We start from the raw sequence: 461,373 nt of genomic DNA on the forward strand, positions 1-461,373 counted from the left end.
GAAGGCGATCGCGATCTTGTGCTGTTGCACGGATGGGGGCTGAACGCGGGAGTGTGGCATTGCATCATTGATCGACTCTCCCCGCATTTTCGACTGCACTTAGTGGACCTTCCCGGTTATGGGCGCAGCAAAGAGTTTGGGGCGATGTCATTGCCTGAGATGGCCGCTACTGTTTTACAGCAAGCGCCACAACAGGCCTTGTGGCTGGGTTGGTCAATGGGCGGGCTGGTTGCCAGCCAGATAGCGTTGAGCCATCCAGAGCGCGTTGGTGGGCTGATCACGGTCTCTTCCTCACCCTGTTTTACCGCCGATAATGAATGGCCGGGTATCAGGCCAGAAGTGTTGGCTGGCTTCGAGCAGCAACTTAGCGAGGATTTTCAGCGCACGGTTGAGCGCTTTTTGGCGTTGCAGACTTTGGGAACGGAAAGTGCGCGGCAGGATGCCCGCTTATTGAAAGCGGTGGTGCTGCAACACCAGATGCCGGAGGTGGAGGTGCTGACCGGCGGGTTGGAAATTTTGCGCACCACTGATTTGCGGGAAGCGCTGAGCGCGTGCAGTCTGCCATTTTTGCGTATTTATGGTTATCTGGATGGGCTGGTGCCGCGCAAAGTGGCGTTGTTGTTAGATAGCGCATGGCCGCGCACGCAATCTGTGGTGATGAAAGGGGCCGCACATGCGCCATTTGTCTCTCATCCTGATGATTTTTCAAATTTAATTTTGGAGTTCGCACAACAACATCAGTGCTAAAACGGCGAGTAGTATCTTGGCTCACTGTTCAAGGTCGCATCATCGGGGTTTGTCAGTTGGCTGAGATGCCCGTCTGGGCATTTTTTCCCAAGATTAATGCTGATCTTTTAACTGATAAATCGCGGTATGGCATTGATTCTGCCCCTCAGGGCAACTTTTGCAACTGCCGGTCAGACACCCGCTATTATCTTGCTCAATACGTTCAATTTTGCCCATCGCCGTCAATCTCTCCAGCATCGCCTCAACCAGCGGTAACGGCGCTGCCAATTGTTGGCTGAGCTGATGGGCGTCCGCGCTGCCACTGAGGGCGATTGCATCGCGTAGTTGCAGTAAGCTTGCCATAGCACCTCCTCTTTTAGGCCAAACGGCCGTTAATGGCGATCATCGGTTAATGGCAGTCACTGCCTGAGCTTTGGCAACAACTGGCCGGGGTGCTGCTCTGTAATCTCATGGTGACTCGACTGCGCGCCCGCCGTAAGCCAAATAGAATCAGCGCATTAACCACAATCACTAATGTAATGATAGTTAGGCTCTGCTGTGGATGTTCGCGGAAAGTGGCTGCCTGATAGAACAGGGTTGCCAGTGAGTAAGCCACATTCAGCCCCCACAGAATCGAGAAGGTCATCCAGCCACGGCTGGTTTCACGCGCAATCGCCCCCATCACCGAGACACAAGGCACATACAGCAGCACAAATATCAGGTAGCTATAGGCGGCAATACTGGAGCCAAATTTGCTGCTCATCATGCCCATTGAACCGGCCGCCATTTCGCCATCACCTTTGCTGGCTTCAATCGGGTTAGATAACACACTGAGACTAAAGGTATCTTTTAACCCCTGCCAGGTGGTTTGCGCTGCGCCACCCAGTTCAGCCAGCAGGTTGAAGTTCTCTGCGTCAAAAGGCTGATTCTTGATCTGCTCAGCGGTGTAGAGGGTATTGAGTGTCCCCACCACCACCTCTTTGGCCATCGCACCTGTCACTAGCCCGACGGTGGCTTGCCAGTTATCACTATGCACCCCCATTGGCGTGAGTAAGGGCGTTAGCACTTTACTGACCGAGGCCAGCGCCGAGTCATTGATGCTATCCACCGCTTTGCCGCTGAAGGAGAAGCTATTCAGGCCGCCAATGAAGATACTGGCGATAACAATGACTTTCCCCGCCCGCAGGACAAAACCTTTCAGCCGCTGCCAGGTTTGCAATAACAAGCTTTTCAGATGAGGGACATGGTAAACCGGCAGCTCCATGACAAAGGGGGAAGCTTCACCGCGCATAATGGTGTATTTCAGCACCAGCCCGGTGAGAATGGCGACCGCGATACCCAACAGGTAGAGAGAGAAGACAATGCTAGCCCCCTCCTGCCCGAAGAAGGCGGCAGCGAAGACGGCAAAAATCGCCAGCCGCGCCCCACAGGACATAAAGGGTGCCATCATGATGGTAATCAGGCGCTCACGTTGTGCATCCAGTGTGCGTGCGCCCATAATGGAGGGCACGTTGCAGCCGAAGCCGACAATCAGTGGCACGAAGGATTTACCCGGTAATCCCAGCGCTTGCATTAAGCGGTCCATCACAAAGGCGGCGCGGGCCATATAGCCGGAGTCTTCCAAAAAGGAGAGAAACAGATACATCATGCCAATTTGCGGTACTAACGGCAGCACGGTATTAATCCCACCCCCCACGCCTTGGGCGAGGAAGATAGTGAGCCACTGCGGGAAATGCAGAGTATAACCGACCCATTGCAGCCCCTGAATAAAGATAGCCGCCGAGCCGATATCAAATATTGGCTGCAATGCGCCACCGATATTGATGGCCAATACGAACATTAGATACATCACAAACAGAAATATCGGGACACCTAACCAGCGGTTAAGGATCACCTTATCCAGCGCTTGCGTCAGGCGATTGGGTTCCGCCTGTTGCGAGTTGCCGACCATATCGCAGATGCGGGCAATGCTTTGATAGCGGGCATCGGCAATCACCAATTCCGGGTCTTCGTGCTGCTGCTCTCGCAGATTATTACGCGCCTGCTCAACCATCGAGGGGGCAATATTCGCGCGGGCTAAACTGTAGATATCACCTTCCAATATTTGCAGCGCGAGCCAGCGGCGCTGCTGCTCGGGCCAGGATTCAGGCATGGCCTGTACCAGCTTATCCACCTCATTGAGTAGCACGGCTGGATAGTTAACCAGTGCCTTGAAGGTGGCGGGCTGAAACTCATCAATACTACTTTTTAATTCATTGATGCCATGCCCACGGGTGGATACCAGTGGAATGACTGGGCAGCCTAATTGCTGCGATAACGCATTGATATCAATCTCGATATGCTGGCTTTTGGCAATATCCAGCATATTGAGTGCCACAATGCAGGGGATACCCAACTCGACCAATTGCAGTGTGAGATAGAGATTGCGCTCCAGATTCGCCGCGTCAATCACATTAATCAGCAGGTCAGCTTCGCCGCTCAGGATGTAGTGGCAGGCAATTTGCTCATCCAGCGAGGTTTGCTCGGAGATGGTCGTCAGAGAGTAAGTCCCCGGCAGGTCAACCAAGGTCACCTGATGCTGTGGGGTGGTGAAGTGGCCCTCTTTGCGCTCGACAGTGACCCCGGCCCAGTTACCTACCCGTTGACGGGCGCCGGTTAACTGGTTGAAAAGGGTGGTTTTACCCGCATTGGGATTGCCGATCAGGCCGATTGTGAGTGCTTTCATGATCCAACGTGTATCAGTAAATTTAAATTGAGCGGCAGCAAGGCATTTTCACCCGCCACAAGGCAGAAAAATAAGCAGGTGACCTGAGCTCTAGGGTTGTAGATCCAGTGTTAGCAGGTCTAAATCTTTTTTGCGGACCACCAGACTGACCCGACGGGTCTCTATCTGGATGGGGTCACCTAAGGGCGCGAGACGAACAACATTAAATGAGGAGCCGGGTAACATACCCAGTGATAACAATTTCTGCCGGTAAGCCGGGCTGATTTCAGGTGAGAAGCCGACTATTTTGTAGGAACGCTGCGGAATAAGATGCATAGGAGCCTCTTGATATATCGTTATTGGCTTACCAGAGTTCAGAGTAATGGTGATCTAAAAACTAATTGATAGAATAATGATAGTAATAATCGTTTTCATATTCAACTAACAGCAAATAATCAAAAGTAAATATTCGTTACGATTCTATTTTTAGAATTAATTAGTCTGATTTCTATTTGTGCCTGTTTTACCATCAAACCGCCGTGATCGCAAATGCGAATGATGAGTTAAATCAGTTAACTAAATGTTCTCTCCCGCACTGGCGCTACCGCTGCGTAACATAATTAGTCCGCTCTATTTTTAACTGAATAATATGTTCATTTTAATTAACCTACAGAATGCCATGGTAATTATTGATAATTTGAGGGTAATACCGGATGGAATTAAGTGTCATGTTAAGTGGGTTGTTAAATAAGTTCGGTTAATTGGTGATTCAAGCAGGTAACATGTAGCAAGATGAATGGCCTGCTAATTAATTTAAAAGATAAGTCCACGGTGTTATAGAAGAAAATAATATGAGAATAGGCGGCTACCACCGAGTGGGCACCCGTCGGGAGTGAGAGAAAGGGCCACCGATGTGACCCTGAGGTCATTAACAAAGCCGCCTGAGCGGAGAGAACAGGCAGATCGTAAAGACGCCGTAAATCCCTCCCTGGAGGCTCGAGCCGCGCCCTCCCTGGCGCGGACGCTTTACTCTTCTGCCTATCCTCACCGTTATCGATCAAGTCATCAGAGTTTGTCAGTAGTCTGAGGGCCACCGATGTGGCCCTGAGTAGACAAATCAGCGTTTTTTAAATGCCGCCGCCAGTGCATCGCTCATCGCGCTGTTGCCGCTTGAGCTACTCTCGGCGCGCCCTTTGGCTGATGGGCGACTATTGGGTTCATTGCTACTCCGTGGGCGGCTGGCACCACGGTTATCACTATTGGTGGTGGCGCGGCTTTCACCACTATTACCACGGCGCGAACCACTCTCACCCGGCTGCTCATCAAGACGCATGGTCAGGGCAATACGTTTACGCTGCAAATCCACTTCCATCACTTTCACTTTGACGATATCACCCGCTTTCACCACTTTATGCGGATCATCGACAAACTTATCTGCCAGTGACGAGATATGCACCAAACCATCCTGATGAACACCGATATCCACAAAGGCACCAAAATTGGTCACGTTAGTGACCGAGCCTTCGAGGATCATCCCGGGAGTCAGATCATTCATCGTTTCCACGCCTTCGGCAAAGGTCGCCGTTTTAAATTCCGGGCGCGGGTCACGGCCCGGTTTTTCCAGCTCGCGCAGGATATCGGTGACCGTCGGGACACCAAAACGTTCGGTGGTGAAATCACGGGCGTTGAGATTGCGCAGTGCGGCGGCATTCCCCATTAAATCCTGCAAAGCTTGCTCGGTGGCGGCCAAAATGCGCTCAACTACTGGGTAAGCTTCCGGATGCACAGTGGATGCGTCCAGCGGGTTATCGCCGTGATTGATACGTAGGAAGCCGGCACACTGCTCGAAGGCTTTTGGCCCAAGGCGGCTGACTTTTAGTAATTGCTCACGGTTATGGAAGCGGCCATTCTCATCACGCCAGTTAACGATATTTTGCGCCATCATGCGGGTCAGGCCGGCAACGCGGGTCAGCAATGGCACCGACGCGGTATTTAAGTCCACCCCCACGGCGTTTACGCAGTCCTCCACCACCACGTCCAGCTTTTTCGCCAGTTGGCTTTGGCTGACATCGTGCTGATACTGACCGACCCCGATGGATTTCGGATCAATTTTGACCAGTTCAGCCAGTGGATCTTGTAACCGGCGGGCAATCGAAACAGCGCCACGGATGGAGACGTCCAGATCCGGGAACTCCAGCGCCGCTAATTCAGAGGCGGAGTAAACCGAGGCACCCGCTTCGCTGACAATCACTTTTTGCGCGGTGACCGCCGGATACTGCTGTTGCAGCTCAGTAAAGAAGCGCTCGGTTTCCCGCGATGCTGTGCCGTTGCCGATAGCCACCAGTTCAACCTGATGCTTCATGCACAGGGCGGCCACAGTGGCGGCGGCTTTGGCGGCCTGCCCGGTGTGAGGGTAGATGGTATCGTAGGCGACCAGCTTGCCGGTGGCGTCCACCACGGCCACTTTCACCCCAGTACGCAACCCCGGATCGAGGCCCATGGTGGCGCGCATCCCAGCCGGTGCGGCCATCAGTAGATCTTGCATGTTACGGGCAAACACGTTGATGGCTTCGTCTTCGGCCCGCTCGCGCAGGGTGCTCATCAACTCGGTTTCCAGATGCATCAGCACCTTGATGCGCCATGTCCAGTTAACCACTGCTTTGCGCCAGGTGTCGGCGGGGGCGCTATTTAACCGCAGATCCAGATGATTGATGATGATCTGCTCACCCTGACTCTCGCGTGGGGGTTCGTCAAACTGCGGATCAGGGTTCAATGCTAACTGCAACACGCCCTCATTACGGCCACGGAACATTGCCAATGCGCGGTGAGAAGGTACTTGGGAGATAGGCTCATGGTGATCAAAGTAGTCGCGGAATTTAGCGCCCTCCTGCTCCTTACCCTCTACCACTTTCGCCACCAGATGCGCGTTTTTCCACAAATATTGGCGCACTTTCGCCAGCAAAGTGGCGTCTTCAGCAAAGCGCTCCATTAGGATATAGCGCGCGCCATCCAGTGCGGCTTTGGTGTCCGCGACGCCTTTATCAGCATCGACATAAGCCAGCGCCACCTGTTCTGGCTCTTGCTGCGGGTCGCTCCATAAGCTGTCCGCCAGGGGTTCCAGACCCGCCTCAATGGCAATCTGCCCACGGGTGCGACGTTTCGGCTTATAAGGAAGATAAAGGTCTTCCAGCTCGGTTTTACTCATGGTGCCGTTGATGGCCCCGGCGAGCTGTTCGGTGAGCTTGCCCTGATCGTCAATGGATTTAAGAATGGTTTGGCGGCGATCTTCGAGTTCACGTAGATAACCCAAACGGCTTTCCAACTGGCGCAACTGGGTATCATCCAACCCGCCGGTAACTTCCTTACGATACCGCGCAATAAAGGGCACGGTATTACCTTCATCTAACAGGCTGATGGCGGAGCTAACTTGCTCCGGTCGGGCCTGTATTTCGCTTGCAATAATGCGGCTCAGTTGTTCATTCATAAGTCTAATATCGATTCTGATAGAGGAGTAGGGGAAAAATCACAGGGATAGTTATACGGATTGCGGCAAAAAATTGCCAGTGCTGCGGTGAGACCTGCGAGCCAGAGAAAGTATTGTTGTATCTCACCACTTTGTAGCAGGAGAGCTATCCCCAGCATACTATGTGAGGTGGTCAACTTAAGCTGGCCACCACAATGCCATTCACCAAGGTCGGCAATCATCAACAGAATCTCTGCTCGTGAAGCGGTATGGGTTGATAGCGGGGGCAACTCACTGGAGAGTAATGAAATCAACTTATTGGCAGAAAGTTGCGCTATATTGCGGTGGTAGGGAACCCAACCGAGATTGATTGGATAATTTTATGGCTAAAAGCAACTATATTACCCGTGAGGGCTGGCAGGCGCTGGATCGTGAGCTGCATTATCTGTGGCGAGAAGAGCGTCCGGTGGTCACGCAGGCGGTATCTGAAGCGGCGGCGATGGGTGACCGCTCGGAAAATGCCGAATATATTTATGGTAAGAAGCGGCTGCGGGAGATTGATCGCCGGGTGCGCTTTCTTACCAAGCGCCTGGAGGTGCTGAAAGTGGTCGATCCGGACCCGCGTCAGGAGGGCAAAGTCTTTTTTGGCGCTTGGGTACGGGTAGAGAATGAAGCCGAAGAGCAGCGTATCTTCCGTTTGGTCGGGCCGGATGAGTTCGATCCCGCGAAAAAATGGATTTCTATCGACTCACCAGTGGCCCGCGCTCTGATTGGCAAACAGGTGGATGATGAGGTGACGGTTCAGACACCCAATGGTGAGGCGACCTACTGGATTTTAGAGATTCGCTATCGCCCATTCGACGAAAGTGTTGATAATTAGGCACAACAATAAGCTTTGTAACAATTTCGACTAGAATTTATACCATAAATAGCTGTCTCTTAGAGTAAGTATTTCTAACAATGTGCAGATTCGGGCAATACGGCCTTTGGGAGTAATAAAATGCAAGAGAATCACAAGATTCTGGTCGTTGATGACGATATGCGCCTGCGTGCGCTGTTGGAACGTTACCTAACAGAGCAAGGTTTCCAGGTGCGCAGTGTCGCCAATGCTGAACAGATGGATCGCTTGCTGACCCGTGAGTCTTTCCACCTAATGGTACTTGATCTAATGCTGCCAGGCGAAGATGGCCTCTCTATCTGTCGCCGTCTGCGGAGCCAAAGCAACCCGATGCCAATCATTATGGTGACGGCGAAAGGTGAAGAGGTTGACCGTATCGTTGGGCTGGAGATTGGTGCGGACGACTATATTCCGAAGCCGTTCAACCCACGCGAGCTGCTGGCACGTATCCGCGCAGTATTACGACGTCAGGCTAATGAATTACCGGGAGCACCATCGCAAGAAGAAGCCATTATTGCATTTGGTAAGTTCAAACTGAATTTGGGCACCCGCGAGATGTTTCGTGAAGATGAGCCTATGCCACTGACCAGCGGTGAATTCGCGGTGCTGAAAGCTTTGGTGAGTCATCCTCGCGAACCGTTATCCCGCGATAAACTGATGAATTTGGCCCGTGGCCGTGAATACAGCGCGATGGAACGTTCCATCGACGTGCAGATTTCGCGCTTGCGCCGCATGGTGGAAGAGGATCCGGCGCACCCGCGTTATATCCAAACTGTATGGGGCTTGGGTTACGTATTCGTGCCGGACGGCAGTAAAGCATGAGGCGTTGGCGCTTTTCTCCCCGTAGCTCATTTGCCCGCACCCTATTACTGATTGTGACCTTGCTGTTTGTCAGCTTGGTCACTACCTATTTGGTGGTGCTGAATTTCGCTATTTTGCCCAGTTTGCAGCAGTTCAATAAAGTGTTGGCCTACGAAGTTCGTATGCTGATGACTGATCGGCTGCAACTGGAAGATGGCACGCTACTTGAAGTCCCGCCGGCGTTTCGGCGTGAGATTTACCGTGAATTGGGGATTTCGCTTTATACCAATGCCGCGGCAGAGGAGAGTGGCCTACGTTGGGCGCAGCACTACAAATTTCTCAGTGATCAAATGGCCCAGCAATTGGGGGGGCCAACCGATGTTCGCGTCGAAGTTAACAAAAACTCGCCAGTTGTCTGGCTGAAAACCTGGTTGTCGCCAGATATCTGGGTGAGAGTGCCCTTAACCGAGATCCATCAGGGCGACTTCTCGCCACTGTTCCGTTATACCCTCGCCATTATGTTGCTAGCTGTTGGCGGCGCCTGGTTGTTTATCCGTATTCAGAATCGGCCCTTGGTGGAGCTGGAACATGCTGCTTTGCAGGTCGGGAAGGGGATTATTCCGCCGCCACTGCGAGAGTATGGTGCCTCGGAGGTGCGCTCGGTCACCCGGGCATTTAACCAGATGGCCGCTGGCGTCAAGTTGTTGGCAGATGATCGAACCTTGCTAATGGCTGGGGTTAGCCATGATCTGCGTACCCCATTGACCCGCATTCGTTTGGCGACGGAAATGATGAGTGAAGCCGACGGCTACCTCTCTGAGTCGATCAATAAAGACATTGAAGAGTGCAACGCTATTATTGAGCAATTCATCGATTATCTGCGCACCGGACAGGAGATGCCGACAGAACCGAGCGATCTTAATTCAGTTTTGGGTGAAGTGATTGCGGCAGAAAGTGGTTATGAGCGGGTTATTGAAACGGATCTCTGCGCAGGCGAAGTGCTGGTGGATATCCATCCGTTATCCATCAAACGCGCCTTGGCAAATATGGTGGTGAATGCGGCTCGCTACGGCAATGGCTGGATCAAAGTGAGCAGTGGCACCGAGCTTCAGCGGGCGTGGTTCCAGGTAGAAGATGATGGCCCTGGCATCAAGCCAGAAGAGTTAAAGCATCTGTTCCAGCCTTTTGTCCGTGGCGATAGCGCCCGTAGCACTAGCGGGACTGGGCTGGGGCTGGCGATTGTGCAGCGGATTATTGATGCCCACGCCGGCTCGTTGGATATCGGCACCAGTGAGCGGGGCGGGTTACGGATTCGGGCGTATATTCCTCAATTAAATTATTTAACACTATCTAATAAGTCGTAGATTCGTATTTAAATCATCTTTAAGAATAATAGAATACGCCGTTAATTACGGGGTATTCTATTATTTAATTAGATTACTACCCTTATAGTTTACTTTCTATTTAACCAATTAACCTATATATATCGTTATAATTACTTGGCTATTGATAACAATAAACAAATGTAATCTTGCTTATATAACTGCCAAGGAAATATAATGGAAAGTAATAATTATGATGTGAACGCTAATAACGATGAGATTTCAACCATTTCATTGTCTCGTAATGATAGAAATATTAAATATCAGGATTATAATAATCTTGGTGATACAGATATTCAACCACCCCCCCATACACTTGATACTTGGAGCAAGATAAATACAAGTGATATTACAAATGCGAATAATACTGACCTTGATGGTATGAATTACGATTATCAAATTATTATTGAATTATCAGGCGAATCAGAAATAGTTCGTGGTGATGAACGTCTGGCTAGTAAACATCCAGATAAAACAGTCATCATGCAATATGATATTAACAGTGGTGAGTTGAAAACGGTTTATGGTGATTTGGACAAAATGCAGGGTGATAATGTCCGTTGGATATTAAGTTCCCATGGAAGTAAAGAAGTTAATGGCAAAAATACACTTTTTGCTGGCTATACACCGGAACAGTTGGCGGCGGGTTTAGCAAAATTAAGAATAAAAAATACTCAATTAATTAATCCCAATAGAATTGTTCTGGCTGGCTGTAGTTTAGGTAGTGACGGGAGTGTCGATCATTACGGATTAAATGCCGCCAGGCTGTTATGGGATAATGGATTTACAGCTTCTGTTCGAGCCTATACAGAAATCATTGAAATTGATGAGACTGGAGAGCGGCATACTTTCGAAAGAGGAAATATACAAAGGAGAAAATATAAACGTCATCGTGTTGACTACAGCAAAAAAGACAACCAGCCCATAATGGTTAATGAGGTTGCAGCAGTACAACTATTAGTTAATGATATTAGTAATGAGAGAATAAGTATTGACCAAGCATTAACAACGTACGCAGATATTCTTGACCATTTTCTTCCTGGTAATAATAAAGAAACTTCATTATCATTATTAAATGAGGTTATTAATAGTGATGAGCACTATGTTGAATTTAATGATTATGTTGATAAAATGCTGGATGGTGAAGTAGAAAATACAGTTAAATTCTCTGACTATTTATTAAAAAGAGGATCTTCCGATAGAAATAGAGTAATCAATACGTGGAAAACACCTGACCCAGAAGCTATTTATGCAAATCCTTTAGCAAAACCAACCAACATGAGTTATGACTACCAAGTAATAATTGAGTTTGCTGATGATGATATCCTGATACAGGGTGATGAACAACTTGCCAGTAAACACCCAGATAGAACACTTATTATCCAGTACGACATTAAGAGTAAAGAGTCACGGATTGTTTTTGGGGACCCGAATAAATTGCAGGGCAGCCGTGTTAGGTGGATATTAAGTGGGCACGGTAATGGTGAACAGCACTTGTTGGAATATTACTCAGCTGAGGAGATATATGCGGGTGTTGATTTTCTGAAAAAGTCTAGAAATATGATAGAACCAGAAAGAGTCATATTGCTTTCTTGTGAATTGGGAGTAAATCCAGATGATGGAATAGAAAATCATTTTGCTTTAGAATATGCTGAATTAATGCAGAAAAATAAAGATAAAGCATCATTACGTGCTTACAGTCAAGAGATCGTTATTGATGATAATGGACAGCGTCTTACAACTGTACATAAATCTGAAGAATTTCACAGTAAAAATAGTGAACATCGGATTGATTACTATACTACATCTGATGGGCAGTTAACAATAAATGACATGCCAATTGTAACCTATATTCTTCTGGATATTGTTTCTGAGAGAATAAATGCAGTTGAGGCAGCTGAAAAATATAAAAAACATCTGGAATATTACTTTTCTGATAGTGACGGTGAAATAGATATTAAAATGTTGTCACAAACGGCTAATGATCCACTTAAATGGCAAAAGTTCAATGATCATATTATCAATAGCCAAGATAACATAGAACCACAGAAAGGCAATACGTGGTTCTATGATGGAGATCATCGCTCACGAAGTTTAAAGGAAAAGATAGACGTTCCAGTGACATTATTCGATTATATTTCTGAATATCCTGATAAATATAATAAACTCAGTGAAACGTCTCAACATGAATTATCTTCGTTAAAAGATACCATGGAAAATAGTGGGTTATCTCTGATGAGTAATAATAGACTGGTTAAAATAACAAATAAATTAGGACGAGCTAATCAGGCTATTGCTTTTACCCGATTATCTATATCGACCTCAGTGATGATGAATATATATAACTCACCAGAAACTACTGAACAAGAAAAAAAAGAAATTGATGAGCAATTGGCTTTAAATTGGAGTGAGTTTTCGGTTGATTTTGGCATAGATGTTATGCAGCCCTATTTTGAAAAAGGGGCTATGTTCTTTGCCAAAAAAGTACCCTTAACCAAGGGAATTAGCCAGATTGGTTCCCGTGTAGGAAGTCAAATTGCAAAATCTGCCGGGGCGATACTTAATATTGCTTCTGCCGGGTTCGATACTTATAACGTTGTTAAAATATATGGCCAGTTAGAAAAAGAAACTGATCCAGATAACGCAAGGGATCTTATTGTAAATGGGACATTCTCTGCGTTAGGTGCTGGTGTGGGTATTTTAACTGCTGCCGCCTTAGCCGTAGGCTTTGCTATAGCGGGGCCAATAGGCATTCTTGCTGGTATCGGTATCTCATTGGCCACAATGATTTATAATGCAGCCTCGACAATTGCAAAAATAAAAGAGCAAATTGATTTAACACCTTGGGAAGAAATTAATAATGGTACGCGGCTGGCTTTTGGCGCAGACCTGGAGAAGAGTGTTGCGGCTCGGTTAGATGAAAAGCAGAAGCGTCTCATGCGTGAAAGTATAGATCAATATGCACAAGAAATAGCGAATAAGAGATTAATTCCCTCAGGAGTGACAGAGTATTATTATGCTTATGATAAATATGGTGAAGTTAAAAAAATACAATATTATTATATAAGCAAAGAGAAGAACGATTATCTTCTTGATATTTTAAATTTTAAAGTTGATGGCTTTTTTATGCATAAAGGGGAATTGATAAATAAAGACACTGGTCAGATAGTATCTGAGAGCTATTATAAAAAAAGCTGGATAAAGTGTAGTTACAAAGAGTATGAAGAGTACGGAGAAAATAAAGAATATATTGTTGAAACAAGGCTGGAAGATGCCTTTGATGTCAGTGAAAATACCGATATTGCCATTATCCTTGATAAGGAGGTATTTGAAAGTAAATATTCAGATGATTATGTAGAATATAATAATATTCTAGCCTTGGATAAAGCAAGATCAGAACGTATGGGACATTTATTACTTAGCTCTTCTGCTAACAAAAAAGAGCATTTTAATACTGGTGTGGGAGATGCCTATATCTTTGCTGATCGTCATACACAAAACAGCTTTGATATTACTCAAGGTAGAAAAGTGTTTTATGGCGGTGATCTGGATGATGTATTCTATCTCCATGGTAATGAATTAATAGAAACCTCCCAGCCAAGTCAACTTGATGGTCGGAAAGGAGAGGATACTATTTCTGTTTTGGGTGTTAATCATCACAATGTTATTGGATATAAAATTGATTTAATGTCCGGAACAGTTCACTATAATTTTAAGCATCCATCGATAAACAAAACTAATGCAACACGATTGCTGGCAAATATTTCTAATATTGAGCATATACACAGTTCTGAAGATACCGATGATATATTGATTGGTAATGATCAGGTCAATGTCATCAATGGGATGGGGGGCTGGGATATCTTGAAAGGTTATGGTGGAAATGACCTGCTCTCATTACAATCTGGTGAAGCTTATGGTGGTGCAGGCTTCGATAACTATAAGATTTTACAAAATAAGCAGGCTAATTCGGTTTCAGTCACCCTATTCGAACAACCGAGAAATGAAACTAGCAATGTCATATTAGATTATTCTTTACAAAACATAGACGATATTTATTTGTCTGGGAATGATGTTTACATTGTATTAAATAATGAGAACAATACAGTTACCACTTTGATGCTTAAAGATGTTTACAGTGATATTGAGAGTGGTGATAAGATAAGAAACAATGACTTCATATTTTATACCAAAGATGGATTTATTTTACAGCCTCAGTGGCAGACGACGTTAGTCAATAAGAGTAGCTATAATGATGGGGACTTTAATTCAACTTTAACTACCTATCAATTTTCAAATAAGTCATCTACTCTATCGGACGCTAATAATCATGTTCAGAATACATTTATCTCTAAAAAAGGTGGCGTGAATACAGTTAAGATAGATAATGTTGATGTGGTATTAAAAAAATTCATTGATCCAATGTTGATCGGGCATAAATTTAGCTCAGATACATTGGAAGGGAATGTACAAGATAATATATTTCATCAGCTAGGTGCAGGTGACAATATATATGTGTCAAGTGGTGATGATGAATATATTATTGATACTATGGTGCTACCCGATAATGCTAAGCACGACACATTAACGTTATCGAATAATGGGCGGCATGATTGGACTATAGGGAATGAGCAGACCTTTTACCTTAATGATATCAGTGGGGATGATCTACAGATAACTTTAAATATATCTTATGGTGAGCAAGAAGCTATCATTAGCCACAAATACTTACCTGATGATTACTTGAAAATAAAATTACCTATGCCAGAAGATTGTAATATGGTCCTTAATGAATTTTTTGTGGTCGATAAGGATAAAAAATGCTTTATCGTTAAATATAATTTTCTTGAGGCTATTATTTCACACCAGCCTCCGTTTGAAATTCCTGGCCACAGAAATCTCACTAAAAATAATGACTATTTCACTATTCCGAAAGGTGATTATTTGACTGATTCGTTAGATGTATTTGTGGATAATGATATTGATCAGTTAATTATTGATATAGCTAACATGCAGAATCAAATAAAAAAAGATTCAGCCGTCTCTAATGATTATAGTTATCTTAGCTCATCAGGTATGCCTATGATTGTTGCTTCCCAGTAATAATTTTTGCATATCAGAGGGGCGCAATTTGCTCTTCAGGAGTAGTAAAAAACAATGGCGACTTTTGTAGGTCGCCATTGTTCGCATAAACGACTTAACTATTTTATTAATGCTAGATCTTCGGCCCTGCGCTCACCAACGCTGCCCCTGCTGGGGTATCGGTATACTTATCAAAGTTGGTGGTGAAACGTCTCGCTAAATCTTCCGCTTTCTCCTGCCATTGCGCGATATCCGCGTAAGTGTCACGTGGATCGAGAATAGCTGGGTCTACACCCGGTAATGCCATTGGCACCGCCAGATCGAAGATTGGCAGGGTGAAGGTTTCTGCCTTGTCAATTTCGCCGTTCAGGATGGCATCAATGATGGCGCGGGTATCCTTGATGGAGATACGTTTGCCGGTCCCATTCCAGCCGGTGTTGACCAGATAGGCCTGTGCGCCTACTGCCTGCATACGCTTAACCAGCACTTCAGCGTATTGCGTTGGATGCAGTGATAAGAAAGCTGCGCCAAAACAGGCGGAGAAGGTTGGGGTCGGCTCGGTGACACCGCGCTCAGTACCGGCCAGCTTAGCGGTAAAGCCAGAGAGGAAGTGATACTGGGTTTGATTTGCGGTCAGACGTGATACTGGCGGCAATACGCCAAAGGCATCGGCAGTCAGGAAAATGACCTTAGTGGCATGGCCCGCTTTGGAAACTGGCTTAACGATGTTTTCGATGTGGTAGATCGGGTAAGAAACACGAGTGTTTTCAGTTTTGGAGCTGTCATTGAAATCAACAGTGCCATCTGGCAGCACCACCACGTTTTCTAGCAGAGCATCGCGTCTAATGGCGTGGTAAATATCTGGCTCAGCTTCTTCGGATAACTTGATGGTTTTCGCATAGCAGCCACCTTCAAAGTTAAAGACGCCGTCATCATCCCAGCCGTGTTCGTCATCGCCGATCAACTTACGTTTCGGGTCGGTAGATAGCGTGGTTTTACCGGTGCCGGACAGGCCGAAGAAGATAGCGACATCGCCTTTTTCACCGACGTTGGCCGAGCAGTGCATGGAAGCAATGCCCTTCAGTGGCAGCAGGTAGTTCATCATCGAGAACATGCCTTTCTTCATTTCACCGCCGTACCATGTGCCGCCAATCAGCTGCATACGTTCCGTCAGGTTAAAGGCAACAAAGTTCTCGGAGTTCAGGCCCTGCTCTTTCCAGTTCGGGTTAGTGCATTTAGCGCCATTCATGACGATAAAATCAGGCTCGAAATCGGCCAGCTCTTCGTCTGTCGGGCGGATAAACATGTTTTTGACGAAATGCGCCTGCCAGGCCACTTCAGTGACAAAGCGAACTTGCAAGCGACTGTCGGCATTAGCCCCGCAGAAGGTATCAACAACAAACAGGCGCTTGCCAGAGAGTTGCTCGGTGACCAGCCCTTTCAGGTGGCTCCAAGTCTCTTGGCTCAGCGGCTTATTATCGTTTTTACCTTTGCCCTGATCGGCCCACCACACGGTGTCCTGTGTAATAGCATCGCGGACAATATATTTATCTTTTGGCGAGCGCCCGGTAAAGATGCCGGTATCGACCGCTATTGCTCCTGTGGTGGTGAGGGTTCCGCGCTCGTATCCTTCCAGCGTGGGTTTGGTCTCTTCCTGGAACAGTAAATCATAGCTTGGGTTGTAAACAATCTCGCTGACGTTATGGATGCCATAGGCGGCGAGCTCCTGCGGGGTAATTCCTTTAACACTCATGTCATAACTCCTGGATCGTCAATTTTCTACCAGCGATTGTAAATCCTCATCCCTGATTAACAGCGATAGCGTTCAAATATTTCAACATATGACCTATTTTTCGCTAGGTTATGAGAGATAGAACACGGATTGTCGCAAGTATGAAACGGCAGAAGCGCTGGGCACGAGTCAGCACCCAGCTAAATATTACAATAATTAATGAATTTGTTCAGAAGATGCACTATTGCCGCTCTTGATTGAGGCGATATCTACCGCATCAAAAAGGTAGTGATTGCCGCAATACTCGCAGTGCATATCAATATTGCCGTCCTGCTCCAGCATCTCTTTGATGTCATCTTCCGATAACGTGACTAATGCATCCGCACAACGTTCGCGCGAGCAGGTGCAGCGGAAACTCACGTTTTGTGGCTCATAAAGCGTCACTTCCTCCTGATGGTATAAACGATACAGCACCTCATTGGCCGGCAGAGTGAATAACTCCTCGGCTTTGATGGTGGTGGTCAGTTGTGCCAGATGATCAAACTCATCTTCATTGCGCTCTTGCGCAGGCATAACTTGCAGCAGCATACCGCCCGCCGCCGCTTTACCTTCCACTTCGCCGGTACGGATAAATAGGCGAGTCGGGAGCTGTTCAGATTGCATAAAGTAACTTTCGAGGCAAGCGCCGATGGTCTCGCCTTCCAGTGCCACCACGCCCTGATAGCGCTCACCTTTTGCTGGCGTAATGGTGATCACCAGATAGCCGTTGCCGACCATCTCTTTTAGTGTGCTTTCATCACTGATTTCGCCTTTGAAACGGGCGACACCGCGCATCTCTTGCTGGTTATTCCCGTTAATTACCGCCAGTGTCAGGGGGCCATCGGTACTCTGCAATTGCACGGTGATATCACCATCAAATTTCAGGGTGGCGGTCAGCAAGCTGGTCGCGACCAACATTTCACCCAGCAGTTTTTTTACCGCAGGAGGGTAATCGTGATTGGCTAATACCTGCTGGTAGGTTTCATTGACTGAAACCAGCTCACCGCGCACAGCATGGTTAGTAAACAGATAGCGGTGTAATTGGTCATGATTAGACATAGGGTTCTCTCATTTAGGCCGCCGTTTGGGTTTACTCAGGCTCGCCTTGTTTAAATTTGATTAGGTCGCGACGCTCTTTTTTATCCGGTCGCCTATCTGGGTGTGGCATGGTCAGGGCATTCAGTTTGCGCGCTTGCGCTACTTTCTCGCGGTTGACGATACTGGCCTCGGTCTCTTCATACATGGCCTGCGCTTCGCTAGCACCACGGCGCTGACCTTGTAACGCCAACACCCGTACCGTGCGCTCGTCATTGCCCTGACGCAGACGAATTTCAGCATTGAGTTCAACCAGCTTGCTGGGTTTCCCGCGCTGGCCGTTGTAATGGACTTTACCGCCATCCACCATGTCACGAGCGATGGCTCTGGTTTTATAAAACCGGGCCGCCCATAGCCACTTATCCAGTCGAATCGATTCGTCCGCGGCTCTCTTATCCTTCATGAATACTCCTGCCATTGGGCTGATTGACTCTTTGCGTCACTATTGCCCATCACGCCACACTATTCACATCGTAACTTTAATGCGGGCAATAGCTTACGGTAGTCATTGATTGCCGGGTGGCGGTGAAAAATTTTGTCAGCACAGCTGGAGTCTGGGTTCTCTATCCCCAAACAGTAGCGAATACCAAAAGTGTGCGCGGCATCCAAAATGGCTTCACTGTCATCGACAAAGAGGGTTCTGGCCGGAACCAACCCGGTATGCTGCGCGACAGCTTGCCACAGCCGTTGATCTTCTTTCGGATATCCAAATGTATGGGTGGAAAGTAATAAATCAAGGTGCTGATCCAGCGCGGTATGCTCAATTTTTACCGCGAGGCTGTGTGGATGGGCATTGGTGAGCAAAATTGTTTGCAAACCGCGCTCCCGCAAACTGGATAAAAACGGCTCGGTATCCTGACGCAGCCGGACGCGGCTACCCGCCTCAGTGGTCATGGCGTAAATATCTAAATCCAGCCGTTCACTCCAGTAATCGAAGCAATACCAATTTAAGGTGTGCTGCACCGCCAGATATTCATCGTGAATAATTTTGTGCGCTGACGCCAGCGGAATTCCTCGGTGTTGGCTGAGTCTCTCCGGCACCTGCTTTAGCCAGAAATGGCTATCGAACTCCAAATCCAGTAGGGTGCCATCCATGTCGAGCAGCACAGTATCAATTTCTTGCCAATTAAGTTCAGGGGGCATAAAGACTCCACGATCACCACAGTGGTGATAAATTATACGCGTAATAGACGAAAAAGGGCTAACGCAGGAGAGCGGTTGGAGTGAGGGTTTGGTTAAAGCAGTTATCATAATAGCGCTGAATATTATCCATGCGGCTGCGGTTTTGCAGTATTCGCTGAATGAGTAAAGTGGTATTCACCACTAAGCAGATAATCAGTGCCAGCAGCAGCAGACAGGTGCCCAGATAGCGGCTGAGTGTCATAATGTCCGGCTCGCTGTGCAGCGCAATATGGCGGGTGCCATTGGCGTCGACAGTGATATTGGTAATGATGCCTTCGGCCTTAAACGGGGTATTGAGCAGTAACCCAGAGAGCCGCTGCAACTCCCGCCACTGTTCCAGCGCGCTGTAATCAAATAGTGGCACGGCGGGTGCTGGGTGATTCACTAACTGCTTACCTTCATCGCTGGTGATCAGGAAGCCGCCCGGCGGTGGGCTGTTTAATGCTTCAGTCGCCAGATGTGTTTCACGGTAAACAAAGGATGAGGTGGCGGTTTTAACCAGATTTTCCAGAGTATCAGCACTGACGGGGCGTAACAGCACATTCATGCCTTTTAAGGTGCCAGATTGCGCACGTTTGACCAGCCCCGGCCAATTCTTGGCATTGCCTAAATTCACCAAAGCATTCTTTAGACGAATACAATCACTATCAGCACCACATAATGCCTGCGTTTTTAATACGATATCCGCAAAATCATTCAGCAAAATCATGCCAGATTTCTCAATTGCGGTTGCTAACTGCGGGTTGACGTTGGCATCACTGCCCTGTGGATGCAGCTGCTGATTGACTGTCGCCATCAGTGACGCGGCTTTTTCAATCGTGTCAGATTCAGGGAGCGGCAGGGGGGCGGCGCTATTCCAATAGATGCCGGAACAATCAAACGGCGTAAACACAAAACTGTGCGGATTTTGCGTATTCGGCGGGACATAACACATCCCTGTCCCCTGCGCTTTCAACATATCGCCGATGCGCAGTGGCATTTTTTCTAAGGCTTCGATACTGGTTACCTGCTGGCTTTGCGCACCTTGCAACCAGGCAACACTCAATTTCAGTGGCAAGCTGAGGGGGACGTAGATCAGTAACAGGGTCATCACCAGTAGGGAGCCGGCAATCAGCGTCAGGTTCTTCCCCCAGCGCTGCAATGGGAAGTGTTTCATCTCATCGTGCAGGGATAAAAAACGCCCCTGGCGGATAACCTGACGATTGAGGTAGATATCAATATTGGTTTTTTTACCCAGATCATGGGCAAAATATGGCCCCCAATGGGCCGGATAGATCAGATCGACAACCCCGAGGGAGATGTTACTCATCTGCCCCTGATTCGATTCACCAAACAGCCCCCAGCGCTTTGGCGTGCCACTCAAACAATGGACTTCACGTAAATCTTTTTCAGACAGCGGGCGGAACATATTCCAGCATGCCCAGCCAGTTAATGTCGCGGCGACAATGACTAGCCAAGGAAGAGTTACCGCGGGGCCTATCAGAGCGAAAAACAGCAGGAGCAGCGCCAGACAAATGGCCACGGCTTCTTTTAAATCATTCGCGCTATGTAGAGCATACTCTTCTGCTGTTTCCTTACGGATATTCAGCAGCTCAATGTGTTCACTGTCTGCTTTGCGAATCGAGGCATTTTGCGCGCTGGACGGCGATATAGGCTGATAGCTGATCTCCGGCTGATGATTTTTCAGCGTGTGACCATTGAGGGAGATCACCAAAGGAATGCTCTGGGTTTGGATAAGTTCTACGTCATTATCCTGAGTGATGTATTGCTCCCACGACGAGGGCAGATGGACTTCAATCGAATCAAGGTAATAGCGCCATTTATTGGGTTCGTCACTCGCCACGCCATAGCGGGTAATGGCGCGGGTAACCGAATAGACCTTTTCGCTTTGGGGCGTTAGAACGAGTTTTTCTGGCGACAGATCACGGTTGATTAGGGTGTTGGGATCAAAGGCTGACAGGTTTTTGAGACCAGAATTTTCGTGCTGGCCAAGCAGATAATTCTCAATGTTAACCCGCTCTTCCGGCGTCAGTAGGCGATGAGTGGGTTTCACGAATGGCAGTGTTGCAGCTATACGCGGGCTATGGCGGAATTTAAACCACCACAGCAAGCCTACTGCGATCAGACTGGTCAACAGTAAGGCCAATATTAAAACTATTGTGCTCATCCCATCCCCATCCGAGCGCCTCTGACTTACGTCAACTCTATGAAAGAATGCATATTATGCGTAAATACAGTGCAGAGGCGTATAGCAGAGTCATTCAGTGAATTAGCATGACATTCGCTATCATTCATCAAAATAACTAATACAGTGCTCTTAAACTGCTCGTAGACTGATAAGGATAGCAAGGTTAAAACATCGGTAATATCAGCATAATCCTATTTTCAAACACAATTTTTAACGTGCATTGAGTGGGGATTGGGTGAGATTCCACCGATTGAATCTTGACTAAACTCGCCTTCATGTTAAAAACAGATAAATTATATCTAACTGACATTGCGATAAAGGTTCTCACTAACGCACAATGTGATCAAGTTCTAATAAATTCCAGTACAAAGTATCAGGTTAATCGCGGTGGGCAGCAAATGGCTGATTAAATCACCATAATAAGACCCAGATTATCCCAGTGTGAGTCCGATCGGCAGTGAGTTTTAAATTTGGGGCTATCATGAAACACCTGCAAAAACCTAAAATTCTTAAAATAGAAACGGTTGCCCGCTCCCGCTTGTTTACTGTCGAAGCGGTGGATTTGGCATTCAGCAATGGCGTGCAACGTGTTTATGAACGTATGCGCCCATCCAATCGTGAAGCCGTGATGATTGTGCCGATTATCGGCGATGACTTGTTGCTGATTCGCGAGTATGCAGTCGGTATTGAAGAGTATGAGTTGGGCTTTCCTAAGGGGCTGATTGATCCTGGGGAGGGGGTGCTGGAGGCCGCGAATCGCGAGCTAATGGAGGAGGTGGGCTTTGGTGCTGAGCGTTTTGATTATCTCACTAAGCTGACGATGGCACCTTCCTATTTCTCTAGCAAAATGAATATTGTGGTCGCCCATAACCTCTACCCGCAAAGTTTGGAGGGTGATGAGCCGGAACCTTTGCCACAAGTACGTTGGCCGATTGCCAATATGATGGCGCTGCTCGACGAACCTGATTTCTGTGAGGCCCGTAATGTCAGCGCACTGTTTTTAGCGCAAGCATTCCTTAATCGCGCCGACACGGCTTAATCAGTGACACCCGAATAATTTGTTGCTGCATATAAAAAGCCGGGATTATCTTGCGATCTCCCGGCTTTTTTATTTGTGACGATCAGGACTCTTTCGTCAGAACAACTCGTGGGTCTGACCATTATCCATCAGTGTCGTCCCCGCCTCATGTACCGAATACTCAGTAGGTTGAGTGCCTTCGATAAAGAACTCTGGGCGGCTACCTGGCCCGCCAGTAGAGAGCTTACCGGTTTGCTTATCAATCACTACGCTGACGATACCCGGCGGTGGTGTGACAGGTTTTTCCGGCAAGCCCTCTAAAGCCGTCTTCATAAAGTCATTCCATGCTGGCTGAGCTGTCTTCGCCCCACCTTCAGCCCCGGCTATCTGGTCTGGTATTGCGCCTGATGCCGAGCTGCGACCTAAATCGCGACGATGGTCATCGAAGCCAATCCAGACTGATGTTACGGTATCCGGGCCATAGCCAGAGAACCAGGCATCTTTCGAGTTATTGGTAGTACCGGTTTTGCCGCCAATATCTTTGCGTTTCAAATCACGCCCAGCCCGCCAGCCCGTCCCCATCCAGCCAGGTTCCCCGAAGATGTTGGAGTTCAGTGCATCACGGATCAGGAACGCCAGCGGGGTGCTTATTACATGTGGTGCATATTGCTCATCGCTATTGAGTTTCGCCTGCGCAGGGGTGACTTGTTCCAGCTCCGGCATTGGCACATTGCTGGCGCTGTTGGTTTGTGATGTCGCGACATTTTCGATGTTATCGTCCGACAGCACCACCGAGCGTTGAGTGTCGCCATAAATGACTGGTAAGTTGCACTCTTGGCAGACAATTTTGGGTTTTGTCTCAAACAGCACATTACCGACATCATCGGTGATTTTGGTGATGAAATAGGGGTCAACCAAATAACCGCCATTTGCCAGCACCGCGTAACCACGGACTAACTGCAATGGCGTGAACGAAGCTGAACCCAATGCCAGTGACTCCGAATGCACAATATTTTGTGCCGGGAAGCCAAAACGTTGTAGATATTCAGCGGCATAATCCACACCCATTGCGCGCATTGCCCGCACCATCACCACATTTTTTGACTGACCTAAACCTTGGCGCAAACGAATCGGGCCATCGTAAGTTGGCGGTGAGTTTTTTGGCCGCCAGTCAGTTCCGGCACCGGCATCCCAACGGGTAATGGGCAAGTCGTTGAGGATGGTTGCCAGTGTCAGCCCTTTATCCATCGCGGCGGTATACAGGAACGGCTTAATATTCGAACCCACCTGACGCAGCGCTTGGGTAGCACGGTTGAATTTACTTTGGTTAAAGTCAAAACCCCCCACCAATGCTTTAATCGCACCATTATTCGGGTCGATAGAAACCAGGGCTGAATTGACGTCCGGCACCTGCGCCAGCCACCAGTTATCCTCGACTTTTCTGACCCAAATCTGCTGACCCGGTTGCACCACATCTGTGACTTTTTTCGGTGTCGGCCCCTGAGCGTTATCCGACTTAAATGCACGCGCCCAACGCATACCGGACATTGGCAAGGTCACGTTAGTGCCATCCGCCAGCAGGGCCGTGGCTTGTTCCGCATTGGTTTGTGTCACGACCGCCGGCAGCAGCGGGCCATAGACCGGCAACGTTTTCAGCGAATCAATAATCTGCTCACGACTCCACGCACTTTCACCCACCTTCCACAACACATTGGACGGGCCGCGGTAGCCATGACGCATGTCATAAGCCAGCACATTGGCGCGTAACGAGTCAACCGCCGCCAACTGGAGCTTTCTGGTGATGGTGGTATAGACCTGATAACCGTCGGTATACGCATTCTCACCGTAACGTTTAATCATCTCCTGGCGCACCATTTCAGACAGATAAGGTGCTGAGAAGGCAATTTGTGGAGCATGATAGTTGGCGACCAGATCTTCACTGCGCGCCTGATCGTACTGTGCTTGGGTGATGTACTTCTCATCCAGCATACGCGACAGCACGACGTTTCGGCGTGCAACCGCTCTATCGTGTGAATAGAGTGGGTTGAAGGTTGACGGCGCTTTAGGCAAACCGGCAATCATCGCCATCTGGCTGAGAGTCAACTCGTTGACTTCTTTACCGAAATAGACCTGTGCTGCCGCCCCGACACCATAGGCACGGTAGCCGAGATAAATCTTGTTCAGATACAGCTCAAGAATTTCATCCTTGCTCAATAACTGTTCAATACGAATAGCCAGAAATGCTTCCTTGATTTTACGCATCAAGGTCCGCTCTGGGCTTAAGAAAAAGTTTCGCGCCAATTGTTGGGTAATGGTACTTGCCCCTTGTGAGGCGCGCCCAGAAACCATGGCAACTGAGGCAGCACGTAGGATACCCACCGGGTCCACACCGTGATGCTCATAGAATCGGCTATCTTCCGTTGCAATAAACGCGTGCACCATTTCTGGTGGGATCTGTTTTAGTGTCAACGGGATACGGCGTTTTTCACCGTATTGGGCGATCAATTCGCCTTCGGCGCTATACACCAACATTGGTGTTTGCAGCCGGACATCTTTCAGTGTGGCAACATCGGGTAGCTGAGGCTCAATATATTTGTAGAGACCAAATATCGAAGCTGCTCCCAGTAAAATGCAACACACTGTAAGGATCAAAAAATACTTTACGAACTTCACCTGAGATTTCCCATTCAATGTCAATTGGGCAGTTTATAAACAACCGCGCCGTAGTATAAAGGCAAGCCCTTAACATGGATACGTTCTTTTATTCTCTCTCGACATGGAGGTCGACAAAGATGTACACACAATATTGGCAGGTTGGGCTGGATATTCAAATGGAGGCCATACGCGCCCTGGCGGTTGTCAGGCGTCGCCATGGCTGGCAATTGCGCTACTGGTGGCATCACTCCTTACCAGCAGGCTCGTTGCGCGACGGTATTTTACAACAGCCGGATATCGTTAGCGACAAACTAAAATTATTGCGCAAGCAATTACCGAGACATATTTCATTACGTATTGCACTGCCCGCCCAGCGGATATTGCAACATGCCATGGCTGTACCAGACCGGCGTCTGCGCGAACCGGAACGCGCAGGGTATATTAATGCGGCGGCTTGCCGGGCATTCCCGCTAAGCAGTCAGGAGTTGGCGCTGGATTATCGCACTACCCTCCGATCCGACAGTGAACTACTGATTACTGCGGCCCGTCAGTCAGAAATAGAGCAATGGCAAAACTGCTTACATCAGGCTGGCTTGCCATCACATATCATTGATATCACGCCCTGCGCTTTGCGCTATATGGCGGCAGCGGCAGGGTTATCCGGGCCATATTGGCTGATTCATCGCCTGGCGAATGAGTGGCTGTGGGTCTCTTCCAGCGAGATGCCGTTTGAGTTTGGCGTGGTAGCTATTGACGCGGATGATGATGTGCCGGAAGGCCACTACTCTAATGCAACAGAATCACGTTCGGCATTGGTGGCACAGCTTCAGACTCGTTATCCCGAACTGGGTATGGCCCAGATGAGGGTCTACTACAGCAGCACGATGGATGAGCCGCCGCCTGAAAACAGCACCCACTGGTCACCTTTCGCGGCATTTACCCAGTATCAACCGCCACTTCCCTCCTTACCTGCCGCCTACATTCTGGCCGGAGGGCTGGCACTACGCCCAGCGGACTACTGATGTATCAGGTTAACTTTTCATTGTGGCGCACTGAACACCTGCTCGCCCGCTACCGTTTTTGGCGTAATGCGGGTTTGTGCCAGTGTTCACTGTTGGTCATTACACTGGTGATCGCGTTGATACAATCCCATGGGGTACAGACCCGCCAGCAAGGCAGTTTGCTTGAGCTAACACAGCAACAGGGGGCATTAAGCCAGCATTATCAAGAGGTGCAACACGCCATGGCGCAGTTGCAGCAAACAGAGCAGCGCGTTCAGATTTACCGTCAGGCGCATCAATCTGCCCGTCGATACACCACATTATTGCAGCAGCTATCACAGCAAATTCCAGATAGCTGTTGGTTGATAAGCTTAATGCCACAAGGCGACAGGCTGCTCTTCGAGGTGATTAGCCAGGAATATGCCGCAATTAACCACTTTTTAGTGCAGTTAGGTCGTCAATCTCTTCTCGCGAATGTGCAATTACAAAAAATTGCTCAGCAGGATGACGGTAATTTTCGTTTTGCGGTTTGGGCTGACTGGCAAAGTGGGGAGGCGAATCATGAATAAGTCATTACAACGCTGGTTGGATAGGCCGGGCTGGCAGCTCTGCTTATGGCAATGGGGTGTTCTGGGGCTACTTGGCGCCGCGACTTATGGCATCTTATTGCGCCCTGCATGGCAACAACAGCATCTCAGCGAAAATAAAATTATTCAGCATCAACAGCAAGTTGAGTATCAACAGTCACTCTTGGCGACATTGCCCGAACTCTCACTCATTCGCCAGCAAATCGCGGCGGTGAGTTCTGAGGAAGCCGCCTGGCGGCAAAATAGTAGCTCTATGGCCCATTTGGTCGGTGAATTGATTGCGCCCTTTGGCGGGCAGGTCATTCATTGGCAGCGGCAACCGGAACCGGCAGCCGCGGCTGAGCTGGATACAGTGGCGCATCAACAGTGGCACGCAACTTTGCGGGTCAATTTCTATGGGCTGCTTCACTTATTGCGCCAATTATCTGAAATCTCAGTGCCGATACAAACTCAACTGGTTGAAATCAAAAGTGATAAAGCGGTACTGATGGTGAAAATAGTCCTGAAAGAGTACCGCGCGGAGGGCATCAATGAGTAATCGCAGCAAAGGGGTGATAGTGGGGCTACTGATAACGGTAGCACTGGCCCCTGCCGTGTATGCCGAACCCTTATTGACCACGGCGACGCGTAACCCTTTTCAAAAAGTATCGGCAGAGTCTTGTGGCAGTGACCGAGAACGGCTAGCCAGTTGGCAGTTTCAGGGCATGGTGAGTGGCGCAGATTACCACTCCGCTTGGGGGCGGTGGCCCGACGCTAGCGGGCAAAAGTTGGTAGTGGGGCAACAACTGCTGCCCAATTGGCAGGTTACCGATATTAGCGCACAACAGGTGACTCTACAGCATATTAACCTAGATAAGAGGTGCGGAGGGTTCTCAGCACCAGTGGTGCTATTGATGCGCTGAGTTAACTATTTTTCTGATGGATGATAGCCAGAATTAAAAGGAATTGAACTGATGGATATGACTAAAGCCAAAATTAAAACAGCAGCTTGGCTAACCCGTACATTCAGTCTCGTGTGGGGGCGGAGACTGATGCTGCTGAGCTTATTGTTCACGAACACCGCATTGCTCGGCGCAAAAGGGGGGCCGCCCGTCACACTGGCGTTTCAGGATGCCCCAGTCTCCGTGGTGTTACAGGCGCTGGCTGATTATCAGCAATTGAATTTGGTGGTTGCGGCAGGGGTCAGTGGCAATATTAGCCTCCGACTGGTTGATGTCCCGTGGGAGCAGGCACTCACTATCATTTTGCGCATGGGGCACCTGAAAGTAGAACGCGAAGGGGCGGTGATGATGGTGTTCACCGAACAGGATATAGAGGAGAGGCAACAGCGCACCAAACAAAAAACGGAGCCAGACTCTCTGAGTAATCTGACACTGGCTTTGCAACACGCTGATGCCGAACAAGTTGCGGATAGTTTGGATGAGAGTGAACTACTCTCTCCACTAGGCAGTGTGATGGTGGATAAACGCACCAATACATTACTCATTCGCGATACTCCCGCATCATTGGCAGTATTGAAAGGCTGGTTGGCTGAGATGGATCTCCCCTTACAGCAAGTCCAGCTCGCGGCACATATCGTGACCATGAGCCGCGAAAACTTGCAGGAGCTGGGTGTGCGCTGGGGCATGGGTGAGTCGCAGCACGCCACGTCGCTGAGAGTGAATGATTTCAATGTCAATTTACCGCTGGCTAACAGTGTTGTTAACGCAGGATTTAATGTCGCTCGTATTGGCGGGCGACTGCTGGAGCTTGAGTTGAGTGCATTAGAGCAAGAGAATCAGGTCGATATTATTGCCAGCCCACGTCTGGTGGCCTCTCATCTGCAAACCGCCAGCATCAAGCAAGGTTCTGACATCCCTTATGCTGTCGCGCGCGGGGATAAAGGTGCGGTTTCTATCGAATTTAAAGAGGCGGTATTAGGAATGGAGGTCACACCTAAAATACTGCGCAATGGCAAAATTACTCTAAACTTGAAAATTAGTCAGAATATGCCCGGCATGACAATTAAACGTGGCGATACTGAAGCTCTGCTAATAGATAAGCAGGAAATAAAAACCCAAATAACAGTAAATGATGGTGAAACCATTGTGCTGGGGGGCATTTTCCAACAAAAAAACAATCAGGCAGTGAATAAAGTCCCCATCCTGGCCGATATTCCTTGGTTGGGGGCGCTGTTTAAACAAGACACCAAGCAACAAAGTCGGCGAGAGCTGGTGATTTTCATCACGCCAAGGTTGATCAGTGCTTGAGCTCTAAAGGTACTGTTTTATGAAAACAGGTCAATCTTGGTGACTTTCTACAACTTTTTGTGTGATAGAAGGCTTCTAAATTTGACGCTGCGTCAGATTTAGCTTACAAGGGTTACCGAATTGAGCGCCGAGGTTTTTAATAACGTTGATACGCCGATAAAAACGTATGGTTTCCCTCCCACGACGTGTACAACGATTTATTCGGTTGCCAAACTACCAGAAGTGCTGAGATAATTTTCCGTCTGATCTCGCACTATCGCTCATGAGGTTTCAGTTTAGGTCCCGCCGCTAATTTGATTGGCGGGGCGGGTTATCATTAACGAATAGTCTTAGTAATACCAAAAACATGGCAGAGAAACGCAATATCTTTCTGGTTGGGCCTATGGGTGCCGGCAAAAGCACTATTGGTCGTCAGTTAGCTCAGCAACTCAATATGGAGTTTTTCGACTCCGATCAAGAAATTGAGCGACGTACCGGAGCTGACGTGGGCTGGGTATTCGACGTGGAAGGCGAAGAAGGTTTCCGCGATCGCGAAGAAAAAGTTATTAATGAACTGACGGAAAAGCAAGGCATTGTTCTGGCAACCGGTGGTGGCTCTGTTAAATCCAGAGAAACCCGTAACCGTTTGTCAGCCCGTGGCGTTGTGGTGTACTTGGAAACCACGATCGAAAAGCAGCTAGCTCGTACACAGCGCGACAAAAAACGTCCGTTGTTGCAGGTTGATTCGCCTCCGCGTGAAGTGTTAGAAGCACTGGCAAGAGAACGCAATCCGTTGTACGAAGAAATTGCAGATGTCACCATCCGCACTGACGATCAAAGCGCGAAAGTTGTTGCTAACCAGATTATCAACATGCTGGAAAGTAACTGATTTTAGCATTTTACTAATGCCCACGGGCGTAAGTTAAGAAGGTTACTGAGCGCGACATGGAGAAGATTACTGTCACGTTAGGGGAGCGTAGCTACCCCATTACGATCGCTGCTGGATTGTTCAATGATCCGGCCTCTTTTAAGCCGCTAAAGGCGGGTGACCAGGTCATGCTGGTAACCAACCAAACGCTGGCTCCACTCTATCTGGACTCGCTCCGGGCAGTGTTGGAGCAAAGTGGCATTAAAGTTGATCAGGTGATTTTACCTGATGGTGAGCAGTATAAATCTCTGAGCGTTTTGGAGCAGGTATTCTCTGCCCTTCTGGAAAAACCGCACGGTCGTGATACTACGCTTGTCGCCTTAGGTGGCGGTGTAGTAGGCGACCTGACCGGTTTTGCCGCAGCTTGCTATCAACGTGGTGTTCGCTTCATTCAAGTCCCTACGACCTTACTTTCTCAAGTGGACTCTTCTGTCGGTGGCAAAACCGCAGTGAACCATCCATTGGGCAAGAACATGATTGGTGCTTTCTACCAGCCCGCATCGGTGGTGGTTGACCTTAATTGCCTTAAAACTCTCCCTCCACGTGAACTTGCTTCCGGGCTGGCTGAAGTTATCAAATACGGCATTATTCTTGATGCTGCTTTCTTTGATTGGTTAGAAGAGAACATCGACGCATTACTCGCACTGGATATGTCAGCGTTAGCTTACTGCATCCGCCGTTGTTGCGAATTAAAAGCCGATGTTGTTGCAGCCGATGAACGCGAAGAGAGCGGGATGCGCGCTTTACTCAATTTGGGTCATACTTATGGTCATGCCATAGAGGCTGAAATGGGGTATGGCGTCTGGCTACACGGAGAAGCAGTTGCTGCCGGTATGATGATGGCGGCACATACCTCCCGTCGATTGGGCCAACTCTCAGCGAGTGATGTTGAGCGTATCAAAAAACTAATTTTACGTGCTGGTCTGCCTGTCTGCGGGCCGCAGGAAATGACACCTGAATCCTATCTGCCGCACATGATGCGCGATAAAAAAGTGCTGGCAGGCGAGCTTCGTCTGGTGCTGCCAACCGCTATCGGTCAGTCAGAAATCCGTAGTGGTATTGCACACGACATGGTGTTGGCGTCGATCGCTGATTGCCAGCAATAGGAAATGGCATAAGTACGAGATGCATAAATTCTATCTTCATAAGATCTATGCTCATAAGCCCTATGATGTTGTATCATAAGAACATCATATTTCTTTGCTGCGGGCGGTTTAGCCTGTTTGCAGTCAGTAAACTCAATCAGCCGGACTGCAGTGATAAATGCGGTAGGCTTTTGCCTCTAGTTGGAGGGTTTAGATGGATGATTTAAAGCCGGAAGACGATCTGAAACCAGATAGCAGTGACCGTCGTCCCACACGCGCTCGTAAGTCCTCAACGGGGCCGAAGCTGGCTGTTTCACGCCAACACATGATGATTGGTATCGGCATTTTAGTGCTGCTATTGATCATTATTGCCATCGGTTCAGCCCTGAAAGCGCCGACAGAGCATGAAGCATCTCAACAGAATCCCAATGTTGATGCCGCGAGAAATATTAATCTGTCTGATTCATCTTCACTCACCAGTGGTAATAACGCGCAACCAGGTGTGGCGAATAATGCCAGCGATGGCCATGATGCCAACGGCGTGCAGAGTACGGCTCAACCACAAGATATCACTGTTCCGCCGATTTCGCCGACCCCAACTGAAGCCGCAGCACAGCCTTCAGCGAACAGCCCGACTCAGCGTGTCGAGTTACCGGGAAATATGTCTGATGCACTTTCTCAGACTCAAGGGCAGGTCGATACACTGTCTCAGAATATGAATGATGGTCAGACATCAACTTTACCGACAGCACCGGCCACGGTTTCTGGCTCGAAAGGGGCGAAAGCACCAGTGACGGGTGATTCCACTACCCATCCATTACAGAAACCCGGCACGGTAGCGACTAAACATCCGTCTACAAATCCGCTATCCACCAATCAGCCGTCGAGCAGTCATAAAAAGCCGACCACGGCGGTCTCTCCGGCAGCATCTGCGGTGGCCGCTAAACCTGGTTCGGTGAGTGGCAGTAGTAGTGCTTTGAAAAATGCGCCAGGCAGTCACTTCACGTTACAGCTGAGCAGTGCATCTCGCTCAGACACGTTGAATGCTTATGCCAAGCAGCAAAAATTAACTGACTATCATGTCTATGAAACTAAACGTGATGGTAAGCCTTGGTACATTTTAGTAAGTGGTAACTATGCCTCTTCTGCTGACGCAAAAAGGGCAATCACCACACTACCAGCCGATGTTCAGGCGAAAAAACCGTGGGTTAAACCTGTGCAGCAAGTACAGCAAGACCTTAAAAAATAAATCATTCTTATTTGTGCGCTGATGTGCTGTTTGAAACAGAGTACAATCTGCGGCTCTGAATTATTAAGTAGCTAACTGACGGCATGAAGAAAAACCGCGCTTTTTTAAAATGGGCTGGTGGGAAATATCCGCTGGTTGATGACATTCGACGCCATCTTCCAGCGGGAGACTGCTTGATAGAGCCATTCGTCGGTGCGGGTTCGGTGTTCCTTAACACTGAGTATGAGTCTTACATACTGGCCGATATCAACAGTGATCTTATCAACCTCTACAATATCGTGAAGGAACGCACTGATGACTTTGTGCGTGACGCTCGCATTTTATTCACGGGCGATTTCAATAATTCCGATAGTTTTTACCTTCTACGTCAAGAGTTTAACTCCAGTAGCGACACCTATCGCCGGGCATTATTGTTTCTCTATTTGAATCGCCATTGTTATAACGGTCTGTGCCGTTATAATTTGAGCGGTGAATTCAATGTGCCATTTGGTCGTTACAAAAAACCTTATTTCCCGGAAGCGGAGCTGTATTGGTTTGCTGAAAAATCGCAACATGCTGTTTTTGTTTGTGAGCACTATCAGGAAACTTTATTAAAAGCCGTGCAAGGGGCCGTGGTTTACTGCGATCCTCCGTATGCGCCGCTCTCTGCAACCGCCAATTTTACGGCATATCACACCAACAATTTTGGCATTGCGGATCAACAGAATTTGGCGCGTCTGGCTTACCAGCTTTCGGCTGAAAGCCAGATTCCGGTTCTGATCTCTAACCACGATACAGAACTGACGCGCGACTGGTATCATCAGGCGTCACTGCATGTGGTGAAAGCGCGCCGTACTATCAGCCGTAATATCCTGGGCCGTAGTAAAGTGAACGAGCTTTTGGCGCTGTATAGCTGAGCGGAAACGTCCGCTCGGTAAAGATTCAAACCCAGTGGTTTATGAAATAGGCAGCTTGATGTAGATGGTTAAATCTGCAAAATGGATGCTTCATAAAACAAAGAGATACGTTTGGAGAAGCGGATGAAAAAGTTTTTAATTGCCCCATCTATTCTGTCAGCAGATTTTGCCCGCTTGGGTGAGGATACCGCCAAGGTACTCGCGGCTGGCGCTGATATTGTGCACTTTGATGTGATGGACAATCATTACGTTCCTAATCTGACCATCGGCCCGATGGTGTGCCAGGCGCTGCGTGACTATGGTATTACCGCCCCGATTGATGTGCATCTGATGGTGAAACCGGTTGATCGTATCGTGCCGGATTTTGCCAAAGCCGGTGCCACTTATATTTCATTCCATCCTGAAGCCTCAGAGCATGTCGACCGCACACTGCAACTCATCAAAGAGAGTGGTTGCAAGGCGGGTCTGGTGTTCAACCCGGCCACGCCACTTAGTTACCTTGATTATGTGATGGATAAACTAGATGTCATTTTATTGATGTCGGTGAACCCCGGTTTCGGTGGTCAGTCATTCATCCCCGAGACACTGAACAAGCTGCGGCAGGTACGTAAGCTTATCGATGACAGCGGTTATGACATTCGGCTGGAAGTGGATGGCGGGGTGAAAGTCGATAATATTCGCCAGATAGCCGCTGCGGGTGCGGATATGTTTGTGGCCGGCTCGGCTATCTTCAGCCAACCGGATTATGCCGCGGTTATCGATGCGATGCGCAGCGAACTGGCGATGTCCGCCCATGACTAAATTTGGTGCTATCCGTGGTGTGGCTTTCGATCTGGATGGCACATTAGTCGATAGCGCGCCGGGGCTTGCCAGCGCAATTGATATGGCGTTGGCTCATCAAGGCTTGCCTGCGGCGGGTCAAGGTCTGGTGTCTACCTGGATTGGTAACGGTGCTGATGTTCTCGTCGAACGCGCGTTGCGTTGGGCCGGTCACGCGCCTGATGCTCAGGCGGTTGCCCATACCCGCGAGCTGTTTGACCACTATTATGCCAAAACCGTTGAGCAGGGCAGTCAGCTATTCCCGCAGGTTAAAGCGACCTTGGAACAGCTGGCGGTCAGTGGCTTACCTATGGGGCTGATTACCAATAAACCCACACCGTTTGTTGCGCCCTTGCTGGCATCACTGGGCATTGCTGATTATTTCTCGGTCATTATTGGCGGTGATGATGTGGTGGCGAAAAAGCCTCATCCCGCGCCGCTCTATTTGCTGTTGGCTAAACTCGGCCTACATGCTCGCGAAATGCTGTTTGTCGGCGATTCGCGCAATGACATTATGGCCGCACAGGCCGCCGGTTGCCCCAGTATTGGGTTGACCTATGGATATAACTACGGTGAAGCTATTGCCACCAGTCACCCCGACTGTGTGATGGATCACTTTGCCGATCTGTTGCCCGCCATCGGGCTACCCTCTTTAAAAGATCAGGAAGTATAAAATGAGTCACCCCACTGAATTAGGTCAACCTGTTGTGTCCAATAAACCTATCGTATTTAGCGGCGCGCAACCGTCCGGTGAATTGACCATTGGCAATTACATGGGTGCGCTGCGTCAGTGGGTACAGATGCAAGATGATTATGATTGCATCTATTGCATTGTTGACCTACATGCCATCACCGCGCGTCAAGACCCCGCGCTGTTAAGAAAGAGAACACTGGACACACTGGCGCTCTATCTGGCTTGCGGCATCGATCCGCAGAAGAGCACTATTTTCGTTCAGTCCCATGTGCCAGAGCACTCTCAACTGAGCTGGGCGCTGAACTGTTACACCTATTTTGGCGAACTGAGTCGTATGACCCAGTTCAAAGACAAGTCAGCCCGCTATGCCGAAAACATTAATGCTGGCTTGTTTGATTACCCGGTATTGATGGCGGCAGATATCTTGCTGTATCAGACCAATCAGGTGCCGGTGGGGGAAGACCAGAAACAGCATTTGGAGTTGAGCCGCGATATCGCGAACCGCTTTAACAATCTGTATGGCGATATCTTCAAAATTCCAGAGCCGTTTATCCCTAAAGCGGGTGCGCGGGTGATGTCGTTGCAGGACCCAACCAAAAAGATGTCCAAATCTGATGACAACCGCAACAATGTCATTGAGTTGCTGGAAGATCCTAAATCGGTAGTGAAAAAGATTAAGCGCGCGATGACCGACTCTGATGAGCCAGCAGTGATCCGCTATGACACCGAAAAGAAAGCCGGTGTGTCTAACTTGCTGGATATTCTCTCTGGCGTGACAGGTAAGTCAGTTCCTGAGCTGGAAGCGCAGTTTGAAGGCCAAATGTACGGCCATTTGAAAGGCGCTGTTGCCGAGGCAGTTTCTGGCATGTTGAGTGAGCTACAGGCCCGTTATCACACTTATCGTGAAGATGAGGCTTTCTTGCAGGAAGTGATGCGTGAAGGGGCTGCCAAGGCCCGCGCCCGCGCCCAAGAGACACTGGCGAAAGTCTACCAAGCCATTGGTTTTGTTGCACATCCGTAAGTAAATCAGTAAGCAACCCGAAGGGGGAGAGATCTCCCTCAGACTGCCGACAAAGTCAAATAAAGGGGAAACGTGCCGTTGGGGCCGTAACGGAGTAAGCCGTCGGAGCGGCCCTAGGTGCGGTCAACCCTTTACTCACTAAGTTATAAGTCGCTTTGTCATTAACCTCAGGGGAGCTCTCCCCCTTCTGAGTCAACTCAGCTTAACCCACTCTTTCAACCTGCTCTTTTGCCGCGACTTTGTCGTGCTCGGCGCTGGAAAACCAATTCAGTTTTTCACGTAAGCTGACCACGCTGCCGACAATAATCAGGCTAGGGCTGCTGACCTGCTGGGAAAGTAGCGCCAACTGGCTCAGTTCGCCGCTGACCACTCGCTGATGTCGCGAGGTGCCATTCTCCACTAGCGCCACTGGCGTCACGGCCGGCATACCGTGTCGAATTAGCTGCTGCTGGATCTCTCCGGCCTGCGATAACCCCATATAAAACACCAGTGTTTGCTTCTCTGCCGCCAGATTGGCCCAATCCAGCTGGCCCTCTTTTTTGGCATGACCGGTAATCAGCCGCACACTCTGCGCATGATCACGATGGGTCAGGGGAATGCCACTGTAGGCAGAACAGCCCGAGGCGGCAGTAATCCCTGGCACCACCGAGAAAGGAATGCCATATTCCGCTAAGGTTTCCAGCTCCTCGCCACCACGGCCAAAAATAAACGGGTCGCCGCCTTTCAAACGCACCACCCGCTTGCCAAGCTGTGCTTGCTGCAACAAGATTTGATTGATTTGATCCTGTGGCACACTGTGATGGCCCGACTGTTTGCCGACAAAAATCCGCTCGGCATCACGCCGCACCAGATTCATGACCTCATCGGAGACTAAGCGGTCATACACCACCACATCAGCTTGCTGAATCTGCTGCAAACCTTTTAAGGTCAGCAAACCCGCATCACCCGGCCCGGCACCCACCAATACCACTTCACCGCGATCAGAGAGCGGTGCATTGAACAACTGCTCAATGTGCTGCTCGACTTGTACCTGATCGTCATTCGCCAGTGATTGCGCCAAACGATCGTGGGTTAGCAGTTTTTCCCAAAAACGACGGCGATCGGGCATGGCGGCAAAATGTTGCTTCACCCGTTGGCGCAAATGACCCGCCAACTGTGCCAACTGCCCTAAATGCAGTGGCAGCATCGCCTCGAGCTTTTCCCGCAACAGCCGTGCCAGCACGGGTGCTTTACCGCCAGAAGAGATAGCAATCATGATGGGTGAGCGGTCAATGATTGATGGCATGATAAAGCTGGTGCGCTTGGGATCATCCACCACATTGCAGAACACCCGCTGTTGGTTGGCGCTTTGATAGACCAAAGCATTCACCGCCACCTGATCAGTTGCCGCAATCACTAGCCACTGCTCTGCCAGCAGCTCTGGAGCAAACTCGCCGCTGACTAAGGTGAGCTGCTCCTGCTCGGCCCACAGGTGAAACTGTGGCGTAAATTCGCAGGCGTTGACGGTGATAGCAGCACCCGCATCCAGCAGTAGCCGGGCTTTGCGTTCGGCCACTTCACCGCCACCGACCAGCAGGCAGGCTTTGTTTTGCAGTTGGCAGAAAATCGGGAAGTAGTCCATCGGCAATCCTTCAGATTAAGGTGGTGGGGTGATAAAACCCGCCTTTGCCGGCGGGGGAGAACAGTAAAAAGTTACTCTTTTACCGCGTGTGGCGCGCTAACGGCCATAGGCTGTGGGCGCTGCTCTCGTGGCGTGGCATACCAGTAGCCGAGGCCCATAAAAACGGCACCCGACAGGGTATTCCCCAGCGTGACCCACAACAGGTTGTGACCAATGCCGCTGAGGGTATAGGCCTCGCTGTGATGACCAAACCATGACAGCGCGAACAGGGTCATATTGGCCACTGAGTGCTCGTAGCCAGAAGCAATAAAGGCCAGCAAACACCACCAGATAGCGATAAATTTCGCCGCGCCTTCTACGCGGATTGCCATCCAGATCGCCAGACAAACCAGCCAGTTACATAATATACCTTTGAAGAATAAGGTCATAGCGGGCGCCGAGGTTTTTGCCAGCGCAGCGGTGTGTACCAGGCTGGTATCCACGGTGAGCAAGCTGCCGCCGCCGTAGTAATAGAGCAGGGCCACAAACACCGAACCCAGCAGATTCCCCAACCAGGTTTGCGGCAATACTGCCCACATTTGGCTGGATTTGATGGTGCCCGCTTTCACGCCGAAGGTCAGGAACATGGTGTGGCCGGTGAACAGCTCAGAACCGGCGATAATCACCAGGGTCAGTGCCAGGCCAAAGGTGGCTCCCATCACCAGCGGACGGTAAGCCGGGTCGATCAGGTTTCCTAAGGTAAAAATCAGAATAATGCCAAGGCCAACATAGGCACCGGCCATGGCAGAACCAATCCAAAAGCCTAGCGGGCTATCTTTGGCCAGTTTGACGATTCGCGCCGCGTTAGCCGCGCATTTGTTGATGGTGTCGCTATACATTTTTAATCCCAATCCCCTCGGTATTGACGCCGCAGCGCTGTTAGCTGCAACGCCAATCACTTTGGGGATGATTGAGTGTTATTTTGTAGGTATCCGGTGCTGGCCAGTTAACCCGTTATTTATCACGCTTTGATTTGCACCATGCCGTCGCGGACTCGCACGTCATAGTGGGCAACCGAGCGGGTTTCATCTTCCAGACAGAGGCCATCATGCAGGCGAAAGTGCTGTTTTTTCAGCGGGCTGGCGACCCACAGATCACCTTGATGCTCAGCAATCAATCCGCGCGACAGTACACTGGCCTGAGCGAAAGGATCAATGTTGCTGATGGCGAAAACCTGCTCGTCAGTGTAGGGGCGGAAAACCGCAATGTGCTGCTCGCCGATCAGCCCACACACGCCGCTGCCGGGCAAAATATCGTCTAACAGGCAGAGTGGAATCCACTGGCTCATAGGTTCTCCTCCAGTTCAAGCAGCCGCACTGGGATGCGCTCATCCGGGCGGGCCGGACGATGTTGTTCACGTTCAGCCACCACTTGCACGTTCGGGTCGCGCATCGGGCTATTGATAAAGTGGGCAAAGCGAACTTGTGCCGCTGGATCCTCGACGGTAGCTTTCCATTCGCAGGTCACTTTGTCGCGCAGGCGGGCAATATCGGCTTCCAACTGATCGTTGATGCCCAGTTTGTCGTCGAGGATAACCGCCCGCAGGTAGCTAATGCCGCCCTCCAGGCTCTCCAACCACACCGAAGTGCGTTGCAGCTTATCGGCGGTGCGGATGTAGAACATCATAAAGCGGTCGAGGTAGCGCATCAGGGTCTCTTCATCCAGATCTGCCGCCAGTAAGTCCGCGTGACGTGGCTTCATGCCGCCGTTACCGCAGACATACAGGTTCCAGCCGTTTTCGGTGGCGATAATCCCCACGTCTTTGCCCTGTGCTTCGGAACACTCGCGGGTACAGCCGGAGACGCCGAACTTCATTTTGTGTGGTGTGCGGATGCCTTTGAAGCGGTGCTCCAGTGCGACACCAAAACCGACGCTGTCACCCACACCAAAGCGGCACCAGGTGCTGCCGACGCAGGTTTTTGCCATGCGCAGTGCTTTGGCATAGGCATGACCGGTCTCAAAGCCCGCTTCAATCAGTTGCGCCCAGATAGCGGGCAGGTCATCTTTTTGCGCGCCAAACATCCCCACGCGCTGTGAGCCGGTTAGTTTGGTGTACAGATTATACTCTTTGGCGATGCGGCCAATTGCGAGTAGGCCATCCGGCGTGATCTCCCCACCCGGTGAGCGCGGGATGACTGAGTAAGTGCCGTCTTTCTGGATATTGCCGAGGAAGTTGTCATTGGTGTCCTGCAGCGGCGTATGTTGCGGTGCCAATACATAGTCATTCCAGCAGGAGGCCAGCAGTGAGCCGACTGTCGGTTTACAGACTTCACAGCCGTAGCCTTTACCATATTTTTCCCGCAGGGCATCGAAGGATTTAATCCCTTCAACCCGGATCAGGTGATACAGCTCTTGGCGCGAATAGGCGAAGTGCTCACACAAATGATGATTCACTTCAATGCCTTGCTTGCTGAGTTCGGCATTCAGCACTTGGGTGACCAGCGGAATACAGCCGCCGCAGCCAGTGCCGGCTTTAGTGGCGGATTTCAGTGCGGCGACGGTATGGCAGCCCTGACCGATGGCCTGAATAATGTCGCCTTTGGTGACATCAAAACAGGAGCAGATCTGCGCGCTATCTGGCAGTGAATCTACCCCCATGGCCGGTTTACTGCCGGCGTGAGCCGGGAGGATCAGGCTGTCGGGGTTATCTGGCAGCGCGATATTGTTTAGCGCCAGTTGCAGCAGGTTGCCGTAATCGCTGGTATCCCCCACCAAGACGGCGCCGAGCAGGGTTTTGTTGTCGGCGCTGACCACCAGACGCTTATAAATTTCTTTACTTTCATCCAGATAAACGTAGCTGCGCGCCCCTTCAGTGCGGCCATGGGCATCACCAATCCCGCCCACATCGACACCCAGCAACTTCAGCTTGGCGCTCATGTCGGCACCTTTAAAGGCATTTTCGCGGCCTAACAGGTGATCGGCGGTGACCTGCGCCATTTTGTAACCCGGTGCAACCAGCCCGAAGGTCCGCTCTTGCCACGAGGCACACTCACCAATGGCGTAGACATCCGGGTCGGATGTCTGGCAATAATCATTGATAGCAATACCACCACGGCGTGCTGTGGCTAAACCGCATTGATGCGCCAGTTTGTCTTGTGGGCGAATACCGGTGGAGAAGACAATAAAATCGACTTCCAGCTGCGATCCATCAGCAAACTGCATGGTTTTGCGGCCGTTTTGGCCTGAATGAATAATTTCCTGCGTATTTTTGCCGGTATGGACTCTGACGCCCATGCGCTCAATTTTCTGGCGCAGCTGGTCACCGCCCATAGGGTCAAGCTGCTCGGCCATTAATACGGGTGCAAATTCAATCACATGGGTTTCAACGCCAAGGCTTTTCAAGGCCCCTGCGGCTTCCAGCCCGAGCAGCCCACCACCAATAACTGCCCCACGTTTGCTGCGGCGGGTACAGGCCTCGATAGCATTTAGGTCTTCAATGGTGCGATACACAAAGCAATCCTGCCCTTCGCTACCTTTGATTGGCGGGATCCACGGATAGGAGCCGGTCGCCATAATCAGCTTGTCATAATAGAGGGTACGGCCGCTGTTGGAGTGAATCACTTTCTCGGTGCGGTTGATGGTAATGGCGCGTTCGCCAACCAGCACTTTGACGCCGTGTTTTTCATAAAAGCCTTCACGAACTAATGACAGCTCTTCGGCAGTATGGTGGGAGAAGTAAGAGGAGAGATGTACCCGGTCATAAGCGATGCGAGGCTCTTCGCAAAATACGGTTATCTCAAATTGGTCTTTATCGGCTTTATCCAGTAAGTCTTCGATAAAGCGGTGGCCGACCATGCCGTTGCCGATGATGGCAAGTTTGACTTTGCTCATTTTTGCCTCAATTTTTAATTTTCTACGCTTACCTTAATCTTCCCAACATGGCACTTCTTGATGTAAATCAATTAGCGTTTCATATACCTCTAAGGTGGTAGATGGATGATTTTTAACGTTTTTTGATAAGTTGCGGATTTCATTCATCTTTAGCTGAAAGGTTTCAGTTCTGGCTGTTTTTTTGATCTAACGATAAATCCGCCGATAAAAAGAAAATCGGGCGGGTGACTGCTGATCGGATAAGCTAACAACAGATCATGCCGAAAGTGGCAAAGGGGTCATGGAGGTATCAATGTCAGCGCAATCCGCAACAAATCATTTACTGGCGAGCATCAACAATGTGCGCTTGGTCGGGCAAACGGGGCTTTGGCAGCTTAAGGTCGCGGAGGGCAAAATCAGTGCAATTTCGCCGCAGCCGGATCAACTACCAACAGGCGCGGGTGTGCTGGATGCGCAGGGTGGTTTGGCACAGCCCCCCTTTGTCGAGCCGCATATTCATCTGGATACCACTCAAACAGCGGGGCAACCGAGCTGGAATCAATCAGGCACCCTGTTTGAGGGTATAGAGCGCTGGGCTGAGCGCAAAGCGCTGTTGACGCGCGAGGATGTTAAGCAGCGGGCATGGCAGACGCTGAAATGGCAAATCGCCAATGGTATTCAGCATGTGCGCACCCATGTGGATGTCTCTGATCCCAGCCTGACGGCGCTGAGCGCCATGTTGGAGGTGAAAGAGGAGGTCAGTCCGTGGGTGGAGATGCAGATTGTGGCGTTTCCACAAGAGGGTATTCTCTCCTATCCCGATGGCGCGGCGCTGTTGGAAGAGGCGCTGCGACTAGGCGCGGATGTGGTCGGGGCGATCCCGCATTTTGAATTTACCCGCGAATATGGCGTCGAATCGCTACATATTGCCTTTGCACTGGCGCAGAAATATCAGCGGCTGGTGGATGTGCATTGTGATGAGATTGATGATGAGCAGTCGCGTTTTGTCGAAACAGTGGCGGCCTTGGCGCACCGTGAAAACATGGGGGCGCGGGTGACCGCCAGTCACACCACGGCGATGCACTCCTATAATGGCGCTTATGCCTCGCGGCTATTTCGCCTGCTGAAAATGTCCGGCATTCACTTCGTCGCCAACCCCTTGGTGAATATTCACCTGCAAGGGCGCTTTGACACCTATCCGAAGCGGCGCGGCATTACGCGGGTCAAGGAGATGCTGGCGGCCGATATTAATGTCTGCTTCGGTCATGATGATGTGTTTGACCCGTGGTATCCGCTGGGCACCGCCAATATGTTGCAAGTGCTGCATATGGGGCTGCATATTTGTCAGCTGATGGGATACGGCCAAATCAATGATGGGCTGAATCTGATCACCCACAACAGCGCCCGAACATTGAATTTATCGGATTATGGTTTGCAGTTAGGTAATAGCGCCAATCTGATTATTCTGCCCGCCGAAAGTGGTTTTGATGCGGTGCGGCGACAAGTGCCGGTGCGCTACTCCATTCGTCATGGGGTGGTGATTGCCAGCACGCAGCCCGCCGAGAGTCGGATCTATTTGGGCCACGAAGAGGTGGTGAACTTTAAGTAGGGGGCTGCCCTGCTACCGCAATGGCGGCAGGGCAGTTGATTCAGCTAAACCATCAATCAGTGTGTTGCATGGCCGTGGCTGCGGTGTTTGGTGAAGAAGCCCAGAATCAGGCACATCACGAATACCGCCAGATAGAGGCCGTTGGCTGTTGTCAGTGCGGCATGAACACCACTGTTCGCGACAATGGGGCCTGTGACGACGAAGGTCAGCATAGTCCCGACAGTACCGCAGGTCAGAATGAAGTTCACCAGTTTGGGTGAAGAGACTTTGGTTTGCAGCGAGCCGAGGGTAATCAGTGTGGTGTAGATGGCACTGGAGACAAAGCCTAATGCCAGAATGTAGTAGCTCAGATAGGCCGGATTATCAGTGCTGACAAACAGATACATCGCCAGTGTTGCCAGCGCAGCCAGCACAGTTACGATGCGTTGCAGGTCAAAGAAGCGCAGGATGAAGCTGAACACCCACATCCCAATCATGTATGAGATCCAGAAGTTACTGACCAGTTGGCCCGCTTGGCTGATATCCATATTGAAGGTCTTGGTGGCATATTCCGGCACCCACTGGATGAAACCGAGTTGACCAAGGATGTAGCACAGTGCGGCAATCGCCAGGAAGAGCACACCAATGCCCCACTTCTCTTTCGCCACGGGTCTGTTTTCATCGCTGGCCTTATGGCCCAGAACCGGGAACTCAGACATTAATGTCAGCACGAAAATCCCCACATACAGCAGGCCGATGCAGGCATAAACCCAGTACCACTCAATATGGCGTGCCAGCAGCATTGCCGCCGCTACCGGGAAAATCATCCCCGCCATACTGAAGAATGAGTCGGTAAACAGCAGGCGGGAGCCACGCTGACGCCCTTCATACATATGGGTTATCAGGAAAGTACCGATCGACATGGTGATCCCGCTCACGACCCCAAGGATAAACATGCTGATTGAGAAGAGCATCAGATTATGGCCCACCATCAATCCGGCAATCGCTACCAACATCAGAATAAAGCCAAATACCAACTGACGTTTTAATGGAATGATCTCCATCAACCAGGCATTGAGGAAAATGGAGATCAGAATACCCGCATTAAGGAAAGTAAATGTGTTACTCATACTGGCAATAGGCAGATTGAAATACTCCGCGATATTCCCCATCACCATCCCGGTGACAATAACTAACGCGCCGGTCAGAGCGTAAGAAAAGTAACTGATCCAAGTGAGTCGAAGGCGATTGCTGTTATTCATAGAGGGGCCTGTGTCAGCATAGAGTTAATACGACCATAGTTAATACAACCATAGTAAGAACGTTAATAAAAAGGGTTCAAACCAATTCACTACTCAGGCGGCGGATCCTAGCACAGGCATAGTGGGTTTTTGTGACTTACATCCAACTTTTAATGCAATGAGTGAAATGTGATAGAGAATAATAGTGAGGCGTCACATATTCCGGCTCGGAGAAAATGAGAAATACCCTTAATTTAATGAGAATTAACACTGCATTAAGATAGGTTCAGATATGATTCTTTCTGCGGCCTTGACAGGTCAGGGCTAATAAAAACTGTTCATAAAACAGAGAGTAATCAATCGTATTCTATTGGTTGTTATTGAGATAAAGGAACTATCGTGATGAACAGTGGGATTCCTGCTGTAGTGCTATTGGTGCTCCGGTGCCATTAGGTCAAATTCTTTATCGCAGCAGGCGCTACTCAGCCTGGCTGGGAATAGCCGCGATCCTGATGCTATTTATCGCACCGGTGGTTTCAGTCTCACTGGCGCTTTCTTACGATCAAAGCAAACCCGCCATAACAGTGGCTGATGGCGCGATGGAGATGGCGAGTCACCACCGCAGTGGGCCAGATGACTCACCAGAGGCCCATCACGGCGCTAAAACAGCTACTACCGCTACTTCCGATGAGCACGGGAATCGTCATGACGGCATGATGATGAACCATGCCGCCTGTGGATATTGTGTATTACTGACCCATCTGCCGTTGCTCAACACGGCTTTCAAAGCAGATATCCGCTCTGCATTACTGCGGATTGAGTTATCTCCGCCGCTATTTGTTTATACGCAACTCATCAAAGAGCGCTATTACGAGAGTCAACCACGCGCGCCGCCTACTTTTTATTCCTGATCACTCAATAAAAAATCAAAACCACTTATTTACTGTGGATTATCTGGTGTGAACTCTCTGGTATGAGAAATATCCACCGGACTCATTTCTATTGTCCAAGGAATCATTATGTCTGGTAAGAATAACGGCGGTAAAAAAACATTATTAGCGTGCGCAGTCACTTCCGCACTCTCGGTATTGACCTTAAATGCTATGGCAGCGGATCATCAGGTGGCCGCAGATCACGCGACCAACCACGTCACCGATAATCGCGGCGATAAACAAACCAATGACGCCGAGGTGATTACGGTCACCGCCCCCCAGCATTCGCCGCTCACCATCGTCACCTCGCCTAAAACACCACGCCAGCCAGTACCGGCCAGTGATGGTGCGGACTACCTAAAAACTATCCCCGGTTTTTCGCAAATCCGTAATGGCGGCACCAATGGCGATGTGGTTTTCCGTGGCATGTTTGGCTCGCGCATCAAAATTCTGACTGATGGTGCCGAAACACTGGGCACCTGCCCGTCGCGGATGGATGCGCCCACCTCCTATATCTCACCGGAGAGCTTTGACTTGTTGAGGGTAGTGAAGGGGCCGCAATCGGTGTTATGGGGGCCGGGTGCCTCCGCTGGCACCATTTTGTTTGAGCGCGAGCAACCCCATTTTGATCAAGCGGGCGTCCAGGGCGATGCCAGCTTGCTGGTGGGTTCCAACGGGCGCTGGGATAAAAATCTCAATGCGAGTTTGGGCAACGAGCAAGGCTATCTGCGCATGATGGGGAATCAGTCGCAAGCGGGTAATTATAAGGATGGCGACGGCACCCGGGTGCCATCGAAGTGGGATAAATGGAATGCGGATGTCGCGCTGGGCTGGACACCAGATGCCGACACTTTGCTTGAGCTGACGGCCGGTAAAGGCGATGGTGAGGCGAGCTATGCTGGGCGCGGTATGGACGGCTCGCAATTTTTGCGCGAAAGCTTGGGAGCGCGTTTCGAGAAAAGCAATATTGGTGAAGTGCTGGATAAGATTGAAGCTAAGGTTTACTACAACTACGTCAACCACATTATGGATAACCATAGCTTACGCACCCCGCCGATGATGGCGATGACCAGTAATCTAGACCGTCGCACCATTGGCGGTCGCGTCATGGGAACCTGGTTGTGGGAGGATCTGAAATTAGAAGCCGGTAGTGACATGCAAACCAATACCCATCGCAAGAACAGACAAAATACGTGGAACAAAAATGCCAGCTTCGCAAACTATGGCCTGTTCGGCGAACTGACGTGGACGATGAGTGAGCAGGATAAACTGATTACCGGCACTCGTTTAGACCATCATCAGGTCACCAATTATACCCGCGCCGATGAGCCTACCCGCTCCGCCACGCTACCGGCGGGTTTCATGCGTTTTGAGCACAATCTGGCTGATGCCCCAGTGATGTGGTATGCCGGTGTGGGCCATACCGAGCGTTTTCCTGACTTCTGGGAGCTATTCTCCCCGACGTTCGGGCCAACAGGGTCGAACAGTGCTTTTGAGGGGGTAAAAAGTGAAAAAACTACCCAGCTTGATATCGGTGCGCAATACAGCGGCAAGCAGCTAAATGGTTGGGTCTCTGCTTATCTGGGTCGGGTGAATGATTTTATTTTGTTCAAGTATGATCCCAAAAATCTACGTATTAGTCAGGCGGATAATATCAATGCAACCATCATGGGCGGTGAGATGGGCGCAGGCTATGCCTTCAACGACCACTGGAAAGCGGATGCCAGTCTGGCCTATGCGTGGGGCGAAAACAGCAGCAATAATCGCCCACTGCCGCAAATCCCCCCTCTTGAAGCACGACTGGGGCTGACCTATGAAACTGGCAACTGGAGTAGCACCGCACTCTGGCGGCTGGTCAGCAGTCAGCACCGGGTGGCGATTAATGAAGGGAATGTGGTGGGTAAAGATTTCGCCGACAGCGCGGGCTTTGGTGTGCTCTCAGCCAATGTGGCCTACAAAATCACGCCGCAAGTGAAGGTTAGCGGGGGCATCGATAATCTGCTAAATAAAACCTATAGCGAGCACCTCAATCTGGCCGGTAACAGCGGATTTGGTTATTCCGTCAATACGCCAGTGAATGAGCCGGGTAGGACACTGTGGGCTAAGTTAAATGTGACTTTCTAAGGGCTTATTTCCCCCTTGGCGTTGGGGGTCGCCATTAGCAAGAGAGCGGCGTGGCAGTTGCTTGCCACGCTGTTTCAATTAGCGGGACGGGTTGGGTGGCATCACCGAATCGCGCATGATAATCGCTGGTGGGAAACTGGCTGGTGGTGTCTGCGGGTTAATCAGGAGTTGCGTGGCAAATTGCGCCATCTCAACGATGGGAAAATGCAGACTGGTTAATGCAGGGCAGACGAAAGGTGCGCGTTCGCCACTGTCGTAGCAAATTAATGAGATATCCTGCGGCACCTGCAAATGGTGCTTATTGATAGCCAGCAGTGCACCAATGGCCATCTCTTCATTGCAGCAATAAATGGCCGTCGGTAAGTGGGGCTGATTGAGGATCTCGTCAGCACGCTGATAGCCACTCTCCAGATCATAAACCCCTTCAACACAGGCGATTGGTGTCAAACCTGCCGATTGCATGGCGTCGATAAATCCCTGACGGCGCAACTCGCTGGAGTGGCGCTGCGCGGAACCACTAATGCACGCAATACGCCGATGACCCGCATCGATAAGCACCTGAGTTGCCATTTGACTGGCGCGGCGGTGATCGAAGGTCACACAGCGGGCTTCAAGACCGGGAACTAACCTATCGAGCAACACGAATGAGCGGTCTGCGACCGCCAACTGACGCAGCCTTTCATCACTGAGAAAACGGACATGGAGGATCAAGCCGTCACAGCGTAAGTTATACAGGCGCTGAATAGCCTGCCACTCTTTATCCGCATTATCCCGCCCCTGAGTGACTAATAGCTGTTTACCCTGAGACTCAGCTTCCGTTTGCACAAAATCCATCAATGCACCAAAGAAGCCGCCTCGATAGGAGGTGGTCACCAAGCCGAGCGTATGACTTTGACTTGATGCCAATGCGCGCGCGGCAGGGTTTGGGGTGTAACCCAATACCGCTACCGCTTGTTCCACCTTTTCGCGAGTCAGGGCTTTGACATTGGTATCACCGTTGACCACGCGGGAAACCGTAGCACGGGAAACCCCGGCTAATACCGCGACATCTTCCAGTGTTACCATTTCTTTCTCCCATTACCCTTCATCTTTCAAATTGCAGGTGTGTTGGCTGCACTCAAAAACCCGAATCACTTACTTGAGTAAGCTCATCGGGATTTTCTCGTTTGCCGCCTTCCTGCACCTTGAAATCTATTGGGTATACAATTTAAAAGTCGCCACAATAGCTAACTTAACATCACAAATCTGCGAACTGAGGCAAATAAGGTTTATTGACCTGTAGAACCTCTTCCAGTAGCGGCTGAGCAATGCTCGCGTTAGCAATCAGTGGGTTAGTCACTAGCGCTAATAAGGCACTGCGGCGATCGCCGTGTACTGCGGCTTCAATGGTCAGACGTTCATAGGCTTTTACTTGCTGCGTTAACCCATGCATCGCCACAGGTAAGGGGCCGAAAGTGAGTGGATGAGCACCTTGTGCATCGACAATACAGTTTGTTTCTACCACAGAACAGTCGGATAAACCGCGAATCGCCCCACGGTTTGTCGTATTTACAACTAATTGCGTACCTAAATTATTATAAATAGCACGAATGAGTTCCAGCGCAACTTCAGAATAAAATGATCCGCCACGGAAGCTGAGCTGCTCAGGTTTGCTGTCCAGATGGGGATCAGCGTACAGATCGAACAGCTCTTTTTCTACTTGCATCACCTGTTCTGCGCGCGTGCCGCGCTCAGCGGCTGCAGCCATCTCTTCTGCCAGCATATCCTGAGTCTGGTAGAAATAGCGATGATACGGGCAAGGGATAGCTCCCATTGCTCGCAGGAATTCCGGCGGCCATGGCGCTTCCTTGATATTGTTCATGGTCAATGAAGCACCGTCGCACAGCATATCCATCACATTGGTGGTCACATTTTTACCCTGCTGCAACACCTCATGCACCCACACCATATGGTTGAGTCCGGCGAAACGCAGCTGGATATCTTCATAAGGCGCATTCAGTAAATTGGCGATCATATGATGCATGCTGATCGGGACATTACACAAACCGATAATTTTCGCTTTGCTATAACGGGTCACCGCTTCGGTGACAATCCCGGCGGGATTGGTGAAGTTAATGATCCAGGCCTCCGGTGCCAGTCGCTCGACTTTAGCGGCAATATCCAGCATCACCGGAATGGTGCGCAGTGCTTTGGCAAAACCGCCGACACCGGTGGTCTCCTGGCCAAGCAGGTTATATTTTAGCCCCAAACGTTCATCTGCCGCCCGAGCAGGGAGCTGGCCGACACGGAATTGGGTCAACACAAAACTGGCCCCTTCGATGGCCGTATCCAGCGAGAAGTGAACGCTGACTTTCACCTGCTCCAACCCGTGGCGATCCAACATTCTGCGGGTCAGGGCGGCAATAATCTCCACTTTTTGGCGACCCAATTCGACATCAGCCAAGGCCAACTCAGTGACCGGCAACTGGTCAATGCGCTGAATCAGCCCATCAACCAACTCAGGGGTATAGCTACTACCGCCACCAATAATGGCAATTTTAAAGGTTTTCATAATTTGGTCTCAAAATGGATGAATTAGAAATGAGAGCGCTCTCATTTGAAGGCAGATTAACGATTAACCAGAAACAAAATGGGATATTTCTCGCAAAAACGGCAGAGAGTGAGTCAGAGAATCAGCAATACGTGATCTCAGTTGCAGAATTTCACTGTTGCTGTGGAATGTGATGATGAGTTAATTTGGCTAACTAATCGCTATTGTGCCGCTTATTGATAGAAGTGACATGTTTTCAGCGAAAATGCGCATTTTGTTACGTAAAAAACGGTAAATGGGTGGCATTACGCGGGTTAGCTCTCTAGAATCAAAGCGCTTTTCCGCTGTTTGTACCCCACAGAAAGGAACCGGTAATGTTCAAACGTACTTTAGTGACCTTCATCGCACTTTGTTCCCTAAGCGCCGTGGCGCCCGCCGCTTTAGCTGCCGGTGAACCTCATGTGCTGTTAACGACGTCGGTTGGGAATATTGAGTTGGAACTCAATAGCCAGAAGGCCCCGATTTCAACACAAAACTTCGTTGATTACGTCAATAACGGCTACTACAACAACACCATTTTCCACCGTGTTATTCCTGGTTTTATGGTTCAGGGTGGCGGCTTTACCGCTGATTTCAAACAAAAAACCGCTAAAACGCCAATCAAAAACGAAGCGGATAATGGCTTGCGCAACCTGCGTGGCACCATCTCGATGGCCCGTACCGCAGATAAAGATAGCGCCACCAGCCAGTTTTTCCTCAACGTAGCAGACAATGCTTTCCTCGATCATGGCCAACGTGACTTTGGTTATGCCGTGTTCGGTAAAGTGGTAAAAGGCATGGATGTGGTAGAGAAAATCTCCCAGGTTCAGACGGAAAACGTCGGCCCGTATCAGAATGTGCCTGTTAAGCCGATCACTATCCTGTCAGCGAAAGTGTTGCCTTAATTGGTTAAGCCAGCTTTCATTCCCCGAAAGCTGGCTGATTCATACCCAAATCCCATTCCGACATAAATTAATCCGTTTGCGCCAATGGCATGCTTATAATCAATTATCTAGCGGCGATGGGGTGAAGAATTTATGAGCGAAACATTACTTATCGGGAAAGCTGTGCCGGCACAAGATTTGGTGATTTTATCGGCACTGGCAAACCGCCATGGTTTGATTACCGGGGCGACGGGGACCGGTAAAACCGTCACTTTGCAAAAGATGGCCGAGCAATTCTCCCGCATTGGTGTGCCGGTGTTTCTGGCGGATGTGAAAGGGGACCTCTCCGGCATTGGCGCTGAAGGTGTCGCTTCGGAGAAACTGCAATCCCGCCTGGCAACGATAGGTGTCACTGACTGGCAGCCACAGGCATGTCCGATTGTGCCGTGGGATATTTTCGCGGAAAAAGGTCATCCAATCCGCGCCACCATCTCTGACCTTGGCCCCCTGCTGCTAGGCCGTCTGCTTGATCTAAATGATGTGCAAAGCGGTGTACTGCAATTAGTGTTTAAAATCGCGGACGACAACGGCCTGCTACTGCTGGACATGAAAGATCTCCGCGCCATCGTGCAATTCGTCGGCGACAATGCCAAACAGTTCCGCACCCAATATGGCAATATCACCCCCGCTTCGATTGGGGCCATTCAGCGGGGTTTACTGACCTTAGAAGAACAGGGGGCGAATCAATTCTTTGGTGAGCCGATGCTGGATATTCACGATTTAATGCAGACCGACAGCAATGGGCAGGGGGTTATCAACCTGCTGGCGGCGGATCGGCTGATCAATCAGCCCAAGTTATATGCCGTTTTCCTGCTTTGGCTGTTGGCAGAGCTGTTTGAGCAGCTTCCGGAAGTGGGTGATGTCGAAAAACCTAAACTGGTCTTCTTCTTTGACGAGGCCCACTTGCTCTTCACCGATGCCCCTACGGCACTGGTGGATAAAGTTGAACAAGTGGTGCGGCTGATTCGCTCAAAAGGCGTCGGCATCTATTTCGTGACACAAAACCCGCTAGATATTCCAGATAAGATCCTGGGCCAGCTGGGCAACCGCGTGCAACATGCGCTGCGTGCCTTTACCCCGCGCGACCAAAAGGCGGTGAAAGCGGCGGCACAAACCATGCGCGCTAACCCCGCTTTCAGTGCTGAACAAGTGATTACCGAATTGGCTGTCGGTGAAGCGCTGATCTCCTTCCTCGACGAGAAAGGGCGGCCCAATGTGGTGGAGCGAGGCATGGTTATCGCCCCACAATCAAAAATGGGAGCATTGGATGCAGCAGCACGTAATCACGCCATCAATCATTCCCCACTCTATGGCCGCTATGAAGAGATGGTCGACCGCGAATCTGCCTATGAGAAATTATCCGCAGGCGGCTTCTCCACGATGGGGAGTGCAGCACCTGGGGAGGCGGCGGCCCCTCAGCAACCCACTGAACAGCAAAGTGGCGGCGGTTTGATGGGGGGGCTAAATGATTTACTGTTTGGTTCTACTGGCCCACGGGGCGGCAAGCGTGATGGAATTGTCCAAACCGCCGCCAAAAGCATGGCACGCGACTTGGGTCGACAAATTCTGCGCGGCGTTCTGGGGTCAATTACCGGTGGGCGTAAGCGCTAGGCTGAATTTTTGGATATGAAATGCTGTTATTAATCGATAATTACGATTCATTTACCTACAACCTCTACCAGTATTTTTGTGAACTGGGGGTTACGGTGGTGGTTAAACGTAATGATGAGGTACAACTGGCTGATATTGAACGGTTATCGCCATCACATTTGGTGATCTCGCCCGGCCCTTGCACGCCGAATGAGGCGGGGATTTCGTTGGCGGTTATCAGCCATTTTGCCGGTAAATTACCAATACTGGGGGTTTGCCTGGGCCATCAGGCGCTAGGGCAAGCTTTTGGTGCGCGTATTGTGCGGGCGCGGCAGGTGATGCATGGCAAGACCACCGCGATTTGCCATAATAATCAAGGGGTTTTCCAAGGGCTGAATCAGCCGCTGACGGTGACTCGCTATCACTCATTAGTCATTGACGCCGATTCACTACCCGCCTGTTTTGAGCTGACCGCATGGACGGAGCGAGAGGGCGAAATGGATGAAATCATGGGTATCCGCCATCGCACCTTGCCACTGGAGGGCGTGCAGTTTCATCCGGAGAGCATCCTCAGCGAGCAGGGACATCAATTATTGGCTAATTTCCTTAAAAATTAGCAGGTTAAGTTTCCCTCATCAATAAAATAATCTTTTTGTTTGCTTGCTTGTGATTTTTTATGCATATTTTGTGATTATATTTTCATTCGTCAGTAGTTGGCGGCTCAATGGATAATTAGAGGTGGGCAGGGCAATGTCAGATAAACTAACAGTTAATCGCAGTACATTCGATCAGGTTATTTTGCCTGTTTATGCACCAGCACAGTTTATCCCGGTAAAAGGGAAAGGTAGCCGAGTATGGGATCAGCAGGGCACGGAATACATTGATTTTGCTGGCGGGATCGCGGTTACTGCCCTTGGCCACTGCCATCCGGCGCTAGTGGCGGCCCTGCATCAGCAGGGTGAGACGTTATGGCATACCAGTAATGTATTCACCAACGAGCCAGCGCTGCGTTTGGCGCAAAAACTGATTGCCGCCACCTTTGCCGATCGGGTGTTTTTCGCCAATTCGGGCGGTGAAGCGAATGAAGCGGCATTTAAGTTGGCCCGTCATTACGCCATTGAGCGCCATAGCCCGTATAAAACCAAAATCATTGCTTTCCATAATGCATTCCATGGTCGCACCTTGTTTACCGTATCCGTCGGTGGTCAGCCAAAGTACTCCGATGGTTTTGGCCCGAAACCGGCCGACATCATCCATGTGCCGTTTAATGATCTGGCCGCAGTGAAAGCGGTGATGGATGACCACACCTGCGCGGTGGTGCTGGAGCCGATCCAAGGGGAGGGCGGGATTACCGCCGCGACACCTGAGTTCCTGCAAGGTGTGCGCGAGCTTTGTACTCAACACAAGGCACTGTTGGTGTTCGACGAAGTGCAAAGTGGCATGGGCCGTAGCGGCAAGTTGTTCACCTATATGCACTATGGCGTGACGCCGGATATCCTCACTACGGCGAAAGCCTTGGGTGGCGGGTTCCCGATCAGTGCGATGCTGACCACCGAAGAGATTGCCTCGGTGATGGCCGTCGGCACCCACGGCACCACTTATGGTGGTAATCCTCTGGCTTGTGCAGTTGCTGAAGCCGCGCTGGATGTGATTAATACCCCAGAGGTCCTTGAGGGTATTGAACAGCGCCATGGCCTGTTTGTGCAGGCGCTGGAAGTGATTAACCGCAAGTACTCGGTGTTTAGTGATATCCGTGGCATGGGGCTGCTGATTGGTGCTGAGTTAGCACCGCAATACCGTGGCCGGGCGCGGGAGTTCCTGACCGCAGCGGCGGCAAATGGGTTGATGATCCTCAATGCCGGGCCAGATGTATTGCGCTTAGCGCCTTCGCTGGTGATTGAGTTGGATGATATCCAGCAAGGAGTGGCGCGTTTAGAGAGCGCTATCGCCAGCCTGGTGAATGAGAGCTAAATTTACTCTCCGGTAAACGTCTGATCCCGCAACTTCCGGCTGCGCCAAATACCGTGGTGGGGCTGCTGCTGCCAGGCCATCGACGACACGGTATGCATAACACTTAAATGTGACAGGATACGCCGCAAATTTCGTTCCAGTTCAGATATTTGCGTGTCGACGGCCACATCCGGTGCTTGCACAAAATCATCACTCCCCTCGCAGCTGTCTGATTCTAGCCGCTGCTGGCACTGCTGAATCGCCATCTCACATAGCTGCAAATACTCTGTCGCTAGCGCGACACTCATGAGGTTGTGACCCGCTTCAGGCGGCGTGGTTGATTCAGTTAATGGATGTTCCCGCGTAAGAATAGTCATTTCGTTGATATGTCCAACAATCAACTCGCTATGGGTCGCCCACAGCCGCATATCCGCTAAATATTTTGAGTTGAATCCCGGCTCTTGCATCGCCTGATTCAGTGAGCTTAAGACGGTATTACTGGCTTTGTTCACCTCAATACGTTCATAGGAGAGCTGGGTAATATCAGGGTGTGGGGCCAGCAACAAGCGCAGGATCTGCTGGTAAGCGCTGAGTGCCTGATGGGCATTTTTACGCAGCAACCCGCTCTGCCACTGAGGCCACAGCCATAAGGTGCTGGCAAAGGCCAGCGCACAACCAATTAAGGTATCCAGCAGACGTGGGACTAAAAAGTCAGCGCCATCACCGGTTAATAGCTGCAAGATATACACCGCCGTGATGGTTCGACCAATAACCGCTAGCCCGTAGTTGTTACGTTGCACCAGATAGGCCACCAGTGTGATCAGCAACATAATGCCCAGTGTCACCCCCTCCGGCATCTGTAAATGCAGCAAACCTGCCGCCAACACCAGCCCGATCAGTGTCCCGAGGGCGCGGTGATAGATGCGCACCTTAGTCGCGTTATAGCCGTTTTGTACCACCAACATCACGGTGAGTAAGATCCAATAAGGTTTTGGCAGGTGCATCAAGGCACCAATATAGCTGCCTGCGGCCAGTGTCACCCCCAGTCGTGCGGCAGCGCGCAGCGCACCAGACTTAAATGAGAGGTAACTGATAAGGGCGGGCCAAAATGGCTGCTGTTGCTGGCTGGAGATCAACTCGCGCTCATACAGCGGGCGTCGGTCACTCAGGATCTGGATAACGTGGCTGGTATGGTAGTAGCAAAATTGCGCCACTGGATTATTGGGGTGCTGCTGGGCTATCTCTTCCAGTTCAACCAGCGCATCGCCGGCGGTGAAATTTCGCTTGGCACGGTGGTGATAGAGAATATCATCGGCAATAACGCGCATTTGAGCTGAGATAATCTGCGTATTGCGGCGAAGTACCTCCTCTATCCGACTATGCTCCAGGAGGTCTCGCACTCTATCTGACTGATTCAGCGCCGCAGTAATGTGCTCTTGCAGGTCTAGCGCCATCTGAAATAGCCCCAATAGCCGTTTGCGCTCCGCCTTGGTGGCATTGTTGATTAAGTTAAATTGCTGATAAAGCTGGTTAATTTTGTCCATTATCCCCTGTTGCCGATCAAGCAACGGGGGGAGCGCCTTTTCCGGCTCTACATGCTGGGAGAGTAGGTTGTATTTAGCGTCGCAATAATCTGCCAGTAAATGATAAAGCTGGCTTAGTGGCTCACGGATCGGCTGGTCTCTGCATAACCGGAACCACAGCCAGTTAAAGAGGCCGTACCAGAGTGTTCCGACAGCGCACAACAGGGGTGCTTGCCAGATAGGTGCGCGACCAACCATGCTTAGGCTGAATATTGCGGCGATTAACGCGGCGGGCAACAAGTGGCCATGGAGGGGGCTGATTGCGCCGTTGACACCGAGCACCAGTGCTAGCCCGAGCATGATCCACGGCAAGGGAATGTGCCACAGCAACAGCTGCTGGGTCAGGAAGCTGCTCAGTGTAAAGAGCGCGCCACCAATAATCAGCCGCCGGAAGAAGTGTTGGTGCGGTGTATCCAGCGAGGCAATATTGCAACACGCGGGTATCAGGGAGAACATCAGTCCGAGTCGCAGCTCGCCGATAGCAAAGCCTAGGGCTGCTGGCAGGCAGAGAACTAATGTTTGGCGTAATGCATAGTTTACTTCAGGATGATAAATAACCCGTTGCCACTTCATTTAGGCCCCAGAAATTTATTAATCACAAAAGATTGAGAAAACCGATGCCGAGGGTATCGGCACCGGTTTATAGGGAATTAACGGGTGCCGTAAACGACAATCGTTTTACCGTGTGCGGAGATCAAGTTCTGATCTTCCAGCATTTTTAGTATCCGCCCCACAGTTTCGCGGGAACAGCCAACTATCTGACCAATTTCCTGGCGGGTAATCTTAATCTGCATCCCATCTGGGTGGGTCATGGCATCAGGTTGTTTTGCCAGGTTAAGCAGCGTTTGTGCAATGCGCCCAGTAACATCAAGGAAAGCGAGGTTACCCACTTTCTCGGATGTAATCTGAAGGCGGTTCGCCATTTGTGAAGAGAGGCGCATCAAGATATCTGGATTTACCTGAATCAACTGACGGAATTTTTTGTAAGAAATTTCAGCCACTTCACAGGCGGTTTTTGCTCTAACCCAGGCACTACGCTCTTGGCCTTCTTCAAATAATCCAAGCTCGCCGATGAAATCCCCTTGGTTTAAATAGGAGAGAATCATCTCTTTACCCTCTTCATCTTTAATCAGCACCGCAACGGAGCCTTTCACGATGTAGTAAAGCGTTTCGGCCTTTTCACCTTGGTGAATTAGCGTACTCTTCGATGGGTATTTGTGGATATGGCAATGAGACAGGAACCATTCGAGAGTCGGGTCTGTTTGTGGCTTGCCGAGAACCATTCGCTGTTATCCTCTGTTGTTATCGCTGCCTAACTTAACAGGGCTCAGAGTTCCCTGTACGGCGTGCTTTTAAAATACACTTTCTTTTAGCATATTAATTTGCTCAATTGCCGAAAGGTATAGCCAAGATACGTACTGGATAGAAACCCTTCACTGAGTATTGGGAGCTACCCTATTTAATTCTAGAAACAACACTTTCGGTTCTGTTTGTAGCACAGGATGAGGTCAGTGTCTTGTGTTGTATCGCTTCAGCATGATGAACATCGGGTTACATTGCCAGTTTCTAAATGAAAGGGTAGTCTGGATCAGAAAATTTAACTGGGAGCGAGTGTTATGCAGGCACGTGTAAAGTGGGTTGAGGGGCTGACATTTTTGGGTGAATCGGCGTCAGGACATCAAGTTTTGATGGATGGAAATGCCGGTGATAAAGCACCTAGCCCGATGGAGATGTTGTTGATGTCAGCAGGTGGCTGCAGCGCGATTGATGTGGTCTCTATTTTGCAAAAAGGGCGTAACGATGTGCGCGATTGTGAGGTCACGTTAACCTCTCAGCGTCGCGAAGAAGCACCGCGTCTGTTTACGCAAATCAATTTGCACTTTATCGTCAGCGGTAAGGGGCTTACTGACAAAATTGTTGAGCGTGCGGTTGAGCTGTCAGCAGAGAAATACTGCTCCGTCTCCCTGATGTTGGGTAAAGCGGCGACCATTACCCACAGTTTTGAAATTCGTGAAATTGCCTAGTTAATCAGCACCCTAGTGATGTTCAACGTTCCTGGTGTTGCAGCCAGCATCATCGCAACGCCAGAAACGAAGGAGATTAGCCGATCGTCTTGCCCTCCAGTAGTTGCTGCACTAACGGGGCCATAATCAGCTCCATTGCCAGCCCCATCTTTCCACCCGGCACCACCAATGTATTGATATTAGAGATAAATGACCCTTGCAACATTGCCAGCAAGTAGGGGAAGTCGATCTGGTCCAAACCTCGAAAATGAATGACAACAAAACTTTCATCCAGCGACGGAATGGCTTTAGCCGCAAAAGGGTTGGAGGTATCGACAGTCGGCACGCGCTGGAAGTTAATATGGGTGCGCGAGAACTGTGGCGTAATGTAGTTAATGTAGTCGTCCATTGATCGCACGACAGAATCCATCACCGCTTCACGTGAGTGACCGCGCTCGCCAGTATCGCGCACCAGCTTTTGAATCCACTCCAGATTGACGATAGGCACCACGCCCACCAATAGATCCACGTACTTCGCCACATCATGATGCTCGGTCACGACGCCGCCGTGTAGCCCCTCATAAAACAGCACATCGGTGGGTTCTGGCAGTGGCTCCCATGGCGTGAAGGTTCCCGGGATCTGGTTATAAGGCACCGCTTCATCATAGGTGTGTAAGTACTTACGTGAGCGCCCAGTGCCGTGCTTGCCATATTCCGCTGCACTTTGCTCCAACTGACCAAAATCATTGGCTTCAGGGCCAAAGTAGCTGATATGCCGACCTTGATCCCGCGCCTTACGGATGGCGGCATCCATTTCAGGGCGGGTATAGCGATGGAAGCTGTCACCTTCAATTTGCGCCGCGCGAATATTCAACTGCTGAAAAATTTTACGAAACGCCAGACTGGTGGTGGTAGTCCCTGCGCCACTTGAGCCGGTAACGGCTATAACCGGATGTTTAGTTGACATATTAGCGGTAACTCCATGGGGTGAGATCCTCAGTGGCCGGGCGGCATTTGCCTGTTCATCTTATCGGTAAAGGTTATTTTTAGGGCAAAGTCTCCGGCTTGTCACCTTGATTTTCATCAAATCTCTTTGTGAGACGGTGAAGATTACGGCTGCTCTTCGGCGTCGGCGCGGAAAGAGCCTCGCGGCATGATATTGATGGTTTCGTGTAACTCAGACCAGACTAAAACCGCGTCACCGCTCAGCAGCTGACGGCGGACATCCTCGACTTTTTGCGCTAATGAGCGCTCATGTTCGCCGTAATCTGTACCTTCACGCAGCACAAAGGTTTCCAGCAGATTATCCAGCGTTTCACCGTCGATCTGCTGCCAGGGAATGATCATGAATGTTGCTCCAGATAGGGGGTGAGCCAGGCGGGAATACGTTGCTCCAGCCACATTTTTGGGTGTTTCAAGGAGCCGCCGACAAAACCGACGTGGCCGCCGTGCTCGGTTAACTGATAATCAATATTGCCCGGCAGTGTATTGATATTGGGAATGACTTCCGCCGTCATAAAGGGGTCATCTTTGGCATGAATGATCAGCAGTGGGATCTTAATCTGCGGCAATAGCGGCAGAGCACTGCAACGGCGATAATAGTCTAGCGCATCATTAAAGCCATGAATTTTAGCGGTGATTACTTCATCGAAATCTCTGACTCGCCGCAATGCTTTCAATTGCGGCAGCCCCAGCGGCAGACTACCGGGGTAACGTAACAGCTTACGGGTGGCGTTTAACTTTAGTTGCCCCAGTAAATAGTGCTGATAGACCCGCGAAAAACCTTGCTCCATGCGGTTGGCACAAGGCTCCAGCATCAGCGGGGCTGAAACTACCACCGCCGCTTGCAGCAGACTCTCCTCTCCTTGCTCCGCCAACTGCCCTTGTTCTGCCAGATAGATCGCCAGCATGTTGCCGCCTAATGAGACTCCTACCGCCGCGGTGGGTGCCTGACCATAGGTCTCCCGCAGCCAGCGCAGAAAGAAGCGCGCATCTTCTGTTTCACCGGAGTGATAAATGCGAGTCTTGCGATTCGGCTCCCCACTGCATCCACGGAAATGCATCACCACTCCCAGCCAGCCTTCGGCCTGCCAGGCGCGCAGCAAGCCATGGGCATAGGGGCTGTAGAAGTTCCCCTCCAGCCCATGGAACAGCACCACACGGGGCTTATGCCGCGCCAGTTCGGGATTTTCACTCCAGGCCAGATCGACAAAATCGCCATCGGGCAACTCCAGCCGCTGCCAAAAAGGCTGCAACTGCACATGACGCCTGACCAACCGGGGCAGCAGCGTTTGTAGATGTGGGTTACTGGCTCCGGCCAGCGGACGAAATAATTCATGCATATAGTGAATGGAAATCATGTTGTTGCTCTTGTGTGATCAATAGCACACTGTTAGCTTCATGGGTATATCGCGCATCATTTTTGGGTGGGAGGCACCCGTCTCATGGAACTGAGTTTATTTCTTTCAATGGTAGGTTTTCTCTGGGTTGCTGCTATTACCCCTGGCCCGAATAATATGTTGCTCACCTCTGCGGGGGCCAATTTTGGTTTTATGCGCTCTATCTGGCTGATGTTAGGCATTATGTTAGGTATGCAGAGCATGTTGCTGCTGGTGGCTTTTGGTGTCGGCGGCCTGATTTTGATCTACCCCTCCATCCACCTGATGCTGAAAATATTGGGTAGCCTCTATCTGCTGTGGCTGGCATGGAAAATTGCCACTTCCGCCTATGAAAAGTTAGAAACCAATGTCGTGCCGCCAAAGCCGCTGCGTTTGTATCAAGGCTGGTTATTGCAGTTCCTCAATCCAAAAGCCTGGCTGATGGGATTAGGCTCAGTCGCCAGCTTCAGCCTAGCTGGCGCGGCCTATAACCACTCTATCGTCATGATTAGCTTGGGTATGTTTATGGTGAATCTGGTGGCGGGCATTATTTGGCTCGGTTTTGGCACTTTGATTGGCCGCTTACTGCGCAGCCGTCGCGCCTGGTTTACCTTTAATATCTCAATGGGCTTACTGACGGCAGCCTGTGTACTGTTGATTTGGCATTGATCGAGCGCTGATTTGGCATTGATCAATCACTGGAGCTAATTGATGGCCTGTAACTATTATCATGTTGATGCATTTGTCGGCGCGGGACTTTCCGGTAACCCTGCAGGTGTCTATTTGCTGAAAAAACCGCTCTCTGCTGAGCAGATGCAACGTATCGCCGCTGAGATTAATCTGCCCGAGACCAGTTTTGTCTGGGATGAGGGGGATAAATCGGCGATCCGCTGGTTTACGCCAGAGCGTGAGGTGGATTTATGTGGTCACGGCACCCTGGCTGCGGCACACGTGATATTTAGCATGGTAAATCCCGGCCTGCATGATATCTGCTTTCGGAGCGCCAGCGGTGATCTGTATGTCACGCGTGATGCCGATAACTTTGGCCGCTTGGCACTGAATTTCCCCGCATTGCCCCCTGAGCAAATCGCGATCCCGGCAGCACTGCAAGCCCTGATCGGTGCTGATATTCAGCAGTTGTGGCAGGCAAAATCTCTGCTAGTGGTGCTGGAAAAAGAGCAACAGCTGCGGCAGTTACAGCCCGATATTGCCGCGCTGATTGCCTATACCGGCCGTGGTGTGATTGTCACCGCGCCCGGTGATGAGGTGGATTTTGTCTCGCGCTACTTTACCCTTAGCAGCAATGAAGATCCGGTGACCGGCTCCGCCCATTGCACCTTGATGCCCTACTGGGTGGCCCGATTGGGCAGGGCGTCACTACATGCCCGCCAGATATCAGCACGAGGCGGTGAGTTATTCTGCACGTTAGCGGGTGATCGCACCCTGATTGCCGGAGATTCCCATATTTTTATCAGTGGTAACATCGCTCTCTAAGTGAGCGCCATAGGCGCTCCTGCACCACCCAATTATCACTAAAAGGAATAAAGAATATTTTTTTATTCCTTTTGTCTGTCAACTCCTTCAGGTAACACTGTCATCTCACAGCGCCGGGTGCGCTTCGGGTCGCAACAACAGCGAATAAGAGAGTTAACTGAGCGGAGTCAACCAATGGCGATAACCTTTTCTACTGCACATCTTACCACCGTAATTCGCGGTTTCTTACGGCCCACTGGCGCATTTCTGGCCCTGTCACTGCTGGCAACCACTGCCCATGCAGTTGATGTCACGGTCGCCTACCAAACCTCGGCTGAGCCGGCCAAAGTTGCTCAGGCGGATAACAGTTTTGCCAGGCTATCCGGGGCTAATGTCGATTGGCGCAAGTTTGATAGCGGCTCTAGTGTCGTCAGGGCGCTGGCCTCCGGTGATGTACAGATTGGTAATATCGGCTCCAGCCCGCTGGCAGTGGCTGCCAGTCAAAATGTGCCGATTGAGGTCTTCCTGCTAGCCTCACAACTGGGTAGCTCGGAAGCGCTGGTGGTGAAAAAAGAGATCAAAACGCCACAAGATTTAATTGGCAAACGCATTGCTGTGCCTTTCATCTCCACCACCCACTACAGCCTGCTGGCGGCCCTGAAACATTGGGGCATCAAGCCGGATCAGGTCACTATCCTCAACTTGCAGCCTCCCGCCATTGCGGCGGCTTGGCAGCGCGGGGATATTGATGGCGCTTATGTTTGGGCACCTGCCGTTAATGAACTCGCGAAAACCGGTACTGTGCTAACTGATTCCGCCCAAGTGGGCCAATGGGGTGCGCCAACACTGGATGTCTGGGTGGTGCGCAAAGACTTTGCTCAAGCCCATCCTGAAGTGGTGACCGCCTTTGCCCGCACTGCCTTAGCCGCCCAAGGGGCCTATCTGGCGCAGCCGGAGCAGTGGCTCAAAAACCAGCAAAATCTCAGCCAGCTGGCGCGCTTAAGTGGTGTATCGACGGATCAAGTGCCGGAGTTGGTGCAGGGCAACACTTATCTGCCGGTAGCTGACCAGATAACCCAGCTCGGCCAGCCAGTGGATCAGGCTATTCGCGACACCGCCGCCTTCCTCAAGCAGCAAGGCAAGATCCCGCAAGTGGCGAGTGATTACCGTGATTTCGTCACTGACCGCTTTGTGAAAGAAGTTCAGGCCACGCCGCAGTCTTAGGAGTCATCATGCTAAACGTGCGCGGCCTGTGGGCCGAATATCAGGGCAAACCTGCCTTACAGGATGTGTCGCTACAGATCGCATCGGGCCAGCTGGTCGTGGTATTGGGGCCATCGGGCTGCGGCAAAACCACATTACTGAATTTGATTGCCGGGTTTATGGAGCCTTCAGCTGGCAGCATCACTCTGGATGACAAACCGGTTCACGGCCCGAGTGCCGAGCGGGGAGTGGTGTTCCAGCATGAGGGTTTACTGCCGTGGCGTGATGTGGTCAGCAATGTGGAGTTTGGCCTGCAACTGGCGGGGCTAAGCCGCTCACAGCGGCGGGCCACGGCGCTGAAAATGCTTAACCGCGTTGGATTGGCGGGTTTTGAGCATCACCACATTTGGCAGCTGTCTGGTGGTATGCGCCAACGGGTGGGGATTGCCCGCGCACTGGCAGTCGATCCGCGCTTATTACTGCTGGATGAACCCTTCGGTGCACTGGATGCCTTTACCCGCGAGCAGATGCAGGAGCTGCTACTGACGATTTGGCGCGATACTGGCAAACAGATCCTGCTGATTACCCACGATATCGAAGAGGCGGTGTTTCTGGCCAGTGAGCTGTTGCTGTTGTCACCGGGGCCGGGACAGGTGGTCGAGCGGCTATCTTTGAACTTTGGTCAGCGCTACGGCGACGGCGAACCTTGCCGCAGCATCAAATCTGATCCTGAATTTATCGCCCGCCGTGAATACGTGCTGGGCAGAGTCTTCCAACAGCGGGAGGCGCTGGTATGAGTCTACACGGGACTTTACGCGACAGTACTTTACGCGACACTGCATTACGCGGCAGTGCATTACCTGACAGCGCGTTACCTCATTCGTCGGCCCCCGATGCGCCGCTGGTCACTAAGCCGCGCCGCCGTTGGTCGGCGGTGAATGGTTTGTGGCTCAGCATTGGCACGGTGATTACTGTGGTGGCGCTATGGTGGCTGGTGACGGCGTTACAGCTGATTAGCCCGCTGTTTTTACCCGCGCCGCAGCAGGTATTGCATCAATTATTGGTGATTGCCAGCCCACAGGGATTTATGGATGCCACCTTATGGCAGCATCTGGCCGCCAGTTTGGGGCGCATTTTAATTGCACTATTCGCCGCCGTGGCGCTCGGCGTGCCGACCGGTATCGCGATGGGCCTCAGCCGCCGGGTGCGCGCGGTACTGGACCCGCTGATCGAAATCTATCGCCCGGTGCCGCCGTTAGCCTATTTGCCGCTGATGGTTATCTGGTTTGGTATCGGCGAAACCTCAAAAATCCTGCTGATCTATCTGGCGATATTTGCCCCAGTGACCTTGGCTGCGGTGGCGGGAGTGCGCAGTGTGGCTGAGGTGCGTGTCAGAGCCGCCCAGGCATTGGGGGCCAGCCGCTGGCAGATTTTACGTTTTGTGGTGCTGCCGAGTGCACTACCGGAGATCTTAACCGGCATCCGCATTGGGTTGGGTGTCGGTTGGTCAACCTTGGTGGCTGCGGAGTTAATCGCCGCCACGCGCGGATTGGGCTTTATGGTGCAATCTGCCGGTGAGTTTCTCGCCACCGACGTGGTGATTGCCGGTATCAGCGTGATTGCCATTATCGCTTTTGGGATGGAGTTAAGTTTGCGGGCGATTCAACGCCGGTTAACACCTTGGTATGGAGCACAGCAATGAATGAACGTTTGGTGGTGACCCCTTTAGGGCCGCATATTGGCGCGTTGGTTGAGAATATTAATATTGCCCGCCCGCTGGGCGACGGCCAGTTTGAGCAGCTTTATCATGCGCTGCTCAAGCATCAGGTGCTATTTTTCCGCAATCAGCCGATTACGCCCTTGCAGCAGCGTGAGCTGGCCGGGCGTTTTGGTGATCTACATATCCATCCGGTCTATCCACACACCAAAGAGTGCGAAGAGATTATCGTGCTGGATACCCACGACAACAATCCGCCGGACAATGATAACTGGCACACTGACGTGACCTTTATCGACCATCCGCCTCTGGGGGCGATTTTAGCCGCTAAGCAACTTCCCGCCACAGGCGGTGATACCTTGTGGAGCAGCGGAGTGGCGGCTTATGACGCGCTCTCTGCGCCATTCAAGCAGCTTTTAGCGGGATTGCGGGCCGAGCACGATTTTGCCCACTCCTTCCCTGAGCACAAAAACCGTGGGACGCCGGAGGAGCATCAGCGCTGGTTACTGGCTAAAGAGAGGAATCCGCCGCTGTTGCATCCGGTGGTGCGAACTCATCCGGTGACCGGGCGTCAGGCACTGTTCGTCAATGAGGGATTCACCACGCGAATTGTTGATCTGAGCGCGAAAGAGAGCGACGCGATATTGCGTCTCCTGTTTGCTCATGCCACCAAACCGGAGTTTCAAGTGCGCTGGCGCTGGCAGCAGGATGACGTGGCGATCTGGGATAACCGCGTCACCCAGCACTATGCCAATGCCGATTATCTGCCGCAGCGGCGGGTGATGCACCGCGCGACGATTTTAGGCGATAAGCCAGTATTCCGGCCTTAACGCGCTACTTTTTGGTGTAAAAACCCAGGGTCAGATTGCAGCGTAAAGCCCGCCAAAACTCGCTGAAGGTGCTGCTGCCACGGAACAGCGCGGCGGGTAAGCCGAGGGCGAAAAAGCGTTTTGCTAACAGACGGCGCGCAGTGGGGTCAGTTATCTTCTTGCGTATCAGCCCCAGCAGATGGCCACTCTCGCGGTTGGCATGGCGCAGTAGCGTTTTGCGTAACGCCGGTGGGCTATTGGCTGCAATCTCAACCAGCCCGTGAATGATATCAAGGTAGCTATTCGCGCGGCGCTGCAATGCTTGTGGCGATGGCGAGTTGGTGATGGATTCCGGATTAGTGCGATAGCCGTAAAACGGCTGCTGGCAGAACCCGACGCGCCGGGCAACCCGCGCCAGTTGGGTGGTCCACAAAATATCCTCATGCACCATGTCGCGGATAAAGGCCAGCTGATTCTCGATGATCACCTCGCGGCGAATAAGTTGCAACCAGGCAAAGTGTGGCCACTCATCCTGCTCAACACTGCGCATGATCCACTGCTGGCCGTCCAACACCTCGCCCCACGGCTGTTTATGCAGCAACGGCGCTGCGGTTTGTACCGCAGGATCGGTGGTGAATCGATAACCGTTGCCAATGAGTAAATCCAGCGACTGCTCTTTGGCTTGGGTTAACCAGCGCTGTAGCGCATTGGGCGCGAGCCAGTCGTCGCCATCGACAAAGGCGATCCACTGCCCTGTAGCCCGCGCGATACCCGCGTTGCGGGCAGCCGACAGACCTTGATTCGCCTGATTGATAATCACTAGCCGGCTCTCATTGCGGGCAGTGTCAGCGAGCATCTCTGGGCTGCTGTCCGTCGAACCATCATTCACGGCGATGATTTCAAATGAAACGCCTACTTGGCTTCTCAATGAATCCAGCAACTCGGCGAGATAAGTTTCACAGTTATAAACCGGAACAATGATACTGACTTCAATTGGCGTCATGCTGATTACTCCGCCTCAAATTGCTTGGTGATATCTTCCAGTTGCTCCTGCGCATCCAGCCACTGCATTTCGGTCTCTTCCAGCTTGGACTTCACCTGAATCTGCTGCTGTAGGCATTGGGTCAAATCCGCCTTGCGGGCCATATCATACAGAGCCGAATCAGCCAGTTGCTCTTCAATGGCGGCTAACTCGGTTGTCAGCTTATCCATCTGTTTTTCCAGCGTCATAATCTGCTTACGCAGCGGCTGGGTCTGGCTACGGAACTCAGCATCGCGGCGTTTTTGATCTTTACGCTGCTGGGCGCTGTTGCCCGAAAGCTCCTTGGCTGGATTCTCCTGCTGGCTCTGCTGGCGCTGCACATCCACCAGAAACTGCTGGTAATCCTCCAGATCGCCGTCGAACTGCTCCACTTTACCATCGTGTACCAGATAGAGGTCATCGGTGGTGGAGCGCAGCAAATGACGGTCATGGGAGACCACCACCAATGCGCCCTCGAAATCAATCAGCGCCTCGGTCAGGGCCTGCCGCATATCAAGGTCAAGGTGGTTGGTCGGTTCATCCAGCAGCAGCAGGTTAGGGCGCTGCCAGATAATCAGCGCCAATACCAGTCGCGCCTTTTCACCACCAGAGAAGCGGGCGGTGGGGTCAGTCACCTGATCGCCCTGAAAACCGTAGCCACCGAGGTAGTCACGCAGTTGCTGTTCTGACTCTTTGGGAGCCAAACGACTCATATGTTGTAGCGGAGATTCATCTGCGCGTAAGAATTCAAGTTGATGCTGGGCGAAGTAACCCAGTTTGATGCCTTTGGACAGGCCAATCTCGCCGCTCTGTGGTTCCAGCGTGCCTGCCAACAGCTTAATTAGGGTGGATTTACCCGCGCCGTTGCGCCCCAACAGGCCGATACGTGAGCCGGGCACCAGGTTCAGCTTGATGGATTGCAAAATGGTTTTATCGCCGTAGCCCGCGCTGACCTTTTCCATCCGCAGCAGAGGGTCGGGCAAGCTCTCTGGCGTGCGGAAGCTGAAGTGGAATGGGTTATCGACGTGGGCAGGGGCGATTAGCTCCATGCGCTCAAGCATTTTAATGCGGCTCTGGGCCTGCTTGGCTTTCGTCGCTTGCGCGCGGAAACGGTCGATATAGCTTTGTAAATGCGCGACTTTTTCTTGCTGATGCTGATACATCGATTGCTGTTGCGACAGTTTGGTAGCGCGCTGGCGTTCGAAGGATGAATAGTTACCGGTATATTCATTCAGCGTCTGCTGTTCAATGTGTAAAATCTTATCAATAATAGGATCAAGGAAATCACGGTCATGGGAGATAAGCACCAGTGTTCCGGTGTAGTTTTTCAGCCATTTTTCCAGCCAGATAACCGCATCCAAATCCAAGTGGTTGGTCGGTTCATCTAGCAGCAGCAGATCAGAGCGGCAAAGCAGCGCCTGTGCCAGGTTAAGGCGCATACGCCAGCCGCCGGAGAAGGAGCGCACCGGTTGCTGTAACTGGTCTTGGGAGAAGCCTAACCCATTGAGCAAACTGGCGGCGCGGGACTGAATAGTCCAGGCATGGATGGCGTCGAGCTTGCCGTGTACGGTGGCAATGGCATGACCATCATTTTTTTCATTGGCGGCCTGCAGTTCAGCCTCCAATTGACGATATTCACGGTCGCCGTCGATAACATACTCTATCGCCGGAATATCCAGTGCCGGGGTCTCCTGATTAACCCAGGCCAGTGCCCAGTTGGTAGGAAAAGTGGCATTGCCGCCATCGGCGCTCAGTTCGCCTTTGAGCAGCGCCAGCAGGGTGGATTTACCACAACCGTTTTTGCCGACTAAGCCGACTTTTTGGCCGGGGTTAATCGTTGCTGTAGCGTTGTCCAGCAAGACGCGAGTACCACGTCGAATTTGAAGCGAAGAAAAAACAATCATAGAGTGCCGTATGTTTAGAGTTTACCCGTCATACTTCAAGCTGCATGTGTGTTGGCTGCGCTCACTCACCCGAATCACTTACTTGAGTAAGCTCATCGGGATTTTCTCGCTTGCCGCCTTCCTGCAACTCGAATTATTTTGGGTATATGTTAAATTATATCCCCTTAAGTTTTTGAGGTTGCCGACTGACAACGCCAATGACTCCGGGTACAAATCTTAGTCTTTTTTGTCTTTGCGAAGCATGGTAACGGAAAAACCGGACCCTGACGACGCTTTGGAGGGGAATGATGTCGCAGCCACCGAAGGTTTTGCTGCTGTATGCCCATCCGGAATCACAGGACTCGGTCGCTAACCGGGTTTTACTGCAACCGGTGCAGCAGTTAGAGCATGTCACCGTGCACGATCTCTATGCACATTATCCGGATTTCTTTATTGATATTCACCATGAGCAAGAGCTGCTGCGTGAGCATCAAATTATCGTCTTTCAGCACCCCCTTTATACCTACAGCTGTCCGGCGCTGCTGAAGGAGTGGCTGGATCGCGTGCTGGCGCGTGGCTTTGCCAATGGCGTCGGCGGACATGCCCTGACCGGTAAATACTGGCGCTCAGTGATCACCACCGGTGAGCCGGAGGGCGCTTATCGGGTGGGTGGCTATAACCGCTATCCGATGGAGGAGATTCTGCGCCCCTTCGAATTGACGGCAGCTATGTGTCATATGCATTGGATGAACCCGATGATTATTTACTGGGCGCGGCGTCAAAAGCCGGAAGTTTTAGCCAGCCATGCGCAAGCTTATGCGCAGTGGTTGCAGTCACCGTTGCCCACAGGGGGGCACTGATATATGGAAGGTTCGGCGCTACTGACTGCCATTTTACTCTTTCTCTTTGCCGCCGTGGTGGCGGTGCCTATTGCCCAGCGGCTGGGGATCGGCGCGGTATTGGGCTACCTGATAGCCGGTATTGCCATCGGCCCGTGGGGTTTGGGCTTTATTCGTGATGTTGACGAAATTTTGCACTTTTCCGAGCTGGGTGTCGTCTTCCTGATGTTTATCATTGGTTTGGAGTTGAATCCGGCCAAGCTCTGGCAACTGCGGCGCTCGATTTTTGGTGTCGGGGCGGGTCAGGTGGTGATAACAGCCAGCGTGTTGGGGGCACTGCTCTATTTCACCCAATTCGCCTGGCAGGCGGCGGTGATCGGCGGCATCGGTTTGGCGATGTCCTCGACGGCGATGGCACTGCAACTGATGCGCGAAAAGGGCATGAACCGCAATGAGGGCGGGCAACTCGGCTTCTCGGTTTTGCTGTTTCAGGATATGGCGGTTATCCCCGCATTGGCGCTGATCCCTATTCTGGCCGGTAGCGGCGGTGAGGCTAATGACTGGGTCAAGATTGGCATCAAAGTCGCGGCCTTTGCCGGCATGTTGATTGGTGGCCGCTATCTGCTGCGCCCCCTGTTCCGCTACATTGTGGCCTCCGGCGTGCGGGAAGTTTTCACCGCCGCCGCGCTACTGGTGGTGCTAGGCTCCGCCCTATTTATGGATGCGCTGGGTCTATCAATGGCTCTTGGAACATTTATCGCCGGAATATTACTAGCGGAAAGTGAATTCCAGCACGAACTGGAAATTGCCATCGAACCCTTTAAAGGGCTGCTGCTTGGCTTATTCTTCATCTCTGTTGGCATGGCGTTGAATCTTGGTGTGCTGTTCACCCACCTGCTGGATGTATTATTGGGCGTTCTGGCGCTGGTGTTTATCAAAGGCGCGGTGCTGTATGGCCTGGCACGGACCTTCGGTTTGCGCCGCTCGGTGCGGCTACAATTTGCCGGGGTGCTCAGTCAGGGCGGTGAGTTCGCCTTTGTCTTGTTCTCTGCGGCCTTCTCTCAGCACGTTTTTAATGCGGAGCAACTGGCCTTGTTGCTGGTGGTGGTTACACTGTCAATGATGACCACGCCACTCTTGATGCAGCTTATCGACCGCATTTTAGCCCGCCGTTACAATGCGCAGGAAGAGAGCGACGAGAAGCCATTTGTTGAGGACAATGATCCGCAGGTGATTATTGTTGGCTTCGGGCGATTTGGTCAGGTGATTGGCCGCTTGCTGATGGCGAATAAAATGCGGATTACCGTGCTGGAGCGCGATGTCAGTGCCGTCAGTGTGATGCGCAAATATGGCTACAAAGTGTACTATGGTGATGCTACCGAGCTAGAGCTGTTACGTGCCGCTGGAGCGGAGAAAGCCAAAGCCATCGTGATCACCTGTAATGAGCCGGAAGACACCATGACGCTAGTGCATTTGTGTCAGCAGCACTTTCCGAACTTGCACATTTTGGCCCGTGCCAGAGGGCGTGTTGAAGCCCATGAACTGCTGCAAAACGGCGTCAAAGACTTCACCCGCGAGACATTTTCCAGTGCGCTGGAGTTGGGCCGCAAAACCCTATTGGGCTTGGGGATGCATCCTCACCAAGCCTATCGGGCGCAACAACATTTTCGCCGTCTCGATATGCGTATGCTACGTGAATTGGTGCCACAGCATCACGGCGATGTGGCGCAGATCTCTCGAGTTAAAGAGGCCCGCCGTGAACTGGAAGATATTTTCCAACGGGAAATGCTGCATGAAAGTCGGCAGTTAGATGGGTGGGATGAATACGAATAATGTCGGAGAAAACGATGACAATGGCGCTAAATAACAGAGCAAACACCCGCAAAAGGTTTATCGCCGGTGCTGTTTGTCCGCAATGCAATGCATTGGATACATTGGCTTTATGGCGTGAAGATCAGGTTGAAGTGGTGGAGTGTGTGAAGTGCGGCCACCATCAGCGTCAGACCGACAAACAGGTCAGTCAACATGTCCGCCAGAATGAACAAGTGATCGGTATTTTCAATCCGAAGTAGCGTTATCCTTCGCGATTTTTTATGCTGGAGGGTACAGCGGTGCAGATTTCCGCTACAATCTGTGCCAATTTTTGTTCCAAGGGTAGGAGATATCATGAAAGTAGCAAAAGACTTGGTGGTCAGCCTGGCTTACCAGGTACGTACAGAAGACGGTGTTTTAGTTGATGAGTCTCCGGTGAGTGCGCCGTTGGACTACCTGCACGGTCACGGTTCTTTGATCGCAGGTCTGGAAAAAGCGCTTGAAGGCCATGCCGCAGGCGACAGCTTTGATGTGCGCGTCAATGCAGACGAAGGTTACGGCAGCTATGATGAAAATCTGGTGCAACGCGTACCGAAAGACGTTTTCATGGGCGTTGACGAGCTGGAAGTGGGTATGCGTTTCCTGGCTGATACCGATCAAGGCCCAGTGCCGGTCGAAATCACTGCGGTGGAAGATGAGCACGTTGTGGTTGATGGTAACCATATGCTGGCGGGTCAGGATCTGAACTTCCACGTCGAAGTGGTTGCTATCCGTGAAGCGACAGAAGAAGAGCTGCAACATGGCCACGTCCATGGTGAGCATGACCATCACCACGAACACGGTGACGGTTGCTGCGGCGGCCATGGCCACGATGATCATGACGAAGGTCACGAGCATGGTAAAGGCGGTGGTTGTGGTAAAGGCGGCTGTGGCTGCCACTAAAATCTGACGTTGTCAGTCAAAAGCCAGCCTTGCGGCTGGCTTTTTGCTATTAGCTCATTGTGGTGATCAGTGCTAGCTAATCAACTGGTAGTGCTAACAAAACTAATAGTGGGGAGGGGGTGTTTCTTCTGTTGGCGATGCCATCATTGAAGATTGAGATTCCCGCAATTTGTCGGTCAGTAGGCGCAAATGCTCACGCAGTTTGGTCATTTCCATCTGATGCTCCGTCACGATCAAATTCAGTTCTTCAATCGTCACTTCCTGAAATGCCAAACGACTCTCTAGCATTTCCAGTCGTTGCTCAAACAGGGATTGTTCCATTTTATTTCCTCTCATGACTGCAAACGATGCAGCTACATGTGGCATAGCTGCAAACCATACCTTTTGGCTATTTTCCACTCGATGGCAGTATAGCTAAAATAGCAGTACACGCTAGATTCTACCTGTAAAAGCGTATGATTACCCTGCGAGCGTCAAGATATCTATAAAAACGAAACTTCTTGTAGTAAAAAAAGTCTTAATATCACTTAATAGCATGAGTACTGAGATTGTTTTGTGTTCACACAGGCAGTTATAGTACCAATTACTCTTAAAAATCGTTGCTTGGGGTAAGAGTCCTTAAGCCAATGGAGAAATGGATGAAATCACTGTTTAAAGTAACGCTACTGGCTACCACCATGGCGCTAACCCTGAATACCTCTGCGGTTTTCGCTGCAGAAGCTGCAAAAACTGCCACTGCAGCTGCACCAGCAACGACAAATAGCGCATTTAAGAATGATGACCAGCAATCTGCCTATGCTTTAGGCGCATCATTGGGGCGTTACATGGATAACTCCCTGAAAGAACAAGAAAAGCTGGGGATCAAGCTGGACAAAGACCAGTTGATCGCTGGTGTACAAGATGCTTTCGCTAGCAAAAGCAAATTGACCGACGAAGAGATCGAAAAAACCTTGCAAGGCTTTGAAGCGCGCGTAAAAGCGTCTGCTCAAGCCAAAATGGAGCAAGATGCGAAAGAAAATGCCGATAAAGGCGCTAAATATCGCGAAACTTTCGCTAAAGAAAAAGATGTGAAGAAAACGGCATCTGGCCTGCTGTACAAAGTTGAGAAGGCCGGTAGCGGTGAATCACCAAAAGATAGCGACACCGTTGTAGTGAACTACAAAGGTACGCTGACCGACGGTAGTGAGTTTGATAACTCATACAAACGTGGTGAGCCACTCTCCTTCCGTCTGGATGGCGTTATCCCAGGTTGGACTGAAGGCCTGAAACAGATCAAGAAAGGCGGCAAGATCACTCTGGTTATCCCACCAGAATTGGCTTACGGCAAAACTGGCGTCCCAGGTATCCCTGCTAACTCTACGTTGGTATTTGACGTAGAACTGCTGGATGTGAAAGCGGCACCTAAAGCTGACGCGCCAGAAGAGCAACCTGCTGCTGCGGACACCAAAGCGAAGAAGTAACTTAGCTTCGTTACCGCTCCTGCTGATAACCGCTGCGATAATTGTCGTGGCGGTTTTTTTTGTAGCACATATATCAATTTGCACTTCTGCTCGTTGATAACTTGACGGTTTATGGCTTGTGGGCTTAACGTCAATATCACGCGCAAACGCAAGGATTTTATCTCAGCATATTTGCTAGACTTAAAATCTAAGATATTGAGTTATGAGTCTGCCAACGATATTGAGACAGGCTTTACCTAGAGGATGGTGTCTTCGATGTCTAATTCGCTTCTCAGTAGCGAAACCAGTGAACTGGATTTACTGGATGAACGTCCGTTCAGTCAGACGGATCATGAAATACTAAAATCATACGAAGCAATCGTCGATGGCTTGGCGATGCTTATCGGCAACCACTGTGAAATTGTGCTGCATTCACTGGAAGATCTGAAAAGCTCAGCGGTAAGAATTGCTAACGGTGAACACACCGGGCGGCAAATTGGTTCGCCAATAACTGACCTGGCTCTGCGGATGTTGCACGATATGGCGGGTGCTGACAGCAGTGTCTCGAGAGCTTATTTCACGCGTGCCAAAAGCGGTGTGTTAATGAAGTCCGTCACTATCGCTATCCGTAACCGCGACCAGCGCGTTATTGGCCTGCTGTGCATCAACATGAATCTGGATGTTCCTTTCTCGCAAATCATTCAGACCTTTATGCCGCCGGAAACACAAGAAGTGGCCTCTTCGGTTAACTTTGCCTCTTCGGTCGATGATCTGGTGGCACAAACACTGGAATTCACCATCGAAGAAGTTAATGCCGACCGCAATGTTTCGAATAATGCGAAGAACCGTCAAGTCGTTCTCAATCTGTATGAAAAAGGTATTTTTGATATCAAAGATGCTATCAATCAGGTTGCCGAACGGCTAAATATCTCTAAACACACGGTTTATCTCTATATTCGCCAGTTTAAGAGCGGTGATCTTGTGGGGCATGATCGTTAATGTCGGGCCTGAAATATTGCCTGATGGTCACGGGACCGGCTTATGGCACCCAGCAGGCCAGTAGCGCTTACCAATTCGCGCAAGCCCTTATCAATTCAGGTCATCACTTAGTCAGCATCTTCTTCTACCGTGAAGGGGTGCTGAATGCGAACCAATTAACTGCGCCGGCCAGTGATGAGTTTGACCTGGTTCGGGCGTGGCAACAATTGGCAACTGAGCATGGTGTACTGCTGAATGTCTGTGTAGCGGCGGCGTTACGTCGTGGTGTGACCGACCAACATGAAGCAGAGCAACTCAATTTGGCGGCGGCGAATCTGCAACCGGGCTTTACTTTGAGTGGTCTGGGTTCATTGGCTGAAGCGGCATTGACGTGTGACCGTATGGTACAATTTTAATGACGATGAAACGCATTGCTTTTGTTTTCACCCAAGGTTCGCACGGCAGTTCCGCTGGGCGGGAAGGGCTGGATGCATTGCTGGCGGCTTCGGCACTGAGCGAAGAGATCGGCGCATTCTTCCTTTCAGATGGTGTTTTGCAACTGCTACCTCAGCAGCAACCCGAAATAATTCTCGCGAGAAACTATATTGCGACTTTCGGTGTCTTACCTCTATACGATGTCGAGAATTGTTATCTCTGCGAAGCCTCGGTACAGCAACGCGGGTTGAGCGAAGTAACAGATTGGGTCCTCGATGTTGAGGTGCTATCTCCGGTGGATTTTGGTCGCCAACTGTCGACTTATGATGTTGTGCTGACTTTTTAATTGAGATTTGGGTCGCTATAATGCTCTATACCGTCAGTCATTCTCCTTATCGTTGCGATTTATCTGCGTTGTTGAGATTAGTCACATCGGAAGATGAGATTCTCTTTCTGCAAGATGGGGTGATGACTGTTTTGAAAAACAGTGAGAGCCTTAAGCTGTTGTTAAATAACCCCGCTTCTCTCTTTGTTTTGGAAGATGATGTTATTGCACGCGGCTTGTCTGGTCAAATTTCAGACAGCGCTACACTAATCGGCTATACTCACTTCGTGGATTTGACCCTAAAACATCAGCAACAACTGGCATGGTAATGCAGTCAATGCTGTATATTTCTTGACACCTTAGATAGTCAGCCATAAAATTCTGCGTCCTCGTTCTCTGCCAGTAGTGCAAACGAGGGGGATTTATCACGTGTTTACGAAGCAAAAAACCAGGAGCTTTTTTAATAATGGCAACGATTAACCAGCTGGTTCGCAAGCCACGCAGCATGAAGGTTGCTAAAAGCAACGTTCCTGCTCTGGAAGCATGCCCGCAGAAACGTGGTGTATGTACCCGCGTATATACCACCACCCCGAAAAAACCTAACTCCGCACTGCGTAAAGTTTGCCGTGTGCGTTTAACTAACGGTTTTGAAGTCACCTCCTACATCGGCGGTGAAGGTCATAACCTTCAGGAACACTCCGTGATCCTGATCCGTGGCGGTCGTGTTAAAGACTTGCCAGGTGTGCGTTACCACACCGTTCGCGGCGCGCTTGACTGCTCAGGTGTTAAAGACCGTAAGCAATCACGTTCTAAGTACGGCGTGAAGAAGCCAAAGGCTTAATGGTTCTCCGTTAAGTAAGGCCAAACATTTTCACATTAATGTCAAAATAAACTCTTAGAGTTTTGGACAACCCTGAATTAACAACGGAGTATTTCCATGCCACGTCGTCGTGTAATTGGTCAGCGTAAAATTTTACCAGATCCTAAGTTCGGATCTGAATTGCTGGCTAAATTTGTAAATATCCTGATGGTAGATGGTAAAAAATCTACTGCAGAAGCAATTGTCTATACCGCGCTGGAAACCCTGGCTCAGCGTTCTGGTAAAGATTTTCTGGAAGCTTTCGAAGTAGCTCTGGATAACGTGCGCCCGACTGTCGAAGTTAAGTCTCGCCGCGTTGGTGGTTCTACTTATCAGGTACCAGTTGAAGTTCGTCCGGTTCGTCGTAATGCCTTGGCAATGCGTTGGATCGTTGATGCTGCTCGTAAACGCGGTGATAAATCCATGGCTTTGCGCTTGGCGAATGAACTGTCTGACGCAGCAGAGAACAAAGGTTCTGCTGTTAAGAAACGTGAAGACGTTCACCGTATGGCCGAAGCTAACAAGGCGTTCGCCCACTACCGCTGGTAATTACCACGCAGTAGTCATGCTAACCATACGGGCTATCTTCTTGAAAGCCCGTATGGGTTAACCGAATGAACGCCCTAGGAATAGAGGAATCAAATGGCTCGTAAAACACCCATTGAGCGCTATCGTAATATCGGTATCAGCGCTCACATCGACGCCGGTAAGACAACCACTACCGAACGTATCCTGTTTTACACCGGTGTAAACCATAAAATCGGTGAAGTTCATGACGGCGCAGCCACCATGGACTGGATGGAACAGGAGCAGGAGCGTGGTATTACCATTACTTCTGCGGCTACTACCTGCTTCTGGTCTGGTATGGCTAAACAGTTCGAACCACATCACGTCAATATCATTGACACCCCTGGACACGTTGACTTCACCATCGAAGTAGAACGTTCTATGCGTGTTCTTGACGGCGCGGTAATGGTTTACTGTGCAGTTGGTGGTGTTCAGCCACAGTCTGAGACCGTATGGCGTCAGGCGAATAAATATAAAGTTCCGCGTATCGCGTTCGTTAACAAAATGGACCGTATGGGCGCGAATTTCCTGAAAGTTGTTGGTCAGATTAAATCTCGTCTGGGCGCGAATCCAGTTCCATTGCAACTGGCTATCGGCGCGGAAGAGAAATTCACCGGTATTATTGACCTGGTGAAAATGAAAGCGATCAACTGGAACGAAGCCGATCAGGGCGTGACCTTCGAATACGAAGAGATCCCTGCTGATATGGTTGAACTGGCTGCTGAATGGCACCAGAACCTGGTTGAATCTGCTGCAGAAGCGTCAGATGAGCTGATGGATAAGTACTTGGGTGGCGATGAGCTGACCGAAGAAGAGATCAAGAAAGCTCTGCGTAAACGCGTTCTGAACAACGAAATTATCTTGGTTACCTGTGGTTCTGCGTTTAAAAACAAAGGCGTACAGGCAATGCTGGATGCGGTTATCGAATATCTGCCTGCCCCGACTGACGTTGAAGCAATCAACGGTATTCTGGACGACGGTAAAGATACTCCGGCGGTTCGTCACTCATCTGACAAAGAGCCGTTCTCTGCGCTGGCATTTAAAATTGCTACCGACCCGTTTGTTGGTAACCTGACCTTCTTCCGTGTGTACTCGGGTATTGTAAATTCCGGCGACACCGTGCTGAACTCAGTTCGTTCACAGCGTGAACGTCTGGGCCGTATCGTACAGATGCACGCAAACAAACGCGAAGAGATCAAAGAAGTTCATGCAGGCGACATCGCAGCAGCGATCGGTCTGAAAGATGTGACGACGGGTGACACTCTGTGTGATCCAGCGAATCCGATCATCTTGGAACGTATGGAGTTCCCAGAGCCAGTAATCTCTGTTGCAGTTGAACCAAAGACCAAAGCCGACCAAGAAAAAATGGGTATGGCTCTGGGTCGTCTGGCAAAAGAAGATCCATCATTCCGCGTTTGGACTGACGAAGAATCTGGTCAGACTATCATCGCTGGTATGGGTGAGTTGCACTTGGATATCCTGGTTGACCGTATGCGCCGCGAATTTAACGTGGAAGCAAACGTCGGTAAACCTCAGGTTGCATACCGTGAAACTATCCGCGACACCGTTAAGGACGTGGAAGGTAAGCACGCTAAGCAGTCAGGCGGTCGTGGTCAGTACGGTCATGTTGTTATCGACATGTCTCCGTTACCACCGGGTGGCGCTGGGTATGAATTCGTCAACGAAATCGTTGGTGGTTCTATTCCTAAAGAGTTCATCCCTGCTGTTGATAAAGGCATCCAGGAACAACTGAAATCCGGCCCTCTGGCAGGTTATCCGGTTGTTGACGTTAAAGTGCGTCTGCACTACGGTTCTTACCATGACGTCGACTCCTCAGAATTGGCATTTAAATTAGCCGGTTCTATCGCCTTTAAAGAAGGTTTCAGAAGAGCTAAACCAGTTCTGCTTGAGCCTATCATGAAGGTTGAAGTCGAAACCCCAGAAGATTACATGGGTGACGTAATGGGCGACCTTAACCGTCGTCGCGGTATCATCGAAGGTATGGAAGATACAGCTACCGGTAAAACCGTTCGCGTCAAGGTTCCGTTGTCTGAAATGTTCGGTTATGCTACTGACCTGCGTTCTCAGACTCAGGGCCGTGCTTCTTACTCCATGGAATTCCTGGAGTATGCTGAAGCACCTAGTAACGTCGCTAAAGCCGTTATCGAAGCCCGTGGCAAATAAGCTTTCGGGTTTAAAACAATGATCCAGTGCTCTCTCATAAGTGGGAGAGCACAAGAGTAAGGAATATAGTCGTGTCTAAAGAAAAATTTGAACGTAACAAACCCCATGTAAACGTCGGTACTATCGGCCACGTTGACCATGGTAAAACAACTCTGACTGCTGCAATCACCACCGTACTGGCTAAAACCTACGGCGGTAGTGCTCGTGCCTTCGATCAGATCGATAACGCACCAGAAGAAAAAGCACGTGGTATCACCATCAACACTTCTCACGTTGAATATGACACCCCGACTCGTCACTATGCGCACGTTGACTGCCCAGGGCATGCCGACTACGTTAAAAACATGATCACCGGTGCTGCTCAGATGGACGGCGCGATCCTGGTTGTTGCTGCAACTGATGGCCCTATGCCACAGACTCGTGAGCACATCCTGTTGGGCCGTCAGGTTGGCGTTCCATACATGATCGTATTCATGAACAAATGTGACATGGTTGACGATGAAGAGCTGTTGGAATTGGTAGAAATGGAAGTTCGTGAACTTCTTTCTGCTTACGATTTCCCAGGCGACGACATCCCAGTAATCAAAGGTTCAGCGCTGAAAGCACTGGAAGGCGTTCCTGAGTGGGAAGCTAAAATCATTGAATTGGCTGAAGCACTGGATAGCTACATTCCACTGCCAGAACGTGCTATCGATAAGCCATTCTTGCTGCCTATCGAAGACGTATTCTCTATCTCAGGCCGTGGTACTGTTGTAACTGGTCGTGTAGAGCGCGGTATCGTTAAAGTTGGTGAAGAAGTAGAGATCGTTGGTATCAAAGATACTGTTAAATCTACTTGTACTGGCGTTGAAATGTTCCGCAAACTGCTGGACGAAGGTCGTGCTGGTGAGAACGTTGGTGTTCTGCTGCGTGGTATCAAACGTGAAGACATCGAACGTGGTCAAGTTCTGGCTAAACCAGGCTCAATCAAACCACACACTACCTTTGATTCAGAAGTTTATATTCTGAGCAAAGAAGAAGGCGGTCGTCATACTCCGTTCTTCAAAGGTTACCGTCCTCAGTTCTACTTCCGTACAACTGACGTAACAGGTACCATCGAACTGCCAGAAGGCGTTGAAATGGTGATGCCAGGTGACAACATCAACATGGTTGTTACTCTGATTCACCCAATCGCAATGGACGACGGTCTGCGTTTCGCAATCCGTGAAGGCGGCCGTACTGTAGGCGCTGGTGTTGTTGCTAAAGTTATCGCTTAATTGCATTATTGATTAATTACTTTATTGATCAAGTAAAAGGGTGCTTCGGCACCCTTTTTTATTAATGTGCTAAATAATCTTAATTGAAATAACTCGTATTCTTATTTACACTTGAGGAATTGGTTAAGAAGTGAGTCTCTCTATGTACGTTTGTCTGTGTAATGCGATATCTGACAAAGTTATCCGTAAAGTCGTACGTCAGCACCACCCACATACCATTAAGCAGTTGCGTCAGCTAGTACCTATCGGTACAGATTGCGGAAAGTGCATTCGACAGGCCAGAGAAATCTTGATCGAGGAACGCGCTAACATTCCAGAAATGAATGATGTTGCCTAATAGTTAGCAGGGATAAGTTTTCCCCACACTTTGCCATCTGGTACTACACTTTTAGTACTGGAAGCGGAGGGTATAACTATGAAAGGCGATAAAAAAATAATTGCACATCTTAATAAACTACTCGGAAACGAGCTGGTTGCTATCAATCAATATTTTCTTCATGCCCGAATTTTTAAAAATTGGGGGCTGATGCGCCTTAATGATAAGGAGTATCACGAATCCATTGATGAAATGAAGCATGCGGATAAATACATTGAGCGCATTTTATTTCTCGAGGGTATTCCTAACTTGCAAGACTTGGGCAAGTTGAATATCGGTGAAGATGTAGAAGAAATACTGAAATCTGATTTAGCTCTCGAGTTATCCGGGGCGAAGGACTTACGCGAAGGTATTGCGTATGCCGATTCAATCCATGACTATGTCAGCCGAGATTTATTGAAAGAGATCTTGGCGGAAGAAGAGGGTCATATTGATTGGCTTGAAACAGAGCTCAGCCTGATCGAACGCTTGGGGATACAAAACTACTCACAGGCCCAACTGGCGAAAGAATGACAATTATTTACCTGCAAAGCATAAACTAAAGTGAGTATCCGTCAGGAACTCACTTTTGAAGTTTTAGAGTTTACTGTTTCCTACCCTCATCGGGTGTATCCCATTTTCTTTGGTTGATAACTCATCAAGATAAGTTGGCTGATCGAGATAGCTGATTTGGAATTGAGCGCCAGCAGCTAAAGATGCCAACGACTTATCTTCAGGATAAGAGAGCAGCAATGGGAACAGTACCGCTTCCCCAATGATGGCTCTTCGACTTCGATCTGCTGGGCTTAATCCCCATATATTTTGGAATGTTAACGGGTGTCCCTCAGCAGTATTACCGACATATAGCATTATGTGCCCCTTAATATGAATCAGCGTCATAAAAGGGCGACCTCGGCTAGCCAGAAACTTTAAGCGATCCTCTGGTTTCTGGTCACTTAACTCAATTATTTTCCCCTGAGAGGGTTGCTGAGAAGAGTGGGTAGGCAGCCAAAAGCCAAAAGGTAACATCAAGTTTTTTAGTTCACTTGAACAATCGTTATGCCCATATAACCCACCCCACCCATAAGGTTTTCCCAACCTACGCTTGATGAGCGATGAGAAATTTCGATAAGTTGCTGTGAATGGCAGGGAATGTATCTTACCAGGATGAACCTTAGCGACTGCAACCACCGCCTGTTGCTGATCATTTACTACAGGAATCAGAACATGTTGATCATCAAGCTGCGGAAAAAGGCTGCCTATACTACCCTGCTTATAAATTCGAGATAACTTTGACCCAGCGAGAGATACATTGTCATCAATGATTGCAGCCATTTTATGGTGGGCAGCTTGTCGCCATTTGTGGATAAAAGCCTTATCGGTATAAGCAATCGAATTCGAAGGAACCCATCCCAGTACATCGGGGGTTAAAATAAACGTCCAAAGCCCATCAAGTGTATACCCTAGACTATAAATTGGCGTCGCCAAATGTAAATGAGTTTCTTGTAAGTTATCAAAAGGATAACCCTCACCTGCTATGGTGTCGCTATAAAAACTAGGATCAAACGTCGGTAAAACCCTCACTGAGGTATCAGTTATCGTAATTCCTCGTTGTTCCGGTTGAAAGTGTAATTTGTTGAACTGCACGAGCTGAATGTTATTACGGATAGTATCCAACCACTGAATTCCGTGGGGACGATAATTGCTACCGTAATTAATAATATCTTTTTGGCGGTATGCATTGTCGAAATCATCTAACTTGCGTTTGATGTAGAGAGCAATACTGCCAGCCCCACTTGGCTGCAGGTGCGTCTGGACATAACGCTCTTCCCAAGGGGAAGCATCCGTTGGCATGCCACCAAAATAGTGCGCCAGTAGATTAGCTAATGCGCGCTGCTGTAGTTCAGCAGATACCAGAGGTTGATTATAACTAGGGCTATTTTCTGGAAACCAGTAAGTGACGTTTTGCGTGTAAGCTTGTAGTGGAAACAGTGAACGTAACTCTGCTGCGACGGCGACGTTGGTGATACAGCTTGTCATAAGCAGTAATAAGATACTCTGACAGTGATAGTGGGTCATAAGATGAATCCTTTTGTGCGTATCGGTGAAGTTCACCGTTCCACTTCCTGGCTTTACCAGAATTCCTTTCAATCCAACCAATAGTAACCCTGTGTGATAATAAATAAATTCACTAAAACTAACGGCATTCTGCCAAATTTGTAAGTTTCCGCATAGATTTCCAACAGTGGCTTGCTTCCTGCTGTTATTTACGTATAATGCGCGGGCCTACCTAATCTTGATAGGTCAGATTGAAACTAATCTGTCAGTCACAGCCTAGTGTTGTAACTGAACAATACTCCCGATATGGGGGTTATATGTTGAACGATTACACTCCCCCATCAATCGAAATGGGTGCGAGGAGTAATCATTTACGTTTATAAATAATTGGAGCTCTGGTCTCATGCAGAACCAAAGAATCCGTATCCGCCTGAAAGCGTTTGATCATCGTTTGATCGATCAATCAACTGCGGAAATCGTCGAGACTGCCAAGCGCACTGGTGCGCAGGTTCGTGGTCCGATCCCGCTGCCAACTCGCAAAGAGCGCTTTACTGTTCTGATCTCTCCGCACGTCAATAAAGATGCGCGCGATCAGTACGAAATTCGCACTCACAAGCGTCTAGTTGACATCGTTGAGCCAACCGAGAAAACCGTTGATGCTCTGATGCGTCTGGATCTGGCTGCCGGTGTAGACGTGCAGATCAGCCTGGGTTAATCAGGTCATTGAGCGATTGAGAGGTTGAAACAATGATTGGTTTAGTCGGTAAAAAAGTGGGCATGACTCGTATCTTCACTGAAGATGGCGTTTCAATCCCAGTAACTGTTATCGAAATTGAAGCGAACCGCGTAACTCAGGTCAAAAGCCTGGAGAACGACGGATACCGTGCTGTGCAAGTAACTACCGGTGCTAAAAAAGCTAACCGCGTTACTAAACCAGAAGCGGGTCATTTCGCTAAAGCTGGCGTAGAAGCTGGCCGTGGTCTGTGGGAATTCCGCCTTCCAGAAGGTCAAGAGTTTACTGCTGGTCAAGAAATTAGCGTCGAAATTTTTGCAGACGTTAAGAAAGTCGACGTTACAGGTACGTCTAAAGGTAAAGGTTTTGCCGGTACTGTTAAGCGCTGGAACTTCCGTACCCAAGATGCTACCCATGGTAACTCCTTGTCTCACCGTGTTCCGGGTTCTATCGGTCAAAACCAGACTCCGGGCAAAGTGTTCAAAGGCAAGAAAATGGCTGGCCACCTGGGTGACGAACGTGTAACCGTTCAAAGCCTGGACGTAGTACGTGTTGACGCTGAGCGCAACCTGCTGTTGGTTAAGGGTGCTGTACCGGGCGCAACCGGTGGCAACCTGATCGTTAAACCAGCTGTGAAGGCGTAAGGGGATAGCAATGGAATTAGTATTGAAAGACGCGCAAGGCGCGCTGACTGTTTCCGAAACTACCTTCGGTCGTGATTTCAACGAAGCGCTGGTACATCAGGTTGTTGTTGCTTATGCAGCAGGTGCCCGTCAAGGTACTCGTGCTCAGAAGACCCGCGCTGAAGTAACAGGTTCCGGTAAGAAGCCGTGGCGTCAAAAAGGCACCGGCCGTGCGCGTGCAGGTTCTGTAAAGAGCCCAATCTGGCGTTCAGGTGGTGTGACCTTTGCTGCGAAGCCTCAGGATCACAGTCAGAAAGTAAATAAAAAGATGTACCGCGGCGCGCTGAAAAGCATTCTGTCCGAACTGGTACGTCAAGATCGTCTGATCATTGTCGAAAAGTTCTCTGTTGAAGCACCTAAAACTAAGTTGCTGGCGCAGAAACTGAAAGATATGGCTCTGGAAGATGTGCTGATCGTAACGGGTGAACTGGACGAGAACTTGTTCTTGGCAGCTCGCAACCTGTACAAGGTTGACGTTCGCGATGTAGCCGGTATCGACCCAGTTAGCCTGATCGCCTTCGACAAGGTGGTTATGACTGCTGATGCTGTGAAGCAAGTTGAGGAGATGCTGGCATGATTCGTGAAGAACGTCTGCTGAAAGTACTGCGCGCGCCGCATGTATCTGAAAAAGCGTCCGCTGCGATGGAAAAGAATAACACCATCGTTCTCAAAGTTGCCAAAGACGCGACCAAAGCAGAAATTAAAGCTGCAGTGCAGAAACTGTTTGAAGTCGAAGTCGAAGACGTTAACACCTTGCTGGTTAAAGGCAAGAGTAAGCGTCACGGTCAGCGTGTTGGTCGTCGTAGCGACTGGAAAAAAGCTTACGTCACCCTGAAAGAAGGCCAGAATCTGGACTTCATCGGCGGCGCAGAGTAAGTCGGAGGAGTAAACAATGGCAATTGTTAAATGTAAACCTACATCTCCGGGTCGTCGCCACGTTGTTAAAGTGGTTAACCCTGAGCTGCACAAGGGTAAGCCTTATGCCCCGTTGCTTGAAGCATTAAGCAAAAGCGGTGGCCGTAACAACAATGGCCGTATCACTACCCGTCATATCGGTGGTGGCCACAAGCAACATTATCGTCTGGTTGACTTCAAACGCAACAAAGATGGTATCCCTGCTGTGGTTGAGCGTCTGGAGTACGATCCGAACCGTTCCGCGAACATCGCGTTGGTTCTGTACAAAGACGGCGAACGCCGTTACATCCTGGCGCCGAAAGGCCTGAAAGCTGGTGACCAGATTCAATCTGGCGTTGATGCTGCAATTAAAGCAGGTAATACCCTGCCTATGCGTAACATCCCAGTTGGTTCAACGGTTCATAACGTAGAAATGAAACCAGGTAAAGGCGGCCAATTGGCTCGTTCTGCTGGTGCATACGTTCAGATCGTTGCTCGTGACGGTTCCTACGTTACTCTGCGTCTGCGCTCCGGCGAAATGCGCAAGGTTCTAGCTGATTGCCGCGCCACCTTAGGTGAAGTCGGTAACGCTGAACACATGCTGCGTGTCCTGGGTAAAGCAGGTGCTAGTCGTTGGCGTGGTATTCGTCCTACCGTTCGCGGTACGGCGATGAACCCGGTAGATCACCCACACGGTGGTGGTGAAGGTCGTAACTTTGGTAAGCACCCGGTAACCCCGTGGGGCGTTCAGACCAAAGGTAAGAAGACCCGTAGCAACAAGCGTACTGATAAGTTCATCGTACGTCGCCGTAGTAAAAAATAATTAGAGGATAAGCCATGCCACGTTCTCTCAAGAAAGGTCCCTTCATTGACCTGCACTTGCTGAAGAAGGTAGAGAAAGCGGTGGAAAGCGGAGACAAGAAGCCAATTCGGACTTGGTCCCGTCGTTCAACGGTCTTTCCAAATATGATCGGTTTGACCATCGCTGTCCATAATGGTCGTCAGCACGTTCCTGTATTTGTTTCCGATGAAATGGTCGGTCACAAATTGGGTGAATTCGCGCCGACCCGTACTTATCGCGGCCATGCGGCCGATAAAAAGGCTAAAAAGCGCTAAGGTAGGAGGAAGAGATGGAAACTATCGCTAAACATCGCCACGCTCGTTCTTCTGCTCAGAAGGTTCGCTTGGTAGCGGACCTGATTCGCGGTAAGAAAGTGTCGCAAGCTCTGGAAACTCTGGCCTATACCAACAAGAAAGCTGCTGGTTTGGTTAAGAAAGTGCTGGAGTCTGCCATTGCTAACGCAGAACACAACGATGGCGCTGACATCGATGATCTGAAAGTCACGAAGATCTTCGTAGACGAAGGCCCTAGCATGAAGCGCATTATGCCGCGTGCAAAAGGTCGTGCAGATCGCATCCTGAAGCGCACCAGCCACATTACTGTGGTTGTGTCCGATCGCTGAGACTCTGGAGACTAGCAATGGGTCAGAAAGTACATCCTAATGGTATTCGACTAGGTATTGTCAAAGCTTGGAACTCTACCTGGTACGCAAATACCAAAGAATTCGCTGACAACCTGGACAGCGACTTTAAAGTTCGCCAATTCTTGACTAAAGAATTAGCGAAAGCTTCCGTTTCTCGCATCGTTATCGAGCGTCCAGCGAAGAGCATCCGTGTGACTATTCACACCGCTCGTCCTGGCATCGTTATCGGCAAGAAAGGTGAAGATGTCGAAAAACTGCGTAAGGTCGTAGCGGATATCGCTGGCGTTCCTGCACAGATTAACATCGCCGAAGTCCGTAAACCGGAACTGGACGCAAAATTGGTTGCTGACAGCATCACTTCACAGCTGGAACGTCGCGTTATGTTCCGTCGTGCTATGAAGCGTGCTGTACAGAACGCAATGCGTCTTGGCGCTAAAGGTATCAAAGTTGAAGTAAGCGGCCGCCTTGGCGGTGCTGAAATCGCGCGTACCGAATGGTACCGTGAAGGTCGTGTTCCGTTGCATACACTGCGTGCGGATATCGATTACAACACATCTGAAGCGCACACCACTTATGGTGTAATCGGCGTAAAGGTATGGATCTTCAAAGGTGAGATCTTGGGTGGTATGGCTGCTGTTGAACAACCGGAACCGGCTGCTCAACCTAAAAAGCAGCAGCGTAAAGGCCGCAAGTAAGGAGAATCGCTGATGTTACAACCAAAGCGTACAAAATTCCGTAAGATGCACAAAGGCCGTAACCGTGGCCTTGCGCAAGGTACGGATGTTAGCTTCGGTGAGTTCGGCCTGAAAGCTTGTGGCCGTTGCCGCCTGACGGCTCGTCAAATCGAAGCAGCCCGTCGTGCGATGACACGTGCAATTAAGCGTCAAGGTAAGGTCTGGATCCGTGTATTCCCGGACAAACCGATCACCGAGAAGCCGCTCGAAGTGCGTATGGGTAAAGGTAAGGGTAACGTAGAGTATTGGGTTGCCCTGATCCAGCCAGGAAAAGTTTTATTTGAAATGGCTGGTGTGCCGGAAGAAACTGCCCGCGAAGCATTTAAGCTCGCTGCAGCGAAACTGCCTGTAGGAACCACCTTTGTAACTAAGACGGTGATGTAATGAAAGCACAAGAGCTGCGTGAAAAAAGCGTTGAAGAGCTGAACACTGAGCTGCTCAACCTGCTGCGTGAGCAATTTAATTTGCGCATGCAGGCGGCTAGTGGCCAGCTGCAACAAACTCACCTGTCGAAACAAGTGCGTCGTAATATCGCACGTGTTAAGACTTTACTGACTGAAAAGGCGGGTGCGTAATGACTGACCAAATCCGTACTCTGCAAGGTCGCGTAGTTAGTGACAAAATGGAGAAATCCATGGTTGTTGCTATCGAACGTGTGGTGAAGCACCCGATTTACGGGAAATTCATCCGTCGTACGACGAAATTGCATGTACATGACGAGAACAATGAATGTGGTATCGGTGACGTGGTAGAAATCCGCGAATGCCGTCCACTGTCAAAGACTAAGTCTTGGACGCTTGTTCGCGTTGTAGAGAAAGCGATTCTGTAATAGAGTAGCTGACTCGAACATAATAAGCGGCTCAGAAAGTGGGCCGCTTATTTTTTCTACCCATAATCTGGAAGCGGTGTTATAATGCTGCGCCCTCGTTATTGGGGCTTTTAAACGACCTATTCTGGGTCCTAAAGTAGTAGTTGACATTAGCGGAGCACTAACATGATCCAAGAACAGACTATGCTGAACGTGGCCGACAACTCCGGTGCACGTCGCGTAATGTGTATCAAGGTTCTAGGTGGCTCGCACCGTCGCTACGCAGGCATCGGCGACATCATCAAGATCACCATCAAGGAAGCAATTCCTCGTGGCAAGGTGAAGAAAGGCGATGTTCTGAAGGCGGTAGTGGTGCGCACCAAGAAGGGTGTACGTCGCCCGGACGGTTCTGTCATTCGCTTCGATGGTAACGCTTGTGTTATTTTAAATAATAACAGCGAGCAGCCAATCGGCACGCGTATTTTTGGGCCGGTAACTCGTGAACTGCGTAATGAGAAGTTCATGAAAATTATCTCTCTGGCACCAGAAGTACTCTAAGGAGCGAACCATGGCAGCGAAAATCCGTCGTGATGACGAAGTTATCGTGCTAACCGGGAAAGACAAAGGTAAGCGCGGTAAAGTAAAGAATGTCCTGTCTGCTGGTAAGGTCATTGTTGAAGGTATCAACCTGGTTAAAAAACATCAGAAGCCGGTTCCGGCCCTGAACCAACCAGGTGGCATTGTTGAAAAAGAAGCTGCAATTCAAGTTTCCAACCTTGCGCTGTTCAACGCGACAACCGGTAAGGCTGACCGTGTAGGCTTTAGATTCGAAGACGGCAAAAAAGTCCGTTTCTTTAAATCTAACAGCGAAACTATCAAGTAATTTGGAGTAATACGATGGCGAAACTGCATGATTACTACAAAGACGAGGTGGTCAAACAACTGATGTCTCAGTTTGGCTACAACTCTGTCATGCAAGTCCCTCGGGTCGAGAAGATCACCCTGAACATGGGTGTTGGTGAAGCGATCGCTGACAAGAAACTGCTGGATAATGCAGCAGCTGACTTGGCAGCTATCTCCGGCCAAAAGCCGTTTATCACCAAAGCACGCAAATCTGTTGCAGGCTTCAAAATCCGTCAGGGCTATCCGATCGGCTGTAAAGTAACCCTGCGTGGCGAACGCATGTGGGAATTCTTTGAGCGTCTGATTACCATTGCTGTTCCGCGTATCCGTGACTTCCGTGGCTTGTCCGCTAAGTCATTCGATGGTCGTGGAAACTACAGCATGGGTGTGCGCGAGCAGATCATCTTCCCGGAAATCGACTACGATAAAGTCGATCGTGTACGTGGTTTGGATATTACCATTACCACTACTGCGAAATCCGATGATGAAGGCCGTGCATTGTTGGCTGCTTTTAAATTCCCATTCCGCAAGTAAGGTAGGGTTACTGATGGCTAAGCAATCAATGAAAGCACGCGAAGTTGTTCGCGTGAAACTAGCTAACAAATACCGCGCTCAACGCGAGGAATTAAAAGCTATTATCTCTGGTGTGAACTCATCCGACGAAGATCGTTGGAATGCTGTTCTGAAGCTGCAGTCTCTGCCGCGTGATTCCAGCCCGTCCCGTCAGCGTAACCGCTGCAACCAAACTGGTCGTCCGCATGGTTTCCTGCGGAAGTTCGGGTTGAGCCGTATTAAAGTCCGTGAAACCGCAATGCGCGGTGAAATCCCGGGCCTTAAAAAGGCTAGCTGGTAATTGTCACCAATTGAATCACGGGAGTAAAGACAGATGAGCATGCAAGATCCGATCGCGGATATGCTGACCCGTATCCGTAACGGTCAAGCCGCAAACAAAGTTGCGGTCACCATGCCTTCCTCCAAGCTGAAAGTGGCAATTGCCAACGTTCTGAAGGAAGAAGGCTTTATTGAAGATTTTAAAATCGAAGGCGACACCAAGCCTACTCTGGAATTAGCACTTAAGTATTTCCAGGGCAAGGCAGTGGTAGAAAGCATTCAACGTATCAGCCGTCCAGGTCTGCGCATCTATAAGAAAAAAGATGAGCTGCCAAAAGTTATGGCCGGTTTGGGTATCGCTGTTATTTCTACCTCTAAAGGTGTTATGACCGATCGTGCAGCTCGCCAAGCTGGTCTTGGTGGCGAGATTATCTGCTACGTAGCTTAATTCGGGAGGAAAGAATGTCTCGTGTTGCAAAAGCACCCGTCGTCATTCCTGCCGGCGTAGAGGTAAAACTCAACGGTCAGGTTATTTCGATAAAGGGTAAGAACGGCGAGCTGACTCGTACCGTCCATAGCGCTGTTGAAGTTAAGCAAGAAGATAATACATTGACTTTCGCTCCACGCGAAGGCGCTGTAGACGGTTGGGCCCAAGCGGGTACCACTCGTGCACTGCTTAACGCAATGGTCGTTGGTGTTACCGAAGGCTTCACTAAGAAGCTTCAACTGGTAGGCGTAGGTTACCGTGCCGCAGTTAAAGGCAACGTGGTGAATTTAGCCTTAGGCTTCTCTCATCCAGTTGACCATGAATTGCCGGCTGGCATCACTGCCGAATGCCCGACCCAAACTGAAATCGTGCTGAAAGGCGCTGATAAGCAGGTGATTGGTCAGGTTGCAGCAGATTTGCGTGCCTACCGTCGTCCTGAGCCTTATAAAGGCAAGGGTGTCCGTTACGCCGACGAAGTCGTGCGTACCAAAGAGGCTAAGAAGAAGTAAGGTAACACTATGGATAAGAAAGCAGCTCGTATCCGTCGTGCGACCCGCGCACGCCGCAAGCTCAAAGAACTGGGTGCGACTCGCCTGGTGGTACATCGTACCCCACGCCATATTTACGCGCAGGTTATTGCACCAAACGGTTCTGAAATTTTGGTAGCAGCTTCTACTGTAGAAAAAGCTATCAATGAGCAATTGAAGTACGCCGGCAACAAAGATGCCGCCGCAGCTGTAGGTAAAGCTGTTGCAGAGCGCGCATTGGAAAAAGGGATCACGAAAGTATCCTTTGACCGTTCCGGTTTCCAATATCATGGTCGAGTCCAGGCACTGGCAGATGCTGCCCGTGAAGCTGGCCTTCAGTTCTAAGGTAGAGGTGTAAGATGTCACACATCGAAAAACAAGCTGGCGAACTGCAGGAAAAGCTGATCGCGGTAAACCGCGTATCTAAAACCGTAAAAGGTGGCCGTATTTTCAGCTTTACCGCACTAACAGTAGTTGGTGATGGTAACGGTCGCGTTGGTTTTGGCTACGGCAAAGCACGCGAAGTTCCGGCAGCGATCCAGAAAGCGATGGAAAAAGCCCGTCGCGCTATGATTAATGTTGCTTTGGATAACGGTACCCTGCAGCACCCAGTTAAAGGTGCTCACACAGGTTCTCGTGTATTCATGCAACCAGCTTCTGAAGGTACCGGTATTATCGCCGGTGGTGCAATGCGCGCCGTCTTGGAAGTTGCAGGGGTTCATAACGTATTGGCCAAGGCATATGGTTCTACTAACCCGATCAACGTGGTTCGTGCAACTATTTTAGCTCTGGAAGATATGAAATCCCCAGAAATGGTCGCTGCCAAGCGTGGTAAGTCCGTCGAAGAAATTCTAGGGAAATAACCATGGCAAAGACTATTAAAGTAACTCAAACAAAAAGCAGTATCGGTCGTTTGCCGAAACACAAGGCAACTCTGATCGGTTTAGGTCTGCGTCGTATTGGTCATACTGTAGAGCGTGAGGATACTCCCGCTGTACGTGGTATGGTCAACTTGGTTTCCTACATGGTTAAAGTTGAGGAGTAACAGATGCGTTTAAATACTCTGTCTCCGGCTGATGGTGCCAAGCATGCGCCGAAGCGTGTAGGTCGTGGTATCGGTTCTGGCCTGGGTAAAACTGCTGGTCGTGGTCACAAAGGTCAGAACTCACGTTCTGGTGGTGGCGTACGTCGTGGTTTTGAAGGTGGTCAGATGCCTTTATATCGTCGTTTGCCGAAATTCGGCTTCACCTCTCGCAAAGCTATGATCACGGCAGAAGTTCGTCTGTCTGAATTGGCTTTAGTGGAAGGCGACGTAATCGACCTGAACACGCTGAAAGCCGCTAACGTTGTTGGTACCCAGATTGAGTTCGCGAAAGTTATGCTTTCAGGCGAAATCACTCGTGCGGTAACTCTTCGTGGTCTGCGTGTCACCAAAGGCGCTCGTGCTGCTATCGAAGCTGCTGGCGGTAAAATTGAGGAATAAGTAGCAGATGGCTAAGCAACCAGGATTAGATTTTCAAAGTGCTAAAGGCGGATTAGGCGAACTGAAGCGCAGACTTTTGTTTGTTATCGGTGCGCTTATTGTTTTCCGTATCGGCTCTTTTATTCCGATTCCTGGTATCGATGCCACTGTGCTTGCTAAATTGCTCGAGCAGCAGAGAGGGACCATCATTGAAATGTTTAACATGTTCTCTGGTGGTGCTCTCAGTCGTGCTTCTATCTTTGCCTTGGGTATCATGCCGTATATTTCGGCATCAATTATTATCCAGCTGTTAACGGTGGTTCATCCAGCGTTAGCAGAAATAAAGAAAGAAGGGGAAGCTGGCCGTCGTAAGATTAGTCAGTACACCCGTTATGGCACGTTGGTATTGGCTATATTCCAATCGATCGGTATTGCTACCGGTCTACCGAATATGCCTGGGATGCAAGGTCTGGTAATCAATCCAGGCTTTGCCTTCTACTTTACCGCTGTTGTTAGCTTGGTCACCGGGACTATGTTCCTGATGTGGCTTGGCGAACAGATTACTGAGCGTGGTATCGGTAACGGTATTTCAATCATAATCTTTGCTGGTATTGTTGCCGGTCTACCACCTGCAATAGCCCATACCATCGAGCAAGCTCGGCAAGGCGACCTGCACTTCCTCCTGTTGCTGTTGGTTGCAGTATTAGTGTTTGCAGTAACCTTCTTCGTTGTTTTCATTGAACGTGGTCAACGTCGTATCGTCGTTAACTATGCTAAACGTCAACAAGGTCGTCGTGTTTATGCAGCACAGAGCACACACTTACCGTTGAAAGTGAACATGGCCGGGGTTATCCCTGCAATCTTCGCTTCCAGCATAATTCTGTTCCCTGCCACGATTGCATCATGGTTTGGGGGTGGGACAGGTTGGAACTGGCTGACGACTATTTCGATGTATTTGCAGCCAGGACAGCCGCTTTATGTGTTACTCTATGCGTCTGCAATCATCTTCTTCTGTTTCTTCTACACGGCGCTAGTTTTCAACCCGCGTGAAACAGCAGATAACCTGAAGAAGTCCGGTGCATTCGTGCCAGGAATTCGTCCGGGAGAGCAAACGGCGAAGTACATCGATAAAGTAATGACGCGTCTAACCTTAATTGGTGCGATGTATATTACTTTCATCTGCCTGATCCCGGAGTTCATGCGTGACGCGATGAAAGTACCATTTTACTTTGGTGGTACCTCCCTACTTATCGTAGTGGTGGTCATCATGGACTTTATGGCTCAAGTGCAAACTCTGATGATGTCGAGTCAATACGAGTCTGCATTGAAGAAAGCAAACCTGAAAGGCTATAACCGCTAATCAGGGATGTTTGAGAAGTTACGGAGAGTAAAAATGAAAGTTCGTGCTTCCGTCAAGAAATTATGTCGTAACTGCAAAATTGTTAAGCGTAACGGTGTCGTTCGCGTAATCTGCAGTGCCGAACCAAAGCATAAACAGCGTCAAGGCTGATTTATCTTGCATATTTTTCTTGCAAAGTTGGGTTGAGCTGGCTAGATTAGCCAGCCAATCTTTTGTATGTGACTGCAATGCTATTTGAGTATCCTGAAAACGGGCTTTTCAGAATGGTATTGCTGTATAAAATAGTAGGAGTGCATAGTGGCCCGTATAGCAGGCATTAACATTCCTGATCAGAAACATACCGTTATCGCATTAACTGCGATCTACGGCATCGGTAAAACTCGCTCACAGGCTATCTGTGTTGCAGCGGGTATTGCTGAAAATGTTAAGATCAGTGAGCTGTCTGAAGAGCAAATCGAGAAGCTGCGTGACGAAGTTGCCAAGTACGTTGTAGAAGGTGATCTGCGTCGTGAGGTGACCCTGAGCATCAAGCGTCTGATGGACCTTGGGACTTATCGTGGTTTGCGTCATCGTCGTGGTCTACCAGTTCGCGGTCAGCGTACTAAGACCAACGCACGTACCCGTAAGGGTCCGCGTAAACCGATCAAGAAATAATCGGGGTGATTGAATAATGGCAAAGGCACCTATTCGTGCACGTAAGCGTGTAAGAAAGACAGTCTCTGACGGTGTGGCTCATATCCATGCTTCTTTCAACAACACCATCGTTACCATTACAGATCGTCAAGGTAACGCATTGGGTTGGGCAACAGCAGGTGGTTCCGGTTTCCGTGGATCTCGTAAGTCTACTCCGTTCGCAGCGCAAGTTGCAGCAGAGCGCTGCGCTGACGCAGTGAAAGAATACGGTATCAAGAATCTGGAAGTTATGGTTAAAGGACCTGGTCCGGGCCGTGAGTCTACTATCCGTGCGTTAAACGCGGCTGGTTTCCGCATCACTAATATTACTGATGTGACTCCGATCCCTCATAACGGTTGTCGTCCGCCGAAAAAGCGCCGCGTATAACGCTGCTTTTAGGTTTGTTGGAGAGAGAAAATGGCAAGATATTTGGGGCCTAAGCTCAAGCTGAGCCGTCGTGAGGGCACAGACTTATTCCTTAAGTCTGGTGTTCGTGCGATTGACACCAAGTGTAAGATCGAACAACCACCTGGCCAGCACGGTGCGCGTAAACCGCGTCTGTCTGACTACGGTGTGCAGTTACGTGAAAAGCAAAAAGTTCGCCGTATCTATGGTGTTCTAGAACGTCAATTCCGTAACTACTATAAAGAAGCAGCACGTCTGAAAGGCAACACTGGTGCAAACCTGTTGCAACTGCTGGAAGGTCGTCTGGATAACGTAGTTTACCGTATGGGCTTTGGCGCAACTCGTGCTGAATCACGTCAGCTGGTTAGTCATAAAGCTATCATGGTAAATGGTCGCGTTGTTAACATCGCTTCTTATCAGGTATCTCCGAATGACGTAGTCAGCATCCGTGAGAAAGCTAAAAAGCAGTCTCGTGTTAAGGCAGCTTTGGAGCTGGCTGAGCAGCGTGAAAAGCCGACTTGGCTGGAAGTTGATGCTGTCAAGATGGAAGGTGTGTTCAAACGTATTCCTGAACGTACTGATCTGTCTGCGGACATTAATGAACACCTGATCGTCGAGCTTTACTCCAAGTAAAGCTTAGTACCAAAGAGAGGACACAATGCAGGGTTCTGTGACAGAGTTTCTAAAACCGCGCCTGGTAGATATCGAGCAAGTCAGTTCGACGCACGCCAAGGTGACCCTTGAGCCGTTAGAGCGTGGCTTTGGCCATACTCTCGGCAACGCACTGCGCCGTATTCTGCTTTCATCTATGCCGGGTTGCGCGGTGACCGAGGTTGAGATTGATGGTGTACTGCATGAGTACAGCACCAAAGAAGGCGTACAGGAAGATATCCTGGAGATCCTGCTCAACCTGAAAGGGCTGGCGGTGAGAGTTCAGGGTAAAGATGAAGTTATTCTTACCCTGAATAAGTCTGGCATTGGCCCTGTGACTGCAGCCGATATCACCCATGATGGTGATGTCGAAATCGTCAAGCCGCAGCACGTTATCTGCCACCTGACCGATGAAAACGCATCTATTAGTATGCGTATCAAAGTTCAACGTGGTCGTGGTTATGTGCCGGCTTCTGCCCGAATTCATTCGGAAGAAGATGAGCGCCCGATTGGTCGTCTGTTAGTAGACGCATGCTATAGCCCTGTAGAGCGTATTGCCTACAATGTTGAAGCAGCGCGTGTAGAACAGCGTACCGACCTGGACAAGTTGGTTATCGAGATGGAAACCAATGGTACGATCGATCCTGAAGAGGCGATCCGCCGTGCGGCAACTATCTTGGCTGAACAGCTTGAAGCTTTCGTTGACCTACGTGATGTACGTCAACCGGAAGTTAAAGAAGAGAAGCCAGAGTTTGATCCGATCCTGCTGCGCCCTGTTGACGATCTGGAATTGACTGTCCGCTCTGCTAACTGCCTCAAGGCAGAAGCTATCCACTACATCGGTGATCTGGTACAGCGTACCGAGGTTGAGTTGCTGAAAACGCCGAACCTGGGTAAAAAATCTCTTACTGAGATTAAAGACGTGCTCGCTTCACGTGGTCTTTCTTTAGGCATGCGCCTAGAAAATTGGCCGCCAGCTAGCATTGCTGACGAGTAACCGGATCACAGGTTAAGGTTTTACTGAGAAGGATAAGGTCATGCGCCATCGTAAGAGTGGTCGTCAACTGAACCGTAACAGCAGCCATCGCCAGGCTATGTTCCGTAACATGGCCGGCTCTTTGGTTCGTCATGAGATAATCAAGACGACCCTGCCGAAAGCGAAAGAGCTGCGTCGCGTTGTTGAGCCGCTGATTACTCTTGCCAAGACCGACAGCGTAGCTAATCGTCGTCTGGCATTCGCCCGTACTCGTGATAACGAGATCGTGGCAAAACTGTTTAACGAGCTAGGCCCGCGTTTCGCGAGCCGTGCCGGTGGTTACACTCGCATTCTGAAGTGTGGCTTCCGTGCAGGCGACAACGCACCGATGGCTTACATCGAGTTAGTTGATCGTGCTGCATCGCAAGCAGAAGTAGTTGCTGCAGAGTAATCTGTAAACGCGTAAAAAAACCGGGCTTGCCCGGTTTTTTTACGTCCATAATTCAATGACGTAATGCATACTCTCGTGCTTTATCTCTTTTCCCCCTATTATTTATCCATGAGCCCATTAATCTTAACTAACCTTCAATTTTGAGAGATCTTCTCTCTGGGGTGTGACATGGTATTAATCGATGAATGGGCTGAAAGACACATTATCCAAGCCCTGGAAAATGGCGAACTCGATAATTTGCCAGGAAATGGCAAGCCACTGCAACTCGATGATGATCTCTTTGTTCCTCTTGATCTGAGAGTCGGGTATAGATTACTGAAAAATGCAGGATACCTGCCCCCTCAATTACAGGACCGCAAGGAAGCACTTACTATTGTTGACTTGTTATCGCAGCTAGAAAAGCAGCATGATGATCATGCAAAACTACATAAGCAGCTGGCCTTGCTAGAGATGCGATTGAGACAAGCGGGCTTTAGCACTGATTTTTTGCACAACGAGTATCAGCATAAAGTGGCAGATAAGCTGTCTAAAGAGGAGTAATACATGTTAAAGATTGGGCAACTCGCTAAACTTGCTGATGTTACACCAGATACTATCCGTTATTATGAAAAACAGGGAATGATGCAACATGGTGAACGGACGGAAGGCGGCTATAGACTTTACACTGAACAAGATTTGCAGCGCTTGCGTTTTATCCGTTATGCAAAGCAGCTCGGGTTTACATTGGAAACTATCGCTGAATTACTGTCGATCCGTGTTGATCCGGCACATCATACTTGTCAGGAATCCAAGGCAATTGTCGATTCGCGGTTACATGATGTAGAAAGCAAGATTGCTGAGCTGAAAAAAATGCGTGAGTCACTGAAACGTCTCAGTAATGCTTGTTGTGGTAGTTCACATGCGACGACTTATTGCTCTATTCTGGAAGCATTGGAGCAGGGAGCGGCGGAAGAATTAGTTTAAGGCTAAATTTTTAGATGGGGGTTTAACTCAGTTCAAACAAGCAGTATCATTTGTTGGTTTTTTAATCTATATCATCAGTGAGGCACTATTATGACGACATATCGCCATACCAAAGGAAAAATAAAAGATAATGCATTAGAAGCGCTACTCCATGATCCACTTTTTAGGCAGCGCATTGAGAAGAGTAGTAAAGGGAAAGGGAGTTATCAGCGTAAAGATAAACACGTAAAAGGCGCTAACTGGGAGGCCAGTGGTAAGCAGTCGATAGATTATTTACCACTGGCCTTCTGATTTAAGGGTAATAAAAAGGCCATCGGTTTGATGGCGTTAACGATACTAGCGTCTCGAAATTATTTTGATTGCTGTGCTTTCAGCAAATCACGAATCTCTGCTAATAGCTTCTCTTCAGTTGTTGGTGCTGGCGCTGCCGCAGGTTCTTCCGCTTTTTCACGGCGCATTTTATTCATAAGCTTAACTGCAGAGAATATTGCCAGGGCCACAATAACAAAATCAAAAATACTTTGAATGAAGGTACCGTAATTCATGACAACTGCGGGTATCGTCCCTTCGGCAGCACGTAATACGAAATGGAATTGCTTAAAATCGACGCCACCTAGTAATAAGCCCAATGGGGGCATGATGATATCGGCAACAAGTGAAGAAACAATCCTGCCAAATGCCGCACCAATAATTACACCGACAGCTAAGTCTACTACATTGCCACGCATGGCAAATTCACGAAACTCCTTCATAAAACTCATAACCCACACCCCATTTCAAAATGAATGACTTAATTTTAGCTAAATAAAACCCGGCACGAGCATAATTATAGGAAATTTTTCCCAATCTCCCATGGGATTAGTTTTAATTTATCAGTCAGCTTGGTTAGCTTAACTATTATTCATTACAAGAAGAATGGACTTGGTTGGAACAACCGTTCAACGTCGGGAACAAATTTCTTGTGAGTAATAAACATCACAACATGATCGCCCTGCTTAATGATGGAATTACCGTTAGCAATAATAACTTCATCACCGCGCACAATAGCCCCAATCGTCGTACCTGGTGGCAATTTGATATCTTCAACCATTCGACCGACAACTTTTGATGTGCTTTCATCACCATGGGCAATAGCTTCTATTGCCTCAGCAACACCACGTCTTAGCGAGGATACGCTGACGATATCCGCTTTACGAACATGACCTAATAGTGCAGAAATGGTGGCTTGTTGTGGTGAGATAACAATATCAATGACACTTCCCTGAACCAGATCGACATAAGCGCTACGTTGGATTAATACCATCGCCTTTTTTGCGCCCATACGTTTTGCCAGCATAGCTGACATGATATTAGCTTCATCATCATTGGTAATCGCGATAAAAACATCAACCTGCTCGATGTGCTCTTCTGCCAGTAATTCTTGATCTGAAGCATCACCATAAAAAACGATTGTGTCATGCAGCATTTCGGCTAATTCAGCAGCTCTCTGCTGGTCGCGTTCAATTAATTTTACGCTGTAATCTTTTTCTAATCGTAGGGCTAAGCCTGCACCCACATTCCCGCCACCAACAATCATAATGCGTTTGTAGGGTTTTTCTAAACGCTGTAACTCACTCATTACCGCGCGAATATGCTGTGAGGCTGCGACAAAGAAGACTTCATCACCCGCTTCAATGATAGTTGAGCCTTGGGGACGAATCGGACGATCTTGACGAAATATTGCGGCAACGCGGGTATCAATATGCGGCATATGTTCACGTAGGGATGACAATGCATTCCCTACGAGTGGCCCGCCATAATAGGCTTTAACTGCGGCAATACTGACTTTACCTTCAGCAAAATTGACCACCTGCAATGCGCCAGGATACTCGATTAATTTATAGATATAATCGGTAACCAGCTGTTCTGGTGATATTAGATGATCAATAGGAACGGCTTCCGGAAGAAATAATTTGTCGGCTTCACGGATATATTCAGCTGAACGAATACGAGCAATACGATTTGGCGTATTAAATAGCGAGTAGGCGATTTGGCAGGCCACCATATTGGTTTCGTCAGAATTCGTCACTGCAACCAACATGTCGGCATCTTCTGCCCCCGCTTCTCTTAACACGCGAGGGTGGGAACCATGCCCCTGGACTACACGTAGATCAAATTTATCTTGCAACTGGCGTAGACGGCCGGAGTCAACATCAACGACAGTGATATCATTGTTTTCACCCACCAGATTTTCCGCCAGGGTTCCACCAACTTGCCCCGCCCCGAGAATAATTATTTTCATAGCGCTCTCTGTTTCACACTGAAATTAGGTTTGAGGCATAGCAAAAGCCACGACTATTTTTCGATCAACTTAGCCTTTTGATTAACTTGGCATAAAAGAAACCGTCGCCATCCTCAGGGTGGGGCAGGTTCTGTTTACCGGGTGCTGCAGTCGTACCTGTTTCAACCAACTCGGCTTCAGAATGACGCTGCAAGAAAGCGGTAATCTGTTGCTGATTCTCTTCCGGCAATATAGAGCAGGTAGCATAAACCATTACGCCACCTTTTTTCAGTTTAGGCCAGATAGCTTCAATGATCTCAGATTGCAATTGAGCTAGTTCAGCAATGTCACTGTCTCGGCGTAACCACTTAATATCAGGGTGGCGGCGAATAACCCCGGTTGCTGAGCAAGGCGCATCTAACAAAATACGATCAAATTGTTGATCTCCGCACCATGCTTCTGGGGTTCTACCATCGCCAACACGCACGACAGCATGCAGTTGCAGGCGTTGCAAATTCTCTTTCACCCGGCTAAGGCGCTGCTCATCGATATCAACCGCCAATACATGGGCCTTTGGTGCTGCTTCCAGAATATGTGTTGTTTTGCCGCCGGGGGCTGCGCAGAGATCAAGGATCTGTTCGCCATTTTGTGGATCAAGCAGATCAACACACCCCTGGGCTGATGCATCTTGCACGGTGACCCAGCCAAGTTCAAAACCAGGTAGCGCACTGACGGCACAGGGTGTGATAAGACGCAGTGCATCGGGATAAGCATCATGCGGGGCAGCATCTATATCGGCTTGTTTTAAGAGTTCGAGATATTCACTGCGTGAATGGTGTAGGCGATTAACACGTAACCACATTGGCGGTTTCTGGTTATTCGCATCCAAAATCTGCTGCCACTGATCGGGATAAGCCAGCTTAATCCGTGCCAATAACCAGCTTGGATGTAGATAGCTGCTATCATTATTTGCCGCACGCTCCAGTAGTTCAACTTGTTGGCGTTGGAATTGGCGCAATACACCGTTAATCAGCCCCTTTAATTGTGGGCGTTTTAGCGCAGTAGCACCTTCGACTGTCTCTGCCAGCGCGGCATGGGGGGGAATACGGGTGTAAATTAGCTGATACAGTCCAACCATAATCAGATAATGAAAGACGCGCTGCTTACCCGTCATCGGGCGAGCCATCAACTGCTGGATGCACCACTCTAATTGCGGCAAGACACGCAAAGTGCCAAAACACAACTCCTGCAGCAATGCGCGATCTTTATCAGAAATAGTGTTGTGTAGCCCAGGCAAAACGGTACTGAGCGATTGCCCCTGATCTAATACCTGGCTAATTGCTTTGGCAGCGATGCTGCGGAGATTATATGTGTTTTTCATAACCAAAAAAGCCGACAAACGTCAGCAAATAAAGGGAAAGAGGCCCGATGATGAAGTATCGGGCAATGAAATTTATACCCGTCATCTTTCAAGTTGCAGATGTGTCACCCGAATCATTTACTGGTGTAAGCTCATCGGGATTTTCTTGCTTGCCGCCTTCCTGCACCATGAAATCTATTGGGTATATGACTAAAGAGATCTTTTATGCTAACTGGTTACCGGGAGTGAACCACTCGCGACGTGAATTTAATAAGTCAGCAGCAGACATGGCTTTTTTCCCAGCAGGTTGCAGTTGAGTGATATTTAACACACCCTGGGCTGTCGCCACTTGGATACCATGCTTATCAGCATGAATGATGGTTCCAGGCTTGGTATTATCAACAGCCGGGAGTACCTCTGCTTGCCATACTTTAACCGGCTGTTCATCAACGACAAAATAGCTAACTGGCCAAGGATTGAAAGCACGAATACAACGTTCTAACTGAGCCGCAGAAAGTGACCAATCCAATTTAGCCTCTTCTTTGCTGAGTTTTTCTGCATAAGTCACTTGTGCTTCATCTTGTACTTCTGGCTGTGCACGGCCTTCGGCCAATTGTTGTAGTGTTATCAATAAGCCTTGAGGGCCTAATTGTGCCAATTTATCGTACAGTGTCGCACTAGTATCTTCCGGCTGAATATCACATTCAATCTTATGCAACATATCGCCAGTATCTAGCCCAACATCCATCTGCATGATGGTAACCCCAGTTTTTGCATCTCCAGCCCATACTGAACGTTGGATTGGTGCAGCGCCACGCCAGCGTGGCAGCAGGGAACCATGGACATTGATGCAGCCTAATCGCGGCATTGCCAATACAGAGGCTGGCAGAATCAGGCCATAAGCGACCACTACCATAATATCTGCATTAAGAACAGCAACTAAATGTTGGTTCTCTTCTGGCCGTAATGATTTTGGCTGAAAAACGGGGATACCCTGTTGTTCTGCCAATACTTTAACCGGGCTAGGGGTGAGTTTGTTACCTCGTCCCGCCGGGCGGTCTGGTTGAGTAAAAACACCAACAATCTGATGCTGGGAAGACAACAACGCGCCGAGATGGCGCGCTGCAAAATCAGGAGTTCCGGCAAAAATAATCCGCAAAGAGTCAGACACGTAGGTTTCCTGCATTAGAAAGGGTTAGTTGTCACGGGCATTCAACTTGGCCATTTTCTCCAGCTTTTGGCGGATACGCTGACGTTTCAGCGGTGACAAATAGTCCACAAATAGTTTTCCAACCAAATGATCCATCTCATGCTGGATACAAATTGCTAATAAATCATCAGTTTCCAGCTCGAAAGGTTTACCGTCACGATCCAGCGCTCTGATTTTTACCTTTTCGGCTCGAGGAACCAGTGCACGTTGCTCAGGAATTGATAAACAACCCTCTTCGATGCCGGTTTCACCGCTTTTTTCCAACAGCTCTGGGTTAATTAGCACCAGACGTTGGTCACGGTTTTCCGAGACATCAATGACGATAATTTGCAGGTGAACATCCACTTGTGTTGCGGCAAGACCAATACCTTCCTCTGCGTACATCGTTTCGAACATGTCGTCCACAATGCGCTGGATTTCACCATTGACTTCTTTTACCGGCGCAGCAATTTTGCGCAGCCGCTCATCTGGGTAATGTAATACTTGTAATACTGACATAAATATCTAGATCTGCGTCCGAGTAGTGAATGATATTCAATCTCTATTCTAGACATTTCTCGCTCGGATTGACAGCATTGGCTACCAATTGAACAAATCGGTGCCAGCTTAGAAAGCAAGCCAGGGAGGCGATATGTTAGCAGCAGAATTATGGCTCAGGATGAGCAAGGTTAAGGGGTTTGGTGTAGCGAAGAGCGGGGGATTGGTCAGGCGGTTACTTGCCAGTGGTGATATTCACCCTGGGCGCTTAGCCGCTTATGGGCTGAGTCCGCAGCAATGTCAGCAGTTTTATCAGGTAGATCCCCACTATATTGAAGCCACATTAACCTGGTTGAATCACCCCTCTCATCACTTATTGACCTATGGTGAGCCAGGCTACCCACCCCGCTTAACCCATATTTCAGGCGCACCTTTGGTGCTGTTTGTTTCCGGCGAGCTGGATGTTCTCTATCGCCCACAGGTCGCCATGGTTGGGAGTCGCCATTTTAGCCATTATGGCGAACAGTGGGGCCGTCATTTTGCTTCAGAGCTGGCGCGAACCGGGTTAGTTATCACCAGCGGCCTCGCCATGGGGATAGATGGCATTTGTCATCAGGCGGCTTTGAGCGCGAAAGGTAAGACTATCGCGGTATTAGGCAGCGGATTAGAAAATATCTATCCACGGCGACATAGCCAGTTAGCCAAAGAGATCGAACACCAAGGCGGGGCTTTGGTCTCTGAGTTTTTGACGACCGCATTACCGATTGCCGCTCATTTCCCCAGAAGAAACCGCATCATTAGTGGATTAAGCTCGGCTGTGTTAGTTGTTGAGGCCACAATGAAAAGTGGCTCTTTAATTACTGCCCGCTATGCTATTGAACAAGGGAGAGATGTTTTTGCTTTACCGGGGCCATTAGGGAGTGAAACCAGCGAAGGTGTACATTGGCTGATCCAGCAAGGCGCCTATTTGGCAAGCTCGGTAGAAGGGGTCGCCGAGCAGCTAGGCGGTTCACTTCAATGGATATCATTACCTGAGAAAGCAATTATTTCTTCATCAGAGAGGCAAGTTGAATTGCCATTTGCTGATGTGTTGGCTAACGTAGGAGATGAGGTGACACCCGTTGATGTCGTCGCCGAACGTGCCGGCCAACCTGTACCAGAGATCGTAAGCAAATTGCTCGAACTGGAGTTAGCAGGGTGGATCGCAGCTGTACCCGGCGGCTATGTCCGATTAAGGAGGGCAGGCCATGTTCGACGTTTTAATTTACTTATTTGAAACTTATATGCATAACGAGTCGGAAATGCTTGTCGACCAAGATAAGATTACTGACGATCTTGCTGACGCAGGTTTCTATCGCGAGGATATCAACAACGCCCTGAACTGGTTGGAGGCTCTTGCTGACCTACAAGAAGGGCAGAAAGCACCTTATCTCTATGCCGCCGATCCGCAAGCATTACGTATTTATACTGTGGAAGAGTCTCAACGCCTGGATACCAGTTGTCGTGGTTTTATCCTATTTCTTGAACAAATTCAGGTACTACACTTTGATACCCGTGAAATGGTTATCGATCGTATTATGGCGTTAGATTCTAATGAGATCGATCTGGAAGATCTTAAGTGGGTTGTGCTGATGGTGTTGTTTAACATACCGGGTTATGAAATTGCCTATCAGCAGATGGAAGAGTTACTTTTTGAAGTCAATGAAGGTTATTTGCACTAGGTGGTAACATCATGGGCTAATAATTTTGATACAGAAGGCGTTATGACGAAAACAGTTACTGCCAAGGATAATGGGTCGTGTCCTGAATGTGGATCGGCTTTAGTCATTCGCAGTGGTGGCCATGGCCCATTCCTTGGTTGTTCGCATTATCCCGACTGCCAGTATATGCGCCCGCTAAAAGCGCAATCTGATGGCCATATTGTGAAAGTTCTGGATGGGCAACTTTGTCCAGAATGTGGTTCAGAAATGGTATTGCGGCAAGGGCGTTTTGGTATGTTTATTGGTTGCAGCCAATATCCACAATGTGACCATACTGAAGTGATTGATAAACCTGATGAGACGTCGATCGATTGCCCACAATGCGGTCAAGGAAAACTGTTGCAACGTAAGTCACGGTTTGGGAAGGTTTTCCATGCCTGTAACCGCTATCCAGATTGCCAATTTACCATTAACCAGCAGCCTATTGCCGGAAACTGTGGTTATTGCCACTATCCATTATTGATGGAAAAGAGAACAGCACAAGGCGTCAAACGTTTTTGCGCCAGCAAGTTATGTGGGAAGGTCGTGGCAAGTGAGTGATAACAGAGTAAGCATGAAAGAGAAGAGTGACGTTTTGGCCGATGTGCTGCGGGCACTGCAGCAAGAGGAGGTTATTGCCTATCCGACAGAAGCTGTTTTTGGTTTAGGCTGTGACCCTGATAGCGAAAAGGCCGTGAATGCGCTATTAGCCTTAAAACAGCGACCATGGCAGAAAGGTTTGATCCTGATTGCAGCCAATTATGAACAATTAAAACCTTATATTGACGACTCGACGTTAAGTGACTCACAACGAGAGACTATTTTTTCCTGTTGGCCAGGGGCGGTAACCTGGGTGATTCCAGCTCGAGCTGAAACACCACGTTGGCTAACGGGTAGCTTTGATTCACTGGCCGTGAGAGTAAGTGACCACCCACTTGTACAACAGCTTTGCTTGCAATATGGCAAACCACTGGTTTCAACCAGCGCCAATTTAAGTGGTCGTGAACCTTGCCGTACAGATGAAGAAGTGAGAATACAGTTTGGCCCTTCACTGCCGGTGCTCTTTGGCAAGGTTGGTGGCCGCTTAAACCCATCTGAAATCAGAGACGCCATAACCGGTAAGCAATTTCGTCAAGGGTAGGAAATAGCATGGATCAGAAGTTCGCAGTATTTGGTAATCCAATAGGGCACAGTAAATCGCCGAGGATCCATGCGCTTTTTGCTGAGCAAACAGGTATAGAGCATCAATACGGTAAGGTACTTGCACCTAATGAAACATTTGAGGAGGTATTATCGTCCTTTTTTGCGCGTGGTGCAGTGGGTGCGAATATCACCACGCCGTTTAAAGAACGCGCGCATGAAAAATGTGATGAACTGACAGATCGTGCGTCATTGGCAGGGGCGGTTAATACGATCAAGCAATTAGAAGATGGCCGCTTATTAGGTGACAATACCGACGGCATTGGTTTGCTCAGTGATCTTCAACGGCTGCACCTGATCCAAGAAACCGACACTATCCTGCTTGTGGGCGCGGGCGGGGCGGCCCGTGGTGTTATCCTCCCTTTACTCTCATACGGGTGCAAGGTGGTTATTACTAATCGCACTTATGCGCGTGCGCAGCAGCTTGCTGAAGTATTCCACCATTTGGGTGATATTGATGCTACCGAAATGCAGACCCTGAATGGGCAGCGCTTTGATTTAATCATAAATGCCACCGCCTCAGGTATTCATGGTGAGGTTCCAAACTTACCTACGAATATCATCGGCCCGCAAACGCGCTGCTATGATATGTTTTATCAAGCTGAGGATACCCCATTCTTAGTCTGGAGTAAGAGGTTAGGCGTGACAAACTATGCCGATGGTCTGGGTATGCTGGTGGGGCAAGCGGCACATGCTTTCCAACTCTGGCACGGTGTGATGCCAGAAATTGCACCGGTCTTAAATCAGTTGCGTGATGAGTTAGGTAAATAAGAAGAGCACAGAATAATGCAGGAAAGATAATGACCTATTTCCTGCATCTACTATTGCTACTTATTTAGTTTCGGCCAGATAGTCATCTTTCCAGCGTACGTAGTTACTGGCAGAGTAGAGCAGACCTTCATATTCCGCCGGTGTTAACGGACGGACTTGTTTAGCCGGGCTGCCCATATAGAGGTAACCACTAACTAATCGTTTCCCCGGGGCAACCAGGCTACCGGCTCCAATCATCACATCATCTTCTATTACTGCCCCATCTAACAGGATCGATCCCATTCCAACGAGTACTCGGTTGCCGATAGTACAACCGTGAAGCATAGCTTTGTGGCCAACCGTCACGTCCTCGCCAATAATCAGCGGGTTCCCTTCAGGATTATGTTCAGACTTATGGGTTACATGTAACACACTACCGTCTTGGATATTTGAACGTGCGCCAATGACGACTTGATTGACATCACCCCGAATCGCGACCAACGGCCAGACACTGACATCATCGCCCAGAATAACATTGCCAATGATCACGCTAGATCTATCGACCATGACGCGATCACCTAGCGTTGGTAAATAATGTAGGTAGGGGCGAATAGCATCGGACATAACAATAACCTCTTTTATAAGATCTCATTTTACTGGCAATACTAGCCTTTGTTGCTGGAATTACAACCAATCGAAGAGGGTGACCTCAGTGAAAGCACAATAGATCGACCAAGATCTGCACGTAAGGAGTGAAAAGTATTCAAACAGTAAAAAAAGGCGAAAAAAGAGTTGTGCAAAAAACTCGACTCCCTATAATGCGCATCCATCGAGACGGCACACAACGAATCAAGTAGTTAAGTGACCGGCAAAGAGAACAGAGAAATTCAACGAAATAAGTAGTTGACTCTGAGTGAGGAAAGCGTAATATGCGCACCTCGAGTTACTGACCGGAAGGTTGCTAACTCACTGCTCTTTAACAATTTATCAGACAATCTGTGTGGGCACTCGCAAGACGATATCGAAGCCTGTTTCGGCAGGCAGAAGCAATATCAAAGTCTTGAAGAGTGACCAAAGCAGTACACATTTGAACTTCGGTTCGAATGCATATTTGCAGAAAGTAATCTTTGAGCATCGCTACTTCGGTAGCAAATCAAACAAATCTTAAATTGAAGAGTTTGATCATGGCTCAGATTGAACGCTGGCGGCAGGCCTAACACATGCAAGTCGAGCGGCAGCGGGAAGTAGTTTACTACTTCGCCGGCGAGCGGCGGACGGGTGAGTAATGTCTGGGGATCTGCCTGATGGAGGGGGATAACTACTGGAAACGGTAGCTAATACCGCATGACCTCGTAAGAGCAAAGTGGGGGACCTTCGGGCCTCACGCCATCGGATGAACCCAGATGGGATTAGCTAGTAGGTGGGGTAATGGCTCACCTAGGCGACGATCCCTAGCTGGTCTGAGAGGATGACCAGCCACACTGGAACTGAGACACGGTCCAGACTCCTACGGGAGGCAGCAGTGGGGAATATTGCACAATGGGCGCAAGCCTGATGCAGCCATGCCGCGTGTGTGAAGAAGGCCTTCGGGTTGTAAAGCACTTTCAGCGAGGAGGAAGGCAGTCGTGTTAATAGCACGATTGATTGACGTTACTCGCAGAAGAAGCACCGGCTAACTCCGTGCCAGCAGCCGCGGTAATACGGAGGGTGCAAGCGTTAATCGGAATTACTGGGCGTAAAGCGCACGCAGGCGGTTTGTTAAGTCAGATGTGAAATCCCCGCGCTTAACGTGGGAACTGCATTTGAAACTGGCAAGCTAGAGTCTTGTAGAGGGGGGTAGAATTCCAGGTGTAGCGGTGAAATGCGTAGAGATCTGGAGGAATACCGGTGGCGAAGGCGGCCCCCTGGACAAAGACTGACGCTCAGGTGCGAAAGCGTGGGGAGCAAACAGGATTAGATACCCTGGTAGTCCACGCTGTAAACGATGTCGACTTGGAGGTTGTGCCCTTGAGGCGTGGCTTCCGGAGCTAACGCGTTAAGTCGACCGCCTGGGGAGTACGGCCGCAAGGTTAAAACTCAAATGAATTGACGGGGGCCCGCACAAGCGGTGGAGCATGTGGTTTAATTCGATGCAACGCGAAGAACCTTACCTACTCTTGACATCCACAGAACTTAGCAGAGATGCTTCGGTGCCTTCGGGAACTGTGAGACAGGTGCTGCATGGCTGTCGTCAGCTCGTGTTGTGAAATGTTGGGTTAAGTCCCGCAACGAGCGCAACCCTTATCCTTTGTTGCCAGCACGTAATGGTGGGAACTCAAGGGAGACTGCCGGTGACAAACCGGAGGAAGGTGGGGATGACGTCAAGTCATCATGGCCCTTACGAGTAGGGCTACACACGTGCTACAATGGCAGATACAAAGTGAAGCGAACTCGCGAGAGCAAGCGGACCACATAAAGTCTGTCGTAGTCCGGATTGGAGTCTGCAACTCGACTCCATGAAGTCGGAATCGCTAGTAATCGTAGATCAGAATGCTACGGTGAATACGTTCCCGGGCCTTGTACACACCGCCCGTCACACCATGGGAGTGGGTTGCAAAAGAAGTAGGTAGCTTAACCTTCGGGAGGGCGCTTACCACTTTGTGATTCATGACTGGGGTGAAGTCGTAACAAGGTAACCGTAGGGGAACCTGCGGTTGGATCACCTCCTTACCTCACGATACGCATTGCGCAGTGTCCACACAGATTGTCTGATAGAAAGTAACGAGCAAATAAGGCCGGGCTGAGAGATTAGCCGGGCTTTAGTACCTTGTTGGGTCTGTAGCTCAGGTGGTTAGAGCGCACCCCTGATAAGGGTGAGGTCGGTGGTTCAAGTCCACTCAGACCCACCAACTCACCATTCCCTGTTGAGTTGCAGCAATAAGGTGATTTGCTTTTTATATGGGGCTATAGCTCAGCTGGGAGAGCGCCTGCCTTGCACGCAGGAGGTCAGCGGTTCGATCCCGCTTAGCTCCACCATATAAAAAACTATTTCAAAACGTACTGCGGTCGCAAGACACAGTGTGTTGTGAAATATTGCTCTTTAACAATCTGGAACAAGCTGAAAATTGAAACAATACAGCTGAAACTTATCTCTCCGTAGAGTGACTGAGATAAAGAGTAGCCTGTATTAGAGTCTCTCAAATAATCGCAACGCAAAGGGTCTGCAAAGACACCTTCGGGTTGTGAGGTTAAGCGACTAAGCGTACACGGTGGATGCCTAGGCAGTCAGAGGCGATGAAGGGCGTGCTAATCTGCGAAAAGCGTCGGTAAGCTGATATGAAGCGTTACAACCGACGATACCCGAATGGGGAAACCCAGTGCAATTCGTTGCACTATTGCATGGTGAATACATAGCCATGCAAGGCGAACCGGGGGAACTGAAACATCTAAGTACCCCGAGGAAAAGAAATCAACCGAGATTCCCCCAGTAGCGGCGAGCGAACGGGGAAGAGCCCAGAGTCTGAATCAGTTTATGTGTTAGTGGAAGCGTCTGGAAAGTCGCACGGTACAGGGTGATAGTCCCGTACACAAAAATGCATATTCTGTGAACTCGATGAGTAGGGCGGGACACGTGACATCCTGTCTGAATATGGGGGGACCATCCTCCAAGGCTAAATACTCCTGACTGACCGATAGTGAACCAGTACCGTGAGGGAAAGGCGAAAAGAACCCCGGCGAGGGGAGTGAAATAGAACCTGAAACCGTGTACGTACAAGCAGTGGGAGCACCTTCGTGGTGTGACTGCGTACCTTTTGTATAATGGGTCAGCGACTTATATTTTGTAGCAAGGTTAACCGAATAGGGGAGCCGTAGGGAAACCGAGTCTTAACTGGGCGTCTAGTTGCAAGGTATAGACCCGAAACCCGGTGATCTAGCCATGGGCAGGTTGAAGGTTGGGTAACACTAACTGGAGGACCGAACCGACTAATGTTGAAAAATTAGCGGATGACTTGTGGCTGGGGGTGAAAGGCCAATCAAACCGGGAGATAGCTGGTTCTCCCCGAAAGCTATTTAGGTAGCGCCTCGTGAACTCATCTTCGGGGGTAGAGCACTGTTTCGGCTAGGGGGTCATCCCGACTTACCAAACCGATGCAAACTCCGAATACCGAAGAATGTTATCACGGGAGACACACGGCGGGTGCTAACGTCCGTCGTGAAGAGGGAAACAACCCAGACCGCCAGCTAAGGTCCCAAAGTCATGGTTAAGTGGGAAACGATGTGGGAAGGCACAGACAGCCAGGATGTTGGCTTAGAAGCAGCCATCATTTAAAGAAAGCGTAATAGCTCACTGGTCGAGTCGGCCTGCGCGGAAGATGTAACGGGGCTAAACCATGCACCGAAGCTGCGGCAGCGACACTTAGGTGTTGTTGGGTAGGGGAGCGTTCTGTAAGCCGTTGAAGGTGACCTGTGAGGGTTGCTGGAGGTATCAGAAGTGCGAATGCTGACATAAGTAACGATAATGCGGGTGAAAAACCCGCACGCCGGAAGACCAAGGGTTCCTGTCCAACGTTAATCGGGGCAGGGTGAGTCGACCCCTAAGGCGAGGCTGAAAAGCGTAGTCGATGGGAAACAGGTTAATATTCCTGTACTTGGTGTTACTGCGAAGGGGGGACGGAGAAGGCTAGGCTAGCCGGGCGACGGTTGTCCCGGTTTAAGCATGTAGGCGGAGTGACCAGGTAAATCCGGTTGCTTATCAACGCTGAGGTGTGATGACGAGCCACTACGGTGGTGAAGTAGTTGATGCCAAGCTTCCAGGAAAAGCCTCTAAGCATCAGGTAACATTAAATCGTACCCCAAACCGACACAGGTGGTCAGGTAGAGAATACTCAGGCGCTTGAGAGAACTCGGGTGAAGGAACTAGGCAAAATGGTGCCGTAACTTCGGGAGAAGGCACGCTGGCGCTAGGTGAAGAGACTTGCTCTCGGAGCTGAAGCCAGTCGCAGATACCAGCTGGCTGCAACTGTTTAATAAAAACACAGCACTGTGCAAACACGAAAGTGGACGTATACGGTGTGACGCCTGCCCGGTGCTGGAAGGTTAATTGATGGGGTCAGCCGCAAGGCGAAGCTCTTGATCGAAGCCCCAGTAAACGGCGGCCGTAACTATAACGGTCCTAAGGTAGCGAAATTCCTTGTCGGGTAAGTTCCGACCTGCACGAATGGCGTAATGATGGCCAGGCTGTCTCCACCCGAGACTCAGTGAAATTGAACTCGCTGTGAAGATGCAGTGTACCCGCGGCAAGACGGAAAGACCCCGTGAACCTTTACTATAGCTTGACACTGAACATTGAGCCTTGATGTGTAGGATAGGTGGGAGGCATTGAAGTGTGGACGCCAGTCTGCATGGAGCCAACCTTGAAATACCACCCTTTAATGTTTGATGTTCTAACTCGGCCCCATAATCTGGGGTGAGGACAGTGTCTGGTGGGTAGTTTGACTGGGGCGGTCTCCTCCCAAAGAGTAACGGAGGAGCACGAAGGTTAGCTAATCACGGTCGGACATCGTGAGGTTAGTGCAAAGGCATAAGCTAGCTTGACTGCGAGAGTGACGGCTCGAGCAGGTACGAAAGTAGGTCTTAGTGATCCGGTGGTTCTGAATGGAAGGGCCATCGCTCAACGGATAAAAGGTACTCCGGGGATAACAGGCTGATACCGCCCAAGAGTTCATATCGACGGCGGTGTTTGGCACCTCGATGTCGGCTCATCACATCCTGGGGCTGAAGTAGGTCCCAAGGGTATGGCTGTTCGCCATTTAAAGTGGTACGCGAGCTGGGTTTAGAACGTCGTGAGACAGTTCGGTCCCTATCTGCCGTGGGCGTTGGAAGATTGAGAGGGGCTGCTCCTAGTACGAGAGGACCGGAGTGGACGAATCACTGGTGTTCGGGTTGTCATGCCAATGGCATTGCCCGGTAGCTAAATTCGGAAGAGATAACCGCTGAAAGCATCTAAGCGGGAAACTTGCCTCGAGATGAGTCTTCCCTGGGGCTTTAAGCCCCCTGAAGGAACGTTAAAGACTATGACGTTGATAGGCTGGGTGTGTAAGTGCAGCGATGCATTGAGCTAACCAGTACTAATGATCCGTGAGGCTTAACCTTACAACACCAAAGGTGTTTTGGTGGTTTGAGAGAGAGATTTTCAGCGAAGTTCCGAGATTGGACTGACTGGCTGCACGATATATTATTGTGAAGCGGGTGAGTTAAAACAGAATTTGCCTGGCGGCCATAGCGCGGTGGTCCCACCTGATCCCATGCCGAACTCAGAAGTGAAACGCCGTAGCGCCGATGGTAGTGTGGGGTCTCCCCATGCGAGAGTAGGACACTGCCAGGCATCAAATCAAGCCGAAACCCCATGCCAAAAGCGTGGGGTTTTTGCTTTTCTGCTATCCAAAAAATAGAAACCACTAGCAGCTATGGTGAGCAGTATCGTGGCTGTAAATGCAGACTGCTGACAAATTCCGTGACCTGCTCGCCATTGATTACGACACCCAACGAGTAGAGAGGGAGTTTTTTATATCTTCACTTAAAACAAAATACAATATGCGCATTATGATCGGTTAGACTAGCACCAGAGCTAGTTAGAATGAGTATCTAAGTAATGTCGAATCAAGGTTCCCCGCTAAAACATCTCAATACTTTCGCGCTACCAGCCTATGCGAACAGCGTAATCAGTGCCAATTCGACTGAGGAATTGATCAGCGCATGGCGTGAATCACTCTCTAAGCATCAACCGGTACTTTTGCTTGGTGAAGGTAGTAATGTTCTATTTATCGAAAATTATTCAGGGACAGTATTACTTAATCGTATTAAAGGTATCACTTCCACTGAAGATGATGCCGCTTGGCATCTGCATGTTGGAGCAGGGGAGAACTGGCATCAATTGGTCTGCTATTCATTGCAAAACAACATGCCAGGCTTAGAGAACTTAGCGTTAATTCCCGGCTGCGTTGGTTCTGCACCGATTCAAAATATCGGAGCCTATGGTGTTGAACTGCAAAAAGTATGCGAATACGTTGATTTACTTGATATGAATAAAGGTACTGTTTTGCGCCTTTCAGCTCAAGAGTGTCAATTTGGCTATCGTGATAGCATATTTAAGCATCAGTATGGAGATGGGTTTGCCATCGTCGCTGTGGGTATCAGATTAATAAAATCATGGACACCGACACTGGGCTATGGTGATTTAACGCGTATGGATCCATTGAGTGTTACCGCGCAAGAGATCTTCAACTCTGTCTGTGCAATGCGCCGTAGCAAACTACCCGATCCCACCGTGGCCGGTAATGCAGGTAGCTTTTTCAAAAATCCGGTAGTGGATGCTGCTGTCGCCGAAGATATTGTAAAAAATTACCCTACTGCACCTCATTACCGACAACCCGATGGTTCGGTAAAGTTGGCCGCCGGTTGGCTTATCGACCAATGCGGGCTTAAAGGACACCAGATCGGTGGGGCGGCAGTACATCAACAGCAAGCACTGGTTCTGATTAACCTTGCAGAGGCAACAAGTCAGGATGTACTTGGCCTTGCCAGTTATATCCGTCAGCAAGTTGCCAAGAAATTTTCAATCTGGTTAGAACCAGAAGTGCGCTTTATCGCAAGTAATGGTGAGGTTAATGCTGTGGAGCGTTTGTCGTGAAAGATTATAAAATCCCTTTACGGTTAATCGGCATATTAGCGGATGGTGCTTTTCACTCCGGCGAGCAGTTGGGCGCAACATTTGGCATGAGTCGTGCCGCAATTAATAAGCATATACAAACTATCAGAGAGTGGGGATTAGATGTTTTTACGGTTCCCGGTAAAGGTTATAGTCTACCTGCGCCTATCCAATTGTTGGATGAACAAAAAATATTAAGTCACTTGCCTACAGGGCAGGTGGCTGTATTACCCGTTGTTGACTCGACTAACCAATATCTACTGGATCGTATAGCAGAACTTAAATCTGGCGATGCCTGTGTGGCTGAATATCAACACGCTGGGCGCGGCAGACGTGGGCGTCAGTGGGTATCGCCTTTTGGTGCCAATCTTTATCTCTCCATGTTCTGGCGTCTGGAACAAGGCCCCGCTGCGGCAATGGGGCTAAGCTTGGTTGTTGGGATAGTCATGGCTGAGGTGCTACATAAATTGGGCGCTGAAAATGTCCGAGTTAAGTGGCCGAATGACCTGTATTTAAATGATAAAAAATTAGCGGGTATATTAGTCGAGCTGACGGGGAAAACGGGTGATGCTGCTCAGTTGGTAATTGGTGCTGGTATCAATCTGACAATGCGTGAATCGACAATCAATGTTATTAATCAAGAGTGGATTAACTTGCAAGAAGCGGGTGTTATTATCGACCGCAATAAGTTAACGGCTGAGTTATTATCCGAATTACGACTGGCAGTGGTTAAATTTGAAAATGAAGGGTTGTCGGCCTTTATTTCTCGCTGGCGGCAAATGGATAATTACCTTGATCGTCCCGTAAAGTTGATTATTGGAAATCAAGAGATATATGGGATAGCTCGAGGTATCGATCAGCAAGGTGCATTATTACTGGAGCAGAACGGTGATATAAAACCTTATATTGGCGGCGAGATATCTCTTCGTGGTGCCTAATAAATAATTAGCGGGCAGTGATGACTACCCGCAATTTTCTATTTTCTTAAGCGCACACTTTCAACGGCATGATTGGCACTCTTCGTCATAATTAGGCTTGCCCGCTCACGGGTGGGTAATATATTTTGCTTTAAATTCAATCCATTAATTTCAGTCCATAACTGCGTTGCGATCTTGACTGCCTCGGTCTCAGGCAGTTTTGCATAATTATGGAAGTAAGAGTTAGGATTAGAAAATGCGCCCTGTCGAAATTTAAGGAACCGATTAATATACCAACTTTGAAGTAAATCCTCAGGTGCATCAACATATATAGAGAAATCTACAAAGTCAGAGACAAATACATGATGGGGATCGTGAGGGTAATCCATACCACTTTGGAGTACATTCAATCCTTCTAATATCAGGATGTCGGGTTGCTTAATAATCTTATTACCATCGGGCACGATATCATATATTAGATGAGAGTAAACAGGTGCGGTGACATGGTCAGCGCCTGATTTTACTTCAGAAACGAATTTCACCAAATTATGCATATCATAGGATTGCGGGAATCCTTTTTTCTTCATCAGACCGCGCTCATTAAGCACCTTATTCGGATAAAGAAAACCGTCTGTAGTAATCAGCTCTACACTACGATGCTCCGGCCAGCGGCTTAGCAAGGCCTGCAATAAACGGGCTGTGGTACTTTTACCGACAGCAACACTGCCCGCAATACCAATAACATAAGGAATACGCTGGCCATCGGTTCCAAGGAATTGCTCCAGAACAGCCTGGCGACGTAGGTTAGAACTGATATAAAAATTAAGCAGGCGCGAGAGTGGTAGATAAATCTGTGCCACTTCATCTAATGAAAGATCTTCGTTAATCCCTTTGAGCTTAACGATCTCTTCTTCTGTTAGTGTCAATGGTACTGAGTCGCGCAGAGCTGCCCACTGAGTACGATCGAACTGTAGATAAGGCGTCGCTAAAGATTGATCTCTTTTTGTCATAAGCCAAATTCTGCCTGTTAACGCAGGTGGACAAGGCGCTGGACGCCAACTCCAGATAAGAAACAAGCTGCATATTATAGGCAGCTTGCTCTTTGGCGTAGACATTTTTGTACTTCGCGAGTGATTTCTTTGAAGTGTGTTGCTATTCCAGTCAATTATTAATAAGTACAGTAAGGCCTAGTCTTTTTACTGTCGGGACTACCGTGGCTAAATAGCTACGGCTGTATGTGATTGATTAACAGTAAATAAACGCTTAAAGTAAATTGCTGTCGGATGATAATCACCATCCGGTGTACAGGCATAATCAGGAATTTCACCCATGCAGAAATAGCCCTGTGCACGGTAAAATGATTCGGCAGGAGAACCCGCTTGGGTATCGAGATAGAGCAATCCACGGCGCAGTTGAACGGCAACTTTCTCCATTTCAAGAATCAATTTATGTCCAATACCAGCACGGCGACTACGACTGTGTACTAATAATTTCTGTACTTCAGCCCGATTTAAGCCATTCGGTTTTTGGCAGAGATCTAGTTGTATCGTTCCGGTAATTCCCGTTTCATCGCGAGCAATCCACAATAATAGTGATCCTTTCGCCATCGCGGGGCGGAGGCTACTAAAATAGTTCTCGGCTTCTTCCTGCGAAAGGGAGCGCGTGTTATAGCCAATAGAGGCACCATGAGAGACCGCATCCATCAATAATCTTGCCAGCTCGCTGTGGTAGACCGGCAATGTAGCCGCATTAAGTAACACTATCTTCATGATAAAACTCCTCAAAAACCTTAACCGCGTAGATATTTATGTGTAAGCAATAAACAAGCCAAATAATATGGCGGCGCAACTACCCTCAATGGAGCAGAAAGTTTTTAGCAGAATCAGCACTGTAGTGGGGCGAATTGCCCTATTTTGGGGCGGTGGCTAAAATTATATGCAGTCAGCGATGATAAGATTATTGAAATGGGGGCTGGTTTTTTTGGTGGATTTTCAGTTGCACAGTCGATTATTATAGTCGACATTCTGAATGCAAATTAAGCTAATCACGGTTAATAATACTACGCTCAGCTGAAAAATGGCCGTTTTGTGAGCAAAAAGGTGACTAATGCAATTTTTTTGTTGCATCATAAGCCAGCTCTACCTAGAATGCGCAGCACTTGATGCCGGCATAGCTCAGTTGGTAGAGCAACTGACTTGTAATCAGTAGGTCCCGAGTTCGACTCTTGGTGCCGGCACCATTCAAGTAGTTACAATTAGGTGGGGTTCCCGAGCGGCCAAAGGGAGCAGACTGTAAATCTGCCGTCATCGACTTCGAAGGTTCGAATCCTTCCCCCACCACCATATTTAACCTTGAGTTTCAAGCTGACTTCCCATTGAGAATTCAGATGAGCACTCAAGGGGAAGGTGAAAACCTTCGATAAGGTTCGAGCCGAGCGTAGCGAGACAGCGACGCAACGCGGCGACCCGAAGGGTGAGGAACGAAGTGACGAATAATCCTTCCCCCACCACCATATTTAACCTTGAGTCTCAGGGTGATTCAGAAGATCGAACCCCAATACACACTCAAGGCGAGAGCAACGCTCTCGATGAAGAGTGAAGTGGCCAAGCCCTTCCTTTCAAGTTTCTGCAGATTAAGTCAGGTAGCCGAGTTCTAAGATGCGGGCATCGTATAATGGCTATTACCTCAGCCTTCCAAGCTGATGATGTGGGTTCGATTCCCACTGCCCGCTCCAAGATGCGCTGATATGGCTCAGTTGGTAGAGCGCACCCTTGGTAAGGGTGAGGTCGGCAGTTCGAATCTGCCTATCAGCACCACTTCTAATTCTCTCGTCCCCCTGATTTTTCTTTCTGTGTTATGGATTCATCAAGCATGCGCTTGGTTGATGTGGTGAAACCACCGATTCCGTGTCTTAGAGGGACAATCGATGTCTAAAGAAAAGTTTGAACGTACAAAACCGCACGTTAATGTGGGTACTATCGGCCACGTTGACCATGGTAAAACTACCCTAACTGCTGCAATTACTACCGTATTGGCTAAAACCTACGGCGGTAGTGCTCGTGCATTCGACCAGATCGACAACGCTCCGGAAGAGAAGGCCCGTGGTATCACCATCAACACTTCACATGTTGAGTATGACACCCCGGCGCGCCACTATGCGCATGTTGACTGCCCAGGGCATGCTGACTACGTTAAAAACATGATAACCGGCGCTGCGCAGATGGATGGCGCTATTTTGGTTGTTGCTGCAACCGATGGCCCAATGCCACAGACGCGTGAGCATATCCTATTGGGTCGCCAGGTTGGCGTGCCTTACATTATCGTCTTTCTGAACAAATGTGACATGGTTGACGATGAAGAGTTGCTGGAATTGGTTGAAATGGAAGTGCGTGAGCTTCTGTCTCAATACGATTTCCCTGGCGATGACACTCCGGTTATTCGTGGCTCCGCGCTGAAAGCGCTGGAAGGCGTGCCAGAGTGGGAGGCCAAAATCATTGAGCTGGCCGAAGCACTGGATAGCTACATCCCACAACCAGAGCGTGCAATTGATCGTCCGTTCCTGCTGCCAATTGAAGATGTGTTCTCTATCTCTGGCCGCGGTACTGTGGTGACGGGGCGTGTCGAGCGCGGTATTGTCAAAGTCGGTGAAGAGGTCGAGATTGTAGGTATCATCGATACCATCAGAACGACTTGTACCGGCGTTGAAATGTTCCGCAAGCTGCTGGACGAAGGTCGTGCTGGCGAGAACGTAGGTGTTCTGCTGCGTGGTACTAAACGTGATGATGTGCAGCGCGGTCAGGTACTGGCTAAACCAGGGTCGATCAAGCCACACACCAAATTTGAATCAGAAGTTTATATTCTGAGTAAAGATGAGGGTGGCCGCCATACGCCATTCTTCAAAGGGTACCGTCCTCAGTTCTACTTCCGTACAACTGACGTAACCGGTACTATAGAGCTACCCGAAGGCGTTGAGATGGTGATGCCTGGTGATAACATTCAAATGGTTGTTAACCTGATAGCTCCTATCGCAATGGATGACGGTTTGCGTTTCGCCATTCGTGAAGGCGGTCGCACTGTTGGTGCGGGCGTTGTTGCAAAAGTCATTGAATAAGATTTGACGCGACATGCGATAAAAGGGCATCATTTGATGCCCTTTTTCTACGTTGTCATACTAGAACCTATCTCATCAGTAGTTTTTTATCATAATTACCGGTGAGATGGGCTCTGGAAGTACGGCGAATAGTGCTGAATGGTGCCGATTAGAGAGTCTCTAGAGCATCCTTCGGCTTGGTTTGCTTTGCGATGCGAAGCAAAGTTGTTTGTTCTGAATCATAGTGACAGGTTGGTTTATGAGTGCGAATACCGAGGCTCCAGGGAGCGGACGCGGCCTGGAAACGGCTAAATGGCTAATCGTTGCTGTATTGTTAGTTGCAGCTATTGTTGGCAATTATTATTACCGTGATTTCAGCTTGCCGCTGCGCGCGTTGGCAGTTGTAGTAATTATCGCTGTTGCCGGTGCTGTTGCGCTGATGACGGCAAAAGGTAAAGCCACTGTAGCGTTTGCTCGTGAAGCACGCACGGAAGTGCGTAAAGTGATTTGGCCTACCCGTCAGGAAACTCTGCACACAACGTTAATCGTTGCTGCGGTAACTGCTGTAATGTCACTGATTCTATGGGGGCTAGATGGTATCCTGGTCCGCTTGGTATCATTTATTACTGGCCTGAGGTTCTAAGATGTCTGAAGCACCAAAAAAGCGTTGGTACGTCGTTCAGGCGTTTTCCGGTTTTGAAGGCCGTGTAGCTCAATCGCTACGCGAGCACATCAAGTTACATGACATGGAAGAGCTGTTTGGCGAAGTCATGGTTCCAACGGAAGAAGTCGTCGAGATTCGCGGTGGTCAACGCCGTAAAAGTGAACGCAAATTCTTCCCAGGTTACGTCCTGGTCCAGATGGTGATGAACGATGCCAGCTGGCACTTAGTGCGTAGTGTGCCACGTGTTATGGGCTTTATCGGTGGTACATCCGATCGCCCAGCACCAATCAGTGATAAGGAAGTTGATGCGATTATGAATCGCCTTCAGCAAGTGGGTGATAAGCCACGTCCTAAAACACTGTTTGAACCAGGTGAACTGGTACGTGTTAGCGATGGTCCATTTGCCGACTTCAATGGTGTCGTTGAAGAAGTGGATTACGAAAAGAGCCGCTTGAAAGTATCTGTTTCCATCTTTGGTCGTGCAACACCGGTCGAACTGGACTTCAGTCAGGTAGAAAAAGCCTGATTCATTTTTCGACAATGGTTGAAATTTGAGTCTTGTCTTAGGCGCGAAATTACAATATAATTTCGCGCCTTTTGTTTTTAGATGTTTTGCTTTTGTCATCCGTGGCAAACCCTAAGCGAGACAAAACACGGGGAGCCTCAAACGAGGCGATATTACCCAAATCGAGGAAATCGTAAATGGCTAAGAAAGTACAAGCCTATGTCAAGCTGCAAGTTGCAGCTGGTATGGCGAACCCAAGTCCACCAGTTGGTCCAGCTTTGGGTCAGCAAGGTGTTAACATCATGGAATTCTGTAAAGCGTTCAATGCTAAGACTGAAAGCATCGAAAAAGGCCTGCCGATCCCTGTTGTTATTACTGTTTATTCTGATCGCTCTTTCACTTTCGTTACTAAAACCCCGCCAGCAGCAGTTCTGCTGAAAAAAGCGGCAGGTATTAAGTCTGGTTCCGGCAAGCCGAACAAAGACAAAGTAGGGACCGTGACCAGTGCTCAGGTTCGTGAAATCGCAGAAACCAAAGCTGCGGATATGACTGGTGCTTCAATTGACGACATGATGCGTTCAATTGAAGGTACTGCTCGTTCCATGGGCCTGGTAGTGGAGGGTTAATAAATGGCTAAGCTGACCAAGCGCATGCGCGTGATCCGTGACAAAGTTGATGTTACTAAGCAATACGATATCAACGAAGCTGTTGCCCTGCTGAAAGAGCTGGCTACTGCTAAATTCGTAGAAAGCGTGGACGTTGCCGTTAACCTCGGTATCGATGCACGTAAATCTGACCAGAACGTTCGTGGTGCAACTGTGTTGCCACATGGTACTGGCCGTTCAGTACGCGTTGCTGTTTTCGCTCAGGGTGCAAACGCTGAAGCTGCGAAAGAAGCAGGCGCTGAATTGGTAGGTATGGAAGATCTGGCTGACCAGATCAAGAAAGGCGAAATGAACTTCGACGTTGTTATTGCTTCCCCGGATGCAATGCGCGTTGTTGGTCAATTAGGCCAGATCTTGGGTCCACGTGGCCTGATGCCTAACCCTAAAGTGGGTACTGTTACTCCTAACGTTGCTGAAGCAGTTAAGAATGCTAAAGCGGGTCAGGTTCGTTATCGCAACGACAAAAACGGTATTATCCACACAACAATTGGTAAAGTTGATTTCGACTCAGAGAAGTTGAGAGAAAACTTAGAGTCACTGATTGTTGCGCTGAAGCGTGCTAAACCAGCTACAGCGAAAGGCGTTTATATCAAGAAAATCAGCCTGTCCACTACCATGGGCGCCGGCGTTGCTATTGATCAAAGCGGCCTGACTGCAGTAGTGAGCTAATCACTATTTGCTTTTATCGCTTTACGTGGGCGTAAGGTTTGTCTAGAATCTTACGCCCATGCTTCTGTTGAAGGTGTTTTTTTCTCTCAACAGAAAACAGAATTTTTCGGTTGGAGCTTGGCCTTATCCAAGCCTCCGTCCAAGACCGCAGGTGTTCTGTAAAGAACTTAATCTCCTGCGTAGACGGTGACAGAACCTAAAGAAATTTTTTCTCTTTTTATAAAGAATTGAAAAGAATAGTCTTTGCTGGATTCTGCTCACCGTGTTTCAACGCCCGTTCACTGCATTTTGTAGTGTGTTGGGTGACGTGAGTTCCGGGGAATTACTCCCCGGTTAATCCAGGAGCAAGAACTAATGGCACTAAATCTTCAAGGCAAACAAGCGATTGTTGCTGAAGTTAAAGAAGTAGCCAAAGGTGCGCTGTCTGCGGTTGTTGCGGATTCTCGTGGCGTTACCGTTGATAAAATGACTGAACTGCGTAAAGCAGGTCGTGAAGCTGGCGTTCACATGCAAGTTGTTCGTAACACCTTGCTGCGTCGCATTGTTGAAGGCACTTCATTTGAATGCCTGAAAGACACGTTTGTTGGTCCAACCTTGATTGCATTCTCTACTGAGCACCCGGGCGCAGCTGCTCGTTTGTTCAAAGCTTTTGCTAAAGATAATGCAAAATTTGAGGTTAAAGCAGCAGCCTTTGAAGGCGAGTTAATCCCTGCGGCTCAGATCGACCGCCTGGCAACTCTGCCGACCTACGAAGAAGCAATCGCACGTCTGATGGGAACCATGAAAGAAGCCGCTGCTGGCAAATTGGTTCGTACTCTGGCTGCGCTGCGTGACCAGAAAGAAGCTGAAGCGGCTTAATCGCCCTCGCTTTTTTAGTCATTGCTTTTTAACGTATTAACTATTTCTGTATTTTAGGAACACTTGTTATGTCAACTATCACTAAAGACCAAATTCTGGAAGGCGTTGCAGCTCTGTCTGTAATGGAAATCGTTGAACTGATCTCTGCTATGGAAGAGAAATTCGGCGTTTCTGCTGCTGCTGTTGCTGCAGGTCCTGCTGCTGCTGCTGAAGCTGTTGAAGAACAAACTGAATTCAACGTTGTTCTGGCTTCATTCGGCGACAACAAAGTTGCAGTAATCAAAGCTGTTCGCGGCGCAACTGGCCTGGGCTTGAAAGAAGCTAAAGACCTGGTTGAATCTGCACCTGCAGTTCTGAAAGAAGGCGTGAACAAAGACGAAGCTGAGTCACTGAAAAAATCTCTGGAAGAAGCTGGTGCTTCTGTTGAGATCAAGTAAGTTAAGCTTTGAGTTCGCAGCCTAACTTATAGGCTGATGGCTGGTGACTTTTTAGTCATCAGCCTTTTTGCGCTGTAGGGCGTCAGTCGCATTTCACACTGTTTAGCGACTGACTAACCCCTAATATTCCTTTCTATTGACGACTTAATATACTGCGTTCTCAGCTACGACCCACTCGGGTAGCTCGGTAGTCAAAGTAACGCGATGAAATGGTTTAAGAGTGATAGAAAAGAGTATTCCGAGAGGTGTTTCGACTTCTCGATCAAAATAATAGTGTTGCATGACCTGTCCTAGTGTTAGGGCGGACAGAGTGGGTCACTGATCAGCGAGCTGAGGAACCCTATGGTTTACTCCTATACCGAGAAAAAACGTATTCGTAAGGATTTTGGTAAACGTCCACAAGTTTTGGACATACCTTATCTCCTTTCTATCCAACTTGACTCGTTCCAGAAATTTATCGAGCAAGATCCCGAAGGGCAGCACGGCCTAGAAGCAGCATTCCGTTCTGTTTTTCCAATCCAGAGCTACAGCGGCAATTCGGAGCTGCAATACGTTAGCTACCGTCTTGGTGAGCCAGTATTTGACGTCAAAGAGTGCCAGATCCGTGGTGTGACTTATTCCGCACCGCTGCGCGTTAAGCTGCGTCTGGTTATCTATGAGCGCGAAGCTCCGGAAGGTACGGTTAAAGACATCAAAGAACAAGAAGTCTACATGGGTGAAATTCCACTCATGACCGAGAACGGTACCTTTGTCATTAACGGTACTGAGAGGGTTATCGTATCTCAGCTGCATCGTAGTCCTGGCGTTTTCTTTGACAGTGATAAGGGTAAAACCCATTCATCGGGTAAAGTGCTGTATAACGCACGTATCATCCCTTACCGCGGTTCATGGTTAGATTTCGAGTTTGACCCGAAAGACAACCTGTTTGTCCGTATTGACCGTCGTCGTAAACTGCCTGCAACCATCATTCTGCGTGCATTGAATTTCACCACTACACAGATCCTGGATCTGTTCTTTGACAAAGTGGTCTTTGAGATTCGTGACAACAAGCTGCAGATGGAGTTGGTTCCTGAGCGTCTGCGCGGTGAAACGGCATCCTTTGATATTGAAGCGAATGGCAAAGTTTACGTCGAGAAAGCGCGTCGTATTACTGCTCGCCATATTCGCCAGCTTGAAAAAGACGGCATTGACCGCATCGAAGTTCCGGTTGAATACATTGCCGGCAAAGTAGTCGCAAAAGACTATATCGATGAGAGCACTGGCGAACTGATCTGCGCAGCCAACATGGAGCTGTCACTGGATCTGCTGGCTAAGCTGAGCCAGTCTGGTCACAAGCAAATCGAAACATTGTTCACCAACGACCTGGATCACGGTGCTTATATCTCCGAGACCCTGCGTGTTGACCCAACCAGCGATCGTCTGAGCGCTCTGGTTGAGATTTACCGCATGATGCGTCCTGGTGAGCCACCAACACGTGAAGCAGCTGAAAATCTGTTTGAGAACCTGTTCTTCTCTGAAGACCGCTACGACTTGTCAGCGGTTGGTCGGATGAAGTTCAACCGTTCACTGCTGCGTGACGAGATCGAAGGTTCCGGTATCCTGAGCAAAGAAGACATCACAGAAGTGATGAAAAAGCTCATCGATATCCGTAACGGTAAAGGCGAAGTGGATGATATCGACCACTTAGGCAACCGTCGTATTCGTTCCGTTGGTGAAATGGCTGAAAACCAGTTCCGTGTAGGTCTGGTTCGTGTTGAGCGTGCCGTTAAAGAGCGTTTGTCTCTGGGCGACCTCGACACCCTGATGCCTCAGGACATGATCAACGCCAAGCCAATTTCGGCCGCGGTGAAAGAGTTCTTTGGTTCCAGCCAGCTGTCACAATTTATGGACCAGAACAACCCGCTGTCTGAAATCACGCATAAGCGTCGTATTTCTGCATTGGGCCCGGGCGGTTTGACCCGTGAGCGTGCTGGCTTTGAAGTTCGAGATGTTCATCCGACTCACTATGGTCGTGTATGTCCAATCGAAACGCCAGAAGGTCCAAACATCGGTCTGATCAACTCCTTGTCTGTGTACGCACAGACCAATGAGTATGGTTTCCTGGAAACTCCGTATCGTCGTGTGCGTGACGGTGTGGTGACTGATGAAATCAACTATCTGTCTGCTATTGAAGAAGGCAACTTCGTTATTGCTCAGGCGAACTCCAACCTGGACGAAGACGGCCGCTTCATCGAAGACTTGGTCACTTGTCGTAGCAAAGGCGAATCAAGCCTGTTCAGCCGCGATCAAGTTGACTACATGGACGTTTCCACCCAACAGGTGGTGTCCGTTGGTGCTTCTCTGATTCCATTCCTGGAACACGATGACGCCAACCGTGCCTTGATGGGTGCGAACATGCAACGTCAGGCGGTTCCTACTCTGCGTGCTGATAAGCCGCTGGTAGGTACTGGTATGGAACGTGCGGTAGCGGTTGACTCAGGGGTAACCTCTGTAGCCAAACGTGGCGGTACTGTTCAGTACGTAGATGCATCCCGTATCGTTATCAAAGTTAACGAAGACGAAATGTATCCGGGCGAAGCAGGCATTGATATTTATAACCTGACCAAATACACCCGTTCTAACCAGAACACCTGCATCAACCAGATGCCGTGTGTGAATCTGGGTGAGCCAATCGAGCGCGGCGACGTGCTGGCAGATGGCCCATCAACAGACTTGGGCGAACTGGCATTGGGTCAGAACATGCGCGTAGCCTTCATGCCTTGGAACGGTTACAACTTCGAAGACTCCATCTTGGTCTCCGAGCGTGTGGTTCAAGAAGATCGCTTCACCACCATCCACATTCAGGAATTGGCATGTGTGTCTCGCGACACCAAGTTAGGGCCTGAAGAGATCACTGCCGACATCCCTAACGTGGGTGAAGCTGCGCTCTCCAAACTGGATGAATCCGGTATTGTGTATATCGGTGCTGAAGTAACTGGCGGCGACATTCTGGTGGGTAAAGTTACACCTAAAGGTGAAACCCAACTGACCCCAGAAGAGAAGCTGTTACGTGCGATCTTCGGTGAGAAAGCGTCTGACGTTAAAGACTCTTCTCTGCGTGTACCAAACGGTGTTTCCGGTACGGTTATTGACGTGCAGGTCTTTACTCGCGATGGCGTAGAAAAAGACAAACGTGCGTTGGAAATCGAAGAGATGCAATTGAAGCAGGCTAAGAAAGACCTGACTGAAGAGTTGCAGATCTTGGAAGCGGGCCTGTTTGCACGTATCCATGCAGTACTGGTTTCCGGTGGCATCGAAGCTGACAAGCTGAGCAAGTTACCACGTGATCGCTGGCTCGAACTGGGCCTGACCGACGAAGACAAGCAAAACCAGCTGGAACAGTTGGCAGAGCAGTACGACGAAATGAAATCCGAATTCGAGAAGAAGATGGATGCCAAGCGTCGTAAGATCACCCAAGGTGATGATTTGGCACCAGGCGTGCTGAAGATCGTCAAGGTGTATCTGGCGGTTAAACGTCAGATTCAACCGGGTGACAAGATGGCCGGTCGTCACGGTAACAAAGGTGTTATCTCCAAGATTAACCCGATCGAAGATATGCCTTACGATGAAAACGGTACGCCGGTAGACATCGTTCTGAACCCGCTGGGCGTACCATCGCGTATGAACATCGGTCAGATTTTGGAAACCCACTTAGGGATGGCAGCAAAAGGCATCGGCGAGAAAATCAACGCCATGCTGAAGAAGCAGGAAGAAGTTGCCAAACTGCGTGAGTTCATCCAGAAAGCCTACGATCTGGGCGACAACGTTTGTCAGAAAGTTGATCTGAGCACCTTTACCGATGACGAAGTACTGCGTCTGGCTGAGAACCTGAAAAAAGGTATGCCAATCGCAACACCTGTCTTCGATGGCGCGACAGAGAAAGAGATCAAGGAACTGTTACAGCTGGGTGGCCTGCCAACTTCTGGTCAGATTACTCTGTTTGACGGCCGTACCGGTGAGCAGTTCGAGCGCCAGGTTACTGTCGGCTACATGTATATGCTGAAACTGAACCACTTGGTTGATGACAAAATGCATGCGCGTTCTACCGGTTCTTACAGCCTGGTTACTCAGCAGCCGCTGGGTGGTAAGGCTCAGTTCGGTGGTCAGCGCTTCGGTGAGATGGAAGTGTGGGCGTTGGAAGCTTATGGCGCCGCGTACACATTGCAGGAAATGCTTACCGTCAAGTCCGACGATGTAAACGGCCGTACCAAGATGTACAAAAACATCGTGGATGGCGATCACCGTATGGAACCAGGCATGCCGGAATCCTTCAACGTATTGTTGAAAGAGATCCGCTCGCTGGGCATCAATATCGAGCTGGAAGAAGAGTAATTCTTCACCAGACGGCAAACTCTCATAGCCGGGAGTTTGCTGGTGGTTCGCACTGGTCACAGGGGCGCTCAAACCTAGGTTTTTATATTCTTAGGTTTGGATGCCTGGCAGGTCTAACTCCGACAGGAGCCAATCCGTGAAAGACTTATTAAAGTTTCTGAAAGCGCAAACTAAGACCGAAGAGTTTGATGCGATCAAAATTGCTCTGGCATCGCCAGACATGATCCGTTCATGGTCGTTCGGCGAAGTTAAAAAGCCGGAAACCATTAACTACCGTACGTTCAAACCAGAACGTGACGGCCTTTTCTGCGCCCGTATCTTTGGCCCAGTAAAAGATTACGAATGCCTGTGCGGTAAGTACAAGCGTTTGAAACACCGTGGTGTTATTTGTGAGAAATGCGGCGTTGAAGTGACTCAAACTAAAGTACGCCGTGAGCGTATGGGTCACATCGAACTGGCTTCTCCAACTGCGCACATCTGGTTCCTGAAATCCTTGCCTTCGCGCATTGGTTTGTTACTGGATATGCCATTGCGTGACATCGAACGTGTGCTGTACTTCGAATCCTATGTGGTTATCGAAGGCGGCATGACCAACCTGGAACGTCGTCAGATCCTGACTGAAGAGCAGTATCTGGACGCGTTGGAAGAGTTTGGCGATGAGTTCGACGCGAAAATGGGCGCCGAGGCGATTCAAGCACTGTTGAAAAACATGGATTTGGAAGCTGAGTGCGAGATCCTGCGCGAAGAGTTGAATGAAACAAATTCTGAAACCAAGCGTAAGAAGCTGACCAAGCGTATCAAGTTGCTGGAAGCATTCGTACAGTCTGGTAACAAGCCAGAGTGGATGATCCTGACCGTGCTGCCTGTGTTGCCGCCAGATCTGCGTCCATTGGTTCCATTGGATGGCGGTCGCTTTGCGACTTCTGATCTGAACGATTTGTATCGTCGCGTGATCAACCGTAACAACCGTCTGAAGCGCCTGCTGGACTTGGCAGCTCCCGACATCATCGTGCGTAACGAAAAGCGTATGCTGCAAGAAGCAGTAGATGCATTGCTGGATAACGGCCGTCGCGGTCGTGCAATTACCGGCTCTAACAAGCGTCCGTTGAAGTCACTGGCTGACATGATCAAAGGTAAGCAAGGTCGTTTCCGCCAGAACTTGCTGGGTAAACGTGTTGACTACTCAGGCCGTTCAGTGATCACCGTAGGTCCATACCTGCGTCTGCATCAGTGCGGTCTGCCGAAGAAAATGGCTCTTGAGCTATTTAAACCGTTCATCTATGGCAAGCTGGAACTGCGTGGTCTTGCTACCACCATCAAAGCTGCCAAGAAGATGGTTGAGCGTGAAGAAGCGGTTGTTTGGGATATCCTGGATGAAGTTATCCGCGAACACCCAGTGCTGCTGAACCGTGCACCAACCCTTCACCGTTTGGGTATCCAGGCGTTTGAACCGGTTCTGATCGAAGGTAAGGCAATCCAGTTGCACCCACTGGTTTGTGCGGCATACAACGCCGACTTCGATGGTGACCAAATGGCTGTTCACGTACCGCTGACACTGGAAGCCCAGTTAGAAGCGCGTGCGTTGATGATGTCTACCAACAACATCCTGTCACCAGCGAACGGCGAGCCAATCATCGTTCCTTCTCAGGACGTTGTATTGGGTCTGTACTACATGACTCGTGACTGTGTTAACGCCAAAGGCGAAGGCATGGTTCTGACTGGCCCGAAAGAAGCCGAGCGTATTTACCGCGCTGGTCTGGCGTCTCTGCATGCCCGGGTAAAAGTCCGTATTACTGAAGAAATTCGTAATATCGAAGGCGAAAGCACAACACGCACCAGCATTATCGATACCACTGTCGGTCGTGCCATTTTGTGGATGATTGTCCCGAAAGGCCTGCCTTACTCTATCGTTAATCAGCCGTTGGGCAAAAAAGCTATCTCCAAGATGCTGAACACTTGTTACCGCATCCTGGGCTTGAAACCAACGGTTATCTTTGCTGACCAGATCATGTACACCGGTTTTGCTTACGCAGCACGCTCAGGCGCCTCTGTAGGTATCGATGACATGGTTATCCCAGAAGCGAAAGCAGGGATCATCGAAGAAGCTGAAACTGAAGTTGCCGAGATCCAGGAGCAGTTCCAATCCGGTCTGGTAACAGCAGGTGAACGTTATAACAAAGTGATCGATATCTGGGCCGCGGCCAACGAACGTGTTGCCAAGGCGATGATGGATAACTTGTCGGTAGAAGACGTCGTTAACAGCAAAGGCGAAATCGAACAGCAGGTCTCCTTCAACAGCATCTTTATGATGGCCGACTCCGGTGCGCGTGGTTCTGCAGCACAGATTCGTCAGCTAGCAGGGATGCGTGGCCTGATGGCTAAACCAGATGGCTCGATCATTGAAACGCCAATCACCGCAAACTTCCGCGAAGGTTTGAACGTACTTCAGTACTTCATCTCAACGCATGGTGCGCGTAAAGGTTTGGCGGATACCGCATTGAAAACTGCGAACTCCGGTTACCTGACCCGTCGTTTGGTTGACGTGGCACAGGATCTGGTGGTAACCGAAGATGACTGCGGTACCCATAACGGTATCGTGATGACGCCGGTTATTGAAGGTGGTGATGTTAAAGAGCCACTGCGCGATCGCGTTCTGGGTCGTGTGACCGCTGAAGAAGTTATCAAGCCGGGTACGGCTGATATTCTGGTTCCGCGTAACACTCTGTTGGACGAAAAATGGTGTGATCTGTTAGAAGAGAACTCCGTCGACAGCGTTAAAGTTCGTTCAGTTGTAAGCTGTGAAACCGATTTCGGTGTGTGTGCTAACTGCTACGGTCGCGACCTGGCACGTGGTCACATCATCAACAAAGGTGAAGCAGTGGGCGTTATTGCAGCACAGTCCATCGGTGAGCCGGGTACCCAGCTTACGATGCGTACGTTCCACATCGGTGGTGCGGCATCTCGTGCGGCAGCAGAATCAAGCATTCAGGTTAAGAACAAAGGCACGCTGAAACTGAGCAACGTCAAGTTCGTCACCAATGCAGCGGGCAAGCTGGTTATTACTTCTCGTAATACCGAGCTGAAGCTGATCGACGAATTCGGTCGTACTAAAGAGAGCTACAAAGTGCCTTACGGTGCCGTAATGGGCAAAGGCGATGGCGCAGAAGTGGTTGGCGGCGAGACTGTTGCTAACTGGGATCCGCACATCATGCCAGTTGTGACCGAAGTGAGCGGTTTCATTCGCTTCGCGGACATGGTTGACGGCCAGACCATTACTCGCCAGACCGACGAACTGACTGGTTTGTCTTCTCTGGTGGTTCTGGATTCAGCAGAGCGTACCGGTAGTGGTAAAGACCTGCGTCCAGCACTGAAAATCGTTGATGCCAAAGGCAATGACGTATTGATCCCAGGTACAGATATGCCTGCTCAATACTTCCTGCCAGGTAAAGCGATTGTACAGTTGGAAGACGGCATTCAGATCGGTGCAGGTGATACCCTGGCGCGTATTCCGCAAGAATCAAGCGGTACTAAGGATATTACCGGTGGTCTGCCACGTGTTGCTGACTTGTTCGAAGCACGTCGTCCGAAAGAGCCGGCAATCCTGGCTGAAATCAGCGGGATCATCTCGTTCGGTAAAGAGACCAAAGGCAAGCGCCGTCTGGTTATCTCACCGTTAGATGGTAGCGATGCATACGAAGAGATGATTCCGAAATGGCGTCAGCTCAACGTGTTCGAAGGTGAAATTGTAGAGCGCGGTGACGTGGTCTCCGACGGCCCAGAATCTCCACATGACATTCTGCGTCTGCGTGGCGTTCATGCGGTGACTCGTTACATCACCAACGAAGTGCAGGAAGTTTACCGTCTGCAAGGCGTTAAGATTAACGATAAGCACATTGAAGTTATCGTTCGTCAGATGCTGCGTAAAGGCACCATCGTTGATGCAGGTAGCACTGACTTCCTGGAAGGCGAGCAGGCAGAAATGTCTCGCGTTAAAATCGCTAACCGTAAGCTGGCAGCTGAAGGCAAAATCGAGGCTACGTTTACACGTGACCTGCTGGGTATCACCAAGGCATCCTTGGCGACCGAGTCCTTCATCTCTGCGGCTTCGTTCCAGGAAACCACGCGCGTTCTTACTGAAGCGGCAGTTGCCGGTAAACGTGATGAACTGCGTGGCCTGAAAGAGAACGTTATCGTGGGCCGCCTGATTCCAGCCGGTACCGGTTACGCTTATCATCAGGATCGTGCGCGCCGTAAAGCACAGGGTGAAGCACCTGTTGTTCCGCAAGTTAGCGCGGATGAAGCAACGGCTAACCTGGCTGAATTGCTCAACGCCGGTTTTGGTAACAGCAAAGACTAAGCGCTTTGTTCGTCACCAAGCTAAAAAATGCTCCTTCGGGAGTAATAGCTATCAGTTAAGGATCAGTTGAGCGATCCTTATACTGTGTGAAAATCCGGGAATGTTTTCATTCTCGGATTTTTTTTATGCAAATCTCTCAAGTTCTTGACCTCATCTCTCGCTACAATGCGACTCGTCATCCCCCTGGCTTCCCAGTATCCCGGCTGAACACACCTTAAATACTCAATATCTTCTACTTTAAATTTTATTATTTCTATAATAATAAATATTAGGTATTTGCATTTATTCCAATAGAATTTTCCCATGGTGTATGCAAAAGTTAATAGGGTTTTTTATATCGCAGGAGTATTGTTTTATATAAGGATGTGAATTTATGATATATACAACTAGTAATTGGGTAGGGTTAGTAGATAAATCAAGGCTTCTGACTGAACTCTCTATTCCTGGAACTCACGATTCTGCTGCATACACTCTTCATCGTATTTCATTTGGGTATGTTCGGACGCAACGCTGGAATATAAGAGAGCAATTAGATAATGGTATAAGGTTTCTTGATATAAGGTGTCGCCTTATTAAGAATGTATTTACTCTGCATCATGGTAGCTTTTATTTAGGCTTAAATTTCGGCGATGTATTAGCGAGTTGCATTAAATTTTTATTAGATAATCCAACAGAGTTTATTATACTTTCTGTTAAAAAAGAGCATACCGAAGAAGATAGTACTATGCTATTTCACGAGGTAATGTCTGAGCGGTATATAAAAAAGCATAAGGATTTATTTTTCACGGAAAATAAAATCCCGACCATTAAGGAGATAATTGGGAAAATTGTTCTTTTCCGTCGCTACCAGGGAGGTGATTTAGGTATTAATGCCACACCATGGCGAGACAATAACACCTTTACGATTAAAAATGGAAATTACAATATACATATTCAAGATAAGTATTCTGGCTATAGTCTTTTTGACTTTCATAAAAAAAGAGAGCATGTGGCTAAATTAATAAAACGTGCCAGGAATGGGAAAAAAAATGAATTGTATATTAACTTTACCAACGTAAGTGACACTACTGTTACTCCTCGATTAGGTGCGGTGGGTAATACTATTAGGGATGGCCTTAATAAATGGTTCGCTGATGAATACGAGACATGCACAACATGTCAATTAGGGATAATAGTTTCTGATTTTGTCGATACCAATAAGGCAGCTATGATAGATGTTATTTTGAGGTCAAATGATGATATTTGTTAAAAGCACGATCTTGACTAGATTATCTAAATAAAATATTCAATCTTTATGCAAGGAAGGTGATTTATGAATAGAAAAAATTGGATGGGGAAATTAAATGGTTCAATGCTACTGAGCAATATATCTATTCCTGGTACACATAACTCGGCAGCTATCTTCCCTTTCATGATACCAACTGGGCAGATTCAGACACAACTATGGGATATCGATGTTCAATTGAATAACGGCATTAGATTCCTAGATATAACATGTCGCCTAATTAAAGATGTACTGGCACTCTATCATAGTGACGTATATCTGAATCAGAATCTCAGTGATGTGTTAACGAGTTGTTTAGTGTTTATAAAAAACAACCCGACAGAGTTTATTATACTTTCGATAAAACAGGTGGGGGATGAGGGGGAATTTCATGATGTTTTGGTAGATAGTTATTTAAAGCTATATATTGATTGTTTTTTTATCATCAATAAAATACCTTCCATTGAAGATATACGGGGCAAGATAATCCTGTTATGTCGCTATCAAGATGGGAAGGATGGGAAGGATGGGAAGGATGGGAAAGATGGGAAAGATGGGAAAGATGGGAAAGATGGGAAAGATGGGAATATGGGCATTAATGTCATGCCGTGGGAAGATAATAAAACTTTTGTTATAGACAATGGTTATTGTAAATTACATGTGCAGGACGAGCATTCTGATTATACTGTATTATCAATAACAGATAAAATAAAACCCATTAATGACTTAATCGCGTTGGCTAAAAATAAAAGTGATAATGAAATTTATATTAATTACACCAATATAGGCGGATATCTGGTGACTCCTTTTATCGGTGCTAACGGATTTACAGGATATGACGGTATTAATAAGTGGTTTTCTGATGAATATAAGCATAGAACCAAGACTTACTTGGGAATTATAGTTTCTGACTGGGTTGACGCGCAAGAAGGTGAAATTATAGATACAGTTATTAATGCAAACTTCTAAGTGGCAGCCGCTTTTCTAACGAAGGTAAAGTCAGTCTCAGTAGCGCTATTACTGAAGCTGCTTTACCCTCCCAAAAGTTTAATTCAACACGCTTGCTGCACTCAACCTGCGGGCGTAGAGCTGACGGATTAGAGAGATCGCCCTAAATGGCGATCCCAGTCTTTCCAAACCGGTTGTAGCCCTGCTTGCATTAAGGCGTGGGCCACTTGTTGCGGCGAACGATTATCGTGGGGGGAGAACTGTTCCAGCTCCGGATGATCATCAGCATAGCCGCCCGGCTGAGTTTTAGATCCGGCACTGACATTGTTGATTGCTACCGGAATCACATTATCGCGGAAAAATGGCGATTCACGAGTCGATAACGACAACTCCACATCCGGCGCGAACAGGCGGAAAGCACAAATCAGTTGCAGCAGCTGAGGTTCGCTCATCAGTGATGCGGGTTCAATGCCGCCAGCACAGGGCCGCAAACGTGGGAAGGAGATTGAATAGCGACTCTGCCAATAACGCCGTTGCAGGTAAAACAGGTGCTCTGCCAGCATATAGCAGTCAGTGCGCCAGCTATTGGATAGCCCAATCAATGCACCTAATCCGATCTTATCGATCCCGGCCCGCCCTAAACGATCAGGGGTTGCCAGTCGCCAATGGAAATCCTGCTTATGGCCCCGTAAGTGATGCTGCTGATAGGTTGCTGGGTGATATGTTTCCTGATAAACCATCACGCCATCCAATCCCAAGGTTTTTAACTCCGCATACTCCTCCTCTGCCAGCGGTTGCACCTCCATCATCAGGGAACTAAAACGACGGCGAATGGCGGGCAGATGGCGACGAAAGTAGTCCATGCCCACTTTTGCCTGATGTTCCCCAGTGACCAATAAGAGATGCTCGAAACCCAGAGTTTTGATGGCTTCGCACTCACGGATGATCTCGGTTTCATCCAGCGTTTTGCGTTTGATGCGGTTACTCATCGAGAAGCCGCAATAGGTGCAATCATTGGCGCAGAGGTTGGAGAGATACAGCGGCACATAAAAACCCACGGTATTACCGAAACGTTGGCGAGTTAGCTGCTGCGCTTTTTGCGCCATTGGCTCCAGATAGGCCAGCGCGGCTGGTGAAATCAGCGCCATGAGATCTTCCCGGTCGGGCTTGCTGCTATTTATTGCCCGTTCAACATCACCGGCAGTTTTAGTATTGATGCGCAGCGAAATATCATCCCAATCCAATTGCTGCCAGTGATGGCTAAACTCTTCAGACATGATGATTCTCCTCCAGTTGGCTGAGGAATCCGGTCAGCGGGCTGGTGGCCGTGGCCTGATGTTGTGAATGCCCCAACCCCGCCTGACGCGCTAACTCGCCGGACTCCACCGCCAGCCGAAAAGCGTGGGCCATTTGTACCGGTGAGCGGGCGACAGCAATTGCGGTATTCACCAGCACAGCATCCGCACCCAGTTCTATCGCCTCAAGCGCATGGCTTGGTGCACCAATACCGGCATCGACCACCACCGGCACCCTGGCTTGCTCGATAATAATTTGCAGAAAATCGCGGGTGCGTAATCCCAAGTTTGAACCAATAGGTGCGCCCAATGGCATGACGGCAGCGCAGCCCACCTCTTCCAGCCGTTTGCACAAAACCGGGTCAGCGCCACAGTAGGGCAACACCACGAATCCCTGTTTCACCAATATCTCAGCAGCTTTTAGGGTCTCTATCGGATCAGGTAACAGATACTTCACATCCGGGTGGATCTCCAGTTTTACCCAATGGGTGCCGAGGGCCTCACGGGCCAGGCGCGCTGCAAATACCGCTTCCTCGGCGGTTTTCGCCCCTGAGGTGTTGGGCAGCAAGCGCACACCCAACTGGCGCAATGGTGCGAGAATGGCATCGTTGCCTGATTTCAGGTCAACCCGCTTCATCGCCATGGTGATTAACTGTGAACCGGACGCCTGTAGCGCCGCCAACATCAGTGCTGGCGTCGAAAACTTTCCGGTTCCGGTAAATAGTCTTGAAGTAAAAGTGGTATCGGCAATTTTCAACATGTCAGCCTCCGGCAATAGCTTGAAACAGCAAAATGTCATCCCCGTCCTGCAATAGGCGGTCGTCCCAACTATCACGGGGGATAATGGTTTGATTGACCGCCAGCGCGCTACCCGGCTGGCTGTAGCCCAGTTGAGTTAGCAACTCCTGCACTGTCAGCGGGTTTTCCAGCGCGATCAATTCATCATTGAGTGAAATCTTCACGCGCTGCCTCCGCAAGCCGTGCAATGGCTGGCTTTGCTGAGTTGTAGCGTGCTCCAGCTTTGCTGTTTGCCATCGAAAAGGCGTAATTTGCCACTGAGTGCCGAGGGCAGCCCTGCCAACATCTTGATCGCCTCCAATGCTTGCAAGGTGCCGATGACCCCAACCACTGGCCCTAATACACCGGCGGTGCGGCAGTTGCGCTGTTGTGTCTCTTTGCTGGGATACAAGCAGGCGTAGCAGCCGTGGGTGTAAGGGGGTTCGATAATCAGCAACTGGCCGCTAAAGCCGACGGCACTGCCGCTGATTAGTGGTTTGCCCGCTTGCACACAGGCGGCATTCACCTGATGGCGGGTTTCCATGTTGTCACAGCAATCGAGCACTAAATCCGCCACCGCGACCGCATCGGTTAAGGTGCTGCCCGTCAGCCGTCTATCAAGAGTGATGGCCTCTATCTGCGGGTTCAAACCCTGCAAGTGGCGCTGAGCCAATTTGGCTTTGCTGTGACCAATATCCGCCGTACGATAGAGTACCTGTCGCTGTAAGTTACTTATTTCTAAGGCATCATCATCTGCCAGCCACAATCTTCCTACGCCAGCGGCGGCGAGATAGAGCGCCGCTGGCGAACCAAGGCCGCCCAGACCGACAATGAGTACACTGGCCTGTTTGAGCTTTTGCTGCCCCTCGGGGCCGAGATCCTCCAGTAGCAACTGGCGGCTATAGCGTAGAAAATCCTGATCACTCAATGCGTTATTATGCATAAGTTGACTCCTTACCTTCCACCAGTTGCAGTAGTTGCGCGGTGGCGTGCTGCCAGTCAGCGGCTTGGGTGATGGCACTGACCACCGCCACACTCCCGACACCGCTGGCGACCACCTGAGGAACACGCGCCAAACTGATACCGCCAATGGCAACCGTGGGATAATCCGGCGTGTTGCTCACCTGGCGCGCTAAGGCCTCCACCCCTTGCGGGGCAGAAGGCATCTGTTTGGTTTGCGTGGGGAAAATATGGCCGAGGGCGATATAGGAGGGGCGCAACTCACGGGCTAGCGCCAACTCCTGCTCATCATGGGTCGATACGCCCAGCCGTAATCCGGCTTGCTGAATCGCTATCAAATCAGCTATCTCCAGATCCTCCTGACCCAGATGCACCCCGTAAGCGCCATGCTTAATCGCCAACCGCCAGTAGTCATTGATAAATAAGCGGGCGTTATAGCGTTTACCCAACTCAATGGCGGCGGCAATATCCTGTTCCACCTCTGTCTCATCTAACTCTTTGATGCGCAATTGGATAGTGGTCACGCCGCTGGCTAATAGCCGGGTTATCCAGAGCAGTGAATCCACCACCGGGTACAGACCCAGCCGGTGTTGAGTGGTAGCAAAGGGGGCATCAGGCTTGTTCATCGTTAACCTCGCTCTGCCGGATACTTTTGCTGTGGTACAACTCACTGCCACGAGAGCGGAATTCGACCGACATCTGCGCCATACCCGCTTGTTGAATCTGGATAGGTTGCGCCGTGACGGCCGGTTGTTGTGCTGTAGCCAACTCTTGCGCTGCGGCCTCTTCTTGTGCGGCTGCATAGTCGCGCACTTCTTGCGAGATTTTCATCGAGCAGAATTTTGGCCCACACATGGAGCAGAAGTGGGCCACTTTGCCCGACTCTTGCGGCAGGGTTTCATCGTGATAGGCGCGCGCGGTTTCGGGATCAAGGGCCAGATTGAATTGATCTTCCCAGCGGAATTCAAAACGGGCTTTCGACATGGCGTTATCGCGGATCTGTGCGCCGGGGTGCCCTTTAGCCAGATCGGCGGCATGGGCGGCGATTTTGTAGGTGATTAGCCCCTGTTTTACATCATCTTTATTCGGCAGGCCCAGATGCTCTTTTGGCGTGACGTAACAGAGCATGGCGCAACCAAACCAGCCGATCATTGCCGCCCCAATGCCTGAGGTGAAGTGATCATAACCCGGTGCGATATCTGTGGTGAGTGGCCCCAGGGTATAGAAGGGGGCTTCGTGACAGTGCTCCAACTCCTCGGTCATATTGCGGTGGATCATCTGCATCGGCACATGCCCCGGGCCTTCGATCATCACCTGAACATCATATTCCCAGGCGATCTTGGTTAATTCACCCAGTGTATGCAATTCGGCAAATTGGGCTTCATCATTGGCATCCTGAATAGAACCTGGCCGCAAGCCATCGCCGAGTGATAATGAAACGTCGTAGGCGGCACAAATTTGGCAGATTTCACGGAAATGCTGATACAGGAAGTTCTCCTGATGATGGGACAAGCACCACTTCGCCATGATAGACCCACCACGAGAGACAATACCTGTTAGGCGTTTGGCGGTCATCGGCACATAGCGCAGCAACACACCGGCGTGGATAGTAAAGTAATCAACCCCTTGCTCCGCCTGCTCCAGCAAGGTGTCGCGGAACATCTCCCAGGTCAGATTTTCAGCCACGCCATTCACTTTTTCCAGCGCCTGATAGATGGGCACTGTGCCGATCGGCACCGGGCTGTTACGCAAAATCCATTCACGAGTTTCATGAATATAGCGGCCAGTAGATAAGTCCATCACGGTATCGGCTCCCCAGCGCGTGGACCACACCAGCTTTTCCACCTCCTCTTCGATGGAGGAGGTCACCGCCGAATTGCCGATGTTGGCGTTCACTTTGACCAAAAAGTTGCGACCAATAATCATTGGCTCAGCTTCGGGGTGATTAATATTGGCGGGGATGATGGCGCGGCCTGCGGCAACTTCTTGGCGCACGAATTCTGCTGTGATGTTCTCCGGCAAATTAGCGCCGAAATTCTGCCCAGGATGCTGGTGGCGCAAGACTTCGCCGCGAACTCTTTCTCGCCCCATATTTTCACGCAGGGCGATAAACTCCATTTCTGGTGTGGCAATCCCTGCACGAGCATAGTGCAGTTGGGTGACACACTTGCCCTCAATGGCTTTTTTCGGCTTCGGTAGATGCTCAAAGCGCAGATGATCCAAACCTGCGTCCGCTAAACGCTGCTGGGTAAATCCTGAACTGACCGAGGTGAGGGCCTCGGTATCCTGACGATCCGCTATCCAGCTAGCACGCAGTTTGGGCAGCCCCACATGGACGTCTAGTTTGGCGAGGGGATCACCATAGGGGCCGGAGGTGTCGTAAACCGGAATGGCCTCGTTATCTTCGTAGCGCGGATCGCTCTTGCTGCCGCTGATCAAGGTCGGGCTAAGTTGGATCTCGCGCATCGGCACCTGAATGTCAGGCCGTGAACCTTGCAGGTAGATGCGTTGGGAGTTGGGGAAAGTCACCCCCTGTAAACTATCAATAAACTGTTGGGCCTCTTCGCGCTGCTGTTTGCGCGGGCGTGATGGGTTTTTCGTGGTGGCTGACGTTGTATTATTAGACATAGCAAATTCCTACCAGTGTGGTTTATAGAGCCAATGTGGTGTATAGGGAAAATTGCTTGTCTGGAGCTTGGCGGGAGTAACGATGTTGGCCAGTGACCGGCAGACACCTGTGAAGGGGAAGACCGGGCCTGTAGCGATAAATTACTCTTGTTCCCTTCGCGGGTACTAACCCGATCAGGTTCCGCGGATCCCGAATTAACGGTCTCAGCCTGCATCTGCTTTTAAAAGCCGACGCTAGGCACTCCGACAAGAATCCTCAGTATATGAGGTTGTATTAAAACTACAAGGGCCGACCGTAAGCTATTTTCTTGCCGCACTTTGAGTTTGGGCAGTGCTCCAAATCCTCACGTACTACGTGTGTGCGCGCTGTCTGCATCCAAATTGCCTGCGACAATTATGCTTACTATTGATGTATTTGGTTAATTGGCCTGACTTTTTCTATTTTCTGGCTGAGCGGTTTGCCAGGACTCTGCTGCCCACTTAATTAACTGATCTTCTAACTGGAAACGGGCGTCGAGGGCTTCGCCGATATCGGATAACGCCTGTTGGAACTCGGTGCAGCTATCATCGTCATCGATCTCGATGTTGGTATAACGATCGTGGAATAACATGATAGTTTGGGTATTGTTTTTTAACGCAGGGTAAACTTTGGTGGTCAGCGCCATTCTTGGGCTGGACTCGCCTTCTACCTGCTTGATAATTCTGTCGTAGATGTGAAAATGACCAGCTGAGAGATAATCCACCAGGTTATGACAAAAGTTCTCCAGCGCTTTTTCATTAAGCGGGGTATGCTTTTCTTTTCGCGGCTTAATACCGATCACTGTGCAATACGAAACTAAAAGTTCTTTACGCGCATGAAGCCATTGATCAATTAATTCATTACTGCCGCCAACGCGTTGAGTCAAGCTTTCCAGTCGATTGAGCATGAACGACTCCGTGAAGTAATAATGAGTTACAAAAAAGTAACAAGCCAGATTCTAGATTGCCAGTGAAGTCGAGGTTGTGCAACAACGATATGGAACTACAACTTACAGGTAAAGAGAGTGGCTGGTGGGTAGTCAGCCATGAAAACAAACTATGGCTGCCAAAAGGGGAGTTGCCACAAGGCAATGCTGCCAATTGGTCGCTACAGGGCGCAACCGCCAGACAAATTGGTGAATGGCAGGGGCAGGCGGTTTGGCTTATTCGCCAGATCATGCCGACCGACATGGGATCAGTGCGCCAATTACTGGATGTAGATCGCGGCCTGTTCCAACTGGCTGGGCGGGGTGTGCAATTAGCGGAGTTTTATCGCTCCCACCGTTTCTGCGGCTATTGCGGCCATCAAATGCATGCCAGCCGCACCGAATGGGCTTGCCTGTGTAATCACTGCCGTGAACGTTATTATCCGCAAATCGCCCCTTGTGTGATTGTTGCCATTCGCCGTGGTGATGAAATCTTATTGGCGCAGCATGTGCGGCATCGTGGTGGGATTAATACGGTGCTGGCCGGTTTTGTCGAAGTGGGCGAAACATTGGAGCAGGCGGTGTCCCGTGAGGTTTTGGAAGAGAGCAATATTCACATTAAAAATCTGCGCTACGTGACGTCACAACCCTGGCCGTTCCCACATTCGCTCATGGTGGCCTATATGGCGGAGTATGACCACGGCGAACTGCGCCACGATCCGAAAGAGCTGCTCAATGCCGGTTGGTATCGCTACGACCAACTCCCATTACTGCCGCCGCCGGGCACTGTGGCCCGCAGGTTGATTGAAGATACGGTGGTCTTGTGCCGCAGTGAGCAGGAAAGCTGAATCTGGCATGCTACAATGCTGCCAACTAAAAGATGGCCGCCAGGTAATTAAGGGAGCTTCACCATGAATGAATTGAAAAACGATCGCTATCTGCGGGCCTTATTGCGCCAACCGGTTGATATCACACCGGTATGGATGATGCGCCAGGCGGGCCGCTACTTGCCAGAATACAAAGCTACCCGCGCAATTGCCGGTGATTTTATGTCGCTGTGTAAAAACGCGGAGCTGGCCTGTGAAGTGACGATGCAGCCATTGCGTCGTTATCCACTGGATGCAGCGATTCTGTTTTCAGACATTCTAACCATCCCGGATGCCATGGGGCTAGGGCTCTATTTTGAAACCGGCGAAGGCCCGCGCTTCAAATCGCCAATTACCTGCCGCGCCGATGTTGAAAAGTTGCCGATCCCTGATCCTGAACAGGAGTTGGGCTACGTCATGAATGCGGTGCGCACTATTCGTCGTGAGCTGGCAGGGCAAGTGCCGCTGATTGGCTTCTCCGGCAGCCCATGGACGCTGGCGACCTACATGGTCGAGGGCGGTAGCAGCAAGGCCTTCACCAAACTGAAAAAAATGATGTATGCCGAACCACAAACACTGCATCTGTTGCTGGATAAACTGGCCGATAGCGTCATTTTGTATCTCAATGCGCAAATCAGGGCCGGAGCGCAGTCAGTGATGGTTTTTGATACTTGGGGCGGGGTGTTGACAGGCCGCGACTATCTTGAGTTCTCATTGAATTACATGCATAAAATCGTCAATGGCCTGACTCGTGAAAACGAGGGGCGGCGTGTCCCGGTCACCTTGTTTACCAAAGGCGGCGGGCAGTGGCTGGAAGCCATGGCTGCCACCGGCTGTGATGCGCTGGGGCTGGATTGGACCACTGACCTTGCCGATGCGCGTCGCCGTGTGGGTGATAAAGTCGCGCTGCAAGGCAATATGGACCCTTCCATCTTGTATGCACCACCTGCGCGTATTGAGCAAGAAGTCAGCACTATTTTAGCCAGTTTTGGGCAAGGTGAGGGTCATGTGTTTAATCTGGGCCACGGCATTCATCAGGATGTCCCGCCAGAACATGCCGGTGCTTTTGTTAAAGCGGTACATGCGCTATCACGGCCTTATCACCAATAGATTATCTGAATAGGTTGCCAGATGATTGACACTAAAGCGCTCCGGGCAGAGCAACAACAGCGGGCATCTGAGGTAATACTGCAAGATGACCCGGTTCTGGCGGGGGGTGTTAACCCGCCAGTGCGCTTTATTGCTGGCGCTGATGTGGGTTTTGAGCAGCAGGGGGAGGTGACCCGTGCTGCTATCGCGATTTTGCGCTATCCCTCGCTCGAGCTGGTGGAGTATCAGATTGCACGGGTAGAAACTTCACTGCCGTATATCCCCGGTTTACTCTCTTTTCGTGAATACCCTGCATTATTAGCCGCTTGGGCGCAGCTCCAGCAACGGCCTGAACTGGTTTTTGTTGATGGGCAGGGTATCGCGCATCCACGCCGTTTAGGGGTTGCCAGCCATTTTGGTCTGTTAGTGGATGTGCCCACCATTGGTGTCGCCAAAAGCCGCCTATGTGGGCATTTTCAGCCGCTGGAGAGCGCTAACGGCGCAGTACAACCTCTAATTGACGGCGATGAACAACTTGGTTGGGTATGGCGCAGTAAAACTCGCTGCAACCCGCTGTTTATTTCGCCGGGGCATCGGGTGAGTGTGGCGAGCGCATTGACGTGGGTTCAGCGCTGCATGGCGGGTTACCGCTTGCCAGAACCCACTCGCTGGGCGGATGCTATCGCCTCAAACCGCCCGCAATTTCAACGTTGGGTGCGGAAAACTCCTGATTTGCTTGGCAACAATAGGGATATGATTTAATTTCGGGTACACTGCCGCGCAGATAATGAATAATGAGAACTCATCATGATACGTAATCCGATTCATCTACGTCTCGAAAAGCTGGAAAGCTGGCAACACCTGACTTTCATGGCTTGTTTGTGCGAACGGATGTATCCCAACTATCAGCAATTTTGTCTGGAAACAGAGTTTGGCGATCCGGCGGTTTACCGGCGCATTCTGGACCTTATCTGGGAAACGTTGGTTGTAAAAGACGCTAAAGTGAATTTTGATAGTCAGTTGGAGAAGTTGGAAGAGGCAATTCCTTCAGCTGATGACTATGCTATCTACGGTGTTTATCCGGCCATCGATGCGTGTATCGCCTTAAGTGAGGCGATCCATTCGCGTTTGAGTGGGGAGACACTGGAACATGCCATCGCGATCAGCGAAGCATCCATTCGCACTGTTGCCATGTTGGAAATGACACTGGCTGGCAAAGAAATGACCGATGAAGAGCTAAAAATCTTACCCGCAGTCGAAGAGGAGTGGGACATCCAATGGGAGATTTTCCGCCTCTTGGCTGACTGTGAAGAGCGCGACCTGGATTTGATAAAAGGGTTACGATCTGACCTGCGGGAAGCGGCTGTTAGCAACATTGGCATAAATTTAACGCAATAAGGCAAGAAAACGTGATTTAACGCCTGATTTGTCACGTCTTAAGGCTTCACATCTGCCCCCTGTCTGTTCTACATTTGGGGGGCGAAAAAAAGTGGCTATCGGTGCGTGTATGCAGGAGAGTGCTGTCATTTGGCATATCCGTCGCACTTGATGCTTTGCAAACGATAAACACACTGTAAGGATAACTTATGAATAAGACTCAACTGATTGACGTAATCGCGGACAAAGCGGACCTTTCTAAAGCTCAAGCTAAAGCTGCTTTGGAGTCCACACTGGCTGCAATTACCGAATCTCTGAAAGACGGTGATCCAGTACAATTGGTTGGTTTCGGTACTTTTAAAGTAAACCATCGTAATGAGCGCACTGGCCGCAACCCACAGACTGGTAAAGAAATCAAAATTGCTGCAGCTAATGTGCCAGCGTTTGTTTCTGGTAAAGCACTGAAAGATTCTGTTAAATCTTAATAGTGTGTCAGTGAAAATAATAAGCAGGGGGGTGGCAAAGCCCCTTTTGTTTATGCAGCGGGTGCTGATGACCCTCGGTTTAGCCTTTGGTCTCAGCGCCTGTAGCAGTCAGTCAAACTCCCCCCAATTCAGTGCTAGCGGATACATCGCCGACAGCGGCGTAGTGCGTCTATGGCGTCAGGATAATGCGCAACAGCAGCCACAGGTGTTGATGAGCGTCTATAGCCCCTACTCCGGGGACAATACTCGCGTTACCTTCTATCAATACCAAAATGGTATTTTGCATGAAATTCGTCGTAACGATTTAGGCCATAACCCACAGAGCATCGAGCTGCGTTTCGATGAGCAGGGGCAGGTGAGCTTTATGCAGCGCCAATTGGCCGAGCGTCGTGAGCAGCTCTCAACCGATGAGATTGCGGTTTACCAGTTGGAAGCGAAACGTATTCTGGAGCTGAGCAGCGCACTGCGCGCCGGAAACGTCAGATTAACTCAGGGGCATTGGCAGGATGGTATCGTCACCAGCTGTGCCGGAAAAACATTACGGCTGAGCCTCGATGATAACTCGCAGAGATGGTTGAGCCAGCGGGGCGGGAAGAGTGCGCAACCCTTAGGTGTCGCGTGGCTGGACTCACCGGAAGGTCAACAGCTGTTGCTGGCTGCCAATCAGGATTTCTGCCGCTGGGAACCGAGCGCCGGCAGTTTATAACATCTGAAATGTAAAATGGGCACAGCGAACCGTGCCCATCGAAAGTATTGACTGCTAGCTAGTTGTTTATCACGGTCTGGTTATTTGCCACGAGCAATCGCCCGATAGCCAATATCTTTGCGGCAGAAACTGCCTTCCCAATGAATATCCGCCGCTAACTGATAAGCGCGCTGCTGTGCCTTGGCGACGGTGTCCCCCAGTGCGGTTACGCACAATACCCGCCCGCCGCTGGTCACCACCTGATTATCACCATTCAACTGCGTACCGGCATGGAATACTTTTCCGTCGGCCACTTCTTGCTGCGGCAATCCTTGGATAACATCGCCCTGGCGATAATCTGCCGGATAACCGCCCGCTGCCAGCACCACACCCAGTGAAGGGCGATCATCCCAGTCAGAGGTTTTCTCATTTAGCTTGCCTTGCGCACCCGCCAAACAGAGCTCGACCAGATCAGAGCGCATCCGCAGCATGATAGGTTGTGTTTCTGGATCACCAAAGCGACAGTTGAATTCGATAACTTTCGGTTGCCCATCGGCTGAAATCATCAAGCCTGCGTATAGAAAGCCGGTATAGACACTCCCTTCCGCCGCCATGCCGCGCACGGTTGGCCAGATAATCTGATCCATCACGCGCTGGTGGATCTCATCTGTTACCACGGGGGCTGGTGAGTAAGCCCCCATCCCGCCAGTATTCGGGCCGGTATCGCCATCACCGACGCGTTTATGATCCTGACTGGTGGCCATTGGTAGCACATTCTTGCCATCAACCATCACGATAAAGCTGGCTTCTTCGCCGTCGAGGAACTCTTCCACCACGATACGGTGGCCAGCATCACCAAAAGCATTACCTGCCAACATGTCGTGAACGGCAGTTTCCGCCTCTTCCAACGTCATGGCGACAATCACGCCTTTACCTGCTGCCAGTCCGTCAGCCTTAATCACAATTGGTGCGCCAATCTTGCGAACATAAGCCAGCGCGGGTTCGACCTCAGTGAAATTCTGGTAGAACGCGGTTGGGATATGGTGGCGCGCCAGGAAATCTTTGGTGAACGCTTTGGAGCCTTCCAACTGAGCTGCCGCTTGCGTTGGGCCGAAGATAGTCAGACCCGCGTCACGGAATGCATCCACCACGCCAATCACTAACGGTGCTTCCGGGCCAACAATGGTCAGGCCGATATCGTGGCTTTGAGCAAAGGCCAGCAAGCCTGCAATATCTGTCGCGGCGATAGCCACGTTTTCTAATCGAGGTTCCAGCGCCGTACCGGCATTGCCCGGCGCGACATAGATTTTATCCGCTAAAGGCGATTGCGCGGCTTTCCAGCCTAGTGCGTGTTCGCGCCCACCGTTACCAATAATCAAAATATTCATCGGGTGACTCCGTTAAGCGGTTTAATTAATGACGGAAATGACGCATGTCAGTAAAGATCATCGCGATGTTGTGTTCATCTGCGGCAGCAATCACTTCGTCATCGCGGATAGAACCACCCGGCTGGATCACGCAAGTGATGCCAACGGCAGCGGCGGCATCAATGCCATCACGGAACGGGAAGAAGGCATCAGACGCCATGGCGGAGCCGGCAACCTGTAAACCTTCGTCGGCGGCTTTGATCCCGGCAATCTTGGCAGAGTAAACACGGCTCATCTGGCCTGCGCCTATCCCTATGGTCATATTATCGCGGGCATAAACAATGGCATTGGATTTAACGAACTTAGCCACTTTCCAGCAGAACAGCGCATCACGCAGCTCTTGCGCGGTTGGCTGGCGTTTAGACACCACGCGCAGATCCGCTTCTGTCACCATACCTAAATCACGATCTTGTACCAGCAAACCGCCATTCACACGTTTGAAATCCAGACCGGCAGAGCGCGCCTGCCACTGACCACAGATCAACACACGCACGTTTTGTTTGGCAGCCAGAACACTCAGGGCATCGGCGCTGACACTTGGCGCGATAATCACCTCCACAAACTGGCGGCTGATGATCGCCTGAGCGGTAGCGGCATCTAACTCACGGTTAAAAGCAATAATGCCGCCGAAAGCAGAGGTAGGGTCAGTTTTGTATGCGCTTTCGTAAGCGGCAAGAGTGGAGTCACCAATCGCTACGCCACAAGGGTTAGCGTGTTTGACTATCACACAGGCAGGTTCGCTGAACTCCTTCACACACTCAAGTGCGGCATCAGTATCGGCGATGTTGTTGTAAGAGAGCGCTTTGCCTTGCAGCTGCTCTGCGGCAGCGACGGAAGCTTCTTTCAGATTCTCTTCTATATAGAAGGCAGCTTGCTGGTGGCTGTTTTCACCGTAACGCATATCCTGCTTCTTAATATAGTTAAGATTCAGGGTTCGCGGGAAGTGACCTGCGGGCTGCTCGGTCTCGCCGTGGTACGCCGGAACCATGGTGCCAAAGTAGTTGGCGATCATGCTGTCGTAGGCAGCGGTATGCTCGAATGCTTTAATCGCCAGATTGAAGCGGGTTGGGTAGGTCAGCGAGCCGTCATTATTATCCAGCTCGGTAATGATAGCGGCATAGTCACTGCTCTTCACCACGATGGCGACATCTTTATGATTCTTCGCCGCAGAGCGCACCATGGTTGGCCCGCCGATATCAATATTCTCAACGGCATCTTCCAGTGAACAATCTGGACGCGCCACGGTTTCAGCAAAAGGATACAGATTGACGACCACCATATCGATCGGCTGAATATCATGTTCAGTCATGATGGCATCGTCTTGACCACGGCGACCGAGAATACCGCCATGGATTTTTGGATGCAGAGTCTTAACGCGGCCATCCATCATTTCCGGGAAACCGGTGTAATCAGAAACTTCGGTGACTGGCAGGCCAGCATCGGCCAACAGGCGGGCAGTCCCACCGGTGGAGAGTAACTCGATGCCACGCTGAGAAAGCGCTGCGGCAAATTCAATGATACCCGCTTTATCAGACACACTAAGCAGAGCACGGCGGATTGGACGGCGTTGTTGCATGGTTTTATCCCTTGGCTTTGGAATCGCAGTTTTTCATTCGCTATAAATAGAGCGTTACGTGAATCTCTACCTGGTACTTCTCTCTATATAGAGGAACAGATTCAGATAACGTCCCGAAAAGAGGACTGCCAGCCTGTCGTTAGAGCCTTGCTGGCTAGGATAAACGGAAAAACCCGCTTAATTTGGGCCTGACTGGCACTATTTTGATAAAAATCGATCCGCAAAGGCGATATTTGATGAATACCGCTCTGCAATTTCGACGCGGGGAATTGTAGCGAAAACGATTGCGTGATGCTCGTCAATTTTCAGTTCAGATCACATCTGTGGATAAGTTTGTGCACAACAGGGTATAAAGCGGGGTTTTGCTGTGGAATGCAGCAAACGATCATTTTTATTGAAATTAGCAGTTGCGGCCTGCGCGGAACTCCCTATAATGCGCATCCATCGAGACGGCACACAACGAATCAAGTAGTTAAGTGACCGGCAAAGAGAACAGAGAAATTCAACGAAATAAGTAGTTGACTCTGAGTGAGGAAAGCGTAATATGCGCACCTCGAGTTACTGACCGGAAGGTTGCTAACTCACTGCTCTTTAACAATTTATCAGACAATCTGTGTGGGCACTCGCAAGACGATATCGAAGCCTGTTTCGGCAGGCAGAAGCAATATCAAAGTCTTGAAGAGTGACCAAAGCAGTACACATTTGAACTTCGGTTCGAATGCATATTTGCAGAAAGTAATCTTTGAGCATCGCTACTTCGGTAGCAAATCAAACAAATCTTAAATTGAAGAGTTTGATCATGGCTCAGATTGAACGCTGGCGGCAGGCCTAACACATGCAAGTCGAGCGGCAGCGGGAAGTAGTTTACTACTTCGCCGGCGAGCGGCGGACGGGTGAGTAATGTCTGGGGATCTGCCTGATGGAGGGGGATAACTACTGGAAACGGTAGCTAATACCGCATGACCTCGTAAGAGCAAAGTGGGGGACCTTCGGGCCTCACGCCATCGGATGAACCCAGATGGGATTAGCTAGTAGGTGGGGTAATGGCTCACCTAGGCGACGATCCCTAGCTGGTCTGAGAGGATGACCAGCCACACTGGAACTGAGACACGGTCCAGACTCCTACGGGAGGCAGCAGTGGGGAATATTGCACAATGGGCGCAAGCCTGATGCAGCCATGCCGCGTGTGTGAAGAAGGCCTTCGGGTTGTAAAGCACTTTCAGCGAGGAGGAAGGCAGTCGTGTTAATAGCACGATTGATTGACGTTACTCGCAGAAGAAGCACCGGCTAACTCCGTGCCAGCAGCCGCGGTAATACGGAGGGTGCAAGCGTTAATCGGAATTACTGGGCGTAAAGCGCACGCAGGCGGTTTGTTAAGTCAGATGTGAAATCCCCGCGCTTAACGTGGGAACTGCATTTGAAACTGGCAAGCTAGAGTCTTGTAGAGGGGGGTAGAATTCCAGGTGTAGCGGTGAAATGCGTAGAGATCTGGAGGAATACCGGTGGCGAAGGCGGCCCCCTGGACAAAGACTGACGCTCAGGTGCGAAAGCGTGGGGAGCAAACAGGATTAGATACCCTGGTAGTCCACGCTGTAAACGATGTCGACTTGGAGGTTGTGCCCTTGAGGCGTGGCTTCCGGAGCTAACGCGTTAAGTCGACCGCCTGGGGAGTACGGCCGCAAGGTTAAAACTCAAATGAATTGACGGGGGCCCGCACAAGCGGTGGAGCATGTGGTTTAATTCGATGCAACGCGAAGAACCTTACCTACTCTTGACATCCACAGAACTTAGCAGAGATGCTTCGGTGCCTTCGGGAACTGTGAGACAGGTGCTGCATGGCTGTCGTCAGCTCGTGTTGTGAAATGTTGGGTTAAGTCCCGCAACGAGCGCAACCCTTATCCTTTGTTGCCAGCACGTAATGGTGGGAACTCAAGGGAGACTGCCGGTGACAAACCGGAGGAAGGTGGGGATGACGTCAAGTCATCATGGCCCTTACGAGTAGGGCTACACACGTGCTACAATGGCAGATACAAAGTGAAGCGAACTCGCGAGAGCAAGCGGACCACATAAAGTCTGTCGTAGTCCGGATTGGAGTCTGCAACTCGACTCCATGAAGTCGGAATCGCTAGTAATCGTAGATCAGAATGCTACGGTGAATACGTTCCCGGGCCTTGTACACACCGCCCGTCACACCATGGGAGTGGGTTGCAAAAGAAGTAGGTAGCTTAACCTTCGGGAGGGCGCTTACCACTTTGTGATTCATGACTGGGGTGAAGTCGTAACAAGGTAACCGTAGGGGAACCTGCGGTTGGATCACCTCCTTACCTCACGATACGCATTGCGCAGTGTCCACACAGATTGTCTGATGAATGTAATGAGCAAGGTAACCTGCTGTAGATGGGTGAGACGCGCACCGCAAAATCGAGTGTTGACTGCATCAGTCGCTCGGATTTGCAGGCAAATTCTCGCCTCTACACGAAATTCTCGAAGCAGTGCTTCGAGAGTCAAATTTCGTGTCCCCATCGTCTAGAGGCCTAGGACACTGCCCTTTCACGGCTGTAACAGGGGTTCGAATCCCCTTGGGGACGCCAATCCGATAATGTGTGAAAGACATTATCAACCGGTTCTTTATGAACTAAAAAATAACTTAAAGATGACTTTAACGAGTCGTGTTTAAGATATTGCTCTTTAACAATCTGGAACAAGCTGAAAATTGAAACAATACAGCTGAAACTTATCTCTCCGTAGATGTACTGAGATAAGGAGTAGCCTGTATTAGAGTCTCTCAAATAATCGCAACGCAAAGGGTCTGCAAAGACACCTTCGGGTTGTGAGGTTAAGCGACTAAGCGTACACGGTGGATGCCTAGGCAGTCAGAGGCGATGAAGGGCGTGCTAATCTGCGAAAAGCGTCGGTAAGCTGATATGAAGCGTTACAACCGACGATACCCGAATGGGGAAACCCAGTGCAATTCGTTGCACTATTGCATGGTGAATACATAGCCATGCAAGGCGAACCGGGGGAACTGAAACATCTAAGTACCCCGAGGAAAAGAAATCAACCGAGATTCCCCCAGTAGCGGCGAGCGAACGGGGAAGAGCCCAGAGTCTGAATCAGTTTATGTGTTAGTGGAAGCGTCTGGAAAGTCGCACGGTACAGGGTGATAGTCCCGTACACAAAAATGCATATTCTGTGAACTCGATGAGTAGGGCGGGACACGTGACATCCTGTCTGAATATGGGGGGACCATCCTCCAAGGCTAAATACTCCTGACTGACCGATAGTGAACCAGTACCGTGAGGGAAAGGCGAAAAGAACCCCGGCGAGGGGAGTGAAATAGAACCTGAAACCGTGTACGTACAAGCAGTGGGAGCACCTTCGTGGTGTGACTGCGTACCTTTTGTATAATGGGTCAGCGACTTATATTTTGTAGCAAGGTTAACCGAATAGGGGAGCCGTAGGGAAACCGAGTCTTAACTGGGCGTCTAGTTGCAAGGTATAGACCCGAAACCCGGTGATCTAGCCATGGGCAGGTTGAAGGTTGGGTAACACTAACTGGAGGACCGAACCGACTAATGTTGAAAAATTAGCGGATGACTTGTGGCTGGGGGTGAAAGGCCAATCAAACCGGGAGATAGCTGGTTCTCCCCGAAAGCTATTTAGGTAGCGCCTCGTGACTCATCTTCGGGGGTAGAGCACTGTTTCGGCTAGGGGGTCATCCCGACTTACCAAACCGATGCAAACTCCGAATACCGAAGAATGTTATCACGGGAGACACACGGCGGGTGCTAACGTCCGTCGTGAAGAGGGAAACAACCCAGACCGCCAGCTAAGGTCCCAAAGTCATGGTTAAGTGGGAAACGATGTGGGAAGGCACAGACAGCCAGGATGTTGGCTTAGAAGCAGCCATCATTTAAAGAAAGCGTAATAGCTCACTGGTCGAGTCGGCCTGCGCGGAAGATGTAACGGGGCTAAACCATGCACCGAAGCTGCGGCAGCGAACGTATCACCCAAGACAATTTGATGATGTGGATAATGATTGACGGAGCACAGCGACGTCAATGCGTCCAATAAAGTCGAGTTGGCTTAGGGATACGTTCGTTGGGTAGGGGAGCGTTCTGTAAGCCGTTGAAGGTGACCTGTGAGGGTTGCTGGAGGTATCAGAAGTGCGAATGCTGACATAAGTAACGATAATGCGGGTGAAAAACCCGCACGCCGGAAGACCAAGGGTTCCTGTCCAACGTTAATCGGGGCAGGGTGAGTCGACCCCTAAGGCGAGGCTGAAAAGCGTAGTCGATGGGAAACAGGTTAATATTCCTGTACTTGGTGTTACTGCGAAGGGGGGACGGAGAAGGCTAGGCTAGCCGGGCGACGGTTGTCCCGGTTTAAGCATGTAGGCGGAGTGACCAGGTAAATCCGGTTGCTTATCAACGCTGAGGTGTGATGACGAGCCACTACGGTGGTGAAGTAGTTGATGCCAAGCTTCCAGGAAAAGCCTCTAAGCATCAGGTAACATTAAATCGTACCCCAAACCGACACAGGTGGTCAGGTAGAGAATACTCAGGCGCTTGAGAGAACTCGGGTGAAGGAACTAGGCAAAATGGTGCCGTAACTTCGGGAGAAGGCACGCTGGCGCTAGGTGAAGAGACTTGCTCTCGGAGCTGAAGCCAGTCGCAGATACCAGCTGGCTGCAACTGTTTAATAAAAACACAGCACTGTGCAAACACGAAAGTGGACGTATACGGTGTGACGCCTGCCCGGTGCTGGAAGGTTAATTGATGGGGTCAGCCGCAAGGCGAAGCTCTTGATCGAAGCCCCAGTAAACGGCGGCCGTAACTATAACGGTCCTAAGGTAGCGAAATTCCTTGTCGGGTAAGTTCCGACCTGCACGAATGGCGTAATGATGGCCAGGCTGTCTCCACCCGAGACTCAGTGAAATTGAACTCGCTGTGAAGATGCAGTGTACCCGCGGCAAGACGGAAAGACCCCGTGAACCTTTACTATAGCTTGACACTGAACATTGAGCCTTGATGTGTAGGATAGGTGGGAGGCATTGAAGTGTGGACGCCAGTCTGCATGGAGCCAACCTTGAAATACCACCCTTTAATGTTTGATGTTCTAACTCGGCCCCATAATCTGGGGTGAGGACAGTGTCTGGTGGGTAGTTTGACTGGGGCGGTCTCCTCCCAAAGAGTAACGGAGGAGCACGAAGGTTAGCTAATCACGGTCGGACATCGTGAGGTTAGTGCAAAGGCATAAGCTAGCTTGACTGCGAGAGTGACGGCTCGAGCAGGTACGAAAGTAGGTCTTAGTGATCCGGTGGTTCTGAATGGAAGGGCCATCGCTCAACGGATAAAAGGTACTCCGGGGATAACAGGCTGATACCGCCCAAGAGTTCATATCGACGGCGGTGTTTGGCACCTCGATGTCGGCTCATCACATCCTGGGGCTGAAGTAGGTCCCAAGGGTATGGCTGTTCGCCATTTAAAGTGGTACGCGAGCTGGGTTTAGAACGTCGTGAGACAGTTCGGTCCCTATCTGCCGTGGGCGTTGGAAGATTGAGAGGGGCTGCTCCTAGTACGAGAGGACCGGAGTGGACGAATCACTGGTGTTCGGGTTGTCATGCCAATGGCATTGCCCGGTAGCTAAATTCGGAAGAGATAACCGCTGAAAGCATCTAAGCGGGAAACTTGCCTCGAGATGAGTCTTCCCTGGGGCTTTAAGCCCCCTGAAGGAACGTTAAAGACTATGACGTTGATAGGCTGGGTGTGTAAGTGCAGCGATGCATTGAGCTAACCAGTACTAATGATCCGTGAGGCTTAACCTTACAACACCAAAGGTGTTTTGGTGGTTTGAGAGAGAGATTTTCAGCGAAGTTCCGAGATTGGACTGACTGGCTGCACGATATATTATTGTGAAGCGGGTGAGTTAAAACAGAATTTGCCTGGCGGCCATAGCGCGGTGGTCCCACCTGATCCCATGCCGAACTCAGAAGTGAAACGCCGTAGCGCCGATGGTAGTGTGGGGTCTCCCCATGCGAGAGTAGGACACTGCCAGGCATCAAATTTAGCGTGCTGATATGGCTCAGTTGGTAGAGCGCACCCTTGGTAAGGGTGAGGTCCCCAGTTCGACTCTGGGTATCAGCACCAGTTACATGGGTTTAAAAGTTCGGTAGTTGTAGAAAAGAATTTACCTGGCGGCAATAGCGCGGTGGTCCCACCTGACCCCATGCCGAACTCAGAAGTGAAACGCCGTAGCGCCGATGGTAGTGTGGGGTCTCCCCATGCGAGAGTAGGACACTGCCAGGTATCAAATCAAGCAAAGACCCCATGCCAAAAGCGTGGGTTTTTTGCTTTTCTGCTATCCAAAAAATAGAAACCACTAGCAGCTATGGTGAGCAGTATCGTGGCTGTATAACGCAGACTGCTGACAAATTCCGCTGACTCTATCCGCCGGTTTTTCCTGCCACTAGTGCTTTGTTAATTGCATCAACCCGCTATAAATACGTCAATTTTTGCGTTTTAACCACTGACAAAATCAAGCTAACTGTTTTACTGGGCACCGATATTGTCACCACCGCAGTGAAACATTTTCAGGTTGTGGCAGAACGCTCGACTTTTCATCTAAAACCCGCTATCTTCAGGCATCTAGAAGTCTAAACGTATAAACGGATATATTGAGGATATAGGCATGCCAATTCGGGTTCCTGATGAATTACCGGCTGTGAGTTTCTTACGCAATGAGAATGTTTTTGTCATGACCTCATCACGTGCGAAAACTCAGGAAATTCGTCCCCTGAAGGTGTTGGTTTTGAATCTGATGCCTAAAAAAATTGAGACGGAAAATCAATTCCTGCGTTTACTCTCTAACTCACCTTTACAGATCGATATTCAATTGCTGCGGGTTGATAGCCGCGAATCAAAAAATACCCCTGCCGAGCACCTGAACAACTTCTATTGTGACTTTGAGGATATCCAGGATCAAAACTTCGATGGGCTGATCGTTACTGGTGCGCCACTGGGGTTGGTCGATTTCTGCGATGTCGCCTACTGGCCGCAGATCGAACGTATTATTGCCTGGGCAAAAGATCATGTTACCTCAACCCTATTTGTATGCTGGGCGGTACAGGCGGCGTTAAATATCTTGTACGGCATCCCTAAGATGACCCGCGAGGTCAAACTCTCCGGTATTTATCAGCACCAAACTCGGGAACCTCTGGCGCTATTAACACGCGGCTTTGACGAGACCTTCCTCGCCCCCCATTCCCGTTATGCTGATTTCCCGCTTGAGGTGCTTCAGCAATATAGTGATCTGGACATATTAGTCTCATCGGAAGAGGCGGGTGCATATCTGTTTGCCAGCAAAGATAAGCGGGTGGCTTTTGTGACCGGGCATCCTGAATATGATGTTGATACGCTGGCAGGAGAGTATCAGCGTGACGTGGCCGCAGGTCTTAACCCGCAAGTTCCACTGAATTATTTCCCTCACGACGATGCGACTTTGCCACCAAAAGCTTCATGGCGTAGTCATGGGCATCTGCTGTTTGCGAATTGGCTGAACTACTACGTTTACCAAATCACCCCGTTTGATTTGCGTCGTATGAACCCGACCCTCGATTAGTTTCTCCCCGCCCTCAAATGAAAATAATAGCGGCTGAATCGAAGCCGCCTGTCTGTTTCCCCTCCTGATTCGTGCCACTCACCCCTCTGTTGACTGGTCTGATCTCTTTGATAAACAATAAGTTATCTCACCAAAATTAGGTTAATGGAAGCGACTTCCTATCCATTCACCTTACACTTATATGTTAACGATATGATAAATAAAGATTAAAAAAATATTTTAAGTAAAAATGGAAATCGTTTTTGATTTTAATAATTAATTGATTATTCTTAGTGCTGTCGGGGTGAAAAATGACCATGAAATTCAGCCTTCAATATTACAGTCGAAGCGTATTTCCCGATAAGAGTCCAAGAGTGACGCTGTGTTAGCGTTGATGTGAACATCGTGAGATGGGTAAGGGGAAGGGTAATGACACAACAGATAGTCGGCACGGAGTTAGTTTTCACCCAGCATTTTAGCAGTGCTGAGCGGCAGGTTTTGCCTGATGAAGCTATCGAATTTTTGGCTGAATTAGTGGCTAAGTTTGCGCAGCCGCGTAGCAAACTCCTTGCTGCGCGGGCCTCCTGGCAACAAGCGATTGACCAGGGCGCGTTGCCTGATTTTATTTCGGAAACCAATTCCATTCGTGATGGTGACTGGAAAATTCAGGGCATTCCTGCGGACTTACGTGATCGTCGCGTTGAAATCACCGGGCCGGTTGAGCGCAAAATGGTGATTAATGCCCTCAATGCAAATGTGAAAGTCTTTATGGCCGATTTTGAAGATTCGCTGGCACCCAGCTGGGATAAGGTCATTGAAGGTCAGATTAATTTGCACGATGCGGTCAAAGGCACCATCTCGTATGCGAATGAGTCCGGCAAGATTTATCAGTTAAAACCCAATCCAGCGGTGTTAATTGCCCGGGTTCGTGGCCTGCATTTACCAGAAAAACATGTTAAGTGGCAGGGGGAAGATATCCCCGGTGGCTTATTTGATTTCGCGTTGTATTTCTACCATAACTATAAGTTATTGCTCGCTAATGGCAGCGGCCCCTATTTCTATCTACCAAAGATGCAGTCCTATCAGGAAGCGGCTTGGTGGAGTGATGTTTTCAGCTTTACCGAACAGCGTTTCGATCTACCACAGGGCACCATTAAGGCCACGGTCTTAATCGAAACCTTGCCAGCGGTATTCCAGATGGATGAGATCCTCTACCACCTGCGCCACCACATTGTTGCTCTGAATTGTGGCCGTTGGGACTATATCTTCAGCTATATCAAAACGCTGAAAAATCACAGTGATCGTGTGCTGCCCGATCGTCAGTCGGTCACCATGACTAAACCTTTCCTGAGTGCCTACTCTCGCTTACTGATTAAGACCTGCCATAAGCGTGGTGCGCTGGCGATGGGGGGGATGGCGGCCTTTATCCCGAATAAAGATCCAGAAAAAAATGCGCTGGTATTGGATAAAGTTCGCGCGGACAAAGAGCTGGAAGCGAGCAACGGCCATGATGGAACATGGGTCGCACACCCAGGTCTGGCCGATACCGTGATGGAGGTCTTTAACAAAGTTCTGGGTGATCGGCCAAATCAATTAGAGGTGAGCCGCGCGCAAGACCAGCCGATCACTGCCGCTGAATTGCTGGAGCCTTGCACTGGCGATCGCACCGAAGAGGGGATGCGGGCCAATATCCGCGTCGCGGTGCAATACATCGAAGCATGGATATCAGGCAATGGCTGTGTACCGATTTATGGCCTGATGGAAGATGCCGCCACGGCTGAGATCTCCCGAACTTCTATCTGGCAATGGATTCATCACCAGAAAAGCCTGAGCAATGGTCAGACGGTGACGAAAGCGCTGTTCCGCAGCATGTTGAGTGAAGAAATGCAGGTAGTGAAGCTTGAACTTGGCGCAGAACGTTTTGATGGTGGGCGGTTTGAAGAAGCCGCTCGTCTGATGGAGCGAATTACAACACAAGACGAGCTTATCGACTTCCTGACACTACCGGGCTATGCATTACTCGCCTGATACCCTTTGTCCTTGAAGCTGCAGCGGTGTTAGCTGCGTTCACTTACCCGAATCACTGACTAGTGTCAGCTCATCGGGATGCGCTCGCTTGCTGCCTACCTGCAACTCCAATAACTTTGGGTATAACGCCCTATTTAACCCTACAAAATTAAGTAATAAGGAATATCGCCATGACGACCTCTCGTACTCAACAAATTCAGCAGTTGGAACAGGAATGGAAATCACCGCGCTGGAAGGGGATCACCCGCCCCTATAGCGCTGAAGAAGTGATCAAACTGCGCGGCTCAGTTAACCCGGAATGCACACTGGCGCAGCATGGCGCGAAAAAATTGTGGGCGTTGCTACACGGCGAATCACGTAAAGGTTACATCAACTGTCTGGGGGCGCTAACGGGCGGTCAGGCATTACAACAGGCAAAAGCCGGTGTCGAGGCGATTTATCTGTCGGGCTGGCAGGTTGCTGCCGATGCCAATACTGCGTCCAGCATGTATCCGGACCAGTCACTCTATCCGGTCGACTCGGTGCCAGCGGTGGTGAAACGCATTAATAACAGTTTCCGTCGCGCGGATCAGATTCAGTGGTCGAATAATATTGAGCCGGGCAACAAAGGCTATACCGACTATTTCCTGCCGATTGTGGCAGATGCTGAAGCGGGTTTTGGCGGCGTATTGAATGCGTTTGAATTGATGAAAGCGATGATTGAAGCCGGTGCGGCTGGCGTTCACTTTGAGGATCAATTGGCGGCGGTGAAGAAATGCGGGCATATGGGCGGCAAAGTCTTGGTGCCCACACAGGAGGCGATTCAGAAGCTGGTTGCTGCCCGCTTAGCCGCCGACGTGCTCGGCGTGCCAACGCTGCTGATTGCGCGCACTGATGCTGATGCGGCGGATTTGCTGACCTCCGATTGCGACCCTTATGACAGCGAATTTATTACCGGCGACCGCACTGCTGAAGGTTTCTTCCGCACTCATGCGGGTATCGAGCAAGCCATCAGCCGTGGTCTGGCCTATGCCCCTTATGCCGATTTGGTGTGGTGTGAAACCTCGACGCCGGACTTGGCGCTGGCGAAACGTTTTGCCGATGCGGTTCACGCTAAATTCCCTGGTAAATTATTGGCTTATAACTGCTCGCCATCATTTAACTGGAAGAAGAACCTGACTGACCAACAAATCGCCAGCTTCCAGGAGGATCTCTCCGCGATGGGCTATAAATATCAATTTATTACGTTGGCGGGTATCCACAGCATGTGGTTCAACATGTTCGACCTGGCCCACGCCTACGCGCAAGGTGAGGGCATGAAGCACTATGTGGAGAAAGTGCAGCAGCCGGAATTTGCCTCCGTTGAACGCGGCTACACCTTTGCCTCCCATCAGCAAGAAGTGGGTACTGGCTACTTTGATAAAGTCACCAATATCATTCAGGGCGGCGAGTCCTCCGTCACAGCACTGACTGGCTCGACGGAAGAGCAGCAGTTCTAAGCAACTGATTGATGAGTTTATGTTTTATCAGGAGCCTGCTTATGCAGGCTCTGTTCCGTATGGCAGGGGGTGAGCATGGCGGTAAAATTAGAACAATTAATCGCTCAGACAATTTTGCAGGGATTCGATGCACAATATGGCCGTTTTCTTGAGGTGACCGCCAGCGCCCAGCACCGTTTTGAGCAAGCAGATTGGCATGCGGTACAGCAGGCGATGAAAAAACGTATTCATCTCTATGACCACCACGTGGGATTAGTGGTTGAACAGCTCAAGCACATCACCGACCAACGCCATTTTGATGCCGCCTTTCTGGCGCGGGTCAAAGAGATCTATACCGAGCTGTTACCGGATTACCCGCGCTTTGAAATCGCGGAAAGTTTTTTTAATTCAGTTTACTGCCGCTTATTCAAACACCGCGATTTAACGCCGGATAAGCTGTTTGTTTTCAGCTCACAACCGGAGCGGCGCTTTCGTGAGATCCCACGCCCTTTAGCCCGCGACTTTGCTCCCAAGGGGGATTTGAGCGGCATGTTACAGATGGTGCTCAATGACTTGCCGCTGCGGTTACCGTGGGAGAACTTGCCACGAGATATCGACTATATTGCGGCGGCCCTGCGGCAGAACTTTACTGATAAGCAACTTGTCGATGCCCAGTTTCAAATCGCCAATGAGCTATTTTATCGCAACAAAGCCGCGTGGTTAGTGGGCAAACTGCGACTACCGGAGGGGATCTTCCCATTCCTGCTGCCTATTCATCACAATGAATCAGGCGCGCTATTTATCGATACCTGTCTGACCAGCAAGGCCGAGGCCAGCATCGTGTTTGGCTTTGCTCGCTCTTACTTTATGGTTTACGCGCCACTGCCTGCGGCCATGGTCGAATGGCTACGGGAGATCTTACCGGGTAAATCGACGGCTGAGCTGTATATGGCGATTGGCTGCCAGAAACATGGTAAAACCGAAAGCTATCGTGAATATCTCACTTTCGTCCATCAATCTAGTGAGCAGTTTATTATTGCGCCGGGGGTCAAAGGCATGGTGATGCTGGTCTTCACTTTACCCTCATTTGATCGGGTGTTTAAGGTGATCAAAGATCAGTTTGCCCCGCAAAAAGAGGTCACTCAGGCGCGGGTTTTAGAGTGCTACCAACTGGTTAAAGAGCACGATCGTGTCGGGCGCATGGCTGACACCCAAGAGTATGAAAATTTTGTGATCGATAAGCACCGCATTAGCCCTGAACTGTTAGCTGAGCTACAGCGGGAAGTGCCGGAGAAATTGGAAGATTTAGGCGATCAAATCATCATTAAGCACCTGTATATGGAGCGGCGAATGACGCCACTGAATATCTATATGGAGCAGGCGAATGATCAGCAGTTGAAGGATGCTATCGAAGAGTATGGTAATGCCATCAAACAGCTGGCTGCGGCCAATATCTTCCCCGGCGACATGCTATTTAAGAACTTCGGCGTGACCCGCCATGGGCGCGTGGTGTTCTACGATTATGATGAAATTTGCTATATGACCGAGGTGAATTTCCGCGACATCCCCCCTCCGCGTTATCCAGAAGATGAGATGGCGAGTGAGCCGTGGTACAGCGTGTCACCCAATGATGTGTTCCCCGAAGAGTTCCGCCACTTCTTATGTACCGACTTGAAAATAAGACACTTTTTTGAGGAGGTACACAGTGACCTGTTCCACGCCAGTTATTGGCGTGGGTTGCAGGCGCGAATTCGGGATGGGTATGTGGAGGATGTTTTTGCTTATCGACGCAAGCAGCGCTTCTCCCAGCGGGTGATCTCTTGACGGCTACTGCGCGCAGGGCGCACCCAAACTCCTTTCGCTCGCTACGCCTTGATTGGGGGTAAAAATCGCTGCTGAGAGTAACGCGATCCAGAGCGGTGAGGGCGGGTAGAAGAGTAAAGCGTCCGCGCCAGGACGGCGCGGCTCGAGCCTACAGGGAAGTATTTACGGCGTCTTTACGATCTGCCTGTTCTCACCGACCGACAGGATTTAACTTTATTTTTCATTATCCTAACCGCGACTCCCGCCGCCGTAGGATTGGGTTATCTCTTTCGCGGCGTGGATGACCAGTGCGCCAAGTTCGGTGACGCGATCGTCGGTGATGCGCGATACCGGGCCGGAGATGGAGATCGCGGCGAAGGCTTCGTGGTGTTCATCGAACAGGCAGGCGGCGATACAACGCAGGCCGAGGGCATGTTCTTCATCATCAAACGAATACCCTTGCTTGCGGATCAGCGCCAAATTCTCCTTCAAACTGGCCGGATTGGTGCGGGTATGCTGAGTGTAGGCGTGCAACCCTTTTTTATGTAACAGCTGCACCAGTTGATCGTCGCTCAGGGTGGAGAGAAAGGCTTTACCCGCTCCGGAGGCATGCATGGGCAGCTTACCGCCAATAGGTGCGGACATTCGCATCAGCGCGGTGCACTGCACCTGATCGATAATAATTGCCTGATAATCACTGTGATCCAGCACCGCCAGATTCACCGTCTCGCCGGATTCATCCATCAAACGGCGCAGCATCGGGTGAACCATTGCCAACAAATTACGGCTCTGCAAAAAACTACTGCCGACAATAAAAGCATGGGAACCCATGGTCCAAAGCCCTAAATCCCCCACCTGACGGACAAAACCCTGCTGTTGCATGGTCGTCAGCAATCGATGAGTGGTTGAGTTCGGTAAACCCGCTTGCTGTGCCAAATCCGTCAGTGCCACACTTCCTTGCGCTTCGGAAATATATTCCAATAATTTAAGCCCGCGTGTCAGTGACTGAACCTGACCGGTTGCTGCGGGAGCTGTTTGTGCGGCTGCCTTGGGTTTCTTGCCCCGCTTAATTGGAATCGGTAACGCCATAAATCAGCCTCATCTTCATTTTTATGGAATTCATTTTCGTTTTTCAATTATGCATGAAAACCCACAAAAACGCTCATCCGATGAGTCAGGTTTTCTACCTGAAAAAGTCTCAACTGTGAGTGGACTCATAACGTGAGTAACTTGTGCTAGGATGTCAAACGGGTATGTCGAATGGATTATTTTTACAACAGGGTAAAGAGGCGGCAGTGGTGGATATAGTCACAAAGAATAAGGTTAAGGAGTTACATCAGCAACTGGCACAACGGATTTTGGTGCTGGACGGCGGTATGGGCACCATGATCCAGAGCTATCGGCTGGAAGAGGCGGATTACCGTGGCGCGCGTTTTGCCGATTGGCCCAGTGATCTGAAAGGTAACAATGACTTACTGGTGCTTTCCAAACCGGAAGTGATTACCGCCATCCACAATGCCTACTTGGAAGCGGGCGCTGATATTCTCGAAACCAATACATTTAACTCCACCACTATTGCGATGGCGGATTATCAGATGGAGTCGCTGTCGGCGGAGATCAACTATGAAGCCGCCCGTCTGGCCCGCATTTGCGCCGATGAATGGACGGCCCGCACACCGGACAAACCACGCTATGTGGCCGGGGTGCTTGGCCCGACCAACCGCACCGCGTCTATCTCCCCTAAAGTGAATGATCCGGCATTTCGTAACGTCAGTTTTGATCAACTGGTCGAAGCCTATCGGGAGTCAACCCGCGCGCTGATTGAGGGGGGGGCCGATCTGATTATGATTGAAACCGTTTTCGATACCCTGAATGCCAAAGCCGCCACCTTTGCCGTTGAAACTGAATTTGAAGCAATGGGCGTGCTGCTGCCGGTGATGATTTCGGGCACCATTACTGATGCCTCGGGCCGCACCCTATCAGGCCAAACTACCGAAGCGTTTTACAACTCCCTGCGCCACGTTAAGCCGCTCTCCTTTGGCCTGAACTGCGCTTTGGGGCCAGATGAGTTGCGTCAATATGTCGCGGAGTTATCGCGCATCTCTGAATATTATGTCAGTGCGCACCCGAACGCCGGCTTGCCGAATGCCTTTGGTGAATATGACCTCGACGCCAAAGAGATGGCGGAGCAGATTGGCGAGTGGGCGCGTGCCGGATTCCTGAATATTGTCGGCGGTTGCTGCGGGACAACACCACGGCACATTGCGGCGATGGCTAAAGCGGTGGCTGGCGTACCGCCGCGCCAACTGCCGGATATCCCGGTCGCCTGCCGCTTGGCGGGGCTGGAGCCGCTGACCATTGATGCCAATACACTGTTTGTTAACGTCGGCGAGCGCACCAACGTAACGGGCTCTGCCCGCTTCAAGCGGCTGATAAAAGAAGAGAAATATGATGAAGCGCTGGAAGTCGCCCTCCAGCAAGTTGAAAGCGGCGCACAGATTATCGATATCAATATGGATGAGGGCATGTTGGACGCAGAGGCGGCCATGGTGCGCTTCCTCAACCTGATCGCTGGCGAGCCAGATATCGCGCGAGTACCGATCATGATTGACTCCTCGAAGTGGGAGGTGATTGAGAAAGGGCTGAAGTGCATTCAGGGCAAAGGTATCGTCAACTCCATCTCAATGAAAGAGGGGGAGGAAGCTTTTATTCATCATGCCAAGCTGGTTCGCCGTTATGGTGCCGCCATGGTGGTGATGGCGTTTGATGAAGCGGGGCAGGCGGATACCCGCGCCCGTAAAATCGAGATTTGCCGCCGCGCCTATAAAATATTGACGGAAACCGTGGGTTTCCCGCCGGAAGATATTATTTTCGACCCGAATATTTTCGCCGTGGCGACCGGGATTGAAGAGCATAACAACTATGCCGTTGATTTTATTGAAGCCTGCGCCGATATCAAAGCTGAACTACCCCACGCCATGATCTCTGGCGGTGTCTCCAACGTCTCCTTCTCCTTCCGTGGCAATGATCCGGTTCGTGAAGCGATTCACGCGGTGTTCCTGTATTACGCCATTCGTAACGGCATGGATATGGGGATCGTCAATGCCGGTCAGTTGGCGATTTATGATGATTTGTCCGACGAGCTGCGGGATGCCGTCGAGGACGTGATCCTCAACCGCCGCAGTGACAGCACCGAGCGCCTGCTGGATCTGGCAGAGAAATACCGCAGCAGTAAAAGTGGTGAAGTGGCGATTCAGCAAGCGGAATGGCGTGGCTGGCCAGTGACGAAGCGCCTCGAGTACTCACTGGTGAAAGGGATCACCGAGTTTATTGAGCTGGATACCGAAGAGGCCCGCCAGCAGGCGGATCGGCCCATTGAGGTGATTGAAGGGCCATTGATGGCGGGGATGAATGTGGTCGGTGACCTGTTTGGCGAGGGGAAAATGTTCCTGCCGCAGGTGGTGAAATCAGCCCGGGTGATGAAACAGGCGGTGGCCTATCTCGAACCTTATATTGAGGCCAGCAAACAGAAAGGGACCACGGCGGGCAAGATCCTGCTGGCGACAGTGAAAGGCGATGTCCATGACATTGGTAAAAACATCGTTGGCGTGGTGTTGCAGTGCAATAATTACCAAATTATCGATTTAGGCGTGATGGTGCCGACTGAAAAAATTCTGCGCACGGCGCGGGAAGAGCAGGTCGATATCATCGGCTTATCCGGGCTGATTACCCCGTCGCTGGATGAGATGGTTAACGTGGCGAAAGAGATGGAGCGCCAGGGCTTTACACTGCCGCTGCTGATTGGCGGCGCGACCACCTCCAAAGCCCATACTGCGGTGAAAATCGAGCAGAACTACAGCGGCTCAACCACCTATGTTTCTAATGCTTCGCGCAGTGTTGGCGTGGTCTCCGCGTTATTATCTGATACTCAACGTGATGATTTTGTGGCGAAAACCCGCAAAGAGTATGAAACCGTCCGTATCCAACATGCCCGTAAAAAACCGCGTACTCCCCCCGTCAGTTTACCCACTGCGCGGGCGAACCACACGGTCATCGATTGGGAAAACTACCAGCCACCCGTCGCGCACAAATTAGGTGTGCAGGTGGTGGAAGCCAGCATTGAAACTTTGCGTAATTATATCGACTGGACGCCATTCTTTATGACCTGGTCGCTGGCGGGCAAGTATCCACGGATTTTGGAAGATGAAGTGGTGGGCGAAGAGGCTAAGCGCGTCTTTGCTGATGCCAATGAGCTGCTGGATAAGCTGTCGGCGGAGGATCTGCTGCACCCGAAAGGGGTGGTGGGCCTGTTCCCGGCCAACAGTGTCGGTGATGATATTGAGATTTACCGTGATGAGCGGCGCGACGAAGTGCTGGTGGTCAGCCATCATCTGCGCCAGCAAACTGAGAAAACAGACTTCCCGAACTACTGTCTGGCCGATTATGTTGCCCCTAAATCCAGTGGTAAAGCGGATTACTTCGGTGCTTTTGCCGTCACTGGCGGGCTGGAGGAGGATGCACTGGCCGACGCCTATGATGCTCAACATGATGACTACAACAAAATCATGATTAAGGCGCTGTCAGATCGTCTGGCGGAAGCTTTTGCAGAATACCTACATGAGCGGGTGCGCAAAGTGTATTGGGGCTTCTCACCCAATGAAAATCTGAGCAACGAAGAGCTGGTGCGCGAGAACTATCAGGGCATCCGCCCTGCGCCGGGTTATCCGGCTTGCCCAGAGCACACGGAAAAAGGCCAAATCTGGCAGTTGCTGGATGTGGAAACTCACACCGGTATGAAACTGACCGAGTCTTTCGCCATGTGGCCGGGGGCATCGGTATCGGGCTGGTACTTTAGCCATCCAGAGAGTAAATATTTTGCCGTGGCGCAGATTCAGCGGGATCAGGTGGAGGACTATGCCGCCCGTAAAGGGATGCCAGTGGCCGAGGTTGAGCGCTGGTTAGCGCCAAATCTGGGTTATGACGCGGATTAACACCTAACTTGCTAATTAGACAAAATAAAAAGGAGATAACCAGTAATGGCTACCTCCTTTTTTAATCCGCGTTTAGCGGGTTTGGCTGGTGAATGTTAGCCTCGAGTTACCCCCGCTACTGCATTTTTCTGTTCAGAACTACCGTGAGCGTCGATCAACGGTATTTGACCGTTTTTAATGTCGCTATAACTATTTTTCATAATATCACCGACGGAGGAGGAGGCATTCACTCTGGCCCCACCTTTAGTGTGTTTACCATTAACATCTTGTAGCTCAAGGCCATTGGTTTTCAACGCAACATCGCGATCTTGGTTGGATATTTTCCCGCCAGTCAGTTGTGTTTTGCCTTTGACGTCCAGATTAACGCTCTGCTTACCGTTAATGGCTGATTGCGTCTCAACGGCGCTGTTCTCAACTACGCTGACATCAATTAGAGCACCCCCTTTGCCCCCTTTGACTTGATCTTCCTGAACGTTGCTTTTGACTTTATTACCGACGGATTTTGCACCTTTTTGCCACCATTTATCTTTGGTTTCCTCTTCATCCGTTGATTCGTCTAACGCCACTTTTTTCCCATCTTTGGTATAGCTGACGAGTTTGACGTTGTCCTCTTCATTTGTGGTGGATTTGCTGGATAATTGGTCATATTTAGTTTCGGCTTTGTCGAATAATTTGGTGGATTTTTCGTCTAATTTTTTTTTGATTTTATCAGAGCCAATTGGGCTGGCATTGGCTAACTGCTTAATCATACTGTCACTTTTTTCGTTACTGTGGCCAGCATTTAGTGCGACATTGACATTGGTTTTGTTCAGCTCATTTTTGCGACTTTGAATTTTTAGGTCGCCGCCAATCGTGCCATTAATATTGTTGGCGGCGATGATAGCGCCGGCCAGCATGGCATCTTTCGCACTGTTCATGACAATGTCATTGCTGTTGATCTGCGTATTTTGTTGGGTGACGGAATTCAGTTTATCAACGCCAACATTTAATTTAGCGCCGATATCATGCGTCTTCGCACGGCTTTCTTGATCGACGATACCTTTGTCATCCTTTTTAACGGAGGCATTCTGACCAGCATTTGCGGCGATGTTAACGTTCCAGTTATTTTTGTGCTCTTTATCTTGCGCTGACTCCAGGACGATGCCGCCATTATTGGCTGTCAGAACCGTATGCTGGCTGGTAATATTGGCATTCTGCATATGAATAGCCTCCTTATCATTACTACCCGCTTTTACCGTCAACGTCCCGTTGCTATTGATAACGCTTCCCTGATGACTGAGGGCCGATTCATCGGTGCTAGCGACCTTGATCTCTAGGCCACCACCCATTCCTTTGCTATTTTTATCTTTACCGGTACTTTTACTGATTTTTGCATTGGCCCCAGCTGACCAGGTCATATCTTGTTTGGACGATTGTGATTGTGCGGCTTGCATATCCACTTTCCCGCCAGCCGTGAGCAGAACATCACCGGTGGCCTTTTCTTTGCTGCCAAACGATGTGCCCGTGAGTGTCAAATCCTTCCCGGCATTCAGTTCCACCCCTTGCTGGCCTTGGATATTGCTGACTTGGGCAATAGAGGTACTGCTTTCACCTTTACTTTGCCCGCCGGCTAATTTCGCCGCCAATTCTTTACTTTTAGCGTTAGTACTGAAATCCACTGACACGTTGGCATCAACATTATTATGGTTTTCGCTGGTCAGGTTAGTCGCTTGATTAACGTGAATATTCCCCCCCGCATTGATCGTCGTTTTTCCGCTACCCGCGTTGATATTGGTGCCTTGATAAATCGCATCTTCTTTCACATTGATAGTGACGCCATTAGCCGCATTCATGCTGCCTACCTGCGCTATTTCACCTTTGACGTGTTGTTCTTTAGAGCCACCACTCCCCTTGCCAGCAATGGAGATGTCACTGCCTGTATTGGTAGAGATCCGCAGATCTGCTTTGCCAAAGGTCTCTTTAATCTGTTGCTCAACACGATTAACTGCGGCCTCTGAAGTATGGCTGGCTGCATCCAGATTTATCGCGCCTTTTTCGGCGTTATAATGGGTCCCCTGATCTTTTATTGCACCGGTGGTATTAATATCGATATCACCCGCCTTGACTGTGGTTACAACGGATCGTGTGCTATCCAGGCTAGTGTCTTTCACACCCACGCTAGCTGATAAATCAACCCCGGCATTAGGTGTATTAATGTCTTGTAATCCTTCATAGGTTTCCATAGCATCGGCAACATTCGGGTCTTGAACTGCATTGATAGCCTTTTCAATCGGCCGGGTCATTTCGCTGTAATTAACATTGGCTTCGAAACCCACTTCGACCTTGGTGCCCGACGTGGTAGTTTTTTCGCTGTTAGTGGCTGCCAGATTATTGACGGTGGTGGCGTTGGCTTGATAACCGCCATCCACGACATGTGATGTTCCCTGATTAGTTAGGTCGTTGGTCGCATTAATCACCAGATTGCCCGCGATGTTTGAACCAGAAACTACTGCGGTGGATTTATCACTCTGTGTGGTAGAGTTTTCATAGTTGAAATTCGCACCACTGCCGGCTTTATCCATGCCGCCAGTATAGTGAGCCTCTAGCCCGATGCTCTCACTCTTTTTCTCGCTGCTGGTGGTATCTTGTGCCGCGAGGAATTCCACATTTTCGCCCTTAATATGGGCATCACCTGTGGTGGTGGTCAATGTAGACCCAGTGAAGGAGACATCTTTGCCTGCATCCAGGTTGACCGTACCGCCTTCAAGGGTCGCGCCTTGATTTTTAATATGGGTGGTCTTCTCACTTTCACTGCTGTGGCCTAATTTGATTCCAGCATTATATTGATCTTTGCCATTATCACTGGTAAAACCTTCGATAGTCAGCTTGGTCTTTTGCTCATCAATTTTCTGCTGTTCTACTGCGGCCTTAACATTAATGTCGCCCAGTGTTTCAATACCCAATTCACCGGCACTTTTTATCATGCTGCCAATAACGTCGACATTATCTTTACTGATAACTTTAAGATTTGCGTCTGAAACCAATTCACTGCCGATGACTTTTTCATTACTGTTATTCGCTTTATGAGAGCTGCCGGTAATATTAAAGGCCACCCCAGTACGCTCATCAATTTTTGTGGTGGTAACACTCACTGCGTTATCAATTCTTATGCCACCATTTGCTGCTTGAACATAACCATCATCGACTCCTTTTACTTTACTGCCAGTAATAGAGACGCCATTGTTGCCAATAACCAGCATTTTACCATCGGCTGTTATTTCTGAGCGGTGGCTAGTTTCTGCAATATTATTGTTATTATTGTGGTCGTTACCACCTAATCCCATACTTCTTTCATGCTTACCATCTGTTGTTTTCTGATTTATGGTCTTTTTCACATCAATATTGACTTCATTAGCATTAATGAATAAATCGCCGTCAGTTAAGGCCTTAACGCCACTCACCGTGATTTTATCCTCTGCCGTTAGTCCCAAATTTCCGCCCGCCTTAAGCGTGGTTTGATTTAGTGTTTGGGTGGTGGTTTTGTTATCCCAAGTGATATCTTTGATCGTATGGGCATAATCATGGCCTTTGTCATGGGTCGAATTATCCATAACTGTACTTTCTAGGTGTAAATCTTTCTTAGCGTTGACCGATAGGTTTTTACCTGCATTTATCGCTGTACCTGACAGTTTTATATCGCCATCAGTTGATATTAGAGAAATATTGTTTTCCCCAGTAATAGCCGTGCCAAGATTAATTTGCTGTGTGTCTGTTTTATTTTGGGATTTATTCCATTTGCCAATTCCTAAAAATCCGTTTTTACCGTCACTGGAATAACTGGATTGGGTATCAGTGAGTGTTTCCGTATCCAGCTGGATACTCCCTCCCTGAAGCGAGATATCTCTACCCTTAATCTCTGTTGCAGTAAGGTGCGCTTTCTTATTGGCAACGATCCTAATATTTTTGCCTGCCAGCTTAGTTTGTTTCAGGCTCTGAGTGGTGTTATTGCCATTTTTACTTTCTTGAATCTTGCCGATGGCACGGATATTATTGGCTTTAAGGTCAATATTCTCACCTTGCAAATTAGCCGCCTGTAAATCAAGATTACCCGCAATTGAAGTCGTAATCGCTTGCGTTGCACTTAAATTACCATTGACTTTTACGCCACTGCCTTCACTGGTACTGATTAAATTAATTCGCCCAGCTTGCATCCCTCCTAAATAAGTACTATCGAGTTTGGTTGCGTTTTTATTAATGGTCTGTATCAGCTTGCCATCCGCAGAGACTTGGTTATGGCCAGATAGGGCATTAATTTCACCGGCGGTAATATTGGCGTCGCTATAAATCACTGGCGCGATTAAATCTAATATGCCGCTAGTGGTGACTGAATTCGTCATCTCCAAACGGTTAGTACCACTATTGGCAGTATTAAAACTTTGCAGTACACCTTGTTCCACCAGTGGATTACCAACAACCAATGAACTTCGGTTGGTATTAATAAAACCACAGCTACTACAAGTAATACCATTAGGGTTAGCTAATACATAATCTGCCGCCATACCAAATACTTCCTGCTTACCCATTAACAATGATGGGTTGCGACCAACAACTTCGTTAAGAATAATATTGGCGGCCTGACCATTGAGATTTTGGTTGGCGGATAACTGGCCAGCAAGTTGTGAAAGCCCCCCTGTTGTTGAGTTGTTAAATACTGCGCCATAATTATTAACATTAAACTCCTGGTATTGGTTATGTGATAATCCTGATGCTGACGGAGGAACGATATTAATAATATCTATCTCCATCTGCTTATTGATATCCGGTCGATGGGCACTATCGCCGGCACCGACGATACCGGCTGCATAACAGGTGGCGATTGAAACTGAAATAATACCGATAGCTGCCGCCAATTTACCTGCGGGAGAGAGTTTGAACTTATTGCCTTTCACTTTATATCTCCAGTTATGTTTACATTTTGGTGTTGGTAAAAATGCTGAAAATTGGCGACGGATTAATTAAAAGGAATAGGAAAAACGTGCCATAATTTGTGTTGGATCTTTTATCGGTGAGGTGGCAGATAATAATCGGCCACGATTGACCTCAATATCCAATTTAAGATCGCGATAATTGATACTGGCACCTGCACTAAGCCCCATTGCGCTGGCCCAATTTTGTTGTTGTTGTTGCTGAATGCGGCCAACATCAAGGCCTAGGCGCGGTGTTAGGGTGATATCACCCAGTGCAATGTTGTGCGATAGCGTATTTTGTAAGTACCAGCCATTATCCGCTGATAAGGTATTACGACTAAAACCACGAATAGCACTGCTATCGGTAATACTTAGCCATTCGATACCCGGTAGGCGATCGTGGGAGTATTGGCCGTAGAACTGATTACTAAATAGATAAAAATCATCAAATAGTTTGAAATATTGATTGGAGGTCACGGCGAGTTTAGCTTTGGAAAATTGGCTATCCTGATAACGGGCTGACAAATTCTGGTCAGCACCCAGCAATGATAATCCCTGCTCAATGCTGAAATTAATATTGAATATGCCTGTGGGTAAAATGTGCAGATGATTAACACCTAATTCAAATACTGTGAGTGTTGGGCTACTGACAGCGATTCTTTGGTCATTAAGGTAGTTTTCAGCCTGCTTATAGGTCAGTTGGGCGCTCAGGCCATTAATTTGACCTTGATCGCGATAGAAAACATAATCAGTGCGTAATCCATGTTGCTGAGTTTTACCTTGCAGTTCGATGGTATTAAACTGCATTTGCACTGGGTAAAGGTATTCGGAGTAACTGCCAAAACCACTGAAAGTTAATGCGCCGTAGGGAACGGAATAAAATAGCGAGTAGGCACGGCTATAATTTTTTTGCGGGTTATCGGTGGTGTCTGTGATATTTAAGCTAATGGAATCTGATAGCCCAAGCGGATTATCAAATGAGAGCGTATTGCGGCTTAGCCACTTTCCGGTATATTCATTGCCGTAATTATCGAGTGATGTCGTCAGGTGCCAGGGTTGTGAACGGGTATTCCTGAGTTTGAGAATTGATCCTCCCGGTAGGGTGCCCGGTAAGATATCTACAGTTATTTTGTTTGAAGGTAAGCGGTTAGCTTGATCTAGCCCTTGGTCAAGCTGGGTAATATTCAGTGGCTTACCGATCATGTTCGGGAAAATAGTTTCACCACTTAACTCTGGATCATCACTTTCAAATTTTTCAATAAAGCCCTCGGTGACATTCAAGCCCAGTTCACCATCAGTATCGGTTGGTATAAACTGGATACGTGTCGTGATATAGCCTTTCGTCAGATAAATATGAGTGAGTTCGCGGGCCAACATATTGACATTTTCACTGCCAATACATTTTTCAGGTATGGCACTTAACTGAGTTAAATCATCGGGCGTTAATAAGGTAATACCCTGAATATAAACACCGTTGATGGGTAAGCATTGTTCGGTGTTTTCCAGTTCTGGTGCATTGCTCTCAACATCTGGTATTAATTCTATTTGTTTAAGTTGTGTTCTACGGCGCTCTTCTATTAGGTGATTAATTTCATTACTGCTGTTTTGTAAGCTCTGACGTGACTCATCAATGGGGAAGGGGATGTCTATCCCTGGCATCGTATTAGCTTGAGCGCCCGTGCTCAATAATAGCCACAGTGTAGTACGTTTTTTGATCATAATGTCCGGTGGGGGAGATGTACTGACCAGACAAATTAATGAGCAGGCCCTTCTTCTCCATCCTTGAGTCAAATTTACGGGCAGCACAATTACCGTCCCTAAGAAGTAAGAACGACAGGTAAATAGCGGGATTAAGGGATATTCAGAAATGATAGCAAGATAATTATATTTTAATATTAATCTGACATTGAATGGCTGGATTCAGATTTAATTAAAGTATATTCAGGTTAATGCTGGATGTTGTTTGGTTTTTTTTGTGGAAGGAAATAGCATGGGGGAGAAAATACGCCACCACTGCACTGATAATAGCCACAATACAGACCATCGATATAAAGCGAGCATCTTTAATTGTCAGTGTCAGATATGAAAAACCGGACGAAATTGCCCGGTTTGTTACGCAGTCTAACTGTTATTCAAATCTCATATTTTTCAAACAGCGTTTTACTCAAACAAATTGTGATGCAGGGTTTGCACCACTTTTTCGGCATCACTGCCCGGGATCAGGAAGCAGAGGTTATGGCTGCTGGCACCATAGCAAATCATGCGAATATTGAATGGGTCGAGCACGCCAAACACCTCTTTGCCCACACCGCAGGACTGTGACAGCTGGTTGCCGATAATCGCCACTAGCGCCAGGCCCTCCTCCACTTCTACCCGGCACAGGGAGGATAGCTCGGTCAGCAGCGAGGTGGTCAGCAGGCTACCTGCCGTTGATGTCGAGCCGGTGGTATCCAGTGTCAGTGCCACACTCACTTCTGAGGTGGTGATCAAATCCACCGAGATATTGTGGCGCGCCAGAATGTTAAACACCTCGGCCAGAAAACCGCGGGCATGGAGCATGTTCAGGCTATGCAGGGTCACCAAAGTCTGATTGCGGCGCAGCGCCAGGGCGCGGAACAGGGGCGGGTTTTCGGTTTCGTTACACACCAAGGTGCCGCCAGCGGCGGGATCTTTGCTTGAGCCGACAAACACCGGAATGTCGCTGCGCACCGCCGGTAATAGGGTGGCAGGGTGCAATACTTTGGCGCCAAAGGTTGCCATTTCAGCCGCCTCTTCAAAGGCAATTTTGTCGATGCGTTTTGCCGATGGCACCACCCGTGGATCAGTGGTGTAAATTCCTGGCACGTCGGTCCAGATATCAATGCGGCTGACGTTAAGTGCTTCGCCCAGCAGTGCGGCGGTATAGTCACTACCGCCACGGCCAAGGGTGGTGGTTCGGCCTTTGCTTTCACTGCCGATAAACCCTTGGGTCACCACAATGGCGTGCTGGATGCGCGGGGCCAACTGGGTTTGGGCCAGTTCCGCTAATACCGTGGTGTCCGGTTCTGCGCGACCAAAACGGTCATTGGTTCGCATGATTTTACGCACATCAAACCACTCTACCGCCACTTGGCGCTGGCGCAGCAGCTCGACAAACAGCAGGGTCGACATCAACTCGCCGTGGCTGACCAGCTCATCCGTCAGTGCCGCCGAGGTCGCCAAACTGGCCGCTTCTGACAGCATAGCGATGTTTTCCAACATGCGGTCAATCTCTTCGCGGATCACCAGCGGATCGGCGAGTTTCGCGAGAATAGCGTCTTGAATTCGGCGAATTTCATCCAAATGGTGCTCGCGTTGTTCTGGCTCGCAGCCATCGGCAAGGGCGACCAACAGATTGGTAATTCCGGCAGAGGCCGACAAGATCACCAAACGAACGTCCGGGTTCGATAAAACCACATCCGCGCTGCGGCTCATGGCATCAAAATCAGCCACACTGGTGCCGCCAAATTTGGCGACTACGGTCGCAGAAGGGGGGCGGTTAGTCTGTTGTTGCATAGCGGAAATCATCTAAAAAACCTCGTGTCAGGGGTGTCTGCTTGGGGGCATCTGTATTTTCTCTGTACAAGGGAATAACGGGTTATCGGCTTTCTGTCAACGATATGCCTATAAGGTATTTTCATCTTTAATAATTAGCCCCGTCATATCACTAAATTAACTGGATACTGGCTGAGATGTGGGCGGCTGCTAAGATTGAAACTCTTAACACGAATTGGCGTAGCAAGAAAACAGGGATCAGATCAAGTGTTGTTTCGAGAGATAACACCTATCGCAAGAAAAGAGATCTCAATCACACCCGAACAGGATACAATTAGGCCATTCGTTTCATTATCCTTAAGCCTAGAAGAGCGCCGCTATGAAAAATATTAATCCTAGTCAAACCGCTGCCTGGAAAGCGTTACAGCAACACTTTGAACAGATGAAGGACGTCACAATCCGCAGCCTGTTTGCCAAGGACGACCAGCGTTTCAGCAAGTTTTCAGCCACTTTTGATGATCAAATGCTGGTGGATTTCTCTAAGAACCGCATAACCGACGAAACCATGGAAAAGCTGCAAGCTCTGGCGCAAGAAACTGATTTAGCTGGCGCGATTAAGTCCATGTTCTCCGGTGAGAAAATCAACCGCACGGAAGACCGCGCCGTGTTGCATGTTGCACTGCGTAATCGCAGCAACACGCCAATTGTGGTGGATGGCAAAGATGTGATGCCAGAAGTGAATGCAGTGCTGGCCAAGATGAAGCAGTTCTGCGATCGCGTGATAGGCGGCGACTGGAAAGGCTATACCGGCAAAGCGATTACCGATGTGGTAAATATCGGCATCGGTGGCTCAGATCTTGGCCCTTATATGGTGACCGAAGCGCTGCGCCCCTACAAAAATCATCTAAATATGCATTTCGTTTCTAACGTCGATGGCACCCACATCGCCGAAACGTTGCAACCGCTGAACCCAGAAACCACGCTGTTCCTGGTGGCATCGAAAACCTTCACCACCCAAGAAACCATGACTAATGCCCACAGCGCGCGCGACTGGTTCTTGTCTACCGCCAGTGATGTGAAGCATGTTGCGAAACACTTTGCGGCACTATCCACCAATGCGAAAGCGGTCGGTGAGTTTGGCATTGATACCAACAATATGTTTGAGTTCTGGGACTGGGTCGGTGGCCGTTACTCCCTGTGGTCAGCCATCGGCTTGTCTATCGCGCTGTCAGTGGGCTTTGAACACTTCGAGGAGTTGCTCTCTGGCGCACATGCCATGGATAAGCACTTTGCCGAAACCCCAGCCGAGAAGAACCTGCCTATTCTGCTGGCGCTGATTGGTATCTGGTACAACAACTTCTTTGGCGCAGAAACCGAAGCTATCCTGCCCTACGACCAATATATGCACCGTTTCCCTGCTTATTTCCAGCAGGGCAATATGGAGTCCAACGGTAAGTATGTGGATCGTAACGGTAATCCGGTTGATTACCAAACTGGCCCAATTATCTGGGGCGAACCTGGCACCAATGGTCAACATGCGTTCTATCAGTTGATCCATCAGGGTACTAAATTGGTTCCTTGCGACTTTATCGCTCCGGCTATCAGTCATAACCCGCTGAGTGATCATCACGCCAAGTTGCTGTCTAACTTCTTCGCGCAGACGGAAGCTCTGGCGTTTGGTAAATCACTGGCTGAGGTTGAAGCTGAATTTGCTGCTGCCGGTAAAACCCCGGAACAAGTGGCACATGTTGCGCCGTTCAAAGTATTTGAAGGTAACCGCCCGACTAACTCCATCCTGCTGCGCGAAATCACGCCATTCAGTCTGGGGGCGTTGATTGCGCTGTATGAGCATAAGATCTTCACCCAAGGGATTATCCTGAACATTTATAGCTTCGACCAATGGGGTGTCGAGCTGGGTAAACAGCTGGCTAACCGCATTTTGCCAGAGTTGGCGGATGATAAAGATGTGACCAGCCATGACAGTTCAACCAATGCGTTGATTAACTGTTTCAAGAGCTGGCGTTAAGCTTACAGGCTTAAGCTCCTTGATCCGCGCTTATTAGCCTCTTACTCGTAAGGGGCTTTTTTTCGGCTCGGGTAATTTTACCGACTTTAACTAGGGGTATTTATGGCCAAAAATTCGCGTTCGCAGTGGATAGCCAAAAATCTACAACGGTTGTTGAATGTGGGATTGATTGTTTTGGCCGCTATTTTGGTGGTTTTCCTGATTAAGGAGACCTTCCATCTTGGTAAGGTGCTGTTTATAAATAATCAGGATGCGTCCTCTTACATGTTGATTGAGGGGATTGTGATTTACTTCCTCTATTTCGAGTTTATCGCCTTGATTGTGAAGTATTTTGAGTCGGGTTATCACTTCCCACTGCGCTATTTTATCTATATCGGCATCACCGCCATTATCCGACTGATTATTGTCGATCATGAAAATCCGATTGATACCCTGATCTACTCCGCATCTATTTTATTGCTGGTGGTGACTCTATATTTAGCAAATACCGAAAGATTGAAAAGAGAGTAGTTTTTTAATCATAAAAATGGCGGCCATTAAGGCCGCCCTAAAGACACAGTACCAGAGGGAAAGAACAACAAATCGAGCAGCGGCATAAATTCAGATAACAGATGATGCATAGAGGGGGGAATATTCCGTTCTGGCCCTAATGGTGTAGGCCAGCGGAGCGCCGATAGGAACAGTCTCCCCGTTATCACCATAATTTAGCCTTTCACCCCACCGGCTGTTAGCCCACCCACCAGCCAGCGCTGCGCTAGCAGGAAGACGGCGGTGATCGGAATGGCGGAGAGCACGGCGGCGGCGGCAAAGTCGCCCCACAGGTAGTTTTGTGGGTTCAGATATTGCTGCATCCCCACCGCCAGGGTGTAACTGTTCACATCACGCAATAGTAATGAGGCAACCGGCACTTCGGTGATGGCGGCAATAAACGACAGAATAAACACCACGGCTAAAATGGGTACTGACAGCGGTAAAAGTACCAGTCGGAAGGCTTGCCATGGGGTGGCACCGTCCAGGGCGGCGGCCTCTTCCAGTGAGTTATCAATGGTTTCGAAGTAGCCTTTGATGGTCCAGACGTGCAGCGCAATCCCGCCCATATAAGCAAAAATTACCCCGCCATGGGTGTTCAACCCGACAAACGGCAGATATTGCCCGATACGGTCAAACAGGGCATACAGCGCCACCAATGAGAGCACCGCTGGGAACATTTGGAAGATCAGCATGCCTTTGAGCAGGGTGCTTTTGCCCCGAAAACGCATACGCGCAAAAGCATAAGCGCAGGTGGTGGAGAGTGTCACAATGCCGATTGCGGTGATCACCGCAATCTTGATTGAGTTCCATAACCACAACATGACTGGGAACGGCGGTGGGGTCACACTGCCGTCGGCATGGGTCACACTCATGCCCAGTGCCAGCTTCCAGTGTTCCCACGAAATTTGATCGGGGATCAGGCTGCCAGTGGCAAAGTTACCGGGCCGCAGCGAAATGGTGATAACCATCAGTAGCGGGAACATAATCAGCGCGATAAAGCAGAGCATCAGAAAATGAGTGCCCCATAGACGCAAACGTTGGGATTTAGGTTGAACCATGGCCATCTGCATCTCCTCCTTAGTCAAAATTCATTTTGCTGGCTTTCAAATTCAGTATCGCTAATGCGCCTACCAGAATGAAAATCAGGGTTGCAATGGCGGCTGCCAAACCAAAGTCCTGCCCACCGCCACCTTCGAAGGCGATGCGGTAGGTGTAGCTGACCAGCAAGTCGGTATACCCCGCAGGGGTGGTGGTGCCAATCATATCCGGGCCACCATTGGTCAACAGCTGAATCAGCACGAAGTTATTAAAGTTAAAGGCGAAACTGGCAATCATCAGCGGCATCAGTGGTTTAATCAGTAGCGGGAAAGTGATGCGGAAGAAGTTCTGGAATGGCCCTGCGCCATCCATTGCCGATGCTTCATAGAGATCATCAGGGATCGCCTTCAGTAGCCCCATGCACAGAATCATCATATAGGGATAGCCTAGCCAGGTATTGACGATCAGAATCATGCTTTTCGCGGTGATGGGGTCACTGAACCAGGCCGGTTTGATGCCAAATAAGTGACTCAGCATCAAGTTGATTTCACCGAAGCTTTGGTTAAATAACCCTTTGAAAATCAATATAGAGATAAACGCGGGCACCGCGTAGGGCAGGATCAGTAGCACCCGATAGACGGCTTTGCCTTTCAGGGCGTCCCATTGCACGACGCAGGCCAGCACCATTCCCACCGCGACAGTCAGCACCACAGTCAACAGCGAGAAAATAATGGTCCAGATAAAGATGGAGATAAAGGGCTTCTGGATGCCCTCATCGTGCAGCACCCGCAGGAAGTTTTTCCAGCCAATGGTGACGGTAAAACCGGGGCTGAGTTTCTCATTTTCCCACTGCCCATCAGCGCCAACGGCCTGATAGAAACCGACATCGGTATTGGGTCGATAGATAACGCCAGTCTGCTTATTGATAAGCTCTTTGCCATCCGCGCCCAGGGTGTAGAGTGGGCTGGTTTCGGCGAATTGGCGCAGTGAACTCATGCGCAGTTCGCCACCGTCCGGCAGGATAGCCACTAATCCACTCAGCGCCTGACGATTCTGGGTAATGATCCGCAGGGAGGCGCGTTCGCCACTCTGTTCAGCACTGGCCGGGGTCACTTTGACGCTATGTTCGCCGAGAGTATCTAAGATGAATGGTTCGGAAATCAGGACGGTATTGTCATCGGGATTGGTCAGTTGCAAGCGCCATTGGTTACCGCTTGGATAGAGGCCAAAAGTGAAGGTTTTACCGGTTTGGAACTGCCGGTCCATCAAGACCGATTGGGCGCGCTCGAAGGTTAATTGGTTGGTGCTGCTATAGTTGGTAAAAGCGATGGCGATGGTGCAAATCAGTGGGAACAGGACAAACAGCCCCATCCCTGCCACGCCAGGATAGACATAGCGCCAGGCATAAGCGCGGCGATTAGCGAAAACATACAGCCCCAGACTCACTAGAATCAGCGTCACGATGGCAAAAAGATATTCACCTTGAGCATACATCAACAGGATCAAATAGCAGGTGAAGAGACTTAATACGCTGATAATCAGCCATTTAAGGGCATCACTTTGCCACCAGGCAACTCTCTTTTTACGGCTTTGGGATAACAGCATAATGGTCCCTTTTGTGACTATTTGGTGATTCTATTGAGTAACAGCATTACGACTGAAAACTGGGTGGGGCACAGCGAACCGTGCCCCTTTTGCAGGTGAAACTGTTATTTGGTGATACGGGCTGCCGCGTCGTTCAGTGCCGCTTCCACAGTCTGACGCCCAGTGATGGCGTTCAATACCGCGCTGCGAGTGGCATACCAGAAGGCGGCCATTTGTGGAATGTTCGGCATGATCTCGCCTTTGGTGGCGTTATCCATGGTCGCAGCAATACGTGGATCTTTTGCCAGCTGCTCTTGGAATGATTTCAGTGCAACTGCGCCCAGCGGTTTGTCTTTGTTGACTTCAGCCAGACCCTGGTCAGTTATCAGGTAGTTTTCCAGGAATTCAGTGGCTAGCTCTTTGTTCGGGCTAGCGGCGTTGATACCGGCAGTCAGAACACCGACGAACGGCTTGGATGGCTGACCATGGAAGGTTGGCAGCAAGGTCACACCGTAGTTGATTTTGCTCTTATCAATGTTAGACCACGCCCATGGGCCATTGATGGTCATCGCGGTTTCACCTTTGTTAAAGGCGGCTTCAGCGATGGAGTAATCCGTATCCGCATTGATGTGCTTGTTCTTCACCAGATCGACGATAAATTGCAAGCCCGCTTTAGCACCGGCATTGTTCACGCCGACGTTTTTCACGTCGTAAACACCATTTTCAGATTTGAAGGCGTAACCACCGTCAGCGGCGATAAGTGGCCAGGTGAAGTAGGGTTCTTGCAGGTTCCACATGATGGCGCTCTTACCATTGGCTCGCAGCGTTTTGTCCAGCGCAGGGATCTCTTCCCAGGTTTTCGGCGCTTCTTTGACCAGATCTTTATTGTAAATCAGTGACAGTGCTTCAACCGCCACTGGGTAACCAATCAGCTTGCCATTAAAGCGGACCGCGTCCCATGTGAATGGGAACAGTTTGTCCTGGAAAGCTTTAGAGGGGTGCAGCTCAGCCAGCAAGCCAGATTGTGCGTAGCCGCCGAAACGGTCATGGGCCCAGAAGATAATGTCCGGGCCATCGCCAGTTGCCGCCACTTGTGGGAATTTCTCTTCCAGTTTATCTGGGTGCTCGATGGTCACTTTAATGCCGGTGTCTTTCTCAAATTTCTTACCGACCTCCGCCAACCCGTTATAGCCTTTATCGCCATTAATCCAGATAACCAGTTTACCTTCTTCAATCTTGGCAAAAGCAGAGGAGGAGAGCACCAACGTGGTTAACGCTGAAAGGGCCAAAACACGTGCGGTCTTACCAATGCCGGATTTTGTGAAGCTGCGAGTCATAATCCAATCCTTTTATCCAATTTTGTGGGTACTCACTTTCTTGAGAATCATTAGCTGTAAATTCTCTAGCCTACTTTCAGGCCGGTATCGCCGTGAATCACTCAGTGAGGAGGGGGTGGCAGCATTGCAAAAATGTTGAGCTGCAAGCCAGTTATTGCACTGACCAATACATTACGCTGACATATTGAGTCACAACCGGATACAGCATCATCCTCCCCCCCTCTACGCCCCCCAACGAGTTATTGTGACCCACTTAACATTGCTGCCTATTCTGTGGTGTCAGGCACAATAATGTAGGTCGAAATTTGCAAGGCAGATCACGTATTTGTATTTACAGTGGAACTTCTGCCTACCCCCGTCGTTCTCTCATCCTCCTATCTCCTCCCCCATGAAAAACTTTGTTACGGATGATTACCTAATAGTGTCACTCCCGCATTATCGCCAACATTGAAAACGGCACCGCCACTGCGTCAGCAGCATAGAAACATCGTTACCAACAAAATGCGGTTGTTCGGTTAATTATTACCCAGCCAGATCAAGACGTTGAAGCGTTAACTCACGTGCCGCCCTATACTCAGGCCGCGACGTCGTCCGGGGCAACCGGCTTAAAGTCTGGCGGAACGACGCGTAGCCAGAGAGTTATCAGGGCTGGGAGTTATCGATGGGTTATGCCGGGATTTGCTTCCGCCATTTTTCTTCATTCAGGTTTTTATGAAAAGTTGTTTGCGAAAGCAAAGGAGTAACAGATGGCTAATGTCACGCTGAGTGGCGTTTATAAAGCCTTTGGTGAGGCTGTGATCTCCAGAGATATCAATCTGGAGATCGATGACGGTGAATTTGTGGTGTTTGTTGGCCCATCCGGATGTGGAAAGTCAACGCTGCTGCGGATGATTGCCGGTCTTGAGGACATTACCTCGGGTGAGTTGCTGATTGGTGGTAAGCGGATGAACGAAGTGCCGCCTTCTGAACGCGGCATCGGCATGGTGTTTCAGTCCTATGCACTTTATCCCCACCTATCGGTGGCAGAGAACATGTCGTTTGGCCTGAAATTGGCAGGTGCAAAAAAAGCTGAAATTAACCAACGGGTGAATCAGGTAGCAGAAGTGCTGCAACTGGCTCACCTGCTGGATCGGCGGCCAAAGGCGCTATCAGGAGGCCAGCGTCAACGAGTGGCGATTGGTCGCACCTTGGTGGCTGAGCCGGATGTTTTCTTGCTCGATGAACCGCTATCCAATCTGGATGCCGCACTGCGAGTACAGATGCGCATTGAGATATCGCGGCTCCATAAGCGGCTGCAACGCACCATGATTTACGTCACCCATGATCAGGTCGAAGCCATGACGCTGGCCGACAAAATTGTGGTGCTGGACGCGGGCAATGTGGCGCAGGTGGGTAAACCACTGGAGCTGTACCATTACCCAGCCAATCGCTTTGTTGCGGGCTTTATCGGCTCGCCAAAAATGAATTTTTTACCAGTTAAAGTGACCGCCGTTGAACCTCATCAGGTGCAGATCGAACTGCCAAATCCCAATGGCCAGTTAGTGTGGCTACCGGTAGAGGGCACTCAGGTTCAAGTCGGCGCGAATATGTCTTTGGGGATCCGCCCGGAACATCTGCTGCCAAGCAATGCCTCTGAAGTCACGCTGGAGGGCGAGATTCAGGTGGTCGAGCAACTGGGTAACGAGACTCAAATTCATATCCAAATCCCGGCAATACGTCAGAACTTGGTTTACCGCCAGAACGACGTGGTGCTGGTAGAAGAAGGTGCAACATTCTCCATCGGTCTGCCACCACATCGCTGCCACCTGTTCCGTGAGGATGGCACCGCATGTAAACGGCTGTACCAAGAACTGGGCGTTTAAAGATAGCAGCGCCCGGTGACGGCAAATGTTAAGCACGCATGCCGATAGGCAAATATAACAGGAGATTACTGATGACTACTCTGCGCAAGTTACCGATAGCACTGGCTGTTGCCGCTGGTGTCCTTTCCACTCAAGCCATGGCAGTTGATTTCCACGGGTATGCACGTTCTGGTATCGGTTGGACCGGAAGCGGTGGCGAACAACAATGTTTCAAAACGACAGGTGCCCAAAGTAAATACCGTCTGGGCAACGAGTGTGAAACTTATGCGGAACTTAAATTAGGCCAGGAGTTGTGGAAAGAGGGCGATAAGAGCTTCTACTTCGATTCCAACGTGGCATATTCCGTTTCACAACGGGATGACTGGGAATCGACTACCCCCGCATTCCGCGAAGCCAACGTGCAGGGTAAGAATCTGATCGAATCCTTGCCGGGTGCCAACATGTGGGCCGGTAAACGTTTCTATCAACGTCATGATGTCCATATGATTGACTTCTACTACTGGGATATTTCTGGCCCTGGTGCAGGTTTAGAGTCAATTGATCTGGGCTTCGGTAAATTATCTGTGGCAGCAACCCGTAACTCCGAAGCGGGGGGTTCAAGTGCTTGGATCGACAATCAACAAAAATTTGCCGAGCACACAGTTAACGATGTGTACGACGTGCGTTTAGCCGGTTTAGAAACGAACCCCGGCGGCACACTGGAGTTTGGTGTGGATTACGGTCGCGCCAATACTCAAGATGGTTACTCGTTAGCACAAGATGCCTCGAAAGATGGCGTGATGCTGACCACGGAACATACCCAAAGCATGATGGGTGGCTTTAACAAATTTGTTATTCAGTATGCCACTGACTCCATGACCTCCTACAACAGCGGCCATTCACAAGGGACATCTGTGAATAACAACGGTCATATGCTGCGCATTATTGACCACGGTGCCATCAATCTGGCCGAGAAGTGGGACATGATGTACGTCGCGTTATATCAGGATACTGATCTGGATAACAACAACGGCAACACTTGGTACAGCGTGGGTGTGCGCCCAATGTACAAATGGACGCCAATCATGAGTACCTTGCTGGAAGCGGGCTACGATAATGTGAAGTCACAACATACCGGCGAGCGTAACGGCCAGTACAAACTGACTTTGGCGCAACAATGGCAAGCAGGCGACAGCATCTGGTCACGTCCGGCTATCCGTGTCTTCGCCACTTATGCCAACTGGGATGAGAAGTGGGGCTACAACGATACCACTGGCGTGGCGCAAGATGGCACCCTCGATACCAACAGCCGCGGCAAGAGCAACGAAGTCACCTTCGGTGCGCAATTCGAAGCTTGGTGGTAACAGCAGTGATGCAGCCGTCCTTCGGGGCGGCTGTTCTGTTTTGATTCCTGTTTTTAACAAGATAAGTCTATATACCCGTCATACCTCAAGTTGCAGCCAACATCCCTGTAGCTTGAAGTATGACGGATATAATTGGTTAACTCTGCCAACCTTGCCTGTGCACAGTTAGCGCCGACACTCAATGCATGAGGGTATAACAATGAAAAAAAATCTGCTGACACTCTGTCTGGCATTGGCTCTGGGGATCACCGCACCTCTGGCAGCCGCCAACTCAACTATTTCTCCGGCGAATGTTTCTATCGCGCCGACCATCAGTACCGCCACATTACAGCAGTTGCCATGGCAGCCATTAGTGCCACCGGCGACCCAAGACATCAAACTGACAACTGCCAGCCCGCAAATCTCGCAAGGGAATATTGAAGGGGCGGTTGCTGCCTTTGCATTGCCTGCCGATCGTGGATCGATGGAGATCACTCTCAGCAGCTTAGTTATCGATAACCAGCTGTTCTCCCCTAGCGTATTGGTGCTCGACGAGCAAATGCGCCCGGCCGCTTACTACCCCTCCAGCTATTTCACCTATGAAAAAGCGGGCATTATGACCAGCGACCGCCTGCAAGGGGTGATGAAACTGACGCCAGCGCTGGGTCAGAAACAAATTTATCTGCTGGTGTATACCACGCGCGAAGATCTGGCAAAAACCACCAAACTGCTTGATCCGGCTAAAGCTTACGCCATGGGCGTGGGTAACGCGGTGCCAGATATTCCAGACCCAATTGCCAAACATACCCCAACGGGCAACTTAAAAATTAAAGCCACAGCCGAGCAAGGCATGGGTAATGTCATGATTGGCTTGATTCAGGCAGCACCGGTTTCGGCCCCAGTGGTGGTGGGCAGCGCCGCTCAACCCGCAGCGGTAGCGGCACCAGCAGCAAAACCAGCAGAACCGATGCTGAGCGAAACTGAAAACTACTTCAACCAGGCGATTAAAGACGCGGTGAAATCCGGCGATGTCGATAAGGCGCTTAAATTGTTGAACGAGGCGGAACATTTGGGCTCAACTTCAGCCCGAAAAACCTTTATTGGTAGTGTAAAAGGCAAGGGTTAAATCCCGGCACTGCCGAGTATGGCTCGATGGTTGGTGCGTTTCGACGCACCTTTTTTATTGGGGATTATAAGCGGCTACTGCGCGCTGTCTGCACCTAAACTACTGCCGCTCGCTACGCCTTGTTTCGTTGTGGTATTTCCCAATAAGTGGCTGACGGCATCTTTACGATCTGCCGGTTCTCTCCGTGGCATGCACCGATCTTCTATTCTCTCTTTCTCTATCCGCTGAATATATCTGAGTTAATTGCTTGTTGTGGTTATGATAATCAGATGCCGCCACAGCGCCATTCTGCGCTACAATGGCACCCTATTTAGCCACTGTTTTATCCCCAGCAGGGAGCGAGTCCCATGTCTACCGGCGATGCATCAATTTTAAAACCTATCCAATGGCGTGCCATTGAGCAACCAAATCTTCCCACTGACATCGCGGACTGGCTGATGGAGTTGGGGTCGATGACTCGGCGTTTTGAGCAACATTGCCAGCGGGTGCACGTCGAACCGCAACGGGAGTGCTTTATTACGCGCCGTGAGTTAGGTGAAGATGCAGAGCATTTACCCGTAAGCGAACGTTATTGGCTGCGGGAAATCATTTTGTGTGGTGATAATGAACCCTGGCTACTGGGCCGCACGGTGATCCCCGAGGAGACCCTGTCCGGCCCTGACCGCGCGCTGGTGGATTTAGGCACACTACCGCTTGGGCGCTATTTATTTGGTGGCGACAATTTAACCCGGGATTATATTCAAGTGGGGCGGCAGGATGCACTATGGGCGCGCCGTTCGTTGCTGCGCCTGTCTGGCAAGCCCTTGTTACTGACAGAAGTTTTTTTACCGGCCTCGCCGCTTTATTCGGTTTCAGCTGGTTGATGTGGCGGTGAGATTTAGGAGATGGATAAATTGAAGGGAAGTATTGTTCAGAGCAAATGGCTGGCCTATTGCCGTTTGATGCGTATTGATAAACCAATTGGTTCATTACTACTGCTGTGGCCGACCCTGTGGGCGTTATGGTTGGCGGGGCAAGGCATCCCAGAGATGCGGATACTGGCAGTCTTTGTCTTAGGGGTCTTTTTCATGCGCGCGGCCGGTTGTGTGGTCAATGATTATGCTGACCGACATATTGATGGCTTTGTGAAACGCACCGCCTCCCGGCCACTACCCAGCGGTATCATCAGCGAAAAAGAGAGCAAAATCCTGTTCGTGCTCTTGGTGCTGCTCTCGTTTGGCTTAGTCTTAACCCTCAATCTGATGACCATCGCGCTGTCGCTGGCGGCACTGGCACTGGCTTGGGTATATCCGTTTATGAAACGGTTCACCCATCTGCCGCAGGTGGTGTTAGGCGCAGCTTTTGGCTGGTCAATCCCCATGGGCTTTGCTGCGGTCAGCGAAAGTTTACCGCTGGTCTGCTGGCTGCTATTACTGGCCAATATCTGCTGGACAGTCGCCTACGACACTCAATACGCGATGGTTGATCGTGACGACGACCTCAAAATTGGCGTGAAATCCACCGCCATTTTGTTTGGTCAGCATGACAAATTGATCATTGGTTTGCTGCAACTGGCTACACTGCTGCTGCTGGTGGTCATAGGCTGGTTGATGAATCTAGGCGGGGCATTCTATTGGTCAATTTTGCTGGCGGGAGCGCTGTTTGTTCATCAACAGAAGATGATTGCCGGGCGTGAGCGGGACGCCTGTTTCCGTGCATTTTTGAATAATAATTATGTGGGGCTGGTGCTGTTTTTAGGCATTCTCATCAACTACATGTAAGCAATGACAAGCCGATAAAAAATGGCCAGATGGTAAGTCTGGCCACTCCTATTTCTACCCTGAAGGATTAATCTTCCGACTTATCATTAGCCTCAGGTTCCGGCAGTTGGTTGCTGGTTTCCGCTGGCATACTGACACTTTCAATCGTCAGCTTCACTTCTGGCGTCATCAAGGCGCTCAGCATGTTATATACTTCCAGCGTATGGGCTTGAACCGCATCACCGCTATCACTGATATAACCCTCTTCACGTAGGGTGCCGACCAGCGTTGAAAAGACTGCTTTATCAAAGAATTCCGGTGCGTTAATCCCATGCAGCACGGATAAACGCTGCGCCATGATGCGGCTCTCTTTCTCCAGCGCGCCACGATTGATGCTGGGGTTGGCACTGAGTAACGATAGCGTAATCGCATAGCGTTGCAGTGTTTCACGCACACCGGCGGCCAATAATTGCAGCGGGCGAATACGGGCCGGATTCAGCACCAATTCGTTCCCTTTGTCGCAAATCAACTGTTGGCGAGCCAGTTCATCAATCAAGGTATCCAGCGTCTTCGGCAACTGCTCTTTGCTGTAATGCAGGAACAGTTCGGCTTTCAACATCGGATAAATCATGCTGATTTGACGCAACAACTCGGCACGGGTAATGCGACGGTGGTACATCACCATGCTGGCAATCAGTGACGGCAGCATCAGCAAGTGCTGGATATTATTGCGATAGTAGGTCATCAGCACGGCTTGTTCCCGTGGCAGGATGATAATGTCACCGATATTATCTTTCTCCACCTCAAACTTATTCATATTCAAGGCGTGATTCAGTAACTCTTCCGGTGTTTTATCCGGTACGGTGACATCTTTCGCATAAGGCACATTGCGCATTAGTTGCAGGTAGCAGTCGAGCTGCTCAAGCAACTGTTCGCGGGTCAGTGAGCGCTGACGTGACGCTAACAACGCGGTAGAACAGAGGTTCATGGCATTGGCAGCGGCCGCATTGTTGATTCTGACCATAATCTTACCGGCCAAATCATTCACCGCTGGCGTCAACCAGCTTGGGCGTTGAGCTTCAATCGGATCGATAGCATCCCGCCATTGCGGCACATTGGTGTTCAGATAGGTGGTCAGCGGGATCGGCTCACCAAAGTTAACATAGCCCTGCCCGAGATTACGCAGCTTGCGCAAGCCACGTAGCATCTGCAACAGGCTCTCTTTCTCTTTGGTCGCGCCACGTAGCTCTTTGGCGTAAGTGCCCACTTCCATCACATGCTCATAGCCGATATAAATCGGCACCAAGGTGATAGGGCGCGAACCGCCACGTAGCATGGCCTGAATGGTCATCGACAACGTGCCGGTTTTTGGCTCCAACAGGCGGCCGGTACGTGAACGGCCCCCTTCCACGAAGTACTCCACCGAATAACCACGGGTAAACAGCTCACCCAGATATTCACGGAACACTGTTGAGTAGAGTTTATTGCCCTTAAAGGTGCGGCGAATAAAGAACGCGCCCAGGCGGCGGAAAATCGGGCCAGCAGGCCAGAAGTTAAGGTTAATACCCGCAGCAATATGTGGCGGCACCAACCCTTGATGATAGAGCACGTAGGAGAGCAGCAGATAATCCATATGGCTGCGATGGCAAGGCACATAGACTATCTCATGACCATCTTGCGCCAGTTGCCGCACACGCTCGGCATTATGGACATTAATGCCTTGATACAAGCGGTTCCACGTCCAGCTCAATACCCGGTCAGACAGACGCACGGCTTCATAAGAGAAGTCCGCTGCAATCTCTTCCATCAGCGTAATGGCGTTTTGCTGCGCTTTCTCATGGGAGATTTTCTTGGTCCGCGCTTCATCAGCCACGGCTTTTTCAATCGCCTTGGAGGTTAACAGCTTCTGGAACAGATCCTGACGGGCCGGTAGACTTGGGCCGACTGCCGCTAGGCGCTGACGTGAGAAGTGCATCCGCGCCACACGCGCCAGCTTATGGGCGATGGTTTTATCGGTGCCGTGTTCGCTGGCCATACGACGCAGTGAGACTGTGGTCGAAAAACGGACAAAGCTATCGCGCCCCAGCCACAAGACGGCAAAGAATTTCTGTATGCCGTTAAGCACGCGCAGATGTGGTGTACCATGGCCTTCACGACCTGGTGAGCGGCCAAACATCACGGAAACCGGTAGCATCTGGATATCCAGCGCCGGATTATTGCGATGTAGATCCAGATAATCGTGGAAGAGTTTTACCGACTCCTGTTTCGGCGCGTAATAGCGAAAGACCCTCGGGCCATTGTCGATAAACACATGGCTGGGGAGTAGCACGCCATCGATCTCCAATGGAATCAATGGATCGGGCAGATCCAGCGCCTGACACTGTGCTCGCAAAGTCAGTAAATCAGCCTTAGAATTGTAAGGCAAAACGTACAGAATAGGACGAGACGGGTCTAACCCTAACTCAGTCACAGGATCTGCCGGAATAACCTTGCTTTTTACCAACAATTTAAGTGGTAAATTCAACAACTTATAATATATTTTACGCCAACCTGACATAACAACATGAAGCCTCTTGTTAGCAATTCATCGCAAGGATACCAGAAACTGGTTTTTAGATCTGTGGTGATGAGACAACAGAAAGCGGTAAAAATCATCATCTACTTAAGATAAAGGCAATAAAACATGGCGAATCAAGTCACAGGACTCACGCGAATCTATAAAGCAGCGGGGTATTCTGCACAAGGCTTATGCGCAGCCTGGAAGCATGAAGCGGCTTTTCGCCAAGAAACTGTCGCTGCTATCACGGCTATCATACTGGCGTTTTGGCTGGATATAGATGTCGTAACACGCATTTTATTAATTAGTAGTGTCGTATTAGTGATCATTATTGAAGTTATCAATAGCGCGATTGAGGCTGTGGTAGACCGAATCGGCAGTGAGTTCCACGAGCTGTCAGGGCGAGCGAAAGATATGGGTTCCGCCGCCGTGTTTTTAGCTGTTTTGTTAGCCATTTTCGTCTGGATAACCGCACTTTGGCACCATTTCGGCTAATGTAATCGCCAATAGCAGGGGAGTGAGTTCACAACAGGACACAAATAAGCTGTGATTAATCCCTGTTTTTATTCACTCTTTGGTTCCCAACACCCGCTTACCTGTATATACTCACAGCAAGACTGTATAAACAAACAGGGGGCGGAATGAAAGCACTTACTACCAGACAGCAAGAGGTTTATGACCTGGTTCGCGATCACTTAGCGCAAACCGGTATGCCGCCGACCCGTGCCGAAATTGCGCAGCGTCTGGGGTTTCGCTCTCCTAACGCCGCTGAAGAGCATTTAAAAGCACTGGCTCGCAAGGGTGTGATTGAGATTGTCTCTGGCGCTTCCCGTGGCATTCGTTTGCTGATGGAAGAAGAGGATGGCCTGCCACTGATTGGGCGGGTTGCCGCAGGTGAACCCCTGCTGGCACAGCAACATATCGAAGGGCACTACAAAGTCGATCCATCAATGTTTAAGCCAAGCGCAGATTTCCTGTTGCGGGTTAATGGAATGTCGATGAGAGATATCGGTATTCTGGACGGCGACCTGCTGGCGGTACACAAAACGCAGGATGTGCGGAACGGGCAAGTAGTTGTCGCCCGCATTGATGATGAAGTAACGGTAAAACGCCTGAAAAAACAGGGTAATATCGTGCAGCTTCTACCAGAAAACAGCGAATTCCAGCCGATTGTTGTCGATCTACGAGAACAGAGTTTCACCATTGAAGGATTAGCCGTTGGCGTCATCCGGAATGGCGACTGGATCTGATTTTAGTGTTCCCTATATACCCTTCGAGTCAGGAGGGTATATTTGCTACCCCCTCCAAATAGCTTAATTATATTTAGATTGAGAACATTCCGACAATAGGCTATTACCTCCTGTTTTAGCTAAATATTATCAGTGCTTATTTTTTCTTTTCCATCACAACTCCAGTGATTAATATTATCTAGACTTCAATTATCATTATCCTCTGCTATAGTTATTCCTACGATAAACATTGTGACGATATTTAAATAAGCAATGAGTGTGAGTGGTCAAATTTAAATAACGCCACTGTTATAAATAGCGAATGTTTGTCGTACTAAATAAACTGACTAATCACAAGCTAACGGAGATACCATGAACAAAGATCAAGCCGACGGTAACTGGAAGCAGTTTAAGGGCAAAGTGAAAGAGAAATGGGGCAAGCTGACTGACGATGACCTTACGGTAATTGAAGGTAAGCGTGACCAGTTGGTGGGGAAAATTCAGGAAAAGTACGGCTACCAGAAAGAGCAAGCCGAGAAAGAAGTTAAAGCCTGGGAAGACCACAGTAAATATCACTGGTAACTGCCGCGTTAAATGGAGTTAAATTGATATTGATGTAAATTAACTGAGTCTCTCGTTTGGTTACATGCTTATTATTAAATCTACATTTTATTGCTTATTATTTAATAATCATAAAGTAGCCATTTTTAATAAAAAACATTTCATCAGATTGAGTATTTATATCGATGCGACACAAGGAAGTGTTTTATTTCTCTTTATTAATTACTATCCTGCCGCCTTGCGGGCGACAGTCTATTTGCTATCACCAGATCACTATTTCTTCTTGGTCACAATCGAGTGGTCGTGATCGCAATGATCATGGCTATCGCAGGCTTCAACGACCCCGCATTCAGCACATAAACCATGAGCTTCAACCACGCTATGACGCAGAGTAAAACCTGATTGTTTGGCTAGTTGCGCCAGCGATTCTTCGATACCCACAGTGGTACGTTCTGTCACTATCTTGCAGCGATCACAGATAAATAGCGCCGAAGTATGGGTTGGCTCTTCAAAATGATGGCACAACACATAGCTGTTCGCTGATTCAACGCGGTGAATAAACCCTTGTTCCAGTAAGAAATCCAACGCGCGATAAACAGTCGGTGGCTTGGCCTGAGGTTCCGAAATACGCAGTAAATCCAATAAATCATACGCGCTGATTGCGCCAGGCTGTTGCGCCATTAAGCGTAATACTTCAAGACGTTGCGGTGTCAGCCGGACGTTACGTTGTTGGCACAAGCTTTCAGCCTGAGCCAGCAGTTTTTCCTGATTGATAGGGTTCATCATATACATCCCGCAGCATTCGAATTGAACTGATTTTACCATATTTACTGTTAATCGCCGATAGATGAAAAGGCGAGGGGAAGGCGGGTATCACAATTCTGGTATGTCGCCGCAGCCACCGACTTCATTATCACTCTATGATTCCACTATCATATAGCTTCACCATCACACGGGCAGCCATGGCAGGTTCTATGGTATAATTGCGAATTCCATCCCTTTGCGTTGTTCATTTAGTGAGCAAATCAATGGGTAATAGATGCAGTAATAACAGATGAAATCACAGTAAATGCACGAAGCTCAGACATTTTCCAGCACTCAGGCCACTAAGCCGCCATACCCCCTACAGCGTTTCTCCGTCGCGCCGATGCTCGACTGGACAGATCGCCACTGTCGCTATTTTCATCGCTTGTTAACCAAACAAACTTTGCTCTATACCGAGATGGTCACCACCGGTGCCATTATTCATGGTAAAGGCGACTATCTGGCTTATAGTGAGCAGGATCATCCTGTCGCGCTGCAACTTGGTGGTAGCGACCCGCAGGCATTAGCGCATTGTGCCAAACAGGCTGAGCTTCGCGGATACAATGAAATAAATCTGAATGTAGGTTGCCCCTCTGACCGGGTACAGAATGGTCGTTTTGGTGCCTGCTTAATGGCTGAAGCCAACCTGGTCGCTGATTGCATTAAGGCCATGCGTGACGTGGTTTCTATTCCAGTCACAGTGAAAACCCGGATTGGGATTGACCAACTGGATAGCTATGAGTTTTTGTGCGAATTTGTGCAAACCGTTGCTGAACAGGGCGAGTGTGATATTTTCACCATTCATGCGCGAAAAGCCTGGCTCTCAGGGCTTAGCCCGAAAGAGAACCGCGAAGTGCCGCCACTGGATTATGAGCGGGTTTATCAGCTCAAACGTGATTTCCCGGCATTGACCATCGCCATTAACGGCGGGGTGAAAACGCTGGCTGAAGCCAAAGAGCATCTCAAACACCTTGATGGGGTGATGATGGGGCGCGAAGCCTACCAAAACCCAAGTATTTTGACGCAAGTGGATCGCGAGCTGTTTGATTCAAATGCCCCAGTAGTTGATAGCGTCAAGGCGATTGAAGCGCTTTATCCTTATATTGAGCAGGAGCTGTCACGGGGGGCTTATCTCGGCCATATCACTCGTCATATTTTGGGTATTTTCCAAGGCATTCCCGGCGCGCGCCAGTGGCGTCGCCATCTCAGTGAAAATGCGCATAAGCCCGGCGCGGATGTCTCTGTGGTTGAGCAGGCGTTGGCGCTTGTCACTCGGCCACAGTAAAGTTCACTATAAGTTAGTCATATTGACCATGCCTACCAGTATCTCAGGTAGGCTATAACTCAGTTATCGCTAATAAATTCAATGTATTAGCGATATCATCCAAGTTGGCACATTTCTTGTAATACTCTTGCTAAAACCCCGGTCGGTGCCGATATTTGACGATGTGGCGCGTGGGATATAAACAATGAGTAAGGAGCTTGCCATGTTTGAAATTCTTTTTGTTATCGGTTTTTTCATCATGTTGATGGTGACCGGTATTTCCTTGTTGGGAATATTTGCCGCTTTGCTGGTTGCGGCGGCTTTTATGATGGTCGGCGGATTGTTCGTCATGATGATTAAGTTGTTGCCATGGCTGATTCTGGCCGTTGTCATGGTCTGGCTTTGGCGTTCGATGCAGAAACCGGCCATCAGGCGTGACTAAAATTTTACTTTCTTGCGGCAGCGATCACAGCCTGAAAGTTTAGTCGGGCCAATCTGGGGGAAAACGTATTTTTTCGCCAGCGAGCTTGCTAGGATGCTACCCGATACGTTTTGGTATCACATTTTCATCTCTGCCAGAGGTAAAAATAGCCGTATAAACGGCAGTTAGTTCTGGTGGAATACTCTGCTGTACCCCTACAAATGCATCAAAGAAATAGTATAGTCAGAGCCTCGAATAATAGAGGCTCTGACTATTACTTTTACAGTGCAAGACTAGCGGCTAATGCTTAGCGCACTAAATAAATTAAGTAAGTAAGTGATGTCGTGAACTTATAATATTAAAGGTTGGTAAAAAATCTATTATAATTGGCAATGATGTAAACTATCTGAGCGACAAATGCCTCCTTAATGGCTTTCTTCTCCTCTTCATTCGGACATTTCTCTTTTATATCAAAGAAACTTTGTTGCATTAATTGGGTAGTGATGTCAGTAGATTTTTGAAAGGCAGACAAGTTGTTGTTTTTACCAAATTTATTTAGCACTGCGTCAAATCTTTCATCAGCAAAGTCTCGCAGAATCTGACACTCTTCATTGCTTATTCTATTGTCACGATAAAAAGCGTTCAATAATGTTTTTATATCTCTATTAGTTTCTGAATTATGCATAATTAAAACCTCAATATATGTAATGAATAAAGCTGCTTCAGTATTACAAACTGAGGATATATAGATAATGCGCTCAGAGCAATTGGGATTCACTCCTCAGTTGGCTGAAATAATAGAAAATAACTTTTTTAATAAGTGCTAATTTAAATAATGGATAGCAATATTGGGCTATCCATTATTAGCGCCGGAAATTAAGGGATCAGTAAACAGGACCCCGTGGTCTGGCGGCTTTCTAATATCTCATGGGCTAGGTGGGCATCCCGCAGCGGGAATTGCTGTTTTTGAGCCACATCAACATTAATCGCACCGCTGGTAATCAGCGAAAACAGCTCCTGACTGGCACTTTCCAGCTCTTGTCGATTGGTCACATACATATTGAGTGACGGGCGGGTTACATACAGCGCGCCTTTTTGGTTCAGTATAGCAAGGTCAACCCCTGTTACCGGACCGGAGGCATTACCGAAGCTGACCAGCAAACCTCGGCGCTTAAGGCTGTTAAGTGAGTCCAGCCAGGTACTTTTCCCAACCGAGTCATATACGACGCCAACTTTTTCGCCATCAGTCAGCTCAGCCACCCGTTCGGCTATACTTTCGGTACGATAGTTAATCGTCGCCCAGGCACCTGCGGCTTTGGCTAATTCTGCTTTTTCATCCGAGCCAACACTGCCAATTAGTTTCGCGCCCAGTGCTTTTGCCCATTGGCAGGCAATGAGGCCGACCCCGCCGGCTGCGGCGTGGAATAAAAATAGTTCGCCGGGTTTGATTTCATGGGTCTGACGCAATAAATATTGCACTGTCAGCCCCTTGAGGAATGACGCCGCCGCTTGTTCGAAAGAGATCTGCTCAGGGAGCAAGGCAATCCTCTCCGCTGCGACATTGTGCACTTCACTGTAAGCGCCGAGGGCTGACTGAGCGTAGACCACCCGATCCCCCACTTTTAGGGTGTGAACCGATGAACCCACCTTCACGACAACACCCGCCGCTTCTGTCCCTAGGCCGCTCGGAAAATGGGGTGGCGGATAAAGCCCGCTACGGATATAGGTATCAATATAGTTAATGCCGATCGCTCTGTTCTCTACCTGAACTTCATCAGCCGTGGGATCTGTTGGTGTGAAATCAAGGTATTGCAACACTTCAGGTCCGCCAGTGGTGGTAAATTGAATATGCTTTGCCATATTAGTTCCTCAGTGTAGATCTGTTTTCACCCTACAGGGTTCTGCGTGGGTAGCCAAGATCTGGCTAAGACCGATAAGTGATAGGTCATTCATCATTCGCCCTCAGTGCTTGAGATAGCGGCATTCACTTAGCAAATCACGGCTTGATATCTGACCGATTTATCATTCATTTACCGCCTACCTGCAACTCCAATTGCTTTGGGTATATACTAGGTCGCTATATTTTCTATTCGTCATTTTTCTATTCGCAACAAAGGTAAAGAACACTCTTCATGGCTGCCAAAAAACCAACTAACAATATGACAGAGCCACGAGACCGCCAGATGGAAGGGCTGAAGCTCCCGCCTCATTCGCTGGAGGCAGAGCAGTCCGTGTTGGGCGGTTTGATGCTGGATAACGAGCGCTGGGATAATGTGTCAGAACGCGTCGCCAGTAATGACTTTTTCAGCCGCCCACATCGCCGAATCTTTACTGAAATGCAGCGGTTGCTGGAAAACAGCAAACCGATCGACCTGATCACCTTGTCTGAGTCACTGGAGCAAAAGGGCGACTTAGATTCGGTCGGCGGTTTCGCCTATCTGGCCGAGTTATCCAAAAATACGCCAAGTGCGGCGAATATCGGTGCTTATGCTGATATCGTGCGCGAACGTGCCGTCGTCCGTGAGATGATCTCCGTGGCCAATGAGATTGCAGATGCCGGTTACGATCCTCAAGGGCGTAGCAGTGAAGATTTATTGGATTTGGCCGAGTCCAAAGTTTTCCAGATTGCCGAAAGTCGGGCCAGCAAAGATGAAGGGCCGAAAAGTGTCGATCAGATCCTCGAAGCCACAGTGGCGCGTATTGAGCAGCTCTATCAGCGCCCCCATGATGGTGTCACCGGTGTCTCAACCGGTTTTACCGATTTAGATAAAAAGACCGCCGGCTTGCAGAAGTCAGATTTGATTATTGTTGCGGCGCGTCCATCAATGGGTAAAACCACTTTTGCGATGAACTTATGCGAAAACGCCGCGATGATGCAGGAAAAACCGGTATTGATCTTCAGTTTGGAGATGCCCGGCGACCAGATCATGATGCGTATGTTGGCCTCACTGTCACATGTCGATCAGACCCGCATCCGTACCGGCCAGCTCGATGATGAGGATTGGGCGCGTATCTCCAGCACCATGGGGATATTGATGGAAAAGCGCAATATGTACATTGATGACTCCTCTGGCCTGACGCCCACTGAAGTGCGCTCCCGCGCCCGGCGTATCTTCCGCGAGCATGGCGGTTTAAGTCTGATCATGATCGACTACCTGCAATTGATGCGGGTGCCGTCGCTGTCGGATAACCGTACTTTGGAAATAGCCGAAATCTCACGCTCCCTGAAAGCCTTAGCCAAAGAGCTGCAAGTGCCGGTGGTGGCGCTGTCGCAGCTTAACCGTAGTTTGGAGCAGCGCGCCGATAAGCGGCCAGTTAACTCCGACTTACGTGAGTCCGGATCCATTGAGCAGGATGCTGACTTAATCATGTTTATCTACCGTGATGAGGTTTATCACGAGAACAGTGATGAGAAAGGGATCGCACAAATTATTTTGGGTAAACAGCGTAACGGCCCGATCGGCTCTGTTCGACTGAAGTTTAATGGTCAATGGTCGCGTTTTGATAACTATGCTGGCCCGCAATACGACGACGAATAATATCCCCTTTGTCATTGAAACTGCAGGGTTGTTAGCCATGCTCACTCACCCGAATCACTTACTTGTGTAAGCTCATCGGGATTTGTTCGCTTGCTGCCTACCTGCAACTCCAATGACTTTGGGCATAACCTCTATTAAGGATAAGAAATGAAAGCGGCAACCGCAGTAATTGACCGCCGCGCTCTGCGACATAACCTGCAACAGGTTCGGCGCATGGCGCCGCAAAGCCGCCTGATTGCTGTTGTGAAAGCAAACGCTTATGGCCACGGGTTATTAGAAACAGCGCATACCTTGCAGGATGCCGATTGCTACGGCGTCGCGCGGATTGGTGAAGCCCTGATGCTGCGTTCCGGCGGAATTGTAAAACCGATTTTGCTGCTGGAAGGATTCTTTGCCGCAGAAGACTTGCCGATTCTGGTGGCAAACCGCATTGAAACGGCGATCCACAGCATTGAGCAACTGGAAGCGCTGGAAGCCGCCGATCTTCCCGCCCCGATCAATGTTTGGATGAAACTGGATACCGGGATGCACCGTCTGGGCGTTCGCCCTGAACACGCTCCAGCTTTTTATCAGCGCTTAAGTACATGCCGGAATGTCATTCAGCCAGTCAATATCATGAGCCACTTCAGTCGTGCAGATGAGCCACAAGTGGAGACCACTCGTCAGCAACTTAGCTGTTTTGATGCCTTTGCTGCCGACAAGCCCGGTAAACAATCTATCGCGGCATCCGGCGGTATCTTGCTGTGGCCAGAAGCGCACCGTGACTGGGTTCGCCCTGGGATCATTCTGTATGGTGTTTCGCCGTTGGATGAGCCATACGCCAGCCATTTTAATTTATTGCCAGCCATGGCATTGAAATCCAGCCTGATTGCGGTGCGCGAACATAAAGCGGGTGAGCCAGTGGGTTATGGTGGCACTTGGATCAGTGAGCGAGATACGCGCTTGGGTGTAGTGGCAATTGGTTACGGCGACGGTTATCCGCGCAGCGCCCCATCCGGTACGCCAATGTGGGTCAATGGCCGCGAAGTTTGTATTGTCGGGCGAGTTTCCATGGATATGATTTCGGTCGATCTCGGGCCAGATGCCCACGATAAAGTCGGCGATGAAGTGTTGCTATGGGGGGCCGAATTGCCCGTCGAGCGGATCGCGGCCTGCACCGGCATCAGCGCCTATGAATTGATCACTAAGCTGACCTCCCGCGTAGCGATGGAATATCTGGGTGAATAAGGTAAGCTGCATTGCAGGGTAAGATAACTATTATTGATACAGGAGAGCAGCGCCGTGTTCCAAAATGTTGACGCCTATGCAGGTGACCCAATCCTTTCACTGATGGAAAGTTTTAAAGCCGACGACCGAGCAGATAAAGTCAATTTGAGCATCGGGCTTTATTACAACGAACAGGGTGAAATCCCGCAGATGCAGGCGGTGGACATTGCTGAAGCTCAGTTGAGTGCTCAGCCACACGGAACATCGGTTTATTTGCCGATGGAAGGTTTGCAATCCTACCGCACCGCGATCCAGCAGTTACTTTTTGGTCGCGATCATCCAATGCTGGCTCAGCAACGCGTCGCGACGATCCAAACCGTGGGCGGTTCTGGCGCGCTGAAAGTGGGTGCTGATTTCCTGCATCACTATTTCCCTGATTCACAGGTGTGGGTCAGTGATCCCACTTGGGAAAACCATGTCGCAATTTTCGGTGGCGCAGGTTTTAAGGTGAATACCTATCCCTACTTTGATGATGAGAAACTGGGTGTAAAATTCGAGCAGATGCTGGCAACATTGCAGCAATTACCCGCCAGAAGTATCGTGTTGCTGCATCCGTGCTGCCATAACCCGACGGGTTCTGATCTGACCAATGCGCAGTGGGATCAGGTCATTGAAGTGGCCAAAGCGCGGGATCTTATCCCGTTCCTCGATATCGCCTACCAAGGTTTTGGGGCTGGGCTAAATGAAGATGCCTACGCCATTCGCGCGATGGCGGCAGCAGAATTGCCCTGTCTGGTGAGCAACTCCTTCTCCAAAATTTTCTCCCTGTATAACGAGCGGGTCGGTGGCCTGTCGGTGGTGTGCGAAAGTGAAGAGGCGGCGGGTCGCGTGTTGGGGCAACTGAAAGCCACGGTGCGCCGTAACTACTCCAGCCCACCAAATTTTGGCGCGCAAGTGGTTTCGAAAGTGCTGCATGACACTGAATTGCGGGCGAAATGGCAGGCCGAAGTGGAACAGATGCGCCTGCGGATTATTGAAATGCGCAGCACATTGGTACAGGCCTTAAAAGCTGCGCTACCTCATCGCAATTTTGACTATTTGCTGCAACAGCGCGGTATGTTCAGCTACACCGGTTTTAGCGAGGCACAGGTCGATCGCTTACGCGAAGAGTTTGGCGTGTATCTGATTGCCAGCGGCAGGATGTGCATGGCGGGCGTCAATCACAGTAATGTTCAGCGGGTTGCTGCTGCTTTTGCTGCCGTACAGTAATTGAGCTATCAAGGCGCACTCATTGCGCCTGAGGTTGATGACAAACCTATTTTGTCACTCCGAAACTGGCGGGGCGACTGCACCGATGGGCGCTCCGACGGCTCACGCCGTTACGACCCATTCGGCACATTTCCCCGCTGATCAACTTTGTCAGCAGTCTGAGGCGCACTTATTGCGCCTTTTTTGTTTTATTTTTTCTGCCAACTTTCCGCCACTTATCCTCATCCCCGGTCAATTTAGCCTCAAGTTAATGGCTGTGGATCGATTAAAGAATATACTAATAATGTGGCTAGCATCGGCCAAGTGATCATTCATCGGTCACAGTAAACTTTTAGTGATAGGTGCAAGCTGGCACTTCAGCATATTGCTGTATCGATAGATTGAGTGTTCTTATGGAATAAATAACTGATGAGGCTTTTTCGCGAGACGGTATAGGCCCATCACAGGAGATAACCCAATGAATAATTCAGCATTATTGGAATACTGTATGTCCAAGCCGGGCGCTGAGCAGAGTGATCATGAGGTGTGGCAGGTCAATCAGATTAAAGTCGGAGACGTGATGTTTGCCATGGTGGGAGAGACAAAGGGGCGACCCTCTATTTCATTGAAAACCAGCCCAGAATTGGCGGAGAGCTTACGGGAGCAACATCCGGAGATCGTGCCGAGTGAACGCTTGAATAAAGCGCACTGGAACACAGTGTTTCTGGATGGTGAACTACCTAATTCACAGTTTTATTCATTAATCGATCGCTCTTATCAGCTGGTGTTGCAGGGTTTGCCGGAGCAGCGGCGTCAGGCGTTGATCATATAATGACCAAAAAATAGCCTCTAGAGCAACGACTGATTGCCCCAGAGGCGAGTACAGTTTGACGTGCTACTTACGTTGCAGCAATGGCTTCAAGAAGCGGGCGGTATGGGATGCGGCGCACTCTGCGACAGTCTCTGGTGTGCCGGAGACTAAAATCTCGCCGCCGCCACTGCCACCTTCTGGCCCCAAATCGACAATCCAGTCCGCGGTTTTTATCACATCCAGATTATGCTCAATCACCACAATGGTATTGCCCTGATCCCGCAATTGATGCAACACCGCCAGCAACTGCTGAATATCAGCAAAATGCAGGCCGGTGGTCGGTTCGTCCAGAATATATAGCGTCTGGCCGGTGCCGCGTTTCGATAGCTCTCGCGACAGTTTGACTCGCTGCGCTTCGCCGCCAGATAAAGTGGTCGCTGATTGCCCCAGACAAATATAGGACAGGCCAACATCCATCAAGGTTTGCAGCTTACGGGCCAGTGCTGGCACGGCATCAAAGAACTCACGCGCCTCTTCGATGGTCATCGCCAACACTTCGTGAATGCTTTTGCCTTTGTACTTAACTTCCAGCGTTTCACGGTTATAGCGCTTACCTTTACACTGGTCGCAAGGGACGTAGATATCCGGCAGGAAGTGCATTTCGACCTTAATCACCCCATCGCCCTGACAGGCTTCGCAACGACCGCCTTTGACGTTAAAGCTGAAGCGGCCCGGAGTATAACCACGAGCGCGTGATTCAGGCACGCCCGCGAACAGTTCCCGGATTGGCGTAAAGATACCGGTATAGGTGGCAGGGTTAGAACGTGGTGTGCGGCCAATGGGGCTTTGGTCAATATCGATAACTTTGTCGAAATGCTCCAGCCCTTGAATCTCGCGGTATGGCGCGGGTTCGTTGGTGGTGGCGCCGTTCAACTGGCTTTGGGCGATGGAGTATAAAGTATCATTGATCAGTGTCGATTTACCGGAACCAGAAACACCGGTAATGCAGCTAAATAGCCCGACAGGCAGTGTCAGCGTGACATCTTTCAGGTTGTTGCCGCTGGCCCCAATCAGTTTTAACACTTTGCTCGGATCTCCGGCGACCCGTTGCGCTGGAATAGCAATTTCCCGCTTGCCGCTGAGGAACTGGCCGGTCAATGAATTTGGCGCAGCCATAATGTCATCTACGGTGCCTTCTGCCACCACTTCGCCGCCATGCACACCGGCACCGGGGCCGATATCAATCACATGGTCTGCGGCGCGGATCGCATCTTCATCATGCTCCACCACAATCACGGTATTACCCAGATTGCGCAGGTGAATCAATGTTTCCAGCAAACGCTCATTATCACGTTGGTGCAAGCCAATGGAGGGTTCATCCAGCACATACATTACGCCAACCAATCCCGCACCAATCTGGCTGGCTAAGCGGATACGCTGTGCCTCGCCACCGGACAGGGTTTCAGCCGAGCGCGACAATGAGAGATAATTCAATCCGACGTTAACCAGGAACTTCAGTCGGTCACCAATCTCTTTCAGTATTTTCTCAGCAATCTGCGCCCGCTGACCACTTAGTTTCATATTTTGGAAGAAGGTCAGCGCGTGACCAATACTCAGTTCTGAAATCTCTGGCAAGGTGGTGTTCTGGACAAAAACATAACGCGCTTCTCGCCGCAGACGTGTGCCGCTACACGAGGCACAGGAGCGATTGCTGATAAATTTCGCCAACTCTTCGCGCACCGCACTGGATTCCGTCTCTTTATAGCGGCGTTCCATATTGTGCAGCACCCCTTCGAAGGGGTGGCGGCGAACGGTGGTATCACCACGGTCGTTTATGTATTTGAACTCAATGGTATCTTTGCCGGAACCATACAACACCGCTTTTTGTATTGCGGTATCCAGCGAGTTAAATGGCGCTTCGATATCAAACTTATAGTGATCCGCCAGTGAACGTAGCATCTGGAAGTAATAGAAGTTGCGGCGATCCCAGCCACGGATAGCGCCACCCGCCAGAGACAACTCAGGATTTTGTAGCACGCGGTCGGGATCAAAGAACTGTTGCACGCCAAGGCCATCACAGGTTGGGCAGGCACCGGCCGGATTATTAAAGGAGAACAGGCGCGGCTCCAGCTCACTCATGCTATAGCCACAAATCGGGCAGGCAAAGTTGGCGGAGAATAGCAACTCTTCGGCGTGGGGATCGTCCATATCCGCCACCACGGCAGTGCCGCCGGATAACTCCAGTGCGGTTTCAAATGACTCGGCCAGGCGCTGCGCCAGATCTTCACGCACTTTAAAGCGATCGACTACCACTTCAATGGTGTGTTTCTTTTGCAGCTCTAATTTTGGTGGATCAGAGAGATCACAAACTTCACCGTCGATCCGCGCCCGGATATAGCCCTGCATCGCCAGATTTTCCAGCGTTTTGGTATGTTCGCCTTTGCGATCTTTTACCACGGGGGCCAGTAGCATCAGGCGGCGGCCTTCCGGCTGGCTGATGACGTTATCCACCATCTGACTGACGGTTTGGGCTGCCAGCGGTACATCGTGATCAGGGCAGCGCGGTTCACCGACACGGGCGAACAGTAAGCGCAGATAATCATGGATCTCTGTGATGGTTCCCACGGTGGAACGTGGGTTATGGGAGGTCGATTTTTGCTCAATGGAGATCGCCGGTGAAAGACCTTCAATATGGTCGACATCCGGTTTTTCCATCAGCGATAGAAATTGGCGCGCATAGGCAGAGAGAGACTCAACATAACGGCGCTGCCCCTCGGCATACAGGGTATCAAAAGCCAGTGAGGACTTGCCTGAACCCGATAGACCGGTGACAACAATCAGTTTGTCGCGCGGGATAATCAGGTTGATATTCTTAAGATTATGGGTGCGAGCGCCCCGAACTTCGATATTATCCATTCAAACATTTCCCGGATTTGCTGAGCCTCTCACTGTGCCTTTTTCGCGCCCGTTTGCCATGAAAACACACTTTAGAAAAAGCAAAAATGTGCGCCTCGCAACGCCAAAAAAAGGACACAGCCAGTACGAAACGGATAATTATGACACAAAAAAACCTGAATGGATATCCAGTATCCGAGTGCAATTAAGAGAGATTACGCGAGAAATCTGTAATGCATTACGCACTTATGATCAGTTGTGCCCTTTGGTAGTTAGCGTGTTAAACTTACTCGTTTATACTGTACAAAATTTACTTCATCAGGAGAGTTAACATGGCCAGCAGAGGCGTAAACAAAGTGATTTTGGTCGGGAATTTGGGCCAAGACCCGGAAGTCCGCTACATGCCTAACGGCGGCGCTGTTGCCAATATCACCCTGGCCACTTCCGAAAGCTGGCGTGATAAAGCAACCGGCGAGCAGAAAGAGAAGACGGAGTGGCACCGTGTGGTGTTGTTCGGCAAACTGGCTGAAGTAGCGGGTGAATACCTGCGTAAAGGCTCTCAGGTCTACATCGAAGGCGCACTGCAAACCCGTAAGTGGACAGATCAGGCTGGTGTTGAGAAATACACCACTGAAGTTGTGGTTAACGTTGGCGGTACTATGCAAATGCTGGGTGGCCGTCAAGGCGGCGGTGCTCCGGCAGGTGGTGGTGCACCACAAGATGGCGGCGCGCAAGGCGGTTGGGGTCAACCTCAACAGCCACAAGGTGGCAAGCAGTTCAGCGGCGGTCAGACTTCACGCCCTGCTCAGTCTGCCCCCGCAGCACAACCGCAAGGCGGCAATGAGCCACCAATGGATTTCGACGACGATATCCCATTCTGATCCCTGTCGTCTAAAAACAGAGAAATCAAACCCAGTGTAATAGCTGGGTTTTTTGTACTGACCAGTCAAGGCATCGCCGCTATTTTGTCACATTGTCGATGAAGACCGGTCAGGATACTTTCTGCTAAGTCAGCAAGAACAGCTCCTAACCCAACAAGTTCAGCCTGTTTTCGCCAATGATGCCGCTGTATCTGGTTAATGAAATAGTAATTTTTACTCCCTCTCACCGCCATCGCTAACTTAATTTTTGGGGCCGCAATTTGATTACGGCCCGAGCCGATAATCGGATGGGTTGATAGCACATCATAAAGTGGTGTGAGGTGGTATAAGGAAGACACCACTGATGATCGTGAAACAAAAGTGCGGTTTTTTCTTGTGCCCCTGCGATAGATAATCTGAGATCTTCATCGTGTTCAGGGCGCACAAATGCATTGTCAGACCATGAGTTTCGTAGGATACGCGCTACATCACTCTCTGTTAGTGGCCGTTGTTGGATAGAGAACAGATCGGCGGGGGGATCATTGGCGAGTAATTGTATTGCCCCGACACAATCTCTTCCTAGTTCAAACAGTAGATCGAAAGGATTGATGCTCCGCGTGATATTTGGTTGCCAGGCGTCGCCGGATGTCATCGCTGTCGGGTAATAAGTTATCAAAATAGTCTCGTACAATATCGCCTTTATAGGGCTGATTATTGGCCGTAAAAGGCAATGATAATGACAACGGGCGGCCTTGTTCGTTTGCTAGCCATTCCTGAGCATAAATCAGTAATTCTTCACCTCGTTTTTTTCCCAATAGCCAACTTGCTGGCCGTTCATCCAGATATTGAGCCGTTGAGTTCGACGAGTCATATCACCAATCCTCTTGTTTTGACGGTAAATTTATCGCCTGACTTTTTTCTGACTGGTGAGTTTTACTGGGATGCGAGCTGGCGTTTCTTTTCTCACCAAGGATCAGTTCGACATCTAAAAGATGCAATATTTTAAAAAGCCGTCCAACACTGGCCGATGCAGGATTAGCCTCAAGCTTTGCATAGGACTGTTGGGTGATGCCTAACAGTTGTGCCAGGCTGGCCTGAGTCAGCCCTTTATTCTTTCGAAAGCCAATTAACGTAGGGCGCAATTGACTCAAAATTTTAATAGGATAGTCCATCAAGACCTCCGCAGGGAATGGTGTGCAATAGCATAATACAGCATATAAACTGTAATTTTACAATACAACTAATAAGCTGTAAAAGGAAAATACATACTATAAGTTGTCAACAGGCAATACATCTTTTAGGTTGTTATTGTGAATTACAATTTAAAGGCTGTTTTTATGATGATACCAGAATAAATAGCGTTATCTGGCACTCGACTATACTCACTCCTTTAGTGTCGTCACTTTCTTGGTCGCTTACATATGGAGCTTGGTTATGGTTATTGTCCACCATCTGAATAATTCACGTTCACAGCGTATTTTGTGGATGCTAGAAGAGCTGCAAGTCCCCTATGAGTTGAAGCGCTACCAGCGCGATCCGGGCAGCTTGCTGGCACCCCCTGAACTAAAAAAAATCCATCCGCTGGGTAAATCACCGGTAATCACTGATGGCGATCTGACGCTAGCTGAGTCAGGTGCAATCATCGAATATTTGCAGGAAGCCTATGATGCGCAGGGGCTGTTTAAGCCGACGGGTCATTATGACCGCCAGCAGTTTCGCTACTGGATGCATTATGCGGAAGGTTCATTGATGCCGCTGCTGGTGATGAAGCTTATCTTCAGCCGACTGGGCGGGCCGCCAGTGCCGTGGATTATTCGCCCGGTTGCCAAGGCGTTGGGCAATGGGGTACAGAAAAATTATCTGAATAAGCAAATTGCCACGCACCGCGATTATCTGGAGCAGCATCTCACCCAACATCAATGGTTTGCGGGCAGCGATTTCAGTGCGGCAGATATCCAAATGAGCTTCCCTATTGAGGCCATCAACAGCCGTGGTGGCCTTGCGGGTTGCCCGAAACTGCAAGATTTCTTAGTGCGGATTCATCAACGCCCCGCCTATAAGCAGGCGATTGATAAGGGGGGTGCCTACAAATTGGAGAGCTGATCTCCGGCGATTAAGTATCAAAGGTCACTCAAGGTAAATGGGTGTGAGGCCGCTCACACTTTCGTTTGCCCTCGATTTGATGCTTACGGACAAATTAATGTTAAAAAATGCATGAAATGTCGCTATCTGGTGTTGATTAGTCACTGCTATTGGCTAGATAATCGTTTGCCTTAAATGACACCTGCCCTAAATCTCGATTTTTTTCAGTCATGCGTACTTCCAGCTAATCGTTTGCTATTTCCTCCGCCATTTCGGTGTGAGGGGAGTTGACGAGTTAATCGGCAGCGACGGAAACGATTACGTATGGAAAAGGCGCCTGGCTCGCTGACGACTTTAAAATGACACACACAGGGGACATAACCATGTCTAGCACCAATCCTCAAGCGAACACGGCAGCAAAGCCAAAAAGTTCGCTTGATGCATTTTTCAAAATTAGTGAACGTGGCAGTAATGTACGCCAGGAAGTGCTGGCCGGTCTGACGACCTTTTTGGCTATGGTCTATTCGGTCATTGTGGTGCCGAGCATGTTGGGCAAAGCAGGCTTCCCGCCAACAGCGGTGTTTGTCGCAACTTGTTTAGTCGCGGGCTTGGGTTCTTTGTTGATGGGTTTATGGGCGAATTTGCCGATGGCGATTGGTTGCGCCATCTCATTGACCGCGTTTACCGCATTCAGTTTGGTATTGGGCCAACATATCAGTATCCCTGTGGCATTGGGCGCAGTATTCCTGATGGGGGTGCTGTTTACCATCATCTCTGTTACCGGGATCCGCTCGTGGATATTGCGTAACTTGCCGATGGGCGTGGCGCATGGCACCGGTATCGGTATCGGCCTGTTCCTGCTGCTGATTGCGGCGAATGGTGTCGGCCTGGTTATCAAAAACCCAATTGAAGGTTTGCCAGTGGCGCTGGGCGCATTTACCTCTTTCCCGGTGATTATGACGTTATTGGGTCTGGCGGTGATTTTTGGTTTAGAAAAACTGCGGGTGCCAGGTGGTATTCTGCTGGTGATTATCGGCATCTCAATTATTGGCCTGATTTTTGACCCCAGTGTGACCTACCAAGGGCTGTTCGCCATGCCTAGCCTGGCTGATGCCAACGGCGACTCTTTGATTTTTAGCCTCGATATTATGGGGGCGCTGAAACCTGTGGTGCTGCCAAGTGTGCTGGCGTTGGTCATGACTGCGGTGTTTGATGCCACGGGCACCATCCGTGCGGTGGCGGGTCAGGCTAACCTGCTGGACAAAGATGGCCAAATTATCAGTGGCGGCAAAGCACTGACCTCTGACTCCGTCAGCAGCATCTTTGCTGGTTTAGTAGGCGCGGCCCCTGCTGCGGTCTACATCGAGTCTGCTGCGGGTACGGCGGCAGGTGGCAAAACCGGTATGACCGCCACGGTGGTCGGTGTGCTGTTCCTGTTCATGCTGTTCCTTTCGCCGCTCTCCTATTTGGTTCCGGCTTACGCTACGGCACCGGCCCTGATGTACGTGGGCTTACTGATGCTGAGCAACGTGTCTAAACTGGATTTCGACGACTTTGTTGATGCGATGTCCGGCTTGCTTTGCGCAGTATTTATCGTGCTGACCTGTAATATCGTGACCGGCATTATGCTGGGCTTCAGTTCACTGGTGATTGGCCGAATCTGTTCCGGCGAATGGCGTAAACTGAACATCGGCACCGTGATTATTGCGGTTGCGCTGGTGGCATTCTATGCCGGCGGTTGGGCGATTTAACTCCACGACTATTGGGGACGCCCTGTCCCCAATATTACCACCACGGCAATCTCCCCATTTTTTGTGTTTTCCTGCTCTCTGTGACAGGTTTTTTCCCCATTTAATAAAAAAGTGATCTACTATCAAAAGCTGCGTGTTGGCCCTGTTGACGGGCGAGTACTATCAGTTTTTGTATCATACCCCGCAATTTTCAATCTATTGGGTATAGGTAGTGTTGAGTTGAGTTGAGTTGAGTCTAAGGAAAGCATGGAAATCTTTTTTACAATCCTCATTCTGATTCTGGTGGTATCGCTCTCCGGCGTTGTCACCCGAATGTTGCCGTTTCAAATCCCCCTCCCACTGATGCAGATTGTCTGTGGCGCCCTGTTAGCCTGGCCCCACTTTGGTTTGCATGTCGATTTTGACCCAGAATTATTCCTGGTGCTGTTTATTCCGCCACTGCTATTTGCTGATGGTTGGAAAACCCCGACGCGGGAGTTTATCCATCATGGGCGGGAGATCTTGGGTCTGGCACTGGCCTTGGTGCTAGTCACGGTGGTGGGTATCGGCTACCTGATTTACTGGATGGTGCCGGGTATCCCGCTGGTGGCGGCCTTTGCGCTGGCGGCGGTATTGTCGCCAACCGATGCCGTGGCGTTGTCCGGTATCGTGGGGAAAGGGCGCATTCCGAAATCGATTATGGGCGTATTAGAAGGGGAGGCGTTGATGAATGACGCCTCCGGTCTGGTGGCGCTGAAGTTTGCTATCGCGGTGGCGATGGGCACCATGGTATTTACCGTCTCCGGTGCCACGTTAGAGTTTCTGAAAGTGGCCATCGGCGGCTTGTTGGCTGGTGTAGCAGTCACCTGGCTATACAGTAAATCGCTGCGCCTGATGAGCCGCTGGAGTGGTGATGACCCGGCGACACAAATCGTGTTACTGCTGTTGTTGCCTTTCGCCTCCTATCTGATTGCCGAGCATATTGGTGTCTCCGGTATCCTGGCGGCAGTGGCGGCGGGCATGACTATCAGCCAGTCTGGCGTGATTCGTAATGCCCCGCTGACGATGCGGTTACGTGCTGATAGCGTCTGGTCGATGCTGGAATTCGTGTTCAACGGCATGGTGTTTATCCTGTTGGGGCTGCAATTACCGGGGATTCTGGAAACCTCGATTGTGCAGGCGGAGCTGGACCCGACCATTCAAACCTGGAATCTGTTTGCTGACGTTGCCATCATTTACGGCGCACTGCTGGTGTTGCGCTTTAGCTGGCTGTGGTCGATGAAAAGAATCAGTAAGCGCTTACTGAAGAGACGGCCACTGGAGTTTAGCAACTACACCACTCGCGAGCTGTGGGTGGCGTCGTTCGCCGGAGTCCGTGGGGCGATTACCCTCGCCGGTGTGCTGTCGATTCCGTTATTCCTTGGCGATGGCTCAGCTTTCCCATCCCGCTACCAATTGGTGTTTATCGCCACTGGTGTCATCCTGCTGTCGGTCATTGTCGGGGTCATTGCTCTGCCGCCATTACTGCGCGGTGTGGTTATGGCAGATAAAAACGCCAGCCGTGAAGAGATTCGCCTGGCACGGGCGGCGGCGGCAGAAGTGGCGATTGTCAGCCTAAATAAGATGGAAGAGCGGCTGGCGGCCAGCAGTGAGGAGAATATCGATCCAGAGCTGCTCAAAGAGGTCAGTTCACGGGTCATCGGCACTTTGCGACGGCGCACGGGCAGCAAGGATGAAGTCGAGAGCACCTTATTGATCGAAAATCTGGAGCGACGCTTCCGCTTAACCGCGCTGCGGGCCGAGCGTGGTGAACTGTATCATCTGCGCGCTACCCAGAAAATCAGCAATGAAACTCTGCAAAAACTGCTGCACGATTTAGATCTGCTGGAAGCGCTGCTGATCGAAAAAGAGAGTTAGTTCCCCTCATCCGGCTGCTGTCTGGCGGCCGGCTGTTCCTGCGGCTATCAGTGCGTAGTGGGTTGGCAAAAGGCGCGGGGCTGGGGGCCTCTTCCCATGGCGCGGGTACTGCGAAAGCCTATGAGATCGGGCCGCAGCAGGGCGTAGTCTCTAGTTTGGTGATGATGTTAGTCGGCATTATTACGGTGATTGATGCCCACTTATCGGCCATTTATTGTGGTAATAGTAGTTATTTAGGTAATAGTATTTATGGTGGCAATAGCATTTATTGAGGTAAATAGCGCCCTGACAATGGTTGCTGACGTGATAAATAGTTAACTTAATCGACATTGGCTTTTTTCGGCATAAATAGAAATGAGCCAGTGTGTTTAAAAAAACTTTGTGGAATATAATTATTAATGTTTTTTGCATCGCAATATTCGATAATCTGCTGCTTACTGGAGACGCCAGCTTTCCGATAAATACTCTGGATAATATTACAGACGGTTCTGGTTGATAGATACAGCCTATTGGCGATCTCCGTACTTGGATAGGCGTGTAAAAGGTAAAATAGCACCTCCCACTCTCTGTTGGAAAATAGAGTCGAGGGGGGCGTAAAGACAAGTGAGGTAGGTATTTGTATTTTGCTTAAATGGTTTAATGCCATATTGTCCACCGCTCGACCATGGAATATCGTTCCTACCGATACTCCATCTTCATCGATTAAGGGATATTTATCAAAAAACCAAGGTTGAACATAGGTTTTACCTCCAAATGTATGTATTTCAAGTGATGTTACTCGATCCTTTAATAATTCCACCTTACGATCATGCGCTTGAAACTCAGTTTGAAACTCGGAGGTTGATGCTGGCAGTTCGCCATCTAATCGTCCTTCCACAGAAAAACCATCAGGTAATGCCAGTAATTGATGATATTTTTTATTTGCATAAATAAACTGTGACTTATTATCTTTCACCCCCCAAGGTTCTGAACTCTGTGCCCAAAATCGTATTAGGACGTTAAGTGTTTGTGATATATCTTCTTTCATCGAGTTTCACTCTTGCTAATTTTATTAATTAACAGCTTAATATTTGTCGATGTTGTGTTATTTATAGGGGTGTGAAGTCATTAAATAACGATTACCTTCTATCGGCAAGGTTATTATTTACTTATTTTTGATGGCTAAGTAAAAGTTATAATATCACTGGTTTTAACAGTAGTTGTTTTATGAAAGATAATGTTACCGATATTTAGATTATATAATTTATTAAGTTCAATGGATTACTTGATTATTGCGCAGTAGCCGGATGAAAAAAGGGTGAGGAGACCTCACCCATAAATATTCAATGAAAACACCCAACGTAATGAATTTAGTGGATAACTTGTGCCAGAAACGCCTGTGTGCGCTCTGATTTCGGATGAGAGAAAAACTCCGCTGGCGGTGCTTGCTCCACGATTTCACCACGATCCATAAAAATAACCCGATCGGCGACGGTGCGGGCAAAGCCCATTTCGTGGGTCACGCACAGCATGGTCATGCCCTCGTGCGCCAGACTTATCATGGTATCCAGCACCTCTTTGACCATTTCAGGGTCCAGTGCCGAAGTGGGTTCATCGAACAGCATGATTTTGGGTTTCATGCACAAAGAGCGAGCTATCGCCACGCGCTGCTGCTGCCCGCCGGAGAGCTGACCGGGGAACTTATGGGCGTGCTCGGCAATCCGCACCCGCTCCAGATAGTGCATCGCCAGTTCATCCGCCTCTTGCTTCGGCATTTTGCGCACCCAGCTTGGGGCCAGTGTGCAGTTCTGCATCACGGTTAAGTGCGGGAACAGATTGAAGTGCTGAAACACCATGCCGACCTCGGTGCGCACTCGCTCGATATTACGCAAATCATCATTCAGCTCAATGCCATCCACCATGATTTTGCCCTGCTGATGCTCTTCCAGATGGTTGATGCAGCGGATAGTGGTGGATTTGCCGGAGCCGGAAGGGCCGCACAGCACAATGCGTTCGCCGGGGCGCACATGCAAATTGATATCTTTCAATACGTGGAACTGCCCGTACCACTTATTGACGTTTTCCAGCGTAATCATCATCTTATCGCCGAGAATTGGCTGATTGTCGCTCATGTTATGCCTCAATGTGTGGAACGTCCGGTGTGAAAGCGCTTTTCCAGATGCTGGCTGTAGCGCGACATGCTGAAACAGAAAATCCAGTAAACCGTGGCGGCAAAGACATAGCCTTCGGTTGACATCCCCAGCCAGGCGGGATCGACAGTGGCTTGTTGCACGCTGCTGAAGAGATCAAATAGACCAATGATGATCACCAAACTGGTATCTTTAAACAGGGCGATAATGGTGTTCACCAGCCCAGGAATGACCATTTTCAGGGCTTGTGGCAAGATAACCAGCCCTTGGGTTTTCCAGTAGCCCAGCCCCAGTGATTCTGCGGCTTCGGTCTGCCCTTTGGGGAGAGCTTGTAGCCCGCCGCGCACCACTTCCGCCACATAGGCTGACTGGAACAGCACCACCCCTACCAGGGCGCGGATCAGCTTATCGATGCTGGTGCCTTCGGTCATAAACAGCGGTAACATGACCGAGGACATAAATAGCACGGTAATTAACGGCACCCCGCGCCAGAACTCGATAAACACCACTGACAAAATGCGCACTACCGGCATACTTGAGCGGCGGGCCAGCGCCAGTAAAATACCCAACGGCAGTGCGCCAGCAATACCGACGGCGGCAATGATTAGCGTCAGCGTCAGGCCGCCCCACTGGCGGGTTTCCACGCGGGATAGCCCCAGAAAGCCGCCATATAACATCATCCAGACCAGCAGTGGGTAGGCCACTATCCAGACCGCCAGATAGCGGCCACGACGTGGCATCGCGCGCCAGAACAGTGGGAGTAGCGTGAGTAATCCGATGATTAGCGTGGTATTAATGCGCCAGCGCTGCTCAATGGGGTAGAGGCCATACATAAACTGGCCAAAGCGCGCATGAATAAATACCCAGCAGGCACCTTCGCGAGTGCAATCGGTGCGTGATGTACCTAGCCAGTTGGCGTTAAAAATCGTCCAATTCAGCAGCGGCGGAATCAACTGCCACATCAGCCACAGACAGAGCAAGGTCAGCAGACTATTGCTCCAACTGGAAAAGAGATTCTTTCTGGCCCAAAAGACCATCCGACTCAACGGGTTACCCGGCCGCACAGTGCTGGGTGGTTCGCGGGTTAATGTCATCGTCATTCGCTCCCCTTAGCGCTCTACCAGCGCAATACGCCGGTTGTAGAGATTCATTAAAAATGAAATTGATAGGCTGATAACCAAGTAGACCGACATGGTGATGGCGATGGTCTCTATCGCCTGACCGGTTTGGTTCAGCACAGTACCGGCGAACAGCGACACCATATCGGGGTAGCCGATGGCCGCAGCCAGTGAGGAGTTTTTGACGATATTCAGATATTGGCTGGTCAGTGGTGGAATGATGACCCGCAGCGCCTGCGGCAAAATAACCTGACGCAAGGTGACGGTATTGGGCAACGCCAGTGATCGCGCGGCTTCATGCTGACCATAGGGCACAGACTGAATGCCAGAGCGAATCACTTCCGCAATAAAGGTTGAGGTATAAACCGACAGCGCCAGTGTTAGGGCCGCCAGCTCAGGGATGAGCACCAAGCCGCCTTTAAAGTTAAAACCGCGTAGTTCGGGGATATCCCAGTGCAGCGCCGGGCCAAACATTAAGTGGGCCAGTGTGGGCAGGGTAATCAGCAGCAACAGCCCCAGTGGCCAGGTGTGGTGGAATTGGCCGGTATGGCGCTGGCGGAAATGGTTATAGCGATAGAGGGCGATGATGGCGGCAACCGCCAATAGCACGGCGACCAGTGCAGGGATAAAACCGGCCGCAAATTCCGGTGACGGCAAATATAAGCCACGATTACTCAGAAATGCGACACCGAAGGCATCCATACTCTGCCGTGGCCCCGGTAGATTGCGTAACACCGCGAAATACCAGAAGAAAATTTGCAGCAGCGGTGGGATATTGCGGAAGGTTTCGATGTAGACAGTCGACAGTTTACGTAATAGCCAGTTGTCAGACAGACGCGCCAGCCCGATAAAGAAGCCCAGTATCGACGCAAAGAAGATGCACAATACTGAAACCAGCAAAGTGTTGAATAGCCCGACCAAGAACACGCGACCATAGGTATCGCCCTGCTCATAGTCGATAAGGTGCTGCACAATGCCAAAACCAGCACTGTTGTTCAGGAAGGCAAAGCCAGAGGTGATGCCCCGGGTTGATAGGTTGGTAATGGTGTTATGAATCAGGTACGCACCGCATCCGATCAGTATCAATAGCGCAATAATTTGATACAGCCAGGCGCGCACCGCTGGATTGGTCAGCGAAAAGGCACCTTTGACGGTTGGGCGTTGTGACATAGTGTGGGCCTCGGTCTGGGTCATACATCCGGCAGGGCGAACCTGCCGGAGAGATCAACAACTGCATCTGTCATCAGCGAATCGGTGGCGCGTACTGGAGGCCACCACTGTTCCACAGCGCATTTTGCCCACGTTTGATTTTCAGCTCACTGCCCATACCGACATTGCGATCAAAGCTTTCGCCGTAGTTACCCACTTGTTTGACGATTTTAACCACCCAATCGTTAGGCACTTTCAGATCTTTGCCGTAATTGCCTTCCTGACCTAACAGGTGGGCCATATCCGGTGTAGTCGGTTTCGCCGCCAGTGCTTCGACGTTTTTCGAGGTCACCCCCATCTCTTCCGCATTCAGCATGGCAAACAGTGTCCAGCGGACGATGGCGAACCAATCTTCGTCACCACGGCGCACAACTGGCCCCAGCGGCTCTTTCGAGATAACTTCTGGCAAGACGATAAATTCGTCTGGTTTACCTAACTTGATACGCAGCGCATAGAGTTGGGATTGGTCAGAGGCCAGTGTGTCGCAACGACCTGAGTCCAGCGCTTTGGCGCTCTCATCGGAGCGGTCGAAGGTGACTGGTGTGTATTGCATTTTGTTGGCTTTAAAGTAGTCAGCGACATTCAACTCCGTATCCGTGCCGGCCTGAATACAGACCGTGGCCCCATCTAGCTCTTTGGCGCTTTTCAGCCCCGCTTTATTGTGGGTCAGGAAGCCGATACCGTCGTAATAGTTCACGCCGGTAAATAACATCCCCATACCGGCATCTCGAGAGGAAGTCCAGGTGGTGTTACGGGACAAAATATCCACTTCGCCGGATTGCAGGGCGGTAAAACGCTCTTTTGCGGTCAGCGGGGTATATTTGACTTTTTCTGCATCACCGAAGATGGCGGCAGCCACACCACGGCAGACATCAACATCAAGACCGGAGAATTTGCCGCTGGCATCGGCGTAAGAGAAGCCGGGCAAGCCATCACTGATACCACACTGCACAAAACCTTTTTTCTTCACCGCATCCAAAGTAGTACCCGCGTGGGCCTGACCCGCTAATGCCACTAATGAGGCGGCAGCCACCAGCGTTGAAATGATAGTTTTTTTCATGAAAGCGTCCTGTGAGGCAAAGTCGAACCTATTTTAATTTTGTGGCGCACCGGTGATGCACCGTCGCTGTCTGTTGGCATGTAGCCAGTTTGGTATTAGCAAATGGGATGCCAGAGTTGCATTTCATTGCTTAGAGAGCGAATGACTGGGGCTTACCTCTTTGTAGGTAATTTCTGACGAGGCAGGATGCACTTAAAGGGCGCATTTATCGGCAGGTTGATGCTTTTTAGTGCAGGGGGGGTGAAAGAAATGGGTACAGTTATGCAAAGGGAGCTGTCGTCGGGTTCAGGCAGTAAAAAACCCGCATTTGGCGCGGGTTATATTCTGTTGGATGCTTTATAGATTGAATGCATTCAATACAGTGATGGTTCCCCGCTAGGGCGGGTTTTAAAGCGGCGATGCAACCACAGATATTGCTCTGGCGCGCGCAAGATCTCTTGTTCAATCACCTTATTCATATAGCTGGCAGCGGCAATCTCATCGTCGATGGGGTAATCCTCCAGCGCTGGCTGTATCAGCAACTCATAGCCCCGGCCATCTGGTTTGCGCAGTAAAACCAGCGGCAGCAGTGCCGGTTTTGCCAAACGAGCCAGCATAAAGGTGCCGCTGGTGGTCGCAGCTTGATCGACGGCGAACAGCGGTGCAAACACGCTACCACGCGGGCCGTAATCTTGATCCGGTGCAAACCATACCGCTTCACCTCTCTTCAATGCCTGCACCATGCCACGGAGATCTTTGCGGTCGAGCATGGCTTTATTGGAGCGCATGCGGCCCCAGGTTTGTACCAGCTCCATTACTTTATTGTTGTGTGGGCGGTACATCGCCATCATCGGCTGACACTGCCCCATCACGCGGCCACCCAGCTCCAGCGACATAAAGTGTACGCCAATCACCAACACGCCACGGTTGCCCTCTTGCGCTTTTTTCAGGTTATCCAGGCCAGAGACGGTAAACCAGCGCTTAATGCGGGCATCGGGCCAAAACCAGGCCATACCGGTCTCCATTAGCCCCATACCCAAGGATTCAAAATTGCCCACAATGGTGCGCTCAAGGGTTGGCTGATCCATATCTGGGAAGCAGAGTTCCAGATTACGTCGTGCGATGGAAACCCGCCGCTTGAGGAAACGCATTGAGGTGCGCCCTAGCCAAAGCCCCAGCTTGTTGAGCACCGGGTAGGGCAGTTGGACTAACAGAAACAGCAAACCAAGGCCAAACCAGGTGAGCCAATAGCGCGGGTGAAGCAGGGAAATATGAAATTTCTGCGGTTTTATCATGGGAACTCTATCGTGATGCGTTAAGTGCGAGTGTGTAACGCATAAGGATATAACTCAATAGCGGTACATATCGTCAGACACTGGAGCCAATTATTTTTTTCGAAAAGAGGACAATTGACGCAATCTTTACATTAAAAGCGGGGATCGCGTCGTGAATGGTCATAAAGGCAGGCTATCGGTTAGCGAGTGTAGCTTTCAGGTAATTATATCATATTCGCGATAAATGAAAGAAAAAGATCAATGTAGGAGGTATGGGGTGAGTTATCTCGATATAAACTGCGCCCGTGCTACCGCTATGAGTAGAAAACGAGGCCCTGAAAGGGGAGTTGTATTCACACATTGTGCGCGAAATGGGATCTTTATCTCAGTTCCGAACAATGGTGGTTTTAGCCGCCGAGAATAGGTGGTTATTGGCGTGCTACATCATGCTCGGGAAAATCATTTTGCTCTCAATTGGTTAATTATTTGTTAATTAATGGTGTTATATCTCTATTTTTTTGATCGCTTTTGTTCTTCCTATTATTTTATTAACTAATATTTAACCAAATAACTCAGTATATTTTACCTTTTTGGGCTTGCATCACAGTTCACTCTGCCTCATCGCGCAGCCTCTTGTGTTCTTTTGTTAATCTTCTGTGTGTGAAAAGCAGTCACATGAAAATAAAACACTCACTTTGCAACACCACTGACTCTTCACCCTGCAACCAACCCGTTATCTGAAAGAAAACAAGAAGGTATTGCTATGAAATTTAATCTCGCATTACTGAATGCATGTGTTGTTTCTGCATGCATGCTGTTCACCACGCAAACGATGGCAGAGAAAAAACCTGAAATTGCCGTCGTGGCAAAAGTTACCGGTATTCCATGGTTTACGCGCATGGAAGTGGGCGTCAATGAAGCCGCGAAAAAGTTAGATGTGAATGCTTACCAAGTGGGGCCAGCGACGCCCGATCCAGCACAACAAGTTAAAGTTATTGAAGATCTGATCGCCAAAAATGTGGATGCCATCATTGTGGTGCCGAACGATGCCAAAGTGCTGGAGCCGGTACTGAAAAAAGCCCAAGAGAAGGGCATTGTGGTGCTGACCCATGAATCACCGGATCAGCGCATTGGGCAGTGGGATGTTGAAACCATCGACAGCGAAAAATATGCGCAGGCCAATATGGATGAACTGGCAAAAGCCATGGGCGGCAAAGGGGGCTATGCCATTTATGTCGGCTCGCTGACCGTGCCACTGCATAACGCCTGGGCAGATTACGCCATCAAATATCAGAAAGAAAAATACCCTGAGATGTTCGAAGTCACCCCACGTCTGCCAGTGGCGGAGAATATTGATAAATCGTACTCCACCACGCTGGATCTGATGAAAACCTATCCGCAAATGAAAGGGATTATTGGCTTTGGTTCTCTGGGGCCGATTGGTGCCGGTCAAGCGGTTGCCAAGAAACGGGCTAAGGATCAGATAGCGGTTGTCGGTATTGCGATGCCAGCACAGGCGGCGCCTTACTTGATGCGCGGTGATATCAAAAAAGCCCTGCTGTGGGACCCGAAAGATGCCGGTTTTGCGGTGGTACAGATTGCTGATCAACTGCTGAAAGGGCAGAAAGTGACGCCGGATTTGACCATCGACGGTTTGGGTAAAGCGGATGTTGATAGCGAAAAAGGGGTGATCCGTTTTAATAAAATTCTTGAAGTCACCAAAGACAATGCGAAAACTTTAGGTTTCTGATTTTCAGACGCCACATCAGGGAATAACCAGTGAACTCGCTGGGTTCAGTAGTAAAACAGGCAGTGGGAAAGCAGCCTCACTGCCCTCTCCACCCCCACTGAATGGCTGCAAAATAGCGCCATGCCTATGGCGTTAGGGAAGGTATTGTCATGACTCAGGCCAACGCATTTATCACGCTTGAAAATATCAGTAAGCGATTCCCCGGCGTGCTGGCGCTGGATCAGGTGAATCTCACACTGAACAAAGGGGAAGTGCACTGCCTGGCAGGCCAGAATGGCTGCGGCAAGAGCACCATTATCAAAGTAATTTCAGGGGTTTATCAGCCAGAGAAAGGCGCAAGCATCCTGATCGACGGCAAGCTGTTCCATCAGCTTACGCCGCAACTCTCACTCTTCTATGGCGTACAGGTTATCTACCAAGACTTGTCGCTGTTCCCCAATTTAACCGTCTCAGAAAACATTGCCGTCCACCGCTATCTGCCCGGCGGCGACTTCTGGGTGAAACGTAAAAGTATGCGCGATCGGGCGCTGGCCGCCATGCAGCGCGTGGGTGTCACCCTCGATCCCGATAAAAAGGTGGAGCAACTCTCCATTGCTGACCGCCAGTTAGTGGCTATCTGCCGCGCGATTGCCGCAGATGCCCGCTTAGTGATTATGGATGAACCAACCGCTTCGCTAACCAGCCAGGAAGTGAAAGGTTTGCTGAACGTGGTGCGCGACCTGAAATCGCAAGGCATCTGCGTGGTGTTCGTCAGCCACCGTTTGGATGAAGTGATGGAAGTCGCCGACAGGATCAGCGTGATGCGCGATGGCCAACTGATTGGCACCTGGCCTGCCAGCGAATTAGATAGCCATGAGTTGGCGTTCCGCATGACTGGCCAGCGCTTTACTTACAGCCAATTGCCGCCGTTGGCCGCCAGAGCAGCACCGCTACTGGAGGTTAGAAAACTGAGCCGTGGCGAGCAGTTCCGCAATATCGATTTGACCCTGCATGAGGGCGAGATTGTCTCGATCACCGGTTTACTGGGGGCGGGCCGTACTGAGCTGTGTCTGAGCCTGTTTGGCATGACCCAGCCTTCAAGTGGCGAAATACGTGTCGCTGGTGAGGCGGTACGTTTTCGCCATAATCGTGACGCGATCCGCCAGGGGATCGGCTATGTCTCCGAAGATCGCCTGACGCAAGGTTTGATCATGGAGCAGTCGATCTATGACAACACGATTGTGTCGATTTTCGACCAATTGCATACCCGCAGTGGCTTGCTGGATCACCCCAAAGCTGCCGCGCTGGTAAAACAGCTGGTGTGGGATCTGAATATCAAAGTTTCCGATACTGCGCTGCCAGTCAAAACCCTGTCCGGCGGTAATGCGCAGCGGATCGCCATTGCCAAATGGGTGGCGACACAGCCGCGTATTTTGATTCTCGATTCACCGACGGTGGGGGTTGATATCGCCAATAAAGAGGGGATTTACCACATTGCCAAGGCACTGGCGGCGCAGGGTATGGCGGTATTAATGATTTGTGACGAGATTCCAGAGGCGTACTACAACAGCCATCGGGTGTTGGTGATGCGCAAAGGTGAACTGGTAGCCGAGTTTTATCCGCATCAGTGCACCGAACAACAGATCGCCGAGGTGGTCAATGGATAAGCTAAAACTGCGGCAGCTCACGGGCCGCCATGAGTTCTATCTGGGTCTGCTGGTGCTGTTACTGGCAATCGGACTGAGTGTGAAAAGCCCTGAATTCCTGACGTTGGGCAACTTAACGGATGTTGCCACCAGCTATGCCATTTTGGGTATTTTAGCCTGCGGTCTGTTTGTGGTGCTAATTGCTGGTGGTATTGATATCTCTTTCCCTGCGGTCACGGCGATTGCGCAATATGTGATGGCCTCGTGGGTGATTACCCATGGCGGCAGCTTCGCGCTGGCATTCATCTTGGCTATGGCAGTCGGTTTGGTTCTGGGGATGATTAATGGGTTGCTGGTTTATTGGCTAAAAGTCCCGGCGATTATTATCACCATTGCCACGCTGAATCTGTTCTACGGCTTACTGGTTTATATCACCAACGGCACCTGGTTGTACGGCTTCCCTGACTGGTTTATGACCGGGATTAACTGGTTTTCGTTTACTGGCAGTGATGGCTACGACTATGGCCTGACACTCCCGCTATTTTGTCTGGCCGCCACCACTATTTTCACTGGCGTATTGATGAATTACACCCGCATTGGGAGGCAGATCTTCGCCATGGGCAGCAACAAAGATGCCGCCTCCCGTCTGGGGATTAACATTCTGCGGCTACATCTGTATGTCTATGGCTACATGGGCATATTGGCAGGTGTCGCGGCAGTGGTTCAGGCGCAGATCTCCCAATCGGTTGCACCTAACTCATTGATGGGATTCGAGTTAACTGTACTGGCGGCTGTGGTGCTGGGGGGCACCAGTATGAGTGGTGGTCGGGGAACACTGACCGGCACTGTGCTGGGCGTGATGCTGCTGGCATTTTTGCAAAACGGCCTGACGCTACTGAGCGTCTCTTCTTACTGGCATACGGTTTTCAGCGGCGTGATCATTTTGGTGAGCATTAGTACCACCGCATGGAATGAAAAACGCAAGTTGTTGAGGGAGCAGTGATATGACCTGGATAAACCGAATTATCCCCGATGACCGCATTATCCGGCTGCAACTGTTGATTCTGCTGGCGGTGATGTTGGCTTTCTCATTGACCCTGGGGCAGCGTTTTTTCAGCTTGGGTAACTTCCAGTCGATCTCATCGCAGTTGCCGATTTTAGGCATGTTGGCGCTGGGAATGGGGCTGACCATGCTGACGGGCGGTATTAACTTATCCATCATTGCGGGTGCCAATGCCTGCGCGTTAGTGATGGCGGCCATTATTGTCAGTCACCCCGATCAACCGCTGTTTCTGCTGCTGGCGTTGGTGGCGGGATTGTTAGTGGCGGTGGCGATTGGCACCTTGAATGGGCTGCTGATCTCGGTCGTCGGTGTGTCGCCTATTCTGGCGACCCTGGGCACCATGACACTGATTACTGGCCTCAATATCTTATTGTCCAATGGTGATGTGATCTCAGGTTTTCCGCCAGTGATTCAGTACATTGGCAGCGGTGATATTGCCGGTATTCCGGTGGCGATGATCCTATTTTTACTGGTGTCGGCGGGGCTGTGGGTACTGCTGGAACACACCACTCTGGGGCGCAGTATCTATCTGGTCGGCTCCAATGAGCAGGCGACCCGCTTTAGTGGTGTGAACACCCATCGGGTGCAGGTCGCGGTCTATATCCTGTCAGCCCTGTTGGGTTGGGGGGCGGCCATTTTGATGATGGCGAAATTTAACTCAGCCAAAGCCGGTTATGGCGAGTCCTATCTGTTGGTGACTATTCTAGCCTCGGTACTGGGCGGGATTAACCCAGATGGCGGCTTTGGTCGCATTATCGGCCTGATCTTAGCACTGGTGGTGCTGCAATTACTGGAAAGTGGCCTGAATTTGCTGGGGGTGAGTAGCTACCTGACCATGGCGTTATGGGGTGGGGTGCTGATCCTCTTTATCGCATTACAGAATCGTAAAGCTTAAGAATTGAGGGACAAAACAATGGCAAGTTACTTTATCGGCGTAGACGTAGGGACCGGCAGCGCAAGAGCCGGAGTATTCGATTTGCAGGGCCGCATGGTCGGGCAGGCTAGCCGTGAAATCACCATGTTTAAGCCCAAGGCAGATTTTGTTGAGCAGTCATCCGATAATATCTGGCTGGCGGTGTGTAATGCGGTGCGCGATGCAGTGAGCCAGGCCGATATCAACCCGATTCAGGTCAAAGGGCTGGGGTTTGATGCCACCTGTTCGCTGGTGGTGCTGGATAAAGAGGGTAATCCGTTGACTGTCAGCCCATCAGGGCGCAGCGAGCAAAATGTGATTGTCTGGATGGATCACCGCGCGATTATTCAGGCGGAACGAATCAATGCCACCAAGCACCCGGTGCTGGAGTTTGTCGGCGGGGTGATTTCACCGGAGATGCAGACGCCAAAACTGCTGTGGCTGAAGCAGCATATGCCCACCACCTGGAGCAATGTCGGTCATCTGTTTGATCTGCCTGACTTTCTGACCTGGCGTGCGACCAAAGATGAAACTCGCTCGCTCTGTTCCACGGTCTGCAAGTGGACCTATCTGGGCCATGAAGATCGCTGGGACCCCTCCTATTTCAAACAGGTGGGGCTAGGCGATTTGCTGGATAACAATGCGGCCAAAATTGGGGCTACAGTTAAGCCGATGGGGGAACCTTTGGGGCGTGGTTTAAGCCAGCGAGCGGCATCGGAAATGGGCCTGATCCCCGGCACTGCCGTCAGTGTTTCGATTATTGATGCCCACGCGGGCACCATTGGTATCCTCGGTGCCAGTGGTGTGACGGGCGAGAACGCCAACTTTGATCGGCGAATTGCGCTGATCGGCGGCACCTCGACGGCTCATATGGCGATGTCACGTTCGGCGCATTTTATTGGCGGAATTTGGGGGCCATACTACTCGGCTATCCTACCGGAATATTGGCTCAATGAGGGCGGGCAGTCAGCGACGGGGGCTTTGATTGACCATATTATTCAGTCACATCCGTGCTATCCAGAGCTGCTGGCGCAAGCCAAAAGCAAGGGGGAGACTATCTATGAGGCGCTGAATCATATTTTGCGCCAATTGGCGGGGGAGCCGGAAAATATCGCCTTCCTAACCAATGATATTCATATGCTGCCCTATTTCCACGGCAATCGCTCACCGCGCGCCAACCCGAATCTGACCGGCATCATTACCGGCCTGAAACTCTCCACCACGCCGGAGGATATGGCGCTGCGCTATCTCGCCACCATCCAGGCGCTGGCATTGGGGACACGGCATATCATCGAAACCATGAATCAGAACGGTTATAACATTGACACCATGATGGCTAGCGGTGGCGGCACGAAAAACCCCATTTTTGTGCAGGAGCACGCCAATGCCACCGGCTGCGCCATGTTATTGCCGGAAGAGAGCGAAGCGATGTTGCTGGGCAGTGCCATGATGGGCACAGTCGCCGCCGGGGTATTTGAGTCACTGCCGGAGGCGATGGCTGCCATGAGCCGCATTGGGAAAACCGTTACGCCGCAAACCAATAAAATCAAAGCCTATTACGATCGCAAATATCGCGTGTTCCACCAGATGTATCACGATCATCTGCGCTATCAGGAATTGATGCGGGAGGAGGTATGAGCCAGAGTGATGAATGGCAGACCGCCAGCGAGGCATGGATGACCTACAGCCGCGAGTTGGCGGCCTTAAAGGAGAGTGTCGATCAGCAGGTGTGGTTGCAGGTGTTGGATGCGCTGGCAGAGTGTCGTGGCAAAATTGCAGTGACGGGAGTAGGAACATCAGGTATCGCGGCGCGAAAAGTGGCGCATATGTTGGCCTGCGTGGAGCAACCTGCGATCTACCTGAATGCCACCGATGCCGCCCACGGGGATCTGGGTTTTCTCGGCGCACAGGATATTATCATTCTGATCTCCAGAGGCGGCAATTCTGACGAGCTGACCCGCCTGCTCCCCACACTGCAACGTAAGCAGGTGAAGATCATTAGCGTGACCGAGAACGAACAGTCGGCAATCGCGCAAGTCTCCGCCTTGGTGCTAAAAACCCATGTGAAGCAAGAGATTGACCCGCTAAATATGTTAGCGACCACCTCTATCGTTTTGGTGCTGGCGCTGTTTGATGCCATCTGTATCTGCCTGATGGCCCGCAGTGGATTTACCAAAGAGAGCTTACTGGCGGTGCATCCCGGCGGGGATGTCGGTATTGAGTTACGTAAACCGCAATAAGTGACGGGCACTCGTCGGCAAACCGTAGACAAAAATACCGCGCCAGTGTGACTGCGCGGTATTTCTAAACAGTTTGCTGTTACCAGAAACCCAGCACTTTCCACCAGGCGCTGCCGATAATCAACCAGATAGGGATCACCACCAGACTTATCAGGAAGCCAATTTTCCACCATGTCGCCAGCGGGATAAAATTGCAGCCGAACAAGATAGGGGCAGGGCCGCCGGAGTAGTGAGTGGTCGCCATATACAGGTTACTGAACATACCGAACACCAGCACGGTCAGCATGGGCGGAGCTCCCGCCGCAATAGCAATAGAAACAAAAATGGCATACATGGCGCTGATATGGGCGATGGCGCTCGCCATCATATAGTGGCTGTAGTAGTACGCCAGCAGCAGAATACCCATCATCGGAATCCAATTCATTCCCTGCACCGAACCGGCAATGGAGGAGCCAAACCAGGTAATAAAGCCCAATTTATTCAATTGGCTAGCGAGTGTCAGCAGCACCGCAAACCAGATCACGGTGTGCCACGCCTCTTTCTCGGCAATCACATCATCCCACGTCAGTGCACCGCTCAATAACAGAATGGCTAAGCCAATAAAGGCGGTCATGGTGGCATCAATATTCAATGTCGCACCACTCACCCACAGGGTTACCAGCCCGATAAAGACGGATAAAACAATCCACTCATTGCGGCTCATCGGCCCCATCTCTTTCAGTTTCTCCAGCGCCAGCGCCCGCATTTCCGGCGTTTTTTTCAGCTCTGGCGGGTAGAAGCGGTAGAGCAACAAGGGGATGACTGCCAGAGAGATTAAGCCGGGGACGATGGCGGCTAGCGCCCAACTGGTCCAGGTGATGGTAATGCCCATCTCTCCCGCCAGCTTACTGATCATCGGGTTACCGGCCATTGAGGTCAGGAACATCGCACAGGTAATAGCATTACACTGGAAGATACATTGCACCAGAAATGCCCCGATTTTGCGTTCGGTGCCGCGTTCCGGGGTAGATTCATAGGCCTCCGAAATGGAGCGAAACAGCGGAGTGATGATGCCACCACAACGGGCCGAGGTAGAGGGCATGGCGGGGGCAAACAGTAGATCAGTCAGCACCAAACCGTAAGCCAGACCCAATGAACTGTGACCTAACTTACTGATAAACAAGTAACCGACTCGGCGACCAAAACCGGTTTTAATAAAACCGCGTGAGATAAAGAAGGCGCAGGCAATCATCCAGATGGTGGGATCGGCAAAACCGGCGAGCACCTCTTTGATGCTCAGCAGCCCGGTGGCCGCAACCACTGTCAGGCTGAAAATTGCCATCGCCCCCAAGGGGTATGGCGAGAGGATCAGGCCAATAACCGTCGCCGCAAAGACCGCCATGAGGTGCCAGGCGCGTGGGTCAACGGATTCCGGCACTGGACTAAACCAGATACCTACCCCAATAAAGAGAATAAGTAGCATTCTTCCCAGACGTGTTTTGAATATCGACATGATTATTTACCTTGATACAATTATATATACAGTGTTAATCACCACCGATAACAACAGGTGGTGCTTAAATTATTAAGGCTGTAAAGATATGAATTAACTGTATAGACAAAATAACTTCACCATTTTGATCAAAGTCATTTTTATATTGTACGGAGTGCGGTGATTGGTGGGGGAAATATATTGTTCTGATGAGGGTAATTCAGACAAAGTTTATCGATTACTTTACTTTTTTAATTATAAACAACAGAATTTTATCTGTTAAAACAAGATGATTTCACATTAATAGCCAAGTCGACAGATGAACTGAGAGGGTCGAATAGATAAATACGGCAGATTAACGAGATAGGAGGAAATAACACCGAATATGTTAACTTTGCTTAGCAAATATTACCTTTTTAGCATATTAGCTATTTTATATTATTATGTGTAGTGTCATATTTTGAGCAACAAAAAAACCCGCACCAAGGCGGGTCTTTTATTCAGAATGATTTAACTGCTCAGGGCTATCTCCTTCATCGCTATCGTAAATCATTCATCTGGTATTAACTCTTACAGAGCAACAACATTTGCTGCCGCTGGGCCTTTAGCGCCGTTCTCGATAGAGAACTCAACGTTTTGGCCTTCTTCTAAGGTTTTGAAATCATTGCTCTGAATAGCAGAGAAGTGAACGAACACGTCTTTGCTGCCGTCAGCAGGAGAAATGAAACCGAAACCTTTGTCAGCGTTAAACCATTTTACTAAACCAGTCATTTTATTAGACATAGAGATACTTCCTTCAATTATTTTTGATTGCCGCCATAGGCGAGCGAATAGGCTTGGGTACAACTTATGGGGCACTTAGAAGGAATTTCGCGGAGAAGTGGTATCTGTCTGATAACGCTAATACGGGGAACTGCTTTACTAAAACTGCTTGCATAAATGTTACTGTCAACCGGGTACTGCTTTCTTACTTGAGTGTTGGCAACACTGCTCGGGTTAAACCGTCATCGCTGTCGGTTGCCAACACCCAGAATCACACTGTATTACAGAGCGACTACGTTTACCGCTGATGGGCCTTTAGCGCCGTTCTCGATAGAGAACTCAACTTTTTGGCCTTCATCTAAGGTTTTGAAATCATTGCTCTGGATAGCAGAGAAGTGAACGAACACGTCTTTGCTGCCGTCAGCAGGAGTGATGAAACCAAAACCTTTACCAGCGTCAAACCATTTTACTAAACCAGTCATTTTATTAGACATAGAGATATTTCCTTCAATTATTTTTTTGCCACAATATTGCAGCGAACGTGGTCTGTCTTTCAGAGGATAACTTATGGGCACTTAGGAGGAGACTCACGGAGAAGGGATATCTATGGATAGCGCTTGAACTGAGGACTGCTTTACTAAAACTGCTTTCATAAGGTCTGTGTTCCAAACCGATGACGCTATTTAACCACAATACATTTCTCGTGGCAACACTATATTTGACTGCCATAACTAATGTGAATGGGTTTTTCAGCTGTAATTGTGCAGTGAAATGGTGATTTTATGTGACTAAACAGGCTGTTAGGTCAATTAAAAATGATGCTAAATTTTAACCTATTTTCTGTCATTAGGCCGCAAAATACCGGAGGATAACCTCCGGCATTGAGTTTTAGCGAGGAGAAACCGTCACTGTACCGCTACGATCGCTGGCAATCATCACGCGTTGGCCTGCACCGAAACGGGTAGGGCCTTGCGCCTGTACCACGACAATGTTGCTGCCATCATCTCGGCGTATTTCCAACTGCACACCTTCACTGCGGTTCATCGCACTCTGTACGCCTTGACCTGCCATACCACCGGCAACCACACCACCCGCGGTTGCCAGGCTATTACCACGGCCACCGCCAATAGTATTCCCCAGGAATCCACCCACTACAGCACCGCCAATGGCACCAGCTACGTTATTCTTATCGCCACCCTGAATGGTGACCGGACGTGCAGAGATAACCGTCCCGTAGGTTACGGTATGAACTTGTCGTGCCTGAGAGGCAGTGAAAGTATCACCAGATGATGTGCTGTTGTTGGCACATCCACTTAATACAGTTGTTGCGAGCGCTACGGCAATGACCAGCTTTTTCATAATTAACCCCTAATTGTTGGTATGAGTCAGCCATACCCTTCTTATTTGACGTTGCAGCTTGCTCTTCCAACTTACTGATTTTCATCCGCTCATCGGAGTTCATTCGTCTGCTGCCGTGCTGAAACGCCAGCTATTTTAACTATAGATAGCCGTTGATAATGACTATAGCGTGATAACGATTGATCTGAGGAGATAAATATTGAGCCTATGCCTATATATAGGCGAGTTCTTGCTCTCTTTTCATGCTACCGTCATTGCTTAATAGGGTCTTTCTACCGCTTCAGGAATGCTGTCTTGTCACGCTCGATTATTTCTACCAAGATTTTCCGCCTCGACTTAGGTCGCCTAATCCTTATTCTGGCTCTGATGAGTGCGTTTGTGACGCTGGCGAACAGCTTTTATGCCAGTTATCGGGTGCAGCGGCAGCTATTGATTGATAACACATTGGAAGCCAATCGTGTTTATGCCACCAAGCTGGCGTCCAGTACCGAGATTTTTCTGAGAAGTGCGCAAAAGCAGCTTTATTACAGCGGCATGATTGCCGCCAGACATTTTGATGATCCCGCCATTCTGCAAGCAGAAACTGCCCGGCTAAAATACCAGACCGACAACTTTAACTCGGTGGTCATCACTGATGCGCACGGTGTTATCCGTGCCACATCGCCAGATAGTCTCCAGTTGCTGGGGCAAACCCTAACCTCACCGGGGGCGGTGGAAGCGCTAAAATTGCGCCGCCCACTAATCAGTAAGCCCTATTTATCGGCAGCTAATAATCTGGTCGTCAATATATCAACCCCGATTATCACGCCGGATGGGCGCTATCGTGGCTATATTGGCGGGACCATTTATCTGCGTAAGCAGAGTATATTAAATGAGCTATTGGGCGAGCACTACTATCGCGATGGCTCCTATATTGTGGTGCTGGACAGTGATCGGCGCATCCTTTACCACCGAGATGCAAACCGTGTCGGGGAAATACTCTCGCCGAGACCACTCACTGAGGCCGTGAAAACGGCAAGTAATGGCAGTTTGATGGTGAGCAATACCAGTGGTGAGTCGATGCTGGCGGGTTACGCTGTCGTGGAGCCATCCGGTTGGGAAATTATTACCTTGCGGCCTGAGGCATCAACCCTGAAGCCGTTAGAAGGGCTAATGATTAAGGGTTTGGGGCATATCGCGCCGCTGGCGTTACTCACTTTGCTGGGGGTTTGGCTGCTATCTCGCCTGATTGCCCGCCCGTTGTGGTTACTGGCGGGCAGTGCCAATGATATGGATAAACCAGATATCGCTTTCAGTATCAAAGAGATACCATCATGGTATTTCGAGTCCACACAACTCAAACGGGCGATGTTGATAGGCATCAGTTTACTGCAAAAGAAAATTGGCAAATTGAAATTTGAGGCGCAAACCGATCCGATGACGGGCCTGTATAACCGGCGGGGATTGGCCACCGCCCTTGAGCCTATCGGACAACTCGGACAGCACTTTTCAGTTATTGCGTTGGATATTGACCACTTTAAGTTGATTAATGACACCTATGGGCATGATATCGGTGATGAGGTGATCAAACAGCTGGCGACTCAGATCCGTGATAGCTCTCGCGATACCGATATCCTGTGCCGTAGCGGCGGTGAAGAGTTTCTGATGTTGCTACCAGGTACGACACTTGATGTAGCGACACAGGTTGCCAATCGGCTGCGCCACAATGTGGCAATGATGGCGATAGCGAACATTCGGCCCATCACGATTTCACTGGGCGTCGCCTATTGGAGCGGCGAAGGTATGCCAGAAGATGCGCTAAAACTGGCTGATGCAGCGCTATACCGCGCGAAACAGCAGGGGCGTAATCGGGTAGCGGTTGGCGAATAAATTCACAGCAGTGGGCATAGAATTATCCCAACAAAAAAGGCGCTAACCGATTAAGGATAACGCCTTTTTAAACAACAACTTAACTGACTAGTATCAGTTCATGCCGTATTTTTTCAATTTCTTACGCAGCGTGCCACGGTTGATGCCCATCATCAGGGCAGCGCGGGTTTGGTTGCCACGGGTGTATTGCATCACCATGTCCAACAATGGCTGTTCAACTTCAGCCAGTACCAACTCATACAGGTCACTCACATCCTGACCATTCAGTTGAGCAAAATAGTTCTTCAGTGCTTGTTTAACCGAGTCACGCAAAGGCTTTTGAGTCACCTGATCTTGTGAATTTACGGTTGCAACGGTCAGTACGTCAGAATTTACGCGTTGTTCGAACATAGTTCTGTCAGCTCTTTTTTCTGTTTACGCAAGATTTTCGAAATATGCCTCCAACGCCTCCAGCTGTTCGCTGGCATCCTCAATGGCGTTGAATGTGCGCCGAAACTGGTCGTTAGGGGCGTGCTCCTGGAGATACCAAGAGACGTGCTTACGTGCAATACGAAATCCCTTGCCTGGACCATAAAAGTCGTGCAATTCCCGTATATGCCCGTTTAACAAGCGCTGCACTTCGCCAAGTGGCATCGGTGGCAGCAGCTCCCCAGTGTCCAGGTAGTGCTGGATTTCCCGGAAGATCCAAGGTCTTCCCTGAGCGGCACGTCCTATCATCAGAGCATCAGCTCCAGTGTAGTCGAGCACCGCTCTGGCTTTATGCGGGTCAGTGATGTCACCATTCGCGATAACGGGAATGGTGACAGTCTGCTTAACTGCCCGAATGCTGTCATATTCCGCCTCACCATTAAACAGGCAAGAACGAGTTCGGCCATGAATCGTCAGGGCTTGTATACCACAATTTTCGGCCAGTTGGGCAATTTCTATACAGTTACGGTGTTCTGGCGACCAACCCGTCCGGATCTTCAGCGTGACTGGCACATCTACCGCGTTGACGACTGCGGAGAGGATCTGTTTGACCAGATCGGGATGCTGCAACAATGCAGATCCTGCCAGCTTGCGGTTCACTTTCTTGGCCGGACATCCCATATTGATATCAATGATTTGGGCGCCGTTTGCCACATTGATTCGGGCAGCCGCCGCCATATCATCTGGGTCGCTACCGGCAATTTGCACGGTACGAATTCCAGGCTCATCACTATGAACCATGCGCAAACGCGACTTATCCGTCCGCCATACCTCAGGATTTGAGGAGAGCATTTCAGATACTGCCATTCCAGCCCCCATGCTATGACATAGCGCTCTGAAGGGGCGGTCTGTTATACCGGCCATCGGGGCGGCAATCAGGCAATTTGTAAGCTGGAAGTGTCCAATACGCATAGACAAAGAATGACCACACTGTGTCCGTAAGGGCGCGTATATTACGCATTTTTGCGCCCAGATGAAAGGCCAAACTTTGACCAATTGATGAAAAAAGAGCAGCAAATTGCGACTCAATCTTGGCTAATTAATTATTTGTTCATATATAACATGACTTTAAGGCTAACTGGTTAATTTGTGCGCTTTAGTGTTTTCTACTAAACAACATCATTATTGACTGGTGCCGCCACATAATCTTGGTCGAAAGTGCTGATTTATTCATCAAATCAACGATAAAGCACAGATACAAATGTGTCGAGCATCTCATTTTGGCTAAAAATAGTGTGCGCTAAGGTGCCGGGAAGTGCTATTTCGAATGGGGGAGAGAACCCCTGCTGTTATCTCATAACAACAGCAGGGGATATTGCTGGCTATGCTATGGCTTACGTACGCCCGTAATGCGACACCACTCCTCTTTCTCAGCCACTGGGTCGAGGGTGAACATATCCTCGTAAGCCTCAGCGACACCCGCAGCTTGTGTTGCCAGCACCCCTGACAGGCCAAGGTGGCCGCCAGCAACCGGCAAGACGCTAATCAGCGGTGCCAACTCCCGTAGCGGGCCTGCCAGAATATTGGCAACCACCACGTCAGCGGATAAGTCAGCCGGTTGGTCTTTTGCCAGATATAGCGCCAAACGCTCTGAAACGCCGTTACGCTGCGCGTTATCGCGACTGGCCTGAATGGCCTGCGGATCGATATCAATGCCGATAGCGTGCGTTGCACCGAGTTTTAGCGCCGCAATCGCCAGGATGCCAGAGCCGCAACCGAAGTCGATAACGGTTTTACCCGCCAGATCGAGGCCGTCGAGCCATTGCAGGCACAACGCGGTGGTCGGGTGAGTCCCGGTGCCAAACGCCAGACCGGGGTCGAGCATCACATTCACTGCGGTTGGGTCGGGTACATCACGCCAGCTTGGGCAGATCCACAGGCGCTCGCCAAAACGCATCGGGTGGAAGTTATCCATCCATTCACGTTCCCAATCTTTATCTTCCAACTGTTCAATCTTATGGATGAAACCGGTGCCGAGCTGCGGGTGGTATTCCAGCATGGTAACCACTTCGGCCATATCGGTTTCGGCATCATACAGACCGATGACATCGGTATCGCCCCACAGGCGAGTTTCGCCCGGCAGCGGCTCAAACACCGGATTATCGTGGGTATCCTGAAACGTGACAGAGACTGCGCCACTCTCAATCAGCGCGTCGCCCAGAGATTCGGCCTGATTGCCGGTGGTGTTTAACTTCAATTGGATCCAAGGCATAGCTTTTCTCTTCCAAAACCGATCCTTAACTTGCGTTTTGGGATCGGTTTTTCTCAATTAGGTTTCGGTAAATAGTATAGGTTTAGGTAAATAATAGCGGTATATAGCGATTTATTCAGCGCTGGCGGTAACGGGCTGTCGCTTTCGTGCGCGATCGCCAAACTGATTACCGATATAAAACGCCAACAGATTGAGCACCAGCGAAGGTACTATCGGGTGCAGGCCGGCTATTTTAATGTTGAAACTGGCCAGTACTGTATAGCATACCGCACCGACAATCATTGAGCTAAGGGCTCCGTGGGCATTGGCGCGTTCCCAGTACAGCCCCAGCACCAATGGCCAGAGGAATACCGCCTCCAGGCCACCAAAGGCCAGCAGATTCAGCCAGATAATCATCTCTGGTGGACGCCATGCCGCAAGTAGCAGCAATAGCCCGAGGATCAGTGTCGACATGCTGGAGATGCGCTTCAATTTACCCTCATTTTTCAACTCTGCCGGCCTCAGATTGAGGTACAGATCTTTCACGATAGTGGCGGAGGATTGCAGCAGTTGGGCATTGATGGTCGACATTATCGCCGCCATCGGTGCCGCCAAAAAGATCCCCGCCGCAAACGGAGGCAGAACGGTGATCATCAGTGTTGGGATCACTTGGTCGGGGATCTTCAGATCCGGCAGGATCGCCCGCCCCAGGGCGCCGGCCAGATGCATACCGAACATCAGGATTGCCACCACAATGGTGCCGATAATGATGCCGCGATGCACGGCTTTGCTATCACGATACGAAATACATCGCACGGCGGTATGTGGCAGACCTATCACCCCAAAGCAGACCAAGATCCAGAATGAGGCCATAAATGGCACATCAAGGATCTGATCGCCCCCCTGCGGGGAAACCAGCGCCGGATCGATATGTTGCAACGTCTCGACCGCTTTATGCAGGCCACCGGCAGCATGGATCACCGCCACCAAGAGCAAAATGGTGCCAATTAGCATCACCAGCCCTTGCAGGGCGTCATTCAGCACACTGGCGCGGAAGCCACCGAAAGAGGTATAGAGCGCGATACTGATGCCGAAGATCAATAAGCCGGTGTCGTAAGGGATCCCGGCTGCGGTCTCCAGCAGGCGCGCACCGCCGATAAACTGCACCGTCATGGCCCCGACAAACGCCACCAGTAGGCTGAGGCTGGCCAGCCACACCAGTAAGCGGCTCTGATAGCGGGCGTACAGCATGTCGTTGAGGGTCACGGCATTATAGCGGCGCGCCAAAATAGCAAACTTCTTACCTAGCACGCCCAAAGACAACCAGACCGCGGGCAGTTGGATCATCGCCAACAAGACCCAGCCGAGTCCATATTTATAGGCCGCACCTGGCCCTCCAATGAATGAGCTGGCGCTGATATAGGTGGCGGTTAGGGTCATTGCCAGTACGAATCCCCCCATCGAGCGATTGCCGATGAAGTATTCATTGAGAAAATTCCCGGTTTGGCGGCGAGTATAAGCGTAAATAGATAAGCCAAATACCATCGCCAAATAGCCCACTAATGGCAGGATGACATCAGTTTGCATTGTCGTCCCCCAGTGGGATATCGCGGAAAATCACGCGCACCATCAGCCAACATAGCCCGATAAACAGCAGCGGCAGTGCAATACAGGCGGCTTCAAACCAAGCGGGTAAGCCAGTCATTCCAGGAATATTACCCGGTAAATAAGCGGTTATTATCCAGCCCGCTAAATAAGCCAGCGTTAGGCCAAAGGCCCAGCGTGCTTCTTTGTTTGCCTGTAGGAATCTTGTTTCCATATCTTCTCCATACCCTTCGTACTTGGCACTACAGCGTTGTTAGCTGCTCTCACCCACCCGAATCACTGACGTGAGTCAGCTCATCGGGATGCGTTCGCTTGCTGCCTAGCTGTAGCACCAATTACTTTGGGTAATTTCTTTGTACTTGGCACTACAGCGTTGTTAGCTGCTCTCACCCACCCGAATCACTGACGTGAGTCAGCTCATCGGGATGCGTTCGCTTGCTGCCTGGTCGCTCCCGCTATCCGAATTGACTTATCGGATTTCATTCGTTTGCCGCATGGTAGTTGTGCCAATTATTTAGGGCATCTAAGCCGAAAGAGAGTTGAAAAAGAAAAAAGGCCGGGATTAACCGGCCCTGATATAAAAGATATACCCGTCATACTTCAAGCTGCATGTGCGTTGGCTGTCTTCGTTCACCCCAGTCACTTAACTGATGTAAGCTCCTGGGCATTCACTCAATTGCGGCCTTTCTGCAACTCGAATTATTTTTGATATCAAACACATGAAAGGTAAAAATCAGGTCTCTTGCAACCCGAGCTTCTTCTCCAGATAGTGGATATTGGTGCCACCGTGCTGGAAGTTTTCATCATTCATGATGCGTTGCTGCAACTCAACGTTGGTTTTGATGCCATCGATGATGAGTTCTGCCAACGCATTTTTCATGCGCGCAATCGCCACATCACGGTTTTCACCGTAAGTGATAAGCTTGCCGATCATGGAGTCATAATATGGCGGCACAGTATAACCGGCGTAAATATGAGACTCCCAACGCACACCAAAACCGCCCGGCGCATGGAAACGAGTAATTTTACCCGGACTCGGCAGGAAGGTATTTGGATCTTCGGCATTGATACGGCATTCGACGGCATGACCATGGACTTTCACTTCATCTTGTTTGATGGAGAGAGGTTGGCCAGCAGCAATACGCAGCTGTTCTTTGATCAAATCGACACCAGTGATCATTTCGGTCACCGGGTGCTCAACCTGAATACGGGTGTTCATTTCAATGAAATAGAACTCGCCGTTTTCATATAAGAACTCGAAAGTCCCGGCACCACGATAGCCGATCTCCACGCAAGCTTTCGCACAGCGTTCACCAATATAACGGCGCATTTCGCCAGTGATACCTGGTGCTGGTGCCTCTTCAACCACTTTCTGATGGCGGCGCTGCATAGAGCAGTCGCGCTCAGCCAGATAGATGGCGCTACCCTGACCGTCAGCCAAAATCTGAATTTCGATATGGCGTGGGTTTTCAAGGTATTTTTCCATATAAACCATGTCGTTATTGAAAGCCGCTTTGGCTTCCGCACGGGTCATGTTAATGGATTGCTCAAGATCTTTATCGTGGCGAACCACACGCATACCACGACCACCGCCGCCGCCAGATGCCTTGATGATGACCGGATAACCGATACGTTTGGCAAAGGCTTTGTTCTTGGTTGTGTCGTCGGTCAGTGGGCCGTCAGAGCCGGGTACGCAAGGTACACCTGCTTTCTTCATCGCGCTGATAGCGGAAACTTTATCGCCCATCAGGCGAATGGTTTCGGCACGTGGCCCGATAAAGATGAAACCTGAACGTTCTACCTGTTCGGCAAAATCAGCATTTTCAGACAGGAAACCATAGCCGGGGTGAATAGCCACCGCGCCGGTGATCTCAGCAGCAGAGATGATTGCCGGAATGTTCAGATAGCTTTTAACAGAAGGCGCGGGACCGATACAGACAGTCTCGTCAGCCAATAACACATGTTTAAGATCACGATCTGCCGTGGAGTGAACTGCGACAGTTTTGATCCCCAGCTCTTTACAAGCTCGCAGGATACGCAGCGCAATCTCACCACGGTTAGCGATTACGATTTTATCAAGCATGGAACGCCTCGTTACTCGATGACGACAAGAGGCTCGTCGAATTCAACCGGTTGACCGTTTTCAACCAGAATGGCTTTTACAGTACCGGATTTATCTGCTTCGATTTGGTTCATCATTTTCATCGCTTCAACGATGCAAAGAGTGTCACCAGCAGAAACTTTCTGACCTACTTCAATGAAGGCTTTAGCATCCGGGCTCGGGGTGCGGTAGAAGGTTCCGACCATTGGGGAGCGCACGATATGGCCGCTGATAGCTGCCGGTGCTGCGGCTTCAGCAGCAGGTGCTGGCGCGACAGCGGCGGCCAGAGCTGGCTGCTGTGGTGCTGCAAACGCATACGGCTGTTGCATCATTGGGTAGTTTGGCGCGGCGGGAGCACGACTGATACGTACTGACTCTTCGCCTTCTGAGATTTCCAGCTCTGAAATGCCGGACTCTTCAACCAGTTCGATCAGTTTCTTAATCTTACGAATATCCATGAGTGTGATTCCGTACTCTTTTTGTGTGGCAATTAGTTGGATTTTGACAAGCGATTTACCGCTGCCTGTAAAGCAAAGTTGTAGCCATCTGCGCCAAGTCCGCAGATGACGCCAACCGCGATATCAGAGAGATATGAGTGATGACGGAAAGGCTCCCTGGCGTGCACGTTAGACAGGTGGATCTCAATAAACGGGATCTCCACGCCTAGCAATGCATCGCGCAGAGCTACGCTGGTATGCGTAAACGCTGCCGGGTTGATCAGGATAAAATCGGTATTACCCCGCGCCTGGTGGATTCTCTCGATCAGCACATGTTCTGCATTTGACTGCAAATGGGAAAGCGCGACATCCACTTCCTGAGCTTGCGTCTCTAACTGGCTGACAATCTCAGCCAACGTGGTCGAACCGTACTTTTCCGGTTCACGGGTTCCAAGCAGATTCAAGTTAGGGCCATTCAGAAGCAAAATGTGAAACTTATCCGACATTGTGCTGGTATCTCCGGCAATAAGTACATCATCGTAAAAAATAACCTGATGTTACCGATTTGTCACCTTTTTACGATGAATTTGACACTGCGATCGGTACTAAGGTCGGGCATTATAATGATATCGTAGCAATTAGCAGCTAAATACTGGTCTTATCAGCGAAGATATTCAATAGAAAAGAGTCTGAACTGTGCATTCGCCACCAATAAGCACCCGTTTTTAGCGCAACCATTGGCGAAATTTTTTGTAGCGCAGCACGAGTAATATTACGGCCGTCACTGCGTAAATAATGGGGAGTGGCGACAGGGTTTTAACCGACCAAAGATAATGAATCGGCGCAAGAATGGCGACAACATACACCAAATTATGCAGCTTTTGCCAGTTGGGTCCCATTTTTCGTTGCGCCCATAGGGTGGAGGTGACTGCCAGTGACAGCAACACTAACCAACTAATGATGCCCAAGGTCAGGTAGGGGCGGGTGACCAGTTCACGACCGAGCAGGCTAATGTTGCTTAGCCCCAACTCCAACACTGAATAGCTGACTAAATGCAGTGTGCCCCAGGCAAAGCACCATAAGCCCAATAGGCGACGGCAACGGATCAGCAGCGGCTGTTTGCCATAGCGGGCCAGTGGCGTGACCAGCAGTGTCGCCAGTAGCAGTTTAAGCGTCATGCGCCCGGTAAAATGCTGAATATCCTTGGCGGGATCAGCACTGAACCAGCCTTGGTCGACCGATAGAACCAGCCACAGGAAAGGTAGCGCTGCTGCCAGCCAGATAGCCACCTTGAGCCACTTAATGTGTTGTAGGCTGAGGCGCATCAGAAGTTTTTCCTCAGATCCAATCCACGATAGAGTGATGCAACTTGATCGGCATAACCATTAAACAGCAGTGTCGGCTGGCGCTGTACATCAAGGATGCCGCCAGAACCAATAAAGCGCTCAGTGGCCTGTGACCAGCGCGGATGATCCACATGTGGGTTCACATTGGCATAAAAACCATATTCGTCTGGGGCGCTCAGATTCCAGGTTGTGGGGGGCTGATCATTGGTCAGGCGAATATGAACAATGGATTTTATCCCTTTAAAACCATATTTCCACGGCGTAATCAGCCGCAGCGGTGCGCCATTTTGCGGTGGTAGTGCTTTGCCATAAACACCCAGTGTCATGAAGGCTAGCGGGTGCATCGCCTCATCCAGTCGTAGCCCTTCGACATAGGGATATTTTAGGCCGCCGCCAATAAAGCGGTCTTCCTGCCCTGGCATCTGGTCTGGGGCATAGAGAGTCTGGAATGCGACGTAGCGCGCATTACTGGTCGGCTCAACCAGCTTTAGCAGTTTCCCCAGTTCAAAACCAATCCACGGCACTACCATTGACCAGGCTTCAACGCAGCGCATACGATAAATGCGCTCCTCCAGTGGGAAGCGCTTCATCAGGTCATCCATATCTAGCGTCATGGGCTTAGCCACTTCACCGTCGATTTTGATTTTCCAGCCTTCCGTTTTCAGGGTGCCGGCATTGGCGGCGGGATCGGCTTTATCAAGGCCAAATTCATAGAAATTATTGTAGCCAGTCACTTTATCTTCCGGCGTTAGCGCCAGATTGGGGTGATAGGCGGCGGATTGGGTAAACTCCAACGGCTTGCCCGAAGGGGCTTTGGGGCGATTATTGCCTTTAAACCATGCCAGCAAATCGGCCTGTGCTGAGGTGGGTAGCGCCAGCGTGGCGGCAGTAATTCCCAATGCCTGCAATACCTTGCGGCGCTGGTAAAAGATGTTCTCAGGGGTGACATCTGCTTCCGTCAGTTTGCGCGGCGAACTATGGGGACGAGAAGTGTGATTTTTGGCGAAAATGTTGCGCATAGAGTTACTCCATCGAACAGAGCGTCATATTGACTGTGGTGATATTAATCATGGAGGCTTATGGCGATAAGTGCGAGAGAGCAAAGAAAAATTTAAAAATAATTACAATGGGGAGGAGATAAACCGGGAGAGTCATCCCCCCGGCGTTATTGATAGAAAAACGGTGTTACAGTGCTGATTATTATGAGAAAACGAGTTAATCAGCGCACTTTAACCAAGGTTCGGCCCGTGACTTCATTCGCTAGCAAGCGAGCGGCGATGGTCGGCGCATCGGCTAACGTGATGGATTGTGATGCTTGTTGGTAGAAGCTTTCAGGTAAGATCTTCAGCAGCCGCTGCCAGGCCTGCTGGCGGCGCGGTTGTGGGGTCATCACTGAATCTACCCCTTGCAAGCGCACATTACGCAGAATAAATGGCATCACGGTGGTTGGCAGGGTATAACCGCCCGCTAGCCCACATGCCGCAACAGTGCCGTTGTAGTTCATCTGCGCCAGCACTTTAGCCAGCAATTTGTCACCAACGGTGTCAATAGCACCTGCCCATAGCTGTTTTTCCAGCGGGCGCGAAGCATCAAGATACTCACTGCGGGATAATACCCGACGCGCACCCAGACTTTTCAGGTATTCGCTGTTGCTGTCACGACCCGAAATCGCGGCAATTTGGTAGCCTAGCGCAGAGAGCAAGGCGATCGCGGTGCTCCCCACGCCGCCACTGGCACCAGTGACGACCACTTCACCGCTTTCAGGTGTGACGCCACCCTCTTCCAGCGCCATGACGCACAACATGGCAGTAAAACCGGCAGTGCCGATAATCATCGCCTTACGGGGTTCCAGCCCTTCAGGCATCGGCACTAGCCAGTCGCCATTCACCCGCGCTTGCTCCGCCAAACCACCCCAATGGTTTTCGCCGACCCCCCAGCCCGTCAGCAACACGGATTGACCCACGTGAAAACGCGGATCTTCGCTACTGTGCACAGTACCGGCGAAATCGATACCGGGAACCATTGGGAATTCACGAATGATCTTCCCTTGGCCCGTGATGGCTAGTGCATCTTTATAATTCAGGCTAGACCAATTGACATCAACCGTGACATTACCAGCAGGCAATTGTGAGGGGGATATTTCACGCACTTCTGCGGTGGTACGGCCGTCAGTTTGCTCAAGAACAAGCGCTCGCATATCGCACTCCAAAAAAACAGAAAAATGATAAGTTAAGAGTGAGCCAATATAGCGGCAACATCAACCTTCAAGCCTGATCAAGGACAAAAATCAGGCCGTTGATTTTGACTATGACTATCCTTGAAAGAGGAACCGCCGAATTTCAGGGAAAAGGGCGGAGTTATTGGGCTATTGTCGCATTATGAAGTAAAAAATCAGTGTTATGAGCTGTTTTTGTCATATAGTATTTTCCTCAAGGGAATTGAGTTTTCTACTTCATAATGCGCTTCGCAAGGCTAAGGGATGCGATTTACAACCAAACTTTCTGCGTTTGTGACACTGCTGGTCGTATTGGGCATGTGTTTGGTGCTACTGGGTAGCACGGCAAGTTTCTTCTATCTGTGTCAGAAAAAAATGGAGCAGCGACTCCAGAGTATTGTGACGACTTATGATCAGTCGCTGCTGCTGCAATCGGTTGAGCAAGAACGTGAATGGCTGCCTATTATGATGCGAACGATTGGCGTCGTGGATGTCACTATTCAGAACGAAATCAGTACGTTGTACCATCTCAAACTCCCCGCCACCTACACACCTTGGAATAGCAATAGTCAACATCGCACGCTGGTTGTATCTATGTTGCATCAACCGGGTGCATCGATGCACCTTACTTATATTGACCCGCTAAATAGCTATGCCCGCTCTTTTTACGCGATGGCAGTTTTATCGCTGGTCGCGCTAGTGATCGCGCTGACACTTTGGCTGAGTTTTCGTTGGCTACGTGAACAGACCGATGGTCAGGAGAAACTAGAGTGGCGGGCAAAACGCATTCTGAATGGCGAACGTGAACACGCCATTCGCAGCGAAGGTCGCGAATGGCCCCCCTGCGCCAGCCGCGCCATTGACCATCTATTAGCTGAGCTGACAGAGGTGAGGGCGGAGCGTAACCGTGTTGATACCTTGATTCGCACTTTTGCGGCGCAGGATGCCAAGACCGGTTTCAGCAATCGCCAGTTTTTTGATAATCAGTTGACCACGCAATTGGAAGAGTCAGGTGCTCACGGCGTGGTGATGATGGTACAACTGCCGGATTTTGACCGCTTAAATGAAACTAATGATCATCAGCGGGTACAAGAGTTGATGCATTCGCTGATTAATATGCTTTCTACCTTTGTGGCCCGTCACCCCTCGGCGTTACTGGCGCGTTACCATCAAAGTGAGGTCGCCATATTACTGCCACATAAAACCTTAAAATATGCCGATGTTATGGCCGCGCAACTGGTCCATGCGGTCGGGACTCTACCCGACCTCCATATTATTGACCGTGAATCACTGCTGCATATTGGAATTGTGGCGTACCGCGGTGGCGAGTCTACCGAACAGATTATGGATAATGCCAGGCAAGCGACCAGAAATGCGGCGATGTATGGCGGGAATGGTTGGTATGTATTTGATACTCAAGTAGCGGAAAGAGGGCGTGGCAGTGTTAAATGGCGCACTTTATTAGAACAAACATTGGTGAGCGGTGGCCCAAGACTCTATCAACGCCCGGTCATTACCGTTGACGGCAAGATTCATCATCGTGAAGTCATCAGTCGTATATTTGATGGTAAGCAGGAGCTGCTGGCGGCTGAATTTACCCCCTTGGTGCAACTGTTCGGTTTAGCTGAGCGTTATGACCGCCAAAAAATTGATCGGATAATTCCTTTATTATCTTTATGGCCGGACGAAACTCTGGCATTTTCTATCTGCGTTGATTCATTATTGCAGCGTCCTTTCCAGCGTTGGCTGCGGGATACGCTATTACAATGCAAAAAATCGGATAGAACGCGGATTATCTTTGAACTTGCAGAGGCAGATGTGTGTCAACATATCGACCGCATCCGCCCGATGATACGTTTATTGCTTGGTGTGGGCTGCAAAGTGATGGTGTCGCAGGCCGGATTGACGGTTGTCAGCACCTCTTATATTAAGTCTCTACGGATTGAGATGATTAAGCTTCATCCGGGGTTAGTCAGAAATATTAATTTACGTTATGAAAATCAGTTGTTTGTAGAAAGTCTTACCGGTGCTTGTGCAGGCGCACATGCAAAAGTTTTTGCCGCGGAAGTGCTTACCCGTGAAGAGTGGCAAACTCTGAAAGAGAAAGGTATTTATGGTGGACAGGGCAATTTTTTTGCTCCACCGACGCCTTTGATTCCCGGAAAGAAAAAATATTCGTATTAGGCTATGTTTAGCCTGATCGTTGAGCAAAAATTAACGTAGAATGTGTTGGTCATTTCCGTAAATCGTTGGTGGGCGCTTACTTCCAGCGAGAATCAGGTTAAATGTTAGATTTTATGTGCTGTGTTACGTCGGTCGTTGCGCAGAATCTGTGTTGTGCCAAGGTTTTATTCAGCCTTTTCAAACGATATGGACTCTGAATGGAACGACATGTTAATAACGCAGCTACTTTTTCACCGAATCAGGACGTTTTTGCGCCTTGTCGCTGGTTCGTGTGGTTGGTAAAGTAGGCGGATTTTATTTTCCGCCCCCAGCTTGCAGGATTATCCTTTCGTTATGTTTAAGAAATTTCGTGGCATGTTTTCCAACGACTTGTCCATCGACTTGGGTACCGCCAATACCCTTATTTATGTTAAAGGACAAGGCATTGTACTGAATGAACCTTCAGTGGTTGCTATTCGCCAGGATCGTGCCGGCTCACCAAAGAGCGTTGCAGCTGTGGGCCATGAAGCCAAACAGATGCTAGGGCGCACTCCCGGTAATATCGCAGCTATTCGCCCAATGAAAGATGGCGTTATCGCCGATTTCTTTGTTACCGAAAAGATGCTGCAACACTTTATCAAGCAAGTTCATAGCAACAGCTTTATGCGCCCAAGTCCGCGCGTACTGGTGTGCGTACCGGTCGGGGCCACTCAGGTTGAGCGCCGTGCGATCCGTGAATCTGCTCAGGGCGCTGGCGCTCGTGAAGTGTTCCTGATTGAAGAACCCATGGCTGCGGCCATTGGTGCAGGCCTGCCGGTTTCTGAAGCAACAGGCTCGATGGTTGTGGATATTGGTGGCGGGACCACAGAAGTGGCCGTTATCTCTCTGAACGGCGTGGTTTACTCCTCATCGGTTCGTATCGGTGGTGACCGTTTTGATGAAGCCATCATTAATTATGTGCGCCGTAACTATGGTTCACTGATTGGTGAAGCGACTGCCGAACGTATCAAACACAGCATCGGTTCTGCTTATCCAGGTGATGAAGTTCTGGAAATTGAAGTTCGTGGCCGTAACCTTGCTGAAGGTGTACCTCGGGGCTTTACCCTGAACTCCAATGAGATCCTAGAAGCACTGCAAGAGCCGCTAACCGGTATTGTTAGCGCGGTAATGGTTGCTCTGGAACAGTGTCCGCCAGAACTGGCATCTGACATCTCTGAGCGCGGTATGGTGTTGACCGGTGGTGGCGCATTGCTGCGTAACCTGGATCGCCTGCTGATGGAAGAGACCGGTATCCCAGTGGTGGTTGCCGAAGATCCATTGACCTGCGTCGCCCGCGGCGGTGGTAAAGCGTTGGAAATGATCGACATGCATGGCGGCGATTTGTTCAGCGAAGAATAGTCAGCCAAAAGGAGAGACGCCAGATCGAGTGAACTCATACCCACGTTAAGTTTGGGATAGGTTTAGATTTGGCGCTTCTTCCTCATGTCGTCGAGGAATACGCATAATTTATGAAGCCGATTTTTAGTCGGGGTCCATCCCTGCAACTGCGGTTGTTTTTTGCCGTACTTGCCGCCATTATTTTGGTTATCGCTGATAGCCGATTGGGTACGTTTGTTAAAGTGCGCACCTACATGGACACCGCAGTAAGCCCTTTCTATTTTCTGGCCAATGGGCCACGCAAAGTTCTCGACAACGTTTCTGAAACTCTGGCGACTCGCGAGCAGCTTGAGCTGGAAAATCGTGTATTGCGCCAAGAGTTATTACTGAAAAACACTGACCTACAGCTACTCGGGCAATTTAAGCAGGAAAATAACCGCTTACGTGAATTGCTAGGTTCTCCGCTGCGTCAGGACGAACAAAAAATGGTCACTCAGGTGATGTCCAGCGGGACCGATCCCTATAGTGACCAAGTGGTTATCGATAAAGGTTCTAACAATGGGGTGTACGAAGGCCAGCCGGTTATCAGTGACCGGGGTGTCGTCGGCCAGGTTGTTGCGGTGAGTAAATTAACCAGCCGCGTATTATTGATTTGCGATGCCTCCCACGCGTTACCTATTCAGGTATTACGAAATGATATTCGGGTTATTGCCGCAGGGAGTGGTTGTACCGATGACTTATTACTGGAACACCTCCCCAGCAATACAGATATTCGCGTTGGTGATGTGTTAGTGACGTCCGGTTTAGGCGGTCGCTTCCCTGAAGGCTACCCAGTGGCGGTGGTCTCTTCGGTGAAAGTTGACAATCAGCGCGCCTATACTGTTATTCAGGCACGTCCGACGGCGGATCTACAGCGCTTACGTTACCTGTTGCTGTTGTGGGGCGCTGACCGTAATGGCGATCTGCCATTGCCGCCAGATGAAGTCCGCCGTGTGGCAAACGAGCGCCTCGCGCCCATGATGTCGCAAGTGCTACCCGCCGCTGATGCGATGGGGCCACCGGCACCTTCTACGGTGGCACCCACTGCAATCACTGCGCCGGGAGTCTCGCCATGAATCGTTACAGCAGCAATGGTCGTTGGGTTATCTGGTTATCTTTCCTGATTGCCATGGTGCTGCAAATTATGCCGTGGCCTGAACAAATTTATATGTTCCGCCCTTCATGGCTGGCGTTGGTTTTAATTTATTGGGTGATGGCACTACCGCACCGTGTGAATGTCGGCACCGGCTTTGTCCTCGGGCTGATTATGGATCTTATTTTAGGTTCAACACTTGGGGTGCGGGCGCTGGCACTGAGTATCATCGCTTATCTGGTGGCGTTTAAGTTTCAGTTATTTCGCAATATGGCGCTGTGGCAACAAGCACTTATCGTGATGCTGCTTTCGCTCACCATGGATGTGGTGGTGTTTTGGTCTGAGTTTTTAGTCATTAATGTCTCATTCCGGCCAGAAGTATTCTGGAGTAGTGTTGTTAATGGCATTCTTTGGCCTTGGCTATTTTTGTTAATGCGTAAAATTCGCCGCCAATTTGCGGTGCAATAAGGACTTAAGACTCATGACCGCCCTGTATTTAGCTTCTGGTTCCCCGCGTCGCCGTGAATTATTGGCCCTGCTTGATGTCCCGTTTGAGGTGCTGAAAACAGAGGTTGAAGAGCAACGCCAGCCAGAAGAGAGTGCGCAAAGGTATGTTCAGCGCCTCGCGCAGGATAAAGCTCGTGCAGGGGTGGAGGTCGCACCACAGGATCTGCCGGTATTAGGGGCCGATACCATCGTGGTGCTCAATGGGCAAGTTTTAGAAAAACCACGGGATACCGCACATGCCCAGCAAATACTGAGTGCATTGTCTGGGCAGCAACATCAGGTAATCACGGCAGTATCGCTGGCTGATCAGCAAGATATGTTATCTGCCATGGTTGTGACAGATGTGACATTTCGTGTGTTATCCCAATTGGAAATCAGTAATTATATTGCTACCGGTGAACCCATGGACAAAGCGGGCGCTTACGGTATTCAGGGGAAAGGTGGTTGTTTCGTCAGATCCATCAACGGCAGTTATCATGCCGTGGTGGGTCTGCCGTTGGTAGAAACCCATGAATTACTAAGTAATTTCATTGCGCTACGTAATGTGAGAGGAATACATGACAGCTGAATTACTGGTCAATATTACACCGTCTGAAACGCGGGTTGCCTACATTGATGGTGGCATCCTGCAAGAGATACATATCGAGCGTGAAGCCAAACGAGGGATTGTTGGCAATATCTACAAAGGTCGAGTCAGCCGGGTGTTACCGGGGATGCAAGCGGCTTTTGTCGATATAGGTCTGGAGAAGGCCGCCTTCCTCCATGCTTCCGATATCATGCCCCACACCGAATGCGTGGCCGGGGATGAGCAGAAAAATTTCAATGTGCGCGATATTGCTGAACTGGTTCGCCAGGGGCAGGATTTAATGGTGCAGGTGGTGAAAGATCCCCTCGGCACCAAAGGCGCTCGTTTAACCACCGATATCACCCTGCCTTCGCGCTATTTGGTGTTGATGCCGGGTGCCGCCCATGTTGGCGTTTCCCAGCGCATTGAGAGTGAAGTTGAGCGCGAGCGGTTGAAAAAAACCGTGGCAGCCTATTGCGACGAGCAAGGCGGTTTTATCATCCGCACGGCTGCTGAAGGCATTGGTGAAGAGGAGTTATCGGCTGATGCGGCGTTTCTCAAACGCTTGTGGACGAAGGTTCAGGAGCGCAAAAAACGCAATATCACCAAATATAAGCTGTATGGCGAGATGGCACTGGCACAGCGCGTGTTACGTGACTTTGCTGGCGCTGCGCTGGATAAAATTCGCGTCGACTCCAAACTGACTTACGATTTGCTGGTTGAATTTACCAGCGAATATATTCCGGAAATGACCGAAAAACTGGAGCTGTACGCCGGTAAGCAACCGATTTTTGATCTCTACGATGTCGAAAACGAAATTCAGCGCTCATTAGAACGTAAAGTTGAATTGAAATCAGGCGGTTACCTGATTATTGACCAGACAGAAGCCATGACCACCGTGGATATCAACACCGGTGCATTTGTCGGTCACCGCAATCTTGACGAAACCATTTTCAATACCAATATTGAGGCCACTCAGGCTATCGCCCGCCAGCTGCGGATGCGCAATCTGGGGGGGATTATCATTATTGATTTCATTGATATGAGCAACGAAGAACATCGTCGGCGTGTATTGCATTCACTGGAGCAGGCCCTGAGTAAAGATCGGGTAAAAACCAGTATTAATGGTTTCTCTCAGCTAGGCTTAGTCGAAATGACGCGCAAGCGCACGCGGGAGAGCATTGAGCACGTTTTATGCAATGAGTGCCCGACTTGCCGTGGCCGTGGCACGGTGAAATCAGTGGAAACCGTGTGCTACGAAATCTTGCGCGAAATTGTCCGTGTTCACCACGCTTATGATTCTGATCGCTTCCTGGTCTATGCTTCTCCAGCGGTGGGAGAAGCGCTGAAAGGCGAAGAGTCCCATGCCCTGGCCGAGGTGGAAATTTTCGTCGGCAAGCAGGTCAAAGTTCAGATTGAACCACTGTATAACCAAGAACAGTTTGATGTGGTGATGATGTAAGAGCCATCTAGCCTTACATGGGATAGGTGCGATTAAGATCTGCTGCTAGCTCTGCTGCGGATGGCAAGGAGAGATGTGTGAGGCGACTGCCCAGGATAATGTTCGCGACAGGCGCCACAATAATTGTTGTGGTGGCGCTGTTGGTCAGTGGGCTACGCATGATGCTGCCTCTTATCAACGATTATCGTCCGCAAATCGTGGCCAAAGTTCAGTCCATCAGCGGGATCCCACTGGAGGTGGGGTTCATGCAGGGGACGTGGGAAACCTTTGGCCCGACGCTGGAATTGCGTGATATTAGCGCTAAATTGCCGCAAGCCAACTGGCAGGTGCAACGGGTGACCCTTGCGCTCGATGTATGGCAGTCATTGCTACACTGGCGCTGGCAGTTCCGCGATATGACCTTTTATCAGTTGCAGCTTGATCTGAATACCACGCTGGATGCGCAGCAAAACAGCAGCCGCAATCTTGAAACCGGTAATATCACCGATATATTCCTGCGCCAGTTGGATCATTTCGACCTGCGCAACAGCCGTGTTTCCTTCCTCACTCCCTCTGGCCCCCGTGCCGAATTAGAGATCCCGCAACTCACCTGGCTTAACTCCCGTAACCGGCACCGCGCCGAGGGGCAAATTAGCCTTTCGACCATTAATGGTCAGCACGGCGTGGTGATGGTGCGAATGGATCTACATGATAATCAGGGAATTTTAAATAATGGCACGGTTTATCTGCAGGCCGATAATATCGACCTAAAGCCGTGGATTAGCCGCTGGTTGCACAATAATACCGGGCTGGATAGTGCTGAATTCAGTTTGGCGGCCTGGCTGAGCATTAAAAGTGGCGAGATCTACAGTGGCAATGTTCTGCTCAGTCAGGGGCAAGCCAATTGGATGGTCGGTGACCAAAGCCATCAGCTCGCGGTAGACAATTTGGTGTTGGAAGGCCGCCGTCAGGGCAATGGCTGGCAAATTGATGCGCCACAATTGAGTCTGAAAACCGATGGTCAATCTTGGCCGAAAGGGCAACTCTCGGCGCTATGGCTACCTGAAAATACTCAATTCATTGGCCCAGACCAATCCCAAGAATTACGTATTCGCGCCACCAATATTCAGCTAGAACGTGTAGGGCCGCTATTACCCACACTGTCACTGTTTACCCCTGAATTAATGAATCGCTGGGCAGATTTGCGTCCGCAAGGCATTGTTGAGGCGCTGGCATTAGACATTCCTATCAGCCAGCCGCAAAAGAGCCGTTTTCAAGCCAAATGGCACGATATCAGCTGGCAGCACTGGGAACTGCTGCCGGGCGTGAATAACTTCGCCGGCGCATTAAGTGGTTCTGTTGAGCAGGGACAGCTAGATATTAGCCTTAAAAACAGCATCTTACCTTATGGCGATATGTTCCGTGCGCCATTGGAAGTGAGTCAGGCCAGCGGGGCCGTGAACTGGCGGATTGATGATAAAGGTTGGGAGCTGTGGGGTGACCAACTGGATGTTAGGGCGAAATCGTTGTGGGGTAACGGCAGTTTTCACTATCAACAGCCTGATAAAGGGCAACCGTGGCTTAAAATCCTGACCGGCATCCGCCTGTATGATGCCACCGATGCCTGGCGTTACTTCCCGGAACCCCTGATGGGCAAGAAGCTGGTGGATTATCTGACTGAGGCGTTACAGGGCGGGCAGGTAGACAACGCCACGCTGGTCTATAATGGCAATCCTCATGATTTCCCTTATAAACATAAAGAGGGGCAGTTCCAGGTCTATGTGCCGCTGCGTAACGCCACCTTCGAGTTCCAACCGGATTGGCCTGCATTAGAGAATTTAGCCATCGACCTGAATTTCCTCAATGAAGGTCTGTGGATGGACGCCCCCCATGCGATGTTAGGTAAGGTCACTGGCAGCAATATCAGCGCCATCATTCCCGATTATCTGAAAGAAAAGCTCTATGTCGATGCCGAGGTGGCTGGCGAAGGGCGCGATGTTCACGACTACTTTACCAAGACGCCGCTCAATGATTCGGTCGCTGAAACACTGGAGGAGTTACAGGTGGGGGGTAAGGTTAGTGGGCGCTTACACCTAGATATTCCATTGGAAGAGAACCACATTACGCACGCCAGTGGCGAAGTGACGCTGAATAATAACACCCTGTTGGTGAAGCCGCTGAAAAGCCAACTGGAGAATATCAGCGGCAAGTTCCGCTTCAATGATGGCAATCTCGATAGCGATAGCTTATCAGCCAACTGGTTCGGGCAGCCGCTAACAGTTAATTTCACCACCGAAGAGCAGCCAAAGAACTTTTTGGTGAATGTTGGGTTAGATGGCGACTGGCTGCCGGCTAAATTACCGGGGGTGCCGAGTGATGTGGCTACATTGCTCAGTGGCAGTGCCAATTGGCAAGGCAAAGTGGTGGTGCAATTACCGAAAAATGGTCAGCCGGATTACAAAATAGATGTCACGGCGGATCTAAAGAAAGTGAGCAGTCACTTACCTCCACCGCTAGATAAATCAAGTGGTCAGGCGCTACCTCTTCATGTGCAGGCCATCGGCGGACTGGATTCATTTACTCTGTCGGGCAGTGCCGGGAGTCATAACCATTTCAATAGCCAATGGTTGCTGCTAAAAGATAACGTTGAGCTGACGCGTGCTATTTGGCAAAGCGCTAATCAGAAAACGGATAGCAAAAAAGCCCCGCCTTTGCCGGATGAGAAAGGTTTGGTGCTCAAATTACCGCCATTGGATGGTGAGCGCTGGCTGGCCTTGCTGGCACCGGAGTTGGCAACAGTGAGTGCGCCTTTTGCCTCATCTGCGCAACCTAAAATCAAGGGCAGCAGTGCCAATGTGATTCTCCCTAAGCGGCTGAGATTAGAGACACCACAATTATTGGTTGGTGGGCAGGCCTGGCATCAACTGACATTGCTGATCGAACCACTAATTACCGGCACCAAAGTCACGGCAAAAGGTGAGGAGGTCGCGGGTAGCCTGCTAATGGAAGAGCATGGGCCATGGCATGCCAATATTGATTATCTCTATTACAACCCTCAATGGACGGCGAACGAGGCGCAAGATCCGTTAGCGCAAGCGGCATTGCAGCCGCCAGAAAGCCCCAGTAAAATCTCGTTCCGCGATTGGCCAGCACTGCAATTGCGTTGTAAAGCTTGCTGGATTTTGGGGCAAAATATTGGGCGGATTAACGCCGATTTGACACCTAAAGGCGATATTTTGATGCTGACCAACGGCCTGATTGAAGCGGGTAACGGGCGGGCCAAAATGAGCGGGCAGTGGCAACAAGATAGCTCTGGCGATAAGACCACGTTCAATGTTGCACTGACTGGGCCAAAAATCGATGACACCATCTCGTTCTTTGGTCTGACGACACCAATAAAAGATGCCTCGTTTGATATCAATGCCGACTTAAACTGGCGTGGGGTGCCGTGGCAGCCACAGATTAATAGCTTAAACGGGACGTTAAAGAGTAGATTGGGGCGAGGGCTGTTGACGGATCTTGGTGGCGGGCGCGCAGGCCAGCTACTGCGGCTGGTCAGCTTCGACGCACTATTACGTAAGCTCCAGCTCGACTTTAGTGATACGTTTAGTCGTGACTTCGCGTTTGATTCTATTCGCGGCACCGCCAATATCAAAAATGGCGTCATGCACACCAATGATTTAGTGGTGGATGGATTAGCCGCCGACATTGCCATGAGCGGTAATGTGGACCTGGTTAAACGCCAGATCGCCATGGAAGCGGTTATCACGCCAGAGATTTCGGCGACCGTCGGTGTCGCCACCGCCTTTGCGATAAACCCAGTGGTGGGGGCTGCGGTATTTGCCGCCTCGAAGATTTTAGGCCCATTATGGAGCAAGGTTTCGCTGATTCGCTACCAAATCACCGGCAGTTTGGACCAGCCGACCATCCATGAAGTATTACGCCAGTTAAAGGAGAGTAAGGCGCCATGAAAAATGCCAATGTTGCATTATTACAGTTATGTAGTGGTGAAAATACCCGTGATAATCTGGCTCAAATTGAGCAGCAGATCAAACAGTTAAACTCGGGTGTTAAGCTGGTTCTGACGCCGGAAAATGCACTGTTATTTGCTAATGCCGCCTCTTATCGTCACCATGCAGAGCAGCACAACGACGGGCCATTGCAACAAGAAGTGCGTGAGATGGCGCGCCGCTATGGTGTCTGGATCCAAATCGGCTCGATGCCGATGATAAGCCGTGAGTCACCGGACCTTATCACCACCAGTAGCTTGCTGTTTGATGACCAGGGTGAGCTAAAAGCTCGCTATGATAAAATTCATATGTTTGATGTGGATATCAACGATATGCATGGCCGCTATCGAGAGTCGGATACCTATCAGGCAGGGCAGGAAACCACGGTGGTGGAGACCCCTGTAGGCCGCTTAGGCATGACGGTGTGCTATGACTTGCGTTTCCCTGGCTTGTTCCAGGCATTACGCGCGCAGGGCGCGGAGATTATTACCGTCCCGGCGGCCTTTACCCAAATGACCGGTGAAGCTCACTGGGAGATATTATTGCGCGCGCGGGCGATTGAGAACCAGTGCGTGATCTTGGCGGCCGCTCAGGTAGGGCGGCACGGTGCTACCCGTCGCACTTGGGGCCACACGATGGCGGTCGATGCCTGGGGCAAAATATTGGGGCAGAACCCCGATGCGGTGGCTGCCTTAAAAGTAAAAATTGACACCACAGGTTTGAAAACCATCCGTAATCAAATGCCGGTATTGCAGCACAATCGCTTTTTAGCGCCGCTGGTGCCGTCATCGCATAAACCATCATCAAATTAAAGAGTGAAAACTATGAGCCTCTCGTTTGTCAGTGAGCAGTTACTCGCTGCTAACAAGCTGAACCATCAGGACTTGTTCTCAGTGTTGGGGCAGTTGGCTGAACGCCGCCTCGATTATGCTGACCTGTATTTCCAGTCCAGCTACCACGAGGCATGGGTGTTGGAAGACAGCATCATCAAAGATGGCTCTTACAATATTGACCAGGGCGTGGGTGTGCGTGCGGTCAGCGGTGAAAAAACCGGTTTTGCTTATGCCGACCAAATCACCCTGAACGCCTTGCAGCAAAGCGCCCATGCTGCGCGCAGTATTGTGCGCGATATTGGCAATGGCAAAGTTCATACACTGGGTGAGGTGCCTTACCAGGCGCTCTATCCGCTGCTAGACCCCCTGCAGAGCTTGTCGCGGGAGGACAAAATCGCGCTGTTGCATCGCGTCGATAAAGTCGCTCGCGCCGCCGATAAGCGGGTGCAGGAAGTGAGCGCTAGCTTAACTGGCATCTATGAGCAGGTGCTGGTGGCGGCCACTGACGGCACGCTGGCCGCCGATGTGCGCCCATTGGTGCGCTTGTCAGTCAGCGTATTGGTGGAAGAGAACGGCAAACGCGAACGCGGTGCCAGCGGTGGCGGTGGTCGTTTCGGCTATGACTACTTCCTGGAAACTGTTGACGGTGAAGTGCGGGCAGATAACTTTGCCAATGAAGCGGTCAGAATGGCGCTAGTTAACCTTTCCGCCATAGCTGCTCCTGCCGGTGCCATGCCAGTGGTATTAGGTGCCGGCTGGCCGGGTGTGCTGTTGCATGAAGCGGTTGGTCATGGTTTAGAGGGCGATTTCAACCGCCGTGGCAGTTCTGTCTTTAGTGGGCAGATGGGTAAGCTGGTGGCTTCCGAGCTGTGTACCGTGGTGGACGATGGCACCATGCAAGGCCGCCGTGGCTCACTGGCTATTGACGATGAAGGTGTGCCGGGCCAATACAACGTATTGATCGAAAACGGTATTCTGAAAGGCTATATGCAGGATAAGTTGAACGCGCGCCTAATGGGGGTTGCCCCAACAGGTAATGGTCGCCGCGAATCTTACGCGCACTTGCCAATGCCGCGTATGACCAATACTTATATGTTAGCGGGCAAATCAACACCAGAAGAGATTATCGCCAGTGTGGAGTATGGCCTCTACGCGCCAAACTTTGGTGGTGGTCAGGTGGATATCACCTCCGGCAAGTTCGTGTTCTCAACCTCCGAAGCTTACTTAATTGAAAAGGGCAAAATCACCCGCGCGGTGAAGGGGGCTACCTTGATTGGCTCCGGTATTGAAGCGATGCAGCAGATCTCGATGGTCGGCAATGACTTAGCGCTGGATAAAGGCGTCGGCGTCTGCGGCAAAGAGGGCCAAAGCTTGCCAGTGGGGGTCGGCCAACCGACCTTGAAGCTGGATAATCTGACAGTGGGTGGCACGGCGTAGGGTTTAGAGATAAGCGCCGATATAATTATTAACGATAGCCCTGATATATCTCTGCAACGCTCTTAAAGTATTCGGTTAAGTAATCGATGCAGACTTGAACCTTGAGGGGCATTTTATCTTTTTCAGTATATAGCGCATATACCGGGCGTGGGTCAGAGTGATATTTTTTGAATAACACTTCCACTTCACCGCGCTTAATCTCCTCTATCACCCACATCAATGGTGCGTAGGCGATGCCTGCGCCCGCTTTAAGCCAGCGGATCATGGTTTGTGAGTCGTTGGTCACAAAGCGGCCTTGTGGCGATATTTGTGTGGTGATCCCTTCCGGTGCTATCAGCTCGAAATTACTGTCTGGCCTCACGCTGTACTCCAGCCAGGAGAAGTTGATCATATCGCTCGGCTTTTCAGGGGTGCCATGTTGCAACAAATAGCTTTTGGCGGCGCAGACCACCATTGGCATAGAGCCGAGGCGGCGGGAAAATAGCCCCGAATCTTGCAATGCCCCCACTCGAATGACCACATCCAGACCATCGCCAATAAGATCAGGTGCCGGGATACCGGTAACCAAATTGACGGACAAACCGGGGTACTCTTTCAGCATATCCGCTGTCATGGTCGCCAGCACATTTTGTGCCATGGTGGATGAACAGCCGATTCGCAATGTGCCGGTTGGCGTATTGTTAAATGCGTATAACTGCTCATGCACCTCTTGCACTTCCTGCAACATGCGCCGACAGCCCTGATAATAGATCCGGCCCGCTTCGGTCAGACCAATGCGGCGAGTACTGCGGTTAAGCAGTTTAACATTTAGCTCGGTTTCCAGCTTGGATACGGTCTGGCTTATCGAGGATACACTCATCTCCAACTGCCGTGCCGCCGCAGTAAAAGAGCCGCATTCAACCACTCTGGCAAACACCGACATCCGTTTTAGTCTTTCCATTGCTTATCCTGTGTGACCTATTTGTTTAGCGCTAAACGCTTATTTTACATTGATTGTTAACTCTAGCTTAAAAGTGATTTAGATCACACATTGTAGATAAGTTGATAATAAGCAGGCTAATATACTGTTGTCGGAGAAAGGTCCGAAGTCTGAAAGCCGCGTAGCTAAAGTGTTACCTCGCCTCGTCCAGCTTGCAGTTGCACCTACAAGTTTAACCTATAACTCTACCTTATCGCTGGTGCTTTTAGCCTTGCCCGCGGTGGTTGAATGAGTTTCAGTTTAGAATTTAACTATTAACCTAGGCATGTTCACTGACATCCTATAATTGAGAGGATTTAAAGAATGAGTTTGCTTCCGGTGATGGTGATTTTCGGCCTCTCTTTCCCGCCGATATTTCTTGAGCTGCTTCTCTCGCTAGCCCTTTTTTTTGTCGTGCGCCGTCTGTTACAACCCACGGGTATTTATGAGTTTGTTTGGCACCCGGCACTCTTTAATACCGCGCTGTATGGTTGCCTTTTTTACTTAATTTCTCGTTTTTCTTCCTGAGGTCGCCGTGAATACTTTTTCATTAAAAATAATCCGCATCGGCATCACCTTATTAGTGGTCTTACTGGCTATCATCGCTATTTTCAAGGTGTGGGCTTTTTACACTGAATCGCCATGGACCCGTGATGCTAAATTTACCGCCGATGTAGTCGCTATTGCACCGGATGTCAGCGGTTTGATCACTGAGGTGCCGGTTAAAGACAACCAACTGGTGCAGAGAGGCCAGATTCTGTTTGTGATTGACCAACCCCGCTATCAGCAGGCACTGGCCGAAGCGGAAGCTGATGTCGCCTATTACCAAACGTTAGCTGCCGAGAAGCAGCGCGAATCTGGCAGACGGCAGCGGTTGGGGGTGCAGGCGCTGTCACAAGAGGAGATCGACCAATCCAGCAATGTGCTGCAAACCGTCCGTCATCAGCTGGCAAAAGCCATTGCACTCCGTGACTTAGCCAAACTTGATCTGGAGCGAACCACAGTGCGCGCGCCTGCCGAAGGCTGGGTGACCAATCTGAATGTTCATGGGGGGGAGTTCATTAACCGCGGTGCGACCGCTGTCGCATTGGTAAAAAAAGAGACTTTCTATATCTTGGCCTATCTGGAAGAGACCAAGCTGGAGGGGGTTAAGCCGGGTTATCGGGCGGAAATCACCCCTCTGGGTAGCAACCGCATTCTGCATGGCACTGTCGACAGTATCTCCGCCGGTGTGACCAATAGTAGCAGCAGTGTCGATAGCAAAGGGCTGGCGACCATTGATAATAATCTTGAATGGGTACGTCTGGCGCAGCGGGTGCCGGTGAAGATTCGTTTGGATAGCGAAGATCAGCAGCATCCATATCCAGCAGGCACCACCGCGACGGTAGTGATAACCGGAGCAAATGATCGTGACCCTAATCAGGCCTCGCCGATGATTAAGTTGATGCACCGTCTGCGCGAGTTTGGCTAACATGAACAGCCCGACCTTCATTCGTCTGCGCTTTGCCTTTAAGCTGAGTTTTGCCATTGTAGCCGCGCTGTTTCTGGGTTTTCATTTGCAACTGGAAACGCCGCGCTGGTCAGTGCTGACTGCCGCGATTGTCGCCGCTGGCCCAGCTTTTGCCGCCGGTGGCGAGCCATTCTCTGGCGCAATTCGTCACCGTGGCTGGCTACGCATTATCGGCACATTTATCGGCTGTATTGGTGGCTTGGTTATTATCGTGCTGACTATCAGAGCGCCGGTGCTTACCCTGATGCTGTGCTGTCTATGGGCGGGAGTTTGCACCTGGATCTCATCACTGGTGCGGGTCGAAAACTCCTATGCTTTTGGTCTGGCGGGTTATACCGCGCTGATTATCATTGTCACAACCGGTGAAACCCCCCTGTTGACGCCGCAGTTTGCCGTCGAGCGCTGTAGCGAAATTGTGTTGGGGATCGTCTGCGCGGTGATGGCGGATCTATTGTTCTCCCCACGGTCGATTAAGCAAGACATTGATCGGCTGGTGGATAAGGTGCTGGTGGATCAATATAAGCTGTTGCAGCTCTGTATTCGTCCGGCGGAAAAGAGCGAAATCGATCGCGCCTGGAGTGATTTAGTCAAAAATACTAGCGCACTCAATGGGATGCGCAGCTACCTGATGATGGAGTCATCTCGTTGGCAGCGCTGTAATCGCCGCCTGCGGGTATTGCACACCGAATCACTCGCGCTGATCACGCAGGCATGTGAAAGCTATTTGGTTCTGGTTAATCACCCCAATACTCTGCCCCCTGAGCTGAAAGTGATGTTGAGCGAACCGGCATCAACGACCACAGAGATTCGCCAGCAGATGAAAAAACTGCGCCAGTTTATCGGCGCTAGCCACAGTGAGGCGATCCCCCATACCATCAGCAGTTGGGTCGGTGCCGCCACCCGCTATTTATTGCTGTCAAAAGGTATTCACACCAACAGCAGCATTAGTCGGGTAGAGGAGGGCATTCTAGCGGGTGATATGCCGGTAAAACATGTCTCAGCCGAAGGGCATCACGCGATGATCAATGGCCTGCGTACCGGCATCGCCACCGCAATTGGCGGCCTGTTTTGGCTCTGGACTGGCTGGACATCAGGGGCGGGCTGTATGGTGATGATAGCCGTGGTCACCTCACTGGCGATGCGCACACCCAATCCGCGTATGGTGGCGATCGACTTCCTACTGGGGGTCGTCATGGCGCTGCCCATCGGGGCGCTCTACTTTATGTTTATCATCCCTGCCACCCAGCAAAGCATGTTGCTGCTGTGCATCAGCTTGGGGCTGCTGGCCTTTATTATTGGCATCGAAGTGCAGAAGCGGCGGCTGGGGTCCCTGGGGACATTAGCTAGCACCATCAACATTATGGTGCTAAGTAACCCGATGGAATTTAATGTCAGCCTGTTCCTCGACAGCGCCTTGGGGCAGATAGTCGGTTGCTTTGTCTCCCTGATTGTCTTGTTACTGATCCGCGATAATGCCAAAGAGCGGACTGGCAGAACCTTGCTAAACCGCTTTGTTTACAGTGCAGTATCCGCCCTGACCACCAATAGAGCGCGCCGCAGCGAAAATCATTTGCCGATGCTCTATCAGCAACTGAATCAGCTATTGATGATGTTCCCCGGCGATATCGATAAGTATCGTCTGGCACTGACGCTGATCATCGCCCATCAACGACTCAACAGCACCGAAATTCCGGCTAATGATGAATTGAGTGCCTTCCATAAGCAAATCCGCTATACCGCTGATCGTGTCATCAATGTGAAGGGTGATCAGAAACGGCGCTATTACTTTGCCCGGTTGTTGCAGGAACTGGATCAATATCAGCAAAAACTGGTTGATTATCAGTCGCCTGATTCGGTTACCCTGCCGGTAAAACGGTTAGCGGATATGTTACATCGCTATCAGAGCGCGCTGATATAGATATCAGGTGAAGCGCGCTAAGCTGTTCTTATCGCTTTTTCAAAGGCTATACTCAAGCTGGAACCACCCCTTCCTCGCCCTCTAGTGATGAGGGCCTCATTTTCCTAAGGAGGTTGACATGATGTCAGAGCAAAACCCTTTGCAGGACCAGCAGCACAGCGACGGCGTTTATCACATTGGTTATTTTGTCGGCGGCAAATGGTGCCAGGCCCAAGAGACTTTTGATGTCTATAACCCTGCTACCGGTGAATTAGTCGCCAAAGTGGCCAAAGCCGGTAAACCAGAGAGTGAAGCTGCCATTAAAGCAGCCAGTGAGGCATTTCCTGCCTGGCGCAAAAAACCGGCCAAACAGCGGGCAGAAATTCTACAGCGTTGGTATCTGCTCATTATGGAACATCAGCAATCATTGGCTGAGATAATGGTTTCCGAGCAGGGTAAGCCGCTGAAAGAAGCATTAGGCGAGGTGGCCTATGCCGCCAGCTTTATTCAATGGTTTAGTGAGCAAGCTAAACGCGCTAATGGTGAGATTATTCCGCCCACTAAACAGGGGGCGCGCATTTTTGCCACCCGTGAACCTGTTGGCGTTGTTGCTGCCATTACGCCGTGGAATTTCCCGCTGGCGATGCTCACCCGCAAACTGGGGCCGGCACTGGCGGCCGGATGTACCGGGCTGATTAAACCGGCCAATAACACGCCACTGTCCGCTTTTGCCTTGCTGGCACTGGCAGATAAAGCGGGCGTACCAGCTGGTGTTCTCAATGGTGTGGCCGGTGACACTCATGCTATTAGCGATGCCATCATGGCCAGCGCTGAGGTGCGTAAAATCTCCTTCACTGGCTCAACTGAGGTGGGCAAAACTCTGATGCGCAATGCCGCAGCTACCATGAAAAAGATCTCCATGGAGCTGGGGGGCAATGCACCCTATATTGTGTTTGATGATGCTGATTTAGATGCGGCAGTGGCCGGGGCTATCGCCTGTAAATTCCGCAATGCTGGGCAAGTCTGTGTTTGCGTTAATCGCTTCTATATTCAAGAGGGCATTTACCATGCATTCGTCAGCCATCTGGCCGCTGAGGTGAAAAAACTGAAAGTGGGCAATGGGATGGATAAAGATGTCGATATGGGGCCGCTGATTAATATGGCGGGTCTGGAGAAAGTCGAAGATCACGTCAAAGATGCGCTTGAGAAGGGCGGGCGTCTGCTGGTGGGCGGGCATCGCCATGAATTGGGTGGTAATTTCTTCCAACCAACAGTGATTGCCGATGCCAATGAGCAGATGAAAGTGGCGTCAGAAGAGACATTTGGCCCGCTGGCAGCTTGTTTCCGCTTTAAAACCGAAGCTGAAGTGATTAAGCGCGCGAATGACACGCCGTTCGGACTGGCGGCTTACTTCTATACGCAGGATCTGCAACGGGTATTCCGCGTTTCTGATGCATTGGAAAGCGGTATGATTGGCGTCAATGAAAGCTCGCTCTCTACGGAGCTGGCCCCCTTCGGTGGTGTGAAGGAGTCCGGTCTGGGCCGCGAAGGTTCGGTGCTGGGATTGGATGAATTTATGGAAGTCAAAACCCTGCATCTGGGTAATTTATAAGCCAGCTGAATGAGCCATCTTGATTATAACATTGGGGCATGGGTGATGAGCAGACAACCATTATTGGAAGCCTAAGGGTTAAGGAGAACCATGATGAATAAACGCATTATCGCTATTCTGGGGGCGGTGTTGCTATTGATTGCGTCAGCATTACAGCTCAATGGCTGTGACCCTGCGCGTGATATCGGTCAATCGCCGGATCTGGAGCGCCCACCATTATCGACGCCTGCATCCATCGAACAATTAACGCAGCCCAAACCGGTGGCGAAATACCTACAAGCGCACCATCGCCTGCCGGATTTTTACATTACCAAGCAGCAGGCCCGTGAGAAGGGTTGGGACCCAAAAGAGGGCAATCTGTGTCAGGTGCTGCCGGGGCGCGCTATTGGCGGTGATCGTTTTTCTAACCGAGAGCGCCAACTGCCACAAGCCAAAGGCCGCAACTGGCATGAGGCTGATGTGAATTATCGCTGCGGCCATCGTGGTAGTGATCGTTTGTTGTACTCTAATGATGGCCTGATTTATCTGACTCAGGATCACTACAAGCATTTCATTCGGATGGAGTGAGAAGATGGTAAAAGTGGTATTCGATTTTGACCATATACCGGATCTTCCTGCATTTTACCGTGAATTTTCCCAAAAATTTGCGCTGAGGGAGGGCTTTGGCGCCAATCTGGATGCGCTGTGGGATGTGGTAACGGGTGAGATAGCATTGCCGGTAGAGATTGAATTTATCCATTTCAATCACCGCCGGAAACGCCGTTTTGGGGCGATAGTGTTGTTGTTCGAAGAGGCAGAAGAGGAGCTGGCCGGTAGTCTGCGCTTTAATATTAATTAGGCTACTCTACTTGCCATCTTGAGCCTGGGCAGTGCCGGACTCCTCACGTACTGGGTGTACGCTCCGGGTCCTGTGCGCTGCCTTACCCAAACTGCCTGACAGTTACGTCCCATCAAACAGGCGCGAGCTGCGCCCGATTACTGCTGTTTCTCTGCCAATTCACGCAGATACTGGAAGATCTGGCGGAATGCTTTTGGCGGCTTATTCGCGGCTTTCTCTTTTTGGGCATTACGCACCAAACTGCGCAACTGCTGGCGATCAGCATCGGGATAGAGATCCAACACGGTTGGGATCACATCATCACCCTCTGCAACCAAACGATCGCGCAGCGTTTCCAGTTTATGGAACAGCGAGATTTGTTGGTTATGACGGTTTTTCAGTTTATCCAGCGCGGTCTGAATGGGTTCGACATCACGGCCGCGCAGCATTTTACCAATTAACTGAATCTGGCGACGGCGGCCCTCTTTCTTGATTTTCTGCGCCAGCTCAATGGCTGCCAGCAGATCTTCATCCAGTGGGATCTTCTCCAGCGCGTTTTTACCCAGCTCAACCAGCTCGGTTCCGAGATCTTTCAGCGCTTCAGCATCTCGCTTAATTTCACTTTTACTGACCCAAATGATTTCATCATCATCGTCATTTTTATCTTCTGGGACTTCATCTAGCCAGTCTTCGGGCTGTTTGTTCATGGTCAAATTCCTTAAAAAGAGGCTAATCGTAGCAGGTTGTGGGATTCCATATCCAGTAGCCACGGGCTGGGCTACTGGATATCAACAACTTAAAGCATCATTAGACTTCTAAAAACATCCTACAGCATCCCAAAACCTCACAAGTGTGGACGGTTTGTGGACATTTCACTTAGCGGATTTAGCATTACTGCATCCTGTAAATAGTCAGGTGCAAAGTGCGCATAAGTCATGGTCTGCTGAATGTTCGCATGTCCAAGTATTCGTTGGAGTGCGATTATATTTCCTCCCCGCATCATAAAATGGGTTGCGAATGTATGCCGTAGAGCATGAATCGCTTGCCCGCGAGGGAGGTCAGGTTTTACTTTCTTTATCAGCTTATAGAAAGTCATGTAATGAGTTTTAAACAGTGGCCCAGTTTCAGTGGTTTTCACCTGGTCGGCGATTTCCTGTGAAATTGGTACCGAGCGTTTTTTCCCATTCTTCGTTTCAATAAACGTCACTCGGTTATGAATGATGTTTTCTGCCTTAAGGCTCTTAGCTTCCCCCCATCTGGCACCTGTCGCCAAACAGAGTATAGCTATACGCCGTGCATCACCTTTTGCCGTGTCTAATAGTCTGGCGATATCTTCCGATGATAAGTAAGACATTTCAGGCTGTTGCGTCTTAAGGCGTGCAAGTGCTCTGATTGGATGCTCGCCAAAAAATTCCTCAGCTTCGATCATCACACTGAATACACCGCTAAGTACAGCAAGAGCGTGATTAATTGTGGATGCCTTTATACCATCAGTCAGCCGTTTTGCACGGTAATCCATGAGTAAACGGTTGGTGATCTGATACATCATTGGATCACCCATGTTGTTACATATCCCCTCAATTGCATTGAGGCGCTTACTGCCGTGCTTCAAATTACGCCCGTGATAATCCCACCACTTCGAAATAAACTCGCTTAAACGCCGCTTATCAGCAGGTTTACTTAACCATTCTTTATTATGGAAGTTGGCGATCACATACTTTTCAAAAGCCAGTGCATCGCTCTTTCTATCAAATTTACGCCGGATACGTTTTCCATCGCGCCCGTGCGGCCGTAAGTCCACTTCGTAATGACCATCATCGAGTTTCTTAATCGACATAAGAAAACCCTCCGATGTAAATATCATTTTGAAACGATATTTCAAAAATGAATACTTTATAAATACTTAACCAATCTTTTTGTCTGATTGGGAAGATATTATTTTGTCTGGCCCAGAGTGCGCGAGAGCCGGTGCGATTTGCCCGGATTCAGGCGCTGTTTCGCCGGTCATAAACCAAAGAGCATATTTTTTGTACCGTGGATGATTCAATATTTTCATAATGACATCGCCTTTTGGCACGCTATCGCCGGTTTCATACCGCCATAAAGCATTTTGAGGGATACCGAGTAAATCAGCGGCCTCAGCTCTACTTGTAAGCCGTTCGCTTTCTCTCATTAGCTTCAATTTTTCTGCAATATCCATTTTCATTTTGCATTTTCCAAAATATACATACATAATCCAACTCAACCGATACATCAGGGGGCTTCACGTAACACGTAAAGCCATCAGGAAGCATCAGAAGAGAGCCATTGAGGATGTTAACAGATGCTAATAGATAGAAATACGCCAAAGTTTTCAGAACCGGAGCCAATTACGCCGCGCGAGTTCTGCACCCGCACCGGCCGTAGTTACGGTTCAGTTGTAAATATGATGGATCGTAATCAGTTACCGATTCACCGCGAGGGCCGCCCCGGAACTAAACGGCCACGCCGTTTCATCATGTGGAATGAGTATTTAGAAGTAATGGCGAAAACCCGCGCGCTTTGCACTGGCGCAGAGCGTGAGTGGATTGAAGACATAATTCGTAAGGACGCATTGACGGTTAAGCGCAATACCAAAGCAGGGCAGAGCCAAGGCGCTGCCGTATGAGTCACCCAATAACCTCTATCAGCCGTAACGCGTCAATTTATCGCGGATTCGTGATTAATTTTCGACGCAGAACGGCTATTAACTTGCTTAACCGTTATGAGGTTTTTTTGGGTGAGCAGTCTTTCGGCTTATTTGATGCTCAGGGCCTCGCAACGGGCTTTATCGATCAGTTGCATACCGAACGTGAGACGGGAGTAGCGGCATGAAATCACCTTGCCTACAGATAGCTAACGCCATACTGCGAACTCATATGACCGATATGGGAGAGTTAACCCGACGTGCAGTAGAGAAAAATGGTGTCCTTTCCCTTAAAACAAATCTTCATGCCCGTGAGAAAAAAGCCATCACCAGCAATACCATTGCGGGCTTAAGTATGATTACCGCCATAGCGTGGCAGTTAGGTGAGAACGAATTAGCGACTTTCCATCAACTGAATACTTCAACGCAGCAATTTCGTGAGTCAGGCGTGATACCCCAATTTTTCAATGAAGAGGTGCCAGCATGCCAGGGCAACTAATTGAATTGACCGGAGGCGCATTAATCATGTTGGTCGTGCTTATTTGGATTGCTGTCTTGTCTGTCCGCGCCGCAATTCGTGATCACCGCCATCGCACCAGTATCAAGAAAGAAGAAGTCGCACGCAAAGCGCGTCTGTAAGTTTAAACCGTATTAATTGTTCTCCCGTGAGGTGCGAATGATGGAGCAAACAAATACCGATGAATCACCACTCGCAATGCAGGAATGGAATCAAAAAGTAGGTTTACGGCATTTAGACCGCATCAAGGAACTGTTTAAAAAAGATCCAGATGAAGAGTTTGAACGACGTTTGGAGTCATTAAGCAGGGGTAAGACCAAAGGTATTATTTATTATGTCGCTGGGATAAGGAAAGACAGCCACGAAAGAAAATTTCGGGAGTTGGAATATCACGAAAGAAAAGCTGTGCGTAAAGCGGCGTTGGATTTATGGGTTGATTTAAATTCAATCCCAAAAGACTTGTTGTAAATAAATAACGTTTTAGCGGGTTATTAAATATGGCGCATTTATCGCGTCGGGATTCCTATTATCTAAAGTTAAGGATTCGAATATGCCGATTAAGAAAATTAAAAATGCTGATTTACTCAATGATGCCCTGATAAATGAACGTAGGAAACAAGCAATACTGACCTCTGCGCTTCTGGAAAATCTGGCGAATGTCATTATTGCTCGTGCTTTATGCGTTAAAGAATCGGTGGAATTACTGCGCCAGGAATCCGATAAAATCCAAAATCAAATAAATGAGTAAGTGGCGAATGACAATAAATCGCTCTCCGCTGAAGTGGGCCGGTTCAAAGGCTCGTATTATGCCAACCTTACTTCAACATTTGCCAACCGGTAAACGACTGGTAGAGCCGTTTGCTGGTTCCTGTTCTGTTATGCTGAATACGGATTATGATGAATATCTGATAACGGATATCAATGATGATCTGATTAACTTCTATGAAATCGCCAAAAGAGAAACGAGCGACTTAATCAATGTGGCTTCCTCACTGTTTCTTACGGCTAATTCCGACGCACAATATTATATTTTCCGCAAAATATTCAATGCACGAAACCGTGATGATATATCCAGAGCAGCAATCTTCCTTTACCTCAATCGCCACTGTTTTAATGGTATTTGTCGCTATAACCAACAAGGGCAATTTAATGTCCCCTATGGCAAATACAAAGCGCCTTATTTCCCCGAAGCAGAGATCCGTTTCTTTGCTGAAAAAGCCAAGAAAGCGACTTTCTTATGTTGTGATTTCTCCGAAGCACTGGAAATGGCTGTTGCGGGGGATGTGATTTATTGCGATCCGCCTTATATCCCGGTATCCAACACTGCTGACTTTACCCATTATCACACCGATGGTTTTAGCGCTGATCAGCAATTTCGTTTAGCCCGCCTACTGGCAAGGGCCGCTGAAAATGGCTGTCATGTTGTTGCCTCCAATAGCGATACCTCTATCAGTCGCGATCTCTATAACCGTTTCACCCTCCACTCGATTACGGCTCCGCGCTCTATCAGTTGTAAAAGTGATGGCAGAAAAAGTATCGGGGAAATTATTGCGACAATTCCGGCGCAATTATATGACTGAGCATGCCCGTGGCCGTATCACCCCCACATCACCGCTGCCTTATCCGGGCAACGGTGATGTTTCTATTGAATGGGCCTATCCATGGAATGCCCCGCGCCCTGCCATTGGTGGCTACCAATCTTTAGCGCCGGTCGCAGTGGTAGCAAAACCAAAATCTCACCCGCTGGTTATTCGCTATGTGAAGCGCCTCAATGCGTTGGGCTATACCGAATTACGCGAGCCTAACCAAACCTTACTTAAAATGCGTAGGGAACGCACAGAACTTGAGCGCCAAGCCTACTTGCGTGACAAGCAACAGTGGGCGGATTCACCGCAAGGTGTCGAGGGGCGCATTGATCAGCAGCCTATTTTCATTAAATCGCATTTTCAAAGTAAAATTAGATGGTTACGTGAAAATCATGGCGATAAACATACCAATGCATTCTTAACCGGCACCGGCAAGAATGCATTGGTACGTCTGGATGCTGTGCGCGAATATCAGGGTGTGAGCAAGGGCCGTAAATCTGAGTTAATGGCTTATTTTCAGGGAATTTACAGCCACCTTGCCGAGCTAAACAAGCGCCGGGTTAAGTCGCTGGCGAATGATGTTGCTGGCCGGATTAATGAAATGTTTTGCACCGAGGTATCAACACCCACCGAAGAAACCCGCACCTTATCTGATGCCGAGTTATTAACCATTTATCGCAATATTGCGCTTGAAGTGCGATCTTTACGGGTCAAGCCGCCGCACTGGCGCGAGCTGGGGCCGAAGCCCAACCAACCAGATGAGCCAGTGGATGGTGCAGTTTATCGTTCCGCTATTGCCAGACTGATTAATGCGGATTGGTGGGAGAGTAAATTGTGGCGACTGCGTAATGATTGGCGAGAAAGCCAGTTGCGCGCCGCTGGCTTGATCCATAAGCGTGCCGCACCTTACATCAGCAAAGAAGCGTTGGCCGACTGGATGGAGCAAAAGCGCCGCAACCGTGAATTCTTCAAGCGACATGAATTAGTTGATGATGAGGGTAACACCGTTTCTTTAGAGGCAATGGTGGACGCCAGTATCAGCAATCCGACTATTCGCCGTCATGAGTTGATGGCGCGCATGAAAGGGATCGAGCTGGTTGCTCAGTCGCGTGATGATGTGGGTATGTTCTATACCATTACTTGCCCGTCTAAAAATCACGCTAACAACCAAAGCGGCCACGCTAACCCGAAATGGAACTACACCACGCCGCCACAAGCGCAAGCCCATCTCACCAAGTTATGGCGCAACATTACTTCCAAACTGGGCCGTGAAAATCTGCGCGTCTACGGTTTTCGTGTCGCCGAGCCGCATCATGACAGTACGCCGCACTGGCACTTACTGTTATTCATGAAACCGCAAGAATGCCACGCCATCACTGAGATTATGCGCGCCTACGCCGTAAAAGAGGATCGCGCTGAATTGGGTAAGCGCACCAGCGCCCGGTTTACCGCTAAACGGCTCGATCCGAAAAAAGGCAGCGCTACCGCCTATATTGCTAAATATATCAGTAAAAATATTGATGGTTACGCGCTGGATGGCGAACTAGACCATGAAACCGGCAAGCCGCTGAAAGAAACGGCTCGTTTTGCTATGGCCTGGGCATCTCGTCACCGTATCCGCCAATATCAGCCCATAGGCACGCCGCCGGTGACTGTCTGGCGGGAGCTGCGCAAGCTGAGTAATCAACTGGTCACTACTCTCAAGATTTCCGGCACCTATCAGCGCGGCAAGCAGCTATTAGTCGATCCAGCAATGGATGCCGTTACCGCCGCCGCTGATGCTGGGTGCTTTGCTACTTACATCATGAAGCAAGGCGGCGTACTGATCCCCCGCGAAGAATACACCGTGCGCATTGCCTGGCAGGACAATGAACAGCCCAACGCCTACGGCGAAATCACCGAGAAGATTTTCGGTATCTATTCCCCGCTTTTGGGCGAGGCGTCGCGCATCTGTACTCGCCTAAAAACTTGGAAAATTGTCGCCCGCCAAAAGGTGAAGTCCGCCGTTGCCGTGGGGTTTGATGTTTTTCAGGACGGCCCCGCCGTCCCTTGGAGTTCTGTCAATAACTCTCCGGTAGAGCAAAAAACACGCGAACCGGAGGAGGCAACAGACAGAACATCAGAGCATAAAATAATCGATTTCACCGCGATCACCGATGCAGAACGTCGAGCCTTGTTCCGTAGGATGAAAAATGAGCCGGTAGCAACGATTAAAACCCATGCATTAACACCAGCCGAGGAATACGCACGCCAAGTATCAGCCGAAAAGGCCGCCCAGCGACAAGAAAAAACCGCACAGCTGGCACCAGTGGCAACAAAAATCCGTGATTTTGCCGAGTCAATTGGGCTTTCCATTAGCAAGCAGCAAGCGCAATCACTGGCTTGCGGCGCAACGTTGACCATCGGCGGCCAGAACTGGCGAGCAAGAGAGGATTGTTGTTTGTACCAGTGCCAACCAACCACCGCCCAGCGGGTATTTAGCGTCATGAGCCGGGTGGCGAAATTACGAGAGGGTTATCGAGCACAGTCATGAGTGTCTGTGCGGTACCGGATACCAAGAGCACCGTCAGCTTTGTCTGTGCTGGCCAGAATGTAGTTTTACCGGCAAGCACAGATAAACACGTCTGTGTCAGATGTAAAAATCCGCTGCAGTATAGATATTTTTAACTATGGAGATCGGAATGGGATATTTAGGCAGTAAGGCAGCAAGCGGAGCATATCAGGCAATTATTAGCCAGATGCCGCCCCATGACACTTATATCGAAACACATTTAGGCGGTGGCGCTGTGATGCTAAAAAAACCGCCGGCTGCCAATAATATTGGGATAGATATTGATGCGCGCGCCGTAAAAGATTTTGTTTTTTCTCATGATCTACCACATGTCAGAGTGTTTAATAAAGATGCCGTTGACTACCTTGACCACTTCGACTTTAGCCGCGCCGGGCGCGTCCTAATTTATGCTGATCCACCTTATTTATTGGAAACCCGCACCAGTCAGGCCCGCTATAAACATGAATATACCATTGGTGATCACCGGCGTTTGATTGCCGCTCTGCGTAATATCCCTGTTTTCGTCATGATTTCTGGCTATCCATCGGATTTATATAACGAGCTATTAGGTGATTGGCGCTCAATTCAGTTTCAAGTCATGACGCGCGGCGGCCCGCGCACAGAGCAATTATGGATGAACTATCCGGCTGAGGCTGCTTGCAGTGCTGCTTTTGCTGGTAGGGATTATATCGACCGCCAGCGAATCAAACGTAAGGCTTTGCGCTGGGCCAATAATTACAACAGTTTATCGGCGAATGAACAGCTCGCTATCTTAAACGCCCTCCTTAAAACCCATCAGACCACAGGCGAATAGCTATGAGTTTGCGAAAGGAAATTAATTACACCGACACCATTTGCACATTGTTAGCCGATGAGCAACGAATTGCTCAAATGCTAGGTGATGCATGGAATCAATATTTACAGCTTTCGGTTGAGCATCCATCTGAGCGTGATGAGTTCTGCCGAGCTATTCACGATTGCCAGAGAATCATATTGGCCCGCCCGGTAATTCGTGGGCTGGCGGAAAAAGGTCAGGGGTACATACAAAAGGAAAATAATAATGTTTAAAGAAAAGAGAAAGTTATACCGCCATGAATTTATTAATGAAATTGGTGGGCTGGAGGGGAAAAGCACCAAGGATGTTATTGAAGCAATATTTGGTGATTATGAGTATGAAAGTGATTACCAACTAGTTAGAACTTGGTTTGAGGCTCCTCCGCAAAAGTTATGGCAGCGGCTTAATTACTTGTGGGTTTTCCCCTTGTATCTCATATCCGTCCCTTTCCAGTGGTTGTTTATTGGCAGAATTGGGTTGAACCGAGACTCCAAGGTCGGCGTGCTGATTGAAAGATTAATAGGAGACTATTAATGACAGCAGCAAGTGAACGCAAGCGCGCCCAGCGCCAGCGGGATAAAGAATTAGGTATCACTGAACTGACTTTACGTCTGGATACCGCAGAAATGACAATGCTACTGGAGGGCTGCGAACAGCGCCGCATTGCTCGCGGGCCTTATGAACGGGCCGAGTATTTGATCGGCTTGCTTCGCCAGGACAATAAATTGCTACACAAACAGCTTGATGAGTTGAAAAAAAGCAGTTGCAAGCGATGTGGTGACACATTACCGGGCGATAAAGCCGGTTGCTGTTTACAAGGTGACACGGAGTGCTGGCAGACGCAGGGGTATAAGAAACTGATGTTGGACACCCTATAACGCGGGTGCTGATAGTGTACCACCACAATATTAAATAAACCATAGAAATGAATAGATATGCGTCAGTTTGAATAAAATAAAAGTCTCACTCAATTTACCCTCAAAATCACCCCACACAAAAGCGCCTCTGCGCCACCATGAGAGGCGCTTTTTTATTTCACCTCCGATGATGTGTGTTTTATGTCGAAAAGGCAGGGTTAGACACATGCGCATACAGGGTGATTTATGCCACATATGAGGATATATGACGCCACCGACCACACCCCGTTCCGCGCGCTCCCCCGCCCGCGCTTTGCGATGACTAAATATTCACTTTTTATGCAGTTAGGAAGAGGCTAGAAACCCAGTATTGGCACGGCTTAGATAGTGATTAAGGGGGGAATAGAATAATGCGGATTGTTGCGCGTTGAACTTGCGGTGTTGTGGCGGTCATTTGGCTAAACAGTTTGAGCAATTATCACTGATTTTCAGGTTGGCCGTTGCGGCTTGCTCTTTTAAAATCGTGACATGGCACAGAAACAAAATCAAGAGGCTTGTGACATGTCACAGTGAATTAATTTTTACTCGATGTGACTGACACAATTCGCAGTGGTAGAAGTGAAGAGACAAACAGTGATTTTTTCATGTGCATATAAATGCAAAAAAAACCGCCAATCGGCGGTCAATATCATTAAATTAGGTATACGGTACGTTTCTAGTTGTTTGCCAGATATTCATACCCCGCAGGTTTTAACCCTACAACGATATATTCAAACTTTATTTTGTTATTACCAGCATTGGATTTCAAAGCCTCTATAAGGCCCATATCATCCATAAGCATCATTTGGAAACCAACATTTTCCGGCTCATATGGGCTAAACTGGTAAGGGGTTATACCACTGTCGCGCTCCCCTAGTTGGGTGATTTTGACAAGGATTTTACGCATCAATTCAGGGTCTTTCTGGTACATTGCTGCCTCTTGGCTTTGCCGTTTAGGTTAATCGAGGCAAGATAATACCATAAAAAACAAGTAAATATTTTTATTTTTAACAAAAAGTGCTATTTTCTGGATGGATAGCAATTAATGTATTGACTTCAATGGAAATATATTTCCTTGATTTATTCTTTACCTAGCAACTCATACGCCTTAAACCTCACCACTTCCTCCCCAACCCAATCGTTAATTTCCATCAGCCGTTCCTGCAAGGGGGCCAGTTCGTTAATGGCGAATACCCTTGCGGCTTTCTCCACATCACCGAAACCACCGGTATTATTGGGTAGAATGCCCATCAATTGCGGGGGTACCCGTTGCATCGCGAGCTGGTCGTCGCGGGTGACATTCTTAATGCTGGCGAACTCATCTTTAGCCGCCACTTCTGCCAGCGGGATCACCTGTATCCCGTCCTTTTTACCGGCTGGGGCATACATAAACAAATTGCGGAAATTGCCCGGCCCTTTGGATTCTTTCAGCGCCTTGCGTAAGGCGTCGATATCTTCCTGTTTGTGGGCGGCGTCGTTCATATACAGGATAAATCCGGCGTGACTACCATTCAGATAATATTTACGGCGAAATAGCGTTGCAGCTTCATTAAGCCAGGTCGAGTTTAATGAGGCGAGATATTCAGGAACGCCGTAAACCTCTTGGTTAATATCCGGGTCTAACAGGTGAAAAACGCTGTTGGCTTCAAATGGGTGTGGGTTGCCATAAGATGAGACATACCAGTAAGTATCCAGATCCACACCTCGGCGGGTATATTTTGCCGGGCTGGGTACCAGTTTTATGATGCCGCCCAGCCGGTTATAGCGGGCCTCTAAAAACGAGTTGGCGAACACCAAAAAATCCAGCGCATAGCGGCTAAAATCCTGCTTTGATAGCAGCCGGTGCGGCTCAAATAGGCTAACCAGTACATTACGCTTCATGTAGATAGGCGAGCTGTGATGCACTGCCGCACGAAAGGATTTAGCCAGACCGTTGAATGATACCGGCGGCTCATACCAGCGATCCATTACGGCGCATTCCAGATAATCCAGAATATCGCGCCGATCCATCATCGGGATCGGGTCGTCAAAAGTAAACGCCTCGGCTTGCGGTGCGCTGCTTTTTACCATTGCCGTTGTATTACGTTTATTTCGCTGTTTACGGCTCATAGTGACACCACCTGATTTGCCGCCTGAGTGGGCCATTGGCACATGTAAAGCATGGCAAATTCGAGTTCGCTCATTTCCTCCCTGAGCCTGACAACATCATCAGGACAATATAAGCATCCATTACCGGCGATATCTTCAATGGTGACGATTTGGCTCCATTGAGACTCGCTCTCCTGCGCCTGTAACCAGAAATTAAAAGCATCCAAATTGTGTGAGGGGCTGGTGTAAAACGTACTGCGGTGATGCTTATGCATCGATATGGCTTTGGCTATTTTTAATAATTTGTCGGGGTTATCCGCCCAGGCATATTCACTCACGTAAACATTGCCGGAATATCCCGCAGTGTGTGAACTTTCATTAACGAAGCTGATTTGTGCGCCGTTATTCAAACGAATGGCGTTCAATTTACTAACGTTACCTCCTACGGTATCAAAGTCAGCAATATGACCAATCTTCATCCAGTTAAGGGTGTATTGCTGCGCCGCACTGTCCGCGTCATCTCCTGAGTTGAAATAGATTTGATCTCGTCCGGTTTCAAGAGCGTCAATTAACCCCTCAAGAGCAAAGAATATATCTGCACCGGCCTGTCGTGTTTTGGTTATATTCCGGGTGCGATTATCAATACCGGCCTTATACCACTCACGCTGATGATTAAAGGCCCATCTACGCATCCAGTATTTAAGGTGTTCGGTACTGGTTTCATCAGAAATAGCGTGTTTCATTAATATATCTCCATCACACTGGTGTTATTGCTGTTAATGCCCTCAAGAGGCTCATGGAATAAGGCATGCATAATGGCCCATGCCACATCACCGTGGCTGACGTCTTTGGAGCGGTCAGTGACAAAGGTGGCGTTGCGGCCAGTGGCAGTCATGGTTTTACGGATCGACATAAACGCGGTGGCAATATCAATGCAGCCCGCGTCAAACTCCAGGCGGCCGCCATGAATAATATTTTTAGCCTTATAAATCAGGTCAGCTTTCATTTCTAAGCTGTAGTGAATGGCGTTCACCGCCGGGAAGAATTGCCGCACTAATTGCGTCACGGAACGGCCCAGCCCGGTATCATCAATACCGATGTAAGTGACGTTATAGCGCTCGGTGATTTTTTTGATGTTGCTGGCCTGGTCGGCAAAATCCATCCCTTTCCACTGGTGGCGCTCCAATACCCTGAATTTACCGCCCGCCACCACTGGCGGCGCAATAACGGCGCAACCGGCACTATCACCGGTGCTGGCCGGGTCGTAGCCAATCCACACCGGCCTATCTCCAAATGGGCGTAACGCCAGCAGTTTGACGTCTGTCCATTTTTCCCAACTATCCACCATGCAACGTTGCATTTCGGCCAGTTTGAACGTGGAGGCGTTATCATCAATAAAACCGCACATAAACAGGTTTTCGAAATCTTCCTCACTGTTTTCATTGCGTAATTCATCAATATCAAACAGGTCGCAGCCGCCCTTTAATGCATCCTCAATGGTGACAATCTGGCGGTACTGCTTATCCTCACACAACCGGCCCGCCGCCAGCCGTGGATAACTGACATCAATTTCAATGCGCTTATCTTTGGCCTTGCCTTTGTTAAACAGCGTGCCAGCCCAGAACGGGTAAGCCTCATGTGAGGTGCTGGAGGGAGTAGAAAAATAGGTAGAACGGTATCTTTTCTGTGAGGCCATACCCGATGCGGCACGGCGTAACTTCTGAAAGCCGGGTATCCAAAAATATTCATCCAGATAGAGATTGCCGGGGCGGCCCTGTGCGGTGCTGGCGTTAGTGCCGAGAAAGTGCATTTCCGCGCCATTGGGTAAAATAATCACCTCACCGCGCAAATCAACATCCACCTGACGTGCAGCGGCGACAATATAGTTTTTAAACTGGTGCGCCTGCGCTTTGGAGGCCGAAACAAACATTTGGTTGCGGCCGGTGTCGAGCGCATCAAGCAAGGCTTCCCAAGAGAAAAAGTAGGTTGCACCGACTTGGCGCGATTTCAAAAAGTTACGAATGCGGAAATCAGGTGATAAACCAGCTTCATACCAGTTACGCTGATAGTCGAACATGGATTCATTGAAAATATCTTTCAGTTTGGCAACCTGCGCCTCACTGAATACATTTTTCTGTGCGGCCTTGCGTGTTCCGCTGTTGCGCTTCTCAATATTGGGGTTGAGATCAGCCTCATTACCGCCATCATTGTATTTACCAATGCGAGCGTGACGCTCGGCTTGTCGGCCCAGCAAATCAATCTCTTTGTAGTCTTTGGCCTCCTTGACAGGTTTCATGATCAGGCGGCAATATTCCGCTGCCGTGGTCAGTTGCATCTGATCCAATGGCCCGTAAGCGTCCCACTTGTCGCGGCGCTTCCAACTGTGTACCGTGACGGCTTTCTCGCCGATCATTTCCGCAATTCGGGCAATACGCAGCCCTTGCCAGTACAGATACATGGCTTGACGGCGGGGATCTAAATCGGCATTGATAAGTACGCTTTCCATGTGAAATAGCCTGTTTTATTGCTTAATTGCAACAAGGCTACCTATCCGCACCGCCTCCATCCCGCATTACACCTTGTGCCAGCCATGGCACAACAGCGCCTGATTGTTCCGTTTGCCGCCGGTCGCCAACATAGGTCACTACTATCGAATCAAACCGGAATCAATCACATGCCAATATCCAAGTTTTTCCGTGCCGTGGTGGAGGGTGCCACCAGTGATGGCCGCCATGTCCCCCGCGCCCATATCATTGAAATGGCCGAAAGCTACAACCCGGCATTTCGTGGCTCGCGCGCCAATCTGGAACACATCAAGAGTGTTTTGCCCGATAGCCTGTTTCGCGCCTATGGCGATATCGCGGCAGTTAAATATGAAGAAATCAGTGACGGGCCACTGAAAGGCAAATTAGCGCTGCTTGTCCAGGTCGATGCCACTGACGACTTGGTGAAACTGCGTCAGGCGCGGCAAAAGGTCTACTCCAGCATTGAATATATTGAGAAATTTGCGGATACCGGCAAGGCCTATCTGACCGGCATTGGTTTTACTGACACTCCTGCCTCATTAGGTGCTGAAATGCTGACATTCTGCGCGCAAAGCGAACATAGCCCGCTGGCATCGCGCAAAAGTCAGTCTGACGCCATTTTTACCGAAGCCACCGAAATCAATCTGGAATTTGAAGCCGAGCAGGAAGTTAAAACCAACCTGCTGACCACCATCAAGACCATGTTTACCAAAAAGCAAACCGGTGATGACGCACGTTTTAGCGATGTGCATCAGGCGGTTGAATTGGTCGCGCAACAAGTTGAGGGGAAATTTAGCGCCATTACCGCATTGGAACAGCAGTTTTCTGAGCTAAAAACCGCCAATGATGCGACCAAGCAAGAGCTTGATGAGCTGAAAACCATGCTCAGTAAAACAGACCGCAGCTTCTCCCAGCGCGAGCGCTCAACAGGCAATGACGGTGCCATTTTGACGGATTGCTAATTTATTACGCTTGCTACGTTAAGGATTTAATTTCACATGAAAAAAACCACCCGATTTAAGTACAACCAGTTTTTGCAGCAAGTCGCCAAACTGAACAATTTGGACAATAAAGAGGATATCAGCGCGAAATTTACCGTTGAGCCGTCCATTGCGCAAAAACTGGAAACTAAACAACAGGAAAGCAGCGTTTTTCTGTCAAAAATCAACATTTATCCAGTAGATGAAAAAGAGGGTGAAAAAGTGGGTTTGGGTATTGAGCGCCCTATCGCCAGTACCACTGATACCTCGAAGCAAGAGCGTGAAGCCTCTGATCCCAGTGGCTTAGACGGTACGAGCTACAATTGCACCCAAACCAACTTTGACACGGCGCTGCCTTACCCGAAATTAGACATGTGGTCTAAATTCCCTGATTTTCAAACCCGTATCCGTGATGCCATTGTTAAACGCCAGGCACTCGATCGCATCATGATTGGTTTCAACGGTACTCACCGCGCAAAAACCTCCGATCATACCGTTAATAAGCTACTGGAAGATGTAAACCGTGGCTGGCTGCAAGGCATTCGTGAAGATGCTCCCGGTCAGGTGATGGATAAAGTGGTTGATGAGCAAGGCAGTGTCATTTCGCCAAAAATCCGCATCGGCAAGGGTGGCGACTTCCATAATCTTGACGCGCTGGTGATGGCGGCAACAGATGAGCTGATTCAGCCGTGGTACCAGGACGATACCGAACTGGTGGTGATTGTTGGTCGTCAGTTGTTGGCAGATAAATACTTCCCGATCGTCAATCAGGAACAGCCGAACAGCGAAGCGCTGGCCGCTGATTTAATTATCAGCCAAAAACGTATTGGCGGCTTGCCCGCAGTGCGCGCGCCCTCTTTCCCGGCTAATGCCATCTTGATCACCCGGTTGGATAACCTGTCCATTTATTGGCAAGACGGCACCCGCCGCCGCCACATTATCGACAATCCAAAACGCGATCGCATTGAAAACTATGAGTCAGTCAATGAAGCCTATGTGGTTGAAGATTTTGACGGCGTGGCGCTGATTGAAAACATTGAATTCGGTGATTTCTCCGCGCCAAAAGAGGGTTAATTCCTATGACTAACCCCGTTCGCCGCCACCGGCTATTCGTGGCGGCCCAGCAATCGGGTTCACTGAGCGAGGCGGCCAATCTAAGCCACGCCAGCAACTACGAGCTGTTGTTGTTCAAGCTGCAACAGGATATGGCCCAATTAGGCCGCATTGAGTCGATTGCCCGTAAAGCCGAGGTTAAACAAGGCATGTTGCCCACATATCTTCCGTGGGTGGCGGGTGTGCTGGCGAAAGATAGCGGCGAACAGGACGACATTCTGATGCGTATGTTGATTTGGCATCTGGATGTCGGCGATATCACCCGCGCTCTGGATATCGCGGAGTACGCCATTAAGCATGATTTGGTGACGCCGGACAGCTTTAAGCGCACCACCGCGTGCCTGATTACCGAGGAAGTCGCCGCCATTGCACAGCGTACATTGACCGACCAAAAGCCGCTGGATACTCAGCAGCTATTACGCGCCCAGCAAATTTTAACCGGTCAGGATATGCCGGATATGGTTTGCGCCCGGCTGCATAAGTTTGTCGGTTATGCCCTGCGTCAGGACGGCGACAGCGTTCTCGCACTGGCAAACCTGAAAACGGCGCTGCAACTGGATGATAACAGCGGTGTGAAAACCGATATCAAGAATCTTGAGAAGCTGATTAAAGCCACTTAAGAAAAATTCGATTAGGCGTAATTGTTGCAGGCAGTTTGGACGCGGACAGCGCGGAGCAACCGGAGCGTACACGTAGTACGTGATGGGTGCGAGCACTGCCCAAACCCAAAATGGCAAATAAAATAGCCTAATCACCCAAACGCCCCGGCGAGGGCGGCACGCGAGCTAAGTCAGGATATTTTTTACCCCGGCAAAGCCAGCGTCCACCGCCCGTTTATTTTGCGAGTGTCAGCATGGAAATCGTCATCAATACCAATCAGACAGCAGGGGCACCAGAACCGCAGGAGCCAACGGAAAAAGCCGTTATAAAAAATGATGGTTTCTGGCCGGATATCGACCTGAATCAGTACCGCGAAGAGTCACGGCAGGACGGCACCATCACCCAGCCGCGCGTTATTGAGGCGGCGCTGTTTGCCATCAATGAAACCAATGATCGGTTATCTGTCTGGCGCTTAACCCAGCAAAAACAAGGTTACATGACGGCGGCTGAGGTGCCAGCGGAAAAACTGAATGAGGAAAGTACCCGTATTCAGTTGTACCGCACGGCGGTGTTTTGCCTGATGCAAGCCCGTTTAACTGATCGTTTTCGTGGCTTTGATACCACCGCTACCGGCGGGAAGCGGGCCGATTCACTGGAACCCACTATTGATAATTTGCGCCGTGATGCTGCCTGGGCAATTAACGATATTCAGGCCATCAACCGCATGACAGTGGAATTGATTTAATGCGCATTCTGGCCCAGCAGTACGACACCCTTGATGCCATGTGTTGGCGCTACTACGGCCGCACTGAGGGCGTGACTGAAAAAGTGCTGGCAGCTAATCCGGGGTTAGCGGATATCGGGCCAGTGTTACCGCACGGTTTTCCGGTGGAAATGCCGGAAGTCAGAGCCGCCACAACGACGCAAACCCTGCAACTTTGGGACTAATTGCACAATTCCCCACAGGGGGTAACGGACATGAAAATGCCAGAAAAAGATCCAAGTTGGGTGGGGGTGGTACTGGCCTTTTATTCTACCCATTCAACCGTGATAAACGGCTTTCTCGTCGCCTTTATTGTGGCGTTTCGCCGCGTAGTGTGGGGCGGCGGTAAGTTGCGTGAGGGCATTGGCGAGGGGGTGGTGTGTGGGCTGGTCGGCGTCAATATCGGCCCGGTAATTTCCCCGATGCTAATCCACCTGATTGATGCCACTCCCTGGCTAAATGGCGCGTTAACCGAAGTTGCCGCCGGGAAAGTGGAGATATTTGTCAGTTGTCTTATCGGGCTGATCGGCTTGCAGACCATCCGCGAGCTGGTATTTAAAATTGTTAACAAAAAGACGGGAACCACTGATGCCAAGCAATAAATTTATTTTCGGCAAAACCAGCGAAACCAATCTGATCGGCGTGCATCCTGATTTGGTGAAAGTGGTGCGCCGCGCGCTGGAATTGACCCCGATTGATTTTAAAGTGATCGAGGGCCGCCGCACAATCGAGCGCCAACGTGAGCTGGTCAAAGCTGGAGCCAGCCAAACCCTGAACAGCCGCCATTTAACCGGTCATGCGGTCGATATTGTGCCGCTGCCGGACGGCAAGGTCAGCTGGGAATGGAAATATTTCTATCCAATGGCTGACGCGATGAAACAGGCCGCCGCCGAGTTGGGGATCGCCGTGGAGTGGGGCGGTAACTGGACAACCTTTAAAGACGGCCCGCATTTTCAATTGCCCGCCCGTCAATATCCGGGCTGACACCATGCCAATCTTCAACACCGCTCCGCTCGCATGGGCGATTGCCGCCGCCTTACTGCTTGCCGGTGGCGTGCAAACCTACCGCTTGTCTGAGGCTCGGCAAGTAGTGATTGACCAGCAAGCGGCCGAGACAGTCAGTAAAAACGGCCAACTTATTGCCCTGGCACTGACCGCCAACGCCAACAATCAGGCACAGGCGCAATTACGCCAGCAGGTTGCCAGTACCGATCAGTTGTTGGCGCAGCGCAATAGCCAAATCAAGAGGTTATACCGTGAAAATGAAATCTTACGCCGCTGGGCTGATACTCCCTTGCCTGATGATATTATCCGGCTGCGCCAGCGACCTGCCTTTACCGGGGCCGCAGATTACCGTCAATGGCTGTCCGCGAGTCACGCCTTGCCAATTCCCGGCAGCGGAACCGCAAACTAACAGTGACTTAAACGACGATATCGACCAGTTGGAAGCGGCTTTACACGCTTGCGCGGCGCAGGTAGATACGGTGCTGGCTTGCCAGCAAGGGGCGGCCAATGTTAAAGCCTGATTCGCTACGCACCGCCATTTTAAAGGCGGTGCCGTATATCAAGCAAAACCCGGACTGCTTGCATGTGTTTATTGATAAAGGGGCGATTATTGCCACGCTGGCCCCGTCACTCTCTTTTGAGTATCAGTACACCTTAAATCTGGTGGTGACTGATTACGCCAGTGATATGGATCTGGTCATTGTCCCGATTTTGCATTGGTTGCGCACTCATCAGCCCGATATTATGGCAAACCCCGACAAACGCCAGGACAGTTTTACTTTTGAAGTTGATTATCTGGATAATAAAGTGCGCGATATCAGCATTGATATCAAACTCACCGAACGGGTGATCGTGAAAGAACAAGATGGCAAATTAGACGTTAACCATCTTGGGGAGCCGGTGCCGCCGGAGCATTTTATCAACAGCTATAAGATTGATATTGAGGGTAAAACTGTTGCGGAGTGGACACAGTGAATGACCTGCATGAGTTAGACCAAACCTTATCAATTTTACTGGCGCAATTATCCCCACAGGCGCGTGGTGCGTTTATGCATCAGGTATCCAAACAACTACGCCAGCGCCAGCAAAAGCACATCAAGGCACAACAAAACCCAGACGGCTCACCCTTTGTGCCACGCAAGAAAAAACGCCGCGATAAGCAAGGCCGCATCAAACGCAAGATGTTTACCAAACTGCGCACCGCCCGCTTTATTAAAAGCGAGTCCAACGCCGATGAAGCCGCCGTTACATTCAGTGGCAAGGTCAATAATCTGGTGCGGGTACATCACTACGGCTTGCGCGATAAAGTCAGTCGCAACGGGCCAACGGTGAAATATGAACGCCGCCAGTTGCTAGGCTTTACTGACGGCGATAGTGAATGGATTGGGGATCTGGCGTTGGAATACATCGCCAAATAGTTATTCCTGTCTAAGTTATTTATCTTTTCTTATTAAATGAAAAATCACTTTTGTCATTAGATATGAAAGAAAAAGAGCAAGAATAGCCATTTCATAATAGAGCGCTATCAGGATATTCGTATTAAGAAAGTTAAAATAACTTATCGCATTGCCAAACTGATCGCTTGACAATACCAACACCAGAACCTCTGGAATAAGAAAGGTCAAGATAACAAATAAAGTAAGAAAAGTCCCAAATTTAGCCAGTCGCATCATACAACTCCATTGTAGTATTTAAAATCCATAATTATAACGTATAGTACACAATTATTGACAATCAATGGAGTGCTAGTTAATGAATGCTTCTTTTTATTTAAAAGAAAAACTAAAGGCAGATAGAGAGTTATCGCTATCGTTAGAGCGCGGGATAAAAGGAGCTGTGAGTTCTGCCAAAGGAACGATCAGGAATGTATATAGTGGTGCTGAAAGAGCCAGTTGGTATACATCCTGTTTCTTTGAAAAATATGCGAGAGAATGTCAGGAAATAAAAGCTGAGGATGCAAGAATAATAAAAGCAATATCAGAGGTATACAGAAGATCTGATGTTATCTTTGACATGATAAAGCTTTATGTCGAATATGTTCTTGATAGGTACACACCGCGTGAAAACATGCAGAATTCCGCTTATCAGTCAACCCATTTAGCTGCTAATCTCTCAGTTTCAATAACCACTAAAAAAGCCATGGCTTACTCTATAGCTAAAACAGTTGCGGAGTCATTCTCTGTATCCAATATTGTACGGGCAGAAATAAACAAAAAAGGTTTGTTTTTAATTAATGCCGCTGATTTATATGGGAAAGTTCAAAAATCCGCTATGGCGGCCAGAAAGCTGCAAGTGATTGACCCGGAATATTATAATTTATTACGAATCAATAATATAGAAATGCTTTACGTATATATAGAACCAGTTGTTTCTAAAGCAATGGAGAAAATACGTTCCAACTCTAATTTAAGCTTTGATGAAATTGTGGATATACTTAACGGCATGGGAAGGTAATGAAAAATATATTGTGTAACATATTATTTTCAACGATTCCATTTGTGGTTATTATCATATGTTCAATCTGTTATTTGATATTTTTTCCTGATCACTTTGGAAAACTCACATTAGCAACCATCGTGATAGTGTTCTTGGTGTCTTGCAAACTAATGCCGAATAAATACATTTGAAATAACATCAATGAGGCGGCTGTTTTCAGTCACCCTATAACCATTCCTTTCTCTATGGTTGACCTTAATTCCCCTACTGGCTAACCATTAAATAAGAGCGCCGCCAGTTATTGCACTTTACTGACGGCGATAGCGAATGGATTGAAGAACTGATGTATTGCTATGCCACACTAAATCACAGCATTCCATGTGTTTTAGCGTAATCGCGCAACGCTTCATTCATCTTAGTTTGCCACCCGTCACCCTGCGCCCGATAGGCGTCCACCACATCGTGATCAATCCGTAACTTAACTGGCTCTTTCGGATTTGCCAGTTTTGGCCGACCACGGGTTTTTATCACCTTTTCCGCGCCCTCTTTCCCAAACAACTCGGTAAATACCTCGGTGGCTGGACGTGCGCGGGCAAACTCTGCCTCGCCCCACTCAGGGTTATCGGTTATGGTGACTTTACTGATTTTTTTGTTCATATCGCTTTACCTCACGGGAATTGGCCTTACGCAAGCTGATAACATGCACCTTGCCGTTACGTGGTGTGAATACCAACATATGTAACCGCTCTTCAATGTAGCCCAGTGCCTGAAAGCGCCGCTCTGGATATTCCTTACGTAGATCCTCAACAATTAGCGCGGTAGCAACTTCGAAATCACGCGCCATCTCAAAGGACAGTTTACGTTCAGCAATATTTTTTTCGTTTTTGGTTGGGTCGTAAGATATGTCCATATAATTAATGTACCCCCAATAAATACATCAATGCAAGAGATATTAGCATTCATGCTTTAGTTTCATTTCCTTTGTGCCATCCCTCACACAAAACCCATCACATGCCGCGCGCGCCCGTAGGCGGCACACTGGCCGCATGAATATCCTTATTGCTGGCCTTAAACGCCTGTTGGCTAACATTATCCGCATTGGCATCGTCTCAGACGTCGATCTTGCTAACGGATTGTGCCGGGTCAAAATTGGCAACCTTGAAACCGATTGGCTCAATTGGTTAACGCTACGCGCCGGTCGGGTGCGTTTTTGGTCTGCGCCGTCCAAAGGTGAACAAGTCATGGTGCTGAGTATCGGCGGTGAACTCACCACCGGCTTTGTGCTGCCCGCCATTTTTTCTGATGCTCATTCCGCGCCGTCACAATCGGCTGATGCCATGGTGATCACTTTTCCTGATGGTGCGCGTTTTGAGTATGAGCCGGAAACCAGTCACCTGGCTGTCACCGGCATAGCCACGGCGGTGATTGAAGCCAGTGAATCAGTCAATGTGACCGCGCCCAATATCACTTGTACCGCATCAGTCAAAATCACGCTGGATACGCCAGAAGTGGAATGTACCAACAACCTAACCACCGCCACGCTGGATGTGACCCAAAGCGGCAAGATGAGCGGCAATATCACGCATACCGGCGGTAAATTTTCATCTAATGGCGTGGTGGTTGATAACCATAATCACGGCGGCGTGCAGCGCGGCGGAAGCTGGACTGAGGGGGTTAAATGACAAGCTATAAATATATCGGTATGAACCGCAACAGCGGTTTAAACATCGGAGATATTGACCATATTCGCCAGTCAATCAGTGACATTCTGACCACGCCGCAAGGCTCGCGAGTGATGCGCCGTGATTATGGCTCCTTACTATCAACCCTAATCGACCAGCCACAAAATCCCGCTCTGCATCTAAAAATGATGGCCGCTGTCTATGGTGCGGTAATGCGATGGGAACCGCGCGTGACGCTGAATGCCATCAGTATCACCACTCAAATTGACGGTAAGATGATGGTGGATTTAACCGGTAGCCGTACCGACAGCGATAGCCGGTTGAGTTTGGTCGTGCCACTAGGAGGCCAATAATGCCAATCATTGATTTAAGCCAGTTACCGGCCCCACTGGTGATTGAATCACTGGATTTTGAAAGCCTGTTTGCCTTACGCAAAGAGGAATTTATCGCCTTATATCCGGCTGATCAACAAGACGCCGTGCGACTAACACTGTCATTTGAGTCTGAACCCATCGTGAAGTTGTTGCAGGAAAGTACCTACCGTGAATTGCTGTTGCGACAGCGTGTCAATGAGGGGGCGCAAGCGGTGATGGTGGCCCATGCGATGGGGGGTGATTTAGATCACCTTGGCGCAAACAATGGTATTGCGCGACTGACCATCACGCCAGCCAATCCAGACGCCATCCCACCGATTACCGCAGTGATGGAGTCTGACGACGATTTTCGGGTGCGTATCCCGCAAGCCTTTGAGGGTTTGAGCGTGGCGGGGCCGACCGGCGCGTATGAATACCATGCCCGCAGTGCTGACGGCCGCATCGCTGACGCCTCCGCAATCAGCCCGTCCCCCGCTTGCGTCACCGTCACTGTGCTTTCTCGCGAGGGGAACGGCACGGCACCGCAGGAATTGCTGGATAAAGTCTTTACCGCCCTGAATGACGAGAATGTGCGGCCGGTAGCCGACCGATTAACGGTGAATACCGCCGATATCGTGGAATATCAGATTGACGCCACGCTCTATTTTTACCCAGGGCCAGAAGCCGAACCGATCCGCGCTGCATCAGAAGCCCAATTGCAAAATTACATCAGCACTCAGCGCCGATTAGGGCGCGATATTCGCAAGTCGGCGATTTATGCCGCGCTGCATGTCGAGGGGGTGCAGCGAGTTGATCTGGTCGCACCGATAGCGGATGTGGTGTTGGATAAAACACAGGCAGCCTATTGTACCGGCTATACATTAATAGCGGGTGGCTCAGATGAATAAACGTTTATTGCCGGTTGGCTCAACCCCGCTGGAAGTTGCCGCTGCACAAGCCTGTGCGCGCATGGCTGATATTGATGTGCCGTTGCGTCAGTTATGGAATGCGGACACTTGCCCGCTGGAGTTACTGCCTTATCTGGCGTGGGCGTGGTCGGTCGACAGATGGGATGAGGGCTGGCCGGAAGCCACAAAGCGCGCAGTGGTCAGCGCCTCGTTTTACGTCCATAAACGCAAAGGCACTATTGGCGCAATTCGGCGTGTGGTGGAGCCGCTCGGCTATCTGATTAAGGTGATTGAGTGGTGGAAAACCAACGAGGCTCCCGGCACTTTTCGTCTGGATGTTGGCGTGCTGGAGACCGGTATTACTGAGGAGATGTATCAGGAGTTGGAGCGGCTGATTGATGATGCCAAGCCGTGTAGCCGCCATCTGATCGGCCTATCGATTAATCTCGATGTTAACGGAACGATCCCCATCAGCGCCGCCAGCTATGACGGTGACGAAATGACCATTTACCCCTATCTACCCGAAACTATTACCGTTAGCGGCCAAGGCTATTGCGGCGGTGTGGTGCATCTGATTGATGATATGAGAGTCAACCCATGACAGTGAAATATTTTGCGCTACTGACCAATTTGGGGGCGGCCAAGCTGGCAAACGCGGCCGCTCTCGGTACCCCATTACAAATTACGCATATGGCGGTGGGGGATGGCGGCGGTGCCTTACCAATTCCAAACCCGGCACAAACACAGCTTGTGGGTGAAAAACGCCGCGCCGCATTGAATTCATTGAGTATTGATGAGGCGAATAGTAGCCAGATTATCGCCGAGCAAGTGATCCCCGAAACGGACGGCGGTTGGTGGATACGTGAAATCGGGCTATTTGATAAAGATGGCGTATTAATTGCCATTGCCAACTGCCCGGACACCTATAAACCCCAGCTACAAGAGGGCAGCGGCCGCACGCAAACCGTGCGCATGGTGCTGATTGTGAGTAGCACTGAGGCGGTCACATTAAAAATCGATCCGTCTGTGGTGTTGGCAACGCGCAAATACGTCGATGATAAGGTGATTGAGGTTAAAACCTATGCCGATGAATTGATGATTGCACATTTGACAGCGGTTGATCCACATTCACAGTATGCTCCCAAAGCTAGCCCCGCACTGACGGGTAAACCAACTACCCCTACACCGGCCGCGGGAAATAATACCCAACAATTGGCGAATACCGCTTTTGTGCAAGCCGCCCTCACTGCTTTGGGTTTGGGAGATGCAGCTAAATTAAGCTCTGGTGTCGCCGGAGGCGTTGCACTCTTTAACGATACGCTCCGCGTGGTTAATGACTTAATCGAAATTAAAAACAAAGGTGAAATCGCCAAAACTAACGCAAGAGTTAATCTCGGCTGTGGAACGGCAGCGGCAAAAGATGTCGGAACCGGTGCGGGACAAATACCCGATATGAGCGCCTGGTCATTTGTCAAAAATGCCGATAACAGTAAGTGGACGCTGACATTACCCAATGGTTTTCTTCTGCAAAAAAGTTCCGTTGTCACTCAGGGCGCAACTGCAACGATTAACGCCGCCTGGTTAACCCCATTTCCAATTGAGTGCTTAGGTGTGTGGGGAACAGATGGTTCGTCTGGCGTCGCTGATTTAGGGTCTGCTAACGCAGCTCAATTACCTGCTGGTCGAATTTATTACATGTTAATGACCACGACATATGCGACTGTCGGCGGTTATGGCGGCATTGATATCTACGCAATAGGACATTAAGAATGAAATATTATTTCTCCCCTACCACGCTTGGACTTTACCGCGAAGAAATGAAACCTCGCTATATTGCGGCCGAGTCATGGCCCAGTGATGCAATAGAAGTCACGCAGGATATTTATGACCAATACACCAATGCAGCCCCAACAGGGAAAGAAATAGGTGTTGATAACACTCAGCCTTGTTGGGTCGATATTCAAACGCTACCGCTAAACCCCGACCAACTAGCGGCAAAAGCTCGCGCCCATCGTGATGATTTTATTATTGCCACTGACCCCATGATGGTCAGCGATTACTCGATTGATGACGCCCCACTGACCAAGGAACAGCGCACCGAGTTAACCGCCACACGTGCGCTCTATCGCGCATGGCCGATGCAGGAGAACTGGCCGCTGATTGAACTACCCGAACTGCCGCAATGGCTGTTAGTGGAAGCCGTTAATCAGGGCTATCGTGTCCCAGTCTGGCCGCCGCTGTCAGCCTGACATTTTATATTAGCCCCGACCTCGGGGCTTTTTTTTGTGCCATCCCTCACACAACCCCCACCCACTGCCCCGCGCGTAATTATCCGGCATCATAGCGAATGAACGCTTAACCGGAGAAAACGCATGTCTGCAACCGATTACCACCATGGTGTGCGCGTCATTGAAATTAACGAAGGCACTCGCCCGATCCGCACTGTCAGTACGGCGGTGGTCGGGATGGTCTGTACCTCCGATGATGCTGACGCCACCCTATTTCCACTCAATACCCCGGTATTACTCACCGATGTGTTAGCCGCCAGTGGCAAGGCCGGTGAAACCGGCACATTAGCCCATTCACTGGATGCCATCGGCGACCAAACCAAACCCGTTACTATCGTTGTCCGTGTGGCTCAGGGTGAAACCGAAGCCGAGACCACGTCAAACATCATTGGTGGATCCACACCGGATGGCCGCTACACCGGCATGAAAGCACTACTGGCCGCACAGGGCAAGTTTGACGTTAAACCGCGAATTTTGGGTGTCCCAGGTCATGACACTAAAGCGGTAGCCACCGAACTGCTTTCCATCGCTCAAGATTTACGCGCCTTTGCCTACATCAGTGCTTATGGTTGTAAAACCAAAGAAGAGGCCATTATCTACCGCGATAATTTCAGCCAGCGAGAAGCCATGGTGATTTGGCCGGATTTTCTTAGCTGGGATACGGTCACTAATGCCGAGACGACCGCCTTTGCAACCGCTCGCGCACTCGGCTTGCGTGCCAAGATTGATAATGATGTTGGCTGGCATAAAACACTGTCTAACGTGGGAGTAAATGGTGTTACTGGCATTAGCGCTGATGTGTTTTGGGATCTGCAAAACAGCGCCACCGATGCCAACTTGCTCAACAGTAAAGACGTCACCACTTTGATCCGTAAAGACGGTTATCGCTTTTGGGGTTCTCGCTCTTGCTCTGATGATCCGCTATTTGCCTTTGAAAATTACACCCGCACCGCTCAGGTACTGGCTGACACCATGGCCGAGGCGCATATGTGGGCTAACGATAAGCCGCTCAGCCCATCACTGGCAAAAGACATTATTGAGGGCATTCGCGCCAAAATGCGTGAATTGAAATCATTGGGCTATTTGATCGATGGCGATTGCTGGTACGACGACAGCGTGAACGATAAAGACACCCTGAAAGCGGGTCGCCTGTTTATTGATTACGACTATACGCCAGTGCCACCACTGGAAGATTTAACCCTACGCCAGCGCATCACCGATCGCTATCTGGCTAATTTCGCCGCCGCTGTTAATAGCTAAGGAGTTTAATTATGGCCTTACCACGCAAACTTAAGTTCCTGAATGTATTCAATGACGGGAACAGCTATCAAGGGGTAGTTGAATCGATCACCTTGCCAAAACTCAACCGCAAATTTGAAGAGTTTCGCGGTGGCGGGATGAACGGCAGCGCTAAGGTCGATTTGGGGCTGGCGGATGGCGCGCTGGATGTTGACTGGACACTGGGCGGTATTGAACACGAGATTTACAAGCAATGGGGTGTAACCAAAGTCGATGGCGTGATGCTGCGTTTTGCTGGCTCTTATCAGCGCGACGACACCGGCGAAACCCACGCGGTAGAAATTGTGATGCGCGGCCGTCATGAGGAAATCGACGGCGGTGACAGTAAACAAGGCGACAACACCACCACCAAGATTTCCACTAAAAACACCTACTACAAACTGACGTGGGACGGTGAAGTGCTGATTGAAATCGACATTGTGAATATGGTCGAAATGGTTAACGGCGTCGATATGCTGGAAGCCCACCGCCGCAATATTGGCCTTTAATGCCCCCATCAGAGAGTAGATGACGAGTCACGATAGCCCATCGATGGGGAAAAGTTCCGTTCGGGTCGTAGCGGCTTAGGCCGCCGGAGCGCCCGTAGGAACAGTTGCCCCGTCGCACTCGGGGCAAACCTCCTAACTTTTAATCGGATAATTATTATGAAAAAAGACACGACAGAACCCCAATTTAATGTGATCACACTGGATGTACCTATTGTCCGGGGGGATACCACCATTACCGAAGTCACGGTGAATAAACCCAACGCCGGAGCGTTGCGCGGGGCTAAGTTGCAAGCGCTGTTAGATACCGATGTTGACGCCTTGATCCGGGTATTGCCTCGCATCACTACGCCCAATCTGACCGTGCCAGAAATCAGCAACCTTGATCCGGCGGATATCTACGCGCTGTCTCAGGCGCTGGCGATTTTTTTCTTACCGAACTCGGTCAAGTCCGACTACCTGAGTGCTTAACAGTTGATGATTTGATGGCTGATATTGCGGTGGTATTCCATTGGCCGCCATCCGCCACCGATCCAATGACTATTGGTGAGCTTTTAGAATGGCGACATAAAGCCATTATCCGTAACGGGGGCAGTGATGAGTGATAAGAACCTCCGCTTGCAGGTTTCTTTAAGTGCCATTGATAAAGTGACCAAGCCCTTTAAATCTATGTTGGCCAGCAATAAGATGCTGGCCGCATCGATTAAAAATTCCAAACAAGAGCTTAAACAACTCAATAGCCAGGCGGCTAATATTGAGGGCTTTCGTAAGAACAAAGCGGCGGTTAATGGTGCCGCTCAGGCATTGGCCGCCGCCCGCGATAAAGCGCGCCAGCTTGCTAATGAATTAAAAAACAGTGCGGCACCCACTGCAAAGCAAGCCAGAGAGTTTAAGCGCGCCAGCGAAGCCGCCGCCAAACTAAAACAAAAATACAATGACTTACGCATCGCGCTACATACCCAGCGCAGCGCATTACAAAGCAGCGGCGTTGCCACTAACCGATTAGGTCAGGCACAGCGATCCCTTAAAGCCAATATCACCAGCACCACCGCCGCGCTGACTGCGCAACAGCGCCGGTTAGAGCAGCAAGCGCAGCAACAACAGCGCCTCAGTGCCGCCCGTAACCGCTTTGATAGCAGCAATCAACGCAAAGCCATTGCCGCCGGGCTGGGTTACACCTCGCTCTCCACCGGCCGCGCCATGGGCCGCGGGATTGGGAACGCCCTGCATGTCGGTTATGAATTTGACGCCATGATGAGCGGTACCCAGGCGGTAACCCGCATTAAAGATAAAAACTCGCCCGAAATGCAAGCCATGCGCCATCAGGCCCGTACTTTGCCGCTGTCCTCTAAATTTACCGACCTGCAAGTCGCCGAGGGCCAATATTACCTTGGCCGCACCGGCTACAGCCCGAAACAGGTTGTTGGGGCAATGCCGGGTATGCTGAATTTAGCGGCGGCCGGTGATATCGATTTGGGTACCACCGCCGATATCGCGTCCAATATTCAAACCGCGATGGGTATCCCCGCCGAGAAAATGGATCGGGTGGCCGATGTGCTCACCGCCCTGTTTACCCGGAATAACGTGGATATTCCGATGTTGGGCGAATCCATGAAGTATTCCGGTGGCGTTGGCCGCGAATACGGGCAGAGTTTGGAGACAGTCGCAGCGTCTACCGCCATGCTAGGTAGCGCCGGTATTCAGGGTAGTCAGGCCGGTACCACCATGCGTAGCATCTTAAGCCGTATTGGTGGCTCCAGTACCGTTAAAGATTTAGGGGTTAAGACGGCCGATAAAAACGGCAATATGCGCGATCTGGTGGATATCCTCAAAGATATCAATGAGAAAACCGCTAAAATGGGCAACGTTGAGCGCGGGGCTATCTTTAAGAGCATCGCCGGGCAATATGCCGTGACCGGTTTTGGCGTGCTGATGCACGCTGCCGGTAATGGCTCGTTGGATAAGATGCGCGGTCAGCCCGGTGAGTATGATGGCGAGGCGGCGCGCGTGGCAGCGACCAAGCTGGACAACTTAAAAGGCGACATGACTATTATTCATGCCGCCCTGGAAAACGTCAGCGTTGAACTGTTTGAGAAAAATGACGCATGGCTTAGGTCAACAGCTAAAAGCATTACCGAGTTTATGCACGGTGTGGCCGAGTTCCTCAAAGCGCATCCAAAAATCAGCCTTGGCATTGTGCAGGTGGGTACCGCTGTCGCTATTGCTACCGCCGCATTCGGTGCATTGGCGATTGCCGTGGTCGGTATTTTGGGGCCATTCGCCCTACTGCGTTTTACTACCTCAGTATTGGGCATCCGATTGTTGCCGCAGCTGTCGTTTGGTATGTCCAGACTGGCGAGCACTACTCCGATAACCACCCAGCAGATCGGCAACTTTAGCCGCTCACTGCTTACCCTGTCTAAAAATGGCGGTCAGTCGGCGATTGCCACCCTTAAAGGGCTGGGTAATGGACTGGTTAATGTGGTGCGTTCGCCGGTTAAATCCGGCATCAGCGGTTTTAAAATGCTGGGTAATGGCATTAGCTGGCTGGCTAAATCTCCGCTTAAATTCCTGCGTTTTGTCCTTGGTGGCTTAGGGGGCATGTTCGGGATATTAATCAGCCCCATCGGCCTGATTGGTGCGGCTATCGCGGGCGTTGGCCTGTTGATTTACAAGTATTGGAATCCGATTAAGGCGTTTTTAGGCGGCGCGGTGGATGGCTTTATGCAAGCCGCCGCCCCGATTAGAGAGGCACTTAAACCGCTGGGGCCGGTGTTTGACTGGATTGGTGATGCGGTTAAAAACGTGTGGAATTGGTTTAAAAAGCTATTGGAGCCGGTGCAATCCACCACCGCCGATTTAAACAGCGCTGCCGATGCCGGTAAATCTTTCGGTAAATTTCTGGCCGATGGTATCAGCTTTGCCATGACACCGCTTAACGCGCTGATTTCATCCATTAAATGGGTGCTGGAAAAGCTGGATGAAGTGAAACAGCGCTCCGAGAAAACCCGCGAACTGGCACAGAGTAATCCGGCGCTAGCCGCCGCCGCTGGCAACTACGGTATTACATGGAAACCCGCCCCCAAGGGCAACAGTGCCGCTGATATCGCCGCGAAATACACCGGTGAATATGATAACGGCGGCACTATCCCGTTGGGTAAATTTGGCGTAGTCGGTGAGCATGGGCCAGAGATTATTAACGGCCCGGCACACATCACTGGCCGTCGCAATACTGCCGCCATGGCGGTTGCCGCTTCCATGCTATTTAGTGGCTATCAAGCTGCCGCCGCCCCGCTTCATCCGTACAGTTTACCAGCGACACAGTACCGCAATAATCACAGCGGCCAGACCAATAACCCGCCACAAAACCAAGCCAGCCATGCCGCGCTCATTATCAATATTTACCCGACGCCGCAGCAGGATGCACAGGATATTGCCCGCGAGGTGGCCCGTCAATTAGCGGCTTATCACCGAAACACGCAAAGCAAATCAAACCGCAGCTATCAAGACCATGACGACTAAGGAGTAATCACATGATGATGGCATTAGGGATGTTTGTCTTTATGCTGCAAACCGTCCCTTATCAAGATTTTCAGCATCAAATGGCATGGCGTCACCCCTCAAATGCCCGCATTGGCTTACGGCCAATCAGTCAATTTTTAGGGCCAGATGAAGAGTCTATTACGCTATCCGGTGTGCTATACCCTGAATTGACTGGCGGTAAAATCTCACTCATGGCGCTGCAACTGATGGCTGAAACCGGCAAAGCCTGGTCATTGATTGAAGGGAACGGCGCTATTCATGGCATGTTTGTCATTGAGAATCTTAGCCGCACCAAAAGTATTTTTTTCAGTGACGGGTCGGCGCGGAAAATTGAGTTTACGCTCACGCTAAAGCGCACCGATGAATCTTTGAAAGAGATGTTTGGTGATTTATCTCAGCAATTTGACGATATCGCTACTCAAATATCGGACACTGCCAGCGGATTATTATCATGACCATAATCGATAGCCTGTTAAATAACGGGCATAACGCGCCGGATTATTCTATTAAAGTCGACGGTGTAGATAAAAGCGGCGGCATTAAAAAGCGATTAATGTCATTAACCTTGACGGATAATCGCGGCTTTGAAGCTGATCAGCTTGATATTGAATTGGATGATTCAGACGGTCAATTAGTGTTGCCACGTCGCGGGGCGAAAATAGCGGTTGCGCTGGGCTGGCAAGGGTCGGCGCTAATTGATAAAGGCGTATTTACCGTGGATGAAATAGAGCACAGCGGCGCACCGGACAAGCTGACTATTCGCGCCCGCAGTGCGGATTTTCGTGAAACGCTGAATGTTCGCCGCGATCAGTCTTACCATAAAACCACCATTGGCGGGATCATTAAAATAATTGCCGAGCGCAATAAACTCAACCCAACTTTAAATAAAGCCATGTCTGATTTAACGGTTGACCATATAGACCAAACCAACGAATCAGACGGTAATTTAATAACCCGATTAGCGAAACAATATGGCGCTATTGCCGCCGTAAAAAATGGCAATCTGTTATTTATCAAACAAGGCCAATCGAAAACCGCCAGCGGTAAACCGATACCAGTCATGACCGTTATCCGCAGTTTGGGTGACGGCCATCAATTTAGTATGGCTGACCGGGGCGCATATACCGGCGTCGTGGCGAACTGGCTTAACACCCGCACCACCGAAAAACCAGCGGTAAAAGTAAAGCGTAAACGCAAGACGAAAAGCAGCGCCAAGCCCAAGAAGCCAGAAGAGAAACAGGGCGAATATCTGATAGGTACGGATGAAAATGTACTGACCTTGCGCACCACTTACGCCAGCAAGAACAACGCACAGCGGGCGGCTAAATCGAATTGGGAACGGCTGCAACGGGGTGCGGCGAAATTCTCTATTCAACTTGCCAAAGGTCGCGCCGATCTCTATCCCGAAGTGCCGGTTAAAGTGACCGGATTCAAAAAGCAGATTGATGAAGCTGATTGGACGCTGGTCACTGTTACCCATTCGGTGAGTGGCAGCGGCTTTACTACCGCGCTGGAATTAGAGGTGAAAATAGATGATTTGGATATGGAATGATGATTTTTAATCAATAATCACGCATAATTATCATTAACACCGGCCATAGCCGGGATGATGCCGGAGTCCGGATCATGTTCAATTGCCCTTTATGCCATAGCGCAGCCCATACCCGCAGCAGCAGCCAAATCACCACCGAAACCAAAGAGCGCTATCACCAGTGCATCAATGTGAATTGCGGCCATACCTTTGTGACGATGGAAAGTTTTATGCGTTCAATCTCCAAGCCCGGTGAGATTAACCCGGTGATGCCTCATCCACAAACTGGAGGGCAGGTGGTGATGTTCTGACCGTGAAATGAAATCATTAGTCATTCTTTGATCCTGCTTTTAGCAGGATTTTTTATGTGTGCCGGGCATGCTCAGCAGCTCGGGGGTGAAAGTCCCCTGTCCAGCCTGATGGTGGCGAAGGACTAGTGAAGCGCAAGGGCGTCGTCGTGAGGCGGGGTCTGAAGGAAGCGTGGAGCAAAACCATGACCTGACGGACAGAAACCCGATATAAGGCCTACCCGACTGGCGGAGCAAGCATGTGATTGCGAAGGCCATAACCATCAAGAGCCGGGGTGGTAGATTGGGCAGGTGTGTGGTGAAAGCGGCTGAGCTTACCCCGGGAGGCCTGTCCGGCGTTCTGTATTCAGAACTGAGTGCATCGTAAGGTGCGCTGACCGGTGGACAGGAGTCAGCAGAGGGCATAGTAGGACGTGACGTCTGAAGGCCCGAACGGTAATGAGTGACGAGTATCAGCGGAGGTTCTGAACGGTCATGCAGCAGAAAACGCATCGCGGCCCTGAAGCCCGAAGAAGGGGTGAAGCCCCGGACGCCGGTTCCCGGGGGGCTGAAACCGGGCAGGCACCGACGACCAGAGAAAGTCCGTCGTCAACAGCGTGGCTGATGGAAGCCATCTGTGAACCCGTCAATCTCAGGCAAGCCCTGAAAAGAGTGAAGGCCAATAAAGGTGCGGCGGGAGCCGACGGCATGAGCGTAAGCGAACTGCCGGAGTACCTGAAACACCACTGGCCCGAACTGAAAGCGCAACTGCTGTCCGGCAGCTATCGCCCATCCCCTGTAAGAAGAGTGACCATCCCGAAACCCTGCGGCGGCGAACGTCTGCTGGGTATCCCGACGGTGGTGGATCGTTTTATCCAGCAGGCGATGATGCAGGTGTTGCAGATGCAGTGGGATGCGTCGTTCAGCGACAGCAGCTACGGGTTCCGCCCCGGGCGCTCTGCCCATCAGGCTGTGAAACAGGCTCATGAATATATTGGGTCCGGGTATCACTGGGTGGTCGATCTCGATCTGGAGAAGTTCTTCGACCGGGTGAACCACGATGTACTGATGAGCCGGATAGCGAAACGGGTGTCGGATAAACGGGTGCTGTCACTTATCCGCAGGTTCCTGAATGCAGGCGTGATGGAAGCCGGTCTGGTAAGGCCGGTGACAGAAGGGACGCCGCAGGGCGGCCCGCTGTCGCCGTTGTTATCGAATCTGCTGCTGGATGACTTCGATAAGGAACTGGAGAAACGCGGCCTGAAGTTCGCCCGTTATGCAGACGACTGTAATGTGTATGTGAAAAGCGAACGTGCAGGCAATCGTGTGATGGCGGGGCTGACGCACTGGCTGAGCCGTAAACTGAAGCTGAAGGTGAATGCGAAAAAGAGCGCAGTGGCGCATCCGGAGTCGCGTAAGTTCCTGGGTTACAGCTTCATAAGGGGCAGGAAAGTGTGGTGCGTGGTGTCGCCGGGATCGGTGAAGCGGTTCAAAACGCGGATAAGGGAACTGACGGGACGTAACACGGGCAGAAGCCTGGAGCAGCTAATCGAGCCGTTAAAGCGATATATGACGGGCTGGAAAAGCTACTACAGGCTGAACGAGTGGCCATCGCTGATAAGAGAGCTGAACGGGTGGATAAGGCGCAGGCTGCGGAGTGTCCTCTGGAAACAGTGGAAAACGGGCGGCAAGCGTTATAAAGAGCTGCACAATCGCGGGGTTAGCAAAGACCTCTCGGCGCAGACGGTGGGAAGTTGCCATAAACAGTGGCGGGTGAGCTGTAGCCCGGCGCTGAACATAGCACTTCCCAATAACCTGTTCGTCAGACTGGGCCTGCCAGAGTTATAGGAAGGCGACGATCAACATAACCGAACCGCCGTATACGGACCCGTATGTACGGTGGTGTGGGAGGAGGCTGGTTGTGAGATCAGCCCCTATCCCGATTTGCCTGATAATTATAAGTATTAACGCAGGTAACTAAAATTTACTATCAAGTTAAAGATGGACTCATAAAAACAGTGAATGGGGATAGGGATGAAAAAGAGAATTTTAGTGGCACTGCTGATTGCTGGCTTTGCCGGTAATACGATGGCTGCAACACTTAGCGGCAAACACCCGGTTTGCACATCCAAAGATGCTTTCGAGCGCCTTTTTGCAGCAGCAAAACACAATGATATGCCCGCTATCACCGAGATAATGCAGACTGAATGCTTTATGCCGAAAGTTGGCCTACCCGTTGATAAGGTGGTGTCTATGGGGGTGACAAGCGGAGTGGCGCAGGTAAAAGTTTATGCCGATGGAGATCTATTTGACCTTTGGACTAACTCTGAGAGCTTGAAAGCGGATTAATAACATTTTGATGAAAAGCGCCCGCAAAAATGCGGGCGTTTTTATGCTATTGACGTACTATTGTAGCTAGATGTGGTCAATGTGTGGACATTGCTAGAAATTAATCCTTTAATTTCAGTGATATAAATTCGCGTAAAGCCTAGCAGGTTGTTGGCTTTCTGCGAAATCGCACCAAGATCTCTGATAGACTGAAAGTATGGCGTCCCCTATTTTATCCGTGTAAGTCGTCGTATTACGACACTTTCCTGAACGATTATCTCATTAATTATGGCAGATCGATGAAAGTAGTCACTCAAGTTGCAGAACAGCGTAAAACGCTGGAACACGCTGTTGCACAAGCGTTGGAATTGGCCCGTGCGGGTTCTGATGCGGCTGAAGTTGCCGTCAGCAAAACCACCGGAATTAGTGTCAGCACTCGCTTTGGTGAAGTGGAGAACGTGGAGTTCAACAGCGATGGTGCGCTGGGAATTACTGTTTATCACCAGCAACGCAAAGGCAGCGCCTCCACCACCGATTTAAGTCCGGATGCGGTCGCCCGTACCGTGCAAGCGGCACTGGATATCGCCCGCTATACCTCGCCTGACCCTTATGCGGGGCCGGCAGAAAAATCGCTACTGGCCTTTGAGGCACCGGATCTGGATCTGTTCCATCCGGGTGATTTGGATGCTGAGCAAGGTATTTTGCTGGCTGCGCGAGCAGAGCAGGCGGCATTGCAGGCAGACACGCGAATTACTAATACCGAGGGTGGCAGCTTTAACAGCCATTACGGCATTAAGGTCTTTGGCAACAGCCACGGCATGTTACAGAGCTATTGTTCCAGCCGCCATTCACTCTCCAGCAGTGTTATCGCCGAGCACAATGGCGATATGGAGCGGGATTATGCCTATACCATTGGTCGGCGGATGGAAGATTTAGCCAACCCTGAGTGGGTGGGTGAAGAGTGCGCCCGTCGCACTTTGTCCCGCTTATCGCCACGTAAGCTGCCGACCATGGAGTCACCGGTGCTGTTTGCCGCCGAAGTGGCGACGGGCTTGTTCGGCCACTTAGTGTCGGCTATCAGCGGCGGTAATATTTATCGCAAATCGACTTTTTTGCTCGATCACCTCGGCAAGCAGATTTTGCCTGAATGGTTGACCATTGAAGAGCATCCGCATTTATTGCGTGGTCTGGCTTCAACGCCGTTCGACAGTGAAGGCGTGCGCACGCTGCAACGAGAGATTGTCAAAGATGGGGTGCTGCAAACCTATCTGCTGACCAGCTATTCAGCCCGTAAGTTGGGGCTGCAAAGCACCGGGCACGCCGGGGGGATCCATAACTGGCGCATTGCAGGTCAGGGGCAGGATTTCGCCGGAATGCTGAAGCAACTGGATAAAGGCTTGGTGGTGACCGAATTGATGGGCCAGGGGGTCAGTACCGTGACGGGTGATTACTCTCGCGGGGCTGCTGGTTTCTGGGTTGAAAATGGTGAGATTCAGTACCCGGTGAGTGAGATTACAATCGCCGGTAACCTGAAAGATATGCTGCGCAATATCGTGAGTGTCGGCAGTGATATCGAACTGCGTAGTAACATTCAGTGTGGTTCAGTCCTATTACCGGCGATGAAGATCGCGGGCGAATAATAGCCCTCCTGTCATATTCTTATTTCATCTCCCGCCTGTAGAAATACGGGCGTTTTATCTGTTCATCCGCACAGTTTTGGCTTTTTTCTGTTGGCAGTAAGAAATCATTGCCAGTTTCCCCCTCCATTGACTACGTTAAGTATGAGCAATGTATCAATGAGAACTATGCAGTTAACAATAATTATAAGGAGTGTGAGCATGAGTAAGAAGATGATGGCGTTAATGGCGGCGGTGTTACTCAGCGCCAGCACGTTAGCCATGGCGGCCAGTGTGGCGGATAACATGGACACCATTGCCGAGAATTACGGCAAAGTGTTGAAGGCCGACTCTACAGATGTGATCAAGCAAGGTTTAGCGGCGATGCGCGTGGCGGCACTGGATGCACAAAAGGGCATTCCTGGCAAACTGAAGAGTAAAGGTGAGGGGAGTGCGGAGGTGAAGGATTTCCGCCATGGTTTGGATTTACTTATTGGGCAGATTGATGGTGCGCTGGCTTTGGCCAATCAAGGCAAACTGGATGACGCCAAAAAAGCCGCCCAAGATTTCAAGCCCACCCGCGATACCTACCATAAAAAATATCGCTAATCTGCGGCAGGAGGGTAATGGCCCTAGGCTATTACCCTCACATCATATGCGCAGATATTTCAATCAACATTTATCGGCATTTATTGTCGATTAATGACGATTAACGATGAAATTCACCCGCGGCTTCTGGCTGATATAACAGCTCCAGCACAATAATGCGGGCTTCATCCCCACCAGGCAATTTCCAACTGATTTCGTCATTGACGTGCAAGCCCAGCAATGCTGCCCCTAAAGGTGCCATCACCGAGAGTTGATCGTTGCTGTCTTTCAGTGATGCCGGATAAACCAGGGTGCGGATATGCTCCTCCTGGTTATTCAGATCACGAAAACGCACACGGCTGTTCATAGTCACCACATCTGCCGGAATAGCATTAGGTGGCAGAATTTCTGCGCGATCCAGCTCTTCATTGAGCGCTTGTGCGACCACTGTACCGGCAAAGGCCGGTTGCGCCAGTAACGCATCCAAACGTTCAGCATCCAGCTCGTTAATCGTGATGGTTGGCTTGGTCATACCACTCTCCAATTCAATTTCAGCAAAACATAAAAACAACACCCCCACGCCATAGGAGAGGGGGTGTTCGAAAATAACTTTAATATTGATCTGATATTAGGCGCTTCCGGCTAGAAAAGAAAGAGATCCGGATCACGAACTTTTTTCCACCGCAGGCATTCACGGTGCATTTATATAAAAGTTATTTTGTTGTTAATGATTAAGTTAGCTATGTAAACGCCTATTTTGCGAATGTGATCCCCCCGGTACATGACATTTCCACTTTGAACTGGAAAAAATGCCGCTACACACCTATTCCGCTTGCAGGTAGGGTGATGTCATCGCGCAGAGGGGAGGTAAACGAAGCTCTCTTTGTAGTCAGAAAGTTGTTACAGCAAGAAATAGAGGATTGTCAGCGTGAATGATGTAGCCACATTGAATGCAGCCGAGGAACCTGGAGTCGCAGAGGTAAATATCATCACTGAGCGGGTATTAGCTGAAATTACCGTGATGTTAAATGCCGAAAACATTTTCACCAACGATGTGCAGCAGCAAATGTTGACATCACATATTCGGGCCATGGTGTTACGTTCAATCACTGGCGAGCCATTACCTGAGGTGGATAAATCATTATTTGATGAAATTTCAGCACATTCAATGCAAATGGCCCAGCAAGTTGTCGACAGGTTTGCCAATTTGCCGATTGAAGAGGCTTATTTGTTATCGGTGCATTTTGAAGTAGCGAAAGATAATAACCCATAAAACAGTCATCTGGAGAAGAGACTATGAGTCAAATTACCGTTGTAATTGGCGACCGTTTAGGTAAAGGCCAAAAAGTTGGGCAAGGTGTTGAATTGGCTGGTGGCCGCGTGGTGGTTATTCCCGGTGTTGCCGCAGACATGAAACTGGGTGATGTGATGAATAGCGAACAAGCAGACTTCGGTATCTCATTTTGTGGTAGCGGCGGTGCGGGTGCTATTACGGCCCAAAATAAGTATGGCTACAAAGCAAAATACGGAATGCGCTCAGTCGAAGAGGGTGTGACCGCAATAAATGAAGGCTGCAAGGTATTAGGCTTCGGATTTATGGATAAAGAAGAGTTAGGGCAGAAATTAGTGGAAGCGTATATCAAGAAATATGGTCAGCCGTAATGAAAGAACAATATACCACTCAGGTGCAGGTAAAAGGCAAAGGCGATACTAAGGGTAAAGCTTTCGCCAATGCACTGGGTAATGTCCAAAATACGGTGTTGAAGTCGACGCAAAATATTCTGTTACGGATTGAACCACAAGACGTCAAAGTATTACGCGCCGAATTATCAGTGAAAAAAGAGAAGTTTTTACTCTTTTTTCTGCCGCGAGAAAGAAAAACATACAGTGTTGAATTAGATATTACCGTGAACGTGACAATTATTGACACAGAAAAGGTTGTCTTCGTTTCTAAATAAAAAGTCTATTCCCACCGCACTGTTATTTGCAGCTAGCTGCAACTTCAATTGCTGGGTGTGACTTATAGATGAAAGGATATGTTGATGTTTTTAATTATTCTTTTTAAGTCGATTATTATCGGCGGACTGGTCGGCGTGGGGGTTGGTGTTGGGGCCGCCCGCATGTTCCATGCGCCGACAATACAGGGCATGGGCGCATTTCGTACCTTGGGCGAGTTGAACTCGTGTGAGGGCGATCCGGCATCGCATTTCTCCTTCGGGCTAGGCTTCTTCTTCAACGCCTGGGCCTCGTCGGTTGCCGCTGGGGCCTTTACTCAGGATGTCGACCACCGCATTATTCCGAACTGGGGTGCTGCAGCATTGATGATTAAAAATCGCAATGTGGCGGAAACCATGCATAACCCGAAAAAGATGGCGATTGCCTGCGGCATTATCGGGGTTATTGTCGTCAGCTTCCTCAATACTACCGCTTCAGCGGTTCCGGCTGCATTACAGGTTACGGCAATTAAGGTCTTGGTGCCGGCCGCTAATATTCTGGTTAACACCGTGATGCCGGTTATTTTCTGGCTAGCCGCCATTGATGCCGGACGTCGTTCTGGTTTCTGGGCCACTATTTTCGGCGGCCTGGCGCAGTTAATTATGGGTAATGCCGTTCCGGGTCTGGTTCTGGGTATTTTAATTGGTAAAGGGGTTGAGGAGAGCGGCTGGAATAAAGTCACAAAAATCATGATGACAGTGATTGTGCTGCTGTTCGTGCTCAGTGGCTTCTTCCGTGGATTCGACATGAAATTCCTGGAGTCATTCAGTCTGGGTGTGCCCGTGTGGCTCGATACCATTCATAACGCATTGAGCGGAAAATAACACAGCGAGAGGAGCTTAATGATGGATGAACAAACCAAGAATAATTTCTGGTATGCCGACTGGTCCTTTCCGATCTTTGTAGGGCTATTATCTTCCGGCGTGTTTGCGGGTACTCATATGTACTATTTATATGGTATCGGCGCATTTAACGAAGTGGCATTTGTTTCAATGCTACGTGCAGGAATGGATACCGGGGTTTATGGGGCAGTGGCTGCATTTGGTGCCAGCTTCTTATTTGCCCGTATTATTGAAGGTTCGCTGGTCGGTATTTTAGATATCGGTGGTGCGATTCAAACCGGCGTAGGTTTGGGTGTGCCGGCATTATTGCTGGGGGCTGGATTTGTGTTCCCGGTGGCCAATTTTGCCGCCTCCTTGGTGACCGGCCTGATAATTGGTCTAGCTATCGGCTATCTGATTATTTTGGCACGTAAATTTACGATTAACCAAAGTAATTCGACTTACGGTGCAGATGTCATGATGGGCGCAGGTAACTCATCGGGCCGCTTTTTGGGGCCACTGATTATTCTGTCCGCGATTACTGCATCAATTCCCATTGGTATCGGCTCTTTAGGTGGCGCATTACTGTTTTATCTGTGGAATAAACCTATAACCGGTGGCGCAATTTTGGGTGCCATGATTTTAGGTTCTATTTTCCCGGTCGCGATTTCCTGAACTTCGGGGTGAATATTCAAATTACCGGATATTTACCCCGCTGCGATACTCAGTAAGAAGGGTATAACGGAGAATAAAGATAATGCATGACTTTATTATCACTCGGGCACTATTGGTTAATGGTCATCAGGTGGATATTGCCATTAATGATGGAAAAATAACGGCGGTGAGCGCGACTATTGCTGCGGTTGAAAATAACCAAATTGAATCCCCTTTTTATCCGGCCAAAAAAGTCCTGGATCTGGCTGGGAGATATTATCTCAGTGCCGGCTGGATTGATTCCCATGTTCACTGCTACCCCGCATCGCCTATTTATCATGACGAAGCTGATTTAGTTGGTGTTGCCAGTGGCGTGACCACGGTGGTGGATGCCGGCAGCACGGGTGCCAATGATATTGATGATTTCTACCGCCTGACTCGCGCGGCCAAAACCCATGTTTATGCTTTTTTAAATATTGCAAAAACCGGCATCGTCACGCAAAACGAATTAGCTGATATGGCGCAGATTGATAAGCAAAGTGTCAGTCAGGCGATTGCTCGTAACCCCGATTTCATTATCGGCATTAAGGCCCGAATGAGTAGCAGTGTGGTGGGTAAAAACGGTATTAAGCCGCTGATTCGCGCCAAAGAGATCCAGCAAGAGAACAACCAGTTGCCGCTGATGGTGCACATTGGCAATAACCCGCCGGATCTGGATGAAATTGCCGATTTACTGACGCAGGGCGACATTATTACTCATTGCTATAACGGCAAACCCAACCGAATTCTGACCCCCGCGGGGGCTTTGCGTGAATCTATTCAGCGCGCACTAAAACGCGGCGTGTTGCTGGATGTGGGCCATGGTAGCGCCAGTTTCAGCTTTGAGGTTGCCGAGCTTGCCATCAAGCAAGGTATCTACCCGCACACCATCAGCTCCGACATCTATTGCCGCAACCGCATAAGTGGGCCGGTGCATAGCCTGGCGAGCGTGATGTCCAAATTTTTCATCATCGGCCTAAACTTGGAACAGGTCATCAGCTGTGTAACCGAAAATGCCGCCCAAGCGCTGCGCCTGAGCCATAAAGGGGTCGTGGCTGAGGGCTATGATGCTGACCTGACTATTTTTGAGCTGAAACAGCAGCCGCAGGTATTCAGCGATTCGGAAGGTAAATCGGTCACCGGTGAACAGTATCTGGTGCCACTGGCTGCGGTGGTGGCCGGTGACTTAGTGTTAACTGACGAAGGGAAGTTAAAAGATGTCTTCAGTTTATGAGAAATACCAGCTAAAACATGTGATTAATGCCTCTGGCCGTATGACAATGCTTGGGGTTTCAACACCACGGCAAGAGGTGATTGACGCCGTGGAGCTGGGTCTAAATCACTACTTTGAAATGAAAGATCTGGTGAATAAAACCGGCGCTTACATTGCCGATTTACTAAATGTTGAGAGCGCGGTGGTGGTCTCCTGCGCCTCTGCCGGAGTTGCGCAATCCGTCGCCGCAGTGATCGTGAAAGATGATGCGAATTTGCTGGTCAATCTTCATGCCGCACCCCGCACCGTGCCCAATGAAATTGTGCTGCCGAAGGGGCACAATGTTAACTTTGGTGCGCCAGTTGATACCATGGTGACCTTGGGTGGCGGTAAAGTGGTGGAAGCCGGTTATGCCAATGAGTGTTTGCCTGAACAGCTAGAAGCGGCGATCACGCGCAATACAGCGGCGATCTTGTATATAAAATCCCACCATTGTGTGCAAAAAAGCATTTTATCGGTTGAGCAAGCGGTGGTCATCGCCCGCAAGCATCAACTGCCATTAATCGTTGACGCGGCAGCGGAAGAAGATCTGCTCTGTTACTACCAAATGGGCGCTGATTTGGTGATTTACAGTGGGGCCAAAGCTATTGAAGGGCCGACCAGCGGATTGGTCTTAGGTAAGAAAACCTATGTTGATTGGGTGAAACTGCAATCAAACGGCATTGGTCGGGCGATGAAAGTGGGTAAAGAGGGTATCCTCGGCCTAACCCGCGCCATTGAAAGCTACATGACACTGGAAAAAGAGAGCGGCCAGCAGATGGTGGCGAAGATGACGCCTTTCATCACCCAACTGAATAGCATCGACGGCGTCTGCGCCAAAGTGGTTTGGGATGCGGCTGGGCGCGATATTGCCCGCACTGAGATCAGTTTTGATGAAGCCAAAATCGGCCGCTCGACACCAGATCTGGTTGATGCGCTAAAAAATGGTGATATTGCCATCTATTTCCGTGCCTACAAAGCCAACGAAGGTAAGATTGAAGTGGATGTTCGCAGTGTAACACCACCGCAACTCGAAACAATTTACCGCTGTATCAACCAGCTGATTAAGGGAGCCTAAGCCATGAAATTGACCCCAAATTATTACCGTGATCGGGTGTGTCTGAATGTGCTGGCCGGTTCAAAAGAGAATGCGCGTGAGATCTACCAGGCCGCCGAAGGCCATGTGTTGGTGGGGGTGTTATCGAAAAATTACCCTGATGTCGACAGCGCGGTGAAAGAGATGCGCGAGTATGCGGCACTTATCGATAATGCTCTATCCGTCGGGTTGGGTGCGGGTGATCCTAAGCAATCGACGATGGTTAGCCAGATTGTGCAGCAGCTGAAACCACAGCATGTAAATCAGGTATTTACTGGCGTCGGCCCGAGTCGCGCTCTGCTGGGGCAGCAGGAGACGGTGGTTAACGGCCTGGTCTCACCGACCGGTAAAGTGGGGTATGTGAAGATCTCCACCGGCCCCCTCAGCTCACAGCAGAAAGACGCGATCGTTGCGGTCACCACCGCTATTGCCATGTTGAAAGATATGGGCGGCAGCTCGATAAAATTCTTCCCAATGAACGGCTTGGACTCTATCGACGAGTATCGATTTGTCGCCGAAGCTTGTGCGGCGACCGGTTTCTGGCTGGAGCCAACGGGTGGTATCGATCTGGATAATTTCGAGCAAATTGTGCAGATCGCACTGGATGCCGGAGTGACAAAAATCATCCCGCACATCTACAGCTCAATTATCGACAGCAAAACGGGCAATACCCGCCCGCAAGATGTAAAAACATTATTGGATATCGTCAAAAAGATCGTGGTGTAACGACCGATACAGGTACTCGACAACCACTGCCTGTAGGCGCTGAATCAGCACCGCGATAGCAGAAGCCGCTTTAAAATTGATCCACAAAGTGGCAAATTGACCCTGGCACTTGGTGAGACCATCCCCTGCGCAGATGCTGGCAGGGGATGGCCTCAATGCCTTGAAAAACAGCATGTTTGGATAACGGAGTGGAGCAGTGAGATTTCCCTATCAACGTCTGGCCTATATGTTCGATGCACTGCAATCGGAGACGCTGCCTCAGGATGAGCTGGCGAAGCGCTTTGCGGTCTCGACACGTACTGTGCGGGCAGATATCACGGCGTTGAATGAAATTCTTGAGCATTATGGTGCACATTTTGTACATAACCGTGGCTTTGGTTATCGGTTAATGATCGATGACGCCGAGCGCTTCCGTGCTCTGCAGCAGCAAAACCGTAAAACGCATTTAACCCCGCGCACTGCCAATGAGCGAGTGCACTATCTGTTAATCCGTTTTCTGACCTCCGCTTTTTCATTGAAGCTGGAGGATTTAGCCGATGAATGGTTTGTCAGTCGTGGCACATTGCAAAATGATATGGCTGAGGTGAGAGAGAGGCTGAACCGCTACCATTTGACGATTGAAACCAAGCCCCGCTATGGCATGAAATTATTTGGCGCGGAGTTGGCGATCCGCACCTGTCTGACGGATCTTTTGTTCCAGCTACAACTGCAAGACACCGATAACCCATTATTAAAAAATGAGTTTCTGAGTATTCAGGCCATACCGGATTTGACCGAAAGATTACACGCGCTACTGGATCAATATGGGGTGCGGCTGACTGATGAAGGTGAGCAATACCTGATTTTTTACTGTGCGGTGGCGATAAAACGGATCACTGATGGCTATCCGTTATCCGATTTTGACGCCGAAGATGTAGATGAGGCGGTGAAACTGGCATCAGGCCGCTTGGCAAATGAGCTTAAGTCACTGTCCAAAAAAGATATTTCGGCGGCGGAAGAGGCCTATTTACGGGTCAATATTGCCGCCCGTCGGGTGCAAACCAACCCGTCTGGCAGTAGCCGGCCAAGTGAAATCAATGCTGATGATGAAGAGACGCTGGTGGATTACATCCTCTCTTATATCAACACGCACTATAATTACAATTTGCAGGGCGATAAGCAGCTGCGTTGTGATCTGCTCACCCATATCAAAACCATGATCACGCGGGTGAAGTATCAGATAACCATTCCTAACCCGTTGTTATCCAATATTAAACAGCACTATCCGATGGCCTATGATGTGACGCTGGCGGCGGTATCCAGTTGGGGGAAATACACCCCTTACAGCTTGAGTGAGAATGAAATTGGCTATCTGGTGCTGCATATTGGGGTGGGGCTGGAGCGCCATTACAATATTGGTTATCAGCGCCATCCGCAGGTGATGTTAGTGTGTGACACCGGTAACTCCACCACCCGTATGATCCAGGCGCAGATTTCCCGTAAGTATCCGCAAATTGTGATGACACAGACCATTTCCCTGCGTGATTACGAAATTCTCCACCATATCGACGAAGATTTCGTTATTTCCAACTCGCGATTAGCTGAGAAAAACAAGCCAGTGGTGGTGATGTCGCCATTCCCGACCGAGTATCAGCTGGAGCAGTTGGGCAAGCTAGTCTTGGTGGATCGAACTCGCCCCTACATGTTGGAAAAGTTCTTTGATCGCCATCACTTTATGATTATCGACCAGCCGATAACACAGGCACAGCTGTTTGAGAAAGTCTGTGGTCAGCTGGAGGCGGAAGGGTTTGTTGACGCCGATTTCTACCCGTCAGTGGTTGAGCGGGAGGCGATTGTCTCCACCATGCTAGGCGAGGGGATCGCGCTGCCACATTCACTGGGCTTATTGGCGAAGAGAACGGTGGTGGTGACACTGCTGGCCCCCAATGGTATTGCCTGGGGGGATGGCGAAGTGGCCTATGTCATCTTCTTGCTGGCCATCAGTAAAACCGATTATGAAGAGGCGATGGCGATTTACGATCTGTTCGTCACCTTTGTGCGCGAGCGCTCCATGAGCCGTCTGTTGAGTAGTCAGCATTTTGATAGTTTTAAGGCCATCGCGATTGATTGTTTGAGTCGAATTTAACTCTCACCTCAAACGAATCAATCGCCAAATCAATATGTAATACAGCTAGCATCACTGCCAGCCATATCTCCTCACAAACCACCCCTTCACCCACTGCGTCGTCACCATATATCCGGCCAGGATCACTATCAGCCATGGGAAGTAAGCCAGTGGCAGCGCTTGTAATTGCAGGAATCCCGCCAGTGGTGAGAAGGTTAGCCCGATACCGATGACCACCACCGCCAGTGTCATTAAGCACAGTGGCCATGAGGCGCGGCTCTGGATAAATGGAATCTTACGGGTACGAATCATATGCACGATCAATGTCTGAGACAGCAGCCCCTCAATAAACCAACCGGACTGGAACAAGGTCTGCATTTCCGGCGTATTGGCCTTAAATACCCACCACATAAGGCTAAAGGTCAATACGTCAAAAATAGAACTTATCGGGCCAAAGAACACCATAAAGCGCCCCAGATCGCCGGCGTTCCAGCGTTGTGGCTTCGCCAGTTGCTCTTCGTCGACGTTATCGAACGGAATGGCAATCTGCGAAATATCGTACAGCAGATTTTGGATTAACAGATGTAGAGGCAGCATCGGCAAGAAGGGTAAAAATGCGCTGGCAATCAATACGCTGAAGACATTACCAAAGTTGGAGCTGGCAGTCATTTTGATGTATTTCAGCATGTTGGCGAAGGTGCGGCGGCCTTCGATCACCCCCTGTTCCAGCACCATTAGGCTCTTTTCTAGCAAAATGATATCGGCGGCTTCTTTGGCGATATCCACTGCCGAATCCACGGAGATCCCAATGTCGGCCGCCCGTAGCGCTGGCGCATCATTGATGCCATCCCCCATAAAACCGACCACATGGCCCGCAGCCCGCAGGTTTTGCACGATACGTTCTTTATGTATCGGGGTCAGTTTGGCAAACACGGTGGTGGTGCGGGTAGCTTCGGTCAGTTCTGCCTCTGTCATCTGCTCAATATCATTGCCGCGCAAAACCTGCTCGACAGATAATCCAACATCTTTACAGACCTTACGCGCCACTAACTCATTGTCACCAGTAAGGATTTTTACGTTAACACCACTGTTTTTCAGCGCCAATAGCGCAGGGGCAGTGCTCTCTTTCGGTGGATCGAGGAAGGCGATATAGCCTTCCAAAATCAGGTCATATTCATCGATAACGGCATAATCCCGCTGATAGGCGGGTAGAATGCGGGTAGCGACGGCAACCACCCGCAGCCCTTGCTGGTTCTGCTCATCCGTGATGCGGCGGATACGGGCCAGCAGCGCATCAGTGATGGGGATAACCTCATCCCCCTGACGGACATGGCGGCAAATGGAGAGCATCTCTTCCAGCGCCCCTTTGCAGATAAGCTCGTGATAATCCGATTTATCGCTGACCACCACAGACATGCGGCGGCGTTCGAAATCAAAGGGGATCTCATCGATTTTGCGGTAACCCGCCAGTGTGTCGGCGGCCTGAGACTCGGCGGCGGCAGATCCCGCCATGGAGGAGAGCACCGCCACATCCAGCAGATTTTTCAGCCCGGTTTGGTAGTAGCTATTGAGCCAGGCGTAGTGCAACACGCGCTCACAGTTGGCACCAAACACATCGGTATGACTCTCCAACACGATCTTATCTTGAGTCAGGGTGCCGGTTTTATCGGTACACAGAGTGTCCATCGCGCCAAAGTTCTGAATGGCATCCAGTCGTTTGACGATCACTTTCTGTTGCGACAGCTTCACTGCCCCTTTTGCCAGGGTCGAGGTGACGATCATCGGCAACATTTCTGGGGTTAAACCGACGGCGACAGAGAGCGCAAAAAGCGCGGCTTCCCACCAGTCACCTTTAGTAAAGCCGTTGATCAGTAACACAATTGGTGTCATCACCAACATGAAACGGATCAGCAGCCAACTGACTTTACTGATGCCACTCTGGAAGGCGTTGGGTTGCTCATCCTGATGGGTCACCCGCTCAGCCAATAGGCCAAAATAGGTTTGATTGCCAGTGCCGATGACTATCGCCAGCGCCGAGCCGCTGATCACATTGGTGCCCATAAAGCACAGGGTATCGCGCTCCAGTGGATTCTGCTCCTCACACTCACGGCACTGGGCCAGTTTCTCCACTGGCAGTGATTCACCCGTCAATGCGGCCTGACTGATAAACAGGTCTTTTGCCAGCAAAATGCGCAAATCTGCCGGGATCATGTCGCCAGCCGAGAGCTTGATGATATCGCCGGGCACTAACTGTGAGATGGGCAATTCACGATGTTCGCTCTTGCCGGTATGGGCATCGCTGCGGATCACGGTCGCGGTGTTGCTGACCATGGCTTTCAATGCATCCGCCGCGCGGCTTGAGCGCGCTTCCTGAATAAAGTGCATCAGGGTGGAGATCAAGACCATGGCACCAATTACCAGTGCGGCGGTGAGATCTTCGGTGGCATAGGAGATCAGTGCCAGAATGGTTAGCAGCAAGTTAAATGGGTTGCGGTAGCAGTGCCATAGGTGGACCCACCAGCGAGTTGTCTGCTGATTTTCAATTTCATTATTGCCGCTGTTGAGGCGAATCGCCTGCACCTCCTGCTCGGTCAACCCCTCTGGGTGGCTCTTAAAGCGCTGGTAGAGCTGCTGTGGCGTCTCATTGGCGCACTGCAAGCGCTGCTGAGTCAGGGCGACGGGCAGATCTTGAGCCGCACTTCCCTGCGGCAAACCCTCTAGCATGGTTTCCCGGCGGATCAGGCGGCGGGGCAGGCTGCGGCTCAATGCATTGAGCAATTGTCGGGTGAAATTTTTAACGTGCATGGTGCTAACCTTACTGTCATTTGATGACGCCGCTTATCTAGCGCCATCATGTTGCGCCCACAGCAAAGCTGCCGTGAGAGAGCAAAAAATCATCAGCAGAGACCAACACGGGGAAAGTGCGCGGTGACGGCCGACCAGATTATTATCCGGTCAGGCAATCACCTCAGACGAGGAGAGACCTTACCGGAGGCACCCATTGGGTGCGGTTGAGGGAACAGGATCCACTGGGTCATTAACCTCCGGTAAATTAATAACTAGGGTAGGCGCTACGCGACTTCTACCCCTCTGGTACGCGATAAAAATAGGTCGCTAATGATAGCTTAGCCACCAAACAGCTAGACAGACACTAAACGGCATAACCATGGTTAACACGGCAAAAATCACCCTGACGAGAAGATAATCCGTTAGGGTGACAATATGTCGCCGGTCATTGGGATATCATGCGCTGAGTCTGATTCTGTGCATGCTATGCTTCCCTGTATGCCATCAAGTATAAATAATCAGTTTATTATATATTTCTAAACCTAAACATTAGGTAAACCATGCAAAACCGCTTAACCATTAAGGACATTGCCCGCATGAGTGGAGTTGGAAAATCCACGGTTTCGCGGGTATTGAATAACGAAGGCAGTGTCAGCCCACAGACGCGGGAGCGGGTTGAGGCGATTATTCGTCAGCAGGGGTTTACCCCGTCAAAATCAGCTCGTGCCATGCGAGGGCAGAGCGATAAAGTGGTAGCGATTATTGTCTCGCGTCTGGATTCACCGTCTGAGAATCAGGCGGTACGCACCATGCTGCCACTGTTCTACCAGCAAGGTTACGACCCGATTCTGATGGAGAGCCAGTTTGATGCCACTTTGGTCAGCGAGCATCTGCATGTGCTGCAACAGCGCAATGTGGATGGGGTGATTCTGTTTGGTTTCACTGGGTTAACCGCAGATATGCTCTCGCCGTGGCAAGAGAAAATGGTGGTGTTGGCGCGGGAATACGCCGGTTACTCCTCCGTCTGCTATGACGATGAGGGGGCGGTGCGCCTGCTGATGGATAAGTTACGCCATGCGGGTCATCGTCATATCAGCTATATCGGCGTGCAGCCGTCGGATGCCACCACGGGTATGCGCCGCCACCAATCCTACCTTGATTACAGCCAGCAGCACGGCCTGATACCTACGGTTGCACTGGGTGAATTGAGCTATCAGAGTGGTTTTCAACTGGCACCGCAGGTGATAAAACCGGATACCTCGGCACTGGTATGTGCCTCTGATACCATCGCCATGGGGGTAAGTAAGTACTTACAGCAGCAGGGGCAGCAACATATTCAGGTGTGTGGCATTGGTAATACGCCGCTACTGCACTTTCTGTTCCCCAATACCCTGTCAGTCGAACTAGGTTATGGCAGCGCAGGGGTGAAAGCAGCACAACAACTACTGGACCAGCTTAATAATAGTCAGCTAATTCAACAGATTATCATCCCCGGTCAACTGGCCTGATACCTCATCTTACTCTGCTGTTAGCCGCTATCCCATCCTGAGTGGTGGGTAAACAGCGGCAGCGCTCCTGTTTTTGGCGACTTATCTGGCGCAAAAAATTGCAAACTGTGATCTTCAACGCAAGTTGGGAACGTTCCCATTCCATAAATATAAATACGTAGCTAATCTTTAATTAGTCGAATATTTAATCGGTGATGGTTTTAATACTGGCGACCCCCATAGTGCCGACGGCCGTTTTCACTCTTTTTTATTCAAGATAGACCTTACAGATAAAAAAAAAGCTTTATCACTCAGCACGCTATCCCACCGTTGAAAGGTACGTTGAAATGAGCAAAGTAAAACAACAAGATATCGATCAATTGATCGTACTGGTGGGAGGCAGAGAGAATATTGCCTCCGTCAGCCACTGCATTACCCGGCTACGTTTTGTGTTAAATGATCCCTCTAAAGCCTCGCCAAAAGAGATCGAAAATCTATCGATGGTCAAAGGCTGCTTTACTAATGCCGGGCAATTTCAAGTGGTTATCGGGCCAGAAGTGGACGATTACTACCAGGCGCTGATCGCCAAAATTGGCCTGAATGAAGTGGATAAAGAGCAAACCAAGCTGGCGGCGCGGCAGAATATGACCTGGTTTGAGCGCGGTATTTCTCACTTTGCCGAGATCTTCTTCCCGCTGTTACCGGCGCTGATCAGCGGCGGTTTGATCCTCGGTTTCCGTAACGTGATCGGTGATATCCCGATGAGCGACGGTAAAACGCTGGCGCAGATGTATCCGGCGTGGAAAACCATTTATGACTTCCTCTGGCTGCTGGGCGAAGCTATCTTCTTCTACCTGCCGGTGGCTATCTGCTGGTCGACAGTGAAGAAAATGGGCGGCACTCCGGTATTGGGGATTGTGCTGGGTATCACGCTGGTTTCACCGCAGCTGATGAACTCCTATCTGCTGGGCCAACAAATTCCTGAGGTGTGGAATTTTGGCTGGTTCACCATTGAAAAAGTGGGTTATCAGGCGCAGGTTATCCCCTCGATTCTGGCGGGTTTAGCGCTGGGCTGGATTGAAACCAACCTGAAGAAAATCATCCCCGCTTACCTCTATCTGGTGGTGGTGCCGGTGGTTTCCCTGCTGCTGGCGGTGTTCCTCGCCCATACACTGATTGGGCCATTTGGCCGCATGATTGGTGATGGGGTGGCATGGGGCGTGAAAGCAGTGATGACCGGCAGTTTCGCGCCGATTGGCGCCGCGCTGTTTGGTTTCCTATATGCGCCGTTGGTTATCACTGGTGTGCATCAAACCACGTTAGCCATTGATATGCAGATGATTCAGAGCATGGGCGGCACGCCAGTTTGGCCGTTGATTGCACTCTCTAACATCGCGCAGGCTTCGGCAGTACTGGGCATCATCATTATTAGCCGCAAAATTAATGAGCGCGAAATCTCGGTGCCAGCGGCCATCTCGGCTTATCTCGGGGTCACTGAACCGGCCATGTATGGTATCAACCTGAAATACCGCTTCCCGATGCTGTGCGCCATGATTGGCTCTGCACTGGCGGGCCTGATTTGCGGATTGACGGGGGTGATGGCGAACGGCATCGGTGTCGGCGGTCTGCCGGGTATTTTATCCATTAAGCCACAGTTCTGGGGCATCTATGCTTTGGCGATGTTGGTGGCGATTGTGGTGCCACTGCTGCTGACGATTATGGTTTATAAACGTAAAGAGAGTCGCGGCGAGCTGCCGGTTTAAGTCATGAAACGCCGCTGGTGATACACTGGCGGCGTCATTTTTCCCACGGTTTCTGTTTTTCTACGAATAAAGAGTCTGCTATGAATAATCCTATCCCTTGGTGGCAAAACGGCGTCATTTATCAGATTTACCCGAAGAGTTTTCAGGACAGCACCGGCAATGGCTTTGGTGATCTGGCGGGGGTGACGCAACGTTTGGATTATCTGCAAAAACTCGGCATTGACGCCATTTGGCTGACACCCGTCTATCTCTCGCCACAAGTGGATAACGGCTATGACGTCGCGGATTACTGCGCCATCGACCCGGCTTACGGCACACTGGACGACTTCAAAAATCTGGTCGCGCAAGCCCATCAGCGCGGGATCCGTATCGTGATGGATATGGTGTTCAACCACACCTCCACCGAGCACGCCTGGTTTAAAGCTGCGCAGGATCGCCACAGCCCTTATCGTCAGTTCTACATTTGGCGTGATGGTGAGGGTGATAACTTACCGAATAACTGGCGCTCGAAATTTGGCGGTAACGCCTGGCAATGGCACGCCGCCAGTGGTCAATATTACCTGCATTTGTTCGCCACCGAACAGGCGGATTTGAACTGGGAGCATCAGCCGGTACGCGATGAACTGAAAAAAGTGTGCGAGTTCTGGGCTGATATTGGCGTCGATGGTTTGCGGCTGGACGTGATCAATCTGGTTTCTAAACAGCAGGACTTTCCTGATGATTTTGAGGGCGATGGCCGCCGTTTCTACACCGATGGCCCCCGTATCCACGAATTTTTACAAGAGATGAGCCGCGATGTGTTTCAACCACGCGGCCTGATGACGGTGGGTGAGATGTCCTCCACCCGCCTTGAACATTGCCAGCGTTATGCCGCACTGGGTGGCGATGAGCTGTCGATGACCTTTAACTTTCATCATCTGAAAGTGGATTATCTCAATGGCGAGAAGTGGTCGCTGATACCGCCGGATCGGGTTGAGCTAAAGCAGATTTTTAACCAGTGGCAGCAGGGGATGCATAATCGCGCCTGGAATGCGCTGTTCTGGTGCAACCACGATCAGCCGCGCATTGTGTCGCGCTTTGGCGATGAAGGTGCTTTGCGTCTGCCGGCGGCCAAGATGCTGGCGATGGTGCTGCACGGTATGCAGGGCACCCCCTATATCTATCAGGGCGAAGAGCTTGGGATGACCAATCCTAACTTTAGCTCTATCAGCCAATACCGTGATGTAGAAAGCCTGAATATGTTTGCTGAGTTGAGTGCCAAAGGGCGCGAACCTGATGAGTTATTGGCGATTCTGGCAGTGAAATCCCGCGATAATGGCCGAACACCAATGCAGTGGGATCGCAGCCGCAATGCGGGATTCAGCCAAGGGACGCCGTGGATTGAGCCATGCAGTAACTATGGTGATATTAATGTCGATGCTGCACTGGCGGATGCTGACTCAGTGTTTTATGCCTACCAATACTTAATCGCCCTGCGTAAGCAACATGATCTGTTCACGTTTGGCGATTATCAGGATCTTTGTCCGCAACATCCTGATTTATGGTGCTATTTGCGCAGTTGGCAGGGTAAGCAGTTGTTGGTGGTGGCGAACCTGAGTGGTGAACCGCAGGCATGGCAGCCAGAGGGGATTGAGCTGGATGGCAACTGGCAACTATTGATGAGCAGCTACGGTGAAAGCGCCTTCCAACCGCAGGAGATGGTGTTGCGGGGGTATGAGGGGGTTTATTGGATCAAGGGGTGAGTTAGTTCAAATCAGTTCAGTTCAGTTCAGTTGGATCGGATCTGGTTTCGGTTGATATTCGTTCAGTGATCACCTGACCCTCGCCGCCTCAACCGAGCAGGAGGGCAAGCCGGCCCTCCTGCACCTGCGGCTTGCGCGAAATATTGCCCTGCGGGTAAACCTCCCACGTCTTTCGGGCTGACGAGCCAGCGCGATTCGCATCCATGCTCAAGCGCGCTTTTCGCGGGCGTCCTGCCCGCTCACTCTACCCTCCATCCTCGTCGGCAATATTCCTGATTGCGCTCAAGGTCAAAAGCACATTTGAGCTGCCGAGTGAAGAGTGGAGGTAGGACGCGAGGCATGGATGCCGAGCGAGCCGTGCTTGAGCAGGAGCGAATCACGGCGGTCCGTCAGCCGAAACGATGATTGAGGGAACCTGCGAAGCAGGCAAGCGATACGTGCGCTAGCGCAGGGGTTCCAAGGGGGTTACGCGCTTGTAACCCCTTTGGCGGTTGGAGCATCGGAGGCCAAGTGAACGCCGATTTTATGTCAACCGAACCGATCATCAAACCGAATATCAACCGAAACCAGATCCGATCTATTGCGCAGGCAAGCTGGGCACTGACGCTTTAACAACCGAGCCTACCACTAACCGAATGTCAACCGAACCAATCGCCTGAACGATTATCAACCGAAACCTATCACCAAAACCGAATCACCTCCCCAATTTCAACCCCGGTAACTGCGCAAAAATACTCACCAAACCCTCGCCCCAGCCCTTACGGATCATCATAAAATAGGGGTGATCCTCGGTGATTCTATACTGCTGTTCGGTGCTGAAACTGTCGAGGGGGTAGATCATCACATCCAGCGGCAAGCCCACGGATAAATTACTGCGTAAAGTCGAGTCCATCGAAATCAGTGCACATTGCATCGCCTGATCCAGTGGGGTGTCGTAGCTCAACACGCGATCAATAATGGGCTTCCCATATTTACTCTCGCCAATCTGAAAATAGGGGGTGTCCTGAGTGGCTTCAATAAAATTACCCTGCGGATAGATGTGGAACAGCCGTAGCCCTTCACCCTTAATCTGACCACCTAACAACAGGTTACAGTTAAAATCGGTGCCGCCGCTATTTTGCTGTGCGCCGCTGTCCCGGTTAATCACCTCACGCACCGTTTCACCCAACAGGGTGGCGGCTTCGTACATTGAGGCGACATTCATCAAGTTGGTTTGCTCAGGATCGAGACAGCGGCGTTGCAGCAAGCTGACAATACTCTGTGTGGTCGCCAAATTGCCCGCGCTTTGCACCACCAGTGTTCGTTCGCCCGGTTGCTGAAACAGATGCAATTTACGAAAAGTGGAAATATGATCCACTCCGGCGTTGGTTCGGGAGTCGGAAGCAAACACTAACCCGGACGACAGCCGCATGGCCACACAGTAAGTCATTGCACGGTATCCTTTTATTGTGACATATCGCGTCGCGGGGTCGATAACATATGCACGGCAGCAATGGTTTGCATATCCTCATAACCACCGCCTCGGCGAATGCCGCGCACTGGGCAGGCATCCAGATAATCTATGCCCACCGCCAGTTTCAAATGCTGATTCGGTTTGCAGGTGTTATTGGTGACGTCAAAGCTCTGCCAATGCCCATCCAGCCACACTTCGGCCCAAGCATGGGTCGCAACATGACTGGAGGATTCTGTATAAAGATAGCCGCTTACATAGCGTGCCGGAATATTTAAACTTCGGCAACAGGCAAGAAAGACGTGGGTGTGATCCTGACATACCCCTTGCCCGGCGGCAAAAGCTTGGGCTGCGCTGTCCTGAACCGTGGTGGTGCCGGGGCTGTAGGGCATTTTTGCCAGCAGCTCGCCCATCATCAGTGTCAGGCAATCCAATTGTGCATCCGCATGGGTCACGCCCTGACAATAACCGGATGCAAATTGGCGAATGGCGAAATCCGGCTGAGTCAGTGGACTGTGGCGCAGAAACACCAGTGGGGAGAGGTGGTCGCCACTGTCATCCTCCATGTTATCTTCAATCTCCACCACCCCCTGGGCCTGAATGGTGATGGCTTGATGGGGCTTATCCAGCGTCAGTACGTGCAGCACATTGCCAAAGGCATCAGTGGTGCAGATGGCATCTTCCGGTAAGGTCAGTTGCCAAGAGAGAATTCGCTGGTGCGCCGAATCCTGTGGCGTTAGGCGCAGATACTGCGTGCTGTGCTGCACTTGCTGTGCATAGGTGTAGTGGGTGCTGTGATCGACATTCAGTCTCATTGGACCTCCAGATAGGTTTGACGAATGCTGTCAGCGATCGCATTGATCTTGCCTAAAAAATCCATCAGATAGAGGTGTAGGCCATCGGCCATCACATCGTTAATGCTGCTAAAACGCAGCTCGGCAAGCAAGATACTGACCAACCGCCGTGGCTGATGACTGCGGCTGCCGCCAATCAATTCCAACTGCTGTTCCATGTCGTTGATGCAGGCCAGCAGGGAGCGGGGGATCTCATTGCGTAAAATCAGCAGTTCCGCAATCGCCTCGCGGCTGAGTTGCTGCTTGTACAAGCTGTGGTACGCCTCACGGGCACTGACGGCCCGCAGCAAGGTGTCCATGCGGTAGTATTCGCGCACCGGATCATCATCGCTATCCAGCAACTGGTTTTTCACATCCAACAGGCGAGCGGTGCTGTCAGCCCGCTCAATCAAGGTGCCCAGACGAATAAAATAGAGTGCATCGCTGCGCAGTAAAGTGCCGTAAACCGCACCACGAAAGAGATGTGAGCGCTCTTTAACCCAGTCAAAAAAGGCATCAATACCGGCGGCGCTGATCCCCTGTCGGCGCAGCTGTTTCATCTCAATCCAGGTGGCGTTGATACTTTCCCAGACCTCGGATGACAAGCTGCCGCGCACCGCATGGGCATTGTTCCAGGCCATCTGTAAGCAGCTGAAGATACTGCTGGGATTATGGCTGTCGAGCACGAAAAAATTGAGCAGGTGGGTCATCGACACCTGCGGGTAGTGTTCGGCAAACAGGGCCTGCGTGTTGCTCAAACTGAGGGGCACCAATAGATCAAAATTCACGCGGGTGCTGGTGGGCATCATCGATAGCCGGTTGGTGACATCCAGCACTCGGGTGATGTTCTCTGCCCGCTCAAGATAGCGGGCCATCCAATAAAGCTCGCTGGCTGTTCGGCTTAACATGCATCATCCTCCAATACCCAAGTGTCTTTGGTGCCGCCGCCTTGTGAGGAGTTCACCACCAGTGAACCATCCGCCAGTGCCACGCGGGTCAGGCCACCGGGCACTAGACGAATTTCCGCGCCGGAGAGGGCAAAAGGGCGCAGATCAATGTGGCGTGGGGCAAGGCCGTTGTTTACAAAGGTCGGGCAGGTCGAGAGAGCGAGGGTCTCTTGTGCAATGTAGTTTTGTGGTCGCGCCAGTAGCAACTGGCGGAATTGGGCAATCTCCGCTTGGGTGGCCGCGGGGCCGATCAACATGCCATAGCCCCCTGCGCCATGAACTTCTTTCACCACCATCTGATCCAGATTCGCCAAGACATAAGATAAATCAGTAGGTTGGCGGCATTGCCAGGTGGGGACATTCGCCAGAATAGGATCTTCGGCGAGGTAAAAACGGATCATCTCCGGCACATACGGATAGATAGATTTATCATCTGCAACGCCAGTACCAATTGCGTTAGCCAATACCACCCCACCTGCCCGATAGACTGATAGTAGCCCAGGGACACCGAGCATGGAGTCCGGGCGGAAAGCCAGTGGGTCGAGGAAGGCGTCGTCCACTCGCCGATAGATAACATCTATCTTGCAAGGGCCGGCGGTGGTGCGCATAAAGACCGCCCCCTCTTTGACGAACAGATCCGCGCTTTCAACTAGCTCGACCCCCATCTGCTGCGCTAAAAAACTGTGCTCAAAATAGGCGCTATTAAAGCGCCCAGGGGTCAGCACCACCACGGTAGGATCGTTGATTGGCGTGCTTTCGCGCAGTGTTTGCAACAAATGGGAAGGGTAGCGCTCAACCGGCGCGATGCGCTGTTGCGCAAACAGCTCCGGATAGAGCCGCATCATCATTTTGCGGTTTTCCAGCATATAGGAGACGCCGGATGGGGTGCGCAGATTATCCTCCAACACATAATAGAGGCCATCGCTATTACGAACCATATCCACGCCAATGATATGTGCGTAGGTGTCGCGGTGCAGGTTCACCCCTTGCATACAGGGCTGATATTGGTCATTGGCTAACACTTGTTCAGCCGGAATAATCCCTGCTTTTAGGATGTGTTGATCGTGGTAAATATCATGCAGAAACGCATTCAGCGCTTGAACACGTTGGCGAATGCCACGGTCCAACATCTGCCATTCACTGGCAGGAATAATACGTGGCACGCTATCAAACGGGATTAAGCGCTCGGCGCCATCATCGTCACCATACACATTGAAGGTAATGCCCACCCGGTGAAACAGCAGCGCAGCTTCTTCGCGCTTGCGCGCAATGGTCAGTTGATCGGCCTGTTGTAACCACTGCCAGTAGGCGTCGTAATGGCTTCGGTGTTGCCCCTGCGCCAGTAACATTTCATCGAAAAATCGTGATGTGGAAAGGTCGATGTTCAGCATTATTACCTCGCAAACAGAACCGGCTGTAGTGAGGATTACGCATAAACTGTGCCAGCTCGTAAAACAGGCAAAATAGGGGGGGTAGCGCGATTTCAGCACTATTAGGGTGCAATCAGTGAGTCTGCTGCTTTATTGATGGGCAGAAAATTGCCACATCATTAGCATGATGATCTGTCATGGCGCACAGGGAAAAGGGGGAGAAAGTATTTATGGCGGAGCAATAAAACACGGCTGGCAATCACCAGCCGTGGCGCAATACAGCAGAATTAACGACGTACCGCGATAGCTTCGATTTCGATTTTGACATCTTTCGGCAGACGCGCCACTTCAACACATGAACGCGCAGGGAATGGCGCACTGTGCTCATTGAAGAAGGCTTCGTAAGTGGCGTTAACTGTGCTGAAATCATTCAGATCTTGCACGAATACCGTGGTTTTCACGATATCGGCAACTTTCAGGCCAGCCGCTTCGACGATAGCTTTCACATTTTCCAGTGACTGACGTGCCTGAGCTGAAACCTCATCAGCCACCAGGCCGGTTTTAGGATCAACCGGGATCTGGCCGGAAGTGAAGATCATGCTGCCCAGATCAACACCCTGGACATAGGGGCCAATGGCGGCAGGGGCGAGTTCAGTGCTGATAATGCGTGACATGGTGACTCCTGGTTTATGTGATGCAGAAATTATTTCCATCATTATAAAGCTGGGGTGAATAACGGCAACCCGCACGAACTAAGTTTGCTACCGGCCGCCGTGTTAATTCACTTACAGCTTGTCATCCATTTGCAGAACTTCATCCATTTACAGAACTTCATCCGCTTGCAGCACCACCTGATGATCAAACTCTTTCTCGCAATATTTGCACTTCAGGTGGATCTCGCCCAATTTGGCTTTCACTTTGAAGCTGGAGTCGACCGGCTCATTATGGCTGATGCAGTTGCTGTTCGGGCAGGTGAGGACGCCGTCGATCTGCTCTGGCAGGCTGAGGGTGAGCTTCTTCACCACTTCGTAGTTATCGATGCGATTGACGGTCGCGTCTGGGGCATACATCGCCAATTGGTTGGCTTGTTGCTCAGTCAGGAAAGTATTTTCTATTTTAATCAGATCCTTACGGCCTGAGCGCTTAGAGGGCAAATTCAAGCCGATGGTAATACGCTGATCTGTCGCGGTCAGTTTGAATAGTGATAGCAATTTGAATCCGATCTGCGCCGGAATATGGTCAATCACGGTGCCACATTTGATAGCTTCAACCTGTAGTTTGTAATCCTGAGTCATGTGCAATTCTCCCTCAAAGAGCCAATTCAGCGTTTAAGACCAGTGCCAGTAGCGCCTGGCGGGCAAAAATCCCATTACCTGCCTGTTGGAAATAGTAGGCGTAAGGCGTTTTATCGACATCGGTGGTTATCTCATCGATGCGTGGCAGTGGGTGCAGCACTTTGAGATTATCCCGCGCCCCATTCAAATCCGCAGCACGCAGGACAAATTGTGCTTTGACATTGGCGTATTCTGACGGGTCAAGGCGCTCTTTTTGTACGCGAGTCATGTAGAGAATATCCAGATCCGCGACCACCTCTTCAATGCTTTGGTGCAGGCTGTATTCGATCCCTTTTTCATCCAACATTTGCAGAATATAGGCGGGCATTGCCAGCGCATCCGGGGCGATAAAGAAGAAGCGATTGCCGTCGAATTTTGCCAGCGCCTGGGTCAGTGAATGCACAGTGCGGCCATATTTCAGGTCACCGACCATAGCAATATTGATGTTATCCAGCCGCCCTTGGGTCTCCTGAATGGTGAAGAGGTCGAGCAGGGTTTGCGTCGGATGCTGGTTTGCACCATCACCAGCATTGACCACTGGTATATTGCCGGAGAATTGTGCCGCCAGTCGGGCCGCGCCCTCTTGTGGGTGGCGCATGACGATGGCATCCACATAGGTGCTGATCACCGACACGGTATCGGCCAGTGTCTCGCCTTTCTTGCCTAGCGACGTATTACTGCTGTCAGAGAAACCGACCACGGATGCGCCCAGGCGATGAATCGAGGTTTCAAACGACAGACGGGTGCGGGTTGAGGCTTCGAAAAAGCAACTGGCGATCACTTTATGTTTTAACAGCTCAGGTTGCGGGTGGTTCTTCAGGCTGGCCGCGGTGCGTAGCACCAGTTCCAGGTCATCGCGACATAAGTCGTTAATTGAGATGATATGTTTGTGATACAACGGGTTGGCCATTTTTCGCTCTCCTCTGTGACTGCCCGTGGTCGCGGGCTTTTAATCGGTTGTAATGCAGTTAAGGTGAAATTCAGCCCGATCGACAGACAAAAAAAAGCCCCTCAACGAGGGGCCTTACAGGATCGGTTTAGCAACGGGAGAAACCACGGCAGTTTGCTGCCTGCTGGCTGGCCATTTTGTCGACCCTCAATTGGGTCATTTTCAACAAAACGACGATGTTGAGCGAAATCTAAGCAGATTTTCATCATATCTCCCGGCAAATTGTGGCGAATTATACTCGCGTGCCATTTCTCTGCAAGGGGCAAAAGCCGCATTTTTTATGATTAGCAAACGATTACTTGTTGGGTTTGGCTTCAAATGGGAAACAGTTGCAAAATGGCGGGGATCGTCACTAATGCAATGAGCAGTGAGACAACAATCGCCAGCGCCGATGACATCAGTAGCTATATGGATATCAATAAGATGCTATGGGGCATATTTGATATTAGAGAATTATCACCCGCAATTTATCATTCTGAATGAAGTTTTTATTCTAGGTTGATTGTAAACTGATGATTAATTACAGAAATTTATTTGTAGCTTAAATAATTTAGGTTGTATTTTTATAGATAATAGTCAGATGTGGCGCAATAAAATTATTGCTGATCTATTTTAGCCGCAAATTGATCATAAATAATCAATAAATGCGGCTATCGGAAATATTAAGCAGCAAGTGTGCCGCTAACTCTATTCCTCGTCGAACCCCGAATTAAACAACTCAATAACCGCACTCAGCGCCTGAATCTCATCAGGGCCGGTCGCTTCAACCTCAATCTGGCGGCCTTTAGCGGAGTCTAGCATCAGCAGTGCAATCACACTGCTGGCTTCGGCTTCGGTCCCGCTGTCATTACGTAACATCACTTCTGCATCAAAACTCTGAACCAGCTCGAACAATTTCATTGCGGGTCTGGCGTGCATCCCCAACTTGTTCTTGATCTCAACGGTCTGTTTGACGGTCATTGTTTACGTTTTTCCAGAGTACGGTGGCGTGATTGGACATTTTTGCCACGAGCGCGGAAATAATCTGCCAATTGTTCAGCTACATAGACCGAGCGGTGCTTACCGCCGGTACAACCAATGGCAACCGTCAGATAACTGCGATTATTGGTTTCCAGCATGGGCAGCCACTGTTCCAGATAGCTGCGTGTCTGGTAAACAAAATTGTGCACTTCAGTATGGCGATCAAGGAAGGAGATGACCGGCTTGTCCAGACCCGTCATCGGGCGTAGTTTCGGGTCCCAGTGTGGGTTCGGCAGGAAACGTACGTCGAAAACATAATCGGCATCAATGGGAATTCCGTGCTTGAAGCCAAATGACTCAAACACCATCGTTAGTTCGCGCTCACGTTTACCCAACAGGCGGGTACGCAGCATCTCAGCTAACTCGTGCACTGACATTTCTGAGGTATCAATAACCAGATCAGCCCGTGAGCGCAGAGGCTCCAGCAGGATACTCTCTTCATCAATAGCACTTTCTAATGACAGATTTTTCGCCGAAAGCGGGTGCAGGCGACGGGTATCACTGTAGCGACGAATCAAGGTATTGCGGTCAGCATCCAAAAACAGCAGCTGCGGTGAGAAACTGTCTGGCAATTGGGTCATGGCATGTTCAAATACCTCGGGAGATTCCGGCATATTGCGCACGTCTATGCTCACTGCCGCTGAGATATTCCTACCGGCAAGTGTGTTTGCCAATTGCGGCAGCAGAACCACGGGCAAGTTATCGACACAGTAAAAGCCCATATCTTCCAATGCGCGTAAAGCAACAGACTTCCCTGAACCGGAACGGCCGCTGACAATCATCAGCACCATGTGAGTGACTCCCCTTGGTATCTCTTTGGCGCTCATCGCCACTATTACGAATCGACATTCCGGCTATAACAGGCGGGTTTGCGAATAGACCCGCGCTGCTAGGCACCCTTTACCCGTTTACGCCGTTTCTGGCGGTAACTCTGTAATGATCTGATAAAGCTCATCATCACTGTGTGCTGCACGTAGACGGCGACACACTGTTTTATCAGCTAATCGCTTGGCCACTAAAGACAAAGTGTGTAAGTGAGTTTTACATTGATCTGCCGGAACCAACAAGGCAAATAATAGATCAACAGGTTGATTATCAATAGCATCGAAGGCAATGGGTTGTTCCAGGCGGATAAACACACCCACGGCGCGCAGCGTATCTTCCTCCAGTTTGCCATGAGGTATCGCGATGCCACTACCAATGCCGGTACTGCCCATGCGCTCACGGGTCAATACAGCATCGAAAACGACCTGTGAAGGCAGGTTTAGCTGTTTGGCAGCCAACTCGCTGATAATTTCCAAAGCCCGTTTTTTACTTGAGCAATGTACGGCGCTTTTGGTGCACTCGATATTTAATACCGAGCTTAATTGCAATGCTGGATCGTTGATCATCTCATCTTTCACTTAAGCGCTATTTTAAGCCCAAACCAGCGGTGATCTGTTCTTCACCGCTGGCTCGGGTTATGTCGCGCGTATAGAACCTTCGTTAGGTATAATAGCTACAAGGATTCTTAATGTTGTTTCAATTTATCTTTATGCTTGTTCAACTGGCGGGCCAGTTTATCAACCAAAATATCAATTGCGGCGTACATATCTTCCTGCTCTGAACTCGCGTGCAACTCGCCTCCATTCACATGTACCGTGGCTTCTGCAATTTGTTTTACTTTTTCGACACTTAAAACCACGTACACTTGGTTAATGCGATCAAAATATTGCTCAAGTTTGGCAAATTTAGTGTTAACAAACTCACGTAATGCTTCGGTTATTTCAACATGATGTCCGGTAATATTGAGCTGCATAGTCTCTTCCTTCTCAGTTCAGGTCAAACCAACTGTTTACGTTGATTCGACGGCGGGATGGATAACGACTCTCGGTACTTCGCGACGGTTCGCCGTGCCACCATGATGCCTTGTTCACATAATAGTGTGGTCAGCTTACTGTCGCTAAGGGGTTTGGCAGGGTTTTCTGCCGCAACCAATTTTTTCACCAGTGCACGAATTGCGGTGGAAGAGGCTTCGCCTCCGCTCTCGGTGTTGACGTGACTGGAGAAGAAATATTTCAACTCGAAAATCCCCCGAGGGCTGTGCAGGAACTTCTGCGTGGTCACGCGGGAGATGGTCGATTCATGCATATCTACGGCTTGGGCAATGTCAGCCAGTACCATGGGTTTCATAAACTCAGGCCCATTTTCAAAAAATGCGATCTGCTGCTCTACAATACAACGCGCGACCTTCAGCAGCGTTTCATTGCGGCTTTCAAGGCTTTTTATCAACCATTTTGCCTCTTGCAGATTGCTGCGGATAAACTGCCCGTCGCTATCATTACGAGTATTATTACCCATGGCAGCATAGTGTTGATTAATTTTTAGGCGTGGAATGCTATCGGCATTTAGCTCGACCGTCCATTGATCTTTGTCTTTACGGACCAAAACATCGGGAATGACATACTCAGATTCGCCGGTATTGATCGACTGGCCCGGTCGTGGGTCCAGTGACTGAATCAGGGCGATCGCTTCCTTAAGTGTATCTTCTTTTAGCCGACTTAAACGGATCATTGTGCGGAAATCATGGTTGCCTAGCAAATCCAGATAGTCACTAACGACCAAGCGAGCTTCGGCAAGATAAGGGGTATCTTTGGCATATTGCGATAGCTGCACCAACAGACATTCACGCAGGTTACGCGCTGCCACGCCAATGGGATCAAAGTGCTGTATCCGCTTGAGTACGGCTTCGACTTCATCTAGCGCGATGTTCTCGTCACCCATGCTTTCCAGAATATCTTCCAGCGGGACGGTGAGATAGCCGGTTTCATCAACTGCGTCGACAATGGAGGTCGCGATGGCGGCATCGGTTTCAGAGAAGGGGGTTAAATCCACCTGCCACATGAGATAATCTTGCAGTGTTTGGGTGGTTTCACCCTGATAGACCGGTAGCTCATCATCACTGTAATCGTTGCCCATTCCTGATGGCGTACCTGCGGTGTAGATCTCATCCCAGGTGGCATCCAGCGGCAACTCTTCTGGCATATCTTTTTGTTCCAGCGCTTCGCGAGTATCAAGCGCTTCACTGTCTACTGTCTCTTTGGCGTCTATCTCTTCATGAAGATCCGTTTGCTCAAGCAGGGGGTTGCTCTCCAGCGCTAACTGAATCTCCTGCTGGAGTTCAAGTGTAGAGAGTTGCAACAGACGAATAGCCTGTTGAAGCTGCGGAGTCATTGCCAGTTGTTGGCTGAACTTGAGTTGCAAACCTTGCTTCATAATGCGGTATCAATTTTCCTTAATGGCTGAAAAACGGCCTTACGATCTGTATTGGAAGAAGATTAGAGACGGAACTCTTCACCCAGATAGACACGTTTAACTTGTTCGTCAGCCAAAATTTCCTGTGGTGTGCCGTGAGCGATTAAGTGCCCTTGGCTTACAATATAAGCCCGCTCACAAACGTCTAACGTTTCACGCACGTTATGGTCGGTAATCAGTACACCAAGACCACTGTCGCGCAGATGCTCAATAATTTTTTTGATATCAATAACAGAAATTGGGTCAACCCCGGCAAATGGCTCATCCAGCAGAATAAACTTAGGATTTGCCGCCAATGCGCGGGCAATTTCAACACGGCGGCGTTCACCACCAGAGAGTGACTGCCCCAGACTGTCACGTAGATGGGTGATATGAAACTCTTCCATCAACTCATCAGCCCGTTCCTGGCGCTGCTCAGCCGTGAGGTCTTTACGAATTTCCAGCACCGCCATCAGATTATTAAATACACTCAGGCGGCGGAAGATGGAAGCTTCTTGCGGTAAATAACCAATGCCGCGACGAGCGCGTTCATGGAGAGGCAAGAGGCTGATATCTTCGTCATCAATCACAATGCGCCCGGCGTCACGCTGGACAATGCCGACGACCATATAAAAGGTGGTGGTCTTACCTGCGCCGTTTGGCCCAAGCAGGCCGACAATTTCACCGGACTTTACACTCAGGCTCACGTCTTCGACCACTTTACGGCCTTTGTACGCCTTAGCCAGCTTTTCTGCGATTAATGTTGCCATAAATGATTACTTACTCTTCTTTTGGCCTGAAGCTGCTGGCCCTTTGTCTTGTAATTGGGACGGTAATAGTACGGTTGTGACGCGATTGCCTTTGTCACTGAAGGCTTCCATATGCTGTTTTTTCACCAGATAAGTGATGCGATCACCTTTGATATTACTATCAAGTTGCTCCAGATAAGCATTGCCAGTCAACACCACAAAGTCATTCGCGACTTCGTAACGCAATTTTTGACCATGGCCTTTGACCGGCTTACCGCTGTCTTGCATCTGGTAGAAGGTGACCGGGTTACCAAAACCTTCAATGACCATTTTGCTCTGATCACCACCAGGGCGGGTGACAACCACTTTATCCGCTTTAATCTCGATAGTGCCTTGCTTGATAATCACGTTGTCAGTAAAGGTGACTGTATTCGCCTGCATATCCAGCGCTTGCTTGCCGGAGACCACATTAACGGGCTGATCAGTATCGCCGGTTAAAGCCAGTGCTGGCAGGCTTGCAGCCAAAAGTGAACTGGCAAGTAAAAGATGGCGAATTTTATTTTTGGATTTCATAAGAGGTTTTAACCTTTTCAATCAGCTCAGCGGTTTTGTCCCGCAAGTTCCCGCGCATTTTCATGCCGTTAGACGTGAATCCAACACCAAAGAGGGTAACTTCATCGTCTGAGGATACATCCTGAGTGATCAAATTAACCTGGGCGTTATCAGTTTTAATTTTCTTTAATTGTGCATCTGGAGTCAGGCTATCGACCTCAACATGACCATACAAATAGAGCATTTTATCATCGGTCAGCTTGGCGCGATCTGCCCGAACTGTCCAGGTTGCAACCGCATTATCACCAAACATCGTCATAACCGGCTTGGTAAACCAAGTCAGTTGCTGGCTACTGAAGTTCTGAACGTCTTCCGCGATCAATTTATAACTCAATTGCCCGACCGGATTAAACACCACGGTGGTGGTATGTTGGCTTTGCGAAGATGGCTCATTATTATCAGCCACTGTTTGCGTGTCCTGCTGGTTAAAGCCGGACATATTCCAGCCAATCAATGCCAAAGCAATCAATGCCAGGGATAGGGTTATCCATAGTCTTGTTTTACTCATATCGACAATCCTTTGGCGCCGTCGAGTTTATCCTGGGCCAATAATATCAAATCACATATCTCGCGTACTGCACCGCGTCCGCCACTGATTTGCGTCACATAATGCGCTTTGGGGAGCAGCAACGGATGGGCATCCGCCACCGCGACAGATAACCCCACTTGCGCCATCACTGGCCAATCAATCAGGTCGTCGCCAATGTAAGCCACCTGCTCAGGCTGGCAGTTTACTGCTTGCAACAACTCCTTATAGGCGACCAGCTTATCAGATTGCCCTTGATAAAGGTGGGTAATGCCTAAGGTGTTGGCGCGGTCTTCCAGTAATTTGGCGCGGCGGCCGGTGATAATCGCCACTTCAATACCTGAGGTTATCAGGCAGCGGATACCATAGCCATCACGCACATTGAACGCTTTCAGCTCTTCGCCCTGATTCCCCATATAAATCAGGCCATCGGACATCACGCCATCTACATCACAGATTAGCAGGCGAATGTTTGCCGCGCGCTGCATGACACTGTCAGCGACTGGGCCGTAGCATGTGTCCAAATAGACGGTGCTGCTCATAATTTATCCTTTGTTAAACGACACCGGCTCTTAGCATGTCGTGCATATGCACCACGCCGAGCAGTTGCTCACCGTCAGCCACCAACACCGCCGTAATATGACGTGACTCCATCAGGTTGAGCGCATCGACCGCCAACATGGTCGGACGAACTCGAATACCGCCGCTAGTCATCACGTCGGCGATTTTCGCACTATTCAAATCAACGCCCATATCGAATACCCGGCGCAAATCACCGTCGGTAAAGATACCCTTAATCATCATCAGATCGTCACAGATTACGGTTAAACCCAGATTTTTCCGAGTAATTTCCAGTAGTGCATCACGCAATGAAGCATCAGGGCTGACGTGTGGGATCTCCGCGCCAGTGTGCATGATATCGCTGATTCGCAACAGCAACTTGCGCCCAAGTGCTCCGCCCGGATGGGAGAGGGCAAAATCTTCCTGGGTGAACCCGCGCGCCTGTAGCAATGCCACGGCGAGGGCATCACCCATAACCAAAGTGGCGGTGGTACTGGTGGTAGGGGCCAGACCTAGCGGGCAAGCTTCTTGCGGAACTTTAATGCACAAGTGAATATCGGCGGCTTTACCCATGGTGCTTTCAGGGTTGTTGCTCATGCAGATCAGCTTGATTTTCTGGCGCTTGAGCACCGGGATCAGCGCAAGAATTTCGTTGGACTCACCTGAATTGGAGATAGCCAAGACGATATCTTGCGGCGTGACCATGCCAAGGTCGCCATGACTGGCTTCCGCAGGGTGGACAAAAAATGCAGGTGTACCGGTGCTGGCAAAGGTCGCTGCAATTTTGCAGCCAATATGGCCGGATTTACCCATCCCCATCACCACCACTTTGCCATGGCAATTAAATATCGCTTCGCAGGCGCTGGAAAAATCGTCATTAATGTATTGATCGAGCTGTGCCAGTCCTTCGCGCTCAATGTGCAATACCTGTTTACCCGCCTGCTGAAAATCCATTCTTGGTTGCGAATCAAAAGAAGACATATTTGGTTCCCGTACACAGCACTTTTTTATAGGCCACAATTTCTTATCACGCGGCTTTATGCAGCACTGCTTTGTGTGGCACTGTTTTAGGTAGCATTACTTATGCTACATCACCCTAAAAGGGGCGAAAAACAGCACCGCAAGATAAGCGATGAACCCACATAATAACAGAGCACCCGCCATATGGCCGATTCGATGTTTACGGCCCAGACAAAGAATCGTGAATATCACGCTAACACCGAGCATCACCCAATAATCCCGCTGAAAAGCTTCTGGGTTAATATCACCCGGGGAGAGCAGCGCAGGTACACCTAACACAATCACAATATTAAAAATATTTGATCCGATGATATTACCGACCGCCATATCATCTTCGCCTTTCAACGCGCCAGCAATGAATGTCGCCAGTTCAGGCAAACTGGTGCCGATAGCAATCACGGTCAAGCCAATGACCAGCTCACTGACGCCAGCGACGCGGGCAATAACCGTCGCATTATCGATAATCATTTTGGCCGACAGCGGCAAAATAATGAAGGCCAGCACTAACCACAATAGGGCCACGGTGGTGCTACTGTCCTGCGGTAATTCAGCCAGCTGTTCGCGGGTCAGGATATCATTTCCCTCCGCATGGGCCAGTCGCGCAATTTTAAGCATCAGGACAATAAATGCCGCCGCCGCCAGCAGCAAAATAATCCCATCCCCACGGCTGAGATGATTATTGGCCAATAGGAAGCCACACAGCACCGTGACCAGCAACATTAAGGGTAATTCACGGCGCAAAATCTCTGAGCGCACGGTCAACGGGCGTATTAAGGCGGCGCCACCCACAATCAGCAACAGGTTGGTAATATTGGAACCAAGCACATTGCCGACCGCCATATCGGTCTGGTTATTGAGGGCCGCAGTCACCGAAACAATCAACTCTGGCAGCGATGTGCCGATCCCCACAATGGTCATCCCAATAATGAGCGGCGGAATACCGAAAGAGCGGGATAACACCGCTGCGCCGTAGACTAATCGATCAGCGCCATACACTAATAAAACCAAGCCAATGATTAATAGTGTTATCGCAAGAAACATGCAGAGTCCTTTATTAGGTATAATCCCGATCCATTGGCTGCTGGTAACAGATAGCCCGTTGGCAAAAAATGGCTGACAATAGGTGTTCACACTTATTTTTGCTTAGGCTCTAATTTTGACTGCGAGAGTCAGAAAAGTAAAACTTATGGCAACTTTGGCTACGAAAAAACAGTAATAAATTGCCAAACTACTTCCCAATTGCGCTCGTTGCGGCCATTTGATGTAGCATTGGCGGCTGGATGAGTAATAAAAGGCTCAAAGGACGAATGATAATGAATCAAATGGCGTCGAATTTGATAGAGATCCAGGGGATGAGTTTCACCCGTGGTGAGCGTCCGATATTCACCGATATCAATATGACGGTCCCGCGCGGCAAAGTGACTGCGATTATGGGGCCTTCAGGTATAGGTAAAACCACGCTGCTGCGTCTGATTGGTGGGCAACTTGCTCCAGATGCCGGCGAAATCTGGTTTGATGGTGATAATATTCCGACGCTTTCACGTCAGCGTTTGTATGATGTGCGCAAGAAAATGAGCATGTTATTTCAATCCGGGGCGCTATTTACTGATTTAACCGTCTTCGAAAATGTGGCTTTTCCACTGCGTGAACATAGCCGTTTGCCAGAGGAGCTGCTGCACAGCACGGTGATGATGAAGCTGGAGGCGGTGGGGTTGCGTGGCGCGGCTAATCTGATGCCTGCGGAGCTTTCTGGCGGTATGGCGCGTCGTGCGGCATTGGCGCGGGCGATTGCTCTTGATCCTGAATTGATTATGTTTGATGAGCCGTTTGTCGGCCAGGATCCCATTACCATGGGTGTGCTGGTGAAGTTGATTGATGAGCTGAATCATGCGCTGGGGGTCACCTGTGTGGTGGTTTCCCATGATGTACCCGAAGTGCTCAGCATTGCCGATTATGCCTATATTGTTGCAGATCAGCATGTTATTGCTGAAGGAACACCTGAGCAGTTACAAGCCAACGACGATATGCGGGTACGCCAGTTCCTCGATGGTATTGCCGACGGGCCGGTGCCTTTCCGTTTCCCTGCCGGGGATTATAAAACCGAGCTATTAGGCTGATGGAGTATTCATGTTAGTACAGGCGTTAGCGTCTTTAGGTCGCCGGGGCATTAATGTCTGCGCCTCCTTTGGTCGCGCAGGTTTAATGCTGTTCAATGCCCTCGTTGGGCGGCCTGAACCGCGAAAGCAGTGGCCATTATTGGTCAAGCAGCTGTATAGCGTCGGGGTGCAATCCCTGCTGATTATTGTGGTTTCCGGTCTGTTTATCGGCATGGTTCTGGGGTTGCAAGGCTTTTTGATCCTGACCACCTATAGCGCGGAAGCTAGCCTCGGCATGATGGTATCACTGTCACTGCTACGTGAGCTGGGGCCAGTGGTGACGGCGCTGCTGTTCGCTGGTCGCGCGGGTTCTGCCTTGACCGCTGAGATAGGCTTGATGAAAGCGACGGAGCAGATCTCCAGCCTGGAAATGATGGCTATTGATCCGCTGCGGCGGGTAGTCGCGCCTCGGTTCTGGGCGGGTCTTATCAGCATGCCATTATTGACCGCGATTTTTGTTGCCGTGGGTATCTGGGGCGGCTCGGTGGTCGGTGTTGACTGGAAAGGGATCGACGGCGGTTTCTTCTGGTCGGCGATGCAGAATGCGGTTGAGTGGCGTACAGATTTACTAAATTGCCTGATTAAGAGTCTGGTATTTGCTATTACCGTGACCTGGATTGCGCTGTTCAATGGTTATGATGCGATCCCAACCTCTGAAGGGATTAGCCGGGCAACGACCCGTACCGTGGTGCATTCATCGCTGGCGGTATTGGGATTAGATTTTGTGCTGACAGCACTGATGTTTGGGAACTGAGTCGATGCAAACGAAGAGAAGTGAAGTCTGGGTAGGCGCGTTTATACTGATTGCTATACTGGCAGTCATATTCCTCTGCCTGCAAGTAGCAGACATTAAATCGGTGGGCAATCAGCCAACTTACCGGATTTACGCAAATTTTGACAATATTGGTGGTCTGAAAACCAATTCGCCGGTCAAGATTGGTGGCGTGGTGGTTGGGCGGGTAGCAGATATTACTCTGGATACCAAAAACTACAGCCCTCGTGTAGCGATGGATATTCAACAGCGCTATAACCATATCCCAGATACCAGTTCACTGGCAGTCCGCACCTCCGGCTTGTTAGGTGAGCAGTTCCTCGCGCTAAATGTCGGATTTGAAGATCCAGATATGGGTACTACTATTTTGAAAGATGGTGGCGTGATTCAAGACACCAAATCAGCGCTGGTTCTGGAGGATCTTATCGGTCAGTTCTTGTACAAAAGTGGCGGGGATGGTAATTCTGGTGCGCCAGCGAGTGAGCCAGCAGCACCAACAGTTGGCGAACTAACACCGGCAGCAAATGGTAGTTTGCCTGCAACTCAACATCCATAAAAGGGAATCTGAATGTTTAAACGCTTACTTATGGTCGCATTGCTGGTGGTTGCCCCACTGGCGAATGCTGTCGATCAAACCAACCCGTACCGTCTGATGGATGAAGCGGCGCAAAGAACATTCACGCGCCTGAAAACTGAACAGCCTAAGATCAAACAAAACCCAGACTATTTACGCACCATCGTCCGTGAAGAGCTGTTGCCATTTGTCCAGATCAAGTATGCCGGCGCACTGGTGCTTGGTAGCTATTATAAAGCGGCAACACCAGCGCAACGTGAGGCTTATTTCAATGCCTTCGGCCAATATCTGGAACAGGCATATGGTCAGGCATTGGCGCTGTACCACGGCCAAACTTACGACGTTGCCCCAGACCAACCACTGGGTGATGCCAATATTGTGGCTATTCGTGTGACTATCCTTGACCCCAATGGTCGCCCACCGGTGCGCTTAGATTTCCAATGGCGTAAAAATAGCCAAACGGGTAACTGGCAGGCGTATGACATGATAGCCGAAGGGGTTAGCATGATCAGCACCAAGCAAAATGAGTGGGCATCTATCCTGCGCCAGAAGGGGGTTGATGGCTTGACTCAACAACTGCTGATTGCAGCGAAACAGCCGATTACCTTAGACAAGAAATAATGATGGCAAATGAACTGAACTGGCACTCCCAGCAGGAGACGCTGGTACTACAAGGTGAGTTGGATCGTGAAACGCTGTTGCCTCTTTGGCAGCAGCGCGCGGCACTGCTGGCCGATAAAACCCATATTGATGTCAGCCAATTACAGCGTGTCGACTCATCCGGTTTGGCGCTACTGGTGCACTTTCGTGAACTGCGAAGCAAACAAGGGGTCTCACTCACCATAACCGGTGTCAGTGATCGGTTATCGACTCTGATTGAGCTTTACAACCTTCGGGATATCATTCCGGTAGAAACAGTCAGTACGTAGTCAGTGGAATTAAGTCGGCGAGCTTTTGTGTCGCCTATTTCCAAAACAAAAAACTAAAGTTTTTAGGCCCCTGAACATAATAATGAGACAGGGGCTTTTCTTTAGTTTCGGAGCACGCCGTATTCCACTAATATGTTTGGCTGGCTATGCTCCTCATAACACTATCGATCCTCATAAAATAGAAAGAATCTTATGGATACTAACGAAATTAAAGACGTGCTGATGCGAGCATTGGCACTACAAGAAGCGCATGTTACCGGTGATGGCAGCCACTTTCAGGTGATTGTGGTCGGTGAGTTGTTTGCTGACATGAGCCGGGTGAAAAAACAGCAGGCTGTGTATGCGCCTTTGATGGAATATATCGCTGATAACCGTATTCATGCTTTATCGATTAAGGCTTATACGCCGCAAGAGTGGCAACGGGATCGCAAGCTAAACGGCTTTTAATACTGCTGGCTGGTGGGCTGTTTAACGTTATCGTAAACAGCTAAGGCGGGCAGTGAATTCGAATTTGACAACAGAGAGTGGTCACAATGGATAAATTTCGTGTGCAGGGGCGGACTCGCCTAAGCGGTGAAGTCACTATTTCCGGCGCGAAAAACGCCGCATTGCCAATATTGTTTGCTGCGTTGTTAGCTGAAGAGCCGGTAGAGCTGCAAAATGTCCCAAAGCTAAAAGACATTGATACCACTATTAAGCTGCTTGGCCAATTAGGCACCAAAATTGAACGCGATAGCTCGGGTTCTGTTTTTGTTGATGCGCGTGATGTGAATGAGTTTTGTGCGCCTTATGATTTAGTCAAAACCATGCGTGCCTCTATTTGGGCGCTGGGGCCACTGGTTGCTCGTTTTGGTAAAGGGCAAGTCTCTTTGCCCGGCGGTTGCGCTATTGGTGCGCGTCCGGTTGACTTGCACATCACGGGCTTAGAACAGCTGGGTGCTGAAATTAAGCTGGAAGAGGGCTACGTGAAAGCCTCGGTCAATGGCCGCCTAAAAGGCGCGCATATCGTGATGGACAAAGTTAGCGTTGGCGCAACAGTGACCATTATGAGTGCTGCGACTTTGGCTGAAGGCAGCACGGTGATTGAAAATGCAGCCCGTGAGCCAGAAATTGTCGATACCGCGAACTTCCTGAATACGCTGGGCGCTAAAATCAGCGGCGCAGGGAGTGACCGCATTACCATCGAGGGCGTTGCGCGCTTGGGGGGCGGCGTCTATCGTGTGCTGCCTGACCGCATTGAAACCGGCACTTTCCTGGTTGCAGCGGCTATCTCTGGCGGTAAAGTTGTTTGTCGTCAGACCCGCCCTGATACGCTGGATGCGGTATTGGCTAAGCTACGAGAAGCAGGCGCTGATATTGAAGTTGGTGATGATTGGATCAGCCTCGACATGCATGGGCAGCGCCCTAAAGCGGTGACAATCCGCACCGCGCCACACCCAGGTTTCCCAACGGATATGCAGGCCCAGTTCAGCTTATTGAATTTGGTGGCGGAGGGGACGGGGGTTATCACCGAAACTATTTTCGAGAACCGTTTCATGCATGTGCCTGAGCTGATCCGCATGGGCGCACATGCGGAGATCGAGAGTAATACCGTGATTTGTTATGGTGTTGAGCAGCTATCCGGTGCTCAGGTGATGGCAACCGATCTACGTGCTTCTGCCAGTTTGGTATTGGCGGGCTGTATCGCTGACGGGGTCACAATCGTGGATCGTATCTATCATATTGATCGTGGTTACGAACGTATCGAAGATAAACTGCGTGCACTGGGTGCCAAAATTGAGCGGGTGAAGGGCGAATAAAAGTTCGCTAAATCAGACCAATAAAAATGCCAGCCGATAGTTACGAGCTGGTATTTTTTTGACTAAAAATTATGGCTGTAGCGACTCTTGCTGACTACTAAGCTCCGCATTTTGATCGAATTCCGTGATGGTTATCTGCATCGTCATTTGCTGGCCATTGCGCAAGAATAAGACTGGAATTGTGGTGCCGGGGCGGATCTCTGCAACCTGATCCATAGTTTCAATCACAGACGTTGCAGGCTTGTTATTCACGCTAAGAATGATATCACCCACTTGCAGGTCGGTTTTCGCGGCTGGGCCATCTGGCGATATTCGATTCACTTTAATGCCGTGTATCCGGTCTGATGAACCATTACCGCTGGCATTGAAGGGGGGATACTCCTCGCCAGTCACGCCGATATAGCCACGGATCACCCGCCCGTCACGAATCAGCTTTTCCATGACTTTGGTCGCTAGCGCGGTTGGAATAGCAAAACCAATACCTTCGGGTGTTTCACCGTTGCTGCTTTTATCGAAAGATAGGGTATTAATCCCCATTAATTCGCCCAAGGTATTCACTAGCGCACCACCGGAATTACCCTGATTGATTGAGGCATCTGTCTGGAGAAAGTTTTGCCGCCCGGAAGCACTCAAGCCAATACGCCCGGTCGCGCTGATGATCCCTTGAGTGACTGTCTGACCCAGATTATAGGGATTACCGATGGCCAGCACGACATCACCAACATGGGGTATACGATTAATATTGATGGGAATGACCGGCAGATTCACCGCATCAATTTTCAAAACGGCTAAGTCGGTCAGATTATCTGAACCCACCAGGAGTGCCTCTGATATACGACCATTCTGTAATGCCACAATGATCTGTTCAGCATTATTGATAACGTGCTTATTGGTCAGGATATAACCCTTATCACTCATGATAACACCAGAACCTAGTGTACGAATGGCCAGCCCATCTTGGGTCGGACTTAAGCTACGGTTATACACATTAACCACTGCTGGTGCTGCTCTGCGCACCGCTTGGTTATAACTGGCGGGCGTCTCTTCATCTAAGCTACTGCTGTTACCGGAAAAAAAGTGACCCGGATTACGCAGCATAGGCATTGCGACCAGTAAAAGACCGGCGACAATTAGCCCCAAAACAATTGAACGCAATAGCTTAAGAAACATGAGGTTTAAGGCGTGAATGAATGGATATCCGGAGAATAGCATGAGTTTGGCGGACACAGCATGGTGCTGTGTCCGATTTTTCTGCAAATTAGCGTATTAGCAGGTAAATATTCTCGTCACCACGGACAATATTCAGTGCGATTACAGCAGGTTTGGCTTCGATAGCTTTCCGTAATTGGGCGATATCCTGAACTCGCACACGGTTTACGGCAATAATCACATCATCTTTCTGCAAGCCAGACTGTGCGGCTGGTGAGCCTTTAGTGACACTCTCAACCTTAACCCCTTTGCTACCGCCTTTGATCTCGCCATTACTCAGGGATGCACCCTGCAATGAGGGAGATAAAGTATCTGCACTGGTTGAAGTTGGGCTGCTATTCTCTAGCGTGACTGTAACTTCAAGTGGTTTTCCATCGCGCAGCAAACCAACTTTAACGGCTTTACCCGGCCCAGTGGTGCCCACTTTGGCGCGCAACTCCGCAAAGCTGCTTATTGGCTTACCATCAACGGAAACCAACACATCACCGGCTTTGATGCCCGCTTTAGATGCGGCTGATTTTGGCAATACTTCACTGACGAATGCGCCACGCTGAGCATCGATATTAAAGGCTTTTGCCATGTCTGCGGTCATTTCGCTACCACGGATACCCAACAACCCGCGTTTCACTTCGCCAAACTCAATCAACTGCTGGCTGAGATTCTGCGCCATGTTGCTTGGGATTGCGAAGCCGATGCCGATGTTACCGCCGCCCGGAGCTAGGATCGCGGTGTTAATCCCAATCAATTCGCCATTGAGGTTAACCAGGGCGCCACCAGAGTTACCACGGTTGATGGAGGCGTCAGTCTGGATAAAGTTTTCCAACCCTTCAAGGTTCAAGCCACTACGGCCCAAGGCGGAAATGATCCCTGAAGTCGCGGTTTGCCCCAAACCAAATGGGTTACCGACTGCGACCGCGAAATCACCCACCCGCAGGTTATCGGAGTCAGCAATTTTAATGGATGTCAGATTCTTGGCATCAGTTAACTGCAATAGTGCGATATCAGTTTGCTCATCACGGCCCAGCAGTTTGGCATCATACTCACGGCCATCATTGAGCTGAACACGAATTTTATCCGCATTATTGATCACGTGATTATTGGTCAGCACATAACCTTTTTCAGCATTAATAATGACGCCAGACCCCAGCCCTTCGAAGGGACGATTGCTCTCTTTACCGGCGGGTGCATTGGGGCCAAAGAAGAATTTGAACTCTTCTGGCAAGCGCTGCTGCTGTGCTTGCGTCCCAGAAACATGAACGCTGACAACCGCGGGCAAAACCTTTTCCAGCATTGGTGCCAGGCTAGGAACTGCCTGCCCGGCCACGGCCGCTGGAAGTGCTGCGGCGTTCACCATAGGAACACTAGCGAGACCTAAGCCGACACTCATTGCCAGCGCACTAAGAAATAATGACTTTTTCTTCATTGATTTAAACTCTCTCAATACCTAACGGTGAATGAATAGGGTGGATGGCTGTTACAGGCCCGTTGTAAGTTCAGACTCTGAGTTAGCTAAAAAATTCACTTATTTCAAAAGGCTACTGTTACCTTAAAATACGTAGCCTGAGATACCGCTTGATATAAGGTTCGCTGTGGAGCAATTCAAGGAGGGGTGAGTATAGAAGTGTAAATGTGCTGACTACGATTGCGTAGTCAGCATGGTATATATGTGCTTAATCGCGGGTCTGATGCTCCGGGCGTAGTAAGCCCGATGCCCCTTCAGAGTAGTCGCGAGGCGGCATTTTCACTGGTGCCTGATCATTATCGGCCTCAGATTCGGTCAGACGGTAGCGGAATGGATTATCCTGCAACGGTAAGTCCGGTAGTAAGTTATTGGAGCTTTTCGCCATATGCTGATAGAGCTGGCGGTAGTCGCGAGCCATATTATCCAGCAACTCAGCACTGCGGGCGAAGTGCCCAACCAGTTCCTGACGGTACTCTTCCAAATCTGTTTTGCTCTTCTCCAGCTCATTTTGCAGCACTTGCTGCTGACGCAATTTGCGGTTGCCAAAGCGCATAGCTACCGCGCCAATCACGATACCAACAACCAACCCAATAAGCGCATACTCCCAGGTCATGATGACTCCTTTTTTGACTTCATTGTTCAGCAGGACTTTTCACTTAATAATAGCCACTATAACCGCTAACCTTGTCTGAGTGGAATCCTGATGCAACTTTGCTTTTGGTTATCAGGTTTTTTCCGCAGAGATAGAGTCGGTAAATGCTGCGATTGCACGATAAATCAGTGAGAAAGTAGCGTGAAAAGTAGATAACTATTTTATCAGGGATTGGTGATAAACATGCAATCAAGTACACCTACAACACTTTACCAGCAGGCACTTGATGCTGGTGACTATCAATCTGATGATGTGCAACGGCGCGCTGTAGCCCAACTAGACCAAATTTATCACGCACTGCAACAGCGCCAGAGTGAGCCACCGACTGGCGCCGGTTTACGTGGGCGGTTGAGCCGTTTGATTGGGCGCACGTCAGCCAAAAAAGTCATACGTCCGGTTCAGGGCCTATATATGTGGGGCGGCGTCGGGCGCGGTAAAACCTGGCTGATGGATATGTTTTTCCACAGCCTGCCGGGTGATCGCAAGCTGCGATTGCACTTCCACCGCTTTATGTTGCGGGTACATCAAGAGCTGGCCGAGCTACAAGGTCATGAAAATCCACTTGAAATTATCGCCGATAACTTCAAGATGCAGACTGATGTGCTGTGCTTTGATGAGTTTTTTGTCACCGATATTACGGATGCCATGCTGCTGGCAACACTGCTGGACGCACTCTTCGCCAGAGGCATTACACTGGTCGCGACATCCAACATTCCACCGGATAATCTGTACCAAAATGGGTTACAGCGCGCCCGCTTTCTGCCGGCTATTGCATTGATCAAGCAGTATTGTGACGTGATGAATGTTGATGCTGGTATTGATTACCGCTTGCGCACGTTAACTCAAGCGAATCTCTATCTGACGCCGCTCAGCCAACAAACCGCGCAGGCGATGGATGAGATTTTTGTCAAGTTAGCGGGTAAAGTGGATGAGCGCGCCCCTGTACTGGAGGTGAATCACCGGCCACTGCCCGCCATTTGCGCGGCACAGGGCGTTTTGGCGGTGGATTTCCATACTTTGTGTGAAGAGGCTCGCAGCCAGTTGGATTACATTGCACTATCGAAACTCTATCACACTGTTTTGTTGCACAATGTCCACCGCATGGAGACGCGAGATGAGAATACCGCTCGGCGTTTTCTGGCGTTAGTCGATGAGTTCTACGAGCGGCGAGTGAAGCTTATCATTGCGGCTGAAACTTCTATGTTCGAGATTTATGGTGGTGAGCGCCTCAAATTCGAATATCAGCGCTGCTTATCGCGGCTACAAGAGATGCAGAGTGAAGAGTATCTCTCTTTGCCGCATCTGCCGTAAGTGCATATTCTGTGCCACAGTTATTCACTTTTGACATGCTAAAATGCTATTCTATTGCGGGCGATTATCCTTCGCCCTGACTTAACATGTTTAATTTATGCCTTTCTCGTCAAAAACAGTTCGATCTTTAACGCTGACTTCTCTATAATCTTGCGACCCCACGTTACAACAAAGTTTTTTTCCCAAAAACTTTGATAGTGCCGGCATTGGCTATTCGAAGGGGTAGGTTTGCTGGACTGATGGTCGTGTGAGCCTCAACTGTTTTTGAACGTTTGGGTGTTCACCAACGTGTAACTTATTAATTGGGTAAGCTTTTATAATGAAAACTTTCACAGCTAAACCAGAAACTGTAAAACGCGACTGGTATGTTGTTGACGCGAATGGTAAGACCTTAGGTCGCCTCGCTACTGAACTGGCTAGTCGCTTACGCGGCAAGCATAAAGCGGAATACACCCCGCACGTTGATACTGGTGATTACATCATCGTTCTGAACGCAGAAAAAATTGCTGTAACCGGCAACAAGCGTACAGACAAGATTTATTACCGTCACACCGGCCACATCGGTGGTATCAAACAAGCGACCTTTGAAGAGATGATTGCCCGCAGTCCTGAGCGTGTGATTGAAATCGCGGTTAAAGGCATGCTGCCGAAGGGTCCGCTGGGCCGTGCAATGTATCGTAAGCTTAAAGTTTACGCAGGTACTGAGCACAATCATGCGGCGCAGCAACCGCAAGTTCTGGACATTTAATCGGGATTATGGCAATGGCTGAAAATCAATACTACGGCACTGGTCGCCGCAAAAGTTCTGCAGCTCGCGTTTTTCTTAAGCCGGGCAGCGGTAAAATCGTTATTAACCAACGTAGCCTTGAAGTTTACTTCGGTCGTGAAACTGCCCGCATGGTAGTTAATCAACCGTTGGAACTGGTAGACATGGTTACCAAGTTTGACATGTACATCACTGTTAAAGGTGGTGGTATTTCAGGTCAGGCTGGCGCTATCCGTCACGGTATCACCCGTGCACTGATGGAATATGACGAGTCTCTACGTGGTGAACTGCGTAAAGCTGGCTTCGTAACGCGTGATGCGCGTGAAGTTGAGCGTAAGAAAGTGGGTCTGCGTAAAGCACGTCGTCGTCCACAGTTCTCCAAACGTTAATTTTTTGCCTTTATGGCATCAGATTGATGGTAAAAGCCCGGTGTTTCACCGGGTTTTTTTATTTCTCTGAAAAATATATTTGAAAAACATATCTGAAAAACACCTCCCTACCACGCCATATATTATATTTTTTGCCGCTAACTAATTGTCAGATAGACGATTTTTTATGAAATAGCCGTACCACCCCCACAAAACATTCAAAATCTGGTAAACTATCACTCACTTTTGTGCCTGTTCGGCGAACTGTTGGCGCCCGTCTATCTCCCTGGCTGAATTATTCTCTCGACCAAGGCTTATTTACGGCAGCAGCTGTCGAGATTGCGAACTGGCGGTAAAACGACTCAGGATAGCAACCTCACCGTGGGCTATTCGCACTGTTTTCTAGATAATCTTGGAGGTTTTCATGGCTGTCGCTGCCAACAAACGTTCGGTAATGACGCTGTTTTCCGGCCCGACCGACATTTTTAGCCATCAAGTACGTATCGTACTGGCGGAGAAAGGTGTCAGTGTTGAGATTGAGCAGGTTGAAGCTGGTAATCTGCCGCAGGACCTGATTGACCTCAATCCCTACCAGACCGTCCCTACTTTGGTTGATCGCGAGCTGACATTATATGAATCCCGCATCATCATGGAGTATCTGGATGAGCGTTTCCCTCACCCGCCATTGATGCCGGTATACCCAGTTGCTCGTGGTAGCAGTCGTTTGATGATGCACCGCATTGAGAAAGACTGGTACACCCTGATGCATAAAATTGAGCAGGGCAATGCACAGGAGGCAGAAGCAGCACGTAAGCAACTGCGCGAGGTTCTGCTCTCTATCGCCCCAGTATTCAATGAAACGCCTTACTTCCTGAGCGAAGAGTTCAGCCTGGTTGATTGCTATTTAGCTCCGCTGTTGTGGCGCTTGCCAGTATTGGGCATCGAGCTAACTGGCGCGGGTTCTAAAGAGTTGAAAGGCTATATGACACGTGTGTTTGAGCGTGATGCGTTCCTGGCTTCCCTGACTGAAGCTGAACGTGAAATGCACCTGAAAACCCGAGGTTAATTGCTATGGAGATGTCGGATATGTCTCCGCGCCGTCCCTATCTGTTACGCGCATTTTACGAATGGTTGATTGATAATCAACTGACGCCACATCTGGTGGTTGATGTGACAAGGCCAGGTGTTTCGGTGCCAATGGAGTTTGCACGTGATGGGCAGATTGTATTGAATGTGGCACCGCGCGCCGTGGGTAACCTGGAACTGGGTAATGATGGCGTGAGCTTCAATGCCCGTTTTGGTGGCGTACCTCGTCAGGTCATCGTACCTATGGCTGCGATAGTGGCAATTTATGCGCGAGAAAATGGTTCTGGCACCATGTTTGAACCTGAAGAGGCTTACGATTCGGATGCTGAGGGTAATTTCGAGGGCATCGAAGAGGAAGAGGGCAATAACGCACCAGCTGACAATCTGATGTTAGTCACGGACGAAACACCATCTTCGCAAGACGATAATGGTTCACCTGATGATGAGCCGCCACAACCGCCACGCAGTGGTGGTCGCCCAGCATTGCGGGTCGTTAAGTAGCCCCTTCGTTTTCAAGCAAAGTATTAGTCTTTCTAAGGGCGGCTTGGCCGCCCTTATCATTTCCTCATAACCAATAATCAAGATAACTTTTTCAATTCAGCCAGGCAGTTATCACGCTGGCTCATCATGTCGCTATTTCTGATCGTGGATAAAGTATGAGAGGCGCGCTGCTGGAAGTTAGCTTTGGTGGCACTATCTTTGATATCAGCTGGCGCGGTACAAATCTCTGATAATTTGAGTGTTTTGCTATCACTTACCGCTTTTAGTACTGCGGCTGGGTTGTAAATCAGTGCGGAAGAGAGTGCTGATTTTACCCCTGCGGTGAAATTTGCGTTCCCCCCATCGGCCAGTTTAGGGGCCATGGCAATCCAATTATCATCACCCAGTTTGATATTATTCTCTACCGCTGGCAGTTGCCCAGCTTTTGCCAGTTCAGCCACCACTGCGCGGGCACCACGTGCCTCAATGTTATAGCCAACTTCTTGATAATTAAGCGACATCGCCAATGCGCTGCCACTCATCGCCAGCAATCCGCCAGCAATAAAAAGTAAGTGAGATTTCATAACAGATGATCCTTTCTTTAAAACGGGGCGTAACAAGATAAGTAGGCCAAGCGGTGTCGGCCCAAAAGCCAATATAAACTCGGCCTTTACTATAGCGCTTCACGGTTAAAATGCTGCAAATAAGGGGGGTGAGATTGTTACAAAATCTTGGGTGGGGGGGATAAACTCATAAAAATGCCGGATAGCCAGCCATTATACCATTGACCAAATTGATTGAAGGGGGAATGTTCCGTTGGGGTCGTAGTCGCGTAAGCGACCGAAGCGCCCCTAGGGGCAGTCGCCCCTTCACACATCTGGCTTAATGTTGGGTTTGTCATCAACTTGAGGGCTGGATAACCAGCCCTCAATACCATTAAATGATCGAAAAATCCTGAGTATCAGACTTCCAGATAATTCATGATGCCTTCTGCGGCTTTGCGACCCTCGGCGATGGCGGTTACCACCAAATCAGAGCCACGGACAATATCGCCGCCAGCAAAGATTTTCGGGTTACTGGTCTGGAAGGCATTATCGGTGCTTTCAGGGGCAACGACACGGCCTTGCTTGTCCAGCGCCACGTCATGGGCAGCCAACCACTCCATGCTGTGTGGGCGGAAACCAAACGCCATTATCACGGCGTCTGCGGGCAGAACATGTTCTGAACCTGGGATCTGCTCTGCCATGCTACGGCCCTGTGCATCAGGCGCGCCCAGTTGGGTGCGAACCATTTTCACGCCGCAAACTTTGCCATTGCTGTTCACTTCAATGCTCAATGGTTGCAGGTTGAATTTAAATTCGACCCCCTCCTCGCGAGCATTCTTCACCTCCCGTTTGGAGCCTGGCATGTTGGCTTCATCGCGACGATAGGCGCAAACCACGTCAGTTGCGCCTTGACGGATAGAAGAGCGCACACAGTCCATCGCGGTATCACCACCACCCAGCACCACCACACGTTTACCCTCCATGCTGATGTATGGCTCGTGAGCGGCTGCTTCGTAGCCCATCAACTGTTTGGTATTGGCAATCAGGAATGGCAGCGCATCGTAAACACCGGATGCATCTTCGTTTTCCAGCCCGCCGCGCATAGATTGGTAAGTACCCACACCGAGGAATACCGCGTCATACTCTTTCAGCAGCGCATCCATGGTGATATCTCTGCCGACTTCGATATTCAACTGGAACTCGATGCCCATCTCAGAGAAAATTTTTCGGCGCTTAATCATCACCTCTTTTTCCAGCTTGAAGGCTGGAATACCGAAGGTCAGTAAGCCGCCAATCTCTGGGTGACGGTCAAACACCACCGCTTGCACGCCGTTACGCGCTAATACGTCAGCACAGGCCAGCCCCGCAGGGCCAGCGCCGATCACCGCGACACGTTTGCCGGTCGGGTGAACATGGGACATATCCGGCTTCCAGCCCATCTCGATAGCTTTATCACTGATATAGCGCTCGATGTTACCGATAGTGACCGCACCGAACTCGTCATTCAGGGTGCAAGAGCCTTCGCATAGACGATCCTGTGGACACACGCGGCCACAGACCTCCGGTAAGCTATTGGTCTGGTGAGCCAGATCCGCCGCCTCCATAATCCGCCCCTCATTGGCGAGTTTCAGCCAGTTGGGGATGTAGTTATGTACCGGACATTTCCATTCACAGTAAGGGTTACCGCAAGATAAACAGCGGTCTGCCTGTGCTTTGGCCTGTGTTTCCGAGAATGGCTCGTAAATCTCAACAAATTCAATTTTACGGATCTTCAGCGGCTTTTTCGGCGGATCTACGCGCTGTAGGTCGATAAACTGATAAACATTCTGACTCATTTCAACCCCTTACTGCGCTTGAATCCGCAGCTCAGCTGCGGAACGGCTACGGTGGCCCAACAGTGCTTTCACATCGCTGGATTTCGGTTTAACCAAAGCAAACTTGGTCACCCACTCCGGCCAGTTAGCCAGAATCTCTTCGCCACGGCTAGAACCTGTCAACTGAACATGTTCAGTGATCAGCCCACGCAGATGCTCTTCATGGATGGCCAGTTGATCGACATCCAGGACCTCTACCAGTTCAGGGTTAACACGTTTACGGAATTCACCGTCTTCATCAAGAACGTAAGCGAAACCACCGGTCATACCGGCACCGAAGTTAATCCCGGTGCGACCCAGTACGCAAACAATTCCGCCAGTCATATATTCACAACCGTTATCGCCGATACCTTCAACCACGGTGATAGCACCGGAGTTACGCACCGCGAAACGCTCACCGGCACGGCCTGCGGCGAACAGTTTACCGCCAGTGGCACCATACAGGCAGGTGTTACCGACAATGCTGGCTTCGTGGCTACGGAAGTTAGAACCCACCGGAGGGCGCACCGCGATACGGCCTCCCGCCATCCCTTTACCCACATAGTCGTTGGCATCGCCAGTCAGGGTCAGCTCAACGCCGCCGGCATTCCAGACGCCAAAGCTCTGACCGGCAGTGCCGGAGAAGTAAGCTTTGATGGGATCAGTCGCCATACCTTGATCGCCATGTTTAGTGGCAATCGCGCCGGACAATGACGCGCCTACCGAGCGGTCAGTGTTGCGGATATCAAAGTAGAACGTTTTGCTGTGTTTGGCTTCAATATGTGACTCGGCCTGCGACAGCAACTCTTTGTTCAGTGACCCTTTGTCGAACGGTGGGTTACTTTCGGTGCAATAGAGTGCTTTGCCCGGATGTGGCGTGGCGGTTTTCAGCATTGGCGACAGATCCAGCTTGTTCTGTTTGGCGGAGATGCCATCCAGCTCCAGCAGCATGTCGGTACGGCCAATCAAATCAACCAGTTGGCGTACACCCAGCTCGGCCATGATCTCACGGGTTTCCCGCGCAATGAATTGGAAGTAGTTCACCACACGCTCAGGCAAGCCGTGATAGTGGTCACGACGCAGTTTCTCATCTTGGGTGGCGACACCGGTGGCGCAGTTATTCAGGTGGCAAATACGCAGGTATTTACAACCCAGGGCCACCATAGGGCCAGTGCCGAAACCGAAGCTCTCTGCCCCCAGAATCGCCGCTTTAACAATATCAACACCCGTTTTCAGGCCGCCATCCACTTGCAGGCGGATTTTATGGCGCAAGCCATTGGCAACCAGTGCTTGCTGTGTTTCAACCAGCCCCAGCTCCCACGGACAACCGGCATATTTCACCGACGAAAGTGGGCTAGCACCAGTGCCGCCGTCGTAGCCAGCAATGGTAATCAGATCGGCGTAGGCTTTCGCTACACCAGTGGCAATGGTGCCCACACCCGGCTCAGAGACCAATTTCACTGAAATCAATGCCTTCGGATTGACCTGTTTCAAGTCGAAAATCAGCTGCGCCAGGTCTTCAATTGAGTAAATATCATGGTGCGGTGGCGGGGAGATCAAGGTCACACCCGGCACGGAATAACGCAGTTTGGCAATATACGGCGTGACTTTATCACCCGGTAATTGACCGCCTTCACCCGGTTTCGCCCCTTGGGCTACCTTGATCTGGATAACATCAGCATTCACCAGATACGCCGGTGTGACGCCAAAACGACCCGAGGCCACCTGCTTGATACGGGAGACCTTATTGGTGCCGTAACGGGCCGGATCTTCGCCGCCTTCGCCGGAGTTAGAGAAGCCGCCGAGGCTGTTCATGGCGATAGCCAGTGACTCATGGGCTTCTGGGCTGAGTGCGCCGATAGACATCGCGGCGGTATCAAAGCGGGTGAATAGGGATTCAGCCGGCTCCACCTGATCGACAGGGATCGGCGTACCTTGCGGTTTGATTGCCAACAGATCACGCAGTGTGGCGATCGGGCGCTCATTTACCAATTTGGCATAAGCCTGATAATCGCTATATTCGCCGCTGTGAACCGCAGTTTGTAAGGTGCTGACCACATCCGGGTTATAGGCATGGTATTCACCGTTATGAACAAATTTCAGTAAACCGCCCTGATCCAATGGCTTACGTTTTAACCAGGCGCGTTTGGAGAGATTCTGCAAATCCTGCTGGAAATCGCTGAAGCTGGCCCCGCCGATACGGCTCACCACACCCTGGAAACAGAGATCAGTCAGTTCACGATGCAGGCCAACTGCTTCAAACAGTTTAGAGCAGCGGTATGAGGCGACGGTGGAGATGCCCATTTTGGACATGATTTTGTACAGGCCCTTATTGATCCCATTACGATAGTTAAGCATCACATCGCGATACTTCTTATCAATAGCCTGGGAATCAACCAATTTAGCCAATGATTCATAAGCTAAATAAGGGTAAATCGCAGTTGCACCAAAACCGAGTAGCACCGCGAAGTGATGTGGGTCGCGGGCGCTGGCGGTTTCAACAATAATGTTGGCGTCGCAGCGCAGGTTTTTCTCTACCAGGCGGGTCTGGATAGCGCCAACTGCCATCGGAGCCGGAACCGGCAGACGATTCGGGGCAATAGCACGATCTGACAGCACCAACATCACGGCACCATCACGCACTTTGCGCTCCGCTTCTTCGCACAGGGCGAGCACCGCTTGTTCTAAATCAGTTTCAGCGGGATCAAAGCTTAAATCCAGACGATCGGCGCGGTAGTGCTCCCCTTCCAGCGTGGTGAGCTGCTGGAAATCGGAGAACAGCAAGATGGGCGACTTGAAGCTCAGACGGTGCGCCTGACCTTCCGCTTCGGAGAACACATTCATTTCACGGCCGATACTGGTGGCCAGTGACATGACGTGCGCTTCACGCAGCGGATCGATTGGCGGGTTGGTCACCTGGGCGAACTGCTGGCGGAAGTAATCGTAAATAATGCGTGGGCCGCTGGACAGCACGGCAAATGGGGTATCATCGCCCATTGAACCGGTCGCTTCCTGACCAATTTCACCCAGCACGCGGATGACTTGATCCAGCTCTTCGCTGCTGTAACCAAACTGTTTCTGGTAGGTTTCCAGTGTCGAATCATCTAACTGGCGGCTGCCCACCTGATCTTCCGGCAAATCTTCGAACGGCACCAGGCGCTTAACGTTCTTCTCCATCCACTCTTTATACGGGTGGCGGCTTTTCAGGTCGTTATCGGTTTCGGCAGAGTGCAGGATCTTGCCACTGCGGGTATCGATCACCATCAGTTCGCCGGGGCCGACGCGGCCTTTTTCAATCACTTCATCGGGCTGGTAATCCCAGATACCGACTTCAGAGGCGCAGGTGATCAGCTTGTCTTTGGTGATGACGTAGCGCGCAGGGCGCAGGCCATTACGGTCAAGGTTACAAGCCGCATAACGGCCATCTGACATCACGATCCCCGCCGGGCCATCCCATGGCTCCATATGCATGGAGTTGAAGTCAAAGAAGGCGCGCAGGTCGGTATCCATATCCGGGTTGTTCTGCCAGGCCGGTGGCACCAGCAGGCGCATGGCGCGGATCAAGTCCATGCCGCCACTGAGGAACAGCTCCAGCATGTTATCCAGCGAGCTAGAATCTGAGCCGGTCTCATTGACGAATGGCGCTGCATCCTGCAAATCGGGGATTAATGGCGTTTTGAATTTGTAAGCACGTGCGCGCGCCCATTGGCGGTTACCGGCGATGGTATTGATTTCGCCGTTATGGGCCAGATAGCGGAACGGCTGAGCCAGCGGCCAGCGCGGCACGGTGTTGGTTGAGAAGCGCTGATGGAACAGGCAAATTGCCGATTCAAGGCGCAGGTCAGCCAAATCAAGATAAAAGCGGGGTAGATCCGCAGGCATACATAAGCCTTTATAGATCGTCACCAGGTTAGAGAAACTACAAACGTAGAAATCTTTGTCACCTGAAATCCGCTTTTCGATACGGCGACGCGCCACAAACAGGCGGCGCTCCATATCACGTGGACGCCAACCCGCAGGGGCGTTCACAAAAATTTGTTCAATCCGAGGCAGGGAGGAGAGAGCGATTTCACCAAGAACATCTGGGTTGGTCGGCACTTCACGCCAGCCGATAATCGACAGCGTTTCGTTTTGCAACTCTTCTTCTACAATGCGGCGGCTTGCCTTGGCGAGTTCTTCGTCCTGACTGAGGAACATCATGCCGACGGCATAGTTTTTGGCCAAACGCCATCCGCGTTCTTCAGCGACCATCCGGAAAAAGCGATCCGGTTTTTGTAAAAGCAGGCCACAGCCGTCGCCAGTCTTGCCATCAGCAAGGATCGCGCCACGGTGTTGCATGCGGGCCAGTGCGTGTATAGCGGTACGCACGACCTTATGGCTAGGTTCGCCTTCTATGTGGGCGATTAGGCCGAAACCACAGTTGTCCCTTTCTTGGGATTTATCGTACAACATATCAGTGAACCTCCCCAGGCTCTGCGAGACTCTCACAAACCGACTCCAGAAGGACATCGTGACTGAGGCGGTGTGGGCTGACAGGCGCGTATTTCGCGGCAAATCTGCTTTTCCGCCCTCCGCCAATGGCCTCTTGTGGCGGTTCTCACAAGTGGTAAAAGACTTGTTTTAAGAGGGAGTCTTAAATTACTGCATAATTATGACTAGACGTTTGCCCGTCTAGAAAGCTTCCAGCGGACCTCCAACTTAGCGAGAAAGAATACTCAGGTCAAATATAGGCTTAAGATATATCTTTAAGGTGATAAGTGGCTTTATCGCCATGAAAAATAATAGGTTATTGGCATTTTCAACCCGTCGGATGCATTGTGCAGTAGACCTAGAAATGTGAGCTGTCTCACTATAGTGCAATCGACAAATCTCTGCACCATGCTAGTGCTGACGGGGATGCTGGAGTTATATGCTGCTTTTATTATATTTATTGATGTTTAAAACTATTTTTCACTGAATTGTAATAGAAGCGCTAAGGGCTTGGTGCAAATAAGAAAATTTAATCATCGGTCAAGTGATTTTATTTGCATTTATAATGAATGGTTATGCGAAGTTGCACCCAAGGGCATGGGAGTTGATCTCTGTCATCGCGCACAACATCGTTGGCGGGTAACCTTGGGTTCTTTTCAGACAGGTAGTGCCAAGATTATGCAGTTGCAGCGATTAGTCAATATGTTTGGTGCGGATTTACAACGGCGCTATGGTGAAAAAGTGCATAAACTCACGCTACATGGCGGGTTTAGCTGCCCCAATCGTGATGGAACACTCGGTCGTGGCGGTTGCACTTTTTGTCAGGTGGCCTCATTTGCCGATGAGCAAATGCAGCAGCAAAGTATTGCGCAGCAGTTAGCGGCACAGGCAAAAAAAACCAATCGAGCAAATCGTTACCTGGCTTACTTTCAGGCCTATACCAGTACTTATGCAGAGGTGAATGCGCTAGCGGTGATGTATGAGCAGGCGCTGGCCGAAGCTGATATTGTCGGTTTATGTGTGGGAACCCGCCCTGACTGCGTACCGGATGCGGTGCTGGATCTGCTGAGTGGTTATCATCAGCAAGGTTATGAGGTCTGGCTTGAGCTAGGGCTTCAGACTGCGAATGATAAAACTCTTAAACGCATTAATCGCGGCCATGATTTTGCCTGCTATCAGCAGACTGCGCGCCGCGCCCGCGCCCGTGGCCTCAAAGTGTGCTGCCATCTGATTGTTGGCCTGCCCGGCGAGGATCAGGCGCAGGGGATGGAGACCCTGGAAATGGTGGTGGCAACGGGCGTTGATGGGCTGAAACTGCATCCGCTGCATATCGTTGAGGGCAGCACCATGGCGAAAGCCTGGCGCGCAGGGCGCTTGCCAGCACTGGCGCTGGAGGATTACGTGCAGACGGCCGGTGAAATGATTCGCCATACGCCAGCCGAGATTGTTTATCACCGGATCTCCGCCAGTGCGCGCCGCCCTACGCTGCTTGCCCCCCTGTGGTGTGAGAATCGCTGGACCGGCATGAATGAGCTGAATAATTATATGCTTGCTCATGGTGGGCAAGCCTCTGCTTTGTGATCGGCTACTGCGCCGTCAGTTTTGACCCGCACCTTATTTTGGCTATATCTGCCTGCCGTTTGTGGGCAGATAATCGGCTTGTTTTCCCAATCTCTCCCGTTATTTGCACTCTTTTCCACACTTCTGAGGAAGCCATCTTATCTCTCGCTCGTTTTACGGTATGATTTATCTCCTTGGGGATATCCAGAAATAGAGACAGGGGTTGCGATGAAGCAAATCAGGGTATTGGCCCAGTATTACGTTGATTTAATGGTTAAGTTGGGGCTGGTTCGCTTCTCACTGCTATTGGCCTCGGTGCTGGTGTTGCTCGCCATGGTGGTACAGATGGCCGTGACCTTTGTGCTGAGTGGCTCAGTGGAAACCCTCGATCTAGTGCGGTCTATCTTCTTTGGTTTGCTGATAACACCCTGGGCGGTCTATTTCCTGTCAGTGGTGGTGGAGCAGTTGGAGGAGTCGCGCCAACGGCTATCGCGTCTGGTGGATAAGCTTGAAGTGATGCGCTACCGCGATTTGGAACTGAATAAGCAGCTGACCGAAAATATTGCTCAGCTCAATCAGGAGATCGTCGAGCGCGAGAAAGCAGAGAAAGCGCACTTGCAAGTGGTTGATAAACTGAAAGAAGAGATGGGCCACCGGGAACAGGCTCAGGTTGAGTTGGGGCAGCAGTCCGCTCTTTTGCGCTCCTTTCTGGATGCCTCGCCGGATCTGGTTTATTACCGTAACGAAGATAATGAGTTCTCCGGCTGTAACCGCGCGATGGAGTTGCTGACCGGCAAAAGTGAGAAGCAATTGGTCGGGTTGACGCCAAAAGATGTCTATGCGCCGGATATTGCTGAAAAAGTGATGGAAACCGATGAAAAAGTCTTCCGTCACAATGTCTCTCTCACCTACGAGCAGTGGCTGGTTTACCCCGATGGCCGGAAAGCCTGCTTTGAACTGCGAAAAGTGCCGTTTTATGATCGTGTCGGCAAACGTCACGGCTTAATGGGCTTTGGGCGCGATATAACCGAGCGTAAGCGCTATCAGGATGCGCTGGAGAATGCCAGCAGGGATAAGACCACCTTTATCTCCACTATCAGCCACGAGCTGCGCACGCCGCTTAATGGCATTGTGGGGCTGAGCCGCATCCTGCTGGATACCGAATTAGACAGCGAACAACTGAAATACCTGAAAACCATTCATGTCAGTGCTATCACCCTCGGTAATATTTTCAACGATATCATTGAGATGGATAAGCTCGAGCGGCGCAAAGTTCAGTTAGATAATCAACCGATTGATTTTACAGGATTTATGGCGGATTTGGAGAATCTCACCGGTTTGCTGGTGCAGCCGAAAGGGCTGAAATTCATTATGGAGCCGGAATTACCGCTGCCGGAGAAGATCATCACCGACGGTACGCGCTTACGCCAGATTTTGTGGAATCTCATTGGTAACGCCGTGAAATTTACCCAGCAGGGCAAAATTGTGGTGCGGGTGCGGCGTGAGGGTAATGACCGCCTGACTTTTGAAGTGGAAGATTCAGGTATGGGCATCCCTGAAGATGAGCAGGATAAGATTTTTGCCATGTATTATCAGGTGAAAGATAGTAACGGCGGTCGTCCGGCAACTGGCACAGGGATTGGCCTGGCGGTCTCTAAGCGGCTGGCACAGAGTATGGGCGGCGATATTACTGTGAAAAGCACCCAAGGATCAGGCTCCTGCTTTACACTGACCATTAAAGCGCCGGCGGTGCAGCAAGCTGTCAGCGCGCCATCAGGTGATGAGATACCGCTACCTGCGCTCCACATCTTGCTGGTGGAAGATATCGAGCTGAACGTGATTGTCGCGCGCTCGGTGTTGGAGAAACTGGGCAACAGTGTCGAGGTGGCGATGAACGGCCACGATGCATTGGCGATGTTTAAACCGGATGATTTTGATTTGGTACTACTGGATATTCAACTGCCGGATATGAGTGGATTGGATATTGCGCGGCAGATTCGAGCGCAATATGACTCCGAATCACTGCCACCACTGGTGGCATTGACCGCCAACGTGCTTAAAGACAAAAAAGAGTATTTAGACGCCGGGATGGATGACGTGCTGAGTAAGCCGTTGTCGGTGCCAGCGCTCACGGCCATGATTAAGCAATTCTGGGATCATAAGCCCTCTTCCTCAGCCAAAAAACAGGAACATAAAGTGATGCAAACCCATGAATCGTTACTTGATACTGCGATGTTGGAACAGTACATCGATTTGGTCGGCCCGCAATTGATTCATCAAAGTTTGGAAATGTTTGAACAGATGATGCCGGGATACCTGGCGGTGTTGGATTCAAATATGACCGCGCGGGACCAAAAGGGGATTACCGAAGAAGCGCATAAAATTAAGGGTGCGGCAGGTTCTGTTGGCTTGCGTCACATCCAGCAGCTTGCCCAGCAGATTCAAACACCGACACTGCCAGCATGGTGGGATAACGTGCAAGATTGGGTCGATGAATTAAAATTAGAGTGGCGCAATGATGTGCAGGTGTTACGTGAATGGGCGGCGGAAGCTGAAAAAAAATAACCCCGACCGAGGCCGGGGTGCGCGAATACTGCGCCAACACCAGGGAAATCGTTAACCTGCATATTATTTCGATTTCGAGTGGATTTGCAGGTTGTAAGGATTCGTCCATACATCATACAAGCAATAACATAGCAAATGTAAGCGCTCTTGTTACAAGATTCATTAAAATATGTGATAGAGATTGGTCTTTGTCACTAGAACGGGTTAAGCGATTGACAGCGTAAGAAAAGGAGAGGTGTGATGAAAACGGTCGGTGTAGTCCTTAGCGGATGTGGTGTTTTCGACGGTGCTGAAATACATGAATCTGTCTTAACAATGCTGGCGTTGGATCGTGCGGGAGCTAAGGTTTTACTCTTCGCCCCCGATAAGCCACAACTACATGTTATTAATCATATTACCGGCGAAGCGATGGCTGAGCAGCGGAATGTATTAGTGGAGTCCGCGCGCATTGCCCGTGGGCATATCACCCCACTTTCCTTAGCCAATTCAGCGCAGTTGGATGCTTTGATTGTCCCCGGTGGTTTTGGGGCCGCCAAGAACCTCAGCGATTTCGCAATTAAGGGTTCTGAATGCACCATAGACCCAGATTTAGTTAAGTTAACCCAGTCAATGCATAAGTCAGGTAAACCAATTGGATTTATGTGTATTTCGCCGGTTATGCTGCCGAAACTGTTGGGTAAACCTATCCGCCTGACGATTGGTAACGATCCCGATACTATTGATGCAATTGAGATTATGGGTGGGGAACATGTTATTTGCCCTGCTGATGATGTGGTGATTGATATTGATAATAAAGTGGTGACAACCCCGGCTTATATGTTGGCGGGATCAATGTCTGAAGCCGCCAAAGGGATTGATAAATTGGTCACGAAGGTGCTGGATTTAACCGAATGAAGTCAGCCAGGCGCGCACTAAATCGGCTTTGGTATTGGGTAAAACGGGGCGTCATTGGCATTGTTGCATTGTGGTTGGCCGGTATTTTGATTTTTGCCTTCCTGCCGGTTCCTTTTTCCATGGTGATGATCGAAAGGCAGCTAGGTGCTTGGTTAACCGGAGATTTTTCATATGTTGCGCACTCTGATTGGGTGCCAATGGATGAAATTTCACCTTACATGGCGCTGGCCGTGATGGCGGCGGAGGATCAAAAATTCCCCGAGCATTGGGGGTTTGATGTCGACGCCATTGAATCTGCGCTATCTCATAATCAGCGCAACCAACATCGTATCCGCGGCGCATCCACGTTATCGCAACAAACGGCGAAAAATCTGTTTCTGTGGGATGGGCGAAGCTGGGTGCGTAAAGGGCTGGAAGTGGGGTTGACCGCCGGTATTGAGCTGGTGTGGACCAAACGTCGTATTTTGACTGTGTATCTGAATATTGCAGAGTTCGGCGAGGGTATTTTTGGCGTAGAGGCTGCTGCAAAGCACTTTTTCCACAAGCCAGCCAGCAAATTGAGCGCATCAGAAGCCGCCATATTGGCCGCAGTACTACCCAATCCGTTACGTTTTAAGGCTAATGCGCCTTCGGGTTACGTGATTTCACGGCAGCAATGGATTTTGCGCCAGATGCGTCAGTTGGGCGGGAAAGATTTTTTACAAGAGAGCGCTTTGGATTAACCCTACCCTTCGTCCTTGGAGCCGCAGGGGTGTTAGCTGCGCTCGCACACCCGAATCACTTACTTGTGTAAGCTCATCGGGATGAGTTCACTGGCTGCCTACCTGCAGCGCCAATAACTTTGGGTACATGTATTACAGGATTGCAGATAAAAAATGGGCTTAGAGAAATCTAAGCCCATAATAGTTTGATCTCACGCCAATAAGCGGAATTATTTCACGATAGTGAATGCGGTAGTGACGTGTTTAACACCACTGACCTGGCTGGCAATCTGTGCAGCTGATTGCGCTTCCTGCTGAGTCACCAGACCCAAGAGGAACACTTCGCCATTCTCGGTGGTCACCTTTACATTCGACGATTTAACCGAGTCGGCGGTGAGTAATTGTGAGCGAACTTTGGTGGTGATCCAGGTATCCATTGACGCGGTAGTCAGATCAACTGGTTTACCCAAGCGCATCTCGTTATACACTTCGGTGGCGCCATCGACGCCCGCCGCAATTTGTTTTGCGCGATTAGACAGCTCTGCGGTTGGTGTTTGCCCGGTCAGCAATACTTTCCCTTGATAAGCGGTCACCACAAAACGTGTCTGGCTTTTTATCTGCTGATCTTTGCTTAGCGCGTTGACCACTCTGGCTTCTAGTGTGCCATCGTCTACCTGAGTACCGACAGAGCGTGGGTCTGTTGCGGATTTTGTAGCAACCGCTGCGCTGCCGACAACCACGGCACCGACACAGCCTTGCAGCAGCAGGGCGCTGAATAGCATGGCAAAAATATAACCAACCTTCATTCGTGCTCCTTTAATCGTCCTGATGAGGAAATAGAGTGTTATCAATTAAGTCACACAAGCAATTCACTGTGAGCATGTGTAATTCTTGAACCCGCGCGCTACGGTGCGAAGGGATGCGGATTTCAACATCCTGCTGACCTAACAGGCCAGCCAGCTCACCACCATCGTAACCGGTAAGGGCAACAATGGTCATATCACGGGTCACTGCGGCTTCGACCGCTTTCACAATATCACGGCTATTGCCGCGAGTGGAAATGGCGAGCAAAACATCGCCAGCGTGACCGAGCGCCCGTACCTGTTTGGCATAGACTTCATCGTGTAAACGATCATTGGTGATAGCCGTCAGCACCACATTATCAGCATTCAAAGCGATAGCTGGCAGGCTTGGCCGTTCTGTTTCAAAACGGTTTATCATGCTGGCAGCAAAGTGCTGCGCATTAGCCGCAGAAGTGCCATTGCCGCAGCAGAGAATTTTATTGCCGTTGAGCAGTGACTGAACCAACGTCATTGCTGCACGGGATATAGCATCAGGCAGTGCCTCAGCCGCGGCAATCTGGGTTTGAATACTTTCGGTAAAACAGCCTTTGATTCTATCCAGCACGTTGATTTAACTCACTTATTATTTAATCATTCCGGTAACAATCCGGCGAAACTTATTAATCCGCATTGAAGGCGTTAGGTAGCCATTCTAACTGACTACCGGTGATAGCAAACACATCAAAACGGCACGGTGTGGTAGCAAAACTGGCATCTCGTTGAGCGAGCCAAATGGCGGCGGCTCGGAGTAACCGTTGTTGCTTGCGGTAGGTGACGCTGGCCGCGGCACCACCAAATAGGGCATTGCGCCGAAAGCGAACCTCAACAAATACCCAGGTTGGCCCATCGCGCATGATAAGGTCAATCTCACCGCTTTGATAGCTGACATTGGCCGCTTGAAAAATCAAGCCCGCCCGCTCCAGATGGCGACGGGCTTGCTGTTCGTAATGTGCGCCAGTATCCTTTTGGCTCATACCTATTCCCTTCGTTCTTGAAGTTGCAGGGTTGTTAGCTGCTCTCACGCACCCGAATCACTTACCTGAGTAAGCTCATCGGGATTTGTTCGTTTGCTGCCTACCTGCAACTCCAATGACTTTGGGAACACTCTTCGTTCTTGAAGTTACAGGGTTGTTAGCTGCTCTCACTGATCCTAATCACTTTACGCGGCAGGTACTACCATGCCCTGACGATATTGTAACCAAGGTAGCTTACGGGTGATAACGCAATCTGCGGAAGCGGTTAATTCACCGGTGGTGCCGCTGACTTGGAAGCCCGGAATCTGTCGCATTTCAGCAAAATGGTTCGACAATGTCCATGCATCAATCCCCATGGCGTACAAACGCACCAGTGAGTAGTCATTGGCATATTTGGCCGCCGCTTGTTGCATCAATGCGGGATTAGCCCCTGCCATCAATGGGATATCACTAAACTGAATACCTTCCATCTCTAAGCGGTAATCCGGGCCGGCACCCGCCTGATAGCTACGTGAGCTGGCAAATAGCGCAGGTTTGCTGCGCGAGCTGGTGGCCATATCAATCATCGGCTTAATCAGCGTCAGTTCAGCAGGGGTGGCAATGATATACACCGAATCAATGTTACCACCGGCAGAGGTGGAGACGACCGGCGCATCCACTGGCGGTGCCGGAATTGTCAGGCCGGCAATGGTGACAGAGGCGGGTGCCGCAGCAGGTGCGCTTGAAATGGCGATCGGCTGCCCAGTCAGACGGATACCGGCACCACTATTGATGGCTTGTTTCAACTCAGCAGTGGAACCGAAATTCTGCTGCAATACTGTCTGCCCACCCTGTTTTTGCCACTCCTCAGCGAAGGCTTTAGCAACGCGATCACCGAAGGCACCACGCGGGGTTAGCAATAGTGGCGCTCTTTTTTCCTGACTCCACAGATGATGCGCGGCATCGCGGGCTTCATCTTCTGGCGACAGTGCGAAGTAACAGATATTCGGATTGTTGGTGTTCACTTCCGGCTGGTTCAAGGCCAGGATATTTAGGGTGCTTGGGGTCGCACTCAGTTGCTCAACGTCGGGCTTCAGTAGTGGGCCAACAACCAGTGTTGCGCCATCTTGCTGGGCTTGCGCCAATAGTGCGGCAATGGGCTGGGTAGTGGTATCGTAGATCTTCACTTGCGCATTGCTGGTGGCAACAACCGGTGCCGCTACTGGCGCTGGAGTGGCCATGGCGGCTACTTCTGCCGGTGCGGTGGCATCAGAAGGGGTGTTCGCCGTGGCATCGGGTGTTACGGGAGCCGAAGCGGCTACCGGTAACCCACTCTGCGCGGCAGTAAAACCTTGTTGGATAGCATCGGCGAACACCTGTGCCGGGCCACTCAATGGCAGCAACAGCGCAATTTTCGCTGTGGATGCCTGGCTGAAATTGCTTATCTGAGTCAACGCCGTTGGCAAACTCTTCGCCGCTGGATTTTGCGGATAGCGGTTCTGCCAATCTTTAATCGCGGCTTTCAGCAGTTCAGGATCTTGTTTGTTATCCTGATACACATGGGTTAAATCCAGCCAGCCTTGCAGCACATTTTCGTCTGCATTAATCACAATGTTATTCAATTCTTGTGGCGTTAGCTGTGCCAGTGCTTGCCAAGTGCTATCGATATTATCCTGATGGGCTTTATCTTTCAGCAGCGGTTCCTGGGCGATAAATGCCCGAATCAGTGGGAGCGTAGCCCTACCTTGATTGGCCGCAATTTGGGCCTGATAGAAGCGAACTTGTTGATTAGCGGAGAGCTGGGTGGCATCTAGCTTGCCAAGAATATCGGCAGCAGCAGGCGTGTTTTTCTGCGCCACCAGCAGTTCTGCGGTCAGTAATTGCTGTTCCTGACGTTGCGTATCGCTCAGATTAGCCGGTAGTGCAGCAAGCTGTTCTGCCGCCTGAGGAGTCTTCCCTTCACGTAACAGGGCACGAATGGCGAGTAATTGCCAGTCAGCCTTGTTATCATCACTGCTCTGTTGCAGCTGCTGCAAATAATAGTCGGCGTTAGCGCTGGCTTCGTCCTGTATATTTGCGGGTGGCGGTGTCTGTGGTGCTCTGCCTGAACAGGCTGCCAGTATTAGCGCAGCAAGAACAACAGGGAAAAACCCTGCTTTGGAACGAACGAATGTTGAGGAAAGCATACTGTATCCAGTGATGTTTTTTTCAAGATGCTCAATATTAAATCGGTAATTCGGATGAAACAATGAATCAACACGATCGAGCAGTGATTTCTGCATCTACGCTTTATGTGGTACCTACCCCAATCGGTAATTTAGGGGATATCACCCACCGGGCGTTAGAGGTACTGAAAGGCGTTGATTTGATTGCGGCAGAAGATACACGTCATACAGGGTTGCTGTTACAGCATTTCGCGATCAACGCCCGCCTATTTGCACTTCATGACCATAACGAACAACAAAAAGCCGATCATTTACTGGCGAAACTGCAAGAGGGCCAGAGTATTGCGCTGGTTTCAGATGCAGGAACGCCACTTATCAATGATCCGGGCTACCATTTAGTGCGCCGTTGCCGTGAAGCTGGCATCAGAGTTGTGCCATTACCGGGCGCTTGTGCGGCGATTACTGCCCTTTCTGCCGCCGGTCTTGCCTCAGATCGTTTTTGCTACGAAGGCTTCCTGCCCGCGAAAACCAAAGGCCGTAAGGATACTCTGCAAGCGCTGATTGAGGAACCTCGAACACTGATCTTCTATGAATCAACGCATCGCTTGTTGGAAAGTTTACAGGACATGGTAACCGTACTTGGCCCACAACGCTATGTGGTACTGGCCAGAGAGTTGACCAAAACCTGGGAGTCTATCCATGGTGCGCCAGTTGGCGAGTTACTGGCTTGGGTTCAGGAAGAAGAGACCCGTCGTCGTGGCGAAATGGTACTGATTGTTGAAGGGCATAAAGTGCAGACCGATGATGCATTACCCGCCGCCGCATTGCGCACTTTAGCGCTGCTGCAACAAGAGCTGCCGTTGAAAAAAGCCGCCGCCTTGGCCGCAGAAATTCACGGTGTGAAAAAGAACGCGCTCTATAAATATGCACTTGAACAGCAAAATGGCGGTCAAGACCAAGCGGAAGATGACATTCAATCGTAATGTGATTATAATCCGCCGCGGAGTTGACTAGACAGTCGCCGCTTCGCTGCCGTCCCTTTCGGGGGAGACAGGTGAAGGGGAGGAAAGTCCGGGCTCCATAGGGCAGGGTGCCAGGTAACGCCTGGGAGGCGCAAGCCTACGACAAGTGCAACAGAGAGCAAACCGCCGATGGCCCGCGTAAGTGGGATCAGGTAAGGGTGAAAGGGTGCGGTAAGAGCGCACCGCGCGGCTGGCAACAGTTCGTGGCATGGTAAACTCCACCCGGAGCAAGGCCAAATAGGGGTTCACATGGTACGGCCCGTACTGAACCCGGGTAGGCTGCTTGAGCCAGTGAGTGATTGCTGGCCTAGAGGAATGACTGTCCACGACAGAACCCGGCTTACCGGTCAACTCCACTCATTCCATCAAACCCCGCTTCGGCGGGGTTTTTGTTTGATGAGGGAGAGGAGTGGCTGCCCACGGGGCTCGTTTTTGTTCGTTAAAAATAGTCAATTAGCTTATTTTGGCAATGCCAGTCACTCTAGAACGATGATTCCAAGGCGGCCCATTAGCTGTGATACCTGGTCACTATCCAATTTGACGCCCTCCAAATCGTTTTTACGCAGGTCTAACTCACCGATGGCAGAATTGGTCAGGTCACAATGTGTGAAATTTGCTGAACTCCAGTCAAAAGATGAGAATTCACCGCCAGATAAATCAGATCCGCTAAAAGTTGCCCCTAAAACATTAGTACCAATCCAACGGTTTTCCCATAATTCACATTTTTCTAGCACAACCTTCGAAAAATTCGCATAACTTAAATTGTTTTTAGTGATATATGCACTACAAAACCAACTTCGAGCGGTAATCATATTCATAAAACTGGCCCCGCGAAAATCAGCGCCTTGAGCTCGGCAATCTCTTATTTCTATTCCCAATGCATTAATATTCATGAAGTTATTCATGGTTAGATCGCAGTTTTTAAAACTGGCGTCTTTTAAGGTTGCGCGATTAAATTGACAGCCCACCTGATTTTCTCGATCGTAGAATTGGCAGTTGATGAACTGTGTATCGGTTAAATCGTTACCAGAAAAATCGCATTCAAAAAACTGACTATTTTCTACCGTGCTTCCAGTAAATTGATTGGTATTAAACTTTGTACTGCGATAGAGGGACGACATCATTAAAATACCTGTGTATTTGCTCAATCTGAGCACTGTCAGTTAACGGCCTCAACCTGTTTTTGAGTGCGGTAGTAGAGTAACACCAGCACAAAAGCGATTACCGTTAAAAAGATCAAATAGGCCCCATAAGTTGGGAGCATCTCGGCAAGGGTCTGCCCTCGCATAGCAAAATCGCGATAAAATCGATACTGCCACACCAGTGGGAAGGCATAACTAATGTAGTAGGCCCAAAGGGGCATGAAACCCACCGCCATCGTTGCCCCGCCCATAATAAAGCCGGGCGGCACTAGGAATGTCATGAGACTGGCACCTTCCCCCGGATTTTGCGTCTTCCAGGAGAGAATCAAGGCCAACCAACCAAAAGCCAATCCGGTCATGAATATGGTGGGGACATAGGCAAAATAGTTGCCCTCAAATCGCAGTTGACCAAATACAACCAATAAGGCGCTCACCAGAGTAATTCCCGTGGTGTAAAAGAGGGCATAGGGGACCATACGGCACATTAGCGCCAGCGGGCCTCGGTTAAAGACGGCATTTCCCCAGGCGCCCGTGACTTTCAACCTTCCGATGACCATCAGTGTTGCCAAGCCATAAAAAAGTGAGGAGAAAAAGTAGACAAAAGCAATGCTGGTGGAGTTGGTCGCAGAGCTTGTCGGGTTAAATAAATTGCGACTTTTCAGCAGCATTGGACTCAACGCCGCCTCTAGCTGCGCATTACCCAGCCCTAATGAGGAGATGCGCGCGGCTCCAATTTCAGCCCCCAGTTCGGGGATATATTCATGAAGATTTTGCAGCACTTCTGCATTTTGTGCTGAGTTGCTGTAGTCCGCAAAGTAACCAAGCCGCACAGTGTTGTCGCCAGTATTCAGACTCTTTTCAAGCCCCTTAGGGATATAGAGCACGCCAATATTGCGGTCGTGTGAGGTCAATATTTCCGGATTAACGGGGGAGTGTAAAACCTGAGTGACCTCAATATAGGGCGACGTATTGATCTTCTGAATTAGCTCAGTTGAATAATGGGAGGCATCCAGGTCAATGACCGCAATCTTGCCTTCAAAGACCGTCGAATGAGAAAAGATCAATGAAAACAATAATGCGATAACCGCCGCAACGACAATGGCGACCTTGTGATAGGGCATCACGTGTCCTGACATCATGGCACCAATTTCATCGAGCATGGACTTAACGATGTTGTGCATCATCCACCTCTAGTGTCATTCCGGTGAGTAGTTGCGGTTTTTCTTCGGTGTAGATGCGGATTTGGTAGGAGGTCAAATCGGCCTGACCACGCTCTCGGGTCATGCGCAAATCAGAAAAAGAGGGGGCGGCATTCGCAAAACGCACCACACCTTTAACTTGAGTAGCAAGTGCAGGCACTTGTGCGCTCACTGCCGTACCCGGTTGGTAGGCGCTAACCATATTCTCATTGACGTAAATATCAACATATCTGCGGTCACTCTCCAGAAGAACCGCAGGGGCGCCAGTTGGGACAATTTCACCCGGCTCATAAAGAAGTTTTAAGACCTTACCCGCTTCAGGTGCGGTCAGTGTCAGGCGGCTGTGATTGACCTCAAGTTGCTTAAGCTCCGCTTGAGACTGGGCTAACTGAGCACGAAGCTGATCCAGCACATTTTCGCGATTTTTGATCGACTCGCGCGAGTTGGCGATAGCTTGCAGTGTCATGCCCTGAGCGCTCGCCTTCTCCGCAAGCCGTTTCATCTGTTCTGGTGTAGTACCAATCATGGCCGAAGCAAGCTGGCGCTCTGCTTGCACCACCGCCGCATGGCTCTGGGTTAAGGTGCTTTTTGCACTATCCAACATTGATTGCGAGACACTGCCGGTGTGACTCAACTTCAGCGCACGATTAAAGTCAGTGCGGGCCAGCTCTTCACTGGCGCGAGCGGCACTCAGCGTGGCCTGAATCTCCTCGATTTTTCGCCAGGAAGAGACTTCCGTTAATTTAGTTTCATCATTTGCGATTCGGGTCGCAGACTCTTCCAGACGAATAGACGCCTGCTGAGAACGGATAACTGCCTTTAGGCGCTCAATGGCGATGTTAGTGTCCACTTCATCCAGCACCATGAGGATGTCACCTTGCTGAACCCTCTGAGATTCCTGCACATGACGCGTGATAAGTTTCCCGCCGACCTTCTCAAACGCAATATTGATTTTATCTGCGGTCAGTACACCCGATTTCAAACTTTGTGCCACGGATACCGCATCATTTCTCGATCCAAAATAGATAAGGCTCGAGCCAACTAGCAGCAGTATCAAGAAAGTCACTGCAATTCTCTTTATTGGTTTTAAGGTGTTTTCTTGTTCTGGATTCAATTTATTTAGCCGACTAAGTAGATGGTTAAAAAGAGGGTTTACCCTGATAAACCCAGTATTTTGAGCTATTTTTAGGTGTGTTTTCGCAGCAGTTTGCGCAGCATTAAAATCAGAGATTCGCGCTCTTGATCATCCAGCACTTCGGCAAAAGCGCGAATGGCGTTGATATGACCCGGCAGCGCCTCTTTAATGACGCGGCGGCCAGCGGCGCTTAACGCAATTAAGCGGGAGCGCCCATCGGCATGAGTTCGGGTCATAGTAATCAATGGCTCGGGGATGGAGAGCATACGTTTGACCATGACGGAGACGGTCGCAGGGGCGACACCAATTCGCAATGCCAGCTCGCTGGCAGCAGTTTCGCCTTCGCCATAAAGTGACATTAATAGAATAAATTTACCTTCAGAAATGTCATATTTATCAGAAAGTTGTGCGTAAATACTCGAGCGAATTAAATCGGCTGTAGTGATCAGATTTAAGACTAAATCCACACCCGAAACATCTGTGTCGAGATTCTCTTGATTCTGCACGCGGGCCAGTGTCTCGCGGGTTGGCAACGCTCTTGCTTTATATTCCATATTGCCCACTTTTTTATTTAGCCGGCTAAATTATAGCGATGCAAAAGAAAATTACAATAAAGAAAAAGAGCCGAAAGGGGAGGCTACCCGCATCTTTCAGGCCAACTTTTGCTCTGTTAACCGTGATAGCGCAGGGCATCAACAAACAGTGAAAAGGCGGTGGTATGCTGCCTGCGGCTGGGGTAGTACAAATAGTAGCCAGGAAAGGGTTTGCACCAGGTCTCCAGTACGCGAATCAAGCTATCGCTGGAAATCTCATCTTTTACTGCATCCTCCGGTACGTATGCCAGACCAAAACCAATCACAGCGGCATCAATACGTTGGCGCAAACTATTGAAGGTGAGTTGACCATCAACCCGCACTTTTAGCTCACGTCCCGCCGTTTCGAACTCCCAAGCATAAAGGCCACCGATGGTTGGTAGGCGCATATTGATGCAACGATGATTTTGTAACTCTGCCGGGGTAGCAGGCACGCCATATTTAGCCAGATAAGTGGGGGAGCCGACCACGGCCATGCTCATATCTGGCCCAATCCGCACCGCAATCATATCCTTCGCGACTTGCTCCCCCAAACTTATGAGTTAAATTCATAGAACCATGCGAGTTTATCCCTCTAATCTTCCACTCAGGTATTTGCTACTTTCGCTCAGCGCACTAGCCAGCTTGAATTGAGGAATAACGATGAAATGACTCGCAGCGTCTACAGTTATATTGTCCATGTTAAGTCCGGCGGCTGTTGCCGCAGTGGAGGAAAAAGTGAAAATTACGCCAAGTGGTTCCCAGCCTTCTCGTTCAGGCCCAGAGAGTTACTTTAGCGGCCAGGTGCGCATTGATGCGCCTTTTCAGGCGACGCCATCTGCCCGTGTTGGTGGGGCTGCTTATCGCGTTTAAAGTTACTGTACTCATAATACCGGAGATACCAGATGACAATGAAAGTACTCGGTTATGCTGCCAAGTCAGCACAAGTTCCTTTGGCGCCGTTAGAGTTTACCCGCCGTGATCCTCGCCCCGATGATGTGGTGATGGAGGTGCTTTACTGTGGCGTTTGCCATTCTGATCTGCATCAGGCGCGCAACGACTGGGGGTTCAGCACCTATCCGCTGGTGCCTGGTCATGAAGTGGTTGGACGAGTGACGGCGGTCGGCAAAGATGTCACCAAATTCAAAGTGGGTGACTTTGCCGGCATTGGTTGCATGGTGGACTCCTGTCGCGTGTGCCAACCCTGTCAGCAGGGGCTGGAGCAGTATTGTGAAGTTGGCAATGTGCAAACTTACAATGGGGTTGATCGCCATGACCATACGCCAACCTTTGGTGGCTACTCACAAGCTATTGTTGCATCACAAGATTTTGTACTGAAAATGCCCGAAGGTCTAGATCTGAAAGCCGCCGCGCCACTGCTGTGCGCGGGTATCACCACCTGGTCGCCGCTACGTCATTGGAAAGTGGGTAAGGGCAGTAAAGTGGCGGTTGTCGGGTTGGGTGGCCTGGGCCATATGGCATTGAAGTTGGCCAATGCACTGGGTGCTGAAGTGACACTCTTTACCCGTTCAGCGAGTAAAGAGGCCGATGCCCGCCGTTTAGGGGCCGATCACATCGTGTTATCCACCGACGATTCACAGATGGCCGCCACTAAAGGGCAATTCGATCTGATTATCGATACCGTCCCTTACGTGCATGATATCAACCCTTACATGCCGACGCTGAATGTGGATGGCACACTGGTGTTTGTGGGGTTCTTGGGCGACCTCAGCCCGATGTTGAACACCATGCCATTGATTCTGGCGCGACGTTCGGTGGCGGGTTCATGCATTGGCGGCATAGCGGAAACCCAGGAAATGTTGGATTTCTGTGCCAAACATGGCATCGCCTCCGATATCGAGATGATCAACATTCAAGATATCAATGACGCCTACGAACGTATGCTGAAAAGCGATGTGAAATACCGTTTCGTGATTGATATGGCGTCGCTAAAAGCTTAAGTTGCCACTCTCACTGAGATGCCACTATTAGGTGGCATTTTTGGTGATAGCTACTCTGCTCACTCTGGCAAATCAATCAGTAGCGCCCGCAGTGGCGTCTCTGCTTTAATCACTAAATGCTGCTCTTCTTGCACAAAAGCCCCGTCGCCGCAGGTTAGGCGCTGAGCTTCGCTGACTTGTGGCCCCTCCACGGCAACTGTTCCATGAATGGATTGCAGATATGCCCTAGGGCCATGCAGATTAATCGTATATTGCTCACCCGCAGCTAAGTCCAGATGATGAATCCACACTTGTTGGCGCAGCTTCAGGCTACCCTGCTCGCCGTCAGGCGAAGCCAGTAGCCGCAATGGCTGAGTGCATAGTGACAAATGCTGAGCAGGATGACTCTCCTGCTCCGGGCAGGCATTGAGCCATAACTGAATGCGGGTTAAGGGTTGATCTGCACTTAGATTATGCTCGCTATAGCTGACACCGGGCTGCGTCGAGAAGAGCAGCACATCGCCGGTCTTGCCGCGTATATGGTTACCCAGACTATCCCGATACTCCGCTTCACCTTGCAAAATCAGATTCAGGATATCCACCCGTGGGTAGGTGCGCGGTTGGAATGAGGCACCGGGTGCCAGCACCTCCTGATTCAAGACGCGTAGTGAGGCGTAGCCTAATAATTTGGGATCAAAATAGTGGCCGAATGAGAAAGTATAGCGGGCCTGAAGCCAACCAAAGTCAGCTTGCCCGCACTGTTTTGCTGTTCTGCATGTGATCATGATGGCCTCCATACCCTGCGTACCTGGTATTACACTGTTGTTAGCGGCTGATCTGCAACACCAATGGTTTTGGGTATATATTGAAGAGATTAATCGATAAAGACATGGTATGCGTCTGGACGCCGGATTGTTAGCCAGTTAATCTGGTCGCTATATTCAAATTTCCTGATTGAGAAAATGATGGCCAAAGATCGGGCTCTAACGTTAGAAGCATTGAGAGTGATGGATGCCATTGATCGTCGTGGCAGTTTTGCAGCGGCGGCTGATGAGTTGGGGCGGGTGCCTTCTGCGTTAAGCTACACCATGCAAAAGCTTGAAGAGGAGCTGGATGTGGTGCTGTTTGACCGCTCTGGGCATCGCACCAAGTTTACCAATGTGGGCCGCATGTTGCTGGATCGTGGGCGGGTGCTGTTGGAAGCGGCAGATAAGTTAACCACCGACGCCGAGGCCTTGGCACGCGGTTGGGAAACCCACATTACTATCGTCAGTGAGGCGCTCTCACCTGCATGGAAACTCTTCCCGCTGGTGGACAAACTGGCGCTCAAAGCCAATACGCAAGTCTCTATTTTTACTGAAGTATTAGCCGGGGCATGGGAGCGATTAGAGCAGGGGCGGGCAGATATCGTGATAGCGCCCGACATGCATTTTCGCGCCTCCTCAGAGATTAACAGCCGCAAATTGTACAAAGTGACCAGCGTCTATGTTGCCAGCCCAGACCACCCAATCCATCTGGAGCCGGAACCGCTTTCAGAGCTGACGCGGGTGAAATACCGTGGTGTTGCTGTCGCCGATACTGCTCGTGAGCGGCCGGTGTTGACCGTGCAATTGCTGGATAAACAGCAGCGGTTGACTGTCAGTACCATTGAGGACAAACGGCGGGCGCTGTTAGCCGGTTTAGGGGTGGCGACCATGCCGTATGAGATGGTCGAAAAAGATATCGAAGCTGGACGTTTGCGGGTTGTCGGGCCGGAGTATAGCCGTGAGGCGGATATTATTATGGCGTGGCGGCGGGATAGTATGGGCGAGGCTAAGTCGTGGTGTCTGCGGGAGATCCCTAAGCTTTTGGGGCGAGGATAGGACGGCTTCGCCTTGAGTTGTTGTGTTGAGCGGCAAGGTGGATTTAGGCAAAGCGGCTATCTCGGCCATGAGGCTCCAGCAGATTTTGCTGCGGGCCGATGGAGATGATTCCATATGGATTGATGGTGCCGTGGCTGCGGTAGTAGTGATGGCGGATGTGGGCGAAATCCACTGTTTCAGCAATACCGGGCATCTGATAAATATCTCGCAGGAAACCATAGAGATTCGGGTAGTCGCTGATGCGCCGTTTATCACATTTGAAGTGGGTGACATAGACCGGATCGAAGCGCACCAGTGTGGTCCATAAGCGCAAATCGGCTTCGGTGAGTTGGTTACCGGTCAGATAGCGCTGTTTTGCTAAAATCTGTTCCAGTCGATCCAGGGCATCGAATAAGCTATTGACCGCTTCGTCATAGGCTGGCTGAGTGGTAGCAAATCCCGCCTTATACACCCCATTATTGACCTGATCGTAGACCCAGTCATTGATATCATCAATATCACTACGTAATGCCGCAGGGTAATAATCGCCAACTTTAGCTCCGATACCATCAAAAGAACTATTGAACATGCGAATGATGTCGGCTGATTCATTGCTAACGACAGTTTGCTGCTGCTTATCCCACAACACCGGAACTGTCACGCGCCCGCTATAAGCTGGGTCCGCGCGCAGATAGAGCTGATACAGATAATCGAGCTGATAAAGGTTATCGCCAGTAGCGGCGGGGAAATCGTCAGCGAAAGTCCAGCCATGTTCCTGCATCAGCGGGTGTACAACTGAAACGGAAATCAGAGGCTCCAGACCTTTTAGCGTACGCATCAGCAGAGTTCGATGGGCCCAAGGGCAGGCAAGCGAGACATATAAATGGTAGCGATTCGCCTCGGCGTTAAAACCCGCCTTACCCTGCGGGCCTGCCTCGCCATTTACCGTGACCCAATTGCGGAACTGCGAGCTACTGCGCTTGAAATGACCACCGGTAGATTGGGTGTCATACCAGATATCTTTCCATTCACCGTTAATTAACTGTCCCATCTATATCCCCTAAATAAACACGCCCTACCAAATGATAGGGCGCATTAATTATAGTCTAGTCGTCATGACTGCTTTTAGGCCTTGATTACCACTTTTTACCCAACAGGCGGTCGATACTGAAGCCACCAGGGCCGGCGACGGCCAGAACGATGAAACCGCCAGCGATGGTCAAGTTTTTCATAAACATCAGTTGGTTAACGCCTTCCACAAAGTTAGTGTGGAAGATCAATGCGGTCAAAATGGTAAAACCAGCAGTGAACAGCGCGGTGGTACGGGTCAAGAAACCAAACAAAATAGCCAGACCGCCGCCAAATTCCAACAAAATCGTCAGTGGCAGGAAGAAACCAGGGACACCCATGGCTTGCATGTATTGTTGGGTGCCAGCATAGGCATCACCCATTTTGCCGTAACCGGCCACAATAAACAGCATTGGCATCAGAATGCGCGCTACCAACAGGCCAGTATCTTGTAATTTGTTCATCGACGACTTCTCCAAAAAGTGATTTGTATTAATGCCGGGCATCTGCGGGCGTTAATGGTTAACAAAAGATGTTTTGTATGTGGTTGCCTGCTGGTGTTATCCCGCAAGTTTCCTGAGTTGATGAGAGAATGTTAGTGGAGAAGTTGAGAAGTTGTTAGCAAGTAAATCTGTTGGTTTTTATCAAAAAAATTGAACTGGGAAGCGCGAAATGCTGAAAACGCCCCACGCGGCTGCATGGTGACGATTCAGCGTAATAAAAAAGTGCGTCGAAACAATTGGATAGTGCCCCATGCACTGACGGCTCTGCGTGACCAGCGGATTAATTTGCTGGGGTGGCGAACACCGTATAACGCTAATAAGCTCGAACCAATCATCAAATATTTTCGCATACCGACGATTTGCGCCCAGCCACGATCATAAGGGGCGGTGACTTCAATCCAATGCGCAGCGCTGTTGGCGAGATCCAGACGTTGTTGCTGGATCTCACGTAACAATGCGGCCTTTTCCTGTGCTAATTGACGGCGGCTCAACGCTCTTTCTCCAATAGTTCGCGATCCGTTTGCAGTTGCTGACGAGTCGAACCTAGCAGTGTGGAGCGGCGCGCCTTGGTGAGTGTCCAGATAACACCAATTATCGCCAGTGCTAACAGCACCGCGGTGGTGGTTCCCAGCGCCATTAAGCGATAGACAGGGTCAATAGCCCAGATGACTAACACTAACAGACTCATTAAACCGAAAGCAGTAAACAGCAGGGTGATCCCCGCCATCATCAGCAACTGAATCAGTGTTGCCTTCTCTTCTTCCAGCTCAATGGCTACCAGCCGCACGCGGGTTTCGACCATGCCAACCACAATGGTGGCAATCCGATGAACAGTGTCGAGGACCCCTTTGCCGGGGCCCTTAGTTTGAGGTTGCTCAGCCATAATTAGCGGCGAGACAACAGAACGCCTAACACCACGCCAACTGCGGCACCGATACCGACGCCAGCCCAAGGGTTGTCGTGAACATAAGTGTCTGCTTTATCGGCAATTTCTTTGGTTTGGGCGGCGATTTTATCGCCAGTTTCGCTCAGACGCTCACGTGTATCTTTCAACGCGCTTTCTGCTTTGGCCCGCAGTTTGTCTAACTCAGCTTTCGGCTTATCGGTCGAAGATTGCAGTACTTCTTCTAACGTATCTGCCAGTGACTTAAGTTCAGCACGTAAATGTTCAGAGGTTTTATCTTGTGGCATGTAATAGCTCCTTAACATAACTGAGGTGAATACTAAACGTAACGAATATCTCCGGAGGTTAACAGGTTAATAATCCTAAAATAACCTCGGATGATTCGCTGTTTGTATTGTGAAAAACCAGGTTGCTACTTCTGTTCCTTAGCTTGCGTTAACTCAGCTTGTGCTTCTGTTAACTTCTTTTGCTGCTTGGAGATTTTGCTAGCATCACCTTTCTGCTGGGCTTCTTTCAGCTCTTGCTGACGCTCAGTGACTTTGTGCTGCTTTTGTCGAATTTTTTTCTGCCGTTCAGCTTTCAGATTTTCCGCAGTACAACTATTTTTAACTTCTTTTAACGCGGTTTCAAGCCCTGCGGCGCGGCGGGTATTGCCATGCTGTTTGGCATAATCTATCTGTTGTTGGATCTCTTTGGCTTTTATATCGCACTCATTATCAGCCGCCGCCTGAGTGGTACTCGAAAAGATGATGATAGGTAAAACCAACAGGAGAGAGTGACGTAATAACGTCGTACGTAACAACATAGTATTGCTTCCTTTTACAGCAAGATTCAGAGTCGAAACAGGTTGCCGTGAATGACTAAGCATAGCGCCGAATGATGTGATACCCAAGTTTACTACAGGATTTTTTATAGATTAATCAGATATCAGCAGAATAAAGGGGGAATAAAGGAGAAGCGACGACGGAGAGATCCCCTCCGTCGCGTGAATTACCCTACATTTTGTGTACTATTTCTGAATGCAGGTAATAATCGATGACGTTTTTTTGACTCACTCGAAACGATGACATAACCACTCGGTAAGATATCCTGCAATACCTCAATAGCTGCTTTCTGCTGCTCAGGGGATTCCAGATTCACCACCAGACTATCCTTCTCTGGGATGATACTTTTGATACGAATACCCCGCTGATCGAGATGTTGGTACAGATAAAACCCATCAGGCAGCGACAATCCCTGCTGATTCGGCCGAATTTTTAATGCACTCTCGGTGCGCAAAATTATCGGCGTAAACAGCAGTGCCGCCAACAACAAAGCTGTTACTGGCAGAGTAAGATAGTGCCAAACTGGGCGGCCAAAACGGCCCCTGAGCTTGATCACTCTGACTGACCTTTGTCATTACTGTCGTCAACGGGGGCGGCGTTCTTCTTGCGCCAAAGCACATACAAAGAGCCAAATAAGCCAATCACCAATAGCGCCAGTGGTAACAACATCAGGAAGAACATCACCTCATCTTCGTATTTAAGGAAGACCGGGGTTTTACCGAAAGCAAAGCCCATGGTGGTCAGAATCAACACCCACAGCAATCCACTCATCCAGTTAAAGAATTGAAAACGGGCATTACTCAGGCCAGAGAGACCGGCGATTGTTGGCAGCAAGGTGCGAACGAAGGCCAGGAAACGGCCAACCAGCAGGGCGGATAACCCGTGGCGGTGGAACAGATTGTGGGCGCGCTGATGATAATGAGCCGGCAGATGGGAGAGCCAGCCCTGTACCACTTTGGTATTCCCCAACCATCGCCCCTGAATATAGCTGACCCAGCACCCAAGGCTGGCTGCGGTGGTCAAAACGACGAGTGTGACCGGGAAACTCATGGCACCTTTTGAAATCAGTACGCCAACCAGAATCAGCAGGCTATCGCCCGGTAAAAATGCTGCCGGAAGCAAACCATTTTCCAGAAAAAGTATTACAAACAGCAGGATATAGATGGCCCACACCAGAGACGGGTTAGCCAGCGTCTCATAGTCTTGTGCCCATAAAGCATGTAAGAGTTCTTTAATGATATCCATCTGGTATTCCTAAAACGTCATTGTTATATATCCTTCGTACTTAAAGCTGCGGGGGGGGTGTTTTGCTTACCTGCAACTGCAATTACTTTGGGTATATCCGTTAGTTTATAAACACGATCCGCGAAGATATCTGATAGTTTTCGTATTTAAACGATGGTTTTGATAAAGGTATTCAAAACAAACCCATTCGCTGATATCAACAGGTAAATGTACTTCTCGCTGTGACAACTTTGAGGTTATGACAACGGAAAAGTCATCACATCATCATGGTGGTAGGTAAGCATCCCGCTATATTGAATATTACTCTCTTTCCAGCCACCCACACGATTTCGCTGTGTCGATACATGGAATATCCAGTTGGAATAATTCACCAGTGGCAGTGATTGCCGTGGCTGTTTATAGATCTCATCCGCCCGACTGCTGCGTAATGTAACCAGGTTTGCACTAACCCAGCTGTTATTGGCCAATGAAGGATTGGCAGAACCGGTAAATTTGGCCGCCCCCAGCCGATTTTTTATGGCGGTTTTCTTGGCTGGCACACCCACCAGACGTAATTGCGAGTGTATGACGCTATTTTGTAGGCTCAGGAAGGAGGAAAATGCACTGGCGGATGGTGGCGTAGCGCTAACAAGAGATGTGTCAGAATAAACAGCACTCTGCGCGGATAACGCCATGCCTGATGGGCTGGAATTGGTGTGCAAGGGCATGCCACCGGAGACCGAGCCGGCCCAGCCAGACATTGCAATAAATAGAGCAAACAACCAGCGCATATATTTGCGTTTCGCTCCCAAAGCACCCGAATAAAAAAGTGCTGCCACTTTAGCAAAATAGCGGGATATGAAACAGGGAAATATAGATGCCAACTGGGCATTTATTAACCAATGGTTTAAAAACAGGTCTCACACTGACATTTGCTGACAGAACTCGACATTTGCTGACCCCAAAGCGCTATATTCATGGGGGAAGAGAAACAATAGTGTGAGTTTCTCTCCCCCTCGATTTTCCACTGCGCTTGGGTGTTAGCGGCGTTCACTCACCCCAATCTCTTTGGGGATGTCGAGGTGAACCACCGGGTTTTCTGTGAACAGATAGCGGTCCACATTAAATTCGAAATCATCGGTCGTGGCGCGGAATAACATCTGTTTGGTGTTCTCCAGATGTTGCCACATGGCGAGTTTACTGGCGTAGGGATCTTTGCGCATCAAGGCTTCAAGGATCCGGTCGTGATCTTCGCACCAGCTCTCGATCGACTTATCGTCAATGTGCTCATGGAGCTTGAGCCAATAAGGGTTATGCACCCGCTGGCTCCACATTTTTTCGACAATCGTGGCCATGGCGGTATTTTGGGTCGCCAACGCCACCTGCACGTGGAACTTGAGATCCCACTGCGAATCACGGAAACGATCTTCCTGCCGGGCATGTTTCTGGATCTCGATCAACTGCACAATATCTTGCCGTGTCACTTGGGTAGCGGCGAATTCTGCAATATTACTCTCAATCAATTGGCGCGCCTGTAGCAGCTCAAAAGGGCCTGCGGTGGCGAACTCAATACCGTGATTGGGCATCACCAGGTGCTTTTGCTGATTCGACATCACATGGATGCCGGAGCCTTTACGCACTTCGACGTAACCCTCCACTTCCAGCATGATAATCGCTTCACGGACCACGGTTCGGCTGACATTCATCTCTTCGGAAATGTAGCGTTCTGCGGGCAATTTATCACCTACCGGATAAACACCCGCTTCGATTCGCTGCTTTAACTCTGCGGCTAACTGCTGGTACAACCGTCTGGTTTCTGTGAATTCCATGATTAAGGCTCTTGGATCAACTGAGGCCGCATATTTTGCGGCTCATTTTGTCTGGAAGGCTTGATATCCCAAAGGAGATATAATTGGACTTGTTATACCACTTATCCCTACTGGGTTCTAGTCATTGCGATCACAGTTGTGATGGATAACGCGCGGTATATCGGGGCTGAGAGATAATAAAAAAACCCGGCAAATAGTGGCCGGGTTTTCATTGAGGCGCAGAGTTAATGATCGCTAATGGGATCAGTTCTGTCCGGCCGGTGTTTGCTGAATGGGGTCGAGAGCCGGTTCAGCTGCCGGACGGTTTTGCAGTACAGTCCAGATAACCACTACCGCTAACACGTCAAACACGGCGAGGGCGGCAAATAGTGGGCTGAAGCCCATGGTATCTGCCAAGGCACCGACCACCAGAGCAAACATGGTACTGGCAGTCCAGGCCGCCATACCGGTCAAGCCGTTAGCTGTTGCCACTTCGTTTCGACCAAAGACGTCAGACGACAACGTAATCAGTGCGCCAGAGAGTGATTGGTGAGCAAAGCCCCCAACACACAGCAGTGCGATCGCAGCATAAGGGCTAGTGAACAGGCCGATAGTCCCTGGTGCAATCATTAACAGGCCACCCATGGTTACCACTAACTTACGGGAAACAATCAGGTTAACTTTGAAATGCTTCTGGAAGAGTGGCGGCAGGTAGCCACCCAAAATGCAGCCCAAATCGGCAAACAGCATTGGCATCCAGGCAAACATGGCGATCTCTTTCAGGTTAAAGCCATAAGCTTTGAACATGAACAGCGGGATCCACGCGTTAAACGTACCCCAGGCAGGCTCTGCCAGGAAACGTGGGATCGCAATACCCCAGAACTGACGGTTACGGATAATCTGCAATGCAGACATCTTTTTAGCATTAGCGGTTGAGTGCTGTGCTTCCTGACCACTGAGGATGTATTCGCGCTCTTCATCAGTCAGTTTTTTCTGATCTTTCGGGTGTTTGTAGAGAATCAACCAGGCAATAGCCCAAATCAGGCTGAGCACACCGGTGATGATAAATGCCATCTGCCAGCTATGCATCACGATAGCCCACACCACTAATGGTGGTGCGATCATGCCGCCGATTGAGGAGCCGACGTTGAAGTAACCCACGGCAATAGAGCGCTCTTTTGCCGGGAACCATTCACTACTGGCCTTCAGGCCCGCAGGGATCATAGCAGCCTCTGCCATACCTACCGCACCACGGGCGATAGCTAAACCACCCCAGCTGCTAGCCAACGCGGTGCTCATACAGAAGATGGCCCACATAATGGCAAACATGGCATAGCCCACTTTAGTGCCCATGACATCCAGAACATAACCGGCTACCGGTTGCATTAAGGTGTAAGCAGCAGAATAAGCGGCGATAATGTAAGAATATTGCTGTGTTGTGATATGTAACTGCTCTTGCAACGTCGGTGCGGCAACAGCTATCGCGTTACGTGTTAGGTAACCCAATATCGTGCCGACGGTGACCAAAGCGATCATATACCAGCGTAAGCCTTTAATTTTACGCACCATTTATAACTTTCTCCCAGTCTAAGATTACTGCTATGAATTGCAGTCTGTAGCCGCATTTCATGGCGCAATTTGGTCCAACCCGACATTGCTGTGCATGCGGAGGTACCTGACCTTTCTTAATTAGCATTGCAGTGGTGTTAGCTGCCGACCTGCAACCCCATTACTTTGGGTCATGCCTTCTTTTTTGAGTTGAGGCTCGAATGCATTGGCAGCCTCAACTACTTTGGGTATCCCTTCCTATTGAGAGCCGCTGTGCTGTAACTGCTCTCACTCTTACTTGTCTATTCCCATTCAAGGTCAAATCAGCGCGGTTGATCGAACAAGGCGGATGAGATGACTGAGGACGACGCAACAATAACTTGTCATACAGATTTAAAAGTTGAGTGATATCACAAAAACCACTTTTCAATTAGGGAATAATAGAACCCGACAGACTTAGTGCCGCAAGGGACTAAATAGACTATAAATGTTGAGTATTTGTTCTTTTTGTTAGCTTTTTGCGATCTCTATCGATAAAAAAATGCTGGACGATAGATGAAATTGGTGTGATAACTTCGCGATAACAGGAAGCAGTACTCGAAGATGTACTCAAGTGAGGAACCTAATATGTCGCAGTTTTTGACCGAAGACTTTTTGCTCGACACCGAATTCGCCCGTCGTCTCTATCATGACTATGCAAAAGATCAGCCGATTTATGATTATCACTGCCATTTACCCCCAGAACAGATTGCAGAAAATTACCGCTTTAAGAATCTGTATGACATCTGGTTGAAAGGTGACCACTATAAATGGCGTGCGATGCGGACCAATGGTGTAGCCGAACGTCTGTGTACCGGTGATGCCAGTGACCGTGAGAAGTTCGAAGCTTGGGCGGCAACGGTTCCTCATACCATCGGTAACCCGCTGTATCACTGGACGCATCTGGAGTTACGTCGTCCATTTGGTATTACAGGCAAATTATTGTCACCGGCAACCTCAGAAGAGATCTGGCAGCGCGGTAACGAATTACTGGCTCAGGACAACTTCTCTGCACGCGGAATCATGCAGCAGATGAATGTCAAAATGGTCGGCACCACAGATGACCCTATTGATGACCTGCGCCACCACAAAGCCATTGCCGCCGATGGCAGCTTTAACATTAAAGTGTTGCCAAGCTGGCGCCCGGACAAAGCTTTCAACATTGAAGCCGCCGGTTTTAACGACTACATGCAGCGCCTGGAAGCTGCCGCCGATACCTCTATCAGCCGTTTTGCCGATCTCTGTAGCGCACTGAACAAACGTATGGATCACTTTGCCGCCCACGGCTGTAAAGTTTCTGACCATGCGCTGGACGTGGTGGTTTACGGTGAAGCTGACGAAGCCACACTGGATGCAATTTTAGCCCGCCGTCTGGCAGGCAATCAGCCGAGCACTGAAGAGATTGCCCAGTTTAAGACCGCCGTATTGCTATTCCTGTCTGGCGAATATCATCGCCGCGAATGGGTACAGCAGTACCATATCGGCGCGCTACGTAACAATAACAGCCGCATGTTTAATCTGGTGGGGCCGGATATCGGTTTTGACTCCATCAATGACCAACCGCTGGCGCAACCTCTGTCCCGCTTGTTGGATGCACAGGGCCTGCGTAATGCTCTGCCAAAAACCATCCTTTACTGCTTGAACCCACGGGATAACGAAGTGATCGGCACCATGGTCGGAAACTTCCAGGGCGAAGGCGCGGCAGGAAAAATGCAGTTTGGTTCCGGCTGGTGGTTCAACGACCAGAAAGATGGTATGCAGCGCCAAATGACCCAGCTGGCACAGCTTGGTTTGCTCAGCCGCTTTGTTGGCATGCTGACAGATAGCCGCAGCTTCTTATCTTATACCCGCCATGAATACTTCCGCCGCATCCTCTGCCAGATGATTGGCCGTTGGGTTGAGGATGGTGAAGCGCCTGCGGATATTGAGCTGCTGGGTTCAATGGTGAAAAACATCTGTTTCGATAACGCGAAACAGTATTTCGCCATCGAGCTGTAAGCGCCCGAGCTGTTTGAGCGATAAATCGCTGGTAATAAATCACGGGGCTGTATGCCAGCCCCGCATAACTTTAACTTATTGTTTTTTAACGCCCGGCTGCGCTGCGACCAAGACCTTATCGGCAACGAAAGGCTTGCCTGCAAAGCACGGACTGTCAGCGATGATGGGTCCACGCCTGTATGCGTTATGAGGTGAATCCTGATGCAAACCCTGAATCGTCGTGACTTTCCCGGCCGTAGCCATCCAGACAAAATTATTCAATTCGGCGAAGGTAACTTTCTGCGCGCTTTTGTCGACTGGCAGATTGATCTACTGAACGAGCATACCGACCTCAATGCTGGGATCGTGGTGATCCGCCCGATCGACACTGATTTTCCGCCATCACTCAGTACACAGGATGGCCTGTACACGGCGGTGATCCGTGGGTTGAACGAGCAGGGCGAAGCGGTGCGTGAATCCCGCCTGATCCGCTCCGTTAACCGCGAAATCAATATCTACCGCCAATTCGATGAGTACCTGGCGCTGGCCCGCGATGCCAATATCCGCTTTATGTTCTCTAACACCACAGAAGCAGGGATTGCCTGGAACGAAGCGGATCAATTCAGCGATGCGCCACCTAGCTCTTTCCCGGCTAAATTGACCCGCCTGCTGTTCGAACGTTTTGAACATTTTGCCGGTGCCGCAGATAAAGGCTGGGTGCTACTGCCTTGCGAACTGATTGATTACAATGGCGAAGCTCTGCGCGAGTTAGTGCTGCGCTATGCCAGCCATTGGCAACTGCCAGCCGAATTCAGCCAGTGGTTGACTGAAAATAACTGCTTCTGCTCAACATTGGTTGACCGTATCGTCACCGGCTACCCACGTGATGAAGTGGCGGCGCTGCAAACTGAACTGGGTTATCAGGACAGTTTCCTCGACACTGCAGAGTACTTCTATCTGTTTGTTATTCAAGGGCCAAAAGAGTTGGCGCAAGAGTTGCGTCTGGATCAGTTGGATCTGAATGTGCGCATCGTCGATGACATCAAACCCTACAAAGAGCGCAAAGTGGCTATCCTGAATGGCGCCCACACCGCGCTGGTGCCGGTGGCTTACCTCTCTGGCCTGGAGACTGTCGGTCAGACCATGGATGACGCGCAGATCAGCAGCTTTGTAGAGAAAACCATAACTGAAGAGATTGTGCCGGTACTGGACTTACCGGAAGAGGAGTTGTTGTCATTCTCACAGGCGGTATTGAGCCGTTTCCGCAACCCGTTCATTCAGCATCAATTGCTATCTATCGCCTTGAATGGCATGACAAAATTCCGCACCCGTATCTTGCCGCAGTTGCTGACTTATCAGCAGCAGCAAGGCAAATTACCGCCACGCCTGACTTTTGCCCTCGCGGCATTGATCGCCTTTTACCGTGGCGAACGTGAAGGTCAAACTTACCCATTGCAGGATGATGCCTACTGGCTGGAGCGTTTTTCCACCCTGTGGAGCGGCGTAAAACACAGCGACATTACGCTGGCTGAATTGGTTCACAGTGTGTTGTCCGATGCGGCCCATTGGGGGCAGGATTTGACCGCGCTGCCGCAACTGGCCGATCAGGTGACAGAACAACTGCAATCCATCATTGATCGCGGTATGAGAGCTGCGGTAGCGGCATACAGCTAAAGGTTTAACTATGCAAAGTATTATAAAAATTCACCCGTTGGATAATGTTGCTGTCGCACTGCAAGACCTGGCCGCTGATGAAGTGATTGAATGCGGGGAGTTTAGCGTTAAGCTAGCTCAGCCGGTGGGACGTGGGCATAAATTTGCCTTAACCGCCATCGAACCTGGCCAGATGATCGTTAAGTATGGTTTGCCTATCGGTCATGCATTAACCCTGATCCAGCCGGGCGAACATATTCATTCGCAAAATGCTAAAACCAACCTGAGCGACCTGGATGAGTATCAGTACCAGCCAGAGTTCAGTGAGTTGCCGCCGCAAATGGCGGATCGTGAGGTGCAGATCTATCGCCGCGCCAATGGCAACGTGGGTATCCGCAATGAGCTGTGGATAGTCCCAACCGTGGGTTGTGTGAATGGGATCGCGCGCCAGATCCAGCAACGTTTCCTAAAAGAGACGCAAGACGCTGAAGGTATTGATGGCGTCTATCTGTTCAGCCACCCATTCGGCTGTTCACAGCTAGGTCAGGATCACGAAAATACCCGCACCATGCTACAAAACATGGTGCGTCACCCGAATGCCGGTGCGGTGTTGGTGATTGGTTTGGGCTGCGAAAACAATCAGGTGGACGTTTTCCAGACCACACTAGGTAAGGTTGATGAAGAGCGAGTGCACTTTATGGTGTGCCAGCAGCAGGATGATGAAGTCGAAGCGGGCCTCGAGCATCTGCGCGCCTTATATCAAGCGATGCGCGATGATAAACGCGTTCCGGGTAAACTGAGCGAGTTGAAGTTTGGGCTGGAGTGCGGCGGTTCTGATGGTTTGTCCGGTATTACGGCCAACCCGTTGCTAGGGCGCTTCTCCGACTATGTGATTGCTAACGGCGGCACATCGGTGCTGACTGAAGTTCCGGAGATGTTCGGTGCGGAGCGCATCTTGATGAGCCGCTGCCGTGATGAAGCCACGTTTGAAAAGACCGTCAGCATGGTCAACGACTTCAAACAGTACTTTATTGCGCACAACCAACCGATTTATGAAAACCCATCACCGGGCAATAAAGCGGGCGGTATCACAACTCTGGAAGAGAAATCCCTTGGCTGCACCCAGAAAGCGGGGCAGAGCAAAGTGGTGGATGTGCTGAAGTATGGTGAGCGCTTACAACGCCCTGGCCTGAATTTGCTCAGCGCACCGGGCAATGACGCGGTGGCAACCAGCGCATTAGCCGGGGCCGGCTGCCATATGGTGCTGTTTAGTACCGGCCGTGGCACACCTTACGGCGGTTTTGTTCCGACAGTCAAACTGGCAACCAATAGCGAACTGGCCGCCAAGAAACCCCATTGGATCGATTTTGATGCGGGTAAGCTGATTCATGGCACCTCAATGGAGAGCTTACTGACTGAGTTTGTTGATCTGATAGTTGACATTGCAGACGGCAAACCCGCTCGCAATGAAGTGAACGATTTCCGTGAACTGGCGATCTTTAAAAGTGGCGTCACCTTGTAAATAGCATGGTTTTTAATTAATATGAAACGGCGTTTTATTTTTATCAATAAGACGCCGTACTCCAGGTACGAAGGGGATTGATTATTAATTTGTAAGACACAGTGCGGCCAGCCGCACGCCAGGACTCTCCTACCATGACCTTCTATTGGTTTGCCCAAGCCGTTGGTGTACTGGCATTTTTTGTCGGTATCACCATGTTCTTCAACCGCGATGAGCGGCGTTTCAAACTTCAACTCTCCGCCTACAGTGCCATTATTGGCTGCCATTTCTTTCTGATGGGGGCCAGTGCCGCCGGTAGCAGCGCCATGCTTAATGCATTGCGCAATCTGGTGGCCGCCAAAACCCGCAGCAATATTGCGATGATTGTGTTTATCATCCTAACACTGGCATTTGGTCTTTGGCGTATGCAGCACGCGATAGAGATATTACCGATTTTTGGTACTGTGATCAGTACCTGGGCCATGTTCCGCACCCGTGGCCTGACAACCCGTTGCGTGATGTGGATATCCACTGTCTGCTGGCTTATCCATAATGTTTGGCTGGGGTCTATTGGTGGGTCATTGATTGAAGGCAGTTTCTTGCTGTTAAACGGGTTTAATATTATCCGTTTCCGTCGGCTGCAATTAAAAGGGATAGACCCTTTTAAGGTGGAGGAAAAAGCGACGAAAGAGGAAGCGGCCCAATAAAAACGGGGGCCATAAGCCCCCGATAATCATTATAGCGATCAATATCAGACGATTTTACGACTCGCCAGCGGATCTGGATCCGCCAGTCTTGCATCGTCAGCCTGACAGGCCGCGGCAGTAAACAACACGTCGGTTGAGGAGTTCAGCGCAGTTTCAGCTGAGTCCTGCAATACGCCGATAATGAAACCAACCGCCACCACTTGCATCGCCACTTCGTTCGGAATACCAAACATGCCACATGCCAGCGGGATCAGCAGCAGTGAGCCACCGGCCACACCGGATGCACCACAGGCGCAGATTGCCGCGACCACACTTAACAGCAGGGCAGTTGGCAGATCGACGGGAATACCCAGAGTATGAACTGCCGCCAGTGTCAGCACGGTGATGGTAATCGCCGCACCCGCCATGTTGATGGTGGCACCCAATGGAATGGAGACCGAATAGGTGTCTTCATTCAGGTTCATCTTCTTGCACATCTCCATGTTCACTGGAATGTTAGCGGCTGAACTGCGGGTAAAGAAGGCGGTAACGCCACTTTCGCGCAGGCAGGCAAACACCAATGGATAGGGATTGCGGCGGATTTTCCAGTAAACAATCAATGGGTTAACCACTAATGCTACCAGCAACATACAGCCTATCAAGACCACCAACAGCTGTGCATACCCTAACAACACGCCAAAACCGGTTTCTGCCATGGTTGAGGAGACCAGACCGAAAATACCCAGTGGTGCGAAGCGGATAACCACACGTACCACTTTGGTTACGGCATCAGACATATCATTAATCAATGCTTTGGTGGTATCAGCTGCATGACGTAAGGCAACACCCAGCCCCACAGCCCAGGCCAAAATACCAATATAGTTGGCATTCAGCAGTGCATGGATTGGGTTTGCGACCACACTGCTCAGCAAACCTTTCAACACTTCGACAATCCCACTTGGCGGGGTAATTTCGGCAGTGCTGGTCGCCAGAATGAGGGTTGATGGGAACAGGAAGCTAATCACCACGGCAATCAGTGCCGCTGAAAAAGTGCCTAACAAATATAAAAACAGAATAGGGCGGATACTGGTTTTCTGCCCCTGCTTATGGTTGGCAATTGAGGCCATTACCAGCATTAACACCAGAACGGGTGCCACCGCTTTTAATGCGCCAACAAACAGTGTACCGAGCAGGCCGACAGCCGTTGCTGCTGGGGTAGAGACTAACGCTAAAATAATACCGGCAATCAAACCGACCAGTATCTGTTTCACTAAGCTGCCGCGGATAATAAATCCGATGAATCCAGAAGGTGTCTTTTCCATAGTTTTCCAGTGATGCCTCTTCCCAAGTTGAACTTGTTTTATTTTTAGTCGATCAACGCCTGAGCCGGAACGTGGCCAGGCGATTATTCCCACACCTGTAACTTAGTATTATTTGTAACTGGGTGTGTTTGCATTGACAGTATAAGGGAATCTATTGGGCAGGAAAGAGGCAATCAGCAAAATCCAATAGAGATCAAATTTGCATAACATTTTGTTTACATTTATGTGATCGCAATAACATTTGGCTGATGGAGCGAAGTGCAAAATAAGTGCGGGGTTATAATCACCCCGCATAATATATTGTGTCGCTAAAGGGACTATTTATGGTCAGCTTTATCTGCTGCAGAGTGGCGGTCTGCACGATGATTCACCCAAAGGTTAATCAATAATGTCAGAGCCAAAATACCGGCCACCACACCTAACGAAATGCCGATAGGGATATGGAACAGATCGATAATCATCATTTTGACACCGATGAACACCAAAATAACCGATAGGCCGTACTTCAACATGGAGAAGCGCTCTGCCACGTTTGCCAGCAAGAAATACATGGCGCGTAGGCCTAAAATGGCAAACAGGTTAGAGGTCAACACAATAAAGGGATCAGTTGTAACGGCGAAGATGGCCGGAATACTGTCGACGGCGAAAATAACATCACTCAACTCAACCAGAATCAATACCAGCACCAGTGGCGTGGCGTAGAGCAGGCCGTTTTTACGCACAGTAAAGCGGTCGCCGTGCAACTCGTCAGTCATGCGCAGATGGTTACGAATCCAGCGAACCAGTGGTTTTTCGCCAATCGGTGTATCGTCTTCTTTCGCCATTGCCATTTTGATACCGGTAAACAGCAGGAAGGCCCCGAATAGATAGAGGATCCAGCTAAATTGCGACACCAGCCAACTTCCGGCAAAGATCATGATGGTACGCAGCACAATCGCACCCAGTACGCCGTAGATCAGTACACGGCGCTGCAAATTGGCAGGGACAGCAAAATAGCTAAACAGCATCAGCCAGACGAAGACGTTATCAACCGCCAGTGCTTTTTCAATCAGATAGCCGGTCAGGAAGGCGAGCGCTTGTTTGTCGGCAATTTCACGACCGACGGTTTCGGCCAGATACCACCAGAAACCGGCGTTAAACAGCAAAGACAAGCTAACCCAGACTAATGACCAGCAAGCTGCCTGGCGCAGTGTCATGGTTTGCGAGCCACGGCGGCCCTGCAACAGTAAGTCGATGGCGAGCATGATCGTCACCACAACAGCAAAACTACCCCACAGTAAGGGAGTACCCACGGTATTCATCATTAAGGAACCTCATAAAAACAAAAACGGCCAACGTCGGAAGACGCCAGCCGCTATGTCTGAGCTGCAAGCAAACCTCGCCTTCCGGCAAGGTCTCACTTACAACTCTACTAATGCAAAAGCCCTAAACAGGCACTGGTACATTAATGAGGTTGCCCGGTAACCGGGTGCTTTCGCACCGTAATGACGGCAAACCGGCAATGAAGTTACTCCCCTTTGCCGCGCAAAAATAATAGAAAACGGCCTGCGGGTCAATCACTGAAACAAAAAATTAACTTATCGCTGGCGGCTGGGTATCTGCCGGGAAGATAACGCCGGTTTGACGGCGAATCTCCGTCTGAATACGGGATGTCAGTAGTGATAGCTGCAACCCATCGTGTTCCACCTGCTTATTTTCAACCAGATTGGCAAAAACCTCAGCTTCATACAGCATAGTATTAATATGCTGCGGTTGCGTCAGGTCTTGTGAGTGGCTGCCGCGTGGCGTAAAAGCCACGGATTGGCATTCAGAGATGCTCTCGATAACCAACGAGCCATCTTCGCCCTGAATTTCACTAGGAATATCTGATTGGCTGACTTTCGAATGGATGATAGCCACATCAAAATCACCGTAATTCAGACAAATAGTGCCGTGGGCATCCACCCCGCTGGGCAACAGGCTTGCACTTGCGAGCACTGATTTTGGCTCACCCCACAATGCCAGTGCACTGGCCAGACAGTAGTAGCCAATATCCATGATCGAGCCGTTAGAAAACGCCGGATTAAACGTGTTGGGATTTTCACCATTCAGATAGCGTTGATAGCGGGAGGAGTACTGACAGAAATTAATAAAAGCTTTCCGCAGTTTACCCACTCGCGGCAGTGACTGTTTTAACTGAATAAAATTAGGTAGATAGGCTGTTTTAAAGGCTTCAAACAGAACCACTTGATGCTCGCGGGCGCAGGCGACCAGTGATTCGACCTCTGCCAGATTCGAGGCCAATGATTTTTCGCAAATAACGTGTTTTTTATGGCTAAGGAGCAGTTTAGCCTGAGGGTAATGTAAGGAGTTCGGGCTGGCGATATACACTGCATCAATTTGATCACTCGCCGCCAGCGCTTCCAGATCATCAAAGCATTCAGTAACGTTATAATCAGCACCAAACTTTTCAGCTTGATCCCGTTTACGGGAGTAAACCGCGACCAGTTTTATTTTGCCACTTTCGTGGGCAGCATCAACAAAGCGCGCGGTGATCCAATTGGTGCCAATAACGGCTAAACGAATCATAGTGAACTCCATTCCTACAGAAGAAAAACACGTGAACGGCCAGATTATCATGACCCTGGAGTCACCGATGGGTTTTCTCCGATTTACCTGTAAATGCTAGTAAATCGTGCCAAAAAGATCCAAGTGTGTCAGATAGAGGCGAGTATCAAACTCTAGCTGATGATATTGCGACTCCATATGACAGCACAAACTGTAGAATGCTTTGTTGTGATCTTTCTCTTTTAAATGAGCCAGTTCGTGCACCACTATCATTTTGAGAAAAGCTTCAGGGGCATTTTTAAACACCGTGGCGACGCGGATCTCTGCTTTGGCTTTTAATTTGCCCCCCTGCACTCTGGAAATCGCAGTGTGCAAGCCAAGCGCATGTTTCATAACCTGAATTTTGCTGTCGTAGGCAACTTTACTCAGTGGTTGAGCATTGCGCAGATACTGGTTCTTTAGATCAATCGTATATTGGTACAGCATTTTATCTGTATTTAAATCATGAGGTTGTGGGTATCGCTGGCGCAATACACTCCCCAGCCGCTGGTCAGTGATAAGTTGGCGTACCTGGGATTGTAACTGTTCGGGATAACCTTGCAGATAGCTTAGTTCCTGCATATGTATTTGCTCTGCCTAATTTGATGAATCTATTGATAGTGCTGATAGCCTGATAATAACGTTTTCCTGTTGTTTAGACAAAAAATGACCAATGCCAGCATCACTATCATACTTTGCCAGCATTGGTCGTTTTGAGCTAAAGCGGGAACTTAAAAGTGGTAATTCCCCCCAATGATGGCCTGCGTCTCGGCGTATTTATGCTGGCCGAATTGTTGGCCTACATTCGCCCACAGCTGTAGGTTGTTGCTGATTTTACTTTCAATACCCAATTTCAGTTCAGCAATATGACGATAACCTTGTGGTGTAACATGGGTGTGGTTTAGCCAGACACCTTCGCTCGTGCGGTTATGTTTCCAATTAGCTTCAAAGGAGGGGCTGACTTGCAGCTTTTTAGCCGATGAAGTATCAACATCAAATTCCAGTGCTGTGCGTACACCTAATTTGGTCGCGATGGAGCTGTTCTCCTTGATGGTTATTTGTGTTCCAGTGCTTTCCTGATGTGTCAGCCCACTGGCACGCTGCGAGGATACTTTCATATTTGGTTGTATAGAGAATCTGACCTTCTCTTTTTCGATCAGCTGAATGGTGTAACCTGATTCCAATGTATTAGTTAATAGATAAGACCTATAATTCGTGGCCACTTGATCGCCGGGCATCTTAATTTGATTTTTGAAAAAACTGTATTGCGTGAGCAAACCAACATAAGGCCCGAGCTTAGTTTTATTATTGGCATACCAGATATTATATAGGCCAAGGTTATAGCCCTCTACCGATCCCAGGGACAAAATAATAGAAGAAGCAGAATAGCTACTGCTTTTGGCCCGACCTAAACCGGCAGTGATACCCAGAAGCCCCTGATCGTTTCCGCCACTGCTCCATTTGCTCAGTGGCCCGCCGAGTTGGATAGTGTAGCGAGAACTTTTTGTATGCAGCTGTTTGTCGCCCGAATGAAAATGGTTTGTGGCGCTAGAGCTATTCAACCACATATTGGTCGTTTTTTTCTTACTGCTTATTGGGTCAATGTAGAGAGCTTCCCTCTGGCGATATTGTAGGTCATCGGTGGTAAACATCTGTTGAGCGGCTATCTGGTTCGCGATATAGCTACCGATCTGTGGGTTATCTCCAATCATGGGGGCTGGTTTAGCTACAGGTTTAACTACAGGTTTTGCTACAGGTTTTGCTTTGGCTGTGATTTTGGGGGCAGGCAGTTTAGGTTTCGTTGCTTGCGGTGCATTGCCTGTTTTTACAGGAACTTTAGTGGGCAAAGGTTTCTTAGTTTTTGTAGTCTTTTCCTGCACGGCCTGTTCTTGGTCATACTGATCCCAATATTTCTGTTTCTGCTCCTTATTGATTTTCTCCTCCCACTTCGGGTACATTTTATTCAGTTGTTCCCGTTGCTGGTGGATCTGTTTTTGCAGATACTCTAATTTTTCCTTTTGGCTCTGATTTGGATGCAGTCTCTCCTGATTAGCTTCATTCTCTAGGTGGGTATAGTGTCGCGCCATCTTCCGCATCTGAGCCAATTGCTCGCTTTCTTTTTTTCCAATATCAACACTCGCCCATGCTGCGTTATTGCTCAGTATAAGTAACAGAATACTAATGGCTTTGGCGCAAGGTGCTAAACGATGGGGGATATGATATTTAAATGAATTTGAGGGGAGTGAAGAATGGCCCGGCTGTATAGAATTTAATAAGGACATTATTTATTTACCTTCCTGGTAATTGATACTTCAGTTGCTGGCTATAGACATTATCGATGATAGAAATAACACGTAAGCTGGAGTGATAACTTTGCTTGTAATATTTAAAGATAAATCATTAATTTTTTAGTTTTTAATATTGATGGTGACTTGTTACTTAATTAAGTAAATGAATTAGTGATAATGGCAAATCAATTAGTAATGCGATTTTATATTCGAGAAACTATTCTATGTTTAGCCGGTAAAAATTGAATGTATTGATAATGATTTGACATTAAAATAATAATTAATAAGATATGATCTCCATATCAAAGACAGGTTTAACTAAGCTATCTGTTTGGCTGCTTTGCTTAGGATGATCTCAGTGTTTTTTTGTTTTGCTGGCCTTAGTTTCGATAAAATGCCATTTAAGTAAAAAAACATTTTACTGATCGCCCGTTTTAGGGGATAAACAGCCCAAATTTATTATTCAGGAGCGGTGATGAGCCAACTCTTACTGGGAACGCAGAGCCTTGAACTTGAGCGTTTCCCGCCACAAGAAAATTCCAATACCCTACAGGCGTGGGAAGCAGCAGATGAATATCTGCTACAAAACATTGACTTAAGCCAAATCGATGGTCGCCCGGTGCTGGTATTTAACGATCAGTTTGGTACGCTGGCCTGTGCCTTACATGCGCATCGACCATTCAGTGTCAGTGACTCTTATATGAGCCAACTGGCCACGGCGCATAATTTGCGTTTAAACCATCTGGACGAAGAAGCCGTCACATTGCTGAGCAGCATTGATGCTTTGCCCGAGGCCCCTAAGCTGGTGGTGATTAAGATCCCTAAAGCCCTGGCGCTGCTGGAGCAGCAATTGCGTGCTTTGCGCCAGGTGGTTGCGCCGGATACGGTGATTATTGCCGGTGCAAAATCTCGTGACGTGCATAACTCGACCCTGCAACTGTTTGAAACCATCCTCGGGCCGACTAAAACGACGCTGGCCTGGAAGAAAGCGCGGTTGATCCACTGTGAGGTGGCTGATCTGCCGCTGACAGAAGTCCCAGCAACCACGGACTGGCCGCTGGCGAATACCGAGTATGTTATCCATAATCACGCGAACGTTTTCTCGCGCAATAATCTGGATATCGGCGCGCGCTTCTTTATGGAGATCCTGCCGTATGATGTGAGCGGTAAAATCGCGGATCTTGGCTGTGGCAATGGGGTGGTTGGCTTGATCGCACTGGAGCAAAATCCGCTGGCAGAGATGCTGTTTGTGGATGAGTCCTATATGGCGGTGGCCTCCAGTGAGCTGAATATCACCTATAACCGGCCACAAGACTTGTCGCGCTGTGAGTTTATGGTGAGCCATGGGCTGGCGGGTGTTGAACGTGAGAGTCTGCAATTGGTGCTGTGCAATCCCCCTTTCCATCAGCAGCACGCGGTTAGCGACCATGTTGCGTGGCAGATGTTTTGTGATGCTAAGCGCTGCCTGAAAGTGGGCGGTGAGCTGATGATTGTCGGGAATCGCCATCTGGACTACTTCCACAAACTTAAGCGTTTGTTTGGTAACTGCGAAACTCTGGACTCCAATCAGAAGTTTATGGTGCTGAAGGCAGTGAAAACAGCCTCATCCCGCTCAGAGGGCGGTGGTTCCGGGAGTTTGGATATGTCGTATAGCGATTTCTAAATTCCCAGCATACCCTGCGTCCTTGAAGCCGCAGGGGTGTTAGCGGCGCGCACTTACCCGAATCACTTACTGATGTAAGCTCATCGGGATGCATTTGCTTGCTGCCTACCTGCGACTCCAATGACTTTGGGTATTTTCCTGTTGCTTGAAGCCGCAGGGGTGTTAGTTACGCGCACTTACCCGAATCACTTACTGATGTAAGCTCATCGGGATGCGTTTGCTTGCTGCCTACCTGCGACTCCAATGACTTTGGGTATTTTCCTGTTGCTTGAAGCCGCAGGGGTGTTAGTTACGCGCACTTACCCGAATCACTTACTGATGTAAGCTCATCGGGATGCATTTGCTTGCTGCCTACCTGCGACTCCAATGACTTCGGGTATTTTCCTGTTGCTTGAAGCCGCAGGGGTGTTAGCGGCGCGCACTTACCCGAATCACTGATTTGAATCAGCGATTCGGGATTCGTTTTACTGACAGCTAGAAGTGGTATTTTATCCCTGCCAATGCATTGGTATTTTTATCGTTATACCGGCCCATTTGGTGATCTAGGGTCGCCCAGATATTCAGCTGCTGGCCAATATTACTCTCTACGCCAATTTTGAATTCTGTGCTGTTGGTGCTTTTACTCTCAATACGTTGTCCTGAAATGATTGCTCCAGTATTTTTATTTTGGCGCAGCCAGTTCACGGCAATAAAAGGCATGAATTGGCTATCCTGACTATTTATAGTTTGCAGATAAGTTTTGGCACCAATACGTGTGACCATGTGACCTTTATTATCATCACTGATTAATTCGTTGTAGGCTGTTTTATGGGTCTGTGCTCGGATCCCCTGCAGAGTAATTTGTGCATTGGGCTGAATGAAATAACCCAATTGGCTTGTCTCTGCTATTTTAAAGGTATAGCCACTCTCAATTGAGGTAGTGAAACCAGATGACTTATATTTGTCTTCCGCCTGCTCCTGGCCATTTACGGTATTGTTAAACCAGCTATATTGCGCCAGGGTATCAATATAGAAGCCAGTATTATCTTTTTGCTCAGGTAACCAGGTTGCATAGACACCAAGGTTATAGCCGTTGACGGCACCATTGGAGTAATACCCTGTTACTTTAGAATGGCTGTGGTTTGTCGCTTTACCTAACCCAGCTAGCACACCAAGACGTCCGCTCCCCTCTTGAATAACATCCATCCCGAGCTGGACTGAGTAATATTTCCCGTTGATATCTAATTGATCGACGGCGTGACCAAAATTATTTCGCCCCCCTTGGGTGCGTATCCACATACTGGAGGTGCGCCATTGTCCATTCGCATCTTTATAGTGATAACTGCCTGAGCGATCGTCTAAACGGGTATTGAACAAGTTTCTTGCCATGACAATATTGGCAATATAGCTGCCATTTTCAGGGGCATAAACTTGTGGCTGGCTTGGTGATGATGTTGCTGCTGCTGCTGCTGCTGCTGGTGCTGGTGCTGCTGCTGGTGCTACTGCTGGTGGTGCTGCTGGTGGTGCTGCTACTGGTGCTGCTGGTACTGCTGGTGCTGCTGGTGCTGCTGGTGCTGCTGGTGCTGCTGGTACTGCTGGTACTGCTGGTGCTGCTGGTGCTGCTGGTGCTGCTGGTGCTGCTGGTGCTGCTGGTGCTGCTGGTGCTGCTGGTGCTGCTGGTGCTGCTGGTGCTGCTGGTGCTGCTGGTACTGCTGGTACTGCAGCGTTATCTAATTTAGCGTCATTTTCTTTATCTAGATTAACGGGGTCTGTCTTATCAGCATCAGCATTTGAGGTTTGGGCAATGGTATTTGTATTAGTTGGTTGGTTTTTTTCTTCAAACAAAGGTGGTTGAGCTGTTTCTGAGGTCTCATTATAGTCGTCTATAGCTTTGAGTGCCCCATTGACAAAAAAGTTGAGTAGCTCAGAAGGTTTCTTAGCGGGCGGATTATTGTTTGGTTCAGCATCCGTTGGTTTGTTATTATCCACGGCGTAATCAGCTAATTTACTGTGCAGATACCAATTTTTGTGAAGATTATCTTCGCCTCGGCCTAGTTTATATTCAAAAGCACCCGCTTTAATACGGCCCGATTGAATAAACTCACCATTTGAATTGCCGAGCACTTGGATTAAAAGGATACCTAAATTGGTTTTATCCCCAGCACCCCTAATATTATTGACTTTGACATTGGTTTTTCCAGAGGTATTTCCGCTAACCATCATGCGGTCAGTTGGTGAGTCATCATCGCCTAATTGTGTATTAAATTCCAATAGACTTTGGTTGTCAGCATTATAATTCCCATGAATGGTTAATATATTTCCTGGCTTGTTATTATGACTAAGATTAACTATTCCACGTGATGATAAATTCAAATTATGAATAGAGGATGCTCCAGTCATGTCCCACTGGCTATTATTAAGAATAGAAACATTAATGCCCCCCTGTATAACTGTTCGTAGATAAGATTTATTATCAGAACCGGTTTCGCCAATCCAGAGTTCTGTTGCTTCTGGGTTCGGAGCGTTACTTCTAATTGGACTGTTATGAAAAGTGGCCTCTTTTATTTGAAGAGTGCTACCATCCATTAAAAATGTGTCCCCTGAGTAGTCATAATCAGCGTCATCAGGATCGTTGATATTCCGGCCAATTAAGATTAGTTCTGTGTTATCTGGATTGATGCCTGATGGGTCTTTCTGTATTGTTATTTTTCCATCACCTTTTATTCCAGCTGCTATTTTCATACTGTTTGAGAAAATAATTTCCCCATTATTTATTAAGTCAAATTCATCATCATCATTATCATTAGCCTCAATTTCTAATTTAGAACCAGGGAGGAAGTAAGTTCGACCTTCCAGTTGCACTGAACCACTTAATGTTAATATGCCTTCTATCGTGGAGTTGCTCAGCATTGAAGATTGTGTCCCTATAGAAATTTTTCCTCCGGGCTTAACGATAGTATTGTCAGCAGTGGCTCCAGTAGAAAGGAAAAGTGAGCCACCACTTTCGATTTGCGTATCGAAAGCTGATGGCATGTGACCTGATAAAAATAACTCACTTTTGTCGTGGACTGTTGTACTATAAGCTTTAGCCTTTCCAGATATATGAAGGGTACCATGATGAATTACCATATTATCGACCCTTTGATCACCGGTAATCTCTAACCTTGCATATTCTTCATCTGTACCTATTGTTTGATCATAGGTGGGTTTATCTTCAGGTGCGGCTATTGCATGAGCACTACCAAAAACAAACAGTGCTGTAGCAATGAAAGTAGCAAGAGGACTCTTGTTTTTTCTTAAAATCGAGTTTTCTTGGATATAATTTACATTCATCGGAGATATTTTTCGCGTATTAATTCTATTTTTCATAATTAATATAACTGTCCATGTAATTGAGTTGATAATAAGCAATCTTTTTATATTAGAGATTGCTATTATTTATTCAGCTGTAGTTGAGTGGCTACACGCGATTGTGTTAGGTTTGGGAAAGGGGATTCAAGGAGGTTAATTTATTATATTTCGATTGGTGAGTTCAGTTTTTTATTCTTATAAAAATTATTTTTTATTATTTTTCTCGGCTGTTTTTTTATTTGCCACTCATATATTCACGAGTGTTATTAATAATATTTGGTGCTATTTTTAGCATGATTAAATAATGGATATTCATTATTTTGCGGTGTGATGAAAATGGCCTTATGCGGCTAAGAAGGAGGACGTTGATATGTCGTACAGTGATTATTCTGCGCAGTTGAAGTTACAGGGGTGGGGCTACCACCCGCTGCTTATTATTCATCTGCACAATTCAAATCGCCAACGCCAGGCGAGTTCCTTGATCAATCGCCCGGCGGGCATCCAGCTCGGCGGCGACATCTGCGCCACCAATCAAATGCACGGTTTTGCCCATATCCAGCAAGGGTTGATGCAGTTCGCGACGTGGCTCCTGACCGGCGCAGATAATGATGGTATCGACGGGCAGGCAGCTGCTCTGTTCGGCGCGGGTAATATGCAAACCTTCATCATCAATGTGGTCGTAGCTGACACTGTTGAGCATCTTCACGCCGCGCATCGCCAGAGTGGTACGGTGGATCCAGCCGGTTGTTCTGCCCAAACCTTCGCCCACTTTGCTGGTTTTTCGCTGTAACAGGAAGATCTGCCGTGGCGAGGGTTCCACTTTGGCCCCTGCTGGCGCTAAGCCGCCGCGATGGGCGAGCTGCTGATCGATCCCCCATTCATGGCTGAAGGCGGTGCTATCCAAACTGCTGGAGCTGCCGGATTGACTGAGGTATTCCGCAGTATCAAAACCGATTCCACCAGCACCGATAATGGCAATTCGCTCCCCGACCGGCTTTTTATCACGTAAGACGTCCAGATAGGTCAGCACTTTTGGATGGTCGATACCCTTGATGGCCGGTAAGCGCGGCTGAATACCACAGGCGAGAATAATTTCATCAAAATCAGCCAGATGCTGTGGTTGCACTGGCGTATTCAACTGCTGAGTGACCCCATGAAGCACCAATTGGCGGCGGAAATAGCGCAGGGTTTCGTCGAACTCCTCTTTGCCGGGGATCTGGCGGGCAATATTGAACTGGCCGCCGATATCTGCTGCGGCTTCAAAGAGTGTCACCTGATGGCCACGGCTGGCGGCAGTCACCGCAAAGGCTAATCCGGCTGGACCAGAGCCAACCACGGCTAAGCGTTTTGGCGCTTGCGTTGGCAATATGGGCATTTCAGTCTCACGGCAGGCGCGCGGGTTGACCAGACATGAGGTCAGTTTTCCGTCGAAAATCTGATCTAAGCAGGCCTGATTGCAGCCGATGCAGGTGTTAATTTCATCCGCCCGATCCTGCGCGGCCTTTTGGACAAAAGCGGCGTCGGCTAAGAATGGACGTGCCATCGAGACCATATCCGCACAGCCATCAACCAGCACTTGTTCAGCCACTGCGGGGTCGTTAATTCGGTTAGTGGTGATCAATGGAATGCGCACTTTGCCCATCAATTTGCGGGTCACCCAGCTGAATCCGGCCCGTGGCACCATGGTGGCGATGGTAGGAATGCGCGCTTCATGCCAACCAATCCCGGTGTTAATTAGGGTGGCTCCGGCTTGTTCAACCGCCAGTGCCAGCTGTTCGATCTCACTCCAACTGGAGCCATCTTCCACCAGATCGAGCATTGATAGGCGGTAAATCAGGATAAAATCAGGCCCGGTTGCCTGACGAACGGCCCGCACAATTTCGACGGCAAACCGCATTCTGCGGGTAAAATCGCCACCCCATTCATCATCGCGATGATTGGTTCTGGCGGTGAGGAACTGATTGATGAGATAGCCCTCAGACCCCATCACCTCGACACCGTCGTAACCGGCTTGTTTGGCCAGTTGGGCGCAGTGGGCGAAGTCAGCAATAGTTTGCAGCACCTCATCATGGCTCAAAGCTTGTGGTGCAAAGGGGTTAATGGGCGCTTGCAGTGGAGAGGGGGCTACGGGTTGCTTCTGATAGCTATAACGACCCGCATGGAGAATCTGTAGCGCGATTTTGCCGCCTGCCTGATGCACGGCATCGGTCACGATTTGGTGGTGGGGGAGTTGTGCGGGGTCATTCAGCACTGATGCGCCCTGATAGACCACCCCTTTTTTATTGGGCGCGATGCCGCCAGTGACAATCAGGCCAACGCCGCCGGCCGCCCGTTCAGCATAAAACGCCGCCAGACGTTGTGGGCCATCGGCTAACTCTTCCAGTCCGGTATGCATTGACCCCATTAATACGCGATTTTTCAAGGTGGTGAAGCCCAGATCCAGGGGGGCGAGCAGGTGAGGGTAAGCTAACATTGCAGTCTCCATCGGGTGTACTTCTGGCTCTATCAATCAGCTCAATATAGCCAAACCGTTATTGTTATTTCTCGCCGCCCTGACCGGATTGGGTAAGTGGTCGGATGAGATTTTTTATTCAAATTTAGACGGTGGCGTACAGCTTGGGAAATTTCGATGCGCTGATTGTGATAGCGGTCATGAATATGACGTTGGAAGAGGGTATCCCAGATCAGGATACCGCACAGAGGAGGGGGCTAGGCGTCGCGTTTATAGAGGCTCGCAACCATAAAGCAGCTAAATGAACTGAACAGCATCTCAATCCCGACCAAGGTGGTGACCATGGTGATCGACATCAATGGCCCGGCGCTGACCAATAGATAGGTAATCACCAGATCCAACACCCCTAGCAAGATCTGTAACCATGCGCCCGGCATTTTCCATGTTTTAAAACCGGTGATTAGCCGCATTACCCCACCAAAGGCAAAGAGCACGGCCAGTACCACCGCCAGACTTATCATGCCGATTGCTGGATTTGTGACAAATACATAACCCATAACAATGTATGCCACGCCGAGCAAAATACCGGTCACCATCGGCCAGAGGTCATGGGCGCGGCGGTTGGTCACCATTCCGACAATCAGGGCGATACCACTGAGTAGTAGCAGAATACCAATGATCTTGCTCAGCACCACGCCGGAGGCTAATGGGTTAATCAGGCAGAATATCCCGCCTAAGAGCAGTAGCACGGCAATGATCCGCATGATCAATCGCTGTTTTTTTAATGCACTTTCATCAAGATTCATGAGGTATTTTCGATCAATATTAAGCATGACTCTCACTCCTGTATGATCTGAATTAAATTATTGATGGCTGTGATAAGTATAAGCCTATCATTTGATGCATAAATAAAATTAATCATATCAATGGAATTCCTACGTGGAATGTTTCCTTTACAAGATATGTAGCCTGACTCTTTTTAAGGCTTGATGTCGCCAAATAGGGAGTGAATCAGCAGTTGTAGTGCCTTGCGTTGTTTATCATCAATATCCTCGTAGCAGGGGCGGCTCTCATTGGCGCGGTGTAATAGTGCGACCAGCCAGTCATAGATATATATTGCATTGACCGCCGTGGTTGGTGCGCCAAGAGAGGTCAAGCGGTTGTCTGCACTCGCCTGAGGCGGCGGGGCAAAGATCGCTGATTCTTTACTTATCCGGCTTATTGGGCGATCGGCTAATGGCGTCTGGCTATATCCCAGCCAGCCAACAAAGTCGTTTATGACATTTGCGGCACGGGTAATGGCGATGGCGGCATCACTCTCATTTTGTGCCAGTGCCTTTGCCAAGGTCAGTTGAAGTTTCAGCCGATTGCCTGTGGAGATAAGAATGTCACACAGTGTTTGACGTTGGGCTGAGTCCAGTCCCCATGACGGTAGGGTGGTCTGGCGATGCGCCCACTGGCGCAAATGGCCGACCCATAGCGCATACACTTGTGAGGCGAAGTCGCAATTTTTGCTGATTGACGGCGTCAGCGGGGCCAGATCGTCATCCGCAAACAGATCGATTTTTAGCTCAAGATCTTTAGGTTTGTTGAAGACCTTCTGGTGGTATTGCAACCAGCACTGATGAATACTCTCTCGGGGGAGGCTGAGTTGGTCAATAAGTTCACCGTGCTGGGCCGCTTGAGTTTGCAGTGTACGAATGAGATCTTCGGCTTGTTGCTGATGGTTCGCCGCGCTGATGTCACTGCTTAAATAAAGACGCTGAAATTGCTGGGCAACCTGCTCTGTTAGGGTGCGCTGGAGCGCGCTCTGCCGATGCTGACGGCATGATGTATTTAATGCTACAGCCAGCCACTCCTGTAAGCTCGCCATGTTACGCTTATCCACGGCCTGCAATGTCCCCCAGCGGATACCAAGCGCGGTAATCGCCTGCTGAACGGCCTTATCATAAGGTTTACCTTGGGTAAAACGCATGTCGAATGGCGTGATGGCCCAGATCAGTCGAGGCAGACTGTTTTGGCTCTGCGGCTGGGTGTGTTGAACCCACTGTGCCAAACTCTTCGCCATCGGCGAGACATGTTGAGCATCCATCGCGGCATCACAGATCAACAAGGTGTCCGGTTGTAGGCGCTCTTGATAGTCACTTAATTGGTGTGTTGGGATATCCACCAGTTCGACACCAGCGAGTGCAGATGGGTGGCTGAGTGTGAATGTGATTTCAGCACAAACACGCGCCAGTTCCTGCTCGGTGATGCTTTGGTATGTGGGTGCGGCTGCATTTTTACGCAAGCAAACAATAACATCAACCTCTTGCACCGATTGCTCTGACGAAATCGGGAGCAGGAATCCTTCGCGGGGAAGGAGGAAGCCATCAACAACCAAACTGGCTGGTGCTAAAACGTGAGAGAGGTTTCCCAACTGTTTGAGTGTTTGAGCTTGTTGCCGCCATTGGGATGTTAGCGCTGCATTCCCTCCCCATAATAGTGACAGTAATTCCGCGCGGTCAGTGAGACTCAACCAAGGTGCCAATTCTGCCATCTGGTACTGAAGCCCATCATCCAGTTGATATGGCTGGCGAATATTCTGCTGATAACAGTGCATTATTGATGAGAACTGTTCGCTGGTCATGCCGGCATTCGGCTCTGGCTGACGTCGTGCTTGTAGCTTGGCTAAGGTAGCCGTAATAACACTGCTGGATCGCGGCTGGGAGGGGTGACCCGGCGGATGTTGGCGTATCAGCCGTTGTGCTAACTCACTTTCACTGAACAAGGTCAGTAACAGCGGGTAATTCTCTACCACGGGTTGCTGCGCATCGGTGAAACGCACCGCCATTGAGGTTGGCCCATGACCGGGGTTGATGTGTGTCAGGTAGTTAAGTGTGTTTTCACCCAACTGAACATACAGCTCATCTCGCCCCTCAGTGATGATCATTTTGAGTAAATGATGCTTGCCTTCAATGGCGTTGCCATACAAGCCAAGGGTCATTGGCGTGTGGCTTAGCGCGCTAATTTTTTGCTGACGATGGCACCAATGAGTGAGTCGTGCCAGCAGCCCGTCCGCTTCAAGATGCAGCTGTGGAGAGTGCTCACGGGTACGTTGTAACCAGTTCGTCAGATGAGTTAGCATCGGGTCAGATGGATTCATTTTGAGTAGACACTCCCGCTATCGATCCAGTAGTGATTTGCTCCGCTATAGCTGTTGGCAAGGGTATTTAGTTTTAATTTCAGGGCCGTGAGTGGGACGGGGCTACCATCCTGCATTTTGGCTTCCACCAGTGAAAAGTCGGCACTATGTGGGTCATATTGCAGCCGGACATACAATACGCCATCGCCAGCAATGCGCTTAGCTAACTCGGGAGTGGTTATTTTCAGTATATACAGTGGCGTCGCTGGCCAGTGTGCATCCGCCAACTGGCGGAAGCCCAAATAGGTATCTCCCCTCAGTGGGAAGCAAAGCTGGCTATCCAGATGCGCGTCGGGGTTATCCAGGTCAATATCGGCATACCAGACATTCTCCTCATGCAAATTATGACTGCCATCAAGCACGCCGAGATAACGAATGGTGGAATAGGCTTGGATATCTGCCGCTTTAAAATTGAAACCGGGCAGACGCAAGTCGATCGCCAGCCGGTATAACATGGCGCCCAGGGCTGCGGTTGATTTCGGGTTCGCAACACAGCCATGACGACCAAAAGGAAATTGTCGGTGAATGGGATAACCCCCTAACCAGACAATACGACTGATGGGGACGGGTTGCAGGTAGCGCAACAGTGCCTGAACACCTGGTAGGCAAGCGGGGTGCCCCGTGACAAGCAGTACATCACAACAGTAATGGCGGATGATTTCGCCGAGTGACTGTAGGGGGGCGGTGAGGCTAAATCGCCCCGTCAACAGTGCTTCTTTGAGGGTCGCCAGCGCTATTTGCAAGGGTGTATTCAGTACGTCAAACGGGAGAGCTTCTACGGGTAATAAAGGCTGAATTAGCTGATGAATATAATTTATTACGTTCGCTGTGGGTGGCTGGCTTAGTAGCTCACCAAATGTGCCCTCCAACTGGGCGTAAGGATCCAGTGGGTCACTCTTTTCCCAGCTTGCCAGAATGGCATGGCCGAGCGGAATAAACAGCTGCAAGGTGGTCTGCTGGCGCAGTGTGGCCCGGTTGTCATCAAGATCCACGTCACCGAATAATTTTGCCATGATGCTTTCGACATCCGCAATGCCAGCATCAAGCAACACTTGTTGTAGGGCAGGCAGAACACAATACTGGATGACATCCAGCAGAAGGTCGTCCCCTGCAATTTTAAATCCCTCTCTGAACAGCAAACGTGGGGTGATTTTTATATTGCTGCCAATGCCGTCATCTAACTGATATTGCGTAATCGCCATGTCGGTGGTGCCGCCACCAATATCAATAGAGGCCACGCGCAGAGTGCTACCGAAGGCGGTATTTGGTGGCGTCAGGCGTTCGGGGCGCGCCAAACTCTGGAAGAGGGTTCGGGCGTGTCCGGCATAATTATTCATTGTTTCATTATAGAGCCAGACCAGCTGGCCACAGGTCGCTTCGTCCCACTCCATATGCACCTCTGGCAGTGGTAAGGTGTCTATCCCCTCTTCATCCGATTGCCATCCAAGGGCTTTCCAGACCAACTGTGTAGCTTCTTTCACCCGAAGCCGAAAAATTTCACGCTCTTGTTTTGGCATCGCGGAGGGCAGGGTAAGGATCAGGCTACGCAGGCGACGGGGAGCATGTATTAGCCCCATGTTTTGCCGATGACTGACACTGTTGATTTGCACCAATGCCTGAGTGATGACCTCACATAACATCATGGTCATTAGAGAGCTGCGACTATAATTGGATGAAAATACGGGCAACCGCTCCTCTGGTGGCAGGCTATGCAAAGGTTGGCCATCATCATTCATCAAATTCATGAGTGGAAGTGCAATCGCGCGCGGCTCACTCTGTTTTTTGCCACTGAACTGGCTGAAACGCCAGGCTTGAGGTGCGGGCATATCATCCCAGAGATAACGCCGTGGACTTGAGATCCCGCTAATGCCATCAGTGCCTTTCCGCTGCATCGCCAGGCGACCAGCTTCATCCCCAACCCGAACAATCGAGGGCCAGATAAAGGCATCTTCACGGCCACTCTCCATTGAGAAATGATGTTTACCAAACTTTGCCTCATTGAACTCCAGACGGCTGGTGAACAGGGGGGCGCTGATAAGTTGGGGATCGCCCAGTGAACGGATGTGTAGTTCTGAACTTTGCTGTAACCCGGCATTCTTTTCGCCATGATCTTCAAGTAATACGCCACAAGTATGGCTATTACCCACATCAAGTATCAGATCAACCGGAACCATGGGCGAGTTCAGTGTCTGTGTCACTATTTGCACGTCAGGTACAGCGACTTGGGTGCCGAGCATTTCCAGAATATTGAGGAAATGTGCCTGATATTCAAATGCTTTCATTGCACTATTGATATCGCGCTCCCCATTTTCGTCTTGGCGGGTGGCGTAATAGTGGACAAAGACCTCACGAAGCCAGCCATCTACCCATGTTTGATCAAGAAACTCATTGATTTCATTATTATGCCAGGCGAGGACAAAACGAGTGCCATTACGGACATCTGCTCGCGTGGGCATCAATTGGGCGCTGGCATCATCCTCAGCATGCACTTTGGTATCAAAAGCAATGCAGATACGTAAGGTATTACCGGCGGGATCGGGTTTTTGCAGGCGCTTAATATGAACGCGTGCCCAGTTCTCCGGACTGCTGCTCAGGCTCCGTGCGGAACTAAAACGCATAAAAGGCAGCGGCAGCCAGAGACTATCCAACACCCGCAGAGAGTCTTCGAGTGAAATCGTACTTTCTGGCTTGAGGATCTCCGGCTCACTGCCATTCTCACCCGGCAGGGTGAATTTGCCTGATTGGGTCTCATAGCTGAGTCGCAGTAGCGGGCCGTTAACACTTTGGCGAACAAAACGGCCGCTATGGGGGTTGTCCATCACAGGAGTAATACCAAAATCCAGGAACTGGATACCGCTGTTTTTGACCAGAGTGACACTCGATGGGTAATCGATAAGGTTTATCAACATGGGTTATTTACTCACTTTAATAAACGTGATTGGAACAACGGTGTCACCCGCATAGCTCCCCGTGCACTGCGCCACACCGGAGAGGGGCTGTGTGCAAATAATATCGGGAATGGGGTAGCGGCTGCCGTCGCTGCATTTGGCTTGGCCGCGACTCTTGATACTGAGATTGCCCGATGGCATCAAGCCTAATTGGATGTCTGATTTACAGGTGACGTTGTCGCCATGCATTGTCCGAACGGTGCCGCTATTATTATTTATCTGATAGCGCAGGCTCGGCGGCTTGCCGGTGAGGGGATCTTTGACATCAATAGTGGCTCGCCAGGCACCATTTAGAAATTTGGTTGACCCGGCTTTAACCGCCTCCGCAGGAAGCACCAGTGCATTTTTGGCCGGTTTGCTCTGTTCTCTCTCCGGCGTGTTGACCGGTGGCTTTACCACAACAGGGGGCGGGACGACCTGGGCCGGTTGTAATGGCAGGGTATTAGTTAATTGGATCATTGGGACTATTGGCGCTTCGATTGTAGGTATAAACGCGTCGGGCGACTCACTTTGGGTGAACAGCGATGGAAATACCGCGGCCAGATACGAGTAGGCCAATGGCGCGATGACAAAAAGTGAGACTAGCGCAATGATTTTTGGCATCAAACGTGGCCGGAGTGCGCGTGATTTTTCCGGTGATGATTCTGACGCACTCGGGGGGATCGGTTTTGCTACCACTGTTGCAACGACGGGAGATAAAAGAGGCATTTCTGGCTGGCTCAATGTGACTCGAGTTGGCTCAGGATCTGCCAGATACTCCTCATCCTCATCCTCATCCTCATCCGCTTCTTCCACTACGGTTGTTGCCAAAGATGGCTTGACGGGATCGGCTATTTCTACATCTGGCAGCTCGGATAGCGACAAGCACTCAAGCACATCCTCCCGTGCGGAGTCGCCCAAATTCACAAATCCCCAGAAGGTAATGACGGGCTTATCTGCAACCAGATAAATATATTGGCTGGCAGGAAATTGGAGTGCTTTGGTCATCAAGGAACCGAATAACTGTACTGCGGTTTTCTCGGCGTGTAGGCAGCGCTGACTTATCGTTGAAGAGGTGGCCAGGCAGTTTTCCAAATAACGCAGCGCATGTTGACGCTGGTCTTGACTCGCTGATGCCCAAGGTGTGATAGCGCCCTCAAATGGGGCATACCAGTCGACTTTTTCTTCAGCATCATTGAGCTGGGGAATAGCCAAACAATCCAGCACTATTTTTTGTTTTCGCAGACGCAATGTTTCGCGTATTTGTAACGCCGAATCAAATATGGTCTGCCCATTCTCACCCAGCGCAGTGAGTTCATTTAGATAACCACTACGCAATATTATTTTTGCCACTTCATCAACCTTGCCTGTTAGGCATATTCGCTAATCAATTCTGCACAGTCTATTTTAACGCTTTAGTGGCAAAAAAAACGGCAAAGAGAAGGGGCGAGGAGCGGACAAAAGTGTCAGCTTATAAGCTGATTGATGCTGGAAAATAAACTTCCTTGTTAAAGGAAGTTTACATAGGGTGAAAATGCCAGACGAAGATATTTAGACACTGATGTTATAAACTTTTCCAGAAGAAGGCTGATTTGAATGTCCTTCAGAACCATATAATGATGAGCCTGTGCTTGCTTTATTAACAATGTTTTTCAGGTTATTGGCTTTTTGCATGTGTATATCGAGCAACACATAGACTTTTTTATTTAGCTCATCAGCGGCTTTAACTTTTTGGGTAATATTTTTCCAGTAGGATGAAAACCTTGCATTTTTAGGATAAGGCGCCGTGTGTTGTAACGTTATCTCCTGTTGCTTGCGCAGTTCATCATAATGGCTGATGGTAGACAATAATTGACTTTTACTGTCAGACACAATCTGCAGTGAAACAGGATTTATTTGTGGCCGTTTTAATTGATTCGCCTCTTCGATAAGAATTGCTTCCAGTTCCTCGAGGGAATCCTCCAATTTGAGTAGAATGGAGCGTAAATTTTCCATTTTCATTTTTTTATAATAGTTTGTTAGTGTTGAAATATATCTTGTACCAAGACATTAGCAATTTTGTCGCTGTCGAGAACAAGTTCACCTGCATCCATAGATGCCTGAATTTTAGCAAGGCGATCGTAATCAATATCGCGGGAGCTATCTGTCTGTATCTGATTGGTCAACTTACTCAATTTAACCTGTGTGCCGGAGTTTTCGTTGCTCACGATGGGTTGTGAACTCAGCTCTGCTGTTCTTGGGCGTAATTTTAAATCCTGCGGAGCATTCGCAGTGGTCATTGATAATGGTTGTTGTGCTCGATCTATACTCATCGTCATCCCCGGGAATTCGTTACTATTGCGACCTAGTGGTAGTGGTATGAATATAATATCGGTGGATATCAAAAAAACTAAAATTATTCTTTGAGGTCAATGTTCACTTTCCCCTCAGCGGTGACTGTACCGGTCATTATTTGTCCTGTTTTCGTAATAATTCGGAGTGTTCCTCCCAGCGCGGCGTTATCCAGTGCCTTGCCTCTTGACCGGATCCTAAACCCTGGTCCTGTTGCTATCATCTCGACTTCCTGCCCGGTCATAATAACCCGAGGTTGCCGTAACTGATTTTGAAGCACAGGCTGCCCACGATTAATGGAGCGGGTGGTTGTTAGACCAATAATATGCTCTTTGTTGAAGACTACCCCCTCTGGCAGGCGTGCCAGGGAGCCAGTTCGAGATTCAAGATCTTCTGGCTGGATGGTGACGCCTGGTTTAAGGGGATGGCTTGGCGTCCACCAAGTGCCTTGTGCATACACCGCTATCTGGATAAATTTTCGCTGGCCTTCACATTGTGCAATCACACTTTTGTTGCCAGTGAGACGAGTGTTATTACCTGCAAGTGAGAGTTCTGGGTTGGGGCACAGGGAGGTGAGTTGCTCGGGAGGAGTTAGGATTTTTATGGTTCGAGTAACGTCGGCGTCAGTGGCACTCCCGCGCTGAGAATTTAGCAGTGCTGCTATTTGTGTCTCCAGTGCGTTATCCGATGGCTGGGGGGCCGCCGTCGCATCAAACATCTTGAAACAGACAATAAGTGTTAATAATGTAATAAAGTGGCTACGTGAGGGAAGCATGGATTTTATAACCTTAATAATATGGATGTGGGCAAAAAGAGTTTATAATTGGTTTTGATAATAAAAATTATATGTCAGAAATTAAGTTTATTAACATGCTAAATACGCAAATTATTGGCGCCAATTCTCCCGATAGCGGTTATTAATGCCCTCTGAGTGAGTCATCCTTTTAATTAAGGTTACTTTTGTCATATCCTCGCAGTATAAAATTGAACCATTCAACCATAAAATGGCAGCGTTATTTTTCACTTAGTAGAGGTCAATTCTTTCATGATTGATAAACTTGATAACGCGTTTCGTTTTCAGCAAGATGCACTAAGGTTATTGACTCAGCGTCAGGACATTTTGGCCTCTAATATAGCTAATGTCGACACACCTGGGTATTTGGCGAGAGATATTGATTTTTCTCAACAATTAAAAACTGCAGTGGATCGCAGTGCGCCTGAAAAAGGCTCACTCTCCTTAGGACTCACCTCAGGTGCACATATTGCAGGTATGAAATCTAGGATGAATGATAGCCAATTACTTTATCGCATTCCGGACCAACCCAGTGCAGATGGCAATACTGTTGATATGGATCGTGAGCGAATTAATTTTGCTGATAATAGCATGAAATATCAGTCCAGCTTAACGATTCTCAGTACGCAAATTAAAAGCATGATGGCTGTCATCAATTAGGAATAATTATAGCGATGTCAACATTTAGCATCTTTGATATTTCGGGCTCAGCTATGGCAGCCCAATCGAAACGACTTAATGTCAGTGCCAGTAATATGGCCAATGCCGACAGTGCTGTCGGCCCTGATGGGCAACCTTATCGCGCGCGTCAGGTTGTTTTTCAGGTCAATAGTGCTCCAGGACAAGAAATTGGCGGGGTTCGGGTGAGTGATGTGATGGAGAGCAGTGATCCCGATCGGATGGTCTATGAACCAGGTAACCCATTGGCAGATGATAAAGGCTACGTGCGCATGCCAAATGTCAATGTCGTGAGTGAAATGGTGAATACCATTTCTGCCTCCCGAAGTTATCAGGCCAATGTAGAAGTTCTAAATACAGCTAAATCAATGATGTTAAAAACATTGACCTTGGGTCAGTAAGGAGCCAGAAATGGGTGTTTCATCAGTAATGAATTCCACTGATGTATCTGGAGGTACGGGGTCCAGCGGTGGTAACAGTATCGAGGATTTATCTAATAGTTTTATGACACTCCTCGTTGCACAAATGCAAAACCAAGATCCAACTAACCCAATGGATAATAACCAGCTGACCTCTCAATTGGCGCAATTTAATACCGCATCAGGGGTTCAACAGCTCAATAGTACCCTTAATAGCGTCGGTACTCTTGTGACCAGTATGCAGCAAATGAATGCTGCGGAGTGGGTCGGCCGTAATGTCTGGATTGAAGGCGAATCGGTTATTTCTTTTGCAGACGATGGCAATAAAGAATTTGCGTTCGCTGCGGATACCGATGTGGACAAAGTGACGGTGACGTTAACTGATTCGCAGGGTAATGCTTATTCTGCCGTCTTGGAAAATGTCAAAGCAGGTGTGAATAAATTCACTTTCGACGATTTGAGTAGCTTCCAACCCGCCGAACCACCAACTGATATTGCGGGTGGATATAAGGTTTCATTCTCAGCATCAAACAGTGACGGTAGTGTGCCAAATGTCTCTGCTTTGAAAAAAGCAAAAGTGGACGGTGTTTCATTTACCACTGCCGGCGCAGTATTGCAGTTGGGATTAAATGGGACGGCGACATTAGGCAACATTTATTTAATTGAGTGATCAGATCTCGAATTTTATTTTTTAGCGTTCAGGAATATCAATAATGAGTTTTTCACAGGGCCTTAGTGGTTTAAGCGCAGCTTCGCAAGCACTCGATGTTGTGGGTAACAATATTGCGAACTCCCAAACAGTTGGGTTCAAATCGGGTTCTATCGCCTTTGCCGACGTATTTGCTGGATCCCAGGTAGGGATGGGGGTGCAGGTTTCTTCTGTTAATCAAAATTTCAGTGACGGTGTTTTGGGCATGGGGAACAGCAGCCTGGATATGGGTATTCAGGGGAACGGTTTTTTCCGTTTAACGAATGACGCCGGGCGGGTGTTTTATAGCCGCAATGGACAATTCAAAACCGATGCCGATGGTTTCATTGTCAATAACCAAGGCATGAATTTGACCGGTTTCCAGGCTACCGGTAACCCACCAACTATTCAGCCAGGTGCTGCCGTTGGCCCGATTCAGATCCCTAACGGGCAGATGCCTGCTCGTGCGTCTGATAGCGGTATCCTGAATGGGAATCTGGACTCTGGTACTGAGGCGATAGATCAAACCGTCAATCCCTTTGATCCCGCTGATAACAGTAGTTATAGCTCAGTCAGCCAGTTAGATGCATATGATAGTTTGGGCAACAAGCACACTATCAATATTTACTTCGTTAAAACCGGTGACAACGAATGGAAAGCCTACTCCAGCAATACCACTTCACCAAAGGTTGATGGTGCAGGTGATGCGGTTTATCAGGAGCTGGACATTCAGTTTGATACTTCGGGTCAGTTGGTCACCACACCTGCAAAATTAAATATTCAAGGGGCTGCTTTTAACGGCGGTGAACCACTGGATTTTGATCTGGATCTTGCGGGGATGACCCAACAAGCCTCCGAGACCTCAATGGATAGGCAGTCAACGACGGGTTACGCCCCCGGCATGATGAATGGTTATACCGTTGGAGATGGTGGCGAGATTATTGCTTCTTATAGTAATGGCGAGCAGCAATTACTTGGGCAGGTTGTGTTATCGAGCTTCACCAATCCAGGCGGTCTGTCATCTCAAGGCGATAACTGTTGGTTAGAAACACCGGAGTCCGGGCAGCCCGTCACTGGCATTTCAGGTACGGGGAACTTGGGGAAATTGTCTGGTAATAAACTTGAAGCCTCCAACGTTGATCTGAGTAAAGAGATGGTCAATATGATCGTTTATCAACGTAACTATCAGTCCAACTCACAGACCATTAAGACCCAGTCTGAACTCCTTCAGATTCTGGCTAACCTCAGTTAACGGCGGCTCCTATGGATCGCGCAATTTACACCGCAATGGGCGCGGCTAATGCCGCCCTTAATCGTCAGGGCGTGACGTCCAACAATTTGGCCAATGCATCAACCACGGGTTTTCGTGCACAGCTTTCGGCATTTCGTGCCGTGCCGATTAATGGGCCATCAGTTGAAACCCGCACATTGGTAACCGAATCTACGCCGTATCACGATGATTCGATGGGAACCATTAACCAGACAGGCCGCAACCTTGATGTTGCTTTGCCGCAGGATGGTTGGCTGGCCGTCGAACTTCTCGGCGGCGGAGAGGCTTATACCCGCGCGGGCAATATCGATATTGATAGCGAGGGTTTGCTGAGGGTCAATGGGCGTGCCGTGCTGGGGGATGGTGGCCCGATAAATGTCCCACCACAGGCAGAATTAACGATAGCACCAGACGGAACCATTACCGCTCTCGGCGCGGGAGAGGAGCCTTCAGCGCTTGCTCAAGTGGGAAGACTCAAGCTGGTTAATGCTCGGCTTCAGGATCTGCGTCACGGTGACGATGGTCTGTTTCATATTGCTGAAACCTCGCCTAATGCCGGATTGATGGCGTTACCTGCCGACCAAAGTTTGCAGTTAGCGCCGGGGGCACTGGAAAGCAGCAATGTGAGTCCCGTTAAATCCATGGTGGACATGATTGCCACAGCACGCGGATTTGACATGAATATAAAAGTCATCAGTGCGGTGGATGATAACGAAAAGAAAGCTAACCAATTACTGGCCATGGGGTAAGTCCCGGCGAAGAGGAATTTCAGTATGATCCGTTCTTTATGGATTGCCAAAACAGGTCTTGAAGCTCAGCAAACCAATATGGATGTTATCTCTAACAACCTGGCAAACGTGAGCACCAATGGATTCAAACGACAGCGTGCGGTATTTGAAGATCTGCTTTATCAGACGCTACGACAGCCTGGCGCGCAGTCCACGGAGCAGACAACGATACCCTCTGGCTTGCAATTGGGGACTGGGGTTCGACCTGTATCGACTGAACGTCTTCATAGCCAGGGGAGCCTGAACCAAACCAGCAACAGCAAAGATCTGGCAATTCAAGGAAACGGTTTTTTCCAGATTCAGCTTGCTGACGGAACCACGGCTTTTACTCGCGATGGTTCGTTCCAGATTGATCAAAATGGTCAGTTGGTGACATCCAGCGGTTACCCGGTTCAACCGGCCATCACTCTCCCGCCGGATGCCGAAACATTGACAGTAGGTAATGACGGCATCGTGAGTGTCACCGTTCAGGGACAAACGGCTCCACAGCAGGTAGGACAGATCACGTTAAGCACCTTTATTAACGATTCTGGTCTGGAAAGCATCGGTGAAAACCTCTACCGCGAGACGCAGTCCTCTGGCGCACCTAATGAAACTACGCCAGGTCTGAATGGCAGCGGCACGCTCAGACAAGGGTATGTCGAGACCTCCAACGTCAACGTGGCAGAAGAGCTGGTTAATATGATCCAGACTCAACGTGCCTATGAAATTAACAGTAAAGCGGTATCAACATCTGACCAGATGTTGCAACGCCTGACGCAGCTTTGATAACACCTATCAGCCAGGCCCTTGTGCTCAAAACAAGGGCCGATTTATGGCTATTTTGACCGCAGTGGATGAAATGAAAAACCAGTCTTGTTACGCCATACCCAAAAGAAACGCCCCCCATGCACTCCTTGGTTCTAAAAGTGTTATGGGGTCGTTTTTGTCCCCGATAGTGCTGACATTGTTTCTGACGGGGTGTTCCTACATCCCTCATCAGCCACTGGTGGGGGGTGTAACAACTGCCAGCCCGGCCTCACCCACGATGACCACCGTGAATGGGTCAATTTTTCAGACCGGACAGGCAATGAGCTATGGCTATCAGCCGATGTTTGAAGATCGTAGACCGAGAAATGTCGGTGATACTTTGACCATCGTGCTGCAAGAAAATGTCAGCGCCAGTAAAAGCTCTTCAGCCAGTGCTAACCGTGGTGGCTCCACCGGGATATCTGTCGACGCTGTCCCAAATATGTTGTCTGGGCTACTGGGTGGCGATCGGGCCAATACAGCCATTAGTGGGAGTAGCGATTTCTCAGGTAAAGGCGGGGCCGCCGCGAGAAATACCTTCAGCGGGACGATTACCGTCACCGTGCAACAATTACTGGAAAACGGCAACCTCAGGGTGGTTGGTGAGAAGCAAATCGCCATTAATCAGGGGACCGAATTTATTCGTTTCTCCGGCGTAGTCAACCCACGAACCATCAGCAGTAGTAACACAGTGATCTCTACTCAAGTATCCGACGCACGCATTGAATACGTCGGTAATGGGTACATCAACGAAGCGCAGCAGATGGGTTGGTTACAGCGTCTGTTCCTCAATATTTCTCCCATTTAATGTAAAAGCTAATGAATACTTCATTTTTAACGTTATGCCTGAGCTTGTTTTTTACCGGCTTGATTTTTCTCGTACCGCAAGATGCTCAGGCAGAGCGAATTCGTGATTTAACCACTCTTCAGGGCGTTCGTAGCAACTCTCTGATGGGGTACGGACTGGTCGTCGGGCTTGATGGCACTGGCGATCAGACCATGCAAACCCCGTTCACCACACAAAGCCTCAGTAACATGTTATCGCAGTTAGGGATCACCGTGCCTCCAGGCACCAATATGCAGCTTCGAAATGTTGCCGCCGTGATGGTCACCGCTGAGTTGCCGCCATTTTCACGTCCAGGCGAGAAAATTGATGTTGTTGTCTCTTCACTGGGTAATGCGAAAAGCCTGCGTGGCGGTACGTTACTCATGACCCCTCTGAAAGGGGTTGATAACCAGATTTACGCCCTTGCTCAGGGGAATTTACTGGTATCGGGAGCGGGGGCGCAAAGTGGTGGGAATCGGGTACAGGTAAATCAGCTAAACGGTGCCCGGATAAGTGGCGGTGCGTCCGTTGAACGCGAAGTTCCCGTCTCATTTGCCAATGAGAATATTCTACGCCTTCAGCTCAATGAAGATGATTTCTCTGTTGCTCAGAAAATGAGTGATGCAATAAATCGCCGATTAGGTGGTGGGGTCGCAATGGCTGAAGACTCTCGGACCATCAAACTCAATGCACCGACTGACAGTGCAGCAAAAGTGCGCTTTTTGGCAGAAGTACAAGATATTCCAATCCAAATTGACATCATGGATGCAAAAGTGATTATCAATTCTCGTACGGGATCGGTGGTGATGAATCGGCATGTGGTGCTTGATGCTTGCGCCGTTGCTCAGGGCGATTTGACGGTGGAAGTCTCCCAAACAAATGAGGTTAGCCAACCCAATACGCCACTGGCGGGCGGACAGACGGTGGTAACACCCAATACGGAAATATCGATTCGTGAACAAAATGGCTATTTACAGCGAGTAAACACCAGTGCTGACCTTAACAACGTTATTCGTGCGTTAAACAACTTGGGCGCAACACCGAATGATTTGATGTCAATCTTGCAATCAATGAAAAGCGCGGGTTGTTTACGGGCCAAATTGGAGACTAACTAATGAGCAGCTCACCACTTTCTACAGGCGCAGCCTTCGATGTTCAAAGCCTTGGTGCACTAAAGTTAGAGGTGAAAAACAACTCCCCGCAGGGGATAAAAGAAGCGGCAAAGCAAATGGAGGGCATGTTTATTCAGATGATGCTCAAAAGCATGCGTGACGCTTCTTTTAAAGATGGCTTATTGAATAGTCAGCAATCTGACATGTTTACCTCCATGTATGATCAGCAGATATCGCAGGATATTGCTCAACAAAGCAAGATGGGGTTCGCTGACTTAATGGTGAAACAGATGGGCGGTGAAATGCCCATCATACCCAATACACCGGGCGCAGCCCCGGCACCCTATAGCCTCAATCCAGCGCTGGTTAAGCAGCAATATGTCACACCTCAACCCAATGCTGGCGCGCACAATAGTGCTGAGGCGAAGAATAATAATGAGGGGGGGGCGACACGCTACAACAGCGCTGCGGGGAATAGCACTCACTTTATTTCGCGCATCTTGGGGCCAGCGATAACTGCTGCACAAAAAAGTGGTATTCCTCATCAATTAATTATTGCCCAAGCCGCACTTGAATCTGGTTGGGGGAATAGGGAAATTGAGACGAAAGAAGGTAAGCCTAGCCATAACTTATTCGGTATAAAAGCGACACCGAACTGGAAAGGTGAGACGACTGAAATAACCACAACAGAATATATTAATGGCAAGGCACAGAAGGTCAAAGCTGCTTTCAAAGTATATCCATCCTATGCAGAAGCTCTCACTGATTACACCTCTTTATTGATGAATAACCCCCGCTATCAAAATGTTGCCAAATCTAACACAGCGGAAAATGCTGCACATGCCCTACAATCAGGTGGATATGCTACTGACCCAAGTTATGCAAAAAAATTAATCAGTATCATGCAACAGGTAAAAGGGAATATAAATCAAGGCCTGAGCGCCTACAAGACCGATCTTTCTTCATTATTTTAGCCCTTAACGGTTTAGTTTATTTTTTAATAACCGATAGATTAGATATGTACGAATTTTCCTAGGAAGATTTCCTAGAAGAAAATGCTAGCAATTTTTCAAGAAGTATAGCGATGGTGATTTATGAATCTAATGAATTTGGCCCAAAGCGGATTGAGCTCGGCTCAGGCAGCGCTCAATGTCGTAGGTAACAACTTAAATAATGCCATGACAGCAGGGTACAGTCGCCAGAGTATTATGCTCGGTCAAGCGGGTGGTCGCACAACCAACGTCGGTTTCTTTGGTTATGGCGTTCAGGTTGATGGCGTCCAGCGTGCTTACGATGGCTTTATCAATAATCAGCTGCGTAGTGCCGTTACTGATTTCAGCGCATTGACAAGCCGTCATAACCAACTTAGTCAAATTGATAATATGTTCGGCGATGATACCAACAATATTTCTGTGTCGATGAATAATATCTTTACCGCACTGGAAAAAATGAGCAGTGATCCAGTGAGTCCAGCTGCCCGCCAGGGAGCCTTATCTCAATTTAGAGCGATCTCGAGTCAATTTAATAGTAATAGCCGTACCCTCAACGGATTAGAAAAGAGTACGAATACACAAATTAACCAAACCGTAAATGACATTAACGCTAATGTAAAACAGTTGGCAAAACTGAATGATGAAATCACCAAGATTCATGGACAGACGGGTGGTCTTCCTGCCGACTTACTTGATCAGCGAGATATGTTATTAGAACAGCTCAGTGGCGCTGTTGGTATTAGAGTTAATGAAGATACAACCACAGGCCGGGTGAATGTCACTCTCACTAATGGGATGCAATTGGTTAATGGCAATCGCGCCTATGAGCTTGAAACATCATCTTCGGCTGAAGACCCGAGCAAAACGGTAGTGTCCTACATTGATGCATCCGGTAATAAGATGCAACTTAACGAATCTACAATGACGAGTGGAAAATTGGGCGGGTTATTTAAATTCCGCAATGAGGATCTCGTAGATGCTCGTAACCAATTAAACCAGCTCGCCTTGCAGATGGCGAATAAGTTCAATGAAGTTAATGCTGCAGGTTATGATCTTGATGGCAATCCGGGCGGCGATATATTTAATATTGCCAATCCGGTTGCACTCGCTAACCGAAATAATGCCAGCGATGCCACATTAGACATCAGCTTTACCGATATCAGCCAAGTCAAAGCTGAAGATTATACTTTAACGTATAAAGGTCCTGGACAAAACGATTGGGAAGTAAAAACCAGTGATGGTAGAACGATTACCCCCACCATTGGCGCTGCGGGCGAACTTGAATTCGATGGTATTTCTATTACACCGCAGGGAACACCAGAACCCAATGACAGTTTTGTTTTGAACCCAACGTCAGGCATTGCGGGGTCACTCAATGTCGCCATTACACAAGGTGACGAAATAGCGGCCTCAAGTTCATCTGATCCGAGTGATGTCAGTAATAACGAAAACATCAAAGAGATGATTGCGATTAAAGACGCCACGTTGATCGGTAATGGCACTTTGACCGAAGCGTATGCCAGCTTGGTCAGTTCCGTTGGGTCATCAATGACGGCACTAAAAAGCGATGTGACAACAGGGGGTAATGTTTTAGAAGCGGTAGCACTTCAACAGCAAAGCGTTATCGGTGTTGATCTGAATGAGGAGTATATGAGGCTGGAAATGTATAGCCAATACTTTAACGCCAATACAAAAGTACTCCAAACGGCGACAACCCTTTTTGACACATTATTAAGTATTAGATAAGCCCCATTAACGGTATTGCGAGTAATTTGATAAGAGATTGAGGAAATAACAATGCGTCTCAGCACCCAGTACATGTATCAACATAATATCGATAGTATGTCAAAGGCCATGACGACTAACAATAATATTTACATGCGCTTATCAGCCCAGAGAAATTTATTGACGCCTTCTGATGACCCCGCTGGTGCTTCACAGGCCATTATTTATCAAAATGCACTATCAAATATTAATCAATTTGATACAGCGCGCTTATATGCTCAAGATGCGCTTGAACAGGAAGATAATGTTCTCAGTTCTGTGGGGAATATTTTAACCAAGAATTTGAGTGAAAAGATTATTGCAGCTGGCAATGATACTCACTCGGATGCAGACAGAGCAGCACTGGCCACGGAATTGCAGGGCATTCGCGACAACTTATTGGATTTGGCAAATAGCAAAAACAGTAATGGCCGTTTCATTTTCGCTGGATTTAAAACAGGCTCTGAGCCTTTCCAGAAAGATGGTTCGTATGTTGGCGGGGATACCCCGCCCACCCAGATCGTCGCCGATAGTACCGAAATGCAGGTAGGCCATATTGGTAGCGATGTTTTTATGACTGGGACATCTGACGATATCTTTGCTGCATTGGACAGCGCTATTGCTGCACTAAATACCCCTATAGTTGATGATGCTGACCGCGAGGCGCTACATCAAGTATTGGATAGCGCCAATATCGCGGTGAAAAATGGTATCGACAATCTGGGTAAAATTCAGGCGCAAGTAGGTACTAATCTCCAGCAGATTGACTCTTTGGCCTTGAACTCAGCGACACAAAAAATCAATATTGAATCCAGACTGCAAGAAACAGTGGGGTCGGATTACGATTCAATTATTACATTGATAGCCCAATCTAAAATGTCTGATTTTGCTCTGAGCTCCTCCATGATGGTTTTTCAGAGTATGCAGAAAATGTCTATATTTAATATGTAACCTTAACTCGACAGTGTTTCACTATAATTAAACTATAAACATCATTACTTAACTAGTATGTAAAATTATAGTATTAATAAATCACAACATCTTATTTTTGAGGAATAATTTAAGCAGGCATCTGCTTAGATTGATATCTACTATGTTAAAAAAAATGAAAATATCTACAGGCATTACTTTCATTATATGTATGTTCGCCCTATCGTTGAGTGTGATAGCCGTGTTCAGTTTGTTCAACTCTATTGAGAGCAAAGATAACTTTAATCGTACCATTGTATCGACTTCAAATATGGAGGGTATGCAAAGCTCCATCTTCAATCTTTATAGTGGGTTGGCGCAAGTTAATGGGTTGTTGTTACAATCAAGTCTTAATAGGACTATTGACCCGCAATCGATCGCCAATGCTAAAGATATTCTCGCTAATTCAAAAGCGACAATGGATAGCTTCATGTCAACGGGGTTCAATTCAACTGAGGTAGAACAAGCCGCTATTGTACTAAATAAGCAGTTTCTACGTGTATTGAACACCACTCTTGATAAAGCGGACTATATCTCCAATCCAGCCGGTATGCCCGATACCCTGGAGAAGGAAATGCAAGAACGCACGATTTTAAGAGAAAATATAAACGCCTACCAAAATATTGCTAATCATCTTAATGATAACTTTATTCAGGGTGCAGACAGTGTGTATCGCCAGATGGTTACCATGGCGATAGTGGTGCCGATTATTTCAATCGTCTTGTTAGTGCTTGTTCGCATATGGCTAAAACGTACTTTGACCACGCGGATGTCACAAACTTCAGCATCGATCAAAAAGATCGCCAGTGGTGACTTAAGTGAAGAGATCCAGGTTGGTGATGAAAATGAACTTGGTCTGATGCTAGTTGAGCTGGAAAAAATGCGTGTGTCGTTGACAGGTACTGTCTCTAATATCAACGACGGTGTGAGTCGAATTTATAGCAATGCTCAAGAGATCGCTCAGGGTAATAATGATCTGTCAGCCCGAACTGAAGAGCAAGCGTCGGCATTGCAACAAACCGCAGCCAGTATGGAACAGCTCAAAACAACGGTTCGTCAGAATGCGGATAATGCTCATACCGCACGCCAACTGGCAGAAAGTGCAAGTCTCAATGCACGCAATGGTGGCAATGTCATGACTAATCTTGATGACATCATGCAACAGATTACGCAAAGTTCGCGTCAAATTGCAGATATTAATGGCGTCATCGATAGTATTGCTAATCAAACTAATATTCTTGCGCTTAACGCGGCGGTTGAAGCCGCAAGGGCCGGTGAGCAAGGGCGCGGATTTGCGGTCGTTGCTGGGGAAGTACGTAGTTTGGCCAAGCGCAGTGCTGATGCAGCCAAAGAAATTAGTCAGCTTATAACGACTTGTGTAGCGAACATGAATACAGGTTCTCAGCAGGTAGATCAGGCTGGAACCGTAATGAAGGACATTGTAAGCTCTGTTACCCAAGTAACTGATATAATGGGTGAAATTACCTCTGCTTCTGATGAGCAAAGTGCAGGTATTAATCAAATTGCCCAGGCAGTCAATGAGATGGATCAGGTGACTCAACAAAATGCTGCCATGGTCGAAGAAGCTGCACTGGCTGCCAATAATCTGGAAATGCAGTCAGAAGAGTTAGATAGCATCATTTCTAAGTTCACTATCAATAAAAATATTGGCAATAGAAAGACCCATAGAGAACGCGATAATGGAATAGAGCGAAATCGTGATAAAAAAACGCTACGACCTGGACCTGTATCTGCCAAGCAATCCGAGATGAATAAAAGTATCGCTGAAGAACAGTGGGAAACGTTTTAATCAGACTGTTGGATTTATTAGCAGTACTAATAAGTATCCTAGGTGATAGGTTCATCATGACGTTTTTGGTAGTGATGATTAAATCAAAGTTCCGGATTGGGCAATATAGTACGACCTTATCACGCTATTTGATCTCGCATTAATCCTCAATAATATAGTTCGTTTTTTTGTAGGTTGGATAATGTAATTGTGAATGGTATTTATAACCATGATGGCGTAATACAGAAAGATCAGTTATGGCCCAAATATGGTTTCTTAGTTAGACATGAGGCTCTGCGTTTGCAGGCTAGATTACCTGCTAGTGTAGAGCTTGATGATCTTATACAGGCTGGTGCAATAGGGTTACTGACAGCTATTGATCATTTTGATCCTAAAAAGGGGATTGGATTAAGTACTTACATTACCCAACGAGTACGTTGGGCAATGATAGATGAGCTACGGGAACGAGATTGGGTTCCCCGTAGGGTTCGCAGTAATGCACGTGAAATTGCAGTCATAATTCAACGGATTGAACAGGAAAGTGGCCATGTTGCGACAGAAGCTGATGTGGCCAACAGCATGGGAGTAACATTACCTGAATATCAGAAAATGCTGGCAGATACAAATAGCAGCCAACTCTACTCTTTAGATGAATTGCAAGAAGAACTTGCAGATGGTTTTGAGCAATCGGATACGCAACATGAAATGTTAAATCCTTTGCATGAAATAATGAAAGGGAATTTAACAAAACAAATTAGCCGAGAGATAAAAGCACTTCCAGAGCGGGAGCAGTTGTTATTGAATTTGTATTATCAACAAGAGCTGAACATGAAGGAAATAAGTGTTTTATTAAACGTAACTGAAACGAGAGTCAGTCAGTTGCATAGTCAGGCAATTAAGCGTTTGCGGGCAAGATTGGATGCTATAAACATCTGATTACACATAATTTTATAAGAAAATTCTTACTATGTGACTTTAATCACTTTAGAGGGGATTTGTTTGTAATGATTTGATTTTATTAGTGATTTTTATCAAGTTGATATTGGTGGTTGATGGGTTTTAGTCAACTTAATGTTGAAATTCTAACATTAAGTGTTTATTATGTTTGAACAGTATCCCTCTCGCCAATAATCACTTTGAGATATTAGGTTTGACTATTGGTCTTCGCAATTAACGTCATTTTTTGTATTGAGTTTTACGGAGTTAGAAAGACAATTTTTTATCTCAACTGAATGAGAGAGCATGAGCACGGCTTGTATAATCGCAGGATTTACAGAGTCGGATTTATCGTCTCTACATTATAACCAATGTGATGGTAAAGATTATCCTATGGTTGTTTTAATCTATTTACTGTAATCAGCAGTATAACTATAGTTTTAGTCTAATTACCAATTTTTAACATATTAATTAACATTCATCCATGCAGTCGGTGAGATGAATATGGTAACGAAAATGATTGCAGGACATATTGACGAACAGCTACAAAGAATACACGACATTAACTTATCTTACCTGTTGCTGGCGCAACAATTAATTAGAGAAGATAAGTTTGCCGCTGGTTTTCGTTTAGGATTGACTGAAGAAGCTATTGATTCATTGAAAGAGCTCTCACTCCCTCAGTTGATTAAGCTGGCATCGACCAATCAGCTCATTTGCCGTCTTCGTATTGATAACGAAATTGTGATTGATAACTTAACTAAAGATTCTCGTATTGAAGCCTTACAACAGATCCATACAGGCATAATTTTGTCGACTAACTTGCTTAACTCGCTTTCTGAGCAAAATATTACACCGTCTTAAGGAAGTTTGTGATCATGAGTGAGAAAAGTATATTACAGGAAATGAAAGAAGTACAAATTGCGATGGAGCTGATTTCTTTTGGTGCTCGTATGCAAATGTTGGAAAGCGAAACCAGTTTAAGTCGTAGAAGATTATTGCGGCTCTATAAAGAGCTTAGAGGTGTACCACCACCTAAAGGGATGTTGCCGTTCTCTGAAGATTGGTTTATGGCTTGGGAACAAAATATTCATTCATCTATGTTTTATAACATTTACCTTTATTTGCAAAAGACGGAATCTTGTCGGCCAATTGAGGCAACGGTAAAAGCCTATCGATTATACCTGGAACAATGTCCACCACAGCAAGGTGAAAAACAAGTTCTTGGATTAACTCGCGCATGGACATTATTAAGATTCATCAATTGTGGAATTATAAAACATAAAGAATGCTGTATTTGTGGTGGTGGCTTTGTCGTAACGAATGAACACTCGAAAGGTTCATTTACATGTAGTCTGTGTAGCCCACCTTCTCGTGCAGTAAAGAAATGTAAAACACCTGACTTAGCAGTGGGTGATACCCTCGGCATATAACTGACTGAGTGGTTAATAAAAAGTTAATATTAAAGAATAGTATCGGATTTATACGGTACGGACACCCTGTATTTGAAACTCATGGTAACCAAATAGTTAGGTGAGATTAGAGTAATTAAGAGTTAAGGAGTGTATGTGTTAGTCATTATTGGTTATCTGGTTGTCATTTTGACTGTTTTTGGTGGATTTAGTCTCGCAGGAGGAGAGCTTGCTGCGCTTTATCAACCAACGGAACTTTTGATTATCGGAGGCGCAGGTGTCGGTGCTTTTATTGTAGGTAATAATGGTAAATCAATAAAAGCGACCTTTAAAGCCTTCCCACATTTATTAAAAGGCTCAAGTTATACCAAGGTACTTTATATGGACCTTCTGGCGATGTTGTATCTGCTGCTGACCAAAAGTAGGCAGAATGGCATTATGACGCTGGAGAGTGATATTGAGGACCCGCAGAATAGTGCCATATTCTCTGCTTATCCGCGTTTACTTGCTGATCCAATGTTGATGACGTTTATTATCGACTATTTACGCATGATGGTCAGCGGGAGTATGAATTCTTTTGAAATAGAAGCATTGATGGATGAAGAAATTGAAACCTGTGAGCATGAACATGAAGTCCCCGCCCATAGTTTAAATGCTGTCGGTGATGCATTGCCTGCATTCGGTATTGTTGCGGCAGTAATGGGGGTGGTGAATGCATTAGCCGCAGCAGATCGTCCGGCCGCAGAGCTAGGCGAACTTATTGCTCATGCCATGGTGGGGACATTCCTGGGTATTTTGCTGGCCTATGGTTTTGTGTTGCCGCTAGCTTCCCTGTTGCGCCAAAAGAGCAGCGAAGAGATCAAAATGTTGCAGTGTATTCGAGTGACACTGCTCTCCAGTATGAATGGCTATGCACCACAGATCGCGGTTGAATTTGGCCGAAAAACGCTGTTCTCTCCTGAGCGCCCAACTTTCCTTGAACTGGAAGATCATGTCCGTGAGGCGAAATCCACCTCAAATAGCAATACCTCAAATAGCAATACCTCGGATAGCTCGTCATGAACAAATCTGTACAACCCGTCATTATTGTTCGCAAACGCAAACGGCATAAAGCTGAGCACCATGGTGGTTCATGGAAAATAGCTTATGCGGATTTTATGACAGCCATGATGGCTTTTTTTTTGGTGATGTGGCTGCTGTCGTCCTCGACTCCCTTACAACGTGAGCAAATTGCGGATTATTTCAAAACACCGCTCAAGCTGGGGATGGCACAAGGGGAGAGAGTCAGTCTGAGTGACAGCCCTATTCCTGGTGGTGGCGATGATTTTGCGAAACAAGAGGGGGAAGTATTCCGGCAGACACTGAACAAACTGGATGAGCGCAAGCAATCGCTGAATTTACAGCGTGCGCACCAAAAACTTAAAGACCTCATTAAGAATGATCCACGTCTGAGTAATTATAAATCGAATCTTAGACTTTCCCTGACCGAGGATGGATTACTTATCCAGGTCATTGATAGTCAAGAGCGCCCAATGTTCAAGGTCGGCAGCAAAGAGTTAGAACCTTATATGCGTGGGATCCTCCAGGCATTGGTTCCGGTGCTGAACGACCTGCCAAACAAAATCAGCCTGACAGGTCACACGGACTCATTGCCCTATGCTCGCGGAGAAGTGGGATACAGCAATTGGGAGCTTTCGGCTGATCGGGCCAATGCATCACGACAAACTCTGGTTGCCGGTGGATTGGCTGAAAATAAATTTCTGCGTGTGATAGGCACGGCAAACATGATGAATCTGGAAAATGTTAGGCCGGATGATCCTATCAACAGGCGCATCAGTATTTTAGTACTGAGCAAGAATAAGGAAAAAGACATTCTGGAAGAGGATACCGTTTTACAGAGTGTTTCAGATAATCAAGGGAGTGAGAAAATAATAACTGAACTGAAAATGATGTCGACTCGCGAAAAAACAGCGGAAATCGCAGTCGAAACAGACTCTGTTCAGACTAATTCTACACAGGAAAAGGTTGAACAAGATGGACGTGAGTGATTTTTACCAAACCTTTTTTGATGAAGCTGATGAATTATTGGCTGATATGGAAAGGCATCTTCTGGAGCTAGATTTCATTTCGCCAGATAAGGAAATGCTAAACGCGATATTTCGCGCTGCCCACTCAATAAAAGGGGGAGCAGGTACCTTTGGTTTTACGGTGTTGCAAGAAACAACGCACATACTGGAAAACTTGTTGGATGATGCCCGACGTGGGGAACTGCGGTTAAACAGTAACATCATTAATTTGTTTCTGGAGAGCAAAGACATTATGCAAGATCAACTTGATGCGTATAAATCCTCACAGGAACCTAACCAAGAAAGTTTCGAATATATTTGTAATGCCCTACGACTAATAGCGCTGGAAGAGAAGAATAGTAGTACCTCCGTGGTTGTACAGCCCGAGCAAAAAATAGCACGGATAGCTGAACCAAATTTCGCTTTTAATCTATTGACCGTTTCACTCAGTGATATTTCTGAAAGCGACAAAGTGGTGTTGCAAGAAGAGTTGGCAAACCTGGGTGAGGTGATCAGCATACAACCGCAGGCCAATGGGTTGCAGGTACATTTGCAAACTACGACATCAGCTGACGATATACTCGCGGTGTTGTGTTTCATTCTTGAACCTGAGCAGATTGTTATCACGGCAACTGAACCGGCGGCAGAAGATCATACTGAACAGAGCGAGCCGATGACGGCGGATGCGGAAGGTGCGACACCTACTATCTCCGCAAGTCAGCTTCCTAAAGAAGCTGCCGCGACCCCGAGTGAAAATCCCGCAGCGGTCACACCACCAAGACCAAAAGCAGCATCAAAAGCCCCGGCGTCTGAATCAAGCAGCCTTCGAGTCGCGGTGGAGAAAGTCGACCAAATCATTAACCAGGTCGGCGAACTGATCATTACTCAGGCCATGCTGTCACAGCTTTCAGCATCACTGGATCCCGCCTTGCATGACTCATTGATCAGCAGCATTGGTCAGATGGAGCGCAATGCACGGGATTTGCAGCAATCCGTGATGTCCATCCGGATGATGCCTATGGAGTATGTGTTCAGTCGCTTCCCGCGTCTGGTGCATGATCTGGGCGGCAAACTGAATAAAGAGGTTGAATTAACCTTAAAAGGCGGTTCTGCCGAGCTGGATAAGAGCTTGATTGAACGGATTATTGACCCGCTGACTCACTTGGTGCGCAACAGCCTGGATCATGGTATTGAGTCAACGGAGATCCGTCGAGAGAAAGGAAAACCGACTAAAGGCAATCTCACCCTTTCAGCAGAACATCACGGTGGCAGCATTGTGATCGAAGTGATCGATGACGGGGCTGGCCTGAATCGTGACAAAATCCTCGCCCGTGCACGTTCGCAAGGGATGGTGATTAACGAAAACTGGAGTGACGAAGAGATTTGGATGCTTATTTTTGCTGCCGGTTTCTCGACAGCAGAAAAGGTCACCGATGTTTCAGGCCGTGGTGTTGGCATGGATGTGGTGCGCAGAAATATTATGGCAATGGGCGGCCATGTCGAAATCCATTCAGTTGAGAATAAAGGCACGACCATTCGAATTATTTTACCGCTGACGTTGGCAATATTAGATGGTATGTCAGTACGAGTGGGCAATGAGATTTATGTTTTGCCGCTGGGAACAGTAATGGAATCGCTCAAGCCGTCTGAAAATGCACTGTATCGAATGGCGGGTAATGAATTGATGCTACAGGTCCGGGGTGAATATATGCCTCTGGTCGAACTACATCAGATATTCGATATCGTCAGCGATTCAACACTGGCCAATGAAGGAATTGCCGTTATTTTGCAAAGTGCAGGTTGCCGTTATGCACTGCTTGTCGATCAGCTAATTGGCCAACATCAAGTGGTGGTCAAAAACCTAGAGCTTAATTACCGTAAAGTGCCTGGTATATCGGCAGCGACCATATTGGGTGATGGCAGTGTCGCATTAATTTTGGACGTCGCCGCCTTGGTCACGCTTTGTAAAGATAAAACAGTGGCTGAAAAACAAAATTAACTTGAATCGATTGAATGAGGTAATTCAATGAACTTATCTGGAACAGAAAAACGAATGGGTGAACAAAATTCCGGCCAGGAATATCTGGTATTCACGTTAGGTAAGGAGGAGTATGGTATTGAAATCCTGAAAGTTCAGGAAATCCGTAGCTATGATCGTGTCACGCGTATTGCGAACACCCCAGATTTTATTACTGGCGTAACTAATCTTCGTGGTGTCATCGTACCTATCATTGATCTCAGAGTTAAATTCCAACTGCATTCTGCAGAGATCGATGAAAACACCGTTATCATTGTACTAAATTTGACCAGCCGTATTGTCGGTATTGTAGTTGATGGTGTTTCAGATGTACTCGCATTAACCGATGAACAAATTAGGCCTGCTCCTGACTTCTCTGTAACACTCTCCACTGAGTATTTATTGGGGTTAGGCACAGTTAACGAGCGTATGCTTATTCTGGTTGATATTGAGAAACTGCTCAACAGTGAGGAAATGGATCTTGTCGATCAAATCACTGAAACTATCCACGAATAATACGACTGTCCTACTCTTTATTTTTGGAAAAATAGGCCTCTATAATAATATAGCAGGCTAGAATACTCTGTTTATTATCTTAATGCTTATCGCATTCTTATCATGGGACTCTGTATCCATGATACTTCTATGCGGTATTTGGCAAACATAAGTTAATCACTTATGTTTGTTTTATTAACAGCAATAATTATAAAAGTGATAAGGGTGGTTATTTTGTTATATATTGTTAGTGTTAAAAAGATGATGAGATTTTATCTTGGCATGATTGTGCTATTTTTTATTTTTCTGGCTGGTCTCAGCCTAAAAATGTCTAGTGATGCCCGCGATAATTTTTCAGATACGGTCAGTCTACATACCCGAGTAAATTTGGTGCAACAGGCTCAATATAAATTGAGAACAGTTCGTGGTGAACTTGCCTCTCTTACAATGGCTGCGATGTCGAATCAGCCTATTGATCCAGCAAGAGTTAACGCCATACGTAATCATAATAAAGAGGTGCGGAGTATTGTTGAACAATGGATCCGCGAACCAAAAACATCAACTTATAATCAGGAGTTATCTGAGCGTGCCGGTGCTGTATTTGTTAAACTTCTGGACAATTACATGCGCTCTCTGGATAACTTACATCAGAGTGCTCAGATCATCAATGAATCTGATGCTCTTATGCATCAGCTTGAAGGTTTAAACCAAGAATATTTAAAAATATCTGCGGATCTTATCTCCTCTTACGAGAATAAAACCGAGTTATTGCACCGTGCGCTGATTGTCTCGTTGGTAATCATTTCCGGGCTATTTATCTTGCTGTATTTATCACTGTTCCGTTATATCACTCGAAATGTACTTGATCGTTTGGCTGAAGCATCAACTATTTTCTCTGAAATAAGCAAAGGACAGCTTGCCAAAAAAGTGCCGCAATATGGCAGTAATGAGATTGGTAAACTGTTTGTCAATATTGAGCTTATGCGAAAATCTTTGGCTGAAATAATATCAGGAGTCAAAGAGGCGGCAACTAATATCAAAAATAACTCAGTGGAGATCGCTGAGGGGAATAATGATTTATCTTCACGTACTGAAGAGCAGGCAAGTGCCTTGCAAGAAACAGCAGCCAGTATGGAGCAAATCAAGACCACCGTTGAGAATAATACTACCCATGCCCATGAAGCGAATAAGCTGGCCATGGACACTAAAGACATGGCGGATAGTGGCTCATTGATTATGGTCGATGTCGTTCACTCGATGGATACTATTGCCAATCATGCCAGCCAGATTTCCAATATTATTAAGGTGATCGACGGTATTGCTGGTCAAACTAATATTCTGGCGCTTAATGCTGCGGTTGAAGCTGCCCGTGCCGGTGAGCAGGGCCGAGGTTTTGCTGTAGTCGCAACTGAAGTTCGTAATTTGGCACAGAGAAGTGCAGATGCCGCTAAAGAGATTCGTGGTCTGATTGAGCACTCTGTTCATGATACTCAGACCGGGAGCAAGCGAGTAGACAGCGCTAAAAATACCATGACTGAGATTGTTGCCATGGTCAGTAAAGTGAGTGGTATTATGCAAGATATTACCCAAGCATCTGAGGAGCAGAGCATGGGTATTCGCCAGGTAGCCGTCGCTATTAATGAAATGGATGTGGTGACTCAGCAGAACTCGGCCTTGGTTGAAGAGTCTGCGACCATTACCGCATTGATGAATGAACAGACCATGGTAATGGAAGAGATGGTGTCAGTTTTTCAACTTAATGAAGCAGAATTATCCCGCTAATAAATTAATCCGATAGTCCCAGCGGCAGGATATATTCTGCCGCTTTTTTATTATGCCAATTTGCCCGATTCTCTGCATTAACACGACATCATGTTGATGTTCTGCATTAGTTAATCTCATTTCCCTCTTCTGCTATTACCGACATTAGATTTTTTGCTTATTGATTGATGTGGATTGGCCTCTGTCGATTCAATCTGATTAAGCGATGATTTCATATAGGTTCTTCCCGCCCGTTGTTCTACCTATTTCTGCAATAGCACAGTAAAATACCTGCATTAATATTATGGAATTGCCCAGTTATTGACAGGCTACGCGACATTTATATGCTAAAACGGGCTATAAAGTATAATGAATGGACAGTTTATGGATTCACTGTTTTTGGGGTTGCAGGAGAATACTCAATGTCCGTGAGAGTGTTACTTTTACTTCAATCTCATTTTCAAGTAAGAATTGAAATGCCGCACACTCATTATCTAAAATTAACTCGATGCGGGGATCTTCTCCTGTGTATTGGTTGACAATACTTTCGATATCTATCTTTATCTTATTCATTACATCATTAAGCAATATTTCTCTCTCGTCAGTCATGTTTTTCATGGTGTATCCTTTTTAGTGTAAAGATATCGCTGTTTTCCTGGCATGTTACTCACCAAGTCATCTCATATCTGTTGTGGTATTCAGTCAGCGGTGGTTATCCTAATAATGTTGATGAGGTTTATATGTTACTGCTTTTGAATTTTTATTTATGTGGGTGTGTTTGTCCTCTGGCTAAATAGCCAATTAAATCATAATGTACCTTCATTAAATATTCATTGACGTTTGTCATGCTGCTTTTTAATAAAAGAGAGTCAGAAAATAGACTGTTACACTAATAAGTTATGGGAGGATATTATTCTAAATAAAAACCCAGCCGATGAGGGCTGGGTTTAGGGGCTAAGAGGGTATTAAGAGTAATTAGCGCAGCAGGGACAGTACGTTCTGAGGTACCTGGTTTGCCTGGGCCAGTACACTGATACCCGCTGATTGCAGAATATTCGCACGGCTCATTTCAGATACTTCAGACGCGAAGTCGGCATCCAGGATACGTGAACGCGCATCCTGTAAGTTATTGACAGTGCTGTTCAGGTTACTGATAACAGAAGCAAAACGGTTCTGGGAAGCACCCAGGCTAGAACGTAGTCCATCAACCATCGATAATGCTTCATCAATCGTAGCTAACTGGGTGCTTGTTCCGCCAGCTATCATCTCCAGATCAGTATCACTTGCTGCCGTGCCCGCTGCAAATGTTACTTCTGTATCAGTAAAATTAAATGTAGTGTCTAAGTTAATGCTAACTTCTGTACCATCACTCTTTTGACCGATGGCAACAAAGCTGATATCGCCAGTCGTATCATCTGTAATCATATGGACTGTGCCTGAGCCGCCAACCCCGAATGCTTCCTCCTCCATAGCTGCAATGTCAGTAGCGGTTAAGGTCACTGAGACATCATCAGTACCATCCTTGCCCTCTAACGTCATGCCTGCAGACACTTGTTTGATGGTAAAACCTTCAACGCTGCTCTCTGAGGAGGCTACGTTAAAATCAGCCATATTCAGTGTGGTTGCGTCCATCTTGCTCAGGTCAATACTAATGGTCTGGCCATCGTTGGAACCCACCTGAATGCTTAGTGACTGGTCTTTACTCAGTACTTTTACACCGTTGAATTCAGTCTGTTCAGAGATACGGTTGATTTCTGCCAGACGTGCATCGATTTCATCCTGAATTGACTGACGGTCAGAATCGGAGTTGGTGCCATTCTGCGCCTGTAAGGTCAGTCGACGGATATTTTGCAGGTTATCGTTAACCTCATTCAGGGCACCTTCAGTGGTCTGCGCAAGAGAAATACCATCATTGGCGTTACGTGAAGCCTGGCTTAGACCGTTGATGCTCGCTGTGAAGCGGTTGCTGATCGCCTGACCCGCAGCATCATCTTTCGCGCTGTTAATACGTAGACCTGAAGAGAGACGCTCAATTGCGGTACCCAGTGAAGACTGAGATTTATTTAAGTTATTTTGTGCTACCAAGCTCAGTGAGTTGGTGTTAATGACTTGTGCCATGAAATTGCCTCATATATTTATAGATTAACACTGCAATACTTTTGCAATATAACTATGCGTGTTTCGTTCGCATGTTAAATATATCGGCATTAAAAAAAACATCTAAATGCCTTGTGGCAAATTTTTTCGTTTTTTTTTGAATTTAATATGCGGCGTGGTTGTTTCTCTTTATACGCTAATTTATTAATTTGACGGCTAAAATAGCCAAATTGCATAAGTGCCTACACTAATGGCGGTAATTTGACGGTTAGCCTATTGATGGTGAAGCGCAATTGACTAAATATCTAAATCTATTTGTTGAAAAGAGCGTGAGCGTGTTTTTTTACGGATATTGGGTTGATGAGTTAGTGACAAAAAATTAAACTTTATCGGATTAAAACCGATAGCTAATAGAGAAGTGCAAATAAAATAAGATAAATTCTATATAGGAGAATTTAATGGCAACTTTATCATCATTGGGTATCGGCTCTGGCATAGACACTGCGAGCATGCTCGAACAGATCAGGGCGGGGGAGCAGACACGTCTGGCACCCTATACCAGTCTGCAAACCAGTTATAAGTCAAAAATTTCTGCCTGGGGACAAATCTCCAGCTCACTGTCTGCATTGCAAAGTAGCGTTAAAAAACTGACTGGCGATGCATTTAACACTTTAACTGTCAGTTCAAATAAGGCCTTTACTGCAACAGCAACATCTGATGCCAATGCAGATAGTCATGTGGTGACGATTAATCAGCTGGCAACGGCACACAAACTCAGGACCGAAGGGTTTCAGAGCGCTGATGACCGGCTGGGTGATCAAGCTGGAGGTACTCGGACTATTACCATTACCACAGGAAATGGTAACACAACGAGCGTTGAGCTGAAGGATGATCAAACCTCTCTGAACCAAATCAAGGATGCTATTAACAAGCAGGATAGTGATGTTACTGCTTCAGTGCAGCGCACGGATGATGGCTATCAGTTGGTACTGACGTCAAAAAACACCGGTTCTGATGGCGAAATGTCGGTGAGTGTCACGGGTGACGATCAATTGGGTGGCATATTAAACACCCAAAACGGCGGTAATGATCCGGAAGGCACTTCGAATGGTGATGCCATGACATCGGTTAGTGCGGCTCAAGATGCCAAACTCAGTGTTGATGGCAGTGAATATACCCGCTCGACAAATAACATCTCCGACATCATTACGGGTGTGACACTGGTACTGAAAAGTGAATCGGAAGAGGGAAAATCAGAGCAGCTGACGCTAACGAGAGATTCGTCAGCCATCAAGTCTGGCGTCAAGGACTTTGTTGAGAAGTACAATGCCCTGCTTAATCTGACGAGCGCAGCCAGCAAGTATGTGCCTAACGAGACCTCAGGTTTAACTGACTCAGATGTCGCTACCCAGAATAGCCAGAATGGTGCGCTGATGGGTGACTCCACCTTGCGTGGCCTGGTGAGTGAATTTCGTTCTGCAGTCAATGGTGTTTATGGTGATTCGTCAGACGATTATGGTTCACTCGCTGATTTAGGGATCAAAATCGATGCTGCCACCGGGCAAATGACCCTGAATGAAGGCAAGTTAGATGAAGCCATCGCCAATAATCCCGATGGTATCGCTAATATGTTTATTGGTCGTGGCGATAATGAGGGCTTGGCAACATCGCTGAACTCGATGATTACCAACTATGTTGGGGATACAGATAAAAAGATTGATGGAGTCATCAAGGCATCCACGACCAGTCTTGATTCGCAAGTCAAATTGATGACGACCCAAATTGAAAAGACCCAAAAGCTCATTGACTCACAGGTGGAGCGTTACCGGGCGCAGTTCCAGAATCTCGATAGCACTATGTCAAAACTTAATAACCTGAGTAACCAGCTAGGATCTATCTTGGCGTCGCTCTAGGTTATTCAGCTTAATTTGGCAGGAGATGAAGGTCTTCTGCCAATCTATTACGGAGAAAATATGTATTCAAATCCGGGGATTAAAGCCTACGCCCGAGTTGGCCTGGAGAGTCAATTGGCGGGGGCGTCACCTCATCAGTTAATTTCGATGCTGTTGGATGGTGCCCTTAATGCAGTGCTACGAGCAAAAATATATTTTGAAAATGGAAATATTGCAAAGCGTGGGGAGATGATATCCAAAGCGATTAATATTATCGATAATGGATTGCGAGCCTCATTGAACCATGAGAAAGGACAGAATATCGCACAGGACCTTGAACGCTTATATGATTATATGTCAAGGACTTTGCTTCAGGCCAATCTACACAACTCACCTTCAGAACTCACCAGCATCAGCGAAATATTAACGAACCTTGCCAATACATGGAAGGAGATTGAACCTAAGGAATCACAGAAAAAAAATGGTTAATAAACTATCAGAAGATTACGAAAATATTTATAAATTAAATTTGAACCTATTAGATATGGTTAAGGAAGGAAAGTGGACGGAGTTTATTGAATTAGCTGAGGTTTATATTGTTAATTTGCAGGCTCTTATTGAAACGCAACCGACAGAGATGATACCAGATGAGAAGAAAAGTTTGGGTATGATTATAACCAGTTTGCTTGAAAATGAAGATGAAATAACGAAAGTGCTCGAAGAGCGTCTTGATGTATTAAAGCAGGATATATCTTCTTTGTATCAGGGACAGAAGTGCAATAAGGCTTACCTATCACAATTTACCTCTATCTACCATTAATCCCAAAAAAGGCTATTTTGAAAATAAAATAGCCTTAACTTTCTTTTACTCTTTGATGCATTGGCAATTAGCCCAATGCTACCTTCCTATTTACCCACTCTTGCTGACGCAATGATACTCTTGTATTTGAAATTTTTTACCCAGTTAATTATTAACGATAATTAATGGTCAGTTGATTGCTTACCACATTAAGGGGAGGAAAGAGCTGCCCTCGGCTCTCTACTGAATAGATAAAATAGAAAGGCCCCTGAGCGGTGAATGATGTGTCGAGGCTCTTTTGCCCGGAGAGTGAATCCAGCAAGATACAGCTTTTCTGGCTGCACAATTTTATTTGTAATCCTGGTGGGGCAGCAGAGAGCAGTGTAATACGCCATGCAATACGGTGTAACGTCGCGCCAGGCGGAAACGCCGGTGTTAATGGGCGGCTCGCCAATGTTTGCCCCCCGACACTGACAACCCCACCGGCAGCACTGCCACTCCACGAGCCACTGACAGCAGAAGCCATCAGTGGGAATATGCTCAAAGACAGCACCGTTATTAACGATGAGCACTTCATTCTTTTCCACCAATAATATATGACATGCGTACAGTGCGATTGTTGCTGATTTCCTGGTTGGATAATACCGCGAGTTGAGGGAACGCCCGACGCAGGAAACGTGACAGCATGAAACGTAAAGGTTGGTTGACCAGCAGTACCAACGGTGCAGCTATCGCATCTTGTTGCAAAATGGCTTTCTCAGTTTGCCGCATGATGTTATCGGCGATACCGGGTTCTATCGCACTGCCACTTTGGGTCGCCTGAATGAGAAGTCTTTCGAGATTAAGGTCTAATCCGATCACTTGAATTTCATCATTGCCAGGGAACCACTTCTGGGTGATAGCTCGTCCCAGTCTGATACGCACTTGTGCGGTGAGTTCATCAGGGTCAGTTTGGACCGCTGAGCATTCGGCAAGCGTATCAATTATCGTTCTGATATCACGAATCGAAATGCGTTCGGCCAATAAGTTCTGCAAGACCTTATGGAAGATGGTCAGAGAGATGATGCCTGGAATAAGGTCTTCAACCAATTTAGGCATATCTTTAGTTAGACGATCCAGTAATTGCTGGGTCTCCTGACGGCCAAATAGTTCATCGGTATGGGTTGAGATTAAATGATTCAAGTGCGTGGCAATAACTGAGCTTGGATCAACAACAGTGTAGCCGAGTGTTTGGGCTTGTTCGCGCAGCACCTCGTCAATCCATACTGCTGGTAAACCAAAGGCAGGATCTTGGCAAGCCTCACCGGCCAACTCCCCATCGGCGCAGCCAGGATTGATCGCCATCCAGCGTTCTGGCTGTATTTCTCCGCGACCAATTTCCACGCCTTTCAATAGGATACGATAGTCTGTCGGTGCTAAATCCAAATTATCACGAATATGTACAGCAGGTGGCAGGAAGCCCATTTCCTGAGCAAACTTCTTACGGATGCCGCGAATTCGTGTCAATAACTGACCATTTTGCTCACTGTCTACCATGGGGATCAAGCGGTAGCCCACTTCCAAGCCTAGAACATCTTCGTGCTGTACATCAGACCATGAGGCTTCACTGACTTGCGCGGCCTGTGCCTCCGCTTTACTCGACGTTTTATCTTCCTTGCTCATTGCCCGCTTACTGCCAGTCGGATCAGCTAATTGGCGGCCGCGCATCCACCAGGCAAGGGCCAGTAGCCCCACGGTAAACAGCAGGAACACAAAGTTTGGCATACCAGGGATGATCCCGAGCAGGCCGGTAACGCCAGCTGCCAGCACCATAACCTGTGGGTTATTAAACAGCTGGCTTACCATCTGTTCACCCACATCCTGATCGGTGGCAACGCGTGTAACAATAACCCCTGCGGCAGTTGAAATAATCAAACCTGGGATCTGAGCGACCAAGCCATCACCGATCGTCAGCAGAGTGTAGGTTCCCGCTGCCTCAGAAAACGACATGTCGTGTTGTAGAATGCCAATGAACAGGCCGCCAATGACGTTAATCGCCATAATCAGCAAGCCTGCGATGGCATCACCGCGCACAAATTTACTGGCGCCATCCATTGAACCATAGAAGTCAGCTTCTTGGGTGACATCGCTACGGCGGCGTTTTGCCTCTTCTTCGCCAATAATTCCCGCATTCAGATCGGCATCGATAGCCATCTGTTTACCGGGCATACCATCAAGCACAAAACGAGCGCCGACTTCAGCAATACGCCCGGCCCCTTTGGTGATGACCATAAAGTTGATGATGATTAAAATCACAAAAACAATAATACCAATGGCAAAGTTACCGCCAACCAAGAAATGGCCAAAGGCATCGATCACTTGGCCGGCAGCCCCATCCCCCGTGTGACCATACATGAGGATAATACGGGTCGAGGCAATGTTTAACGCCAGACGCAATAGGGTAGCAAACAGCAAAACAGTAGGAAATGCTGCGAATTCCAGTGTCTTTTGCGTAAACATAGCCACCAACAAAATCATCAGGGAGAGCACGATGTTGAAGGTGAATAATAGATCCAGAATAAACGGCGGCAGAGGCAATATCATCATCGCCAAAATGGTCAAGATTAATACTGGGCCTGCCAGTATTTGCCACTGCGTTTGTTTAAAATCCGGTAGATGTAATTTGGTGGCTAAATTGGCCATCACTCTTTACTCTCTTGTGCAAAATCCAGTGCGGCAGGCACAGGAAGATTTTCAGGTTTTTTAGGACGTATTCCGTTGCCTTTTCGCCAGCGTTTTATGCTGTATACCCAGGCTAAAACTTCGGCGACCGCGCCATACAATTCTGTTGGGATCTGTTCCCCTATCTCGCAATGACGATACAGGGCACGTGCCAGCGGCGGTGCTTCAAGCATTGGAATGCGATGCTTAAGGGCCTCTTCTCGAATGCGTAATGCAACCTCGCCAGCACCTTTGGCCAACATCGTAGGGGCTAACATTCCACCCTCTTTATAGCTAAGGGCGATGGAATAATGAGTGGGGTTATTGACAATGACATCGGCATTGGGAATATCACTCATCATTCGCTGGCTTGCGGCTAAACGTTGGAGTTGCTTGATCCGGCCTTTTAAGTGCGGATCCCCCTCCTGCTGTTTAAATTCATCGCGTATTTCTTGGCGACTCATACGTAACTTTTTAAGATTGCTCATTATCTGGTAGAAGACGTCATAACCCACAAGTGGGATCAGTGCCAAAATAACCATCAATAAACATCCAGAAATAATGGTTCGCGCATCCTTTAAGGCGATATTTATCGGCTCGTAAATAAGCTGGATCATATGTGCTTTATTACCCAAGATAAAAATGGCACAGGCAGAACCAACCAGCATTACTTTCAGGATGCTTTTTAATAACTCGGACACCATTTGTGTCGAAAACATACGTTTTAATCCGGATAAGGGATTCAAACGCTTGAGATCTACTTTTAATGACTTGCCACTTAAATTCAGCCCACCGAGCAGCATCGGTGATGCAATACCGGTTACAAATAGGCCGAGTAAGATGGGTAGCACCGAAAAAATAGCCATCTTAAACAGCTCATAGACCCGGATAAGCATCACGTCAGTATCAAGTACGATCAATCGGTCAAACATCAGTCCGTTATGCAGCAACTGGACAAGTTTCCCGGCAACATGATTGCCACCAATTAGAATCAGAGACCATCCTGCCAATAGCATCAGTATTGAGGTTAACTCTTTTGAACGCGGAATTTGCCCATCTTCACGCGCTTTTGAGCGTCGCTGGGGGGTGGGTTCCTCTGTTTTTTCTACATCACTTTCTTCGGACATGGGCTCGACTAAACAAACTGCCGCAGATGCTGGCTAACATTAATGAATGGTTGACTGAATCAAAAATAACACGTGGTCATTGCATGAATGTATCGTCCGGGAGCCGTGAATAGGTGTCTATTTTCTACGGCTTTGCGACATTCAGATAACTGGGCCACGTTGAGGGTTAAAACCCTAATGTTTCGAGTAAATCATCAACCTGATCTTGATTGGCAACAATACCTGCGACGGATTGGTTAATCTGAGGTCCATTTTTCAGATTATCTAATTTTTCAGCAGGAGATGAGGACGAGTTGGGCATATTTTCGACCAAGACGAGAATAAGCTCTTTTTCGACACTCTCTATCAGCGCCATCATATTTTGAATAACCTGACCGGTGAGATCCTGAAAATCTTGAGCCATCATGATTTCCATTAACTGCTCATTAGTCTTGCTGGCAATTTTCGGTGTGTTACTCAAAAACTCTCGGGTATCTGTTACCAATTCACGAGCCATGGGTAATTCAATTGGATCGTCAAACCATGCATCCCATCGTTCAGTTAGTGCGGTTGCATTGTTACTCAGCTCATCCTGAAGGGGACGCGCTATTTCCACGCAGTTTAATGCGCAATCTGCTGCTTTAGATGTTTTTCCAACCACATAACTTAAACGATCACGGGCATCAGGGATGGCTTCCGCGACATCCATAATTGCGCGATCTAAGCCAAAACTCGCCATACTGTCGCGTAATAAGCGCGTGAGGTGGCCAATACGAGAAAAAATATCTTTATCATTATCTTCTGAAGACTTACCTGGTAATGTATTCATGGCTTACCATCCGAGTTTTTCAAATATTTTGTTTAACTTCTCTTCGAGTGTGGCTGCGGTAAACGGCTTCACCACATAACCATTCGCACCCGCTTGAGCGGCAGCAATGATATTTTCTTTTTTTGCTTCGGCAGTCACCATCAGAACCGGAATTTTATTCAGATTCTCATCTTTGCGAATCTCGGATAATAATTGCAGCCCATCAAGATTGGGCATATTCCAATCGCTTATCACAAAATCAAATTTTGATGCACGTAACTTGGTTAAAGCATCCAGACCATCTTCTGCCTCATCAATATTCTTGAAACCAAGATCCTGAAGAAGATTACGAACGATTCGGCGCATTGTGGCGAAATCATCAATAACCAAGAAACGTAAATTCTTATCTGCCATGTATGTATCCTATAAATGTAAAATGCACCCAATGAAGGGTGCCCAATGAGAGTAGGGGGTAAGTTAAATTAAATTCTGCGAGCCTGACCGACAATGCTACTGAGTATGTGCTGGCTAATATCGTCGAGGTCTACAGTTTGGCAAGCTGCTCCGAGCGCAATCGCCTCACGCGGCATACCAAATACCACACAGCTTTTCTCACTTTGAGCCAGTGTGTGTGCACCGGCTTTACGCATCTCTAATAACCCGGCGGCACCGTCGTTACCCATGCCAGTCAAAATTGCGCCCACTGCATTTTTCCCCGCAGATTTGGCGACGGATTTAAACAAGACATCAACCGCTGGACGATGGCGATTTACCGCAGGTAACTTATTCAAACTTATATGGTAATTCGCACCACTACGGATGAGTTCCATATGCAGATCCCCCGGCGCGATATAAGCATGGCCAGGTAATACGCGATCACCATCTTCAGCTTCTTTTACCGCTATCTGACAGAGATTGTTAAGGCGCTCGGCAAAAGAGCGGGTAAATCCTGGTGGCATATGCTGAGCTATCACGATGCCAGGGCAACTGAGTGGCATTGGCATTAATAACTGCCGTAAGGCCTCTGTGCCGCCAGTGGATGAGCCGATCGCAATAATCTTTTCGCTACCCACCAATGGGATAGTCAGGGCTTTAGGTGGACTGGTCAGTTTGCCACTACGTCGCACCTGAGCACGCGAGGCTATACGGATTTTTTCTGCAATAATTTCAATATATTGCATCATTCCATCCTTAAGCCCCATTTGTGGCTTAGTGACAAAATCTACCGCCCCCAATTCCAACGCACTCAGTGTTATCTCTGAACCTTTACCTGTCAGGGAAGAGATCATAATGACGGGCATCGGGCGCAGACGCATGAGACGTTCCAGAAAATCCAGACCATCCATACGCGGCATCTCTACATCCAACGTTAATACGTCGGGGTTATAAAGTTTGATCAAATCTCGGGCAATAATAGGATCTGGCGCAGTAGCCACCATTTCCATATCAGGTTGTTGATTCACAATATCGCTCATAATACTGCGTATCAACGCCGAATCATCAACACAAAGTACAGTTATCTTTTTCATAATGTCTCTTGAGCCAGGTAATACACTGACTGCCCACGTAGACGGAAAGGCCCATTCATATTGTTAAAATGTTCAGAATGGCCAGCAAATAAAATCCCTCCCGGTTTCAGCATCCGGGCAAAGCGGGACATCAACTTTTCCTGTGTTTTCTGATCGAAATAGATCATGACATTCCGACAAAAAATAGCGTCAAAGGGCGCAGGAATATCCCAATTTGGATCGAGTAAATTAAGTTGTTGATACTGAATAGTTGAGAGCAATTCTTTTCTTACTTTCACTAAACCCGCTTGTGCTCCGGTTCCCTGCAAAAAATAGTTTTTTCTTTGATCCTGGGTCAGGCTTTCCAGATCGGATAATCGATAAACCGCATTTTTTGCTTTACCTAACACCTCAGTATCTATATCTGTCGCCCATACTCTTGGACCGGCAATACTGGAACCTAATTTCTCATGCAGTGTCATTGCAATAGAGCAAGGCTCTTCCCCTGTCGAGGCTGCCGCGCACCACACGGTATAATTTGACCCTCTGCTACGGGCATGTTCGGCCAAGATTGGGAAGTGGTATGCCTCCCGAAAGAATGACGTCAAATTAGTTGTTAGCGTATTGATAAAGGCTTGCCACTCATCGCTATTCTTATCTGATTCGAGCCGCACTAAATACTCGGTAAAACTGGTCATTTTTAAATCACGTAACCGCCGGGAAAGGCGGTTATAGACCATATCCCGCTTCTGGTTATTTAATACAATCCCTGCGCGTTGATAAATTAACCCACTGATCTTTTGCAGGTCTTTATCTGAGAGCTCTTCCTGAATACGTAATTTTGTATTATTCAATTTTGAATTTCGCCAATGTTTCTGCTAGATAATAACTGTACGCATGTAAGATTGAGAACATCTCAATACTGCTGTATCTTGGTGCGGGCATTTAGTGAAAAAGAGCCGATTCTGCTTCGGGAACTTAGAAGTCACAGATGCCTACGGAAAATAGGGTGAAAATTATCAGTAGACTATATTGCTTATTAACAAATATGTTAGGCAGTTTACTTACACTGACATGTTCATGACTTCTTGGTACGCACTAACTAATTTATTACGCACCTGAACACCTAAATTTAATGCCAGAGATGACTTCTGCAAAGAAACCATTACGTCATTAAGACCAATGTCAGTTGCGCCTGTCAGATAGTCTTGTGACTGACTTTTAGCCTGGGTTTGTATTTCATTGATACTATTAACACTGCTAAACAGTACGTCAGAAAATTGTAGTGGTTTTTCAATACCTTGACGATCTGAGATGAATGGCGATCGTTGAGTGTTTGAAACTTGCTGGGCCTGGAAGTTAATTTGTTCCAGAACACCACTGATCGATTGAATAGACATCACTAATTCCTTTAAATCTACGTATTGAGATTTACTTGCTTTTCTTACTTCGTATTTAATAACCAAAGCTTAACATAGCAAGCTACAAATAAAATAATCCGATAAGCTGACGAAAATTTCAGCTTATCGAGACTTAAAAAAAATACAATTAGGGGATAATACGCGACTTGAATTATGTCAGTGTATTTACCGCTTCGTTTCTTCATCCCCGTAACCGGAGTGCTGATTCGCAATAACACGTCTATATTGCGTCATTAATTTTTTTACAGGACTACGGCATGAATGCCACGACAAATGGTATCAAAAAAACCAGTACAGCTAATCTTATGGCAGTATTAGAACGTATTCGTTCCAGCCCTAAGATTATTCTGCTTATCAGTGCTTCAGCGGCCATAACGCTTATTATCGCACTATTATTTTGGGCAAAATCACCGGATTACCGGGTTTTGTTCAGTAACATTACGGATCAAGATGGTGGGGCTATTGTCTCGCAATTGGCACAAATGAATGTGCCCTATCGTTTTGAAGATCGTGGCGGGGCGATTATGGTGCCTGCCGATAAAGTCTATGAAGCTCGCCTCAAACTTGCTCAACTCGGATTACCCAAAGGCGGAGCCGTTGGGTTTGAATTACTGGACCAGGAAAAGTTTGGTATCAGCCAATTTAGTGAGCAAGTTAACTTCCAGCGTGCGTTGGAAGGGGAGTTGTCACGCACGATTGAAACCCTTGGCTCAGTCAATGGCGCTCGTGTGCATTTGGCTATGCCAAAGCCCTCAATGTTTGTTCGTGAGCAAAAACAGCCATCCGCATCAGTGACCGTCCGTCTGAATAATGGGCGCTTACTGGAAGGCGAACAAGTAAGTGCGATCACTTATCTTATTGCCAGCGCAGTACCGGGTTTGAGTGCAGATAGTGTCACGATTGTGGATCAAAACGGTCGTCTGTTAACGCAACGTGGGGGCCAAACGACTCAGACCTCGCAGCTTAAATTCACCAGTGAAGTGGAAGCTGATTTTCAGCAGCGTATTCAGTCGATTCTGTCCCCAATTGTTGGGCGCAATAACGTCAAATCGCAGGTGACAGCACAGCTTGACTTCACTTTACACGAGCAAACGGCTGAACAATTTCAACCGAATACGGCACCTGATCGGATGTCGATCCGCAGCAGCCAATCCAGTGACGCTGAGCAGGGCGGCAAGGGTGGTGTGGGTGGCGTACCGGGCGCATTAAGCAATCAACCCTCGCTTCCTGCGACTGCACCGATAACTCAAGCGGCTACGCCGACGGCACCTGGCGCGACTGGGGCGGCAGGTGCAGCAACAGCAGGAGCGACAGGGGCCAAAGGTGGCGCGGCGACAGTCGCAACTCCGATACCTTTCAACAATCGTCGGGATAACACCACCAACTACGAACTTGATCGAACACTGACTCACATCAAGCGCAGTACCGGCAGTATCGAACGTCTCTCTATTGCTGTCGTGATTAATTACTTACCGACCGCAGAGGGTGAATCTGCCCCTCTACCCAAAGAGCAGATGGAGCAGATCAGCGCATTAGTGAAAGAGGCCGTAGGATTTTCTGCGGAGCGTGGTGACACGGTAAATATTGTTAATTCTCCTTTCAACAATGTTGAAGAGGAGGTTGCACCGCCATTTTGGCAGCAAGCCGGCTTTATTAATCTGTTAATGGCGGCGGGTCGCTATTTATTGGTGGCGATTGTGGCTTGGCTATTCTGGCGCAAGGCTATCAAACCTGCATGGCTGAGAAACCAAGAACTGATATTGGCTCGTTTGGAATTAGAGAAAGAAGCTCGTCAGGCAGAACTGGATGCGCATAAGCGTAAAGCTGAAAGTGGTGAAAGAGCCAAAGCGGAACAACGCGTCGAAGCTGAACTTAATACGCAGAATCTGCGGGAATTGGCAGAACAGGAGCCTCGGGTTGTTGCTCTGGTCATTCGCGAGTGGATTAACAAGGAGCTGAAATCATAATGAATGCCTCTGATAAAAGTGCAATTGTCATGTTGACACTCGGTGATGGACTGGCTGCTGAAGTATTCAAGCATCTCAGTACGCACGAAGTGAAACAAATTAGTGGGTCGATGGTCAACATGGGCGGTTTTACCCATGAACAGCTTAGTTCCGTCCTGAAAGAGTTTCAGCGCGACTCCAGTGAGTTTGCAGCACTGAGTGTCAATACCAATGATTACCTGCGCAGTGTGCTGGTGAAAGCATTAGGTGAAGAGAGAGCATCGAGCTTACTTGAAGATTTACTGGATACGCAAAATGGCACAAATGGCATTGAGACGCTGAACTTTATGGAGCCTCAGGTGGCATTCGATTTAATTCGTGATGAGCACCCGCAAATTATAGCCACCATCCTTGTTCACCTTAAACGTGGGCAAGCTGCTGATGTATTGAGTAAATTTGATGATCGTGAACGTAATGACATTATGCTACGTATTGCTACTTTTGGTGGTGTTCAACCGGCGGCACTGCAGGAGCTGACAGAAGTGCTCAATGGTCTGCTGCATGGACAGAACTTGAAACGTAGCAAAATGGGCGGGGTACGCCCTGCGGCTGAAATTCTTAACTTGATGAAATCTCAGTTGGAAGAGGCTGCAATTGAGGCGGTTCGTGAATTTGACCAAGAGTTGGCACAGAAAATTATTGATGAAATGTTCTTGTTCGAAAATCTGGTTGGAATTGAAGATCGCAGTATTCAGCGCATTCTCCAGGAAATTGAGAACGAGTCACTGATCATCGCCCTTAAAGGAGCCGATGCGGCACTTCGCGATAAGTTCTTCCGAAATATGTCCAGACGTCAGGCGGAGATAATGATGGAAGATCTTGGTTCTCGTGGGCCAATTCGTATGTCTCAAGTCGAAGCTGAACAGAAGAGTATCCTATTGATTGTTAGACGGTTAGCTGAATCCGGTGATGTGGCAATTGGAGGCAGCGACGATGCCTATGTCTGATAATGAACCAAAACTCGACTGGCAAAGCTGGCAGCCGCAGAATTTACTGGGTGAATATGACCAGTCTGAGCATGAGATTATTGAGTCGGCAAGCCCCCATCATTCCGATGAGCTACTGCAGGCTGAACTCTCACGACTTCGCCAACAAGCGGAACAAAAGGGGTTTGCCAAGGGACAGGCCAGCGGTATTGAAGAGGGAAAAAAGCAGGGCTACGAAGCTGGGTTTAGCCAAGGACAAAAAGAGGGCTTCGAACAGGGGCTTACCGAGGCAAATCTACAGCAAAGTGAAGTAGGGGCGCGTTTTTCCACACTGCTTGAAGCGTTTCGGGTAGCTCTGGACAACCTTGATAGCGTGATTCCATCCCGCTTAGTGCAATTATCCTTAACTGCTGCTCGCGCGATCTTGGGTAAGAATATTGTTTGTGACAATGAAGTGCTGCTAGAAAAAATTCAGCAGTTGCTACAAGAAGAAACCCTCTTTAAGGGAAAAGCACAGTTATGGGTTAATCCTGCGGATGTCGACATCGTTGAGCAAAACGTCGGTAAATCACTTGAGTCATTGGGATGGGAGTTACGTTCTGACGCGCAAATTCTACCCGGCGGCTGCCGGATAACCTCGGCGGAGGGGGAGTTCGACGCGACAATGACAACGCGCTGGCAAGCGCTGTGTGAACTCGGACGTGAGGATTATCCCTCATGACCCTGCGCCTAAAAAACTGGCTGGATGCCATTGATAGAAAAGAGAAACAGATCATCTCGCTGCCGCCTTTCCAGCAATATGGAAAATTAACGCGGGCAACAGGATTGGTGATGGAGGCTGTTGGCCTGAAATTACCCATTGGCACTCTTTGCATTGTTGAGCGAAATAGAGGTAATGGCACGGATAAAATAGAAAGTGAAGTTGTTGGTTTCAATGGTGAAATCCTGTATTTGATGCCACTTGAAAATGTTGATGGAATTCTACCTGGGGCGCGGGTTTATGCGTTTGAAAGTGGTGCCGGTATTACCAAGGGGAAACAATTACCGTTGGGGCCGGAACTCTTAGGCCGAGTACTGGATGCGAGTGCACGACCACTTGACGGGCTACCGCCCCCAGGTTGTGTAAAGCACGGATCCTTATTTACGCAACCGGTTAACCCACTATTACGAGATCCAATTAAGCATGTGCTGGATGTCGGCGTCAGAGCCATCAATGGGCTGCTGACTGTAGGACGAGGCCAGCGCATGGGGCTGTTTGCCGGTTCTGGGGTGGGGAAAAGTGTGCTACTCGGCATGATGGCACGCTATACCAAAGCTGATGTTATCGTCGTAGGACTTATCGGCGAGCGTGGCCGAGAAGTGAAAGATTTTATCGAAAATATTCTAGGTGAAGAGGGGCGAACTCGCTCCGTGGTTATCGCGGCACCTGCGGATGTCTCGCCTATATTGCGTATGCAAGGCGCGGTATACGCCACCCGTATTGCTGAGGACTTCCGTGATCGGGGCATGGATGTGCTGCTCATAATGGATTCGCTAACACGCTACGCCATGGCACAACGTGAGATCGCCTTGGCCATTGGTGAACCACCTGCAACCAAGGGTTATCCCCCATCAGTGTTTGCAAAATTACCTGCCCTGGTGGAGCGAGCGGGTAACGGCGTCAAAGAGGGGGGGTCAATCACCGCATTTTATACGGTGTTGACCGAGGGCGATGATCAACAAGATCCGATAGCAGATTCCGCTCGCGCCATTCTTGATGGGCACATTGTTCTATCACGGCGGCTTGCTGAATCCGGCCACTATCCGGCCATCGATATTGAAGCATCAATAAGCCGCGCAATGACAGAGTTGATTGACGCAACGCATTACAAAAAAGTGCAGTCTTTTAAGCAGTTACTCTCATCATATCAACGAAATCGTGATCTTGTCAGTGTCGGGGCTTATGCGGCAGGCAGCGATCCATTACTGGATAAAGCCATCCGCTTATATCCCGATATGGAGCGCTTTTTGCAGCAGGTCATCTATGAGAGTAGTGGTTATGAGGAGGCCTGCGACAGGCTTTCTGACATGTTTTCCGACAGTTCTAATATGAGCAATTAATCATGGCAATTACCAGTCCAATGGATGTCCTACGCGATCTTGCAGAGCAAACGTTGAGTGACACTACTGTTCAATTAGGCAAAGTGCAGCAAGTGTACACTCAGGCCACGATACAACATGAACAACTGGAAAGTTTCGAATTGGAATACCAGCAGCAACTACGCGCCAATATTTCAGGTAAAGGTATTCTGATAGCTGACTTGCTAAACCGACAATCTTTTATTGATTCACTGGGGCAGGTCGTCAAACAACATGCCGGCCATGTGGAGAAATGCCAGAACTCGGTCGAAGAGACATTATTGGATTGGAAACGTGATAAGAAACGTCTCAACGCCTTTGAGACACTGAAAAGCAGAGGCGATGCGGCGAGACTATTAAAAGAGAATCGTCTGGAACAGAAGATGATGGATGAATTTGCACAACGTGCCAGTATGGGGAAAAAAATATTATGATCGTCAATGCCATACCTGCCATTACTGGATTGACCGCAAAAAACAATCAACAGGCTGCAACAGCAGACGGCTTGGATTTTTCTACAACGTTGGAAAATATGCTCGCTCCAGGCCCTGTAAAAATGGCGTCGAATGCTGAACTCGTGCAACCTGAACAGCAGCTTCCTGGCCTGATAGAAACAGTGGAGAGACCTGATTACCCGGACACTATTGATGCAGAGTTGATCGGTATGATTGCCGAAATATCCGATGAAGAGCAGCAGCCCGAGACCCCGGCTCTCCAAGATCCACAGCTTCAACATTTGCAGCAGTTAGTGGTTAATGTCTCATTGGGTGCCGCGACAACACCAGTAATCACGGTGACCCCCGCCCCTGTTGAATTGACAGATGAACAGGGCGCAGAGGAGATGGCGGACACGGATCCTGATCTTGCCAATTCACAAGGTCGGGAGCGGCAGAGTAACCCCGCCGCAATGAGTGATAACAGCATTACGAAAAGTTTCACCCACTCTTTGCCGGAAGTCCTACAGGGGAAGCAGATGGCAGACAAAGCAGCAACTGAGCAGCGCGATGCTTCACTTCCACGGGCGAATGATGGCGCGGCGTATCTCAAAGAAAATGCATTGATGCCAGTAAACTCACCACTCAATGTGCCAACACCATTGACACAGGACAGCCAGCTACCACAGACGTCGGACATCACCCTACGACCACATTTGTCTGCGGCTCCTGATGTGTCCAGCTCTCAGCCAGTCTCAACTACCACATCACCCACCGTGTTGAGTCAAGGATTAGGGACACCCGCATGGCAACAAGCCTTGAGCCAACAATTGTCTTATTTTTCGCGCAACGGCATCCATAATGCGGAGTTACGGCTGCACCCTGAAGAGTTAGGCGCTTTGCAAATTAACCTACGGATGAATAGTGATCAGGTACAGTTGCATTTTGTGACGGAAAATCATCAGGTACGTGCGGCCCTGGAGGCCTCAATGCAAAACTTACGTACCTCATTGGCAGAATCAGGCATTAATTTGGGCCAAAGTAGCGTTGGCGCTGATTCATCCTCATCGTGGGGGGCGTTTTCTCAATCTGATAGAGCAGCAAAACAGCACGATCTTGATGATGAAAGCATCAGACAACTCCCTGAAGAGACAGGTGAAATTAATATCAGAACGCTGAATTACACCAGTGGAATAAATACATTTGTTTAGCTAATTAACTCATCAAGCGAATTGGCGGCAGTAATTCAATTTCTTTAGTGAATTGCCCTAGAGGTTAACTGTAATAGAATACTCTGCTCATTCGAATGCCTTCTGTTATTGGCATTCGAAGTATTTTATAACAGGATTTTTTTTAAAATGACAAAAAATAACACCAAAATTGCCAAAGGAGGGAAAAAAAGCTCTCTGGTGATTTTGTTTATGATGTTAATTACCATAGGTGCATGCGCCTTGGCTGGTTACACTTTTTATGAAATGAAAAATATCAAGGCTCATGTATCCGGTGATAACAACGATACGGTAGCGACACCAATATCTGAACCTATTATTCCATTATATATACAAATGGATACGTTCACCGTTAGCCTTAAACCGACACCAACTGATGATGGTCGTGTATTGCATATTGGCTTGACCTTACGGGTGAAAGACGAAAATTCAAAAGTATTGATAGAAAAATTCTTACCGGAAGTACGTAGTCGATTGCTTATACTTTTAGCACAGCAAACAGCAGAAAACATATCGGCTGATAAAGGGAAGCAGCAATTAATTGAAAAAATTAAAAGCGTTGTTAGTGAGCCACTTACACCTAATCAGAGTGTGGTGATTACTGATGTATTATTTAATGCATTTATTTTACGGTAAATCCTATGTCTGACAGCATATTATCTCAGGCTGAAATAGACCGCCTTTTAAATGGCGGCAGCAATACCGAAAATGAAAGTATAGCAAACAATAGAACATTGGATGAGGGCATCAAGCCTTATGATCCAAATACACAGCGCCGTGTTGTTCGTGAGCGTTTGCACTCTCTGGAAATTATTAATGAACGTTTTGCTCGCCAGTTCAGAATAGGGCTATTTAATCTTTTGCGTCGTAGCCCAGATATAACTGCCGGAAATATTAAAATACAGCCGTATCATGATTTTGCGCGGAATCTTCCCGTGCCGACCAACCTTAATCTGGTCCATATGAACCCCCTGCGCGGTACTGCACTTTTTGTTTTCTCGCCGAATTTGGTATTCATGGCTGTAGATAACTTATTTGGTGGTGATGGCCGATTTCCAACGAAAGCGGATGGGCGTGAATTTACGCCAACAGAGCAGCGCGTCATTAATCGCATGCTAGCCATGGCGCTGGAAGCCTATGATTTTGCATGGAGCTCTATTTTTAAACTGAAAACTGAATACGTTCGTGCAGAGATACAGGTGAAATTTACCAATATCACTTCATCACCGAACGATATTGTTGTGACAACACCATTTTATGTAGAAATAGGCCCGCACCGGGGAGAGTTCGATATTTGCATTCCTTTTAGCATTATTGAACCTTTACGCGAACTGTTAACCAGTCCGCCAATGGAAAGCTCAAGACAAGAAGAAAAACAATGGCGAAATACACTTGCTTCTCAGGTCAGAGAAACTGAACTTGAATTGGTGGCAAAATTTGCAGATATATCAACTCGTCTTTCTAATATCATGAGCATGAAAGAGGGCGATGTTATCCCAATAGATAAAAAAGAAAGTATTGAAGCCTGTGTTGATGGCGTTCCGGTATTTTCTGGTAAATACGGTTACATGAATAAGCAATATGCTCTCAAAGTTGAGAAAATATTAAATCCGGCGCTATTATCTTTAAAAAAGGAGTAATTCCCTCATGAGTGATACCACATCCTCGTCAGATGCTGATAAGCAATCCATTGATAATCTTTGGGGGGACGCTATGAGTGAGCAACTGGCCGCAGATAGCTCACCACCAAAGGATAATCTGGTGCCTAATTTTTCTGAAGATCTTGATTTAATTCTCGATATTCCAGTTAAAATGACCGTTGAATTAGGTCGGACTAAAATGACTATCAAGGAGTTACTGCGCCTCAGTCAGGGGTCTGTTGTCTCTCTGGAAGGTTTGGCGGGTGAACCGTTGGATATTCTGATCAATGGCTATTTAATTGCCCAAGGTGAAGTTGTTGTTGTTTCCGATAAATTTGGCATCCGCATTACAGATATTATTACACCTTCAGAAAGAATGTATCGCCTGAGTCGATGATGAATACCCAAACAATACACTCGATGAGTGAGGCCACAAACTCTGGCTCAATATTGGCCACTGTCGGTGGTTCATTGATACTTATATTAATGATTATCACTGCTATTGCATGGATTGCTCGCCGAACTGGATTGACTCCGCGCTTACCTAAAGGAAACCAAATACTTTCAGTTGTATCCAGTTATTCACTGGGGCAGCGTGAACGTATTGTCGTGGTAGATATAGGTGATAAAAGATTATTACTCGGTGTTACCACTAGCCAAATCAGTTGTCTGGGGACATTTGATCAGTTTGATGATCATGCTATGACTCCTGAACCATTATTATCCGGCGATTTTCAGTCAACTCTGCTCGGTATGTTAAAAAAACGCAAAGCAGGGCCTACAGCATGAATATTTTGCCAGCACAGCGCATCAATCCATGGATGCTCTTGGGAACAGTCACCCTATTAGTTTTGGGATTATTGCTACCAATACAGAGTGTGTGGGCGGCAAATGCTGATTTGATGGTCGCGCGTTCTGCTGATGGAGAGAATTGGTCATTGCCTGTGCAGACGTTAGTCTTACTTACGTCTTTAACATTTTTACCTGCTATCTTGCTAATGATGACAGGGTTTACCCGTATTATCATTGTATTAGGATTATTACGTAATGCGCTTGGTACGCCGTCCACCCCCCCTAATCAGGTACTACTGGCATTGGCTCTATTTTTGACTTTCTACGTGATGTCACCTGTTTTTAATCAGATATATAAAGAAGCTTGGCAACCTTTGTCCGAAGACAAAATCTCCATGGAGACTGCGCTGGAAAGAGGTGTTCAGCCTCTGCGGGTATTTATGTTGGAACAGACAAGGGAAAGCGATCTGGCTCTTTATGCGCGTATGGCGAAAGAGGAGAATTTCCAAAGCAAGGACGATGTTCCTTTGCGGGTTTTACTCCCAGCCTTTGTGACCAGCGAACTTAAAACAGGTTTTCAGATTGGTTTCACTGTGTTTATTCCTTTCCTGATCATTGATCTCGTTGTTGCCAGTGTCTTAATGGCGCTGGGTATGATGATGGTTCCTCCTGCAACAATCTCATTACCCTTCAAATTAATGCTGTTCGTTTTGGTTGACGGTTGGCAGCTATTAATGGGTTCCTTAGCACAAAGTTTTTTTAGTTAAACAGGATAAGAAAATGACACCAGAAAGCGTGATGGCGATGGGCTTTCAGGCAATCAAAGTGGGGCTGATGATTGCCGCGCCATTACTATTTGCTGCATTATTTACTGGGCTTATTGTCAGTGTTTTGCAGGCTTCCACACAAATAAATGAAATGACATTGTCATTTATACCCAAAATATTAGTTATCATTGCTGTTGGTGTAATTTTGGGGCCCTGGATGCTGAGTGTCTTTCTTGACTACACACGCACACTCTATAGCAATTTACCCTATGTCATTGGATAACCATGCTGACCTTATCAATAGTCAGTCTCTATTCCATTATTAACCAATTTTTTTGGCCAATGCTGAGAATATTGGCATTGTTCAGTACTGCGCCAATATTCAATGAAAAAGGTATTGATAGAAAAACCAAGGTAGCGCTGGCGGTTATTATCGCTCTATTGATTGGCCCAAATATTCCTAATAGTCATATTGAAATATTTTCCATTTCAGGAATATGGGTAGGTGCGCAACAATTTATCATTGGGGCTGCCATGGGACTGACAGTACAGCTTATATTCGTAGCTGTTCGCAATGCTGGAGAGATTATTGGTATGCAAATGGGCCTATCCTTTGCGACCTTCTATGATCCTGCTGCCGGTGGGAATATGCCGGTCATTTCAAGAATACTTAATCTGTTAGTAACATTGCTATTTCTGACCTTTAACGGGCATTTATGGATGCTAAGTATCTTATCGGATAGCTTTATTGTATTACCCATTAGCGAAAATACCTTGAATCCCGAAAGTTTTATTTACCTTGCGCGAACAGCAGGACTGGTTTTCAGTAGTGGGTTGATGTTAGGTTTGCCAATAATTACGTTGTTGTTATGTCTCAATCTCACATTGGGGTTGCTGAATCGTCTTACGCCTCAGTTATCTATCTTTGTTGTCGGCTTTCCTCTGACGTTGAGTATAGGAATGATGGCTATGTCAATGATTATGTATACATTATCACCATTTTTCGAGAATATGCTGGAAGTAATATTCGGACATTTATCGAAAATAATTCTCTTGTTATCATGAAATACCCATTCATTAAAATATTACCTCTCATTTTAGCGTGAAAATTGTTTGTTGTTTGCTCGATTGTTTTGAGTGAAATAGGTTGTGATAACCAATGAAATCAGTAGAATAGATGCCTATGACCTCTCTTGTTTATCAATAACATCTATTGTTTTAGAGGTGTCATTATATTTTAATTTTGACTCATTAGTTATATTAATAAAGATTAAATCACATCCGGATATCTATATTCAATTAAAGATTTCGCTTATGAAATTATTCTGTTTTTAATATAGATCTTCTGAAAGAGTGGGTTAACTACAGCGAGTTGGTTATTTTCTTTCTGACGCGCATAGAATATCAATTCTATCTTTTTTGATCTAATTTATTGTAAGTGGTAGAGGTTTTATGAATAACATCCTAATATTCAGCAATTGTGACTTAATTAGATATTTTTTCAAAATAAAAGTAGAGAATGCCTTAACGCTTAAGCCAATGAATATAAGCCCAAATGTATTCATTTGTAACTCTCTATCTGATTTTAAACAAAAATTAATAACATTAAATGATATATTCGTTATTTTCGATCCTGATAATTTATCCGGGCATGAGCAAGCTATTTTTTTTGATCTTATTCATGATCACGTAAAGAAAGATAGGTGTCTTATATTCACAAAAGATCCTGATTTATTAGGGTATTACGATATCTTAACTAAAATGTCTTCTTTCGTGTTAAGTAAGGAAACCTCGGAAGAGAAAGTTGAATCTATGTTATACAACATAATTCACAATCCAGCGGTTTTCTTAGAAAAAGACAGCTCAGCAGATTTGCTCAATAGACCGAAAAAATCCATTTTATCCCTACGTGAAAGTCAGGTTTTTCAGTGTCTTATATTAGGTATGTCTAATTTGGATATTGCCAGGTCACTTTACATCAGTCCTAGATCTATGGGAGGGTATCGCTCAAAAATTTTCAAAAAATGTAAGGTGAATAACTTAATTGAACTGTATGAGAGATTTAACTAAGAAATGATTTATTTCGTCTTGTCATCAATAGTGAAAGAGTACGATTAGAATCATGCTATTTAACGATAAATGTGCCCCATGATATTTCATTTATGACCGTTCCCACTTCTTCTGCTTCTCATCCAGTGAAAGGACGTTGTGGTGTCACGGTCAAGTAATCCTGTTCATCGATTATCTTCATTTAGATATATATTCACTCATTGTTATCGCCCACAATATTCTGGTTCCGAGTTTCATCACCGCGATAGTTAACCCTCCCTGATTTCAGACTGCGATAAACCTATTTGTACCGATATTATCCAGATAATTACCTTTGCGACTCATGTTGCCCGTAACATTAATGTTATTCTGGCAGGGCTTCTGTCGGCCAAATAATCTGGCGCCCAGCATGCGTCATGGTCATAACTGTTGGGTAATCACTCTTATATCTGTCCGAATATCGCGTGAATTGACCTTGTGCAGATCTTTTCGATTATATTGAAGTCTTCGACCACAGGGGCTACCGCGACAGCCACCTCTGTGGCTGTCATTCGAATAGGCCATGGCGGGGTGAGACCAGACTGATACTAACTTCAGTACAGAAAGATACCGCTGAACGAGAGTTGTACCCCACTGAGCATCATGCTTCTACTTCCTGAGAAGACACGGTTTTTTGCTGATAGTCTTCATTGTCGATCTGAAACACTGAAACCGTTGCGGATAGTTCTTTAGTCTGGTTGCTCAGCGTTCGGGTGTTGCGAGCAGTCTCTTCTACTAACGAAGCATTTTGTTGTGTCATTGTATCCATCTGGTTAATAGCTACAGCGATTAAATTGACACCCGCACTTTGCTCCTCGGAAGCAATAGAAATTTCCTGCATAATATTGCTAACATTGGTAATGGAACTGACAATGTCACTCATGGTTTCACCCGCATTAGTCACAAGTTGAGAACCACGTGAAATATTATCGATGGCGTCATTTATCAACACACTAATTTCTCTGGCGGAAGTACTACTGCGTGAGGCTAAATTTCTAACTTCGGAGGCTACAACGGCGAATCCTCTGCCTTGCTCGCCTGCCCGTGCGGCTTCAACAGCCGCGTTGAGTGCCAGAATATTGGTTTGGCTGGCAATACCGTCAATGACAGTGGTGATGCCTGCGATTTTTTTCGTGAGCGTCTCAATATCTGCCATAGTCGAGACAACTTTATGCATTATATCAGCGCCATTCTTGGCGGCCAGACTCGCTGTATGTGATAGCTGGTTTGTCTGTTGTGCATTTTGGGCATTGCTGAGGACGGTCGTTTTTATCTCCTCCATGCTGGCTGCTGTTTCCTGAAGTGCGCTAGCCTGTTGTTCAATGCGAGAGGACAGATTAAAGTTAGCGTCGGCAATCTCTGTTGAACCACGAGTAATGATGATAGTGCTTCCCTTGACCGAAGAGATGATCTTTTTCAGAGAGTTTTGCATATCTTCCAAACAAGAAAAGAGGAAACCTATTTCGCTTTTACTTTTATATGAGATGTCAGAATTCAAATCACCTTTGCTTATTTTATCAAAAATATCACAGGCAAGTTTAATTTTTAGTATTATATTTTTATTGAACCATGTTGTCGCTACCACTGTAATTAAAATATAAGAAAGTAACAGTGTAATGGCAATCACATACGATTGTTTTTTAACACTATTGGCACTATGCAAGGTAGACATATAGATATCAGTATTGACTGCTGAAAATTCTGCAATGCTATCATTAACTTGTTGATATGCTTCTCTTAAACTTAAGTCGTTATTGATATTACCAGTGATAAATCCATTTGCTGCATCCTCCATATGATCTAGAATAGCCGTGATGTTTTTATGTAGAACAGCGGTTGTTGCGTCGTAACGACGATCGTTTTCCATTGCTTCGATATAAGAGGCTAGTAACTCCCTTGACGAAGTAGTCAATTCGATAAAGTGTTTAATCTCTTCTTTATCTAATGGGACATTAGTTAAAGAACCTATTACCTGATTATTAAATATTGCTCGTAGACTTGCTAAGTTATAGTGAAGACGGTCGATATCGTCTCTTTGTGACTTTGTTTCTTCTGCAAATAGAGTTTGCTGATAGCCTTGCTGTGATGAATATATATCATGAACGGCAAACAGAACCATCATTATTAACAATAATGACATAATTATCTTAGCAACTTTTAATAAGGGCATATTATTCATAATCTAAATCCAAGTATTAAATATTTGCTTAAATGTTACGTTTTTAGCATCTATTCGTGACATTTTTAATCGCATTTAAATGTAATGAAATTCACATTTGTGATTTTGTTAAATAAATTGGGTTAATGTTGGCAGTTTTAAAGTCACTCAGAACATTACTTTGCTTTTAGCTGCCTAGACTATAAATAAATCGGTATATAAGGAAAAAACATAATAGTGATACTGTATTATATTTGAATTATCCTATCCTAGGGCAAATCCTGGCTGCAGTTAAGACCCGGATTTTGGCATGCTAAAATCCCCTGAAACGGAGGTTGGATGGATGAAATTTTGCGACTCTTCGAAGAAGAAACTTTCTTTGCTTGAAGCAGGCCGCAACAAAAATTGCAATAGTTGCTGCCCTGCTAGGGTTAATGTGTTATCACAAAGTTATTTATAAGTTATCACGAGAACATCGAACATAATTATTATTATGAATATTTTATGTATTCAGAGGATTTATAAGCATCTTAAAGAAATTAATTGGTTCATATGGGTACTTAAGACTTCTCATCTCGGATTGATTTTATTAAGGACTATTTTCTCTTTGGTTTATAAGAATAGTATTAATGCATGAAGATATATAAAGTGCAAAGGAATACCATCCGGCTGGATGCTAAGCCGCTTAGTTTCATTGACTATCTGGTAAATAATATCTTAAGTGGTCAATAGTATTGTATTGATGTCTTTAATTGCTTGTGGTTCAGTGCATGGGACTTTGGGCATGTCAGATAATACGTTAAGGTATCAATAAATACTCAGCGGTTAAGGGGATGGTCCAAAAATCATTGATGATTTTGCTTTACCAACTAAGGGCTGTAAAGAAGGAGGTTAAAATAGCTTTCAATCTCGGTATTGTGACTTCGTTTAGATATCTTTCTGCAACACTTTTGCGACACAGACTACCAAAAACAAAAAAGCCACCTTGTTAAAAGTGGCTTAATTATATGATTTTAAACTAAAATTTGGTGGCCCCTACTGGACTTGAACCAGTGACCAAGCGATTATGAGTCGCGTGCTCTAACCAACTGAGCTAAGGGGCCAAACTTGGACGCTGATTATACGGTAGTTTTTATCCTGCGGTCTAGAGCTGAAGAATCAGGTGCGCGTTTTATGCACAAATATAAGGTTTTTTACGGCGGCAGGGGAAAGCAGTGCTGATTTTCGGTGTAGAAGATGCTGTTTAGGGTCAAAAAAAGAAAACCCCCGGCATGCCGAGGGTTTTTGTTTGCTGATGACTACAACTCGACGATTAATCGTCGAGGAAGCTGCGTAGCACTTCAGAACGGCTTGGATGGCGTAATTTACGTAATGCCTTCGCTTCGATCTGACGAATACGCTCACGGGTTACGTCGAACTGCTTACCCACTTCTTCCAAAGTGTGGTCAGTGTTCATATCGATACCGAAACGCATACGCAGAACTTTCGCTTCACGAGCGGTCAGGCCAGCTAACACGTCGTGAGTGGCAGAACGCAGGCTCTCAGAAGTTGCAGAGTCCAGCGGTAGCTCCAGAGTGGTATCTTCGATGAAATCGCCCAGATGTGAATCTTCATCATCACCAATTGGGGTTTCCATTGAGATTGGCTCTTTCGCAATCTTCAGCACTTTGCGGATCTTGTCTTCCGGCATCAGCATGCGTTCAGCCAGCTCTTCTGGCGTTGGCTCGCGGCCCATCTCTTGCAGCATCTGGCGTGAGATACGATTGAGTTTGTTAATTGTCTCAATCATATGCACCGGGATACGGATGGTGCGTGCCTGATCCGCGATAGAGCGGGTGATTGCCTGACGAATCCACCAAGTCGCATAAGTTGAGAACTTATAACCACGACGGTATTCGAACTTATCTACTGCTTTCATCAAACCGATGTTACCTTCCTGAATTAAATCAAGGAATTGTAGGCCACGGTTGGTGTATTTTTTCGCAATAGAGATAACCAGACGCAGGTTAGCCTCAACCATCTCTTTCTTAGCACGACGCGCTTTCGCTTCACCGATAGACATACGGCGGTTGATGTCTTTCACTTGCTCAATCGTCAGGCCCGTCTCTTCTTCGATCTGGCGTAATTTCTGCAAGCTACGTTGAACATCATCCGAGACATCTTTCAGTTTCTCAGACCATGGTTTACCCATAGCCACTGCCGCCGCAAACCAGGTATCGCTGGTCTCATTGCTGGCAAACAGGGTAACGAAGTTTTTCTTCGGCATTTTGCACTGTTCAACACACAGCTTCATGATGATACGTTCTTGAGTACGAACGCGATCCATCATGGCACGCATGTTATTGACCAGATAGTCGAACTGCTTCGGTACCAGACGGAACTGTTTGAACACCTCAGAAAGGTTCAGAATCTCGGCAGCAGCAATGGCATGGCTACGGCCATTTTTCTTGATTGCCATGCGTGTAGTTTCATACTGCTCACGCAATTCGCTGAACTTCTGACGTGCCAGCTCTGGGTCGATGCTGTTGTCGTCTTCTTCTTCTTCTTCGTCTTCTTCTTCTTTGTCGTCGTCATCCATCTCTTCAGTGGATAATTCAGAGCCTACGTGAGTTGCCGTCGGCGCAATATCTTCTTCGGCATTGGGATCGACAAAACCGTTGATCAGGTCGGATAAACGGGCTTCACCCGCTTCGACACGATCATATTGTTCCAACAAATAAGTAATGGCTTCAGGGTATTCAGCTACCGAGCACTGAACCTGATTGATACCCTCTTCGATACGTTTGGCGATATCAATCTCGCCTTCACGGGTCAATAGCTCAACAGTACCCATTTCGCGCATATACATACGCACCGGGTCGGTTGTACGCCCGATTTCAGATTCAACACTGGACAACACCTGTGCAGCAGCTTCCGCCGCGTCATCGTCGGTATCAGTGGTGTTCTCGGCCAGCATTAAATCATCGGCATCAGGGGCTTCTTCAAGTACCTGTATGCCCATGTCATTAATCATCTGGATGATGTCTTCGATCTGATCGGAATCGACGATATCTTCCGGCAGATGGTCATTGACCTCAGCATAGGTCAGATAGCCTTGCTCCTTACCACGGGTGACAAGTAGCTTCAGCTGTGACTGCGGGTTTTGCTCCATAAGACGGTATCCACACTTCAGAGTATTTGGGTTGGTGTCGGTCGGCGAAACCGCCAACAATAGCATTTGGGGCCTTTTTTTGTCGCCGCTGCCCGCTATGGCGGCATATTGTGGGGAGTCGCCCCCACATTTATCGGCAATTAAGCCGTTGGGTGATTCATTTTTTTCTGGCTAAAGCCAGATTCAAAGACCAAAGCTCTTTACGTTCTTCGGCGTTTAATCCATGTGTCCGGTCACGTGCTATGAGTGTTTCCTGACGTTGCTCCAAAATGGAGTCATACAGGCTCGCTAGCGTATCGACAAAAGTCGGTTCGACCATATCCTCAACAATCATGTGGTTCCATGTTGCGAGAGTTTCAAGCTGTTGGCTGAATTTATTATCACGGTACAGTTCCAATAACTGCCCGGTTGTCAGCCCCGGTTGGGCCAAACAAGTCTCAACCAACTCAATAAATAACGGTAAACCGGCTAACTTGGCTTGTTCAACCCCCTGTAGTGAGGGAATGAGTGTAGCCAGTTGTGGGTTCTGTACCAGTAGCCCTATAAGTATACGCATGGTTGTGCGTTTTAGCTGGGGCGGCTGGTAGGTATTCGTATTATCAGCCTGTTTTGGCATCAGCTTATCAAGCTGGCTGTCATCAAGTAGACCTAACTTATTGCCTAATTGCTGACGCAGGTAAAGGCGTAAGGTTTCACCGGGCACTTGGCTGATTAAAGGTAGTGCCAGCGTGCTTAACTTGGCGCGCCCATCGGGGCTACTTAAATCTACCTGTGGCATCAACGTTTCGAACAAGAAGGTTGAGAGTGGCTGCGCCTCCTCCATCCGCTGTTCAAATGCGTCTTTCCCTTCCTTACGTACCAGAGTGTCCGGGTCTTCGCCATCGGGCAAAAACATAAAGCGTAGCTGACGTCCATCATTTAGATAGGGCAGTGCCGTTTCTAATGCTCGCCAGGCGGCATCTCTACCCGCCCGATCGCCGTCATAACAACAAATTACGTTATCGGTCGCGCGGAATAATAGTTGAATATGTTCCGCGGTCGTCGCTGTTCCCAGCGAGGCAACAGCATAATCAATGCCAAATTGCGCTAGTGCCACCACATCCATATAGCCTTCCACCACGAGTAAACGTGTTGGATTGGGGTGATTCACTTGCGCTTCATACAAGCCGTATAACTGGCGGCCCTTATGAAAGATCTCTGTTTCTGGGGAGTTGAGGTATTTCGGCACTCCGTCGCCCAGAATTCGCCCACCAAAAGCGATAACCCGCCCGCGCTTATCGCGGATAGGGAACATGACGCGCTCACGAAAACGATCGTAAGTCCGCCCTGTATCATTAGTCACCAGCATCCCTGCATCGTTCAGCGCAGTACGGCTCTCGCCATCGCGGCCAAAACGTTTTAAGGCATTGTCCCAACCTGGCGGGGCAAAGCCGATAGCAAAATGTTGGATGATCTCTTCACTCAAACCGCGATGTTTAAGATATTCGCGTGCCTGATTGGCGTTCTGGCCGTTGAGTGATTGTTGATAGAATGCGCTCAGGCTCTCCATCAGTTGATAAAGACTTTGTCGTTGGTGACGTTCGATCTGGGTGGTGCCGGTTCCTGCCTCGTAGGGCACTTCCAGCCCGTGCATGGTAGCCAATTCCTCGATACTCTCGACAAATTCAAGTCGATCATAATTCATCAAGAAATCAACGGCATTACCATGTGCGCCGCAACCGAAACAGTGATAGAACTGCTTTTCGCCGTTAACGGTGAATGAGGGTGTTTTCTCATGATGGAACGGACAGCACGCATGGTAATTTTTGCCTTGCTTCTTCAGCTTAACCCGAGCATCGATAAGATCGACGATGTCGGTGCGAGCTAGCAAGTCATTGATAAATACGCGTGGAATTCGTCCAGCCATAGGCCCCTAGTCGTCAGTCCATAAACGAGAACAAGCCGCGCATTCCTTTCGGAAAGCACGGCCTTCGTATGCAACTACTCGATCTGCGCGTTCTTAGAACATAAAAAACTACGCGGTGGGGTTACCCCCGAAGAATTAATACAGACGAGTGCGGCGTGCGTTTTCGCGAGCTAATTTCTTCGCGTGACGTTTCACAGCTGAAGCTTTAGCGCGTTTACGTTCGGTAGTCGGTTTTTCATAGAACTCACGACGACGAACTTCAGCTAAAACACCTGCTTTTTCGCAAGAGCGTTTGAAACGACGAAGAGCTACGTCGAACGGCTCGTTTTCACGTACTTTAATTACCGGCATGTGCCTCTCACCTCAATAGAAATCGGTTTGCTGCTGGCCAATCGCCAGCCTTCTCAAAATGGTGCGGAATTTTACTTCAATGGATGCTGCTTTGTAAAGCACCACAGCAAATTGAAACAGGCACGCCCCTGTAATGTCGACCCGTCCTTTACAAGAAAGTTGGTGCCTAAGGGTGCGACGGCCGCTGATTATATACTAAACAGGGGCATTGATCGAATTTATCAACACTCTTTTCAAATATGAAAACTATCAACAACATTTGTGTCGTCGGAGACCCAAAATGGGACTTTTGCCCCGCAATTTGGGATCAGAAATCATGACGGGCGTCACTGTTATGCTAAACTATCGGTCGCACGTGAATGATGGGAAATGTAATGCGAGTTTTGGGTATAGAAACGTCCTGCGATGAAACCGGAATTGCAGTGTATGACGATGAAACCGGTCTGTTAGCTAACCAACTGTACAGTCAGGTTAAATTGCATGCTGATTATGGCGGCGTTGTCCCTGAGCTGGCTTCCCGTGATCATGTGCGCAAAACGGTGCCGCTGATTCAGGCGGCATTGAAAGAAGCCAATCTGAGTGCCAAAGAGATCGATGGCGTGGCCTATACCGCCGGTCCGGGCTTGGTTGGCGCATTATTGGTCGGGGCCACAGTAGGCCGTGCATTGGCATTTGCCTGGGGTGTCCCTGCGGTGCCGGTTCATCATATGGAAGGCCACTTACTGGCACCGATGCTGGAAGATAATGCGCCTGAATTTCCTTTTGTCGCGTTACTGGTTTCCGGTGGTCACACCCAATTGATCAGCGTAACTGGTATCGGCGAATATCTGTTGCTGGGCGAATCTGTTGACGATGCCGCCGGTGAAGCTTTCGATAAAACAGCCAAATTATTAGGGCTGGACTATCCCGGTGGGCCGATGCTGTCGCGTATGGCGCAACAAGGCGCTGCGGGGCGATTTACCTTCCCGCGCCCAATGACTGACCGTCCTGGGTTGGATTTCAGTTTTTCTGGTCTGAAAACCTTTGCAGCAAATACGATTCGTGCCAATGGCACTGATGATCAAACTCGTGCCGATATTGCCCGTGCATTTGAAGATGCGGTAGTGGATACGCTGGCGATTAAATCCAAACGTGCGCTGGATCAGACCGGTTTCAAGCGCCTGGTCATCGCTGGTGGTGTTAGTGCTAACCGCACTTTGCGCTCAAAGCTGGCTGAAATGATGAAAAAGCGGGGTGGTGAGGTGTTCTATGCCCGGCCAGAATTTTGCACCGATAATGGGGCGATGATCGCCTATGCGGGTTTGATTCGACTGAAAAGTGGCGCGAGTAGTGAGTTGAGCGTTTCGGTCAGGCCGCGTTGGCCTTTGGCTGAGTTGCCGAAAGTCTGATCAGAAAGTTTGAGTGGGGCTGCGGCTGTGTTGCCGCGCCATCTCGCGATGCTCACATACTGACGTATGCTCCCTCTCTCAACTCCCTGCGCCTTGCCTCGCTCCCGCTCAGTCATTCTGGATTCGGTGGGATGGCGAGGTCATTCGGCAAAACTAATCCTCTTTCTCTTCCAACTCTGCGGCCTCTTCGGCGGCGGTTTTCTGTTTTTTCTTTCTGAGTTTGTCCCAGATTTTACTCTCTTTTCCGCGCCATAAACGTTGAATATTATCGTGGTGGCGCATTAGGATCAGGCAGGAGAGCATGGCGACAGGGAAGGTGAATTGCGGTTTAAACCACCAGACGTAGAAGGGGGCTATCAGGGCGCTGATAATGGCCCCTAAAGATGAATAGCCGCTCAGCAATACCGTCAACAACCAAGTGCCGGTCATCAGGCCAGTGAGATCCCAGCCGATGGGCGCGATAGCACCGAATGCTGTGGCAACACCCTTGCCACCTTTAAAGTGGAAAAATACCGGATAAATGTGGCCGAGGCAGGCGGCAATAGCGGTCAGGCCAAGATAGAGTGGCGAAACATGCAGCAGATAAGCTATCCAAACTGGCAACATGCCTTTCAGCACATCAAAAATCAGGACGGTTGCGGCAGCAGCGCGGCCACCAATGCGCAGTACATTGGTGGCACCGGGATTACCGGAACCATGCACACGCGGATCTGGCAGCTTGGCAACCCGGCAGACCAAGATCGCACTGGAAATAGAGCCACACAAATACGCGAAGATAATCATGCCAAGCGCGATAGCACTCATAACACCGCCCTGTTGAATAATGATCGTTTTAATCCCCACATCAGTGGATAATACGCATATTCGGCTGGAAGTGGTATCCGGCGAGCACAAAAACAGAGAGTGGCGTGATGGATATCGTATTTATTGAAGAACTCAGCGTCATAACCACCATCGGTGTTTATGACTGGGAGCAGACCATTCAGCAAAAGCTGGTGTTCGATATCGAAATGGGCTGGGATAATCGCAAAGCTGCCGTCAGTGATGATGTGAATGATTGCCTGAGTTATGCCGATATCAGTGATAGCGTCATAAAACATGTGGAATTGCAACGTTTTGCCTTGGTCGAACGGGTAGCTGAAGAGGTTGCCGAACTGCTGCTACAGCGCTTTAAGTCGCCTTGGGTGCGAATTAAGGTCAGCAAACCGGGGGCAGTGGCTCAAGCCAGAAATGTCGGCGTGGTGATCGAGCGTGGCCAACGTCCTGACTGAGTGATGGACTATTTTTTCGCCGGGATGACATAAAAGTGCAACGCTGCATCGATAATGTGGTCTGATTGCATTGGATAGCGTGATAAGTTAATTAAATATTAAATTTGAACGGCACTGTTTTGTTAACCATATCGTTTTGTTAATCCTATGGTTTTCAATATTGCCGTTTTTTTGGTTTCTATAATATGGCATTGGGTATCGTTGATGACGGATATGTATTCGCTGTTTGTGGCTTTTGTTCTGGGTGTAGTAGAAGGGCTGACCGAGTTTCTGCCGGTTTCATCTACCGGGCATATGATTATTGTCGGCGAGTTACTGGGCTTTACTGGTGACAAAGCCAAGACCTTTGAAGTCATTATTCAGCTAGGGTCGATTCTGGCCGTGGTAGTGGTGTTCTGGCGGCGGTTGTTTGGCCTGATTGGCATCCATTTTGGCGCTGTACCTCATGAGGGGAAAACCAGCGGCCATCTGACCTTAGGCCATATTTTACTGGCGATGCTGCCCGCTGTGGGGCTAGGATTGGTATTCCACAATGTCATCAAGTCGCTATTTAACCCGCACAGTGTCATGTATGCCTTGGTTGCCGGTGGCTTGCTGCTATTGGCCGCTGAGTGGTTCAAACCTAAAAATGCGAAAGCCGTCGGGCTGGATGACATCACCTATCGCCAGGCTTTTGCCATCGGTTGCTTCCAGTGTCTGGCACTGTGGCCGGGGTTCTCCCGTTCTGGTGCTACCATCTCTGGCGGGATGCTGGTCGGCGTTAATCGCTATGCCGCCTCTGAGTTCTCCTTTATTTTGGCGGTGCCGATGATGATGGGGGCCAGCGGGCTGGATTTATATAAGAGTCTGCACTTCCTGACACTGGGTGATTTGCCGATGTTTGCCGTCGGATTCATCACCGCATTTATTGTCGCGCTGATTGCTATCAAAACCTTCCTGTCACTGATTAAACGCATCTCCTTTGTACCTTTTGCCATCTATCGCTTTGTGGTCGCCGCTGCGGTGTACTGGGTCTTTATGTAACCGCGTGATGAGTTTGAAGCATAAAAAAGCCCTGATTAATCAGGGCTTTTTGTTTGATGGCGGTCAGAGTTTATTCTGGCGCAATTTCCTGAGCTTGCTTCCATTGCGCCAACGCCTGTTGACGGCGGCGTTTCAGTTCGTCACGAATCGCCAACCCTTGTAGCCCGCTGGCGACCACTTCCTGCACCGATACGCCATTGGCAATCTGGAATGCAGCTCGCAGATAATCCCCTTGTGGGTAGGGATTATCTTCAAATCCAGTGCGACCACGGGCATCCGCCTCGCTGGTCATGATCATCTGCTCAAGGCGCTCTGGCTTGCGCCAAACATCAATCGCATCAAATAATTTGAGCAGAGTTTCAGGGCGAAGCTTATTCACTGTATGGATGAGATCATGGTACTCCGCCACCAGTTTTGCCAAATCACGCACCGGATTAGGCACGCGTAAACGCTGACACAACTGCTCAACCAATTTGACGCCCGCGGGGCCATGTCCATGGTGATGTGGCCAAAACTCTTTTGGCGTCAGACCCTTGCCTAAATCATGGCAAAGGGCGGCGAAGCGAATATCAACCTCAGGAGTGAGTTGAGCGGCGATAGCCAGCGTCATCAGGGTATGGATACCGGTATCAATTTCCGGGTGCCATTTTTCCGGCGCAGGAACACCAAATAAGCGGTTAATTTCAGGGAACAGCACCGCCAATGCACCGCAATCGCGCAGCACCTGAAAATAGATCTGTGGGTTTTGTGTTTTCAGCGCTTTCTCGGTCTCTTTCCAGACCCGTTCTGGCGTTAGAGCAGACAGCTCGCCACTTTGTGCCATTGCCGCCATCAATGATT

Annotated in this window: 429 protein-coding genes, 9 tRNA genes, 7 rRNA genes, 2 other RNA genes, 5 pseudogenes and 1 riboswitch (2 of these 453 only partly in view); of the genes and pseudogenes, 286 read left to right on the forward strand and 166 right to left on the reverse strand. The window is 49.3% G+C overall.

The features are described 5' to 3' along the window. A protein-coding gene (gene bioH, locus FFE93_RS00705) for a pimeloyl-ACP methyl ester esterase BioH (protein ID WP_032896744.1) crosses the window boundary here: on the forward strand, nucleotides 1-747 show its 3' portion. 30 nt of this gene lie to the left of the window's left edge; the window shows 747 of its 777 coding nt (coding positions 31-777); its start codon lies off the left edge, out of view; its stop codon occupies nucleotides 745-747. Between the two features lie 93 nt (nucleotides 748-840). On the opposite strand, the gene FFE93_RS00710 is transcribed toward bioH, so the two are convergent. The 4 genes from FFE93_RS00710 to FFE93_RS00725 form a co-directional block, all read right to left on the reverse strand. Continuing rightward, nucleotides 841-1,089: a FeoC-like transcriptional regulator gene (locus tag FFE93_RS00710; protein WP_138774691.1), complete on the reverse strand. Its 249-nt coding sequence runs from the start codon at nucleotides 1,087-1,089 to the stop codon at nucleotides 841-843. A 46-nt stretch (nucleotides 1,090-1,135) separates the two neighbouring features. Continuing rightward, nucleotides 1,136-3,451: a Fe(2+) transporter permease subunit FeoB gene (feoB, locus tag FFE93_RS00715; protein ID WP_138774692.1), complete on the reverse strand. Its 2,316-nt coding sequence runs from the start codon at nucleotides 3,449-3,451 to the stop codon at nucleotides 1,136-1,138. Nucleotides 3,452-3,541: 90 nt separating this feature from the next. Continuing rightward, entirely contained in the window at nucleotides 3,542-3,766 is a 225-nt protein-coding gene (gene feoA / locus FFE93_RS00720) for a ferrous iron transporter A (RefSeq protein ID WP_004702177.1), read from the reverse strand. A 781-nt stretch (nucleotides 3,767-4,547) separates the two neighbouring features. Then, nucleotides 4,548-6,914, reverse strand: coding sequence for a Tex family protein (locus FFE93_RS00725; RefSeq protein WP_054872852.1), 2,367 nt, complete (start codon nucleotides 6,912-6,914; stop codon nucleotides 4,548-4,550). A gap of 361 nt (nucleotides 6,915-7,275) precedes the next feature. Here FFE93_RS00725 and greB point away from each other — a divergent pair, with 361 nt between their 5' ends. From greB to FFE93_RS00750, 4 genes are all read left to right on the forward strand, one after another. Continuing rightward, entirely contained in the window at nucleotides 7,276-7,773 is a 498-nt protein-coding gene (gene greB, locus FFE93_RS00735) for a transcription elongation factor GreB (protein WP_005271660.1), read from the forward strand. A 120-nt stretch (nucleotides 7,774-7,893) separates the two neighbouring features. Then, nucleotides 7,894-8,613, forward strand: a complete 720-nt coding sequence (gene ompR / locus FFE93_RS00740; RefSeq protein ID WP_004393220.1) for a two-component system response regulator OmpR — start codon at nucleotides 7,894-7,896, stop codon at nucleotides 8,611-8,613. Then, nucleotides 8,610-9,956 carry a two-component system sensor histidine kinase EnvZ gene (gene envZ / locus FFE93_RS00745; RefSeq protein WP_032896750.1) on the forward strand — a complete coding sequence of 449 codons (1,347 nt, stop codon included), beginning with the start codon at nucleotides 8,610-8,612 and terminating at the stop codon, nucleotides 9,954-9,956. The genes ompR and envZ overlap by 4 nt, the downstream gene beginning before the upstream one ends. A 195-nt stretch (nucleotides 9,957-10,151) precedes the next feature. Continuing rightward, complete coding sequence (locus FFE93_RS00750; RefSeq protein WP_138774694.1) at nucleotides 10,152-15,077, forward strand: C80 family cysteine peptidase; 4,926 nt, start codon at nucleotides 10,152-10,154, stop codon at nucleotides 15,075-15,077. A gap of 112 nt (nucleotides 15,078-15,189) precedes the next feature. Here FFE93_RS00750 and pckA read toward each other — a convergent pair whose 3' ends face one another. From pckA to FFE93_RS00775, 5 genes are all read right to left on the reverse strand, one after another. After that, nucleotides 15,190-16,809: a phosphoenolpyruvate carboxykinase (ATP) gene (gene pckA, locus FFE93_RS00755; RefSeq protein ID WP_049601230.1), complete on the reverse strand. Its 1,620-nt coding sequence runs from the start codon at nucleotides 16,807-16,809 to the stop codon at nucleotides 15,190-15,192. A 195-nt stretch (nucleotides 16,810-17,004) separates the two neighbouring features. Next, nucleotides 17,005-17,886: an Hsp33 family molecular chaperone HslO gene (gene hslO / locus FFE93_RS00760; protein WP_005271672.1), complete on the reverse strand. Its 882-nt coding sequence runs from the start codon at nucleotides 17,884-17,886 to the stop codon at nucleotides 17,005-17,007. A 31-nt stretch (nucleotides 17,887-17,917) separates the two neighbouring features. Then, the gene (gene hslR, locus FFE93_RS00765; protein ID WP_032896752.1) at nucleotides 17,918-18,325 is read right to left on the reverse strand and encodes a ribosome-associated heat shock protein Hsp15; all 408 of its coding nucleotides are present in this window, start codon (nucleotides 18,323-18,325) and stop codon (nucleotides 17,918-17,920) included. Between the two features lie 59 nt (nucleotides 18,326-18,384). Beyond that, nucleotides 18,385-19,065: a GMP/IMP nucleotidase gene (gene yrfG, locus FFE93_RS00770; RefSeq protein WP_005271677.1), complete on the reverse strand. Its 681-nt coding sequence runs from the start codon at nucleotides 19,063-19,065 to the stop codon at nucleotides 18,385-18,387. A gap of 58 nt (nucleotides 19,066-19,123) precedes the next feature. Beyond that, nucleotides 19,124-21,271, reverse strand: a complete 2,148-nt coding sequence (locus FFE93_RS00775) for an intracellular growth attenuator family protein (protein ID WP_005271680.1) — start codon at nucleotides 21,269-21,271, stop codon at nucleotides 19,124-19,126. A gap of 502 nt (nucleotides 21,272-21,773) precedes the next feature. Between FFE93_RS00775 and nudE the strand changes: the two genes are divergently transcribed. Then, nucleotides 21,774-22,331 (forward strand): ADP compounds hydrolase NudE, encoded by a 558-nt coding sequence (gene nudE, locus FFE93_RS00780; RefSeq protein ID WP_005271683.1) that lies wholly within the window; start codon nucleotides 21,774-21,776, stop codon nucleotides 22,329-22,331. Between the two features lie 96 nt (nucleotides 22,332-22,427). Here the strand turns inward: nudE and mrcA are convergent, their stop codons facing one another. Continuing rightward, nucleotides 22,428-24,983, reverse strand: coding sequence for a peptidoglycan glycosyltransferase/peptidoglycan DD-transpeptidase MrcA (mrcA, locus tag FFE93_RS00785; protein ID WP_054872854.1), 2,556 nt, complete (start codon nucleotides 24,981-24,983; stop codon nucleotides 22,428-22,430). Nucleotides 24,984-25,102: 119 nt separating this feature from the next. Between mrcA and pilM the strand changes: the two genes are divergently transcribed. The 12 genes from pilM to trpS all read left to right on the forward strand — a co-directional run bounded on the left by pilM (nucleotide 25,103) and on the right by trpS (nucleotide 35,473). After that, entirely contained in the window at nucleotides 25,103-25,987 is an 885-nt protein-coding gene (pilM, locus tag FFE93_RS00790) for a type IV pilus biogenesis protein PilM (protein ID WP_054872855.1), read from the forward strand. Next, nucleotides 25,987-26,535, forward strand: coding sequence for a PilN domain-containing protein (locus FFE93_RS00795; RefSeq protein WP_032896757.1), 549 nt, complete (start codon nucleotides 25,987-25,989; stop codon nucleotides 26,533-26,535). The genes pilM and FFE93_RS00795 overlap by 1 nt, the downstream gene beginning before the upstream one ends. After that, nucleotides 26,528-27,091: a hypothetical protein gene (locus FFE93_RS00800; RefSeq protein ID WP_054872856.1), complete on the forward strand. Its 564-nt coding sequence runs from the start codon at nucleotides 26,528-26,530 to the stop codon at nucleotides 27,089-27,091. Before FFE93_RS00795 ends, FFE93_RS00800 begins: the two co-directional genes overlap by 8 nt. Next, a complete protein-coding gene (locus FFE93_RS00805) occupies nucleotides 27,084-27,455 on the forward strand; it encodes a pilus assembly protein PilP (protein WP_049601244.1) in 372 nt (123 codons plus the stop codon). The genes FFE93_RS00800 and FFE93_RS00805 overlap by 8 nt, the downstream gene beginning before the upstream one ends. Before the next feature lie 129 nt (nucleotides 27,456-27,584). Beyond that, nucleotides 27,585-28,802 (forward strand): DNA uptake porin HofQ, encoded by a 1,218-nt coding sequence (gene hofQ / locus FFE93_RS00810; protein ID WP_005271695.1) that lies wholly within the window; start codon nucleotides 27,585-27,587, stop codon nucleotides 28,800-28,802. A 346-nt stretch (nucleotides 28,803-29,148) separates the two neighbouring features. Then, complete coding sequence (gene aroK, locus FFE93_RS00815) at nucleotides 29,149-29,670, forward strand: shikimate kinase AroK (RefSeq protein WP_005271698.1); 522 nt, start codon at nucleotides 29,149-29,151, stop codon at nucleotides 29,668-29,670. Nucleotides 29,671-29,726: 56 nt separating this feature from the next. Further along, nucleotides 29,727-30,815: a 3-dehydroquinate synthase gene (gene aroB / locus FFE93_RS00820; protein ID WP_005271700.1), complete on the forward strand. Its 1,089-nt coding sequence runs from the start codon at nucleotides 29,727-29,729 to the stop codon at nucleotides 30,813-30,815. A gap of 193 nt (nucleotides 30,816-31,008) precedes the next feature. After that, nucleotides 31,009-32,043 carry an SPOR domain-containing protein gene (locus tag FFE93_RS00825; protein ID WP_138774695.1) on the forward strand — a complete coding sequence of 345 codons (1,035 nt, stop codon included), beginning with the start codon at nucleotides 31,009-31,011 and terminating at the stop codon, nucleotides 32,041-32,043. Between the two features lie 83 nt (nucleotides 32,044-32,126). Further along, nucleotides 32,127-32,939: an adenine-specific DNA-methyltransferase gene (dam, locus tag FFE93_RS00830; RefSeq protein WP_005271703.1), complete on the forward strand. Its 813-nt coding sequence runs from the start codon at nucleotides 32,127-32,129 to the stop codon at nucleotides 32,937-32,939. Between the two features lie 123 nt (nucleotides 32,940-33,062). Further along, nucleotides 33,063-33,740 carry a ribulose-phosphate 3-epimerase gene (rpe, locus tag FFE93_RS00835; protein WP_005271705.1) on the forward strand — a complete coding sequence of 226 codons (678 nt, stop codon included), beginning with the start codon at nucleotides 33,063-33,065 and terminating at the stop codon, nucleotides 33,738-33,740. Then, nucleotides 33,733-34,431: a phosphoglycolate phosphatase gene (locus FFE93_RS00840; protein WP_138774696.1), complete on the forward strand. Its 699-nt coding sequence runs from the start codon at nucleotides 33,733-33,735 to the stop codon at nucleotides 34,429-34,431. Before rpe ends, FFE93_RS00840 begins: the two co-directional genes overlap by 8 nt. Nucleotide 34,432: 1 nt before the next feature. Next, nucleotides 34,433-35,473 carry a tryptophan--tRNA ligase gene (gene trpS, locus FFE93_RS00845; protein ID WP_032896767.1) on the forward strand — a complete coding sequence of 347 codons (1,041 nt, stop codon included), beginning with the start codon at nucleotides 34,433-34,435 and terminating at the stop codon, nucleotides 35,471-35,473. Nucleotides 35,474-35,675: 202 nt separating this feature from the next. On the opposite strand, the gene cysG is transcribed toward trpS, so the two are convergent. From cysG to nirB, 4 genes are all read right to left on the reverse strand, one after another. Beyond that, the gene (gene cysG / locus FFE93_RS00850) at nucleotides 35,676-37,094 is read right to left on the reverse strand and encodes a siroheme synthase CysG (protein WP_138774697.1); all 1,419 of its coding nucleotides are present in this window, start codon (nucleotides 37,092-37,094) and stop codon (nucleotides 35,676-35,678) included. 71 nt (nucleotides 37,095-37,165) lie between these two features. Next, on the reverse strand, nucleotides 37,166-37,972 hold the full coding sequence (gene nirC, locus FFE93_RS00855) for a nitrite transporter NirC (protein ID WP_054872858.1): 807 nt from the start codon (nucleotides 37,970-37,972) through the stop codon (nucleotides 37,166-37,168). Between the two features lie 122 nt (nucleotides 37,973-38,094). Further along, the gene (nirD, locus tag FFE93_RS00860; RefSeq protein WP_032896771.1) at nucleotides 38,095-38,421 is read right to left on the reverse strand and encodes a nitrite reductase small subunit NirD; all 327 of its coding nucleotides are present in this window, start codon (nucleotides 38,419-38,421) and stop codon (nucleotides 38,095-38,097) included. Then, the gene (gene nirB, locus FFE93_RS00865) at nucleotides 38,418-40,964 is read right to left on the reverse strand and encodes a nitrite reductase large subunit NirB (RefSeq protein WP_005271722.1); all 2,547 of its coding nucleotides are present in this window, start codon (nucleotides 40,962-40,964) and stop codon (nucleotides 38,418-38,420) included. The genes nirD and nirB overlap by 4 nt, the downstream gene beginning before the upstream one ends. A 280-nt stretch (nucleotides 40,965-41,244) precedes the next feature. On the opposite strand from nirB, the gene FFE93_RS00870 reads away from it, so the two are divergent. Continuing rightward, nucleotides 41,245-42,552 (forward strand): cytosine deaminase, encoded by a 1,308-nt coding sequence (locus FFE93_RS00870; RefSeq protein ID WP_138774698.1) that lies wholly within the window; start codon nucleotides 41,245-41,247, stop codon nucleotides 42,550-42,552. A 56-nt stretch (nucleotides 42,553-42,608) separates the two neighbouring features. Here the strand turns inward: FFE93_RS00870 and tsgA are convergent, their stop codons facing one another. After that, nucleotides 42,609-43,793 (reverse strand): MFS transporter TsgA, encoded by a 1,185-nt coding sequence (tsgA, locus tag FFE93_RS00875; protein WP_138774699.1) that lies wholly within the window; start codon nucleotides 43,791-43,793, stop codon nucleotides 42,609-42,611. A gap of 422 nt (nucleotides 43,794-44,215) precedes the next feature. Between tsgA and FFE93_RS00880 the strand changes: the two genes are divergently transcribed. Together FFE93_RS00880 and FFE93_RS00885 are read left to right on the forward strand one after the other, a co-directional pair. Continuing rightward, nucleotides 44,216-44,683 carry a DUF2946 domain-containing protein gene (locus tag FFE93_RS00880; protein WP_138774700.1) on the forward strand — a complete coding sequence of 156 codons (468 nt, stop codon included), beginning with the start codon at nucleotides 44,216-44,218 and terminating at the stop codon, nucleotides 44,681-44,683. Between the two features lie 105 nt (nucleotides 44,684-44,788). Next, nucleotides 44,789-46,828 carry a TonB-dependent copper receptor gene (locus FFE93_RS00885; RefSeq protein ID WP_080375799.1) on the forward strand — a complete coding sequence of 680 codons (2,040 nt, stop codon included), beginning with the start codon at nucleotides 44,789-44,791 and terminating at the stop codon, nucleotides 46,826-46,828. A gap of 78 nt (nucleotides 46,829-46,906) precedes the next feature. Here FFE93_RS00885 and FFE93_RS00890 read toward each other — a convergent pair whose 3' ends face one another. After that, nucleotides 46,907-47,893 carry a LacI family DNA-binding transcriptional regulator gene (locus tag FFE93_RS00890; RefSeq protein WP_005271730.1) on the reverse strand — a complete coding sequence of 329 codons (987 nt, stop codon included), beginning with the start codon at nucleotides 47,891-47,893 and terminating at the stop codon, nucleotides 46,907-46,909. Nucleotides 47,894-48,065: 172 nt separating this feature from the next. After that, on the reverse strand, nucleotides 48,066-49,379 hold the full coding sequence (locus FFE93_RS00895) for a 6-phospho-beta-glucosidase (protein WP_005271734.1): 1,314 nt from the start codon (nucleotides 49,377-49,379) through the stop codon (nucleotides 48,066-48,068). A gap of 353 nt (nucleotides 49,380-49,732) precedes the next feature. Here FFE93_RS00895 and ppiA point away from each other — a divergent pair, with 353 nt between their 5' ends. From ppiA to FFE93_RS00915, 4 genes are all read left to right on the forward strand, one after another. Beyond that, complete coding sequence (gene ppiA / locus FFE93_RS00900) at nucleotides 49,733-50,302, forward strand: peptidylprolyl isomerase A (protein ID WP_032896774.1); 570 nt, start codon at nucleotides 49,733-49,735, stop codon at nucleotides 50,300-50,302. Between the two features lie 132 nt (nucleotides 50,303-50,434). Further along, nucleotides 50,435-51,952 carry a helicase HerA-like C-terminal domain-containing protein gene (locus FFE93_RS00905; RefSeq protein ID WP_138774701.1) on the forward strand — a complete coding sequence of 506 codons (1,518 nt, stop codon included), beginning with the start codon at nucleotides 50,435-50,437 and terminating at the stop codon, nucleotides 51,950-51,952. 20 nt (nucleotides 51,953-51,972) lie between these two features. Then, nucleotides 51,973-52,548: an aminodeoxychorismate synthase component II gene (locus FFE93_RS00910; RefSeq protein WP_138774702.1), complete on the forward strand. Its 576-nt coding sequence runs from the start codon at nucleotides 51,973-51,975 to the stop codon at nucleotides 52,546-52,548. A 133-nt stretch (nucleotides 52,549-52,681) separates the two neighbouring features. Continuing rightward, entirely contained in the window at nucleotides 52,682-53,902 is a 1,221-nt protein-coding gene (locus tag FFE93_RS00915; protein ID WP_005271739.1) for an aspartate aminotransferase family protein, read from the forward strand. A 2-nt stretch (nucleotides 53,903-53,904) separates the two neighbouring features. Here the strand turns inward: FFE93_RS00915 and FFE93_RS00920 are convergent, their stop codons facing one another. Both FFE93_RS00920 and crp read right to left on the reverse strand, forming a co-directional pair. Next, the gene (locus tag FFE93_RS00920) at nucleotides 53,905-56,037 is read right to left on the reverse strand and encodes a YccS/YhfK family putative transporter (RefSeq protein ID WP_138774703.1); all 2,133 of its coding nucleotides are present in this window, start codon (nucleotides 56,035-56,037) and stop codon (nucleotides 53,905-53,907) included. Between the two features lie 77 nt (nucleotides 56,038-56,114). Next, the gene (gene crp / locus FFE93_RS00925; RefSeq protein WP_002212297.1) at nucleotides 56,115-56,747 is read right to left on the reverse strand and encodes a cAMP-activated global transcriptional regulator CRP; all 633 of its coding nucleotides are present in this window, start codon (nucleotides 56,745-56,747) and stop codon (nucleotides 56,115-56,117) included. A gap of 333 nt (nucleotides 56,748-57,080) precedes the next feature. Here crp and FFE93_RS00930 point away from each other — a divergent pair, with 333 nt between their 5' ends. Then, on the forward strand, nucleotides 57,081-57,488 hold the full coding sequence (locus tag FFE93_RS00930; protein ID WP_004875129.1) for an OsmC family protein: 408 nt from the start codon (nucleotides 57,081-57,083) through the stop codon (nucleotides 57,486-57,488). A 76-nt stretch (nucleotides 57,489-57,564) separates the two neighbouring features. On the opposite strand, the gene FFE93_RS00935 is transcribed toward FFE93_RS00930, so the two are convergent. The 3 genes from FFE93_RS00935 to FFE93_RS00945 form a co-directional block, all read right to left on the reverse strand. Continuing rightward, entirely contained in the window at nucleotides 57,565-58,434 is an 870-nt protein-coding gene (locus FFE93_RS00935) for a phosphoribulokinase (RefSeq protein ID WP_005271743.1), read from the reverse strand. Nucleotides 58,435-58,577: 143 nt separating this feature from the next. Continuing rightward, nucleotides 58,578-58,814: a YheU family protein gene (locus tag FFE93_RS00940; protein ID WP_032896777.1), complete on the reverse strand. Its 237-nt coding sequence runs from the start codon at nucleotides 58,812-58,814 to the stop codon at nucleotides 58,578-58,580. Next, entirely contained in the window at nucleotides 58,811-59,809 is a 999-nt protein-coding gene (locus FFE93_RS00945; RefSeq protein WP_032896819.1) for a hydrolase, read from the reverse strand. The genes FFE93_RS00940 and FFE93_RS00945 overlap by 4 nt, the downstream gene beginning before the upstream one ends. 102 nt (nucleotides 59,810-59,911) lie before the next feature. Between FFE93_RS00945 and FFE93_RS00950 the strand changes: the two genes are divergently transcribed. The 6 genes from FFE93_RS00950 to tauD all read left to right on the forward strand — a co-directional run bounded on the left by FFE93_RS00950 (nucleotide 59,912) and on the right by tauD (nucleotide 65,068). After that, nucleotides 59,912-60,514 carry a LysE family translocator gene (locus tag FFE93_RS00950; RefSeq protein ID WP_032896779.1) on the forward strand — a complete coding sequence of 201 codons (603 nt, stop codon included), beginning with the start codon at nucleotides 59,912-59,914 and terminating at the stop codon, nucleotides 60,512-60,514. Between the two features lie 42 nt (nucleotides 60,515-60,556). Continuing rightward, nucleotides 60,557-61,339: a PhzF family phenazine biosynthesis protein gene (locus FFE93_RS00955; protein ID WP_005271748.1), complete on the forward strand. Its 783-nt coding sequence runs from the start codon at nucleotides 60,557-60,559 to the stop codon at nucleotides 61,337-61,339. A 174-nt stretch (nucleotides 61,340-61,513) separates the two neighbouring features. After that, a complete protein-coding gene (gene tauA / locus FFE93_RS00960; RefSeq protein WP_186367686.1) occupies nucleotides 61,514-62,542 on the forward strand; it encodes a taurine ABC transporter substrate-binding protein in 1,029 nt (342 codons plus the stop codon). Nucleotides 62,543-62,550: 8 nt separating this feature from the next. Continuing rightward, on the forward strand, nucleotides 62,551-63,318 hold the full coding sequence (tauB, locus tag FFE93_RS00965; RefSeq protein WP_005271750.1) for a taurine ABC transporter ATP-binding subunit: 768 nt from the start codon (nucleotides 62,551-62,553) through the stop codon (nucleotides 63,316-63,318). Continuing rightward, nucleotides 63,315-64,223, forward strand: coding sequence for a taurine ABC transporter permease TauC (gene tauC / locus FFE93_RS00970; protein ID WP_049601289.1), 909 nt, complete (start codon nucleotides 63,315-63,317; stop codon nucleotides 64,221-64,223). The genes tauB and tauC overlap by 4 nt, the downstream gene beginning before the upstream one ends. After that, on the forward strand, nucleotides 64,220-65,068 hold the full coding sequence (gene tauD / locus FFE93_RS00975) for a taurine dioxygenase (RefSeq protein WP_032896783.1): 849 nt from the start codon (nucleotides 64,220-64,222) through the stop codon (nucleotides 65,066-65,068). Before tauC ends, tauD begins: the two co-directional genes overlap by 4 nt. Before the next feature lie 4 nt (nucleotides 65,069-65,072). Here the strand turns inward: tauD and FFE93_RS00980 are convergent, their stop codons facing one another. Then, nucleotides 65,073-66,050, reverse strand: a complete 978-nt coding sequence (locus FFE93_RS00980; protein WP_057648354.1) for a glycosyltransferase — start codon at nucleotides 66,048-66,050, stop codon at nucleotides 65,073-65,075. A gap of 5 nt (nucleotides 66,051-66,055) precedes the next feature. Next, the gene (locus tag FFE93_RS00985) at nucleotides 66,056-67,972 is read right to left on the reverse strand and encodes an ABC transporter ATP-binding protein (RefSeq protein ID WP_005271756.1); all 1,917 of its coding nucleotides are present in this window, start codon (nucleotides 67,970-67,972) and stop codon (nucleotides 66,056-66,058) included. 287 nt (nucleotides 67,973-68,259) lie between these two features. On the opposite strand from FFE93_RS00985, the gene kefG reads away from it, so the two are divergent. The 4 genes from kefG (at nucleotide 68,260) to slyD (ending at nucleotide 71,544) form a co-directional block, all read left to right on the forward strand. Further along, nucleotides 68,260-68,811, forward strand: a complete 552-nt coding sequence (kefG, locus tag FFE93_RS00990; protein WP_032896785.1) for a glutathione-regulated potassium-efflux system ancillary protein KefG — start codon at nucleotides 68,260-68,262, stop codon at nucleotides 68,809-68,811. A gap of 3 nt (nucleotides 68,812-68,814) precedes the next feature. Beyond that, nucleotides 68,815-70,623, forward strand: a complete 1,809-nt coding sequence (gene kefB / locus FFE93_RS00995) for a glutathione-regulated potassium-efflux system protein KefB (RefSeq protein ID WP_005271763.1) — start codon at nucleotides 68,815-68,817, stop codon at nucleotides 70,621-70,623. 14 nt (nucleotides 70,624-70,637) lie between these two features. Next, entirely contained in the window at nucleotides 70,638-70,862 is a 225-nt protein-coding gene (locus FFE93_RS01000; RefSeq protein ID WP_032896787.1) for a YheV family putative zinc ribbon protein, read from the forward strand. 94 nt (nucleotides 70,863-70,956) lie between these two features. After that, nucleotides 70,957-71,544, forward strand: a complete 588-nt coding sequence (gene slyD / locus FFE93_RS01005; protein WP_005271774.1) for a peptidylprolyl isomerase — start codon at nucleotides 70,957-70,959, stop codon at nucleotides 71,542-71,544. A gap of 102 nt (nucleotides 71,545-71,646) precedes the next feature. Here the strand turns inward: slyD and FFE93_RS01010 are convergent, their stop codons facing one another. Beyond that, the gene (locus tag FFE93_RS01010) at nucleotides 71,647-71,865 is read right to left on the reverse strand and encodes a protein SlyX (protein WP_005271776.1); all 219 of its coding nucleotides are present in this window, start codon (nucleotides 71,863-71,865) and stop codon (nucleotides 71,647-71,649) included. A gap of 317 nt (nucleotides 71,866-72,182) precedes the next feature. On the opposite strand from FFE93_RS01010, the gene fkpA reads away from it, so the two are divergent. The 11 genes from fkpA to bfr all read left to right on the forward strand — a co-directional run bounded on the left by fkpA (nucleotide 72,183) and on the right by bfr (nucleotide 80,476). Next, nucleotides 72,183-73,004: an FKBP-type peptidyl-prolyl cis-trans isomerase gene (gene fkpA, locus FFE93_RS01015; protein WP_032896789.1), complete on the forward strand. Its 822-nt coding sequence runs from the start codon at nucleotides 72,183-72,185 to the stop codon at nucleotides 73,002-73,004. Nucleotides 73,005-73,259: 255 nt separating this feature from the next. Continuing rightward, nucleotides 73,260-73,982, forward strand: coding sequence for a transcriptional regulator (locus FFE93_RS01020; protein WP_005271779.1), 723 nt, complete (start codon nucleotides 73,260-73,262; stop codon nucleotides 73,980-73,982). Beyond that, nucleotides 73,982-74,377, forward strand: coding sequence for a sulfurtransferase complex subunit TusD (gene tusD / locus FFE93_RS01025; protein WP_032896791.1), 396 nt, complete (start codon nucleotides 73,982-73,984; stop codon nucleotides 74,375-74,377). The genes FFE93_RS01020 and tusD overlap by 1 nt, the downstream gene beginning before the upstream one ends. Beyond that, nucleotides 74,377-74,742 (forward strand): sulfurtransferase complex subunit TusC, encoded by a 366-nt coding sequence (gene tusC, locus FFE93_RS01030; protein WP_072083796.1) that lies wholly within the window; start codon nucleotides 74,377-74,379, stop codon nucleotides 74,740-74,742. The genes tusD and tusC overlap by 1 nt, the downstream gene beginning before the upstream one ends. Before the next feature lie 20 nt (nucleotides 74,743-74,762). Further along, nucleotides 74,763-75,050 (forward strand): sulfurtransferase complex subunit TusB, encoded by a 288-nt coding sequence (tusB, locus tag FFE93_RS01035; protein ID WP_049601300.1) that lies wholly within the window; start codon nucleotides 74,763-74,765, stop codon nucleotides 75,048-75,050. Between the two features lie 137 nt (nucleotides 75,051-75,187). Further along, nucleotides 75,188-75,562, forward strand: coding sequence for a 30S ribosomal protein S12 (gene rpsL / locus FFE93_RS01040; protein ID WP_002212323.1), 375 nt, complete (start codon nucleotides 75,188-75,190; stop codon nucleotides 75,560-75,562). Nucleotides 75,563-75,658: 96 nt separating this feature from the next. After that, nucleotides 75,659-76,129: a 30S ribosomal protein S7 gene (gene rpsG, locus FFE93_RS01045; protein WP_002212324.1), complete on the forward strand. Its 471-nt coding sequence runs from the start codon at nucleotides 75,659-75,661 to the stop codon at nucleotides 76,127-76,129. Between the two features lie 93 nt (nucleotides 76,130-76,222). Beyond that, a complete protein-coding gene (fusA, locus tag FFE93_RS01050) occupies nucleotides 76,223-78,331 on the forward strand; it encodes an elongation factor G (protein WP_005271791.1) in 2,109 nt (702 codons plus the stop codon). 71 nt (nucleotides 78,332-78,402) lie between these two features. Further along, nucleotides 78,403-79,587 (forward strand): elongation factor Tu, encoded by a 1,185-nt coding sequence (gene tuf, locus FFE93_RS01055; protein WP_005271793.1) that lies wholly within the window; start codon nucleotides 78,403-78,405, stop codon nucleotides 79,585-79,587. Between the two features lie 142 nt (nucleotides 79,588-79,729). Then, nucleotides 79,730-79,924 carry a bacterioferritin-associated ferredoxin gene (gene bfd / locus FFE93_RS01060; RefSeq protein ID WP_032896793.1) on the forward strand — a complete coding sequence of 65 codons (195 nt, stop codon included), beginning with the start codon at nucleotides 79,730-79,732 and terminating at the stop codon, nucleotides 79,922-79,924. Between the two features lie 78 nt (nucleotides 79,925-80,002). Next, nucleotides 80,003-80,476, forward strand: a complete 474-nt coding sequence (bfr, locus tag FFE93_RS01065) for a bacterioferritin (protein WP_005271795.1) — start codon at nucleotides 80,003-80,005, stop codon at nucleotides 80,474-80,476. 63 nt (nucleotides 80,477-80,539) lie between these two features. Here the strand turns inward: bfr and FFE93_RS01070 are convergent, their stop codons facing one another. Further along, nucleotides 80,540-82,021, reverse strand: a complete 1,482-nt coding sequence (locus FFE93_RS01070) for an SH3 domain-containing protein (protein WP_049601303.1) — start codon at nucleotides 82,019-82,021, stop codon at nucleotides 80,540-80,542. Nucleotides 82,022-82,403: 382 nt separating this feature from the next. On the opposite strand from FFE93_RS01070, the gene rpsJ reads away from it, so the two are divergent. From rpsJ to FFE93_RS01225, 31 genes are all read left to right on the forward strand, one after another. Continuing rightward, entirely contained in the window at nucleotides 82,404-82,715 is a 312-nt protein-coding gene (gene rpsJ, locus FFE93_RS01075) for a 30S ribosomal protein S10 (protein WP_001181005.1), read from the forward strand. Between the two features lie 32 nt (nucleotides 82,716-82,747). Then, on the forward strand, nucleotides 82,748-83,377 hold the full coding sequence (rplC, locus tag FFE93_RS01080; protein WP_004709250.1) for a 50S ribosomal protein L3: 630 nt from the start codon (nucleotides 82,748-82,750) through the stop codon (nucleotides 83,375-83,377). Between the two features lie 10 nt (nucleotides 83,378-83,387). Then, entirely contained in the window at nucleotides 83,388-83,993 is a 606-nt protein-coding gene (gene rplD / locus FFE93_RS01085; RefSeq protein ID WP_004716380.1) for a 50S ribosomal protein L4, read from the forward strand. Further along, nucleotides 83,990-84,292, forward strand: a complete 303-nt coding sequence (gene rplW / locus FFE93_RS01090; protein WP_005159841.1) for a 50S ribosomal protein L23 — start codon at nucleotides 83,990-83,992, stop codon at nucleotides 84,290-84,292. The genes rplD and rplW overlap by 4 nt, the downstream gene beginning before the upstream one ends. Nucleotides 84,293-84,308: 16 nt before the next feature. Beyond that, the gene (gene rplB, locus FFE93_RS01095; protein WP_005271802.1) at nucleotides 84,309-85,133 is read left to right on the forward strand and encodes a 50S ribosomal protein L2; all 825 of its coding nucleotides are present in this window, start codon (nucleotides 84,309-84,311) and stop codon (nucleotides 85,131-85,133) included. Nucleotides 85,134-85,147: 14 nt separating this feature from the next. Continuing rightward, entirely contained in the window at nucleotides 85,148-85,426 is a 279-nt protein-coding gene (gene rpsS, locus FFE93_RS01100) for a 30S ribosomal protein S19 (protein ID WP_002213430.1), read from the forward strand. 14 nt (nucleotides 85,427-85,440) lie between these two features. Then, on the forward strand, nucleotides 85,441-85,773 hold the full coding sequence (gene rplV, locus FFE93_RS01105) for a 50S ribosomal protein L22 (protein WP_004391423.1): 333 nt from the start codon (nucleotides 85,441-85,443) through the stop codon (nucleotides 85,771-85,773). A 17-nt stretch (nucleotides 85,774-85,790) separates the two neighbouring features. Then, entirely contained in the window at nucleotides 85,791-86,489 is a 699-nt protein-coding gene (rpsC, locus tag FFE93_RS01110; RefSeq protein ID WP_002221644.1) for a 30S ribosomal protein S3, read from the forward strand. Between the two features lie 12 nt (nucleotides 86,490-86,501). After that, the gene (gene rplP, locus FFE93_RS01115) at nucleotides 86,502-86,912 is read left to right on the forward strand and encodes a 50S ribosomal protein L16 (protein WP_002218940.1); all 411 of its coding nucleotides are present in this window, start codon (nucleotides 86,502-86,504) and stop codon (nucleotides 86,910-86,912) included. Continuing rightward, a complete protein-coding gene (gene rpmC, locus FFE93_RS01120; RefSeq protein ID WP_005159843.1) occupies nucleotides 86,912-87,103 on the forward strand; it encodes a 50S ribosomal protein L29 in 192 nt (63 codons plus the stop codon). The genes rplP and rpmC overlap by 1 nt, the downstream gene beginning before the upstream one ends. Continuing rightward, nucleotides 87,103-87,357, forward strand: a complete 255-nt coding sequence (rpsQ, locus tag FFE93_RS01125) for a 30S ribosomal protein S17 (protein ID WP_002228135.1) — start codon at nucleotides 87,103-87,105, stop codon at nucleotides 87,355-87,357. Before rpmC ends, rpsQ begins: the two co-directional genes overlap by 1 nt. Before the next feature lie 165 nt (nucleotides 87,358-87,522). Next, nucleotides 87,523-87,894: a 50S ribosomal protein L14 gene (gene rplN / locus FFE93_RS01130; protein ID WP_002213325.1), complete on the forward strand. Its 372-nt coding sequence runs from the start codon at nucleotides 87,523-87,525 to the stop codon at nucleotides 87,892-87,894. Between the two features lie 10 nt (nucleotides 87,895-87,904). Then, nucleotides 87,905-88,219: a 50S ribosomal protein L24 gene (rplX, locus tag FFE93_RS01135; protein WP_004875104.1), complete on the forward strand. Its 315-nt coding sequence runs from the start codon at nucleotides 87,905-87,907 to the stop codon at nucleotides 88,217-88,219. A gap of 14 nt (nucleotides 88,220-88,233) precedes the next feature. Then, nucleotides 88,234-88,773, forward strand: a complete 540-nt coding sequence (rplE, locus tag FFE93_RS01140) for a 50S ribosomal protein L5 (RefSeq protein WP_004391419.1) — start codon at nucleotides 88,234-88,236, stop codon at nucleotides 88,771-88,773. A gap of 13 nt (nucleotides 88,774-88,786) precedes the next feature. Next, nucleotides 88,787-89,092, forward strand: coding sequence for a 30S ribosomal protein S14 (rpsN, locus tag FFE93_RS01145; RefSeq protein ID WP_004391418.1), 306 nt, complete (start codon nucleotides 88,787-88,789; stop codon nucleotides 89,090-89,092). Between the two features lie 33 nt (nucleotides 89,093-89,125). Next, nucleotides 89,126-89,518: a 30S ribosomal protein S8 gene (gene rpsH, locus FFE93_RS01150; protein WP_019213301.1), complete on the forward strand. Its 393-nt coding sequence runs from the start codon at nucleotides 89,126-89,128 to the stop codon at nucleotides 89,516-89,518. A 14-nt stretch (nucleotides 89,519-89,532) separates the two neighbouring features. Continuing rightward, nucleotides 89,533-90,066 (forward strand): 50S ribosomal protein L6, encoded by a 534-nt coding sequence (gene rplF / locus FFE93_RS01155; protein ID WP_005271806.1) that lies wholly within the window; start codon nucleotides 89,533-89,535, stop codon nucleotides 90,064-90,066. Between the two features lie 9 nt (nucleotides 90,067-90,075). Continuing rightward, entirely contained in the window at nucleotides 90,076-90,429 is a 354-nt protein-coding gene (gene rplR, locus FFE93_RS01160) for a 50S ribosomal protein L18 (RefSeq protein ID WP_004391413.1), read from the forward strand. Nucleotides 90,430-90,443: 14 nt separating this feature from the next. Further along, entirely contained in the window at nucleotides 90,444-90,947 is a 504-nt protein-coding gene (gene rpsE / locus FFE93_RS01165; RefSeq protein ID WP_004875101.1) for a 30S ribosomal protein S5, read from the forward strand. Nucleotides 90,948-90,949: 2 nt separating this feature from the next. Continuing rightward, nucleotides 90,950-91,129: a 50S ribosomal protein L30 gene (rpmD, locus tag FFE93_RS01170; protein ID WP_002213339.1), complete on the forward strand. Its 180-nt coding sequence runs from the start codon at nucleotides 90,950-90,952 to the stop codon at nucleotides 91,127-91,129. 3 nt (nucleotides 91,130-91,132) lie between these two features. Continuing rightward, nucleotides 91,133-91,567: a 50S ribosomal protein L15 gene (gene rplO, locus FFE93_RS01175; protein WP_004709236.1), complete on the forward strand. Its 435-nt coding sequence runs from the start codon at nucleotides 91,133-91,135 to the stop codon at nucleotides 91,565-91,567. Between the two features lie 7 nt (nucleotides 91,568-91,574). Continuing rightward, nucleotides 91,575-92,906 carry a preprotein translocase subunit SecY gene (gene secY, locus FFE93_RS01180; protein WP_002213344.1) on the forward strand — a complete coding sequence of 444 codons (1,332 nt, stop codon included), beginning with the start codon at nucleotides 91,575-91,577 and terminating at the stop codon, nucleotides 92,904-92,906. Nucleotides 92,907-92,939: 33 nt separating this feature from the next. Next, on the forward strand, nucleotides 92,940-93,056 hold the full coding sequence (gene rpmJ / locus FFE93_RS01185; RefSeq protein ID WP_002227352.1) for a 50S ribosomal protein L36: 117 nt from the start codon (nucleotides 92,940-92,942) through the stop codon (nucleotides 93,054-93,056). 147 nt (nucleotides 93,057-93,203) lie between these two features. Then, a complete protein-coding gene (rpsM, locus tag FFE93_RS01190; RefSeq protein WP_004702348.1) occupies nucleotides 93,204-93,560 on the forward strand; it encodes a 30S ribosomal protein S13 in 357 nt (118 codons plus the stop codon). Nucleotides 93,561-93,576: 16 nt separating this feature from the next. After that, complete coding sequence (rpsK, locus tag FFE93_RS01195; RefSeq protein ID WP_004709234.1) at nucleotides 93,577-93,966, forward strand: 30S ribosomal protein S11; 390 nt, start codon at nucleotides 93,577-93,579, stop codon at nucleotides 93,964-93,966. A gap of 30 nt (nucleotides 93,967-93,996) precedes the next feature. Beyond that, nucleotides 93,997-94,617: a 30S ribosomal protein S4 gene (gene rpsD, locus FFE93_RS01200; protein WP_002218949.1), complete on the forward strand. Its 621-nt coding sequence runs from the start codon at nucleotides 93,997-93,999 to the stop codon at nucleotides 94,615-94,617. A 25-nt stretch (nucleotides 94,618-94,642) separates the two neighbouring features. After that, nucleotides 94,643-95,632, forward strand: coding sequence for a DNA-directed RNA polymerase subunit alpha (locus FFE93_RS01205; RefSeq protein ID WP_002438685.1), 990 nt, complete (start codon nucleotides 94,643-94,645; stop codon nucleotides 95,630-95,632). A gap of 40 nt (nucleotides 95,633-95,672) precedes the next feature. Continuing rightward, nucleotides 95,673-96,062, forward strand: coding sequence for a 50S ribosomal protein L17 (gene rplQ, locus FFE93_RS01210; RefSeq protein ID WP_004391407.1), 390 nt, complete (start codon nucleotides 95,673-95,675; stop codon nucleotides 96,060-96,062). 168 nt (nucleotides 96,063-96,230) lie between these two features. Further along, on the forward strand, nucleotides 96,231-96,602 hold the full coding sequence (locus FFE93_RS01215; protein WP_005271808.1) for a DUF1992 domain-containing protein: 372 nt from the start codon (nucleotides 96,231-96,233) through the stop codon (nucleotides 96,600-96,602). A 3-nt stretch (nucleotides 96,603-96,605) separates the two neighbouring features. Beyond that, nucleotides 96,606-97,025, forward strand: coding sequence for a Zn(2+)-responsive transcriptional regulator (gene zntR, locus FFE93_RS01220; RefSeq protein ID WP_049601317.1), 420 nt, complete (start codon nucleotides 96,606-96,608; stop codon nucleotides 97,023-97,025). 90 nt (nucleotides 97,026-97,115) lie between these two features. Beyond that, entirely contained in the window at nucleotides 97,116-97,316 is a 201-nt protein-coding gene (locus FFE93_RS01225; RefSeq protein ID WP_049601320.1) for an alternative ribosome-rescue factor A, read from the forward strand. A gap of 59 nt (nucleotides 97,317-97,375) precedes the next feature. Here FFE93_RS01225 and mscL read toward each other — a convergent pair whose 3' ends face one another. The 5 genes from mscL to def all read right to left on the reverse strand — a co-directional run bounded on the left by mscL (nucleotide 97,376) and on the right by def (nucleotide 102,353). After that, a complete protein-coding gene (mscL, locus tag FFE93_RS01230) occupies nucleotides 97,376-97,786 on the reverse strand; it encodes a large-conductance mechanosensitive channel protein MscL (RefSeq protein ID WP_005271814.1) in 411 nt (136 codons plus the stop codon). A 143-nt stretch (nucleotides 97,787-97,929) separates the two neighbouring features. Continuing rightward, nucleotides 97,930-99,306, reverse strand: a complete 1,377-nt coding sequence (trkA, locus tag FFE93_RS01235; protein WP_049601323.1) for a Trk system potassium transporter TrkA — start codon at nucleotides 99,304-99,306, stop codon at nucleotides 97,930-97,932. Between the two features lie 64 nt (nucleotides 99,307-99,370). Then, on the reverse strand, nucleotides 99,371-100,666 hold the full coding sequence (rsmB, locus tag FFE93_RS01240; RefSeq protein ID WP_049601326.1) for a 16S rRNA (cytosine(967)-C(5))-methyltransferase RsmB: 1,296 nt from the start codon (nucleotides 100,664-100,666) through the stop codon (nucleotides 99,371-99,373). Nucleotides 100,667-100,868: 202 nt separating this feature from the next. Then, a complete protein-coding gene (gene fmt, locus FFE93_RS01245) occupies nucleotides 100,869-101,816 on the reverse strand; it encodes a methionyl-tRNA formyltransferase (protein WP_057648363.1) in 948 nt (315 codons plus the stop codon). 24 nt (nucleotides 101,817-101,840) lie between these two features. Beyond that, nucleotides 101,841-102,353 (reverse strand): peptide deformylase, encoded by a 513-nt coding sequence (gene def / locus FFE93_RS01250; RefSeq protein WP_005271820.1) that lies wholly within the window; start codon nucleotides 102,351-102,353, stop codon nucleotides 101,841-101,843. A 133-nt stretch (nucleotides 102,354-102,486) separates the two neighbouring features. On the opposite strand from def, the gene dprA reads away from it, so the two are divergent. Genes dprA through aroE form a run of 5 tightly spaced genes read left to right on the forward strand, consistent with a single transcriptional unit; the run spans nucleotide 102,487 to nucleotide 106,042 of the window. Continuing rightward, entirely contained in the window at nucleotides 102,487-103,608 is a 1,122-nt protein-coding gene (gene dprA / locus FFE93_RS01255; RefSeq protein ID WP_005271822.1) for a DNA-protecting protein DprA, read from the forward strand. Then, on the forward strand, nucleotides 103,580-104,053 hold the full coding sequence (locus FFE93_RS01260) for a DUF494 family protein (protein WP_032896807.1): 474 nt from the start codon (nucleotides 103,580-103,582) through the stop codon (nucleotides 104,051-104,053). The genes dprA and FFE93_RS01260 overlap by 29 nt, the downstream gene beginning before the upstream one ends. A 42-nt stretch (nucleotides 104,054-104,095) precedes the next feature. Next, complete coding sequence (locus FFE93_RS01265) at nucleotides 104,096-104,632, forward strand: type I DNA topoisomerase (protein ID WP_032896809.1); 537 nt, start codon at nucleotides 104,096-104,098, stop codon at nucleotides 104,630-104,632. Between the two features lie 13 nt (nucleotides 104,633-104,645). Continuing rightward, complete coding sequence (gene tsaC / locus FFE93_RS01270) at nucleotides 104,646-105,212, forward strand: L-threonylcarbamoyladenylate synthase type 1 TsaC (RefSeq protein ID WP_057648366.1); 567 nt, start codon at nucleotides 104,646-104,648, stop codon at nucleotides 105,210-105,212. A gap of 8 nt (nucleotides 105,213-105,220) precedes the next feature. Beyond that, entirely contained in the window at nucleotides 105,221-106,042 is an 822-nt protein-coding gene (aroE, locus tag FFE93_RS01275; RefSeq protein ID WP_049601335.1) for a shikimate dehydrogenase, read from the forward strand. Nucleotides 106,043-106,102: 60 nt separating this feature from the next. Here the strand turns inward: aroE and FFE93_RS01280 are convergent, their stop codons facing one another. Then, nucleotides 106,103-106,645 carry a gamma carbonic anhydrase family protein gene (locus FFE93_RS01280; RefSeq protein WP_005271832.1) on the reverse strand — a complete coding sequence of 181 codons (543 nt, stop codon included), beginning with the start codon at nucleotides 106,643-106,645 and terminating at the stop codon, nucleotides 106,103-106,105. A gap of 542 nt (nucleotides 106,646-107,187) precedes the next feature. Here FFE93_RS01280 and FFE93_RS01290 point away from each other — a divergent pair. The 7 genes from FFE93_RS01290 to birA all read left to right on the forward strand — a co-directional run bounded on the left by FFE93_RS01290 (nucleotide 107,188) and on the right by birA (nucleotide 114,646). Next, nucleotides 107,188-108,730 (forward strand): 16S ribosomal RNA (locus FFE93_RS01290). A 102-nt stretch (nucleotides 108,731-108,832) separates the two neighbouring features. Further along, nucleotides 108,833-108,909, forward strand: a tRNA-Ile gene (locus FFE93_RS01295). Between the two features lie 51 nt (nucleotides 108,910-108,960). After that, nucleotides 108,961-109,036 (forward strand) — tRNA-Ala (locus FFE93_RS01300). A gap of 210 nt (nucleotides 109,037-109,246) precedes the next feature. Then, nucleotides 109,247-112,153, forward strand: a 23S ribosomal RNA gene (locus FFE93_RS01305). A 116-nt stretch (nucleotides 112,154-112,269) separates the two neighbouring features. Beyond that, nucleotides 112,270-112,385 (forward strand): 5S ribosomal RNA (gene rrf, locus FFE93_RS01310). The 16S, 23S and 5S rRNA genes sit together here with 2 tRNA genes alongside, the layout of an rRNA operon. A gap of 267 nt (nucleotides 112,386-112,652) precedes the next feature. Continuing rightward, nucleotides 112,653-113,690, forward strand: coding sequence for a UDP-N-acetylmuramate dehydrogenase (gene murB, locus FFE93_RS01315; RefSeq protein ID WP_032899173.1), 1,038 nt, complete (start codon nucleotides 112,653-112,655; stop codon nucleotides 113,688-113,690). Next, on the forward strand, nucleotides 113,687-114,646 hold the full coding sequence (gene birA / locus FFE93_RS01320; RefSeq protein ID WP_049602985.1) for a bifunctional biotin--[acetyl-CoA-carboxylase] ligase/biotin operon repressor BirA: 960 nt from the start codon (nucleotides 113,687-113,689) through the stop codon (nucleotides 114,644-114,646). The genes murB and birA overlap by 4 nt, the downstream gene beginning before the upstream one ends. 38 nt (nucleotides 114,647-114,684) lie before the next feature. On the opposite strand, the gene coaA is transcribed toward birA, so the two are convergent. Together coaA and FFE93_RS01330 are read right to left on the reverse strand one after the other, a co-directional pair. Further along, a complete protein-coding gene (coaA, locus tag FFE93_RS01325; protein ID WP_005279854.1) occupies nucleotides 114,685-115,635 on the reverse strand; it encodes a type I pantothenate kinase in 951 nt (316 codons plus the stop codon). A 207-nt stretch (nucleotides 115,636-115,842) separates the two neighbouring features. After that, on the reverse strand, nucleotides 115,843-116,394 hold the full coding sequence (locus FFE93_RS01330; RefSeq protein ID WP_005279857.1) for a GNAT family N-acetyltransferase: 552 nt from the start codon (nucleotides 116,392-116,394) through the stop codon (nucleotides 115,843-115,845). Between the two features lie 394 nt (nucleotides 116,395-116,788). On the opposite strand from FFE93_RS01330, the gene FFE93_RS01335 reads away from it, so the two are divergent. From FFE93_RS01335 to FFE93_RS21460, 16 genes are all read left to right on the forward strand, one after another. Continuing rightward, nucleotides 116,789-116,864 (forward strand) — tRNA-Thr (locus tag FFE93_RS01335). Nucleotides 116,865-116,882: 18 nt separating this feature from the next. Beyond that, nucleotides 116,883-116,967, forward strand: a tRNA-Tyr gene (locus tag FFE93_RS01340). A 43-nt stretch (nucleotides 116,968-117,010) separates the two neighbouring features. Beyond that, a non-coding RNA gene (locus tag FFE93_RS01345) (RtT sRNA) lies at nucleotides 117,011-117,137 on the forward strand. A 147-nt stretch (nucleotides 117,138-117,284) separates the two neighbouring features. Further along, nucleotides 117,285-117,359, forward strand: a tRNA-Gly gene (locus FFE93_RS01350). A gap of 6 nt (nucleotides 117,360-117,365) precedes the next feature. Next, a tRNA-Thr gene (locus FFE93_RS01355) sits at nucleotides 117,366-117,441 on the forward strand. 110 nt (nucleotides 117,442-117,551) lie between these two features. After that, nucleotides 117,552-118,736: an elongation factor Tu gene (gene tuf / locus FFE93_RS01360; protein ID WP_032898571.1), complete on the forward strand. Its 1,185-nt coding sequence runs from the start codon at nucleotides 117,552-117,554 to the stop codon at nucleotides 118,734-118,736. Between the two features lie 238 nt (nucleotides 118,737-118,974). Beyond that, a complete protein-coding gene (gene secE / locus FFE93_RS01370) occupies nucleotides 118,975-119,358 on the forward strand; it encodes a preprotein translocase subunit SecE (RefSeq protein WP_004704671.1) in 384 nt (127 codons plus the stop codon). Nucleotide 119,359: 1 nt separating this feature from the next. Continuing rightward, entirely contained in the window at nucleotides 119,360-119,905 is a 546-nt protein-coding gene (gene nusG, locus FFE93_RS01375) for a transcription termination/antitermination protein NusG (RefSeq protein WP_005277556.1), read from the forward strand. A gap of 176 nt (nucleotides 119,906-120,081) precedes the next feature. Further along, on the forward strand, nucleotides 120,082-120,510 hold the full coding sequence (gene rplK / locus FFE93_RS01380; protein ID WP_004393384.1) for a 50S ribosomal protein L11: 429 nt from the start codon (nucleotides 120,082-120,084) through the stop codon (nucleotides 120,508-120,510). Between the two features lie 3 nt (nucleotides 120,511-120,513). Then, a complete protein-coding gene (rplA, locus tag FFE93_RS01385; protein ID WP_005277558.1) occupies nucleotides 120,514-121,218 on the forward strand; it encodes a 50S ribosomal protein L1 in 705 nt (234 codons plus the stop codon). A 354-nt stretch (nucleotides 121,219-121,572) separates the two neighbouring features. Continuing rightward, nucleotides 121,573-122,076 (forward strand): 50S ribosomal protein L10, encoded by a 504-nt coding sequence (rplJ, locus tag FFE93_RS01390; RefSeq protein WP_005277560.1) that lies wholly within the window; start codon nucleotides 121,573-121,575, stop codon nucleotides 122,074-122,076. Between the two features lie 68 nt (nucleotides 122,077-122,144). After that, nucleotides 122,145-122,513: a 50S ribosomal protein L7/L12 gene (rplL, locus tag FFE93_RS01395; protein ID WP_004876762.1), complete on the forward strand. Its 369-nt coding sequence runs from the start codon at nucleotides 122,145-122,147 to the stop codon at nucleotides 122,511-122,513. Between the two features lie 342 nt (nucleotides 122,514-122,855). Beyond that, nucleotides 122,856-126,884 carry a DNA-directed RNA polymerase subunit beta gene (gene rpoB / locus FFE93_RS01400; RefSeq protein ID WP_005277562.1) on the forward strand — a complete coding sequence of 1,343 codons (4,029 nt, stop codon included), beginning with the start codon at nucleotides 122,856-122,858 and terminating at the stop codon, nucleotides 126,882-126,884. 136 nt (nucleotides 126,885-127,020) lie between these two features. Further along, nucleotides 127,021-131,241 (forward strand): DNA-directed RNA polymerase subunit beta', encoded by a 4,221-nt coding sequence (gene rpoC / locus FFE93_RS01405; RefSeq protein ID WP_005277566.1) that lies wholly within the window; start codon nucleotides 127,021-127,023, stop codon nucleotides 131,239-131,241. Nucleotides 131,242-131,614: 373 nt separating this feature from the next. After that, complete coding sequence (locus tag FFE93_RS01410) at nucleotides 131,615-132,490, forward strand: phosphatidylinositol-specific phospholipase C (RefSeq protein WP_054873145.1); 876 nt, start codon at nucleotides 131,615-131,617, stop codon at nucleotides 132,488-132,490. Nucleotides 132,491-132,553: 63 nt separating this feature from the next. After that, nucleotides 132,554-133,474, forward strand: a complete 921-nt coding sequence (locus tag FFE93_RS21460) for a phosphatidylinositol-specific phospholipase C domain-containing protein (protein WP_186367687.1) — start codon at nucleotides 132,554-132,556, stop codon at nucleotides 133,472-133,474. Between the two features lie 128 nt (nucleotides 133,475-133,602). Here the strand turns inward: FFE93_RS21460 and thiH are convergent, their stop codons facing one another. The 7 genes from thiH to FFE93_RS01450 form a co-directional block, all read right to left on the reverse strand. Next, a complete protein-coding gene (gene thiH / locus FFE93_RS01420; protein WP_138774705.1) occupies nucleotides 133,603-134,730 on the reverse strand; it encodes a 2-iminoacetate synthase ThiH in 1,128 nt (375 codons plus the stop codon). Continuing rightward, nucleotides 134,723-135,508 carry a thiazole synthase gene (locus FFE93_RS01425; protein WP_005277570.1) on the reverse strand — a complete coding sequence of 262 codons (786 nt, stop codon included), beginning with the start codon at nucleotides 135,506-135,508 and terminating at the stop codon, nucleotides 134,723-134,725. The genes thiH and FFE93_RS01425 overlap by 8 nt, the downstream gene beginning before the upstream one ends. Before the next feature lies 1 nt (nucleotide 135,509). Beyond that, nucleotides 135,510-135,710, reverse strand: coding sequence for a sulfur carrier protein ThiS (gene thiS, locus FFE93_RS01430; protein ID WP_032898576.1), 201 nt, complete (start codon nucleotides 135,708-135,710; stop codon nucleotides 135,510-135,512). Continuing rightward, nucleotides 135,707-136,468: a HesA/MoeB/ThiF family protein gene (locus FFE93_RS01435; RefSeq protein WP_138774706.1), complete on the reverse strand. Its 762-nt coding sequence runs from the start codon at nucleotides 136,466-136,468 to the stop codon at nucleotides 135,707-135,709. Before FFE93_RS01435 ends, thiS begins: the two co-directional genes overlap by 4 nt. After that, entirely contained in the window at nucleotides 136,461-137,111 is a 651-nt protein-coding gene (gene thiE / locus FFE93_RS01440; RefSeq protein WP_138774707.1) for a thiamine phosphate synthase, read from the reverse strand. Before thiE ends, FFE93_RS01435 begins: the two co-directional genes overlap by 8 nt. Further along, on the reverse strand, nucleotides 137,098-139,113 hold the full coding sequence (gene thiC / locus FFE93_RS01445; RefSeq protein WP_138774708.1) for a phosphomethylpyrimidine synthase ThiC: 2,016 nt from the start codon (nucleotides 139,111-139,113) through the stop codon (nucleotides 137,098-137,100). Before thiC ends, thiE begins: the two co-directional genes overlap by 14 nt. Before the next feature lie 134 nt (nucleotides 139,114-139,247). Then, a riboswitch (TPP riboswitch) is annotated at nucleotides 139,248-139,369 on the reverse strand. A 163-nt stretch (nucleotides 139,370-139,532) separates the two neighbouring features. Beyond that, on the reverse strand, nucleotides 139,533-140,039 hold the full coding sequence (locus FFE93_RS01450; RefSeq protein ID WP_005277578.1) for an Rsd/AlgQ family anti-sigma factor: 507 nt from the start codon (nucleotides 140,037-140,039) through the stop codon (nucleotides 139,533-139,535). Nucleotides 140,040-140,128: 89 nt separating this feature from the next. Between FFE93_RS01450 and nudC the strand changes: the two genes are divergently transcribed. The 6 genes from nudC to FFE93_RS01480 all read left to right on the forward strand — a co-directional run bounded on the left by nudC (nucleotide 140,129) and on the right by FFE93_RS01480 (nucleotide 144,580). Further along, a complete protein-coding gene (gene nudC, locus FFE93_RS01455) occupies nucleotides 140,129-140,905 on the forward strand; it encodes an NAD(+) diphosphatase (protein WP_005277579.1) in 777 nt (258 codons plus the stop codon). 63 nt (nucleotides 140,906-140,968) lie between these two features. Then, nucleotides 140,969-142,033: a uroporphyrinogen decarboxylase gene (hemE, locus tag FFE93_RS01460; RefSeq protein ID WP_005277581.1), complete on the forward strand. Its 1,065-nt coding sequence runs from the start codon at nucleotides 140,969-140,971 to the stop codon at nucleotides 142,031-142,033. A gap of 21 nt (nucleotides 142,034-142,054) precedes the next feature. Beyond that, nucleotides 142,055-142,774 (forward strand): deoxyribonuclease V, encoded by a 720-nt coding sequence (gene nfi / locus FFE93_RS01465; protein WP_005277583.1) that lies wholly within the window; start codon nucleotides 142,055-142,057, stop codon nucleotides 142,772-142,774. Nucleotides 142,775-142,819: 45 nt separating this feature from the next. Further along, complete coding sequence (locus tag FFE93_RS01470) at nucleotides 142,820-143,410, forward strand: YjaG family protein (RefSeq protein WP_032898579.1); 591 nt, start codon at nucleotides 142,820-142,822, stop codon at nucleotides 143,408-143,410. A gap of 188 nt (nucleotides 143,411-143,598) precedes the next feature. Further along, a complete protein-coding gene (gene hupA / locus FFE93_RS01475) occupies nucleotides 143,599-143,874 on the forward strand; it encodes a nucleoid-associated protein HU-alpha (RefSeq protein ID WP_004876782.1) in 276 nt (91 codons plus the stop codon). A gap of 52 nt (nucleotides 143,875-143,926) precedes the next feature. Then, the gene (locus FFE93_RS01480; protein ID WP_049602991.1) at nucleotides 143,927-144,580 is read left to right on the forward strand and encodes a DUF1481 domain-containing protein; all 654 of its coding nucleotides are present in this window, start codon (nucleotides 143,927-143,929) and stop codon (nucleotides 144,578-144,580) included. A gap of 80 nt (nucleotides 144,581-144,660) precedes the next feature. On the opposite strand, the gene purD is transcribed toward FFE93_RS01480, so the two are convergent. Both purD and purH read right to left on the reverse strand, forming a co-directional pair. After that, on the reverse strand, nucleotides 144,661-145,947 hold the full coding sequence (gene purD / locus FFE93_RS01485; RefSeq protein ID WP_005277590.1) for a phosphoribosylamine--glycine ligase: 1,287 nt from the start codon (nucleotides 145,945-145,947) through the stop codon (nucleotides 144,661-144,663). A gap of 25 nt (nucleotides 145,948-145,972) precedes the next feature. Further along, nucleotides 145,973-147,562, reverse strand: coding sequence for a bifunctional phosphoribosylaminoimidazolecarboxamide formyltransferase/IMP cyclohydrolase (purH, locus tag FFE93_RS01490; protein ID WP_138774709.1), 1,590 nt, complete (start codon nucleotides 147,560-147,562; stop codon nucleotides 145,973-145,975). Nucleotides 147,563-148,343: 781 nt separating this feature from the next. Here purH and FFE93_RS01505 point away from each other — a divergent pair. The 10 genes from FFE93_RS01505 to aceK all read left to right on the forward strand — a co-directional run bounded on the left by FFE93_RS01505 (nucleotide 148,344) and on the right by aceK (nucleotide 160,470). Beyond that, nucleotides 148,344-149,886: ribosomal RNA gene (locus tag FFE93_RS01505) — 16S ribosomal RNA — on the forward strand. A gap of 191 nt (nucleotides 149,887-150,077) precedes the next feature. Further along, a tRNA-Glu gene (locus tag FFE93_RS01510) sits at nucleotides 150,078-150,153 on the forward strand. Nucleotides 150,154-150,396: 243 nt separating this feature from the next. Further along, nucleotides 150,397-153,389 (forward strand): 23S ribosomal RNA (locus FFE93_RS01515). A 116-nt stretch (nucleotides 153,390-153,505) separates the two neighbouring features. Next, nucleotides 153,506-153,621: ribosomal RNA gene (gene rrf / locus FFE93_RS01520) — 5S ribosomal RNA — on the forward strand. Between the two features lie 14 nt (nucleotides 153,622-153,635). Next, nucleotides 153,636-153,711 (forward strand) — tRNA-Thr (locus FFE93_RS01525). A gap of 43 nt (nucleotides 153,712-153,754) precedes the next feature. Then, a 5S ribosomal RNA gene (rrf, locus tag FFE93_RS01530) occupies nucleotides 153,755-153,870 on the forward strand. A 382-nt stretch (nucleotides 153,871-154,252) separates the two neighbouring features. Beyond that, a complete protein-coding gene (metA, locus tag FFE93_RS01535) occupies nucleotides 154,253-155,182 on the forward strand; it encodes a homoserine O-succinyltransferase (RefSeq protein WP_005271201.1) in 930 nt (309 codons plus the stop codon). A gap of 408 nt (nucleotides 155,183-155,590) precedes the next feature. Next, nucleotides 155,591-157,189 carry a malate synthase A gene (aceB, locus tag FFE93_RS01540; protein ID WP_049602617.1) on the forward strand — a complete coding sequence of 533 codons (1,599 nt, stop codon included), beginning with the start codon at nucleotides 155,591-155,593 and terminating at the stop codon, nucleotides 157,187-157,189. 170 nt (nucleotides 157,190-157,359) lie between these two features. Further along, the gene (gene aceA, locus FFE93_RS01550; protein WP_005271204.1) at nucleotides 157,360-158,667 is read left to right on the forward strand and encodes an isocitrate lyase; all 1,308 of its coding nucleotides are present in this window, start codon (nucleotides 157,360-157,362) and stop codon (nucleotides 158,665-158,667) included. A 75-nt stretch (nucleotides 158,668-158,742) separates the two neighbouring features. Further along, on the forward strand, nucleotides 158,743-160,470 hold the full coding sequence (aceK, locus tag FFE93_RS01555; RefSeq protein WP_032896580.1) for a bifunctional isocitrate dehydrogenase kinase/phosphatase: 1,728 nt from the start codon (nucleotides 158,743-158,745) through the stop codon (nucleotides 160,468-160,470). A 228-nt stretch (nucleotides 160,471-160,698) separates the two neighbouring features. On the opposite strand, the gene iclR is transcribed toward aceK, so the two are convergent. Then, complete coding sequence (iclR, locus tag FFE93_RS01560; RefSeq protein ID WP_005271210.1) at nucleotides 160,699-161,538, reverse strand: glyoxylate bypass operon transcriptional repressor IclR; 840 nt, start codon at nucleotides 161,536-161,538, stop codon at nucleotides 160,699-160,701. Nucleotides 161,539-161,744: 206 nt separating this feature from the next. On the opposite strand from iclR, the gene metH reads away from it, so the two are divergent. Next, entirely contained in the window at nucleotides 161,745-165,440 is a 3,696-nt protein-coding gene (gene metH / locus FFE93_RS01565; protein WP_072083896.1) for a methionine synthase, read from the forward strand. A 95-nt stretch (nucleotides 165,441-165,535) separates the two neighbouring features. On the opposite strand, the gene FFE93_RS01570 is transcribed toward metH, so the two are convergent. From FFE93_RS01570 to lysC (FFE93_RS01580), 3 genes are all read right to left on the reverse strand, one after another. Then, nucleotides 165,536-170,368 carry a hemagglutinin repeat-containing protein gene (locus FFE93_RS01570; protein ID WP_138774711.1) on the reverse strand — a complete coding sequence of 1,611 codons (4,833 nt, stop codon included), beginning with the start codon at nucleotides 170,366-170,368 and terminating at the stop codon, nucleotides 165,536-165,538. A 66-nt stretch (nucleotides 170,369-170,434) separates the two neighbouring features. Next, nucleotides 170,435-172,105 (reverse strand): ShlB/FhaC/HecB family hemolysin secretion/activation protein, encoded by a 1,671-nt coding sequence (locus FFE93_RS01575; RefSeq protein ID WP_138774712.1) that lies wholly within the window; start codon nucleotides 172,103-172,105, stop codon nucleotides 170,435-170,437. Between the two features lie 441 nt (nucleotides 172,106-172,546). Beyond that, entirely contained in the window at nucleotides 172,547-173,932 is a 1,386-nt protein-coding gene (lysC, locus tag FFE93_RS01580; protein ID WP_032896582.1) for a lysine-sensitive aspartokinase 3, read from the reverse strand. Between the two features lie 346 nt (nucleotides 173,933-174,278). On the opposite strand from lysC (FFE93_RS01580), the gene pgi reads away from it, so the two are divergent. Then, a complete protein-coding gene (gene pgi, locus FFE93_RS01585; RefSeq protein WP_049602624.1) occupies nucleotides 174,279-175,925 on the forward strand; it encodes a glucose-6-phosphate isomerase in 1,647 nt (548 codons plus the stop codon). Between the two features lie 102 nt (nucleotides 175,926-176,027). Next, nucleotides 176,028-176,435: a phosphate-starvation-inducible protein PsiE gene (gene psiE / locus FFE93_RS01590; protein WP_005271228.1), complete on the forward strand. Its 408-nt coding sequence runs from the start codon at nucleotides 176,028-176,030 to the stop codon at nucleotides 176,433-176,435. Between the two features lie 194 nt (nucleotides 176,436-176,629). Here psiE and malG read toward each other — a convergent pair whose 3' ends face one another. The 3 genes from malG to malE all read right to left on the reverse strand — a co-directional run bounded on the left by malG (nucleotide 176,630) and on the right by malE (nucleotide 180,415). After that, nucleotides 176,630-177,520: a maltose ABC transporter permease MalG gene (malG, locus tag FFE93_RS01595; RefSeq protein WP_032896651.1), complete on the reverse strand. Its 891-nt coding sequence runs from the start codon at nucleotides 177,518-177,520 to the stop codon at nucleotides 176,630-176,632. Between the two features lie 13 nt (nucleotides 177,521-177,533). Then, the gene (malF, locus tag FFE93_RS01600) at nucleotides 177,534-179,099 is read right to left on the reverse strand and encodes a maltose ABC transporter permease MalF (RefSeq protein WP_138774713.1); all 1,566 of its coding nucleotides are present in this window, start codon (nucleotides 179,097-179,099) and stop codon (nucleotides 177,534-177,536) included. A 104-nt stretch (nucleotides 179,100-179,203) separates the two neighbouring features. Continuing rightward, on the reverse strand, nucleotides 179,204-180,415 hold the full coding sequence (gene malE, locus FFE93_RS01605; RefSeq protein WP_005271231.1) for a maltose/maltodextrin ABC transporter substrate-binding protein MalE: 1,212 nt from the start codon (nucleotides 180,413-180,415) through the stop codon (nucleotides 179,204-179,206). A 746-nt stretch (nucleotides 180,416-181,161) separates the two neighbouring features. On the opposite strand from malE, the gene malK reads away from it, so the two are divergent. The 5 genes from malK to ubiA all read left to right on the forward strand — a co-directional run bounded on the left by malK (nucleotide 181,162) and on the right by ubiA (nucleotide 186,485). After that, nucleotides 181,162-182,277 (forward strand): maltose/maltodextrin ABC transporter ATP-binding protein MalK, encoded by a 1,116-nt coding sequence (malK, locus tag FFE93_RS01615; RefSeq protein WP_005271232.1) that lies wholly within the window; start codon nucleotides 181,162-181,164, stop codon nucleotides 182,275-182,277. A 71-nt stretch (nucleotides 182,278-182,348) separates the two neighbouring features. After that, nucleotides 182,349-183,620 carry a maltoporin gene (locus FFE93_RS01620; protein ID WP_005271233.1) on the forward strand — a complete coding sequence of 424 codons (1,272 nt, stop codon included), beginning with the start codon at nucleotides 182,349-182,351 and terminating at the stop codon, nucleotides 183,618-183,620. Nucleotides 183,621-183,819: 199 nt separating this feature from the next. Beyond that, on the forward strand, nucleotides 183,820-184,725 hold the full coding sequence (gene malM / locus FFE93_RS01625; protein ID WP_054872838.1) for a maltose operon protein MalM: 906 nt from the start codon (nucleotides 183,820-183,822) through the stop codon (nucleotides 184,723-184,725). 347 nt (nucleotides 184,726-185,072) lie between these two features. Continuing rightward, nucleotides 185,073-185,588: a chorismate lyase gene (gene ubiC, locus FFE93_RS01630; protein ID WP_005271235.1), complete on the forward strand. Its 516-nt coding sequence runs from the start codon at nucleotides 185,073-185,075 to the stop codon at nucleotides 185,586-185,588. Nucleotides 185,589-185,618: 30 nt separating this feature from the next. Beyond that, nucleotides 185,619-186,485, forward strand: coding sequence for a 4-hydroxybenzoate octaprenyltransferase (gene ubiA / locus FFE93_RS01635; RefSeq protein ID WP_032896652.1), 867 nt, complete (start codon nucleotides 185,619-185,621; stop codon nucleotides 186,483-186,485). 67 nt (nucleotides 186,486-186,552) lie between these two features. On the opposite strand, the gene plsB is transcribed toward ubiA, so the two are convergent. Beyond that, nucleotides 186,553-189,021 (reverse strand): glycerol-3-phosphate 1-O-acyltransferase PlsB, encoded by a 2,469-nt coding sequence (gene plsB, locus FFE93_RS01640; protein ID WP_054872837.1) that lies wholly within the window; start codon nucleotides 189,019-189,021, stop codon nucleotides 186,553-186,555. A 126-nt stretch (nucleotides 189,022-189,147) separates the two neighbouring features. Between plsB and FFE93_RS01645 the strand changes: the two genes are divergently transcribed. From FFE93_RS01645 to FFE93_RS01655, 3 genes are all read left to right on the forward strand, one after another. Beyond that, a complete protein-coding gene (locus FFE93_RS01645) occupies nucleotides 189,148-189,516 on the forward strand; it encodes a diacylglycerol kinase (protein WP_032896587.1) in 369 nt (122 codons plus the stop codon). A 146-nt stretch (nucleotides 189,517-189,662) separates the two neighbouring features. Beyond that, the gene (lexA, locus tag FFE93_RS01650) at nucleotides 189,663-190,271 is read left to right on the forward strand and encodes a transcriptional repressor LexA (protein ID WP_004704739.1); all 609 of its coding nucleotides are present in this window, start codon (nucleotides 189,663-189,665) and stop codon (nucleotides 190,269-190,271) included. Nucleotides 190,272-190,622: 351 nt separating this feature from the next. Beyond that, nucleotides 190,623-190,832 carry a CsbD family protein gene (locus tag FFE93_RS01655; RefSeq protein ID WP_005271239.1) on the forward strand — a complete coding sequence of 70 codons (210 nt, stop codon included), beginning with the start codon at nucleotides 190,623-190,625 and terminating at the stop codon, nucleotides 190,830-190,832. A gap of 252 nt (nucleotides 190,833-191,084) precedes the next feature. Here FFE93_RS01655 and zur read toward each other — a convergent pair whose 3' ends face one another. Next, entirely contained in the window at nucleotides 191,085-191,594 is a 510-nt protein-coding gene (gene zur, locus FFE93_RS01660) for a zinc uptake transcriptional repressor Zur (RefSeq protein ID WP_032896654.1), read from the reverse strand. A 286-nt stretch (nucleotides 191,595-191,880) separates the two neighbouring features. Between zur and dusA the strand changes: the two genes are divergently transcribed. Both dusA and pspG read left to right on the forward strand, forming a co-directional pair. Beyond that, nucleotides 191,881-192,900, forward strand: coding sequence for a tRNA dihydrouridine(20/20a) synthase DusA (gene dusA / locus FFE93_RS01665; protein ID WP_054872835.1), 1,020 nt, complete (start codon nucleotides 191,881-191,883; stop codon nucleotides 192,898-192,900). 202 nt (nucleotides 192,901-193,102) lie between these two features. Next, nucleotides 193,103-193,321, forward strand: a complete 219-nt coding sequence (gene pspG, locus FFE93_RS01670) for an envelope stress response protein PspG (protein ID WP_005271246.1) — start codon at nucleotides 193,103-193,105, stop codon at nucleotides 193,319-193,321. Between the two features lie 337 nt (nucleotides 193,322-193,658). On the opposite strand, the gene FFE93_RS01675 is transcribed toward pspG, so the two are convergent. After that, nucleotides 193,659-193,985, reverse strand: coding sequence for a hypothetical protein (locus FFE93_RS01675; RefSeq protein ID WP_005271249.1), 327 nt, complete (start codon nucleotides 193,983-193,985; stop codon nucleotides 193,659-193,661). A gap of 191 nt (nucleotides 193,986-194,176) precedes the next feature. Then, nucleotides 194,177-195,160, reverse strand: a complete 984-nt coding sequence (locus FFE93_RS01680) for a quinone oxidoreductase (protein WP_138774714.1) — start codon at nucleotides 195,158-195,160, stop codon at nucleotides 194,177-194,179. Between the two features lie 272 nt (nucleotides 195,161-195,432). Between FFE93_RS01680 and dnaB the strand changes: the two genes are divergently transcribed. From dnaB to FFE93_RS01700, 4 genes are all read left to right on the forward strand, one after another. Further along, on the forward strand, nucleotides 195,433-196,839 hold the full coding sequence (gene dnaB, locus FFE93_RS01685) for a replicative DNA helicase (protein WP_005191462.1): 1,407 nt from the start codon (nucleotides 195,433-195,435) through the stop codon (nucleotides 196,837-196,839). Nucleotides 196,840-196,986: 147 nt separating this feature from the next. Continuing rightward, nucleotides 196,987-198,066 carry an alanine racemase gene (alr, locus tag FFE93_RS01690; protein WP_049602629.1) on the forward strand — a complete coding sequence of 360 codons (1,080 nt, stop codon included), beginning with the start codon at nucleotides 196,987-196,989 and terminating at the stop codon, nucleotides 198,064-198,066. Nucleotides 198,067-198,120: 54 nt separating this feature from the next. After that, nucleotides 198,121-199,314, forward strand: a complete 1,194-nt coding sequence (locus tag FFE93_RS01695) for an amino acid aminotransferase (protein WP_138774715.1) — start codon at nucleotides 198,121-198,123, stop codon at nucleotides 199,312-199,314. 457 nt (nucleotides 199,315-199,771) lie between these two features. After that, nucleotides 199,772-200,125 (forward strand): MmcQ/YjbR family DNA-binding protein, encoded by a 354-nt coding sequence (locus FFE93_RS01700; protein WP_032896596.1) that lies wholly within the window; start codon nucleotides 199,772-199,774, stop codon nucleotides 200,123-200,125. Between the two features lie 63 nt (nucleotides 200,126-200,188). Here FFE93_RS01700 and uvrA read toward each other — a convergent pair whose 3' ends face one another. Further along, on the reverse strand, nucleotides 200,189-203,020 hold the full coding sequence (gene uvrA, locus FFE93_RS01705) for an excinuclease ABC subunit UvrA (protein WP_049602631.1): 2,832 nt from the start codon (nucleotides 203,018-203,020) through the stop codon (nucleotides 200,189-200,191). 311 nt (nucleotides 203,021-203,331) lie between these two features. On the opposite strand from uvrA, the gene FFE93_RS01710 reads away from it, so the two are divergent. Further along, nucleotides 203,332-203,880, forward strand: coding sequence for a single-stranded DNA-binding protein (locus FFE93_RS01710; RefSeq protein WP_032896598.1), 549 nt, complete (start codon nucleotides 203,332-203,334; stop codon nucleotides 203,878-203,880). A gap of 65 nt (nucleotides 203,881-203,945) precedes the next feature. Here FFE93_RS01710 and FFE93_RS01715 read toward each other — a convergent pair. Both FFE93_RS01715 and FFE93_RS01720 read right to left on the reverse strand, forming a co-directional pair. Further along, nucleotides 203,946-204,730 (reverse strand): annotated as a pseudogene (locus FFE93_RS01715) (HipA N-terminal domain-containing protein). A 1-nt stretch (nucleotide 204,731) separates the two neighbouring features. After that, complete coding sequence (locus FFE93_RS01720; RefSeq protein ID WP_005271275.1) at nucleotides 204,732-205,031, reverse strand: helix-turn-helix transcriptional regulator; 300 nt, start codon at nucleotides 205,029-205,031, stop codon at nucleotides 204,732-204,734. Nucleotides 205,032-205,293: 262 nt separating this feature from the next. Between FFE93_RS01720 and FFE93_RS01725 the strand changes: the two genes are divergently transcribed. From FFE93_RS01725 to FFE93_RS01740, 4 genes and pseudogenes are all read left to right on the forward strand, one after another. After that, a complete protein-coding gene (locus FFE93_RS01725; protein ID WP_005271278.1) occupies nucleotides 205,294-205,962 on the forward strand; it encodes a glutathione S-transferase family protein in 669 nt (222 codons plus the stop codon). A gap of 362 nt (nucleotides 205,963-206,324) precedes the next feature. Next, nucleotides 206,325-207,692: an NCS2 family permease gene (locus tag FFE93_RS01730; protein ID WP_005271282.1), complete on the forward strand. Its 1,368-nt coding sequence runs from the start codon at nucleotides 206,325-206,327 to the stop codon at nucleotides 207,690-207,692. Nucleotides 207,693-207,938: 246 nt separating this feature from the next. Beyond that, nucleotides 207,939-209,588 carry a Na+/H+ antiporter gene (locus tag FFE93_RS01735; protein ID WP_005271285.1) on the forward strand — a complete coding sequence of 550 codons (1,650 nt, stop codon included), beginning with the start codon at nucleotides 207,939-207,941 and terminating at the stop codon, nucleotides 209,586-209,588. 23 nt (nucleotides 209,589-209,611) lie between these two features. Beyond that, nucleotides 209,612-209,811, forward strand: a pseudogene (locus FFE93_RS01740) (LrgB family protein); the annotation flags it as partial. 96 nt (nucleotides 209,812-209,907) lie between these two features. On the opposite strand, the gene FFE93_RS01745 reads toward FFE93_RS01740, so the two are convergent. From FFE93_RS01745 to lpxP, 6 genes are all read right to left on the reverse strand, one after another. Further along, a complete protein-coding gene (locus FFE93_RS01745) occupies nucleotides 209,908-210,615 on the reverse strand; it encodes a helix-turn-helix transcriptional regulator (protein WP_057648698.1) in 708 nt (235 codons plus the stop codon). 322 nt (nucleotides 210,616-210,937) lie between these two features. Further along, the gene (locus FFE93_RS01750) at nucleotides 210,938-211,699 is read right to left on the reverse strand and encodes an amino acid ABC transporter ATP-binding protein (RefSeq protein WP_054872829.1); all 762 of its coding nucleotides are present in this window, start codon (nucleotides 211,697-211,699) and stop codon (nucleotides 210,938-210,940) included. Nucleotides 211,700-211,707: 8 nt separating this feature from the next. After that, on the reverse strand, nucleotides 211,708-212,811 hold the full coding sequence (locus tag FFE93_RS01755; RefSeq protein ID WP_054872846.1) for an amino acid ABC transporter permease: 1,104 nt from the start codon (nucleotides 212,809-212,811) through the stop codon (nucleotides 211,708-211,710). A 15-nt stretch (nucleotides 212,812-212,826) separates the two neighbouring features. Next, on the reverse strand, nucleotides 212,827-214,005 hold the full coding sequence (locus tag FFE93_RS01760; RefSeq protein ID WP_054872845.1) for an amino acid ABC transporter permease: 1,179 nt from the start codon (nucleotides 214,003-214,005) through the stop codon (nucleotides 212,827-212,829). A 73-nt stretch (nucleotides 214,006-214,078) separates the two neighbouring features. Continuing rightward, nucleotides 214,079-215,104: an amino acid ABC transporter substrate-binding protein gene (locus tag FFE93_RS01765; protein ID WP_005271300.1), complete on the reverse strand. Its 1,026-nt coding sequence runs from the start codon at nucleotides 215,102-215,104 to the stop codon at nucleotides 214,079-214,081. A 353-nt stretch (nucleotides 215,105-215,457) separates the two neighbouring features. Continuing rightward, nucleotides 215,458-216,378 (reverse strand): kdo(2)-lipid IV(A) palmitoleoyltransferase, encoded by a 921-nt coding sequence (gene lpxP, locus FFE93_RS01770; protein ID WP_005271302.1) that lies wholly within the window; start codon nucleotides 216,376-216,378, stop codon nucleotides 215,458-215,460. Between the two features lie 742 nt (nucleotides 216,379-217,120). Between lpxP and FFE93_RS01775 the strand changes: the two genes are divergently transcribed. The 6 genes from FFE93_RS01775 (at nucleotide 217,121) to FFE93_RS01800 (ending at nucleotide 223,948) form a co-directional block, all read left to right on the forward strand. Next, the gene (locus FFE93_RS01775; protein ID WP_032896602.1) at nucleotides 217,121-218,107 is read left to right on the forward strand and encodes an autoinducer 2 ABC transporter substrate-binding protein; all 987 of its coding nucleotides are present in this window, start codon (nucleotides 217,121-217,123) and stop codon (nucleotides 218,105-218,107) included. Between the two features lie 149 nt (nucleotides 218,108-218,256). Continuing rightward, nucleotides 218,257-219,753 carry a sugar ABC transporter ATP-binding protein gene (locus tag FFE93_RS01780; protein WP_049602639.1) on the forward strand — a complete coding sequence of 499 codons (1,497 nt, stop codon included), beginning with the start codon at nucleotides 218,257-218,259 and terminating at the stop codon, nucleotides 219,751-219,753. Beyond that, entirely contained in the window at nucleotides 219,746-220,735 is a 990-nt protein-coding gene (locus FFE93_RS01785) for an ABC transporter permease (RefSeq protein WP_032896604.1), read from the forward strand. Before FFE93_RS01780 ends, FFE93_RS01785 begins: the two co-directional genes overlap by 8 nt. 1 nt (nucleotide 220,736) lies before the next feature. Next, nucleotides 220,737-221,690 carry an ABC transporter permease gene (locus FFE93_RS01790; RefSeq protein WP_005271323.1) on the forward strand — a complete coding sequence of 318 codons (954 nt, stop codon included), beginning with the start codon at nucleotides 220,737-220,739 and terminating at the stop codon, nucleotides 221,688-221,690. A gap of 18 nt (nucleotides 221,691-221,708) precedes the next feature. Beyond that, nucleotides 221,709-223,346, forward strand: a complete 1,638-nt coding sequence (locus FFE93_RS01795) for an FGGY-family carbohydrate kinase (protein WP_005271327.1) — start codon at nucleotides 221,709-221,711, stop codon at nucleotides 223,344-223,346. Continuing rightward, entirely contained in the window at nucleotides 223,343-223,948 is a 606-nt protein-coding gene (locus tag FFE93_RS01800) for an SIS domain-containing protein (RefSeq protein WP_032896606.1), read from the forward strand. Before FFE93_RS01795 ends, FFE93_RS01800 begins: the two co-directional genes overlap by 4 nt. Nucleotides 223,949-224,027: 79 nt before the next feature. Here FFE93_RS01800 and FFE93_RS01805 read toward each other — a convergent pair whose 3' ends face one another. The 4 genes from FFE93_RS01805 to FFE93_RS01820 form a co-directional block, all read right to left on the reverse strand. Beyond that, nucleotides 224,028-225,440, reverse strand: coding sequence for an anion permease (locus FFE93_RS01805; RefSeq protein ID WP_049602640.1), 1,413 nt, complete (start codon nucleotides 225,438-225,440; stop codon nucleotides 224,028-224,030). 549 nt (nucleotides 225,441-225,989) lie between these two features. Beyond that, entirely contained in the window at nucleotides 225,990-226,202 is a 213-nt protein-coding gene (cspG, locus tag FFE93_RS01810) for a cold shock protein CspG (protein ID WP_005271336.1), read from the reverse strand. Between the two features lie 260 nt (nucleotides 226,203-226,462). After that, nucleotides 226,463-226,675, reverse strand: a complete 213-nt coding sequence (cspA, locus tag FFE93_RS01815) for an RNA chaperone/antiterminator CspA (protein ID WP_005163090.1) — start codon at nucleotides 226,673-226,675, stop codon at nucleotides 226,463-226,465. A gap of 394 nt (nucleotides 226,676-227,069) precedes the next feature. After that, a complete protein-coding gene (locus tag FFE93_RS01820; RefSeq protein WP_004875750.1) occupies nucleotides 227,070-227,540 on the reverse strand; it encodes a glycine zipper 2TM domain-containing protein in 471 nt (156 codons plus the stop codon). 306 nt (nucleotides 227,541-227,846) lie between these two features. Here FFE93_RS01820 and FFE93_RS01825 point away from each other — a divergent pair, with 306 nt between their 5' ends. Further along, nucleotides 227,847-229,409: a sensor domain-containing diguanylate cyclase gene (locus FFE93_RS01825; RefSeq protein ID WP_049602658.1), complete on the forward strand. Its 1,563-nt coding sequence runs from the start codon at nucleotides 227,847-227,849 to the stop codon at nucleotides 229,407-229,409. A gap of 93 nt (nucleotides 229,410-229,502) precedes the next feature. Here the strand turns inward: FFE93_RS01825 and fis are convergent, their stop codons facing one another. The 11 genes from fis to FFE93_RS01880 all read right to left on the reverse strand — a co-directional run bounded on the left by fis (nucleotide 229,503) and on the right by FFE93_RS01880 (nucleotide 239,754). Next, complete coding sequence (fis, locus tag FFE93_RS01830) at nucleotides 229,503-229,799, reverse strand: DNA-binding transcriptional regulator Fis (protein WP_002210061.1); 297 nt, start codon at nucleotides 229,797-229,799, stop codon at nucleotides 229,503-229,505. A 24-nt stretch (nucleotides 229,800-229,823) separates the two neighbouring features. Next, a complete protein-coding gene (dusB, locus tag FFE93_RS01835; protein ID WP_138774716.1) occupies nucleotides 229,824-230,789 on the reverse strand; it encodes a tRNA dihydrouridine synthase DusB in 966 nt (321 codons plus the stop codon). 415 nt (nucleotides 230,790-231,204) lie between these two features. Continuing rightward, nucleotides 231,205-232,089: a 50S ribosomal protein L11 methyltransferase gene (gene prmA, locus FFE93_RS01840; protein ID WP_032896618.1), complete on the reverse strand. Its 885-nt coding sequence runs from the start codon at nucleotides 232,087-232,089 to the stop codon at nucleotides 231,205-231,207. A 111-nt stretch (nucleotides 232,090-232,200) separates the two neighbouring features. Continuing rightward, complete coding sequence (panF, locus tag FFE93_RS01845; protein WP_057648828.1) at nucleotides 232,201-233,655, reverse strand: sodium/pantothenate symporter; 1,455 nt, start codon at nucleotides 233,653-233,655, stop codon at nucleotides 232,201-232,203. Beyond that, nucleotides 233,645-233,887: a YhdT family protein gene (locus FFE93_RS01850; protein ID WP_005271356.1), complete on the reverse strand. Its 243-nt coding sequence runs from the start codon at nucleotides 233,885-233,887 to the stop codon at nucleotides 233,645-233,647. The genes panF and FFE93_RS01850 overlap by 11 nt, the downstream gene beginning before the upstream one ends. Before the next feature lie 519 nt (nucleotides 233,888-234,406). Then, nucleotides 234,407-235,756, reverse strand: a complete 1,350-nt coding sequence (gene accC / locus FFE93_RS01855) for an acetyl-CoA carboxylase biotin carboxylase subunit (protein ID WP_005271359.1) — start codon at nucleotides 235,754-235,756, stop codon at nucleotides 234,407-234,409. An 11-nt stretch (nucleotides 235,757-235,767) separates the two neighbouring features. Continuing rightward, nucleotides 235,768-236,232, reverse strand: a complete 465-nt coding sequence (gene accB / locus FFE93_RS01860) for an acetyl-CoA carboxylase biotin carboxyl carrier protein (RefSeq protein WP_004711025.1) — start codon at nucleotides 236,230-236,232, stop codon at nucleotides 235,768-235,770. A gap of 32 nt (nucleotides 236,233-236,264) precedes the next feature. Next, the gene (gene aroQ, locus FFE93_RS01865) at nucleotides 236,265-236,717 is read right to left on the reverse strand and encodes a type II 3-dehydroquinate dehydratase (protein ID WP_032896624.1); all 453 of its coding nucleotides are present in this window, start codon (nucleotides 236,715-236,717) and stop codon (nucleotides 236,265-236,267) included. A gap of 219 nt (nucleotides 236,718-236,936) precedes the next feature. Continuing rightward, nucleotides 236,937-237,536 (reverse strand): protein-methionine-sulfoxide reductase heme-binding subunit MsrQ, encoded by a 600-nt coding sequence (gene msrQ / locus FFE93_RS01870; RefSeq protein ID WP_032896626.1) that lies wholly within the window; start codon nucleotides 237,534-237,536, stop codon nucleotides 236,937-236,939. Then, nucleotides 237,536-238,576, reverse strand: a complete 1,041-nt coding sequence (gene msrP / locus FFE93_RS01875) for a protein-methionine-sulfoxide reductase catalytic subunit MsrP (RefSeq protein WP_005271370.1) — start codon at nucleotides 238,574-238,576, stop codon at nucleotides 237,536-237,538. Before msrP ends, msrQ begins: the two co-directional genes overlap by 1 nt. A 200-nt stretch (nucleotides 238,577-238,776) precedes the next feature. Beyond that, complete coding sequence (locus FFE93_RS01880; protein WP_005271373.1) at nucleotides 238,777-239,754, reverse strand: MDR family oxidoreductase; 978 nt, start codon at nucleotides 239,752-239,754, stop codon at nucleotides 238,777-238,779. A gap of 282 nt (nucleotides 239,755-240,036) precedes the next feature. Between FFE93_RS01880 and csrD the strand changes: the two genes are divergently transcribed. The 9 genes from csrD to tldD all read left to right on the forward strand — a co-directional run bounded on the left by csrD (nucleotide 240,037) and on the right by tldD (nucleotide 253,237). Further along, complete coding sequence (gene csrD, locus FFE93_RS01885; protein WP_032896630.1) at nucleotides 240,037-241,956, forward strand: RNase E specificity factor CsrD; 1,920 nt, start codon at nucleotides 240,037-240,039, stop codon at nucleotides 241,954-241,956. A gap of 333 nt (nucleotides 241,957-242,289) precedes the next feature. Further along, complete coding sequence (gene mreB / locus FFE93_RS01890) at nucleotides 242,290-243,333, forward strand: rod shape-determining protein MreB (RefSeq protein WP_004875762.1); 1,044 nt, start codon at nucleotides 242,290-242,292, stop codon at nucleotides 243,331-243,333. Between the two features lie 110 nt (nucleotides 243,334-243,443). Next, the gene (gene mreC, locus FFE93_RS01895; RefSeq protein ID WP_005271379.1) at nucleotides 243,444-244,427 is read left to right on the forward strand and encodes a rod shape-determining protein MreC; all 984 of its coding nucleotides are present in this window, start codon (nucleotides 243,444-243,446) and stop codon (nucleotides 244,425-244,427) included. After that, on the forward strand, nucleotides 244,424-244,912 hold the full coding sequence (gene mreD / locus FFE93_RS01900; protein WP_032814839.1) for a rod shape-determining protein MreD: 489 nt from the start codon (nucleotides 244,424-244,426) through the stop codon (nucleotides 244,910-244,912). The genes mreC and mreD overlap by 4 nt, the downstream gene beginning before the upstream one ends. 13 nt (nucleotides 244,913-244,925) lie before the next feature. Further along, entirely contained in the window at nucleotides 244,926-245,519 is a 594-nt protein-coding gene (locus FFE93_RS01905) for a Maf family protein (RefSeq protein ID WP_005271381.1), read from the forward strand. Continuing rightward, complete coding sequence (gene rng / locus FFE93_RS01910; RefSeq protein WP_032814841.1) at nucleotides 245,509-246,978, forward strand: ribonuclease G; 1,470 nt, start codon at nucleotides 245,509-245,511, stop codon at nucleotides 246,976-246,978. Before FFE93_RS01905 ends, rng begins: the two co-directional genes overlap by 11 nt. A gap of 77 nt (nucleotides 246,979-247,055) precedes the next feature. Then, nucleotides 247,056-250,928, forward strand: coding sequence for an AsmA2 domain-containing protein YhdP (yhdP, locus tag FFE93_RS01915; protein WP_138774717.1), 3,873 nt, complete (start codon nucleotides 247,056-247,058; stop codon nucleotides 250,926-250,928). Next, nucleotides 250,925-251,779, forward strand: coding sequence for a deaminated glutathione amidase (gene nit1, locus FFE93_RS01920; RefSeq protein ID WP_049602645.1), 855 nt, complete (start codon nucleotides 250,925-250,927; stop codon nucleotides 251,777-251,779). The genes yhdP and nit1 overlap by 4 nt, the downstream gene beginning before the upstream one ends. Before the next feature lie 12 nt (nucleotides 251,780-251,791). Next, complete coding sequence (gene tldD, locus FFE93_RS01925) at nucleotides 251,792-253,237, forward strand: metalloprotease TldD (RefSeq protein WP_005271388.1); 1,446 nt, start codon at nucleotides 251,792-251,794, stop codon at nucleotides 253,235-253,237. A gap of 28 nt (nucleotides 253,238-253,265) precedes the next feature. On the opposite strand, the gene aaeR is transcribed toward tldD, so the two are convergent. Beyond that, nucleotides 253,266-254,177 (reverse strand): HTH-type transcriptional activator AaeR, encoded by a 912-nt coding sequence (gene aaeR / locus FFE93_RS01930; RefSeq protein ID WP_005271390.1) that lies wholly within the window; start codon nucleotides 254,175-254,177, stop codon nucleotides 253,266-253,268. Nucleotides 254,178-254,519: 342 nt separating this feature from the next. Here aaeR and aaeX point away from each other — a divergent pair, with 342 nt between their 5' ends. The 6 genes from aaeX to FFE93_RS01960 all read left to right on the forward strand — a co-directional run bounded on the left by aaeX (nucleotide 254,520) and on the right by FFE93_RS01960 (nucleotide 260,052). Further along, entirely contained in the window at nucleotides 254,520-254,723 is a 204-nt protein-coding gene (gene aaeX / locus FFE93_RS01935) for a p-hydroxybenzoic acid efflux pump operon protein AaeX (RefSeq protein ID WP_005271391.1), read from the forward strand. 7 nt (nucleotides 254,724-254,730) lie between these two features. After that, on the forward strand, nucleotides 254,731-255,666 hold the full coding sequence (gene aaeA / locus FFE93_RS01940) for a p-hydroxybenzoic acid efflux pump subunit AaeA (RefSeq protein WP_005271393.1): 936 nt from the start codon (nucleotides 254,731-254,733) through the stop codon (nucleotides 255,664-255,666). Between the two features lies 1 nt (nucleotide 255,667). Beyond that, complete coding sequence (aaeB, locus tag FFE93_RS01945; RefSeq protein WP_005271395.1) at nucleotides 255,668-257,623, forward strand: p-hydroxybenzoic acid efflux pump subunit AaeB; 1,956 nt, start codon at nucleotides 255,668-255,670, stop codon at nucleotides 257,621-257,623. A 121-nt stretch (nucleotides 257,624-257,744) separates the two neighbouring features. Then, the gene (locus FFE93_RS01950) at nucleotides 257,745-259,214 is read left to right on the forward strand and encodes an NAD-dependent succinate-semialdehyde dehydrogenase (RefSeq protein ID WP_138775185.1); all 1,470 of its coding nucleotides are present in this window, start codon (nucleotides 257,745-257,747) and stop codon (nucleotides 259,212-259,214) included. A gap of 93 nt (nucleotides 259,215-259,307) precedes the next feature. After that, complete coding sequence (locus FFE93_RS01955; RefSeq protein WP_186367710.1) at nucleotides 259,308-259,781, forward strand: ribonuclease; 474 nt, start codon at nucleotides 259,308-259,310, stop codon at nucleotides 259,779-259,781. A gap of 4 nt (nucleotides 259,782-259,785) precedes the next feature. Next, nucleotides 259,786-260,052, forward strand: coding sequence for a barstar family protein (locus FFE93_RS01960; RefSeq protein WP_005271405.1), 267 nt, complete (start codon nucleotides 259,786-259,788; stop codon nucleotides 260,050-260,052). 137 nt (nucleotides 260,053-260,189) lie between these two features. Here the strand turns inward: FFE93_RS01960 and yjgA are convergent, their stop codons facing one another. From yjgA to FFE93_RS01975, 3 genes are all read right to left on the reverse strand, one after another. Beyond that, complete coding sequence (gene yjgA, locus FFE93_RS01965) at nucleotides 260,190-260,738, reverse strand: ribosome biogenesis factor YjgA (RefSeq protein WP_005271408.1); 549 nt, start codon at nucleotides 260,736-260,738, stop codon at nucleotides 260,190-260,192. Nucleotides 260,739-260,875: 137 nt separating this feature from the next. Further along, complete coding sequence (locus FFE93_RS01970; RefSeq protein WP_050323587.1) at nucleotides 260,876-261,868, reverse strand: tyrosine-type recombinase/integrase; 993 nt, start codon at nucleotides 261,866-261,868, stop codon at nucleotides 260,876-260,878. A 66-nt stretch (nucleotides 261,869-261,934) separates the two neighbouring features. After that, nucleotides 261,935-262,237, reverse strand: coding sequence for a helix-turn-helix domain-containing protein (locus FFE93_RS01975; RefSeq protein WP_050917242.1), 303 nt, complete (start codon nucleotides 262,235-262,237; stop codon nucleotides 261,935-261,937). Between the two features lie 117 nt (nucleotides 262,238-262,354). On the opposite strand from FFE93_RS01975, the gene FFE93_RS01980 reads away from it, so the two are divergent. From FFE93_RS01980 to FFE93_RS02030, 12 genes are all read left to right on the forward strand, one after another. Beyond that, nucleotides 262,355-262,678: a hypothetical protein gene (locus tag FFE93_RS01980; protein ID WP_138774718.1), complete on the forward strand. Its 324-nt coding sequence runs from the start codon at nucleotides 262,355-262,357 to the stop codon at nucleotides 262,676-262,678. After that, on the forward strand, nucleotides 262,675-262,884 hold the full coding sequence (locus FFE93_RS01985; RefSeq protein WP_138774719.1) for a hypothetical protein: 210 nt from the start codon (nucleotides 262,675-262,677) through the stop codon (nucleotides 262,882-262,884). The genes FFE93_RS01980 and FFE93_RS01985 overlap by 4 nt, the downstream gene beginning before the upstream one ends. After that, nucleotides 262,881-263,195, forward strand: coding sequence for a hypothetical protein (locus FFE93_RS01990; RefSeq protein WP_138774720.1), 315 nt, complete (start codon nucleotides 262,881-262,883; stop codon nucleotides 263,193-263,195). The genes FFE93_RS01985 and FFE93_RS01990 overlap by 4 nt, the downstream gene beginning before the upstream one ends. After that, nucleotides 263,180-263,335 carry a hypothetical protein gene (locus FFE93_RS21465; protein WP_186367688.1) on the forward strand — a complete coding sequence of 52 codons (156 nt, stop codon included), beginning with the start codon at nucleotides 263,180-263,182 and terminating at the stop codon, nucleotides 263,333-263,335. Before FFE93_RS01990 ends, FFE93_RS21465 begins: the two co-directional genes overlap by 16 nt. Before the next feature lie 37 nt (nucleotides 263,336-263,372). Continuing rightward, the gene (locus FFE93_RS01995; protein WP_261369032.1) at nucleotides 263,373-263,681 is read left to right on the forward strand and encodes a hypothetical protein; all 309 of its coding nucleotides are present in this window, start codon (nucleotides 263,373-263,375) and stop codon (nucleotides 263,679-263,681) included. A gap of 82 nt (nucleotides 263,682-263,763) precedes the next feature. Beyond that, entirely contained in the window at nucleotides 263,764-263,961 is a 198-nt protein-coding gene (locus tag FFE93_RS02000) for a DUF2732 family protein (protein ID WP_138774721.1), read from the forward strand. Nucleotides 263,962-264,019: 58 nt separating this feature from the next. Then, nucleotides 264,020-264,793 (forward strand): Dam family site-specific DNA-(adenine-N6)-methyltransferase, encoded by a 774-nt coding sequence (locus FFE93_RS02005; RefSeq protein WP_261369033.1) that lies wholly within the window; start codon nucleotides 264,020-264,022, stop codon nucleotides 264,791-264,793. Continuing rightward, complete coding sequence (locus FFE93_RS02010) at nucleotides 264,786-267,332, forward strand: replication endonuclease (RefSeq protein WP_138774723.1); 2,547 nt, start codon at nucleotides 264,786-264,788, stop codon at nucleotides 267,330-267,332. The genes FFE93_RS02005 and FFE93_RS02010 overlap by 8 nt, the downstream gene beginning before the upstream one ends. Nucleotides 267,333-267,480: 148 nt before the next feature. Next, on the forward strand, nucleotides 267,481-268,164 hold the full coding sequence (locus tag FFE93_RS02015) for a DNA adenine methylase (protein ID WP_138774724.1): 684 nt from the start codon (nucleotides 267,481-267,483) through the stop codon (nucleotides 268,162-268,164). Between the two features lie 2 nt (nucleotides 268,165-268,166). Continuing rightward, entirely contained in the window at nucleotides 268,167-268,418 is a 252-nt protein-coding gene (locus FFE93_RS02020; protein ID WP_138774725.1) for a hypothetical protein, read from the forward strand. Beyond that, entirely contained in the window at nucleotides 268,411-268,719 is a 309-nt protein-coding gene (locus tag FFE93_RS02025) for a hypothetical protein (RefSeq protein WP_138774726.1), read from the forward strand. Before FFE93_RS02020 ends, FFE93_RS02025 begins: the two co-directional genes overlap by 8 nt. After that, entirely contained in the window at nucleotides 268,719-269,063 is a 345-nt protein-coding gene (locus FFE93_RS02030; protein ID WP_080382447.1) for a hypothetical protein, read from the forward strand. The genes FFE93_RS02025 and FFE93_RS02030 overlap by 1 nt, the downstream gene beginning before the upstream one ends. Before the next feature lie 694 nt (nucleotides 269,064-269,757). Here the strand turns inward: FFE93_RS02030 and FFE93_RS02035 are convergent. The 4 genes from FFE93_RS02035 to FFE93_RS02050 form a co-directional block, all read right to left on the reverse strand. Then, a complete protein-coding gene (locus FFE93_RS02035) occupies nucleotides 269,758-270,012 on the reverse strand; it encodes a DUF2513 domain-containing protein (RefSeq protein ID WP_138774727.1) in 255 nt (84 codons plus the stop codon). A 149-nt stretch (nucleotides 270,013-270,161) separates the two neighbouring features. Continuing rightward, nucleotides 270,162-271,190, reverse strand: a complete 1,029-nt coding sequence (locus FFE93_RS02040) for a phage portal protein (RefSeq protein WP_138774728.1) — start codon at nucleotides 271,188-271,190, stop codon at nucleotides 270,162-270,164. After that, entirely contained in the window at nucleotides 271,187-271,912 is a 726-nt protein-coding gene (locus FFE93_RS02045; protein ID WP_057618789.1) for a terminase large subunit domain-containing protein, read from the reverse strand. The genes FFE93_RS02040 and FFE93_RS02045 overlap by 4 nt, the downstream gene beginning before the upstream one ends. After that, complete coding sequence (locus FFE93_RS02050) at nucleotides 271,912-273,675, reverse strand: terminase large subunit domain-containing protein (RefSeq protein WP_049598908.1); 1,764 nt, start codon at nucleotides 273,673-273,675, stop codon at nucleotides 271,912-271,914. The genes FFE93_RS02045 and FFE93_RS02050 overlap by 1 nt, the downstream gene beginning before the upstream one ends. Nucleotides 273,676-273,843: 168 nt before the next feature. On the opposite strand from FFE93_RS02050, the gene FFE93_RS02055 reads away from it, so the two are divergent. The 12 genes and pseudogenes from FFE93_RS02055 to FFE93_RS02115 all read left to right on the forward strand — a co-directional run bounded on the left by FFE93_RS02055 (nucleotide 273,844) and on the right by FFE93_RS02115 (nucleotide 280,609). Beyond that, a complete protein-coding gene (locus tag FFE93_RS02055) occupies nucleotides 273,844-274,656 on the forward strand; it encodes a GPO family capsid scaffolding protein (RefSeq protein WP_054872194.1) in 813 nt (270 codons plus the stop codon). Nucleotides 274,657-274,692: 36 nt separating this feature from the next. Then, complete coding sequence (locus FFE93_RS02060) at nucleotides 274,693-275,748, forward strand: phage major capsid protein, P2 family (protein WP_049598912.1); 1,056 nt, start codon at nucleotides 274,693-274,695, stop codon at nucleotides 275,746-275,748. A 5-nt stretch (nucleotides 275,749-275,753) separates the two neighbouring features. Further along, complete coding sequence (gene gpM / locus FFE93_RS02065; RefSeq protein WP_049598914.1) at nucleotides 275,754-276,407, forward strand: phage terminase small subunit; 654 nt, start codon at nucleotides 275,754-275,756, stop codon at nucleotides 276,405-276,407. Between the two features lie 233 nt (nucleotides 276,408-276,640). Then, entirely contained in the window at nucleotides 276,641-277,132 is a 492-nt protein-coding gene (locus tag FFE93_RS02070) for a head completion/stabilization protein (RefSeq protein ID WP_049598917.1), read from the forward strand. Beyond that, complete coding sequence (locus FFE93_RS02075) at nucleotides 277,132-277,335, forward strand: tail protein X (RefSeq protein ID WP_049598920.1); 204 nt, start codon at nucleotides 277,132-277,134, stop codon at nucleotides 277,333-277,335. Before FFE93_RS02070 ends, FFE93_RS02075 begins: the two co-directional genes overlap by 1 nt. 30 nt (nucleotides 277,336-277,365) lie before the next feature. Next, nucleotides 277,366-277,752: a phage holin family protein gene (locus tag FFE93_RS02080; RefSeq protein ID WP_071841755.1), complete on the forward strand. Its 387-nt coding sequence runs from the start codon at nucleotides 277,366-277,368 to the stop codon at nucleotides 277,750-277,752. Beyond that, entirely contained in the window at nucleotides 277,739-278,134 is a 396-nt protein-coding gene (locus tag FFE93_RS02085) for a M15 family metallopeptidase (protein WP_049598922.1), read from the forward strand. Before FFE93_RS02080 ends, FFE93_RS02085 begins: the two co-directional genes overlap by 14 nt. Nucleotides 278,135-278,138: 4 nt before the next feature. Next, a complete protein-coding gene (lysB, locus tag FFE93_RS02090; protein WP_049598925.1) occupies nucleotides 278,139-278,564 on the forward strand; it encodes an Rz-like lysis system protein LysB in 426 nt (141 codons plus the stop codon). Further along, a pseudogene (lysC, locus tag FFE93_RS21650) lies at nucleotides 278,476-278,676 on the forward strand (Rz1-like lysis system protein LysC); the annotation flags it as partial. The gene lysB and the pseudogene lysC (FFE93_RS21650), both read left to right, overlap by 89 nt. Continuing rightward, nucleotides 278,663-279,130, forward strand: coding sequence for a phage tail protein (locus tag FFE93_RS02100; RefSeq protein ID WP_049598928.1), 468 nt, complete (start codon nucleotides 278,663-278,665; stop codon nucleotides 279,128-279,130). The pseudogene lysC (FFE93_RS21650) and the gene FFE93_RS02100, both read left to right, overlap by 14 nt. Continuing rightward, nucleotides 279,127-279,573 carry a phage virion morphogenesis protein gene (locus FFE93_RS02105; RefSeq protein WP_138774729.1) on the forward strand — a complete coding sequence of 149 codons (447 nt, stop codon included), beginning with the start codon at nucleotides 279,127-279,129 and terminating at the stop codon, nucleotides 279,571-279,573. The genes FFE93_RS02100 and FFE93_RS02105 overlap by 4 nt, the downstream gene beginning before the upstream one ends. A 334-nt stretch (nucleotides 279,574-279,907) precedes the next feature. Then, the gene (locus tag FFE93_RS02115) at nucleotides 279,908-280,609 is read left to right on the forward strand and encodes a hypothetical protein (protein ID WP_049598936.1); all 702 of its coding nucleotides are present in this window, start codon (nucleotides 279,908-279,910) and stop codon (nucleotides 280,607-280,609) included. Nucleotides 280,610-280,957: 348 nt separating this feature from the next. On the opposite strand, the gene FFE93_RS02120 is transcribed toward FFE93_RS02115, so the two are convergent. After that, nucleotides 280,958-281,248, reverse strand: a complete 291-nt coding sequence (locus FFE93_RS02120; RefSeq protein WP_049598939.1) for a BrnA antitoxin family protein — start codon at nucleotides 281,246-281,248, stop codon at nucleotides 280,958-280,960. Next, nucleotides 281,229-281,501 carry a BrnT family toxin gene (locus FFE93_RS02125; RefSeq protein WP_049598943.1) on the reverse strand — a complete coding sequence of 91 codons (273 nt, stop codon included), beginning with the start codon at nucleotides 281,499-281,501 and terminating at the stop codon, nucleotides 281,229-281,231. Before FFE93_RS02125 ends, FFE93_RS02120 begins: the two co-directional genes overlap by 20 nt. A 136-nt stretch (nucleotides 281,502-281,637) precedes the next feature. On the opposite strand from FFE93_RS02125, the gene FFE93_RS02130 reads away from it, so the two are divergent. The 18 genes from FFE93_RS02130 (at nucleotide 281,638) to cybC (ending at nucleotide 297,520) form a co-directional block, all read left to right on the forward strand. Next, nucleotides 281,638-282,273, forward strand: a complete 636-nt coding sequence (locus FFE93_RS02130) for a phage baseplate assembly protein V (RefSeq protein WP_049598946.1) — start codon at nucleotides 281,638-281,640, stop codon at nucleotides 282,271-282,273. Further along, the gene (locus FFE93_RS02135) at nucleotides 282,270-282,626 is read left to right on the forward strand and encodes a GPW/gp25 family protein (protein ID WP_049598948.1); all 357 of its coding nucleotides are present in this window, start codon (nucleotides 282,270-282,272) and stop codon (nucleotides 282,624-282,626) included. The genes FFE93_RS02130 and FFE93_RS02135 overlap by 4 nt, the downstream gene beginning before the upstream one ends. After that, nucleotides 282,626-283,534: a baseplate assembly protein gene (locus FFE93_RS02140; protein WP_049598951.1), complete on the forward strand. Its 909-nt coding sequence runs from the start codon at nucleotides 282,626-282,628 to the stop codon at nucleotides 283,532-283,534. Before FFE93_RS02135 ends, FFE93_RS02140 begins: the two co-directional genes overlap by 1 nt. Next, nucleotides 283,527-284,135: a phage tail protein I gene (locus FFE93_RS02145; protein WP_049598954.1), complete on the forward strand. Its 609-nt coding sequence runs from the start codon at nucleotides 283,527-283,529 to the stop codon at nucleotides 284,133-284,135. Before FFE93_RS02140 ends, FFE93_RS02145 begins: the two co-directional genes overlap by 8 nt. After that, the gene (locus tag FFE93_RS02150; RefSeq protein WP_074007273.1) at nucleotides 284,132-285,301 is read left to right on the forward strand and encodes a phage tail protein; all 1,170 of its coding nucleotides are present in this window, start codon (nucleotides 284,132-284,134) and stop codon (nucleotides 285,299-285,301) included. The genes FFE93_RS02145 and FFE93_RS02150 overlap by 4 nt, the downstream gene beginning before the upstream one ends. A 2-nt stretch (nucleotides 285,302-285,303) precedes the next feature. Continuing rightward, nucleotides 285,304-285,783: a tail fiber assembly protein gene (locus FFE93_RS02155; RefSeq protein ID WP_054872124.1), complete on the forward strand. Its 480-nt coding sequence runs from the start codon at nucleotides 285,304-285,306 to the stop codon at nucleotides 285,781-285,783. Nucleotides 285,784-285,906: 123 nt separating this feature from the next. Further along, nucleotides 285,907-287,082, forward strand: a complete 1,176-nt coding sequence (locus FFE93_RS02160) for a phage tail sheath protein (protein WP_049598960.1) — start codon at nucleotides 285,907-285,909, stop codon at nucleotides 287,080-287,082. An 11-nt stretch (nucleotides 287,083-287,093) separates the two neighbouring features. Beyond that, nucleotides 287,094-287,609, forward strand: coding sequence for a phage major tail tube protein (locus FFE93_RS02165; protein ID WP_042562520.1), 516 nt, complete (start codon nucleotides 287,094-287,096; stop codon nucleotides 287,607-287,609). Between the two features lie 156 nt (nucleotides 287,610-287,765). Next, nucleotides 287,766-288,077 (forward strand): phage tail assembly protein, encoded by a 312-nt coding sequence (locus tag FFE93_RS02170; protein ID WP_049598964.1) that lies wholly within the window; start codon nucleotides 287,766-287,768, stop codon nucleotides 288,075-288,077. Between the two features lie 14 nt (nucleotides 288,078-288,091). Further along, nucleotides 288,092-288,211: a GpE family phage tail protein gene (locus FFE93_RS02175; RefSeq protein WP_042562521.1), complete on the forward strand. Its 120-nt coding sequence runs from the start codon at nucleotides 288,092-288,094 to the stop codon at nucleotides 288,209-288,211. Then, nucleotides 288,204-291,128: a phage tail tape measure protein gene (locus tag FFE93_RS02180; protein WP_049598967.1), complete on the forward strand. Its 2,925-nt coding sequence runs from the start codon at nucleotides 288,204-288,206 to the stop codon at nucleotides 291,126-291,128. The genes FFE93_RS02175 and FFE93_RS02180 overlap by 8 nt, the downstream gene beginning before the upstream one ends. A gap of 11 nt (nucleotides 291,129-291,139) precedes the next feature. Further along, entirely contained in the window at nucleotides 291,140-291,604 is a 465-nt protein-coding gene (locus FFE93_RS02185) for a phage tail protein (RefSeq protein WP_049598971.1), read from the forward strand. Further along, entirely contained in the window at nucleotides 291,601-292,701 is a 1,101-nt protein-coding gene (locus FFE93_RS02190; RefSeq protein WP_049598974.1) for a phage late control D family protein, read from the forward strand. The genes FFE93_RS02185 and FFE93_RS02190 overlap by 4 nt, the downstream gene beginning before the upstream one ends. A gap of 74 nt (nucleotides 292,702-292,775) precedes the next feature. Next, nucleotides 292,776-292,991, forward strand: a complete 216-nt coding sequence (locus FFE93_RS02195; protein WP_013649733.1) for an ogr/Delta-like zinc finger family protein — start codon at nucleotides 292,776-292,778, stop codon at nucleotides 292,989-292,991. Nucleotides 292,992-293,591: 600 nt separating this feature from the next. Next, nucleotides 293,592-294,815: a group II intron reverse transcriptase/maturase gene (gene ltrA / locus FFE93_RS02200; RefSeq protein WP_261368997.1), complete on the forward strand. Its 1,224-nt coding sequence runs from the start codon at nucleotides 293,592-293,594 to the stop codon at nucleotides 294,813-294,815. Nucleotides 294,816-295,001: 186 nt separating this feature from the next. Further along, the gene (locus tag FFE93_RS02205; RefSeq protein WP_261369034.1) at nucleotides 295,002-295,316 is read left to right on the forward strand and encodes a hypothetical protein; all 315 of its coding nucleotides are present in this window, start codon (nucleotides 295,002-295,004) and stop codon (nucleotides 295,314-295,316) included. A gap of 278 nt (nucleotides 295,317-295,594) precedes the next feature. Next, on the forward strand, nucleotides 295,595-296,935 hold the full coding sequence (gene pmbA, locus FFE93_RS02210; protein WP_005271411.1) for a metalloprotease PmbA: 1,341 nt from the start codon (nucleotides 295,595-295,597) through the stop codon (nucleotides 296,933-296,935). A 198-nt stretch (nucleotides 296,936-297,133) separates the two neighbouring features. Beyond that, nucleotides 297,134-297,520, forward strand: coding sequence for a cytochrome b562 (cybC, locus tag FFE93_RS02215; protein ID WP_054872818.1), 387 nt, complete (start codon nucleotides 297,134-297,136; stop codon nucleotides 297,518-297,520). Nucleotides 297,521-297,620: 100 nt separating this feature from the next. On the opposite strand, the gene rnk is transcribed toward cybC, so the two are convergent. Then, a complete protein-coding gene (gene rnk, locus FFE93_RS02220; RefSeq protein ID WP_032896665.1) occupies nucleotides 297,621-298,031 on the reverse strand; it encodes a nucleoside diphosphate kinase regulator in 411 nt (136 codons plus the stop codon). Nucleotides 298,032-298,427: 396 nt separating this feature from the next. On the opposite strand from rnk, the gene FFE93_RS02225 reads away from it, so the two are divergent. From FFE93_RS02225 to FFE93_RS02265, 9 genes are all read left to right on the forward strand, one after another. Next, nucleotides 298,428-298,772: a PRD domain-containing protein gene (locus tag FFE93_RS02225; RefSeq protein ID WP_054872817.1), complete on the forward strand. Its 345-nt coding sequence runs from the start codon at nucleotides 298,428-298,430 to the stop codon at nucleotides 298,770-298,772. A 23-nt stretch (nucleotides 298,773-298,795) separates the two neighbouring features. Continuing rightward, the gene (locus FFE93_RS02230) at nucleotides 298,796-299,161 is read left to right on the forward strand and encodes a glycine-rich SFCGS family protein (RefSeq protein WP_005271418.1); all 366 of its coding nucleotides are present in this window, start codon (nucleotides 298,796-298,798) and stop codon (nucleotides 299,159-299,161) included. After that, complete coding sequence (locus FFE93_RS02235; protein ID WP_032815603.1) at nucleotides 299,161-299,457, forward strand: DUF4312 family protein; 297 nt, start codon at nucleotides 299,161-299,163, stop codon at nucleotides 299,455-299,457. Before FFE93_RS02230 ends, FFE93_RS02235 begins: the two co-directional genes overlap by 1 nt. Nucleotides 299,458-299,541: 84 nt before the next feature. Next, complete coding sequence (locus FFE93_RS02240) at nucleotides 299,542-300,318, forward strand: DUF4311 domain-containing protein (RefSeq protein ID WP_004701420.1); 777 nt, start codon at nucleotides 299,542-299,544, stop codon at nucleotides 300,316-300,318. 21 nt (nucleotides 300,319-300,339) lie between these two features. Further along, complete coding sequence (locus FFE93_RS02245; RefSeq protein WP_032896643.1) at nucleotides 300,340-300,990, forward strand: DUF4310 family protein; 651 nt, start codon at nucleotides 300,340-300,342, stop codon at nucleotides 300,988-300,990. A gap of 82 nt (nucleotides 300,991-301,072) precedes the next feature. Continuing rightward, on the forward strand, nucleotides 301,073-302,242 hold the full coding sequence (locus tag FFE93_RS02250) for an amidohydrolase/deacetylase family metallohydrolase (RefSeq protein WP_138774730.1): 1,170 nt from the start codon (nucleotides 301,073-301,075) through the stop codon (nucleotides 302,240-302,242). Next, entirely contained in the window at nucleotides 302,226-303,338 is a 1,113-nt protein-coding gene (locus tag FFE93_RS02255; RefSeq protein ID WP_138774731.1) for a DgaE family pyridoxal phosphate-dependent ammonia lyase, read from the forward strand. The genes FFE93_RS02250 and FFE93_RS02255 overlap by 17 nt, the downstream gene beginning before the upstream one ends. 3 nt (nucleotides 303,339-303,341) lie before the next feature. Continuing rightward, nucleotides 303,342-304,082 carry a 2-dehydro-3-deoxy-phosphogluconate aldolase gene (gene dagF / locus FFE93_RS02260; RefSeq protein ID WP_005271427.1) on the forward strand — a complete coding sequence of 247 codons (741 nt, stop codon included), beginning with the start codon at nucleotides 303,342-303,344 and terminating at the stop codon, nucleotides 304,080-304,082. Between the two features lie 196 nt (nucleotides 304,083-304,278). Continuing rightward, the gene (locus tag FFE93_RS02265; RefSeq protein ID WP_138774732.1) at nucleotides 304,279-306,207 is read left to right on the forward strand and encodes a BglG family transcription antiterminator; all 1,929 of its coding nucleotides are present in this window, start codon (nucleotides 304,279-304,281) and stop codon (nucleotides 306,205-306,207) included. Nucleotides 306,208-306,258: 51 nt separating this feature from the next. Here the strand turns inward: FFE93_RS02265 and mgtA are convergent, their stop codons facing one another. Beyond that, complete coding sequence (gene mgtA / locus FFE93_RS02270; protein WP_138774733.1) at nucleotides 306,259-308,991, reverse strand: magnesium-translocating P-type ATPase; 2,733 nt, start codon at nucleotides 308,989-308,991, stop codon at nucleotides 306,259-306,261. 542 nt (nucleotides 308,992-309,533) lie between these two features. Here mgtA and treR point away from each other — a divergent pair. The 3 genes from treR (at nucleotide 309,534) to treC (ending at nucleotide 313,965) form a co-directional block, all read left to right on the forward strand. Continuing rightward, on the forward strand, nucleotides 309,534-310,481 hold the full coding sequence (gene treR, locus FFE93_RS02275; RefSeq protein WP_138774734.1) for a trehalose operon repressor TreR: 948 nt from the start codon (nucleotides 309,534-309,536) through the stop codon (nucleotides 310,479-310,481). A 326-nt stretch (nucleotides 310,482-310,807) separates the two neighbouring features. Next, the gene (gene treB, locus FFE93_RS02280) at nucleotides 310,808-312,223 is read left to right on the forward strand and encodes a PTS trehalose transporter subunit IIBC (RefSeq protein ID WP_005271434.1); all 1,416 of its coding nucleotides are present in this window, start codon (nucleotides 310,808-310,810) and stop codon (nucleotides 312,221-312,223) included. 80 nt (nucleotides 312,224-312,303) lie between these two features. Beyond that, nucleotides 312,304-313,965, forward strand: a complete 1,662-nt coding sequence (gene treC, locus FFE93_RS02285; RefSeq protein WP_054872814.1) for an alpha,alpha-phosphotrehalase — start codon at nucleotides 312,304-312,306, stop codon at nucleotides 313,963-313,965. 694 nt (nucleotides 313,966-314,659) lie between these two features. Here the strand turns inward: treC and FFE93_RS02290 are convergent. The 18 genes from FFE93_RS02290 to FFE93_RS02375 form a co-directional block, all read right to left on the reverse strand. After that, entirely contained in the window at nucleotides 314,660-315,394 is a 735-nt protein-coding gene (locus tag FFE93_RS02290) for a proteasome-type protease (RefSeq protein ID WP_032898338.1), read from the reverse strand. Between the two features lie 14 nt (nucleotides 315,395-315,408). Further along, nucleotides 315,409-316,230, reverse strand: coding sequence for a transglutaminase domain-containing protein (locus FFE93_RS02295; RefSeq protein WP_032898339.1), 822 nt, complete (start codon nucleotides 316,228-316,230; stop codon nucleotides 315,409-315,411). Next, nucleotides 316,227-317,156 (reverse strand): alpha-E domain-containing protein, encoded by a 930-nt coding sequence (locus FFE93_RS02300; RefSeq protein WP_032898340.1) that lies wholly within the window; start codon nucleotides 317,154-317,156, stop codon nucleotides 316,227-316,229. The genes FFE93_RS02295 and FFE93_RS02300 overlap by 4 nt, the downstream gene beginning before the upstream one ends. After that, nucleotides 317,150-318,586, reverse strand: a complete 1,437-nt coding sequence (locus FFE93_RS02305) for a circularly permuted type 2 ATP-grasp protein (RefSeq protein ID WP_005276574.1) — start codon at nucleotides 318,584-318,586, stop codon at nucleotides 317,150-317,152. Before FFE93_RS02305 ends, FFE93_RS02300 begins: the two co-directional genes overlap by 7 nt. A 266-nt stretch (nucleotides 318,587-318,852) precedes the next feature. Further along, entirely contained in the window at nucleotides 318,853-319,239 is a 387-nt protein-coding gene (gene ridA / locus FFE93_RS02310; RefSeq protein ID WP_032898341.1) for a 2-iminobutanoate/2-iminopropanoate deaminase, read from the reverse strand. A 147-nt stretch (nucleotides 319,240-319,386) separates the two neighbouring features. After that, nucleotides 319,387-319,860, reverse strand: coding sequence for an aspartate carbamoyltransferase regulatory subunit (gene pyrI / locus FFE93_RS02315; RefSeq protein WP_005276577.1), 474 nt, complete (start codon nucleotides 319,858-319,860; stop codon nucleotides 319,387-319,389). 13 nt (nucleotides 319,861-319,873) lie between these two features. Further along, entirely contained in the window at nucleotides 319,874-320,809 is a 936-nt protein-coding gene (pyrB, locus tag FFE93_RS02320; RefSeq protein WP_005276579.1) for an aspartate carbamoyltransferase, read from the reverse strand. A gap of 726 nt (nucleotides 320,810-321,535) precedes the next feature. Then, nucleotides 321,536-321,808, reverse strand: coding sequence for a PTS phosphocarrier protein NPr (gene npr, locus FFE93_RS02325; protein ID WP_032898342.1), 273 nt, complete (start codon nucleotides 321,806-321,808; stop codon nucleotides 321,536-321,538). After that, a complete protein-coding gene (gene rapZ, locus FFE93_RS02330; RefSeq protein ID WP_032898343.1) occupies nucleotides 321,805-322,659 on the reverse strand; it encodes an RNase adapter RapZ in 855 nt (284 codons plus the stop codon). The genes npr and rapZ overlap by 4 nt, the downstream gene beginning before the upstream one ends. 117 nt (nucleotides 322,660-322,776) lie before the next feature. Continuing rightward, nucleotides 322,777-323,259: a PTS IIA-like nitrogen regulatory protein PtsN gene (ptsN, locus tag FFE93_RS02335; RefSeq protein WP_032898357.1), complete on the reverse strand. Its 483-nt coding sequence runs from the start codon at nucleotides 323,257-323,259 to the stop codon at nucleotides 322,777-322,779. 119 nt (nucleotides 323,260-323,378) lie between these two features. Then, entirely contained in the window at nucleotides 323,379-323,666 is a 288-nt protein-coding gene (hpf, locus tag FFE93_RS02340) for a ribosome hibernation promoting factor (RefSeq protein WP_004874071.1), read from the reverse strand. 23 nt (nucleotides 323,667-323,689) lie between these two features. Further along, complete coding sequence (gene rpoN, locus FFE93_RS02345; RefSeq protein WP_005276591.1) at nucleotides 323,690-325,123, reverse strand: RNA polymerase factor sigma-54; 1,434 nt, start codon at nucleotides 325,121-325,123, stop codon at nucleotides 323,690-323,692. A 62-nt stretch (nucleotides 325,124-325,185) separates the two neighbouring features. Beyond that, entirely contained in the window at nucleotides 325,186-325,911 is a 726-nt protein-coding gene (gene lptB / locus FFE93_RS02350; RefSeq protein ID WP_005276593.1) for an LPS export ABC transporter ATP-binding protein, read from the reverse strand. A 6-nt stretch (nucleotides 325,912-325,917) separates the two neighbouring features. After that, a complete protein-coding gene (gene lptA / locus FFE93_RS02355) occupies nucleotides 325,918-326,463 on the reverse strand; it encodes a lipopolysaccharide ABC transporter substrate-binding protein LptA (protein WP_032898344.1) in 546 nt (181 codons plus the stop codon). Continuing rightward, nucleotides 326,447-327,010 carry an LPS export ABC transporter periplasmic protein LptC gene (gene lptC, locus FFE93_RS02360; protein WP_032898345.1) on the reverse strand — a complete coding sequence of 188 codons (564 nt, stop codon included), beginning with the start codon at nucleotides 327,008-327,010 and terminating at the stop codon, nucleotides 326,447-326,449. Before lptC ends, lptA begins: the two co-directional genes overlap by 17 nt. Beyond that, complete coding sequence (gene kdsC / locus FFE93_RS02365) at nucleotides 327,007-327,570, reverse strand: 3-deoxy-manno-octulosonate-8-phosphatase KdsC (protein WP_049602872.1); 564 nt, start codon at nucleotides 327,568-327,570, stop codon at nucleotides 327,007-327,009. The genes lptC and kdsC overlap by 4 nt, the downstream gene beginning before the upstream one ends. 13 nt (nucleotides 327,571-327,583) lie before the next feature. Beyond that, complete coding sequence (kdsD, locus tag FFE93_RS02370) at nucleotides 327,584-328,570, reverse strand: arabinose-5-phosphate isomerase KdsD (RefSeq protein WP_032898346.1); 987 nt, start codon at nucleotides 328,568-328,570, stop codon at nucleotides 327,584-327,586. 105 nt (nucleotides 328,571-328,675) lie between these two features. Further along, nucleotides 328,676-329,650 (reverse strand): calcium/sodium antiporter, encoded by a 975-nt coding sequence (locus tag FFE93_RS02375; RefSeq protein WP_049602873.1) that lies wholly within the window; start codon nucleotides 329,648-329,650, stop codon nucleotides 328,676-328,678. Between the two features lie 272 nt (nucleotides 329,651-329,922). Between FFE93_RS02375 and mlaF the strand changes: the two genes are divergently transcribed. From mlaF to murA, 7 genes are all read left to right on the forward strand, one after another. Beyond that, on the forward strand, nucleotides 329,923-330,726 hold the full coding sequence (gene mlaF / locus FFE93_RS02380) for a phospholipid ABC transporter ATP-binding protein MlaF (protein ID WP_054872719.1): 804 nt from the start codon (nucleotides 329,923-329,925) through the stop codon (nucleotides 330,724-330,726). Nucleotides 330,727-330,736: 10 nt separating this feature from the next. Next, nucleotides 330,737-331,519, forward strand: a complete 783-nt coding sequence (mlaE, locus tag FFE93_RS02385) for a lipid asymmetry maintenance ABC transporter permease subunit MlaE (RefSeq protein WP_004874080.1) — start codon at nucleotides 330,737-330,739, stop codon at nucleotides 331,517-331,519. Between the two features lie 4 nt (nucleotides 331,520-331,523). Next, nucleotides 331,524-332,093, forward strand: coding sequence for an outer membrane lipid asymmetry maintenance protein MlaD (gene mlaD, locus FFE93_RS02390; protein ID WP_049602874.1), 570 nt, complete (start codon nucleotides 331,524-331,526; stop codon nucleotides 332,091-332,093). 12 nt (nucleotides 332,094-332,105) lie between these two features. Continuing rightward, complete coding sequence (gene mlaC / locus FFE93_RS02395) at nucleotides 332,106-332,732, forward strand: phospholipid-binding protein MlaC (protein ID WP_032898351.1); 627 nt, start codon at nucleotides 332,106-332,108, stop codon at nucleotides 332,730-332,732. Between the two features lie 2 nt (nucleotides 332,733-332,734). After that, nucleotides 332,735-333,040: a lipid asymmetry maintenance protein MlaB gene (mlaB, locus tag FFE93_RS02400; RefSeq protein WP_032898352.1), complete on the forward strand. Its 306-nt coding sequence runs from the start codon at nucleotides 332,735-332,737 to the stop codon at nucleotides 333,038-333,040. Between the two features lie 192 nt (nucleotides 333,041-333,232). Next, nucleotides 333,233-333,487, forward strand: coding sequence for a BolA family iron metabolism protein IbaG (gene ibaG / locus FFE93_RS02405; protein WP_005276613.1), 255 nt, complete (start codon nucleotides 333,233-333,235; stop codon nucleotides 333,485-333,487). Between the two features lie 86 nt (nucleotides 333,488-333,573). Further along, the gene (gene murA / locus FFE93_RS02410) at nucleotides 333,574-334,839 is read left to right on the forward strand and encodes a UDP-N-acetylglucosamine 1-carboxyvinyltransferase (RefSeq protein ID WP_005276615.1); all 1,266 of its coding nucleotides are present in this window, start codon (nucleotides 333,574-333,576) and stop codon (nucleotides 334,837-334,839) included. 69 nt (nucleotides 334,840-334,908) lie between these two features. Here the strand turns inward: murA and degS are convergent, their stop codons facing one another. From degS to zapG, 3 genes are all read right to left on the reverse strand, one after another. Further along, nucleotides 334,909-336,009, reverse strand: coding sequence for an outer membrane-stress sensor serine endopeptidase DegS (gene degS, locus FFE93_RS02415; protein WP_005276617.1), 1,101 nt, complete (start codon nucleotides 336,007-336,009; stop codon nucleotides 334,909-334,911). Between the two features lie 88 nt (nucleotides 336,010-336,097). Then, nucleotides 336,098-337,471, reverse strand: coding sequence for a serine endoprotease DegQ (gene degQ, locus FFE93_RS02420; RefSeq protein ID WP_005276618.1), 1,374 nt, complete (start codon nucleotides 337,469-337,471; stop codon nucleotides 336,098-336,100). A gap of 247 nt (nucleotides 337,472-337,718) precedes the next feature. Then, nucleotides 337,719-338,123 (reverse strand): Z-ring associated protein ZapG, encoded by a 405-nt coding sequence (gene zapG, locus FFE93_RS02425; RefSeq protein ID WP_004714934.1) that lies wholly within the window; start codon nucleotides 338,121-338,123, stop codon nucleotides 337,719-337,721. 222 nt (nucleotides 338,124-338,345) lie between these two features. On the opposite strand from zapG, the gene zapE reads away from it, so the two are divergent. The 5 genes from zapE to sspB all read left to right on the forward strand — a co-directional run bounded on the left by zapE (nucleotide 338,346) and on the right by sspB (nucleotide 342,194). Beyond that, nucleotides 338,346-339,473, forward strand: a complete 1,128-nt coding sequence (gene zapE / locus FFE93_RS02430) for a cell division protein ZapE (RefSeq protein ID WP_138774735.1) — start codon at nucleotides 338,346-338,348, stop codon at nucleotides 339,471-339,473. A 319-nt stretch (nucleotides 339,474-339,792) separates the two neighbouring features. Beyond that, on the forward strand, nucleotides 339,793-340,221 hold the full coding sequence (rplM, locus tag FFE93_RS02435; protein WP_004874088.1) for a 50S ribosomal protein L13: 429 nt from the start codon (nucleotides 339,793-339,795) through the stop codon (nucleotides 340,219-340,221). Between the two features lie 14 nt (nucleotides 340,222-340,235). Next, a complete protein-coding gene (rpsI, locus tag FFE93_RS02440; RefSeq protein WP_005162424.1) occupies nucleotides 340,236-340,628 on the forward strand; it encodes a 30S ribosomal protein S9 in 393 nt (130 codons plus the stop codon). 403 nt (nucleotides 340,629-341,031) lie between these two features. Continuing rightward, nucleotides 341,032-341,673 (forward strand): stringent starvation protein SspA, encoded by a 642-nt coding sequence (sspA, locus tag FFE93_RS02450; RefSeq protein ID WP_005276622.1) that lies wholly within the window; start codon nucleotides 341,032-341,034, stop codon nucleotides 341,671-341,673. Between the two features lie 5 nt (nucleotides 341,674-341,678). Next, a complete protein-coding gene (sspB, locus tag FFE93_RS02455) occupies nucleotides 341,679-342,194 on the forward strand; it encodes a ClpXP protease specificity-enhancing factor (protein WP_005276623.1) in 516 nt (171 codons plus the stop codon). Nucleotides 342,195-342,271: 77 nt separating this feature from the next. Here sspB and FFE93_RS02460 read toward each other — a convergent pair whose 3' ends face one another. The 3 genes from FFE93_RS02460 to gltB form a co-directional block, all read right to left on the reverse strand. Then, complete coding sequence (locus FFE93_RS02460) at nucleotides 342,272-342,757, reverse strand: hypothetical protein (RefSeq protein ID WP_138774736.1); 486 nt, start codon at nucleotides 342,755-342,757, stop codon at nucleotides 342,272-342,274. 377 nt (nucleotides 342,758-343,134) lie between these two features. After that, on the reverse strand, nucleotides 343,135-344,553 hold the full coding sequence (locus FFE93_RS02470; RefSeq protein WP_004874092.1) for a glutamate synthase small subunit: 1,419 nt from the start codon (nucleotides 344,551-344,553) through the stop codon (nucleotides 343,135-343,137). Between the two features lie 9 nt (nucleotides 344,554-344,562). After that, nucleotides 344,563-349,023 carry a glutamate synthase large subunit gene (gene gltB, locus FFE93_RS02475; protein WP_032898353.1) on the reverse strand — a complete coding sequence of 1,487 codons (4,461 nt, stop codon included), beginning with the start codon at nucleotides 349,021-349,023 and terminating at the stop codon, nucleotides 344,563-344,565. A 696-nt stretch (nucleotides 349,024-349,719) separates the two neighbouring features. Between gltB and FFE93_RS02480 the strand changes: the two genes are divergently transcribed. The 4 genes from FFE93_RS02480 to mtgA all read left to right on the forward strand — a co-directional run bounded on the left by FFE93_RS02480 (nucleotide 349,720) and on the right by mtgA (nucleotide 354,782). Continuing rightward, on the forward strand, nucleotides 349,720-350,622 hold the full coding sequence (locus FFE93_RS02480; protein WP_005276628.1) for a TIGR01212 family radical SAM protein: 903 nt from the start codon (nucleotides 349,720-349,722) through the stop codon (nucleotides 350,620-350,622). A 207-nt stretch (nucleotides 350,623-350,829) separates the two neighbouring features. Next, the gene (arcB, locus tag FFE93_RS02485) at nucleotides 350,830-353,166 is read left to right on the forward strand and encodes an aerobic respiration two-component sensor histidine kinase ArcB (protein ID WP_005276629.1); all 2,337 of its coding nucleotides are present in this window, start codon (nucleotides 350,830-350,832) and stop codon (nucleotides 353,164-353,166) included. A gap of 240 nt (nucleotides 353,167-353,406) precedes the next feature. Next, the gene (gene elbB, locus FFE93_RS02495) at nucleotides 353,407-354,060 is read left to right on the forward strand and encodes an isoprenoid biosynthesis glyoxalase ElbB (RefSeq protein ID WP_032898354.1); all 654 of its coding nucleotides are present in this window, start codon (nucleotides 353,407-353,409) and stop codon (nucleotides 354,058-354,060) included. Beyond that, on the forward strand, nucleotides 354,057-354,782 hold the full coding sequence (gene mtgA, locus FFE93_RS02500; protein ID WP_057648976.1) for a monofunctional biosynthetic peptidoglycan transglycosylase: 726 nt from the start codon (nucleotides 354,057-354,059) through the stop codon (nucleotides 354,780-354,782). The genes elbB and mtgA overlap by 4 nt, the downstream gene beginning before the upstream one ends. Before the next feature lie 209 nt (nucleotides 354,783-354,991). Here mtgA and dolP read toward each other — a convergent pair whose 3' ends face one another. The 4 genes from dolP to FFE93_RS02520 all read right to left on the reverse strand — a co-directional run bounded on the left by dolP (nucleotide 354,992) and on the right by FFE93_RS02520 (nucleotide 358,742). After that, on the reverse strand, nucleotides 354,992-355,567 hold the full coding sequence (gene dolP / locus FFE93_RS02505; RefSeq protein ID WP_005276635.1) for a division/outer membrane stress-associated lipid-binding lipoprotein: 576 nt from the start codon (nucleotides 355,565-355,567) through the stop codon (nucleotides 354,992-354,994). A 10-nt stretch (nucleotides 355,568-355,577) separates the two neighbouring features. Continuing rightward, complete coding sequence (diaA, locus tag FFE93_RS02510; RefSeq protein WP_004391999.1) at nucleotides 355,578-356,168, reverse strand: DnaA initiator-associating protein DiaA; 591 nt, start codon at nucleotides 356,166-356,168, stop codon at nucleotides 355,578-355,580. Nucleotides 356,169-356,223: 55 nt separating this feature from the next. Beyond that, on the reverse strand, nucleotides 356,224-356,577 hold the full coding sequence (locus FFE93_RS02515) for a YraN family protein (RefSeq protein WP_005276638.1): 354 nt from the start codon (nucleotides 356,575-356,577) through the stop codon (nucleotides 356,224-356,226). A gap of 185 nt (nucleotides 356,578-356,762) precedes the next feature. Then, on the reverse strand, nucleotides 356,763-358,742 hold the full coding sequence (locus tag FFE93_RS02520) for a penicillin-binding protein activator (protein ID WP_138774738.1): 1,980 nt from the start codon (nucleotides 358,740-358,742) through the stop codon (nucleotides 356,763-356,765). Between the two features lie 62 nt (nucleotides 358,743-358,804). Here FFE93_RS02520 and rsmI point away from each other — a divergent pair, with 62 nt between their 5' ends. Together rsmI and rnpB are read left to right on the forward strand one after the other, a co-directional pair. After that, the gene (rsmI, locus tag FFE93_RS02525; protein ID WP_032898500.1) at nucleotides 358,805-359,704 is read left to right on the forward strand and encodes a 16S rRNA (cytidine(1402)-2'-O)-methyltransferase; all 900 of its coding nucleotides are present in this window, start codon (nucleotides 358,805-358,807) and stop codon (nucleotides 359,702-359,704) included. A gap of 19 nt (nucleotides 359,705-359,723) precedes the next feature. Then, nucleotides 359,724-360,102, forward strand: an RNA gene (rnpB, locus tag FFE93_RS02530) — RNase P RNA component class A. A 117-nt stretch (nucleotides 360,103-360,219) separates the two neighbouring features. Here the strand turns inward: rnpB and FFE93_RS02535 are convergent. From FFE93_RS02535 to FFE93_RS02555, 5 genes and pseudogenes are all read right to left on the reverse strand, one after another. Further along, on the reverse strand, nucleotides 360,220-360,864 hold the full coding sequence (locus FFE93_RS02535; RefSeq protein WP_049602893.1) for a Qnr family pentapeptide repeat protein: 645 nt from the start codon (nucleotides 360,862-360,864) through the stop codon (nucleotides 360,220-360,222). 38 nt (nucleotides 360,865-360,902) lie between these two features. Then, nucleotides 360,903-362,066 (reverse strand): ABC transporter permease, encoded by a 1,164-nt coding sequence (locus tag FFE93_RS02540; RefSeq protein WP_049602881.1) that lies wholly within the window; start codon nucleotides 362,064-362,066, stop codon nucleotides 360,903-360,905. Beyond that, nucleotides 362,050-363,078 (reverse strand): HlyD family secretion protein, encoded by a 1,029-nt coding sequence (locus tag FFE93_RS02545; RefSeq protein ID WP_049602894.1) that lies wholly within the window; start codon nucleotides 363,076-363,078, stop codon nucleotides 362,050-362,052. The genes FFE93_RS02540 and FFE93_RS02545 overlap by 17 nt, the downstream gene beginning before the upstream one ends. 191 nt (nucleotides 363,079-363,269) lie before the next feature. Then, nucleotides 363,270-363,773: a MarR family winged helix-turn-helix transcriptional regulator gene (locus FFE93_RS02550; protein WP_049602882.1), complete on the reverse strand. Its 504-nt coding sequence runs from the start codon at nucleotides 363,771-363,773 to the stop codon at nucleotides 363,270-363,272. Between the two features lie 116 nt (nucleotides 363,774-363,889). Then, a pseudogene (locus FFE93_RS02555) lies at nucleotides 363,890-364,351 on the reverse strand (LysR substrate-binding domain-containing protein); the annotation flags it as partial. Between the two features lie 139 nt (nucleotides 364,352-364,490). Between FFE93_RS02555 and FFE93_RS02560 the strand changes: the two are divergent. Together FFE93_RS02560 and FFE93_RS02565 are read left to right on the forward strand one after the other, a co-directional pair. After that, a pseudogene (locus FFE93_RS02560) lies at nucleotides 364,491-364,649 on the forward strand (cupin domain-containing protein); the annotation flags it as partial. 47 nt (nucleotides 364,650-364,696) lie between these two features. Beyond that, complete coding sequence (locus FFE93_RS02565; RefSeq protein WP_032898504.1) at nucleotides 364,697-365,752, forward strand: NAD(P)-dependent alcohol dehydrogenase; 1,056 nt, start codon at nucleotides 364,697-364,699, stop codon at nucleotides 365,750-365,752. A gap of 59 nt (nucleotides 365,753-365,811) precedes the next feature. Here FFE93_RS02565 and FFE93_RS02570 read toward each other — a convergent pair whose 3' ends face one another. After that, the gene (locus FFE93_RS02570; RefSeq protein WP_032898505.1) at nucleotides 365,812-366,516 is read right to left on the reverse strand and encodes a pirin family protein; all 705 of its coding nucleotides are present in this window, start codon (nucleotides 366,514-366,516) and stop codon (nucleotides 365,812-365,814) included. A gap of 180 nt (nucleotides 366,517-366,696) precedes the next feature. Between FFE93_RS02570 and FFE93_RS02575 the strand changes: the two genes are divergently transcribed. Then, on the forward strand, nucleotides 366,697-367,593 hold the full coding sequence (locus tag FFE93_RS02575; RefSeq protein ID WP_004877882.1) for a LysR family transcriptional regulator: 897 nt from the start codon (nucleotides 366,697-366,699) through the stop codon (nucleotides 367,591-367,593). Between the two features lie 43 nt (nucleotides 367,594-367,636). Here the strand turns inward: FFE93_RS02575 and FFE93_RS02580 are convergent, their stop codons facing one another. The 11 genes from FFE93_RS02580 to FFE93_RS02630 form a co-directional block, all read right to left on the reverse strand. Next, complete coding sequence (locus FFE93_RS02580; protein WP_138774739.1) at nucleotides 367,637-368,623, reverse strand: glutathione S-transferase family protein; 987 nt, start codon at nucleotides 368,621-368,623, stop codon at nucleotides 367,637-367,639. Nucleotides 368,624-368,708: 85 nt separating this feature from the next. Beyond that, nucleotides 368,709-369,104 carry a DoxX family protein gene (locus FFE93_RS02585; protein ID WP_032898506.1) on the reverse strand — a complete coding sequence of 132 codons (396 nt, stop codon included), beginning with the start codon at nucleotides 369,102-369,104 and terminating at the stop codon, nucleotides 368,709-368,711. A gap of 245 nt (nucleotides 369,105-369,349) precedes the next feature. Then, nucleotides 369,350-369,634, reverse strand: a complete 285-nt coding sequence (locus FFE93_RS02590) for a YqjK-like family protein (protein WP_032898507.1) — start codon at nucleotides 369,632-369,634, stop codon at nucleotides 369,350-369,352. After that, complete coding sequence (locus FFE93_RS02595; RefSeq protein WP_005277231.1) at nucleotides 369,631-370,026, reverse strand: phage holin family protein; 396 nt, start codon at nucleotides 370,024-370,026, stop codon at nucleotides 369,631-369,633. The genes FFE93_RS02590 and FFE93_RS02595 overlap by 4 nt, the downstream gene beginning before the upstream one ends. A 2-nt stretch (nucleotides 370,027-370,028) precedes the next feature. Next, on the reverse strand, nucleotides 370,029-370,334 hold the full coding sequence (locus tag FFE93_RS02600) for a YqjD family protein (protein ID WP_005277233.1): 306 nt from the start codon (nucleotides 370,332-370,334) through the stop codon (nucleotides 370,029-370,031). Nucleotides 370,335-370,459: 125 nt separating this feature from the next. Further along, nucleotides 370,460-370,852 (reverse strand): DUF1090 domain-containing protein, encoded by a 393-nt coding sequence (locus tag FFE93_RS02605; protein WP_138774740.1) that lies wholly within the window; start codon nucleotides 370,850-370,852, stop codon nucleotides 370,460-370,462. A 185-nt stretch (nucleotides 370,853-371,037) separates the two neighbouring features. Then, the gene (gene mzrA / locus FFE93_RS02610) at nucleotides 371,038-371,427 is read right to left on the reverse strand and encodes an EnvZ/OmpR regulon moderator MzrA (protein ID WP_054872725.1); all 390 of its coding nucleotides are present in this window, start codon (nucleotides 371,425-371,427) and stop codon (nucleotides 371,038-371,040) included. Beyond that, nucleotides 371,424-372,116: a DedA family protein gene (locus FFE93_RS02615; RefSeq protein ID WP_005277243.1), complete on the reverse strand. Its 693-nt coding sequence runs from the start codon at nucleotides 372,114-372,116 to the stop codon at nucleotides 371,424-371,426. The genes mzrA and FFE93_RS02615 overlap by 4 nt, the downstream gene beginning before the upstream one ends. A 236-nt stretch (nucleotides 372,117-372,352) precedes the next feature. Then, nucleotides 372,353-372,886: a hypothetical protein gene (locus FFE93_RS02620; protein ID WP_005277246.1), complete on the reverse strand. Its 534-nt coding sequence runs from the start codon at nucleotides 372,884-372,886 to the stop codon at nucleotides 372,353-372,355. A gap of 249 nt (nucleotides 372,887-373,135) precedes the next feature. After that, complete coding sequence (exuR, locus tag FFE93_RS02625; RefSeq protein WP_032898511.1) at nucleotides 373,136-373,924, reverse strand: transcriptional regulator ExuR; 789 nt, start codon at nucleotides 373,922-373,924, stop codon at nucleotides 373,136-373,138. Between the two features lie 243 nt (nucleotides 373,925-374,167). Beyond that, nucleotides 374,168-375,472, reverse strand: a complete 1,305-nt coding sequence (locus tag FFE93_RS02630) for an MFS transporter (protein ID WP_005277252.1) — start codon at nucleotides 375,470-375,472, stop codon at nucleotides 374,168-374,170. A 606-nt stretch (nucleotides 375,473-376,078) separates the two neighbouring features. Between FFE93_RS02630 and uxaC the strand changes: the two genes are divergently transcribed. The 4 genes from uxaC (at nucleotide 376,079) to FFE93_RS02650 (ending at nucleotide 381,328) form a co-directional block, all read left to right on the forward strand. Continuing rightward, entirely contained in the window at nucleotides 376,079-377,488 is a 1,410-nt protein-coding gene (uxaC, locus tag FFE93_RS02635; RefSeq protein WP_005277254.1) for a glucuronate isomerase, read from the forward strand. Between the two features lie 201 nt (nucleotides 377,489-377,689). Continuing rightward, nucleotides 377,690-379,141, forward strand: a complete 1,452-nt coding sequence (locus FFE93_RS02640) for a tagaturonate reductase (protein ID WP_005277258.1) — start codon at nucleotides 377,690-377,692, stop codon at nucleotides 379,139-379,141. A 10-nt stretch (nucleotides 379,142-379,151) separates the two neighbouring features. Further along, nucleotides 379,152-380,642, forward strand: coding sequence for a UxaA family hydrolase (locus FFE93_RS02645; RefSeq protein WP_005277259.1), 1,491 nt, complete (start codon nucleotides 379,152-379,154; stop codon nucleotides 380,640-380,642). 134 nt (nucleotides 380,643-380,776) lie between these two features. Then, the gene (locus FFE93_RS02650) at nucleotides 380,777-381,328 is read left to right on the forward strand and encodes a YgjV family protein (protein ID WP_049602891.1); all 552 of its coding nucleotides are present in this window, start codon (nucleotides 380,777-380,779) and stop codon (nucleotides 381,326-381,328) included. Between the two features lie 44 nt (nucleotides 381,329-381,372). Here the strand turns inward: FFE93_RS02650 and sstT are convergent, their stop codons facing one another. The 5 genes from sstT to FFE93_RS02675 all read right to left on the reverse strand — a co-directional run bounded on the left by sstT (nucleotide 381,373) and on the right by FFE93_RS02675 (nucleotide 387,497). Further along, nucleotides 381,373-382,629 (reverse strand): serine/threonine transporter SstT, encoded by a 1,257-nt coding sequence (gene sstT / locus FFE93_RS02655; RefSeq protein WP_005277262.1) that lies wholly within the window; start codon nucleotides 382,627-382,629, stop codon nucleotides 381,373-381,375. 317 nt (nucleotides 382,630-382,946) lie between these two features. Beyond that, nucleotides 382,947-383,933 carry a TerC family protein gene (locus tag FFE93_RS02660; protein ID WP_005277265.1) on the reverse strand — a complete coding sequence of 329 codons (987 nt, stop codon included), beginning with the start codon at nucleotides 383,931-383,933 and terminating at the stop codon, nucleotides 382,947-382,949. A gap of 268 nt (nucleotides 383,934-384,201) precedes the next feature. After that, nucleotides 384,202-385,197, reverse strand: a complete 996-nt coding sequence (locus FFE93_RS02665; RefSeq protein ID WP_005277270.1) for a Gfo/Idh/MocA family protein — start codon at nucleotides 385,195-385,197, stop codon at nucleotides 384,202-384,204. A 96-nt stretch (nucleotides 385,198-385,293) separates the two neighbouring features. Beyond that, on the reverse strand, nucleotides 385,294-385,797 hold the full coding sequence (locus FFE93_RS02670) for a M48 family metallopeptidase (RefSeq protein ID WP_005277273.1): 504 nt from the start codon (nucleotides 385,795-385,797) through the stop codon (nucleotides 385,294-385,296). A 149-nt stretch (nucleotides 385,798-385,946) separates the two neighbouring features. Next, nucleotides 385,947-387,497, reverse strand: a complete 1,551-nt coding sequence (locus FFE93_RS02675) for an autotransporter outer membrane beta-barrel domain-containing protein (RefSeq protein WP_138774741.1) — start codon at nucleotides 387,495-387,497, stop codon at nucleotides 385,947-385,949. A gap of 481 nt (nucleotides 387,498-387,978) precedes the next feature. Here FFE93_RS02675 and rlmG point away from each other — a divergent pair, with 481 nt between their 5' ends. After that, nucleotides 387,979-389,166, forward strand: a complete 1,188-nt coding sequence (rlmG, locus tag FFE93_RS02680; RefSeq protein WP_138774742.1) for a 23S rRNA (guanine(1835)-N(2))-methyltransferase RlmG — start codon at nucleotides 387,979-387,981, stop codon at nucleotides 389,164-389,166. Between the two features lie 474 nt (nucleotides 389,167-389,640). Here the strand turns inward: rlmG and FFE93_RS02685 are convergent, their stop codons facing one another. The 9 genes from FFE93_RS02685 to flgA form a co-directional block, all read right to left on the reverse strand. Further along, entirely contained in the window at nucleotides 389,641-392,514 is a 2,874-nt protein-coding gene (locus tag FFE93_RS02685; RefSeq protein WP_145528838.1) for an autotransporter outer membrane beta-barrel domain-containing protein, read from the reverse strand. Between the two features lie 433 nt (nucleotides 392,515-392,947). After that, nucleotides 392,948-394,969: an NADPH-dependent 2,4-dienoyl-CoA reductase gene (locus FFE93_RS02690; RefSeq protein ID WP_138774744.1), complete on the reverse strand. Its 2,022-nt coding sequence runs from the start codon at nucleotides 394,967-394,969 to the stop codon at nucleotides 392,948-392,950. A 236-nt stretch (nucleotides 394,970-395,205) separates the two neighbouring features. After that, nucleotides 395,206-395,781 carry an HdeD family acid-resistance protein gene (locus tag FFE93_RS02695; RefSeq protein WP_032896441.1) on the reverse strand — a complete coding sequence of 192 codons (576 nt, stop codon included), beginning with the start codon at nucleotides 395,779-395,781 and terminating at the stop codon, nucleotides 395,206-395,208. Between the two features lie 146 nt (nucleotides 395,782-395,927). After that, entirely contained in the window at nucleotides 395,928-398,093 is a 2,166-nt protein-coding gene (locus FFE93_RS02700) for a virulence factor SrfC family protein (RefSeq protein ID WP_138774745.1), read from the reverse strand. Continuing rightward, nucleotides 398,090-401,041, reverse strand: a complete 2,952-nt coding sequence (locus FFE93_RS02705) for a virulence factor SrfB (RefSeq protein ID WP_138774746.1) — start codon at nucleotides 401,039-401,041, stop codon at nucleotides 398,090-398,092. The genes FFE93_RS02700 and FFE93_RS02705 overlap by 4 nt, the downstream gene beginning before the upstream one ends. Nucleotides 401,042-401,044: 3 nt before the next feature. Then, a complete protein-coding gene (locus FFE93_RS02710) occupies nucleotides 401,045-402,412 on the reverse strand; it encodes an SrfA family protein (RefSeq protein ID WP_138774747.1) in 1,368 nt (455 codons plus the stop codon). 198 nt (nucleotides 402,413-402,610) lie between these two features. Further along, on the reverse strand, nucleotides 402,611-403,054 hold the full coding sequence (locus tag FFE93_RS02715; protein ID WP_032896544.1) for a flagella synthesis protein FlgN: 444 nt from the start codon (nucleotides 403,052-403,054) through the stop codon (nucleotides 402,611-402,613). Between the two features lie 23 nt (nucleotides 403,055-403,077). Next, a complete protein-coding gene (locus FFE93_RS02720; protein WP_072188475.1) occupies nucleotides 403,078-403,371 on the reverse strand; it encodes a flagellar biosynthesis protein FlgM in 294 nt (97 codons plus the stop codon). An 83-nt stretch (nucleotides 403,372-403,454) separates the two neighbouring features. Beyond that, the gene (gene flgA / locus FFE93_RS02725) at nucleotides 403,455-404,165 is read right to left on the reverse strand and encodes a flagellar basal body P-ring formation chaperone FlgA (protein ID WP_005270935.1); all 711 of its coding nucleotides are present in this window, start codon (nucleotides 404,163-404,165) and stop codon (nucleotides 403,455-403,457) included. A gap of 270 nt (nucleotides 404,166-404,435) precedes the next feature. Between flgA and flgB the strand changes: the two genes are divergently transcribed. From flgB to FFE93_RS02825, 20 genes are all read left to right on the forward strand, one after another. Next, entirely contained in the window at nucleotides 404,436-404,843 is a 408-nt protein-coding gene (flgB, locus tag FFE93_RS02730) for a flagellar basal body rod protein FlgB (protein WP_005270936.1), read from the forward strand. Between the two features lie 14 nt (nucleotides 404,844-404,857). Beyond that, nucleotides 404,858-405,262 carry a flagellar basal body rod protein FlgC gene (gene flgC, locus FFE93_RS02735; RefSeq protein ID WP_032896450.1) on the forward strand — a complete coding sequence of 135 codons (405 nt, stop codon included), beginning with the start codon at nucleotides 404,858-404,860 and terminating at the stop codon, nucleotides 405,260-405,262. A 10-nt stretch (nucleotides 405,263-405,272) separates the two neighbouring features. Further along, on the forward strand, nucleotides 405,273-405,950 hold the full coding sequence (locus tag FFE93_RS02740; RefSeq protein WP_054872737.1) for a flagellar hook assembly protein FlgD: 678 nt from the start codon (nucleotides 405,273-405,275) through the stop codon (nucleotides 405,948-405,950). Nucleotides 405,951-405,993: 43 nt separating this feature from the next. Beyond that, complete coding sequence (gene flgE, locus FFE93_RS02745) at nucleotides 405,994-407,220, forward strand: flagellar hook protein FlgE (RefSeq protein WP_057648135.1); 1,227 nt, start codon at nucleotides 405,994-405,996, stop codon at nucleotides 407,218-407,220. Nucleotides 407,221-407,231: 11 nt separating this feature from the next. Then, a complete protein-coding gene (locus FFE93_RS02750; RefSeq protein WP_005270955.1) occupies nucleotides 407,232-407,987 on the forward strand; it encodes a flagellar basal body rod protein FlgF in 756 nt (251 codons plus the stop codon). Nucleotides 407,988-408,011: 24 nt separating this feature from the next. Then, entirely contained in the window at nucleotides 408,012-408,794 is a 783-nt protein-coding gene (gene flgG, locus FFE93_RS02755; protein WP_005270956.1) for a flagellar basal-body rod protein FlgG, read from the forward strand. A 145-nt stretch (nucleotides 408,795-408,939) separates the two neighbouring features. Further along, entirely contained in the window at nucleotides 408,940-409,623 is a 684-nt protein-coding gene (locus FFE93_RS02760) for a flagellar basal body L-ring protein FlgH (protein ID WP_049602698.1), read from the forward strand. An 11-nt stretch (nucleotides 409,624-409,634) separates the two neighbouring features. Next, nucleotides 409,635-410,756, forward strand: coding sequence for a flagellar basal body P-ring protein FlgI (locus FFE93_RS02765; RefSeq protein ID WP_005270958.1), 1,122 nt, complete (start codon nucleotides 409,635-409,637; stop codon nucleotides 410,754-410,756). Further along, nucleotides 410,756-411,727: a flagellar assembly peptidoglycan hydrolase FlgJ gene (gene flgJ / locus FFE93_RS02770; RefSeq protein ID WP_032896459.1), complete on the forward strand. Its 972-nt coding sequence runs from the start codon at nucleotides 410,756-410,758 to the stop codon at nucleotides 411,725-411,727. The genes FFE93_RS02765 and flgJ overlap by 1 nt, the downstream gene beginning before the upstream one ends. A gap of 120 nt (nucleotides 411,728-411,847) precedes the next feature. Then, complete coding sequence (gene flgK / locus FFE93_RS02775) at nucleotides 411,848-413,491, forward strand: flagellar hook-associated protein FlgK (protein WP_032896460.1); 1,644 nt, start codon at nucleotides 411,848-411,850, stop codon at nucleotides 413,489-413,491. A 72-nt stretch (nucleotides 413,492-413,563) separates the two neighbouring features. Further along, complete coding sequence (gene flgL, locus FFE93_RS02780; RefSeq protein ID WP_261369037.1) at nucleotides 413,564-414,460, forward strand: flagellar hook-associated protein FlgL; 897 nt, start codon at nucleotides 413,564-413,566, stop codon at nucleotides 414,458-414,460. 142 nt (nucleotides 414,461-414,602) lie between these two features. Beyond that, nucleotides 414,603-416,288 carry a methyl-accepting chemotaxis protein gene (locus tag FFE93_RS21830; RefSeq protein ID WP_032896464.1) on the forward strand — a complete coding sequence of 562 codons (1,686 nt, stop codon included), beginning with the start codon at nucleotides 414,603-414,605 and terminating at the stop codon, nucleotides 416,286-416,288. A gap of 189 nt (nucleotides 416,289-416,477) precedes the next feature. Continuing rightward, on the forward strand, nucleotides 416,478-417,203 hold the full coding sequence (locus FFE93_RS02790) for an RNA polymerase sigma factor FliA (protein WP_005270965.1): 726 nt from the start codon (nucleotides 416,478-416,480) through the stop codon (nucleotides 417,201-417,203). A gap of 516 nt (nucleotides 417,204-417,719) precedes the next feature. Next, nucleotides 417,720-418,067: a flagellar transcriptional regulator FlhD gene (gene flhD, locus FFE93_RS02795; RefSeq protein ID WP_005270968.1), complete on the forward strand. Its 348-nt coding sequence runs from the start codon at nucleotides 417,720-417,722 to the stop codon at nucleotides 418,065-418,067. Between the two features lie 14 nt (nucleotides 418,068-418,081). Continuing rightward, nucleotides 418,082-418,636 (forward strand): flagellar transcriptional regulator FlhC, encoded by a 555-nt coding sequence (gene flhC / locus FFE93_RS02800; RefSeq protein WP_032896466.1) that lies wholly within the window; start codon nucleotides 418,082-418,084, stop codon nucleotides 418,634-418,636. Nucleotides 418,637-418,771: 135 nt separating this feature from the next. Then, nucleotides 418,772-419,677 (forward strand): flagellar motor stator protein MotA, encoded by a 906-nt coding sequence (gene motA, locus FFE93_RS02805; protein ID WP_049602666.1) that lies wholly within the window; start codon nucleotides 418,772-418,774, stop codon nucleotides 419,675-419,677. Then, the gene (gene motB / locus FFE93_RS02810) at nucleotides 419,674-420,663 is read left to right on the forward strand and encodes a flagellar motor protein MotB (protein WP_071984880.1); all 990 of its coding nucleotides are present in this window, start codon (nucleotides 419,674-419,676) and stop codon (nucleotides 420,661-420,663) included. The genes motA and motB overlap by 4 nt, the downstream gene beginning before the upstream one ends. Then, nucleotides 420,650-422,680, forward strand: coding sequence for a chemotaxis protein CheA (gene cheA / locus FFE93_RS02815; RefSeq protein ID WP_138774748.1), 2,031 nt, complete (start codon nucleotides 420,650-420,652; stop codon nucleotides 422,678-422,680). The genes motB and cheA overlap by 14 nt, the downstream gene beginning before the upstream one ends. Nucleotides 422,681-422,707: 27 nt before the next feature. Beyond that, complete coding sequence (cheW, locus tag FFE93_RS02820; RefSeq protein ID WP_005270992.1) at nucleotides 422,708-423,214, forward strand: chemotaxis protein CheW; 507 nt, start codon at nucleotides 422,708-422,710, stop codon at nucleotides 423,212-423,214. 240 nt (nucleotides 423,215-423,454) lie between these two features. Continuing rightward, nucleotides 423,455-424,975 carry a methyl-accepting chemotaxis protein gene (locus FFE93_RS02825; protein ID WP_032896552.1) on the forward strand — a complete coding sequence of 507 codons (1,521 nt, stop codon included), beginning with the start codon at nucleotides 423,455-423,457 and terminating at the stop codon, nucleotides 424,973-424,975. Nucleotides 424,976-425,344: 369 nt separating this feature from the next. Here FFE93_RS02825 and FFE93_RS02830 read toward each other — a convergent pair whose 3' ends face one another. Next, a complete protein-coding gene (locus FFE93_RS02830) occupies nucleotides 425,345-425,572 on the reverse strand; it encodes a hypothetical protein (protein ID WP_005270996.1) in 228 nt (75 codons plus the stop codon). Between the two features lie 357 nt (nucleotides 425,573-425,929). Beyond that, nucleotides 425,930-427,072 (reverse strand): FliC/FljB family flagellin, encoded by a 1,143-nt coding sequence (locus FFE93_RS02835; RefSeq protein ID WP_005270998.1) that lies wholly within the window; start codon nucleotides 427,070-427,072, stop codon nucleotides 425,930-425,932. A 437-nt stretch (nucleotides 427,073-427,509) separates the two neighbouring features. Between FFE93_RS02835 and fliD the strand changes: the two genes are divergently transcribed. The 3 genes from fliD to FFE93_RS02850 are packed head-to-tail and all read left to right on the forward strand — an operon-like array spanning nucleotide 427,510 to nucleotide 429,763. Beyond that, a complete protein-coding gene (gene fliD / locus FFE93_RS02840) occupies nucleotides 427,510-428,964 on the forward strand; it encodes a flagellar filament capping protein FliD (protein WP_057648125.1) in 1,455 nt (484 codons plus the stop codon). Nucleotides 428,965-429,024: 60 nt separating this feature from the next. Continuing rightward, nucleotides 429,025-429,432 (forward strand): flagellar export chaperone FliS, encoded by a 408-nt coding sequence (gene fliS, locus FFE93_RS02845; RefSeq protein ID WP_005271008.1) that lies wholly within the window; start codon nucleotides 429,025-429,027, stop codon nucleotides 429,430-429,432. Next, nucleotides 429,425-429,763 carry a flagellar protein FliT gene (locus tag FFE93_RS02850; protein WP_233420391.1) on the forward strand — a complete coding sequence of 113 codons (339 nt, stop codon included), beginning with the start codon at nucleotides 429,425-429,427 and terminating at the stop codon, nucleotides 429,761-429,763. The genes fliS and FFE93_RS02850 overlap by 8 nt, the downstream gene beginning before the upstream one ends. Before the next feature lie 151 nt (nucleotides 429,764-429,914). Here the strand turns inward: FFE93_RS02850 and FFE93_RS02855 are convergent, their stop codons facing one another. The 8 genes from FFE93_RS02855 to fliE all read right to left on the reverse strand — a co-directional run bounded on the left by FFE93_RS02855 (nucleotide 429,915) and on the right by fliE (nucleotide 437,264). After that, on the reverse strand, nucleotides 429,915-430,295 hold the full coding sequence (locus FFE93_RS02855; RefSeq protein ID WP_233420392.1) for a flagellar protein FlhE: 381 nt from the start codon (nucleotides 430,293-430,295) through the stop codon (nucleotides 429,915-429,917). A gap of 20 nt (nucleotides 430,296-430,315) precedes the next feature. Next, nucleotides 430,316-432,424: a flagellar biosynthesis protein FlhA gene (gene flhA, locus FFE93_RS02860; protein WP_005271018.1), complete on the reverse strand. Its 2,109-nt coding sequence runs from the start codon at nucleotides 432,422-432,424 to the stop codon at nucleotides 430,316-430,318. Beyond that, nucleotides 432,424-433,569, reverse strand: coding sequence for a flagellar biosynthesis protein FlhB (gene flhB / locus FFE93_RS02865; protein ID WP_032896479.1), 1,146 nt, complete (start codon nucleotides 433,567-433,569; stop codon nucleotides 432,424-432,426). Before flhB ends, flhA begins: the two co-directional genes overlap by 1 nt. A gap of 166 nt (nucleotides 433,570-433,735) precedes the next feature. Beyond that, nucleotides 433,736-434,377 carry a protein phosphatase CheZ gene (cheZ, locus tag FFE93_RS02870; RefSeq protein WP_005271021.1) on the reverse strand — a complete coding sequence of 214 codons (642 nt, stop codon included), beginning with the start codon at nucleotides 434,375-434,377 and terminating at the stop codon, nucleotides 433,736-433,738. 3 nt (nucleotides 434,378-434,380) lie between these two features. Further along, entirely contained in the window at nucleotides 434,381-434,770 is a 390-nt protein-coding gene (cheY, locus tag FFE93_RS02875) for a chemotaxis response regulator CheY (RefSeq protein ID WP_005271024.1), read from the reverse strand. Between the two features lie 68 nt (nucleotides 434,771-434,838). After that, a complete protein-coding gene (locus FFE93_RS02880; RefSeq protein WP_032896481.1) occupies nucleotides 434,839-435,885 on the reverse strand; it encodes a chemotaxis response regulator protein-glutamate methylesterase in 1,047 nt (348 codons plus the stop codon). Continuing rightward, entirely contained in the window at nucleotides 435,882-436,718 is an 837-nt protein-coding gene (locus tag FFE93_RS02885; protein ID WP_138774749.1) for a CheR family methyltransferase, read from the reverse strand. Before FFE93_RS02885 ends, FFE93_RS02880 begins: the two co-directional genes overlap by 4 nt. Before the next feature lie 210 nt (nucleotides 436,719-436,928). After that, nucleotides 436,929-437,264 carry a flagellar hook-basal body complex protein FliE gene (gene fliE / locus FFE93_RS02890; protein WP_138774750.1) on the reverse strand — a complete coding sequence of 112 codons (336 nt, stop codon included), beginning with the start codon at nucleotides 437,262-437,264 and terminating at the stop codon, nucleotides 436,929-436,931. A 278-nt stretch (nucleotides 437,265-437,542) separates the two neighbouring features. Between fliE and fliF the strand changes: the two genes are divergently transcribed. The 14 genes from fliF (at nucleotide 437,543) to FFE93_RS02960 (ending at nucleotide 449,267) form a co-directional block, all read left to right on the forward strand. Then, nucleotides 437,543-439,252 carry a flagellar basal-body MS-ring/collar protein FliF gene (gene fliF, locus FFE93_RS02895; protein ID WP_005271034.1) on the forward strand — a complete coding sequence of 570 codons (1,710 nt, stop codon included), beginning with the start codon at nucleotides 437,543-437,545 and terminating at the stop codon, nucleotides 439,250-439,252. Then, the gene (fliG, locus tag FFE93_RS02900; protein WP_080375792.1) at nucleotides 439,252-440,238 is read left to right on the forward strand and encodes a flagellar motor switch protein FliG; all 987 of its coding nucleotides are present in this window, start codon (nucleotides 439,252-439,254) and stop codon (nucleotides 440,236-440,238) included. The genes fliF and fliG overlap by 1 nt, the downstream gene beginning before the upstream one ends. Continuing rightward, on the forward strand, nucleotides 440,231-440,938 hold the full coding sequence (locus FFE93_RS02905) for a flagellar assembly protein FliH (RefSeq protein ID WP_080375794.1): 708 nt from the start codon (nucleotides 440,231-440,233) through the stop codon (nucleotides 440,936-440,938). The genes fliG and FFE93_RS02905 overlap by 8 nt, the downstream gene beginning before the upstream one ends. Beyond that, nucleotides 440,935-442,317 carry a flagellar protein export ATPase FliI gene (gene fliI, locus FFE93_RS02910; RefSeq protein ID WP_138774751.1) on the forward strand — a complete coding sequence of 461 codons (1,383 nt, stop codon included), beginning with the start codon at nucleotides 440,935-440,937 and terminating at the stop codon, nucleotides 442,315-442,317. The genes FFE93_RS02905 and fliI overlap by 4 nt, the downstream gene beginning before the upstream one ends. A gap of 2 nt (nucleotides 442,318-442,319) precedes the next feature. Beyond that, the gene (fliJ, locus tag FFE93_RS02915; protein ID WP_032896490.1) at nucleotides 442,320-442,769 is read left to right on the forward strand and encodes a flagellar export protein FliJ; all 450 of its coding nucleotides are present in this window, start codon (nucleotides 442,320-442,322) and stop codon (nucleotides 442,767-442,769) included. After that, entirely contained in the window at nucleotides 442,766-443,980 is a 1,215-nt protein-coding gene (locus FFE93_RS02920) for a flagellar hook-length control protein FliK (RefSeq protein ID WP_054872740.1), read from the forward strand. Before fliJ ends, FFE93_RS02920 begins: the two co-directional genes overlap by 4 nt. A gap of 147 nt (nucleotides 443,981-444,127) precedes the next feature. Continuing rightward, nucleotides 444,128-444,634, forward strand: a complete 507-nt coding sequence (gene fliL, locus FFE93_RS02925; protein WP_005271039.1) for a flagellar basal body-associated protein FliL — start codon at nucleotides 444,128-444,130, stop codon at nucleotides 444,632-444,634. A gap of 5 nt (nucleotides 444,635-444,639) precedes the next feature. Next, nucleotides 444,640-445,638 (forward strand): flagellar motor switch protein FliM, encoded by a 999-nt coding sequence (gene fliM / locus FFE93_RS02930; RefSeq protein ID WP_005271042.1) that lies wholly within the window; start codon nucleotides 444,640-444,642, stop codon nucleotides 445,636-445,638. Between the two features lie 7 nt (nucleotides 445,639-445,645). Further along, nucleotides 445,646-446,035 (forward strand): flagellar motor switch protein FliN, encoded by a 390-nt coding sequence (gene fliN / locus FFE93_RS02935; RefSeq protein ID WP_005271045.1) that lies wholly within the window; start codon nucleotides 445,646-445,648, stop codon nucleotides 446,033-446,035. Further along, nucleotides 446,032-446,427 carry a flagellar biosynthetic protein FliO gene (gene fliO / locus FFE93_RS02940; RefSeq protein ID WP_080375791.1) on the forward strand — a complete coding sequence of 132 codons (396 nt, stop codon included), beginning with the start codon at nucleotides 446,032-446,034 and terminating at the stop codon, nucleotides 446,425-446,427. The genes fliN and fliO overlap by 4 nt, the downstream gene beginning before the upstream one ends. Before the next feature lie 113 nt (nucleotides 446,428-446,540). After that, nucleotides 446,541-447,197: a flagellar type III secretion system pore protein FliP gene (fliP, locus tag FFE93_RS02945; RefSeq protein ID WP_072083905.1), complete on the forward strand. Its 657-nt coding sequence runs from the start codon at nucleotides 446,541-446,543 to the stop codon at nucleotides 447,195-447,197. Nucleotides 447,198-447,210: 13 nt separating this feature from the next. After that, nucleotides 447,211-447,480: a flagellar biosynthesis protein FliQ gene (gene fliQ / locus FFE93_RS02950; RefSeq protein WP_138774752.1), complete on the forward strand. Its 270-nt coding sequence runs from the start codon at nucleotides 447,211-447,213 to the stop codon at nucleotides 447,478-447,480. A 2-nt stretch (nucleotides 447,481-447,482) separates the two neighbouring features. Next, complete coding sequence (fliR, locus tag FFE93_RS02955) at nucleotides 447,483-448,262, forward strand: flagellar biosynthetic protein FliR (RefSeq protein ID WP_005271050.1); 780 nt, start codon at nucleotides 447,483-447,485, stop codon at nucleotides 448,260-448,262. A 387-nt stretch (nucleotides 448,263-448,649) separates the two neighbouring features. Further along, nucleotides 448,650-449,267: a response regulator transcription factor gene (locus tag FFE93_RS02960; protein ID WP_054872741.1), complete on the forward strand. Its 618-nt coding sequence runs from the start codon at nucleotides 448,650-448,652 to the stop codon at nucleotides 449,265-449,267. A 619-nt stretch (nucleotides 449,268-449,886) separates the two neighbouring features. Here the strand turns inward: FFE93_RS02960 and FFE93_RS02965 are convergent. The 5 genes from FFE93_RS02965 to rpsU form a co-directional block, all read right to left on the reverse strand. After that, on the reverse strand, nucleotides 449,887-451,464 hold the full coding sequence (locus tag FFE93_RS02965) for a methyl-accepting chemotaxis protein (protein ID WP_186367689.1): 1,578 nt from the start codon (nucleotides 451,462-451,464) through the stop codon (nucleotides 449,887-449,889). Between the two features lie 1,005 nt (nucleotides 451,465-452,469). Then, a tRNA-Ile gene (locus FFE93_RS02970) sits at nucleotides 452,470-452,546 on the reverse strand. 209 nt (nucleotides 452,547-452,755) lie between these two features. Beyond that, on the reverse strand, nucleotides 452,756-454,594 hold the full coding sequence (gene rpoD / locus FFE93_RS02975; RefSeq protein ID WP_049602670.1) for an RNA polymerase sigma factor RpoD: 1,839 nt from the start codon (nucleotides 454,592-454,594) through the stop codon (nucleotides 452,756-452,758). Nucleotides 454,595-454,751: 157 nt separating this feature from the next. Next, nucleotides 454,752-456,500, reverse strand: a complete 1,749-nt coding sequence (gene dnaG, locus FFE93_RS02980; RefSeq protein ID WP_005271058.1) for a DNA primase — start codon at nucleotides 456,498-456,500, stop codon at nucleotides 454,752-454,754. A gap of 135 nt (nucleotides 456,501-456,635) precedes the next feature. Next, on the reverse strand, nucleotides 456,636-456,851 hold the full coding sequence (gene rpsU / locus FFE93_RS02985; RefSeq protein ID WP_001144069.1) for a 30S ribosomal protein S21: 216 nt from the start codon (nucleotides 456,849-456,851) through the stop codon (nucleotides 456,636-456,638). Between the two features lie 374 nt (nucleotides 456,852-457,225). Here rpsU and tsaD point away from each other — a divergent pair, with 374 nt between their 5' ends. After that, nucleotides 457,226-458,239, forward strand: coding sequence for a tRNA (adenosine(37)-N6)-threonylcarbamoyltransferase complex transferase subunit TsaD (gene tsaD / locus FFE93_RS02990; protein ID WP_032896499.1), 1,014 nt, complete (start codon nucleotides 457,226-457,228; stop codon nucleotides 458,237-458,239). 153 nt (nucleotides 458,240-458,392) lie between these two features. On the opposite strand, the gene plsY is transcribed toward tsaD, so the two are convergent. Next, nucleotides 458,393-459,043 carry a glycerol-3-phosphate 1-O-acyltransferase PlsY gene (gene plsY / locus FFE93_RS02995; RefSeq protein ID WP_032896502.1) on the reverse strand — a complete coding sequence of 217 codons (651 nt, stop codon included), beginning with the start codon at nucleotides 459,041-459,043 and terminating at the stop codon, nucleotides 458,393-458,395. Between the two features lie 107 nt (nucleotides 459,044-459,150). Here plsY and folB point away from each other — a divergent pair, with 107 nt between their 5' ends. Together folB and bacA are read left to right on the forward strand one after the other, a co-directional pair. Further along, nucleotides 459,151-459,510: a bifunctional dihydroneopterin aldolase/7,8-dihydroneopterin epimerase gene (folB, locus tag FFE93_RS03000; RefSeq protein WP_005271061.1), complete on the forward strand. Its 360-nt coding sequence runs from the start codon at nucleotides 459,151-459,153 to the stop codon at nucleotides 459,508-459,510. A 204-nt stretch (nucleotides 459,511-459,714) separates the two neighbouring features. Continuing rightward, complete coding sequence (gene bacA, locus FFE93_RS03005; protein WP_049602672.1) at nucleotides 459,715-460,533, forward strand: undecaprenyl-diphosphate phosphatase; 819 nt, start codon at nucleotides 459,715-459,717, stop codon at nucleotides 460,531-460,533. Between the two features lie 70 nt (nucleotides 460,534-460,603). Here bacA and FFE93_RS03010 read toward each other — a convergent pair whose 3' ends face one another. Next, nucleotides 460,604-461,373: the 3' portion of a multifunctional CCA addition/repair protein gene (locus FFE93_RS03010; RefSeq protein WP_049602673.1), read on the reverse strand. Its footprint extends 469 nt past the window's final position; 770 of the gene's 1,239 nt are visible here — the last part of the coding sequence; its start codon lies beyond the right edge, outside the window; the stop codon is at nucleotides 460,604-460,606.

The sequence above is a fragment of the Yersinia sp. KBS0713 genome (genome assembly GCF_005937895.2).
GTDB lineage: Bacteria > Pseudomonadota > Gammaproteobacteria > Enterobacterales > Enterobacteriaceae > Yersinia > Yersinia bercovieri.

What these genes read in the sequence shown, in the direction of transcription:
- nirB (WP_005271722.1), bottom strand. Translation starts at nt 40,964, where the DNA reads ATGAGCAAAGTCAAACTTGCCATCATCGGCAACGGCATGGTCGGCCAC.
- degS (WP_005276617.1), bottom strand. Translation starts at nt 336,009, where the DNA reads ATGTTTCTTAAGCTATTGCGTTCAATTGTTTTGGGGCTAATTGTCGCC.
- metA (WP_005271201.1), top strand. Translation starts at nt 154,253, where the DNA reads ATGCCAATTCGGGTTCCTGATGAATTACCGGCTGTGAGTTTCTTACGC.
- FFE93_RS02470 (WP_004874092.1), bottom strand. Translation starts at nt 344,553, where the DNA reads ATGAGTCAGAATGTTTATCAGTTTATCGACCTACAGCGCGTAGATCCG.
- cheA (WP_138774748.1), top strand. Translation starts at nt 420,650, where the DNA reads ATGGACGTGAGTGATTTTTACCAAACCTTTTTTGATGAAGCTGATGAA.
- FFE93_RS02000 (WP_138774721.1), top strand. Translation starts at nt 263,764, where the DNA reads ATGCCGATTAAGAAAATTAAAAATGCTGATTTACTCAATGATGCCCTG.
- FFE93_RS02540 (WP_049602881.1), bottom strand. Translation starts at nt 362,066, where the DNA reads ATGCACAACATCGTTAAGTCCATGCTCGATGAAATTGGTGCCATGATG.
- FFE93_RS01765 (WP_005271300.1), bottom strand. Translation starts at nt 215,104, where the DNA reads ATGAAAAAAACTATCATTTCAACGCTGGTGGCTGCCGCCTCATTAGTG.
- FFE93_RS00825 (WP_138774695.1), top strand. Translation starts at nt 31,009, where the DNA reads ATGGATGATTTAAAGCCGGAAGACGATCTGAAACCAGATAGCAGTGAC.
- flgJ (WP_032896459.1), top strand. Translation starts at nt 410,756, where the DNA reads ATGAGCAGCTCACCACTTTCTACAGGCGCAGCCTTCGATGTTCAAAGC.
- FFE93_RS00805 (WP_049601244.1), top strand. Translation starts at nt 27,084, where the DNA reads ATGAGTAATCGCAGCAAAGGGGTGATAGTGGGGCTACTGATAACGGTA.
- bfd (WP_032896793.1), top strand. Translation starts at nt 79,730, where the DNA reads ATGTACGTTTGTCTGTGTAATGCGATATCTGACAAAGTTATCCGTAAA.
- accC (WP_005271359.1), bottom strand. Translation starts at nt 235,756, where the DNA reads ATGCTTGATAAAATCGTAATCGCTAACCGTGGTGAGATTGCGCTGCGT.
- FFE93_RS01000 (WP_032896787.1), top strand. Translation starts at nt 70,638, where the DNA reads ATGACAATGGCGCTAAATAACAGAGCAAACACCCGCAAAAGGTTTATC.
- mgtA (WP_138774733.1), bottom strand. Translation starts at nt 308,991, where the DNA reads ATGCACGTTAAAAATTTCACCCGACAATTGCTCAATGCATTGAGCCGC.
- rplM (WP_004874088.1), top strand. Translation starts at nt 339,793, where the DNA reads ATGAAAACTTTCACAGCTAAACCAGAAACTGTAAAACGCGACTGGTAT.
- kefG (WP_032896785.1), top strand. Translation starts at nt 68,260, where the DNA reads ATGTCGCAGCCACCGAAGGTTTTGCTGCTGTATGCCCATCCGGAATCA.
- FFE93_RS01750 (WP_054872829.1), bottom strand. Translation starts at nt 211,699, where the DNA reads ATGAGCGACAATCAGCCAATTCTCGGCGATAAGATGATGATTACGCTG.
- lexA (WP_004704739.1), top strand. Translation starts at nt 189,663, where the DNA reads ATGAAAGCACTTACTACCAGACAGCAAGAGGTTTATGACCTGGTTCGC.
- FFE93_RS02640 (WP_005277258.1), top strand. Translation starts at nt 377,690, where the DNA reads ATGCAAACCCTGAATCGTCGTGACTTTCCCGGCCGTAGCCATCCAGAC.
- rpoN (WP_005276591.1), bottom strand. Translation starts at nt 325,123, where the DNA reads ATGAAGCAAGGTTTGCAACTCAAGTTCAGCCAACAACTGGCAATGACT.
- FFE93_RS02050 (WP_049598908.1), bottom strand. Translation starts at nt 273,675, where the DNA reads ATGGAAAGCGTACTTATCAATGCCGATTTAGATCCCCGCCGTCAAGCC.
- nfi (WP_005277583.1), top strand. Translation starts at nt 142,055, where the DNA reads ATGATTGACACTAAAGCGCTCCGGGCAGAGCAACAACAGCGGGCATCT.
- FFE93_RS02705 (WP_138774746.1), bottom strand. Translation starts at nt 401,041, where the DNA reads ATGTTGATAAACCTTATCGATTACCCATCGAGTGTCACTCTGGTCAAA.
- rpoD (WP_049602670.1), bottom strand. Translation starts at nt 454,594, where the DNA reads ATGGAGCAAAACCCGCAGTCACAGCTGAAGCTACTTGTCACCCGTGGT.
- pspG (WP_005271246.1), top strand. Translation starts at nt 193,103, where the DNA reads ATGTTTGAAATTCTTTTTGTTATCGGTTTTTTCATCATGTTGATGGTG.
- pmbA (WP_005271411.1), top strand. Translation starts at nt 295,595, where the DNA reads ATGAAAGTAGTCACTCAAGTTGCAGAACAGCGTAAAACGCTGGAACAC.
- fis (WP_002210061.1), bottom strand. Translation starts at nt 229,799, where the DNA reads ATGTTCGAACAACGCGTAAATTCTGACGTACTGACCGTTGCAACCGTA.
- cybC (WP_054872818.1), top strand. Translation starts at nt 297,134, where the DNA reads ATGAGTAAGAAGATGATGGCGTTAATGGCGGCGGTGTTACTCAGCGCC.
- rpsJ (WP_001181005.1), top strand. Translation starts at nt 82,404, where the DNA reads ATGCAGAACCAAAGAATCCGTATCCGCCTGAAAGCGTTTGATCATCGT.
- rplD (WP_004716380.1), top strand. Translation starts at nt 83,388, where the DNA reads ATGGAATTAGTATTGAAAGACGCGCAAGGCGCGCTGACTGTTTCCGAA.
- FFE93_RS02075 (WP_049598920.1), top strand. Translation starts at nt 277,132, where the DNA reads ATGCGCATTCTGGCCCAGCAGTACGACACCCTTGATGCCATGTGTTGG.
- uxaC (WP_005277254.1), top strand. Translation starts at nt 376,079, where the DNA reads ATGTCGCAGTTTTTGACCGAAGACTTTTTGCTCGACACCGAATTCGCC.
- purH (WP_138774709.1), bottom strand. Translation starts at nt 147,562, where the DNA reads ATGCAACAACGCCGTCCAATCCGCCGTGCTCTGCTTAGTGTGTCTGAT.
- lysC (WP_032896582.1), bottom strand. Translation starts at nt 173,932, where the DNA reads ATGATTTCCGCTATGCAACAACAGACTAACCGCCCCCCTTCTGCGACC.
- FFE93_RS01950 (WP_138775185.1), top strand. Translation starts at nt 257,745, where the DNA reads ATGTCAGAGCAAAACCCTTTGCAGGACCAGCAGCACAGCGACGGCGTT.
- FFE93_RS02480 (WP_005276628.1), top strand. Translation starts at nt 349,720, where the DNA reads ATGCAGTTGCAGCGATTAGTCAATATGTTTGGTGCGGATTTACAACGG.
- FFE93_RS01880 (WP_005271373.1), bottom strand. Translation starts at nt 239,754, where the DNA reads ATGCGAGCGCTTGTTCTTGAGCAAACTGACGGCCGTACCACCGCAGAA.
- envZ (WP_032896750.1), top strand. Translation starts at nt 8,610, where the DNA reads ATGAGGCGTTGGCGCTTTTCTCCCCGTAGCTCATTTGCCCGCACCCTA.
- FFE93_RS00800 (WP_054872856.1), top strand. Translation starts at nt 26,528, where the DNA reads ATGAATAAGTCATTACAACGCTGGTTGGATAGGCCGGGCTGGCAGCTC.
- rapZ (WP_032898343.1), bottom strand. Translation starts at nt 322,659, where the DNA reads ATGGTGCTGATGATTGTCAGCGGCCGTTCCGGTTCAGGGAAGTCTGTT.
- FFE93_RS02060 (WP_049598912.1), top strand. Translation starts at nt 274,693, where the DNA reads ATGAAAAAAACCACCCGATTTAAGTACAACCAGTTTTTGCAGCAAGTC.
- FFE93_RS02040 (WP_138774728.1), bottom strand. Translation starts at nt 271,190, where the DNA reads ATGAGCCGTAAACAGCGAAATAAACGTAATACAACGGCAATGGTAAAA.
- nirC (WP_054872858.1), bottom strand. Translation starts at nt 37,972, where the DNA reads ATGTATAGCGACACCATCAACAAATGCGCGGCTAACGCGGCGCGAATC.
- bacA (WP_049602672.1), top strand. Translation starts at nt 459,715, where the DNA reads ATGACGGATATGTATTCGCTGTTTGTGGCTTTTGTTCTGGGTGTAGTA.
- gpM (WP_049598914.1), top strand. Translation starts at nt 275,754, where the DNA reads ATGACTAACCCCGTTCGCCGCCACCGGCTATTCGTGGCGGCCCAGCAA.
- motB (WP_071984880.1), top strand. Translation starts at nt 419,674, where the DNA reads ATGAACAAATCTGTACAACCCGTCATTATTGTTCGCAAACGCAAACGG.
- msrQ (WP_032896626.1), bottom strand. Translation starts at nt 237,536, where the DNA reads ATGCGCCTCAGCCTACAACACATTAAGTGGCTCAAGGTGGCTATCTGG.
- FFE93_RS02290 (WP_032898338.1), bottom strand. Translation starts at nt 315,394, where the DNA reads ATGACTTACTGTGTGGCCATGCGGCTGTCGTCCGGGTTAGTGTTTGCT.
- FFE93_RS02605 (WP_138774740.1), bottom strand. Translation starts at nt 370,852, where the DNA reads ATGTTGTTACGTACGACGTTATTACGTCACTCTCTCCTGTTGGTTTTA.
- FFE93_RS01205 (WP_002438685.1), top strand. Translation starts at nt 94,643, where the DNA reads ATGCAGGGTTCTGTGACAGAGTTTCTAAAACCGCGCCTGGTAGATATC.
- FFE93_RS01820 (WP_004875750.1), bottom strand. Translation starts at nt 227,540, where the DNA reads ATGAAAAAGCTGGTCATTGCCGTAGCGCTCGCAACAACTGTATTAAGT.
- rplF (WP_005271806.1), top strand. Translation starts at nt 89,533, where the DNA reads ATGTCTCGTGTTGCAAAAGCACCCGTCGTCATTCCTGCCGGCGTAGAG.
- FFE93_RS02300 (WP_032898340.1), bottom strand. Translation starts at nt 317,156, where the DNA reads ATGTTAAGCCGAACAGCCAGCGAGCTTTATTGGATGGCCCGCTATCTT.
- zntR (WP_049601317.1), top strand. Translation starts at nt 96,606, where the DNA reads ATGTTAAAGATTGGGCAACTCGCTAAACTTGCTGATGTTACACCAGAT.
- thiC (WP_138774708.1), bottom strand. Translation starts at nt 139,113, where the DNA reads ATGTCTAATAATACAACGTCAGCCACCACGAAAAACCCATCACGCCCG.
- FFE93_RS01775 (WP_032896602.1), top strand. Translation starts at nt 217,121, where the DNA reads ATGAAATTTAATCTCGCATTACTGAATGCATGTGTTGTTTCTGCATGC.
- FFE93_RS00920 (WP_138774703.1), bottom strand. Translation starts at nt 56,037, where the DNA reads ATGAAGTGGCAACGGGTTATTTATCATCCTGAAGTAAACTATGCATTA.
- FFE93_RS01795 (WP_005271327.1), top strand. Translation starts at nt 221,709, where the DNA reads ATGGCAAGTTACTTTATCGGCGTAGACGTAGGGACCGGCAGCGCAAGA.
- FFE93_RS02765 (WP_005270958.1), top strand. Translation starts at nt 409,635, where the DNA reads ATGAATACTTCATTTTTAACGTTATGCCTGAGCTTGTTTTTTACCGGC.
- FFE93_RS02190 (WP_049598974.1), top strand. Translation starts at nt 291,601, where the DNA reads ATGACCATAATCGATAGCCTGTTAAATAACGGGCATAACGCGCCGGAT.
- FFE93_RS02575 (WP_004877882.1), top strand. Translation starts at nt 366,697, where the DNA reads ATGGCCAAAGATCGGGCTCTAACGTTAGAAGCATTGAGAGTGATGGAT.
- yjgA (WP_005271408.1), bottom strand. Translation starts at nt 260,738, where the DNA reads ATGAACAAACAGCCCGAAGACTGGCTAGATGAAGTCCCAGAAGATAAA.
- hslR (WP_032896752.1), bottom strand. Translation starts at nt 18,325, where the DNA reads ATGAAGGATAAGAGAGCCGCGGACGAATCGATTCGACTGGATAAGTGG.
- tldD (WP_005271388.1), top strand. Translation starts at nt 251,792, where the DNA reads ATGAGCCTCTCGTTTGTCAGTGAGCAGTTACTCGCTGCTAACAAGCTG.
- FFE93_RS02185 (WP_049598971.1), top strand. Translation starts at nt 291,140, where the DNA reads ATGATGATGGCATTAGGGATGTTTGTCTTTATGCTGCAAACCGTCCCT.
- FFE93_RS02665 (WP_005277270.1), bottom strand. Translation starts at nt 385,197, where the DNA reads ATGATTCGTTTAGCCGTTATTGGCACCAATTGGATCACCGCGCGCTTT.
- flhD (WP_005270968.1), top strand. Translation starts at nt 417,720, where the DNA reads ATGATTGCAGGACATATTGACGAACAGCTACAAAGAATACACGACATT.
- FFE93_RS02460 (WP_138774736.1), bottom strand. Translation starts at nt 342,757, where the DNA reads ATGAAATCTCACTTACTTTTTATTGCTGGCGGATTGCTGGCGATGAGT.
- rpmD (WP_002213339.1), top strand. Translation starts at nt 90,950, where the DNA reads ATGGCAAAGACTATTAAAGTAACTCAAACAAAAAGCAGTATCGGTCGT.
- FFE93_RS02595 (WP_005277231.1), bottom strand. Translation starts at nt 370,026, where the DNA reads ATGGCTGAGCAACCTCAAACTAAGGGCCCCGGCAAAGGGGTCCTCGAC.
- rsmB (WP_049601326.1), bottom strand. Translation starts at nt 100,666, where the DNA reads ATGAAAAACACATATAATCTCCGCAGCATCGCTGCCAAAGCAATTAGC.
- malM (WP_054872838.1), top strand. Translation starts at nt 183,820, where the DNA reads ATGAAAAAAAATCTGCTGACACTCTGTCTGGCATTGGCTCTGGGGATC.
- mreC (WP_005271379.1), top strand. Translation starts at nt 243,444, where the DNA reads ATGAAGCCGATTTTTAGTCGGGGTCCATCCCTGCAACTGCGGTTGTTT.
- FFE93_RS01410 (WP_054873145.1), top strand. Translation starts at nt 131,615, where the DNA reads ATGATATATACAACTAGTAATTGGGTAGGGTTAGTAGATAAATCAAGG.
- murA (WP_005276615.1), top strand. Translation starts at nt 333,574, where the DNA reads ATGGATAAATTTCGTGTGCAGGGGCGGACTCGCCTAAGCGGTGAAGTC.
- FFE93_RS00890 (WP_005271730.1), bottom strand. Translation starts at nt 47,893, where the DNA reads ATGGTAACACTGGAAGATGTCGCGGTATTAGCCGGGGTTTCCCGTGCT.
- mtgA (WP_057648976.1), top strand. Translation starts at nt 354,057, where the DNA reads ATGAAGTCAGCCAGGCGCGCACTAAATCGGCTTTGGTATTGGGTAAAA.
- FFE93_RS01960 (WP_005271405.1), top strand. Translation starts at nt 259,786, where the DNA reads ATGGTAAAAGTGGTATTCGATTTTGACCATATACCGGATCTTCCTGCA.
- flgG (WP_005270956.1), top strand. Translation starts at nt 408,012, where the DNA reads ATGATCCGTTCTTTATGGATTGCCAAAACAGGTCTTGAAGCTCAGCAA.
- accB (WP_004711025.1), bottom strand. Translation starts at nt 236,232, where the DNA reads ATGGATATTCGTAAGATTAAGAAACTGATCGAACTGGTTGAAGAGTCC.
- FFE93_RS00775 (WP_005271680.1), bottom strand. Translation starts at nt 21,271, where the DNA reads ATGAGCACAATAGTTTTAATATTGGCCTTACTGTTGACCAGTCTGATC.
- plsY (WP_032896502.1), bottom strand. Translation starts at nt 459,043, where the DNA reads ATGAGTGCTATCGCGCTTGGCATGATTATCTTCGCGTATTTGTGTGGC.
- rpsN (WP_004391418.1), top strand. Translation starts at nt 88,787, where the DNA reads ATGGCTAAGCAATCAATGAAAGCACGCGAAGTTGTTCGCGTGAAACTA.
- rpsC (WP_002221644.1), top strand. Translation starts at nt 85,791, where the DNA reads ATGGGTCAGAAAGTACATCCTAATGGTATTCGACTAGGTATTGTCAAA.
- prmA (WP_032896618.1), bottom strand. Translation starts at nt 232,089, where the DNA reads ATGCCTTGGATCCAATTGAAGTTAAACACCACCGGCAATCAGGCCGAA.
- FFE93_RS01330 (WP_005279857.1), bottom strand. Translation starts at nt 116,394, where the DNA reads ATGAAGATAGTGTTACTTAATGCGGCTACATTGCCGGTCTACCACAGC.
- fliJ (WP_032896490.1), top strand. Translation starts at nt 442,320, where the DNA reads ATGGCAATTACCAGTCCAATGGATGTCCTACGCGATCTTGCAGAGCAA.
- fliE (WP_138774750.1), bottom strand. Translation starts at nt 437,264, where the DNA reads ATGTCTATTCAATCGATCAGTGGTGTTCTGGAACAAATTAACTTCCAG.
- rplA (WP_005277558.1), top strand. Translation starts at nt 120,514, where the DNA reads ATGGCTAAGCTGACCAAGCGCATGCGCGTGATCCGTGACAAAGTTGAT.
- FFE93_RS02145 (WP_049598954.1), top strand. Translation starts at nt 283,527, where the DNA reads ATGAATAAACGTTTATTGCCGGTTGGCTCAACCCCGCTGGAAGTTGCC.
- lptC (WP_032898345.1), bottom strand. Translation starts at nt 327,010, where the DNA reads ATGAGTAAAACAAGACTATGGATAACCCTATCCCTGGCATTGATTGCT.
- FFE93_RS01680 (WP_138774714.1), bottom strand. Translation starts at nt 195,160, where the DNA reads ATGGCAAAGCATATTCAATTTACCACCACTGGCGGACCTGAAGTGTTG.
- arcB (WP_005276629.1), top strand. Translation starts at nt 350,830, where the DNA reads ATGAAGCAAATCAGGGTATTGGCCCAGTATTACGTTGATTTAATGGTT.
- pyrI (WP_005276577.1), bottom strand. Translation starts at nt 319,860, where the DNA reads ATGACTCAGGATTACAAACTACAGGTTGAAGCTATCAAATGTGGCACC.
- flhC (WP_032896466.1), top strand. Translation starts at nt 418,082, where the DNA reads ATGAGTGAGAAAAGTATATTACAGGAAATGAAAGAAGTACAAATTGCG.
- flgB (WP_005270936.1), top strand. Translation starts at nt 404,436, where the DNA reads ATGATTGATAAACTTGATAACGCGTTTCGTTTTCAGCAAGATGCACTA.
- FFE93_RS02570 (WP_032898505.1), bottom strand. Translation starts at nt 366,516, where the DNA reads ATGATCACATGCAGAACAGCAAAACAGTGCGGGCAAGCTGACTTTGGT.
- nit1 (WP_049602645.1), top strand. Translation starts at nt 250,925, where the DNA reads ATGAAAAATGCCAATGTTGCATTATTACAGTTATGTAGTGGTGAAAAT.
- rpmC (WP_005159843.1), top strand. Translation starts at nt 86,912, where the DNA reads ATGAAAGCACAAGAGCTGCGTGAAAAAAGCGTTGAAGAGCTGAACACT.
- FFE93_RS00935 (WP_005271743.1), bottom strand. Translation starts at nt 58,434, where the DNA reads ATGTCAACTAAACATCCGGTTATAGCCGTTACCGGCTCAAGTGGCGCA.
- FFE93_RS00915 (WP_005271739.1), top strand. Translation starts at nt 52,682, where the DNA reads ATGTCAGATAAACTAACAGTTAATCGCAGTACATTCGATCAGGTTATT.
- FFE93_RS02740 (WP_054872737.1), top strand. Translation starts at nt 405,273, where the DNA reads ATGGGTGTTTCATCAGTAATGAATTCCACTGATGTATCTGGAGGTACG.
- cspG (WP_005271336.1), bottom strand. Translation starts at nt 226,202, where the DNA reads ATGTCTAATAAAATGACTGGTTTAGTAAAATGGTTTAACGCTGACAAA.
- dam (WP_005271703.1), top strand. Translation starts at nt 32,127, where the DNA reads ATGAAGAAAAACCGCGCTTTTTTAAAATGGGCTGGTGGGAAATATCCG.
- cheZ (WP_005271021.1), bottom strand. Translation starts at nt 434,377, where the DNA reads ATGAATACATTACCAGGTAAGTCTTCAGAAGATAATGATAAAGATATT.
- thiH (WP_138774705.1), bottom strand. Translation starts at nt 134,730, where the DNA reads ATGTCTGAAGAGTTTAGCCATCACTGGCAGCAATTGGATTGGGATGAT.
- fliG (WP_080375792.1), top strand. Translation starts at nt 439,252, where the DNA reads ATGAATGCCTCTGATAAAAGTGCAATTGTCATGTTGACACTCGGTGAT.
- nudE (WP_005271683.1), top strand. Translation starts at nt 21,774, where the DNA reads ATGAAACACCTGCAAAAACCTAAAATTCTTAAAATAGAAACGGTTGCC.
- fliS (WP_005271008.1), top strand. Translation starts at nt 429,025, where the DNA reads ATGTATTCAAATCCGGGGATTAAAGCCTACGCCCGAGTTGGCCTGGAG.
- FFE93_RS01755 (WP_054872846.1), bottom strand. Translation starts at nt 212,811, where the DNA reads ATGACATTAACCCGCGAACCACCCAGCACTGTGCGGCCGGGTAACCCG.
- pyrB (WP_005276579.1), bottom strand. Translation starts at nt 320,809, where the DNA reads ATGGCCAACCCGTTGTATCACAAACATATCATCTCAATTAACGACTTA.
- ibaG (WP_005276613.1), top strand. Translation starts at nt 333,233, where the DNA reads ATGGATACTAACGAAATTAAAGACGTGCTGATGCGAGCATTGGCACTA.
- FFE93_RS01980 (WP_138774718.1), top strand. Translation starts at nt 262,355, where the DNA reads ATGCTAATAGATAGAAATACGCCAAAGTTTTCAGAACCGGAGCCAATT.
- nudC (WP_005277579.1), top strand. Translation starts at nt 140,129, where the DNA reads ATGGAACTACAACTTACAGGTAAAGAGAGTGGCTGGTGGGTAGTCAGC.
- gltB (WP_032898353.1), bottom strand. Translation starts at nt 349,023, where the DNA reads ATGTTGTACGATAAATCCCAAGAAAGGGACAACTGTGGTTTCGGCCTA.
- rpsS (WP_002213430.1), top strand. Translation starts at nt 85,148, where the DNA reads ATGCCACGTTCTCTCAAGAAAGGTCCCTTCATTGACCTGCACTTGCTG.
- FFE93_RS02760 (WP_049602698.1), top strand. Translation starts at nt 408,940, where the DNA reads ATGGGGTCGTTTTTGTCCCCGATAGTGCTGACATTGTTTCTGACGGGG.
- tsaD (WP_032896499.1), top strand. Translation starts at nt 457,226, where the DNA reads ATGCGAGTTTTGGGTATAGAAACGTCCTGCGATGAAACCGGAATTGCA.
- FFE93_RS00940 (WP_032896777.1), bottom strand. Translation starts at nt 58,814, where the DNA reads ATGATCATTCCCTGGCAGCAGATCGACGGTGAAACGCTGGATAATCTG.
- rplC (WP_004709250.1), top strand. Translation starts at nt 82,748, where the DNA reads ATGATTGGTTTAGTCGGTAAAAAAGTGGGCATGACTCGTATCTTCACT.
- tsaC (WP_057648366.1), top strand. Translation starts at nt 104,646, where the DNA reads ATGAAAGAGAAGAGTGACGTTTTGGCCGATGTGCTGCGGGCACTGCAG.
- rplK (WP_004393384.1), top strand. Translation starts at nt 120,082, where the DNA reads ATGGCTAAGAAAGTACAAGCCTATGTCAAGCTGCAAGTTGCAGCTGGT.
- malE (WP_005271231.1), bottom strand. Translation starts at nt 180,415, where the DNA reads ATGACTCGCAGCTTCACAAAATCCGGCATTGGTAAGACCGCACGTGTT.
- FFE93_RS02130 (WP_049598946.1), top strand. Translation starts at nt 281,638, where the DNA reads ATGAATATCCTTATTGCTGGCCTTAAACGCCTGTTGGCTAACATTATC.
- lptA (WP_032898344.1), bottom strand. Translation starts at nt 326,463, where the DNA reads ATGAAATCCAAAAATAAAATTCGCCATCTTTTACTTGCCAGTTCACTT.
- FFE93_RS02195 (WP_013649733.1), top strand. Translation starts at nt 292,776, where the DNA reads ATGTTCAATTGCCCTTTATGCCATAGCGCAGCCCATACCCGCAGCAGC.
- rnk (WP_032896665.1), bottom strand. Translation starts at nt 298,031, where the DNA reads ATGACCAAGCCAACCATCACGATTAACGAGCTGGATGCTGAACGTTTG.
- aaeR (WP_005271390.1), bottom strand. Translation starts at nt 254,177, where the DNA reads ATGGAAAGACTAAAACGGATGTCGGTGTTTGCCAGAGTGGTTGAATGC.
- sstT (WP_005277262.1), bottom strand. Translation starts at nt 382,629, where the DNA reads ATGGAAAAGACACCTTCTGGATTCATCGGATTTATTATCCGCGGCAGC.
- secE (WP_004704671.1), top strand. Translation starts at nt 118,975, where the DNA reads ATGAGTGCGAATACCGAGGCTCCAGGGAGCGGACGCGGCCTGGAAACG.
- FFE93_RS00985 (WP_005271756.1), bottom strand. Translation starts at nt 67,972, where the DNA reads ATGATTGTTTTTTCTTCGCTTCAAATTCGACGTGGTACTCGCGTCTTG.
- FFE93_RS02175 (WP_042562521.1), top strand. Translation starts at nt 288,092, where the DNA reads ATGGCTGATATTGCGGTGGTATTCCATTGGCCGCCATCCGCCACCGAT.
- FFE93_RS02620 (WP_005277246.1), bottom strand. Translation starts at nt 372,886, where the DNA reads ATGCGCTGGTTGTTTGCTCTATTTATTGCAATGTCTGGCTGGGCCGGC.
- FFE93_RS01905 (WP_005271381.1), top strand. Translation starts at nt 244,926, where the DNA reads ATGACCGCCCTGTATTTAGCTTCTGGTTCCCCGCGTCGCCGTGAATTA.
- flhB (WP_032896479.1), bottom strand. Translation starts at nt 433,569, where the DNA reads ATGTCCGAAGAAAGTGATGTAGAAAAAACAGAGGAACCCACCCCCCAG.
- FFE93_RS02830 (WP_005270996.1), bottom strand. Translation starts at nt 425,572, where the DNA reads ATGAAAAACATGACTGACGAGAGAGAAATATTGCTTAATGATGTAATG.
- FFE93_RS02295 (WP_032898339.1), bottom strand. Translation starts at nt 316,230, where the DNA reads ATGAGACTGAATGTCGATCACAGCACCCACTACACCTATGCACAGCAA.
- FFE93_RS02700 (WP_138774745.1), bottom strand. Translation starts at nt 398,093, where the DNA reads ATGAATCCATCTGACCCGATGCTAACTCATCTGACGAACTGGTTACAA.
- hofQ (WP_005271695.1), top strand. Translation starts at nt 27,585, where the DNA reads ATGCTGCTGAGCTTATTGTTCACGAACACCGCATTGCTCGGCGCAAAA.
- FFE93_RS02180 (WP_049598967.1), top strand. Translation starts at nt 288,204, where the DNA reads ATGAGTGATAAGAACCTCCGCTTGCAGGTTTCTTTAAGTGCCATTGAT.
- FFE93_RS02660 (WP_005277265.1), bottom strand. Translation starts at nt 383,933, where the DNA reads ATGATGAATACCGTGGGTACTCCCTTACTGTGGGGTAGTTTTGCTGTT.
- FFE93_RS00955 (WP_005271748.1), top strand. Translation starts at nt 60,557, where the DNA reads ATGGCCTGTAACTATTATCATGTTGATGCATTTGTCGGCGCGGGACTT.
- FFE93_RS21460 (WP_186367687.1), top strand. Translation starts at nt 132,554, where the DNA reads ATGAATAGAAAAAATTGGATGGGGAAATTAAATGGTTCAATGCTACTG.
- cysG (WP_138774697.1), bottom strand. Translation starts at nt 37,094, where the DNA reads ATGGACTACTTCCCGATTTTCTGCCAACTGCAAAACAAAGCCTGCCTG.
- treC (WP_054872814.1), top strand. Translation starts at nt 312,304, where the DNA reads ATGAATAATCCTATCCCTTGGTGGCAAAACGGCGTCATTTATCAGATT.
- FFE93_RS02695 (WP_032896441.1), bottom strand. Translation starts at nt 395,781, where the DNA reads ATGCTTAATATTGATCGAAAATACCTCATGAATCTTGATGAAAGTGCA.
- rplV (WP_004391423.1), top strand. Translation starts at nt 85,441, where the DNA reads ATGGAAACTATCGCTAAACATCGCCACGCTCGTTCTTCTGCTCAGAAG.
- rpsE (WP_004875101.1), top strand. Translation starts at nt 90,444, where the DNA reads ATGTCACACATCGAAAAACAAGCTGGCGAACTGCAGGAAAAGCTGATC.
- FFE93_RS02160 (WP_049598960.1), top strand. Translation starts at nt 285,907, where the DNA reads ATGTCTGCAACCGATTACCACCATGGTGTGCGCGTCATTGAAATTAAC.
- rplN (WP_002213325.1), top strand. Translation starts at nt 87,523, where the DNA reads ATGATCCAAGAACAGACTATGCTGAACGTGGCCGACAACTCCGGTGCA.
- aaeX (WP_005271391.1), top strand. Translation starts at nt 254,520, where the DNA reads ATGAGTTTGCTTCCGGTGATGGTGATTTTCGGCCTCTCTTTCCCGCCG.
- elbB (WP_032898354.1), top strand. Translation starts at nt 353,407, where the DNA reads ATGAAAACGGTCGGTGTAGTCCTTAGCGGATGTGGTGTTTTCGACGGT.
- lptB (WP_005276593.1), bottom strand. Translation starts at nt 325,911, where the DNA reads ATGGCAACATTAATCGCAGAAAAGCTGGCTAAGGCGTACAAAGGCCGT.
- dolP (WP_005276635.1), bottom strand. Translation starts at nt 355,567, where the DNA reads ATGAAGGTTGGTTATATTTTTGCCATGCTATTCAGCGCCCTGCTGCTG.
- FFE93_RS02120 (WP_049598939.1), bottom strand. Translation starts at nt 281,248, where the DNA reads ATGAACAAAAAAATCAGTAAAGTCACCATAACCGATAACCCTGAGTGG.
- rpsQ (WP_002228135.1), top strand. Translation starts at nt 87,103, where the DNA reads ATGACTGACCAAATCCGTACTCTGCAAGGTCGCGTAGTTAGTGACAAA.
- cheY (WP_005271024.1), bottom strand. Translation starts at nt 434,770, where the DNA reads ATGGCAGATAAGAATTTACGTTTCTTGGTTATTGATGATTTCGCCACA.
- FFE93_RS02055 (WP_054872194.1), top strand. Translation starts at nt 273,844, where the DNA reads ATGCCAATATCCAAGTTTTTCCGTGCCGTGGTGGAGGGTGCCACCAGT.
- FFE93_RS02115 (WP_049598936.1), top strand. Translation starts at nt 279,908, where the DNA reads ATGAATGCTTCTTTTTATTTAAAAGAAAAACTAAAGGCAGATAGAGAG.
- ltrA (WP_261368997.1), top strand. Translation starts at nt 293,592, where the DNA reads ATGGAAGCCATCTGTGAACCCGTCAATCTCAGGCAAGCCCTGAAAAGA.
- tusD (WP_032896791.1), top strand. Translation starts at nt 73,982, where the DNA reads ATGTCGGGCCTGAAATATTGCCTGATGGTCACGGGACCGGCTTATGGC.
- FFE93_RS01470 (WP_032898579.1), top strand. Translation starts at nt 142,820, where the DNA reads ATGATACGTAATCCGATTCATCTACGTCTCGAAAAGCTGGAAAGCTGG.
- FFE93_RS00750 (WP_138774694.1), top strand. Translation starts at nt 10,152, where the DNA reads ATGGAAAGTAATAATTATGATGTGAACGCTAATAACGATGAGATTTCA.
- FFE93_RS02080 (WP_071841755.1), top strand. Translation starts at nt 277,366, where the DNA reads ATGAAAATGCCAGAAAAAGATCCAAGTTGGGTGGGGGTGGTACTGGCC.
- FFE93_RS01480 (WP_049602991.1), top strand. Translation starts at nt 143,927, where the DNA reads ATGCAGCGGGTGCTGATGACCCTCGGTTTAGCCTTTGGTCTCAGCGCC.
- FFE93_RS01645 (WP_032896587.1), top strand. Translation starts at nt 189,148, where the DNA reads ATGGCGAATCAAGTCACAGGACTCACGCGAATCTATAAAGCAGCGGGG.
- FFE93_RS02305 (WP_005276574.1), bottom strand. Translation starts at nt 318,586, where the DNA reads ATGCTGAACATCGACCTTTCCACATCACGATTTTTCGATGAAATGTTA.
- rpsG (WP_002212324.1), top strand. Translation starts at nt 75,659, where the DNA reads ATGCCACGTCGTCGTGTAATTGGTCAGCGTAAAATTTTACCAGATCCT.
- thiE (WP_138774707.1), bottom strand. Translation starts at nt 137,111, where the DNA reads ATGAACAAGCCTGATGCCCCCTTTGCTACCACTCAACACCGGCTGGGT.
- FFE93_RS00840 (WP_138774696.1), top strand. Translation starts at nt 33,733, where the DNA reads ATGACTAAATTTGGTGCTATCCGTGGTGTGGCTTTCGATCTGGATGGC.
- FFE93_RS02135 (WP_049598948.1), top strand. Translation starts at nt 282,270, where the DNA reads ATGACAAGCTATAAATATATCGGTATGAACCGCAACAGCGGTTTAAAC.
- FFE93_RS00945 (WP_032896819.1), bottom strand. Translation starts at nt 59,809, where the DNA reads ATGCATGAATTATTTCGTCCGCTGGCCGGAGCCAGTAACCCACATCTA.
- FFE93_RS00710 (WP_138774691.1), bottom strand. Translation starts at nt 1,089, where the DNA reads ATGGCAAGCTTACTGCAACTACGCGATGCAATCGCCCTCAGTGGCAGC.
- FFE93_RS02550 (WP_049602882.1), bottom strand. Translation starts at nt 363,773, where the DNA reads ATGGAATATAAAGCAAGAGCGTTGCCAACCCGCGAGACACTGGCCCGC.
- FFE93_RS02835 (WP_005270998.1), bottom strand. Translation starts at nt 427,072, where the DNA reads ATGGCACAAGTCATTAACACCAACTCACTGAGCTTGGTAGCACAAAAT.
- fliO (WP_080375791.1), top strand. Translation starts at nt 446,032, where the DNA reads ATGATGAATACCCAAACAATACACTCGATGAGTGAGGCCACAAACTCT.
- FFE93_RS02250 (WP_138774730.1), top strand. Translation starts at nt 301,073, where the DNA reads ATGCATGACTTTATTATCACTCGGGCACTATTGGTTAATGGTCATCAG.
- FFE93_RS02670 (WP_005277273.1), bottom strand. Translation starts at nt 385,797, where the DNA reads ATGCAGGAACTAAGCTATCTGCAAGGTTATCCCGAACAGTTACAATCC.
- FFE93_RS00930 (WP_004875129.1), top strand. Translation starts at nt 57,081, where the DNA reads ATGCAGGCACGTGTAAAGTGGGTTGAGGGGCTGACATTTTTGGGTGAA.
- bfr (WP_005271795.1), top strand. Translation starts at nt 80,003, where the DNA reads ATGAAAGGCGATAAAAAAATAATTGCACATCTTAATAAACTACTCGGA.
- FFE93_RS02085 (WP_049598922.1), top strand. Translation starts at nt 277,739, where the DNA reads ATGCCAAGCAATAAATTTATTTTCGGCAAAACCAGCGAAACCAATCTG.
- fliP (WP_072083905.1), top strand. Translation starts at nt 446,541, where the DNA reads ATGGTCGCGCGTTCTGCTGATGGAGAGAATTGGTCATTGCCTGTGCAG.
- tauC (WP_049601289.1), top strand. Translation starts at nt 63,315, where the DNA reads ATGAGTCTACACGGGACTTTACGCGACAGTACTTTACGCGACACTGCA.
- slyD (WP_005271774.1), top strand. Translation starts at nt 70,957, where the DNA reads ATGAAAGTAGCAAAAGACTTGGTGGTCAGCCTGGCTTACCAGGTACGT.
- FFE93_RS00950 (WP_032896779.1), top strand. Translation starts at nt 59,912, where the DNA reads ATGGAACTGAGTTTATTTCTTTCAATGGTAGGTTTTCTCTGGGTTGCT.
- mreB (WP_004875762.1), top strand. Translation starts at nt 242,290, where the DNA reads ATGTTTAAGAAATTTCGTGGCATGTTTTCCAACGACTTGTCCATCGAC.
- ubiC (WP_005271235.1), top strand. Translation starts at nt 185,073, where the DNA reads ATGTCTACCGGCGATGCATCAATTTTAAAACCTATCCAATGGCGTGCC.
- FFE93_RS01425 (WP_005277570.1), bottom strand. Translation starts at nt 135,508, where the DNA reads ATGTTGAAAATTGCCGATACCACTTTTACTTCAAGACTATTTACCGGA.
- panF (WP_057648828.1), bottom strand. Translation starts at nt 233,655, where the DNA reads ATGCAAACTGATGTCATCCTGCCATTAGTGGGCTATTTGGCGATGGTA.
- aaeB (WP_005271395.1), top strand. Translation starts at nt 255,668, where the DNA reads ATGAACAGCCCGACCTTCATTCGTCTGCGCTTTGCCTTTAAGCTGAGT.
- dusA (WP_054872835.1), top strand. Translation starts at nt 191,881, where the DNA reads ATGCACGAAGCTCAGACATTTTCCAGCACTCAGGCCACTAAGCCGCCA.
- FFE93_RS00895 (WP_005271734.1), bottom strand. Translation starts at nt 49,379, where the DNA reads ATGAAAACCTTTAAAATTGCCATTATTGGTGGCGGTAGTAGCTATACC.
- treR (WP_138774734.1), top strand. Translation starts at nt 309,534, where the DNA reads ATGCAAAACCGCTTAACCATTAAGGACATTGCCCGCATGAGTGGAGTT.
- FFE93_RS01260 (WP_032896807.1), top strand. Translation starts at nt 103,580, where the DNA reads ATGTTCGACGTTTTAATTTACTTATTTGAAACTTATATGCATAACGAG.
- ridA (WP_032898341.1), bottom strand. Translation starts at nt 319,239, where the DNA reads ATGTCACGCATTATCAGCACTGAACTCGCCCCTGCCGCCATTGGCCCC.
- degQ (WP_005276618.1), bottom strand. Translation starts at nt 337,471, where the DNA reads ATGAAGAAAAAGTCATTATTTCTTAGTGCGCTGGCAATGAGTGTCGGC.
- kefB (WP_005271763.1), top strand. Translation starts at nt 68,815, where the DNA reads ATGGAAGGTTCGGCGCTACTGACTGCCATTTTACTCTTTCTCTTTGCC.
- FFE93_RS01760 (WP_054872845.1), bottom strand. Translation starts at nt 214,005, where the DNA reads ATGTCACAACGCCCAACCGTCAAAGGTGCCTTTTCGCTGACCAATCCA.
- FFE93_RS01725 (WP_005271278.1), top strand. Translation starts at nt 205,294, where the DNA reads ATGGTTATTGTCCACCATCTGAATAATTCACGTTCACAGCGTATTTTG.
- iclR (WP_005271210.1), bottom strand. Translation starts at nt 161,538, where the DNA reads ATGGCGTTACCGATTCCAATTAAGCGGGGCAAGAAACCCAAGGCAGCC.
- FFE93_RS01020 (WP_005271779.1), top strand. Translation starts at nt 73,260, where the DNA reads ATGTCTAATTCGCTTCTCAGTAGCGAAACCAGTGAACTGGATTTACTG.
- FFE93_RS01805 (WP_049602640.1), bottom strand. Translation starts at nt 225,440, where the DNA reads ATGTCGATATTCAAAACACGTCTGGGAAGAATGCTACTTATTCTCTTT.
- aroQ (WP_032896624.1), bottom strand. Translation starts at nt 236,717, where the DNA reads ATGTCGGATAAGTTTCACATTTTGCTTCTGAATGGCCCTAACTTGAAT.
- secY (WP_002213344.1), top strand. Translation starts at nt 91,575, where the DNA reads ATGGCTAAGCAACCAGGATTAGATTTTCAAAGTGCTAAAGGCGGATTA.
- hslO (WP_005271672.1), bottom strand. Translation starts at nt 17,886, where the DNA reads ATGTCTAATCATGACCAATTACACCGCTATCTGTTTACTAACCATGCT.
- sspA (WP_005276622.1), top strand. Translation starts at nt 341,032, where the DNA reads ATGGCTGTCGCTGCCAACAAACGTTCGGTAATGACGCTGTTTTCCGGC.
- FFE93_RS02715 (WP_032896544.1), bottom strand. Translation starts at nt 403,054, where the DNA reads ATGGAAAATTTACGCTCCATTCTACTCAAATTGGAGGATTCCCTCGAG.
- rplP (WP_002218940.1), top strand. Translation starts at nt 86,502, where the DNA reads ATGTTACAACCAAAGCGTACAAAATTCCGTAAGATGCACAAAGGCCGT.
- rsmI (WP_032898500.1), top strand. Translation starts at nt 358,805, where the DNA reads ATGAATCAACACGATCGAGCAGTGATTTCTGCATCTACGCTTTATGTG.
- FFE93_RS01225 (WP_049601320.1), top strand. Translation starts at nt 97,116, where the DNA reads ATGACGACATATCGCCATACCAAAGGAAAAATAAAAGATAATGCATTA.
- crp (WP_002212297.1), bottom strand. Translation starts at nt 56,747, where the DNA reads ATGGTTCTCGGCAAGCCACAAACAGACCCGACTCTCGAATGGTTCCTG.
- aceA (WP_005271204.1), top strand. Translation starts at nt 157,360, where the DNA reads ATGACGACCTCTCGTACTCAACAAATTCAGCAGTTGGAACAGGAATGG.
- rplE (WP_004391419.1), top strand. Translation starts at nt 88,234, where the DNA reads ATGGCGAAACTGCATGATTACTACAAAGACGAGGTGGTCAAACAACTG.
- FFE93_RS00795 (WP_032896757.1), top strand. Translation starts at nt 25,987, where the DNA reads ATGTATCAGGTTAACTTTTCATTGTGGCGCACTGAACACCTGCTCGCC.
- FFE93_RS02165 (WP_042562520.1), top strand. Translation starts at nt 287,094, where the DNA reads ATGGCCTTACCACGCAAACTTAAGTTCCTGAATGTATTCAATGACGGG.
- FFE93_RS01975 (WP_050917242.1), bottom strand. Translation starts at nt 262,237, where the DNA reads ATGAAAATGGATATTGCAGAAAAATTGAAGCTAATGAGAGAAAGCGAA.
- FFE93_RS01790 (WP_005271323.1), top strand. Translation starts at nt 220,737, where the DNA reads ATGACCTGGATAAACCGAATTATCCCCGATGACCGCATTATCCGGCTG.
- FFE93_RS01970 (WP_050323587.1), bottom strand. Translation starts at nt 261,868, where the DNA reads ATGTCGATTAAGAAACTCGATGATGGTCATTACGAAGTGGACTTACGG.
- aroK (WP_005271698.1), top strand. Translation starts at nt 29,149, where the DNA reads ATGGCAGAGAAACGCAATATCTTTCTGGTTGGGCCTATGGGTGCCGGC.
- FFE93_RS01985 (WP_138774719.1), top strand. Translation starts at nt 262,675, where the DNA reads ATGAGTCACCCAATAACCTCTATCAGCCGTAACGCGTCAATTTATCGC.
- FFE93_RS00870 (WP_138774698.1), top strand. Translation starts at nt 41,245, where the DNA reads ATGGAGGTATCAATGTCAGCGCAATCCGCAACAAATCATTTACTGGCG.
- tusB (WP_049601300.1), top strand. Translation starts at nt 74,763, where the DNA reads ATGCTCTATACCGTCAGTCATTCTCCTTATCGTTGCGATTTATCTGCG.
- FFE93_RS01435 (WP_138774706.1), bottom strand. Translation starts at nt 136,468, where the DNA reads ATGCATAATAACGCATTGAGTGATCAGGATTTTCTACGCTATAGCCGC.
- FFE93_RS02240 (WP_004701420.1), top strand. Translation starts at nt 299,542, where the DNA reads ATGTTTTTAATTATTCTTTTTAAGTCGATTATTATCGGCGGACTGGTC.
- fliR (WP_005271050.1), top strand. Translation starts at nt 447,483, where the DNA reads ATGCTGACCTTATCAATAGTCAGTCTCTATTCCATTATTAACCAATTT.
- def (WP_005271820.1), bottom strand. Translation starts at nt 102,353, where the DNA reads ATGTCAGTATTACAAGTATTACATTACCCAGATGAGCGGCTGCGCAAA.
- FFE93_RS02235 (WP_032815603.1), top strand. Translation starts at nt 299,161, where the DNA reads ATGAAAGAACAATATACCACTCAGGTGCAGGTAAAAGGCAAAGGCGAT.
- feoA (WP_004702177.1), bottom strand. Translation starts at nt 3,766, where the DNA reads ATGCATCTTATTCCGCAGCGTTCCTACAAAATAGTCGGCTTCTCACCT.
- rng (WP_032814841.1), top strand. Translation starts at nt 245,509, where the DNA reads ATGACAGCTGAATTACTGGTCAATATTACACCGTCTGAAACGCGGGTT.
- hupA (WP_004876782.1), top strand. Translation starts at nt 143,599, where the DNA reads ATGAATAAGACTCAACTGATTGACGTAATCGCGGACAAAGCGGACCTT.
- FFE93_RS00980 (WP_057648354.1), bottom strand. Translation starts at nt 66,050, where the DNA reads ATGACGCCAATTGAAGTCAGTATCATTGTTCCGGTTTATAACTGTGAA.
- FFE93_RS01215 (WP_005271808.1), top strand. Translation starts at nt 96,231, where the DNA reads ATGGTATTAATCGATGAATGGGCTGAAAGACACATTATCCAAGCCCTG.
- FFE93_RS01655 (WP_005271239.1), top strand. Translation starts at nt 190,623, where the DNA reads ATGAACAAAGATCAAGCCGACGGTAACTGGAAGCAGTTTAAGGGCAAA.
- FFE93_RS02255 (WP_138774731.1), top strand. Translation starts at nt 302,226, where the DNA reads ATGTCTTCAGTTTATGAGAAATACCAGCTAAAACATGTGATTAATGCC.
- flgE (WP_057648135.1), top strand. Translation starts at nt 405,994, where the DNA reads ATGAGTTTTTCACAGGGCCTTAGTGGTTTAAGCGCAGCTTCGCAAGCA.
- FFE93_RS21830 (WP_032896464.1), top strand. Translation starts at nt 414,603, where the DNA reads ATGTTAAAAAAAATGAAAATATCTACAGGCATTACTTTCATTATATGT.
- kdsD (WP_032898346.1), bottom strand. Translation starts at nt 328,570, where the DNA reads ATGTCTTCTTTTGATTCGCAACCAAGAATGGATTTTCAGCAGGCGGGT.
- FFE93_RS01995 (WP_261369032.1), top strand. Translation starts at nt 263,373, where the DNA reads ATGATGGAGCAAACAAATACCGATGAATCACCACTCGCAATGCAGGAA.
- rplJ (WP_005277560.1), top strand. Translation starts at nt 121,573, where the DNA reads ATGGCACTAAATCTTCAAGGCAAACAAGCGATTGTTGCTGAAGTTAAA.
- plsB (WP_054872837.1), bottom strand. Translation starts at nt 189,021, where the DNA reads ATGTCAGGTTGGCGTAAAATATATTATAAGTTGTTGAATTTACCACTT.
- FFE93_RS01800 (WP_032896606.1), top strand. Translation starts at nt 223,343, where the DNA reads ATGAGCCAGAGTGATGAATGGCAGACCGCCAGCGAGGCATGGATGACC.
- greB (WP_005271660.1), top strand. Translation starts at nt 7,276, where the DNA reads ATGGCTAAAAGCAACTATATTACCCGTGAGGGCTGGCAGGCGCTGGAT.
- FFE93_RS02965 (WP_186367689.1), bottom strand. Translation starts at nt 451,464, where the DNA reads ATGAATAATATGCCCTTATTAAAAGTTGCTAAGATAATTATGTCATTA.
- hemE (WP_005277581.1), top strand. Translation starts at nt 140,969, where the DNA reads ATGAATGAATTGAAAAACGATCGCTATCTGCGGGCCTTATTGCGCCAA.
- FFE93_RS01990 (WP_138774720.1), top strand. Translation starts at nt 262,881, where the DNA reads ATGAAATCACCTTGCCTACAGATAGCTAACGCCATACTGCGAACTCAT.
- tauD (WP_032896783.1), top strand. Translation starts at nt 64,220, where the DNA reads ATGAATGAACGTTTGGTGGTGACCCCTTTAGGGCCGCATATTGGCGCG.
- rpsI (WP_005162424.1), top strand. Translation starts at nt 340,236, where the DNA reads ATGGCTGAAAATCAATACTACGGCACTGGTCGCCGCAAAAGTTCTGCA.
- tsgA (WP_138774699.1), bottom strand. Translation starts at nt 43,793, where the DNA reads ATGAATAACAGCAATCGCCTTCGACTCACTTGGATCAGTTACTTTTCT.
- tauA (WP_186367686.1), top strand. Translation starts at nt 61,514, where the DNA reads ATGGCGATAACCTTTTCTACTGCACATCTTACCACCGTAATTCGCGGT.
- FFE93_RS02140 (WP_049598951.1), top strand. Translation starts at nt 282,626, where the DNA reads ATGCCAATCATTGATTTAAGCCAGTTACCGGCCCCACTGGTGATTGAA.
- FFE93_RS02005 (WP_261369033.1), top strand. Translation starts at nt 264,020, where the DNA reads ATGCCAACCTTACTTCAACATTTGCCAACCGGTAAACGACTGGTAGAG.
- FFE93_RS01450 (WP_005277578.1), bottom strand. Translation starts at nt 140,039, where the DNA reads ATGCTCAATCGACTGGAAAGCTTGACTCAACGCGTTGGCGGCAGTAAT.
- purD (WP_005277590.1), bottom strand. Translation starts at nt 145,947, where the DNA reads ATGAATATTTTGATTATTGGTAACGGTGGGCGCGAACACGCACTAGGC.
- lpxP (WP_005271302.1), bottom strand. Translation starts at nt 216,378, where the DNA reads ATGATAAAACCGCAGAAATTTCATATTTCCCTGCTTCACCCGCGCTAT.
- FFE93_RS02675 (WP_138774741.1), bottom strand. Translation starts at nt 387,497, where the DNA reads ATGTCCTTATTAAATTCTATACAGCCGGGCCATTCTTCACTCCCCTCA.
- FFE93_RS02205 (WP_261369034.1), top strand. Translation starts at nt 295,002, where the DNA reads ATGAAAAAGAGAATTTTAGTGGCACTGCTGATTGCTGGCTTTGCCGGT.
- FFE93_RS02880 (WP_032896481.1), bottom strand. Translation starts at nt 435,885, where the DNA reads ATGAAAAAGATAACTGTACTTTGTGTTGATGATTCGGCGTTGATACGC.
- FFE93_RS01735 (WP_005271285.1), top strand. Translation starts at nt 207,939, where the DNA reads ATGGAAATCTTTTTTACAATCCTCATTCTGATTCTGGTGGTATCGCTC.
- pgi (WP_049602624.1), top strand. Translation starts at nt 174,279, where the DNA reads ATGAAAAATATTAATCCTAGTCAAACCGCTGCCTGGAAAGCGTTACAG.
- FFE93_RS02030 (WP_080382447.1), top strand. Translation starts at nt 268,719, where the DNA reads ATGACAGCAGCAAGTGAACGCAAGCGCGCCCAGCGCCAGCGGGATAAA.
- FFE93_RS02245 (WP_032896643.1), top strand. Translation starts at nt 300,340, where the DNA reads ATGGATGAACAAACCAAGAATAATTTCTGGTATGCCGACTGGTCCTTT.
- FFE93_RS01745 (WP_057648698.1), bottom strand. Translation starts at nt 210,615, where the DNA reads ATGAAAGAAGATATATCACAAACACTTAACGTCCTAATACGATTTTGG.
- FFE93_RS01730 (WP_005271282.1), top strand. Translation starts at nt 206,325, where the DNA reads ATGTCTAGCACCAATCCTCAAGCGAACACGGCAGCAAAGCCAAAAAGT.
- ompR (WP_004393220.1), top strand. Translation starts at nt 7,894, where the DNA reads ATGCAAGAGAATCACAAGATTCTGGTCGTTGATGACGATATGCGCCTG.
- cspA (WP_005163090.1), bottom strand. Translation starts at nt 226,675, where the DNA reads ATGTCTAATAAAATGACTGGTTTAGTAAAATGGTTTGACGCTGGTAAA.
- mreD (WP_032814839.1), top strand. Translation starts at nt 244,424, where the DNA reads ATGAATCGTTACAGCAGCAATGGTCGTTGGGTTATCTGGTTATCTTTC.
- fliI (WP_138774751.1), top strand. Translation starts at nt 440,935, where the DNA reads ATGACCCTGCGCCTAAAAAACTGGCTGGATGCCATTGATAGAAAAGAG.
- FFE93_RS01620 (WP_005271233.1), top strand. Translation starts at nt 182,349, where the DNA reads ATGACTACTCTGCGCAAGTTACCGATAGCACTGGCTGTTGCCGCTGGT.
- FFE93_RS02100 (WP_049598928.1), top strand. Translation starts at nt 278,663, where the DNA reads ATGTTAAAGCCTGATTCGCTACGCACCGCCATTTTAAAGGCGGTGCCG.
- FFE93_RS01710 (WP_032896598.1), top strand. Translation starts at nt 203,332, where the DNA reads ATGGCCAGCAGAGGCGTAAACAAAGTGATTTTGGTCGGGAATTTGGGC.
- hpf (WP_004874071.1), bottom strand. Translation starts at nt 323,666, where the DNA reads ATGCAGCTCAATATTACCGGACATCATGTTGAAATAACCGAAGCATTA.
- FFE93_RS01955 (WP_186367710.1), top strand. Translation starts at nt 259,308, where the DNA reads ATGAATAAACGCATTATCGCTATTCTGGGGGCGGTGTTGCTATTGATT.
- dprA (WP_005271822.1), top strand. Translation starts at nt 102,487, where the DNA reads ATGTTAGCAGCAGAATTATGGCTCAGGATGAGCAAGGTTAAGGGGTTT.
- FFE93_RS02020 (WP_138774725.1), top strand. Translation starts at nt 268,167, where the DNA reads ATGAGTTTGCGAAAGGAAATTAATTACACCGACACCATTTGCACATTG.
- rpsH (WP_019213301.1), top strand. Translation starts at nt 89,126, where the DNA reads ATGAGCATGCAAGATCCGATCGCGGATATGCTGACCCGTATCCGTAAC.
- pilM (WP_054872855.1), top strand. Translation starts at nt 25,103, where the DNA reads ATGTACACACAATATTGGCAGGTTGGGCTGGATATTCAAATGGAGGCC.
- FFE93_RS01780 (WP_049602639.1), top strand. Translation starts at nt 218,257, where the DNA reads ATGACTCAGGCCAACGCATTTATCACGCTTGAAAATATCAGTAAGCGA.
- yrfG (WP_005271677.1), bottom strand. Translation starts at nt 19,065, where the DNA reads ATGCCCCCTGAACTTAATTGGCAAGAAATTGATACTGTGCTGCTCGAC.
- FFE93_RS02535 (WP_049602893.1), bottom strand. Translation starts at nt 360,864, where the DNA reads ATGTCGTCCCTCTATCGCAGTACAAAGTTTAATACCAATCAATTTACT.
- tusC (WP_072083796.1), top strand. Translation starts at nt 74,377, where the DNA reads ATGACGATGAAACGCATTGCTTTTGTTTTCACCCAAGGTTCGCACGGC.
- flgK (WP_032896460.1), top strand. Translation starts at nt 411,848, where the DNA reads ATGAATCTAATGAATTTGGCCCAAAGCGGATTGAGCTCGGCTCAGGCA.
- zur (WP_032896654.1), bottom strand. Translation starts at nt 191,594, where the DNA reads ATGAACCCTATCAATCAGGAAAAACTGCTGGCTCAGGCTGAAAGCTTG.
- exuR (WP_032898511.1), bottom strand. Translation starts at nt 373,924, where the DNA reads ATGGAATTCACAGAAACCAGACGGTTGTACCAGCAGTTAGCCGCAGAG.
- FFE93_RS00910 (WP_138774702.1), top strand. Translation starts at nt 51,973, where the DNA reads ATGCTGTTATTAATCGATAATTACGATTCATTTACCTACAACCTCTAC.
- aceB (WP_049602617.1), top strand. Translation starts at nt 155,591, where the DNA reads ATGACACAACAGATAGTCGGCACGGAGTTAGTTTTCACCCAGCATTTT.
- FFE93_RS02070 (WP_049598917.1), top strand. Translation starts at nt 276,641, where the DNA reads ATGGAAATCGTCATCAATACCAATCAGACAGCAGGGGCACCAGAACCG.
- dusB (WP_138774716.1), bottom strand. Translation starts at nt 230,789, where the DNA reads ATGCGTATTGGACACTTCCAGCTTACAAATTGCCTGATTGCCGCCCCG.
- mscL (WP_005271814.1), bottom strand. Translation starts at nt 97,786, where the DNA reads ATGAGTTTTATGAAGGAGTTTCGTGAATTTGCCATGCGTGGCAATGTA.
- rplO (WP_004709236.1), top strand. Translation starts at nt 91,133, where the DNA reads ATGCGTTTAAATACTCTGTCTCCGGCTGATGGTGCCAAGCATGCGCCG.
- FFE93_RS02650 (WP_049602891.1), top strand. Translation starts at nt 380,777, where the DNA reads ATGACCTTCTATTGGTTTGCCCAAGCCGTTGGTGTACTGGCATTTTTT.
- ppiA (WP_032896774.1), top strand. Translation starts at nt 49,733, where the DNA reads ATGTTCAAACGTACTTTAGTGACCTTCATCGCACTTTGTTCCCTAAGC.
- tauB (WP_005271750.1), top strand. Translation starts at nt 62,551, where the DNA reads ATGCTAAACGTGCGCGGCCTGTGGGCCGAATATCAGGGCAAACCTGCC.
- FFE93_RS02045 (WP_057618789.1), bottom strand. Translation starts at nt 271,912, where the DNA reads ATGAAACACGCTATTTCTGATGAAACCAGTACCGAACACCTTAAATAC.
- npr (WP_032898342.1), bottom strand. Translation starts at nt 321,808, where the DNA reads ATGACCGTCAAACAGACCGTTGAGATCAAGAACAAGTTGGGGATGCAC.
- aroB (WP_005271700.1), top strand. Translation starts at nt 29,727, where the DNA reads ATGGAGAAGATTACTGTCACGTTAGGGGAGCGTAGCTACCCCATTACG.
- FFE93_RS01720 (WP_005271275.1), bottom strand. Translation starts at nt 205,031, where the DNA reads ATGGACTATCCTATTAAAATTTTGAGTCAATTGCGCCCTACGTTAATT.
- folB (WP_005271061.1), top strand. Translation starts at nt 459,151, where the DNA reads ATGGATATCGTATTTATTGAAGAACTCAGCGTCATAACCACCATCGGT.
- FFE93_RS02580 (WP_138774739.1), bottom strand. Translation starts at nt 368,623, where the DNA reads ATGGGACAGTTAATTAACGGTGAATGGAAAGATATCTGGTATGACACC.
- flhA (WP_005271018.1), bottom strand. Translation starts at nt 432,424, where the DNA reads ATGGCCAATTTAGCCACCAAATTACATCTACCGGATTTTAAACAAACG.
- FFE93_RS02170 (WP_049598964.1), top strand. Translation starts at nt 287,766, where the DNA reads ATGAAAAAAGACACGACAGAACCCCAATTTAATGTGATCACACTGGAT.
- dagF (WP_005271427.1), top strand. Translation starts at nt 303,342, where the DNA reads ATGAAATTGACCCCAAATTATTACCGTGATCGGGTGTGTCTGAATGTG.
- mlaE (WP_004874080.1), top strand. Translation starts at nt 330,737, where the DNA reads ATGTTAGTACAGGCGTTAGCGTCTTTAGGTCGCCGGGGCATTAATGTC.
- FFE93_RS02025 (WP_138774726.1), top strand. Translation starts at nt 268,411, where the DNA reads ATGTTTAAAGAAAAGAGAAAGTTATACCGCCATGAATTTATTAATGAA.
- mlaC (WP_032898351.1), top strand. Translation starts at nt 332,106, where the DNA reads ATGTTTAAACGCTTACTTATGGTCGCATTGCTGGTGGTTGCCCCACTG.
- ptsN (WP_032898357.1), bottom strand. Translation starts at nt 323,259, where the DNA reads ATGATCAACGATCCAGCATTGCAATTAAGCTCGGTATTAAATATCGAG.
- treB (WP_005271434.1), top strand. Translation starts at nt 310,808, where the DNA reads ATGAGCAAAGTAAAACAACAAGATATCGATCAATTGATCGTACTGGTG.
- msrP (WP_005271370.1), bottom strand. Translation starts at nt 238,576, where the DNA reads ATGCGCAACATTTTCGCCAAAAATCACACTTCTCGTCCCCATAGTTCG.
- zapE (WP_138774735.1), top strand. Translation starts at nt 338,346, where the DNA reads ATGCAATCAAGTACACCTACAACACTTTACCAGCAGGCACTTGATGCT.
- rplW (WP_005159841.1), top strand. Translation starts at nt 83,990, where the DNA reads ATGATTCGTGAAGAACGTCTGCTGAAAGTACTGCGCGCGCCGCATGTA.
- trkA (WP_049601323.1), bottom strand. Translation starts at nt 99,306, where the DNA reads ATGAAAATAATTATTCTCGGGGCGGGGCAAGTTGGTGGAACCCTGGCG.
- rpsL (WP_002212323.1), top strand. Translation starts at nt 75,188, where the DNA reads ATGGCAACGATTAACCAGCTGGTTCGCAAGCCACGCAGCATGAAGGTT.
- FFE93_RS02155 (WP_054872124.1), top strand. Translation starts at nt 285,304, where the DNA reads ATGAAATATTATTTCTCCCCTACCACGCTTGGACTTTACCGCGAAGAA.
- rlmG (WP_138774742.1), top strand. Translation starts at nt 387,979, where the DNA reads ATGAGCCAACTCTTACTGGGAACGCAGAGCCTTGAACTTGAGCGTTTC.
- sspB (WP_005276623.1), top strand. Translation starts at nt 341,679, where the DNA reads ATGGAGATGTCGGATATGTCTCCGCGCCGTCCCTATCTGTTACGCGCA.
- coaA (WP_005279854.1), bottom strand. Translation starts at nt 115,635, where the DNA reads ATGACAAAAAGAGATCAATCTTTAGCGACGCCTTATCTACAGTTCGAT.
- feoB (WP_138774692.1), bottom strand. Translation starts at nt 3,451, where the DNA reads ATGAAAGCACTCACAATCGGCCTGATCGGCAATCCCAATGCGGGTAAA.
- rplX (WP_004875104.1), top strand. Translation starts at nt 87,905, where the DNA reads ATGGCAGCGAAAATCCGTCGTGATGACGAAGTTATCGTGCTAACCGGG.
- murB (WP_032899173.1), top strand. Translation starts at nt 112,653, where the DNA reads ATGTCGAATCAAGGTTCCCCGCTAAAACATCTCAATACTTTCGCGCTA.
- FFE93_RS01675 (WP_005271249.1), bottom strand. Translation starts at nt 193,985, where the DNA reads ATGCATAATTCAGAAACTAATAGAGATATAAAAACATTATTGAACGCT.
- FFE93_RS01010 (WP_005271776.1), bottom strand. Translation starts at nt 71,865, where the DNA reads ATGGAACAATCCCTGTTTGAGCAACGACTGGAAATGCTAGAGAGTCGT.
- FFE93_RS02685 (WP_145528838.1), bottom strand. Translation starts at nt 392,514, where the DNA reads ATGAAAAATAGAATTAATACGCGAAAAATATCTCCGATGAATGTAAAT.
- nusG (WP_005277556.1), top strand. Translation starts at nt 119,360, where the DNA reads ATGTCTGAAGCACCAAAAAAGCGTTGGTACGTCGTTCAGGCGTTTTCC.
- lysB (WP_049598925.1), top strand. Translation starts at nt 278,139, where the DNA reads ATGCCAATCTTCAACACCGCTCCGCTCGCATGGGCGATTGCCGCCGCC.
- FFE93_RS01785 (WP_032896604.1), top strand. Translation starts at nt 219,746, where the DNA reads ATGGATAAGCTAAAACTGCGGCAGCTCACGGGCCGCCATGAGTTCTAT.
- aceK (WP_032896580.1), top strand. Translation starts at nt 158,743, where the DNA reads ATGGCGGTAAAATTAGAACAATTAATCGCTCAGACAATTTTGCAGGGA.
- kdsC (WP_049602872.1), bottom strand. Translation starts at nt 327,570, where the DNA reads ATGAGCAGCACCGTCTATTTGGACACATGCTACGGCCCAGTCGCTGAC.
- mlaB (WP_032898352.1), top strand. Translation starts at nt 332,735, where the DNA reads ATGGCAAATGAACTGAACTGGCACTCCCAGCAGGAGACGCTGGTACTA.
- rplR (WP_004391413.1), top strand. Translation starts at nt 90,076, where the DNA reads ATGGATAAGAAAGCAGCTCGTATCCGTCGTGCGACCCGCGCACGCCGC.
- aroE (WP_049601335.1), top strand. Translation starts at nt 105,221, where the DNA reads ATGGATCAGAAGTTCGCAGTATTTGGTAATCCAATAGGGCACAGTAAA.
- fliM (WP_005271042.1), top strand. Translation starts at nt 444,640, where the DNA reads ATGTCTGACAGCATATTATCTCAGGCTGAAATAGACCGCCTTTTAAAT.
- FFE93_RS02515 (WP_005276638.1), bottom strand. Translation starts at nt 356,577, where the DNA reads ATGAGCCAAAAGGATACTGGCGCACATTACGAACAGCAAGCCCGTCGC.
- mlaF (WP_054872719.1), top strand. Translation starts at nt 329,923, where the DNA reads ATGAATCAAATGGCGTCGAATTTGATAGAGATCCAGGGGATGAGTTTC.
- FFE93_RS02645 (WP_005277259.1), top strand. Translation starts at nt 379,152, where the DNA reads ATGCAAAGTATTATAAAAATTCACCCGTTGGATAATGTTGCTGTCGCA.
- fliD (WP_057648125.1), top strand. Translation starts at nt 427,510, where the DNA reads ATGGCAACTTTATCATCATTGGGTATCGGCTCTGGCATAGACACTGCG.
- FFE93_RS02520 (WP_138774738.1), bottom strand. Translation starts at nt 358,742, where the DNA reads ATGCTTTCCTCAACATTCGTTCGTTCCAAAGCAGGGTTTTTCCCTGTT.
- FFE93_RS01070 (WP_049601303.1), bottom strand. Translation starts at nt 82,021, where the DNA reads ATGACCCACTATCACTGTCAGAGTATCTTATTACTGCTTATGACAAGC.
- dnaG (WP_005271058.1), bottom strand. Translation starts at nt 456,500, where the DNA reads ATGGCTGGACGAATTCCACGCGTATTTATCAATGACTTGCTAGCTCGC.
- FFE93_RS02565 (WP_032898504.1), top strand. Translation starts at nt 364,697, where the DNA reads ATGACAATGAAAGTACTCGGTTATGCTGCCAAGTCAGCACAAGTTCCT.
- FFE93_RS02920 (WP_054872740.1), top strand. Translation starts at nt 442,766, where the DNA reads ATGATCGTCAATGCCATACCTGCCATTACTGGATTGACCGCAAAAAAC.
- rpe (WP_005271705.1), top strand. Translation starts at nt 33,063, where the DNA reads ATGAAAAAGTTTTTAATTGCCCCATCTATTCTGTCAGCAGATTTTGCC.
- uvrA (WP_049602631.1), bottom strand. Translation starts at nt 203,020, where the DNA reads ATGGATAATATCGAAGTTCGGGGCGCTCGCACCCATAATCTTAAGAAT.
- FFE93_RS01700 (WP_032896596.1), top strand. Translation starts at nt 199,772, where the DNA reads ATGAATAATTCAGCATTATTGGAATACTGTATGTCCAAGCCGGGCGCT.
- FFE93_RS21465 (WP_186367688.1), top strand. Translation starts at nt 263,180, where the DNA reads ATGCCAGGGCAACTAATTGAATTGACCGGAGGCGCATTAATCATGTTG.
- rplQ (WP_004391407.1), top strand. Translation starts at nt 95,673, where the DNA reads ATGCGCCATCGTAAGAGTGGTCGTCAACTGAACCGTAACAGCAGCCAT.
- FFE93_RS02035 (WP_138774727.1), bottom strand. Translation starts at nt 270,012, where the DNA reads ATGTACCAGAAAGACCCTGAATTGATGCGTAAAATCCTTGTCAAAATC.
- malK (WP_005271232.1), top strand. Translation starts at nt 181,162, where the DNA reads ATGGCTAATGTCACGCTGAGTGGCGTTTATAAAGCCTTTGGTGAGGCT.
- FFE93_RS02750 (WP_005270955.1), top strand. Translation starts at nt 407,232, where the DNA reads ATGGATCGCGCAATTTACACCGCAATGGGCGCGGCTAATGCCGCCCTT.
- zapG (WP_004714934.1), bottom strand. Translation starts at nt 338,123, where the DNA reads ATGACCTGGGAGTATGCGCTTATTGGGTTGGTTGTTGGTATCGTGATT.
- pckA (WP_049601230.1), bottom strand. Translation starts at nt 16,809, where the DNA reads ATGAGTGTTAAAGGAATTACCCCGCAGGAGCTCGCCGCCTATGGCATC.
- FFE93_RS01280 (WP_005271832.1), bottom strand. Translation starts at nt 106,645, where the DNA reads ATGTCCGATGCTATTCGCCCCTACCTACATTATTTACCAACGCTAGGT.
- FFE93_RS02375 (WP_049602873.1), bottom strand. Translation starts at nt 329,650, where the DNA reads ATGTTTCTTGCGATAACACTATTAATCATTGGCTTGGTTTTATTAGTG.
- FFE93_RS00725 (WP_054872852.1), bottom strand. Translation starts at nt 6,914, where the DNA reads ATGAATGAACAACTGAGCCGCATTATTGCAAGCGAAATACAGGCCCGA.
- FFE93_RS02690 (WP_138774744.1), bottom strand. Translation starts at nt 394,969, where the DNA reads ATGTTAGCTTACCCTCACCTGCTCGCCCCCCTGGATCTGGGCTTCACC.
- FFE93_RS00905 (WP_138774701.1), top strand. Translation starts at nt 50,435, where the DNA reads ATGAGCGAAACATTACTTATCGGGAAAGCTGTGCCGGCACAAGATTTG.
- csrD (WP_032896630.1), top strand. Translation starts at nt 240,037, where the DNA reads ATGCGATTTACAACCAAACTTTCTGCGTTTGTGACACTGCTGGTCGTA.
- fliF (WP_005271034.1), top strand. Translation starts at nt 437,543, where the DNA reads ATGAATGCCACGACAAATGGTATCAAAAAAACCAGTACAGCTAATCTT.
- FFE93_RS02825 (WP_032896552.1), top strand. Translation starts at nt 423,455, where the DNA reads ATGATGAGATTTTATCTTGGCATGATTGTGCTATTTTTTATTTTTCTG.
- fkpA (WP_032896789.1), top strand. Translation starts at nt 72,183, where the DNA reads ATGAAATCACTGTTTAAAGTAACGCTACTGGCTACCACCATGGCGCTA.
- FFE93_RS02600 (WP_005277233.1), bottom strand. Translation starts at nt 370,334, where the DNA reads ATGCCACAAGATAAAACCTCTGAACATTTACGTGCTGAACTTAAGTCA.
- rpsK (WP_004709234.1), top strand. Translation starts at nt 93,577, where the DNA reads ATGGCAAAGGCACCTATTCGTGCACGTAAGCGTGTAAGAAAGACAGTC.
- FFE93_RS02125 (WP_049598943.1), bottom strand. Translation starts at nt 281,501, where the DNA reads ATGGACATATCTTACGACCCAACCAAAAACGAAAAAAATATTGCTGAA.
- FFE93_RS01575 (WP_138774712.1), bottom strand. Translation starts at nt 172,105, where the DNA reads ATGATCAAAAAACGTACTACACTGTGGCTATTATTGAGCACGGGCGCT.
- nirD (WP_032896771.1), bottom strand. Translation starts at nt 38,421, where the DNA reads ATGAGCCAGTGGATTCCACTCTGCCTGTTAGACGATATTTTGCCCGGC.
- FFE93_RS01265 (WP_032896809.1), top strand. Translation starts at nt 104,096, where the DNA reads ATGACGAAAACAGTTACTGCCAAGGATAATGGGTCGTGTCCTGAATGT.
- FFE93_RS02850 (WP_233420391.1), top strand. Translation starts at nt 429,425, where the DNA reads ATGGTTAATAAACTATCAGAAGATTACGAAAATATTTATAAATTAAAT.
- fliN (WP_005271045.1), top strand. Translation starts at nt 445,646, where the DNA reads ATGAGTGATACCACATCCTCGTCAGATGCTGATAAGCAATCCATTGAT.
- FFE93_RS02630 (WP_005277252.1), bottom strand. Translation starts at nt 375,472, where the DNA reads ATGGTGCGTAAAATTAAAGGCTTACGCTGGTATATGATCGCTTTGGTC.
- tuf (WP_032898571.1), top strand. Translation starts at nt 117,552, where the DNA reads ATGTCTAAAGAAAAGTTTGAACGTACAAAACCGCACGTTAATGTGGGT.
- trpS (WP_032896767.1), top strand. Translation starts at nt 34,433, where the DNA reads ATGAGTCACCCCACTGAATTAGGTCAACCTGTTGTGTCCAATAAACCT.
- dnaB (WP_005191462.1), top strand. Translation starts at nt 195,433, where the DNA reads ATGGCTGCCAAAAAACCAACTAACAATATGACAGAGCCACGAGACCGC.
- rpoB (WP_005277562.1), top strand. Translation starts at nt 122,856, where the DNA reads ATGGTTTACTCCTATACCGAGAAAAAACGTATTCGTAAGGATTTTGGT.
- cheW (WP_005270992.1), top strand. Translation starts at nt 422,708, where the DNA reads ATGAACTTATCTGGAACAGAAAAACGAATGGGTGAACAAAATTCCGGC.
- malF (WP_138774713.1), bottom strand. Translation starts at nt 179,099, where the DNA reads ATGCTGTTATCCCAAAGCCGTAAAAAGAGAGTTGCCTGGTGGCAAAGT.
- rpsU (WP_001144069.1), bottom strand. Translation starts at nt 456,851, where the DNA reads ATGCCGGTAATTAAAGTACGTGAAAACGAGCCGTTCGACGTAGCTCTT.
- mlaD (WP_049602874.1), top strand. Translation starts at nt 331,524, where the DNA reads ATGCAAACGAAGAGAAGTGAAGTCTGGGTAGGCGCGTTTATACTGATT.
- FFE93_RS02960 (WP_054872741.1), top strand. Translation starts at nt 448,650, where the DNA reads ATGAATAACATCCTAATATTCAGCAATTGTGACTTAATTAGATATTTT.
- flgL (WP_261369037.1), top strand. Translation starts at nt 413,564, where the DNA reads ATGTATCAACATAATATCGATAGTATGTCAAAGGCCATGACGACTAAC.
- flgA (WP_005270935.1), bottom strand. Translation starts at nt 404,165, where the DNA reads ATGCTTCCCTCACGTAGCCACTTTATTACATTATTAACACTTATTGTC.
- FFE93_RS02230 (WP_005271418.1), top strand. Translation starts at nt 298,796, where the DNA reads ATGAGTCAAATTACCGTTGTAATTGGCGACCGTTTAGGTAAAGGCCAA.
- FFE93_RS01850 (WP_005271356.1), bottom strand. Translation starts at nt 233,887, where the DNA reads ATGGAAACAAGATTCCTACAGGCAAACAAAGAAGCACGCTGGGCCTTT.
- FFE93_RS02010 (WP_138774723.1), top strand. Translation starts at nt 264,786, where the DNA reads ATGACTGAGCATGCCCGTGGCCGTATCACCCCCACATCACCGCTGCCT.
- flgC (WP_032896450.1), top strand. Translation starts at nt 404,858, where the DNA reads ATGTCAACATTTAGCATCTTTGATATTTCGGGCTCAGCTATGGCAGCC.
- rpsD (WP_002218949.1), top strand. Translation starts at nt 93,997, where the DNA reads ATGGCAAGATATTTGGGGCCTAAGCTCAAGCTGAGCCGTCGTGAGGGC.
- alr (WP_049602629.1), top strand. Translation starts at nt 196,987, where the DNA reads ATGAAAGCGGCAACCGCAGTAATTGACCGCCGCGCTCTGCGACATAAC.
- FFE93_RS02585 (WP_032898506.1), bottom strand. Translation starts at nt 369,104, where the DNA reads ATGAACAAATTACAAGATACTGGCCTGTTGGTAGCGCGCATTCTGATG.
- fusA (WP_005271791.1), top strand. Translation starts at nt 76,223, where the DNA reads ATGGCTCGTAAAACACCCATTGAGCGCTATCGTAATATCGGTATCAGC.
- fliL (WP_005271039.1), top strand. Translation starts at nt 444,128, where the DNA reads ATGACAAAAAATAACACCAAAATTGCCAAAGGAGGGAAAAAAAGCTCT.
- malG (WP_032896651.1), bottom strand. Translation starts at nt 177,520, where the DNA reads ATGGCCATGGTTCAACCTAAATCCCAACGTTTGCGTCTATGGGGCACT.
- rplB (WP_005271802.1), top strand. Translation starts at nt 84,309, where the DNA reads ATGGCAATTGTTAAATGTAAACCTACATCTCCGGGTCGTCGCCACGTT.
- FFE93_RS02150 (WP_074007273.1), top strand. Translation starts at nt 284,132, where the DNA reads ATGACAGTGAAATATTTTGCGCTACTGACCAATTTGGGGGCGGCCAAG.
- fliQ (WP_138774752.1), top strand. Translation starts at nt 447,211, where the DNA reads ATGACACCAGAAAGCGTGATGGCGATGGGCTTTCAGGCAATCAAAGTG.
- FFE93_RS02720 (WP_072188475.1), bottom strand. Translation starts at nt 403,371, where the DNA reads ATGAGTATAGATCGAGCACAACAACCATTATCAATGACCACTGCGAAT.
- FFE93_RS02905 (WP_080375794.1), top strand. Translation starts at nt 440,231, where the DNA reads ATGTCTGATAATGAACCAAAACTCGACTGGCAAAGCTGGCAGCCGCAG.
- rpmJ (WP_002227352.1), top strand. Translation starts at nt 92,940, where the DNA reads ATGAAAGTTCGTGCTTCCGTCAAGAAATTATGTCGTAACTGCAAAATT.
- FFE93_RS02615 (WP_005277243.1), bottom strand. Translation starts at nt 372,116, where the DNA reads ATGGATATCATTAAAGAACTCTTACATGCTTTATGGGCACAAGACTAT.
- FFE93_RS02015 (WP_138774724.1), top strand. Translation starts at nt 267,481, where the DNA reads ATGGGATATTTAGGCAGTAAGGCAGCAAGCGGAGCATATCAGGCAATT.
- psiE (WP_005271228.1), top strand. Translation starts at nt 176,028, where the DNA reads ATGGCCAAAAATTCGCGTTCGCAGTGGATAGCCAAAAATCTACAACGG.
- rplL (WP_004876762.1), top strand. Translation starts at nt 122,145, where the DNA reads ATGTCAACTATCACTAAAGACCAAATTCTGGAAGGCGTTGCAGCTCTG.